The sequence below is a fragment of the Erysipelothrix enhydrae genome, assembly GCF_035066605.1.
Lineage (GTDB): Bacteria > Bacillota_I > Bacilli_A > Erysipelotrichales > Erysipelotrichaceae > Erysipelothrix > Erysipelothrix amsterdamensis.
This window is the reverse complement of sequence record NZ_CP125807.1, coordinates 979,321-1,440,693: the sequence shown is the minus strand read 5'-3', so window position 1 is coordinate 1,440,693 and position 461,373 is coordinate 979,321. Positions and strand designations below refer to the sequence as shown.

Below are 461,373 nucleotides of genomic sequence, written 5' to 3'. Positions count from 1 at the left end.
TCTTTATTCCAATTCTTATGAAAAAACGCTATAAAGCAATGACACAATACCGAGACGTCGAGACATCATGCATCGGTGACTTAGGTTACTTATACTTTGAAAATTACGATCAATACAACACATCAATCATTGAACGTAAACATATCAAAGAACCTATTGAAACACTTTTCGAAGATGAGTTGTTTAAAATTCCATCCGATGCGGATGCTGTCCTAACACGAGCATTTGGTGATTATATGACCCTACCCGCAGAAGAAGATCGAAAAATACATCGTATTGAAACAATTGAATCTTAAATCATAATATTAAAAAGTGTATATTCACATTACTGTGAATATACACTTTTTTTTGACTAATCCGCAAAGTTATCGAAATAACCTTGAACAAATACGATTGGAGTTCCTTTATCGCCAGATCCACTTGTTAAGTCACAAAGTGAACCAATGAGGTCAACTAAACGACGAGGTGTCGTTCCTTGAGCTGCCATATTTCCTACAAGATTATCATCTTTATCTTTGATATGAGATTCGATTGCTTTTTTCAAATCTTCACCTTGTAAGTCTTTAAAATCATTATCTGCAAGATACTTCAGTTTTAATTCATTTGGAGTACCCTCTAAGCCTGTTGTGTAAGCTGGGGAAACAGTAGGATCTGCAAGCTCCCAAATTTTACCAATTGGATCTTTAAAAGCACCATCACCGTATACCATTACTTCAACATGCTTCGAAGTTGCTTCAAGCATTCGTTTTTGAATATCTTCAACTAAATCTGTACATTCTCTTGGGAAAAGTTTTACAGAATCTTCAGTAGATTTATTTGAGCCCAGTAAACCATAGCGTTCATTGTAACCACTACCGTCAACACTTTCATTTAGAATATCATCAAGACCACAAACAATTTTCGCACCATTATCGCGTAAGATACGTTTTGTGCGAGCATTAGTATGAATATCACACGCTAGAACTTTATCAGTATAATCTAAGATTGTACGAGGGTTGTTTGAGAAAATAATTTCAACCTCAGTTCCAGCTTCTTCAATTATACTTGCATAGTAAGCAACGTAATCAATACCCGTAAATGGATGTTTGTTTTCTCCAAATAAACTACGATATTGCTCAAGACTTAGAACATCACTATATGGGTTAATACCTGAAGCATCAAGTTGGTCTAAACTCACAAGTTCATTCCCTACTTCATCTGAAGGGTAACTTAACATGAGCACAACCTTATCAACACCTTTAGCGATTCCACGTAAACAAATTGAAAAACGATTTCGCGATAGAATTGGGAAAATAACACCCACGGTTCCACCATCCATTTTTTTATTTACATCTTTCGCAATGGCATCAACAGAAACATAATTTCCTTGAGCACGAGCAACAATGGATTCCGTTAATGCGATAATATCGCGATCACGAACATCAAAATTTTCACTCTTCCCAGCTTCCAAAATGCTTTCTGTAACGATTTGAGCTAAATCATCACCTTCACGAATGATCGGACAACGAACACCTCTTGAAACAGTACCAATTTTTCTTTCCATATATAACATCCTTTTTTTTATATAAAACACTGAAAGCCTCGTAGAGAGGCAATCCATTAATGATTCTAACACATTTAGGAACAAATTTAAATAAAAAATATAAAACAGTATCCCTTTAGGATGGGTATATGCTATGATATCACTAAAACAATTTTAGAGGTAATCGTATGAAGTCAATTCGTTATCGTATCTATCAGCATAAAACCCGGAAAAAGAATGCCCAGGACCGAGGCACACAATTTGAACTCGAAGCATTCAATCTGTTATCGCAAGACTCAAGTACTTATGTATACCATAGTACCTATATCCCTATTGTTCGCAATAACGGAATAACAGAAATTGATTTGATTGTCGTAAATCGGAGCGGTATCGCGTGTTTTGAGGTTAAGTATACTAAACAACCATTCATCGGTTCATATGACGATGCCTTCTGGTTTAAGAAAGGTACAGACCAATCCATACGCAATCCGTTTATTCAAAATCGTTATCACGTTGATGCACTCGCATCCTACTTAGGTATTGACGCTTCGTTTATCAAGAATTGTGTACTCGTCAATCACATCCATCGTCCGATTAAAAATTTGTTTACCCTGAGTTCTGCACACTCATATTCGAATGTTGAGTCACTATCCCGCTCTGAGATAAGAAGAATTAATCGATTATTACTTCGTCGTCAGCGCTTCCTTATTTTGAAAAAGTGGAAACACCGTCGTTATCGAAAAAAAATTGCAAAGAATAATAGAACGACTTCTTAGGTCGTTCTATTTTTTAGTGCTCCTTGGGTATCGAAATAATAAGTTTTGTTATTAATGATTGCTTTACCAACCATCATCTGGCCATTATCTTTGAGATAGTACCACTGATTATTTAGGTATTTCCACCCAGTAACCATTGAACCACTTTGATCCAAATAGTACCACTTGTTATTGAGTTTTTTCCATCCGGTAGCCATTGCACCAGACGGTTCCAAATAGTACCATTTATTTTGAATCTTTTTCCATGATGTTACCATCGATCCCGATTTCTCTAAGTAGTACCACTTCTGGTTAATCTTTTTCCAGCCTTTGGCCATAGCACCCGAGTTTTCAAAGTAATACCATTTATCAGCTATTTTTTGCCATCCAGTTACCATTTCTGAATTCGAGTCAAAATAGTACCAAACACCCTTAATCGCCTTCCATTGACGATTGAGTGACCCTACGAGAGAGAAATAATACCATTTATTAGATATCTTTTTCCAACCCGTCACCATTCCTTTCTCCTGATCTATATAGAATTTATTGTTTGCAATTGAAACAAAACCGCTCAAAGGTTTCCCTAAATCATCGAAATAATAACGCGAACCCGAGATTGTCTCCCAACGTCCCTTGATAAGTTCTAAAGTCTTATCTCGATAAGACGATTTACCTTTTTCGCCTTGCCACCCTTGACGATGTTTCTCGATTATATTTGGTTTTGGATTTGGCTTTAAAATTACAGAATTGTCTTTTTTAGGTCGCTGTTGTACTGCTCTAAATTTTGATTCTAAAACTTTGAACTCCTGAATAATCTGACTCACTTCCAAATCACTTCGATTTGAAAATGCACGATCAAGTTTATTTATTAAAGATTGCTTATTCTTATCAGTTATCTTAGAACTTTTTTGAATTTGCTGTCTTAAACGCTCAGTATTATTCAAGAACAACTGCCGTTCTTGATTCAACGTAGTTGCTTGAACACGTATAGCATCGAGATTATGTGTTGTATGAGAAGAATTAATGAGGCTTAAGAGCCTATTATAGTCGTTACTTGTTAAAAATTTAAACGAATTATTTAAATCACCAATTAAAGTCTTTTTCCGATTTAGAAATTCAATTCGTCGTTCTTCATCCTCAAGTATCTTTTTAACAACATCAATCTCATGGTGTTTTGCTTCACCTTTTTTCGATCTTACACGATTTAAGTAATGGTCTCGCATTTCTTTAGAAATCTTTGTTTTGCTTTCAAGAAATTTTTGAAACGCTTCATCTTCACGCTGATCCGATACATCGATTTCTGAATCTACAATATCCACGACTCCTTCATTTTGGGGACGTTGCCATGCTTTACCCCCTTTACGAATATGTTCGGCCTCAATTCTATCAAAATATGGAACCACTTGCCCATCAAAATTTTTAGAACTCAACCAAATATTCGCAAGTTCTTCTGCATAATACTTTCTCATATCCTTATGGATTTTATCAAATGAATCAATCGCTTTAAGATAGAGTTCCACAAATCTACTATCCTGCTTAATTTTATTTTCTAAATTTACAACTTCTGTTTTAAGCTCCTCAAGTTCGATAGCATCCACAGTCTCTTTAGATCGATCAATATAATATTTTTTCTGAGAATCTGACAAAAGACCATTTTGCGTTAAATTCATCTCAAAACGCTCAATATTACGAGATCTTTTTCTTCGTGCGGTTGATTCCTCAACCATTTTCTTTATTTGATTGATTTTTTCTTGACGCTTTGGAATCGGTGTGTTTTCAATCATTTTAATATACTTCTCGACGTTTTCCGCGTGCCGCCCTAAATCGACAGTTTCATCATCAAAATCTTCTAATGAAATTAGATAAGCTTTTAAAGCGATTAAATCTCGATCTCTCGGTTTTTTCTCCTCAGCATGAATCGACTGAGAAAAGAACAAGAAACCTGATACAATGAGTAACATTGTTAACTTTTTCATATTCACAAATCTCCTTCTTGTCTAGAACGAACTTAGAATAATTGAGAACGAAAACAATGTAAAGTATATTTATAAAACACTCCAAACGGTTGTTAAAACACGTTGAAATCGATTCGCTTTACACCTACTAATTTGACATTCGCAAGATAATTACAATTGTAAAAACCTAAGTATATGCATAAAGCTTAATAGAACGCTCTGATTGGACACATCAAGGGCAGTTATCACGATGACATAAGAGCATGATAAACAATGTAGGCATTGCACACGATTTGATATAATTAAGGTATTAGAAGGAGGAATAGAATGAAACTAAATATTGATTGTGTACGAGATATCCTACTCCATCTCGAACATACAGAGCCCAACATTACCTTTAAGGACATCACACTGGGTCATTTACAGAACGCTTATAATCAAAAAGAATGTTTGGAACATTTACATAAAATGCACCACGCAAACATCCTCACACTCTCGAATACCGGTACCGAAAACCCCACAATTCAATTAACAGAAAACGGGCAAAATCTTATCGATGCAGTCAAGGATAAGCGCCTCTATGATGAATTTAAAAATGAAATCAACCAGAAATATCCAATTTATACGGTAGAAATATTTGCATACGGACTTTTTGCATATCGATCCACACGGTATGGATATTAAGAGTGTATCGTGGATACACTCTTTTTTTAATCGAATAAATTATAAAGTTGAATGAGCACAAGTGAGATTACTGTTGGAACTACCCATGCCAAGCCATGAGAATTTAAAGGAATGCGACTAAGTAACGAAACGTTTGTGAAAAAGTAAGTGTCAATAATCGATAGTAATGACATCAATGCAGTGACCCCAATCGTAACTTGATATACAGATGGTTTTACATGACAAAACAATTCGATAAAACTGAGTACAATCAGAACCATCGCAATCGGATATATTGTTTCCAGCAGTGGTACAGAAATCTGTAGAATTTTACTCAATCCGAGGTTAGACGTTACAAAACTCCATACTGTAATAACTACGACCCAAGACTTGTACTGGTACTTGGTTTTTGATGAAAAATATTGACTACAAGATGTAATCAATCCAACAGAAGTAGTAAGACATGCTAAGGTAAAAATAATTGCTAGAAGAATGACGCCAACGGGTCCAAATATATGAATGATAATATTCGCAAGAGTTTGTGCACCATGTTCTGAAAATCCATAAATCGAACCACTTAATGCTCCTAAATACGCTAATGACCCATATACAACAACTAATAAAACACCCGCAAACATTCCTGCACGCACTGTATTTTTCACCACATCTTTTTCATTTGTAATGCCGAGATCTTTAATAATCAGTGAAATCACCAGCCCAAAATTCAATGCTGCAATGGTATCCATCGTAAGATAACCATCAAGAAATCCTTGGACAAAAGGAGCTGTTTGGTAATTTCCTATCGCTGATGTAAATCCATCAAATGGTTTGATAAAACTACCTACAAATACAATTAACATTAAAAGAAGTAAGAGTGGCGTAAGAAGTTTCCCCATACGATCCACCAACTTAGTAGGATTTTTTGAAATAAAATAAGCAATGGCAAAAAAGATTGCCGTAAATATAAAAAGTCCTAATTGTTGATAGGATGCATAAACGCCTAGAAAAGGTGCGACCGCCATTTCAAAAGGCAGACTTCCTGCTCTTGGAATTCCCAACAGTGGTCCAATTGAGAGATAGATTAAGAAAGTAAAAACTAAAGCAAATTTCGGATGAACCTTTGAAGCAAGCGGATATAAACCACGATTTTGAGATATTGCAATGACTGCAAAAACGGGAAAACAAACCGCTGTAATGTAAAAGCCTGCTAACGATACTAAAGTATGTATCCCGGATGATTCACCTAAAAAGGGTGGAAAAATAAGATTTCCAGCACCAAAAAATAGTGAAAATAATGTTAATGATACGAATAATGTGTTCTTTCTTGATAATTTCTGCATACGTTTCTCCTTAATTCCATCAATAATCGACAAAAAAACCTCATCCACAAGGGACGAGGTTATCGCGTTACCACCCAAATTCCATACAAAGTATGGCACTCAACGTACATAATTATACGCGTTTCGGGTAACGGTGAACAGCCGGTATTACTTACTTACTTCAGTAATACATCTAAGTGATGATTTTCAGATACTTTTGAATCATTGACTCTCAGCTTATGTCAACTCTCTGTGCATTCAATCAAGAATCCTACTCCTTCACTATCGTAGATTTATTTTTACTATAATAATCAATCTACGAGTGCTTGTCAATATATTACATACTATAAATTATGATTGGCGTTTACGACGTGATTCGAAAAGCATCAATAAACCCATACCAATCATGAGGAACATAAATCCTGGAAGGTCTGAAGCTCTACCCGTTGACGGTAAATGACTATCATCATTCGAATCATCTGTTTTTGAATTCGTTAATTCATCTCCGATACCCGGTTTATTATCTCCAGGTTTCGTTTCGGGTTTCTCATTCGTTGTTTCACCTGGCTTTTCTTCAGGTTTTACTTCTGGTTTCTCAGGTGTAATACCACCATTACCATTATTATCACCCTTCACAAGTTCAACAGTTTGTGTACGTGTTTGTCCGTTTTTCGGATTTAAATCAAATGTCAGTGATTTCACATCTGATGCTGATCGCATCATGATATCTTTATCTTTTAATACAATTTCCACATCCACCGTATCCACTGATTGAGATGGATCACTAACACTGACCGTTAGATTCCCGGTTTCATAATGGAATACATATGATCCCGGTTTGAGGTTTAGTTGTTTAATTGGAAGACCATCAAAGTCAAGGGATAGTTGATCTTCTTCAAAGACATTCACTGCAATAATTTGTTGATCTGCATCATACACAGCATGCATTGAAGCATCATTTCTCAAAATATGAATTGGATTTGCTTGACTCAATGACTTCGTTTCTGCTTGACTGTATTGCGGTAAAATCATCATTGCATAGGTATCATTGTCTGCTTTAGATGAATGGTTTTGTCGAATCGAAACAAAATCATTTTCATATTCCTTGTCATTACCAAACAATGTGTTAATCGATTGGTAGGTACCTTTACGCGTTTCATATTCAAACGTAATTGGTGCTTCTTCTAAGAAAACGTATCCAATTGCATCATCATGGTGTTTTGATTCGTAGTGAGCCCACATATTCGGTGTGACAGTCATTTCTTGTTGTGAGTCTGTCATGATTTTCCCATTAACTGAGAATTGATCACCGATGCGTGTATCAATAATACGATTTTCAAAAATCGTTTCAATTGTGTCTGGGGAGTTTCCTTGAATCTTGCTTCCCATTAACACAACTTTATCATTTAAAAAGAGATAAGATTTTTGTGCAGTAAGGTCTTGTTGGTTAAAGTTTGATTTATCTAAGTTCATCACAGCTGTACCATTAGAACCTTGCTCAACACCCCCTACAAAACTTTGTGGTGAAAGCAAGCGTTCGCCACTGCTTAATGCAAGCTCACGTGTATCTAAAGTTACACCTGGTAAACGGTATGGATTAACTGTTGGCCAATAACTTACACCAAATTGACGATCATCATGAGTATAAAGGTAATACATACCGTCTCCGGTGTACCATCCTTTTCCATTTTCACCACTGAATGATTCGAAGTTCGCAATACGATCTGAGTACATACTTAAACCTAAAGTATAGCGATCGTGATGTACGGCGACACGATCCATTGCAGAGAAAATTGAAACTTTCTTCTCAAGTTCCACAGGATCACTTTGCGTATTTAAAGCCTTCGTAATTTGTTCAGCATGTTTCATATCACGAACATGCTCAAGCGGATTAATCGCTTTCTCAATTTTTGGATACCAAAGAGCTGTAACACTTTCAACTTTGTCTCTAAATAAATCTGGAGCAATCTCACTTACAAAGAGCAAGTTACCCAGCATACTGAATCCACCACCATAAGCACTGGAGGATTTCATCAATTCTGGCGCGCGAGACATTCCGCGTCCTTGAACCATTGCCATAAGTTGACCTTCATGAAGCATACTGATAAACCCACGCTCTAATACAGGGAACAAGGTTTGATATGTAGATTCATCTAGTTTCCATGGACTTGGTTGCAGTAAGGTTAGAAGACTTGATACACCTTCTAGATATACAGAACCATAGCCTCCGGTATAAGGAATTGTTTTATGTTGAACCATCGAACCATCTTCATAGATACCATCTTCTGAAGTTGCCAGTTCAAACAAAGGCATGAGATCGTTTTGAAGTCTTTCGAGTTTAGTAACATCTTCACTTAATAAAGCAGTACCGAGTAAACTCATTGCTAAGTCTGTACGGTTCGCTCCAGTTGCGATATCCCCTTTTTTACTCATTTGATCAACAGCATTTGGAACATAACTTTCCACAACATGCACTAATGCTTCTAAACGTTCATGAGGGAGATAATCAGCAAGCAAAATTAAACTATCAGTAATTGCTTTCGCACTTCCAATTTGATAATCCCACCAGTTCCCCTCAAATACAGATTGATTTCCATTATAACTAAAGACTTTATAAAGGTGTTCCATCCCTGAAACGATTTCTTCATAAACATCTCTTTGTTGGTATAAAGCAGATTCCGGCATTTGATAGGCAAGTATCACTGCTTTAAGATTACGGAATTGTTTTGTCATATTTGAAGATTTTGTAGCACTCGTATTATCCCAAAGATCTTCTCGGTAATCGTTTGTTTTCTTCATACTACGATAGAGTGATTCACCCTCGCGAATGACTTTATCTTTAAACGAATCTTTAAGAGGACTTGAAATACTACTGTCTCCTATATATCGTTTTTGCCATTGATGAATCATTGATTGCATATCAGCATTTTTTTGAGACGGTGTAACTTCAACGTTAATTGTTTTTAAAACGTTGTTTCCAAATAATATTTGAACTTCTGTTACACCTTGTTTTTGCGGTAAGAGCAAGCCTTCCTCAGTCACATCCACAACACTTTTGTTTTTGGAAACAAAACTTAAGTCTTTATAGTTTGCATGCATTGGTGTCATTTCAAATTCAAAATAATGAAGTTGGTTTTCATCAAGTCGAATGGAATCGGATGCGACAGAGATTGACTGGATCGGTAATGAATTGGTATTTAAAACCGTCACGGTCATTTCATCATAAATACTTGAATCAAATGCTGAGCTTACACTAATTTTCGCGATTCCAGGTTTGAGTCCAACAATTGAACCTTGATCAACACGTACTATGGATTCATCACTTGATGACCATTCTAAAGTTTTTTGATTGATTGCATTCGGTTCAGTAACAACAGGAAGTAAAACTTTTTGATTCAATGCGATATCAAGTGCGTCATCATTTAATTGAATTGATGTTGCTCCTATTGGTTTTTCATAAAGCATCAAGTCATCCAGGAAATAAGACCCTTTCGTATTATGCATACGGAATACCGGTAAGATTTGTGTTGTTTTATCATCCGTCTTAAATTCAACTTTAAAACGAATCCATTGATCGGATGCATTAATAGTATCCGCATGAACAACGCCTGAATTTTTATTCGCTGTATATCCATCTACTTGTAAATTAATGCGCGCTTGTGCTGAATTTAATGTTTCAAGATCTTGAGTTTTAAACCAACCTTCGTATACATACGTTGTTTCGGGTTTCACATCATAACGTTTTTGTGGTTTGAAGAAACTTAAAGCACTTTGATCATTACGCGCTAAATTAATTTTCGCAGCATACGATCCGTCTTTAACATCGGATTTGACCATTTCCGCACTGTAATACGATGCATCTAAGTTTGAAGCTGAATATCGTTCAAAAACCCATGATTCAGGTTTTAAGTCTTGATCCCAAAAACCAACATCTTGATGCCAATTTCCAGCGCTTGTGTTGCCTTTGTTGGGTGCTTTGACGAGTTTTTCAAAGCTTCCATTTTCTAAAATATTTTTCGCAAATAGATTCGTATCTTTTGGAGCACGAACATTTACATTAATCTGTTTACTTAATCCACTTTTAGAATCAGAAACCGTGATGACACTGAGTCCTTCAGAAACTCCAGTCACAACACCTTGTGCATCAACGGTTGCGATTGCAAGATTACTGGATGACCATTCTAAACGATCAACAGGATAATCACTCGGTTCAACAACCGGTTTAATCACAGCTTGTGCTTGCGGTGCGAGTGTCATTTCATCTTGCACAACATTCAAATCTGTAAGTTTAATATCCGATGCGATTTCTTTTTCTTTCAGAGATATATTTTTTATTGAATAAGAACCTTTGATAAATGCGAATTTAAAGACGGGTAAGAAGTCTGTCGCAGACTCAATTTTAAATTCATGTTCAAAATCAGTCCATGTAGGTGCTGCAGGAAGTTCGAACTCGATTGATGGTTTAATCAAAGTATTTTGATTATATTGATCAATATTCAAGTTAACGACTGCTGGTTTACCATTCGCAATGATTTTAAAATCAGTTTTATAGGTCCCTTTCACAATATAAGTTGTATTGGGTTTTGCCTTGATTTTCTTCTCAGGTTTGAAAAAAGACATTGGTGTTTGGTATTGACTGTTTGACGAAGCAGTCATCACACCTTGATCTAGATCAGCCTTATATTGAGAACGATCGAGGGATGAGCTGCTGTAACGTTCAAACATCCATCCTTGTGGTTTAAGATCATTGGTCCAGAAACCAATATCTTTATTGTTTGTTTTGTTGCTTTCATCCATGGGCACAACATTTTCGGTCAATGAAAAATCAGAATTGACGAAATACTCAGCTGCTGAAGCGGGTTGCCCAACATCCAATGCTTCAATACGTTGTTGGGTTGGGAACAACGTAACGGTGAGAAGCAGCGTGAGTAAAAACATAACGGGTTTTCTCATAAATGTAACCTCTTTCTTTTCAAGGTGATTATAAGGTAAACCGGTTAGGTTGTCAATTGTTTTTAACATTAATCATAAAAAAACAGATTCTTATCGAATCTGTTTTATTTTATTTTTAAATAAGTTCTAAATCCTCGAGCTGCATAATAGGAATCTGCACCGTTATGATAAATAAATACTGTACCATAGCGGTAATCTCCAAATAAAGCACCTCCGAGATTACGGATTTTTGCGGGTGTCTCAATCCACGATGATGTTTTCTGATCAACGACATCATGATTTTGTAGAAAGCGGTAAAGTGTTTCATCCAATAAACGCACCCCTGCCTCCTGCGCAATTTGAACGGCACTACCGCTCGGTTTATTCTTCTTGCGTTGTTCTAAGGCTAAAGCGTCATAACACAAACTACGTCGCTCTACAGGACTTTCTGGAGCACAATCCATGTATATCCATGAACCGTCATCCAAAACAAACAAATCCGGTTCCCCTTGCGTTTCTTCCATCCATAAAAGCGAATCTAAAACGTGTGAATTTGACTGAATCCCTTCAAGAACATCATCCCAAGCAATGGTAGGATGACGATGTTCATTCATTTCAAACCGTTCTTGTAAACTTACAAGCAATTCCTTTTGATTCATCCAAACACTCCCTTTCTTCTACCGATTCATATCTTGATAATACATTAGTACTGATTTACGCGTAATAATCCCCATAAATTTATTACGATCATCCACAACAGGAACAAAGTTTTGATCTAAAATACGTTCTAAAACATAAGTTAGATCTACATCAATGGTTACTGGTGGATTCCAAGAATGACGCATAATATCTTTTAAATACACTTCTTCAACATCTTTCATGTCCGTTATTTGTTCACGAATTAAATACCAAAGAAAGTCACCTTCATTTATCGTTCCATAAAATTGACCATCTTCGGTAATTACAGGCATCGCAGTATAGCCATGGAACCTCATTTTCTCTAACGCTTGTCGAACACTTGCGGTATTTGTAATATATCCAATCAAGCCTTTAGGTTTTAATAAAAATGCAATACTTGTATAAGGTGCTTCATTTAAATGCTTTGAATTAATATTATTTAATGTTGTCATAATCCCATCCTTTTACACCCTTATTTTACCATGAGTTCCAAAGACGACCACCAAATCACATAACATTACACATTCCGTTTTAAAACCGCATCCATCCAATAAGGCGCATACGCTGATGTACATCCTTTGGCTACTTTCATATCTTTATAGACCGCAGATGCTTCACCAATCTCATAAGCTCTATCCACAAATTCAGAATAACCAAAGCCAATCTCACATAAAGCTCGATTCATCATCCATTGCGTTAAGGGATGCGCACGAACTAAATGCACTTCAATCTCATCCAATAAAGCCATGAGTTCAAGCTCTTTTTTCTGCTTTCGCTTAATTGCATCCACAACAAAGGTCCAATAAACACGCCCTAAATGATCTGCAGTCTCAAACTTCAAACGCTCAACCCACACATCTTTATCTTGTGAGAAAACAAGACATCGAAAAATAAGGTCCTCCTGAAGCGTCATTACCTGAATCTCATTGAGAAATTTAAATACGGTCACTTCATCCAGCTCATTGGGATCAAAAAGAAGTACCGCAAGCAATTGATAATCAATAATGTTAAGTTCCCATAAAGATAAAGCTAATTGGTGGTCCTTCCCAATTTCTTTTGCCAATTTGCGCATAATTCCTAAGGGAACTCCCACTGTTTTATCATTCGCACCTTGTTTCATCAAGGTCTTACGTCGACTCTCATTTTTAAAAACATCTAAATACAAAACAACGGATTCAACGGTCCACGTTTTCATATCATCACCTCTAGAATCTATTATAACGTCTAATTATTATTTTGACGCTTCTAACGACCCGAGACATTCTATTGTTGATTTATTTAATGAAAGTCGTATGCTTATTAAAAAAGGAGTCTTTATGTCGAAAACAATGAAACGCATTCTCGCTGTCATTATATCTCTAACAGTTCTCTTGGCTTACTTCTATATATGCGCCCAAGCACCTGATATTACACGTTATACTTCAAAGTATAATCCCGCCATCAGCCAAGATGAAAATATGAATGCATGGCTTCGTGGCTACCTTCGTACTCATCAATCAAAACTCAATCAAAAAGCTCCCTTGATTGATTATAAAATCGAAGCTTTAAAATCGATGGATCCAGTAGCTGAAGAGCAAGGTTGGTGGATCTTTGATGTGAAACTTTCAACCGAAGCAACAAGACGCCCGGATAAACTTTTTAAAACCTTGCCCTTACAAAATAACATGCACTACGAATACCATTTAATTCTATATATGAATTTGGAAAATGATGTACTGAGATATCATAACGATATGACTGAAAAAACCTATAAGGAAAAGCATTTCCCTACAACCCCGGATTACGAAACAGATCCTCAAGCATCTTTTTATGATGATCAGAATATGTTTTTGCGTATACGCGAAAATGAAGACAGTCCTTGGATTGAAACCCCGGTAGAATCAGATGACTTCACTACATCTACTCAAGGTCATTTTCAAGAAGACAAACGTATCTTCAGTTCAAAAGACCATCATGAAGTTTTAAATAAGAAAGATGGCAAGGTTATCGTAACTGCAACGGTGGATGGAGGCGCAAACTGGTCCTCAACAACCATCTTTTATGAACCCCCATTATCAATTATTACTGCCGCTTATCTCGATTTCGTGAATGAAACAGGCATTCTTGCCTTGTCCAGTCATGTCGCATTAAACTCAGAAATTGTAAGTTATCATTATACTTTGGATAATGGTAAAACATGGAATTCACAACCCATCCCAAACTATACCAACAAGATAACTGATGCATCCCTAAGTGGCCCTAAAACACTATGGGTAACCCAACCCAATTCGCCACACCTTTATCGAAGTAATGATTACGGTGAAACCTTTAATGAAGTTATTCTTTCAGCACAAACACTTAACGATACCGCTATCGACTGGAATGATATCTTTGTCCAAGCAACAGCACCACAACGAGAGGATCATCAACTTAAAGTCCGCATCACCCAAAATAATGGAGACTACCAAAAAAATGCTGATGCGGTCTTTATCAGTACCGATAATGGCGATACGTGGACCTTTAGCGAATACATCATTCCACCTAAAGTTTTTTTAAGCTATTATCCAAAGAATGTGAGGAGTAATCCTGCAGCAACTGCAGAACCGATGACACCTGCAACATTAGGACCCATTGCATGCATGAGTAAAAAGTTTGATGGATCTGCTTTTTGACCCTCAACTTGTACAACACGTGCAGCCATTGGAACTGCAGAAACCCCTGCAGCACCAATCATTGGGTTGATTTTATCTTTAATAAAGAGATTCATTATTTTAGCAACAATAACCCCTGATGCGGTTCCCACAGCAAAGGCTACAAGTCCTAAAGCAATGATCCCTAAAGTTTGTGTATTAAGGAAGGTTTCAGCATTCGCCGTTGCACCAACTGTCATTCCTAAGAAAATTGTGATGGTATACATCAAAGGATTCTTAGCTGTTTCAACAAGATTTGGAACAACACCGACTTCTTTTATTAAGTTTCCAAACATCAACATCCCCACTAGAGGTGCAGCACTTGGAACGATAAGTGACACTAAGATCGTAACAACAATCGGGAAGAGAATTTTTTCTTTTTTAGACACTTCACGAAGTTGAACCATTTTAATTTCGCGCTCTTCTTTTGAAGTTAAAGCACGAATGATTGGCGGTTGTATGACGGGTACAAGCGCCATATAGGAGTAAGCAGCAACTGCAATAGGCCCCAATAAATGTGGTGCCAATTGACTTGTTAAGTAAAGGGCTGTTGGTCCATCAGCACCTCCAATAATTCCAATACTGGATGCTTCCATCACATTAAATCCAAGTGCAATTGCACCTAAGAAAGCGAAGAAAATTCCAAACTGTGCAGCAGCACCCAGAATTAAACTTTTAGGGTTTGAAAGCAACGGACCAAAATCGGTAGCCGCCCCAACTCCCATAAAAATCAGTGGTGGGAAAAGACCAAGGTGAACCCCTTGATAAAGAAGGTTTAAAACACCACCTTCTTCCATAACCCCTGATAACGGTAAATTTGCAAGCAACATACCAAATGCAATTGGAATGAGTAAATAAGGCTCATATCCCTTTTTAATCGCAAGAAATAACAGTGTGCATGCGATAACAATCATCACAAATTGCCCTAAGGTCATAGCAGCAAAACCCGTTTGATTTAAGAAATCAAATAGAATATTTAACATATCTTAACCTCGGTAGGTCAACAAGTCTTGACCATTATCGACTACTTGTTTTTCGGAAACAAGCACTTGATCAATCACACCATCCTGATCGGCTACAATTTCATTTTCAAGTTTCATTGCTTCAATAACCATCACGGCTTGACCTTTTGAAACAGATTGTCCTGGTTTCACAAGAACACTAAGTACAGATCCTTGAATCGGTGCTTTTAATGCAGAGCCAGAACCGCTTAATGAGACTGGTGTTGACACTGTTGGTTCAAAATCGCCAACTTTTTCAATTTCAACCTCATAAACTTTTCCATCTATAGATACTTTATATTTTTCCATTCATATCTCCCTTCTACTTAACTCTCTTAATTGATTTAATACGAATATTTTGAGACTCGTTTTCTTGAGCTAAACAGCTCACAACAAGTTTCGCAACAAGACGATGTTCTTCATCATTATCTTCAATTCTTTGTTCTATTGGCGCTTCCGGTTTATCAAACTTCGACAACACCGCTGTAAATACTTGAAGTACAAGCGCTAAAAGTAAAAGAATAACAAACACAACAAGCATTGAAAATAAACTCACAGTTAATCCATCTAAAAATGTAAATGTTGGACTCATTTCACAGCTCCTCCATCAAACATCTTGAATTCAATGAATTCAGGACGTGCTTTAGGTTCTTCACCTTCTAAAATAGCATTTTGAGGGAAAAGAATATAGGATAACACTTCTTCTTCTAAAGCTTCACGACCTAATTTTGATTCAAGTTCAATTTTACTTGCTTCATAAACACTTGGCATGGATTCAACAGGTTGTTTTTCAACACGTTTTTCATCTTTCAAGATAAGATTGATAATGTCCTCGTTAACAGGACCTGGGAATGTGCCATAAAGACCCATAGCATAATCTTTAATTTCCTTTGGTACCATTTTATAACGGGTGCCTGTTAAGACATTCAAGACCGCTTGTGTCCCTACCATTTGTGACAGGGGTGTTACTAGCGGTGGATAACCCAAATCTTCACGAACTTTTGGAATTTCTTTAAGAACTTCTTCGTAACGATCGGATGCACCTTGATCTTTTAACTGACTCATTAAATTACTGAGCATTCCACCAGGAACTTGATACGTTAAAATATTGGGATTAATCATTAATGCTTTCGCAGGATATTGACCGCTTGCAATGTATTTCGTTGCAAGTTCATTTGCTTCTTCGTATGCGCCTTGTAATGCAGTGTGGGTAAGTGTAGTTTCACGATTTGTGACATGTGCAGTTTCAAGTAGTGTTTCCAATGCAATATGGGATGTGCCATTTGAAAATGGTGAAATACAACCATCTACAATATCAACACCTGCCTTCATCGCTTGTTCAAAAACAAGACTTGAAAGACCTGTTGTTGCATGTGAATGAAGGTTAATTGGAACATCAAGTTCTTCTTTTAAACGCTTCACAAGTTCAAAGGTTACATCCGGTAATAAAATTCCCGCCATATCTTTGATACAAATCGAGTCCGATCCAGCTTCAACCAACTGTTTTGCATAAGTAACATAATAATCAATATTATGAACAGGACTTACCGTATAAGAGATTGCACCTTGACAGTGTCCACCATGTTTTTTAATAAAGTAAATTGCATTCTTTACATTTTCGATATCATTCAAAGCATCAAATACACGAATAATATCAATCCCATTTTCAAGACTTAGACGAATAAATCGTTCTAACGTATCGTTATCATAATGGTGATATCCTACAATGTTTTGACCTCGTAACAACATCGAAAACGGTGTATTGGGTGCAACGCGTTTCATATCTCTTAAATTTTGCCATGGACTACGCTTAAAGAAACGAAGTGCACCATCAAAGGTAGCACCACCCCAAACTTCAATCGCATTCAGACCTACTTGGTCCATCTCGGCTAAAATTTTAAGGATGTCTTCATGTTCCATACGTGTTGCAAGTAACGACTGATTTCCATCACGTACCGTTACATCATTAATTTTAATTGTTTGCATAGATCTCCTTTCTGAACTATTGCATTACGGAATGAAAGAGAGACTTTGAAGTCTCTCTCTTTCATTCATTCATTACATAAAGATTGAGAATAATATGGATCCGATGATGAGCACGATCGCCCCACCAAGACGGGATGATAATTGTGCATAAGCCATCAGTCCCATACGGTCTCCAGCTCCAAGAACAGCAAGGTCTCCAGAACCACCACGGTTCGCCATACATAAACCAGCTGTAATCGCTGCATCAATTGGGTAGAATCCTACGAACCAACCAACGATAGCGGAACCAAGTGTTGCTCCTACAACAATTGCAAGGGCAAGAATAACGTTACTGAATGATAATGCACGAGCAAGTTCACCAAGGTCTAAATCAACACCAACTCCAACCATGATAATTAATACAAGGTATTTTGAGAAGAATGATTGAAGACGTTTTGCACCTTCACGAATATTTTGAGGTACAACACCTGTTGCAGCTAAGATAACTACAAAGATAATCATGTAAGCAAGGTTATGAATCTTAACACCAAAGATACTTGGTAAGATTAATTTACTCATTAAGAAACCAAAACCAAAGCAAGCAAGTCCTAATACAAGTCCAGCAGCAACATCTTGAAGTGTTGGATCATATTTTTCATCTTCTTTAACAAGTTCTTCAGATTCGTTACGTAAGATTGTGCTCTTATTACCTGTTAAGTTCGGACGTAATTCACCAAGACGGTCAAGTAATGATGCCATCATGATTGCAAAGATATTTGCGACTGTAAGAATAATGATAGCGAATTGGTAGTAGTTTTCACTTGGAAGACCGGTAACATCCGCATACATTTGTGATAGCGGAACTGCTCCACCACCATTACCACCACCCATTACAGGTAGAACGTAGTTTAAGATAATATCTTGTGGTGCTTTTCCGAAGAAAATTCCAACAACTGAAGCAAGTAAGAATGCTCCTAATAATCCACCAAGGATTGCAGGAATATATCCTACAAAGCTCTTAAGTAAAACTTTACGATCAAGTGATAAAACACTTCCGGTAATTAATACAATAATAAATAAGTTTAAGAAGTTTACTTTTTCAGTAAAGTTTCCAATTGATTCTACATATACTTCTGGAAGAATATTGAAGTATACCATTGCGGATGTTCCTAAGAACGCAAGAACAATTCCTCCCCCAACATATTTATTCCAAATTGGGATACGGTTACCAATCTCATAAAGTGGAATACCGATTGTAAACATAACTAATAGTGTTGCAGGCATATCGGTTCCGAATGTTTCTGTAAAGATTCCGAGTGCACCGATTGCAAGGATTGCTAGCATAATTGGCCATTGAATCCCGTAAAACTTAAGTTGTTTTTTCTCTGACATAATGTCCCCCTAGATGTTTTTTACTTGACGAATCACGTCAATAAGTGTTCCATCGCGATATTCTACTAACGCTACGACTTTATCCTCAAACTCAATGTCTGCAGGTTCCCCTACAATGTCGTATGCAATATCACGTAATTCTTCAATTGTAACTAATGGTAAATCTGTTTTCTTAAGTGCTTCAAGAATATCAGGTCTTGCAGGATTGACTGCAACCCCATAATCAGTAACAAGAATATCAACACTTTCTCCAGGTGTTGTTACAGATGTTACGGATGTACGTACGGTCGCTAAACGACCACGAACTAATGGTGAAACAATAATACAGCACTTAGCCCCTGCTGATGTATCAACATGGCCTCCTGGTGCTCCTTGAATGGTACCATCGGAACCAACAACAACGTTAACATTAAAATCAACGTCAATTTCAAGTGCTCCAAGAATAACATAATCTAACTTATTAACATATGCTCCCTTATTTAATGGGTTTGCATACTCAGAAGTTGAAATTTCAAAATGATTTGGTGTTTCATGAACAGATTCAACACTAGCGATATCAAAATCTTGTGTATCCGCAATTGCATGAATATAACCTTCTTTAAGCATATCTACCATAGGTTTTACGATACCACCTAAAGCAAAGCTCATTTTAATATTTTGTTCTTCCATTGGTTGTTTTAAAAATTGTGTTACCGCTAAACTTGCACCACCAGCTCCAGTTTGGAAGGAGAAGCCGTCTTTAAACCATGGTGTGTTTACAACACATTTGGTTGCATATTCTGCAATCATTAATTCTCGTGGATCCTGTGTCATGCGAATTGCATTTCCTGCAATTTTTGATGAGTCTCCAACTTTATCAACCTCAACAACATAATCAACATCAATTCCTTTAATTGAATATGGATTGTTTGGATATGGCACAAGTGTATCTGTAATGACGACAACTTTATCAGCGTAACGTGCATCAACATCAGAGTAGCTTAGAACACCACAATCTGCTTTTCCACCTTTACCTGAAGCATTTCCGTATACATCACTGGTTGGTGCTCCAATAAAGGCAACATCAATTTTAACTTGTCCAGTTTCAATTGCACGAACACGACCACCGTGTGAACGAATTAATGCTGGATTTTTAAGTTTTCCTGCAGAAATTGCATCCCCAATTTCATCACGAACACCTGAAGATGAAATGGTTGTAATCGTACCATCTTCAATTAATGGAACAATTGAAGCATGTGCTTTCCCTAAAGAAGAAGCGCAAAGATAGAGATCCTTAATTCCCATATCTTTAATTACTTCAAAGACCATTGCCGCAATGTAATCACCGTTTCTAAAGTGGTGATGGAATGAAATACACATACCATCTTTAAGGCCTACTTTTTCAATGGCTTCACGAATGGAAGCTAAAACCTTTGAATCATGTGGGTTTACTTGAGCTTTAATGGTTGGTGCAGCTTTTGTATACTCATAATTATCACGATAATATTGACCTTGGAAGGCTTCAACACCATCTACTAGAAATTCATCAGGAATTATACGATTTACTTTGTTTTTCATATTAAATCCCCCTTATATACGCCTGCTGCTTGAGCGAGTTCAAGGGTACGTTTTGCCCCTTCAACGTGAGCAACGTCAACCATTTGTCCATCAACAATAAGAACTCCAATACCTTTCGCAGCACTTTCCTTAACACCTTCTACGATATGTAGAGCATGTTCGATTTCTTTTTGAGTTGGTGTAAAGACTTTATGGATTGTCGCAATTTGTCTTGGTGAGATAATTGACTTCCCATCAAATCCCATATCTTTAACCAATCGTGTTTCTTTTTCAAGACTATCGAAATCATTAAGGTCTGTATGTACCGTATCAAATGCCATAATGCCTGCAGCACGTGCTGCGATCACAAGCATCGATCGAGCCATAAAGAGCTCTTCTCCTGTTTTAGTACGTGTTGCACGCATGGTACGTGTAAAGTCACCTGCACTTAATGCAACCCCCATCATACGTGGACTTGCTGTACAGATTTCATATGCGTTGATAACTCCAAGTGGTGATTCAATGGCTGCCATTAACATTGTTGATCCCACTTCACGACCGAATTCTTTTTCTGCTTCCGCCATTAAGCGTTCCACATCATAGATTTCTTCTTTAGTTTCGGTCATTGGTAAACGAATTCCTTCGCAACCGCCTGCAATCGCTGCACGAATATCTTCATGATAATACGTTGTTGTTGCGGGATTAATACGAACCCAACGTTCTACACCATGATAATCCACTGATTTTAATGTGTGGTAAAGTTGAACACGTGCTGAATCTTTTTCACTTTCTGAAACAGCATCTTCTAAGTCTAAAATGACACAATCTGGCTTGTAAACATAAACATCTTTCACAAGTGAAGCACGTTGTGCATTTAAGAACATCATCGTACGTCTAATTCTATTTTTCATAATTTAGACCCCCAAGGTAGGTTATCGACTGTATCGCTTGCACGAAGAACAGCAGTTTGTACGCGTGCTTTGATTGTACAATCTAAAGCACCTTGATCTTGAACGACAATTTTCGCATCTTTGACTTCCAATGTGTCTAAGACTTCATGAACCGTTTCAAGAATTTGAGCGCCATATTGTTTTATGACACTACTGTTTAATTCTACAGAGACTCCATCTGTAGAAGGTTCCACCATAACTTGTACATCACTTGATTCTAATGTACCAGCTATTGCGCTGTGTTTTATTTCCATTTCTTCTCCTTCCTCCTAAATCACAAACATCACACTTGTAACATAGGTTCCTGTACTTAATTAATACCATATGGCAAACGCTTACATCAAGGGTTAGGGTCCTTAAAGAACATTCAAAAAACACTTATGAAACAAAACTTTGGTATGCTATTATTGAATTGTGAAGAAAAGGAGATTATTATGATTAAAAAACTCTATATCAAATCAAATCCAAGCGTTAAGGAAAAATGGTTAAACCTCTTAATGCAAGAAGGCATTCGAGAGGAATCTACCTTAGATGAGACTTACGGATATTATAATGAAGAAGACGAACTGATTGCGACAGCATCACGATATCAAAATGTTATCAAGTGCGTCGCGGTAGATTCGACGTATCAAGGTGGATCACTCTTTAATGAAATCATTTCTCATGTCATGAATCAAAATGTACAAGAAGGGTTCTTTAAACATTATGTTTATACAAAACCAGGGTGCAAGAAAGGTTTTGAATATCTCGGCTTTCATGAGATTGAATCTGTAGATCATACACTTGTTTTTATGGAGAAAGCTATCACAGGTTTTGATGCTTTTATTAAAAACCTTGAATCTTTAAATCAAAATGAGCCCAACACTGCCGCAATCGTCATGAATGCCAACCCATTCACCTTGGGTCATCAATTTCTGGTAGAAAAAGCAGCTTCAGAAAGTAAGTTCGTTTATGTTTTTGTTTTAAGTGAAGAAATGAGTGCATTTAAAGCAGCACAACGTATCGAACTTGTGCGTCAAGGAACTGCACATCTTAAAAATGTGAAGGTCCTTCCAACTGAAAATTATATGGTTTCAAGCGCTACCTTCCCTTCTTACTTTTTAAAAGAAGATGATGATGTGACCTTTGTCCAAGCACGACTTGATGCCCGTGTATTTGCGCACCACATCGCTCCAGCCCTAAACATAACCAAACGTTATGTCGGTTCTGAACCGTTTTCAAATGCCACAAACATCTATAATGAGGCCTTACAAGAAGAATTTAAGGGAAAACTTGATTTAGAAATTGTCGATCGTATCGGAAATGATGAGAGTATTATTTCCGCAACCAAGGTCCGTTCACTGCTTGCTGAAGAAAACCTTGATGCCGTGCGACACTTTGTCCCAGAAACAACCTTTGCGTTTTTTATCAGTGAAGAAGGCAAACAGGTAATCGCGTCATTAAAAGGAGCTTAATGTATGAATGAAGTAACTTTAGAAGCAATGCTTGATGCCCGTGAAAAACGTGTACAAACAATCGCTGAACTCAAAAAACAATTTCCTACCCAATCAATCATCAGTTTTAAACTGAATATTCCAGGTCCTACTAAATCAACGCCCAATTATCAGTGGGCATTCAAGCAAGGAATCTTTGAATTGGATCAATTCGCGAAATGTTATGACTGCCAACTTAAAAATCATACTGGTCCTGAAGCTTATTACATCAGTGATTTAAAAGCTGAAGCGGTGAAAGAAGCTATGGTCAACCTGGAAGATACACATCCGCTTGGTCGCCTTTTCGATCTTGATGTCGAGGGCATCAATCGTAAAGATCCGGGGATTGCACCGCGTAAATGTCTTATTTGTGATGATGATGCACATGGATGCAGCCGAAGTCGCAAGCATACCCTTGATACCGTAATCGATACAATCAATACCCTCATCGAAAACGTGAAATCGTCACAATAAACACTAAAAAAACACCCTATTGTAAACTCTTTGTTATTTCAAGTTTACAATAGGGTGTTTTTATGTTAATCTTCAATCGCAAAGGAGGATGCTATGAAAACCAAGACAGTCCTAGATTTACTCATTGAAAACCAGGATTCATTTGTGAGCGGCGAACAGATTGGTGACCTACTTCATATGACTCGAGCCAATGTATGGAAAGAAGTAGATAAACTTCGAAAAAAAGGCTATACCATTAATTCTGTTCGAAACCGAGGTTACCAATACGTCGATAACGCAAACAATCTATCCAGTGCTGAAATTCGAAACAACATGAAAAACAGTTTTGTGGAGGATATTCGCTGTTATGACAGCATTCCTTCGACGAATTCTCTCGCAAAAGAAATGATTCCCGATCAATTCAAAGACCCATTTCTCATTGCAACTGATCATCAGAGTGAGGGTCGTGGGCGTCGTGGGCGAACCTTTTATTCTCCATCCAAAAACGGTATTTACATAAGTCTTGCCTTAGTACCTACTTTATCTCTTGAGGACACCCAACTAATTACCATAATCGCTGCGGTTGCAGTTAAAAAAGCCTTGAAGATGCTTTATCAACTTGAAGTTGATATTAAATGGCTCAACGACATCTACTTAGATGGTAAAAAGCTTGCCGGGATACTCACCGAAGGAGAAATTGTTTTAGAAAGCAATCAATACCGTTATCTCATTTTAGGTATTGGACTCAATGTTTTCCATGATTCAAATCTTCCTCAGAACCTCAATGAAATTTATACATCACTCGATCAACACATCAAAAGAGACATTGATCGCAATAAACTCATTGCAACCATTACAGACTGTTTCTTCAGCCTCTATGAAAAATTCCCAGATAATCGTCAAACCATCATTGACGATTATCGCTCATCATGCTTTATCATCAATCAATACATTTATATCAATCAAGACTTCTCACAACGGTTTTACGTCAAGGACATTGATGAAAAAGGTCAACTCATTATAAATGATAAAGACCAAAATATCCGTACATTAAACTCAGGAGAAGTAAGCATTCAAGGAGAAACACATTATGAAGGTTAAAGATCTTGCATTATCATCTCTATTTTCTGTATTTATCATTATTGGATCGATGATTAAAATTCCAATTCCATATGTACCCTTTACGTTGCAAGTCCTTGCAATATGTTTGAGTGCCTTGTTATTAACACGTAAACAAGCCGTAATGGCAGTATTCATTTATATTATAATGGGGCTCATCGGTTTACCCGTATTTGCTGGTGGGATGTCTGGACCCAATATTGTAATGTCGCCCACATTCGGCTTCATTCTAGGTTTTATTCCAATGGTTTATATCATTAACACTTTATACCATAAATTACCTAAAAATCGCCGTTTCCTCGCCTTTGTATCTGGAGAAATCATCCTATATACACTAGCACTTCCAATTCTTTATTTTAATCTCAAAACCTACCATGGGATTACATTACCCATTTCAAAATTATTTATTTCATATTGTTTCATGTTTGTTCCCACCGACGTGTTATCAATGACGCTTAGTGCATTCATCACAGCGCGTATGCCCGAACACATAAAAAACAAAAAGGATGCCTAAACAGCATCCTTTAATCTATGGTCACGATACATTTGAATAAAAATACTTAGTGCCAGCAAATCTGCGGTTCCACCCGGACTTAAATTTCTTTTGATAAATTCATGATTCATTTGTACGAGGTGCTCGTCCAAATCGTTGAAACTGCTAGAAGCCATCGATTTCCCATACTTAAGGCCTTCGATTCCACCGCGTTTAACCATATTGGTATCATTATTAGATTGCATCAATGCAAGAAGTGCTTTCTTTCGCGCAAGCACGTGATCATCTTCAGAATCTAAAATGGGTAACGCAAACTCAAATACATGAGGTATTCCTGCCTCGACCTCACCCCGTATTCCAGTAAAACCATAGTCTCGATACATACGTTCTCCATGTGTTCTATAATCTGTAAGAGATGCAAGCTCCGCATCAACAAGGCCCGAGGTCATCTGCTGAATTCCTTCGCGAAGTATCTTTAAATCTGGTGTTTTTAGATAGGCAATCGCAGCAATTACCACACCATAAAGAAAATTTGCTCCTTTGTGCGTATTAACATTCTCCGTTGCACGAAACATCGCTTTTTCATTTTCAATACCTACGTTTCGAATCACATCGAAAAGTTCAGGCAGTGAACCGTGGTGATGAAATCCTGCTTCAAAATACGCTTCAAATCCAGGAACAAGCGCAAAACAACTCTCTAAAAACATATTATAATCCATATCATCATGCGATCCTGAATCCAAAGGATCAACCAATCCTGGTTTCGGATATAAACTCACTTCTAAAATTAATGACTTTAAAGCTAGCAAAACAATTTCATTTTTTTTCATATTGTAATTGACGGTCCATTTCTAAGAGAATAAAATCTCGAGATTCCAGAAGATGTTCCGTAATCACCATTTGAACTTGTTCGACATCATTATTTTTTAAACATCTAAAAATAAGACGGTGTTCATGAAGCGCTTTAGCACGACGACTATCTGCTTTTAATGAAATATCTCGGAAACGAATGATATAATCCCGAAGTCGATTTTGAATCGTCTCCAATCGAGGCATTTCCGCAAATCGATAAATCATCGTATTAAACTCTTTAGACATCGCAATAACCTTATCAACATCCCCTACAACTTGTGCCGCTTCAGTTTCCGTTAATAACGCTTCCATGACAGATTCACGTTCTGGTGTCATTAGTCGCATAGCATTAGTTGTTGCTAAGATATCTAAAGCCGTACGGATCTGGTAGATTTCATACACATCCTCATGAGTAAACGTTGTAACAACAATCCCATAATTTGGTACATATTGAACAATTTCTTCATTTTGAATGCGGTGCAATGCTTCACGAATCGGCGTACGACTCACATTTAAAGCCTGTGCATAATGTTTCTCATTAATCCGTTCTCCCATTGGAATCACACCATGAATAATTGCCGATCGCAATCCTTCATAGATAATTTGATTCAGGGGTAGATTTTGATTTAGATCAATCATACTTATGACATCACTCATATAATCTCTCATCATTACCTCCTTCTGTTTAAAATACCTATTTAAGTCCATTATATGAAGAAACAACTTAAATGTATACATTATAAACACTTAAAAAACACTATGAAATCCTTGTGCAGTTTTCATGTCTTATGACCTAAGATTTCATTCATTTTTATTATACCTTAAGAATTCAGGCGTAAAAGTGAAAAATGCGTATATATTTGATAATTTCTATCAGTTTATATTACAAATATCGAGACATGATAGACAAAAGACACCTGTAATAAAGGTGTCTTTTGTCTATTCGAGTAAAAACTTAAATTAAATTTAGTTAACGCGATTTGCTGTTGTACCAGTTTCCAAGATTTCAAGAACTGATGTTAATGCAAATTCCATAATATTACGCACAGAAACATCTGTATAGTGAGCAATATGTGGCGTAAATAGGATTTTCTCGTGATTCAATACTTCTAAGAATAGTTCATCTTCAATTGTTTGATTTGAGAAGTCTTTTGGAATAAATGGACTTTCGTTTTCATAAGTATCCAAGGCAGCACCTGCAAGATGACCTTGATTAAGTGCCTCGATTAATGCTTTTGTATCTACAACTGATCCACGAGCAGCATTAATAAAGTATGCATTTGGTTTAAACTTACGGAACATTTCAGCATTAAATTGATGATGATTATCTTTTGTTGCAGGAACATGAAGACTCACAACATCTGAGATTGAAACAAGTTCTTCTACCGAATCAACATAGGTAACATATTGTTTTGCTTCTTCATTTTGATATACATCAAATGCAAGCACTTTAGCACCGAAAGCACTGAATAATTCCGCAGACTTACGACCAATATGACCTGTACCAACTACCCCTATAGTCATCTCTTTTAAAAGACCTGCACGAATTTGTGGTTGCCAACGGAAATCATGTTGACGTGTTTTTTCTTCAATAACACGTAGTTTACGAATCAAACTTAAAGCAGAAGTCACGCTAAATTCCGCAATGGACTCTGGTGAGTAACTTGGTACGTTTGTAATGATTAATCCATTTTCTGTAGCTAAATCAAGATCATAGTAATCAAACCCAGCACTACGTTGTGCAATTTGTTTAATACCGTAACCCTTTAAGATTGAATACATTTCTGGCTCTAATTTTGTATTTTGACTAGTAGATAATCCATCAAAACCTTCTACCATATGGATGTTGTCCATTGATAATTGACCTTCAGCCATTGTAACTTCAACACTATTACGTTTAGCCCAATCAAGTGTCAGTTCGCGCTCTTCTTCACGAACATTAAATACGATAAATTTATACATAGCTTATGCTCCTTCTGTTAGTTATTTTCCTGAATTAAATGTAAAGATTTCATTTTTATAGAGATCCATTTTTGTAAAGATTGTATGTGTAACCATTGCAATCCCTAATGGAACAACTAAGTATTGAACAAGTAAGATAATAATTCGCACAACAGGTGTTGCAGTCATAAAGCTATAAGCATTAATTGGACCTGCAAGGCCTGTAATTCCAAAACCAGCTGATGCTGTTGTACCTTGAATTTGGAAAATGTAAGCAACAACGCCTGTTACTGCCGCATTAATTGCGATAGGTAAAGACATAATTGGATTTTTTAAGTAATTAGGCATCAACATTTTCGGACCTGCAAAGAATAGTGCAAATGTTGTACCTTTGTTATTAACTTTAGATGAACCGTAAGCAAGTGTAAATACAGTAGCTGCAATCCCAACGTTTGCTGCTCCCGAACCAAGACCTGCAAGCGAAATTGCATATGCAATCGCAACAGTTGATAACGGTGTAACGATAATTAACGCAAAACATACAGCAATCAGAATCATCATTAAGAGCGGTTGTAACGTTGTAAAGTTCGCAATTAATGATCCTAATAAACCTGTGATCTTACCAACATAAGGTAATGTTAATAAACCGATAAATCCAGGAATAACACCTCCAATGATTGGTGTAATAACGATTGCTAGGTTCGGAATACGGTTGTTATACCAACGAATGATTAAGATTGCGACTGCAACAGTAAGCATTGTATTGATTAAATCCCCTGTACCTTTTAAAACCCATGCACCTTCAACAAGACGTGCAGCACCACTACCAATAAATGCAGCTCCAATAACAGAAGCCATTTGAAGGCCATTTAATTTAAACTCAAGAGATGAAAACATCCCTACTAATACAGGTACTGTAAACTGAATTGCGAATACAATCCCCGCTAATGTTGCAAATACTGCAAAGTGGCTTCCTAAAGCCTTAAAAATTTCTCCAAATATTGCATTAGGAATCAAACCAACAACGATCCCCATCGCTGCTCCTTGTAAAATCTTATTCATAAAATCTTTGGAATTCATTTTCTCCATAATTTCCCCTTCTAAGTTGTGAATCAAATAACAACTAGTGTAAAGTGATATTATCATGCACTAAAATGACTGTCAATTAACTCTCCACACATTCTTAATATTATATATTTTAATCAAAATTCGTCATTTTCAAGCAGATTGACTTAAAACCCACTCTTTAGTTAATCAAATGATTATATTTTTGATGATATGGTTAGATTCTTAAGATTTTAGAGCTTCACATCATGCACCACTTGTGAATTATTTCGTTTATTGTACAACTTTTATCGTTAAATCGTTAACTTTAGAATTGCAGTGGTTATAAAAAAAACTCGTAATTGGAATACGAGTTTTAAATATATTCATGAATGCATTCTAAGAATTGGGCACCATAAAGTTCAAGTTTTTTCTTCCCAACCCCTTTTACAGCTAAGAATTGTTCTGGATTTCGAGGCATTAAACTACACATATCAATTAAAGAGACATCTGAGAAAATAATAAAAGGTGGTACACCTCGTTTATCTGCTAGCTCTTTACGAATTGACTTAAGTGCTTGAAGAAGATCTGTATCTACTTCATGAACTGTTGTTCGGGTTTCTGCCTTATGCTTCTCTTTAGGTAGACGAATGCTTAAATCATTGCGATTGATAAGAAATGACTTTCCTTTTTCAGTAATTTTTAAAATATTGTATTGATCGGTAAGACGCTCAATATAATCAACATCAATTAAACCTTGAATAATAATCTCAATGCGTGACTTATCATATGAATTCATGATTCCATATGTACTGAGCTCATGAAAATCTAAATCTAAGATGCGTTGCGTTTTTGCGCCTCTTAAGACATCGATTACCAGACCTGTTCCATAACGCTCATGCATCCTTAAGATACACGACATGATTTTCTGTGCTTCCATGGTTACATTGACACTTTTGTAATAGTTTAAACAATTAAAGCACTGATTACATTGAGTTGGTGCTTTCTCATCAAAATAAGTCATTAATTTATACCGAAGGCATTGTGTTGTCTTACTGTAATCGACCATTTGAGATAAGCGATCATTGGCACGTTTTTTTACAACTGCAAGGTAGTCTTGATCATCATGACTTTCATCAAGTTGTTCAATAAAAAATTGATTCGTACGAATATCTTTACCATTAAAAAGCAAGATACACGTTGCCGCTTGGCCATCGCGACCAGCTCGACCTGCTTCTTGATAATACCCTTCCAATTCTTTAGGCATATTATGATGGATAACAAATCGAACATTGGACTTATCTATGCCCATCCCAAAGGCATTCGTTGCGACCATAACTTGGATATTCTCTTGGATGAATGCGTCTTGATTTGCAATACGTTCCGATGCATTCATACCACCATGATATCCTGCCGAAGCGATGTGATGGCTTCGAAGTAGGTTTGTAATGCTCTCAACTTCATTACGAGTTTGACAATATATAATCCCTGAATCCTTTGTATTGCGACAGTAATCTAAAATATAGTCTTTTTTATCGATATCTTTCAATTCGTTTGTTTGGAAAAACAAGTTGGGTCGATCAAACGATTGAATCGTTTCGAGTGGATTAATAAGTTTAAGATTTGTTTTAATTTCTTCACGTACGCGTTCGGTTGCGGTTGCGGTAAACGCCGTTACAACAGGACGTGGATGAACCATCTCTATAAATTTGGGTATGTCTAAGTATTGGGGTCTAAAATCATTACCCCACTGCGAAACACAATGCGCTTCATCAACCGAAACTTGAGAAATTGTGATCCCTTGAATCAACGTTTGAAATCGTTGCGTCAACAATTGTTCAGGTGCAACGTAAATTAATTTATAGTGGTTTTGAAGAGCACGCTCATAAACAAGTCTTTTCTGATTTTCATTTAATGAGCTATTGATGTATGCCGATGGAATCCCCATCAAGTTTAAAGCATTCACTTGATCTTTCATAAGTGAAATTAAGGGTGATACAACAATAGTAATCCCCTCCAGCATTACTGCTGGGACTTGATAACATAAAGATTTACCACCGCCGGTTGGCATTAACGCTAATACATCCTGACCGTTTATAATTGCATTCACGATTTCTTCTTGACCACTTCGAAATGCGTCAAATCCAAAAAAATCTTGTAGCACTTGAAATGTATTCATAATGCCTCCTTATTATATGGTAAGTAAGAGATCAAGGTGTTCTTTCTCAAATGCATCCAAAATTCTACGCGCATCATCTGTGGTTTTTGTATCCATAAGTGCTGTACGCAAATCATTAGCACCTTTAAATTCTCGAATATAAATCTTAAAGAAACGATGCAGTGGTTTTGATAGACCAGGTTCTTGTGCAGAATACAAATCATATTGATCTAAATGATAACGGAAAAGATCAAGGAGTTCCTTTGCACTATGCTCTTGCGGTTCTTTTTCAAATGCGAATGGATTATGAAAAATACCACGACCGATCATGACACCATCAACACCATAAAGATCCGCAAGTTCTTTACCCATTCTATAATCCATGATGTCACCATTAATTGTGATTAAGGTATCCGGAGCAATTTCATCACGAAGTTTTAAGATTTCAGGTATTAACTCCCAATGTGCATCAACCTTACTCATTTCCGTCTTCGTTCTAAGATGTATGGATAGATTTGAAATATCTTGACGTAGCACATGAGCAATCCATGTTTTATATTCTTGAACATCACGATGTCCTAAACGCGTTTTAACACTCACAGGAAGACCACCTGCTTTAGCCGATTGAATAATTTCAGCGGCAACTTCAGGACGTAAAATTAGCCCCGAGCCACGACCATGTTTAAAAACATTCGGTGCAGGACATCCCATATTGATATCAATACCTTGAAACCCCATCTCAGCCAAACCAATACTCATATCACGAAAATAGTCAGGATTATCACCCCAAATATGAGCAACAATCGGTTGTTCATCCTCTGTGAAAAGTAATCTTCCGCGAAGACTCTCTCGTCCTTTCGCATGGAAATAACTCTCGCTATTCGTAAATTCTGTGAAATATACATCGGGTTGTGCTGCTTTCGCAACAACATGGCGAAATACCACATCTGTTACATCTTCCATCGGTGCTAGTATAAAAAAGGGCTTTGGTAGTGCCTTCCAAAAATTTTGTGTCATGATTCTTCCTCGCTTAATATCTTACTTACTTTTTTAAGAGCCTTTGTGACTTATTGTCCCATTTTTCGTCTTTTTTTTCAATACATATAAAGTGTATAGGTATATCATTGTGTTAAAATCATACTCAGCTTCTCTAATTTATCTGTATTACATTTTCATGATACATTTGTCAATCGCCAAACAAAAACACTCCAAAACGAAGTGTTTTTGTTTGGCGATTATAACCAGACCCCACTCTGATTAAATCGGTACCATTTCCCCTGTATTTTGTGCCGTCCTGTTATCATAGCGCCTGAATCATTAAAGTAATACCATTGCTGGTTAACTTTCTTCCATCCCGTTGCCATCATTCCTGACGGTTCAAGAAAATACCACGTATTATTAATTTTTTTCCATCCTGTAGCCATCGCTCCTGAATTTTCAAGATAGTACCACTTATGATTCACTTTTTTCCAGCCTGTTGCCATCACACCTGAGTTTTCAAGGTAGTACCAATTATTGTTTATCTTTTTCCATCCCGATGCCATAGCACCCGATTCCCCAAGGTAATACCACTTATTCGATACTTTTTTCCAACCCATAACGACTAAACCGTCTTGTTCGGTAAAGTACCACTTTTTATTGACCTTATGCCAACCTAATTTCGTCCCATCTTCTATAGTTGCATAATAAAGTTTTTGATTTACATTGAAAAATCCAGTTAGTGGAAGTCCGTCTTGATTGAAGTAGTAATTCTTCTGATCGATTTTTTTCCATGTGTTTTTAATCAAAACTTTTGGTTTTTCTGGTAATACTGATTTGTCAGGTGCTACTGGTTTAACAGGTGCACCTGGTTTTTTAGTTTGGTTCTTATATTCCTGGATTGCGAGTTCAATGCGTTGAAGTCGTCTATCGGATACAAAAGACACACCCGAAATATCACCTTGAGGCCATGTTTTGAATATATCTTCTGCAAGGTGTTTTTGAACGGATGCAACATTAGGATAAAGCTTTGCTAAGCTTAACGCTTTTCGTGCTGAATACTCTAACGAAACATAGTCCATGTGTTGCATTACTTTTTGTGAAATATATGATTCAACATCTTCAACACGTTTTTGCTTTTCCAATTCCTTCAACATTGCTTCTTTTGGTATACGCATTGATTGATATTGTTTCCAAAAAGGTTTATACCCTTGATAGAATGCAGTATCGGGTAACGGTTTAAGATCGTGATCCATTGCATCAATCATGGCGTATAAACGATCGATTTTGGTTTTCGCTTTCGCTTTCGCATTACCAAGGAGTGTTTCAGGAGCTTTTAAACGTGCCTTTTCATTCGCTTCTTGTGCTCGTTTGAAAACACTTTGCAGCATGTATTCATTTTTATCATCGTATGCAGATTCCATCTCATCATCATAGTGATTTTTCTCGCTTTGAGATAAGAATTTCATTTTGAAAAGTTCTTCACGAAGTTTTAAAAACACATCCGCCATTAAAGAATTCTTCTTATCAAGTGCTTGTAATTCCTCGCGATATTTATCTAGTTCTTCAAGTGGCGCACTTTGAATTAAACTAATGTAGTTTTCTTTAACGCTACTTGGAATAAAAAAGAACTTACCACGAATTTCCTCTGTAAGCGTCTCAATCGCTTTTAAACGATTTTCTCGAACTCTACGTTCTTCAAATGGTTTTTTCAATTCCACAATCTTGGCCGCTTGCTGTTCTACCGGAAGTTTTTTAATCTGATTAATATAACGATTAACACGTTCTTCCGTCATCCCTTCAAATGAGTATAAGTAAGCTTTAAACATTACTAATGCTCGTTCTGGTGTCAATTCAGAGTAGTATTTCAAATCTTGTTCTGCTTGTGTTAGTTCTTGAGCATTAATAAGTGTTGTTTTACTCATTAAAACCGTAAAACCAATACAAGTACATATCATACACTTTAAAAATTGTGATATGTATTTTGATTTATGTGTCATGCTATTCATCCCCTTTGTTCTATTTTGAAACATAATGTTGTTTTTTGATATGTTTCTGAATTAAAAATAAAATAAAATCTCGGTCATGTAAAGATTTTTTTTCGTTTTGAGCTGCTTTAAGGGCTCTATTAAGATTTCTTAAGATTTGTGAGTACATTCTAACGTTAATCTCTACTTTTAACGCAATGCATTGTGTTAAAAATGATACCGGTATCATTTTTAACGAGAAATGCTTGACAAGGTACTTTTTCTCATGTATTTTGATAATGTAAATGAATGTTCACATGTTACTATTTAATTAGGCAGGGTGATTACAAAACACAGTTTTTGTAATTGTCCTGTCTTTTTTATATGAAGGGAGGAAATCAGTATGGTGAACATTAACTATAAGGAGGAAATAATGAAACACTTGAAGAAGCAATTCGTAATCTTAGCATTAAGTTTTGGATTAGCATTAGCCGGTTTTGGCAATAAGGTTTATGCGGATGAACCCACCGAAGTCCCTTTAAGCATTCTTTCGATCGATGCCGGTCGTAAATACTTCTCTGAAGAACAATTGATGACCATCATCAATCAAGCACATCAAAATGGTTATACAGGGGTACAAATACTTCTTGGAAATGATGGTCTACGCTTTGTCTTGGATGATATGTCCATGAATGTACAGGGGAAAACATTCGAAAGCGATGCAGTTAAGAAAGCTATCACAGCTGGAAATAAAAGATATTATAATGACCCTAACGGCGATGTGTTAACTGAAACCGAAATGACTCGTATCTTAAATCACGCAAAAAGCATCGGAATTGATATAATTCCTGTTATCAACAGCCCTGGTCACATGGATGCGATCCTTGTAGCGATGGAAGAACTCGGTTTAACAAACGTACGTTACCAAAACAGCGGAAAAACATCAGAACGTACGGTTAATATTGAAAATAAAGAAGCTATCGCTTTTGTACAGGCATTAACTAAAAAGTATGTTGATTTCTTTGGAAATGCGGGTGCGTCATCCATCTTCAACTTTGGTGCTGATGAATATGCAAACGACGTCTTCACATCACCAGGATGGGGTGAGCTTCAGAAAAAAGGACTTTATGATGACTTTATCGAGTATGCAAATACTTTAGCTAAAATCATTAAAGATGCCGGTATGAAACCCATGAGTTTTAACGATGGAATCTACTACAACAGTAGCGACAAAGACGGTACCTTTGATCCAGACATTATTATTTCTTACTGGACCTCAGGATGGTGGGGATTTAATGTCGCAAAACCTGAATACTTTGCATCAAAAGGACACCCAATTCTCAATACCAATGATGGTTGGTACTGGGTTTTAGGACGTATCGATAAAGATGGTTATAACCTTAATGATGCCCTAAAACGAACACATAACAACGATTTTAATGTACTAGCCGGGGGCAGTAAAATTACGTCTATTGGAAGCATGCAAGCCATTTGGGCTGATGATCCTTCACAAGATCATGGTATGAATCATATTATGGAACTTATGTCTGCATTTGCGACACGTCATGCAGACAAACTGGTTAAACCTGCCGATTATTCAGATCTCGATTACACTCTAAAAGCAATCCCTAAAAATCTTGATCTTTATTCTGATGAATCCGTAGCGAAGCTTCATGACCTTGTTGACTCAATTGTCCGCTCCTACCGCATTCCTGAGCAAAATAAAGTGGATGAAAAAAACAATCAGCTTGCAGAAGCTATCAAAAATCTGCAATTAAAAATGGCCGATTACTCAAAACTTAATGAATTAAAAGAGCGGGTCGCAAAATTAAAAGCAGATGATTATGAAAATTATGAAGTAATCACTGATGCACTCACACTCATTGAAGACAATCGTAACATCACTCAACAAACCGATGTCGACGAATGGGTTATAACTTTAGAAAAGGCACTTCATTCCTTAAAATTCTGTAATGATGAACCAAGTGTTCCAACACCTAAAGAAGATAACACAGTGACACCTGACAAAAAAACAGATGATAAACCCACGTTACCATCTGAGACCCCATCAACTCCAATTCAAACAATTACCGCAACACTTCCAAATACAGGAATCCAAAGTAATCTTACAACGAAACTTATGGGTAGTATTGTGTTGCTTGGGGGAGCCCTTCTATTAAAACGTAAATCTTAATCATTCAAATTCCAGATTGAAAAAGACACACATAACCTGTGGAGTTGTCAAACAAAAGTAGACATTAATAATAGACTAGAAACCCTTATCCATTTTATATTGGATAGGGGTTTTGTAATTTAAACAGTAAGCGGATCTTTCAAAATTAAAATAATGTACATATTCTTCGATAAAATTTTCAAAGTTATCTACGGACCAGTATTGATAATCACACGCCATTTCTGCTTTAATCCATCCATTTAATGATTCGATAATTGGATTATCTGTTGGTGTTCCAGTTCGCGACATGATCCAACTATGTTATAATTTTCATGCGCTTTAGCGAAAGCTTTAGAGTGGTAGACAGCTCCTTGATCTGTGTGAAGAATCGTGGGAGCTGCTTTTTTATTATCTTTAAGTAGGGCAAGGATATCCTCAAGACACTTATAGTAAGGCTTAAGATCACCAGTTGTACGCGATAATGCAGAACCTATAATTTCATTGTTGAAGGTATCAACCATTAAAGTCCATTCATAATTAATCCCTTTGTTTCGAATATGTGTCATATCTGAAACAATAATTTCTAAAGGTTGTGTTGCCTTCCATTGATTCTTTATAATATTGGGATAAATTCGACTTTGTGTTCCAGATTTTTTATAGGAATAGTGTTTAACTTTTGATTTAATACTTAAAAACTTGCAGCACTTGTGGATTAAGTTATCGGAAAATTCGATCCCTAAATCACTTTGCTTTCTCATGACTGCAGCGATATCATGGTAACCATAACTTGGAAAACGGCGGTGCCAGTCTTTAATCACAAAGCTAAGAATCGCTCTTTTTTGTTCATAAATATTGAGATCATCCTTATGCTTTAACCACTTGTAATAACCAGATCGGTTCAAATTCATAAATCTAAGAATGAACGTAATCGGATGTTTAAAAGATAAATCATGTGCTATTTGGAATTCTTGTCTTTTAAAGTAACGAACTCCTTGTTTACACCAACTCCTTTCACCTGGTACCCTTTTTTTAATCGTGCAATCTCAATATCTCGTTTTAGAATTTCGAGTTGAAGTCGTTCGATCTCAGTTAATGATTTACTCGTATGAAGCGCAGAAAAATGATTTCCTGTCTTTTTCTTGTTTTTTAAACCCTCTTTACCATCGCGCATGAATCGATCAATCCACCCATTAATCGTTCCTTTAGGACTTGTGATAGTTTCGCAGCACGTATATGTTCATCAACATGACGTGTAACGACTTTAATGCGATCCTCAAAAGTCCATTTATCATTTAATCCACCTTTGGGTCTTCCCATCATTAATACCTCCATTTTATCGTTGATTTAATTATTACACAAAAAAAGTAGACAAGTCTTTTTTACTTGTCTACTTTTAGTTTACTACTCCACATAACCTGTGTGTCTTTTCTTGTTTACATATTACCTTATCTTATTTTTTTCTTAAAAACACAACAATTCCTGTAGCCAAAATAATAAATCCGCCAAAGTTTCTACCCTGACCTGTTAATGGTAATTCATTGATCCATTCATCTTGCTTAGTAACTTTAGGGTCACGTTCTTTTTGTGGCGTGCTTATTCCGGGTTCCTTTGGAACATCAAGTATCTCTGGTTCCTCTGGTACTTCAGGTATTTCCGGTTCTTCTGGAACATCGGGTATTCCGGGTTCCTCTGGAACTTCAGGTATCCCCGGTTCCTCTGGTACTTCAGGTATCTCCGGTTCTTCTGGAACATCGGGTATCCCCGGTTCCTCTGGTACTTCAGGTATCTCCGGTTCCTCTGGTACTTCAGGTATTTCCGGTTCTTCTGGAACATCGGGTATCCCCGGTTCTTCTGGAACATCGGGTATTTCCGGTTCTTCTGGAACATCGGGTATTTCCGGTTCTTTAGGCTCCTCGGGTACACTTGGATCATTCGGAATAATCGGTTTTGAAGGAATTATTGGACTATTTGCGGGATGAAAGTGTGCTTCAGACTTACTCCAAAAGTTATTAGCGATTACCGCTCCAGCAAAATGGCCTACAAAACTGTACACATCCGATGATGGCGCAATTACATGGCCAAAATGTGGTGCTGAATAAGGTTTCCCAATGGATACTATTTCCGCTTCTGGAATGTTAATCACAAAGTTATTGTTGTCACCATTCTCGTTTGAGTTGGTCTGACTCCCATTCATGTCTACGGTCATGGGGATATTAACAGATTCCGTTCCCTCTATATGCAAGACAGTTGGAATGTCCGATGTAAGATTGAAATCCAATTGAATCCTTTCAATGACATTAATTTCCTCTGCTCGCATAACAACCTGATCACCGCCCTTAAGAATCAGGGTACCATTGACTATCTCAGGTTTTTCCGCATGTTCTTTCGACCGTTTTAAGGCACTCAGTGAGTCCGAACGGAATTGCTTTTGAATTGAATCAAAATCCAAGTGGTTATCCGTTACAATAACTTCCTTACTTGGCTTCAATTTGTTTTTATTCAAAAAATACGTTCCATTCACATGGTAATTTGAATTCGTTTCGGATACGTGATTCGCACTACCAAGATAAATGCTATTCAATAATACAGAATCTTGCGGTTCAATATTTCCTGGATTGATTTTTCCTTTAATATAACTGGATGTGCCTCCATGTATTTGACTAAAAGCGATATGAGCTTTGGGATTTAATTCCACATCATACGCATCACTTATATGCGTCACGTGTGTTAAATCACCTTGTGCCACCACCGGTCCCACGATATGTACTCCTGATGCAATTCCAAAACTGAAAATATTATAGTTTTGAAGTACTTGATCAAGTTCCCAAGTGTTTGTCAGATCGTCCGCATAAACGAATGGATTACTAAATGTAATCACCATCATAAAACTTAACACGATACTACTAAAAAATCGTTTCATTACAGCCTCCTACTATAGAAACATCAACACTTTAATCTTTAAAGGTCGCGTCTCTATAGCCTAGTATACCTACATATAATCACACAGTGTGTAATCTGTGTAAGAAATAGTTGATATAAGTATCACAATACGATTCCAATCGATATAAAGCCGTTAAGTTGTGGTCTGAAACATCACCAATCTGTTTTCACTTAGGCTTCTAATGAAATATTTCGAATAACATCCCAACTAATCACGTTATTTTCTACATAAAGATACATGTGATCTGAGTAACCGGTAAATGAACCTGTAATGGTATCAATGAGATGATTGTTTTCATCACGAATGTTGACTTGAATGCTGATGCGGAAGGATTTAGTAAAAGCATGTTGGAGCACAAGATCCATTTCTTCTCGCGTCATTTGTGGAAGTTCAATGACTTCCTTTGTCGCATGAATCTGTCCTTCATTGATTGTTTTTGTAAGTTCTGATAACGCAAATGCGGTTCCCCATTTCAAACCAAAGGGACGATCATGGTAGTCGTTATAATTTGTAAATGTTTTTTTTGTCCGTTTCCGTGTCATCATCACTACCTCGACTTTCAATGCCTTCCATACCGCCTGCATGTCCACCCACTAAAGAGCTTCTCGCAATAGCACGACCCCCTTGTGTCAAACTGCTCGCATACACAAGTTTGGTGAAGCCGAACTTAGTCCGAACATCATCAACCACTTGATCCAGTTTTCGATCACGATCAACGTTTTCGAGGGGCTCAAATAGATTGAGTTGATCCTGGGTTGGGCTTTCAAGTTGGGTGCAATTTATTCCTAAATTTCGTACCACCTGAACATCATAGTATTGTTCGAAAATTTTAAGAAGAGCTTCCGCGATTCGTGCACTGTTGTTGGTTGCTTCGATTTTCACTTGTTTACTGAATCCAGTTTTGCCGGTTTCATCAATATAACTTAGTGAATACCCAATCCATAACCCTATGCACTTGGTATATTTGTTTTCTTTACGGAGTCGCGTAGCGACTCGATCAGCCATTTCTCGAATGACCACGATAATTTCGTTTTTGTTGGTATAATCACGATTTAATACTTGAGAGTTCCCAATCGATTTTGATTTAGGTGTGTACACTTCACCTAAAAAGGTTCGATCGATGCCCCATGCATGCGCATAAAGTTGCAAGCCAATCACACCCATTTCCTTCTTAAGATGTTGATAGTTTGCATGAGCAAGTTCATTGATGGTATTAATTCCCATACGTTTAAGTCGAAGCGCAGTACGACTTCCAATACCCCAAAAATCTGTAATTGTTTCAATATTCCACAGTTTCGTTGCGACATCTTCATAACGCCATTCTGCTTTCATGTCACGGGTATGCTTTGCTTCATTATCTAAAGCCAGTTTCGCAAGTAATGGGTTATCCCCAATCCCAACAGTCGTATAAATTCCAGTATCTTTATAAACGTGCGTTTGAATTATTTTCGCAAGTTCATAAGCAGTTTCGCAGTTAAAATATGATAACGAATCTGTCACATCTAGAAATGTTTCGTCTACGGAATACGTCGAAACATTTTGATCATCAACATAACATCGGAAAATTTCATTAATTTGACGATGAACGGTCATGTAGAGATTCATTCTGGGTGGTGCAATCACGAGCTCTTGGGGATATGGAAACGGCAAATCCCGAGCACGACTTACATTGCTAATACCAAAAGCTTTTTTTGCCATCGGACTTGAAGCAAGTATGAGCCCACTTCCCCGTTCGTTGACACTTTCACTGGGATAGCTCATAACAACTAATTTCGTTTTTAATGGATTTAAACCCCGTGCAACGGCTTCACATGAAGCATAAAAACTCTTACAATCAATGCATAATATATCCCGTGAGGGTTCTTTCTCATAATCAAAGATCATATTCATGCAAACCACCTCCTTACTGCAATTATAACGCGAGTAGACGACATTATCTGTCGGCTAATTTAATTTTTCTAAGTAAATGACATTGTCTGCTTGTGCAATCAAATCAGGATCATGTGTTACAATCACTAATGTTTTCCCAAGCTTCTGTAATGTTTTTAAGAGATCGAAAATAAGATATTTATTTGCTTCATCCAAACTTCCCGTAGGCTCATCTGCGAGAATCAAATCACAGGGTTTAAGCAACAGGCGTGCAATCGCAATCCGTTGTTGCTCTCCCCCGGAACATTGGTAGACATATTGATCCAGAATATTGGGTAGCCCAACTTGTTTTAATGCATCAATCATAGCGTCTTTCGAATATTTAAACCCTTCCATCGCTATTTTCAAATTGTATTCAACCGTTTTCTCAGGAACGAGTGCAAAGTTTTGAAATAAGTATCCGATGTGTTTCCGTAACATCGCAGAAGCACTTCGTGAAAATGGTTTAAGATTACGTTGAGCGAGAAGGGTTACATCCCCAGAATCTGGTACATCCAAAAGCCCCATAATATTTAACAATGTGCTTTTTCCAGAACCTGAAGGTCCAGCAATAACGGTAAAACTGTTTTGAGGAATCTCAAGGGAATAATCTTTGAGAATCACACGGTTGCCAAACGTTTTCGTAATGTTCTTAATTTGAATCATCCTAAATCTCCTTTCAAGAAATATAACATATGGTCTTTTTCAAATTTCCGAATTTGGTATATCATCCAAATTAAGTCCGTAAAAATCACGATAAGTGATAATACGCTTAGACTTCGCAGGGAAATTCCTGGTTTCACTTCTAAAGCCGTCCTAGCACGATGAATCACAATAAAACCATATCCAAGCACTACAGACATCATATTCCATATTACTAGCTTTCCATAGCGTTCAAAACGATGTTTCCCCTGTAAATATTGGACCGAGACTTCCATACCTTTTAGATCGATAAACATTTCAAATATTAACATTGAAAATAAGATCATCAGTGATACGGTAGCACCGAACATTGCGTAAAACTTGAATTGCTGTTGTTTATACATAATCATCGTCGTTTCGTACGCATCTTCCAATTTTGTGATTTCCGGAATATCGCTCCACTTAGAAATCGCTTCAACTACAGAGTCAAACGATGCTTGATTGGATTTATAAGCAAACACTGAACCACTACCAATCCATTCCACAAACAATGAGTCGGGTGTAACCACAATTAGAATGGGCGCATTATCACGGATACTTTTTTGAGTGTTATTGTAACTTATGGCCGCGACAGTAGGCGTTTTGCGAACCGGAATGGTATCCACTTCAAAATGCGGAATGGGCATATCACTGCCTTCTGGTACAAGTAATGTGTTCATTTCGAATCTCCTTACATCAAGTTTTTGACCATCACGGGTCATGATTGATTCATTCAGCAACGCATTTCGATTCGTAATGATATATCCAAGGTTGTCATGTCGATCCATCATTGCTTCACTGTTGATATAGGATAAACCATAGCGTTCCACCAGTTCAAAGACCCTTACATTAAACATATCTGTTTCAACTGAGGTCGTATCATAACCATAATTAAGCGAACTTATCATGCTTCCCGATTGTAGTTCAGGTTTACTGGAAACAACATTTTGATAATGACGAATGTTTTGATATCCATCATAAATGCCAACCAAAGGCATAAGTAAGATGACTACCGCAACGATTTTGAAACTTGGAATTACAATTTGCATAATCTTAGATTTTGTCCGTTTCTTTAAGAATATACTTTTCACGGTAACAAGTTGAAATAAGAAAAATAAAACGGTTGTGATGATGACAAAGCCGATGTAAATTACCGTGAGCACGCCTAAATTACGCAAATACCGTAACGAAACGGCATTAAGAAACCCCATGGAATAGAGACTTAATCCGATCAATGTCCCCATAAACAATCCCATAGAAGCCATCACAGGTTTCATAGAAATCCGCTTAAAAATAAGCGTTGCGCGATTTCCATGAAGATGACGAATGGTAATTTCACGATTCTGTTCCATATTAGTCATCATAAGAATGGTAAATAAGGTACCAATCGTTAGCATTAATAAGGAATTGGGAAATTCAAGTGGATTTGTGAAAGCATTCAGTTCCATGAGTTGATCAAGAACCTGGACTCCAGTATTCTCATCGGTAATAAGCATGCCACAATAATAATTATCACTCACATCTGAACATAAAAAATGTGGTAACAGAAAATCATTGTATAACTCAGTTTTAAACTGAGTTAAGCTTTCCGGTTGCACAAATACTTCCAGTCCGACAATTAAGTTTTCGGTCTTATTTTCTGTCTTATTCAAAAAGTGAAGCGGATAATAGTTAATCTCTGGATTGTATGAATCACTTTTAGGTGGTTTATCATTTCGATTAAACGGTAGTACGTATGCATACGCGTCGCTTTGAAGCGTACTGTTTGAAATAAATCGATATTCTTCTTGTGATTTAAAATTAAGTTCATCAATTCCTTTACTTAGTTTTAAATGATTCCACGCCTCACTTTGATCGGTATAAACATAGAAATTCTTGGTATAACGATCTTGAATGTTAACCACGGCGTCGTAATCGTGATTTTGTAAGAACGTTATCAGCGCCTTAAGAAACGATGCTTGATCTCCTTGAAACCGTTCCATACTCAAACTCATCGTTACCGTTTGGATTGATTGGTTAAGTTGTTCTTGTTTATAGAGCGTGCTTTGACTTGCTTTATAACCCCGATCGAACTGTGTAAAAGTAATACTAAACAAAAGTAATGCCGTCAAAATTGTGAAAATTGAACCCAATTTCCGCATACAATCCCCCCTTTAATTTGTGAAAAAACACAGGTTTATGACACTGTGTTTTTTCATCTAAAAAATCCTTTTTAACGCTTATCGCGGATGAATCATCGATTCTGGTTTTAAAGCTTCATCCACTTCAGCTTCACTCATCAAACCTTGTTCAAGCACCAAGGTCTTTAACGATTTATTTTCTTTAAGAGCCTGTTTGGTAATTTCCGAAACTTTCTCATACCCTAAATACTTCACAAGTGCTGTTGCCATCGCAAGAGAGTGTTCCACATAATCTTGAATGCGATGTTCATTGACCTTAATGTCTTGAATCGCGTGGATGCGTAAGGTTGCGCATGCATGCCGTAATATCTCAAGCGATTCAAACAGGTTATCGAATAAAACAGGTTCAAAGACATTTAATTCCATTTGTCCTGCTTCAGCCGCAAGAGTAACGGTTGCATCATTACCAATCACTTGAAAACATACTTGATTCACAACTTCGGGAATTACTGGATTAACTTTACCCGGCATTATTGAACTTCCTGGTTGTTTTTCTGGTAAAAATATCTCATTAAATCCTACCTTGGGTCCTGAAGCCATCATGCGTATATCATTACAAATTCGCGATAATCCTACTGCAAATGTTTTTAAAGATCCATGTACGTTCGCAAAACCATCCACATGTTTGGTTGCATCAACTAAATCTTCTGCACTCACAAAGGATTTACCCGTTATACGACTTAAATGCGTTACAGCATGTTCACGATATCCTTCTACTGAATTGATACCTGTACCCACCGCAGTAGCACCTAAATTAATAACTTGCATTTCACTGAGTGACTGCTTTAAACGTTGAATATCACGACGCACTACCGACTCATAACTATGGAAGACTTGACCCATTGATATGAGGACTGCATCTTGTAGATGGGTGCGTCCAACTTTGATGATGTTACTAAATTCAAGGGCTTTCGCATGAAATGTATCAGCAAGAAAGGTCATTTCTTCGACAAGTAACAGTCCTAAATTTAAGACGGTTAGTTTTCCTGCCGTAGGAATAATATCGTTTGTGGATTGCGCCCGATTTACGTGATCGTTTGGGTGAATGTAGTCGTAGACACCAATGGGTCTATTTAATATTTGAGCTGCCCGATTTGCGATAATTTCATTCACATTCATATTCATGGACGTTCCTGCACCACCTTGAATTGCATCAGTAATAAAGGCTTCTTTGTACTTACCACTGATAATCTCATCACACGCGAAAACAATCGCATCACAGCGGGGGCCATCCAATTCCCCCACCGATTTATTCGCAAGGGCACAGGCTTTTTTTACCTGTGCTAATGCTAGGTACATCATATCATTAACGTGTCTTCCTGTAATCTGAAAATTTTGGAGTGCACGTACTGTTTGCGCACCATATAAAGCATCTTTTGGAACCTTAACACTGCCTAATGAATCATATTCAATCCGAACATTTTGGTTTTTCATACCGATCTCCATTTTGTATTTAAGTTTTAAGTGATTTAATCCGGTTGTATCATTTTTTGATAATCAAAGAATGCATCAAATTCATCGTCACTCATAGCACCAGACTCTACCACAACCGTTTTTATACTTTTTCCCTCTTGATGGGCTTGATTCACAATTTTCGCAGTGTGATCGTAGCCAAACTTACGGTTTAAAAATGTTGCTGTCATCAGAGATTGGTGTAGGTTATCTGACATTTTTTCCGTATCTACCTCAATGCCTTTTAAACAGCGAAGGTTAAAGGAATTAAGTGCATCTGAGAGTAAACAAATTGATTGGGTGGTGTTATGAATAATTAACGGCATGAACGTATTCAACTGGAAATTACCCAAAGCCGCACCGATTGTGACCGCAGTTTGATTTCCCATAACTTGGGCGCACACCATCATTAAAGCTTCACACTGGGTTGGATTTACCTTCCCAGGCATGATGGAACTACCGGCTTCATTTTCCGGCAAAGAGATTTCTCCCAAACCACAACGTGGTCCACTAGCAAGAAAACGAATATCATTCGCCATTTTCAGACTATTTGAGGCAATGGCCGCAAGAGCACCCTGAAGGAAAACAAAACTATCTTTAGAACTGATTGCATGAAATCTATTCGCAGAGGGTCGAAATGATTCGTGGTACTTTATGTTCAATTCATCACACACTGCCTGATCAAACCCTTCATAAGAATTCAAACCTGTTCCTACGGCTGTTGCACCGATTGCAAGTGCTCTTAAGGACTCTAAGCAACTCTGTAATTGTTCAAGACCTTCATCATACATATGACGCCATCCGCCCAATTCTTGCCCAAACGTAATCGGCGTCGCATCTTGAAGATGTGTTCGACCGGTCTTCATTACAGAACCATATTCGACCATCAACGAATCAAATGTTGCAATCATTCGTTCTAAACTTGGAATTAAACGCGTTTTCACCAACAGAACTGTACTCACATGCATCGCAGTCGGAAACACATCATTAGAACTTTGACCATAATTTACGTGATCATTGGGATGAACATGCTTCCCACCAAATTTCGTGTTTGCAACCTGGGCAATCACTTCATTCACATTCATGTTTGTTTGAGTACCACTTCCGGTTTGCCATATTGAAAGCGGAAATGCATCATCAAAATCATTTTCTAAGATAAAATCGCATGCTTCAAGAATTGCACGAACAGTGTGTTCATCTAATTTATGATGAGCATGGTGAACTTGTGCTGAAACTCTTTTTAAAACAACCAATGATTCAATCAACGATTTGGGCATGGTTTCCTGACCAATTGGGAAGTTTTCAATGCTACGTTGGGTATTAACGCCCCAAAGTGCACCTTCTGAAATCTCAATACGTCCAAACTTATCTTCAAATGTTGACATTTAATCCTCCTTTGCAACACCTGTTTCAAGCGCTTTTTCTGCCACGACTTGTGAAACTGCATCCACAACACGAGGATCTAAGACACTTGGAATTATATACGTTTCTTTAAGTTCCTCAGTAGGAATTAAAGATGCGATGGCTTGTGCGGCTGCTAGTTTCATGGATGCATTAATTTCAGTTGCACGAACAGACATTGCACCTTTAAAGATTCCAGGGAAAGCAAGGACGTTATTGATTTGGTTGGGATAATCCGAACGTCCAGTTCCAACCACACGTGCTCCCCCTTTAATTGCTTCGTCATATGGAATTTCTGGATTTGGATTTGCAAGCGCAAAGACTATCGCATCCTCGTTCATTACCGCGATATCTTGAGCCGTCAAAAGATTCCCAATTGAAACCCCAATAAAGATATCAGCATCTACCAGTAAATCGTGCAACGTTTTTGACCCCATATCATCACTTAGATACTGACATAAATCTGCGACAACCGCATCATCTTCATACGACTGTGTTGTCGAGATGATACCTTGACTGTTCATTGCATAGATGTCTCTTACACCATAGGCATAAAGCATCTTAATGATGGCACTTCCCGCAGCTCCTGTTCCTGAAATTACAACCTTACTTTCACTTAAGGTTTTTCCGACGAGACGACAAGCATTCATAAGTCCTGCGAGCACGACAATTGCCGTACCATGTTGATCGTCATGAAATACAGGTATCGAAAGGGACTTCTGAAGCGCTTCTTCAATGAAGACACACTCCGGTGCTTTAATATCCTCTAGATTTATAGCTCCGAAAGACGGTGCAACCATCTCACAAAAAGAAATGATAGCTTCAGGTGTTTGTGCATCAATAACTAGAGGAATTGCATTTAAGCCTGAGAATGCTTTGAAGAGCATTGCTTTTCCCTCCATAACGGGTAATCCCGACTCTGCACCGATATCACCCAATCCTAAAACTGCCGAACCATTACTAATAACTGCAACAGTATTCCCTTTCCATGTATAATCATACACTTTATCTTTATTTTTCTTAATTTCAAGACAAGGCTCTGCAACACCTGGAGAGTATAAAAGACTTAGATCCTCTTGTGTTGTTACGGATTGTTTATTATTGACTTCAATTTTCCCTTGAAGTTTTTGATGCAATTCAAGGGATGCCTCTTTTAAATGATTCATGAAACGACTCCTTCTATTTTTGTTTCTATTTTATCATTTTCCTCTATTAATTAGGTTAAGCCTGTGTGTAAATTACAAAAAGAGCAATTATGAACAACTTCATTATTGAAAAAGCCCGTAGCTTACGCATCCGAGCTTTTAATTTTAGTAAATCAGGTCTTAATTATGTTTTTTTCTTAACAAGAAAAAGCATCCCTACAAAAACGAGCATCGGTGCAAGTGGATTTTCTGAGACACCTGTTTTGGGTAATGTCTTAAGTTCTGAACCTGGTTCGTAGTGGTTCGTAATATCAAATCCATCAACGCTTGATCGATAATGTTGAATTGGTTCCTCATCGACCGTATATTTGATACGTTTTCCTGCTTTGAATTTGGGTAAGTGATCAAAAGAATACGACCAATGTTCTTTTGCATAAACTCCTTTTGATTGAACCTGTACCTCATCAGCATAAAGTCGAATATTGACAGACTTAGGTCTGATTTTTTCGAAGGTTTTGTCATCCCACAGTTTATGCCCTTCGATCCGAATTGTTTCTGGAGTATGTGTATTGGTAAGCACCGTTTTCGTATCGTTTTCAAGCATCACACTGCTTGTATAACTGGGAACATCGACCTCTTTAACGTGATAATGAACTCGCACACCGGTCTGATCGAACTTCGGTAAATCTTCCCAGGTAAACGTCCATTGATTCCCTTCATCAAGGGTAATGAGTTTTCCATATGGAACTTGATTTGCATGCAACTGTACTTGAACAAATTGAGGTCGAATTCCATCATTATTATTTTCATCATCCCACACTTTTATAACCTTATGCGTTGTTTTATTCTCCTTAAAACTATTATGAAGATCGTAGCCTTCAACGTTCATATCAAAGCCAGCCACATCATCTTCATCAATCGAATAGATAATTTCTTTCCCATCACGATATTTGGGAAGATTTGTGAATTGGTAAACCCACCCTTGATCTTTGGTCACCGTTTGAGCTTCGATTTTAGTTCCATTTGCATAGAGATTAACCTGAATTTCATTTGGAATAACACTTTGATTTAATTTATGTGCATTTGGCAGGACATCATAGCTTTTATCACCAAAATGCCAGTGTTTTTTACCTTTAACTTCGATACGTTCTGGTTCATGACGATTCGTAATATTAAGACCATCGACGATTGATTCATAACCCGGCACTAATTCCTCGTGAATTGTATAGACCACTTCATTACCGTCATCATCAAGTTTTGGAATATTTATAAACGTATACTTCCAATTCGTTTCAGCAGAAACGGTTTGGTGATGCGTTGTGTCCACACCATTTGCACGTAAACGAACTGTGATTTGATCCGGTCGAATCCCATCACGATTATCATCATCGTCCCACACTTTTTCACCCGATAGAGAAATTGTATCAATAAAACGTTTATTAATTATTTCAGTATAGAATTCTTTCGTTCCATCAAAATCATCTTCTTTAATGCGAAGTTCTTTATCAAGACGAACATAGCCTTTTGGAGCTTCAATTTCTTTAATTGTATAATGATCCTTCAACAATCCCGATAGTACACCAACACCTGATTCATCAGTTATGATTGTACCAACCGACTGTCCTACTGAATCACGAATCACATCGAATTTTGCGCCTGATAAGGGTGTATCCGATTCGTTCTTTTTGAGAATTCGGATTGTGTAATGATATCCATTTGCATAACCACCCGATGTTTGAAATGTAAGTTCTGTATCTCGTTCTCTTATAATCTCTTTATTTGCTTTCATGACTGCATAATTTTCAAACGATTCTCCATTTAGTGCATCATGATTTGAAAGCACTTTGTAATCAATTCGAAAACCAATTTTATCAATATCACCAAAATCTACTGAGAAGTGTGTCAAATCTTCACTCATTACAATTTCAAATTGATCCGTCACATCAACGCTTCCATCGAGCACGAAAGATCCCTCTTCATTCACACGCCAAACACCTTGAGTAATTTTAAAACTTGAAGGATCATATTTTAAACCCGGAGATTTTAGCGTATCCTCAACACGAACTGCATTATAAGATGCTTTAGAACCATTAATTCTTAGAACATAACGGAGTTCACTGCCTGCTTCGTTATTAAACCACGCATACTTCGTAAATTTTTCAGTAGGATTATCTCCAACTTTTTCATAGTCCAAGTTTCCTATGAAGTATGATTGTCCATCAATATCAATTGATATCGGAACTAACTGCTTTTCTTTAATGGTCTGTGTATCAATACGAACATTTACAAAAAGACCACCCGTTACATCCGAATGATGCTCGGGATAATCGGTATAGGTCATTATAATTGTTTTTGTTTGCGCATCCACTTTTGCGATTGCAATCACATCACCTTTTTTATTTTCAATATTAAAGGATTGATCCTTTAATAATCGTAAAGAACTCGGTAATTGTATTACTGTGGAATCACCCTTTTTAACCGTATTATTCGGAAGTTCAAACTCAAAATTTAATTGAACATCCGTCCATTGATTAATATTTGAAAGCGGCTTCCCCTTACTATCAGTAATTGACATTTTGGTAATGTAGTTATTGTTCGCATAAATCTTACGAACCGAACCTGTACCTAAAATATTTAGAATTAAGCCAGTCATGAGTATAAGTACCATAAAACAATGTTTTTTCTTAAACATTACATATCCTCCTCTGCATTTATGATTATATACTTGTACAAATTTATCTTACGATACCCTTTGACTTAACTCAACATATACAACATGATCTGCCATTTCTAAGTCGTCAAGCATTCTAAGTCATTGGTATGATTTCATTATTCATGTTGAAATTGTTAGATTGGATTGGTTATTCACAATTGGTTCGAGATTGTTTATATGCAAAATATGAACCAAGTAAGGTGGCACCGAAAAGAATGAATAAAACTGAAACCAAATGACTATGGCTTACTCCGGTCTTTGGTAACGAAGACACCTCATCTGCGGTGAGTTTGGGCACATTAGGATGATTCCTTAGTTTGGTTTGAGGGGTATCTTTGGTTTCGTTCTTACTAGCATCTGTGTGCTTAAGCTCATTGCCCTTGAAACTAGGATGATTCGTTTCGTTTTTATCTTGATGAATCACGATTTCTATAGGATACGATATTACATGTCCGGTCTTAAAGACAAGACTAAGATTACGTGCTTCTCGTGATGTCTTTTGAAAGTCTACAGGTCTATCCAACGTAATTGATTCTATCTCCGGATATTCTTTCAGGAGAGACTCAAATGAATAAGGATTGCCTACGGTTGTTTCAATTACGTGCGGAAGATCTACCTTGGGCATTGGTTGTAGAGGAATTAGTGGGCTTGTCTTCATAACCCGACCAACCTTCAAGCTCCCGGTCATCATCTTTTCTCCATTACTTAAATCTTTTTTTATGAAACGAATCTCGTTTATTGAATCTAGATTTGTAAGTGCGAATTCATGGTTTGATTTATCATAGGTGATATCATCTGAAAATAGATCCGGATCAATCATTTCGCCATCAATCCATTTGAATGGATTCTTAAAGGTATACATACCTTCTTGTTCCAATACATCCACTTCCACAACTTGATCAAAAGCTTTTAAATCTGAAACCGAACTTGGAATCATACTTAAATCTGAAATCATATTCTTCGATAAGTCCAACTCTTTTAATTCTGGCAACGCGTTTAATGAATCAACGGTTTTTAATTGATTATTTTTTAGGTTGACGAAAATTAGATGTTTTAAATTATCGATACTTGGTATTGTGGTAAGACCTAAAGCCTCAAGGGTCAGATAGTGCAGTTGGGGGTGATTAAGCGTTAGGGTCGATTGATCAAGACGCTCATCTCGAACGATTAGACGTTCAAGTTGTTTATAGTCACTCAAGAAACTTCCATCTTCCAGCCCTGTATTGACCATCGATAAGTCACGGAGGGTTTTTGGAAGACGTTCTGCATTTATGACATTCACATTCTGAAATCCAAGTTGATTAAGATTGATATTTTTGAGAACATCCGCATCAAAATGGGTATCATTTTTCTTAAACTGTGTGATCAAAAGACTCTTTAATTCATTTAAGTGTTTAAGGGGTGTATAATCTCCTACTCCCGAATTCATAAGCATCAGTTTCTTTAAGTTTGGAATGTATTCAAATTCAGCTAGACTTTTAGTATTGCGAATTGGAAATCGATTTAAATCCTCAATTCCCTTTAAAGTTTCCAAATCAAAGGCATTTTCTTTTGATTTTAATGCCCGTTGGACGGCATTTCGAATCCCTTCATCCTCAAGGGTAATGGATGCAGCATGTACAGGTATTTGAAACCAAAACATGAATGCACACAGTAGAACAACAATTTTTTTCTTCACGGTATCCGATCTCCTTTATTCTAAATGCAAAGCATTCGCATTTAGAATATTTGATTTTTAGCGATTAGTCAACCTCTTTTATATAAATTTGAAGGATATACTCTAAAATGAAAAAATCGTCATGAACTGTAAACATACAAAAACAGACATGATAAGTTTCATGTCTGTTTAAGAAAAACATACGTTCTAGTGTTCGCTACGCTTTGCTTTCATCGCTTCTAAAACAAGTAACAAGGCACTCATTCCAATGACCCCTTCTCCGAAGTAGGCTTTTGAAATTCCTGTATTCGGAAGTGGATCCGGTGTTTCAGGCTTCTCAGGAATTACCGGTGCGTTATCATCAATGACGTGAACTGTAATCTCTGCATAAGTATTTTTTTCATCATTACGTGTCTTAGATTTTAGACTATACAGAATCGTGTAGTCGCCTACACGTTGAGTATCTACCGAACCTTTAACATCAATCGTATCCAGTGAGAACGCGATAGCATCCCCGTCTTTGTCCGTTGCGGACACAAAGTTATCCTGAACATTCCACGCATCTCCAACATGAATTGTTGAATCTTTTGCGTTAATACGTGCTAAGTCTTCTTTGACCACTACCGTTGCGATTACAGAAGTAGACCCATAACGATAGGTAATTAAGTATGTACCCGGTTTAGTCGTATCAACAACACCTTCAACAGTAATATTATCAAAAGCAATTTCATTACCCAATGAGTCTACTGCTTTTACGAAATTATCGATTGGATTCCATGTATCACCAACATAGAGTGAACTATCATCAACCTCAATATTTACAGTAACTTTAGAAAACGGTGTAATCACGTTACCCTTAAACTCCAGCTCACCACCGTTATGTACACGGTTATAGGACCATTCTGTAAGCATTTCATCGGAGTCAACGGTAAAGTTAGACCAATTCATTGTCGACGTGGTGTCATCAAATGAACCCGTCGCATGACTTCCAAGAGGATCTACCCACAAGATTGGTTGACCTTCATAATCGACAAGATTAATTTTTTGAGCGTATGCATCATCTTGTAAGACAACAGCCTCTTCATAAATACCTTGTTCATTTATATAAATCTTAACCCCAGGACGAAGTGCTAAGATATCATTTAAAGATGAAATATCTGAAATATGATTTTGATCGAGACTGATGCTATTGGTATAACCAACATTAGGACTATCCGGTGCAACTTCAATGCTTACGATGACGCCAATATCATCATTTTTTAATCCCGAATTATCAAGGTTTAGCGTTGAAATCTTCATACCTTCTAAAGCATCAATTGAACTTAAGGGATTGTTTCCAATTGATAAGTAACCAATCGAATCAAAATGAGCGAGTGCACTGATGTCTTCGATTTCATTGACACTTAAAGTAATCATTTCAATCTCAGTTTGTGGCATTTAATTTAAAAATGAAATATCACTAATTTTGTTTTGTGCTGCACCAAGCGAACTTAAATGCGCGAGGTTTGAAACAAACGATAAATCCGTTAAACCATTTTTGGTTAATAATAGAAGTTCTAGATTATCCAATTGACCAATCCAACTAAAATCAGCACCTTTATAATATGCTTCCGCAAAAGTAATTGATAACGACACTAAACTTGCTTTCGCATTAACCAGTGATTCTAAGTCCGTTACATGATCATTCTTAACCTCAAATGTTTTCAAGAGAACATTGGTTCCAAGATTTGGACCAATTTCAATCGCATTCACATTATTCCGCAAGACGATATTTGATAATACCGGTAAATTTTTAATGGGCTCAAGGGATGTAACGTTTGTATTCTCCAAAGAAATCGATTGAATGTTAACCCGTTGGTCAATTCCCGTTAAATCCGCTACAGACGCTTGATTTATGTCCAATATTGAAACCTTTAATAGATCATTAGGAGTTAAGTCTTCAACCGCAACATTAACCTTTGACGCAATAATCTCACGTAATGCAGCATCCGGAATCAAACCTTCAACAGTTCCCGCTTTTAAAACAGGTGTAGCCTCAACTTTAGCTGGCTCCAAAGCCATTATTGGGCTTATCCCCGAAACAAGTAAGCTCAATGTGGATGCAATCATAACCTTCTTTTTAATCATATACTAATCTCCTCTATAGAATCATCGTAAATTCAGAAACATCATCATCTGATCATATTTTTAAAATCAATAAAGTCCACACTTCAGATGACTCACCACCTTCACATCATCAATGCCCCCCTCTCATTTGTTTTTCAATTAACAGCTGACTGATTGAAGTTAATGAAGCGACACGACCGCCTGTAGCCATTGAAACAATAACCGTATCTTTAATCCGATCGCCACTAACTGTAAACGAGTCCGTAATAATAATGGATGCGGATGTAGGTTCAAAAACAAATTCTATCAGCGAGGGATTGTAGATGTGACCCAATTCTGCCTGGATCCGATCCCGTAAAATAAAGTCATACGCAAAATCAAGATAAATCGAGATTTGGGGTAATTGTGTGGGTTTAAATGGCATGGTAAGTGCCAGAAAATTTAGAAATGACTGAGGGAGCTCATACGAACTCAACAGTGCTTCAACATTAATATCATGGACATTTGCCTCAAATAAATCTTGAATTGCTTCATGTAACATCGACTCACCAACAACAATATTTTCTGAGAGCGTATAAACTACAAGCAACTCAGTGACATCCAACGTCTCATCGGTCCAACCATAATAGGAAGCGATTTGATGTCTGATACGCTCCATTGTATGAACATGATCGATATCAGTTTGCATGTACAAATTGAGAATGCGATCATGAATTTCCGAACTGTATAACGTTTGATTTAATTGGAAGGTATCATGCAAGACTTGATCAATTGGAATATTAATGACAGAGGCTTTATCTGTATTTATAAAAAGTGAGTATCGCCCCAATACTGATGTCTCATCTTGATAATGACATTGAATCATCATTAAATCGGCTAAAGAAAATTGACGTGGTGTAAATAACTTAATAAAGCGATAACTGTGATACAAGCAATTTAAAGGATGACCCGCAAGCACAATCGAATTTTCTTTCAAATCAAAGCGTAAATCATAACACGCATATACATCATTAATTTCTTGAATGCGACGATAGACCGTACTGCGAGAAATGTGTAACGCGTCCTCAATCTTATTAAGGTGACAGTGTCCATCCGATCTAAAATCCTCTAAGATTTGCGAAATCATGGCCACACATTTACTTTGACTCGCATAAAACGCAAACATTTTATATGCAATATTTCTTAAATAGTACTTTGCTTCTTGTTGAAGTGCTCCGAGACTCTCATAATGAGTTCCCGTTACTTCGTAAACATCTTGCAAGACATCTTGAACAAGCCGACTTTCATGACGATGTGAATAGAAAGTTTCTTGGGAACCCGCCTTCAATGAAACAATCAATAATTCAAGTTTAAATTTTTCAGATTTATTCATCAATTCAATCATAGAATCCCCCCCTTTTTAATCCCATGGATTAAAAAATTAATGTAGAATATTAAGATGATAATACCCTGTGATTTAGGCTCACACTATGAAAATACATTTCACAATTCATCGTTTGTATTTCTGTAGCGTAATTTTATTGTAGAAATCGAGCATGTGCGGTTCAATCTTTGTCTTAAAACGCCAAAACTGTGACATGAAGACCTGGAAATGTAATAAAAAAACTCACGATGACGTGAGTTCTTTATTTTGATATCTGTCCGTTATGAACACGTGTCCGCTTAATCAAGAGCGCATGTTTAAAATCCATACCGAGATCTTCAACATATAAACTTAATAGTTTTTGGTAATCCGATGCATTCGCAATCACCCCAATCAAATCCACCTGTGAGCCCACACACGCTTCCACAAACTTAAACAATCCTTGTCCAATCTTCTGATTTCGATAGGGTTTCGAGACAAACAATTCATCCAGCTCGAAGACACGTTCACCAACTTGATTGTACGATGTCGCTTGCGATAATTCCTTAATTGTTCCCAATGCATAACCAATAATCTTAGTTTCATCCACAGCCATAAATAATTCCTTATCCCTATAGTAGTCTTTAGTATTGGCACTATAAGCGGAACTGCATCGTTCCCGATCCCATTCTTCTGATAATTTAACGAATGCATCCAGATTGACTTCATGCATTGTTTCAAAATTCACTTTTCGATATTTTATCATTACATTTGTCTCCCTGTGTTCAATTTAGAGTTATTATAATTGTATAGTTACGAATCAAAACGATGATGCACATTTAAAAGCGATTCCTAAAAATATCCCATGCCAGTAAAACGAGAAAACATCAGAGTTTTTAACAAGTTTTTTTTTACTTTTTCCCTGTCTCTTATTTATTCGTTTTAAAATAGGGATCCAGGATGATTAATATCCTCTGGTTGGAATTGACTGATTTGAACTGGAAGGTAAATTCCATCCGATTTAAAACCCCCTCCAAAGCTATCCAAAAATATCTTCTCTGTGTTTTGACTCAACGTTATACAATCATGTGCCAACAAGCGATTTACTTCCGAGATAATTGTTTCTGAAACTTCAAAATGATCGTGCTGATTGATATTAAAAATTTCTTCTGATTGTAGAGAATCAACAACGACCGCTTGACTTAGTATTCGATACTCATAAGCAAAACGCATCATCGCAAAAACCATTTCCTGTAAATGTGTCTCGTATGCATCATGACTCATTTCGTATTGCGATCGATCAATCATTACATCTACTGCCTCCTTAATGGATTCCGATGGAACGATTTCTATTGTGCTTTCCGATTCGGTTGACACATTTCGATTGAACTTCTCCTTAAAGAAGGGTTTTGCTTTATTAGTCCACCATGGCATAATAATATGTTCACTCAACTTAACAACCACAATTACAGACAGTAACCCAATTAGGCTTTCTTTGACTGAAGCATCACGCGCTTGATTAAGACGATCAGATTCAGAATAAGAATGATCGAATCCATAATCATCATCAACTTCTTCCCATTCCACAATATCTGTAACACGATTGTAACTATCTTGGCTCACACCTCTAACACGATGTTCATTCGTTTTCGATTGAACGAGATGTTCACCTTCCCTTAAAATCGGACGATACTTTTTATTTGTCATATTGGATACCCACCTATTATCTATAAGTAATGTCTGTCGTCGAAAACTACTCTAAACCCTGATACTAAAATTACGTTAGACAGATTTTTTATAAACCCATCATATCATAATCAAAGTAAAAACAAATAAATATTATCAATGGATAAAGTATAACGAAACGTGAATTTAAATCATAAAAAAAAGATTTCAAAATGAAATCCTTTTAGTCTTCTAAAATTTCTTGGACGCGTCCCACTTGTCCGTCAGCCAACATTACTTTGATGCCATGTGGATGATGTGAACTGTTTGTAAGAATACGGTCTACATACCCTTCTGTAAGCTTCCCTGTACGTTGGTCATGTTTTAACACAACATTAACATGGGCGCCTATTGTTATATCTTTACGATTTTTTCCGTTCATGTAATTCTCGCTTTCAATTTTCTTATTAGTATTATAACATACCTACTTCCTTCATATTCAAAACAATACACACCTTAACACGCTTGATGATGCTTCAATAGAATCCGTAATTGATTACCAAAGTAGATGTTCATCTTAATTTCATCTTAGAATGATGTATATCCATGCGTTATCAAACTTAAAACTGATATACTTTATCCATGGAGGAACCTATGAAAAATACATATACTTTAAATAATGATTTAGAAATTCCTGTAATTGGTTTTGGTACATGGCAAACACCGGATGGTGAGATTGCGGAACAATCCGTACTCGATGCACTGGAAGCTGGATACCGCCATATTGACACTGCTGCCGTTTACGGTAACGAAGAAAGTGTTGGTCGTGCAATTATTAAAAGTGGCATTCCCCGTGAAGAACTTTTCATCACTACAAAACTTTGGAATGACGCTCACTCTTACGAAGGTGCTTTAGAAGCCTTGGATATCTCATTGAAAAAACTTCAATTAGATTATGTAGATCTCTACCTTATCCACTGGCCAAACCCACTTCCACTTCGTGACACTTGGGAACAAGCGAACGCTGAAGCATGGAAAGCAATGGAAGAAGCTTATCGTGCCGGTAAGGTTAAGAGCATTGGGGTATCTAATTTCCACCCACACCACCTCGACGCACTTTTAAAAACAGCTGTGATTAAGCCAAGTGTAAATCAAATTTACTTAAGTCCAAGTGACATGCAAGAAGAACTTGTAGCATACAATAAAGCACATGGTATTCTAACCGAAGCATACAGTCCACTTGGAACAGGTAGTATCTTCGAGGTTAAAGAACTCCAAGAAATCGCTCAAAAGTATAACCGCACAGTAGCGCAGGTTGTTCTACGTTGGTCGATTCAACATGGTTTCTTACCTCTACCTAAGTCGGTAACTACAAGTAGAATTATTGAAAACCTTCAAGTATTTGATTTTGAATTAGATCAAGAAACAATGACTTTCATTGACTCGTTAAAAGGAACGGCGAAAGTTGCACTCGATCCTGATTCAGTAGATTTCTAGGATTTACCAAAGTCGAACATATACAGATGTATCTTTGATGTATCCATATACAAAACACGCTCTTTGACTGACATAGTTTCAGTTGCATGAACGTGTTTTTTTTATCAATGTTTTATTGATTGGCTCTTATGCACAATCAACCATGATTTTTTTATCTTGTATTGTTAAGACGGTATCTGCTAGGTGCTCGATATGTTGATACTCATGGCTTGTGAAGATAATGATTCGTTCTTCATTGATATATCTTTTTATTAAATCTACGAGTACCATCGTTGACTTCTTATCCAGAGCATTAAAGGGTTCATCTAAGAGTACGAGATTGGGTTGTTCCATGAACGCTTGAATGATTCGTAACTTTTGTTTCATTCCTAACGAATAAGCCTTATATCGCTTGTGAATATTGCGTTCCATATCGAATATTTGAATTAATTCGTTAAGGAAGGTTTTATCCGTTTGTTTACGAATATTTATCAAGTAATCGAGATTCTCCATACCTGTGTAATTTTTGATGAAATGCGAGTCATTAATCAAAACCCCAACACTCCGTGGAAAATCACGGTTTACACCTAATGTTTCACCATACACATCGATTGATCCTGAGGTAGGTTTAGAATAGCCACACAGCATCTTCATGAGTACACTTTTACCAGACCCATTCTCTCCAACGAGGCCTACAATCTTACCCGTCGGAATTTCCAAAGAGACGTTTTCGAAAATTTCTAAATTTTTAAATCGTTTTGATATATTTCTAATCTTAATCATAATATTCTCCAATCTTTTTTGAATGACCCCAGTATAAAAAATAAGTCATAACAATGAAACAAATATAGATTGAGATATACCGTAAATTGATGTCATACGTGTCAGGCATCACAATCCAATGATACTTGCCGATGATTATATCTGCTAACAACAACATAAATACAGTAAATATTTTGTGAATTGAACGAGAACCGTTTTTTGTTGTTATGTTTATAAAGTTATAAAATAGTTTTAAAAATACCATCAATAGCACTATCTTGATGTCCTGTAAAAAAAGTTCAACTAAACTATTAGGAGACAAAACGAAACGAACGTGTTGAGCATTTGAAAAAGCAACTAAAAGTGCTCCATAACCCGTAATTATGACGAAGGAGTTCTTTAAATATTTTAAAAATAGATAGAGCCAATAACAGGTTATACTTTTAAATCGTGACATCATGAACATATGAATTGACGTTTCTTGTTCGCTTACGGTATCAGTATAGAGAAACAAGTAATACACAATCAGATTCAATACCCCAAAGATTATTATATCTTTGAAATAGAGTCCGACTCTACTGAATGCAGCTGAGTTCATGAAATATACTTTATACTCATCGTAAATTTGGAATCCATGTGTTGTATCAAGGTGTACGTTTACCAAGTGTATAAAAGTAATGGTCAGTAATGGGAGGACCATCATACATGGTAAGATTGTTTTTATTTTTCTAAACTTCATAACGACGCCAACTTATAAAGTACAATACTCCTGCTGTGATAATCGGAACCAGCAATGACGATAGATACATAAGTGTATTAGGATAACTATAAGCTCCTGAAACGATCACAGCTGATGGATCGAACATATATCTAAAAACAGAGTTATAAGGGATAAATAATGAACTTGCGATTGAAAATGCAATAAAATACATCGTAAATACTAGTGTTGCCATAGGCAAATTTCGGAAATAAGGGACTACAAATCCATATGCGACGCCATAAATTAATGGAACAATAAAGAATACAAAGATTCCCCATAATAAGTGATACAGCCTACAGTGATTTAAAAAGAAATCTTTAGGAAACCAATCAATGAATAGTTTTACTGGAATACCAAATTGCATGTCATCGACAGTAACTTTGCTTCCCACAAAAAATGTGAATATATAAAAGAGTAGATATCCCAAAAAGATTGATGCCGATACTTTTAGCGATTCTCCAACAATTTTTTTAAGCATAAACTTCGAATGACGGTCATGACGATAACACTCAAAAAAGTACTCATTGTTTTTCTTTAAGTAGATGTTTATCCCAACAATAGTGATAAATAGTGGAAGTAATAATTGAAATAAATTTGTGCCCCAAATCATCATACCTATATAGGATCCAACACTATGGTGGAACAATGTCCACCAGTTTATTTCTGGGCCATACTTTAATGCTTCTAAGCTTGTAAGTTTGAAACCATTTTGGTATCCCTCCCAAAGTCTTGAAAGAGTACCATATTCGCACTCGATCGAGATAAAGAATACAGATGACGAAAGTAATGCAATAAGAAGGTAATCAGTGTTCTTTCTTACAAATTTCGGTAACATACTATCAATCATCACTTCATCTAAGGTCTCCAGGAACCTGAAACATGAGTTGCTCTAAAATCCCAAATATGTTGACGGCGTGCGCGCAAATCATATTGCAACCCTTTTACAGTGTCTGTACCCGTGATCGTAAAGCATCCATAATCTGAATTTGCAAAGAACACTTCTTTTTTAAGATAATCTGTTTTTGCTTCATGAATTGAGAAGTACATGTTAATCCCTTTAATAGAAGAAGCATCCCACTCAATACCACTTGGACTATTGGTTTCCTTATCAACGATACTTGACACCCTTGCTCTCGTTCTATTTGCTTTGCCATCGAAACCATAATAATAGCAATTATAGTCCGTTGGTCCAGCAGCTTCATTCGCTTGGACGGATAAATCAACAATACTTCCTAACACCATCGTAAAAATCAAAAAAACCGATACACAAAACGTTTTTCTCATAACCACCCTCCTTTTCATTTGTGTACGCATAAAATATATCATAAAAAAAAGCGTTTATTTACTCCGCTATTTCGTAGGAATTTCATTCTATTATTAAGGAGATATTCGATTAATTGCATAGAATAAATCTATTCAGTTTAATATCAAAAGTACATATTTTTAGAATTCAAGCACACTTTTCTCTTTGTTATGCTCAAGTGAAAGTCCTGAGTACCCAATGTAATAACAGAATAATTCTATTAACAAATAAAAGAACTAACGCCGGATTAAAACAGGTGTTAGTTCTTTTTGTTTATGAGGCTAATAGCTAACCAGGATTGAAACTTACTCAGTTAATCTTGATTCTTTCTTTGCTTAAGTTTTTTTCTATTACTGGTATATAGAATAGCGATTCCAGTAGCAATCATTGAAAGTGTTGCAATTATGATTGATCTAACCAATTTAGATTTAGAATTGTTAATTCTAAAATTTTCACTTAAATCGTTTTTACCAAAAACACTTTTAGATGGTCCGCCAAATAATTCGCTTCCTTTAGTAATGCCTTCTTCAGGAACCACAGTATATATTGCATCATAATATTTTTGCAATGGCCCTCTCAATTCTTCAGTTTTATATATTTGTCCATGTCTAACGCCTTCTATTTCAATAAAATCTCCAATATTTTTATAGAAGGGAATAATTTCCTCTGTCTCAGTAGAATATACAAATGCTAAATCAGGACGTAGCCCAGTTCTAACATACGCAACCTTTTCTGAATCAAGCTTGTTATCATTAATATAATTTTCAACATAGTCTAAGTCGATAGAAAGTGTTCCACTATCGGTCATCTCTAAATTTGTTAGAATATATTCGCCATCTACTTCTTGAAAGTTTGCAATTTGATTTGTTTCTGTTAATGACTCAAATGCGATTGAAGCCTCATCTAAGTTGATGTCCTCATTTTCTAAAATAGAAATAACAATATCTTTATTCAACATGAGAAGCTTTATCATCTTACCACTTAACGGACTAATAAATGTATCTTGTCCCAGACTTCTACTCCTCTTTGGACTTTGATCATCCATAAACATTTCAAAAAACTTTTGACTCTCAACAACCGATTCTCTATCTTCAGCTTTTACACTGATCGCGTCTATTTGTGTACTCTCATCGCTATCTGCATAAACTAAGTTTTTTGGTAAAAATTGATTCGAAGCAGTCAAAATTAAGACGAATACCAAAATACTCCAATACTTTATCTTAGATCTACTCATAATTAGAATTTCCCCTTCGCTACGATACTATAAACAATATTTGCTTTATTCCAGATATGATCTTTTCCTCCAACAAATGAAGCATATTCAACAAAAACAGTTCTTCCCCAAGGATCATTGACTTCAATATAGTGATAATCGGACGAGTTTTTATTTTCGACCCACTTATAACCTCTTCCTACAATCGCATGACCACTTCTTCCCTCTTTAAAGTCTGATTCAAATAAAATGATGTAAGGTTTTCCGTTATTAATGGAAGTAGCGTATTTCCAATAACCCAAAGGTCCATACTTAGAAATGTAATGATTTCCATAAGCAGAAGCATAATTAACAGCCTCGACCGTTTCAGATACACTTCCTTTTGACGAAGTTTTCCTCTCGCCTGTCACGTGATAGACTATATCTGAAATAGACCCTCTACTTCCATAAAGATAATCCCCTACCATTTTAGCTGATGTAGCCCAACACCAATACGTTTGCCCTTGCTTATACAGTGGAACCCATAGTGTTTTCTTACCACTTGCGGCATATAAATCTGTTAGCGAAGCTGAAAAGGTTATCACACCTACAAGTACAACAGTAACTAGTTTCAAAATACAATTTCTACACTTTTCCATAATTTCCCCTCTTTATGTTCAATTTGTAGTATATGCAAACAGTAACACTATTCAAATATTAAAATCAACATTGTTTTTTTCTCCATAAACTTAACAATGGAAATAATATTATACTTTTGAGTTATTCTTGATTTTAAAGTACTTTCGATACTCACTTCAACGCGTGTAAATTAAAAAGACTTTTGTATTTGAATTCATTCTAAGATGATTCCTGACAAAAGTTTTCTACCTAAATGATGCTTTCAACCACAGCACTCTTATTGAGGTTAAGATTTGATAAAAAAAACACGTTCATTCGACTGATATACATTCAGTTTGATGAGCGTGTTTTTTAATCAATGTTTTATTGATTGGCTCTTATGCACAATCAACAATGACATTTTTATTTTGTATTGTTAAGACGGTATCTGCTAGGTGCTCGATATGTTGATACTCATGGCTTGTGAAGATAATGATTCGTTCTTCATTGATATATCTTTTTATTAAATCTACGAGTACCATCGTTGACTTCTTATCCAGAGCATTAAAGGGTTCATCTAAGAGTATGAGATTGGGTTGTTCCATGAACGCTTGAATGATTCGTAACTTTTGTTTCATTCCTAACGAATAAGCCTTATATCGCTTGTGAATATTGCGTTCCATATCGAAGATTTGAATTAATTCGTTAAGGAAGGTTTTATCCGTTTGTTTACGAATATTTATCAAGTACTCGAGATTCTCCATACCTGTGTAATTTTTGATGAAATGCGAGTCATTAATCAAAACCCCAACACTGTTTGGAAAATCACGGTTTACACCTAATGTTTCACCATACACATCGATTGATCCTGAGGTAGGTTTAGAATAGCCACACAGCATCTTCATGAGTACACTTTTACCAGACCCATTCTCTCCAACGAGGCCTACAATCTTACCCGTCGGAATTTCCAAAGAGACGTCTTCGAAAATTTCTAAATTTTTAAATCGTTTTGATATATTTCTAATCTTAATCATAATATTCTCCAATCTTTTTTGAATGACCCCAGTATAAAAAATAAGTCATAACAATGAAACATATATAGATTGAGATATACCGTAAATTGATGTCATACGAGTCAGGCATCACAATTAAATGATACTTGCCCATGATTATATCTGCTAACAACAACATAAATACAGTAAATATTTTGTGAATTGATCGAGAACCGTTTTTTGTTGTTATGTTTATAAAATTATAAAGTAGTTTTAAAAATACCATCAATAGCACTATCTTGATGTCCTGTAAAAAAAGTTCAACTAAACTATTAGGAGACAAAACGAAACGAACGTGTTGAGCATTTGAAAAAGCAACTAAAAGTACTCCATAACCCATAATTATGACGAAGGAGTTCTTTAAATATTTTAAAAATAGATAGAGCCAATAACAGGTTATACTTTTAAATCGTGACATCATGAACATATGAATTGACGTTTCTTGTTCGCTTACGGTATCAGTATAGAGAAACAAGTAATACACAATCAGATTCAATACCCCAAAGATTATTATATCTTTGAAATAGAGTCCGACTCTACTGAATGCAGCTGAGTTCATGAAATATACTTTATACTCATCGTAAATTTGGAATCCATGTGTCGTATCAAGGTGTACGTTTACCAAGTGTATAAAAGTAATGGTTAGTAATGTGAGGACCATCATACATGGTAAGATTTTTTTTATTTTTCTAAACTTCATAACGACGACAACTTATAAAGTACAATACCACTGCTGTGATAATCGGAACCAGCAATGACGATAGATACATAAGTGTATTAGGATAACTATAAGCTCCTGAAACGATCACAGCTGATGGATCGAACATATATCTTAAAACAGAGTTATAAGGGATAAATAATGAACTTGCGATTGAAAATGCAATAAAATACATCGTAAATGCTAGTGTTACCATAGGCAAATTTTGGAAATAAGGGACTACAAATCCATATGCGACGCCATAAATTAATGGAACAATAAAGAATACAAAGATTCCCCATAATAAGTGATACAGCCTACAGTGGTTTAAAAAGAAATCTTTAGGCAACCAATCAATGAATAGTTTTACTGGAATACCAAATTGTATATCATCTGCACTCACTTTACTTCCAAACAATGAGGCGAATATATAGAAAATTAAATAACCCAAGAAGATTGATATTGAGACTTTAAACGACTCTTCAAAAATCTTCTTCCGTATGAATTTTGAATAACAATCAAAACGGTAACACTCAAAAAAGTACTCATTGTTTTTCTTTAGGTAAATGTTTATCCCAACAATAGTGATAAATAGAGGAAGTAATAATTGAAATAAATTCGAGCCCCAGATCATCATACTAATGTAGGACCCTACACTTTGATGGAAAAATGGCCACCAATTGTTTTCTCCACCGAATTCCAACGCATCGATTCCCGAAAACTTAAAACCATTCTGAAATCCTTCCCAAAGCGTTGATAGTGTGTGATTATTTGATTCAAGAGAAATGAAGAATACAGATGTAGAAAGTAATACAATTAGTAGATAATCACTATTTTTTCTTACGTTACGTGAAAGCATCTTACAATTCCTATCCTATTTTAAAGTCTTACGGTCTCCAAGATCCCGAAACTTGAGTATACCCACTATCCCATATATTTTGTCTGCGAGCCCGTAGATCATATTGAGTTCCTCTCTTTGTATTGGTATTTGTTATTGTAAAACAACCCGAGTCATGATTCATAAAAAGAACCTCTCTCTGTTCCTTACCCGTTCTAGAATTATGAATCGAAAAGAACATGTTGAGACCTTTTAAAGACGAATAATCCCATTCAATACCACTTGGGCTATACGTCTCTTTATCAACAACACTTGAAACTATCGCTCTTTTTCTATTTGCACGACCATCAAAACCATAATAATAGCAATTATAGTCCGTTGGTCCAGCAGCTTCATTCGCTTGGACGGATAAATCAACAATACTTCCTAACACCATCGTAAAAATCAAAAAAACCGATACACAAAACGTTTTTCTCATAACCACCCTCCTTTTCATTTGTGTACGCATAAAATATAACACAAAAAAAGCTCCTATTTTACTCCGCTATTTCGTATTACAGACACGGATTTTTTTAGGGAATTTTTAAATTATTGCATATAATACTTCCATTTTATATCTCAGTATTAAATTAGATACGGAAATTTTTTAATCGTCGTTTTAGTCTTAAATGACAAAAAAGTGCGAAAGATTTCGCACTTTGCATATATTTTCATTTATCGAGTAATACCTAATTCAATAATTCTCAATAATAATATTTCGAAAATAATAAATCAGTGTAAAGTTTATCGCTTCAATACGGCATCTACCCAACTATCAAATGGTTTGAAACTATTATTTTTAATAACATAATTCTCATTATTCACCATCAAGTAATAATTACCTACATTGTTAAATTCGTAAGTAGTTCCACTCTTTAGATTTATTGTTAGTGCTATCATTCCACCATAGATAACTTCCATTTTATTCTTAGAGATTTTCTCTACCTCAAATTCATCTAATGCATCTACGAGTTCTGGGATATCTTCAGCATTCACTTCACGTTCTAAAACAGTTGGACCAATATGTCTCTCTATGCGAACACTTTCAATACCATTTAACTCAATATCATCTTGCATTGTCTTAAGCATGTCTTGCTTACTACAACCGGAAATGAACGCTAAAACAAGTACCCATACGATCATGAACCTTTTCATTCAAATTCCTCCTGTTAATTTTATTATACATGTTTTTTATCAACTTTAATCTATGTAGGATTATTCCAATTTAAGGAATCTACCACATAAACATAAGACTTATAAACATAGTATTTTCATCTTATTCTTTGTCTAACATCATGGTGTTAAACTGTGAATTTCTACATAATGAAGAAAACCCATTTTTTATAAAAAAGTGCGGTCATTTACCGCACTAACAAAGCTATACTCATTTAAAGGGCTGTTGACATTCAAACTAAATGATTTCTTCCAAATAGATAGACTGGATCTGATGTTTTTGATTCATATCCATATGGTCTATTCTTTAACAATATTAAGCAAAGAATAAATAAAAGCTATTATCGAAAATACAATTAATGCATATGATAATAGATTAATCATCGTAAGTCCTTTAAATTGTAAGAACATCTTCCATGAGTCTCCACTTATACCCCGATCGGCAGCATAAAACACATGTGCGATTCTTAATGCAACAAAAGCAAAAAAACCAGCACCAAATGAGATTTCTCCAAGTTTCATTACCTGTTTATTATTATTCATAATATTCCCCCTCATAATTTTATTAATAATAAATTACACTCAATATTTGAATATAATTCTCTTTTTCAACACTGCACTTACATTATACAAATAGCCCCAGAAAGTTCGAATTATAATCAAGTCATCCCCTGAGGACCCATTTCTACTATGACTAGGTACTGGTACGCCAATTCGATGACTACGTCAAAACATACCTTCTGCTCTGTTGATTTGAATCTATAAGATTAGATAACTTGTTCATTATGCATTCGATCATTGGTTACGTCATAAATGTTGAAATTGAAAATAAAAATCTACTATCTAATAGTTTTCAGTAAATTCTTTTCTCAGAGAAATACTCCAACATTGATTATAGTATAAGCATCTATCGATTTTATTTATACCTTAATAAATCATGCCTCAACCTAGAAAGCCCTTACACAGATATTACCATAACATGGTCAATAATCAAGACACTTTGTCAAAATAAAAAATAATAAGTGCATTGGTAATCTGTCTTCCGATATAGATTCATTTTAAGTGACACATCAACCGCCTGAAAAGCCACATGCATAATTAGGCGTTCGGTTTATTCAACGAAATATTAGATATAAAAATTACTACTATTATTTCGGAATTAAAGATCTAGATTTACGAATGCCCTTAATAGACTATTCATCTTATTATAGTTCTATAACTCGATCGCATAATTGCATAATTACTTTACTATGAGAAACAATCACAACGACTTTCCCTTGCTTTGTAAACTCAGAAAGAATTCCCATCACAATCTCTGCATTTTCTTGATCCAAATTACCGGTTGGTTCATCCGCTAGAACGATATTACCTTTTTTTAAAATACACCGGGCCAATGCGACTCTCTGTTGCTCCCCGCCACTAAGTATATAGATTGGGGTTTCTAATATTGCGCGATCGAGTCCAACTTGTTTTAAAGCAGCGTCTAACTTATGATCTTCTTTCTTTTTAAGTACTAACTCAAGATTATACCGAACGCTCTCATTATCAATTAAGGCATAGTTTTGAAATAGATAGTTGATATTCTCACGGACCAATTGCTCTTTTTTACGTTTGCTAATATTTTTAGTAGCTATCGAATCAATTAATAATTCTCCTTCATAATCAGAATCAATTAAACCGATTATATTTAATAGTGTACTTTTCCCAGAGCCACTTTTCCCGGATACCCCAACCAATTCACCCACCACAAATTTTTCATTAATATCATGAAACAGTGTGCGATTACCAAATGTACGACTTACCGACTTCAATTGAATCATCATCTATTCCCCCTTTATCTGATTACTCGAATTATTCCTAACAAACTTCGATTTCACAATACTAAATACGATAACATCAATCATTATTATTAACAGAAACAGAACTCCAATTCCTTTAATACTAATGGTCGTTTTTAGGAACACCGGCAGAATAACAGTAACAATAACAACAGCAAGTAAATCTGTAAAGAATAACAAAAGAATGTATTGTTTGAATATATTGAAATCAGATTCTCCTATTAGTTTTCTAACGAAGATTTCTTTTCGAATATCGCTCATATACGTATGTGTTATATTAAAGGATACAAAACTGATTAATAAAATTGAGATAAGCAGTATACCGGTATAGATCTTTAAAGAAAATTCCAAAATAGAAATCATAATATTTAGATCATTTGAAGTGTTGTTAAAATGTTCAACAGAAATATTATTCTCTATATTGAACTGTTTGAAAACATCTTCATTCTTCTTATACCACGCTTCCTTTGTTTCCGTCGAGTCCAGACTAAACTGCGCAGCTGTTGACGTTCCATAACCAAAGAATCGGAGTTGATAATCGGGAATCCCTTTAACTGTATTCTCATCAAATACAATTAATATCGGATTATGGATAAGATAATCCGAACCGACTACTTCACTGTTCATTGAGAAAAAATCTGAGTCTTCATAGATTATTGATTCCATCTGCAAATCATTTACGATTGTTTTCGTTGATTGGAAATACTCTCGATAGTCTTGAAGTATTGAGTTCTCAGAATCTTGTAGCTCTCTCGGTATTAATATGACACGTTTTTCTTTTTTTAGGGCGTTTTTAATTTGTTCCATCGGTAATAATTTATAATCGTTTATATAGATATCATTAACCAGAGTAAAAATATACTGATCATCATAACAATTTCTTGCTAACTTTCGTTCGATCGTTTCATCAGGGCAAGAATAAGCGGAAAAATCAACATAGTAGCCATTATTACCCGCGACGACTTTTTTATAAAAATCTGAATAATTAAATTCTGGATATCCTTTTGGAACACGCTTATTGCTTGTAGAATTATTATCTGATCTGTTTTTTGCATAACTTGTAAAAGCATAAGTGTCCCGATAGTTTTCAAAAATACTGAGTTTATAGCGTTGATCAGTAAGCGACTCTAACATATTTGTCGTATTGAGTAAAAAATATCCCAGGATAATTGTAAATAATACCTTGGACACCATCGAAATCCTTATAATCGCATTTGTTGTTTTTTGGTTTTTTGTAAGCGAAGCAATGCTATATTTTCGCGTAATAATAGTTGAAGCTGTAATAATCAAAATAATCGATGCCAGTAGATATACTGATAGATATGTGATCTGAATTTTAATTAGGTAAATATTCCAATAGTTCATAATTAATGATGTCACAAACATTACAATAACCGAGAAAACTATATACCACGAAATATATTTAGATATTCCTTTTTTTGCTACCGAAAAATCAGACAATCCAAGTAATTTATATACGCCGATTTCTTTATTTCTTTTTACAAAACTAAAAATCGTTACGAGCATATTACTTATCGAAAAAATTACAATTGCAACCATCAAAAACAAGAAGAAAAACTCAGCATCACTTGAGATTGTTTTTTGCTGAACAATTTCATCAGCATCTAACCCCGCTCGCTGAGCAATTTCTTCGATATATACTTCAGCTTGTTCTTGATCTTTTGCATAGAGATCAAGAAAACCGTAGACTTCTTCGTCTAAGGTACTTTCATCAAGTTTTTTAAAAGTTAATTCAAGTTGCTCGTTTGAACCAATGTTTAGTGGTTTGACATAAAAATCGTGATTTTTATTCGTATCAAAAGTTGATAAACTTAATGTTCCCGACGGAATTCTTACGCCTAAAAATTCTTTGACGTCAGTGCTAAAGTCATTAACAGATACATAGCGAATTTTCTCGCTGTATTTTCCAAAATAAACATGATTTTTTTGGGCAGAACCGATGATACTCATAAACTCATCTCTCGATATTTTTGCAGTATCTGGTATATAAATACTTTTATAGGATCCTGATTTAAAAATATCATTAAGCATCGTTTCTTGTTGTGCGGACACTAACAAGATTGAGAACATTACTATAAAGACGATGAAAACAGACGTAAAGACTCTCGTAATTTTTGATGACATTGCAATCCCCCTCTTTTTTAAAATGTTATGCTAGTTTTTAACCATTAAATTAACTTATTGAGTACGGGTTATTCATAACACAGAATAGCATAGGTGTACGCTGCTCCACAATCTTAAAAATAGAGACATCTTTGACTATTTAAATTTGTCGAATGAATCAGTGAGTTAACCTTTGAAACTAATCGTACTCTCTTTGAAGAAACAGTCATAGAAATAGATTCCAATTTTCGATACCGACAGCATCTAGTTCGTCAATTCTATATTATGCGTAAACACCCAAGAACACTCATCTCTTTTTTGAAAAGTTACTTTCAATCACACGATTTGTCTTGATAGATTGTCTAGTGAGACTTACTGTCATTTTGATTCTAAGGTTACTTCACCTAAATATAATAGATATAATCGATGTATAAAATCAATGTTAGTTGCTTTAGATGCAGAGCACAACTCTATGATTAAAGTCGTTAACATAATTGGTTAACAAAGTAAAACACTTATTCATAAATATCATCTTATGCATATGAGAGAATGATTTTGGTAGAGTGTGACTGATAGATTAGATGTAAGGTATGATATCGATAAAATCCACTTCAAATAAGTTATTAATCCCTTTAGTTAAGATAGAGTCATGCAATCTATTTTAGAATAATCGCTATCGAAAAAAAAGAGGATCCGTTTAAAAAAACTATTAAATAGCCCAGAAAGAGTTGATTTAATTAACCAGCAAGCAAAATAAACTGATATATTAAATTACAAAATCATCATCAGACAATCGTATAGGTACAATATTAGTTGTAGTATTACGTCTTCAATATCACATATACTTGCTTCAAGCGCCACTCGAAATTTTGAAGCATATTCATAAAACAACCTAGAAATTTATGCTGTGAGAATAATGAGGATAAGCGAATATAACCAAATAGAGCTCTATCTACAAATTTTCAACCTTGATCACAAAGATGGTGTTAAATCTCTTTAAACATCAGATATTGCCTGATATATCTTTGAAGAAACAAATCAGAAAACTTAGTTTGGTGTTAACGTATCTACATTGTATCCTCAAAGTCTTGTTAATATACGGTAGAACTAACATAACATCTCTTATTACACCCCAATGAATAGACGGAATGCCATTATACATTATTCATCTACCATCCCTACATATCAACCCACGATGACGTATTTGATTGTATAAATAGATACTTTTTACTTTTTAAAAAACACTTCCTGAAATACCAAATTGATTTTCACACGTTCCATTCATGGTAGTGTTCTGACTCTAACACCCTATTGTTTTTTCTAGCTTTAGATTTAGTTTATCAGTCATGCTAAAGCAAACAAAGAGAACTAATTGCAGCCAAAATTGGCATTAAAGTTAATCGTTGTAATCTGTAAATCTATAATTAAAAAGTGCTCCATAGAAAATATTGTTGCTAGATTAGGAATAAGAAAACCATGTAATTGTTAAAGGTTTTACTTTTAATGATAAATTGATAGATTTAGACTACACGATGCTGAAAAATAATGATGAACCAGAATTAACATCAGAAAAATGCACCGCAATTAATGGAATGTGGTTAAGTGTTTACTATCCAATTGATTCTACTCTAAAGTGATGATCGGCGAAACTAGAGTAATAATTTATTAGTTGGTCTCTCGATAAATTTTTTAAGTCCTTCGATACTTTAAAGAATGGATCTTTAGGGTTAGCAATATATTTCATTAGCGTTACGTTTCTACTCAATGCGTATTCCTTTATTTTTTGAATGTAGAATCTCGAAACCTCTTTTCCTCTATATTCTTCAAATGGAATATGAATTAGTTGCAATCTCACAGACGTTTCTAACAGGCGCCCTTTAGTGATGAAAAAATCAACAACTACTACTTCTTGACATTTGTCTAAATCCCATAAGCAAAACGTGTATCCATTATCTAATGAATAACTTCGTTCTTTAAAATAACTTACGTTACCCTTAAATTTATATTCGAAGTTCCCCACTAGGTTTGATGGTAATCCCCAAGCTGTTATTGCATCTTCCACGCACATATACGCACCTCGTCTCACTTTGTTCCTAATCTAGATTATACCTATTGACCAACATAAATATTTAAATCAAAATCACATAACATTTGTTCTTATATGCAATGATTTAGCATATAAATAATTGCTATTTTCCTTATATTTTATATCATGAGAGCCTGAAGATATAGTTTAAGCTGTTTGAATATAAAATCTTCATACCGATGTTATTTGTTAAGTACTAAGCTACGATTGAATATTCAGGTTTCTAAATATATTATTATTTTACTAGTAATTTGTTTTTGGGAGTCTTATATTATTTCAACATCTCGGACTCAAGTTTTTCAATAATTTCATAGCTAGCAATACTTTGAAAGTTATAGAGATAAGGGTTCAGAATGTGTTGCATTGCATAGTTAAAATGTACAACACTACTAAGATTTTTTTTATCATTACCAATTGATATTTCCCTGAAAAAACAGATTTTTTCAAACTTACATAATTCATCATTACTAAAAGTCAGTGGTTTCTCATACTCTAAGATCCTTTTACCAGTTTCTGTTGAAATAGCATCAATTACATCAGCTTCAGTTATTTCACAACTCAACAGTTGCTCATGCAACTTCTCTTTGGTCAATTCATCTCTCTCTGAGTGTAATATTGCAGATAAATAACTATACTCTATCGAGCTACAATCATAGAGTTCATAATAAAGACGAAGATTAATAATGGTCTGTAAATAACTTTTAGAACTCTCAATTCTTTTTTTTATATGATTAATTAAATAATCCATATCCTTTTTGTGAATTTCTTGTAATTTACCAATACCATCAATATTTTCAAAATGGTAAACAAAACCTATATGTTCTCTTTGGTTATTTATTTCCATTTTCCGAGTTAAAAACTTTAGAAATATTTGATCATGTGAAAGTATTACGGTAGTTTTTTTGTTCACTTCATCTAAATATCTTGATTTCACAATAAAATTAAGTATTTGCTCTCGTCTATACTCATCATATGAAGAAGCAGGATCATCGATAATAACGTGTTTGTTTTCACTAGATATAATAAACAGTATTAAAGCAATTATATTTTTTTCTCCTGTTGAAAGATTCTTAGTTGTATCCATTTCTGCTAACTTGTGTCTCAATTCATATTTTTCGTTTATATTTAAAATCGTATTCTTCACTAGTTTGTAATTTATATCAAAACTACTAATTGCTTTATTTATCTTATTAATATTTTCCTTTATGATATTCATCATAGTAGAATTGAAATCTTTTCTATATTTTAAGTAACCTTCTTTCTCATCATTAAACGAATCTAATATGCTCTGAATAGGAACATCAAATGTTTCAAAATGATTAACAGTTTCATCACTCAACTTAATCGAGGATTTTTTATCTAGTGATTTTTCGTCATTAAACGAAATTCCGAATACAGCCTCAATTTCAATCATTTCTAGGTATATTTTATAATATTTGTCAATTTCCTTTTTTAATTCTTTTTGCACCTCTATATTATTAATTTTGCTAAAATCAACAAATATTCCTATATCGTTAAGTTGTTTCTCAGCATTGATAATTTTTTGATGTGTTTCGGGTAATTCATTCGCAATTACTATTATTCGTTTTACAATCTCGTCTGTTACATTTTGTTTACAAAACGGACAGATAGATCCCTGAAAATATCTTTCAAACCCTTCTCTTATCCACTCTTTTTCATTCACACTTATTTCAGGATTACTGTCCTCATATTTTTTAGGATTTCCTAATTCCTTATACAAATTAGTGTTACTAATCTTATTTGTTTTAGTTCGCTTAATTCCTAATTCGCTTTCTAGTCTTAAAATCCTCTCTTCCTGTGCATTAATGATTGATTTAATGTCTACTACAACATCTTCTTTAAGAAAAAACTCAAGTTTCTTTCTTTTTTCCTTAGAAATTTTATTTTCTCCATACACTACATCATATATACCAACTCCAGTTTTACTAATAATCAACTCCTCGACTCTGTCATCATTAAAAATTGCAAACTCAAGTTCCGGTTTAATGACAACATTTACTTGATTATCAGATCCGAAAGTTTTGTAAGTATTCAAATCTTCTTCTGCTGAATTCAATGCTAGAGCAATAGAGGATTTTCCTGAACCACTAATACCATAAATAAAATTCAATTTATTTTCACTTAGGTCAAAACTTGAATATCTAATATTACAAAAATTTTCAATTTCAATTTTCATAATTTCCCCCAACTTATGTTTATATCTATAACATTACCACATCCCCTTAATTGCGCAAGCGCTTTCCGATAATTAGCATCTTAGTCTTTTTTCACTAAGGAAATCTGAACTCATATATCATTCTCTGAAATTAAATTTCATGGAGAAAAACTATTTGTAAATTTAGGATATATACACATGATGAACTTTTTCAAGCCTGTCATTCGATCTCCTGTATTAATGATATCAATATAACTATATTCCTACTTATCGATTGATATCCCAATCTATAGTTATAATTTGAAAACAAATTCGTCACAAAGAAAAAATCAATTAATTTGCAAATTCATTAATTCAAACGCAACCTGTTCTAGTTTGCAAGGTTAATGAACTTCCGTATTGTTATAATCAATGTTCCTTAACTATATTGAAAAACAAAAATAGAAATGTTTCCAAATAATAAATTAAATGAAAATGTGATTATGAATTATTTATTCTAAAGTGCAATAATAGATGTTGCAGAATAGTTAGATTTCAGTTTGCTACGGTATCTCTTAGTAATAATGGTATAGAAATACTTTTTTAGATAAAATCACTAGTTAATCTTTGTTAGTATTCTATTTGATTTAAATATCCTTGGGTCGAATGAAAACATTTGTTTTTGAACCAATAAACTTATGCTAATAATTCTTGTCTCAATTCATCAGGTCTATAAATTAATTGTTTCCTATCAAACTCTATTTTTTATAATATATAATTTTGCTTGTCCTATTTGGTTATCATAATCATCCCCATGGCGTTCAAAGAGGGCGAAATCCCTAATGCTTCAAGAATTTCGTTAATGATGTAATTCTTGAACTTTTACTAGCGATCTATTTGTAAATATTTTATATTGGATATATTTTTATCTTCTTTCATAAAAACATCTAGCACAAAATTTGCTGTTTCCCTTTCACTAAAATTTAATTATTAAATTATTATAAGAAAAATTTATGATTAACCTTTATATTATTGCGAAGTCGATTATAACCTTTTCAATTAAGTACTCCTTGGTGAGCTTTAAGATCTACAAATTTATCATCTGCTTTCTTCCAATCTTTATAGTTCACCCGTCTCTCTAAATGTGAAATAATCGTTTTGCAAGTACTGAATTTTTTTTATAATTTGTACTAATTATGTTATAGCATTTTCTTATCTTAGCGTTTTGATAAAGATTCCAAAACATCTCAAAAACTACATGGATACTATAAGGTTTATTAATAATTTTTCCATTTTTATTTGTGTTCCAAATCAAACGATTTAGATCAATTCTTGTTTTTAAAATAATCTCCTGTAATGTTTTACAGATTATTTCTCGATCAATTATATTAGAATTTAAATACAATCTTATCGTTACTTCATTGTATTTTCATAGTGAATAGATAGCTTAGAACATCATATCAAGTACTCCAAATAAACTGTATATTATTTTGTTAATGGTTGATTTTTTATAAACCAATTGGTAGTGGTTCGTTAACACTTTTTAACTTTCTATACTTTTTAATATTTTGTTGCTATGATTTATTGAAGAAAGGAGGTGAAAATAATATGAGTAACTTGGAATTTACAAACACTGACGGTTCTATGAAGTTTGATACAATCACTACTAATGAACTAAAATGTCATGAGGATGACTTTATGTTGATTAATGCAGAATTTTTACAATCTATTGGTGGTCTATTTGACACCATAACTGATGCGCTCATGCCACTACATCGATTTATTGAAGTAGCGGCAGACAGAATCATAGAGTTTCTTGATACTATTAAAGAAATTCTTGATTTTATCTTTAAGAAGGCAATCGATTCATCGATTGCTAATTTGGATTGGAACTTGTACTTCCCTTCATTTTCAACTGAAACTTTTGATGTTAGTGTCCCCCCTACAGGTCCTCCTACAGAAAACGACAATTACGAAAATGAAAAAGAGTTGTTCAAGATTACTGCCTTCAAAATCTTTGCATATTTCGTGATTTTCGACGGTATTGTTATTGCATTAAACAATCAAGTTCAAATAATGAACCTAATTTCTTCCGTTATAGGGAGCAACCCGTTTGTCGCTTTTTGCGCACCAACTGTTTTGACATTTATATTTTGGATACTACCAGATGATTTTAAAAAAAAGATAAAAGATAGAGTTCAATCTTTATTTAATTTTTTTTAACCACATTATGAAATGTGGTTTTTTTACCTCTTCTCTCCTGATAGTAATAAAGTCTATTAAAATAGAACTACAATTTTTCCATTGTTTTTGAGTAATCTTCTAAAATAGCTCGTGCGTAAATTCTTGTTGTTTCCAAAATATATGCCCGAAGTTATCATATGAATCATTAGATAAGATTAGTTAAATCAAAATTTGATATAAAACAATCGGACTTTATTTTTGGAATCAAAGCCCCTCTTCCAAATAACACGATACAATACGCATTCAAAAGAATGGGGCTTGAATGCCGGTTACACGATTTAAGACATTCACACGTGACGCTTCTAATACAAAATAACGTCCCAATTAATATTGTTTCAAAAAGACTAGGACATTCAACAGTTGAGATGACTCTAAAAGTATATACCCATGCATTTGCTGAAAGTCAGGATAAAGCTGTTGATGTATTAAACAAAATGTCCTCTACCACTTAAATGTATCCCCACTGTATCCCCATGCTAAACTTAAGCATAAAAAAGCCCACTATATAGTGGGTTATTTTCATATTGGTGCCCGAGGACGGTTTTAATTAAAGAAATCATACATAGAAATTAATTATGCATAAATTAATAGTAATCCACTTAATAGAGTATATTTTTTTGAATCTTGTCATTTATGAATATGTTATTATCACTCTAATTCATATTTCTCGTATATTATTGGTAACCTTTTAATTCGTTTGTATGAAACACATCATTCATACTCCAAATACAATCTAGTAATTCCTCTGACACTTCAATAAGTTTTGCTAAGAGTATTAACAAGCTCGACTTCTTCTTTTAATTATTTATTATGAGAGTAGACAATTACTTCTTTTTCGCATCTATCAATGATTTCTCGATTGACTGTTTTCATTATTAAATCAGGATTGACATTATTTCTTGGTGGTTTAAACTAAGCTACTAGATGGGTTACACTTTAGTGGGCACAAAAGATAAGGAGTTCGTGGTAAACTAAAGAGAAGTGAGGTCGTCCAAATGACACGAAGAAAACGTAGAGAACATGCACAAGATTTCAAAAGACAAATGGTACAGCTTTATCAAAATGGAAAAGCGTTATCCGAGATAATTCAAGAATATGGTTTAACTGCTTCGACATTCCATAAATGGATTACGCAAGATGCCAACTCAGGATCTTTCAAAGAGAATGATAATCTCATAGTTGAACAAAAAAATAATTGAACTTAAGAAAAGTCTTAGACAAGCAGAAATGGCAAATGATGTTTTAAAGTAAGCGGTGCTGCGTCCTGTACTCTACGTGTTTCGGGGCATAGTAGGACATTGATTATGTGACGAAAGTAGCTGTAATTAGAGCCAATGCATACAAGTATCCTGTGAAGTCGATGTGCAAAATCTTGAAAATTAGCACTTTGAGTTATTATAAACACAAAGATAAAACATAGAGTGTTGATGCCAAAACAGATCGCGTTGTACGAATCTTCAACGATAACCAAAAGGCATATGGTATCGTTAGTGATCTGACTTATGTTAGAATAGCAGGCAAATGGAATTACATTTGAACAATCTTAGATCTTCATAACAGAGAGATTATTGAATATAGTTGTGGTATCAACAAGACTGCCGCTTTAGTACAAAAGGCATTTTCAAAAATAAATACTGATTTATCCAGCCTACGCTACATCCATACAGATAGAGGAAATGAGTTCAAAAATAAACTAATCGATGAAATTCTTGATATTTTTCAAATACAGCGATCACTGAGTCAAAAAGGAACACCGTATGATAATGCAGTAGCTGAAGCAACATTCAAATCAATTAAGCAGAATTTGTATATCCAAATACTTTTGAATCATTGAATCAGTTGGAAGTGAAATTATCGGCATATGTTTGGTGGTTCAATAATAAGCGATTGCATTCATCTCTAGGATATGTTTCCCCGATTGAATATGGAATAAATAACTCCTTATATCATGAATGAAAACTTTAAATCAACGAAACCCCTAAAAAAGCTTTCAACTGATGAAAGTTACATTCGATGTAAAGATGGAATGTTATATCTATCTGCAGTCAAAGATCTCTTTAACAATGAAATTGTATCATATTCAATATCTATAAAAACGATATTAATTTACTGATAGAAACAATAGCCTCCCTCTCATCATCAAATTCAAATGAAGCAATGTTTAACTCAGATAGGGGTTTATTATACTATTCAGGATATTAATTCAGGATATTACATCGAACAACTGGATAAAAAGGCTACAAGCGTAGCATGTCTAAGCCTGGACACTGCTGGCAAAATAGCCCAATAGAAAATTGGTTTTTGCAATTAAAGGAGGAATGTATTCGAATTGGAGGAATAACTACAAAACATAATACAATAAAGAAAATAAAAAAATACGTTCAGTGGTATAACACCGAACGTATTCAAAAAGACCTAGGATACATAAGTCCTAACGATTATAAATCTATTTTTTTATAACAAAACTTGACAGGTACTAGTATCCTTCGTTGTTTTCTAGCATCAAAGTGAGGTTTTCCCAAATATATTTTTTAATTAGTTTAGGAAATTTAAGAATATGAAATTCAAATCGGTCATCTACTCAAATGGTATTTTTCATAATTCTCCTGTCTTTCTTTTATTTTAAGTATTTCTTCTCTGAAATCTATTGGATAAACTAATTTAATTGTATTTTTAGCCAACTTAGCATAACTATTCTTAGTGAATTCCTCTAATTCTCCATAATAACCAACACTTTTTATCGAGCTTACATCTAATTTATAATCATTGACAACAGCTGATATAAAACGATTTTCTCGATTCCCTATTAATGTCATCAAATCAAAAAAAACATATCCTGATTCTATCTCATTGTTTATTTTATTAAATTTATTTACAACAGTGAAAAAATCCTTATGAAATGGGTGTGGCGCTATAAAGTAATTATTTACCCCACTATCTTTTTTTACTGTTTCTATAGTAAACCCCTTCATAACGTCACCTCCTTTTCTAAATTATAACATATTAAGAGAAAACTATTAATTTAAATACTTCATCAATGCGTGCATGCGCTTCGGCTAAGTCTGGAATAAGGAGTGTATCTTCAAACCCTTCTACTAAAATGTCTCCAAAATGAGAAACAGGATGTCTTTTCGAATAGACTAAATTATAAACATTTTCAATAGTTCCTGACAAATGATGAGACTTAAGAGTCCGGTTTGATAATACTTTCGTCCCATCACCATTTGGGTTGTTATTAAACTGACCTCCCATATTAGATCTATTAACAGCAAATCCTGCTTCTTTACACAGATACTTTAAATGACCTTCTAATGCTCTATAAGCAGGACTTGTATAGTGAGAATAATCATATTCGTCTCTATTTAAATTTCTCATTAAAAAACTTTGTTGCAATAGCGTAATAGCTGCTTTCGGATAATTAGACGGCAAATTAAGTGAAGTTATAAATTCATTCACTTCTTTAGCTTTTATACTTACCTTATATGCATCACTATATGCTTTCACCATTTCAAACATAGAAATATTTTCAGTGTAATAAGAAAGAAATTCTGAAAAGAGGCTGTTAACTTTCCCTTGTAACCAAATAGCTTCTTTTTTATCAAAAAAAGTGACGGTTAACTTCTCTTCATTTTTTAAAAACTGGTACTTATGTCCTCCCGGAACGGCAGATTCATCAAATTTAATATCTTTTTTCTCTTTAAAAGTTTCGATTATTTCCATAACTGACCTTTTTGAAACACCAGTTCCATAAAAAGAGTTTGGCCCATATTTTCCGACCGGTTTACGATTCTTTACTGCATCTGCAGCTAAACGATCTGCCTTTTCATTATACTTATTTCCTGAATGTCCTCGAACCCAAACAAAATCGACATCCAACAATGTTTTGTATTTCTCATTTAATTCACGTAAAAATAATATACCAATTTCACTTTTTGCCTTATATGATCCATCTGCCCATTGACCTATTAATTGCAAATCATGAAAAATCGTAATTTTTTTGTACTCATTCGAAGCAGCCCATTGCAACGCATTTAGGACCGCAAAAATTTCAGGACCGATATTATTGGTCGATTGAAATTTTTCAGTATAAACTTTATCCGATATTTCAATTGGGTCATATTCATTTGTCAATATATAGATTCCATACCCAGCCTCTTCTGTCTTACCACTGTAGGAGCCATCCGTAAACGCTACTACACTTCCGTTCTCTAAGCATTTAGACACCAGCAAATCATAATCTAAAGGTTCGGTAGACACACCATCAATATTAGCAAAGGAATTAACGTAACCTTGTGCTTCCTTTTCAGATTCAAAAACTCTGAACTTAGATCCCTTATACTTATTAGTCATCTCTTGACATTCATGCCATGTTTCAAAAACCCCTGTTTCTCTACCAACCCCAACTGCGTAATACTTTTTTGCCATAGCAGTGCCCCCTTTTTGTTATAATATGATAATACTATAACAAAATAAAAAGCCACTTTCAATAAAGAGAGTGGCTTGAATTTATTCTAATACTAATTTCATAATAGCACCTACAATAGCCCCTACAAACGCCAATACTAGCCAACGTTGATTATCTTCGAGCTTAGTCAAACGTCTTTCATTGTCTTTAAAACGTCCATTTACAGAGTCGTCTATTTTACTTTCTAGATTAACTACACGCTTGTCAACTTTATGGATAGCATCTAAGAGTTCAAGTTCTTTATCATCCATATGCTATCTTTCGAATCCAATTCCTGATTGCCACTTAATCCCTACAATTTGCGGATCAGCATAAGGAATGTTGACGATGTAATGACCATCCGCGATTTGACGCAAGATTTTGAACTCACGATTACGAGGACTCAGCCCATCAGGATATTGATATGTAAAGTCTTCGTTATAAAGCGTCACGTATCCTGCATAGTCATGAATGACAAGGGTTTGCCCTGTGTAATCTGTGACTTTGCTTGATTTCTTTCCATAGACACGTCCAACAGGTTTATCCGTAACCGTTGCACGTGTTGAATCCACAAAGATTTGTTGTTTACCAAAATCACGTGTTTCGATACATGCTACCTGTGGATTTATCCAGTCTACAATCTCATAGGAAATCCCTGTATTGGGTTCAAGTTCCATCACTTCAATGTAGTGACTAATATTCTGTGCAACCGGCACCACACCCATGTCATAAGTCCCATATCGTGGACAATCTTTAAGCGGTAATAGGTTAATATATTTTCCTTTAGTGTTCTTGCTTGGCACTGGTGCTTCATAAGATGTTGCAGGTTTAAGCGGTGCCAGATAACGAATGACTTTCATACCCCATTGATGTTCCACATCCTGGATACTACGTCCATATTTGAATAAGAATCCATTAGTTCGTTCACTGTAAGCGGACTCCGATAAGTATGCACGTCCATTTTCTATTTTTTCAATAAAAGCGACATGGCCATAGTCATCAGGGTCACCGAGTACACCGAAGACAACAATACCACCTACTTCAGGCTTATCACTGAGGACTGCACCATCACCGTCACCCCATCGCTTTGCATCCCATCGACAACATGGATAGTCTGGCCGAATTTTAAAAACTTCAAGCATACGTCCAAAAGCATACCAGGTACAATTTCCAAGCGCATATTTGTTCTTTAAACCACTCATGGTTCCTTGGACACTTAATGGTGCAAATTCATCATGGTAAGGGTTCATGGTGCCATTTGCGTATGAATTGTATTCGGGAAGACGATGTAAATCACTCCCTGCGGTTCGTATTTTAAATGATATCATGATGACCTCCTTCATTAATTTGCAAGGCATCTTTATGATTTAAACCTCCCACAAAGGCTTCAATCCAAATCGTCAATTCCTCATCGGTAATATCAATACCAACTTGATTGAGGGTCTCTTTTGCACGATGTTTTGCCATGCTTAATTTATCATCCGACAACAAATGTTCTCCCGCGACTTGCTCCACAAACATGACTGCTGCTTTCGCAATATTCGCAATTTGTTTTTGTTGCTCAAATGATATTTTTACATTATAGTAGTTTTTAATTTTCATGCCAAGAAAACCAAGAATGATGGTTACACCCGTCATGATTGTTGGACGCAAAAGATTTAGTAATTCATTTAGAAATTCACTCATGTGGTTTCACTCCTTTATCATTTGAAAGTTGTTCAAGATACGCTTTAATCAAATCCAGACGTTTAATTTCTTCAGTAATACGATCATAAGGTGCTTTCTTTTCCAGCATTTTGTTTAAAGCTTGTTGGTGTTCGCGCTCTTTACGCTCCACAATAATTTCATCTTGTGAATAATCATATTGACTGCGTTCCACTTCAAGCGCTTTAATTTTTTGATTAATTAGGTTCAACATTATAACTCCCTCCTATTTCCATCGGCCAATTACGTGGTAATGGGCCCAAATCCAGTTTGATGTCGTGCGATATGTATATAAGGTCATTTGTGACGAACTATCTGGTTCAAATGAAACGTGTTGTTGAACATCCGGTGCAGTCGTATTTACTGAAGTGATTACCGTATACTTTGTATCGATAAATGAAATTGGAAAACGTACAACTGCTGATCCTCGATTTTTTGCTTGGATATCGATTCTTACCCGGCCCCATACTTCTAAACGACCGCTTTGATGTTTAACATAACCACTTTCTCCACTAAGTTTTTCTTCCTCAGCTGATAATACCGTGCGCCATTTACCAAAGTTCCAAACACCATTGCCATCCGTCATAATAGAACGTTGATATTCAACGCCATTTAAATCAAGATAGCTTTGCATCACATACATCCAGGGTGCATTTTTATTTGGATACTGTCCTGCTCTTAATGTGCGAACTCTAAAAATTCCTGCATAAGAACACGGTGCGTTGTATGACTTAGATGCATTGGCATTCGAACTGATGAGATAGTCTCCATCGTTATAGTAGTCGTTGAAATTTATCACACCGACACCGATTGGATATCGTCTTCGACCTGTTTCTGTATCGAGAACTTGAATTTTTTCTTTTTGATAAATACTTCCCTTAACACGCAACAAGTCTTTGTCAGATTCATTCACCACCATTCCAATCCCTACACTTGTTTCATTCCAACTCATCGTGACATTTGATGTTGGAATAAATAGCGGATAGGTTACTGTTTTTAAGCCATCAAAAAGTTCAACGGTTAAGGCGTATTGTTCGTGCACTAAAAAACCACTCAACAATCGGTCAAGTGATCCATTTTGGGTATAGGTGTTTTCAGCTTGTGAAACACTGTTTTTAAGGATACGCACACGCAGTTTATTGTAACCAAGTTGAGTAAACTTCAATGCACCTTTAATATGAATGTAAGTTCCCAGTGTTGCAGGATTCCCAACCGAATCGGTACGGGTTTGTGTTAAATTCTGAACACTTGGATAGGTATAGGGTTTTACATCATACAGATACTCAAAACTTGCCTTACGGTTTCGCTTGGTTTCAACCGTTATGATTGCTTTCTGCTTTAATCCCGATTTCAAGAGAACACCGGTAACACCACTGGTATTTGAATAGTTTTTCCCTTCGATTTGAATCGAAGTTGATTTAACGCTCGTTCCTATCGGCGCATTCGATTTATAAGCATAACGGATTTGCGAATTGTGTTGCAGGAATCCATTTTTCACTAATGCGTTTGCTTCACTGAGTTGGAATTCTGATACCGTAATTTTATTATCCGCTTCTTTAATATTGACGGTAATCGTATAGACGTTATAGCCAATACGATTGCCACTTGCGTTAAGGGTTGTAAGCCATAGATACATCTTTCGACTTGAGACGGTTGGCATTCGATTGAGTAAACTATTTTTTTGACTTTCTGTAACATTAAACGTCACAAGTCCTGCGCCGATATTTTTTTGCTTCAGCCAATAATCGGTACTGTTATCACTATTTTCGTACATCACATAAACATTATGTCTAAACGAACTGTGTTTTGCTTCAATACGAAGCGAAAGGACATCTCCAATGGAGTATACACTTGGATAGGATGATAAACTCGATTTTCGTGGAATTGTTTTTAAAACAACACTACTTTGAGCTCTTACTGATCCATTCCCTAATGGATTGACTAATGAAACCGAAATATCATAATAGACCGTCTTGGTTCCATTGTCATTGTGACCAACATTACGCCAACTCCAAGAATCTAATACAATGTAATCTGTACTTCTAAAATCATAGGCAAAGGAACTTGAATACGACTCACCATAAATCGTTTGGTTAAGACTTGAGTTAGCGTCCGCATTCCATCGCGAACCAGTTGAACGCAAGCCAATTTCCCAACGCATCGGTGTGAAGTTCGATTCAATACTTTGATTCCCTACTTCATACCAAACCTCAAGATAAACACCACCTGAATTTGGTATTTCGCGATTTTCTTTTCTCACCCATGCCATTATTGCATCTCTCCTTCTACCGGTTTAATAATCGTAATGGTTTTTGATTGAGGGTATTTCATAATAATATGATTTCCAACAATAATATCCATTAAGGCAATAACACTAGTAATCCGTAATTTTTGATTATCCATAACCGCAACCGCTACACCATTTTCAATAAACTCAATGACATTATGGCCAATATGAACGGAAACAGGGTTTCCACTTTTTCCAATGATAGCGCCATTTTCATCGATACGAAACCAAGACTTCATTTCCTCGATACCATTAATGAGCTTTACAATTTCAAAATTATATTGATCTTGAAGTTGTCGGTAAATTGTACGTGTTTCTTGACGTATCTGTTCCTGAAATTGATCTCGTTTATTCAGTGCTTCATCGACTACTTCCTGAAGTTCAGACTGTGATTGCGTAATAAGCGTTATTGCTTCATTTGAAAATAGATCTAAAGATGAACCTATGTCACTTTGAAGCATATTTGCTGTGATTGAGTTCGCACCAATAAAACTAGAGTTAAAACGTCCATCTTGTGTCAAAGCATATTCGAATGGACCCTCATAACCATTTTTTGAAAAACCTAGCCCCCCAAGACCAAAGCGCCAAACATTTTTAGCCTTTTCTTTAGGTAATGCGTCGAGAACTAAGATTTCATGGTCATCAATATAAATTTTCCCGGTCTTATTAAGTTGGTTGATTGTTTTCGTTTGTTCTTGAGTTAATTTTTCAAGTTCAGATGTTTTTACATATGCTTGCTTTATTTGATCCTGAATCGCTTCAAACCGTTGTTTTACATCTCGTGTGACATTACCAAAAACAAGAGACTTAACCCTTTTCAAACATACATCATATACGTACTCTTGCACCTCCGTATTAAGAAAAACAAGTGGATGCTTTACCACAACTAAATCACCTATATCTAATTCTTGATTTACTTCACTTTTAACGGTGTAGCTTACCATTGGAACCGCATGTTGTGTAAGATGTCTCATGGCTTGATTCCGTAATTCTTCAATCAGTGCTTCTTCTTTAGGATTCTCTTCTTCAAGTTTCGATTCAAACTGTATCGTTTTAACATACGGTGTTGAATACTGTTTTTTAGACTTCAAAAACCGTTCGGGTAACATGAGACCGTTTGTACCTGTTGGGTAAAGGGTTGTAACAACTTGACTCCAATCCTCATAAACTTCCACATTTTGTAAATCACTTCCGTAAGTTAGCGTTACTCCTTTATCTACCGGTTGATTCCGATTAAAAGTTACTGTGAAGTTATCTGCGTCAAATACACCGTTCCACCGTTCTTCCATAACTTGCCATGCTTCAAAAAGCGTTTTACGAATAAAGTATGCCGTTTGTACATCATTAACGTTCGAAAGCAGTTTAAACGGTGATTTCACGTGGGTATTTTGATTTAAATAGTTTAATGCTGCAATTGCACTTAACTTTGTTGGTCGAACATCCAATAGAAAGTATTTTTGCGCATCGAACATGACATGATGCGCTTGAAAAATAATTCTCCGCGATGTGAATTTTATATTCGTAATACGAAAAGCTTGTGGATTAAGTTTAGACTTCGTTTTAACAACACAGAGATAGTCTTGTAAAATATGTCGTTTATAACGAGAAGCACATTCTACTTCGATATACCAACCACTAAGCGATTGTTTTTTTGTTTCAACACACTTGTAAGCATCAATACAAATATTCCCATTCGAATCAAAATTATCGTCGTTAGGGTTAAAGATTTTAATCATAGCCAACGATCCTTTCGTTTAAACTCAACAATGCACATCCCTTTATGAAAACGCACTTCATTGTTTCCAGGCTTAAGTATGGGGAAATCCCATCCAATTTTAAGATTCCGATTACGATTCAAACCTTTATACGTGCATATTTTACGATTACAATCAATGATTACTTCATGCTCTTGATCACCAAATCGATAACCGAGTCGAATTCCATTAATACTGATTTCGACATCACTGCTTTGTACCTTTGTTAATCGAATTAACGGTCTTGAAAAAGCTGTTCCGATATTGGTGCTATTTGTAGTGTAACGATCATCCACATACCAAAATGGCTCACGTTCAAGTGACAACGTAAATCGCTGCATCGTCACAAACCGCTCAATGTTCAACGCGTCATAAATATCTGCAAAGGTATAACGTCCTTGATACTCGACTTTAATCTTTTCTACTAAGGTAGCAAGGAGGCGATCTGTTTTGCTTGGATCGATAATTTGAACCTCTAAAGAAATTGGTAACGAACTGTAACCAAGTGGTATCCGCTCACTACCATCCTTTCCTTCAATATCGATTTGTTCAAAGCGTAAGGGAGCCCGACCCAATATTTTAGTAGGTTCTTCAATTAAGATACCGAGTTCTTTTTCTGTTAAATTATTAAATTTCATCATGACATCACCTCTAATAAACGACGGTCGATGAGGCGCACAAACCCTTCATCATTCAGCTCTAATTTAAGTTCTGATAGTACACGTTTTAAGACTCGGGCCAATTTATCATAATCAATCAATGGCGTTTGATTGGATGCACCGCTTCGTGTTAATGGAACAACAGATGTACGGCCATTTTCATGTCTTAATAACTCAGGACCCGCTTCACCAACAATAGCTGATCCAGTAAGTAAATCACCACCGGTTGCAAGGTACGTCATTTTTCCAATATATCCGATATCAAAGCCCATTCCACCAACACCTGGAACCCAACTAGGAATCTTAATTTGATTGATGCCTGAGATAAAAACATTGAGTCCTTCAATGAGTGTGTTAATACCTGCAATAATCAAATTAATCGGTGCCTTCACAATGCCATAAAGAATATTCGCAACACCATCTACAATCAGTTTAATACCATTCCAAGCACGAGACCAATCTTGAGTAAAGACACCTGCAACAAAATCAACAATACCTTTAAATACACGAATTACCCCTTTGGCAATACTTTCAAAACTACTTAGCATGATTTTAATAATATCGATGATGATTGAGACACCGCCCTTAATTGCGTTCACGAATATTGTTACATTTGCCACTAATAGTGATCCAAAACTTTCAACAAACCACGCAACAAATGGTTGGATTGACGACCATAAATTTAATAACTCATTAGAAATCACACCGATAAATTCAACCCAATGGTCCCATAAGGGTTGAATTGCTTCGTCCCATAATGTATTAAGTGCATCTTTAAACACTTCAAAGATAGGCTCGATGATCTCTTTATAAACTTGATTTAGTAACTCACTAATTCCTTGCCATGCTTCGCTCACATTGCTTCTAAAGGTATCATTGGTGTTCCATAATTCTAAAGTCGCGGCAGTAAATGCCGCAATGACGGCTATGATGGCTGTTATCGGAAGGATTAAACCACTAACTGCAGCACCTACTGTTCCAAACATCGGTACAAGTGTTGTTGTAAACAAAGTAATGAGATTGGAAGCTGCTCCAGCGAGTGTTCCAAAGATAAGTAATAGCGGACCTATCGCAGCTACAAGACCACCACTTATTAAAATAGTTGCTTTCACAGGTTCTGATAAACCATTTAGCCATTCAACGGTATTTTTAAGCCCACCCACGATTCCTTGAACTGATGGAAGGAGTAAATCACCAAAACTGATGGCTAAATCGTTGGTAACATTTTTGAGTATTTTCATCTGCGATTCGGTCGTTTCATATCGCGTGGAAGCCTCGTGGGTTAATGCAGTATTTTCTTCCCAAGCGACACTTCCTAATTCAATTGCATCACTGAAAATCTCACTGGCATTTGCTGAACGCAAAAGAGCGTCACGAAGTCTTGTTTCTTTGATTCCCATATCATCAAGAATTTTAATCGCGGAATCACCTTGTTTAGTAGCATTGGATAATCCTTTAATAAAACTCAACAAGGCTTGCGAAGCATCTTCTTTAAAAGCTTTTGAAAATTCATCCGAAGTCATCCCTGCAATGTGGGCGAACTGGCTTAATTCTTGGCCACCTTCTTCAACCGCCAATTGCATTTGAACCATTACCTTACTGAATGCGGTCCCTCCTGCTTGCGCTTCAAGACCAACACTCGATAATGCTGTCGAAAGCGCTAGAATATTACTCTGGCTCATTCCTACTTGCGCTCCTGCGGCACCTAAATTCATGGCCATGTTAGCAATATCGGCTTCGGTTGTCGCAAAATTATTCCCCAAAGCAACAATAACCGACCCTAGACGGGTAAAATCTTCGCCACTCATCTTTGTGATGTTTGCGAATTTTGCAAGCGTGGTTGCCCCTTCTTCTGCACTGAGATTGGTCGCCTCACCAAGATCAATCATGGTGCGTGTAAATTGAACAATATGTTCCGACTCAATCCCAAGCTGACCCGCAGCTTCTGCAACAGCACTAATTTCTTGTGTAGAAGCCGGTATTTCTTTGGCCATCTTTCGAATTTCATTCGTAGTTTTATGTAATTGTTCCTGAGTTCCTGGAAAAGTTTTAGCAACCCCTGCAACAGAACTTTCAAAATCTACTGAACTTTTAATCGCAAGGCCAGTTGCTGCCGTGTATGCACCAGTGAACACGGACATTTTTTTTCCTGCACTTTTAAGATCATCTGATGTTTTGTCGAGTTTTTTTGAAAAGTCTTCCAAATCAGCCGTTCCCGAATTGATTTTTGAAGCTGTTTTTTCAACTTGACTTCCATAGCGTGATAGTTCCGCTTCCGCCTGTTTTAAGGATGCTTTCTTTTTGTCAATTTCTGTAGTGGATGCAGATTCATCTTTTTGAAGTTCATTTAATTCGGTTTTGAGTAAACGCACCTTATCCGCTTGGATATCATAGGCATTTCTTAAATAATTAAGTTTATCTGCAAGTTTTTCACTTGTCTTAGTAGATTCCGTCCACTGAGTTTGAACCAACTTAAATTGTTGGTAATTTTCACGTAAAACGGCATTTACAGATTGGTTTGTTTTAATGAAATCAACGGCACCATCTGCTTTAAAAACTAAACCTACCCGTTTTAAATCATTTGGCATATTATTGTTTCTCCAATTCTAGATACAATCGAACAATCTCATTAAACTCAATTGGATTCATGTGCATAAACTCGTTTTCGGACAAGCCAACTTTAATCGCAGTGAACTTGAGTTGCGCCCAATCTATCGTCGCTTCCTTTTCTGACTGCGGTTTCCAGATTTCTTGGATGTTTCTTTTTTTTTATATGCTTTTTGAATTTCGAGTTGCTTTTTAATAAAATTAAATACTTTTGCATAATCATTGGGATTCACAAGGCGAATTGCTTGTTTATAGGTTAATACATCATCATGATTTGCTTGAATTACAGCATAAACAAATGAATTAGACAACCGAACTTGACTTCGTGTATTTAGTTCATTAATACGGTCTTGTAATAACTCAATCGAACCTTCACGCTCTTCCAAATATTCAAGAACAAGGTAATTCCACTCAAGTTTAATATTAGTTCCATTTTTCAATGTTAAAATCATGGTCTACTCCTTTCCATAAAAAAGGGGGCTTATCCCCCTACGCTTACTTGTTTTAATTGCTCTTTTGTTAAAATTGGTTTTTCAAAAAACTTATCTTCCGTGATGCCCTTTGGAAACGATGAAATTTCACTATCAATATAGTTTTTAACATCATTCATCTCATTAAAACTATATGCCCGAATTTTGATGGATGAATTTTGTTCGCTAAATTTTTCTTCACTTGTTTTAATATCATCGCTATTTTCAACAAGTTGACACTTCGGATACCACACATAACGAACTCCACCCAACTTACGTTCTACATATCCAAAAGCAAAATAGGGGCGTTTTGAAGCTCGTCCACTTGAAATAAGCCCACTTTCATCAATAACATCACCACGTAGCTTTGCGAGCGTTTCAACATCAAATGCAACAACATCAAGCGCGAGTTCAACTGACGAAGTTTGAGATATTGTTTCATATAAAATACCTGAAGAGCGTACATTACTACTTTCTGAATTCTCTGTGGTACCGAGAGTTTTAACGGTTTCTTGCTTAATCGTTGGTGAAAACTTTGCGGGATCATATTCACCTTGTTCATTAGGTGTATTAATTGCGATATATTGTGCACCAACTGTTAGTTTTAAAAACGGTTTTTTTGTTTCCATAACTTTCCTTTCTATAGCTCTAGTTTGAGTTTTTCTATCATAATTTTTGTATACTTACTCTGATTTAATGCGTACGTTGGACCCAAGAATGGTTGGCGTGGTGTTCCCCATCGACGTTTTGATGAAGCACGTGTTCCAAATTCAACAAATCGCAACCAGTATACTCCTGATCCAACTTCAACTTCTTCATGCTTCGCACGACGATACGCCATTTCATCTAACATGTGTTTGTGTTGTGATGATCGAATTTTCGAATAAGGTTTCGGAAGTCTTTTTAAATCATTGACATATGCTTCTGCTGCATCTACTAACACATCTTGAATATGTTCTACATTATGTATTAGTAATTCGAGTTCTTTTTGGAGTGCATCAAATCCAATTCGTAAATTTTCAGGTTCATCAATGAGATGCATTATAAATCCTCAAACACAGTGACAACAAATGTTGAATGAATCATTTGTTCTGACTCAATATATTCATGAAAAATTGGAATATAAAGTCCTTCATCAGCCAACTTGTTTTTTAACTCAAGCAATTTAGCGTGGCGTGGTGTTTTCGAAAAAAAAGATACCTGATACGTTACAGTGCTTTGATATTCATCACCACTTGATAAAACAGAACTCCATTCATTTTCAAAATAAACAAGACGAGGAAATAACTTAGCATTCCGATCATTTTGAATACCTTCATTAACACAAATTTTTAAAGAATCTAAAAGTTCCTTAAGTTTTTCTTTAGTTAGCACAGTCTTAAACCTCCTCAATTTTGGGATTTTCATAGTGAACAAGTGTCAAATCCGTTTGCGGAAAGCCATAGCGATCCGTGTAATGATACACATTGTATATTTTATGATATGACTCGTTTATTTTTAATACATGCAAACTTGTTAGTTCGAGAATTTGCGGAATATTAATTTTTAAACTGATGTTAAGCTGACGTGCTTCAAATTCATATCTTAGTCTGTCAGTCACTGATAAAAGGCGAAAAGCTACTTTCTTATGACAATCTTCCAAATATTCTTCCGGAAAGTGACCTTCAGTTTGATAAATTTTAAAAAGATGGGCGCCACCACTGTTATAAGTTGGAATTGAAGTAGCGAATTTGGATATTGGTGTAATCACCCGCATACACCTCCTTAAATTCTGCAAGTCTTGAAAATCTACGGTAAAGCACATAATTTTTAAGGAGTACACGCGCCTTTAAATCGCGATCGTAATCTATGTTGCATCCTGCAATCGCATTTATATCTGCTTTACCTTCTTTAATGTATGTTTCTAGCAGTTCGTCAGAAAAAAACGGAGAAATTCCTTGTTCTAAGCGAATTTCTGATACTAAATTCATGTGTTAGTTACCTTCTTTTTAGTTTTACGACTGTTATTTTGAATCGAACTAGAGTCATCAACATGGGCATCATTTCCATCAAATTCCTCATCGAGCGACTTCTCTAAATTCTCATTTTCAAGTTCTTCATCAAATTTGTTCTTTAAGACGCCGTCCTCGGGATTAGAAATATTCATCAGTTTAATTAATGGAATACCAGGAATATTATTTGAAGAACTTAATTCTAAGATGCGGTTTTTGGATGGCTCCAATCCTTCGCGTGGATAGATATCACCCACTTCATATTGGTAATTATTATCCTGTAGATCATGCCAACGCTTGATTACTATGTATTTCATGATTGTTCCTTTCTAACAAAACTTAGGCCCCTACACCTAAGTCTTTAACATTAAAAGCAAGGGGCGCTAATTTTGTGATATTTAATAAGACGGTCATGTTTTGCTCTTTGAGACGTCCATTACCATAGGTAACGACTTTAAAAGCACGAACATGATCTAAGAATTTAAATTCATCCGATTCATACAGACCCATGCGGCTAATACCTGCGCTATATCCCATTGGAACATATAAGATTGCTTTGTTTTGTGGCACTGAAGTTGCTTGGATAATTTCAATATTAAACGGAAGCACTTGTCGATACTCTCCAATGGCTGATAAATAAGTTGTCGCTGGTAGTACTTTTGTAAAATAATCACTTGGATTAACTATTAAAACTAATTTGGAAAGTGTACGTTTTCCATCATCACTTAACGTTGCAAAGTGGGGTGCAAGAGCCTCAGCTGAAAATGATTTGATTTCTATAGCATCGGCATCAGGATATATACCACTTTGTACATTTCCTTTCAAATTTTTAATCATTCCTACCGGCGCGTTCTTCCCGTTTCCTGCAATAATTCCTTCTTCTAGTCCTTCTTCATTAACCTCTAATAAGACTTCACGAACATACTTATCAACCCATTCATGTCCAAGTTCGATAATCCCTAAAGGAATGAGTGAAAATGCCGCTAATTTATGGATTTCAAAATCAATGATTTCGAGTTGTGCAGTAATTTCTTTAGTGATTGTTTCATCCAGTGCACCCCAAGCAGCTTTGCCGACTTTCTCTGCTAAAATCCACTTTTTAACACCTGCTGGTGACCAATCAATATATTGGAATAAAGGACGTGATTGTTTTAAATCTTCAAAGACATAATTTGTAATTGATGTCGGAATTAAATCTTCTTGCTTTCCTTTTGTGAAGCCATGACTTGCTTGCATTGGATCTGAAATTAACTCATAAAATCCATGTTCTTCTGCTGATAGATTACGCAAGCCATATTTGTCAAAGAGATGATTATTCGCAGATACTTCTTTTGCCATACTTTGATATTCATTAACAATCGATTCAAGTTTGTCATCCAATAGTTTTTGGACTGACTCGATAATTACTTGCCCTTTTGCTTCTTTAGGGGCATTTTGGATTAATTGTACAAGTTCATTTGTTTCTAATTTTGATAGTTTCATAGGTTCTCCTTTTCCTTTCTAAAAGAAATCATCATCTTGTTCACCCAAGTTTGTGATTTTTGTTCTCAGTGCTTTGTTTTCTTTAATGAGATGAGCAAGATAGCGGTTATTTAAACATTGATTTGCTTCTGCCTTTTCAAGCACGGTCGCAAATCCAAATTCATAAGCTTCCTTTGCCTCAAGCCAAGTTTCTTGATCCATCATATTGCGAATTTCCGCTTCAGTTAAGATTGTTTTTGATGTGTAAATATTGATACTTGGCTGAGTAATTTTTTCTAAATCATCTGCTGCTTTGCGCATCGTATGGGCATCACCTTCCGCTTTGCTCCATGCATTATGAATCATTAATAGGGCACTTTCAGGAACAATACGTTTCGATCCTGCCATAAATATGACTGATGCAATACTGCAAGCAAATCCATCAACAATAGTAGTGACGTTACCACCAAATGAATTCAATAGATTATAAATAGCAAGCCCTTCACTGACACTTCCACCCATTGAATTAATGCGAACACATAGATTTGGCGTATCTACCTGACCCAATGCATCTTTAAAGCTAAGTGCAGATACATGTTCTGATTCAACATCAAACAATATTTCCCAGACTTCTTGCTTTCGTATTTCACCGTATATATAAAGTTCTGTTGTAGTATCGCTTTTCTTAACAAACTGCATTACTTCATTCATCTTTGTCTCCTTTCTCCTCATGTTCTACATTCATATAGTTTTTTGTGACGTACCGTCGATTAGCCCACGGCTCATCAATTTGAGGCTCTCCCATGTTGTGTTGTATATCATTGAATGAATACCCCACACTTCGCAACTTATCAATACTAGAGGCAACATCCATAATGTTGAAGTATTGTAATGCGAATTTATTGGCAACAATTTTTTGGCCACTCAAATATTCCTCCTCTGAAATTAAATGCGCATTCAGCCCATCTTCGATTATTTTTAAAATCGGCAACACTGCAAAGGTGATGAAATCATTAGTTCCAGTTGACTTATCCGTCTTACTTCCGTAGAAAACGTCGAGTGGAATTCCAAAAGCCATCGCAACCATATCTCCGTATTTTCGAATGAGCTTCAAGTAATCATCCGAATTCGAGTTTAACTTACTTGTAATTTCTTCAAGTTTCATGCTCGAAGGTAATGGCACTGCGACTGAGTCGTCGGAATCTAAGTGACCTAATACATTCTTTACATAATCCTTTATATTAACTGGATTCCCATTCTGATCATGTAACTCAATATTTGACTGTGGCATCGTAAATACATACTTAATTCGATTTGAAATTTTATACGCATTGGATGCAACGTGCAGCATCTCAACATACGACTGATAGAATGTTTTCATGAATGCATGTACTTTACAGTTCCCTAAAGTTAAAAAAATTACATCCTCTGATGTAATCGTTTTATTTAAAAGCAGTTCATTCCCATTAGAATCTTCAAGAATAACGGAAGTATATGTTTTATCCAACATAACTTCTTCTCCAGTTTTGAATGATTTTGCAAGGTATAGTTTTTTTCCTAGGATGACAATGAGACATTCATTCTCTCGAAATAGTTTACGCACCACTCGCATCCAAAATGTAGTGCCTGTATCATTACAATTTGGAACAACATTAAGGGTATAGTAAACCTCATTAATTACTTTTTGATTACCATCGTAATATTGAAAGTCTACCTTGGCGATTGTCTTTGCAATCATTTCAATTGCGCTCTCAATCATCAATTCTTGAAGTTCAAGATGCTTTGCCTTTTTTTCAACAATATCATCTAAAAAATCGACGCGGTAACCATTTTTCTTAAAGACATTAAAAAAATTCAAAGATTTCCCCCTCCTTTCTACATCCAAATTTGGATGATTTTCTTTTCCAAAAGTTCTCGTGCTTGACATGCATGAACTAATGCCATAAATGGATCATTCTTACGTAATTTAGGCTCTATTTTTTCAAATGTAAGTAGGCCATCTTTTTTAATTTGTAATGCTGTGTTATTTATAGCCCAACGCATAATGGCGCTGTCACCAATATTAATCGTGCCATCCACAAATAATTTTTCGATAAAGGGAGCAACGATGTTATATACCGATTGATTAATGCGTATCATACGTATCATTCCAGATGGATTATCGCGTGACTCTACTGCAATCCCATAGGCTTCAAACGAGCGCTTCATTAATTGATAGCGATGACTATCCAAAACAATCTTCTGAATGCGATATGTGCGCATCGCATCAATAACCCATCTCACCAAATAATCTTCGTGAATGTAGTCTTCGTCAATCACCTCAAAATCCATAAAACCAGGTGACCCATACTTATCAAATGGAAACTTAATTTCAGAAAAATGCTTGCTTCTTCCACAAATCCACGTTTTACTTTTCCAAATGTATTCTTCATTTTTCATAAATAAAAGACCCACAGAAGCAAAGTCATTAAATTGAGCAAAATCAATACCGACAACCGCATTGCTTCCCGGCTCAACGTAAGTATCGCGCGGAATCTTCTCCTCAACATCACTGTAAGATGCTTTGAGAATGTTGTTCCATGATGTTAATGCTTGTTCATGATCTTGCATGGGTATATTCATCCGTTTTGAATAGAATTCTGTTTTATAGGATGGTTTTGTTAGGAAATTGTAATAGTCAAAGATTAAAGCGGATCCAAGAATCGGAAGATATCGCAAGCTCGGATTTGCCTGCTCCCAAAATGTTGTATCAATATCATTGGGATCATTGGTTTCTAAGTTTTTTTTCATTGGTTTATGAATATCTTCGCGTTTCATCCGACAAATAAAAGGAAACATTCTTAAATAGTTTGCTTCTCCATGAAGTACGGACATTGAAAGTTCAATTTTTTCATCAAGAGGACCATCTCGGACAATACCATTCGTGGAGATTGTCCATGTTCGCGCATGTTTAACCTTCCCAAATCCTGATGTGAATACATTAAGTTGTTTGTAGTCCTCATAACCATGTAATTCATTAAAAATAAGCATTCCACTTTTCTTTCCATCCTTTGTTTTCGCATTTGATGTGTTGTACTTGAGCCGTGATCGTGTTTTACGGCCAATGATCACAGTTTTATTCCAATAGAACATCTTTCGCATTATTTTCTTGTTTGCTTCCAGCATATCGTAAAGAATCTCAAATGAGTCTTTTGCCTGATCTTCACCATTAGCGATAATATCGATGTTGTAATTAAAGACACCGTACATTGGCGACAGTAGAAAAAGTGCAAGTGGCATGAGATATCCGTCTTTTCCATTACCACGCCCCATCAAATCAAAAATATCTCTAAAAATTACATTTTCTGGATTTTCTTTTTCATACATGAATACAAAAGCATAATGGAATTTTTGAAATGGAAATAAGGGATAAAACCAGCGTTCACAAAACGCGATACACTTGTCCAACGTTTCAGAGTCAAAGAAAATATCATCACGCATTAATGTAGGCGTAACAATATTCTTTATGAGCAATTTAACTTCTTCGCTAATAGCGTCAGGATTCTCATCAACAAATTTCAGATAATCATCAATTGCATCATGTGTAATCATCTTCTTCATAATCATCGAAATCATCCGGAAGTGATACATTTAACTCTTTAAGAACACGAAGGATTTGTGAGCTTACCGTGATTAAACTTTTTACGGATTCATTAGAAGTGTCTTTTTTAAATCCATTTCCCGTTGTAACTTGAATACGTAATCCATTTTTGATAATGTCATCCTCTAATGTATCTTTTAATTTGAATAAAAATACTGTATGATCAACCAAATCATCATAAAATTGACCGTATTTATTCAATTTTGCAAGTTGATCTTTTAAATCTTTTTCAATTAAATCATACTTTTCAAGCCGGGCCTTCTTGGTTCTTTTCGACTTTGACATGGCCATACCCCCTTTCGCGCGCGTAAATCAAAAAAATCTGGACAGTCACCACTCCACACCCGCTCCTCTTAAGCGATATACTACGCTAGGATTTAAGGGGGGGTATTACACTTCCGCAATGGTAACAATAAAAAGTCCATCCACTACTTCAGCCTTCAATAAATAGTCATACAGACTCATCTCTTTACCAAATTTAAAGGAAAGGTCAAACAAGCCTAGGCGATTCATGACCAATCTCACATCGTCATCATCATACTCACACAATAGTGTAAGAACTGATTTGAATACTTTCAGGATACTTTCAGTGTGTTTAATTTGTTTGATTGGATCTTTTGATACATAGGCTGTTGCAAACAATTGAACCGCAGTTACATCATCATTTTGACAATAGCAAGTCTGGAAAATATCCTCTGAATGTTTTAATACGAAACTACTTTTATCTTGATGAATTACTTTCGTGTTCATACTTTTAATAAAGTCAATTCGCTTCATACTACCACCTTTCTTGCGTTATCTTTTTCTTAGGTTTAAAACGATGCTGTTTGCGCTCTTCAATAATTTCATGAGCTTCAAATGAGAGACTGACAAGGTTATCTAAATCCAAACACAGTTCTGGACATTTTCTAATCGGAATAATGTGATGAACAGTATTCGCCCTACGAACTTCTAATTGCTTTGGTCTGTGTTTGTCATCATGCCATTTGCCCATAAAAAATTGACACACATGTTTATCTCGCATTAAAGCTTTTTCACGAGCAATATCCCAGTCTGTAGATTTATAGAACGCATTAACATTTCCTTTTGAAATTTCTTTAACCCAATCTTTAGGTTCACTTCGCCGTGCTCTTCGTTTTTTCATTTCGCTTCACCTTAATTTCTACAAAATTATTTCGACACTGTTCCACAGAAACAATTAAGGTTTCACCCTTTCGAAAACACAGAAGATGATTTCGTGTCACCTTAAAAGGTCTGACTACCTCACCTAAATTCAGTTGAACTTTGTACGCAGACTTCGTACACATTACAATCGTTGGTCTTATACATTTTAGAATCATGCTTTCTCCTTTCAAGAAAAAAAGACACCATTTTAAGTGTCTTTCAAAAGAAGGATAACAGTGCACATATGTGAGATATCAAGATTCACATTACCATATTAACATGTAAAATGTACTGACAGTGTCGGAGTTAGAGGTCATACTCTTTTAGGACTTCTGATAACTCTTTGTCGATTAAATAAATCATTCCTGTTCTCGAATAGTTATAACTTTCAGCAACTTTCGACTGAGATTCTTTAAGTACATAGATGCGAATAAGCATATCTTTGACATTAGGAGAACATTTATCTAAGACTTCTTCAACGTCTAAAATCCGCGTTCTCCATTTTTTAATTTCACGGTTCAAAATCTCTTCTTTATGCATGAGATCTAATTTGGGTATCAAAGACCATTTAACCTTTACATCTCCTGACTTTGAATAATCTACACCACTTATTTCGTAGAGCATCGTGCAGACTTGTTCTAACTTTAAATTAAGATTAATTATTCTTAAACAGTAGTAATTTGCCGATTCTAATTCATTTTTAAAAAAAATTCTTGAGTTTGATTCATTACTTTTAGATGACATTTTATTATTAATTCTCCTTTGTAATTTTTGCTAATCTCAAACCTTAATATAGTAATACAAATTTAGTACATCACTAGGCATTAATTGCATTGAGAGTATATATGTCGTATTATGAAATTAATGTTACTAAAGAAAGGATGAGTAGATAGATGAAATTAAACCACGATTGTGTTCGAAGTGTATTATTATATTTAGAAGAAGAAATGGGTTTAAGGTCTGTGTTATTCGCAAGCAAAATTGAACTAGAGGAATACGAAATGGATGATATTCTCTATACTGTAGAAAAACTAAGTGAAGCAGGGTTTCTAAATTGTATTTCTGCATCTGATCTTAATAGAACGGATTATTCGATAAGATCAATCACATGGATTGGACATCAATTCTTAGATAATATTAGGGATGAAAATGTTTTCAAAGAGGTAAAGACAACTGTTTTTGAAAAAGTTGGTTCAGCATCTCTTTTAATTTTATCTGAATTAACTCGTGAATTTATTATGAAAAAATTAGGTTTATAAATATCTGTTTTTATATCATTATTTTTTATATTATGAAAGAGGATGGTTAAATGCCAAATGTAATTGATCTTCTAGAATTCTTAGGTGCTCCAACTACAATTCTAAAATATGTAGCTCTATTTTTTTTATTATGGTTAGGTTATAAATATCTCAGTCAATTTATAAAAAATAAGAAAATTATTGACGTGGTAGTCATAGATGAAATTGCACTAATATACAGAACGCCTGATAAAAGACCTTTCCCGCATGCTCTATTTAAACTTAAGATATCTAATTTAACGAACGAACCGATTTCAATTTCTGATATAGAGTTTAAATCCGATACAAATTTATATAAAAAATCAACACCTCTAAACCGTATAGATAATATTTTTATTGGAATTCCTGTCGACGATCATTCTCGAGATTTTAATTTACCTAGCCCAAGTTGCATTAAAATTACAGAAGAGTTTTGCAATAATCTTTGGTTAAACAAAAAAGAGTCAAGAACTGTACATGTTTACTTTTATAACTTTCCTAAAATACCTACCAATGAAACAATTACCCTTCTATTTGTTATAAATAATAAAAAAATTCCGAAGGATATTAAAATTATACAAGGTATGAAACCGAACGCATATTTAGGTTGAATTTAACCAAGATAACCTGTATGTTATTTTAATTTTTGAAACACTCAAAATACGTTATTTTAAAGGCGTATGATGAGTGTTTTTTATTTTGATACTTTTTGTAATTTTACACACTAACTTTTATGCATCTTCTAGCATTATATTCCCTCTGTTCTCTAATTTTTGCCGAGCATGATTTGCCCATTTCTCAACTGCGTTCATTACTTCATCTGGTGCGATTTTATTATGTTTACCTCTACACTGAACAACTGTATTACGATTAAATTCGAGTGTGTACAAAGGTTTTTCTTTTTGATTTTTTTCTCGAATAAATACAATTGTAGTTTTACCCTTTGCATGATTATTTATATACATTGCCCCGCCTACACAATGGTGCAACATTTTTCCCTCTAAAATTAAATCATTAGCACTTTTAGGAATCAAAAAACTGTAATCATCAATCACTTCCTCCAGATGCTTTAGTTCTTTAAATCTTTCCTCGAATTCTTTCAATTCTACATCTCGTTTTCGCCGATTCAATAATTCAACTGCGTTATCATGCGCATTGCATAAATTGCTTGGTAGCAGCACATTGGTTTCTTCAAGTGGAATATTAAGTTCTTTCATTAGATCAAGATAATCGAAATAAGTCTTTAAATCAATTTTGTATTTCAATACCCAATTTTGAAACTTAGTAATTCCAATTCTTTTGGGAACACGTTTGATATCGTGGTAATTCATATACTTATGGATTCCAGGAACAACAGTTCCCCCTTTGTTTAATATCCTTTGATTTAACTCAAACTCTTTAAAGGACACGTCTGAATCTCTGAGTAAATGTTTGTTTTTCTTTAACCACTTTCGGTTAATGGTTCTCATATCTACATTTATATTATTCAAGACTTCATGCGAAATTTTCTTGGCATTTATTTTTTTGTAAAAATTCAATTTCACGTCTAAATCTATACACATGACTTAATTGACATCGATTGATTTGGTTTTTACCAAAACGAATATACTTGAGTTCCGATATTGTTCGAATACGTTTTTCCCAATCATTGTCATAAAAATGTGTCAGATAATAAGGTCCCCCCATGATACCGTAGATGTTTGATAACCCATATACAAATTGATTAAACTGTTGAGTAACTTTAATGTGATGATTATCCTCGAATATCTCAAGATTCGTTAATTTTCGTTCTAAGAATTCTTTACCTTGCTTTATAACTATCCAATAGCCATACGATTGAATTTCTATTCTCTTTGTTGTGACCAATACAATTGCAAACGAGTAAAACTTGCAAGGAAAGGATAAACATGAATTTTTAGTAAGTCGCTTTGAGACAATTATCGAAGAATTTCTCGTTGTAGAAATGATTTGCTTCTGTTTGTTCTTCCACTCATATACAGGTATTTGTGATTCACACCAATCAAAAAAATGCTTTGATGGTTTTAATTTACGAGTAACGTAATCCTCTGGTTTCATAGATCAAAAATAGATAGTTGTACTTCGTCAGAAGTATCATTCCTTCTTTTCATTGCATTGCGTCTTTTACGTTTCTCATCATTGTCTACTTTTTGCTTAGTATTAGTTTTTACAATGACGTTTTCATTTGAAACATTTGTGGAAGATAGCATAAAGTATTCTTTAACCCAACTAAATACAGCTTCATCAGTAGCAATTCCGTAATTGCCACTTCTTTTAACTTTCGAGGCACAGTATGATAATGCTTCTGCTAAGTTTTTGCCCTTCTGAAGTATCCCTGTGAATAATTCAGTATCGTTTTGATCCGAAATCCAATTATGAATCTTGTCAATAGCATCGTTATTCGAGCGGTTTACTTCTTCGAGCAATTTGTTGAGTGCTTGCTCTTTGATTTTATTCATGATACTTCCTCCTCGAATTTCTTGAAAAAGTCACCGATGCCCATATGCGAGGGATAGATTTTGCTAATTTCATAATTGATAATGATGTCCTTCCCTACCATTACCCCCACAACTCTAATCAAATCTCCTTGATTTAGCCACTTTCCGTTCAGATATTGGCTCTTTTTTAATCTCCAAGTGGTATTTACTCTTGGAACACAAATCACGCCGCTATAGCGATTTATGAGCGTCTGAATTTCTTTCAAGTATATACTCTTGTTCTTGCTTGATTTTGATTTTTGATATCGCTGCACAAGAGAGAGTAGCAATTCATAATCTAGATGTGCTTGTTTCAAAAATTTATATGATGTCACACTCTTTCTCCTTCTCTTTTTGACTATTTGTGTTTTTCTGATGAATCAGATTCCGAATGTTACGTTTTACCTGATCTACATTTATTTCAGTTTTGCAATCATTTGTATAAGTCGGCTGTTTAATTTCAAAAGCATGAAATCTTTTGGACGACATTGGTTTATCACAATTTTTGAAATCTTTTATTTCATCCTCCCACCGCTCACCATTCAAATATGTTGTTGGCAACGGAATATATTTCCCCTCTGCTTTCTTCCAATCTTGACAATTTACTCTTCTCTCCAAATCTGAAATAATCGTTTGCGCAAGTTTTGGATTTTTTCGAATGATCCGAATTAATTTTGTTTTAGCTTTCTTCTTGTCCTGCCGTTTTGGATAAAGCTTCCAAAACATCTCAAAAACTTCATGGGGACTATAGGGGTTATTATTAATCTTGTAATATTCATTACTTGTATTATTATCTACGACAATTTTGCGGATAGGGGTATCCTCAGATTTGCTGGTACCCTCCCCGCAATTTTGCGGATAGGTATCTGCAATTTTGCCTATAGGGTCGTGTGTCATTATTTCAACTTGTATAACCCGTTTATCGATTTCTTTAGAGTTCTCTTTATACAAAATTTGAATGCTGATATAACCTAATTTAGCAAGTTTATTAATACGTCTCGAGATTGTGTCTTTTGAAACATTATAAAGACTTGCGAAATACTGGTTTGAGGCCCAACATTGACCGTTCTTTTGAGTGAGTGCGGTAATTTCAGAATATAAGATCTTATCACTATCACTAAGTCGTGTATCATAGCGAACATGTGCTGGAATTATTGAGTAAAAGTTTGGGTGTTCGATATTCATAAAAATGTCTCCTTCATTAATTTCATTACTTTGAATCTTCCATTCATAATTTTTACATTTTGATTTGTGCTCCATATCAAACGATTTATTTCAATTCCTGTTTTTTCAGAAATCTCTTGTAATGTTCCTTTACAGATTATTTTTTGATCAATTATGTCATAAATTAAATACAATCTTATCGCTCCTTCTTTAAGTTTTTATAGTGAACAATTAGCACAGAATATCGTCTCAAATGCGGCAGATAACCTGTATATTATTTTGATTTTTAAAAATAAGTTTATAGTAACTTATGAGTTGATATTATTCGTCAATTATTTTTTTATACTTTTTGTAATTTTAAAAGTTGTACAATTAATTAAATTTGTGATAAGATATCAATACAAAAGCACTTGGTCATCTACGGAGCCAGGTTAGCGCATATTCCCTTCCTATTAGTTTAGGGAGGGAATTTTGTTTAGGAGCCAACATGAAACCATTTCTTTCTATCGAAAAACAGATTGAACTTATAGACAGTCGAGGAATGTCAATTACTGAAAATCCAAAGGCATACCAATTTCTTTTAAGAAAGAATTATTACAATACAATGAATGTTTATGGAAAAATATTTCTTGACTCAAATTCCGGAAAGTTTATCAATGGTTCCTCATTCAATGAAATTATGCATTGCTATTACTTCGATAAAGATTTAAGAGAAATAACTTTAAAAATGTCCTTAGAAGTTGAGGCTAATGTACGTTCAACTATTTCACACTATTTTTGCGAACAAAATCCAGACCATCATTCTTATATGAATCCACTTTGCTTTAGGCAAACTCACATTAATGCTCCTGAGGAAGAAAAATTCATTAAGAGTTTTATTTATCTACAAGAGCAAATTGACAAGTTTTTTTGTCGAGCATATAAACCCGGAAAACAAACGGGCACTCCTATCGAGCATTACATGGTTCGATACCAATCCATTCCGCTTTGGGTGATGATTAACGAATTCACACTGGGCGACTTATGTACTTTTTACAGTCTACTTGATTTCTCCTTACAAGATAAAATAGCAAAATGCTTCTCAACAAATTTATCTCTCGAATATGAAATTCAAATTGCTTTAAATCGAAAAGAGTTTTTAAATTTCCTATATGCAATCCGAGATTTAAGAAACAGAGCTGCTCATGATAATACTTTAATTTTCTTTAAAACCAATCAAAATGTTACTTTTAATAATTTCTTACATCCATATCATGGAATTACTAAAAGAGAAGGTCGTCAAAATTACTATCATTCGATGATTACTATGCAAATGTTTTTAAATAAATCAAATTTCTTATTTTTCGAAAAAGCTATTGCCAAGAAGATCAGAAATATTTCTAAAAAAATCTCTTCTGTTGATATAAATTACTTAACATCCTTTCTTGGTTTTCCAACAGATTGGCATTTACAGGAACGTTTACAAAATAAGCAACCTTCAAAAAAAGTAAAACCATGAGAAATCTACATTTGTTCCATTGTTTTTTGATAATCTTCTAAAGTTCCTCGAGTATAGATTCTTGTTGTTTCTACAGAACTATGTCCGAGGATATCGGACAATTGAGCAAGTTTAATATCACCTGTTCGGTCAACGAAGTTAAATCCGAAATAGTGTCGAAAAGCATGAGGATGTATTTTAGATTTATTAATCTTACACTGACCTGCAACTCTTTTTAGTCCGTTATATATCTGATCATATGTTAATGTGAATAATGGTCCATCTAATTTATTTCTTTTACAGTATTTTCTCAGTTCTCTTGCCAACTTGCCTGGTAAGGGAACTTTTCTTATTCTGCCTTTATTATCAACTGAAACATATTTATTTTGTATTGACTTACTATTAAAAGATTTAAGCTCATCAACGCGTATTCCCGTGCTACCCATGAGCTTAATAATGTAGTGTAATTCCATTTCTCCATTTGCTTTTGCTTTATTATACATACGCTTATATTCGTGCTTGTAAATTCGATTCTGCAAGACGTTTTCTGTTTGTCCCGTGACTTTTGATACTCGAAAAATCCCTACGTCGCAGTAATATAGGAATCTGTTTACTGATGTTATATAAGAATTAATCGTTGACACCTTTTCATATTCATCCAACAAATCTTGCTTAAAACAGATGAGATCATCTTTCGTTAAATATGAATCATCTGAAGTATATCGATCAATGAGTCGCTTTGCTCCCCTTAAATAAACTTTCTTTGTGCTTTCCGAAAATTCATGTTCATGCAAGCTTTTGGGATATTCCAAGTAGTATTCTTCAAGGTCTGATCGATACAATGTAGGAATCTGTTCAAGTTCTTTTTGAATCGCTTCAAGTTGAGTTTGTAAAAAGGCTCTCTTTGAATTCTGATTTAAGTTTTTTGCCTTTTTGGGCATTTTACCTCCCCCTTTCAATTATTGTGAAATTAAGTTTTCTCTGTTTCATAAACTTTTGACACATTATATCTTTAGACTGCTACGGTATAGTAGGAAAGGAGGGATTAAGTGGGATTTTATCTATACAACAAAAATAAAACGGACGGTGTTTACTATGAAGTCCATGTTATCACCTGCAATCATTTGCCTGACAAGATAAATCAGGTTTCACTGGGCGTATTTAGTAATTGTCATGATGCGATTAGAAAAGCACAAAGAATGACCGATAATCGTGATTTTGATGGATGCAAGTACTGCTGCGGAAATTGTCACAACGGATAAATTATTTAGAACAGCGTGTTTTAGTCTAGCGTTGTTCTTTTTTTAGTTCTTCGTTGTAAATCTCCATGAATTGTTGGAAGTCATCATCACCACACTGACAGTAACGTTGCCTTATTGCCTTTATTTCCATGCTGTATACTTCCCAATATTCGATTAATAGTGAATTTAAGGCTTCCAAGCCCGACTTTTGCGAATCATAAAAGCAATACTCTGATCCACACTTAATCCCTCCTGGATTGTTATATTCGAGCCATAATTGGCTCGTACCATTTCCTGTTTCAAGTCGCCATGTTGCACTTACGAACGCAACAAATTTAGGATCTCTTCATTTAGGTTCACTCGTAGTCGAACTCTCTAAGGATAAACTTTGATTGTTCTTCATTATTTCAATTTCTTTAACCATGTTTGTTTGCTCTTCCAATAAATTATTGGTTCTTATTTTAATGTCATTAATCAAGCTACGATTCTCTGATACTAAGATAAGCGTAAAAATTGAAAGCATTAATAGAACTATGGTGACAAGCATTGCTATGCCACAAAAAATTCGTTTTAATCTATACATTTGCACTTACGATGACCTCCTTAATCATTGCTTAATTACTCTCAATAACGGGTAAAATATCTTTTTCTTTTAACAACTCATACAAGAAAAGTCGCCCCTTTTGCGTCCATTTCGTATTCATCACTGTCTTTTCTAAATTAAAAGCATCTTCAATAATAATTGTTTCCGAATGGGTGTATCCCTTACCTTGATGCTGCTTATACAATAGCCATTGATCCGATTGTTTGTATTGAACTCCATATTCATGGAGTAATTTATTCATTGTCTGACCACTCATGCCATAATCTTTAGCAATCTGGGTAATTGTTACCAAGGATTTAGATTTCAAGATTTTATCTGTATAATCGGCCTTGGGCTTCAATTCACCGATTAGTTGGTTTTTAATCTCCAGTTCTTTTTGTTGTTGAGCGGCTAGTGCTAATGCATCCGAAAAAGTTGAAGGAACTTCGTATTTTTCGAAACGACGAATATCTTTTAAAATTATTTTTATTCTTTTCTTGAACTGCTTTGCAATGGGTTTTCGCGATTGCATCAATACTTCATACAAACCGTCTTCAGTGAGAAACCACATTTCACGTTTTTGACCTGAAGCAAGGATTGTTTGCATCAGCTTTTCATCTTCATCTATAGTTTTAATCATTTCACTCGCACGACTATGTTCAATCCATTGAGCAACATCTTGAGCTAAGAATAGAGGATTATCAATACTTCCATAAATTTTGAATCTTTTATCCAAGATTTCAGTTTCTTTCAATACAATAATATCTTTCATTTAGATCTCCTTTCCATTAATTACTTTGCAGGTAGTACTCTTACTCTTTTCAAAAATGATAACTACGTTTTATCATTTCTGCATCGCTTCTTCTTTTTATTCCGCCACTCGTGAAATAATTTTTGAGGGACTCTATTTTCAAACATTTCAAACTCTAGTGTTTCAATCTCGTATTTCTTAACATCATCAAATATGCGAGATGCATGTTCATAACTACATGCTAAATAGTTCTTAATATCTGTTTTATAAATATATTGTTTTTCCTTGCCATTTTTGGAATAAATCATGTTATATCCTATCCTCCGAAAAAAGTACATGAAAAGTAACAATTATAACGAAAATTCAAAATTTCAATCTTAAGAATCAACTTCAGTGTTTTTCGAATATAATAATTAAAATCTTGATTGGTATTCAAGATACCATTTTTATTTAAAAAAATTACAAGTTCAACTTATTCAAAACTTTCTTTTCCATTGACTTAAATTCCTCAATATCTTCTAATTTTACATTAAAGTTTCGCTTTATAAATATAAAATCTGGCAATGTCCAATTTATCAATCCTTGCTCTTTTTGCGAGTATGTAGATTGAGCAAGACCCATTTTAGATGCCATCTGTGATTGTGTAAGATTTGATGATTTTCTTAACATACGAATATTAATATTATTCATTGCACCCCTCCTGTTTGGTATCCTCAATACCAATTTATAATAAGGTTTCGGTATTGTCAATACCAATTATTAGATTTATTGATATTTTTTTTGTTTATATTATAATGGTATTACCAATACAAATTAAGAGAGAGGTTAATTATGAATCAAGATGAAAAAGAAAGATTAGGACTTATTTTAAAAAAATACCGTATTAAAAACAATATGACTCTAGAGTACGTTGCTGATAAACTCAATATTACTCATAAGTCTGTTCAATTTTGGGAACAAGGAAAAAATGAAATCAAATTATCAAAACTGATAGCTATTTCCAAACTCTATAATATTTCGATAGACTCTATATTAGAAGAAGCAAATATTAAATAACAAAAATATTTTAAATGGGGGGGATTATGTTAAATCGTAAAAATAATCTAATCAAAAAGTTAAATGTATTATTGAAAGATATCGTATTTCTGTTACTCAAAGCGCTATACTTATTTGTTAATGTCGTAGCGATATTTTGTATATTTAGCGAAATTATCCTATTCTTTTCTCTTTTTAAAGATCAAGAAAACGTCGGCGCTTTTTTTACATGTTCAATAATTACGGCTATAGTTGTATACATACATTTACACCTAAAAAAAGAAATTAAGAAATTAGAACTATAGAGGACTTCAAATATAAATCCACAAGTAAATCATATCAACAATGATAATTTGGTTTCTTCTGACAAATACGAACCTAAAAACTCATTTATAAATATTGATAAAAAGAAGAAAAGCGATTCTATAGATGAAAATCTAAATAATAGTAAAATTGGAGTTCCTGAAAACATAACAAAAAAAATAGTAAAGAATAAAGTCTATTCTAAAGTTTCCAAGGAACAATCAGAATATGAATTAAGCGAAGCAATAGCTTTAGACCAAAACGTTTTGAATGACCACGACTTGTTAACTCGTATCGTTGAATTTGTTGTTCATGAGAGTACTTTTAGTCAAAAGAAATTACAAAATGAATTTGATCTTGATTTTATAACACTCTCTTCATATTTAGATACACTAAGAACGCTTCAACTTATAGATTACAAAAACGAACGAATTAATAAACATTTTGATCTTTCAGATATTATTTTAAGAATAGAAAATGCTCGTACATTTCATAAAGATTTAATAACACGAAAGAGATTTGAATCACTTAAAAATCACTCTGAATTCGAAGATTTTATAATTGACCTTGTAACAAAACTTGATTATAAAATTATTAAAAAAGTTCCACAAGTCAATAATCAAAGTGTTGATTTTATTGCAACAAAAGATAGAGTTAAATTTGCATTTCAATGTAAATTTCATAATACACCAATAAACTATGGTAACGTCAAAGAAATAATTTACGGAGTAAAATTTTTCGATTCACACGTTGGCGTAATTGTAACCAACAGTAGTTTTAGAAAATCTGCAAGAGAACTTGCAGATTCAAATAACATTGTACTTTGGGATGGCGATGATTTAGTAAGACTCATTAACTCTATAAATTACTAATAGCTATAGCTAACAAAAAGATAATTAAACAAACTACCTTTTAACGATCTCATAACTAGTGAAAGGATGATTTTAGTATGCCTGTTTATAAAGATCAAAAACGAAATACCTGGTATTTTGATATCAGGTACCGAGACAGTTTGGGAAAGGTAAAAAGCATAAAACGACGCGGATTTAACAGTAAACAAAAAGCAATAAATGCAGAGCGAAAATTCTTAAAAGAAATGAAAAAGGACGATTTACCAAAATCGAGAATGTCTCTTAGAGAAATAGGAATAGAAATGGTTGAATTATCAAAATATGATGTTAAAGAACAAACATATAAAGCAAATTTATACAAAGTAAATCAATTTATCCCTGATACTGCTATTGCATCCATTACACTAAGAAAAGCATTAGCTTGGAGAAATTCATTGGCAGAGATTAAAACACCTATTCGCCATAAAAAAGACGGTTCAACCATAGGTGGTAAACCGTATTCAGTTAAATATAAAAATGAAATCATTGCACTTTATAAATCGATATTCAGATATGCAGTAAAGATGGAGTATATATATAATGATGTCTCTATCAATTTATCCCCATTTAAAAAACAATTTGAAGATATGACCAAATACAATATTATCGATTATGAGACTTTTATGGAGGCCTGGAAAAAACTCCCGGAAAGGACCCTCGTAAATATTTATTTCAAATTATTTATTTTACTCGCATTTTCTACAGGTGCTCGACGAGCTGAGTTAAAAGGACTCACTTTTAAAGATTATGATGGTAAAGGAATTTCAATTAATAAATCTGTCACAGGAAAAAATTCTGATCGTGCAAAAATAGAAAAGACTAAAACTGCCGCTTCCGTCCGATATGTTGAATTAGATAACTTTACGGTCACTCAAATGAATAATTATATCGAATTTATTAAATCAAAATTTGATGTAAAACAATCAGACTTTATTTTTGGAATCAAAACTCCTCTTCCAAATAACACGATACAATACGCATTCAAAAGAATGGGGCTTGAATGCAGGTTACACGATTTAAGACATTCACACGCGACGCTTCTAATACAAAATAACGTCCCAATTAATATTGTTTCAAAAAGACTAGGACATTCAACAGTTGAAATGACTCTAAAAGTATATACCCATGCATTTGCTGAAAGTCAGGATAAAGCTGTTGATGTATTAAACAAAATGACCTCTACCACTTAAATGTATCCCCACTGTATCCCCATGCCAAACTTAAGCATAAAAAAGCCCACTATATAGTGGGTTATTTTCATATTGGTGCCCGAGGACGGACTCGAACCGTCATGAGTTTTACCTCGCTGGATTTTGAGTCCAGTGCGTCTACCGATTTCACCACTCGGGCATGTTGTTTGCTTAATAATAATATCTTAAAAGGGGCTTAAATGCAACCTAAAACTCAAAGTATTTCACATAAATAACGAATTAATTTATTTCTAATGAAAATAAAAGGGTTCACGTATGTGAACCCTTCTATTTCTTTAAAATTTGATCTTTTAATACTTGGTATTGTTCTTTATTAATCTCGAGGGGTTCATGGCGCATAGCACGCTCGATTTCAGTAAGTGCGCGTTGGTCATGACCATTTTCTTCCAAGATCATCGCTTTACGGAAATACCAAACACCTTTAAGTTCCTCAGGGGATTGTTCGATCAAGGTATCAATGGCTGCGAGTGAGTCCATATCGTGATTAATAAAAATTGATTCATCCAAATCCAGTTTCTCAAGAAGTTGGGTGCGATTATCCATATCTGATTCACGAATAAAGGTACGCAGTGCTTCAAGTGCTTGTTTGGTTGATTCAACTTCATCACGCATTAATGCATATTCATAAAGCTTCATTAAGTACTCTAATTTTTGATTGCGGTTCATATGAAGTTTCTCCATACTCTGTGCAATGCTTTGAACCTGCTCACTGTCATTTACACTCATAAAATAATTAAGTTTAAAAAAGTTACGGTTAAATGTGGGGATGGTCAGTTTCGCTAGCCAACTATCAATGTTTTTCGTGAAGGTTGGGGTGTCACTTTCCATAAATGCTTTCATTGCCTTATCACTCGCTCTTTTACCTAGTAATCGGATTAAAAGTTGGATTGCGATAAATGCAACGACAAAGATCATAAATATTTTTAAGTAATCCATGGCTTCCTCCTATTTGGAATATCTAGTACTATAATAGACTATTTCACGTAATAATGAAATCCCTATCATCATTATTCAAAGCTTTCAAATTCGATAATCCCACATGCAACCCCAAGCATTTCCGGATGTTTGTATGCATCACGTTGTAATTGGGTTGTTTTGTTCATGCGACTGATTTCATACATATCGGTTGTTCCATAGATGCGTTCCAGTGCTTGATATCGGTTATGGGAAGAAGCAATGACTTCGAAGCGATTTCCAAACTGAACGATATGGCTGTTTGGATCACCAATTAGAGCCATAATCCCGCGATGAATTAACCATGTTCGGGTAATAAACGCTTTAAAATGATGTTCGGGGAAGGTCTTTGTAAAGAAGTCATGCGCTTGTTTGAGTGATGCATCGATGGCTTGTGGTGATAAATCGGCATCACGTTTGATATGAATGTTAAGCATCATGGTGTTTTCAGGAAAACGGTGTTTTTGTTGTTGGGGTAAGTGCATGGTGTCATGACCACTCCGTTCAATCTCCGCATAACTGAAAGGAAAGATTTGATAACGCAAACTTCCAAGTTCAAACATTTCAAAACGGAACATAAAACGTAACCAGATGACATCGCTATCACTAAGTCCATAATGATCATTGGACTTATGATAACGTTCAATACGGTAGTTTAGGTCTTGAATGCTGGCGTTAAAGATTGCATCGTCAATACCGCGCTGAATATATTGTTCTTTGAGCTCAGGAAGCATATAAAGCGTTCGCATGAGCCGTTCTTGGGGATTGAGTTTCAAGATAGGGAGTGCATTCTTTTCACCCATATACGGCTTCTCACAGGTTTCCAAGACATAGTGATAGTTATCGTATTGTGAGATTAGGATTGAAATTGCATCTTCATTAAACTGTGCTGTTTTTAATAGTTTCTTAAGCATTAGGCCACCTCTTTCATAAATTGGAAAAAAAAGACATCATGAAGATGTCTTTTAAGCATTAATTGAGAAAATGTCTTCAGACTCGGGTGTTACCGATTCCCCTTCTTTAAGAAGCGTAATGGATTGACCTGAAGTTAGAATAAAAGGACTCATTAAAGATTTTCCGTTTTCACGGATATAATCAAGATCCACAGTGGTTAACAGATCACCTTGGGTAACCTTATCCCCTTGCTTCACAACACCATTAAATCCTTTACCATTAAGTTCCACCGTATCAATTCCTAAATGAATTAACATCTCCACACCACTTGCATCCGTAATGCCAAAGGCATGACCTGTAGGAAAGACCAAAGTTACATCACCACTGATGGGTGCATAGACCTTACCCTCAGTAAGTTCAAGGGCATAGCCATCCCCCATCATTTTGGTTGAGAACACTTGATCTGGAACATCCTTAAGGGCTAAGACGGTACCGGTACCAAATGAACGGTATGATTCTTTATTTTTTTTAAACAAACCAAACATAATATCGTCCTCCAATCGGTTACTCTAATTTTATCATATTATTTTAAAAATAAAATTGCTAAGTGTTTGAAATTTACGCATAAATTTCGTAAACGATTTCGGATATGGCGACTAAGCCTTGAAATCGTGAAGTGATTCAAGTAATGCCACTAAGAATTCGTAGGTACGGTCAAATGACGCAATATCCAAACGTTCATCCGGTGTATGAATATCAAACATAATTGGACCAAAACTTACGATATCGATATGGGGCATTTTACCCTTCCAAATTCCAAGTTCCATTCCACCATGTGTTGCTTCGGTTTCCATGTCTTGACCACGAAGTTCTTTATAAACACTCATTGTACGCTCGCGTAATTTTGACTTCGCATCATAGTTCCATCCAGGGTAACGTGACGTAAACTCTGTCTCAAGATCATTTTGTGCTGCAATCCACTCAACTTGACGCATTACCGTATCCAAGACAAACGCTTGCGTTGCACGAATTGACATGGTGATTTCAAGTTCTTTTTCGTCTAAACGAACCGTTCCAATATTTGAAGACGTGATGACCAAGCCTTCAATTGCTTTACTCATTTGAATTACACCGTAAGGAAGCATAAAGAGTGCATCCACAACACGACGTGTGTCTGCTTCACATAAAGCACGCGTTGTATGACCTTCTGTTAAGGTAAAGTTTAAACCCGCGTCACTGAATTCATATTGTTCTTTAAAGCCTGCTTCCATTTCTTTAAACCATGCTTTAAATCCTTCAATATCTTTCATGGCTAAGGTGAAATCATGTTCACGCGTAATCGCGTTCATTTTTAAACCACCCTCAGCTGCTACCACACGGAAATCAAATTGATCGAGTGCACGACGCATAATGATTCCTGCAATCTTGGAAGCATTCCCACGCTCTTGATCAATTTCACCACCTGAGTGACCACCTAAAAGACCACGAATTGATACGGTAATTGTATCCGAATCAATCTCTTCAAATTGTACTGCCTTAGCAAGACGTGCACGCACACCCCCACATGAGGATACATACGTTTCAACTTCACCCGATCCATCCAAACCAATGCATAATTCTGACTTAAGCATTGATGTATCCAGTTCAGTCGCACCCGTTAATCCCGTTTCTTCTTGAACCGTAAAGACACATTCAAGCGCAGGATGTCCCATTTCTGAGTCCGCTAAAACTGCCATCATATACGCAACCCCGGCACCATCATCAGCACCCAGCGTTGTATTATTAGCATAAAGCATCCCATCTTTAATAATCAGTTCGATTGGATCCACATCGAAATCATGATCACTGTCTTTGTTTTTTTCCGCAACCATATCTGTATGGGATTGAAGCATTACAGTTGGTGCATTTTCATAACCTTGAGTTGCCGGCTTAAAGATAATCACATTCCATAATTCATCTTGGATGTAGTTTAAACCTAATCCTTTCGCAAAATCAACTAAGTGATTACTGATTGCTTCTTCATTAAACGAAGCACGAGGAATCGCACTGATTTCTCTAAAATATTTCATTACAACTGATTCACTCATAAAAGACCTTCTTTCTTGTTATTTGTCGTATAAATCATATCACATTCCTTTGAAATATCACATAAATCAATTATATTATTAATAAGGAGGAGCAGTATGAAAAAATTTATCACAGAATTCAAAGAATTCGCAATGCAAGGGAATGTGATTGACATGGCAGTTGGGGTTGTTATCGGGGGTGCGTTTGGGAAAATCGTAACGTCACTGGTAGCAGATATCTTTACACCACTTATTAGTTTATTAACCGGAGCCGCAAACTTTGAGGACTTGAAATGGGTTATTAAACCTGCAGTCGGTGAAACACCTGCCGTTGTCATGAGTTACGGAAACTTCCTACAAGCAACAATCGACTTTATTGTTATTGCTTTATGTATCTTCATGGTCATCCGCGCTATGAATAAATTTAAAAAAGCACCTGAAGTTGTGGAAGAAGCACCCGCACCAAAATCAGATGAAGTTGTCTTGCTTGAAAACATCTTAGAAGAACTTAAGAAAAATAAATAGTCGCTGAAAAAGCATAAAAAAATAACACCTATTATAAGCGGTGTTATTTTTCTTATAGTAGTATTATAGCTACCATAATAGATTTTGTCTCCCAAACTAAATCCACCATGTCTAAGATTCATCACGTCTCAGACACGTCTATTATATCAAATTTTTCTTACTTTTCAAATGCTTCTTGCAAGCGTTCGGTTAAGTATGTATTGCGTTTGGCTTCATGGTGATTTTCAACCGCAGTATTAAAGGCTTCCAATTCACCCACTAAGACTAGTGATTTCGAAGATCGCGTTGCTCCGGTATAGTAAAGACGACGTGATAACATGCGGTAAAAATCCCGCACCGCTACAAGAATCACAATGGGATATTCCGATCCTTGTGCTTTATGAACACTCATCGCATAAGCATGGGTAATGTTTATATAGGAAGAGGGTTCATATTCGACGAAGTTTCCGTCAAAATCAACGACCAAACGTTTGGCTTCAACTTCCACAAGCATCCCAATATCCCCATTAAATACAAAATCGTCCGGTTGATTTTTAAGTTGAAGGATTTTATCCCCTTCCCTAAAAATACGTGTCCCATACATGATTTGTGCTTTTTGAGGACTCTCAGGATTACACATTTTTTGTAGGAAGTGATTTAAATTATCAATCCCAGCCGGTCCCGAGTACATGGGTGCTAAGACTTGAATATCGCTTAAATCATAACCACGTTGCATGGCTTCATCCACAACCTTTAAAACAATATCTTTGACACTGCCATAACGGCTATCAAAGAAACGAACATCACGATGATAATTTGAAACATCCAAAAGACCTTGATTCATATTAACGGCTAAGTCAATAACTTCAGATCCAGCCTCTTGACGGTAGTTTCGTTCTAAGGAAATTGTTTTAAATACTTTTGATGCAATTAAATCGCCTAACACAAAACCACTGCTAACCGATGGAAGCTGATCTTTATCACCCACAAACAGCAGTTTTTTTACCTTTTCCGATGCTTTTAAGATATGAGCAAGAAGCCATGTATCCACCATTGAAAACTCATCGATAATTAAAATATCGGTTTCTAATGGGTTTTCTTCATGCATACCAAACTTATTGGATTCCAAATCCCATTTAAGTACAGAGTGAATCGTAGCGGCTTGGACGTTGGTTAATTCTTCCAAGCGTTTTGCGGCACGTCCAGTCGGCGCACACAAGGTAATATGTAACCAGGGACAATTTGCTTGGAGTAATGTGACCACACCTGAAAGCAAGGTACTTTTCCCCGTTCCCGGCCCACCGGTTAAAATCATGACATCTTCACGTAAAAAGGACTCAATGGCTTCACGTTGGGTATCATCAAATTCAATGCGTAACTGTGATTCAATCGATGCAATTTTAGATTCCAAATCATCCAAATCAAAATCATAACCTGAGTATTTAAAATCCTTAAGGGTTTCGGTAACATAAACTTCACTATCATATTGTGTACGGTGGTAAAGACGGTCACCATCTTCAATTAATTCACCGCTTTGAACCAAAGCTTGATATGCCGATTCAACACGCTCTGCATCGCCCATTCGTACCCCATCAAACAATATGTCTTTGTTTATAAAACTGTCACCAGCCCCAAAACAAATTGTTTTATAACGGTCAAGGACCAGTGCCTCAACACGCAAGGGATCATCCAGCGCATAGCCAAGCGACATTGCGACTTTATCGGCCGTTTTAAATCCAATACCATCGACATCATAAACAAGTCGATAAGGATTTTCACGAATCACTGAAATCGCATTATCACCATATTCTTTGGTTATTTTAATAATTTGCTTATTTCCAAGTCCATGAGCAAGCAAAAACGATACCGAATCTTCTTGCGCATCTTGTTTGCGAATCACCGAAACAATCATTTCCGCTTTCGCTGCCGTGATGCCCTTAACCTCAAGTTTAAAGGACTCATCTTCACGAATTTGATCTAATACATCTTCGCCATAGGTATCCACAACTGCGGTTGCCGTTTTTTGGCCAATACCAGGAAAATTGGGACCACTTAAAAAACGAATAATGAAATCACGGTGTTGGGGAAGCATTTGTTTAAAAGCAATAACGTCAAACTGCATTCCATAACGTGGATCTTCGACGTAATCCCCTGTAAACTCATAAAACGAATCCAGTTCTAATGTCGCCAAAGGACCCTTAATGGTCATCGGTTTTTGATTGCTATTGAAAAGAACAATCCGGAAAATACCATATCCAGATTGTTCATTTTTAAATATACATGTTTCGACAGATCCTTTAATCGTTTGTTCCATCATCTTGACCTCAAATCTAACCTAAAAACATTGGTAGAATTACAATTAATGTGGCGAAGGCATTATTCAACATATGGACAAAAATTGCTCCCCATATTGAACCGGTTACCTCAAATGCCATAATCATAAAAATTGCCATACCTGAATAAGGAATCAAGTAAATCAGTTGCGTTAAATCTCCCGTTGTCATCATGCTGGGTAAGATATGGATTAACCCAAAAAGCAGACAGGAAATCGCAATACTCGAATAATATGATTTTTCAGAACGTAGAGATTGGTATAACGCCCCACGAAAGACAATCTCTTCCACAATGGGCGCAAATACAATCGTAGCAAACATATTTAAAAACGGAAAACTACGTAAACCTTCATTAACCGCATCTTGGTTTGCACTAACCGCACCACTTCCTAATATTAGTTGAACCAACAAGCCCAGTGCAATATTAAATAAAAGCATAAGGCCTGTTATCCTAAATACGGGAAGAATGTTTGTGCGCATATTGCGTCTAAAAAAATAAAAACTTGCTCGCAATTGCTTATAAACGATTGCGACCATTGATATCAGTGTAAATAGGTAAATAAACATCGCTACACGCGGAGTAACAACCCCTTGTGTACCACTAACCCAAGCACCTAAACGTGGGTAAAGGTATTGATATCCATAAAAATAATTTACAATCACAAGAACTACTTGTAAGGGTGTAAACTCAAATTGCCCCTGATCGAGATCATAATTTCGAATCATACGTTACTTCATTTCCATTTGTATCAAAAACACGGTCAATGCGACCACCACCAAGACAAGCTTCACCAAGGTAGAATACCGCTTCTTGACCCAGTGTAACCGACTTCACGTCATCAATCATTTCAACACGGAGTCGCGTCTCATCGACCCAAGCTATACGCACTTTTATATCTTTTTGACGATATCTAAATTTTGCGGTACATTCAAGATCCACTTTTTCATCCGCAAACCAGTTCATTTCCGCAATCTCGGCAGCACCTGCAAAGAGCATTGGATGGTCTGCCCCTTTTCCAACATAGATACGGTTTGTTGATAGGTCTTTCCCCACCACAAACCATGGGCCTACAGCGGTACTGATATCTAAACCATGACGTTGACCTATTGTATAGAACATAACACCTTGATGTTTTCCGAGCACTTTTTGTGTATCCACATCAATAATATCCCCTTCCACATCCTTAAGATAGTTTTTGAGGAAATCACGATATTGGCGTTCACCAATAAAACAAATACCTGTAGAATCTTTTTTGGTTGCTACCGGTAAATCTAATTCTAAAGCGATACGACGAACCTCGTCTTTGGTTAAAGAACCTAATGGGAATAATACCCGTGGTAACACTTCAGGACGAACACGACTTAAGAAATACGTTTGATCTTTATTTTGATCGACGGCACGATACATTTTCCCATCACGTGTAATGGCATAATGACCGGTCGCAAGTGCTTCAAAACCATTCGCATCCATAAAATCATAGAATGCATCAAACTTCACAAAACGATTACATAAAATATCCGGATTCGGAGTATTCCCGCGTTCAGTTTCTGCTAAGAAAAATGAGAACACATGATCCCAATATTCTTTAACGTAATCCACGCGAAGTAATTCTAAACCTAAATGGTCAGCAACACGTTTCGCATCATCATAGTCCACTTCTTGTGAACACATATCATCTTTAATGGTTGGGTTTCCCAGAATATCATTATTCGCAAAAGAATCCCAGTTACGCATAAAAGCGCAAGTAACATCATGTCCTTGCGATTTTAATATATGAGCCGCGACTGCGCTATCGACGCCTCCAGATAAACCTACTAATACTTTCATTTTTCATCATCTTTCATTGCCATGCTGCATGACCCATACTTTGGACAGGTTGGATCACACGAATGTCTGTTTGCCGAACGTAATTCCGGCGGTAGAAATGCATCGATTTCTTCTTCATCATACCCCACTAAGAATGATTTATCATTCATAATGATTGGACGTTTTAAAACAGATGGATGTCGTTGAATAAATGTAATTAATTCACTCATCGATAATTCCTCTAAATCAAGTTGTGATTCTTGCATCACTTTCGAACGTTTAGAGATAATATCTTCCGTACCGTTTTCACTTCGCATAAGTAAATGTTTAATTTCTTTTTCGCTAAGAACCGATGTAAATATGTTTTTTTCAATAAATTTTAAATTCCGATCTTTAAGCCATTGTCGAACTTTTCGACACGACGCACAACCAGGAGATGAATAAAGAACAATCATGTGCAAACCTCCCTTTTAATCAATTATACATTTTATATGTATATTTTGAAAGACCTAGAAAATAATTCTAGGTCATAATTCATGAATCTTTTTAATAATTATGTTAAGTAATGTTAATCGCGTTTCCAATCAAGACCGAATTTCGATTGCACATCATGCAGTGTCGCTTGGGCTTGAGGACGAACACGGGATGCACCTTCCGCTAAAACATCATTGAGTGTATTGGACTCTATACACTCGTGATAACGTGCTTGAATCGCCTCTAATTCAGCGCAAACAAGGTCTGCGACTGCCTTTTTAAAGCTTCCATATTGTTGGCCTTCAAACTCTTTTACGGCATCATCAATACTGATTTCTTTGAGTGACGCGTAGATGGTCAACAGGTTCGCAACCCCTGGTTGGTGTTCTGGATCATATTGCACAACACCAATACTATCGGTCACTGCAGCCATAATTTTCTTACGTGCTTTTTTAGTGTCTTCTTTTAAATAAATGACACCTTTGTCCCCTTCGCGATCGGATTTACTCATTTTCTTGCTTGGATCTTGTAAGGACATAATGCGTTTTCCAACCTTCGCAATGACCGGTTCTGGAATTTTAAACGTTTCCCCAAATCGATTATTAAAGCGTTCGGCTGTATCACGTGCTAATTCAACGTGTTGTTTTTGATCTTCACCAACAGGCACAAGTTCTGCACCGTGAATTAAAATATCGGCTGACATTAAGGTAGGATACGTATAAAATCCGGCACTTAAGGAAACACCACTGTCTTTTTTATCTTTATACTGAGTTTGTCGGTTTAATTCACCCATTGGGGTAACACACGATAATAAGAAACCAAGTTGCGCAATCTCAGGAACATCACTTTGAAGAAAGATATCCGTTTTTTGTGGATCAAGACCACATGCAAGATAAAACGCTAAGGCATCTCTTAAATTTGTCTCGAGTTCTTTTGGATCAATAGGCATGGTAACGCAGTGTAGATTCGCAATAAACACACTCAAATCGTATTCATCTTGGGAAGATACAAATGGCTTTAACGCGCCAATATAGTTTCCTAATGTTAATTGTCCTGTTGGTTTAATACCACTAATCATTCTTTTTTTCATTTCATTGTCCTCCATAAACATCCATTAAATAGATTTCTTCGGCACGTTCTGCTGTAATTTCTTGGGCATCGACCAAACGATTTAATACATGACGTTGCCGTGCTTTAGCCGCCTTGAAATTTGAACTTAAGGCGTAATACGACGGTGATTGTGGCAAGCCCATTAAAAGGGTCGCCTGGCCTTCATTCAGTTCTGTGGGAAGAACGTCAAAGTACCCCATGCTAGCATGATAAATCCCAGTATAACCATCACCGTAATAGATTATATTAAGATACATCTCCAAGATTTCTTCTTTTGTATACGTTAAAAGCAAGTCACGCGTTACAAAATATTCTGATACTTTCCGCACAAAAGAGGCATCGTGATCAAAATATATGTTTTTGGAAACTTGTTGTGGAATGGTTGATCCCCCTTCCACAAGTTTACGACTTTGAATATTATGAACAATCGCACGTAAAACCGCACGTACATCCATCACCGATTTCCGGCTAAACAAACGGGTATCTTCCGTTGCCACCATGGCTTTCAAAGCAATGTCTGGAATTTCATCGATTGTTGTATATGCTTCATCTTTTTTTAATTCGACTAAAACCGTATCAATTGGTTTTTTCTGAATTACCAATTGATACTCTTTGTATCCGAAAAATATGATGACCCCCGCAACCACCAAGGCAACGGTCACAATCATTAATACAAGCTTTCGTATCAATTTTCTCATATTCACACATCGTAATAAAAAACACAGTCGCCTGTGTTTTTTATTGTCCCATCGACTTCATGATTTGACGAATTTGTGCTTCGGACGGTTTACGTCCCATTTGCATGTACATCGCGCGAATCATTTTTTCGTTAATTGGTGGGTTTTCTTTTAATTGTTTTTCAAAAATTTTCTTAGTAACAAAGAAAGCAATTAAAGCTCCAACTGCTCCTCCTAAAAGAAAATAAACAATTGATAAACCTGTTGTACTTATTAGTGTTAACATACTCTCACCATCCTATATCTATCTATATTTTATAACGATTCCTTGATAAACACAAGGACCGATTTAATCATTCAAAATAAAAACCCAAAGGGTTGATATTATTCCCTGTGTTAACAGGTGGGTATCCTGTCATGTGTTTAGGATTCTAATAAATTAGCTTTCACACCACGCATAAACATCCAGATTCCCTTATATCAAAGTGTCGGAAATATATTTCCCTTTGGGCACCACTATTATAACACACAATTCATGGTTTCGTGATATACTATATGAGAAAATTACGAGGTGAATGTATGAAATTAAGTAAAAGTTTCTTTTATACCATTAGGGAAGATGTTCGTGATGAAGATTCTACCAGTGGTAACCTACTCGTTCGAGCTGGGTATATTAAAAAAAGTTCTTCCGGGGTATATATGTATATGCCACTCGGTTTAAAAGTTAAAAATAAAATCGAAAATATTATCCGTGAAGAGATGAATGCCATCGATGCACAGGAAATGACCATGCCTACCTTGATTCCTGAAGATGTTTATGTAGCCTCAGGACGTCGTGATATTATTGGTACCAGCATGTTCCAATTGGATGACCGTTTTAAAAAACCATTTGTTTTAGGTCCTACGCATGAAGAGTTGTTTGCGCAAGCAGCACAAATGAAAATTCGTTCGTATAAAGATATGCCATTTAGCCTTTATCAATTTCAAACGAAATTTAGAGATGAAGCACGTCCTCGTTTTGGTTTAATTCGTGTTCGTGAGTTTGTGATGAAGGATTCCTATACCTTTGATGCTGATCTTGAATCTGCAGATAAGTCCTATGACGCAATGTTTGAAGCATACAAACGCATCTTTGATCGTGTTGGGTTGGATTATCGTATTGTTCGTGCAGATACAGGTATTATGGGTGGATTGCTCTCTGAAGAGTTTCAAGCTGTTACTGATATCGGTGAAGACATCTTAGTTCTTGGCGAAGAAACTGGATATTCAAGTAACCTTGAAGTTGCGGAAAACGTAAATCGTATTCAATCTGATGAACCATTCTTAAGTAAAGAAAAAGTCTACACACCAAATGCACGTACGATTGAAGAAGTTGCTGAGTTTTTAAAACAACCGGTTCAAAAATTTGTTAAAACATTAATTTATCGCTTGGATGATCGATATGTTGCAGTTTGTGTACTTGGTGATCGCGATGTAAACGAAACAAAACTTGCGAAATTATACAAAGCAACTGAAGTTGAACTCGCAGACTTTGAACACGTTCAAAAACATACGGGTGCTTCTGTTGGATTTGCAGGACCTGTAGGTCTTGAAATTGATGTTGTTGTTGATAAGATGATTGAAGGATTACGAAATTTCACAGTTGGTGCAAATGAAAATGACCACCACTTCATTAATGTGAATCATTCTGATTTTGAGGCAACACACATTATTGACGTATCAAATGTTAAAGAAGGCGATCCAAACCCAGATGGTAAAGGTGTACTTACATTCTCCAAAGGGATTGAAGTTGGAAATACCTTTAAACTGGGTACAAAATACTCAAAAGCTATGGGTCTTGAATACTTAGATCAAAACAATAAACTTCAAGATGTATATATGGGATCTTATGGAATTGGATTGGGTCGTACTCTAGCCGCTGTTGTTGAACAAAACAATGATGAAAATGGTATTGTGTGGCCAATGAATCTTGCACCATTCCAAGTAGCAATCGTTGTTATCAATAATAAAAACGAAGAACACATGGCCTTTGCAGATGATCTCTATCAAGAATTAAGCCAAGCTGGACTTGAAGTGATTCTTGATGATCGTAAACAACGTCCTGGTATTAAGTTTAACGATATGGATCTCATTGGTGTTCCATTAAGAATTACGGTAGGTCGTGATGTGGAACACGGTGAAGTCGAACTTAAAGAACGTAAAACAGGTGATGAACAAAAAATTAAACGTGAAGACATCCTAAATGTCCTCAAGTCTTATATGTAAAACACAAAAACTGGAATTAATCATCCAGTTTTTTTTATGTCTCTAAAAAAAGAAGAAGCCGAAGCTTCTACTCTTTTTCCTCACGATGATGTTTTAATACAAACATCCCGATTCCTGAGATTAATAATAAACTACCATAAAGCAAGACATTGTTTGCACTTACTCCTGTTTGTGGTAATTGTTCTTTACGAACACCTAAGACTTCAGGTTTTGTTGGTTCTACAGGTTTTGTAGGTTCTACGGGTTTTGTAGGCTCTACAGGTTTTGTAGGTTTAGTTGGTTCTTTTGGTTCATGTGGATCTACAATAACAGGTTCGTCATAGTAGTTTGTCACGGTTAATCCGTCTTCACTATAAACCGCAACATAACCTTTAGGTACGTCCAATTCTTTAATGGTATAAACATAGTCTTTACCATTTGGATGCGTTTTAGGTAAGTCTTCAAACACTGCTGTTTCTTCACCATTTACTAAATCTACCGTAATGCCCATTTCAATACCATCACGTACTAAACCAAATGTAATCGTAGGTTTAACACTTGGACCACCGTCCCAGATTTTATGTGCAGTAACATCAATTTTCTCAACGATAAAGTGATTTGTAATTGTGAGTGCATCGGTTTGTTCCATTTCATATCCTTCAGGAACATTAACTTCTTTTGCAGAATAAACAATTTCTTTTCCTGCTTCATCAAGGATTGGTAAATTCTTAAATGTTACCACATCAGTACCTGATGTTAATGTTTCAAGATGATTTTCAAGTGCAATATCATTTGCATAAAGTTGAATTTGGATGGTTGGGTGAACCGCAGGTCCACCAACCCATACTTTGTTTACAGCTACGTCACGTAGGTTATAGGTATTGGTTACTTCAAGTCCATTTTCAAGTTTGATATAGTTCTCTAAATCTGTTGCTTCCTTAACGGAATATGTATATTCATTGCCTTCTTTGTCAAATTTTAATTGTTTTCCAAAATCAACAGTTGTTTGACCATCAACCAATTCCATAGTTGCACCGTCAACACGTTCTGTAACGCCGTTTGCACTTCGGTATAAATCAAAAGTTACCGTTGGACGTGGTGATGAACCACCCACCCATTTCTTTGTCGCAACAACATCAATTCGTTGATAATCATTGTAGATAGACTTCGACTGTGATTTTTCAGTCATTTCAATTTGATATTCTGTTGTATCTAACTCAAAACCATCACGTGTTTTGATTTCTTTTAAGGTATAACTACCTGGTTCAAGATTGAAATCAAAGATACCATCTTCATTTGTGATTCCTTCAATTTTCTTTCCATCTTTATCTGTAATCTCAAAGGTAACGCCTTCAAGCACTTCATCTGTATCTTTAATAAATTTTTGCACGCGGAATACACCTTTATCCTTCATTTCTCCACCGATTGTTGCATCATCAAACATATTCACAACGGATGTATCGGTATAATGTTTGGGTGTATCCGTCACAAGATTTCCGGATTCATCTTTATATTCAATTGTTGACGAGTTTTTATAATTTTCAAGTTTCTTATCAAAAGCACGCGTATCATAAGTAACTGTAAATGTTGTCTTTGCTGCTTTTTCTTTTGGAATCATGACTGTTAAGACTTGACCTTCTACAGTAATTGTTCCGTATTCCTTATTAAATGCTTCAGCACTAATATGTTTGAGTTCTCCATTCGCTTCAACATCAACCATAATCGATCCATCAACCAGTTTATGACCTTCACCAATTGTATCGATTACCTTAACATCAGATTGTACTGCTTCTTTAGGACTGTTGATGTTTAACCACCAGTTCATATCGCCATGAACTTCTGTTGAGAATGTTCCTGTTTTCCAGTAAAAGATTGGACTTGGTTCAACACCTGTAGGGGTTCCAGGTTGTGAGATTGTAATCATTTGCTTATCCAATGAACCCAATCCTAGATTGGTAGGAAGTTCCGCAATTTTATCATCTTCACCACGATATGCATTATCGTATACTGATTTTAGATTAATCGTACCTGTAACGTTTTCAAGTTGAAGTACGTCTTCCATAAATTCAAAATGGATGTGACTTCCATTAAAGGTTAACTCACCAAGAGTAATTTCTTTTCCGTTTTTATCCTTAGCAAGTACCGGCATTTTTGAACCGATAGCACGAAGTGAACGTAAACTTACTTCATCATTACTTGGTAATGTTAAGTCAAAGAAGTCTCCAGGTTTAAATTTAACTTTTTGACCGTTGTTCATGTCATTAAACGCCAAGCTAAATTCGATCGGTTGACTTGGATTGTTTATTAATCCTTTAGGATTAACGTCGAATTGGGTAAAGATCGCTTCGTTTGTATAATCTTTAGGACTGCTTGATGCATTCACGTTTGTGGTAATACCCGAAACGATTAGAACTAAGGCTATAAGTGACCTTAGAATCAACTTTTGCTTCATGTTTTTCATATTCTCTCCTTTGCTTGTGAACTTTCATAACCTGCTCACAATCTCTTTGTATATGTAGTATATGCGGTTTGTCACAGAACTAACACATTTTTGCACCTTTTCATCACAAAGTTTTTACGGTTCCTTACAAAATGTATCCAATGAACAAACTTAAGGGTTTGTTCACTTATTTATGTAATAAAACACACATCTTTTTGCACAATAAAAAAACCTACAAGAATGTAGGTTTTTAGGCTATTTTCGTTTTTTTCGTCTTAGGATTAATCCCATCGCAATAAGACCCAATGCAACTGTATACTGCATCTGTGGTCCACCAACTCCTGTATTAGGAAGAGCACTTAATCGATCTTTGCTCATCCCTAATACATTAATGCCGTGGAGTGGCGGTACCGATGGTTTTGTTGGTCGATTGTTGAGCGAGCCAACCCCATTGTCTATTTTTGTATAAGTGTTGATTGCGGTTAAGCCATCCGCACTGTATGTAATTTTATACCCTGGAACATCATGTTCCACAATATGATATTTAATACGTTTTCCAAAATCATCAAAGACTGGTTGTCTTCTAAAACTGATTGACTTAACACCCGACCCTAAGATTTTTTTCACACCAAGGGGTTTGTTGTTGGCATAAAGTTCAAAGACAACATCGGGTTTATCATCTGGTCCACCAACCCATACTTTATGGGCAGTGATGGCTTGAGAACCTGGATTGAAGGTATTCGTTACGGTTAATCCGTCCGCACTATAGCTTACGTCATACGCTTCATGTTTCGAACGTTCTTGAACCGTATAGTGAATGATTGATCCATCTTGATTACGAACTGGCAGTTTTGTGAAACGTGCTTGTGTCGTTCCGTCATGCAAGGCTGCCGTCTGATGCGTCTTAACGCCATCTGCATACAAATCAAAAATCACGGTTGGACGATTGCTTGATGCACCACCCACCCATTTCTTCGTTGCAATCACATCACGAATTCCTTGGTTATACGTATTGGTTACGGTAAGTCCATCTGAACTATAACTTACGTCATAATGTTCAGGTACATTCACTTCTTCAACACGATACACAATTTTTGTTCCTTGTGCTGTATAAACAGGCACATCCGCAAAGGTAACCGTCTTCTCGCCAGAAGCAAGAACTTGGGTCATTCCTGTAGCTTTTTGATCAGCGTAAAGCTCAAAGGTAACATTTGGACGTGACATTGGGCCACCATTCCATCGTTTTGTCGCACTTACATCACGCATGCCTTGATTAAAGGTATTTGTAATCGTTGTTCCTTGATAGGATACATCGTAATTTTCAGGAACATCGCGTTCTTTTACTGTATATACAATATCAAGGCCTGCCTCATCACGTTTTGGTAGGTTTGTAAATGATGCTTCATGTTCTCCATGTTGGAGCGTTAGTGCATGTTCTGTTTTAACGTTATTCGCATATAAATCAACTACAATTGTAGGATGTGTTTCTGGACCATCAACCCATACTTTTTTAAATGCAACGTCCGTTACACCTGGATTGTAAGTATTGGTTACCGTTAAGCCATCATCACTGTAAGAAGCATCAAAGAACTCAGGTCCTTGTATTTCTTTTACACGATACTCAAAACGTCGTCCTTGCGTATCAAACTCAGGAACATCTGTAAACGATACCGAAGCCATCGAAGGTGTCAGTGTCTCCTTTTGATTCGGTACAGCTTCAAAGGCTTTATCTTCAACACGGCGATACAACTCAAAAACAACATTGTCCCGTGCTTTTTCACCACCAGACCATAGTTTAAAGGCGCTCACTGTTTTTAAAGGTGAGTGGTATGTATTTGTAACCTCTATCGTATTCGTATCCGTTATTGGCGCTACTGATACCGTATAGTTCTCAGGTACCGATACTTCGCGAACAGCATATTCGTAGGGTCTACCTTGATTATCATTTTGAGGAACATCCACAAAATCAAGATGGGATTGACCCGAAAGTAATTGTTCTTGCATACCTAATACATCTTTAAATTCATCGTGTGTCCCTTTTAAACGTCGCGTTAATTGGAATGTGGTGTCAGGACGAACTTCAGGTCCATCTACCCATGTTTTTAGAATACGAATGGATGTCGTAGGTGATACGTAGTGATTATAAACTGTTAAGCCATCGGGACTGTATTGCGTCACTGTGTTCGGAACAGACGTTAATTCCTTAACAAAATAAATATAAGTATTCCCGTCATCATCACGAACCTCTAAATCCTCAAAAACAGTTGTAGTATCACCATCATGTAGGGTTTGAATCATACCCGTAGACTCACCTACTTTATCCGTAGAAGAGGTCGCACGACGTAGTTCAAACTGAATATCAGGACGGGGACTTACACCATTCGTCCAAACTTTTTTCGCAGTGATGTTTTGTAATCCGTAATCATAAACGTTGGTTAATGAAACACTGGTATCACCATCATGCGCAATACTCTCAAGACTATAATTTTCAATTTCATTAACTTCGCGAACATTGTAAAGATAAGGAACGTTATCCTCATTGAATTTTGGTAAGTTCGCAAAGACGATATCATGATCTCCTGGCATCATCTTTTGAATCACGCCCGTTGACTCACCGTTGCGAAGAAGTTCAAGTTCTAATGGCACTGAAGGTCCAGGACCCCCTTGCCATATCTTTTTCACATTTAAGTGCGTTACCCCTTCTTGGAAGGTATTGGTAACCGTTAGGCGATCTGTACTGTATGAAACGGAATAATTTTCAGGTACTCCAGCTTCACGCACAAAATACGTAATGTCTTTACCATCAAGTGTACGTTCTGGTAAATCTGTAAAGGTTACAACCTGTTCTTCTGATTCTTTTAAAACACGTTCCCCATTTGGTACTGGGGTCTCAACGCCATCAACTGCTTGATAGAGACGTAGTGTAACTGTTTCCTTGTGTCCACCGATCCATATCTTACGAGCCGTAACTGAAGTATTCCCTTGATCATAAGCGTTGATTAATTCAAGATCATTAGAACTTTCAATTTGGGTATAACCATTTGGTACGTTTACTTCTTTAAGTTTGTATTCAATACGACGTCCATCAAGTGCAAAGGTTGGCATAGAATCGAAACGTACGGTATCACTACCACTTGTTAAGATTTTTGACGCAACGCCACTATCACGATAATCCGTTTCCCCTTCATAACGTTCTTGTAGCTTAATCTCAATTTCCGGTTTAAGCTCCGGTCCACCACGCCATATTTTTTTACCATAAATTGGTCCTGTTTTAACGTCAAAACGATTAATGACCGTTAATGGATCTGAAAATGAATTCAAACCTAAATAACCTTGCGGCACTTCGACTTCATTGGCGAAATAGGTAATCGTTTTCCCATCCAAGGTTCTAATTGGAAGCTCACCAAAATGAGCCTCAGTTTCACCATCTTTAAGTTCGATTGGTGCAAGTGGAACCGGTAGAATTTCATTGGAGCCTTCAATCCGTTTTGACAGCACAAGTGAGATGGTAGGTCTAGGACTCGGTCCGCCTTCCCATACTTTACGCGCAATAATGGCTTTGGTCGGTATTTGGTAATCATTAATAATCTTCAAATCTGTACCAGATCCTTCATATCGAGTTACATAATGATCCAATTGCGTTAATTCCTTAACAGAATATACAATATCTCCATCATGATCTTGTTTTGGTAGATTTCGATAAACTAGGTTCGTTTGACCATTTCTTAAAGTTCGTTTTCCGTTTGAAACCGGAACTCCATTTGCGTAGAGTTGAATCTCAATTTCAGGACGTACTTCCGGACCATGATTCCATATTTTCTCTACATTTACAGAGATCATATCCGGTTTGAAAGTATTGGTAACGGTTAAACCATCGGCACTATAGTGAACTTCATAGTGTTTAGGAATATTCGCTTCGCGTACAAAATAACGGATTGATTTTCCGTCTTGAGTTGTTTTAGGAAGGTTCTTGAATGTGACAGAGCCTTCACTGAGATCTTGATAAACACCATTTACCGCAGAAGAAACGCCATCAATACTTTGGAATAATTGAAATCTTACTGTAGGATGATTGCCTTGGTTCAAGGAATCCACCCAAACTTTATTTGCAGTCACATCGACATACTCCATACGGAATGTATTAGTGACCGTTAAACCATCGTCGCTATACGATGCATCATATCCTTCTGGAATGACAACTTCACGTACGCTGTAAACAATTTCTTTGCCTTGTTCATTATACTTAGGCATATCTTTGAATGTATGACTGGTTTGTTGCGAGAGGGTAACAGTGTTTTGTGTATCCACGCCATCCGCAACTAAAACATACTCAGTATTCGGACGAACAGGATTCCCTCCGACCCATTTCTTAGTCATTGTTACGTCTTTTAATAAGTATTCATTTTCAATATGATTCGGTTTTATAATGTTTTCTTTATAATTTTCAGGTACGTCGACCTCACGAATACTATAATCAATTGCAACGCCACCCTTATAAGCCGGTAAATCTTTAAACGTTACAGAACTTTGACCGGATGGAATTTCAAGGATGCTTCCTTCAACAAGTTCACCATTTGCATAAAGTTGAACAGAAACAGATGGTTTCGCAGAAGGTCCACCCTTCCATGTTTTAAAGACTTTAAAATCCGTCAACTCGGTATCTTTAATAAAGGTATTCGTAACAAAAATCTCATTGTTTTCATTAATTGGTGTGATGTCAACCTGATACTCATCCGTTGCGAAACCTGCTTCTTCTACAGAATAGGTAATCGTTTGACCCGTAGCAGTTGCTTGAGGAAGGTCTTCAAAAACAACAGATGATTTTCCGCCTTCAAGCGTCAAAATACGACCTGATTCGGTTGTGACGCCATCAACTGTTTGCATTAAGTTAAATGCAACTACAGGATGTGGCGAAGGACCACCAACCCATTTTTTGGATACTTTAACATTTGTTTTCTTAATTTCATTTTTAAATACCGCTAAAGTACCAACTTCCGCATTTTGATCCACATCTACCGTGATTGGTTTTGAATCAACCACAAGCCAAGAAGGTGCTTCAACTTCTTCAATGGTGTAACGACCATCTTTAAGCGAAAGATTAATCACGCCAGATTCATCTATAGTGACACGTTCAATGAGAACACCACGATCATTTTTCACAGTAAAAGTAACACCAGCTACAGGTGTTTCAGTTCCATCAACGACTTTCACAATCCTTAAGATACCAGGTTTTGGCTTATTCCCAACGATTGATCCGGATGCATAATGATTTTCTACTGAAACTTCCTTTTCGATTGTCTGTGGATAGCCTTCGTTATCATAAAAACTAGCAACCGCCTTGTTTTCCAATTGGGCTTGCTTCAAATCCGTTATCTTTGTGTTATACATAACCTCAATTGAGGTATAGTGCAATTTACCAGGATGTGTAGATACAATAAGCGATTGCCCATTAACCCAGACTCCACCATATTGATTTCGGAATGCTTGTTCACTCACTTCAAAACGATTTCCAGTATGATCGGTAACCATAAAAACTAAAGAACCTGGAATGTACTCATGACCGACACCAATCGTATCACGCACCGTCATTTCTGACATGGATGACTCCCGTTCACCGTTTAAAAGAAGAACCCATCGCACGACTTCTTCTTCATCACGTGACATACCACCCAATTTTGTGAACATTTCATAAGAACCACTTCCCTGAAATTCACCTTCAATTTGGACCGATTTTTGAGACAAATTCGTACCCAAATTAGTATAAATTGTCTCTTTAATATTTTGAGTATTATTGTTGTATCCTTCTACTCTAAACGTAAACGATCCCGCAATATTATTGAGTTGATTTACTTCATCCGTAAATACAACATGAACATTGCCTTCAGTAACATAAACATGTCCGAGTGGGTTTTCCACACCAGGCATTGTAAGTTTAATCGTTTGTGGGATTCCTTTGAGCCCCACGGAATAAGGAGATCCGTTTGAATCTACTTTCTGCTCCATTGGTAATCGGAGTTCCATTACATCACCAGAATTCAATTTGCGATTTCCAGATTCCGCAAACTGAACTGTAACGCTGGATTCATACCCATGGTTTAAATTAGTATTTGAGAAATTAAAATCAGTTATGAGACTGTTTTGATTTGCGACACGTGCTGTATCTGCATCCAACTGAATACCAGTCGATACAAACATGACCACAGCCATCAATAGTGCAAATAGCTTTCTTTTCATATACCCTCCCATGAATCCAAATATAAAAATTTAGACTAACGGTATAAATATACACTATTTTTAAGACAATTTCACTACATTCGCACAATTTGTTCTCTTAATATACATAATCTTAACAATACCTCCATGAATTTAACGGCAAATGACAAATAATGGGTAATAATCACACAAATAAAAAAGCGCTATAGAGCGCTTTCTTGTTCAATATCATCTAATTTTATATAAACATCACGGGGTTTACTGCCCTGAGCAGGTCCAATAACACCTTTTTGTTCTAATGAATCAACGATGTTGGCGGCACGATTATATCCAATTCTAAACCGTCGCTGTAATAAAGAGGTTGACGCTTTCTTTTGACGCACAACATATTCCAAGGCTTCTTGATAGAGTGGATCATCTTCCACACCCAAGACACCTTGATTCCCATCAACACCATCAAGTTTAATGAAAGAATCATCAAATCGTGGTTTTGCTTGCAAACTTGCTTTGTCAGCAATTTTTTTAACTTCATCATCGCTGACATAACAGCCCTGAACGCGAATCGCATGCGGTTCGCCCATGGGCACATAAAGCATATCGCCATATCCGAGCAGTTTCTCAGCACCCGTTTCATCAAGAATTGTTCGAGAATCAATAGCACTTGAAACAGCAAAAGCGATACGTGATGGAATGTTTGCTTTGATAATACCCGTCACAACATCAACAGAAGGTCTTTGTGTTGCGACAATAAGATGAATCCCTGCAGCACGTGCAAGTTGTGTAATTCGTTGAATACTTGTTTCAACTTCTTTACCGGCAACAGACATAAGATCTGCTAACTCATCAATAATAACAACGATGCATGGTAATTTGGAAAGGCTTTCCGATGGGAACGCCTTAACTTTTTCATTGTAAGATCCAATATTTCGTACACCTGCTTTTGAAAATAAATCATAACGTTGTTCCATTTCCTCAACAACCACCTTTAAAGCCGCTGAAGCTTTATGGGGATCATCAATAACAGGACCAATTAAATGTGGTATTTCAGTATACGGTGTAAATTCTACTTTTTTGGGATCGATCAAGAGAAGTTTCAAATCTTCAGGTGACTTCGTAAGAAGTATGGATGTAATAATTGTATTCATACATACCGACTTACCACTTCCAGTTGCCCCCGCCACAAGTAAATGAGGCATTTTATTTAAAGCAACTGTAATCGGTTTTCCAGTTAGATCTTTACCCAAAGCAACATTAATGTTATCTTCAGCCATAAATTGTGACGAACCCATCACAACATCTTTCATCTTAACTGGAACCATTTCCACATTGGGAATTTCAATCCCCACTGCACTCTTACCTGGAATTGGTGCTTCAATACGTAATGTTTTTACTGCCAATTCCATCATTAAGTTATCTTGAATTGAGGCAATGCGACTGATTTTCACATTACTATCCGGTTTTAATTCGAACTTGGTAACTGCTGGTCCAATATGTATATCCATAAGAGCAGCATCAATACCAAACTGTTTTAAAACTGCAATTAAACGGTCACCTTTATCTTTAGCACTGCTAACATTTGCTTTTGAGGTATTCGAACCACGTCCCGCCTCTAATAAGTTAATGGAAGGAACCTTGTAATGATCAAATGAACTGGTTCTAAAGTCCTCACCCTTTTCAAGTGCCTCTTGTGTACTTGTCTTATCCGATAACGAAACCGGATCCAAACCTGCATTTTCAAGGCCAAATGGATTCTCAACTTCATCAACTGGATCCACTGTTACCGTATCGATGGATTCATCCATCGTCATAAATGGTGTTTTTGAGCTTGGTTCCGAAGAACTTATTGGTGGGTCAAATGAAATGAATCCAGCTTTTGTTGGTTCTGTTTCAGAGGCATAATCTTTCAATTTTTCATCGAGTTCAATTTGTTTCTCATGAACTGCCTTCTCGCGTCGTTTCGCTTCTTTTTGTTCGCGACGTTTTTCAAATACAGACTTAGTTGCATCCGTACTCTTTTGAGCACTACGCAACATTTCTCTTGGTGTAAATAAGAGCGCAAGACCACTTAGAATTAAGACGATTACAAAAAGTAACACACCCGCCCGATCTACAAGATATGACAACAATCCAAATAACACGGCACCTACAACACCACCATAAGCATTTTCATTTGAATTCATAAAAATCTTAGGAATTCGATTGAAATATTCAGAAATCACCGATAAACCGGATGCTTGAGGTTGTAGAAAGAAATTAACAGCGAGAATCATTGCGGTAAATAGAAGACCGACTGCGGTCCAAAAACGCCATGTTTTATGTTTATGATCTGTATCAATCATTTTATAAAATGTAATACCGATGATTAAGATATGGTAAGGCATTGGATATTGACCCACCAAAACACGCATGCATTGATTTAAAAAACGACCAATAACACCCAGTTCAAACATCGCAATAATTGCAAGTGCAATCAAAGAGAGTTCAACAACAAATTTAATAAGCTCTTGTTGTTTAAGCTGTTCTTTTTTAGTTTTCTTTCCCTTAGAACTCACTCAATCACCCCTATCAGATATGAATTTCGATAATAACAGGTAAAATCATCGGACGTTTTCCTGTTTGTTTGTAAATGTATTTCGCTATAACATCACGTGCCTCATTACGTGCCGTAACATTATCATATTTATGCTTCTCAACAAGTTTCAAGATAGTTTGTTCAAGAATAACACCGACTTCTTTCATAATATTATCGGCATCTTTAAGGTAGATAACACCGCGTGATTGCACATCGGGTCCGCCCAAAATTTCTTTAGTTTTATTATTAATGACCATACCTACGATAATTGATCCATCTGTTGCGAGTGTTTGACGATCTCGAAGCACCAATCCTGATGTATCTAAATGATCTTTACCATCAATCAACATATCTTCTAATTTCAGAATTTCTGAAGTAGCTTTTAAACGTCCTTCATCAAACTCTGCAACTTGACCGTTGTCTAAAATCACGATATTACCAGCACTGATACCCATATCTACCGCAACACTTGCATTCGCTACAAGATTTTGATATTCACCCTTAACCGGAACATAATACTTCGGTTTAAGAAGTGCAATCATCATTTTTAAATCTTCTACCGATGCATGCATTGGCATAACATCTTTATAGTTGAGTGACATAACTTTAACGCCATCTTTATACAATTCGTTAATCATTGCACCTGCGACCGCTTCAGTACCAGGAACAACTGGAGACGCTACAATCACATGATCGTTTTCATTCACTTCAACAAGTTGATCTTCCCCCATCGCAATGCGTCCCATTTTATTGAAAACACTTGGACCAATATCGGATACAATCACGACAACATCTTTAATATCATTATTAAACTGCTCTGGCTTAATTTCTAAACCTTTAGGCATGTGATAGTAGTTAAGACGTTCAAGATGCTTCATCAAACGGCGTTGCTTTTCACCATAGAAGAATACTTTACGTTTGAATTTTTGTGCCGTTTCAATGACTTCAATAAGACGGTAAATATTTTGTTCATACAAAGTTACAAGAATTCGTTCGTTGGTCTCTTCAAACACACGTTCAATCCGTTTAGTAATCCGATGATTCGGAGAAGTAAATCCTTGGCGCTTCGAAGCAACAGACTCCGCTGTTAGTAAGAATACACCTTTTTTTCCAAGTTCGGAGATGTTTGCGACATCACACATAAACCCTTGATTACGCACATCAAAATCAATAATAAACTCACTTGAATGAACAACATAACCCTGATCCGTATCAATCGCAATCCCAAAAGTATCAGGAATTGAATGTGTCAAACCAAAGGCTACAAAACGACGCTCACCAATTTTAAAACGACTGTTGCGTTTAATCTTGTGAATGTGCGCATTCTTAACTTTATTTTCTTTAAATAAATCTTCAATCATAAGCGCAATAAGTGGTGTTGCATACACCGGAGCGTTTACTTCCTTAACAAGATAAGGGAGTGCACCCATTACGTCATCATGACCGTGTGTGATAAAGATAGCTTTAACACGTTTTTTATTTTTCTTTAAATATGATAAATCGGGAATTACAATTTCGACACCCAATTGATCGGTTTGTGGATATTTTAAACCTGCATCCACGACATAAATCTCGTCATTAATCTCGATGACTGACATATTCTTGCCATCTTCATCAAGACCTCCTAATGCGAGAAAACGAATTTTATCCATAAAATCTCCTTTTAATTAATTTCTATTATGATGTAAACCATTTCCTATATTATACACTAGATTTCCTTCACTTAAAAACGAAGCACTAATGTTTGCACAGAAACTTCAATAAAAAAACCAAGCAAGGCTTGGTTTTACTTACTTTAAATTGCAATTCTTTGAATTGATTTCGACTTCATTGTCTTATCATCAACATCAATCACTACAGCATTTAAGAATGCATCACCTTTAGCCACTTTGAAGTGTGTATTTTCATTTAAAATTACGCGATCATACAACTCATCAATGTCACGTCCAATAACACTATCACAAGCGCCACACATTCCCACATCCGTAATATAAGCTACTTGACCAATAATACGTTCATCTGCAGTTTGAACATGTGTATGGGTTCCAACCATTGCATCAATTTCTTCTGAATAAATATGAGCAAATAACATCTTTTCACTCGTCGACTCCCCATGGAAATCCACAAAGTAATAATCATACTCTGTATTTTCCAATAGCCAATCCATGTAAGGATAAGGACGATCACCGACGCGATTCATAAATGCTTCACCATAAAGGTTAACTACACATATTTGTTTTCCCTTAACAACAAAAACTTTGTAGTAGTTTCCAAAATCAATGGGTTCAATATTTGCAGGAATCAAAAGATTAGGACATTCGTCATAATCATCGATGATTTCACGTTTTGCGAATGTATGGTTTCCCATCGTAATACACTCCACGCCTGCTTCCGTTAATTGATTGTATATTTTCTTTGTAATACCTTTACCATGTGCACTGTTTTCACCATTTGCAATCGTAAAGTCTATTTCATATTTCTCTTTTAACATAGGTAAGTGGTCAACAACAATTTGTCGACCACTTGCTCCTACGATATCACCTATAAATAATATCTTCATTACTTAGCTAACTCCATTGCGCGTAATTCACGAATCACGGTCACTTTAATTTGACCAGGATATGTGAGTTCTTCTTCTATTTGTTGACGAATATCACGTGCCAGTTTTACCGTTTGAAGATCATCAATCTCATCGGGCACAACCATAACGCGTAATTCACGACCTGCTTGAATTGCGAATGCACGTTGGACACCTTCTCGTGTCGATGCAATGGCTTCAAGTTCTTCAAGACGTTGAATATAGTTTTCAAACGACTCAAAGCGTGCGCCCGGTCTTGCTGCACTTAATGTATCCGCTGCTGCGACAAGTACGGCTATCGCACTGGTTGCTTCAGTATCACCGTGATGTGATGCTATCGCATTAATCACAATTGGATGTTCATTATGTTTCTTCGCTAAACGTACCCCTAAATCAACATGGCTACCCTCGATTTCAAAATCAAGACCTTTACCAATATCATGAAGGAGACCTGCACGTTTCGCAAGTTTTTGATTTAATCCAAGTTCTGCTGCCATCATACCCGCTAAATTCGCTACTTCAATACTATGAGCTAATGCATTTTGACCATAGCTGTAACGATATTTAAGGCGTCCAAGGATGGTAACAATTTCTTTATCCATCTTACTGATACCTAAATCAAACAAGGTATCTTGACCTGTTTTATTAATAACTTGATAGAGTTCTTGACGAGCTTTATCAACAACTTCCTCAATACGACCCGGTTGAATTCGACCATCAGTCATAAGAGTATCCAATGCCATTCGTGCAACTTCACGACGAATTGGATCGAAACAGGATAATGTAATAATTTCAGGTGTGTCGTCGATTAAAAGATCAACGCCCGTAGCATTTTCAAATGCTCGGATATTACGTCCTTCACGACCAATAATACGGCCCTTCATTTCCTCACTTGGTAAGGTAATTACCGATGAAGTACGTTGTGAAGTTTCTTCTTGTGCATATCGCGAAATAGCAAGAGAAATTATGTTTCTTGCGATGTCTTCAGCCCGTTGATGAGCCATTTCTTCTTGTTCACGTATGTATGTAAGCACTTCTTGTTCCATTTGCTTCTCGACTACTTCGAAAAGCTCAGATTTTGCTTCTGATGCAGGCATATGGGCAACACGTTCTAATTCTCTTAATTGAACTTCTGTGCGCTCGATTAACTCCTGCTCCATCTTATCTAGTTTGGCAGTTCTAGCCTCTAAGTCACGTTGCTTATTCAACATTTCTTTATCTTTAGTAACTAAGTTTGCATCGCGAAAATTTAGATTTTCTTCACGGCGATCCAATTTATTTTCATATTCTTGGAGTTCCTTACGCTGCCCCTTAAGTTCCTTTTCAGCATTTAGTTTGATCTCATAAGCATGAGTTTTCGCTTCTAAATGTGCTTCTCTTTTTATTGATTCTGCTTTATCTTCAGCATCTTTAATTAATGAATTTGCACGTTCCTTTGAACGGTTTAAACCTAATTTATTAACGACAATCATCGCAAAAATTGTCAAAATAAAAACAATAATACCAGTTAAGACGGAATATAATAGTTGATTGTCCATTCTATTCCTCTTTCTTTATTAAAAAATATTTAAAAATTAGTTTCCTAATATATATATAATACTTTATTAATGTGAATTCCACAAGGACAAAAAAAAGAATGATATATAATATCATTCTTTCTCCTCTTTTTTCTCTAAAACTTCACGTTTCGGTAAAATAATCTCGCGAATTTGTGCAGCAATCTCTTCTGTAATCTTCGGATTATCTTCTAGAAAACTTCGAACTGCTTCACGACCTTGTCCAATTTTCTCATCTTTATAGGAATACCATGATCCACTTTTATTGATAAAGTCATATTGAACACCTAAATCAATCACTTCACCAATATAACTAATACCTTTACCGTAAATAATTTCAACTTGTGTAGCTCTAAAAGGCGGAGCCACTTTGTTTTTCACTACTTTAATATTAGCCTTATTACCGACAATATCCGTACCTTGTTTAATCTGTTCACTACGACGAATATCAAGTCGAACCGAAGAATAGAATTTTAAAGCACGACCTCCCGGTGTTGTTTCAGGATTACCAAACATAATTCCTACTTTTTCTCGAAGTTGATTAATAAAAATTGCTGTACACTCGCCTCGGTTCATACCTCCGGATAATTTACGCATTGCTTTCGACATCATCCGGGCTTGCAAACCAACTTGAGCATCGCCCATTTCCCCATCAAGTTCCGCTTGTGGAACAAGTGCAGCAACACTGTCAACCACTATTAAGTCAACCGCACCACTTCGTACCAAAACATCCACAATTTCCAATCCTTGTTCACCGCTATCGGGTTGTGAAAGAATTAAATCATCAATGTTAACGCCTAAGTTTTGAGCATAGATAGGATCAATCGCATTTTCAGCATCGATAAATGCAGCTTTACCACCCGCTTTTTGCACTTCTGCTATCGCATGCAAAGCGAGCGTTGTTTTACCGCTTGATTCAGGGCCATAAATTTCAATAATACGACCTTTTGGGTATCCGCCAATTCCAAGTGCAGCATCTAAACTTAGTGATCCTGAACTAATAGCATCAATATCAACCGCTGCTCGATCTCCCAAGCGCATAATTGAACCCTTACCAAATTGTTTTTCGATTTGTTTTATTGCATCATCAAGAACTTTATCTTTTTTTGCGTTATCCATACGATCCTCCATATATGAAACTAAACAAAGACTACATACTTTCTGTAAAGAATGAACGGCTTTGAATTACATACGAAGCCCCACTTAAGACTGACATTAACGTTGCAAACCATACTGCAATGGATGAAACTGGAATATGATACAACTCAAATGGCAGGTTATTGAGCAAGACTAAAATAATTGCAATCATTTGCGCTACAGTCTTTACCTTACCTAAATACCCTGCAGCCATAACCATTCCTTTTTGCGCAAGCAACATTCTTACTGCATCCACAATGGTATCGCGCCAAATCATTATCAATACCGCCACCACAGGAACAATCCCTTGATAAGCGAAAATTATAAATAATGTATTCACTAAAAGTTTATCCGCAATGGGGTCTAAGAACTTACCAAATACGGTAATCATATTGCGACTGCGTGCAAGATAACCATCGAGGAAATCCGTAAATGATGCAACTGCGAAGAGTGCAAGCACTGCAATGTTTTTATACGATAACATTACCGTTTCAATATTAATATAGGGAACAGTAATCCCAAAGTGACTGTAAGGAAATAATTCAACCAATACGATAATTGGTATTAAAATAATTCGAAATACGGTTAATTTGTTTGCAATATTCATTAGTTAGCTCCTCCAATAAACTTGAAGGTAATTGTTGCATAGTCTGGCAAGGTTGCAATCGATGCATCCAATTCGACTTTTTCACCATTCAACTTAATTTCATTACCATTCATATAGCCAAACGTTGCTTCCAGAGACTTCCCTTCAACAACATTAAAGATGACACTCGCTTTCTCTCCCGCATTAAAGATCTTAGCTGCAGGGTTTGCAAGTTGTTGACCATCTTCAGTAAAGGATGTCCAAGAAGCATTGTGGAACTCAAATTCAAACGTTGCTTTCTCATCTTTAACCCAGTTTTTAACTTCATAAACAACACTTGAACCTTCGATAGATTTTTGACTTACTTCAAGTTTCGCTTTTTCCGGTTCTTTTGGTTTTTCTGTTTCAGGTTTTTTCTCGTCTTCTTTAGATTCCTCTTTCGGATCTTCTTTTGGAACGACAATCGTACTTCCTGGGTCTTCAATTGGGTCCTTTACATTAAGACTTCCACTCAATAGTTTATAGCCACCAAAGAATAAAAGCGCAAGAATTGCAATCGCAAAAAGAAGCATCGCAATTGTTTGTAAATCCATTTTTTTACGCCCTTTCGAGGCAGGTTTACTTTTAACTTTTGTTGTCTTTGATTTTTTTTGGACATTACTTGTAATTTCATCTTGCTTTTTGATCTGAGAAACGGTGATGGAATCCGTATACGCATTAATCGTATCATCCAACTCATTTCGCAATTCATTATAATCAATATCTAAAGCATTTGCATAATATCGTACAAAGTAGCTCAGATACGATAAATCATCTTTAAAAAATTGAATATTTCCTTCTTCAATAGCACTCAACTGTACGGTTGATAATTTCGTTTTAACACTCATTTCTTCTAATGAGTAACCTTGTTCTTTACGGCGTTCTTGTAGTATTAAGCCAATTTTTTCCAAGTTATGCTCACCTTCCTTACACATATAAAATAATTATAACAATCATTACACTTTATTACAATGTAATACGTGTGCATTTATCAAATTAAAAAAGGAGTATTTCTACTCCTAAATGCATTAACACTCATTAAGCCATGTTCTGTTGCGATAATCATTTATCTACGTTTTAAAAACGTCTCACGTTACCTTCATTTCAGTAGTGTGAGTTCCCCTACCAATTTTGGGTTTCTCGCTTATGGGGTTTACCTCGTTCCACTTCCTAGGTTTCCCTAGAAACTTCGTCACTGTGGCACTTTTATAGCCTCCATCCATAGTTTCCCTTAGGATTTTGGTCTGCCGTTATAGATGCCTCTATACCTCAGCTTATTGATTCACTGAGCACAAACACTACCACCATCTCAGGTGGTGCGAGCATGGACTTTCCTCTACATTTTACTGCAGCGATTATCTTTCGTGTTAGTAAGATTTATTTTTTATTATTAAAGACCGCTTCCTCAAGTCGCGAAACACGTTTTAGAATGTCTACATGACTGAATTGAGTCGGCATATCCTTAGACACACGATCTCTTCCTTCATATTCTAAAAGCATGCGTTTTTGTTGACCTAATGTGGTTTCATATCGATCTAACAACTCTTTTTGTTCTTTGATAATGCCTTCAAAGAATTCATAGTCGTGCATTACTTGATCAAGGAATTGATCAACCTCAACTGCATTATATCCCTTAAAGTCCACATGGAACTCTTTATCCAGGATTGCTTGCGTCGTTAATTTTTGTGCCATAAATTCACCTCTCATCTATTATTACAAATTACCGTTTGAAGTTCAATAGGAAACCTCCGCTTTCCCCGAAGATTTTTAGTATATGATATTTGATGTGAATTATAGTATAATAATGTTGGTGATTAGATGATTCAATATCCAACTGGAAAAAAAACTTACAACGAACCCAGTGGTACTGGCGTTACAAGTAGACGTGGGATGAGTCTTGAAGAAGATATCAACAAAACCAATGACCACTATCTTATGAAGGACATGGCGGTAGTTCATAAAAAACCTACCCCTATTCAGATTGTCAATGTTGACTACCCTTCACGTAACAAAGCAAAAATCACTGAAGCTTATTTTAGACAGGCATCCACAACGGATTATCAAGGTGTATATAAGGGATACGCCCTTGATTTTGAAGCAAAGGAAACAAAGAACAAAACGTTGTTCCCACTTGCTGCGCTTCATAAACATCAGCTCGATCATCTTGCTGCTGTTTCACGGCATGGTGCCATAGCATTTCTTATCATTCGTTTTTGGACGATTGATGAGACGTATTTGATCTTTGCAAAAGACTTTGTACCTTATATTAGCGAAAAAAGCGTCCGTTCATTACCCCTTTCGTGGATTCGAACCGTCGGTTTTCAGCTAGAGAGTACATATCAAATACCTTGTCATTATCTTGACATTATTAATAGAGTCTATATAAAGGAGTGTCTATGACAAATAGAAAAAGTAAAAACGAACCTGAGATTCCACATATGAAAAGTGGATCTTCAAATAATACAAATGGTTCTCAAAAAAAAGTAAAACCAAAAAAAGATAAAAAACCCTTAACACCCGAACAAAAGAAACTTAAACGACAACGTATCGTCGCATGGGTCTTAATTGTCTGTGTATCAATTGGAATTCTTGGCGTTACGGGCGTAGGAGCACTCACCGTTAAAAACATGAAGAATGCTCCAGCACTGAAAAAGGATGATTTTTTAACACAATCAGCCTCAACCATCTTTGATAAGAATGGTGAACCCATTTATAATACTGCGGCAAAAAAATCGGATCCTACAACATTTGATCAAGTGCCTCAATCATTAATTGATGCATTTGTAGCTGTTGAAGACTCTCGATTCTTTGTCCATGGTGGTTGGGATGTTCCCCGCTTTACCAAAGCAGCACTTTCAAATCTTCTTGATTCATTAAGACATGGATCGATTAGTTTTGGTCAAGGTGGATCAACGCTAACGATGCAACTGATCAAAAACCAGTATTTTATGGAGAATGAGGATGCAGCAACAGGTGTAAACCGAAAACTGCAAGAAATTTATCTTTCTACTAAATTAGAGCGTGAACAAGTCCTCAGTAAGAAAATGATTTTCGAACTCTATATTAATATGATTAACTATGGTGTTCCGCGCACAATGGGAGCAGATGCATCGGCTCAAGCATACTTCGGCAAGCGTCTATCTGAAATTAACCTTACAGAAGCAGCATTCCTTGCAGGTGTTATTAATGCACCAAGTGTCAATAACCCTTACTACAGTATTGAAGCAGCCGATGAACGGACTAAAGAAGTACTCTACTTAATGAATTATCACGGATATATAACCGATGAAGAGTATCAACTTGCCAAAGCTGTACGGGTTGAGGACTTGCTGGTTGAGTCCTCGGCTTCAGAAGGTGAAATGTTTGAATATCAAGCATTTATTGACGTTGCGTATCAAGAAGCGCAAGAACTCACTGGACTTGATCCAGGAAAAGTTTCGATGAATATCTACACAAGTATGGACCCTACGGTTCAAAAAGGAATCGATGATTTCCAAAACCGTAAGATCGCATACTTAAACCCTTCACTTATCGATGAAGAGAAGAATGAATATCGTCCAATTCAAGTAGGTTCGGTTATCTTAAATAACCGTACTGGTGAGATTGCAGGAATTGTGGGTGGTTTCGATTATAATGGAGCATTCCTTCATAACCGTGCCATCGCGAAAAACTCTTCACCAGCCTCGGTTATGAAACCACATATTGCTTATGCACCTGCATTTGAATATCAAGGTCTTGCTACCTCACATGTATTCTTGGATGCTCCAATGAATTATCGTGGTACAGATATTTTAATTGGTAACTATGATGGTCGTTATTTAGGACAAGTTCCCTTAATGATGGCTGTTGCCGATTCACGAAATATTCCTGCTTTAGAAGCAACACAAGGAACAATTGATACCATTGGAAATGAAAAAATGGTCGAATATCTCAATAAACTCGGATTCAGTTCCGTATCTGAAGATAATTTCCGACCTGGATTCGCCATTGGTGATGGAACATTTACAGTTAGTCCCGTTGAATTAGCCGGTGCTAATGCTGTTATGTTTAATGATGGTAATTATATTAAACCTCATACGATTACACGCATTGAATTTTTAGATAGTGATCGCGAACCTTATGTTCCGTCACACACTGCAACACCTGTTATCTCTGACGCATCAGCATGGCTCACAACTCGAATCATGAAGTATGCTGTAGATAGTCCTTATAACCCAGTTATTTCACCAGTTCGTCGTAACTATCCTGTATTTGGTAAAACCGGTACAAATAAATACGATAATGAAACGGCTGATGCCACTGGTGTTCCACGTAATGCAATTAAAGACCGTCTCATGATTACCGCAACATCAGAATACAGTATTGCGACATGGACCGGTTTTGATTCAAAAGATAAAAAGAACCCTTACTTTATTGATGAGTATGGTGTTGATGAAGCATCACAAAACCTTACAGGTAAACTAAACAGTTATTTACTCGATCTTATTGAAGAATCCTTCGGGGCTGGTGATGATGTTGCCCGTCCGGGTTCCGTAGCAGATATCCAACATATCTTGGGTACCTTCCCGTATCAAGCGCCTGTAGAGGGCATGGATCAAAGTTTACTTGCTACAGGTTACATTAAACGTGACTTCCTCAAACTTGCGGAAGCGAGTCCAAAAGACTTATCTGCACTCAGCGATCATAAAGTTATGATGAACCAAAAAGGCAATAAATTTAATTTCGATATTAAGATGGCAACCTACCCGGATGCCTCGCAATTAACCGTTGCACCTTCAACCATAACCATGAACTACCCTAGCGGTGGTACAGTGGATGGAAAACGATTGTATGATCCATCATGGCTCTTTGGAGCGGTGCGCTATAAATCTGAAATTCGTGTTGATGGAAAACCGATTGCGGAATCCATGACCGAAGGTCCAAACCAAGAAATCTCAGTAACAATCGAGAACTTAAAAGGAAAGATTGAAGCATGTTCATACTATACCTTTGATAAGAGTACCGGCAAGAAGAGTAATGTTGTCTGTACATCAGTTGATGCGAAAGAAATCAGTGTTTCTGTACCATCAGCTGGTACCACGTTTAATGACTTTGTAGAACAGATGGTTGCGGCAGGATTTAGTCGTGATCTTATCCAAGGAAACTATGTTCTTGAAGGCAACAAGTATAAATCCGTTGTCTCCGCAGATCCAAACATTCTTGGAAAAAGCGTAAAACCTGGAGATTACTCTGGTACAACCATTCGCGTTAATGTCACAGACTTAGAAATTACCGCTTCTGGTGACTATCTCCGTTCAAATCTAAAACTGGCTGCCGATGCAGGTTATCTGACCGTCGACACACAAGGCAAGGCATCGGGTGTTATCGATTCCTTTACTGTAGATGGCGTAGCCATGAGTTCCTTTAGATTAAGTGATTATGAAGGTTCTGAAGTAGTTGTAAACTTTAAATAGAAGGCTTCGGCCTTCTTTTTTGTGCGCACAAAAAAAATGCACCCCAAATATTGAGGTGCATTTTTTATTTCGATTCGATTTGATGAATGTAAATGCGAGGAATGTCATAAAGAATATGACTGATCAACTCATTGATGGATTGACCTGTGATCCCAATGTAATCATAAATAGTTTGTTTTTCATGACCAAAGAGAATAACACGATCTTCAAGGTTGCACGGAACCCCCGTCACATCAACCATAAATTGGGACATCGCAATATCTCCGACAATAGGACATAGCGTATCATTAATGACAACATGACCACCATTAAGTGACAACGACTTCATCACACCATCACAATAGCCTGCAGAGACCGTTGCAAGCATCATGTCATGCTCTGCTTGGAATGTACGACCATAACCTACAAACTCCCCTTTTTTAAGCTCACGCACCATACAAACGCGTGATTCAAAGGATAGGACTGGCTCATATCCATCATTTAAAGACATCTCTAGTTGCGATGGATGATAAAGGCCAAACATAATCATACCACAACGCACTGCATCAAAACCTAAATCTCCAAAATTAAGAACGGAAGGACTGTTTTGAATATGGGTCATTTTCGGATCAATACCATCTTGACGAAGTTTATCGATGACGTCTTTATAACGCTCAAGTTGTAACATTGAAAATGCAACCGCATCGCCTTCATATGATTGTGCTTCCACAAAATGACTGTAAATACCACAAACTTCAAGACCTTCAAGTGCATAGCAAGATTTAATTTCATCGTAATCTTCCATACCTAAACGATGAAGACCTGTATCAACCTTCACGTGCGTCTTAACCTTAACACCGTGATCAAGTCCGAATTGGTTTAATTTTAAAGCATAATCGTGATTAATGATAACTTGCATTAAATCATATTCGATTAAATATTTAAAGTTTGATTCTAAAGTGGCACCCAAAAGTAATATTGGTGTTGTGATACCGTGCTTTCTTAAATCACGTGCTTGTTCGATATTAAGTACCGCAAGGACATCAATCTTCATTTTTTCACAGGTATGTGCAACCTCTACAAGACCACAACCATATCCATTCGCTTTAATTACCGCAATGATCTTCGTCTCAGGTTTGATAATCTCACGTAATTTTAAAGTGTTATTTAAAATTCTTTGTTCATCTACAAATACAGTACAGTTATTAATCATAGTAAATCCTCAATCATTTTTGTAATCAATTCAGGGTAACTTACACCCGCACGATCCAACATACCTGGGTAACGTGATGAACTTGTAAACCCTGGAATTGTATTGACTTCGTTTAAGAAGATACGATGATCTTCAGTCACAAAGAAATCAAGACGTGAAAACTGCGCACAATCAAGAACATTAAATGCAAGTTCACCCAGTCGTTGAACTTCTTTGCGTACAGATTCTGGGAATGTGGAAACAGGCAATGTCTCGGTAGCGTGTGGATGGTATTTCTCTTGGAAATCAAACACTTCTCCAGAAACATTCACTTGATCCACTTCACTTACAATAAGCTCTTGATCGGTTTTAAGAATGCCTAGACCGACTTCCGTTCCTTTGATGTATGCTTCAATTAAAACCCTTGAATCAAACTCAAAAGCAAACAAACATGCATTTAAGAGTTCATCATAATTACGTACATAACTCACACCAAATGAAGATCCCTCTCGACTTGGTTTCACAATACAAGGATATTCAACTTTTTCAAAATCAATATCATTAATATGAGTAATGAGTTGGTAAGCTGCCATATCGATTCCTGCCGCTTCACAGATAATATGCGTAAACCCTTTATCCATACATAATGCTGAAGATAGAACATCACATCCAGTAAATGGGATATTTGCACATTTAAGAAGCCCTTGGACTTGTCCACCTTCTCCCATACGTCCATGTAACATCAAAAATGCGACGTCCACAGGCAGTAAACTTTGATCATCTGCATAAATAAATCCCGGACGATCATAATTGAATTGTAAATAGAGTTCTCGATGTCCTTCCAGTTTATTGGATTGCATCATATCTAAAGTATAATTTCCAGTATACCATTTTCCATCTTTACCGATGTATAAGGGTACACATTCAAATTTTTCCTTTGGAAAATGTTCTAAAACGGAGGCTGCACTTGCAACAGAAATATCATGTTCGCTATTAATCGAGCCAAAAACTAATGCCACTTGTAACTTATTCATCTACTTTACCTCTTCCATTAATCGTTCGAGTTGATACGAACGTGATCCTTTAATTAATATCATCGCATGTTCATCAAAACATGGTGTAACACGCTCTACAAATGCCTCAAATGTGTCATCATTCGTAAAACGTGACACATCCAATTTACTATCGGATAGTGCTTTCTTAAACTCCGGCCCTAATGTATGAACCATTTTGATATTTAAATCTTGAATGCAATCTAAAACCTCAAGATGTGCCTTATGACTCTCAGGACCTAACTCTACCATGTCACTTAAAATCGCTACACGGTCGCCATCATATTCATAATGAGCCAGTAAATCGAGCGCATACTTTGCACTAATTGGATTAGACTTATAGGCATCCAGTAACACCAAAGCATTTCCCTTTTCAACAAGTTCTGTTCGTAGAGACGTTAATGCTACATGATTTAAACCCTCACGAATCACCGCATCATCAATACCAAGCTTACTCAATAAGGCAATCACACCGGCACAATTACTTGCTTGATGATTTCCTAAAAGATTGCTTGAATACGCAACACCATCAAGCTTGAATGAAATTCCGTGATTATTTGAAGAAACATCCGATACAACCCATTCATTATCCGCATTAAAACCAAAAGTATGCTCACCATGACTAATACTACGGTATTGTTCAAAGTCACCCTGATAAAAGGATAAATCTTTGTGTGTTACAAAATCAAAAATTCTCATTTTTTCTGAAGCAATATGTTCGATACTATCAAAATTCATCATATGTGCGGGTGCCAAACTCATCACTAGGCCTGCATCCGGGTGAATACACTCCGCCATTACCGCAACATCTCCCACATAATCAAGACCCATTTCAAAAATACCAAACTCTGTATCGTCATTCATACGAAAGAGGTTAAGATACGTTCCAATTTCTGTATTTTGATTTTTGTAAGTCGCAATAGAATTCCCAACTCTACTTAGAATACTAAAGAGTATATCTTTGGTTGACGTTTTTCCATTACTCCCTGTAATTCCTATAAATGTAGCATTTAGTATGTCACGGTATGCTTTAGCAAACATTTGTAATGCTACCATGGTATCGTCAACGATTATTTGACATACATCAAGATTATCAATTTTGTGATCAACTAGAACTGCGACTGCACCTTTACCAACCACATCTTCGATATAATCATGACCATCCACACGCGCCCCTTTAAGACACACAAATAAATCACCGGTTTCAACAGCTCGTGAATCAACCTTTACACCTTGAACTTGTGTAGAACCCAATACAGAACCTTTTACCCAATTTGCTATGATATCTGTTTTTAAATCTTTCATCGTTGATGTTTCTCCTTTAATTCTTCTAATAATTCAAATGCATCACGCTCATTACGTGCTGTACTGTGATAACGACCAAATAGTAAGAGTAGATGATGGGCCCTTGCCCAGTCTTCACGTGGTATTTTACGCTTTAACTTACGTTCAACATCCTCAACTGTATCATTTGGTTTCGCGAGTTTTAATCGCTTTGCGACACGCTCAACATGTGTATCTACAGCAATCGCTGGCAGTTTGAAACCTTCCGCTAATACAACATTCGCTGTTTTACGACCAACCCCTGGCAATTTCATCAGTTGAGTACGTGTTCTCGGAACTTCACCTTCAAAATCATCAACAAGCATTGCCGCACATGCCACGATATATTTTGCCTTATTGCGATACAATCCAATCGTTTTTAAATATGATTCCACATCTTTTACATCTGCTTGCGAAAGACTATACGGTGTCGGATATCTTTCAAAAAGAGCAGGTGTAACTTTGTTGACGGCAACATCTGTTGTCTGTGCCGATAAAGTAACAGCAATCAACAATTCAAAGGGATTGCGATAATTTAAATCACTTTTCGCATTTGGGAACTCAGCATCTAAAATTTCAATAATTTCTGCTACTGTCATTGTGAACCCAAACGTTCTTTTTGTTTATTCGCAAGAATCGCATTGATATATTGCATCGATACTTTTTTATAAATGACCGCATTACGAAGACCATCCAAAATATCCGCTTCCGAATATTTTGACAACCACGTATTCAACGTCATCAATTCATTTTGAGATAAAAGTCGACCAAACTCCGATTCGAACACTTCAAAAATCCGTTCATTAACATATTCATAACGTACACCATCTTGAAATAATCCATCGAGATTAAATTCAAGTGCATCTTTCGATACCTTAATTGCGAGGATGTTTTGACGTACCAAATCATGAATCGTTTCATCAACTACATGACTTTCTACAACCGTACGTTCTGCCAACAATTCTAAGGTAATGGGAACGCCTTGTTGATTCAAGAAATCAATCATCATCAACACTAATGTTTGTGTTGGACTCAATTTCATCGATCCCAAATTTTCTAAAATCCAGTCCCTACGATTAATGTAAGCTTTATTCCACCACATAATTAAAAGTCCTCCAATTCAAATACAACCGATAAATCATCCACATCTACAAATACTTCTTTATTTTTAGTTTTTAATACGTATACAAGTTTGTCATCATACACACCAAATCGAATCTTACGATTTGAAATGTCCAAAGATTCAGCCAGATCATAAACGGGCTCATAAGTGACCATATCATGTTCACCAAAAGCGTCTAAAGCCTTATTAAACCATACAATTTTAGATCCTGATTCTTCTTTAATTTCGGTTATGTAATAGACTTGATCAAGCGAAAAACGACTCAATAGACGAGCCTCTTCATATCCTTTTAATTTCATCATTGCTTCCACATGCAATTGGTCTTCACGTTCATAAGCACGGCGAGGTCCACCAATAAATCCTACATAGCCGATATAGATTGTCAAAACGATTAGGAAAATCAAAAATACATTTGTGGAAAATGCTTTAACTCTATTTTTCATGTTCACACCTCAATCATTATTTTACCATAATTACAAAGAAAACGGCGGAGATTCCACTGGAATTATCTAGAAATCAATCTTCTTACCAATTAGGACCGATTTCTAGAATAATGATATAAAAAAAACTGAATTGCTTCAGTTATTTTTTCTTAAATTTAAGCAAACCTTTTCGCTCTAAAATACTTGCGATGAGACCGCTCGACACAACTGCTAAGGCGCCAGAAAGTCCCCAAGTCGCAGTAACATACGCATTATCGACATGATCAAAACCTACAATAGACCACTCGATATTTTTTTCAGTATCAAGATTATAAAAACCTTGCTTCCCTTTGGCATTTACTCCATAAATCAATTGCGATTCATTTTCTAAATCCCATGCTTTATATGTTTCTTTAAATTTCAAACCAGGATCGATTTCAAGGATTTTCTTATCCAACTCAAGTGTGTGATCCACATAAGTTGCTTTGTTAACCTTTTCATGGTCACTACCGTTTGTAGTTGATTGGATAAAGAATGGTTCTTTTTTAGATCGTAGCATCATCACCGCATCCCCTAAAAACTCATCATCTTTATTGAATAATCGCCATGATGCTTCCCCATCTACAAGAGTTAACATTGCTTTGAGATTGTCGTTACCAAAACCGTTGATCTTTTGGTCACCAATTTTAATCTCCGTTTTTTTAAATCCGATTTTATCCATGTATCGATCCAACAGTTCATCTTCATAAACCGTTACGTCGTGATCCTCCATCTTAACAACAGTAGGTTCATCTAAATTTTGTTTCAAAGTAAGTTTATACTCTTTCACAACATCCTCTTGAGCACCACGAATCGTAATAACATGTTCTTTAACATCTTCTTTAAATTCGTACTCTTTATCATAGGTGAGTGTTACATCACCTGATGTTGAAGCGACATCTAAAAGGAATTTATTGACACGCTTTGGTAACGTATATTCGTATTCAGTTTTACCCTCTTCGATTTTAATGGTTTTAAGAGTTTCACCATATAGTTTCGTATCACTGGATACGATATCAATTGATTCTACTAAGAGCGATTTCGCAAGTTCTTCTTTACGTTCTTTCTCTGCTTGTTCCGCTTCAGCCTGAAGTTCCTCCGGTGTTTTGGACGGTGCTTCGGAACCACCTTGGTTTGAGCCGCCTGAAGATCCACCTGAAGACCCACCATTTCCTGAAGAAGATCCACCACTTGAAGGTGCAACAATCGATACTTCTTTAGATCCTCCTATAGAAAATTCAGAATTACTTCCTGACGTAGTCGCCGCAGTTCCCGAAACTGAAATTACCACAGTACCACTTGATCCAGCCGTTACTGAAATGCTTGCACTTTCCGATTTACTTTCACCACTACCATAGGCACCACTCGCTGTCGCGCCACCGGCACTACCATTTGAAACTGACGTACTATATGAAAAATATGCAGTCTCGGACGCATTGAATGTTAATGTATAATACCCCGTTTCCCCGGGAGCAAGTGATGAAGGACCCGAAACCGAAATACTCCCACTTGCTGCATGAACTGTATTCATATTGAACGGTAATAAGAGGACCGTCATGAGCCCCACAACAACTATTTTAATAATTCTCTTCATGATTCACCTCTAGTTTAAATTACTGTTTCCTAATAAATGACTTTTAATCATCGCTAAATCTAATAACGAAAGTTTACCATCACCATTAACATCTGCTCTTGCAAAACTGTCACCACTAAGTTTTGAATTTCCTAATAAATGACTTTTTACCATCGCAAGATCGATCAGCGATATTTTTCCGTCGCCATTCACATCCCCACGTTTCATATTTGTTTCTTTATGCAATTTCCCAGCTACTGTCTTCACTTCACTACCCTTTACATACCCATAGTTATGATTTTCATTATAGGGTGTCTTAAAGGGTCTTGTCGTTGTATCCCAAGGCATTAAGTCGCGATTCGATGTTAATAATGGATCCGCAGCGATTTTATACCACACCTCTGAACCCTTCTTAATCTCATCAAGAATTAATACATGTTGTCCTGTAACGTTTAATTTGTAAATCGAAGCAGAACTACCGTTAGCTTCTTTATACACAGATGGGGTTCCACTGGATGTAACCAAACCAATGGTATATTGTTTGTAATCTTTCATACCCATATACCAATCCATAATATAGAAATACTCTGCTGCTTTTTCACCCCAAAAAGGATCCGATGAATACTTAACATTAATTCCACTTTGTTTATCTCCGAGGTATCCACCAAAGTAGTTCGCTTCAGTAACATCCATATAATGCCAATTCAAAAAATGAGTCATATGATTTGAAATTGACATTCCAACGCTTTCATAGACCGTTGCGGATTCTGGTGATGAGTCATAAGCTTCATGACCAAATATGTTTTTATCTTTTAATGCAATATTACTACGACCCCATCCCGATTCATTAACGGCAGTTCCAAATGTAATAAGTGGGTTAATACCATATTTCTTTCCTTCATTTATGAAATGACTTTCCGATCCGACGAGTAAGGACTCATTCGGTTTTAAATTTTCTACTTCTGTAACTTTTGGTGAAGGTGCCGCTGTATACCCTTTACGTGCTAGATATTTATTAATATCTTGAGCGGTAACAGCTGATTTTGCGCGGTTGGATAAAAATTGGTAGTAGTTATACCATGGGTTTGTTGAATTCAATGCCCCTGCATTTTTATTTAGTTTTAAATCCGCAACCATGGTTTTGAGATTTGTATAAAAGTAATGGCCATCTGCGGAATAGTAGTTAACACCTTGGCGTAAATAACTTGGTGCGGGTCCTAATAAAATGGTTGCAGCTTTCGTTTGGTTTGCACCCCGACTGATATAGTGGACCAGTTCATGATCACTGTTCACTTTATACATATTCATCGATTTAGCTTCCGCAAAACTATATTCTCTAAAGTTTGATGCGTTAACCCAACCTACTGCGCCTGCGATTTGAACTAGATAACGATTGTTTTCTTTTTTATAGAAAGGAAAGACACCACTGTAAAGCACACCATCGGAAATATACGTACGCGCTGCTTCTTCTGTCGATTTATTGTATAGGAGAATGGTCGATTTCCCAGATCCATTCGGTTCAATTATACCCTCAGTGCGTTGTGCACGTGCTCCAGCAGAAAAACTCCGCATTTGATTTAACACGGTTACCGTTTCATTATCCTCGCCTCCAAGTGATGGGACCTCTGGATTTTCATTCAAATCTAATTCCCCCAAGTCCTCTTCGTCACGAAGTTGCTCTATTTCAGGATCAAGTACTTGTGTAAAACCTTCCAGACCTTTCTGGTCAGCATGGATTGATGCATTTGAATTTACACCTACAATTCCTAAAATAACAGCACAAATTATTAGTTTTAAAAGTCTCTTTTTAAGTTGAGAAAGCTTCATATTCACCCACCGCCTCTAGTGTAAAATATACCATAATTCCCTCACAATCACAATTCAACGACTGAATCATGAACAATATTTCACATACCGACATGCATAAATATACTGTTAGTTCATATGTGGATAGTGTAGAATAAATCTAGGAGGTAATTATGACAAACGAAAATTCAATGAAACACATGGTCAAACTGTCTTTTAAAGAAGAGATTTTAAACTGTGTTTCTCACGGAATCATGGCTCTAGCGCTCCTTATTAGCCTTCCCTATGTTTCCATTCATGCATACAAAGATGGTGGTGCTTTGCTCGCTACTGGAGAAGCCGTATTTGTAATCTCTTTATTTTTTATGTTTTTAGGATCGACCCTTTATCATTCAATGGAATACGGCTCAAATCATAAGTATATCTTTAGATTTCTTGATCACAGCTTTATTTTTGTAGCAATCGCGGGGAGTTACACACCCATTGCCCTCTATGCAATCGGTGGCAACTTTGGAATCGCTATTGTATTAATCCAATGGTTAATGGTTGTCCTGGGAATTCTTTATAAAGCTTTAGCTCAAAATGCGAAACCATCAATCACCGTAGGAATTTATCTTGTAATGGGTTGGACGGCCATTGTACTTATTCCCCGCCTATTAAAAAATACATCGCCACTATTTTTAGGACTTATCGTTCTTGGTGGTCTTCTGTATAGTATTGGTGCATGGTTTTATATGCAGAAAGATAAACAGTATTACCATTTTATCTGGCATTTGTTTATTAATTTCGCATCCATCGCACACTTTGTCGCAATCGTATTCTTTATGACATAAAAAAAGAGCAGATTAATCGTCTGCTCTTTTGTATGGGCAATCAAATACATATTCTTGTTGTGCATCCACGACACGTCTCATATCGCCATCCGCGACATAATCATGCTCATGCATCCATTCTGCAATTCCCGTATGAACATCCACAAATGAATCCGCAACAATACGTATCAACTCATCGGGTTTCTCTTGAACAAATTTAATCGGTCCAAGGTCTTCAATCGGTTCTTTCACAGCAATGAAAAGCTTAACATCAACAAGTTCGATACGATCTTTTGAATCATATGCCACTGTATAGTTATATTCTGGCTCTGTTAATTCTACATTAAGACGAATCAATTCATTACGCAATGAATCAATCGCTTTTAAGTATAGATCACGTGAATAATCGGGCACCGTAATCTCCATTGTAGCCAGCCACATTTTATCTAATGAAAGTTTTTCAATCTTATACGCCATAAAATACTCCTTTTGACCATTATAACATAAAAAAAGGCTATTGCCTTTTTTTAACTTAAATACACTTGGGATTAGCCAATTAGTTTTCGAATATCATTAAACATGATAAATACAAAGAGTGCCATAATCATTGCAACTCCAATTGACATAATTCCGTTTTCGATTTTTTCTGGAATCGGTCTTCGAATGATCATCTCGATAAGTGTTAGCAGTGCACGTCCACCATCCATTACTGGAATCGGAACAAGATTAATCACCGCTAAACTCACAGACAATTGTGCAATTAAACTGAGGAAGAAGATAAAACCTTGACTTGAAATCTGTGATGTCACTTGGTAAATCCCAATAGGTCCACCTACAGAGTTAAGACCAACACCATGCACAAGACGACTTAAAACAAAGCCAAGTTGTTGGATTATCGTGCCCAGCATCGTAAATCCCATGCCAAGTGATTCAAAGAAATTCAAATCACGATGTTCACCACTGATTGCCTGCACACCAATGAGATAACGTTCTTCTTCTTTATTAAACTCTGGTTTAAGTTTTGTATCTACTTCATTACCATCACGCATTACCGTAACAGTCACTTCATGATCTTCATAGACCATGATGCTTGTAACCAATTGATTAAAATCATGAGGCTTCACAACTTTACCATCATCGAAAGTAAGTTTGATAATTTCATCGTTAATGCGCAATCCTGCTTTTTCTGCTGGAGAACCTTCTGCGATCCCAGCTACAATTGGTTTAGGTGCATCAACTGTACCAAGATGCATCGAAAGTCCAGTGAAAATCACAAAAGCTAAGACTAAATTCATAAAAATACCTGCAAGCATAACAATAAGACGCTTCCAAGGTTTGATACCAACAATGGTACGTTCACGATCGACACCAAAATCACCTTCACCAGGCTCTCCTGCCATCGACACAAATCCCCCTAAAGGTAATGCTCGAATTGAGAAACTTGTCTCCCAAGCTTCTTTTTTATATTCGAAAATTTTAGGTCCCATGCCGATTGCAAACTCGTTACAATAAACACCAAAAACCTTTGCAGCCATGAGATGACCTAATTCATGAATGAATACAATCAACCCCATAACTAAAACAAAATAAAATATATTGAGTAATATTTGCATGCAAACCTCCTATATAAAGATTGTAAGTATAATATTAAATGTTAAGAGTGCAAAAATAACACTATCAACACGGTCTAACACCCCACCATGACCCGGGAATATATAACCAAAATCTTTCACATCAAAATGACGTTTGATTGAACTGAATGCTAAATCACCAATTTGTCCAATAAAAGGAATAATAAGTGAACCCGCAATAATTACATTAAGCGGTACATAGTTTAGGATGAACATCGAACCAAAGATAAAAGATAGAAGTGCTGACATCGTATAACCAATCACTGCACCTTCAATTGTTTTCTTAGGAGAAATACGTTCTATCAGTTTATGTTTCCCAAAAAACATCCCTCCAAAATACGCAAAGGTATCTGTCAAGTAGGTTGCAAGGAGAACATAAATAAACACAAGTTTGTCATATTCTAAAACGACTGTCACAGCATGTACTGCTAGTACTAACATCATAATCAGGATAAACATATACGAAACATTCTCAAATGTATACCATTCGAAGAATACGGTTAATGCAAAGAGTGTCATGATCAATACTGCAGTAAATGAAGGTATATACTCAGGTAGAATTAAACCACCTGTAATGGTAAATGCAATGATGATTGGGACTATAATCGGTTTTAATTGTGCTTTATTGAGAAGATATATTTCATATGCACCCAAAAGGATTAAACCCATTATTAAAGTAAAAAGAGCCCCGTTCCCTGCAAATAAAGCTGCACTAAAAACAGCGACTAATACTATGGCAGTGGTTATGCGCTCTTTCATACTAAAGTCCTCCAAATCTACGATTTCGTTGATTGAAATCCTCGACACACGACTTAAACATTGGACGATCAAACTCTGGCCATTGAACATCTACAAAAAGAAGTTCCGCATACGCTAATTGCCACAATAAGTAATTCGAAAGTCGGCGATCGCCGCCTGTGCGAATTAAGAGATCTACAGGTGGTAATCCAAATGTATCTAAATACGATTCAAAAACAGTTTCCGTAACAGTCTCAACTCCGTCATCTACAATTGATTGAGCAGCACGTACGATTTCATCCCGTGAGCCGTAATTCAATGCGAAATTAAGAATTAATTTATTGTTATCTTTCGTGCGTTCAACCGCATTATCCATCACCTTGCGCGTTCGTGCAGGAATTTTCGTTAAATCACCAATGGTTCGGATTTGAATACCCTTTTCCATTAATTCATTTAAGAACTTTTCAAAAAACACAGCAGGTAATTTCATTAGATAATCAATTTCCTTTTGAGGACGTTTCCAGTTTTCAGTCGAAAATGCATACAATGTAATGACCTCAACACCCAATTCTAAGGCTTCTAAAGCAATATCACGTACATTCTCACTACCATAGTAGTGACCGAATGTACGTTCTTTTTTTTGCTTTGTTGCCCAACGTCCGTTGCCATCCATAATGATGGCCACATGTTCTAGGCTATTCATAATTAAATTGTCATGATTTCCTTAACTTTGTCTTTAGAAATCGCATCAATTTTCTTTGTAATATCGTCTGTTAGTTTTTGGACATCATCAAGAAGACGTTTTTCTTGATCTTCTGGAAGATCTTCAAGTTTCTTGATTTCATCATTTAAATCACGACGAACATTACGTGCAGCTACTTTAGCATCTTCCGCTAAAGATCCTACTTGTTTTGAAACTTCTTTACGTGTTTCTTCTGTTAATTGAGGCACATTGATACGTACTACCGTACCATCATTTTGTGCTAATAACCCGAGGTTACCGTTGTTAATTGTATGTTCAATTTCTTTAAGTGCAGATGGATCAAATGGCTTGATTACCAATTGACGTCCTTCTACTACTGAAATTTGAGCAATTTGCTCAATGGGTGTTGCTGAACCATAATAGTCAATTGACACTCCATATAACATTGACACATTGGCACGTCCTGAACGTAAACCACCTAAGCGTGTCTCAAAGTTTTCAATTACTTCGTCCATTAAAAGACGACCATCGTTAATGATTGATTGCATCTTTATTTTCCTCCCTTAGATACGCGTGTTGCTACTGCTTCACCTTTTACTGCTTTTATTATATTATTTTTTTCATTCATATTAAATACAATTAAGTCAATATCGTTATCCATACACATTGAAGTTGCGGTTGTATCCATAACTGCAAGTTCTTCCTGAATAACATCCATGTAAGATAAACTATCATATTTTAAGGCATCCGGATTAATTCTTGGATCTGAATTATAAACACCATCAACACCATTTTTAGCCATTAAAATAACATCGGCTTTAATTTCTGATGCACGAAGTGCTGCAGTAGTATCCGTTGAAAAATATGCAGATCCTGTTCCCGCACCAAATACAACAACACGTCCTTTTTCTAAGTGACGGATTGCACGACGTGGAATAAAGGGTTCTGCGACCTTAGTCATATCAATCGCTGTTTGAACGCGTGTTTCAACACCATTACGTTCTAAAGCACCTTGGATTGCTAAAGCGTTAATTACTGTGCCCAACATTCCCATGTAGTCAACTTGCATGCGATCGATGCCTAATTCTTCAGCCATTCGACCTCTAACAAAGTTTCCTCCTCCGACAACGATAGCGACTTCGACACCATCATTGACAATTGTTTTAATTTGTTCTGATAAATCATCGAGAACGACCGGATCGAAAATTTCTCCATCTGTTGATAGAGCTTCACCGCTTAATTTTAACAATACGCGTTTGTACATGTTGCACGTCCTTTCAAAAAGGACACAGTAACTGTGTCCTTATATCATAAATTAAACTTGAGCTGCTTTTGCAACTTCTGCTGCGAAATCTTCTTCGCGTTTTTCAATACCTTCACCAACTGCGAAACGAATGAATGATTCAACGTTTGCATTTGCTGATTTAAGTACTTGTGAAACCTTAGCTTTACCATCTTTAAAGAAAATTTGGTCAACTAAAGAGATGTCTTGCATTGATTTGCTTACACGTCCCTTAATGATTCCTTCAACTACTTGTTCTGGTTTGTTTGAAAGTGAGTCGTCATTTTTAACGATTTCAACTTGAATGTTTGTTTCGTGATCGATGATTTCTGAAGGAATTTCAGCTTGTGACACATATTGTGGTGACATTGAAGCAATTTGCATTGCCATGTCTTTTGCTAATTCTTCATCAGCGTTCTTAAGAACTGCTAATGCTGAAATTTTTCCACCCATATGCATGTATTCACCGAATACTTCATCATCTGATTTTTCAACGATTGCAAATCGACGTAATGTAATTTTTTCTCCGATTGTAGCTGTTGCAGCAACAACTAAGTCAGATACTGTTTGTCCATTAACATCAACTGCTAAGGCTGCATCTAAATCTGCAGGATTAGCTTCAAGAAGTACGTTGCTTAATGTATCAACGAGTTCTACGAATTGAACATTCTTAGCAACAAAGTCTGTTTCTGAGTTTACTTCGATAACAATACCGCGGTTTCCCTTAACAGTAACCTTTGTTGTTCCTTCAGCAGCAATACGACCTGATTTCTTCTGAGCATTTGAAATACCTTTTTCTCGTAACCAGTCAACTGAAGCTTGGATATCGCCTTCAGTAGCTTCAAGAGCTTTCTTACAGTCCATCATTCCAGCTCCAGTAAGATGACGAAGTTCTTTAACTAACTTTGCACTAATCATCTTTACGCCTCACTTTTTTCTGTTTTTGTTTCTGTTTTTGCTTCTACTTTTTCATCACGATTGTTTGTTGGACGGTCAGTACGTGTATAACGTTGTTGACGACGACGATCATCGCGTTTACGACGTTCTTCAAAACGTTGACGACGACGACGGTCATTTTCAGCAGCTTGTTGTTCTACATTAACGATAACGTCTTCCATTGTGATGTCTTCTACATCTTGATCTTGGTAAGCAACTTGTAATACGCCACCTTTTGGTTCGATCATTGCATCTGCCATTAATCCTACGATTGTACGGATTGCACGGATTGCATCATCATTACCAGGAATTGCGTAATCAACTGCATCTGGATCGCAGTTTGTATCAACGATTCCAAATACTGGGATTCCTAATTTACGAGCTTCAGCAACTGCGTTAGCATCTTCAATTGGGTCTACCACAAATAATGCATCTGGAAGTTTCTTCATTTCTTTAATTCCACCTAAGAAGTTTTCTAGACGGTCTTTTTCTTTAAGTAATAATGATACTTCTTTTTTAGTATAAACATTGATTGATCCGCTGTTTTCCATTTCTTCAATTTCAACTAAACGACGAATTGATTTTTGGATTGTACGGAAGTTTGTTAATGTACCACCTAACCAACGTTGGTTGATAAAGAATGATCCACTACGTAGTGCCTCTTCTAATACGATTGTTTGAGCTTGTTTCTTTGTTCCTACAATTAAAAGTTTACCGCCTTTTTCTGCGATATCTTTCATTGCTGCATATGCTTCATCAAGTTTTTCTTGAGTTTTATTTAAATCGATAATGTAAATACGATTCTTTGCAGCATAAATATATGGTTTCATTTTTGGATTCCAACGACGTGTTTGGTGTCCATAATGAACTCCGCTTTCTAATAATTTCTTCATTGTTACAACTGACATAACTAAATTCCTACCTTTCCGTTAGTCCTCCATCATTTCTAAAGTAGACAACTCATCGTGAGCACGGGGTCTACGAATCCATGATGTGTGAATTAGGCATTCTTTTGATGCCATTGTTTATTTTATCATAATGTCCTTGCTTAAACAAGGTTCTTTCGCGATTTATCCATGGTAAAATCTTTGATAAATCGTTCCAGTCGATCCAGTCCTTTTTCCAGCACTTCTAAAGGGCTTCCGTAAGAAATTCGAATAAATCCTTCTGTACCAAAATAGATGCCCGGTATTGTTACCAATCCATACTCTTCCGCAAGACTTGTTGCGAAATCTTCTGATGACATACCAAAGTGTTGAATTGAAGGAAAAACATAAAAGGCTCCTTCTGGTTTTACATAAGGAAGTCCCATTGCATCCAATCGTTTTAATACGTAATTTCTTCGAATTGCATAAGCTTCAACCATATACTGTGTGTCCACATCCAACGCCGCAATACATGCCGGTTGTGAGAAACTTGAGATTCCGGTCACAAGATTTTGATGAAGACGATGCATCAACTCAATGAGTCCCGCTTCCGCTATCACATACCCGACACGCCAACCGGTCATTGCATGAGACTTTGAAAAACTTTGAGTAATAATAATTTGATCTTGAAGATGCTCATCCATACGCAATGATGGAATATCCCCTTCATAAAGCATCGAACGATACACTTCATCGACAATAACATAAATATCTGATCGTTTTGTTAACACAGCACGAATTGCTCGAATACTTGTTTCATCGTAGACCACACCGGTTGGATTATTTGGAGTCGCAAAAAGAATTGCACGGGTACGTGGCGTAACCACGTTCTCAAGCATCTCAGGTGTTACTTGAAATTGAGTTTCACTTGTGTTAACTAACACAGGTTTAGCTCCCGCAAGGGTAACTTGAGTTTGATACAATGGGAAACTCGGTGTGAAAATCACGACTTCATCCCCTTCGTTCACCACAGACCAAATCGCTAAGGTAAGACCTTCTGTTGCGCCATTTGTGATAATAACATTTTCGGATTGGTAAGGACGGATGTTAAATTGTGATTCATGACGCGCAATCGCATCCCGCAAATCTAAATTTCCAATTGCAGGTGGATAATGCGTTTCATTTCGCATCAATGAATCTACCGCTGCTTGCTTAATAGTATCCGGTGTATCCAAATCGGGTTCTCCAATCGTTAAGAAAACCATATCTTCACGTCCTTGATAACGTGCCGAAAACTGACGTATCCCACTTAGGGTTAATGCTTCAATCCTACGCTTCATCCACATACCTCCAGTCGCTTGTTTGATAAATTGCATAAAGTGGAACTTCGTTCCCATTAATCGTAAGAACAGTCTTGCCAAAAGCATTCTCACGTTGACCATTCCAAGAATTAAACTGACCAAATAGTCGTGTAACAATTGTACCCAACCATACATAATCGGTTAACCCACCAACAACTACAATCTTATCAGGGTTGATCGTTTCAATTTCTTGACGGACAACACGACACAACTCAGGTTTTTCAATTTCATAGACATCCATTAATTGTTCATTTGGAAACCCTTTTCGTAAATCCAAATATTCAAAATCAAGGTTTAAATCGGTTAGTTCTTGCTTTACAGAATCCCGATCACTGATAACTAATAATTTCATGATAGACCTCTTTTCTCTTCTAGTATTATTTTATCATAGAACTTCTAAATTCAAGGTATGAATCATCTGCCATTTATAATTTCAGTTGTTTTTTACCCATTCCTTGTTAATTTATCGTATGATTAATTAAACTTATATTGAGGTATTATTATGAAACAAAAAATTGTCCTAACATTTTTACTCTTAACCGCTACGTTATTACCCATCAAAGCTGATGGAAATCATGACCTAATTCCCATCTATGATTTAGACTTACAAAGTCAGAACTATATTCTCGTTGACCCTAAAACAGGTCAAACTCTAGCCGAAAAAAATCATGACGCATCAATCCACCCCGCTTCCATCACAAAGGTACTCACCGTAATTACCGCGATTGAAGCTTTAGGTGAGACATCACTTGACACACTTTATACAATCCCTCCCGAAGTATTTGAAGGCTTAGACCCAATCGCTTCAGTAGCAGGATTTCAAGAAGGTGACCAAGTAACACTGAACGATTTACTTCATGGAATCATGTTACCCTCTGGTGCTGATGCAACGCGTGCAATATCAACCTACCTTACACATGATCCCGAAAAACTTGTAGTTAAAATGAATCGACTCGCCCAACGCATTGGTATGAAAAACTCACACTTTGTCAATACAAGTGGATTGGATGACCCTAAACACCTTACAACACTTGATGATCTTGCTTTACTTCTAAGTTACGCATTAGAAAATCCAACATTTGAATCCATTTATAAAACAGAGACTTACCTCACGTCCTCAACACCATCCCATCCAAATGGTATCGAACTTACAAACGAATCCCTTAGCGTCGCACATCAAAAAGGTTATACCATGATTAAAGGTGCCAAATCCGGAACGACCGATCTAGCAGAGCGTGCACTTTCAAGTGTTGCGGAAGATGCTTCACAGTCCTATATATTCATCTCAACCAATGCACCCTTTGAAAACCGTCTGTATACTCAAGTTATTGATCACGGAACGGTCTACCAACACGTAATCGAAAACTACCAATATGCACCTTTACTGTATAAAAACACTACAATTCAAACCATACCCATCAAACACGGACGAACTGATTTTGAAATTTGGTTTAAAGACGATATTATGAGTTACCTACCGAAAGATTATGATCCTAAAGATATCAAGATTGAGTTTATTCCCAGTCAGAAAGAATTTGAAGCACCCTTACCAAAAGATCTCAAAATGGGTGAAGTTCGCTTCAGTTACAAAGGAAAACAATTGCTTGAAAAAGAAGTTATTAATAATGAAATTATCAAACTTTCATATCTTAAAGTAGCTTTTGAAGCTTCAAAAATCATTGGATTTATACTTGCTGTTGGCTTAGGGATTTTAGGCGTTGTCTATTTAATCTATCGCCAATGGAAAGATTATCGAGACCATAAATACTACCTTAAAAAATTGGATCGACGATCCCGTAAAGACTAAAAAAGAACCTTTTTCGAAAGGTTCTTTTTTTAGTTTTCCTCTTCAACAACTTCTTGAAGTAATTTTGCTTCTTTTGGGCTAAGGTTTCTCGCTTCCAAAAGATGCGGACGTACACGATAAGTCTTTCTTAACGACTCTTTTAAACGATACGTTTCAATATTCGCATGGTGACCACTCATAAGAACTTCAGGAACATCTTGTCCTTTATAAGAGCGTGGACGTGTGTAATGTGGATATTCTAATAAACCATCACTAAATGAATCATCTTCATGGGATTCTTTGGTAATAACACCATCGACAAGACGTATCACAGAATCTGCTATAACCATCGCTGCCGTTTCACCACCCGTAAGAACATAATCACCGATAGACATTTCCATATCGACATAACTTCGAATTCGTTCATCAAAGCCCTCATAATGACCACAAACCAAAATTATATGACTCTCTTTACTTAGATCATACGCTAAAGATTGTTTCAAAGTCTTTCCTTGTGGGGTTAGCATAATAACAAGTGAGCCTTCTGTACGAGTCGCTTCAATCGCATCAATAACCGGTTGACACATTAACACCAAACCGGCCCCACCACCATAAGGATAATCATCAACACGGTTGTGCTTATCTTCAGTAAAATCACGCATATCTACAACATCAACTTGAATAAGATCACGTTCAATTGCTTTACTAATAATGGATGACTCTACAAAACCTGTAAACATTGATGGGAAAAGGGTTAAAATACTTACGCGCATTAGAGCCCCTCCATCCAGTTAATATCAATACGCTTTGATTTGGTATCAACATCTTGAATAAAACGTTCGACAAAAGGCACCAAAATATCGCGGTCTTCAGCTTTAATACGCAGTACAGGATGAGCTGGTGTCTCCATAATCTCAGATACTACACCCAATTCAACACCCTCTGAGAACACGGTACAACCTTCTAAATCAATAAAATAATATTGATCTTCTGGAAGTTCATGTTGTGATTCGCGATCGATCGATATCTCCCCTTTATGGAAAAACTCAACATCATTAAGCGAGTTTAACCCTTCAAATTTAATCAAAACCGATCCATGATGACGGCGATACGATTTAATAACATAATCCGTAGTTTTTCCACCTAATTTAAAATGAACACGTTGACCTGGTGCAAAACGGTCTTCCACAAAGTCTGTTTTAGGCGCAACTTTTAATTCACCCTTAATACCAAAGGGTTTTTGTATAATACCAATAATAATATGTTCCATATAACCTCCAAAAAAAGGATGTATTGCTACATCCTTAATATGATTCAAATTTAATTGAAATACGTTGATCGAGGACACGTGAACCAATTGCCATTGTTTGACGAATCGCATGTGCCATCGTCCCTTGTCGACCAATTAAACGAGCAATGTCTGCGCTATCCGCATAAATCGCAAGTATAATTTCATTTTCATCTAAGCTCGGTAACCTTTTGACACTCAAACTCTTTTCTTCCTCCACAAGTGGAAGAACTAAATCATAAAGAATATCTTCAACCGGTTTCATGATTATTTCGTTAATTTAGATTCGTGGAAACGAGTCATGATTCCTTCTTTTGAAAGGATACTACGAACTGTGTCTGATGGTTGAGCTCCAACTGATAACCATTTTAATGCTTTTTCTGCATCAACTTTAACTTCAGCTGGTGAAGTTGTTGGATCATAATATCCAACGATTTCGATGAAACGTCCATCACGAGGTGCGCGTGAATCTGCTGCAACGATTCGGTATGAAGGTTTTTGTTTTGAACCCATTCTTCTTAAACGTAATTTAACTGCCATGTGTATAGCCTCCTAATAATTTTAACGTAATTGTTAATTTCCTTGTTAAGTATATCATAACAGGAAGTGGTGTCAAGTGTTTTTACTTGACACCCTTTGCTTTATAGAAATTTCGATTATCAAGTGCAAACATACGTGTACTAAATTCGCCTTCTTCAAGATCATCATAGAACTTTTCAAACATATTCGTACGTGCATCAATGTTATCAATAAACGTTAGCATCTCTGCTTCTTTGATCATCGGTAACACCGGTGATCCATACTCTAATTTACCGTGATGCGATAAAATCATGTGACGTAATAACAGCACTTGCTCCGTATCTTGATGACCAAGACGGGTAGCAACCTCTACAAAATTGGAATGTTCAATTGAAATATGACCCAACAATTTCCCTTTTGCACTGTACTCACTTAACATTGCTGCCGTGTATTCCTCAATTTTACCCATATCATGAAGAATAACACCTCCAAGTAATAAATCCCGATTATAGATTGGATACAAGTCACAAATGCTGTTAGCAAGTTGACACATCCCAAATACATGCGTTGCAAGGCCCCCAACAAAATCATGATGATTCCGTGTTGCAGCAGGATATTGGTAGAATTGATCGCCACAATCCTCTAAAGATGCTTCAACAAGTTCTTTAATAATTGGATCTTCAATTTGATCTTTAAACCCATTAATTTGTTCTTTCAAAAATTCAATATCGTATTTCGACGCATTCACGAAATCACTTAATACATACTCTGATTGTTCTTTAATTTCGATACTATGAATTCTCAACTGTAAACTTTGACGGTATTGTAAAACATCACAATGTACAACACCAATTAAACCCACTTGAATCAACAATTCTTGTTCTGGCTTAACATCCCATATCTTTCCTTCAATCTCACCGGTATCATCTTGTAACGTAACTGACATATAAGGTGCACCATTTTGAGTTACCCCTTTTGTATAACGTGAAATCAACAACGGCACAGTATTTTTTTGACCGGCTTCAAATTCTTTAATCTTCATTTTCATACTCCTCCAGAACACGTGCAATCATATCGTAATCGTAACCACGTGATAATGCATGTCGTACAACACGATTTCGTGTTTCACGCGCATCATATTTACGAGCATAACGTGCAGTGCTTTTTTCCATAACTTTTTTAAGACTTTCAAATTCATCCGTCTCATCAAATTCATCTTTAATCAAGCGACCCACAATATCGTTAATCACTTCAAAACCATAACCTTGTCGTTGGAGATGCTGACGCAATTTCGACTCGCGTTGACGACTTGAACCATCACGTAATGTCTTCATAAACGTTTCAGCACGTCGAACACCCCGCTCAGTATAGTCATCATAGTCTTCATCTTCTAATGCAGATAAAATACGATCTGCTTCAAATCCGCGTTTACGCAAGTCCTCAACAATACGTTGATTCCCACGCATTTGCTCACGGTGATAATCCACTTTATCTCTAAAGTAACGATCATCATCAATAAAACGACGACGCTTAAGTAATTCGATGACAATATCCACTTGCTCTTGCGTTAACTCAAGTTTTTTATGCAAGTATTCCGACATTTCAAATGAGGTATAATCTTTAACCCCAATGCGCGATAACGCTAACTGGTATGCTTCATAGATGGCTTGATCATCCTCAATTTCATTAAGCTCATTTCGTGACAATTCGCGACCCACCTCAATTCCTCTCCGTTCAAACACATACTGATCAATCACCATGCGCTCATCACTATCTTTCGATTCAAAATCAATAAACACTTCATCGCCAACGCGTTCGATTCCGGTGACAACATATCGACCAAAGTATGTATCAATGGCACGTTGGTATACTGTCAACACACTATCTGCAAATTTCGAACTATCGAAGGTCGATGCTTTTTGAAGTGCATTGGATCTAAATTGTTCTAAAAGGTCTTTGTCTGATTGTAGAAGATGCTGCGCTTTATCCGCAAACTCTTCTGATGATTCGAATAAATACCCCGTCTCACCATCTACAATAATACCCTCAAGCGGTTTATCAGGACGTGCAAACACACATAAGCCACAGGCTAATGCTTCAATATACGTCAAGCCTTGTGTTTCTGTTAACGACGCTGAAATAAATGCGTCTGAGACATGATAGAAATTCACGACATCATTCGCATCAACAGGCCCTACAAAAACAACAGAATCTTGAATCCCGATCTTTTGAGCTTGATGTAAGAGATCTTTATCAGAAGGTCCACCACCAACAATTAAGAGTTTTGCCTCTACATTCCTTTTTAAAAGTTCTGCAAAAGCATCAATAACAACATCGATACTCTTTTCCTTAGCAAGACGACCAATATATACAAACGTTGGTAGCGACCCAAGATCGTAGGTTTCACGTATTTCAGCAATACGCACTTCATCACGCGTCGCAAAACGACTAAGATCTAAACCCGTTGGTATCACCGCAATTTCTTTACGAATATCATAACCCAACAACATTTTCTTCGTTTTATCCGACGGTGAAATAATCACTTGAGCCTGTTTCGTAAACATACGACTCATCTTCGCAATTGCTTTTTTGGATAGTTGATCAACGGACTTAAGCCCTAATAAATTCACATAATGAGTATAGTCCTCATAAGTTGTATGATACGTTGAAACTAGGGGTAGGTGTAGGTTTTTCGCGACAAGTCGCGCAAACATCCCAACACCAAATTCTGAATGAACATGCAGTACATCCAAATCCATCTCTTCAATAACACTCATCGCTTGAATATGTAATGGACTACTCATGACATAGCCATATAGAAATTTCAACTCTAAACCTGGAAGTCGTAATACTCCATCTTCATAAGTCGTGCTTAAAATTGACGGTTGGTTTGTAATCACAAAAACATTATGTCCTTGCGCTTCTAACGCATTTTTCAAGGTAACAATTGATGTTACTACACCATTTATATCCGGTGTATAAGTATCTGTAAATAAACCAATTCTCATTGAGAATGCCTCCTTTGGCATTTAAATTCACTGTATTAATAATAATCTAATTTAGAGAAAATATCAAAAAAAGACACCCCGAAAATGGGGTGTTCGTTAATAAAGGACCACACATTCTTCTGAATCATCTTCACGAAGTTTTACTTTTACGGTTTCATTGAGTGATGTTGGAATGTTCTTACCAACAATATCTGCACGAATTGGCAGCTCACGATGACCACGATCAACCAAAACTGCTAACTGTACGCGCTCAGGTCTACCGTTATAGATAATACCATCCAACGCCGCACGAACCGTACGACCTTTAAAGAGCACATCATCAACAATAACCACAACACGATCTTGAACACTGATTGGTAAGCGGAATGCTTGATCGGACGCTTTCACGTCATCACGCCAGTAACTGATATCAAGTGATGCTACTGGAACTTTAATATTTTCGAATTGATACATAAGCTTTGCCATACGAAATGCAAGCGTTGCACCACGTGTTTCAATTCCTAACAGTACAACTTTATCGAGCCCCTTATTCTTCTCAATAATTTCGTGCGTCATTCGAATGAGCGAACGATTAATTGCACTTTCATCCATTATAGTTTTCATAATTTAACACCTCAAGAAATATTATATCAAATACCTATTGATATTGATATACGACTATGGTATTATTTGTTGGCAGTCAGTTAAATAACGTCTTGCAAAGCCTTTTAGGGGTATAGTTCAATGGTAGAGCAACGGTCTCCAAAACCGTTAATGTGGGTTCGAGTCCTGCTACCCCTGCCAATTATATAAATACAACCACTTTCGAGTGGTTTTTTTATTTTTCATACACATGTTCCTGCCATACATCTGCCATACAAATCTTTTTTTTTGACCTTGAAAATCAATCGATTCATAAAATTAACTCTATTTTATAGGAATATGCTTTGAAAGCAAAAACTAATAAGTCTTATTTATGTTTACTAATTTGACGAACTGGGACTTCTTTTCTAATTATTATTCACCTAATCAATTTTCTTATACCTACAAAATAACAAAACCATCATCTACTAAAATAGTAGGAATACAATTCTCTCAAATGACTGTTTTACATTACTTACTCGCTATATTTTCCTCCCTAGCAAATAAATAAAGCCATCGATTCGGATAATCCCTTATGAATGGGAACCTACTTACAATGGCTTTGATATTGATATTTTATCATTCTTTTTTTGATAATCAATAACCTCTAAAAAACAAAATAATTATTTTTCCATGGTATCGACTTTCTGCATTGTGGTGGCATCGCAATTGCAATTCTCCAATTCGTTTGAAAATTAGTTTCTCTTATCACTTACATATTAGACGTGTGAGTTTAACATGCTAATAACTTCCATTATGTGTATACTTGTGTTTATCACCCAAATGTTTGGGATCAAAATCTTAACAATAAAAATGAGTGATGTGAGTCTAGCGGATAATACACATCTGCCGTATACCGAACCACATCATCATCTATAATTACACTAGGTGCTTCACTTATACGGTGAACCCATTGAAGCATTTAATAGATAATTGTGTGTTTCACTACATTTAATGTCAATTACTACTTTTTTTCTTAATTGTTACGTTGTTTTTATCGTCCATGTATCTTCCCTTTTGTAAAAACATCAATCATCTATAGTTCTTCATCTACAACCCTATGACATGTACCACATTCATCTAATACAATTCCTGTTCTTTAAACGACATTTAGTTTATAAATAAATGTCGTTTAAATCGCATCATTTGAATCCTTCCTTCAATCGTTCACACTAGCGAGTTGTATTCGCATTATAAAGAATGTCTTTAACTTGAAATTGATAAATTTCATCTAATGTCACAAAATCTTCTTTTGTTAACTTTGACGCCACATTGTTCGTTGATTCCCCATACTAAGTTCCGTATTCAGTTAAATCTACTTTTGTTGAAGATATCTCCGCTCAAATATTTGAAATATGGATGTTAGTTTCGATTTTTGTATTATTCATAATTTGTTGGGTATTTAGTCTTACTACTTTTTTATTAATTAATTGCATTATTGACTCTAAAAATTTCCGATCTCTTTTGTCCAATTTAAGAGGTGTGAAAGTTAATGAGCTAATGTTTTAAAAAAAATCCATAAAGAATCACTTTTTCGGACAAAAACGAGTGTTTTTTTTGTTTTGTTTTTTTCACTGATACTTCTACTTCGCTTGATATAGTTTGATTAGAGTAGGAAGGGGGGTGAAAATCTTGTGTGAGGACAAGAATAGTAAAATAAATCTGGATTTAATTCAAAACAAATTGAATAAAATTGGTGGATTTGGATTAGACCTTGCAAATCAAAATTTAGTAAATACCCGAGACTTCAAAAACACAAATCCAGATCACTTTGAAATCACAACTTTCGACGATATGGTTCAGCCTTATTTCGACAGTCTAATACATGAAAATCAAGAACTTAATAAAAGTATTCGTTCATTAAATAAAGAAATTACCGGACAACATCAAAGAATAAACGAGCTTGAAGAAAAATCAATTACAGTAGAGAAATCCACTCGTAGATTCCAAATTAAACTTTCAATCGGAACTACGTTATTAGGCGCAACTCTAGGATTTATATTGTCTTCCCTTGTTAGATGATTTACCCAATTTACAATCGTATTCCTAAAACACCACTTTTAATTATTAGAGGTGTTTTTTATTATTTAAGTTTCAATATCGCATTTTTGTTTATTACTATTACCTCTAATTTATTAATTTAGATTTTATTTTCACCCACTTTTTCCTCTGTGATGATCCTTTCTTAATCTGATAACTCATCAACATCGATTCTAAATTCGATCCCAGCACTTGTAACACTGCCAATTCCTTACTTTTTGTTGAAAAGATATCCAAGTATCCATTATCTTCATCCTAGTTGTTTGCTATGATGAGGATATCTTAGCCGTATATCTCACTTTATGAAAAACATCATCGAATTGTTGTTACTGCTATATAATCATAAAATAACAATTTTATTCATCTAGTCGTTTAGGCATTTGTTTCACCTTTCAAAGCCTGTTTACGAAACGTAAATTCAACGCGTATCGTTTAGAGGACTTCACTTAGGAATTTAATGAGAAAATAGCATGTCTAGATTTAAAAAACTACGACTCAGTAAAAAAAAATAGCCAAAAACAAGTACCGCATGATTCTTTAATATTTATTTAAGATCAAATTCTTATCGGAAACAACATTAATTTCGACACTTTTTATACAACTTATTCTCAAAATAGAATTTATTCATTACCAATAACGATGTTGATACACTGCAATTAGCACGAATAATTGTAAACAATCCACCCGTTCATCAACCTTTAACTATAAGCGAGTATTTCAATAGTGCTAATAATTATGATACAACTGATTAACGAAGTGAATTGGATCTTGAATTATTTAAAATAACTGTGAATAATATTCAACTGATACGTGTAAGCAAAAAAGAAAAGCAAAGAGAACAAATTTATATAAAATCCTAGCTAATTTAGATGCTAGGATTCAAAACAATGTAACAGAACACCTGTTTTATTTGCAAATGAAACTTATTGGATAATGCATATAATTCATGAGTTTTTTGTGATATATCGTTTTATTCAAAAAATCCAATTATAATTAAAATGTTAATACTTCTATTATCATTCTAGAAATATTTTAAATTAGGTATCAAATGCATAAACGCTGATACTGCCGAAAATCGGCTAGGAGGAGATTGTAATGAAAAAAGTTTTAATTGCATTAGTTTTTTTATTAGTTTTAGTAGGTTGTTCTTCTAAAACCGATGAAAATCCGGAACAAAAGGCACCAGTCGCAATCGAGAAAGAAAGCGAAGAAAAAAAGAATGAAAAAGAAGAGCCCAAAATATACGGTTTGGGTGAGCCAATAACAATTTCAGAAAACGAAAAAGATCTTTATACTTTTACAGTTAACTCAGTTACAACAACAGATGAACGAAATCAATTTTCTGAAAAAGAAGTAGAGCAGGTAGTAGTCATCAATTATAGTTATGAAAACATTGCCGATTCTGAAGATGTGTATATTTTCTCAAGTCACTTCACTGTTATCGATGAAGACGGAAATGTTTCTGAAACTTATCCAGCAGGTAGTGAAGTATCTGCGCAAAAGGCACCGATTGGGGCAAAGAGTCATGGAGAAGAAAGTTTTGGCTTAATTTCAAAAAGTAGCAAAATAAAGTTTTTCTTCAATCCTAGTATCTTTGGAGATCTAAAAATTCCATTTGAATTACCAGTTGAGTAATAAAAATAGAAGAGACATTTAAATCTATTCCGAGACTTCAGTAGTCGGTGGCGATAAGATTAAAGTTAAGATCAGATAAATGACTCGAAAAGTGAAGCATATTGAAAGCACCCCCTGTTGTAGTGGGTGCTTTCATTTCTTAATATTCATTAACAATCTATTAAGAATACCTAATTCTTAGATATGTTAGGTAAGACCTTGCTATAATTTTGATGTAGCGATGCATGTCTTTCTCCATAAAAATAGATTATCATCTGTACAATCGTTACAAATAAGACTCCAGTTCGCATACGGACTCGAGTCTTTTGTATGTTATAATCCAATCAGGGGGAATTGAATATGAAACAATCGATCATAAAGCATCAAAAGATGCTTTTAAGTTTTATCGCTTTTATGTTGGGATTATCTTTACCAAAGCTACCACCAATAATCAGTACAGGAGTATTTTGGTTTATGATTGCTTATGGTGTTTACGTTATCTATGATGCAATTCAAATTCAGAAATCAATAAAAAACAAATCAAACAAAAAATCGTGAATTTTTACGTTTTTTTATTTCATTAAAGCATTATGTTATCTTGCGTGAATTTCATGAACCATTTCTTAAGAATGATATAATAGTTCTAGGTGATAATATGGAAAACATACGACACGATCTCCAACATCGGGGTTATCTCGACTTAAATATCGTGACACATTGTGCAGATTTGAGTGATGAAGCATTGGTGAAGCAACTGAATGCGAAAACTGCACAAGAACGCACGGCAGCTGTCCATGTCGGTGCAAGAAGATGGAATTATGAATCTTGGTTTGTTGATTTACTCTTAAAGCAACTGATGAATGAAAAAGCGCTTTATACACGACTTGAGATTTGTCGTGTTTTAGAAGGTGGCAATAATGACGTTGCTGCTTCGATGATACCCTATCTTGGAAAGATTGGGCAAAACCAACATCAAAGCATTCCAGAAGCAGTCTCACGCAAACGTGGCTATCCATTACCTCGTGATATTATTGCGCGGACACTGGGCAATATGAATGCATCCATCCTTTATACGATGATCGATCAATTAGATTCTTTGTCTCAAGATCAAATAAGTGAGTTTGTGGATGCCTATGGTTATTTTATTTCTAAACATCCACATTTAGCGACACAAGCACATTTAAATGTCATTGAATATCTCATCAATAATTACTCAGATGATACTTTAATTATTTGGAAATGCATGCAATGTCTTTCAGTATTTCCACTTGATCGGGCGCTTGAGATTTTAGATAAACAATACATAGCGTGTGATCATCCGACGATTCGATCAGAAATCAATCGCAGCATCCATCATATTTCACGAAAAAGAGAAGCTAAATAGCTTCTCTTTTTGTATACGGTTCAAGTTGGAAAAAATAGTGATGCTCTTGAGCGTATGCCTCAAGTTGAAGAATCCCCTGATACACCCCTTCTTCAGATGTCTCTTCTGTTACGGTTTGAAATAATTCAATCTCTGGATTTTGCTTACGTTCATGAGCCATTGCTTTATGAAACCATCCTTTAATACGTGCAGGTGTAGAAGCACAATAAAGAATATCCACGATCTGCTCCCGTACCATTTCGAAATGATTATTCTCTTGAGACGCAAGAACACGACCGAGAGCACGCGCTTTCGCATCATCAATTTCTTGACATAAGAATTTTGTTGAGTACCAAAGTTGATAAACATCGGACCAGGTGCTCAATTGTGTCTCTTTGACGTAATCAATGCTTTTTGCACGACGAACAACATCCCATGATTTTAAATCAGATTGTACTGTTTCAGATATCACAGTAATCCCTTGATTCGGTAATTCATCAACCCAAATCAGACGATCTTCTTCTTGAACTATAATCGAATTCGGTGTGACGTCATTTATGATATAAATTGCCTCTTTCATCATTGATTTAGACTGCGAAAATCGCAATGACTCCCAATGTATTCCAAATCATATGTAAATACATTGCTGCTTTGATGCTGTTTGTCTTTTCATAAATATATGCAAAGAATGCTCCCATTCCTGCATAAATAATAAGATTAAGCATCATCACCCATTGCCCTGTCACAAGTTCTGTAGTGAGATGCATCAAACCAAACAGAATTGAACTTAGAGCATACGCTGCGAAGCGGTTTTTATGAATGAGCTTACGGAAAATTAATCCTCGGAACAACAGTTCTTCTTTAATTGGACCTGCAATAACCGCGAAGACGAAATACATCGGGAATCCAATCCCTTTCATCGCTATCAATGCTTCTTGATTAATGGGTTGACTGGATCCACCCAGTGATTCAATAAGCATTGCTACTAGTGGACTTACGATAAAATTCGCAAGCACCATAACAACAAAATAAAAACCCACCTTACGTAATAATTGGAAACCTGTTAATCGATTCGGAAACGTACGTGCTTCTTTAATTAAGGGTAAATTAATCCATAATAAAACTACTATAGTCAACAACATCATTACAATCGGGGTAAATGCGGTCATGTTTATTTCCTGACTCATCTGCATTTCTATAAACACACCTACAAATACATCTGAAAACGTACCAAGTAATAAAATGGAAAGCACACTCCAAATGAAACGATTTCCTTTTAAAGGAGATTCAATGTCCTTAATTCCAAGTTCATTCCTCAATGATTCATAATCTAACTCATCTTCTCTATAATCCATAGACATACATCCTCCTCAAAATTGTTTGCTTTAATTATACCTTAATTGCACTACTAAATTCATCCTTCATGAACCCGAGCCCATGTAAGCAATAAAAAATGCACCTTGGGTGCATTTACGAAACCTGAAATGCACATTCCGAGGATAAACGTACCTCGTCATTGCAGCCGATTAACGTTTTACACATTGCAACCATTTCAGTTGCATAGCCATTCCCTCGAAATGCTTCCTCAACATAGATCATCTGAAGCCGTGCATGATGCTTATTAAAGGCATCTTTTTGAATGTGCGCAAATCCTGCTGGAAAGCCACAGTCATATTTAATAACAAAAACATTTTGATCCGAATTCAGTTGTGCTTGAATTAAGGCTTGTCGATGTTCGTAAGAACAATCGGTTTCACACATAATACTCAAGTAGACCAATTCTTCAAGTTGTTCTTGGGTACCAAGACAAATCATTACGACATCCTCCATAAACCTATCTTATCGTATTCATGGTCATGTGTCATGAAAATTAAATGAGCGTTTATGTAACGGCGCTCACAACCGTAACACCATAACGCGCTCACGTTTCATTGTCAATTATTTCAAGTGTTTTTTTTAGAAAAGATGTCGTTTTTATTAGCTCGCGTGCTATACTAAAACCAATAAAAAAGAGGTACAGTATGAATTCATTAGATCTTAAACACGAAAACAGTCGTTTCGCATATATTTTCTCATTTATTTCAGGATATTTAGATGTCTTGGGAATTCTTGCTATTGGTGGTGTGTTTCTTTCTTTTATGAGTGGCAACTCCACACGTTTAGGTATTCATTTAATCAACCAAGAATGGATTGAAGTACTACGATATGTTTTAGTGCTTATTACCTTCGTTTTAGGTGCTTTTTTCGGCAATCTTTTCTGTATAGGAAACCACGCTCAATCAATTAAAAGAATTCTAGAACTAGATATCCTCTGCTTGTTGTTAGCCCTTATTCTACAATTCACAACATTTCAGTCTTGGAGTTTTCCCTTAATTAGTTTTGCGATGGGGATTCAGAATAAGGCACAAGTTGAAGTCAATAACGCCACTATTGGAAAAGGATTTATGACTGGAGTGCTTTATGGTATTGGTGAAGCACTCGCACGATTTGTACGTAAGGAAACAAGTTGGCATGAAGTGTCAGCCTTAATCCTAACATGGTTTTTATTCTTCTTAGGTGCGATGACATCTACCTGTCTGCTTTGTATCATCAGTTCCACTTTAACGCTGGGTTTGATTGTCGGATTTCTATGCATTATTTATCTCAGTTTTTGTTTCTATCATAAACATTAAAAAGAGCCAGAAATCTGGCTCTTTTTAATTTAAAGTCTTACGAGGTTCAAGAATATGAATTTCAAATTCATGATCTTGGGCATCGATTTCAAGGACGCTATTATCTTCCACATCGTTTTCAATGAGAAGATATGCAATCTTGGTTTCAATTTCACGTTGTATGAAACGTTTCATTGGACGTGCACCATAAGTTACGTCACTACCTTCCGCAACAATAAGATCAATTGCCTGATCTGTAACACTTAACTTGAGATTACGACGTCCAATACGGACTGCAAGCTCATCAATGAACTTACGAGCAACATCGTGAAGCACCGCATCGTTTAAGGCATTGAAGACAATGATTTCATCAATACGGTTAATAAACTCGGGTTTGAAGTGTCCTTGAACCGCCTGCATGTATTGTATATCTCTACTTGCTTGATCCGATTCAAATGCAAACTGACTACCAAGATTTGAAGTCATAATGATAATGGTATTCTTAAAATCAACCCTTACCCCTTTGCTATCCGTAATATGTCCGTCATCAAGGATTTGAAGTAACACATTAAACACATCTGGGTGTGCTTTTTCAATTTCATCTAAAAGCACGATTGAATACGGATGACGGCGAACTTGTTCGGTCAATTGACCACCTTGTTCATAGCCAACATATCCCGGAGGGGCACCAATGAGTCTTGATACGCTGTGTTTTTCCATATATTCACTCATATCAATGCGAATAATACGATTTTTATCATCGAAAAGTTGTTGGGCTAAAACACGAGCAACTTCAGTTTTACCAACCCCTGTAGGCCCTAAGAACATAAACGAACCTAAAGGTCGATTTTCATCTTGTATTTGTGCTTTAGAGCGTAGAATTGCGTCTGTAACGGTTTGAAGTGCTTGATCTTGTCCCTTAACATAAACGCCTAATTCATGCTTAAGGTTCAAGAGTTTTTCGCGTTCAGAAGCCACAAGTTTCGTAACATCAATTTGTGTCCATCGTGACACAATTTCAGCGATCAACGCTTCATCAACAACCTCTTGTATCATACTTCCTTCATGATCGTTCTCATTACTTTCTTGAATTTGACGCTCAAGGGCAGGAATTGTTTCGTATTGTAGACGCGCAGCTTCTTCATAACGGGCTTCATTTTGTGCTTTCTCAAAGTCTAAGCGTGCACGTTCTAAAGCCTCTTTCGCATCTTTGACCCCATCAACTTGCGCTTTTTCTTTTTCCCAACGAGCATAAAGATCCTGATAGTTTTCTTTCAGGTTGCTGAGTTCTTCTACAATCTCGTCACGACGTTCAAGTGTCTTTGCATCCGTTTCTTTTTTTAGGGCCGCTTCCTCAATTTCGAGTTGGCGTATTTTGCGTGTTAATTCATCCAATTCTTCTGGCATCGATTCCATCTCAACGCGAATGGAAGCACATGCTTCATCAATCAAGTCAATAGCTTTATCCGGCAAGAAGCGGTCGGTAATATATCGATCCGATAATTTCGCAGCGGCCACAATGGACTCATCCAAAATTTTAACCCCATGATGAGACTCAAAGCGATCTTTAAGACCTCTTAATATAGAAATGGTGTCATCCACAGAGGGCTCATTAACAGTAACCCGTTGGAAACGACGCTCGAGTGCAGCATCCTTTTCAATGTGTTGTCGGTATTCATTATAGGTTGTCGCACCAATTAGGTGGAGTTCACCACGCGCTAACATTGGTTTTAATAAGTTTGCGGCATCCATCGAACCTTCTGTTTTCCCTGCACCTACGAGATTATGAATTTCATCAATAAAGAGAATGATATTTCCATCTGCTTGTTCTACTTCTTCGAGAACCGCTTTTAAACGTTCTTCAAACTCTCCACGGTATTTTGCACCCGCAATTAAAGAACCCATATCCAACTCAATGAGTTGTTTGTTTTTTAAACTGAATGGGACATCACCACGCATAATGCGCCATGCAAGCCCTTCTGCAATCGCCGTTTTACCAACACCCGGTTCTCCAATAAGGATTGGATTATTTTTTGTTTTACGGGATAATATTTGGATTACTCTACGGATCTCATCGTCACGACCAATAATTGGATCGATTTTACCATCACGAACATCTTTTACCAAATCTCGACCATATTTTAATAGGGCATCAATTTGATTTTCTGCTTGTGGTGAATCCATGACTCTACCGGAACGATGACTAAGAATTGAAGTTTCAATCGCGCGGTAATCCGCTTGATTACGATAAGTATTTACAGCTTCTAAAATTCCTAAAAAAAGTGCAAATAGAGAAATATATGTATCGCCTTGTTTGGTTGACCATGCCTGTGCTTTCGCGAAAACATTCGTGATTTCTTGGTCCATGGTTAATTGTGCACCTTGAACCTTTGGAAGTTTGTCTAAAACTTCATCGGCAGATTGAAGAAGTTTAGACTTACTGGTTCCAGTTTCTTCTAATATTAAATCAAGATCACCTGAATTCAGGGTTGCCTTCATCAAGTGGGCTGACGACACAGCGCTGTGTTGCATTTGTGTCGCATAATTCACAGCTTCCATTAAAGCTGCTTGAGCTTTTTCAGTTAAGTTTTCGTAGTTCATGCAATTCACCTCCATTTTAGCAATTGACTACTTAGAGTGCTAATAAAAATTTTAAAGAAAAGTGACGTGTGTCACTTGAACGCTTTTTTAAAGCGGTCAAAGACACTATCACCTTTTACTTCTGTTTCTTTTAACGCTTCTAAATGCTCACGTTGTTGACGTGATAATTTAGTTGGTACTTCTAATTTAACTTCAACGTATTGGTCTCCCATACGTCCGGAACGAAGGTCTTGAACCCCTTTTTCACGAAGTCTAAATTTAGTATTGGGTTGTGTACCTGCTGGGATCGTTAATTTAACATCACCATGCACGGTTGGAACTTCAATTTCTGTACCCAATGTGGCATCGATTACCGATAAAGGAATATTAATATGGATATCATTACCCTCACGTCTGAAGTGTTTATGCGTTCCGACTACAATCTCAATAAAGAGATCACCGTTCGGTCCACCATTTGCCCCACGTTCACCCTTACCGGAAACACGTAATTGTTGTCCCGTAACGATTCCCGCAGGAATTTTAATATCAACTTCGACACGTTTTGTATTAAATCCTTTACCATGACATTCACCACAGCGTTTTGTAATTGTTTTACCTGAACCACCACAGTCCGGACATGTTGCTTGAGATTGGAAAACTCCAAAAGGTGTACGTTGTTGCGTAACCGTTTGACCCGTTCCACCACAACGTGAACATGTCTTGATATCATCTTTGCTGTGTGCACCCGATCCATGACACGATGTACATTCTTCATCTACATTTAAAGTCACGGATTTGTTTGCACCAAACACAGCTTCCATAAAGTCAATTCGCATACTCATAAAGCGATCTTGACCCTTCATAGGTCCATTAGGATTACGACGCTGACCGCCGCCTCCGCCGCCGAAGAATGAACTAAAGATATCTCCGAAATCATCAAAGCCACCACTAAAGCCGCCACCAAAACCGCCTGCTCCCTGATCAAAGGCTGCATGGCCGTATTGATCATAGCTCGCACGTTTTTGAGAATCACTTAGGACTTCGTAAGCTTCTTGGACTTCTTTAAACTTAGCTTCAGCATCATCCTCTTTGTTGATATCAGGATGATACTTTTTAGCTAATTGGCGATAGGCTTTCTTAATTTCTGCATCTGTGGCAGATTTACTTACTCCAAGTATTTCATAAAAATCTCTTTTATCTGCCATATCTACCTCCGAAAGTTTTTAAACTAGTTTTTTTCTTCAAATTCAGCGTCAACAACCGTTTCATCATTTGATGTAGCATCTGCTTCAGGTTGACCAGCTTGTTGCTCATACATTGCTTGTGACATTGCTTGAGCTGCTTGTTCTAATTGATCAAGTTTTTCTTTTAATGTTTCAAAATCATTGTTGTCCATTGCTGCTTGCAATTCATCACGTAATTTTGTTACTTCTTCTTTTTGAGCATCATCCACAGGTGAATCTTCACTTGCTAATGACTCATCAATTTGATGAATGAATTGTTCAGCACGGTTTTTAAGTTCTGCTTCTTCTTTTAAACGTAAATCTTCTGAAGCATTTTCTTCCGCTTCACGAACCATACGTTCAATTTCTTCATCACTTAATCCTGAACTGTTTGAAATTGTAATAGATTGTTTTTTGTTTGTTCCTTTATCCATTGCTGAAACATTTACGATACCATTTACGTCAATATCAAATGTAACTTCAATTTGAGGAATACCACGTTTTGCAGGTGCAATACCATCTAATTTAAATAAACCAAGTGATTTATTATCCTTAGCCATTGGACGTTCACCTTGTAATACGTTAATGTCTACAGCAGGTTGATTATCTGCTGCTGTAGAGAATACTTGTGATTTTGATGTAGGAATTGTTGTGTTGCGTTCAATAAGAACAGTCATCACACCACCCATTGTTTCAATACCTAATGATAATGGTGTAACGTCAAGAAGCAATACATCTTTAACATCTCCAGAAATAACACCACCTTGAATTGCGGCACCCATTGCAACAACTTCATCAGGGTTTACAGATTTATTAGGTTCTTTTCCTAATTCATTTTTAACTGCTTCAACAACTGCAGGAATACGTGTTGATCCACCAACAAGTAATACTTGATGAATATCATTTTTTGTAAGTCCAGCATCTTTTAATGCTTGTCGAACTGGAACCATTGTACGTTCAACAAGGCTCTTTGTCATTTCTTCAAATTTAGCACGTGATAATGTTGTTTCCAAGTGTAATGGACCATTTTCACCTGCTGAGATAAATGGTAATGAAATTGAAGCATTTACAGTTGAAGATAAATCTTTTTTCGCTTTTTCTGCTGCTTCTTTTAGACGTTGCATTGCCATCTTATCTGATGATAAATCAATTCCATTTTCTTTTTTGAAAATATCTACTAAATAATCAACAACGATGTGGTCAAAATCATCTCCACCTAATTTGTTGTCCCCTGCAGTTGATAATACTTCAAATGTTCCATCTGCAAGTTCAAGAATGGAAACGTCAAATGTACCACCACCAAGGTCAAATACAAGAACTTTTTCTTCTTCTTTATCTGTCTTATCAATTCCAAATGCAAGTGCAGCTGCAGTTGGTTCGTTAATAATACGTTCTACTTCTAATCCAGCAATCTTACCAGCATCTTTTGTAGCTTGACGTTGTGCGTCATTAAAGTATGCAGGAACAGTGATTACAGCTTTTGTAACTTTTTCACCGAGGTAATCTTCTGCATAGCTCTTCATATAACCTAAGATCATTGCTGAGATTTCTTCTGGTGTGTAATCCTTGCCTTCAAGTGTAACTTTTTCGCCTGTACCAATTAAACGTTTAACAGATACTGCTGAGTTAGGGTTTGTAACAACTTGACGCTTTGCAGCATCCCCAACAATACGTTCACCATTTTTAAAACTTACAACAGAAGGTGTTGTACGATTTCCTTCTGGGTTTGTAATTACTTTTGCTTCTCCACCGTCCATTACGGAAACAGCTGAGTTTGTTGTTCCTAAATCAATACCAATAACTTTACTCATAATATATATCCTCCTATTGACTCACTTTTACTAAACTCGCACGTAGAATGCGATCTTTTAACATATATCCTTTTTGAAATTCTTCAATCACGATATTGGATTCTACTCCCTCTTTTTCCTCAGTCATCATTGCTTGATGAATATTTGGATCAAAAGGCTGATTTAATGCATTAATCGGTTCAATACCTTCCGCTTTAAGGGATGCCATCAATTGATCATAAATCATTTGTACACCTTCTCTTAACGCTTCATCCGTTGTCTCTTGTTTTAATGCACGCTCCAAATTATCTAACACAGGCAATACATCTGCCGCAAAACCTTGAATTCGGTATTTACGCAGTTGATCGTACTCGCGTTGCAGACGTTTTTTTAAGTTTTCTGTATCTGCTAACATTTTAAAATAGTCGTTTTTTAACGTTTCAATTTCTTTTCGTAAGGCTTCATTCTCATCAATTGCTTCATCTGTTTCAGAAGCCTCATTCTCTAAGTTTGAAGTTTCAAGTTCTTCGCTGTCTGTTGCTTCAACTTCAGGTTCTAATTGAACTTCTTCATTGAGCTCTTCAGCGGTTTTATTCGTCTTGCTCATCATTGCCACCTTTCCCATACACCGTTTCGATCATCTCCGAAACATAATCCATTAACGAGACAACGCGACTGTACTCCATTCGGCTTGGTCCGACAATCATCAACTTATGTTCATGATTATCTAATAAATTAAACGAACTGGATACAACGGCCATATCATCAACCCAAACAATTTCACTTTGATCGCCTTTTTTAAGACTTAAGTGATTTTGTCCTGTGGATAAGTTACGCCACATTTCACTGTTTTCGAGCATATCCATCATTTCACGAAGTTTCTCTATGTTTGAGAATTCTGGCTGGTATAACATATTGCGTTCACCACTTAAATAGACTTCGTCCTGAGCAAATTTAACAAATGCTCCCACAAACGCTTCAAAGAGTACCTCATACTTTTCGATTCGTTTTGATAAGATGGGTCTTAGACTTTCCATTTTATCAACAACTTCCGATAGTGCTGTACCTTTTAATCGTTCATTTAAAATTGAAGTACACGCCTCAAGGTCATTCACATCAACTTTACTATCAAAATTAAAGATTCGATGCTCTGCATGCCCTGACTCTGTAACGAACACGGCCATTGCATTATATTCACTCAATGGAATCAACTGAACACTTTTAAGTGTCTCATTCATTGCACTGGGTCCTAATACAACCGTAGTGAGATTCGTCATCTGCGATAATATATCACAGCTTTGACGAATTGCTTCATCAATACCAAGTCGTCGATCGGAGAAGATTTGAGCAATTGCAGTTTCAATACCGTAATTCTCTTCTTCATCCATGAGGTGTTCTACATAGAATCGATATCCTTTTGTTGAAGGGATACGTCCACTAGACGTATGCGTCTTTTCCAGTAGTCCTATTTTTTCTAAATCTGACATCTCATTTCGTATTGTCGCAGACGAGTATGATAAGTTATATTTATCGATTAACGTCTTTGAACCCACGGGCTCAGCTGTGTTAATAAACTCTTTAACAATCGCCTTAAATATTTCTATTTTGCGTGGCGTTAACATATTAATCTCGCCTCCTAAACACTCTATTCTTTGTGTCTAGTATTATTCTACACCACGAGTTTAGCACTGTCAACCTTTAAGTGCTAAAAAATAAAAAAGGACCTAATTGTCCTTTTTGTAGTAGCGTACTTTACTAATTCCATAATCTTTCACGCAATCCAATGAATACCCATCAATCTCATTGGGTAAGTCATAATTCTTATCCGTCTCACAAATTATTAAACCACCATCTACAACCAAATCACGCTTGATAATAAGCTTGATGATTTCAAGTGTATGTTCATACCGATATGGCGGATCAAGGAAAACAAACTCAAAGGAACCCGACACCGTTTCCAACAACTTCATCGAATCACCTTTTTTAAGTTGGATACACGATTCCAGTCCAAATGTTTTGATATTATCCTGAATGACATTAAAGGCACGAGTATCTTTTTCAAAAACAACTCCATGTTCAATACCACGGCTGATGGACTCAATTGCCATCGCACCTGATCCACCAAATACATCTAACATTGCTCCTTCATTAAAGAAGGGGCCAATTCGATTAAAAATCGCGGCACGAACTTTATCCGTTGTAGGACGTGTTGTATCCCCTTTTAACGTTTTGATTGGTCTCGATCCAAATGTTCCTGCTACAACTCTCATTATACTACCTCTGTTAATCGCTTTAAATTTTCTTTACGTTTAGTTTCTTCTTGTTTAATACGGAGTTGATCTTTACGTTTTACATTAATTATTCCCATTTCATAACGGGAAATTACATTCTGTGTTAAACCAATCGCAATCATAATTGCCATACGACTGGATCCCCCTTTTGATATAAAAAGAAGTGGAACTCCTGTTAACGGAATCAGCGCTGTAATCCCTCCTATATTAAAGATAAAGTGAATCATAATATAAGCAACAGTCCCCATTAAAATAACTTTATCGGATTCTTTTTTAACTTTAAATGAATATTTAACCAGTTGGAATAGCATCGTTCCATATCCAATTAGAATCACCGAGAACCCAATCATCCCCAATTCTTCAATTGTTACAGCAAGAATAAAATCCGTATGAGCTTCTGGAAGATAACCATATTTGATTAAACTATTTCCATAGCCCATTCCAAAAAGGCCACCTTTAAACATCGCAACCATTCCATTAAAGATTTGATATCCACTTCCATAACGATCCAAGAATGGATTCGAGGATGTTTTAAATCGTCCAATCATATAAGGCGGAATGTTTAATTTTTCAATGAGACTAATTCCGAAGGAAGAATCCAGAAAGATCAGTCCTATGATTCCTACACCTGCAAGAATAAACATTCCTTTTTGTAAACGTGTTAATTTGTCATGTGATGGTATTAAGACACAAATATACGCAACACCAATAATGACTACCGCTGACCCGAGGTCATGCTGTGCTTTCACAACAAAAACGAAAATCGCAATGATAATAAAGAATGGTTTCTTAACCATATCAAATGTACTGGCACTTGTTCGTTTATTACGATCTGCGAGAAATGTTGCAATCGTGAGAATTCCAAAAATCTTGGCGAACTCACTGGGTTGAATGGTCATTATTTTAAGATTAATCCATGCTTTCGCTCCATTAATTGCAGGGAAAACAAGAGTAAGTCCTAACATACCAACCATTAAAAGTAATATTTTCGCATAATTCTTTCTAAAATAATTGAGTGAAAATCTTCGAGCGACCATAACCATCATAATATAGGATACAATCACAAAAACGAGCTCCTTAACCCCAACTAAAACTAATGACTTCGGTGTACTTCCCGATGTCATGCTTCCTGAGATAACCATAAGTACCCCAAAGATATTTAAGATTAATGCTGCTGCATGGATTGGGCGGTTATAGCCCATAGGCATTTTAAGTGATATTTTTCTTTTCTTCATGGCTTTATTCTATCATAGATATAATGAAAAATAAGCGAAAGCCTTTCAAAAAGAGTAAAAATACGATAAACTATGCTTAAAGAGTTTGAATAGACCCACATATAATTCATACTTAAATATTATAATATATGGCATATATATTATTTATTTTTATCATGGAATAGAGGAATTTTAAATGCACGATATAAATATGGACACAATTGTCCTAGATCCAAACCCAGTTCTGCGTGAAAAATGCGAACCGGTGTCTTTTCCTTTGTCGGAAGAAGACCGTAATACACTTGAAAATATGTTGCAATATGTTCGCGATTCAAGAGATCCTGAACTCGCTGAAAAGTATAATTTGCAACCTGCAAACGGAATTGCTGCACCTCAAATTGGTGTCGCTAAACAGATGACAGCACTTGTTGTTGATCTTGAAGATAAACATGGAAATGTAAAAACGGTTGAATATGCTTTAGTTAATCCTAAAATTGTTTCAAACTCAGTAAAGCAATGTGCACTGAGTTATGGAGAAGGTTGCTTGTCCATTCGCAAGGATTATCCTGGACTTGTTCGTCGTAGTCAACGTATTAAAGTTTTAGCATACGATATGATTACTGATCAACGCATAGAGATTGTCGCAAAAGACATCTTAGCAATTGTTCTACAACATGAAATAGACCATTTAAATGGTGTGCTCTTTTACGATCATATTGATTCAAAAGACCCATGGATGGCAGAAAAAGGACTTAAAATCATAGAATAGGAGATTATATGGACGAAAAAAATATGAAATTAAGAAAAACCGATACCCTAGTCTATGCTTTAGGTGGCTTGGGCGAAGTCGGTAAAAATATGTACTGTATTGAACATGATGATGAAATTATCATTATTGACTGTGGGGTAATGTTCCCCGAAGAAAACTTATTAGGTGTTGATTATGTCATACAAGACTACGCTCACTTAATTCGTAATCAAAAGAAAGTTAAAGCCCTCGTTATTACACACGGACACGAAGACCACATTGGTGGTATTCCTTTCTTACTCCAAAAAGTGAACGTACCTCAGATTTACGCACCTCAATTTGCGAAAGCTCAAATTGAACGTAAGCTTGAAGAACGTAAAATAAGAACAAAACACAAAATCCAAGAAATCGACTCAAAGTCTACCATTAAAACAAAACATTTTGTTATTGGATTCTTTAATGTTGTTCACTCGATTCCCGATGCACTTGGTGTTCTTGTTAATACGCCAAATGGACGTATTGTTTCAACAGGAGATTTCAAATTCGATTTAACCCCTGTTGGGAACAATCCAGATTACCAAATTATGTCTTACATGGGCGAAATTGGTGTAACCCTCTTAATGAGTGATTCTACCAATGCTGAGGTAAGTGGATTTTCTATAAGTGAAAAAGAAGTTGGACGCGAAATTAAACGGATTTTCAATAAAACAGAAGGTCGTATTATTATCGCAACCTTTGCTTCAAACGTTTATCGTGTTCAACAAATCATTGAGGCTGCTATTGCGGATGGTCGTAAGATTGCAATCTTTGGTCGTTCGATGGATAACGTTGTTAATATCGCACGTAAACTCGGTCATATTGATGCAGCTGACAAACACTTTGTTAATGCTCATCAATTAAATAAACTTCCTGCTGATCAATCTTGTATTATCTGTACAGGAAGCCAAGGGGAACCCTTGGCTGCGTTAAGTCGTATTGCAAATGGAACACACCGCCAAATCAGCATTATGCCTGGTGATACGGTCGTATTCTCATCAAGCCCAATTCCTGGAAATGCTACCAGTGTTTCCCATGTTGTAAACCAATTGACTCGTGCCGGTGCAAATGTCCTAACAAACTCACCGCTCAACTCAATTCATACAACAGGTCATGCTTCAAAAGAAGAACAAACACTGATGCTTCAATTAATCAAACCGAAATTCTTTATGCCAATGCATGGAGAATACAAGATGCTTAAAGCACATCGTCAAACAGCAATTGAGACCGGTGTTGACCCAGATAACATCTTTATTTGCTCAAACGGTGATGTTGTTGCACTACGTGATGGTGTTGCATTCATGAGTGATACCCGAATTCAAGCCGATGACATTTATGTTGATGGAAATGATTCGAGTGGATTATCGACTGCAGTGCTTAAAGATCGTAAGATTTTATCGGACAGTGGGCTGGTTTCAGTTGTAGTAACCATTGATTCACGTCAAAATAAAATTCTATGTAAACCAACTATTGTTACACGAGGATTTGTATTCATTAAAGAAAATCAAACATTACTTAAAGAAGCGGAACTTGTTGTTTATGAAGCACTTAAAAAACGTATGACAAAGAAAGTTACCTTTGGAGAAATTAAGAATACAATTCGTGGTTCTCTCGAGCCCTTCCTTTACAAACATACTCAACGGAACCCACTTGTTATTCCTGTAATCTTAAACCAAAAAACAGCGATGACACCGGTAAAAGTTGAAAATAAAAAAGAAAACTCAGATCAAGAAACAAAACCTGTAAAAAAACAGAAGAAAAATAACAACAAACAAAATAATGAACCGAAACAACAAAAGGATGCTAAAAAACCAAAAACACCGAAAGCAACAAAGCCTCAACAAGCTCGTAAAGCATGAGTAAAAAAAAGTTAGCGGTTTTACTGGGGTTGATTGCAATTGTGTCATCACTAATTTATTTTGAAATGACACATTTTGCACCTCATCGTGTTAAGTTGCGTATTGAAACGGTGGAATCAACACGCATTCCTGCATCCTTCAACAATCTTTCAATTGGATTTCTATCCGATGTATACAGTCATGAAGAAAATCTTGATAAAGCACTTATAGAACTCGATTCATTTAAACCCGATATGATTATATTTGGTGGTAATTTATTTAAAGCTGCTCCTTCTGAGAAGGAACAAGCTGCAATGATTGAAAAATTAAGTAAAGTAAATGCGAAACTTGGTAAGTATGCAGTATTGGGTGAAAATGATATCCGTAAAGCAAATGAAGTGACGCAAGAAGTTTTAACGCAAAGTGGATTTAAACTCATTTCAAATACAAAAATTGATGTTCACAACTTTACAACCGAGTCGATTCAACTTGTTGGTATTGATGCGAACAATGATATTAACAAAGAAACTGAATTCCCTTACCCTACAACATCAGAGGACCTCTTCAACATTACCATTGCAAACAATCCGGATAATGTGAAGGAATTTGATGATACGGAAGTGGATCTCATGCTTTCTGGGAAGACAATGGGTGGTTACATCCGATTACCACTTATTGGCTCGATCACAGAGTCTTCAGACTATATTAATAAACGTCAAACAGTTGACGAAACAACTTTAATTATCTCATCAGGAATAGGATTAAAAGAACCTGAAATGCGTCTTTTATCCAATCCTGATGTCATGATTGTTATTTTAAAAAGCCCCGAAGCATAGGGCTTTTTTTTGGAGGTATTATGAATCATAAAGAACAATCCCATCAATGGATGAAACAATTTCTCAATAAGGACTCAATTGTCGTGGATATGACCTGTGGTAATGGATATGATACGCATTTTCTAGCCAATCATGCCGGTCATGTTTACGCCATCGATATACAAGAAGAAGCAATCTTGAGTTCAAAACAATTAAACCAAAACTTTTCCAACATCACTTATATCCTCTCCGATCACAGTCGTGTTAATTTCGAAGAAAAAGCACCCTTTACAGGTGCTATATACAATCTTGGTTACTTACCTCGAAGTGATAAGTCGATCATTACAACGTCACATACAACAGTCTCATCACTTAAAAACATCCTCCCCTTACTTACAGACTTTTTAGTAATTGCTTGCTACTTAAAGCATGAAGGTGGTTACGAAGAATATGAAGCAGTTCGTGATTACATTATATCGACAAACATGCCCTATGAGACCTTGGAATACGAAACGCCTCTTAGTCCCGTAACGTTTCTTGTTGATCTACGAAATAACGCATCATAAACCGTTCCCGCGCATGAACCAGCTCATTGACGCCATCTTGTGGTTTATCAAAAATGTCTAACCACACATTTGGTAATTTCCATTCAATCGAATCAAACAATTGTAATTCAAGACATGTTCGAGCAGAACATGTCTTTTTTGCGAGCTTACAAACAAAATAATTATGGACTGTAGTAAGCTCTAATAGATGGTATGCATCCACAACACTTGCGAGATATGAAATTGAATCCACCTCATATCCAAGTTCTTCTTGTATTTCGCGATGAACTGCTTGAATCATTGACTCACCAACTTCAATACCACCACCGGGTGATTCATAATGATTTCGCTTACCAAATAAGTCTTGTCCTTTAATTAGAATCATTGCACACTGTCCAAATTCATTCAGCACAAAACAACGAACGGTATTACGAACATTACAGATATTAGCCGCTTTAAATTGATCATCATCGAAGTATTTAATTATCATTATAAAACCTCCTGGTAATATAAAAAAAGACGCACGCTGCGCCTTTCAATGAAGTTGTTGAATCACACAAATATCTTGGGTGGGGGGGTAAAGAATATTTGGTGTTCAACCGGTCATCACTGACCATGTACAATAATACGCTCTTGGTCATTTATTGTCAAGGATAAAACCAAAAATTAAATTTTTATTAAGATTTACTTTGATAACAAAGTAACAAGTGTGCTGTAAGCGCCATAAAAGAGGGTTTCCCCTCTTTTTATTTATTATTTATGGCGACGTTTTAAAACTAATCCTAATCCTAAAAGTAAGATTCCGCCATAGTGGCTTGTACTGGAAACACCTGCTTTGGGCAGTTCCGTAGTTGTCTCATTTTTGGAGATCATATTTTCAGAGTCACCGTTTGCTAAATCTTTTTCCGATTTCTCTTCTGGTTTCTCTTCTGGTTTTTCTTCCGGTTTTTCTTCCGGTTTTTCTTCCGGTTTTTCTTCTGGTTTTTCTTCCGGTTTTTCTTCCGGTTCACCCGTATCTTCAACGAGAACGAGCGCATCCAATGCTGTCTCAAGTTCTAACACAGCTTGATTTAGTTCTTCTGGCGAAACCGGTTTTGGTATTGAGACACTTCTAAATTGACGGCCTCCAATACGCTCTAAGATTGATTCTGCATTCTCTAGTGCTTTATTAAGCACAGTTACACTTTCTTCGGTATAGTGCGTTAAATCAAGGTTACGTGCTTCATCAATTCGTTTTTCTAATCGGTCAATAATTTCTTGATCCAATTCGACTGGACGAAGATCTAAAGTTAAATCTTGAAGTTTCTCTGCAATTTCATCAATTTCATTTTGTGAAAGATCAGGGTTCGTACGCATGTCTTTTACACTCTCCACGAATTCATGAAGTGCGTTGAATGTTGCTTCATCATAACGATCTGCCTCAAGTTCATCGATCATTTTAATGAGCTCATCAACAGCTTCCCAATCTTGTGATTTATCAATTCGTTCAAGTAACGATAATGCATGTTTAAGGTTTTCTGCTGCATCATCAATATCTTGTTGTGTTGATACATCGAGTGCCGCAATTGTGCGTGCATGTTTATGGGCATCGTGGAGACGAATTAAGCTGGATTCAGTATACAAGTCCAGATCTACATCATCCGCTTCTTTGATTAGTTTTTCAAGATATTCAGTATTTCGAATACGTTTTAAACCAGTCATTGCTTCTTGTAGCGTATCAACCAATGCATCCATTTCAGTTTGATCCGTTACTTTATTACGTAATACCTGAACATTTTCCAACACTTCTTGGAATGTCGCAATACTTTCTTTTGTATAAAGACTTAGATCGATTATTTTTGCTTCTTCTATGAGTGCATCCAATGCTTTTGTATCTAATTTCAATACTAAATCTTTAAACGCTTTATCCAAACGTTCGTGCATTGTTTTATACTGAGTTTCGGGTGCTTCATTACCTTCAAGTAATGCCTTAGCTTCAGCATAGATTGCATCAAACTGGGCTATAGATGCTTCGGTATAGACACTTCGGTCCAAACTTTCAAGTTCTTGAATACGCTCTTGAAGCTTCACATATTCTGCATCGTGAATTTTCTCAAGCTTATCGATAGCATCGTTCAACTTAATTAGCATCGATTCATAATCTTTTTCTTGCGCAGTTTCAAGTTCAAGGACTGCCTTAGCTTCATGAATGGTTGAATCTACGTGTTCTAGGGATGCTTGTGTATAGATTTTACGATCAAGCTTTTCATACGCTTCAATCTCTATGTTTAAGGCTTGATATGATTTTGATTGAACAAGCGTAATGGATACTTGATTCATGCTTATATCATCTTTAACTTCAAATGGATATTCAAGGACATTATCAGGATAACCTTTTGGAAGTGTTTTAAGTGTAAGCGTATAATTTCCTAATGGTAATTCTTTCTGAATTCCATCTTCAATACTTATCCCTTCAAAGACTACTTTCTTTTCGTGATCTTTAATCATAAATGGTACTTCTATGGTTTCATTCACATCACTTGTTATATGGATTGAAGTCATTGCCTTTGTTTCTGTTGGGATTTCAAAAGCAATACTGTTTTTAAAACTTTCTTCGGAGAAATCAGGTTGAATCGTGTAATAGATTAAACCATCATATAAACTAAAATCAAAATCCTTAAGAACCATGGTTCCTTGTTCCTCATTACGGATGGATTGAATTGGTTTCTTATCCTCAAGTTTATGATATAAGTGAACGGTTGTTTTCGCAGGAACATGTTTAAAGGTTAAAGACCCTCTTCCATTAGCCTGTGGTTTTGCTTCAACTTGACTGAGTAATAAGTTATTTGGTTTTGGGAATGAATCCGTTTCAAACATTTGCCATTCATAAATACGAACTGCTTGCCATGGCGATGATCCCGCTAAATCAATCTTCAATTTCCACTCTTGAGCGGTAATCGGTTCATCTAATAAGACATCAGTTACGGCTTCACGATTATTTTTAATCTGTTTTGCTAATGCCCAATCGCCTTGTTCGTTTTTATAGTGAAGGGAAAAATTGATGGTATTCATGTCTTTAGCTTCCCCACCGTATTCCGCATGTTCAACACGCCAACGTTTGATTGTTTTGGGTGCATCCAGTTTGATATCCATGTATCCATTACTTTTTGGTGATGAAGCCCATTTACTGTTTCCTTGTGCTGTTCCATCTAATGCTTTTGATGCAGGTTCCGCATCATTTTGATGGCTTACACCCGTTACCTCTGCATTTAATGCAACATTAACAGGGACTTCCATTTCCACAACTTCACTTCGGTTTAAGTCAACACCCCAATCAAAACGACCCTCTGTACCAAGGCCTCGTTGTCCATCTTTATTTATGGTGATTACTTGAATGGTTGTATGGTTGTCTTCAAATGAGTTCGCATCATTTCGAGTAATCTTATCAGCATAGAAATGATTGTTTGTACTTGTGCCTAATAACACAGGTACTCCATCGTTATTTACTTGGTAGACTTCATAATACTGAGCACCGTCTACTTTGTCCCAGGTCGCTCTAAATTGAGCCATACGAGCATCCGCAAGCAATTGTTCGGTTACCACAATGTTTGATGGACCGGCCAAGCGTGGTGCCGTATTTGTATACACATGAATTTGGCCTAGATTTACTTTAATCGGCCCTGCTTGTTTCGCTTCAACTTGAAGACTAAGTGCATGCATCACAGAACCACTATGTTCGGATAAATCAACAGTGTGGCGTACCCAACCGTTTTCATCCGACTTAAGTGTAAAGAAAGTCGCATCATGATCTTTATAGTTTTCATTAAAAGAAACCCCTAAACGTAAGGTTGTATTCGGAGTCGTCTTGGTAACGACATCAACTTTTGTCGTATCTGTAACATTCAGTTTTGTACTATACAACATGACTTCATTAGTATCGCCTGCTTTAAAATCTCCTTCTATTTTTAAAGCATTCCCGCCATTGTATGCATCATCAAAATCGTATGCGATGGCAGCACGCGCTTGACCTTCTTGAAGATTTTTAACCCAGAAACGCCATGTTGGCATGATATCTTGAATTGCGCGATTATGCCATGCACCATCACGTGTTAATACACCATCTGTAAACCACTTACGTCCATGACCTGAATTAAAACTTGTCTGAAATTCAGTTCCAGTGATAACAGACTTATCAACTACATAACGAGACATCCCTTTCCAATTTTGGGAGTCGTCTGCTTTTGTAGGGTCTCCCTGTGGTCCAGTATATAAAATATTTTCTTGATTATGGAAATCTTCAGGATCTTTCGCAAGACCCATGGTGGAATTGGACGCATACAACGCTATAGAGGATAAAATACGCTTATCCGCTCCAATAAGAGTACGCGCATCAATATTTGTTTTATGAGAACGTTGTTGGATCTCAAAACCTGTGTAAGCAGCAAACGGATCACGTCCAATTGATTTTAAGTAATCGGATGTTCCTTGAACTCGACCTTGCCAGTTATAGTTGATGAAAAATTCATCAACACCAAAATCATTAGCATGATCTACAGGTTTCATCCATAAGTCGTTGGATTGATTAATCGCATTTTGATGGCTTACATTCCCATTATTTGCCATGGCATCATACCAAGAAATATTGATTGGATATCCAATTTCACGGGACTTAGTACGCATATAACGGAGCATCGCGTTCAATTGATTCGCTACACGTTGATTGGATCCATAAGTTTCTTGATTAAAGAAATACCCATCAAAACCAAAGTATTGCGCAATTTCAATCATTTTATCTGCGGCTGGAAAGGAGCCATCAGGATTTTGTTGAACCATTGCTTCGAGTTCTTTTAAAGAATCCGGTTGACCACTTCCCCATGGAAATCCTAAGGTAGCATAAACCGGAACCCCATTTTTATGCGCAGCATCCACAATATCAGGAGATGGCAAAGCAAAAATACCTTCGTCCGTACCTGCCCAATAGATGAGTGAATCGATGTATTGCCAGTTATCAAATGCGTATATATTGAAATCACTACCACCTGTTGATGGTGAGCTATCATGATTTGCATTGATAATCGCTGCGTTCGTAATCTTTGCGTCAGGATGGGCAAGATCATTGATTTGATGTCCTTTAAATCGGTTGGTATTTAAAGGTATCGTAGCACGATTCAAAGATGCATCTGGATCTGATTTTGGAGTCCATTTCATCAATGTTTCGAGTCTAAAAGCTGGTGATAATGGTTGAAGTGAAAGCCCATCATGATATGCTTCATTCACCTCATCCGTTCCATCTCCAGTAACAAGTGCATGAGATGGCATGACAAAAAAAGGTAATAATAACGAAAAACTGGTGACAACCGCAAGTGTTGTCTTTACATATGACTTAAATCTAGAATTTCTTTTCATAAATATCCCCTTTCAAATGTGCATGCGTTTTAGAAAACGCTTACACCTATATGTTATTTTGAAATCGCACGCCGAACAAGTCACAAATCATATGAATTTGGGTATAAAAAAAAGACCCCATGGGTCTTTTAGTTTTTTGTAGATTGACGAGGTGTATAAAGGTAACTGAGTTCAATTTCTTTATCTTCAACCTCATCCTCATTAAGCATTTTTGTAAGAACACGCATTGCAACTGCACCAAGATCATAAGATGGAATGGCGAAGCTTGACAAGCGCGGACGTACCATTGAGTTATATTTCGTATCAATTAAACATACAATTTCCAAATCTTCAGGTATATTCATATTACACTCATGCGCCGCATTCATTGCGGAAATCGCTTGAGAATCGCGGTTTGCAATTAAGAAATTGTAATTCATCGATTCAATATGATCCAAGAAATAATCATAGGATCGGCGGTAATCTACTGGAATTTCAATATACCCTTCATCATCAATGCCTAACTCTTGATAAGCACGTTGAACCCCTGACACCATTTGGTTTGTTGTGAAATCATTTTTGCGGTCTTGAATCACAGCAACACGGTTTTTAGGATCCATTTGAATCTTCTGCATCGTCAATTCATAAACTGCTTTTTCAATATCAACATAAACAGATGAAATTTGTTTATCAGACATTTTATTACCGATTATCACGATTGGGAATTGATATTTATTCAATTCTGCCAATTCATTTTCCATAAGTTTATCGTTATAAATAATAACACCATCCACACGTGATTTAATAATATCATCAATAACATCTTTAATATCTACGATACCTTCTGTCATTGTGTGCAGCATAATATTGTACTTATAAATTTTTGCGACATCAATTAAACCATTAATAATTTGACCGGTATAGCCAAAACTTGCTTCAGGGACGAGTAACGCAATTGTCGTAGTTTTTTGTAAAGCAAGGCCTTGAGCAATAGCATTTGGTTTATATCCTAATTTATCAATTGCAGTTTCTACTTTAACACGTGTTTCTTCACGAACAATTTCGAGACCATTAATTACACGTGATACAGTAGCGAGTGATACCCCAGCTTCTTTCGCTACATCATAAATCGTTACACGTTTCATACTTCTTCATCCTCTTTTACTTCATCTAATTTTTTATCGAGTTCACGAACTTGTTTTTCAGCCGCTTCTACAATATTTGAAGGTTCAAGGTTTGATTCTGCATCTCTTGATACTTGATCCAATTCTTCTTCTAAGGTATCAAGAAAAATGAATGCATCTTCTTCAAATTCATGTGCTTTCGTTTCTACGGTATCTTCAACAAATTCTGATACTTCTTCAGCACCATCATGGACTTTAACTTTTACCGTTTCAGCGCCTGCATGGACTTCTTTTGAGACTTTTTCTGCCTTAGCTCTTAATTCTTGTTCTGATACCCAATCCGTAACGTTTTTAGATGTATCTTTAACAATCTGAGTTCCAGCATCAACAGCCTCTTTTGTTTTTTCTTTTACAATCTCTGTGCTTTTAACAACACCCGGATGTTTTGCAAGGTCATCCAAACCCTTTTGCATTTTTTTCAGACCAAGAAGCGCACCTTCTTTAAAGCGATCAAAGGTTTCCGATTCTTCTACTTTTTGGAAAGTTGTCTTAGCAGATTCAAAAATACCTGATGCAAGATTTCCTAAATCATCAAAAAATTCATTGCGTTCCGGAGCAGCGCGAAGCACTTCTAAAGCGGAATTCACAATATCTTTATTTTTTTCAAGTAAATGTTCGGCACGTTCTTGGATAAGATCACTATCTTTAAAACCCGCAATGATTTCTAATGAGCGAACATTCATATCGTTAATGGTATTTAAAGTTTTATCTCTAAATGTTAAAAGACGCTCTTGACCATTTTTTGAAGCGATAATTTCATTACTTTCACTATAAAAGTTATAAACAACATCATCAATTTGATAAACAAGTTCATTTAATATTTCGTCATATTTACTCATAAATTCCAAAATCCTCCTCTTTTTCATCTCCAGTTTCTTGAGCCTCTGAGTTTTCAGGGGTACGTCCATTACGACGCTTATCTAAAAAATCTTTGGTCCAATTAACAATGGCATCGGAATGCTTCGCTCCATAACTTGCGACGGAGCTCACAGCACTTACGGCTGATTGATTTACCAAGTCCACTGTATTTGTAACATTATTTAAAGTATTTAAAGGTGCTTGAAGCTGATCCACTGAACTTTGTGTCGAATCAATAACACCGTTAACACGGTCGATTGTTTTCGGCAAATCCCTCACAACAACATAAATACGATACAAAATCATTGCCAATATAATTAAACAAATTACACCTACAATCGGTGCAATTAAGATTGATACTTCACGTAAATTCTGAATTAATGCATCCATTCTATCACCTCTCTAATGTCATTATAACTGTATATGAAAAAGTTTTCAATCGTTGAAACGTATTTTCAATGCATCTTTTAAATCATAAATATCTTTCGAACTCATAAAGACATAAACTGCTGGTCCAAAGGACTCAAGCAAGTCTAAGTCATCATCGTTTAAATCCACAACATGACTTCCATTGATGCGTTCTTGAAGGTATGTAATATCAATATCAATCCCCTCTTCCGCATCATCAATACTTGTAAAGGGACATAAACACACTTCATCTGCAAGGCTTAGTGCCTCCGCAAACTCATCTGCGAAATAATACACCCGACCAACACGGTGCGGTTTAAAAACCCCTACGATTTTATGATCTGGATAACGTGTTCGTGCCGCTTCAAGGGTTACACGGACTTCAGTAGGATGATGCGCATAGTCATCAATATATACATTATCTTTACCCGTCTCAATTACAAAACGACGTTTCGCCCCGGTAAAGGTTTGAAGACCCGCTTCGATATCATTCGGTTCAATGCCTTCATATAAACCCACCGCGATAACCGCAAGTGCATCTAAGATCATATGATCTCCAACAATTGGAAGATTAAAACGATGAACAAGTTTTCCATCCACTTCAACATCAAAGATGCTGTGAGTCGTTGTCTTTTCAAGTTCAGTTGCACGAATTTTATTGGCTTCACCAAAACCATAAGACCATGTTTCCACATCGAATGTTAAGTCTTGGTAATGAGGATCATCACCCCAAACAACAATTAACGATTCCACATTCTTTGCGAATTCCTTAAATGCGGATAAATAGTCCTCAACAGACTTAAAGTAATCCACATGATCGATTTCAAAATTTGTCATAATCGCGATTTTAGGTTTATATGCTAAGAAATGACGACGGAATTCACATGCTTCTACCGCAAAATATTCATCATCACGTTGTAAATCACCACGACCATCACCAATAAGATATCCGGTTTCTTTTGAGTAACTTAACATATCACGTAAAAGTGTTGTGGTTGTTGTTTTACCATGTGATCCACTTACCGCAATGGTACGATAAGAATCCATCATTTTCCCAAGATATTCATGATAACGATATGTTTCAACCGTCGGATTTTCCTTAGCAGCTTGAACCTCTTCATGATCATCCAAAAATGCATTCCCGATAATAACAACTGTATTATCCTTAATATTGTTTTTGTTAAATGGGACAATTGGAATGTTTAGCGCTCTAAGCGCATCTTCTGTAAAGAAATGACGATCGATATCTGAACCCATAACTTCATAACCCATTTTATAACAGATACGTGCTAAAGCTGCCATACCTGTCCCTTTAATACCAATAAAATAAATTGGTTTATTCTTCATGCTCATCAATTCCTTCTAAATAATCATACAGAGAAACTTGAACGGTTTCTCCTTTTCCTTCATTTGAAATAATATCATCCACACGTAAATCCATAAGGGACTCATCAATTTTACGTGCTTCTGCTTTTGATTCTTCTTGAACCTTTCCATACATTGGACTAATTACTTCTGCAACTGGTACATGTTTGGAGGCTTTATTCTTTTTGGGAATATCCAGAGGTTCTGAGGGCTGTGAAGGCCCACCATACATTGGACTAATAATATCTTTTCGTTGGTATTCGAATTTTTTTACTTCCAATTCGGATGTGCGGGCTGCTTTAGCACGCTCCATTTTACGTTTTGCTAGGTCATCATCGGCCGTAATCATGCGAGATTTACGGTTTAACTCACTGGCTGCATTCACAGCCTCGTCAGGAGTCATATCAGTAATAGGCTTTTCGCTTATAACAGGCTCTGTTATATCAACATGTTCTGTTACGGTTTTTGGCTTTTCTACAATTTTCTTTTCTTTGGGAAGAATTGGTTTCAACTCAGGAATTTCCACTTCACCAACATGATCAGAAATTTCTTCTTCTATAACGATTTCTTCTTCTTTAAATAAAACTGATGCTAAACGACGAAACATGATATTACCTCTACCTTTCTATCCTACTCCGTTTTTGGAGCTGTCTTATCAATTATATCCGAGATTGCTCCAGATTCTGGTATCGCATGCTCAAAGAATTCTTCATATCGTTCATGATACGTGATAATATCTTTCTTCGAGAAATCTTGGACTACTAAATCTTCATTTACTGTGATGCTTCGCATCGTTGTAAACATTGATTGCACAATCATATCCATATTGGCATCATTTACAATTGCCATCATATCGACTTGTCCATTTTCAAGCACTACAGCTTTATGCTTTTCTAAATCAACAATACTAAAGATAAAGTGTTGTTCTTTATCCGAACCGTCTACATAAGTACCGGTTGTACGATATGATACCGCTTCTTCTTTGATTAATGATGAGAATTGAATTTTAGAATCTTCTTTTTGATCCCCTTTTTCTTTTCCTTCATTATTCTCGGTAATTTCGGTATATCGTTTTGCTACAATATTCGCAACATCAAGATCAAGCATGATGGGTTTGCGATCAATTTCATAGAGTGTTGAGATTTGCGTTGATTGCTTAACCCCCACATCAGGTAAAAGATAATAACGATAATATTTTTTATTATGATTGGTCGCCTCGGGCATTGGTCTACTGAGTGCACTTTTAACGAGGTCATCATAATTGATCGCTGCAGGTGTACATCCACTTACAAGAAGTAAAAGTACCAATGCAGTTATTAACTTACGCAATGACATCACCCCATGTCTTCTTATCAATAAAGTGTAATAAAGCTTCACGAGCTGCTAAGTAATCATCCGTATCAAGTATTGAACTGGATGTATGAATATTACGTGCACATAAACAGCATGTTAATGTTTTAACACCGGAATTTGATTTGTGAACTGCACCCGCATCCGTTCCACCAGGTGAAAAGTAGTATTGATGCTTAATATCATGTTCTTTACATATATCCACAAACTTATAGATTAAATCTTTAGTCGCAATCATATTTCCATCCATAACACGAACCAAAACACCACCGCCTAATTTACCAATAGCTTTTGAATCTAACGCATCATTCGCTGGCGAACAGTCAAGAATAATTGCAAGATCAGGCTTCACAAGATTTGCGACCGTTTGTGCACCTCGTAACCCAACTTCTTCCTGAACACTACATCCAACATAGAGATCGTAATCCAATTCTTGATCTTTAAGTGCTTCAAGTAAATCCAAGCCCATTACACATCCATAACGGTTATCAAATGCTTTGGCTAAAAGACGTTTCCCTTTGTTTAATACATTGAATTCACCATCAACCACAACCATATCACCAATTTGAATACCCATAGCACGTACTTCTTCAGGTGTTGTTGCACCGACATCCACAGTCATCTGTGGAATTTGGATTGGCTTCAAACGATCTTCAGCTGAAAGCATATGCGGTGGTGTTGCACCAATAGCACCATCATAAACTTCACCATGACGTGTTGTAACACGCACACGATGACCTAAAAGCACTTGGCTAAACCAACCACCAACAGGATGAATTTTTAACACGCCGGTCTCAGTAACTTCTCGAACTAAAAACCCTACCTCATCCATATGTCCTAAAACTAAAACTTTAGGAGCATTTTTTTTCTTACTACGACGTACCGCTATAATACTTCCTAAGTTGTCACGGAGAATTTCATCCGTATAGTTTGAATATTCGTTAAATAAATATTGAGCTACTTGATGTTCATGACCACTCACACCATCAAGTTGTGTTAAGGTCTCAAACCAATTTAATTGCTTTTCATTCAACATTATTTTTTCCTCCAAATCGCTCTAAAAATCGGTTGCCCCATTTCATGGAACTTACGTTCATATTCGGTAAATGGATCTTCATGTTCATGACTTCTAAAATCAACATCCACTTCCACAAGTTCAAACTTATGTTGGCCAACACTCACAAGTGAATAATTAAAAAGACCTACGTTGTCTGTTTTCATCCAAATCTCACCTTTATCCGATAAGACAGTATAATATTCATCCAATTTGTCTTTATAAGTTAAACGACGTTTGGTATGACGTTTCTTAGGCCATGGATCACTAAAGTTTAAATGAACCACATCAACTTCACCCGGTGCAAACATATCGTTTAAATTTTCCGCATCGCCATAAATAAATTTCTTATGATCCCCCGGATTTTTTTCCAATTTCTTTAATGCGATTGAAGACGCTGTAAAATCACGCTCCATCGCTACAATACCGCGATCTGGGTACAGCGCTGATAACTGATGCCAGTAATCACCTTTACCCGATCCAATCTCTAAATGAAGCAATTCGCTACCGAGTGCTTCTTTCCAATTTCCTTTAATTGTTTCAAATTCTGTTACTGTGTAGTCAGCAAAAGTTTCAAAGACTTCTGAGCTCCACTCTTTTTTACGTAATCTCATGCAATCATCCTCATTTTAATATGTACATTGTACCATGCTTCAAGACTTCTTACCTTGTTTTTTACATTATTTTCATGAATATGTGATAAAATACAAATATGAAAAACAAACTCACCGCAACCGGGATTATTGTTGAATATAATCCTTTACATAATGGTCATTGTTACCATATTAAAAAGACCCGTGAAATCACGCAATGTGATGTTTTAATTGCGGTCATGTCACCAAATTTTGTACAACGCGGTGAACCGGCTTATCTGGATAAATGGGTTCGTACAGAAGCGGCTCTTGAATCAGGTGTGGATTTAGTTTTAGAACTTCCAACTATTTATACTTTACAAAGTGCGGATGTCTTCGCATTTAAGGCAGTCGAAATCTTAAATCATGTGGGTATTCAGTCCCTTGTATTTGGTTCAGAATCAAATGTTCTTCCCGTCAAACCACAGTTTGATAAAGGCTTACTGAAACAAGGGCATTCCTTTGCCCATGCTTCAAATACGTCCAACCATCAGTCAAATGATATTTTAGGTGTCTACTACGTTCAAGCATGTCAAACATACGGGATAACGCCATTAACCATTCTCCGTACGAATAACTACCACGATCAAAGCATTAGTACAAGCATCGCTAGTGCCTCCGCAATTCGTAAAGCACATCAAGAAGGCATCTCTGTTAGCCATACAACGCCTTTAGACCTTAATACACTTACAAGCTATCAACTCAAGGAGTATGAACCCTTTATACACTATTTGCTTTCCGTTCAACCCTCTAAAACACTCAGTCAAAATTCATTAGTTTCAGAAGGGATTCAAAATCTATTCATCAAACATCGACATCTTCCTCTTGATGATTTAATTGAAACGTGTACCTCTAAACGCTATACACGATCACGGGTACAACGCACCTTAATGAACTTACTTTTAAATTTTACGAAAGATCTTGAACAACCCCTAGAACACGTTCGAGTCTTGGGCATGAACACCAAAGGAAAAGCTTACTTACGACAACTGTCCGATGATGAAATTCCCTACACAACGCAATTTAAGCATTACCAGTTTAAAGAACTGGAATTACGCGCAACTGAAGTTTACACCTTACCCAAAGATGAGACGATAAAAAAAAGACTTCTTAAACAAGAAGTCTCCGAACTTATTATTAAAACTTAAGCGGTTTAATAACTTCCCATGGGAAGCCATCACGACCGAAATGACCGAAATTTGCGGTATTACGATAGATTGGACGTAATAAATCAAGTTCCGAAATAATATTGCCGACTTTAAAATCAAAGTTGGCTTTTATTATGTCTAAAATCTCTGATTCAGGACGTTTATGCGTTCCGAAAGTATCAATATGAATTGAAAGGGGATCTGATAAACCAATTGCATAACTTAATTGCAATTCAATTTTATCGCAAAGCCCTGCAGCCACAACACTTTTTGCGACATAACGTGAGAAGTAAGCTGCTGAGCGATCCACTTTAGATGGATCTTTCGAACTAAAGCATCCACCACCGATACGACCAAATCCACCGTAGCTATCCACTACAATCTTACGACCCGTTGTACCACTATCACTAAAAGGACCTGCAATACTAAACTCACCACTTGGATTCACAATAAAACGTGTTTCTTCTGTAATCCATTTTGAATCAATGACGGGTTTAATAATGGACTCCATAACTGTTTTCTCAATGGTAGCGTGATCAATTCCAGCTTGATGAGATGCACTCACTAAAACAGTATGCACAAACTTTGGTTCATTACCTTCATACGCAACGGTTACTTGTGTTTTCCCATCGGGGTAAAGCCAATCAATCTCCGCTTTCGCATCACTTAAACGTTTTGATAATGCATGCGCTAAGTGAATTGGTAAGGGCATATAATTCTCTGTTTCATTACATGCAAACCCAAACATAATTCCTTGATCGCCTGCCCCTACATTTTCTTGAGACACAACTGCATTATTGATTTGTGATGATTGTTTATTAACTTTAACCATCACTTCATATACTTCTGGATAACCAATATCCGCAATGACATCTTTCGCAACCTGTGCATAATCAATCACAGCTTTCGTATTAGCCTCACCATAAATTAAAACAAAATTATCTTTAATGGTCGCTTCAACTGCCATTTTAGAATTAGGATCTTGTTTTAATGCTTCATCTAAAATTGCATCGGCAATTTGATCGCACATTTTATCCGGATGACCATCCGTAACACTCTCTGATGTAAAATATACTAAATTCATACTAGCCTCTTTTCTAACGACATAAAAAAAAGTCCTAGCAACAACACTAAGGCTCAGAAATACATCTATAGCTTCTTATCGTTGTTAGCTGTACCACCTTGCTCTAGCAGGTTGGTATGAGGTTAATGAGCTAACTCTCTACCTCAACTCTTGATAATCGTGCCTACATCTTAAACTAATTGTACTGAAAAAGCAACAGATAGACTGGAATTTTCAATAAAGAAATTGAGGAGGACGAACTATTAATGATAATTATGAAAAAAGGAATAAGCATTGCTGCTTATTCCAACGGTTTCTGACGATAATTACCTTCTATGCGTTCTACTGATGAAATCTCAATAAAAGCTTTCGGATCTGTTTGCGTGATCGCATCTATAATACATGCAAGTTCAAATTGATTCACAACAATATACAAGACGGCCTTATATTTTTGTTTAAACATCCCAATTCCATCAATCTTCGTAATACCATGGCGAGTCACAGCCATCACAGCATCCGAAACTTCTGTTGGAAGATCCGTAATAATATGTAAACTCGATAACTTATAACGATCATGATAGTGATCAATGACTTGCGTTGAAACAAATTGGTAAATAATTGAATACAATGCAAGCATCCAACCATAAACAAAGCCAGAATAAATTAATAGGGTAATATTGAAATACATAATTTTATCCCACATCGGTTTATTCTTAACCATAGAGTAATAAATTGCGACAAAATCAGTACCGCCTGCTGAACCCCCTACCTTTAAAGCAAATGAAGATCCAACACCGTTCATCACTCCTCCAAAAATGGCTAGGAGGATCGACTGATCATTAGGATCAACATTAGGTAAGACGGTAACCACAGGAAGGATTTCCACAAACAACGAAACCAAACCAACGTGTAAAAAGGACAATGCAAGGAAACGACGACCGAGTTTTTTCCATACAAATATCAACACGATAGCATTAATCAGGAAGAACACAATTCCATAAGACAATTCAATTCCAAATAATCGACTGCTCTCTTTCAGTAATAAGATTGTTAATCCACCAGCTCCAGCAGGAATCAAATTCCCTGGACGAACAAACGTTTTAATTGCTAATGCCGAAAATAACGCACCAACAACAATTCCAACTATATGTTTGGGTTTAATTAACCTTAAATTTTCCATATTTATCATAACTGTACTTTAAGTACATCCCTTCTTAACTCTAAATTGATAATAACACATATTTCAAAAAACCCAATCAATCAAACCTTATTTTTGTGAATCTATGATAAAAACTATGTGAAGAAACGCACAAATTTAATTTGAGATAAAAAAAAAGAGGTTGTTGTCTAATCACAACAACATCCCTCACACTCTTCATCTTCTTCAAAATCCACATCTTCACGCGCAATCGCAACACAATCAATTGAAATCTTCGCATTCTTCGGCAGACGCGATACTTCAATACAACTACGAGCTGGATAGGGATAGGAAAAATAGATTGCATACATTTGGTTCATCTTATCAAAATCTTCAAAATCGGTAAGATAGACAGTCGTTTTCACAACATCACTCAAACTCAGACCGCTTGCTTCTAAAATATGTTCCATGTTTTCAATTGTTTGAATTGTCTGCTTCACGATATCTTCCGCAACAAGATTCGATGTCGCATCAATCGGCAATTGCCCTGAAACATAAACCGTATTATCGATAAGTAATCCCATTGAATAAGGACCCACGGACTTCGGACCCGTTTCGGGACGGATTTGTTTTCGAACCATCTTACATGCCTCCTACAATAAATCGCGATAGTACTCGTCGATTTCTTCATCTTTCTTAAAGCGTTTGTTTAATTTGAAGTAACCCACAATCGCACCAACGACGATAATAAGAAGGCTTCCTAAACTTAAGAACCCATTTAAATCTTCAATCATCTCTGTCACCTCATTTCTTATATTATAGTTTAATGGTTTTTTGAATTCAACGAATCCGCACCACCGCATTCATGTCCTTAAACCATTAGAAATCTTTTAAGAAGTCTTTACCTTTGAGAACTTCATGTGTCGCTAATTCTGGATATCCAATTTGACGCAGAACTTCAAAAACACAGATTGCAACCGTATTGGAAAGATTCATACTGCGTGCATTGGGAGCCATTGGAATTCGGAAACAACGATCATAATTTTCTTTAAGTATTGATTTCGGAATACCCGTACTTTCCTTACCAAACACAAGATAGATATCTGTTTCTTCAATCGATGTATAATCAAAATCACTGTGGGTATGTTCCCCATAACGCGTCAGATAAAACACAGGCCCGTTAACCGTCTCAAGAAAACTATCCCAATCAAGATGACGTGTTAGGACCAAATCATCCGAATAATCCATTACACTCCGTTTAACACGCTTCTCATCCAAAATAAACCCTAGCGGTTCAATTAAATGCAGTGCAGCACCACTTGCTACACAAGTTCTCATAATATTACCGGTATTCTGAGGAATCTCCGGTTCGTAAAGCACGACGTGAATCATATTTAACCTTCCAATCTAAGCCAAAATAGGCAGCACCCATAAGGGCAAATATCACTGCAGTAGCAGCAAAAATACGATATACAAGAGCCATAAAGAAGGGTTCTGGAACCAACAAAATTAAACGGTCCACCCTCGGATTTAAAAGCCATAAATCATTACTGAATACAATATTGTGGAATGTAATCCAAAATGTATCAAAATCTAAAATCGCAATCATTGCAATTGTTCCGAAAATTACAGCCAAAACAATCAGCGCTGACCCTAAAACATCACGATTTAATACCAGGTCAAGATAATCTCCCGAACCCAAACTCACCACAATCATGATTGCTACAAAAATCATACCCAAATTACGAAACAACATCGTTTTTTGATAGAGTGCTTTCACATCTTTCATATGCTCGTGTTCACGCTCATTAAACATTGGTACCGTTTCACCCTGAATAACCACAGTTTTCGATAATGCTGGCTCTCGATCTTTTAAATAATCTAAAAGTTCTACCGTAACATCTTCCAATTCCGTCTCAGTAACCCCAATTTCTTGAGCAGTATTCGCACGTTTATAAAAATTATGATAAGTACTTCTGTTAAACGATAAAATATCAATCGCTGTAATCATCATACATACTACAAAAATCACGACAGCAACACCATAAAATTTCCGTTTCATCATTACCCCCTTAGATAATTCAAGAGTAGTTGGACCGCTCGACCACGATGAGAAACTTCATTTTTCGCATCATTTGACATTGTGCCAAAGGATTGTTCGGATCCTTCTGGATAGAAAATCGGATCATACCCAAAACCTGTTCCACCTTCTTGAACCGCTCCAATTACACCCTCGACTACACCCTCAAAAATTTCGTCGCACTTTGGGCCATACATTGAAATGGCACAATGGAAGCGTGCACTACGATCTTCCACCCCGTCCAATCGTCTTAATATTTCATTATTTTTTAATTCATATGGTGTATCTTCACCCATGAAACGCGCTGATTTCACGCCAAGTATATCGGGTAAAGCATCGATGACCAAGCCTGAATCATCTGAAATTACTGTTAAACCTGTTTTTTCAGATAAATACTTTGATTTAAGGCGTGCATTACCGCGAAATGTTGCTTGATCTTCAATGACAGCATCCATTGAAATGCCATAATCCTTTGCGCTGCGTACAGTATAGCCTAAAGGTTCCAAAAGTTCTCTAAACTCACGGATTTTTCCTTCGTTATGGCTTGCAATTAATAGTTCCATAGAATACCTCCAAGTCTTATGAAATTATAACACTTATGATATAATTACACTATGAAAATTCAAAAAACCATTCGACACATTCTAAATGAAGATGCCCTTCAGATCAAACATATCGATACCGGACTTACTAATGATAACTTCTATGTAAAGACGGAACATTACGATGTGGTTTTAAGAATGCCCAAACCTGAAAATCACGGATTGTTTGATTATGTCCATGAAGGTCATGTGCTTAATCTCTTGAATGATTCCAATCTTGAACCCCATCTTTGGTATTTTGATCCAAATACGGGCATAAAATGTGCGAACTATGTTGAAAAGGCTGAGACCTTCTCAATTGAATACCTTGACCGGGCTGCAAAGCTCATGCGTTCATTTCATAATTTGAAGCTCAAATCAGGAAAAGTATTTAGTATTAAGGATCATTTTGAAATGTACCGAAGCAGAATCAAAGATCCTTGTTACGATCCGAATTTTGTGATGGAAATTATGAACGAAGCCGATGCTTACTCGCATGACAACCCAATTTTATGTCACAATGATTTGGTACCCGGTAATTTTCTGTTTACCGATACACAGGATTATCTCATTGATTTTGAATATGCTATGGATAACGATCCATGTTCTGATGTCATGTCTTTCATCACTGAAAATGATATCACAGACACCGAAGTGCGAAATCAGTTCTATTACGCGTACTTCGGATCATTACCGGGCGAAACAATCCAACATAAGCTTGATGTCTTTGAAGTGGCACACAACGCCTTATGGTGTGCTTGGGGACTTATGATGTTAGAATCACATCAACAAGCCATCTACCAAGAAATTGCCGCTTTGAAATACCAAAGACTTTGCGAGGCCTATTCTAAAACAAAACCCACCAAACAATAATTGGTGGGTTTTTGTTTATAAAAAAAGATCCCGAAGGATCTAATTAATTTCATATAATTCTTTGAAGAATTCATTAATTTCCGCAATGGAATCGATGAGTTCTTCTTTATCTTGTAGATGAAGTAGCAATCGTTCAGACATGGCTTCATGAAATTGATTATGAATTTCCATAACCGCTTCACCTTTATCCGTTAAACGGAGTCGATAAACACGTCGGTCGTTCTCATCTTGTTCACGAAGAACATAGCCTTTTTGACTTAATCGATTGATCGTTGTTGTTAAAGTGCCTTGCGTTATTCGAAGCGCCTCCGCAACATCCCGCATCATTTTCGATTTGCTTTTTTGAATGCTTTCAAGTGCATGAATTTCCGTCATAGATAATCGAACACCATGAACTCGATGATATCGTTCTTCTAATATTAAAATTTGATTAAAAATATCAACCAATAATTCATTAATTACTTTACCAGCATCATCTCTCATGATTTATTATTTTTCTAAAGCTTTTTGAGCTTTTCCTACTAAAGTTGTAAATCCTTTAGGATCATGGATAGCAATTTCTGATAACATTTTACGGTTAATTTCGATGTTTGCTAAACGTAGACCATGCATTAATTGGCTGTAGCTCATGTCATTTAGACGAGCAGCAGCGTTAATACGTGTGATCCAAAGTTTACGCATTTCGCGTTTTAATTGTTTACGGTCACGGTAAGCGTAACGTTGTGAACGCATAACTTGTTCATTAGCTGTACGGTAAAGTACATGTTTTGAACCATAGTAACCTTTCGCTAATTTTAATGTTCTTTTACGGCGTGCACGTGACGCTACTGAATTTGTTGATCTTGGCATACTAATTCATCCTTCCTTAATCTTGTAACAAATGCTTGATGCGTTTGTAATCGCTCTTAGAAACTAATGTAGCTTTACGTAGTTGGCGATTTTGTTTATTTGACTTATGTCTAGCAAAGTGAGAAACATAAGCTTGTTGTCTTTTTAATTGTCCTGATCCTGTACGTTTAACACGTTTTGCTAAAGTACGTTTTGTTTTCATTTTAGGCATAACTGGCCCTCCTCTTATAAACTATTTCTTTTTATTTGGAGATATTACTACAGACATTGTATTTCCTTCGAGTTTCGGACGTTTTTCAACGGATCCTAAATCTGAACATTCCTCGATGAAACTATCCATTGTCTTTCGTCCAACCTCTAAACGAGTGATAAGACGTCCTCTAAATCTCATGTCAACTTTAACTTTGATTCCTTCTTCTAACCATTTACGAGCATGACGTAACTTTGTATCAAAGTCATGTTGATCAATAACTGGTGATAATCGAAGAGGTTTAATTTGGGTAACATGTTGATGTTTCTTCGCTTCTTTCGCTTTCTTTTGTAATTCAAAACGATAGCGACCGTAATCCACGATTTTACATACTGGTGGGTTTCCATTAGGCGCAACACAAAGCAAATCAAGATTGTGCTCATTGGCTTTTTCTAATGCTTCGCGACGCATAAGGATTCCAAGTTGTTCACCTTTAGGTCCAATAACAAGAACTTCTTTAAAACGAATTGCTTCGTTCACTAAATCCTCTGGTCCTTTAGGCTTTTCATTTCCATATCTTCTACTAATAAAATTCACCTCCTTGTGGTGTAAACAATAAAAAATGTGTCTCATTATAGGAAACACACTCAAAGGTATAAATTAATATTGACCTAAGCTTATTACCTATGAATGAATCATCAGGTGAGAAGTGTGCTTCTGCTTTCTTATTGCTTGGTAAGTATATCACGGTCATATCAACATGTCAATGAAATACTCAATAACAGCTCCGGAAACAAAGTCCACAAAGCGTGAATTATTAGCGAACATATTATACATTTATTTTATCATTCTGCCTATACCTATTTTAAAATATAATTTTTAAAAATCTTTACTCACAAAAAAAGCACCCTAAGGTGCTTTTGCATTATTCAGAATCTTTTTTCTTATGAACGATTTCCAAATGCAATTCTTCAAGTTGTTTATCAACTGCAGGTGAAGGAGCGTTTGTTAATGGGCAACGCGCTGATGCATTTTTAGGGAACGCAATAACATCACGAATTGTATCCGAGTGCGTTAACGCCATTGCAAATCGATCCAAGCCAAATGCGATTCCACCATGAGGTGGTGTACCGTATTTAAAGGCATCCACAAAGAAACCAAAACGTTTTTTAATTTGTTCCGGTGTAAAACCAATAATTTCAAACATTTGTTCTTGTAATTCTTGGCGGTAAATACGCATCGAACCACCAGCAATTTCAAATCCATTTAATACAAGGTCGTAAGCTTGCGCGATGACTTTGAGTGGATCTGTATCAAGAAGTTTTTCATCGTCTTCGCGTGGTGCTGTAAATGGATGGTGACGTGCAATAATAACATCTTCGTCCATTTCAAACATTGGGAAATCCACAACCCAGCAATACGCAAATGTATTTTCAGGAATGAGATTGTAATCCTTAGCAAGTTGAAGTCGTAATGCACCAACAGCAGTACAGGTGTTCTCCCACATACCACTACCAATAAATACAACATCACCAACTTCTAGATCATATTCCTGAATCATTTGAATACGTTCTTGTTCATCAATAAATTTCGCTGCGCCACCGGCGAAACCTTCTTCTTCAACTTTCAAGACTACCAAACCTTTTAATCCGTTTTTCTTTACAAGATCGGTATATTTGTCCATTACTTTACGTGTCATCGATTCTGCTTGTCCTTTAAGTACAAGACCTTTTAAGACACCACCCTCTTTAAGGGTGTCACTGAACACTTTAAATTCACTAAGCATAAAAATTCGATTAAAATCTTGTAAATACATTTCAAAACGCATATCCGGTTTATCAGATCCATAAACATTCAATGCATCTTCAAAACGAATTTGAGGAATGCGAGGTTTTTCAAGACTTAAAACATTGACCATTACATTATCGACAACTTCTTCCACAAGACTCATAAATTGTTGTTGATCCAAGAAGGATGCTTCAATATCGACTTGAGTAAAGTCAAGCTGACGGTCAGCTCGTAAATCCTCATCACGGAAACAACGAGCAACTTGATAGTAACGTTCAAGACCACCAATCATAAGTAGTTGCTTAAAAATTTGTGGTGATTGCGCAAGCGCATAAAACTCACCTTCATGGACACGTGATGGTACAAGATATTCGCGAGCCCCTTCAGGTGTTGATTTTGTAAGCATTGGTGTTTCAACATCAATAAATCCCATTTCATCAAGGGTACGACGCATCTCGGTAACGATACGTGCGCGTGTAATCAATTTATTTTGCATTACCGGACGACGCAAATCAAGATAACGATACTTTAGACGTGTTTCTTCCAATGCATCCGTTTCATCCGCAATAATCATCGGTGTTTGTGCTGCTTTATTGATAATCTTAACTTCAGTTACTTCTATTTCAATATCGCCAGTATCCATTTTAGGGTTTTTATCCTGACGTTCACGAACGGTACCACTTACCGAAATAACAAATTCATTTTTTAATTCTTGAACAATTGGATATTCATCATGATTCACAACTAATTGAATCAAACCACTTCGGTCTCTTAAATCAATAAAATTAATTGAACCAAAGTTACGACGTTTCGCAACCCATCCAACCAGCTCCACATGTTGTCCAACATGCTCAATTCTTAACGTTCCATTATGATGTGTTCTTTCCATTATTTAGCTCCAATCCACTTTCTAACCTGTTCCACGACATCCTCGTGGGCCACACGACATTGTTCTTGTGTTTCAATATTTTTTAAAGTTACGACATTTTCTGCAACTTCATCACTTCCACAAATCATCGCAATTTTCGCATTAAAGCGATCAACTTGCTTAAATTGTGCTTTCATCGATTTGTTGTAGTAATCCATATCCGCATCATAGCCTGCTTCACGCAACATTTCGATCATTTTAAACATCGAGCCATTTGCTTCATGTCCTAAAGGCATTCCAAATACATCAATACGATCTTCGGTATCAAATTCAACACCCGCTAAATCTGCATAGAGTAGAAGGCGTTCAAGACCCATCGCAAATCCAATTGCATCTACTGAAGGCCCCCCAAAATATTCTACAAGCTTACTGTAACGTCCACCTGCGAAAATTGTTGACTGAGACGCAGCTTTGGGGTCTGTAGAAATGAGCTCATAAACTGTATGGTGGTAGTAATCCAAACCACGTACCAAACGCGAGTCAATTTCATAAGCAATCCCTTGTTCATCAAGCGTTCGTTTTAATTCTTCAAAGTATTCTCGTGAAGCATCGTTTAAATAGTCATGATTAATTGGAGCGGTTTTCATCGCTTCATGTTCTTGATCTACTTTACAATCCAACATTCGTAAAGGGTTTTGTTCATAACGACGTTGACAATCCGCACACATCGTATCGAGATGACCTGCAAAATGATCACGTAAGGCTTTTTTATAAGCATCCTGAGATTCTTGATCACCCAATGTATTGACTACTAATTTAAATTGTGTGATTCCAACTTCTTTTAAAATATTGATACCGACAAGCATTGATTCAATATCGATATATGGGTTTGCTTCTCCAAGAAATTCAACACCAAATTGGTGGAATATACGCAAACGTCCAGCTTGAGGTCTTTCATAGCGGAAGTTTGGTGCAATGTAGAAGTAACGTTGCAAAGCGCCTCCTGTTGCGTAAAGTTTATGTTCTACAAAACTACGAACCAAACCTGCAGTTCCTTCGGGTTTCAGGGTAAGCGATCGATTGCCACGATCTTCAAACGTATACATCTCTTTATTAACAACATCACTGCCATCATTTCCACGCGCAAATACATGTGTATGTTCAAAAACTGGTGTACGCATTTCAGTGATATGATATCGATCACACATCTCCCGAGCGATGCGCTCAATGTGTTGCCATTTTTTAGCCTCTGCTCCAAAAACATCTTGTGTACCGCGAGGTGCGCGATAATTTTCTGACATAATTCTACCTCCTCTAGTATATAAAAAGGTGCTACCAAGGACGCAAATCGCGTGGTACCACCTTTGTTTTTTACTTAATCTCTTAACGCGAGTCACGACAATTTCTACTGATTCAAAATTGTATCTCCCATGTGTCCCATTCCTTTATTGATATGCTTTTCACCAACCAGCATTTCTCTACAATCAAACCAGAATTTAATCATGATCATTGAATATGATATTACTTTAACACAATCGCACTTTAGATGCAATTACAAAGTGATGCGATCAACACGAATGACACTATCAACTTTTCTTAAATTCGCAATCAATGTTTTTAAGTGATCTGCATCACGAACAACTGCACGCATGGTCGTCGTAGCATGAATTCGATCTTCGTTGATTTCTGAATTAACAGCATTCAGTCGCACTTTGAGTTGTGAAGCAATTGTGATGATATCGGTAAGTAAAAAATTACGATCTGTGGAAAGAATTTGAAGCACGGCTTCATACTCCCCTTGCTCGTGATTTTCTTCCCATTGAACTTCAATCAAACGTGCGGTTTCATGTGCAATGTTTGGACAGTCCTTTCGATGGACCTTAACACCACTACCTTTAGTAACATAACCTACAATTTCATCGCCATAAACAGGATTACAACAATTACTCAAGCCAATCATCATCGAATCAATTCCCGATACACTCACACCTGACTTACTGGTTGACTTACTTTGTTGGGTCGCACTACGGGCCACAACTTTTTCTACCTTACTGTTTTCGTCATTAAAGTTTTTATTAAGATCCAATCTTTCAAAAAGAGCGGGAAATGACAAGGATTTTGACGCAATCGCATACATTAAATCATCAAATGAATTTACCGAAAATTGACTGTAAACATGTTCAAAGCGTTTGGACGCTTTTAATTCTTTCTCATCAATACCACGACGTTTACACTCATCCTTAAACATCGTTTCGCCTTTATCCACAATTTCTTTACGATTATCCATCTGTTGTTTCAGAAGGAAATTACGAATTTTGTTTCGAGCATGTGTTGTTTGGACTACTTTAAGCCAGTCTTCACTTGGAGTCGATTGTTTTGATGTCTTCACTTGAACAACATCCCCAGTTTTAAGCGGCGTATTCAAAGGTACTAATGTACCATTAACGATAGCACCAACCGTTTGATGACCGACTTCGGTATGAACTCGATACGCAAAATCAATCGGTGTCGCACCATTAGGAAGACCAATAACGCGCCCTTTCGGAGTCATAACATAAACATTTGCTTCGAAAATATCTTTTTGAAGCACATTCATATAATCCTGAGCATTCTCATCGACGCCCTCGGTAAGAATGTTGATATCTCTAAACCATGAGAGTCGGTCTTCAATTTCTTTTTGATTTGCTTCTTGATTGGTATTGCCTTCTTTATATCGCCAATGCGCTGCGACCCCACGCTCCGCGATTTCATCCATTTGTTTCGTTCGAATTTGAACTTCAAAAATAGCACCTTCGTCACCAACGATTGTGGTGTGAAGGGATTGATACATATTCATCTTCGGCATTGCAATATAGTCTTTTAAACGTCCAGGAATGGGACGATAGTTCGCATGAATATGACCTAAAATTTCATAACAATTTAACTCGGTCTCCGTAATAATACGAATCGCAAGCAAATCTAAAATTTCATCAAATCGCTTATGCTTTGTCGTCATTTTTTTATAGATAGAGTAAAGATGCTTGGAACGACCAAAAATATTAAAACGAATATTATTTTCAAGTAATAACTCTGCAATATCTTCAATCATACGTGTAACTTGAGCATCGCGCTCAGCCTTACGATCATCCACAAGACGGGCAATTTCATAATATTTATCACGGTGAAGGTAACTAAAACTCAAATCTTCAAGTTCATTTTTAATTTCTCCAAGACCCAATCGATGGGCAATCGGTGCATAGACATCCAATGTCTCTGCCGCAATCTTTTTTTGCTTTTCAGGGTTATGGTATTGAAGTGTTCGCATATTATGAAGACGGTCTACCAGTTTAATAAAAATAACCCGAACATCTTTTGCCATCGCAATAAAGATTTTACGATGATTGGCAGCAAGATACTCTTTTTCATCTTTAAATTCAATATTACCAATTTTTGTAACACTTTCCACAAGTGTTGCGATTTCTTGATTAAACTCTTCCGCAAGTTCTTCTTTACTTACATCACAGTCTTCAATAACATCATGCAAAAGCCCTGCTGAAATTGTGGTTGGAGACATGCCTAAATTTGAGAGAATATAGCCCACGTGTAAAATATGAACAATATACGGTTCACCACTTTTACGATATTGACCTGAATGCTTCGCTTCCGCAAACTCATAAGCATGCGTAATTAATTCAATGTTTTCAGGTGTTGTAATATATTTTGACGTCTCTTCGAGTATCATATCAAAACTTATATCTTGAAATTGTCTCATCGGCTACCTCCAAATTTGAGAAAAGAACGAAGGGATCTTCGTTCTTAGTATTGCATAATTGTAAAGACTTCATAGCCCTCAAGTTTATCGCGGCCATTTAAATCTTCAAGTTCGATTAGGAATCCACATCCTACAACTTCAGCACCTAATTCTTCAATGAGTGCTACTGAAGCTTCAACGGTTCCACCTGTTGCAAGTAGGTCATCAATAATGAGAACCTTCTGACCCGGTTTAACACCGTCTTTATGGATATGAAGCTCATTGGACCCATATTCGAGATCGTATTTGTAACTTACCGTTTCACGTGGTAGTTTACCTGGTTTACGAACAGGAACAAAGCCAATATTCATTGCATATGCTACGGGACATCCAAAAATAAATCCTCGGGATTCAGGTCCCACAATAACATCTGCACCCACCTTACGGGCAAATCCTTCAAAAAGTCGTGTTGCTTCCGCAAACGCTTCGCCATCTGCCATTAAAGGGGTAATATCTCGAAACTTGATGCCTTCTTTAGGGAAATCATCAATTGTTGCAATATAGTTTTTTAAATCCATAACATCCTCCAAAGTACAATCATTATTATATCATAGTTTTTTCTTTTTCTTGTACTTATTAAAATAGAAAAAACCACTTCCTCCAACAATTGTCAATACGATGATTAATAAAGAGATGATGATAAAATGATCATCTGTTTTCGCCAGTTTATTAAACGTGATCACGTAGTCATTATTGGTAACTGAAAATTTGAGTCGGTCCTCATTGGATACCGATACTTCTTGATTGGTAAACTCTAATTCGTTTTTATTGGTTCGCTCATAAATAAAGTGCATTTGCGAAAACGTTGACTCAATTAATTTCGCAGATAATTCCACGGTTGTGCCTTCGCCAAACTGAGCTTGATTCGCAAACATCAATTCAAAAGCACGTCCTGATAATTGTTCATACAACGGTGAACGCTCCGTAATCTGAATGATCTTAAATCGTAAATCCACATCATGCGGGTATGAACCTTGGAAATTATAAATAATGAGTGGAACATTTCGTTTATCAACTAAGTGAATGGATAAGGTTTTATCCGTCAATGCACTCATTACGGTTTCCGAAACAATAAATGATTCCAAATTAGACATATCTTTTTCGAGTAAAACATCATCGAGGACCAGGATTACTTCCGAATGATCACGCGCTTCGATAAACTTGGTTAGTATTTCATCAGGTAACGTTAAGGCATACTTTTGATTTTCAGACTTAATTAAGTTATCTGTTACAAGTACAAGGCGATCCCCTTCTTCTTTATCAACTTTTAATTTGATAATATCAGCGCCCGATTCCGTTTGCTTAGACTTAACCGTTACTTCTAATTCAGCGTGGTGTTCACCAATCGTTGCGGTAACTTTCGTTTTCCCAATTTTTTTCGAAATTAGACGATTTTCCACAACTTCAACAATTCCATTATCTTCCGAAACATAACTAGCATTCCGGGACGTTGTTGTATCATAGGGCACAAAAATAAGATCCGGAATTTCTACTTCATCTTCCAAAACGATCGTCAGATTAGACGGATTAAACTCGATATCACGTAAGGGAATTGTTACAGTAACTTTTACACTTGATGTAATTGTCCCAATACGCGCTGTGATGGTTGTTGTACCAGCTGATTTTGCTGTCACTTTTCCATTCACAACATCCGCAACCGCTGTATTGTCCGAAGACCAAATAATGCTTTTATCTTTCATAGCATCATTACTTAAGGTATATTCCAACTCATATTCAAAACCGCGGTTGATATACACATCTTCATTTTTAAAATTAATGGTCCCATCAAGAACATTTACTTTAACACTGATTTCTTTCGTGTAGATTTCTTCCCCATCCACCGCCACAATCGTAATAATGGATGAACCCTTCGCAAGTGCAGTAATCAAACCTTTTTCCGATACACTTACAATATCTGGATTTTCGCTTTTGAAAGATACCGTCGCTTGTTTACTTAGACCTTCTAAGGTGAAATCAATCTGCATGCTTGAATTTTCATACAGATCATATTTAGCCTGTTTAATTTTTATAGGATCTTTTACAACTTCCGCATCATCTTGCGTCACCGCAACACGACGTGATGTAGGAGGAATCTTATCCGCAATGGGTTGCTTATTAATTTGTGGATTTTGCCCAATACCACTGAGAAGTAATACTGTAGCTAAAAATGTTTTAAACATAACATGCCTCCTATTCAATAGTCCTATCATATCACAAGTTATTCAAAATCTTCCACGAACAATACATTTTTTGAACGACTGTCTAAATCTAAGGTTCCAATTAAACATCGTGCTGTTTGAAGTTGGTATTTTTGATATTGTTGTGTAAAAAATACTGCTTCATCAAATGAAAAGTTATTAAATGCGTATTTAAAACCATAACCATTGAGGTTATACAATTGGAAATCACGCGGTATATCAATACTCATTAACGGTAGTTTAAAACCTTCCCCAAAGGGTTCAAGCTGACGTAATTGTTCAAGAGCCGTTTTCGTGATCCATGATGGGTCAATTGCAAGAACCGATTCACGACGTCCTTCAAATGTACCAAAATCCGAAACAAGCTGGTTCACATCGGATTTAAAATCCTCAAAGGTTGCTTTATTAAGCGTCATTCCATAAGCAAAATCATGCCCACCCATTGCTACAAAGTAATCTGAACGAACTTCTGTAAATATATCTTGTAATGAAAATGTCATACTCCGTGCACTGCCCTTTAGGACATTATCATATTCCGTTAAGACTAAGGTCGGTTTCATGGTTTCTTGAGCTACCTGATTGGCTACAATCCCTAACAACCCTTCATGAAACCGTCTATCGACAATAATTTGGATCGGATCATCATTCACCTGCGTCATCGCAACTTCTTTAAGTGCTTTTCCTTGTTCTTTGCGATAGTCATTTAATTTAAACAACTGTTTCGCATAGGAGGTAATCACCGATTCATCCGTCGTTGTAAAGTACTGAACTAAAGTATTCACATTGGCCAAATCACCCAATCGTCCCACCGTATTAATTTTAGGAATTGCTTGAAAAGAAAGCAATTTCGCAGAGTAATGTGTAAAGCGATTACGCTTCACTAATGCATCAAATTGTAAGAACTGATTTTGATTTAGTGCATCAATTCCTTTTCGAACAATTTCTCTATTTTTACCCCATAAAGGCATAACATCCGCAACCGTTGCAGTACACGCCATCGCAAGCATGTACGCATCCGCAAGCCCCATCGTCTCCGCCACACAGTAGATTAAACCACTTGCACACATCGACGCTTCATAAGGACTGCATACATCCGGATGTAAAAATGCATCCGCCATTACCGGTTCATCAATAATATGATGGTCCACGACGGCTACTTGCATTCCTAAAGACTTCGCATAAGCGATTTCTTCATATGCCTTAACACCGTTGTCAATAATTAAGACATCCTTATACCCTCGTGCATGGGCCATTGTAATGGTATCTTTAGAAACACCATAACCTTCTTTAAGTCGATTTGGAATATAGTATCCCACTTCAATCTTACATTTTTTTGCTAATAACACCGCAATACTTGTTGAAGAAACACCATCACAATCATAATCGCCACATACAATTAGTTTTGTGGCTGCTTGATAAAAATGAATCATCGCATCGATGGCTTCATTTGAAACAATATGATCTGTCGGATCAAACAATTCCTGTAACTGAATATCTGACAAGTGCATTGATTTTAGTGTTTCTTGGACAAGCGGTGATAAAGAATTAAACATATCGTTCACGTTTTTGTACCCACCTTCTAATTAACCAAGCAATACAGTAAAGAATGATTAACGCTAAGTAAATTGAGAAAATCATCATCATTAAAATCGCAATCATTTCAACCGTTATTGGAACAGGAATAATAATTAGAATAGGCGTTGAAATAATCGCAAACAAAATTACATTAAGCATCAATGAATCCATAAACTCCGATTCAAAGAGATCTAAATTAAAGAATCGATTTAGGGAATATTGTGAACTGTAATAACAGCCAATAATAAGCGGTATTGTCCACACAATATAAACCGTCTCCCTGCTCCACTTAATGTGATAAATCATGGTTAAGAACACAAAGAGCATCGAAGACAGTACGCTTAATATTGGAATTAGAATACTGCGCTTAAACCCAAAAATACAACTAACCATAATCCATGATGCCAAAATAAATACACCCAAGGTTAGATAGAAATCTACATCTTCCAATGGAAATAAATTTTCGTGGGTATCGTAATAGGTTCCCTTAACATTAAATTTTGTTTTCACACCGCGTGCCGCAGCACCCAATTGTTTCGACGTAACATTTTCATCAAAATGAATCCACGTATCGCCTTGTTCAGTTACCTCATAACTTAATTGATTATCAAAGATTCCTACTTCATAAAGCGTAGCTTGTAATTCAAGATAAGCAGTTGAGCGAGCATCATTCATGATGAGAACATTCTGATTCGCAAAATCCCACCCCTTATGTAAATCAATCCCTTTAGGAATCGCAAACAGTGTACTCAAAAGCAAAACCGCAAGCATCACAGAAACAGTATTTTTAAACAGAATGTGCGTTGGTTGGGTTATTTTTAAAACATTTATATTTTGAAATTGTACAAAACTCGAAGACTTCGGAATTTTGAGTAAGAATCGTTCAAAAACAAAATTAAATAAGAGAAATTGGATCAAAACGATATAACCTAAGAAAATCATATACCATCCCGTCCGTACAAGACCATAACGGTTCAAGACAACCGCCACAAAACCAAAGATTAGATAGAACGCTGAATGCAACAATGACACACGAATGTGTCGTTTACGGATATCCTGTCGTGATTCCACAACTTCATGCAGCGTCAAACCTTCTGAATCCACTAAATTCATCTGCTTCTGATAAACAAGCATCATAAATGAAATCAGTACAGAATACCACAGAGATTTTGTAAATGGATATCCAAATAAAGAAACTAAAAGCAGGGATAACATAACACCAATTACAATCTCCATCCCTGCAATCCACCCAAAAAACCGAAACCTAAAACAAAAATAGCCTACCGTTAAAGCCATAAATAAAACTAAATATAAACTAATAAAACTCTGAGTACTGATTAATTTTGTCACTGATCCAAATGTCCCTGTATTCCAAACCACAAGATCTGAAACATGAGCATCAATACTGTTAACTAAATCCGTAATGTTTTCAACACCTGAAAACGATAAAGCATAGTGATTTGAATCAATGACACGTTTACGCCATTCCCGGTTGTTTCGGGTCTGATTCGAAAGAAAATTGTTTAAGCCTGTTCGATCTTTCGTTTCCACAATCAAGCGTACATCATGTCCAAATCCTAAACCCGTATTCAATCTTCCAACCGTCGTAAGTGTCAAAAACCCTACAAGCACGGTAACAATGATTACAATAAACGAAACTCTTAATTCAGCTTTAGTTTTCATTGAATCTCCTCATCCTCAAATAAATTTTGATAGTCTTCAAGAGATGATTTTAACCCATTGATTTTAGACTCAGTCGCAAGCCACCTTACAACATCTTCATCAGTTGTTTTAAAAATATCATCGGCCAATTCACTTAACCGAGTTGGCTCTTTATGACGCCATACATAGGTTGTAAACATGCGGTACAAATCATCATATGAAACGCCTTCTAATCCATTATTATGTATTTGACGAAGTCTTAATGTTAGTAACAATTTAAATTGTTGTGTGTTTTCATCTTTCATACATTCACCTCGTCTCATCACGTATATGATACACGAAAAACGCAAAAGAAAAAACTCTAACTAGAGAGTTTTAACGTATTCTTTAAATATGTTACCACGAATTTCAAAATTTTCAAATTGATCATAACTTGCACATGCGGGTGATAACACAATGATGTCACCAGATGATGCATGAGATTTTGCCTCCATAAAGGCAGTTTTCATGGTATCAACTTTCATCGCAAACGGAAACACTTCACGAATCTGATCCGCACTTTCTCCGAATACAAACAGCATTTTAATGCGATCTTCATAAGGTTTAAGTAAATCAAATGAAATATGCTTATCGAAACCACCTGCGAGTAAAATAATTGGCTTTTCAAAAGCTTGAAGGCAAACTTCCGTAGACTCAGGATTGGTTGCCTTGGAGTCATTGTAATAGCGAACGCCATCCACTTCATCGACAAATTCAATACGATGTTCTACACCACTAAACGTATGAATTACATCTTGAATATCATGAAGGCTCACACCTGCTAGAAATGCTAGTGTTGCTGCAAAGGCAGCGTTCATCAGATTATGGGCACCTACAAGTTTTAATGTAGATACTTCAAAAAGTGGATTATCTAGAAAATAGACCCAACCCTCACGAAGACAAATATCCGCGTCGTGAGTCATGGATAAATCATAAACAAGCCCTTGATAATCTTGTGTCAAACGCATGATATTTTGATCATCACAATTTCTAATAAACGTTTTAACATACGGTAATAGATTCAACTTAGCTTTGTAATAGTCATCGACATGGTCATAACGATCCATGCGATCAGGACTTAAATTCATAAGCGCATACACTTCTGGTGAAAATGTAGGTGTCCCTTCCATTTGAAATGCGGATATCTCTAAAGCAACATCGCGTGGAAGATCCCCATCGCGATAGACAGCTTCACTGAGTGCGTAACCTACATTCCCGGCAAGAAGTGCACTCGAATCTTTTTTTAATAGCATTTCATGAAGACATGTTGTTGTGGTTGTTTTACCATTCGTCCCAGATATCGCGTAAAATTTCGCGTGTTTTGCATAACGAGATGCAATTTCAATCTCATTATAGATGTTTGAAAATTGGGAAACAAGCGGATGATCATTGGGTATCCCCGGATTCTTTATAACGAAGTCATATGCATCCACAAGACGCATATCTTTATCATCTAAAGAGACGCGAATCCCTAATCCTTCGAGTTCGAAACGTTCTGGAAAGTCTTGATTTGTCGTCAATACCACTTCAAAACCTTCTTTATTAAGAAGACGAGCACATCCAATTCCTGAACGTGCTCCTCCGATAATTAACGCTTTCATATTATGCAATCGCGTTTAATGCTAAACCAATGATTGCGAAGGCTACACCAAGTGCATAGAAGAAATTGACGACATTCTCTTCTTTCCAACCATTGAGCGTAAAACTGTAATGAATCGGTGTATATTTAAATACTTTTTTATGTCTTAACTTCCAAGAAGTACGCTGGATAATGACACATAGTGTTTCAAATACAAAAACACCTCCAACGATTGCTAAAAGAATTTCTTTATTGAGTAAAACGGAAACCCCTGCAAATAAAGCACCAAGTGCAAGAGATCCAACGTCACCCATAAAGATTTTCGCAGGTTTACGATTAAAAACTAAAAATCCGAAAAGTGCACCAATAACGGCTAACAGAACCATAAAAATATCCATACGATTTACCGTATACGCAACAAATGCGAACGCTGAAAATCCGATGATACTTGTACCACCCGCTAAGCCATCCATACCATCTGTAAGATTTACCGCATTCGAAGAACCTGCGAAAATAAACATGATAAGTGGTAGGTAGAACCAACCAAGATCCAAAGGCTCTTTCATAAATGGAATTGCCAGCTTATTATCGCCGCCCATTTTTATATAGATAACGTAAAATAGCACTGCGAGCAATAATTGTCCCAACATTTTAAAACGTGGTGAAAGACCATCATTTTTCCCTTCTTTCACAATTTTATAATCATCAACCAATCCAATTAATGCATACATCGCATAGACGCCTACAAGTAAGAGAACCGATCCATTGAAATTAAAACCATTGAAGACGAGAGCGACTAAAACAGGAATAACGACAAAAACAAATCCCCCAAATGTTGGTGTTTTTTGTTTGTTTTTAAACTCTTCTAATGCATACTCACTAACTTTTTGTTCCATGTTGCTTTTCTGAAGATATTTAATAAATCTTGGGTAAGCAACAACACTGAGTGCAAATGCTGTTAACATTGCGATAATTCCTACAATCATAATCTTTCTCCCTTACATCTTATTTATTATAACAAATTCTTAATTCAGTTTAAGTGAAACCGTATCATCTTTTGTGAAAATTGTTCCAGGAGGGATCGACTGCTCGGTGACATAGCCCGAACCACTCACTTCCGCATTTAAACCTGAGATACTCATAAAACTGAAGATTTCCTTACGTGTCCAGCCTTTAAAATCAGGCATGGTCATATTATGATCACCCGCATAAAGATAGACGCGTTCATTATTGATAACCTGACGGTTAACTTCTGGTTTTTGATTAATTACCGTCTCACCATCGCCAATAACAATTGGTTTATACCCCAATGATTCAAGGGATTCTTTTGCTTTAGGAACCGGTGAATTAATGTAATTTTGTAGTTCTTGAACTGTAATTTCATTAATCGATTCTTTACCACCTTCATTGGTCATGCCGTAAGTAGCGGCAATCTTATGAAGAACATCTCGAATATAAACTGCTGAATAATCGACATCATGTCCATAATTCGCTTTATATGCAGTATAAACAAGCACTTCAGGATCTTCATAAGGTAAAGCTACAGCACTTGAAAAGTTATAGATTGTCGGTGAATAACCCGGCACCCCTTCCACAACCGTTTGTGCAGTCCCTGTCTTCGCAATCACATTCGTCTCAGGTATATTAAAACGATATCCTGAACCGGTAATATCCACAACGTAACGCATTAAATCTTGAACTTTCTTCGCTGTTTCTTCAGAAAACACTTTTCCAAGATTTTGTGTTTGACCTTTATAAATAACTTCACCCGTTTGGGAGTTTTTAATTTCGTCAATGTAGTAAGGTTTCACCATAACCCCTTTATTTAAAACTGAGGTGTATGCTTGAGCGAGTTGCAAGATCGAAGCACTCGAACCTTGACCAAAACCATTACTGATTTTCTCAAGCGGTTCTTGCCATAAATCATACCCTTGCTCTTCAGGTATTTTATCCGTATTTACATTCTTAAAGAATCCAAGTTTATAGAGATAATCATGAAACACTTCCGGATCCAATTTACGAGTCAACAACTCCGCAATCATAACGTTCGAACTTAAGGCATATCCATAGTCATAACGCATTTGACCATAAGTATGTCCCCCTGCGTTGGTAATCGTATGAACACTGCCATCTTCGCTTGGTAAACGGTATGCTTTATTATTCTCAACACCAACATGGAATGGATTGGAATCAAAGGTTTCTTCGTTATTCCATACCCCTTCCTCAATGGCTGCCGCAACCGTAAACGTCTTCATCGTTGAACCCGGTTCGAAAGTACTTTGAGAAACACGGTTTGTAAATCCATTACTAAAGTCTGGGGCATTCGGATCAAAACTTGGTGCATCACCCCACGCAAGAATTTTACCGGTTTTCACTTCCATAACAATTCCCCATGCTTCAGATGCCTTAACACCCGGATCTTGGGTAATGCCAAGCAACGCTCGTTCAAGAGAATCCTGAATTCCACGATCAAGGGTTAACTTCACATCATTACCGTTAATCGGATCTTTACGTTGACCATCATCAAAACGAAGTCTGAAATTATCACGATCATGAGTGTATTGTTCAAATCCATTAGATCCCTCTAAAATATCATTATAAGCACTTTCCAGTCCCATTTGACCAATTTGGCCTTCTTCCAGTTCATCATATTGAGAATAACCAATCAACTTAGAAGCAAATACCTTTAAAGGATAATTTCGAGTAATAATCTTTTCAAACATAAGTCCAGGAATTCCTGATTCTTCTAAAGCCGTTTTTCGATCTAATGTTAAGTATTTACCGGCATAACCAAATTCAACTTGAAGTGCATCTTGGCTGATAATCTCCAAAACCTTATCGTACGGGGTCCCAATAACCTCACTGATCACTTTTGCAGCTTTTTCTTTATCATCAATATGCGCAGGCGTCTTGTCAGAATGCATACGTGATTCATCAAGACTTGCCTGTAAGGTATAAGCTACGAGATCTTGGGCAATGACAGTATCATTGCGATCAACAATCTTACCGCGATTTGCGGGAATTTTACGTTCTACCGTATGAATTCCGTTGATATCATCACGAAAATCCGTGCCAGAGTTTAAATGATAACCCAGTACGGAGACAACAAAAACATTGGCACCCACTACAACAAAGAGGAGCGCCATTGTGATTGAAACAATTAAAACTTTATAGTTTGCACTTTTTCGTAACTTCTTCTTTTCCAAATCTAATCACCATGCTTTACGGTCACAACATTATGTGTGTTATCTAATCCCGCTTCTGTTGCAATTGATACAACGCGGTTTGAATCACTTAAATCTTGAATCTCTGCTGTTAATTTTTCATTATTAACATTAATATCTGCTTGTTGTTGTTTGACAACTTGAATTTCTCGTGCAAGACGAGCATTTTCTGAACGAACAAAAATCTGCGTAACAAATGAAAATAATAATGCCATCGTGAATACAAATCCTACAAGTCCACTCCAACGAATTGTTTTCTTTTTTCTTTTAATTACGTGTTTTGCCACAATTATTTCACCCTTTCGATCCCTCTTAAGATTGCACTATGTGCGCGATTATTAAACTCTAATTCTTCTGTAGAGGCCTTGAGTGCCTTTGAAACCAATTTATAATTAAGTACTTGTTCTTCAATTATTGGTAATCTCGGATCAACCTTTTTAGGTTTACCGTAGTTACTGAAGATTCGTTTAACAATTCTATCCTCGATAGAATGGAATGTAATAACAACGACACGGCCACCTGGCTTAATGACATGCACCGCTTGTTCAACTGCATCTTTGACTTCTTCAAACTCATTGTTCACTTCGATACGTAAGGCTTGAAATGTTTTCTTAGCTGGATGTCCTTTTTTTAGATCTTTTCCAGGATAAGAACGTTTTATCAGTTCAACAAGTTCAAATGTTGTTTCTACAGGTCTATTCTCAATAATATTCTTAACAATTCGACGTGCATAACGCTCATCCGAATTATCTTTAAGAATCTGAACCAATTGTTCTTCTTCATATTCATTGACGACTTCATAAGCACTAAGTGCTTGGGTTTGATCCATACGCATATCTAATCTGCTATCAAAACGATAACTAAATCCACGTTCTGCATCGTCAAACTGAGGTGATGAAACGCCTAAATCAAAGAGTACGCCATCCACTTGATCGATCCCTAACTCATTTAACTTTTCGGTAAGTTGTGTATAACTTCCATGAACCATGGTAACTTTATCCTCGAAAACCTCAAGTCGTTTTGAAGTGCGTTCAATCGCATCCAAATCTTTATCAAATCCAATGAGCCTACCTGTTGTCAATTGCTTACAAATTTCATAGCTATGACCACCGGCACCTAATGTTGCGTCAACATATATTCCTTCTGGATTAATATTTAATAATTCAATTGTTTCATTAAGCATGACTGATATATGTTTCATTAGAAAAACTCCGTTAGCGATTCTGCTATTTCTTCAAAATTCTCGCTCGCAGCTTCACAGTAATCAGTCCATCGCGTTTGATCCCAAATCTCAACATGATCGCTAACGCCAACCACAACACAATTTTTGGTTAACTTTGCTTCCTGAGTTAAATGAGCTGGAATACGAATACGACCTTGTGAATCTAAATCACATTCGGCGGCCTTGGACATGATCATATGTGTATACATACGAACTTCTCGTTTCGTTGATGGCAACTTTTTTAAGTTTTCGTAAACTTGTTGCCATTGTTCAAGTGTGTAAAGTGCGAGGCATCCATCGAGCCAACGCGTAACGATCATTGCTTCGCCGAGCTCCTCACGGAATTTAGCGGGAACAATGATTCTTCCTTTGGTATCGATATTGTGCTGATATTCTCCAATAAACATTGAATTGTCCCCACTTTCCTCCACTTCTTACCACTTTGTACCACTATTGTAACATATCACCTGATATATGGGAAGAAATCAACTCATAGAAAAAGGAGTGGCATAAGCCACTCCTAGAGCGTTTTAAACATCATTTCACGATTATTTCAGAAAACTTAAGATTAAATTCCGCACAAATTGAACTTTAAAAGACAAGATTGCGATTAAATAAGCCAAACCAGCCACAAGTATGATTACAATGGTGGATAACTTACTTGGAATGAGGTATTGAATTGGACTTTTCACCAATACAACCACAACACCCATAATGAATGCTGCTAAGGTAATCTTAATAAAATCCAATGCAATAAATCGCAAACGCGATCGTGGGATATGTTTTTTCATGCTCTTATAAAGCGGTACACATGATATAAGTGCCGCCAAGGAGTATGCAAACGATAAGCCAGCTAGAGGCATTCCAAATTTTCCAAAGATAAAGCTGAATACGATCATCCCAACCACAAACAATACTGATACAAGAACCGTATTGCGAACAGGACCTTTCATATCATGATAAGCATAATGAATTCGGAACATCAACTCTCGCATTGCATAGGCAAAGAGAACAATTGTATCACAAATAAAGATTGGTACAATCACCGAGATATCCGCAGGTGTTACTGCACCACGAAGGAATACAAACTCTACGATACCTCGCGCTAAGGTCACAAACCCTACCATCGCTGGTAATACAAATAATGCGATCATTAAGACAGCATCATTAATTGAGTCGTTCACTTTACGCATATCTTTTTCCACAACACTCTTTGCAATCGTAGGATATGTTACTTGAAGAATTGCGATAATAAAAATCCCTTGCACAAAACCAATCAGTTTTGTGGCATACGTCATGTAACTGTATCCACCTTCACCTTGCAAAACGGTAGCGTAATTCTTCATGACAATATCATTGAATTGACCTAAGAACGAGGATAAGACTAACGGTAACGCTAAAGCAACCATTGATCGTAAATCATCATCTTTTAAATCAATCACAGCATGATATACAAATCCACTACGCCACATAAAGAACAGAATAATAATTGCCTGTACAATCAATGCAATTAATTGTGCATAGCCAAGAATATAAGGATTACCAGCTTTGCTACTAATTGCAATTCCGGCAATCACAATAAGATTCATCGGAATGGTGACCATTGCTGGAACCACAAAATTCCCTTTGACATTAAGATATCCGGTTCCTAATTGCATCACCGCTACTGAGAAAACACCTAAAGCCAGTGTTCGTACAAACACAACAGCATACGCCAACGTTTCCCCTTTAAATCCACCTGCTACAATTTTCAGAACCACTTCTGGAACTAAAAACATAAAGAGTGAGAGTGCTAAAGAAAATACAATCATAATATTGAGGACATTACTTGCGAAACGATCGCCTCGCTCTTTGTCTTCATGAGAAATCTTAGTCAGCATTGGTATAACACCCGTAATCAGTGCTGAACCAATAACAGACAATACAACCGTTGGGATTGCTACCGAAGCATTAAAGGCATCTGTAATTGCACCCATACCAAACATTGAAGATAACGTAATATCACGGATGAAGCCCAATACTTTAGACAACACACCAATAAACATTACAATAATCGTCGTTTTTTTCATGTTAGATTACACGCCATTCTAGTTCTAAATCAACATCGTATTCATCTTTAACACGTTTTTTACATTCTTGAATTACTGCATGAACATCATCAACGGAAGCATGACCAACATTCACAATGAATCCTGGATGCTTCTCAGACACCATCGCATCACCCACACGGAATCCACGAAGATCAACACCATCAAAAAGCTTCCAAACAAATAGTGATTCACCGTCTTTATCTTTAGGACGTTTGAAAACACTTCCTGCATTCGCATAATTACGCGGTTGTTTTACATAACGTTCATGACGATAATAAAGCATCTTTTCAAGTGCTTGATTATAATCGCCTTCAATTGTTTTCAAACCACTACGTAATACGTAAACTGGTAGGTCATTTAAACGTGAATAGCGATAACCGAAAAATGCTTCATCTGGAACAAGACGTTCAACTTCTTGAGTTTCATAATTGAATACTTCAATCCAATTCACAAATTGTCCAATCGCATATTGCCATTGACCCGCATTCATAATCAATGCACCACCAACAGTTCCCGGAATATCTTCACAGAATTCCATATCACCTAAAGATTGTTCACAAGCAAACCAAGCGAGGCGGTTTAAACGGACCCCTGCTTCCGCAATAATCTCATTATCAACAATTTCTAAATCATTTAATAAAATCGTAATAATAAATACGGTATTTTCATCATAATGTTCTTGAGAAAAAATCATGTTTGATCCATTCCCAACAAGCACAATGCGCTTCCCTGTATGGTCGCGTAATGCTTCCACCAATCCGTCAACAGTATGAGGAATAATCACTGTCTCTGCTGTTACATCTAACCTCATTGTATTATAGCGTTTTAACGACGCATTTTTCATCACAAAATAATCTGCCATAAGAACTCCTTTTATATAGTGTTACCAATGATAAATATACACGTTACTGTTCAATTATTCAAGTTCACGTATAAGAATTGGTAAATCCGCAACCGTAAAAATACCGAGCGGTTTTTCATTTTGCTTTCCTGTTTCTGTAACAATAATAGCAATGACACTTTTTCCACGATTATGATTGGTCTCATAGACCTCCAACAACTCAGGAATCGACATTGACAATGGAACAAAAACGACCCGATCATCCGGTTGATAATATTGTAATAATTCGTCAACACGTATTACGGCTAAATCATACGACGTCCGTGAAGCATCCTCCATAAGTCTTTGATACAATCTCGGATGCACAACACCCACATAAACATGATTATTATACACTGGAATCGCGGAATAGTGTTGATGTTTTTGTTGCTTAACCATATCAAGCAATAACATATCCGAGCTTACACTAAATGGTTTCTCACGGACTAAATCCATCACCGTCTTACGATTTTGAATCTTTGAAACAATGGTTTGAATATGCCTTACAACTGAGTCATGCGGTTCAGCAATCGCTTCTTCATTACCGCCACGATTATGAACAATCGCATTACGCAATTGAGCATATTCAACTAAATCTGTTTGAAAATGACGAATTACTTCATCTTTGCGAGCACCCATGTGAACCATTTGCACAAACCCAACACTGGGATTGTTTAATAGATTACGTAAATACATTTCAATCTGTACAAAAGCATTTAAAAATAAAACTGAATTCGCTGTGGTATCTCCCACTACGATCCCTCCTTATTTGCGACAATTAAATCGCTAATTTGTTTTTGTATCGAAGCGACACTTTCATCAGAAGGCCAATAAACATAATATTTATAACGTCCATCCTGACTGTATGTCGGTTGCATATCTCCTTCACCGCGAAGATAATCTTCTTCAAAATGCCACTTATTACTGGTTTCAATTTGTTTAGAAATTAACTTAGAAATACTTCCATCATCGAGGTTCGTATCAACAACCTGACTCACAAGTCCCGTTAATTGGGGAGCCTTGATAATATTTTCAGTTTGTGTTGCTTTTTCAAAAATGGCCTTAACCAATTCTTGATGGTGCAACCCTCGCGCAACATCCCCATATTCCACATGATCGCGTTCCCGTGCAAAAGCCAAAGCCTTTTCACCGTCGACATGATTTATGCCCTTAACGAACACATCACCATTTTCAGTAATGAAATCATAATGGGAAAGGACATCAACCCCCTCAAGTGTATCAACAATTTGAACCAAGCCCGTAAAATTAACTCGAATATAATAGTTAATATCAATATTAAATAATTTTTCAAGGGTCTTTACCGAACAGGTAACCCCGTAAAGACCAGCATGCGTTAATTTATCCAACTCACCATTTTCACAACCCAAGGGCACATACGTATCGCGAGGAACCGACACCGTGAGCACCTCATTTGTTTTTGGATTGACCGATAACAAAAGATTCATATCACTTCGAGATCGAGTTACCACATCCCCATAAACATCAATCCCACTTAAATAGATTGTGAACGGTTCTTTTAAAACATCTACATGTTTCACAATCGAATCACGGCTTAAGCGATATTCATAACTGTTAACCAAAATCGTATCTTTCATAAAATCGGGATATAGAAATGATAAATTCGCAAGCATAGCCTTATTAACAAAAAGACCGTCGATGTCTTGAGCATAGAACGATGAAACTACATCATCTATATCTGAAAACTTCTTGAATCGATCCGTCCCTAATTCGCTTTTTAAATCCTCTGATATTGCTTCCAAATGATTTTCTTTAACACCATATAAACCAATAAGTGGATTTTTCTCAAATTCATGATCTTTCATGCGAAGTAAATCGTATTTAATGAGTTCATACTCTTTCGTATCAGCCATTTGATCCACAAATTTCTGAGAACTGAATACAAAAATACTGGTTACGAGAATACAAATCGCAATTAAATAACGCCAAAATGGACGTTTTGTTACAATCATAACAACCATCGCACAGATAACCGCCACGACTAATATTATAAGACGATTCCGTATCGGCATATATTTTGTAAATACTAAAACACATGCTAAGCATGCGAATGAAAAAATTACTGCCAATGGACCGAAAACGACTGATTTACGATTCATAATAAACACTCACTTTCCCAAATTTTCCCATATTTTCACATAAAAAAATCTTGGATATCCAAGACTTAATTATATTATTTAACCTCGTCGCGATTTGCACGGTGTGGTAATTTCCACTCCCCAGTTTGAGGATCTTTAGCTAATGTCACATTAGGTAATTTATAATGTGTACGACGTTTGTTTTTTCTTGCTTTAGATGTGCGTCTTTTTGGAACTGCCATCGTCTCACCTCCATTTAATCAAACTTAAAGTCTTTTAGTTTTGCAAGTCTAGGATCAATCTCTTGACTCTTCTCTTTTGTATAATCTTCTTCAGTCATAACCTGCCAGCCTTCTCCTTCTGGATATTCCTTAAGATCCGGATGGATTGCCTTTAGGGGAACTGCAGCTAAGATAGAATCCAATAAATATGGATCGAGATCAAGCTCTTCACCTTCAATTTCAATACCTACTTCGTCATCTTCGAGTTTCTCGAAACTAAACACATCACCAACTGGTATCGAGAAATCGATATCAAATGGCTCTAATGTAATGGCGCAGGGTACTGTCATAATACCTTCTATTGTCAGATCAGTAATTAATTTTGAAGTGTGTTCGTCATAATAACCATGACCTACTGCGAAGATCTCACGTAAAGCAGTACATAGAGAAAAACCTTTCAAGAGATCTTGATCGATGATTATTTCCTCGTCTATTTCTAAACGTGGTGATTTTAACCGATCTAAATCAGCTCTATAAAATTTCATACTCTCACCCTACTCTTTAACGCTACTTAATTATATAGATTACAAACTGGAATGTCAAACAAAAACCGTTCATGTTTTCGATGATTCGTTTTTTTGTAAATTCAACCGAAATTTTGTACAACTTATATAATTGTAAAACTAAAATAACATACTCTTTATATCCTTAATAACGCAACAAGTCAAGATATATTTATTTTAAGGGTCTTGAGAATTCTACGAAAAAAAAGAAAAGCTCTATTATTTGCTTCTCTTTTTTTACTATTTATTTATAAGGGGAAAGATTACGTATGATTTTTGGTTATTCATAAGGGGATATGAATAAAGGAGAAGAGGAATCATACGCGTAAGAGTTTCTTCTTACACATGAATCATACACAAACAATATGTAAGAATTATACCAAAAGTATGTAAGATTATGTGAGTGGTATTTTTTCAATCGCATCATCATATACTTCTTTAATTTTTTGCATACTAACGTGCGTATAGATTTGAGTCGTACTCAGTGATTCATGACCCAGCAAGGTCTGTACTACACGCAAGCTCGCGCCATTGTCCAATAAATGCGTCGCAAAGCTATGACGCAACATATGCGGGTGCAACTTCATCCGTAAACCTGCGGTCTTACCTTGGTGCTCTAGAATGTGTTGTATTCCACGTGGCGTGAGTGGATTCCCTCTTTGATTTAAAAAAACAGCTTCAGTATCCGAAACATTCGGAAATTGAGGACGATACAGATTAAGATAGGACCAAAGTTTTGGTACAAGGGATTCATAAAAGAATAGCTGACGCTCTTTATTTCCTTTTCCAATTACACGTAATGAGCGCTCTGTAAGATCTAAATCACGGATTTGCAAATCCACAACCTCACTCACACGTAAACCACAAGCATACATTAACTCAATCATAACTTGATTTCGAACACCCAAAATCGTGTCATCACAACTTAATAATAAAGTTTCAATTTCATCATACATTAAGAAATGCGGAAGATGCCTACCTTGACGTTTAATTTTAATTTGTTGAAAGGGATTATCAGTTAGCCCGTAATTAATCTGCAAGAACTTATAAAATGAACGAAGTGTCGAGATTTTTCGTGCAACACTTGAACTGGAAAGATTTGAATCGTAAAGCATATTTAAGTAATCATAAGCAATCAAACGATCTACTTCATGAAGCGCTTGGTCTTCAATAAAATCAAGAAATTGACGAATATCACGTTCATAGGCGATATTCGTGTGTTCGGATGAAGTGTTTGTAATCGCAATGTGACGCATAAAATCGATGACAAGTTCTTCTCTTTTCATTCAATCACCTCTTTTTTTTATTATACGCTAATCTAAATAAAAAAAGACACCAAAGTGTCTTATCCAAATTCAGAAACATATTTATCAATGTGTGCAAGACTTCTAACAGACATTGCTTCACGATCTTTTAAACGATTCGCTACAATTCCAAAATTCGCATTCATTGGTTGGAACTGTGACGGATTTGCATGGGAAACATAATAAGCCATCGAACCCATTACTGTTTCTTGAGGAAGATCAATAAGTGGTTCTTTCTTTAAGACTTGTGCCATATTAAGTGCCGCAACAAGTCCACTTGCAGCTGATTCAACATACCCTTCCACACCACTTACTTGGCCAGCAAAGAAAAGCGTTGGCTGAGTTTTTGATTGATAGTGATGATTTAAAAGTAATGGTGATTTGATAAATGTATTGCGATGCATCACACCATAACGAACGATTTCCGCATTTTCCAAACCAGGAATCATTTGAATAATACGCTTTTGATCGCCCCACTTTAGTCGTGTTTGAAACCCTACTAAGTTATATAAAGATCCCGCCGCATTATCTTGACGCAATTGAACAACTGCATATGGTCGCGTACCATCCGGTTTTTCCAAACCTACAGGTTTTAATGGACCAAACAGCATTGTTTTAATGCCGCGACGCGCCATAACTTCAACAGGCATACAGCCTTCAAAAACTTTAACATCTTCAAAATCACGCATGGGTGCTTCTTCTGCTTCTAGAATAGCACGATGGAAGGCTTCAAATTGATCACGATCCATTGGACAGTTTATATAATCTTGGCCATCCCCTTTGTCATAACGTGATTTACGATATGCAATATCAAAATTAATGCCATCCACAGATACAATCGGTGCAATCGCATCATAAAAATACATCTCCGATTGTCCTAAATAGTTCATCAAGTACTTCGAAAAATTATCGGATGTTAATGGACCGGTCGCAACAATTGTTGGTAAATCATCCAGTTCAGTCATTTCACGATTTGATATGATGATGTTATCCATTTTCGAAATCTTTTCTGACACTTTTTCACTAAAGCCAACACGGTCAACGGCTAACGCACTTCCCGCAGGCAATCGATGTTCATCCGCGGATTTCATAATGATACTGTCAAAGCGACGCATTTCTTCTTTAAGAAGTCCTACGGCGTTATTTAAGTCATCAGAGCGAAATGAATTTGAACAAACAAGTTCTGCGAAATGCTCCGTAACGTGCGCAGGCGTCATTTTAACAGGACGCATCTCCACAAGTTCCACAAAAAATCCACGTTTTGCAAGTTGGTAAGCAGCTTCACTCCCTGCCAATCCTGCACCTATTACTCTAACTTGAGGTTGTTTCATAATTACCTTCCTTATCTTAATTTTATGCCAAAGAAAACTGACATACATTTTAAATTATACGCGATGCATCAAATACAAACGCGTTAAATGCACCATAATTTAGAAATGGATGTCAGTACTTTAATTAATCTTTAATTTCTTCACCTAACGGTTCATGTTCCGCTGACACTTCTTCGGGTTTTTTCGTCTTTGGTTTTTTTGCGTTCTCATTCGGTTGAATATAACGGCATTTAGGGAATCCAGAACATCCGACAAAGAAAGTACCATAACGACTCTTACGTTTTACCAAAGGTTCCCCACAGTCTGGGCAGACTTCGCCAGTTTTTTCAGGTTCTGGACGTTTATCTTGATCTAAAGCGCGATTATAACGACACTCTGGGAAGTTCCCGCAAGCAATAAATTTTCCATAACGGCCAAATCGATAAACAAGCTCGCCTCCACAATCGGGACAGACTTCACCAACTTTTTCGACCTCAATTTTTTCCATTTTTTCATCAGCTTCTTCAAGCAATGGATAAAACTTATCTACAAAACGTTGTAACGCTTCAACATTATTTTCTTCACCTTCCGCAATACGGTCTAATTCATCTTCCATATTCGCAGTGTAGTGAACATTAATAATGTCAGAGAAATGTTCTTGGAGCTTCTCGTTCGTTAAAATTCCTTGATCTGTAGGTTTAAAGACCTTTGTTTTCGACGTTTCAGAAACAGCACCAAATGTTGCATAGGCACGATAAACAATCGTTTCCAAAATCATTGAGTACGTACTTGGTCGACCAATACCCAATTCTTCAAGTTCTTTAATTAAACGCGCTTCAGTATAACGTGCAGGTGGTTGTGTAAAGTGTTGGTTCTTTTCAACTTTTTGCGCATTATATACCTTCGCCTCATCCAACTCTCCCATTACTTTATCGGTAGTTTTTTCATACTCATATACTTTTAAGTAACCGTCAAAGGTCATGATGGATCCACTACCGTTGAAGTCATAATCATTTTGACTAAAAACTACACTTACTGAATCAGAAATGGATGGTGCCATTAAGGATGCAAGTGTTCGATAGTAAATAAAGCGATATAATTTGTATTCATCCGGTGTAAGGTAAGATTTAACTTCTTCTGGACGACGTGCAATACTAGTTGGTCGGATAGCCTCGTGAGCATCCTGAGTATTTTCAGTCTTTTTACCTTGACGGTATTTACCCAAGTACTCTTTTCCATATTCTTCAACGATAAATGCTTTTGCATCTTCAACAAAAACATTACTGAGTCGCGTTGAATCGGTACGCATATAAGTAATTAAACCTTCTGTATCCGCACCCATTTGAATTCCTTCATAGAGCTTTTGAGCAACGCGCATCGTTTTCTTTGCAGGAAAACCCAGGCGTGTTGATGCTTCTTGTTGAAGTGTGGATGTAATGAAAGGAAGTTTTGATTCTTTCTTACGTTTTTTCTTCTCAAGTTTTGTAATGTTAAAGGATCCCTGAGCAGCATCCAACACAGCTTGTGCTTCTGCTTCATTCGTAAGCTTTAACTTTTTGCCTTTGTAACGCTCTGCACTCGTTTCAATAATGTTTCCTTCATTTTCAAAGAACGCAAGCACTGACCAGTATTCTTCTGGTGTAAATGCGTCAATTTCTTTTTCGCGATCAACAATTAGTTTTAACGCTACAGATTGAACGCGCCCTGCACTTTTACTTTTAATCTTAGCTTGTAATAACTTAGACAATTTAAAACCAATAATGCGGTCTAAAATCCGACGTGTTTCTTGTGATTTCACCAAATTCATATCAATATGACGCGGTGATTCAAATGCACTTAAAACAGCATCTTTGGTAATCTCATTGAAAACAACACGATTATCCTGATCGAGATCGACGCCCAGTTCATTAGCAAGATGCCAAGAAATCGCCTCTCCTTCACGGTCAGGGTCAGTCGCAAGATAAACAGCATCAGCTTTCTTCGCTTTTGCCTTTAATTCTTTAACAACATCTTTCTTGTCTTTACTTATTTTATATGTTGCTTCAAAGTCATTATCGAAGTCTACACCAAGACCGCCTTTACCGGTCGTAGCCAAATCTCGAATATGACCTTTTGAAGAAACAACTTCAAAATCCTCACCGAGATACTTCTCAATTGTTTTAGATTTTGAAGGTGACTCCACAATTACTAAATTTTTCATAGCCAACACTCCTTAGTTTATATATTGGATAAATCTTCGAGGTTTGTCAACACCTCGGCTCCCTCTTGAATCAAAAGGTTGCATCCAGCACCTGTGATATCATCAAGATTATGAGGAAGACAGATAACTCTTCGGTTCAATTTTAATGCTTCATTAACCGTATGCATCGTTCCGCTTCGAATTAAAGCACTCATGACATACACACTTTGTGATAAAGCAGCAATCAATCGATTTCGAAAAGGAAAATAATGCTTTTGCGGACGTACACCCATTGGATACTCCGAAATAACTAAATGATTCTGTTTCATAAATCCAAACACATCACGATGCTTTGATGGGTAACATATATCTAAACCACACCCTACCACAGCTATCGATTGAAAATCAAGTGCGGCACGATGTGCTGTGATATCGATACCGGATGCAAGTCCTGAAACAACCGTATAATGTTCCTTTATATTTGTAACGAATCGCTCAGTCATTCTAAGCGCATATTCGCTGGGTGTTCTTGAACCAATTACTGCGATACATTGATCATTTAAAAATGACAGATTTCCTTCATAAAAAATTACAAATGGCGGACAATCCAATTCGTAAAAACTACTCGGATAAGCGCAATCACCATAACAGATATAATTCCCTTGATAGTCATAGGAGGGAACATTTCGCCCCTCATGAATGAAACGACATATACTAGGATAATCCCCTTGTAAATGTATTGCAAGATTTTTTAAATAATTTCTCACATTATCACCATTAATAGTTAAGCAATAAAAAAAACAAGACCTAAATATCAAATGATATTTGTGTCTCGTCTTTAAATCGAAATGATTTACGATGAATGGGGCAACGCCCAAATTTAAGAATTGCTTCTTTATGTTGTTTCGTCCCGTATCCTTTATGTTTGGCAAAGCCATACTCTGGAAACTCAAGATCGCAAACTTTCATCAGACCATCTCGAACGGTTTTCGCAAGAATGCTTGCAGCCGCTATAGAAAGCGAACGCGCATCACCTTTAACAATCGCCTCTACTGGAATCGCGATTTCATCTAGAGGCATCGCATCCGTTAGTACGATATCTGCTTTGCTTTCGATGGCTATTTTTTTCATAGCGTTTTGAGTTGCACGGTAGATATTATCACGATCAATAATATCTACCGGAATTATCTCCGTAAACGTCCATAATGCATTGGATTCAATAATCGATACCAATTCATCACGCTGCTTCTCACTTAACTGCTTTGAATCATTAATACGGACATCATAAAAGCCTTTCGGGAAAATAACACCTGATACGACACAAGGTCCAGCCATCGGCCCGCGCCCTGCTTCATCAATCCCGACAACAAGTTTACCTTGTTCCCAGTAATTGACTTCAAATTCATCTATAAGCGATCCCATGTAATGCGTCCAATCCGTCCATTTTGAATATCACTTAAAAATGCAACGCGCGTTTTATCATCATTCACCGTTCCGCCTTCTCCGAGAAGTCCGCGATAACGACCCACTTGATCATAAAAATCATCAAACGATTCAAGTTCATAACGACGTTTCAATTCTTCGGGCTTATATTGAATGTAATAATCACGTGCGAAGTCGGTAACAAGCGCCATTGGATACCCAGTATCTTTAACCGAACCAATAACCGCACAAATAATACCCATTTCTTCACTTTCAAATTTCGGCCACAACACACCTGGTGTATCTACCAATTCAAGATCTTGTGTAACTCGAATTAGTTTTAGGGATTGTGTTACACCCGGTCTATTTTCAACACCTGCAGCTTTACGCGCAGAAATTTTATTAATAACGCTGGATTTCCCAACATTAGGTACACCTACAATTAATGCACGTGCAGTTCGAGGACGAATCCCACGACGTTTATCGCGTTCACGTTTCTCTCTTAAGACGATATCCGTCTTTTCAATAATCATTTTACGTACGGGATCGTTAATTACGTCCACCAAAAGTACGACATTCCCTTCAGATTCGAGCTTCTCTACCCATTTTTCACTTTGTTTAGGGTCCGCTAAATCTTTCTTTGTCAAAACAATAAGACGTTTCTTTTGTCCAATTGACCGTGACAAAACAGGATTTCGAGTCGACATCGGTGCACGTGCATCACGACATTCGATGACAAAATCTACGACTTTGATTTGTTCTTCAATCAATCGAATCGCTTTTGCCATATGACCCGGAAACCAATGTACCTGTGACATCAAATCACGCTCCTATTTTCCTACTGTTCTTATTTTGTTAAATGGAATAAAGACAAAAACGTCTTTACTCTTAATTGCATCACGTTTAAACGTTCCATAATCACGTGAATCACTGGAACGAATACGATTATCCCCAAGCATAAAATACTCACCCTCGGGCACTTTAATCGGACCAAAATCACGTGAAAACTCTTTTCCAGTTGACGTCATCTCGCGGACATAATCTGTATCTAAGAACGGTTGATCGACTTCTTTTCCATCGATATACAACTTCTCATCACGGATTTCCACAACTTCACCTGGTAAACCAATAACACGCTTCACAATATGTTTCTTTTGTGAATCAAGATAGAGCACCAGAACATCAAAGCGCTCCGGATCTTTCATTTTCATGCTTAAAATATTTGAAAAGCCTAATTCTTTATCGTTAAGACTCGGGTACATGGATAATCCTTCTACCCGAACAGGACGCGCAATAAATTGCGTTACTAAAATAACTAAAACAAGACTAATTACCATACTTTTAATAAAGTCTTTAACCGCGATTAAAAACTTATCATCGCCTTTATTCATTTCATACCCTCCCTACAATAAAGAAAAAGCCGTATAAATACGGCTAATACTAACGAATTTCTTTAATACGTGCTGATTTACCTGAACGGTCACGTAAGTAGTATAGTTTTGAACGACGTACTTTACCTTTACGTAATACAGTTACGCTGTCAATAATAGGTGAGTTGATTGGGAATGTACGTTCCACGCCAATTCCTGATGACATTTTACGAACTGTAAATGATTCTGAGATTCCAGTTCCTTGAGTTTTAATAACAACACCTTCAAATGCTTGAATACGTGTCTTTCCACCTTCTTGGATCTTAACGTCTACGCGTACTGTACATCCAGGACGGAATTCAGGAATGTCGTTACGTAATTGTGACTTTGTAATTTCTTGTACTAATGCTAATGACATAGTAATTCTCCTTTTTCTGTCTATCTATTTTAAAACTGGTTCATAATGATTCCAACAGCGGAACCAGAGTGCTTTAAGCCTATATAATTTATCACAAATGGCTTAAATAATCAAGTTATATTTTAATATGAAACAAACACACTTAACGGAGTTCGTTTTCATGATAAAAATCAAAATGGATAATTTTAATTTCACCGCGTAAATACCACATCATTATGCAATTTGTGATTATATTTTTTTTAGAACAAGGTTATTTACCCATGAAACGAGATAACATCTTCATTTGTTTCTGCATTTTTTCGTATTGACTTAGCAAACGGTTAACATCAGTTGTGGAAGTACCAGAACCCTCAGCGATACGGCGTTTGCGCGTTGAACGAATTATTTTAGGATCATTGCGTTCTTCTGGAGTCATACTTAAAATCATCGCTTCTGTTTTTTTCATCGTACTCGATGCATCTGCATCATCAATTTGACCTGCTAGTTGGTTCGCTCCTGGCATCATTTTCATAAGACCTGATAACGGACCCATCTTAGAAACTTGTTGTAGTTGGATTAACATGTCATCTAATGTGAATTGACCCTTCATCATGCGCTCTGCTGAACGTTCTGAAGCCTCGATATCCATTTTTTCTTGTGCTTTTTCTACAAGACTGACGATATCTCCCATACCTAAGATACGAGAAGCGGTACGATCTGGATAAAACTCATCCAACTCATCGATACCTTCACCAACCCCAACAAATTTTACCGGAACTTGGGTCATGTAACGTACCGAAAGAATTGAACCACCACGTGAATCACCATCAAATTTTGTAGCGACAAGACCCGTAATGTCTAATTTTTCTTTAAAACCGTTGGCAACATGAATTACATCCTGACCACTCATTGCATCGACACTAAGCAAAATCTCATCAGGTTTTGTAAGTGCTTGAATGTCTACAAGTTGTTGCATTAAAGCGTCATCAATTTGTAGACGCCCCGCTGTATCAATGAGGATAAGATCAAAATCTTTTCCATGTGCAAGTGCATTCTTTACAACTTCAACGGGCGTACTGTTTTCTTGCGCAAATACTTCAACACCAATCTGCGTTCCGAGGATTTTGAGTTGCTCAATCGCTGCAGGACGTGCCAAGTCAGCCGCAACCAACAATACTTTTTTTCCTTCTTTATTGAGTTTGTTTGCAATTTTCGCAATTGTGGTCGTCTTCCCTGACCCTTGCAAACCAACCATCATTAAAATTCCTGGTTTTTGAGTGAAATTCAATTCGGATTTTTCTTCTCCTAGAATTTCTATCAACTTATCATTAACAATCTTTACAAACATTTGTGAAGGTTCTACATCACGTGTAACTTTCATTCCAAGTGCTTCACTACGAGTATGTTCTAAAAGTTCATTAATAACATCTAAACTTACATCTGCTTCTAAAAGCGAAATTCGAATTTCACTCAATGCATCAGTTATATTTTTTTCAGAAAGTTTTCCCTTACCGGTCATATTTCTAAATGTATCTTGTAATCGGTTTGTTAAATTATCGAATGCCATAACTTCCTCCTATAAGAACGATGGTGTATCTTCTTGTTTTTTCTTAGTAACTTCTACTACTTCGATATTTTTGATTGCTTCATCAACGAGTGCATCAATATCTAATCCCTCTTCAAAACGTAAAATTTTATCCCCATGAGGTTTCGTTGTAGGGTTTTTAGGTGTAAAGATTGTACAACAATCTTCAAACGGTAAAATTGATGTTTCATACGTTTCAATTTTACGAGCTAAATCAATGATTTCAACTTTATCATATGTAATTAGTGGACGTAAGATTGGTAAGGTTCCAATATTCGTAATTTCTTTCATACTATGAAGTGTTTGTGATGCAACTTGGCCCAAGCTTTCACCGTTCGCAATTGCTAAGCAATTGCGTCGGAATGCAAGACGCTCAGCGATACGCAACATAAAGCGACGCATCATTGTAATTGCATAACTCTCAGGTACTTTTTTATAAATTTCAAGTTGTACATCCGTAAATGGTACAACATTAATACGAATGTGGTCTTGGTAATTTGTAAGTTGTTGTGCAAGATCCATAACTTTCTTTTGTGCCTCATCTGAAGTGTACGGTGGTGATGCAAAATGAATTGCTTCAATACGAACACCACGCTTCATCATAAGATATGCTGCTACAGGAGAATCGATACCACCTGAAAGCATAACCATAACTTTACCTTGGATACCAACTGGGTATCCACCTGCACCTTCAACACGCCCCATCATAATGTAAGCTGAGTCACTGCGTACTTCGATGATAATGCCAACATCCGGTTTACGAACATCAACTTTAAAGTCTGTTGTTTGTAGTATTTTTGTAGCAACATGACGGTTGATCACATCAGAAATATGTTCGTATGATTTGTCATGACGACGTGCAATAACTTTAAATGTTGCTTTACCTTCTTCTCTTTGTATCATTTCTGCAGCTACATTAGCAATGAGATCGAGGTCTCGTTCCACTTTAACTGCAAGTGAAAAAGAACTCAAACCAAATACGTGACGTAGTTCATCACTGACGGCAAGACCATCTTCACCGTTTAAAGTGATATACAGACGGTCATACGTCTCACGATATGTTAGGTTTGGGAATGCAACGAGTTGCGAGCGTACATTACGCACAAGTTGTGCTGTAAAATTACGACGATTTTTCCCTTTTGTTGATAGTTCACCATAGCGGCAAACAATAAATTCATAATTAGTGTTGTACATAATTTTTAATCTCCAATATTGTTTCACAAACTTTTTCGAGTTCTTCCATTGTTGTTAGGTGCGACAAACTAATACGTACACTTGTCAGTGCGCACGTTTCATCACAACCCATGGCTTTTAATACATGTGAAGGTTCCAACGATTTCGAATTACACGTACTTTGTGCAGATACGTAGATGCCTTTAGCATTTAATCCATTCATCATTATTTCCGATCCAACATTTAAAACAGACATATTAAAGATATACGGTGAACCGTGAATATCTGAGTTAATGTGGATGTTCTCCATTCCATCAAAAGTATCGTATAAAAATTTATTCATGCGTATTATATCATTAATTGAACGTTTGTGGTCTTCAACTGCTAAACGGAGTGTTTTAGCCCACAAAATCGCAGAGACATTATCCAATGTTCCACCACGCAAGCCGCCTTCTTGCTGACCGCCATTTACAAGCGGCAAGCAATTAACATTAGCTTTTTTCACGAGAAGTCCGCTTCCCTTTAATCCGTAGATTTTATGAGCAGAATAAGAAACGCTGTCAATCTGTTTCATGGGGAAATCATGTCTCGCGAGCGCCTGAACTCCATCAATATGAACGTAAGCACTCGAATATTTTTTTGTTATTCGGGCTACTTCCTGAACATCTGTCATGCTCCCTACTTCATTGTTTACTGCCATAACAGTAACCAATACCGTATCCTTACGAAGTTTTTGTTTTAATTCATCAAGTGAGATACACCCTTTCGTATCAACACTCAAATAATCCACTTCAAAGCCAAATTCTTCTTTTAACTGTTGTACCGCACCCATTACCGAGCTATGTTCAACACATGTTGTGATAATATGCTTACCACGATGTCGGTTTGCAAGGGCAATTCCCTTGATCGCTGTACTGTTTGACTCACTGGCTCCAGACGTGAAAAAAATCTCATGAGGAAGCACTCCAAGCATTTTTGCTAATGCATCACGAGATTGCACTACAAGTTCTGATACGCGTTGTCCACCATAGTGGAGTGAGTCTGCGTTTTCATAATACTTTTCCATAATAACCAACGCATCCTTAAGTATTTCAGGACGCGTTGGGGTTGTACTTGAATAATCTAAATATATTGGTTTATCGTGCGCTTTTTGCATTGTCACGAATCATCTCCTCATAAGCCGTATTTGGTCTGTATCGATCAATAGAATTAATAATTGTAGTCAAACTCTGTGTATAATCACCACTATTGAAGGATAACTCTGCACGGGTTAACTCGGCATCGATATCTGGGACAAAAGCTCTAAATTTATTTGCATAAACAATTGCATTTTCACACATGTCGACCACACCCACTAAATTATTGACGTTGTTGTGTAGTTTATAGATATAATCAATCGCCTCATCCACAGTTGCGTTTAAGAGTTTAACATCAATTACATCTTGTCCAAGCATTTCTTTTACTTGATCAGTATATTTGTATGCTCGTTCCAAATCCGAAGCATACTTGTCGGATATTGAAGGTAAGGAACGTTTTTGAATCCTTACTTGAACATCGTTAATGATAAGGTGGAGTTTAAGAAGTTGTTTCGTTGCTCGAACTTCATCTGCATTTGCACGTTCCACTTTTTCATTCATAACGAGATACTCATCTTTAAGCATTGCAACATCTTGACCGAGTTCTTGAAGTGATATCAGGATTGTTGAGGCAGGAATCTTTTCTTCCTCAATCATTCTTGAAACCTTAACGCCCGAATCACTAAATTCTTGAATGCGTTGCGAGAATACGCCCACATTTTCTGTATATCCATCAAAATTAAATCGTGTTTCAACTTTGTGTGCATCCTTACACATTTTGGCAATGCTATCCACAAGGAATTCTAAATTCTCGAACACCTCTTCGCTCAGTGAATCTACCTCGCGTTGAGCCTTATCTTCTTTTTGAATCGAGAGTGCAAGCTGCTCTAAGCGTTTTTGACTCTCTTTAAGACTGGTTCGTGACTTTTCAATTTCACCTTGACCAATGTTAATGAGATCATCTTTTAAAATTTCACTGAGAACACCAATGTTTTTTGGAACCTCAAGATGTTCCACAAAAACCCCGTTTTGACGAACACCTTGATAAAGCTTTGATACCTCATCAAGTAATTGAGGAATCAAGCCTTTCGCATGTTCATATAGTTTTGGAATTTCAGTAATCTTTGTTTCCAAATCATCAATCGATCCACGTGTTTCTTCACTAATTTCTTGTGCTTTCATAAAATCAGAAGCATACATCCATTCTTCAAAAATGGAAAAGTTTTGTTCAATTTCTTTAATTTGATCTTCAATTGTAGGGAAAGCATCACCTAAACCGGAAGTATTTTCAATTGCATTTTTCTTCAATTCTCTAAAACGATCTTTTAAAGAAGTGATTTCCATGCGTTGTCGTGTTTCTTGCTCGAGTAACGTTTCGAGATTGTCATTAAGTGAAACAGTTTGCTCCATGGACTGGGTAATTAAGCCATCTAAAAGAGACAGGTGCTTTGATGCTTCTTTCAGTTTCCCAAAGGCAAGTGCATCTTCTGAATCCGCAAGCGCATCAGAAATTTCTTCTTGTCGCGCATTAATTTCACTGAATTCTGCCTTACACTCCGAAACTTTTTTCTCAACATCTGGATTTAACTTAGCCAATCCGTTTGCTTTATTAATTTTAAACAGCACCGGAATACTCATGAGCTCGTTGTATCGAACTTCTAAGGTCTCAAAGGCTTTATTTAATCGACGTTTTTTAGACATACGTATGTAGACAAAAACACCAATGATTAACAGCACTAGGACAACAGCAATTATATATTTGTAGTCATTCATTAACTTTAATATCATCTGAAAATTCATACGTTCACCTCGTTGAATTTATTGTACCATAGATAGCGTGGTTCTTAAATGCGTTTCGTTGACTTTTCACCTCAATTTAGGTATATTATATAAGCGTCATATTTTTAGTGCAGCACGCAAAGTTATTAGCCACGTGTTTATCCCGCGGCAGGAATCAAAGTACCTACGCTGTACAGGGAAACGATTATAGATAAACTCAACTAATAATAATTTGCGGAACTCGCTAATGACATATTAGGAGGTCATTACTATGGCAAGAATTAAAGGTCCAGTTTGGAAAAAAGCACGTCGTTTAAGTTTCTCAATCCTTGAAACAGGTGAAGAGCTACAACGTCGCGATTACGCACCAGGACAACACGGTAAAGCACGTCGTCCAAAATTATCAAACTACGGTTTACAATTACGTGAAAAACAACGTATTCGTTTTACATACGGAGTTACTGAAAAACAATTCTATAACACATTCAAAAAAGCATCAAAACTTGAAGGTGTTGCAGGTCACAACTTCTTATTCATGTTAGAATCACGTTTAGACAACGTTGTATACCGCATGAACTTATCACGTACACGTCGTGGAGCTCGTCAATTAGTTAATCATGGTCATATCTTAGTAGATGGAAAAAAAGTTGATATTCCTTCATACATTGTAAAACCTGGTCAAACAATTGAAGTTAAAGAATCTTCACGTTCAATGGCAGCAATCAAAGATGCATTAGAAGCTAACGTATCAATGGTTGATTATGTTACATTTGACAAAGATAAATTCAAAGGTGAATACAAACGTTTACCAGAACGTAGTGAATTAAACCAAGAAATTAATGAAGCATTAGTAGTTGAATTCTACAACCGTTAATCTTCATAATCCTAAAACTTCCTCTATGAGGGAGTTTTTTTTACCCTCTAAATCAAAAAAAACCATTCTCACTTTAAGAATGGTTTTTCAATACATTAAATCGTAACGCTATTCATCGTCTTTATCGGTTTTATCTACTACTTCTTCTTTTTTAGGTTCCTCTTTTTTTGAATCAGTTTTATTGGACTTTGATTCCTCTTTTTTCGGTTCCTCATATTTCAACTTAAACTGAACAAATTCACGTTGTGTTTCAAGTTTTGTATTATTACGCCATGAAACAAGAACATTCAGCGTTACCTCAGGGACATCAACTTCCCCTGCGAGACTGATACCACCCATATAGTTGCGATCTTTTCGTACTTGACCTGGTACTAAATTATATTCAGAATCAAAAATACCCGCGGTTGGCATCATTTTATCGGCATGGTAATCTTCATTGTTTTCTAATACAACAATTTCAACGCCATACATCGCAATCTTCGGTTTATCAACAACAACACCATATACATAGAGATCTTCATGTTTTTCGATTGTAGCGGAAATATCAAAGAATCGAGATGACTCTACGAAGCGGTCATTATCATTAATTGCATTCCAATAAGACTCATACCTTTTAAGTTTTTCAGTATAGAGTTTTTTTTCATTCACTGAACATCCTGTTAATAAAAACATGCTCAAGAGTACCAAAAATAGTTTTTTCATATTATACCTCTTACGATTTAGTTTGTGTGATTAAAGATATGATACGTTTTCTTACCTCTGCGTATCACTGTTACTTCTTTACCAATTGCATTATCTTTCGAAATGACAAAATCTGTATCATTTACAACTTCACCATTAACGCGAATTGCACCGCCTTCGATCAGTTGACGTGCTTCACGCTTACTTGGACATACTTTTGTATTTACGAGTAATTCAACAATATTTTCATCTGCGGATACTTCGATGGACGCACTGTCTGCAAATACTTGACGGATTTGATCAACAGTTAACTCTTGAACATTTCCAGAAAAGAGTGCATTGGTTACACGTTCTGCCATCGCAAGACCTTCTTTACCAAAAACCACTTCCGTTAATTCTTTCGCAAGTTCTTTTTGCGCAAGTCTTAAATGAGGTTCTTTAATAAATGAAGCTTCAATTGCTTGGATTTCTTCAACACTCTTGAATGAAAGACGTTTTAGGAAATCAATAACATCGTTATCACTTGTATTAATAAAGAATTGGTAGAAGCTATAAGCATCCGTACGGTTTTCATCCAACCAGATATTTTGTCCTTCACTCTTACCGAATTTTGTACCATCAGACTTCATAATTAAGTGCGATGTAATACCAAACACTTCTGCTTCCGGTCCTTCAACCTTACGAATTAAGTCCGCACCACTTACAAGGTTACCCCATTGATCCGAACCACCAATTTGAAGCTCAATACCATAGTTTTTGTATAAATGTAAGAAGTCAATGGATTGTAGAATTGTATAAGAGAATTCCGTAAAAGAAATTCCTGTACTTAAACGCTTCGCAATGGTATCTTTGGCTAACATGTTACTTACGCTGAAGAATTTACCATAATCACGTAAGAAGTCTAAAACTGTTAGACCTCCCAACCATTCGCGATTATTTACGATTGTTACTGGGTTATTATCACTTGATAGAATACGTTCAATTTGCGCTCCAATTCCATCTACGTTTTTTTGTAAATCCGCATCATTAAGCATTGAACGTTCTGTAGTAGGACGTGGATCACCAATCATACCTGTAGCGCCACCAACTAAAGCAATAGGCTTATGACCTTGCATTTGGTAACGTTTTAATAAAATTAATTGTTGAAGATGACCGACATGGAGTGAATCCGCAGTTGGATCAAACCCGCAATAAAGCGTAATCGGTTGTTCTAATCGTTTTTCCAACGCTTCATAATTGGTAACATCCTTAACAAGACCACGCCAGTTTAATTCTTCTAAAAAATTCATTTTCTTTTCCACCTTTATTTTTCTTGTGTATCAAATAACATTTTAATTTTTAAATAATAACGTTGCATAATATCCAGCATGCATGTGACTGCTAGAAGTGTTGTTGCATCATGGGGATAGATATATCCTGAAGCACAAAACTTATCAAGCTCAGCCCACTTATCTTCTTTAAAAATCAAGTTCTTAGCTAAAAACTGTGTTTTTAATAATGCTTGCTCACCATTATGCATTAAAACCGCTTGATCATCATGACGACTCATAATATAGAGAAGTGTTGATGTAATCGATTTGTTTTTTTGTAAAAATGGTACGTATTGGTTAAACACTTCACGCATACCATTGTTTAAAATCTCATATCGCTTCGGTTCCTCAGTAAACATATTATTTTGAGTGAACCCCTCACCGATTTTTTTAATTTGTTTTGTTATATCCGCATAGCCGCGTGAATTTATAAATGCAAACATTACTGTGCTGGTAATGAATACGGTATAGTGGTAGGATTGCTGATTTAAAACGGAACGTTGAATTTTTGTTTCAACCTCATTTTGGAATCGGGCAATATCAACCGTACTTGTGCTATTAACAGAAAAAATACGTTGCATTTCATCTTTGTAAGTACGAACAAGATGAATAAATTTTTCAAAATTCATTTGCTCATTACTGCCACGATAATTCGGGCCATACATACCAAATCCCATTGTTTTTGTAAATGAACTCACATAACCATAAACTAAGATGTTTGACAGAATTGTCTGTTTATCACCTTTTACAATATAACCTTCAACACGTTTTGTATAATTATCAATGTATTTTGAATCTTCTACAATATCATTCATCAATTCTTCAAGCGAGGACTTATAATAATCATCAAGTCTATTTTTATAACCCAGCGCCTCACGGGTCCACTTTTGATCACAATCGAATACATCACTATCAATTGCAAAACCTAATGGATGGTGATCTTCGTAGTGAACCAAAATATCTTTGACCGTTTTTGCGCTTTCATCAAGCTTGATGTAGAACATAAGACCTTCTTCATCAAACGTATACGACCAAGACTCCATATTAAATCGTTCCCAAAGCTCAAAAAAGATGGTGAATACTGCATAAGACACAATGTTACGTTGGCGTTCTTCCCCCGCAAAAGACCCACCTAAAACAAGGAGGGAACCATCCTGCCCTTCAATCATACTTTTCATGATACCATTACGCTTCTCACGTAACTCACGAATTGATTCAGATGTTAATTGAACAATATTCATAATAATACCTCTTTCAACATATAATATTCTACCATGAAATCATCGTTTAAGGTAATGTAAAACTCAAAGAGCCATAAAAAAAAGGCAATACGCCTTTTTTTCGGAAAAATATTATTTAACAAGGGAAATCTGTAACCATATTTATTTTTAAGGAGAAGAAAATATAGTCATTGTAAACAATTTGTTTACGTATATAGAATACAAAAACATTGTGGTAAGAATTCGCAGAAACTGTGTTAATTTGTGTGAGCTGGTTTAAAGATTGAAATCATGATAGTCGGAATGATCATGATTACTCCAAAAATAAAGATAACGATTTGTATAGGCATGCGTTCGACAAGTATTCCAGATACAAGCGGTGTAATAATCGCAGAGAATCCAATACTCATTGAGATTGAAAACATTTGTGCAGTCGATCGTAAGTGACTTGGTGATTCTCTAAAAATTAAATCTTTCTGTGCAACAAGTATTAATGGGAACGTAATCGCTTGAAGTGTTGAAAGTACGATAATTTGAAACACCGAAGTTGCCATCCCATACGTTACCATACGTATAATCATAACAATACTGGAGAAAACCATCAGGTTCTTTCCACCATATTTCTTTAGGAGCGTTCCCCCTACTAACATGAGTGGAATTTCACTTAATGCTTCCACAAACCATTTGACACCAACATCTTGCGCATTCCCACCAAGATGAAAGATATAGTCTGTAATCGTAATCGAGTCTACATTCATAACAAAATATGTCAATGTAAACACAACAACCAAATACATGTAACGTTTATTGGTAAAAAGAACTTTCAAATCTTTTAATCTTAAGGCAGTCGCAACATTATCATTTTTTTGTTTTGTGGCATCTTCAAGCTTGAAGGAATAGAAAATGACAACAAAGCTCATAATCCCTGAAAGATAACCCAGTGATGGATAACCATAGCGATGAATAAAAAAACCTGATACAAGAGAGGCTAAGGCCCACCCAAGTGAACCAAAGCTTCGAATAAAACTAAACTGATGATAAATCCCATCAACCTCTAGAACCCATGTTTCAAATAAATTAGAGAGAATTCGGACAGTACCTGCCATCGTCCCTACTAAAAAGAAGTGATAATAAAAATTATGAATATTAACACTGTAGGAAAGCATTCCTGTTGCCGCAAGGATAAAAGTTCCATAAATAAAGAAACGTTTAATCGTCCCATATCGATCACACAAATATCCCGATAGAATTTGTCCTACCATCGCAATAATAGCAAGAAAAGAAAGAATGAGTCCCCGCTGTGATGCCGAATAACCAAGATGCGTTAAAAACGGCACAACCTGTGGAAACAACAATCCATGTGAAGCATACATCAAAAACATGACAGCACTAAAATTAAAAACTTTTGTTTTATTAGACATTTTTATACCTCATATACTCTAGACATCATTATAGCATTTAATTTCCTAAAGTTTACACCAATTAAGTTATAAAAAAACCCTAATCTTGATTAGGGTTAAAAATTGCATTTTCGGTAATAATGACATCACAAGGGATATCATGATCTTCTTGAAAAAGAACATCCGTTTCCTGAAATGAGTACGCAATTCCGATTTTTACGGGGCTCACTTTCGCTAAAAATCGATCGTAATATCCGCCACCATAACCGATTCTATAACCGTTTTGATTAAATACTAGCATCGGTATGATAACCACGTCGATTTCATCCGCTGAAATTTTCTGATTACCTATAGGTTCCAAAATCCCCATCACTCCAGGTTGTAGTTGATCAAAGCATGTTATGACGTAAAATTCCATGGTATCACCTTTAATTTTAGGTAAACAAATTGTATAGTGCTTATCCCAAAATAACGTTTCCATAATACCATACGTATCTACTTCATGATTAAATGCGGCATAAAGTGCAATGGTTTGGTGACCCTCTAAACGATCAATAACAGCATTATGAATTGCCTTATCCCAAGGAGCACGCATGAGCACATCGTATTGCTTGCGCTTTTCTAAGACACCTTGAGCAATCTTTTTCTTATCCAACAGAACCTTCCATCTCCATTTTCATCAATTGATTTAATTCTACCGCATATTCCATAGGAAGTTCTCGAGTAAATGGTTCTAAAAATCCCATAATAATGGTTTCAGATGCTTGCTCTTCACTTAAACCACGGCTCATAAGATAGAAGAGTTCCTCTTCTGAAATTTTCGAGACACGCGCTTCGTGTTCAATAATTGATGCATTCGTATCCACCACATTCACAGGCATCGTGTCGCTCATCGAAAGCTGATCAAGAATTAAGGTGTCACATTCTATTTTTGTTTTCGCATTAATTGCATTTTTATCATGATGCACAATCCCACGGTAATTCACCGTACCACCATTGCGTGATACAGATTTTGAGATAATTGTACTCTGAGTATTTGGTGCTTTATGGATCATTTTAGCGCCAGCATCTTGCCACTGATTAGCACCTGCCACTGCGATTGAAATTGTCATGCCCTTCGCATATTCTCCAATTAAAACACATGACGGATATTTCATAGTAATATAGGCACCGATATTACCATCAATCCATTCCATCATTCCATGCGCTTCCACCTGAGCACGTTTAGTAACTAAATTATAAACATTCGATGACCAGTTTTGAATTGTAGTATAACGACACTTAGCATTTTTATGTACAAAAATTTCCACCACTGCAGCATGCATCGCATCTTTTTTGTAAATGGGTGCCGTACATCCTTCAACATAATGCACATCTGCACCTTCATCCACAATAATCATGGTACGTTCAAACTGTCCCATTTGCTCTGCATTAATTCTAAAGTAGGACTGAAGTGGTTTATCGAGTGTTACACCTTTAGGGATGTATATAAACGACCCACCGGACCATACGGCAGTATTGAGTGCTGCAAACTTATTATCATTATAAGGTACAAGTTTCCCAAAATATTGCTTTACAATCTCTGGATAGTCTCGCAATCCTGTATCCATATCAAAAAACAATACCCCTTTGGATTCTACTTCTTGAAGCATACTTGCATAGACAACTTCAGAATCATATTGTGTTGCAACTCCGGATAAATATTTCGCTTCTGCTTCAGGAATTCCTAATCGATCAAATGTATTACGAATTTCTTGAGGAACATCATCCCAACTGCGTTCCACTTGGTCACTAGCTCTTAAGAAATAGATATACTCATCAAAATCCACCTTGGAAAGATCGGCACCCCACGAAGGCATCTTTTGATCCATAAACGATTGGTATGCTTTCAAACGGATTTCAAGCATCCACTCAGGTTCATTTTTTAGTCGTGAAATCTCACGTACAACCGATTCACTCAATCCCTTATCAAACGCTACAACACCTTCAACATCATCATGAAATCCGAATTGGTACTCTTCATTAGGTAATCGATCGCGATCAGCCATTTTTTCTTCACTCATCATTCTCCCTACTTTCTTCAATAATATCCGTCAAACCACGCCATCCTAAGGTTGCACACGTAATCCGATTCGCTTGTCGACCAACATTTTTAAAAGCAACAGCTTCTTGAAGCAGTTGTTCATCAAATCTTTCCAAGTGAATCATACGATTGTATTCTGCAATAATCTTATCAGCCTCTACTACAGTCTTCCCTTTCACCAGTTCCGTCATAATAGAAGCTGCGGAAGTCGCAATCGTACAAGCTTGACCATCAAAACAAATATCTTCAATAACACCATTTTTAATAGATGCTTGAATGGTTAAGTCATCAATGCATGAATCCGTACTCACACGTTTTTTTGGATATGCTTCTTCTGTACGTTTATTCCGTGGGTTTTCATAATGGTCCATAATTAATTGACGAAGAAAACGAGGATCTTCAAAATAATTCATTTTATCACTCCAAATCTATAAATAAAGGTCGATACACTTTTCTAAAGTTATCGTTTCTAAAGCTTTAATCAGTTTTGTAACATCCGCATCATTATTATAAAAATAAAATGAGATACGAACACTTTTTTCCATATTCAATGCTCCATTGATTAGTTTAGCGCAATGTTCACCTGAACGGACACTTACGCCTTCGCGGTTTAGATAAGCTGCAACATCCTGAGCAAAAATCCCTTTAACACTAAATGTGATCAGTCCCATATCGGCGTGTTGATTGTAAACCGTAATGTGATCCATTGCATTTAACGCATCCAAAGCACGCTTATGGAGCGGTAGAATAATCTCATGGATACGATCCATACCAAATTGATTTAAGTAATCAATTGCAGCACCAAAGCCTAAGACACCTTCAATATTTGGGGTTCCTGCCTCAAACTTCGCGGGACCTGACTTAAGTTCGACCATGCCACATGCATCAAAACGAATATTACTGCCACCACCATGAGAAATGGGATACATTTTATTTTGAATTTCAGGTTTTGCATAGAGAACCCCTACACCGGTAGGCCCAAGCATTTTATGTGCTGAAAAAGCCATAAAGTCTATATCTAAATTCACAACATCAATGGGCATATGTCCAATTGATTGGGCGGCATCAAGGCAAAATAATGCGCCATGATCATGGGCATACTTTGCGAAAGTTTTAATATCATTAACATATCCCAAAACATTTGAAACATGAGCCATTGACACAATTTTAACGTTCTCATGGAATGCACCTTCAAGCATGTCAAGTGTAATATGTCCCGCATCATCTAAAGGTATAAATTCAACACTAAAACCAACTTCCTCAGCCAAAGCATACCAAGGTAAAATATTTGAAGCATGTTCTGCTTGATTTAAGAGGACCACATCCCCCTTTTTTAGGTAATACTTTGCGTATCCACTTGCAACAAGGTTTAAGGATTCACTCGCACCGGATGTGAAAATAATCGAATCGGGTGTTGTTTTAATAAACTGAGCTGTTTTCTTTCGAACTGCTTCATAGAAATCACTGGTTTCAAGTGATGTATTATAATCGCCTCGATGAATGTTGGAACTTAGGCGTTCATAATAATCAACGACCGCATCGATCACAGTTTGAGGTTTTAATGCAGTTGCAGCATTATCAAGATAACTTACATCTGGATGATGTTTAAAAAAAGGGAAATCTTTTTTTATTGAATCCATTGCGTATTCACCTTCTCCGTAATTTCTTCTTTTAGTTGTGCTTTAATCGTCTCATCATCAATTGCATCCACGATTGGCATGAGGTATCCCATTATAATAAGACGTAATGCATCTTCACGTGTCAGTCCACGTGATTGCAGGTAATAGATGTGTTCTTCATTGGGTTGGCCCACGGATGCAGCATGGGATGCAGCAACATCGTTTTCATCAATTAGTAACATCGGGTAGACAACACCATGAACTTCTTCGCCAAGATTCATTATGCGACTCATTTGATGCGTTTCGGAACCGGAATTCCCTTTCGAGATACTACCAATGACTTCTAAATTTAAACTTCCTTTATTAAGGACGATAGCATTACATTCAACCATTGCATAACTTTTCCGAGCTTGATGATCTGCTTTTACAGTCCATTTTAGCTTATTAAAAGCAATCACTGCACCTTTAAATTCGCAATGACTTCCAATGCCGAGGTACTCAATATGTGTGTTTTTTTGATGGTTTCCTTTACTCATTTCACCATAATTCGCAACAAATTGTGTGTGTTCATGCAACTTAATATGCTCATTCACAACCAATGCTTCATCACTTTGATTAATCCATAAATATTTAAAGTTTGCATATTCTAAAACATCGATTGTTAGATGTAGCGTTCCCTTACCTTTAGCAATAATATAGAGCGTTCCCTTTGATTGTTTCGGAATGGTAATTGACACGTTTTCTTCACCTTTAATATCAAGTACGATTGAATTCATCGATTCCATCAAGGTAAATGCCGTCATTATTTATCACCTATTGCTTCACGCACCGCACACGTTCCAAGAACAGTTGGGCGCTTGGGATCTTTCTCTTTTTGAATGTCTGCTTCGATCCAATCATATCCTTCACGATCAATTTTACGTACTAATGTCTCATCAGAACTTAAAACAATTCGCCCATCAATCATAATATGAGTATGGGTTGGTTGAATCAATTCAAAGAAACGTTCATAGTGACTTACAATAATCAGACCCATTTTTTGTTTATCTTGTTCTTCTTTTAATACTTTTGCGACCAATGCAAGCGCATCAATATCAAGTCCAGAATCAATTTCATCCAACATTGCGAATCGCGGTTCTAACATAATCATCTGTAAGATTTCATTACGTTTCTTTTCACCACCACTAAATCCTTCATTGAGGAAACGGTGCGCGAGATCCTCTTTCATTTTAAGACGGTCAATACTACCTTCCATTGATTTTACAAACTCAAATAAACCAATTGGTGTATCACGACGTGCATTCAATGCGGACTTTAAAAAATCAGAGTTTGTTACTCCAGAGACTTCTTGTGGATATTGCATCCCTAAAAAAAATCCAAGCTTACTGCGTTCATCAACTTCGAGTTCAAGTACATTGATGTCATCTACAAAAACAGTTCCCTCTGTAATTTCATATCGGGGATGACCCATGATAGCAGAAAGAAGTGTTGATTTCCCATTCCCATTGGGTCCCATGATTGCATGGATTTCATTCTCATTAACAACAAGATTGACACCCTTGAGTATTTCTTTTCCTTCAATTGCTACATGTAAATTTTCAATTCTTAATTGTGCCATAGTATCACTTTCCTCTACTTATATCTTAATTAATATATTATAGCACAAGATTAATCCGAATAAGGCGACCATCGCTCACGAAACGTATTCGTAACGTGTTGCATTGACCCCTTAAATAACCTATAATTAATGAGACAAAAGGAGGATTGTAATGATTGACAATTTAAAAAAATATTGGTTTGTCGTCGTTATAGGTTTGGTACTGATTGTCGGTATCGGGTATTTTACTAAAGAACAGATGAACGCTGTTTTGAGCGGTAAAAAAGTAGACGGTAAAGATGTAATATATGAGGTTGCTGGGAGTGATTATACTGCAGATGCATACTATGATGAACTCTTAGAATCAAAAGGAACTGCCGAGATTTACAAGTTATTCGAACGTGCTGTTCTTGATTCAATGGAAACAACTGAAGATATCGTTAAGAAATCTAAAGAAGAAGCTGAGACAGTTAAAACTAATGTTTCTGCACAAAATGGTGCAGCTGGGTTAGAACAATTGAATAAGGCACTTGTTTCATTGGGTTATAAAGGTGTTGATGAAATGAACAAGTTTTACGAAAATTCAAATAAACTTGATGTCATTTTAGGTGATTACCTTGAAGCAAATTACGATCAATATGCGAAAGCATTTGTCGAAGAAAAACAACCTCGTGTTGTAAGTCACATCCTTGTCAAGATGGACGATTCAAAAAATCCTACAGCTGAAGAAACAGCTAAGATGGAGAAAATTGATGCAGCTTTAAAAGAGGGTAAAGCTTTTAGTGATGTTGCTATGGAATTTTCCGATGATGGAACTGCCCAAAATGGCGGTTTACTCGGATATATGGATAAAACATCAAGTTTAGTTCCTGAATTTATTGAGGGAGCTACAAGTATCAAAAAGGGTGAAACAACTGGGTGGGTTACTTCACAATACGGTCGTCATCGCATTACAGTTCAGCAAGACTCTTTCGAAGAAATCAAATATGATAAAGATTTCTTAAAAGCAATATCAACAAATAATCCTAAAATCCAATATCAAGCAATCTGGGAAAAAGCAGAAGGCTTAGATATTAAATTTGCAGACGAATCCGTTAAAGCAGATTTAATGGCATTTATGGGTCTAGGAGGTAATCAATAATGAAAAAACTTCTAGTTTCACTCCTCGCATTGCTTATACTTGCGGGATGTAGTGATGCACGTGCAATGATTTCCACAGATGAAGAAATATTCTCTGTTGGGAATGAGAAAGTTACTTCTAAGCGTCTCTTTGATGTTATGAAGCAAAGTGATGGCGGAATGACTGTTGTTAAGTCAGCACAAAACAAAATTACTGAAAATGTTGCGGATGAAGATGTTAAAGCGGAAGCTGACAAACGTCTTGAAGAAATTAAAGAAGTCTTTGGTGATCGACTTGAGGAACGTTTAAAACAAAGTGGCTATGAGAGTGTTGATGCATTCATGTCACAAACTGTTTATCCAGAACTTAAAATGACACATCTTCTTAAAGAAAAAATGGTTGCTGATTTTGAAGCATTAACTACAGAAAATGCACCGCGTAAAGCACGCATTCTTCAATTAGAGAATCAAGAAAAAGCAGACGAAGCACTTGAAAAAATTAAAGCTGGTGAAAACTTCGATGATATCGCAAAAGATTACAAAGTTACTGGCTCTCCATATGATGGAAGTGCTAAAGTACACTTATTGAAATCGGTTCAATATCCTCAAGAAGTTGCGGATGCACTCAAAAATGCAACTGAACCAACATTATCCGGTGTCCTTAGTGACGCAAGTGATGATAGTAAATATATTGTTCAAATTATTGAAATCGATGCAAGTCGATATCAAGATGAAACCATTGAAGCATTTGTAGGATCAAAGGACATCGTAAATAAATACCTTGCACAACTTTTTGTTGACAATGGTTTTAAAATTTACGACAAAGACGTTTATGACGCCGTTGCCGAGAAATTCCCACAATACTTAAATATTCAAAAGGAAAAAGACGCTAAATAAGCGTCTTTTCTTTATGCTATAATATCGTAAAGGAGGTCTATTATGACACTGTTTGAAAAAATTATTAACCGAGAAATCCCCGCGAAAATAATATGGGAAGATGAGGATGTCATCGCATTCTTAGACATATCACAAGCCACTCAAGGACACACCTTAGTTGTACCAAAGCAAGCAACAGAATCCGTCCTGACAGCGACACCTGAGGTCGTCTCCAAAGTAAACTGCACCGCACAGATGCTTTCACTTAAACTTATGGAAACTTTTGGTGCTACCGGAGTTAACATCTTAACGAATGCTAACGAAGTAAGTGGACAAACTGTCCCGCATTATCATGTGCATGTAATTCCACGCTACGATGTCGATGAATTAAAATTTGTACCCCTTCAAAAAAATCATGATCTTGATGAGGTCTTTAAAATCTTTCAAGAAAAAAATGTTACACTTTAAAAATAAACAAAGTATTGATGCACAACACATCAATACTTTTTATTTTAATGAGGCACCGCTAAGTCATCCTCATTGAAAAGAATAATTTACATAGTATATAATCAAATTAGATCATATAAGGTAATTTTAAATTCGTATTTCAATGTTTAGAAAAGGAGTAACTATCATGAAAATAGAATTGGGCATCAGTACTTTTGGCGAAACAACACCTCTTGAGAATACAGGCATTGCCCCTTCTCATCCGGAGCGCATTCGCCAACTCGTAAAAGAGATCGAACTTGCGGATCGTGTTGGTCTCGATATTTACGGAATTGGTGAACACCACCGATCTGATTTTGCAGTTTCTGCACCTGAAATTATTCTTGCAGCGGGTGCCGTAAATACGAAACACATTCGTTTAAGTTCTGCAGTTACGGTCCTTTCATCCATTGACCCAGTACGTGCGTACCAACAATACGCAACGATCGATGCTTTATCAAACGGTCGTGCGGAGATGATGGTAGGACGTGGTTCCTTTACAGAGTCCTTTCCTCTATTTGGCTATGATTTAAAGAATTATGAAGCTTTATTTACAGAAAAACTATAGATGCTTCGTACTATCGTTGAAAATGAAACAGTTACTTGGGAAGGTCATCATACCCAATCTCTTGATAATACAGGTATCTACCCCCGTTCTGTACAAGAAAAGCTCCCAATCTGGGTCGCAACAGGGGGAAATGTGGAATCAACCGTTAACATTGCCCGCCAAGGATTACCGATTACCTATGCAATAATAGGTGGAAATCCCTTGCGTTTTAAATCACTCATCGAAGCCTATCACGCAATTGGAAAACAAATGGGATACCCTAAAGACCAAATGCAAATTGCCGCACACTCTTGGGGATTTATAGCGGATACATCACAAGAAGCAAAAGATAAATACTTCTATCCAACTAAATTGCTGATCGAACAGATTGCGAAAGACCGCTCAAATTGGGTTCAAAATTATCGACGTCAAGATTTTGATATCGCAACCGAACCTGGTGGCGCGATGTTTGTAGGTAGTCCTGAAGAAGTAACAACCAAACTCATCAAAATGATTGAAGATCTCGGTCTTAACCGATTCATGCTCCATTTACCAATTGGTTCCATGGAACATGAAGACGTTATGCACGCAATTGAATTGTTTGGAACTCAAGTAGCTCCTGCGGTTCGTGAATACTTTAAAGATAAATAACAAAAAAAACATCAATCCTTGTGGTTGATGTTTTTTTAACTTTAATTCATTATTCAGCAGACTTTACATCTTCTTTTTTAACTTCTGGTTTTGGTAATAATGCTTTACGGGATACGTTTACGCGTCCCTTTTCATCAATTTCCATAACCTTAACTTTAACGATGTCTCCTAATTTAACGACATCTTCTGGTTTTTCGACACGGTTATGATCCATCTTAGAAACGTGTAAGAGTGCATCAGTACCTTGGAATAGATTTACGAATGCTCCGAATTTTTCAATACGTACAACTTTCGCATCGTAAATTTCTCCAACAGCAGCTACACGAACGATATTTTCAATCATTGCTTTCGCTTTGTCGATTGACGCTTGATCTGTATGGTAAATTACAACACGACCGTCATCTTCAATATCAATCTTAACATCGTTGCATTCTTCAATGATTTGGTTAATGATTTTTCCACCTGCACCAATAACATCACGGATTTTGTCCGGTTTGATGTTCATTTGCGCAATCTTAGGTGCATATTCACCAACAAAGGTACGAGGTTCTGAAATTACTTCATCCATCGCAGCCATCATTTCCGCACGACCTGTTTTCGCTTGTGCTAATGCTTCGCGTAAAATGTCTTCGGATAAGCCTTTAATCTTAATATCCATTTGTAGGGCTGTAATCCCTTTTTTAGTTCCAGCTACTTTAAAGTCCATATCACCGAAATGATCTTCCATTCCTTGAATATCTGTAAGGATTGTATAATCATCTCCGTATTGAACAAGACCCATAGCAATACCACTCACTGCAGCTTTTACTGGAACACCTGCTGCCATAAGTGCTAATGAACCTGCACAAATACTTGCTTGTGAAGAAGAACCGTTTGATTCTAAAACTTCCGCTACTAAACGAATTGTATATGGGAATTCCTCTTCAGATGGAATTACATAGGATAAAGCACGTTCACCTAAAGCGCCATGTCCAATTTCACGACGTCCTGGTGCACCCATACGGCCTGTTTCACCAACACTGTATGGCGGGAAATTATAATGATGTAAGAAACGTTTTGAATCCACATCGGATAAGTCATCAATTATTTGAGTATCTGCCATTGCACCTAATGTACAAACAGAGAGTACTTGAGTTTCACCGCGTGTAAAGAGTCCACTACCGTGTACACGACTTAATAAATCAATTTGAACATTTAATGGACGTACTTCATCAACACCACGACCATCTGGACGAATTTTTTCAATCGAAATGAGTCGACGGACTTCATCCGCAACCATGCCGTGTGTTACTTCTTTTACGTACTTCACTGTTTTATTTTTTTCAGATTCTGTTTCATATGATTTCGCTTCAAAATGTAATACAGCTTTTTCTTCAAGTTCATCAATCATGCCATAACGTTTTAGTTTTTCATGGATTGCGACTGCTTCACGTAAGTCTTTACCTACAAGTGCTTCTACTTCTTCAACGATTTCAGAAGGTACTTCATAAAGCGTAACTTCCATTTTTTCTTTCGCTACTTCTTGAGCAATTTCAATTTGGAATGCACACAAATGTTTGATCCATTCATGACCAAATAACATCGCTTCAAGCATGAGTTCTTCCGAAACTTCTTCTGCACCCGCTTCAACCATATTAATCGCATCTTTAGTACCTGCAACAATCAAATGCATTTTTGATTTTGCTTGTTCTTCAAGTGTTGGATTAATTACAAATGTTTCATCAATATACCCTACTGTAACTCCAGCAATAGGACCTTCAAAAGGAATATCCGATACCATTAATGATAAAGATGCCCCAAACATTGCAGCCATATCAGGTGCGCTGTCTTGATCGACAGATAATACTGTATTTACAACTTGTACTTCATTACGGAATCCTTCCGCAAACAATGGACGAATTGTACGATCGATTAAACGTGATGTTAATGTTGCATGTTCACTTGGACGTCCTTCACGACGTAAAAATCCACCTGGAATCTTACCAACTGAATATAATTTTTCTTCATATGTAACTGTAAGTGGGAAGAAATCGATATCTTTCGCTTTCTTACTTGCAGTTGCAGCTGATAATACTACAGTATCTTCATAACGCACTAAAACAGACCCACCAGCCTGTTTCGCTAATTCTCCCGTTTCAACTTTTAGATTTTTTCCACAAAAATCTAATTCAAATACTCTCTTGTTCATAGATTCACCTCAATATCTTATTCAATTTTAACACATTCTATACATATTTGATATAACAAAAAAGGAGCAACTGCTCCTTTTGATGTTTTTTATTATTTTCTTAATCCTAGGCTTGTGATTAATTCACGGTAACGGTTAATGTCTTCGCTACGTAGGTAAGTTAATAAATTACGACGACGTCCAACTTTTTTTAGAAGTCCACGGTTTGAGTGGAAATCTTTTTTGTGTTCTTTCATATGTTCTGTAAGCAAGTTGATTTCTGCTGTAAGAACAGCTACTTGAACTTCTGCTGAACCTGTATCGCCTTCATGACGTGCATATTGAGTCATGATTGCTTGTTTTTCTGATTTTGATAACATGTATGTATCCTCCTGTTTTTCAGACCTTCATCACCGAGAGTATCGTCGAGGAAACGGATATCCCAGTCATAAAGCCTATAAATAATAACATACTGATGTCTGTTAGGCAAGTTAAATTCCTTACCGCCTTGTCCAAGATTATATAACAACGTCTTTATCCACTCGCTTATGTATCGTACACCTTATTTCTAAATAAATTGAAGTGTTAGAACAAGAAATTCATCCATGTTTAAATTATTTGTGATCTGCGTATATAGATCACTTAGGGTCATACTATCAGGATAGATTGATTGTGAAGCGTACGCAAGAAGATACGTCTCTCCAAATTCAAGTCTTTCAAGGTTGTCATTCAATTGAAAAAAATTGGGACCCAATGAGATATCAATTTGTTCTTCGACGGTTACAACCCGCTTATTTGCCATCTCAAGCGCCAAAACAATCTTATCATGCAATAACTCAAACTGAATCGTATTGAGTCGTATTTCGCCGTCATTTTCTTCTTGAAGACGATTTTGATTTAATAATACTTTATTCTCAACAATCGTACCATCACGAATCAAAACACGATTTAATTGAAAATCTTGAGTCTGAAGGCGTTTTGAAAGAGCGAGGGTATTGTGTTTGGTAAGCACAAGATCGGCGCTTGGATTCATCACTTGAATCATGATTCCGAATGCAACCACAACCACAAGCCCCAAAAACATCGTTTTATATTTCATAGTTCCCCCTTTTTTTATTATTATAGCACAAGCATGGTATAATTAATGTTACTTAAGGAGGGTATATATGAAAAAAATAGCGTGGATTGGTACAGGAGTCATGGGAAAACCCATGGCGGAGCATTTGGCTAAAGCGGGTTATTCAGTTTCAGTTTACAATCGAACATTCTCAAAAGCTAAACTAATGGAACCCATGGTAACTGCATGTAAAACGATTGAAGAGGTAGTGCATGATGCAGATGTTGTTTTTGCGATTGTTGGGTATCCAAGTGATGTAAAGGATGTTTTTGAAGAAGTCATGAACCATGCGAAACCAGGTTGTCTCTTGGTGGATATGACAACATCATCACCTTCACTTGCGAAATCATTGGCAAGAGATGCAAAAGAACACGGATTTAGAATGCTTGATGCACCCGTCACCGGTGGAGACTTAGGCGCAATAAACGCAACACTCTCAATCATGGTGGGTGGAGATCAGTCGGATTTTGATGACGTATTACCCCTTCTAAATGTAATGGGTAAAACAATTAATTATATGGGTAAACATGGTAATGGACAACATGCGAAACTTGCAAATCAAACAGCGATTGCAGGAGCTCTAGCGGGTACTGCAGAAGCATTACACTATGCACACCATCATCAGATCGATATGACTACCATGCTTAATGTTATTACTGGTGGATCTGCTTCCTCATGGCAAGCTGCAAATAATGGTCCTAAAATGATTTCAAAAAACTTTGAACCCGGATTTTATCTAAAACATTTCCTCAAAGATTTAAAACTTGTGATGGATGAAAAAGAGAATTTATACCTTCCTGTTGTGGAAAGTGTATGTAAGATATACGAAACCCTAAGTAAGAATGGGTATGACGAGATGGGTACACAAGCCATTATCGATTATTATATTAAACAATTATAATGAAGCTTAAAGGTAATCGAAATACTCTAGTATCGATCACAGCCGCAATTTTATCATTCATTGCCTTTATGTATATTTATCTAAAACAAGAACAGTTCACTCCAATGAATATAAGTTTACTTGTTATTCTATTAGTTTGTAGCCTAAATGCATTACTGTTTGGACTTTATAAACATCTTTCAAAGCGTGTAAACGCACTTGAATTAAAATTTTTGAAACTTATATGGATTGGACTCAGTGTGTGTCTTATACTAATCGCTGTTGCGATTGTATTAGTATTAGTTTCTTTATAAAAAAACCTGTATAAATTCCAAATTGATGGAATCATACAGGTTTTTTTAATCATTTAAAATTGACATAAAAGGCAGTAATGTATCATCCAACATTACAAACCCTTCAAAAGTGGTTTTTAAAACATCATCTGATTTATAGAGAAGTTTTCGCGAAACACCTTCTGAAATGGCATCTGCGAAGACAGCATCCAGTTCCACACCGAAACGTTCTTGAAATCTTGAATAGGCTACGCCATCTTTAAGACGAAGTCCCATCATCATAAACTCAAACATTTCATCTTCAAGTGTTAAGTCAATGACTTCATGATAGGTATCTTCTTTTAAGTACATTCCAAGCTTTGTTGTCCATGTTTTACGTTGATGATTATGCTTTAAACTGGATCCCGGTCCGAGAGCATAAAAATCTTCATAACGCCAATAGACTTGGTTATGTTGACTTCTTGATCCTGGTAGAGCGAAGTTTGAAATTTCGTACTGTTCATAGCCCGCACTTTCCATTAATTGAATGCAAGAAAGAAACATTTCTGTTTCAAGTTCAATCGGTACCGGCTGAATACCACGTCTTCCAAATAACGAATTGGGTTCAACGGTTAAAGCATAGATGGATACATGATCGGGTTTTAGGGCGATAACATCACGCATGGATGATTCAAAACTTGCCAAGGATTGTCCTGGCAGTCCATACATTAAGTCTAAAGATATGTTTTCAATACCAATCTTTCGTAAAAGCTTAACACCCACTTCAACATCATAGAATTTATGATGTCTCCCGATTTTCTCAAGTAAGTCATCATGAGTTGTTTGAACACCCAAACTCATTCTGTTTACACCGTAGTCATGAAGCATCTGTACATTTTCCTCAGTAAGATTTTCTGGGTTGCCTTCAAAGGTCCATTCGTATTCATCCGCTAATTTCGGTTTCAAGGCCTTAAGTAATGCCTCTAACTGATCATTTTCAAGAGAAGTTGGTGTACCGCCACCAACATAGATTGTCTTCAAATCTCCTGGTAAAGCATTAATTTGTTGGATCAAGCGAATCATAAATTGATCAGAAATTTGTCGCGCGTAGTGAAACCGCGTAAAATCACAATACCCACAAATATGATCACAAAATGGGATATGGACATAAAGTGCTTTAGTACTCACGTTTCATCACCTCATCAATTTTGTCGTTGATTAACGCTTCAATATCATAATCTCGATCCAAGCAAATCGAAATCGTATACATTAAAACATCCGCAATTTCTTTCTTGAAATTTTCTTCATCGTCCAAACTCTCTTTGAGTTCGAGTGCTTCTTCAACGACACACGCAGTCATAAATTCGATGGTGTCTGTTTTATCCCATCCAAAATGTTTACGCATCGCTTGGATGCGATCATAAACGTGACTATTCATCATCCATTGATAGAACAGACATGAATGCCTCTTGAGGTATTTCCACGGAACCTACTTGTTTCATGCGTTTCTTACCTTCTTTTTGTTTCTCTAAAAGTTTTTTCTTACGAGAAATATCACCACCATAACATTTCGCAATAACGTTTTTACGAAGTGCTTTAATGGTAGAACGAGCAATAACTTTTTGGTTAATCGCAGCTTGAATCGGAACTTCAAATTGTTGTCTTGGAATCAATGTTCTAAGCTTTTCAGTAATCGCTTTTCCGCGATTAAATGCGAAGTCACGATGCACGATTGTGGAAAGAGCATCGACAATTTCTCCATTGAGAAGAATGTCCATTTTCACAAGATTAGATTGTTGGTAGCCGATAAAATCGTAATCAAACGATGCATAGCCACGTGTTGTTGATTTGAGTCGATCAAAGAAATCGAACACAATTTCCACAAGTGGTAGATGGTAAACAATGTTCATGCGTGTACCATCAATCGTTTGCATATCAACATAAATACCACGTTTATTTTGACAAAGTTCCATAACAGCACCCACATACTCAGATGGTACCATAATTTGCGCTTCTACAAAGGGCTCTTCAACATGATCAATAACATTTGAAATCGGCATTTTTGATGGATTATCCAGCTTTAACATTTCCCCATTTGTAAGAAAAACATGGAATTCAACCGAAGGTGCTGTTGCGATTAAATCAAATTGATATTCACGTTCCAATCGTTCTTGGATAACATCCATATGAAGCAACCCAAGGAATCCACAACGGAATCCAAAACCAAGTGCTTGTGATGTTTCAGGTTCAAAAACAAGTGAAGAATCATTGAGTTGCATTTTTTCCAAGGCTTCTCTTAAATCCGTATAACGTTTACTATCAATTGGATAAAGTCCGCAATAAACCATCGGGTTTAATTTACGATAACCCGGTAAAGCTACAGATGCTGGATTATCAGCCAAGGTAATTGTATCCCCTACACCAATTTCTTTAATTGATTTAATGCTTGCGCTAATCCAACCAACTTCACCCGTTACAAGTTTATCTTTTTTAATTTCAGTAGGTGTACGCACACCTAACTCAGTAACCTCAAACACTGCGCCTGAAGCCATAAACTTAATCTCATCGCCAACTTTAACTTGACCTTGTTTAATGTTTACAAATGCAATTACACCACGATAAGAATCGTAAATTGAGTCAAAGACTAGGGCTTGAAGTGGCGCTTCAACATCGCCTTGTGGTGCAGGAATTTGCGCAACAATACCTTCAAGCACTTGGTCAATATTTAGACCTGTTTTCGCACTGATTAATGGTGCGTTGCTTGCATCAATTCCGAGAACATCTTCAATTTCACGCTTCACACGTTCTGGATCTGCTGATGGCAAATCAACTTTATTGATAACAACCATAATTTCAAGATCATTCTCAATTGCAAGATATGCATTCGCAAGAGTCTGTGCTTGAATACCTTGTGTTGCATCCACTATCAAAATTGCACCTTCACACGCTGCAAGTGATCGAGACACTTCGTAGGTGAAGTCAACGTGACCTGGAGTATCAATTAAATGGAAAATATACTCTTGGCCATCATTTGCTTGATAAGCAAGTTGTACCGCATTTAACTTAATTGTAATGCCACGCTCACGTTCAAGATCCAATTGATCAAGAAGTTGTGCTTGCATGTCTCGATGAGCAACAGTATGCGTTTGTTCTAAAATACGATCCGCTAATGTTGATTTTCCATGGTCAATATGAGCGATAATTGAAAAATTTCGAATATTTTTTTGATTCATTTAGTTACCTCTTAAATATTTCATTAGTTTTTGTAATCTTGGATAAAAAATTGTCGCCAATATGACTGCGAAAACACCTTGGAACAAATCGCCTTTTAATGCCACAAAAAATGATGGCCAGCTCTTTGTTAAGAAAACCGCAACAAACCCATACATCGTCATCATCCACAGTGCAGCAAGTGAAAATGGAATCCATCGTTGACGTGTGTCTAGATAGCGTTCTAAAAGCTTAATAATTATAACTTCTCCAGCTTTAATAAAAAGCGAGAAAATCGCGTAGACTGCATAGCCTCCTGCAATATCAGCAAGCGCACAACCCACACCTGCCGCGAAAATAGCACCACCAAGTGGAAGCATAATTGGAGAGACCATGATGACAAAATCACTCAAGTTGAGATACCCTCCAGTTGCGGAAGGAATCTTAATGATTAATGTTACGGTCGCAATAAGCCCTGTAACAATTCCGATCGTGACTAAAGTTTGGGTACGTTTTATTTCATAGTTTTCTCTCATTCAAATCGTTTCCCCTTCCAATTTCGACCAAGTCCGTTTGCGAAATCATGTGCAGACGTTACCGGTTTTCCTGCAGGTTGTATCAGAGTAATAGTAACGGTACCTCCGATACAAGCAATTGTAAGTCCATCTTCATCGACTGATACAACTTCCCCTGGTTCATAAGCATGCGTTGAACTACACATGGTCACACCATGAAACTTAACATTCATTCCTTCCACGACACCATATCCAACAGGCCATGGAATAAGACCACGAATGTGGTTGTAGACATCTGAAACAGGTCTCATAAATGAAACGAACTCATCATCACGTTGAATCGTATAAGCAAGTGTCACAAGATCTTTATCTTGTGGTACAAACGATAACTTACCTTCTAAATAAGATTTTAAATCCTCACGAATAAGCACTTTAGAAGCTTCCATTAATTTAGCCTCTACATCACCCATCATATCTTGATCTTCAATTGATACACTGCGAGATGAAAGCATATCACCGCTGTCCATACCAACATCCATTCGCATCAACGTTACACCCGTCTCTTTTTCACCACGAATAATTGACCAATGTATCGGTGCTCCGCCTCTAAATTTTGGAAGCAATGAAGCATGAACATTCAAGCAAAGAAATTTTGGATAGTCGAGTATTGCTTTCGGTACAATTTGACCATAGGCACAAGTAACCACTAAATCAGGTTTAAACGCTAGAACATCATCAATTGATTCTTTAATTTTTACTGGTTGAATTACTGGAATTTGATGCTCGATTGCTAATTCTTTAACTGGTGGCGCTTTTAGTACCTTCTTGCGACCAAAAGGTCGATCCGGTTGCGTTACCACCGCAACGACATCATAACCATCATCTAATAATTGTTGTAACACAACACATGAAAAATGTGTTGTTCCCATAAACATAACACGCATATTATCACATCCTAGCACATATTATAACACGTGCTTGAAACAAGTGCATCGTTCATTCTAAATTTAGAAAAAACATTATTCGTTCTAATGTGAAATTTATATCACTGAACTTACACATAGTGGAAACTTTAAACGTGGTACAATTAGACTATACTGGGAGGTGGGAATTTATGGCAATTATCGCAAGTAATGCAAAACGTACTAAAACGAATCGCAAATCGGAAGCTGCAAACAAGAGCCAACGTTCAAGTTTAAAAACAGCTCTACGCAGTTTTAATTCCGCAATTGAATCGGGCGACAAGGAAAAGGCAGTAATCCTATTCAATCAATCCAATTCATTGTTGGATAAATCGATTACAAGTAATATTCATCACAAAAACTACGTAGCACGAAAAAAATCAGATTTATCATTAAAACTTAACACATTAAAATAACCTTCATACGAAGGTTATTTTTTTATATCATCGCTTCCAACATAAATAACTCAAAGGCCACAAAGCGATCAATTTTTCCTTGTTTAACATCTTGATCGATCTGCGCTAGCTGATTTAATAAACTCAACAATCCGAAGGAAGGGCGCATCTGATTTTTAACCAAATAATAGACCTGCTTTTCTGAAAGTGACAAACGATCTGCAATTCCTTTGTTTGAAACACCTTGTTCATACAAGGCACTAATTTGGTAGATTTTACGAATACTGCTACCAATCAAACCTAAAAGCGCGAGGGGGTCTACCTTTTGCGCAAGTAAATTTTGATAAACTGAAAAAGCTTTACCAATATTTTTTTCTAAAACTGCATTTGAAATCGCAAAAATATCTTCATCGATGTTTTTAGCTACGAGTTGACGAACCTGTTCTTGTTCGATCGGTTCACCCACCAAGCTCAATTTATTCAACTCTTGATATAAACGTGCTACATCATTACCAACACGATCTAACAATTCAACCATAGCGGCATTGGACATTTTAAAATCAAGGCGCTCAATTTCTTGCTTCATCAGCAAACTAAGTTGACCAACATCCATGTTTTTAATTTGATGAACACGTGCATGCTTCGCAATCGCTTTACCGATAACGGACTTTACCAATGGTTTTTTTTCAAAGATTACAATAAGACTTACATCAAACATCGATTGTGACATCAACGTACTCAGTGCTGTTTCCACTTCTTTTATGAGTTCATCATGTGTGTTTAAAACTACCGCCTTTTTATCACCAAAAAGCGATACAGTCAGAGCGCTCTCAAGAACGTGATCGAAAACAAATCCTTTATCACGCGTGTCAAAATGTGACACATCAAAAACACCGTACTGATTTTCATATTCCTTTATGATACTTTGAACCTTGCTCTTAACAAGAGAGGGTTCTTTTCCTACGATTACATCTATCATCTTATCACCATACCTATTATACCAAAGTGACCGCGATTTGACACAAAGTAATCAAAGAATGGTGTGAACACAAAATCAATGGTTCCAAGTTTTGAAGTCTCTAATATTTCAACCCCATATGTATCGAGAGTATTAATTACCTCGCTATGAGGATGACCATATTTGGATGGGTCTGAACTTACAAGACCAAACCGAGGTTTTAAGTCTTGAATAAACCTCGGGTCTGTCGAAGTTCTTGAACCATGATGACCCAATTTAATGAGAAATATCGGTTCTTCAAATTGGTATAATCGCGTTAAATCTCTTTCTTGGGCTTTTGACGCATCACCCATAAACAAAAAAACATAATGCTTAATCTTCAAACCCAATATAAGACTGTTATCATTTTTTGTGGCATAGCATCTGTCTTCCAAAAACTCATGAAGCACCTTAAGTGAAGACCCCTTCTTGTCAATGACTGAACCGACCTTATAATCCTCTAGAATTCTATTTCTTGATCCATCATGATCTTGATCTGCATGGGTAATGATAAACTGATCAATGGTTCGTATTCCGTAATCTGATAAGACACGGCGAACCTCAGAATACGTAGAAGGTCTTCCCGTATCAATCAATGTTGTATGAAACGAAAACGGAGTTCGTATCAAAATACTATCCCCTTGTCCAACATCAATGAACGTTACAGTATAGCTGGGATTATAGACTGTCACAAACGCGATCAAAACCAATCTAACTGCAAATTTGAATTGTGAGTTTGACCTAAACAAAAATAATAAACATACCAATGGTGGCAAGCCATAAACCGTAAACCGTTCTTCTATTAAAACATTCACAGTAATCCATAATGAATAAAAACAATCGTGTAAATCTAACGGCAAGCCTATTAGAATAAATACATACATTGTAAATAATATGAATCCTAAAAGCGGTTTTAAGATTTTGGCCAAAATCATACTCATGACATCCAAACGTTTACAGGAATAAAAAAACAGAACAGAGCGAAGAAACCAGTCCGGTATGTTTTGAAATAAGCGCGACAGGTTTCTCAATAACAACGGTCCATATACAATAAGAAATGATGGATTTTTTAGTGGTTGTGGAAATAATAAAATTAGAAGTATCATCGTGATTCTTTGAGAACATACTTGTCTCAACAAAAAACTCGTATTTGAAGCATTAATACCAAAAAGAAATTGATACCAAAGTGTCACGTAAATTCGCAAGGTCTTCGTTTTTATTGGAATACGAAATCGTTTCGTAATGATGATAATAAATTCAGAAAGCGATCGAATCTGAAATGAAATTAAAGATAAATATGATTCCTTTCGACTAAAGAAATAGGATTGAATGTTTGGATACACACTCATCGCGTTATAGATTGTCCCCATCAATGGGAGTGTTCCAAGTTTATTAAAATGACCCGACTGCATAGGGTCATTAGATAACCACAACACATCACCAATATTGCCTTCATAGCTTACAGGAATGCGTATTTTTCGGTTAAAAACATTGAGCCACAATTCATCCTCGCCCATCGAAACAACAACACCAAGCGGTACAATACATTGATGAAGCATAACCATAACGAGAAATATGAATGGGAACAAATAACGAAAACCGTGCTTCCGATAAAATAGGAATCCCGTCCAGACAAAACACACCACAATTTTTAAGTTTAAATCGTCTACCAAGGTTCCAAGAAGCATTCCATAGACTAAACACATATCGAATCCTTAATACGTTCTAAAAGCTTTGGACCAATTCCTTTAATATTTAAGAGTTCATCAACACTTATAAACTTTGCATGTTCCATGCGATATTTTAGAATTTCATCCGCCTTGCGAGGACCAATACCTTTTATTTGAATTAACTCCTGGGCAGATGATTTGTTCAGTGAGATACACTGTTTTTTTGATTCAAGCCGAATCACTTGTCCTTCTTTAAAAGAATCTATTTCGGGTATTTCTTTTAAATTTGAAACCTGAATTCCAATACGATTAAGAATTTTTTGAAATGTATCGTTGTGTTCAACAGGCACGTGATATGATTTCGAATCCACTTCAACCGTAATTTCCGGCTTTTTTCTATACTCCAACCTCCCAATCAATCCTAAAGAGACAAATCCTATCAGGAAGAAACACAAAACAATTAACTTCATCAACAACCCCTTAGTTAATTATGCAATTAAAGCTTAGAAGCATAAAAAAAAGAAGCTTTCGCTTCTTAGTTAATTTTTAGAACTTTAACTTCATAAGGTTCATCGACTTGAACTTCAACAACGTCGCCTTCTTTAGCTTCGTTCATAGCTTGAGCAAGTGGTGAAACGTTTGAAAGTTTACCATTTTCTGGATCTGCCTCAACAGAACCAACGATTGAAAATGTTTCTTCAATTTCCATTTCCATATCGTAGATTGTAACCGTTGCACCAAGACCAACTGTCTTATGTTTTTTTGCTTTATCTCCATCAATAATTTCAACTTTAGTTAAAGTCGCTTCAATTTCACGGATTCGAGCTTCAACACGTGCTTGACGATCACGAGCTGCATCGTAATCAGCATTTTCAGACAAGTCACCTTGTGCGCGTGCTGCTTTTAAATCTTCAATAACTTCTGGACGTTCTACTTCGATTAATTGACGAAGTTCACGATTTAATTCATCTAAACCAGCCTGTGTTACAGGAATTCTTTCTGTCATGTTCATCACTCCTTGAATAAAAATTATAACACACTCGTACCAATGATACTACTTATTTTAGTTGTAAGTAAATCAATAGCAACAGTGTTATGAGCCCCTTCGGGGATAATAATATCAGCATAACGTTTTGAGGGTTCTACGAACTGTTCATGCATAATACGAACTGTCGACATATATTGCTCAATAACGTGCTCCAACGTACGTCCACGTTTATTTACATCACGTACAAGACGGCGAATAAAACGAATATCTGCCGGTGCATCCACAAAAACTTTAATATCGAGAAGATCACGTAAACGAGCGTCGTCTAACGTCATCAAACCTTCCAAAACAATAACATCATTACACTGAATTTCTTCTGAATATTGACTTCGTGTATGATTCATAAAATCATACACAGGTTTTTGAATTGATACACCTGATTTTAAAGACTCCATATCGGAAACTAATAAATCCATATCAAATGCAAATGGATGATCATAATTGGTAGCCAATCGTTCTTCCATTGGTAAGTGACTTTGATCTTTGTAATAGTCGTCCATTTTAATAATGACGACTTTCTGTGTTTCATCAAAGTGTTTTTTTAATTTTTTCGCAATACTTGATTTACCGGATGCGCTTCCACCAGCAATCCCAATAACAATTGGACTCATTATAGCCTCCTAATACTTAATTGAGTATCTCTTTGACACGTTGGTCATGTTCTTCAAATGTTTTTGAATAATATATTTTTCCATAATCTGGATCATTCTTGTCTGCTTTAACATTCGCAACAAAGAATAGATAGTCATGATGTGAATAGTTAATCACCGCTTCAATAGCAGATTGCGAAGGATTAAGAATTGGGCCTGGGGTAATTCCTTCATAACGATAGGTATTATATGGAGAATCAATTTGATTATTTGTCATTGACTCACAATCATCCCAATCTTCAAATTCATAAAGCGCGTAACAAATCGTCACACTGGATTCCAGTTTCATCCCTTGTTTTAAACGATTCATAAATACACCCGCAACATCTTGCATGTTTTCATATCCCGGTGCTTCATACTCAACAATCGACGCTAAACTAAAAAGTTGGTACGGCGTCATTCCTAAAGAATCGATTTGATCTTTATAGTTTTGATACTTGTCGTTACCGTTAGCAATTAGTCGTTCTGTAATTTCTTCCTCAGAATTATTAGCATTAAACTCATACGTATCAGGATAGAGATATCCTTCTAACAATACTTTTGCATCTTTATTTTTGAGTAAATCCTTCGATAGAACCTCATATTGAGACATTAATGATTCAATATATTTTGGATCATTCCAAAGCTCTAAAAAACGTTCTACTGTTGTATTTGTTTCAGAAGCAATTTTCTTAGCAATATCCTTAGCCCAGCTTCCCTCAATAAGTGTAATGGTGACTGAACCAGTCTTATCATGTTCATAAGATGGTTTTTCGAGATACTCAAGAATACGATCGACATCCCAACTCTTATCAAGATTAAATTGACCTTCATAGAGTTGATCGTGATGCCCTAACTTCGCTTTGATTTTAGTAAAAAAAGCAGAACGAACAATACCATCATCCGCTAAGCGGTCGATAACTGTTGACATCGTGTCACCTTCATTCACATTAAAAAGAACAGTTTGACTGTCCTTTGAAATGCTTTGTGTGTTGATATTGAATAGAAGCATAAAACCTACAACCGCAATCACACACACAAGCACGAGGCCACCAAGAATTTTCTTAGTGTGAGTGGTCATGTCCACATCCACAACTGCACTCATGATCTTCAGACGTTTCGTGATCTTTACCACAAGCACATGCGCCTTCTTCATTTGATTCATCGTGTTGGATTACAAAAGCATTAAATACTTCTTCAATCATTGCCCATTCTTTAGGATCGGTAACTGCATTCAATGTTCCATCTTCAACATAACTTGAAACAAATACTTCACCTGTTGTGTCTTCAGGGCTTACATATAGGACGTATTTTTTATTAAATGTATCGTCATCAAATGTAAATAGGATATCCATTTCTTGTTCAGTTCCGTCATCATTGATGACAATAAGTGATTTTTCTTCCATTTTAATTTCCCTCCATAAAACGGCGTTTATCCAAATACGTTTGTAGTATGTGAACGGCCGCAAGTTGATCGACAACTTTCTTTCTTTTTTTTCGTGATACATCTTGATCAATGAGTTGGCGATTTGCAACCACACTTGTAAGTCGTTCATCAATCAGAACAACCTCACAGTTAAACCAAGACTCCAATGTCTTTTTAAACTCTTCAGAAATTTGTGCACGTTCCCCAACATCATTATTCATCATCTTAGGAAATCCCAGTGCAATAACTTTTACGCGCTCTTTTTTAATTAAAGAATCCAACGGTTCCTTCAATTCGTCTATTGAGACTTTATAATACAATGTTTCAACTGGATGAGCATACATTCCAAGCCCATCGGATAGTGCTACACCGCATGTTTTCGACCCTAAATCGAGACCAATTATCTTACCAATCATTTACTTCTCACTAAGATAAAAACGCACTAACTCTTCAATAATTTCGTAACGTTCGACTTCCTGAATCTTCACACGCGCGTTATTGTGTGAAGAAATATATGCTGGGTCATTTGAAATCAAATACCCAGAAATCTGACTTACTGATTGATAGCCGCGATCCTCGAGTGCTGATTCTACTTCAGCAAGGATTTCTTTAATTCGATCACGACGAACTTCATCTGAATTGAAAGCCATTGTTTCTGTCACATTGTGTTTCGACATTTATATCACATCCTTTATTCTTATTTTATCGTATAAACCTTAAAAGATAAAGTTATTAAGCGATTTTGTTAGAAATCACTAATTTGGCATCTTCAATCTTGGTGATATCTTTACCACCAGCTTGAGCAAAATTAGGTTTTCCACCACCATTACCACCTGTTGTTATCGCAGCTTCTTTTGCTAAATCCCCTGCCTTAACACCTGTTTTAATTGCCTTATCGCTACATCCAACAACAAAATTAACGGATGACGCTTTATGATTTGCAACAAAAACGATATCCACATGATCACGGATTCGCTCAACAAGTTCTTTCACAACATTCATTTCTTGGTCATCCATATCAATCCAAACAAAACTTAAGTCATGTCCAACTGTTTCAGCCATCTGAACGTATTCTTGAGTTTTAGCCTTAAGAACATCCGCCATCATAAGTTTATATTTACCTTCTAACAGCTTCATTTCTGCTTCCATTTCCTCAATCTTAGTTTTGATTGATTTTTGCGGTGATAACTTAAGTTGCGTACGAATTTGGTCCACTTCGGATTCTGTTTCTTTATAAGATGTGTATGCACCGAAGCTTGTTTTCCCAAGAATACGACGCACGCCTGAACCAACACTCTCTTCGGAAACTAATTTAAAGACACCAATTTCTCCAGTACCATGGGCGTGAGTACCACCACATAATTCCATAGATGCATCCCCCATCGTTACAACACGAACGACAGATCCGTAGTTTTCTGAAAATAATGCCATGGCTCCCATTGCTTTTGCTTCTTCAAGCGGTTTCTCAACAACGGTTATTGGAAGTGATTCAGCAATCCATTGATTGATCATGAGTTCAACTTTTTCAAGTTGTTCATCCGTAACTTTTTCAAAATGTGAGAAGTCAAAACGGAAGTAGTTTTCATCTACATAAGAACCTGCTTGAGAAACATGATCCCCTACTACCGCTTTTAAAGCAGAATGTAATAAGTGAACACATGAGTGATTTTTTCGAATTAAAATACGGCGTTTCGCATCAATTTTCAAATCAAAGAGTTGTCCCATCGTAATCGTTCCGTCAACATCAACAAAATGAAGTGGTTGTCCACCGTTCGCTTTTTTGACATCCAAGACCTTACCTTTAGCACTATCCGACTCAATTGTACCCGTATCGGCTACTTGTCCACCACTTTCAGCATAGAAACATGTCTTATCAAACACAACATGACCTTTGCCTGTAAATGCGTCAACACGTTTTCCATCAACAAACAATCCTACAACACGACCTTGAGTTTCAAAAACATCGTAAATAAATTCACTATTTTCTTTGAAATTTAAGAGGTCTTCTTGCTGTGAACCCATCGATTCTACTTTTTGGCGGCTGCTGCGTGCTCGTTCTTTTTGTTCTTCAAGTGAAGCATTAAAACCTTCTAGATCAACTGAAACATGATGCTCTTCAGCAATCTCTTGAGTTAATTCAATAGGGAAACCATATGTATCGTAAAGTTTAAAGGCTACATCCCCTGTAATCACAGCCTCTTGATTTGCTTCAATGGTATCAAGAAGTAATTTTTCACCACCAGCTAAAGTCTTCGCAAAACGTTCTTCTTCGCTCAAAATCAATTTAACGATCATATCGCGATGTTCAGCAAGGTTTGGATACGAATCACCCATAACAGCAATCACATCATCTACCAATGCATGGAGGAATGTTCCTTCAATCTCTAGAACTTTACCAAAACGTACCGCACGACGAAGAATACGACGTAAAACATAACCACGACCTTCATTTGAGAACACAGCTCCATCCGCTAGTGTAAATACAAGCGAACGAATATGGTCTGAAATAACACGGTATGCCATAACATTATCTTTATATTTGAGAGGTGTTAAAGCTTCAATTGCTTGAATAATAGGAATAAATAAGTCTGTATCAAAGTTTGTCTCTCCATCTTGAACAATACTTACAAGACGTTCAAAACCCATTCCCGTATCAATATTTTTTTGTGGAAGCTCTTTAAACGTATGAATGTCGCCACCTTCAACACCATCAAATTGAGAAAAGACGATATTCCATACTTCAACATAACGGTCATTCTCAAGATCTTCAAAGAAAAGACGTTCTCCAATATGCTCTGGATCATACTTCTCACCGCGATCATAAAATATTTCTGAGTTTGGACCACAAGGGCCATCACCAATTTGCCAGAAGTTATCATCAGTACGTAAAATACGTGATGGGCTGACATTATATTTATTAACCCAAATATCAAAGGCTTCTTGGTCATCAGTATGCACACTAAAATATGCTTTATTTACATCCAAATCAAGCCATTCACTTGAAAATAAAAACTCGTACGCGAATCCAATCGCTTCTTCTTTAAAATAATCTCCAATTGAGAAATTTCCGAGCATTTCAAAAAATGTATGGTGACGTGCAGTCTTACCAACATTATCAATATCATTAGTACGCAATGATTTTTGAACATTCGCAATACGTGGTTTCTTCGGCTTAACACGACCATCAAAATATTTCTTTAACGCTGCAACACCCGAATTAATCCATAAAAGGGTATCATCATCAATTGGAACAAGGGGTGCACCCGGTTCAATCATATGATCTTGTGTTTTAAAATAATCCAAAAACATTGTTCTTATTTCACTACTTGTAAGTTGCTTCATAACTTCCTCCTAAACATAAAAAAAACATTCCATCCAGGAACGTTTTCACGCGGTACCATCCTGATTTATACAAGTGTATACATCTTTCCTGTTTTTAACGCAAACAATACGGAGTTTCCTCATCTTCTAAAGGAGCATCGATTTTATGTCACTCAAGTTTTTCACCAACCAACTTGTCTCTAAAAGTTCCATCAAAACCAATATATCTTTAGTACGATTTTTCAAGATAATCTTACCACATCACACTTTATTTGACTAGCCTTGAACTAACATTTCTACCTTAACAACATCCGCTACATGCCCCACTACTACGAGAACATCATTTTCTTCGAAAATTGCATCCGGTCCTGGCGATAAAATCATCGTACCTTGCCGATTCAATGCAATAATTGTCATCTTCGTTGTTTGGTAAAACGCAGAACTTCCAATTGTTTGACCAATTAATTTCGAACCCGAGTGCAATGTAAATTCAAAACGTTTTAAAGGATCAGAAAAAGAAAATCTACCTGATAAATCCACGATTTGGCTAATAATAGTCCGAATTTCTTCATCAATTTCATGACGTTTATCCATTAATGCATTTAGACGGTGTTTAAGCTGAGTAACATCTGTAACCGAGGAAAATGAATCTAAGTAAGCAATGGCCGCTTCTTTTGAACCGATGATAACTCCATAATTATTCGCAACATGCACAACTTCAACCTCTGCAAGAAGACTCATTGCTCTACGAATTGTTTCTGGAGATACACCATATTCACTGGATAAAATAGAACGACCCGAAATACGTTCACCTTCTATTAAATCATTACGTGCAATTCGCGCCGCAATATCAAGTGCTATTTGTTGATATCGTGCTTGTTTCTTCTGTGTCATTATCTCTAACCTCGCATTCACTCTATATCTTAAATATTACCATAGATTCTCTATGTTTAAATAAAAAACACTAACTTAAAAATGTGCTATTACTAAAAAAGGCATTTCCTTTCATATAAGAAAATACCTTTTGATTTAAATTTAACTAAATAATCTCATACATTGAATTTATAATTTTAGGTTTAGACTCTAATTACTCGTTAAACATTGGTGTTGATAAGTAACGTTCACCGGTATCTGGAAGAACAACAACAATCGTCTTCCCTTCATTTTCAGGACGTTGTGCGACCTTCACAGCAGCAGCAACAGCAGCACCTGAAGATACACCAACAAGTAAACCTTCTTCTTGAGCTAACTGACGACCAACAACAAATGCTTCTGAGTCCGTAATTCGAATAATTTCCTCATAGATATCTGTTTGAAGAATTGAAGGAACAAAACCCGCACCTAGACCTTGTAGTTTATGCGGTCCTGGTTTTTCTCCAGAAAGAACTGCTGAGTTTTCAGGTTCAACCGTAATAACTTGAACATTTGGATTTTTTTCTTTTAAATACATTCCGGTACCTGTAATGGTTCCACCAGTACCAATACCCGCAATAAAGATATCAACTTGGCCATCTGTATCTGCATAGATTTCTGGACCTGTAGTTGTGTAATGTGCCTGAACATTAGCGCTGTTATCAAATTGTGATGGAATAAATGAATTTTCATATTCTTTCGCAAGTTCCTCAGCCTTAGCAATGGCCCCCTTCATTCCAGAAGCACCATCCGTAAGAATCAACTCTGCACCATAAGCTTTTAATAAATTACGACGTTCAACACTCATTGTTTCTGGCATTGTTAAGATTACTTTAAGACCCATTGATGCACCAATTGATGCAAGACCAATCCCGGTATTACCACTTGTAGGTTCAATAATGACGGTATCATCATTAACGAGACCTTGCTTACGTGCTTCCGTCAACATTGCGAACGCAATACGATCCTTAACACTACCACCTGGATTAAAAAACTCTACTTTCACAAGAATTGGATTTTTAAGTCCTGCTTCTTTTGAGATATTATTCAATTCCACAAGTGGAGTACGACCAATAAGTTCTGTTATATTTTTATATGTTTTCATATTATCACCTTTACCTATATGTTATATATGTATTATACAACGAATTGTACTCGTGTCAATCCAAACACTCTTTCAGTTTCATTGACATTACATACTAAAAGACATAACATTGTAAGTAATAAGGAGTGATGACATGAAATTATCCGCACGAACACGTTACGGCATCGCCGCGATGACTTATATGCACATCAACGATCAGGAACTTACAACACTTGTGAACATCGCTGAGCATCTAAACATTTCTAAAATTTATCTTGAACAAGTTTTTTCCAGCTTAAAACAAGCCAATCTCGTTGACGCAGTTAAAGGTCCTGCGGGAGGCTATTATTTAAAATCCAAAGAATGTAATATGTTTAACATACTTAATGCTTTAGAGCCATCGCTTTTCGAAAAAACACCAGCATCAACAGATGATAATATTATAAACGCAGCATTATGTACGCATTTATACACACCAATTGATGCAGCACTTCGTGAGACTTTAAAAGGCATTAAACTAAAAGAAATCGCCGAACTCATTAAGAATGAATCCGGCGACGGTAATATGTATTATATCTAATCTTCAAGGGAGTCGAGATCGACTTCCTTTTCTTTTGTTACACGAACCCGTGCAATAACTTTTTCATCAAGTTCCATAATGGAGAAACGATATCCATGATAAATGACATCCGATAAATCTTCGCGTACATCCTCTTCAGTTGGAAGACGTCCAATTTGACCAACGACAAAACCACTAACAGTATCGTAATCTTCAACAGGAAGATTAATATTTAATACATCTTCTAAATCTTCAATATCACAGGCACCATCAACTAAATACTCATCCAAATTCACAGCAACAATCTCTTGTTCCTCTTCTTCATCATATTCATCCATAATGTTACCCATAATTTCTTCAATAAGATCTTCCATCGTCACAATACCAGCAGTACCACCGTACTCATCAATCACTACAGCAAAGTGCATCTTACTGTTTTGTAACTCTCTAAATAGTTCATCCGTACGTTTTGAATCAGGAACATAGTAAGGTTCGCGAATAATTTTTTTAATCTGAAACACTTCATCATCACGATGATCTTTAACATAACGCAATAAATCACGTAAATGAATTAAACCGATAATGTTATCGATACTATCCTCATAAACTGGATAACGTGTATAACGTTCTTCATCAACAAGTTCCATAATGTCCGCAAAAGAACTGGATACATCAATACCGACAACTTCTGTACGGTGAGTCATAATATCCGCTACATCGAGATTATCAAATTCAAATATATTATTAATCATTTCTTTTTCCGTGACATCAATTTCACCCGCATCAACCATAATTCGGATTTCCTCTTCCGTCACTTCATCTTCAACTTTATCAGGATCAATTCCAATTATTCTCAGTACAAGATTCGTCGATACCGACAACACTTTTACCAAGGGTTTCGTAAAGACTGCTAAGGCTGAAATGGGATATACTACAAAAAAAGCAAATTTTTCTGGACTGGTCATCGCAATGCGCTTTGGAACAAGTTCCCCAAAAACAAGCATTAAATATGACGTCAACAGTGTAATCAAAATCATTGAAATTGGCTTCATAACCGAAGCAGCCATCCAACCATTTTGTACGACCCAATCTGTAAGAACTTGCGCAAACGCTTCTGAAGCAAATGCCCCCGATAAAATACTTGCCAAGGAGACACCAATTTGAATGGTTGACAAGAAACGATTCGGAACTGCTTTAAGTTCTAAGACGCGTTGTGCTTTCTTATGTCCTTCTTCTGCCATACTTTTAAGTTTGTTATTATTAATTGAAACAAACGCTAATTCACTTCCTGCAAAAAAAGCATTTAAGAGTACTAAAAACAATAGGGTTATGATTTGTACAAACATTATTGAACCCCCCCTATAATTACACTGTATTTTTGATTCCTTTTAGGATAACTATCCTGGTCACTGTTTTCCACAAACAATCCTCCAAATTTTCTATAACAGTAATTCTACAAACTACCTCCTCAATTGTCAATACTGAGGCATTATCGATCAAACGATATTATTTAATATTATATCATAATTTCAAAGTGAAACGACAAACTATGGAAAAGAGGCATGTGCCTCTTTTTAAATTTTAATCATCAAATGTCTTCAATGCTTCACTCATATTCACATGGTTTGCACGGCGAGCCATGAGGACGTTTATGATAATTGAAAGCACGAATGTTAATACGATAGCCATTACAATACTCATTGGTAACAACTCTCGATTAAACATGATTGCATCCAATTCTGCTTGTACCACCACAAATTGGTGGAGGAAATATCCAAATCCAACACCAAATATAAGACTGATTAAGGTCAGAATTATATTTTCACGTAGGATATACGTTGCAAGCTCTTTAGGATAAAAGCCAAGAACTTTTAACGTCGCAAGTTCTTTATAACGTTCACTAATATTCATAGTAATAAGGTTTAGAAGTACAATCACTTCCAGTGCGAATGCAGCACCGACAATCACATAAATAACAATATCGAAATTCCCCATCATGTCTTGATACGATTCACGCATATCACCTAAGAAACTGACGTTAAACACAGAATCTTGACGAAGCAATTGCTCTGCCACCTGATCGTGATCATCCGGTGTATTAAAGAGATACATGTTTTCAGGTAATTTTTTTCCTGTTATGGCTTGATGTTGCGCTTCACTCATAAAGATATAATGGGCAACATAGTTCTCTGATATCCCACCAATTTCAAATTCATATTCGTGTTCATTCACTTTGAATGTGAGAACATCGCCCACATCCACATTTTTTAAGATTGATAGTTTTTCAGTAATCACGATCGGATCTTTTTCTACAGAAATTGCTTCTTTTGTATGACGATCTTTTAATTGGATAAAATTCGGTAACGCTTTAAAATCTTCCGCAACATAAAGTGTTACATCTAAATCATCAACTTTTGCTGCTTCTGTTGCAATATGAATTGACTCAGTAACGGTTATATTCTCCGTAGAAATATCTTGATCATAGAGAACCATTCCGTCATATTGAACAACTTCATCAAATTGCTTATCGACAATTGAGTAGATTGAATGCTTAATACCAAATCCTGTAATAAGAAGGCCACAACATCCGCCAATTCCAACAACAGTCATGGCAAATCGTGTTTTGTTTCTAAAAAGATTTCGTAGACTAACTTTATATAGAAAACTGAGTCGATCCCAAAACATAGGTATCCGTTCAAGAAGAATTCGCTGACCACTTTTTGGAAGTGGTGGACGTAACAAGTTTGCAGCCTTTTCACGGCTCACTGACATCGATTTAATCATTGCAACACCAACACTGGAAACAAAACTAATGAGTAGTGGAACCGCTGCATAACTCCATACAAAGCCACTTTCAAGTTCTGGTGTTAAATACATAATACGATAAGCATTATAAATAAGGGTTGGAATCATATAGAATCCCATGATTAAGCCAAGGATTGAGCCTAAAATCCATGCAAGTCCGGTAAACCCAACAAACTTCATCGCTGATGCGAGCCAAGAATACCCAAGTGCCTTATAGACACCCATTTGCATGCGTGATTCATCGACCATACGCGTCACGGTACTTAGTGTTACAAGAATCGCAACACCGAAGAAGATGAGTGGAAAAACTTGGCCAATCGCTTCAATGCGATCGCTGTCTTGGTAAAATTCACGATATCCGATAAGGACATCTTCTCGATCAAGTAGGTAGAGTTTTCCGTGGTCTGTTTCTTCAAGTTCTTTTAAACCGTCATCGATTGTTTTTTGACCTGATTCAATTTGACCATATACTTCCGTTTTCTTGAGATCAAAAGCACGTTCTGCTTCGGTTAAACTTTTAAGTCCTGAATTATATTCTTGGATTCCTTTTTGAATCCGCACTTGTCCTTCTTTAAATTTCGCCTTCCCTTGCTCTAAACTTTCAAAACCAGCCTTAATTTCCGCCTCATTTTTATCAAGTTCCGCTTTTGAAGCAGTAAGGGTTGCTTCTGTTTTTTCAAAAGCCGCAATCGCTGCCAATGCCTCTGTTTTTTTAGGTTCGGGAAGTGTATCAACATTTTCCTTTAACGCATCAATTTCTGAGCGTTTAGCCTCTAGAGCAGTCAGTCCTAAATTATATTGTTCTTGTCCTTTGGCCAGTTCTGTTTCATAACCTTTTAGAATGTTTTCACGTTCTCCCACAGTCTGAGCAAAACGACGCACTGCACTATCAAGTTTTGTTTGTAAGTCTCCTGGTCCAGGCTGAGATGAGAGTTCAAGAATTCCGTTTTCAAGTTCTTCATGAGCATCTTGGAGCTGTAGTCTTGTTTGCGTTAGCGTTTGGGACCCTTTCACAAATTCTTGATGCGCTTCGAGACGTTTTTGATCTAATTCTTTTTGAGCTTCTCGAAGTTTTTCTAGCTCTGGCTTTGAAGCACGGTCAAAACGTTGCGATGAGATCGTCGCTTCCTGCTCTTTTATACGTTCTTTTTGCGCTTCAATATTAACATCTTCTCCAAACACAAAGCGTGCACTGGTGAATACATCAATTTCTTTATCCAAATCAAGACCATACATAAACCCAAGTACATTTCCAGATCCTATTTTACTTTGACCTCGTTCGAGGTTCATATACAAACTGGATTCCGCAAAGCCGACTATTTTAAGATTTGCTGCCTTAAATACATCATTTTTCTTTAATTTTACAGTATCTCCGAGTTCAAAACCACGGTGTTCATGAAGTACTTTATCAACCACTACTTCATTTTTTTGAGTGGGCATACGTCCATCTACAAGGGTAATATCTTTTTCTGTTTGTTGATTTATTTCGATGACTTTCATCACACCATCAACATCGCGAAGGCCAATAAATGCATCGCCATCATAGACACCGACTGCATCCCCGTCCACAATACCACTGAGTTGTTCCAACATTGCTTGATCGATACCAAGGCTGTGACGGTATTCTAAATCCATCACTTCGCTTTCTTTCATGTATCGATCGCCCGTAGCACGCATGTCATATCCCGTTACACGAATCCCAACAAAAAAACCAACCCCCAACGCGGTGATTATAAGGATCGCAACAAACTGAAACCATTTGGCCTTAATTTCGCGTAGGATATCTTTTACCATGAGATGTCATCCACCGACTTCACATGGTCATTAGCCCAATTTCGTTCAACTTTACCGTTTTTAATTTCAATAACACGGTCTGCAATTTGTGTAATGGTTTGATTATGGGTAATAATCACAACCGTCATATTATAGATATCGGAGCAATCACGAAGCACACGAAGTACTTGTTGACCGGTTTCAGTATCCAGTGCTCCTGTAGGTTCATCACAAAGTAATAACTTTGGATTCTTGGCTATTGCCCGTGCAATCGCGACACGTTGTTGCTCGCCACCTGACATTTGCGCTGGAAAATTTCCCATACGTTTCTCAAGACCCACTTGTTCTAAAATTATTTGAGGGTTCTTAGCGTCTTTACATATCTGAGTCGCAAGTTCCACATTCTCCAAAGCGGTAAGATTAGGGATTAAGTTATATGATTGAAAAACAAACCCCACATCATCACGTCGATAAGCCGTCATTTCTCGATCACTCATGCCAGTAATTGCTTTTCCATCGATGGTAACACTCCCAGAAGTGGGCGTATCCATACCACCAATAATATTCATTACAGTTGTTTTCCCAGCACCGGATGGTCCAACAATGACGATAAACTCACCTTTATTAATAGAAAAATCCACCCCTGCACATGCTGAGATTTCAACGTTTCCAACTTTGTATACTTTTGTAATATCTTTAACTTCAATATAACTCATAGTTCAATAACCTCCTTAATACACTTCAACAGTGCTTCATGTGTATTTGGAAGCGTTCCTTCAATAACACAATCCAAACACATGTTTAAATACTCATTAATTGCTTTTCCTTCAATACCTATTTTTTTTAAGTCCAACGCCGTAATTTCAAGATCACGAATGGATGTTGGACGTTTTTGATCTTTAATTTCTTCGATAATTTGACTTATATGTGTACAACGTTGTAGTTGATACTGTGCCCGCGAACCTTTTGCTAGGTTATCAGCGCGTTTAACCACCATTAAATCCTCAACCCAATTAATACCATGAACTCGAATGAGTTGTTGGAGTTGCGCAGATACTGGTTGTACTTTTAAATCGTGTTCAAGAATCAATTTCTCTAAATACGTCCGCTTCTTAATTGAGAATTGTAATGCTTCAAAATAAGGGCGCGCAATGATACAACTTGCTTGCGCATGACCCGGATAGTGTGCAATACCCAAATCATCTACAGTTTGCACACTAATTTTTCCTAAATCATGAAACAAAGCAACCAATTTCAAATCAACGCGATTTGGAATTCCTTGCATTGTACGAATGGTATGCTCGTATAGTGAGTATTCATGGAAAGGGTTATGCTGATCGAATCCTAGCGTTGCCTTGAGCGGCGGAAAGAGTGTCATTAAGAATTCCGGACAGTGAAAGCTTGTTTCTAAAAAATAGGGTCCCTTCAAATAACGTGATAGTTCAGGATAAATTTGTACAAGTTTTAGACGTTGAAGTGACTCTATTTGTAATTGCACCTCAAATAATGTTTCTGCATCAATATCAAAACCGAGTTCCGATTTAAAGCGATAAAGACGCGCAATTCGTAATACGTCCTCTTTAAAACGAACTTTAGGATCGCCAATAACACGAAGTTTATGATTTTTTAAATGCTCGACCCCATTATAGTAATCAATTAAACCATGACGCGGATGATAATAAAGAGCATTCACCGTAAAATCACGACGCTTTGAATCATCAAAAAGGTGATTAATAAACTCTACACGTGATGGCCGTCTACCATCCTCATAATCCCCTTCAAGCCGCATTGTAGAGATTTCAAAATGTTCTTCACCTAACATAAACTTAACACCATAATCATGACCGTTTGATTCAAGTGAATATTTTTCATAAATTTTTAAAAGTTGTTCTGGTAAAGCATTAGTACATAAGTCTATATCAAATGATCGATGTCCCATTAAAGCATCACGAACAAAGCCACCAACCACAAAAACTTCAAATCCACGGTCAGTAAGCTCCATCATCACGGTTTCAATATTTTTAGATAATTCGATCATTTGCATCAACTCCATTTAAATTATAACACCCTTCGTTCGAAGGTGAGCATTGTTCACCAAAAATTAACAAATAAAAAAAGAGGATTTCTCCTCTTTTCTACTGAACACGAATCTTACTAGAGTTCTGTTCTTCAACTTTTGTTGGAAGTGTAATTTGGAGTACACCTTGTTCGTAACTTGCATCAATTGCATTCGCATCAACTTCCGCAAAACGAATTTGTCGTTTAATATTTCTTTGATTTCGTGATCGATAAAAGTAATTTTTCTCTTCGCTCTCTTCCGATTCACGACGTATTGCTTGAATGGATAAGATATCACCACTAAATTCGATATCAATATCTTCCTTTTCAAATCCTGGCATTTCAATTTCTACGTAGTAACTTCCATCTTCACGATAGATATCAATACCTGTTCCATAACCTGCGTTATTCATAAAATCATCACCAAACAAGCTTTCTAAAAGTGTTGTCGGTCTTACTGTTTGTTTCATACAATTACCTCCTATTTTAGCACTCGCCTCGATAGAGTGCTATTACACCCTTAGTATACCACATCCTTTAGCACTGTCAACACTAGAGTGCTAACAGATATAAATTAGGTTAGCCTTTCTTGACACACTTATTATACAGGCGTATAATACCAATTAAATTAGGTGTCCCTAATTTAATACAGGAGGTCCTATAATGACTATTTCAAAATCATTGTTATCCGATTTTAAATCGGAATATCAAAATAATAAAGCGGCTCGTACGCTCGAAAACGCATTGACACACAGCGGAATTCACGACATCGCTGTAGATCATTCATTATCATCACGCTACCCTGATGCCTTCTCTGTGCAGGCAAAAACAGGTCAAATTACAAATCAAAAGGCAAGTGGACGTTGCTGGATGTTCGCATCCCTTAACACAATGCGGGCCGATGTTCTTGGATGTCTAAACGTTGATTCATTCGAATTCTCGGAAACGTATCCATTCTTTTGGGATAAACTCGAAAAAGCAAATTACTTTCTCGAAAGTATTCTAGAAACTAAAGACGAACCAACTGATGGTCGTTTAATTCAACACCTTCTATCAGGTCCTATTCAAGATGGTGGTCAATGGGATATGTTTAAAGGAATATTAGAAAAATACGGTGTTGTTCCTAAAGAAGCAATGCCTGAAACCTACCACAGCTCAAATTCCGCATTTATGAATAAAATCATCACTTCAAAACTGCGCGAATTTGCTTATGAACTGCGCGAATCCGAAAACCCACGTAGTAAAGATGAAATGTTATATGAGATTTATCATATTCTATGTTTATGTCTTGGAACACCACCTGAATCATTTAGTTATGAATACCATGATAAAGATGGCAACTATAAAAAAATCGATACCATTACACCGGTTGATTTTATGAATAAGTATGTAGGTTGGAATCTTAAGGATAAAGTAAGTATTATTAATGCCCCCACTCAAGATAAGCCTTACGGAAAAGCATTTACCGTTAAATATCTCGGTACGGTAAAAGAAGCTGATCCAATTAAGTATGTGAATGCACCCAGTCATATCTTAAAAGAGGCTGCAATTGCGCAACTTCAAGATGGAAAACCTGTCTGGTTTGGATGTGATGTCGGACAAATGCATGATCGTGATAATGGTATTATGGCTAAAGATGCCTTTGATTTCAAAGGGGTTTTGAATACTGAATTAAATCTCGATAAAGCCGGTCGTCTTGATTATGGCGATAGTTTAATGACACATGCAATGGTCTTTGTCGGCGTTAATTTGGATGAAAATGGAAAACCAACACGTTGGAACGTTGAAAACAGTTGGGGAACTGATCGTAATGCACGTAAAGGCTATTACACCATGACGGATGAATGGTTTGATGAATACAACTACCAAGTTATGGTGGATAAGAAATATGTACCAAATGATTATCTTGAAGCTCTCGAAAGCGATGAAGTTATTGAACTTGAACCATGGGATCCAATGGGAGCTCTTGCGTTTGTGAAATAGCACTGAGTGTATCTTGAATAACAACGATAAACGAAAAAACGTATCCGAAGATACGTTTTTTTATTCTACTGTAACTGATTTCGCAAGATTACGCGGACAATCAATATCACAGTCTCTGATATTTGCACTATAATACGCGAATAATTGATGTGCAATCACACTAATAAAAGGCATCAAGGCATCATCAGCCTTCGGTATCGTTAGAACTTCGTCATAAGTACTCGATAGATCAACGTCACTGCTGATGATGAGAACCTTACCCGCTCTAGCTTGTACTTCTTGCACATTGCTGAGTGTTTTTTCTTTGGTGTTCATTTGCGTTAAAGTAAAGATAGAAAGAACATCCGAATCAATCAAGGCAAGCGTACCATGTTTTAACTCTCCTGCTGGATAAGCATCACTCATAACATAGGAAACTTCTTTCAGTTTAAGTGATGCCTCAACGGACGTCGCATAGTCTAGACCTCGACCTAAGAAAAACACAGCCGAGACATCTATAAACTTGCGTGCAAGTGTCTGAATCTCATCTTTTTGTTCAAGTAAAGATTGTTGAGCGGTGATACATTGTTGAAGCTTGACAAGTGCTTGGTGGGGATGTTTCGCGTCTTGAAGTACTAAGGTGATGAGATAAAGCAAAGCTAACTGCGCTGTATATGCTTTTGTACTTGCAACTGACTTTTCAAATCCCGCACAGCTATAAATACACACATCGACCTCACGCGCAATTGAAGACCCCTGAGAGTTCACAATTCCAAGTGTTCGAATTCCTTGTTTCGACACCATGCGTAAACACGCAAGACTATCTGCTGTTTCCCCACTTTGAGAAATAAACCATGCACAATCATCGTCATTGAGCTTTAAAGGATTATAGCGGAACTCACTTGCTGTATGAATCATGACTCGATAATCTGTTTCAGCTTCAATCCAATACTTTGCGCATAACCCTGCATAAAGAGCCGTTCCACATGCAATCATGTGGATGGTTTTAATGTTTGTAAAGAAATCACACGGGATGGGCAAGGAAACATTTAACAAACCCTCATCATCAGCTTGTGTATAAGTTCTTAAAGTTCGATCAAGAACATCTGGTTGTTCATGAATTTCCTTCAACATAAAATGCTCAAACAATTGGCGATCGGATGATTCTTGATTCCAATTCGCAAAATGAATTACTTTATCTTTAACTTCGATACCATCGGATCGGTACACCACAAACGAATCCGATTCAAGACGAACAATCTCGCGATCATCAAGCAGCATGTACTCATTGGTATAACTCAAAATGGGTGACATATCCGAACCGAGAAACATTTCATCTTTTCCAATACCTAAACACAATGGACTGCCGTGCCGAACACCATAAAGAACATCCTGTTCGTTTAAAAACATAATCGCAAAAGCATAACTACCACGAATCCGGTCACACAGTAATTCAATGGCTTTTTGATTTGAGATTGATTGCTTTATTAGATAATCCAAATACTTGGCCGCAACCTCAGAATCTGTCTCTGATACAAAACTGTAACCAAGTGCTAATAATTCTTCTTTCAACTCTAAATAATTTTCAATAATGCCATTATGTACCAACACTACATTTTCTGTGCCATGTGGGTGCGCGTTATTTTTTGACGCACAACCATGCGTTGCCCAACGCGTATGTCCAATACCACAAGAAGGTTCACCTTTACGAGCTGTTTCAAGTTGCTTTTCTAAATTCTTAATTTTTCCTTTTTCTTTGTACGTTTTTATTTTTTTTCTTTCTTGAATCGCTAAACCAACTGAGTCATACCCTCGGTACTCTAAGTGGGATAATCCCACGCTTAAAACGTCGACAGCATTACGCGTGCCAACATATCCTACAATTCCACACATATTATATATCTCCTATTATTTTAAGATTATGGTTGATAAGGGATTTGTTCTATTTGTCCTTATCTTACGATTCCATATAACCGAAGAGGCATCCGCCGAAGTCTCGATTCTCCTCTTTCCTCGTCGCTCTCTATGAGCCAGGCGCTTGTATTCCTATAAATCCTCCTTTCTTTTTCTATTTTACCACAGTCTTTTTTATCCTTATTATTTTTTTTCTTAAACATCTATTTAGGGTAATAATTAGAACTTAATCATTCTTTGTGTTTTATTCATAAGAGTTTGCTATAATGTGCATATTGTAATTTTGGAGGTTACACAATGTCTTATTTTAACTTTATGGGGCATGAGATCTTTTATGAAGAATTCGGTATGGGAGACCCCTTAATTTTCCTACATGGTAATGCATCATCATCTGATGTTTTTAAACCGATTATTGATTTATATAAAGATGACTTTAAAGTCGTGCTTATTGATTTTTTAGGTTATGGAAAATCCGAACAAATTGATGCATTCCCGCTTGATATTTGGGCTTATGAAGCCGCTCAAGTGTTAGAACTTATTCATATTAAAGATTATCGTGATGTGAAGTTAGTGGGAATGAGTGGTGGTGCTATTGTTGCAGTTAACATTGCCCTCAAAGAGCCAGGACGTATCCATAAAATCATAGCTGATAACTTTCAAGGTGAATCATCAAGTCCTCAATTTCTTGAATCGCTCGCACTTGAGCGTCGAAAGTTACTTTCCAGTATACCGGGGAAATTTAACCTTCGAAGAATTCATGGAAAAAAATGGCATACAACAGTGGTGAACGAAACCAATTCCATCTTAGAGTTTGGGAATACGCCCTACTTCGATGATTTGAGTAACTTACGTGCTCCCCTTCTTTTAACGGGTTGTCGTGATGATCAGCGCATTCGTAAATGTCATTACATTCATATTTATAATTGTCTGCTTAAAAAAGTTCGACATACCTCGATTTATTTGTTTAAAAATGGGAAGTATCCTGCTGTGCTTGCCCATCCTGAGTCGTTTTCCGATTTAGCCTATCATTTCTTTGATGACGACGATACAATTCAAATATATAAAGTAGAATAAAAAAAAACAATCAGCTTCAATCTGATTGTTTTTTTTACTTATTTAAAGACTTTAACTTTACCCTTCACATCTTGTAGTGTTTTGGGTTGAACTTCATCAATTGCTTTACCAAATGGCATTTGCGCAACTAATTTCCAACTTGATGGAATTTCAAATGCCTCTGCAGCACTTGCATCCACAAGTGGGTTGTAATGTTGTACGGATGCACCGATTCCAGCTCCTGCAAGAGCAGTCCATGTTACCAATTGCATCATTCCGTTTTCTTGTTCTGCCCAAATTGGGAAATTATCTGCATAAAGTGCAAATTGATCTTGTAAGCCTTTCACAACATCGGTATCAATATAATAAAGAATTGTACCTTGACCTTGTTTGAAACTTTCTAATTTCGCTACTGTATTTTCAAATCCTTCTTCAGGTGCTACTTCGCGTAATGCTTCGCGGGTTAAGTCCCAGAATGCATCACTGTGTTTTCCAAATAAAACGACTGCGCGTTGTGTTTGTGCGTTAAATGCTGAAGGTGTATGTTGAACTGATGCTTCCACCAATTCGATTACTTCTTCTTCGGTTAAAACCGCTTCCTTTGATAATCCATATCGAGAACGTCTAAGTTCTAAATCTTCAAAAATCTTAGTCATGACATTTTACCTCCTGAGTCACTATGTTTTACGAATTATATTATATAGTTGTTGACTATGTTAATTCAAACCATATGCTCTAAAGATGTTTGTGTAATTTTCAAGTTTGTGAACTAGTCTGGTTAATGTAGATTTTAGAAAAGGAATGGTGTAAAATGATTAAAGAACTAGGAGGAATTGATTATGATGAAATTAGTTGTAGTTCGTCACGGTGAAAGTGAATGGAACGAAAAGAACCTCTTTACTGGATGGGCTGATGTAGAACTTTCAGAAAAAGGTGTAGAAGAAGCTAAACTTGGTGGACGTATGCTTAAAGAAGAAGGTTACGATTTTGATATCGTTTATACTTCATACTTAAAACGTGCAATCCATACTATGGACAATATTTTGAATGAAATGGAACGTACATGGTTACCAATCGTTAAAGATTGGAGACTTAACGAACGTCACTATGGTGCGTTACAAGGTTTAGATAAAGCTGAAACAGCTGCGAAATATGGTGAAGACCAAGTTCTTATTTGGAGACGTTCATTTGACGTTAAACCTCCAGAATTGGATCCTACTGACGAACGTGCTCCACGTAACATGGAAGCATACCGTAATATAGAAGATAAAGATATCTTACCATTACACGAATCATTAAAAGAAACAATTGAACGTGCTGTTCCTTATTTTGAAGAAACAATTAAACCTCAAATGTTAGATGGAAAACGTGTTCTTATTGTTGCTCATGGTAACTCATTACGTTCACTTGTTAAATATTTTGACAATATGACTGATGATGAAATTATGAAGGTAAACATCCCTACAGGTGTTCCTTTGGTTTATGAATTTGATAACGACTTTAATGTTGTAAACAAATACTACCTCGGTGACCAAGAAGCACTTAAAGCTAAAATGGAAGCAGTCGCAAACCAAGGAAAAGCTAAATAAATTTAAAAAACGAGTCTCACTCGTTTTTTTTCTTGTTGGTCTAAGTTATAAGGCTAGTTTATTAGCTTAGATTTTTGTACAATAGTTATAGACTTTGGAGGTAATTATGAAAAAAAATGATATAGGTGTTATTGGACTTGCAGTCATGGGGTCAAACCTAGCCCTTAATATGGCTGATCACGGTTATAATGTATCGATCTATAATCGTACATATGCTGTTGGTCAAAAAGTAATTCAAGAAAACCCACACGAAAATTTAAGTCTTTTCGAAAGCTTAGAAGATTTTGTGACTTCACTCGAAGCACCTCGTAAAATCATCCTTATGGTTAAAGCGGGACCTGCTGTCGATAAAGTAATTGAAAATTTAATTCCACTCATTAACAAGGGTGACATCATTATGGATGGTGGTAATTCTAATTTTAAAGATACCATTCGTCGTACTCAAGAAATTGAAGCACTTGGATTCCGTTATTTAGGTGTTGGTATTTCTGGTGGTGAAGAAGGTGCACGTTTTGGTCCTGCTATTATGCCAGGTGGAAGTAAAGACGCTTATGAATTTGTTTCAAATATATTAGAAGATGTTTCTGCTAAAGCTCAAGGCGAACCATGCTGTACTTATATTGGTGAAAACGGTGCAGGTCATTATGTTAAAATGGTCCATAATGGAATTGAATATGCAGATATGCAATTAATTGCGGAAAGTTATTCAATATTAAAACATGTTGGTGGTTTTTCGAATGAAGAACTTGAAGCAATCTTTACTGATTGGAATCACGGTGAACTTGATAGTTTCTTAATTGAAATTACAGCACAGATCTTTGGTGAATTGGATCCGGATACTGGTAAACATATGGTGGATGTCATTTTAGATACAGCTGCTCAAAAGGGAACAGGTAAATGGACTGCCGAAGAAGCATTAAATACCGGTACCGATGCTTCCTTACTTGCATCCGCAGTCTTTGCCCGCTTTATTTCAGCGAAAAAAGAAGAACGTGTTCAAGCACAAGATATTCTTGGATTTGAAGCACCTCATGTGCAAATAAATGACCGTGAAGCGTTTATTGAACAAGTTCGTCAAGCCTTGTATGCAAGTAAGATTATTGCCTATGCACAAGGTTTTGACTTGATGAAAAATGCTTCAGTAGAATACGGATGGGACTTAGACTTTGGCGCGATTGCGAAGGTATTCCGCGAAGGATGCATTATCCGTGCGAAATTCTTAAACCGTATTACAGATGCATATACATTAAATCCTGAGTTACAAAACTTAATGTTGGATGCATCTTTCAAAGAAAGTCTTCTCGACTACCAAGGCAGTTTACGTGATGTGTGTGGTCTCGCCATTCAATCCGGCATTAGTGTTCCAGCCTTTACAAATGCAATCAGTTATTTCGATGCTTACCGTAATGGCCGTTCAAATGCAAACCTAATTCAAGCACAACGTGACTTGTTTGGTGCCCATACTTTTGAACGTGTTGATAAACAAGGCAGTTTCCACCACGAATGGAATCCCAGTAATGAAGCCAAATAATCATATCGTCGCAATTTTCGGAGGTACAGGTGACCTAACCTACCGAAAATTGTTACCTGCATTCTATAACCTTCTTGAAACAAAGAGCCTACCTGATTCGTTTCATCTTGTTGTGATTGGACGACAAGATTTAACGACAGCGGCATACCATGATTTGGTAAAACCTTGGCTTCGAGAACAAGCGCGTTTTGATGTGAAAGAGGAAATCTTGGATGTCTTTCTAAATTACGTATCGTATTTTAAGATGACATTTACCGAAGATGAAGGGTATCCACGTCTTAAGACATACTTTGAGACACTTGATCCACAAGCACAAATTCTTTACTACTTCGCAGTTGCGCCTTCTTTCTTTGAGACCATTGCGACACAACTCGATCGCCATCAATTGGTTTCCAATTGTAAAGTCATTATTGAAAAACCCTTTGGGAATGATTTAAAATCCGCAATTGACATAAATAACACTTTAACGCATATCTTTGATGAAGATCGTATTTTCCGTATTGATCACTATGTGGCAAAAGAGATGGTTCAAAATATCTTTACCATCCGTTTTTCTAATATGATCTTTGCGGATAGTTGGAATGGTGCGTCCATCAATAATATACAAATTAGTGCCGCTGAAACGGTTGGGGTTGAAAATCGTGGTAATTATTACGATCATACAGGTGCATTAAAAGATATGTTTCAAAATCACTTGCTTCAATTATTATCCATCGTGCTCATGGATGAACCGCATGCATTTAATGCAGCGGACATTCATCATGAACAAGAAGCCATATTGGAAAGTCTGTATGTAGAAGATTACGAAAATGATATTGTTTATGGTCAATACCTTGAAAACAAAGATTCGAAGTCCTATACGGATGAAGATAAAGTTGAACGTGATTCCACTACAGAAACGTATGTTGCCTTAAAACTTGCCTCTACACTCCCTAAGTGGCATGATACCCCTATCTATATTCGTACGGGAAAACGAATGCATAAACGTTCGACGGAGATTATGATTGAATTTAATCAAAAAGACCATGAACAAGCCAATGTCCTAATCATTAAAGTTCAACCGGATGAAGGAGTCTATCTTCGTTTCAATATTAAAAAACCGGGACAAACCCACGATAGTCAAACGGTGTTTATGGATTTCTGTCAGAGCTGTAATTATGAGAACAGAGAAAATACACCGGAAGCATATGAACGGCTTCTTAAGGCTGCCATGGATTCCGATCGATCCCTTTTCGCTAGTTTTAAACAAGTCCATCTAAGTTGGAGTTTGGTTGAAACAATTCTAGAGCATAAAGGGAACCACAAACCTGAAGGCTACGATGCTTATTCATCCGGTCCGAAACGTGCCCATGATTTATTAGCACGTGATGGCAATGAATGGATTGAAGAACAGGTTATGGGTGAAACTTTTAAATACTAAACCTAAAAAAAACTTCTTAAATGACTAAGAAGTTTTTTTGTTTACATTCCTGTTCCTAAGTACTGAGATATGGCTGCCGATAAGCGTGGTATGATTTGATTCTTTCTTGAAACAACGTCTTGTAAGAAGGTACGTTCTTCACCGTCTTTATTGGGGAATGCATCCAAGACTGCTTCTTTTAAACTTCCTGAAGCAACAATAATGGATCCATTATCCTCAACACTGGTAAAAACGACAACCAATAGATCGAGGTGATGCTGTGCTACAAATTGTTCCATCACTTCTTCAAATGAATCTAAAATATCATCCAACTCATCAAAGTGGTAAATAACGAGTTGAGATACCATTACCTCTTTTTGAGAAATATAGAATTTCTTAATATCTTGGTTGATGATATCTTCATACGGTTTATTTTTTAATCCGGATGTTACTTCGTACATATCACGTGCAAATTCATTGCGATCTAGACCCGATCGATCTTGAAGAATGTTCGCAATTTCAAAATCTTTTGGCGTCGTCGTTGGTGATTTTAAATTTAACGTATCAGATACCAGTGCTGCGAGTAATAACGAAGCAATATCTTTGGGAATTTCGACACCCTGTTCCAAATACATTTTTGTAATGATTGATGCTGTTGATCCGATGATTTCATTTCTGAAATATATCGGTTTAACGGTGCGTAGGTCGCCAATACGGTGATGATCGATGATTTCAAGTATTTCTGCTTGTTGAATCCCATCCACGCTCTGTGAGGCTTCATTGTGATGCACAAGAATCATCTTTTTACTTGATGAGTTTAAAATATGGTATCGTGATACAAAACCATAAATTTTATTCTGATCATCCAATACAGGGTATGCTCGATAACGTGTTTTAAGCATACGCTTTCCAACATCATCCACAAACTCATTCCAATTAAATGTAATTAAATCCGTGGACATTACTTCACGAACACTTGGCGCAAACAGCAAATAACGCGAAGTATTCATGGTTCCATGTGTTGATCGAATAATTCCACAATCATGCAGTTTCGCAAGCGATAAGACCGATTCTTCGATTTCATCCGTCCATACCGTCACAATACAGGATGCACCTTTACGAATTGCAGTTAACTGTGACTCCGTATCATTCCCAATAATCACGAGGCGGTCTGTTAATTCGTAATTATCCAACTTTGTCTTAGATATCGCAATGATACTAGTTTTCCCATTAAAATGAAAGTACTTTGGTTCATAAATCAATTCACCATCAATTGCTTGCGCAATATTACAGATTGGTGTTTTCTTTAAGAGTGCGATTGAGTGTTTTGTATCACCCATCGCGATATGAGCTAGATTTGAACTAGTCACAATCCCAATCAGTTGATCCCGATCATCAACTACCGCAAGTGTCTGTCGCTTATCTGAGATAATTTCCATTGCTTCCTTAATGGAGGTATCCAGATGAATCTTTACCGCATCATCCATTTCAATCTCATCAAGTGTTGCACGTGCATCTTTGAGAAGTGTTGGTGTTTCAAAACCAAAGCGATCAAGAAGATAGCTGGTTTCATCACTCAGTTCACCCAAACGACAGGGTACTGCTGGAGCACCCAGAATGTTTTTAAGATGAGCATATGCAATTGACGATACAATTGAATCCGTATCTGGATGACGATGTCCACAAATATAGATTAAATCTTTTTCGTTTTTCATATTAATTCCCTTTCAATGATTAATATAAGTTTATCATATCTACTTAATATATAAAGATGACCCTGTGAAAAAGAACCACGATTAAACACTATTTATAGGTATAACTGACTAAATCTAATTCTATGTTGCGTTAATTATTCCGTTTCTCTTCCAAAACCAGCAATTCTGAAATCATCTTGCTTTTTTTATCTAAATAAAAAAACACGGATTTCTCAGTGTTTAGTCTTCATGAATCATATCGTAGCGATATGATGAATGTTTAATCATATTTGGATTTGGTTTACGTGTTCGGTGAATTTCTTTGTGCAAGTCACTGCGTTTAAAATTCGTATAGGCATCTTCATTTTCCCAAACAAATGACACATCCACACAATCATAACTGTGACATGACTCATTCAGCCCTACACGAATACTAACAAATCCTGGAAAATCTTTAACTACCGTACGATTATAAAAATTATCGGCAAAGTCACGACCTGTTCCTTTTTTCATTTCAAAATGTTTAACTTCTACATATTTCATTGTGATACCATCCTTTTTAAAATCGTAAGTTCTCTATGTATATTCTATTCAAACCTTATCGATGAATCAAGCATTCCATAAGTTAAATTGATGATAATATTCACAAAGTATCATTTATGAGAACGATTTGTTCTAAAAAATGGTACTCATGTCATAAAATAAAAAGCACAGGAAACCGTTTGTGATTTCCGTGCTTTTCTACACAAAGTTATTTTGTAAGTGGTGGTAAATCAAGTGCTTCTTCAATTGAATTGATAATATACTTCGCACCATGTTCTCGAAGTTCTTCAACACTTCGAAAACCCCATGACACCCCTACAGGTACCATCCCAGCATTCTTAGCTGTTTTCATATCCACATCACTATCACCCACGAAATAGATCGGTGAAGGATCTATGCTCATTGTTGATGCAATTGCGAGCGGATAGTATGGGTCTGGCTTATGTTTACCATCAAAGGTATCCCCAATTGTCGCAACAAATTGAATATCATCATAATAATGCTTCACAATACCATCTGTATATTCTTGTTTCTTATTTGTACAGATTGCAATCGGGATGTTGCGTTGATTCAATTCTTTTAAGGTATCACAGACCTTGTTATAGGGCACAGAAGCCTCTGTGTAGTGACGACTGTATTCTTCAAGGTATTCTTCTAGGATTACATCAAATGCTTCGTAATCACTCGGTAATGCCCGCTCAACGAGTTTCTTCATCCCATTCCCTACAAACTTTTTATACTGTGCGCGATCATAAGTGGGAAGATCGTGACGCAAAAGCACTGTATTTAAATTATTTCCTAAATCATCAATGGAATCTAATAACGTTCCATCCAAATCAAATATAAAAGCCATCTGTATCCAACTTTCTAAATAATATTTCTAAAAACTTGATTATCATGTTTTGGTTCATAACATGTTGTGATTGGACGTGACATCGCCCAATTGAAAAAGCGTGAATCATCATGCTTTGTTTTAATTGGAAAGAAACTAAGCGGTTGAAGTAAATCAAGTGCTTCACGCGCACCACGATCAAAATCTTCACCCATTGAAGGTTCGAGTGTAAACATTAAGATGTCAATCGGTGCATACACCGCAATCTCCTGAAGAATTTCATGGAAGCGATGCGTTTCAAAACGTGATTCTGCAGGCGTAAACGTATCCTTCCAATGCCAGTTGTTAAGCGACCCGGCATGTAAGATTTTTAAATCGCCTTCTTGAATGAGATAACAGACACCACCACCCGTACTTTCGTACGTACGTACTTTCGCAAAACCCAGATGAATTTCATCACCTGGTTCCATCATAAATACATTACGGTACGGTGAGACTAAAATATCCGATGACAGAATAACCGTCTTTCGATAACTGTAAATTGATTCATTATAGTGATTACGATGACGACTTGTTACGAAGAAGAATGTTTCTTTCTCACTGTATAAATACCGTGATGGCAACAGTCCCTCAACATAATCAAAAATATAAACTGCTTTTTCCGTTTCCACAACATAACCCGCATTATTAATATATTCTACATTAACCATCATAATGCCCCCCTTGTTTTTATTATAACACGAAAAAGAGTAGCATAATGCTACTCTAAGCTAACTGAGATTGTCCTGAATATAATGATGCATAACGGCCGCCTAATTTAATTAAATCATCATGACTTCCGCGTTCAATAATTTCACCATGTTCTAAAACAATAATCGCGTCCGCATTTCGAACTGTTGACAGACGGTGTGCAATCACAAAGGTTGTACGTCCTTCCATAATTGAATCCATCCCTTTTTCAACCATGCGTTCAGTACGGGTATCGATGGAGGATGTAGCCTCATCAAGGATAAGAATTTCAGGATTGGCTACCGCAGCACGTGCAATATTCAGTAATTGCATTTGTCCTTGCGATAAATCATCCCCATCTCCTCCAAGAACCGTTTGATAGCCATGTTTGAGTTGACGTATAAAATGATCCGCATTCGCAAGTTTTGCGGCTTCTATACACGCTTCATCGCTTACTTCAAGATTTCCATAACGAATGTTTTCCATAACGGTACCACTAAACAAGTGCGTATCTTGAAGGACCATCGCTATATGTTTTCGCAAACTGTAACGATTAATCGTATCGAGAGGTTTGTCATCAATTAAGATAGTTCCTGCATCAATATCGTAGAATCGAGAAATTAGGTTTGTGATGGTCGTTTTCCCTGCTCCAGTAGATCCTACGAAAGCAATTTTCTGTCCCGGCTTCGCCCAAAACGAAACATCTTTTAGGACTGGAACACTCGGATTATATCCGAATGTTACATTTTCAAAACGCACTGACCCTTCAACATCTTCAAGAATTAAGTCCGTTTCATTTTCAGATTCCAAACTCCAGTCTAAGAGTTCAAAGATTCGTTCAGCTGAAGCGATTGCAGACTGAAGTGTTGTGAATTGACTTGAAATTTCATTGATTGGTTTTCCTTGGGTCCGAGTCATATTTACATAAGCACCCAAGTCTCCAATACTTAATCCATGATTAATTGCAAGGTATCCCCCCACAATCCCAATAACCGCATAACTAATGGTATTCACATTCTGCATCAACGGATACATCATAATCGATGTAATCTGAGCACTTTGAGAATGCTTTCGATAGTCTTGATTTAAGACTTGGAAATCTTTCTCAGCTTCTGCTTCATGATTAAAAAGTTGCATTACCATTTGGCCTTCCATGGATTCTTCAATGTAACCATTGAGGGTTCCAAGGGAACGTTGTTGGCGTTTAGAATAAATGCGACTTCGTTTTACGATTGCATTTGCCATAATTGAAAGCAGTGGCAAGATCGGCAAGGTCACAAGGGAAAGCGTAGGACTCAGGATAAACATTACCACGATTGTTCCTAATAACGTGAAGATATTAATAACAATTGAAGCAGCAGCAGAGTTTAAGCCTTCCCCCACAAGATCGATATCGTTTGTAAAACGACTCATTAAATCCCCATGAGCATTTTGATCGTGATACTTAACATCCATCTTCAACACATGATCAAACATATCTTTTCGAATTGTTTCGACTGTACGTTGAGAGATTTTGACCATCATGCGGTTTGAGAAAAGCATCGCTAAAACTTCAAGCGCAAAGATTACGGCAAGAAAAATAAGTTTACTAAAGAGCTGTTGGAACATCAATTCTCGTGAAATCGATCCATTTAATCCGTTTTCAATAATTTTAATTAATGGAGAGATCGAATACGATCCATAAAGTCCACCCAGGGTTGAGACAATCGATGCGATGATTACCATAATCAGCAAGATCTTATTTTGTCCTAAATAGCCTAAGAGACGTTTCAGTGTTTTTTGTTGGTTTCGTGGTTTATGACCAATGACGACTTTACGTTCACTCATCTTATTCATCCCCCTTTCGTTGTTGGCTTTCATAGATTTCTTGGTAAACATTACAGGAATCAAGCAGCGTAGTGTGGGTTCCTTGCCCAACAATTTTACCTTCATCCATAACTAAAATCATATCACTGTCTGAAACAGAACTAATTTTTTGCGCAATGCTGATTACCGTAACATCTTCATAAAGACTTTGAACGGACTCTTTGACGCGTTGTTCTGTAGCAGCATCCAATGCACTAGTACTATCATCTAAAACAAGAATTTTAGGTTCCACAACCAGTGCTCGGGCAATACACATCCGTTGACGTTGACCACCCGATAAATTGGTACCACCTTGTTGGATCGGTGCTTTAAATCCCTCTTCTTGTTCCATGATAAAGTCATAGATCGAAGCAGCTTTCGTAGCACGAATAAGATCTTCTTGACTTGCATTTGGATTTCCAAGTTTCAGGTTCGACTCAATGGTTCCAGTAAAAAGCACATTTTTTTGGGGAACAAATCCAAACTGACTGCGTAACGATTTCAAATCAAGCGTACGGATGTCTTTTCCATCAAGGTAAATTGTTCCTTCAGTAACATCAATTAAACGTACCATCAGATTAATCAAAGTCGATTTACCGGAACCTGTAGAACCGATAATCCCAACATGTTCACCGGGTTTAATAGCAAAATTAATGTTTGTGAGAATATCATTTGCATCCTCATAATAACGGAATGAGACATTATCAAAATGAATATCACCTCGTGGATTTTCAGGAAGCGTATCCAGTATTGTTGCATTGGTAATATCTGGTTCAGTTTCCAACACTTCTTTCAAACGAATGACGGATGCTTTCGATCGCGAAATCATCATTAAAACGTTTGTGATCATCATCATCGAGAACATCGTGAAACGAAGATAGTTTATAAAGACGAGTAAATCTCCAATATTGATTAAATGTTGATCGACAATAAGGAAACTTGAAATCCATACGATAAACAGTGTCGCAAAATGAATTGCACCCATTAATGCTGGATTCATGACCACCATTAAATTCATGGCACTGACGGAAGCATCAAACAACTCACCGTTTTCGTCTTGAAATTTGTGGGATTCTTCATCCTCACGGACAAAAGATTTAATAACTCGAATGTTCATGAGGGATTCTTGAACCTTTCGGTTCATCTTATCCACTTTATCTTGCAACTTAACAAATCGTGGAAATCCTTCTTTAATAACATAAAGCAAGACCAGTGATAACACCACAACCGCTCCCAACATTACGATGGACAGATCGGGACTAATCATATAGGTCATGACAACTGTACTGATTAGAAATACTGGTGCACGCACTAATAAACGTAAGCACATCATTATGGTTCGTTGTAGAAAGTTAATATCATTTGTCAAACGGGTTACTAAAGAAGCCGTTTGAAATTGAGACATATTCTTTAATGAAAATGTTTGCACACGCTTAAAGATGTCTCGACGTAAATTTAAGGCGAAATTGTTGGATGCTTGGGATGGGAAAACCAAACCGAGCATCGCAATGACTGCCCCGAGCAAGGCAAGCCCAACCATTTTCAGACCAACATTAAGGATTACCGTAAAATCTTGATTCGCAATCCCTACATCGATAATTTGGGCCATCAATTGAATTTGATACAATTCGATGAAGGCGACACTACCGACAAAAATTATTCCCAATAATGCGATTGGGATCTCAGGTTTAAAATATTTAAAGAACGTTTTCATTTGTCTCTCTTGCCTCCAATCCTTTAATCATTTCTGTAAGTAATTCTTCTAACTGAAGTTGTTGTTCCGGACTTAAGTTCAGGAACATTGAATTGTTTATGGAATCAAAATTTTTCTTCAACTCAACAATCGTTGCTTCCCCTTTTTCAGTCAGGTATAGCTGACGACAACGTTTATCATCTTCCGGTATTTCCCGGCGAATAAAATCACCTTGTTCAAGACGTTTAAGAGCCACAGATACTGTTTCCTTTGTAACCACAAGTGTTTCTGCTAACTCTCTTTGTGTTAAACCAGGATTTCGATACAGCTCAAACAGAAAACGTGGTTGTCCTATATAGAGCCCTAAAGTATCTAAATAGGTTTGGACAACACTTCGATGTTTTCGTTCTAAGGCGCGATAAAGTTGTGATAAGACGGATTCCATAGACTTCTCCTTTAGTTAAACGACTAACTAATTATATCAAAAAAGAAAAAGACACTGTGATAAATAAATGAAAGCCGTCCTGAGACGGCTTCCTTAGTGTCTTTAGCCAATGAAGATCGGCCATAAAAGTCCATAGATTAATCCTAATACTAGGAGTAGTGCTGGTAAGAGTGTCACGATTGCGGCAATAATCATCGCCGTCGTATCATTTTTCTCAAACTCAACATCTTTAAACTTTTCTTGAATTTCTTCTTCAGTTAGTAGTTTTCTTTTTTTTCGTTTATTCAACATAATTATTTCTTTAAATTACATGCAACGTAGTGGTTTTCACCAACACAATGCCAATCAACATCCGCAATTGCGTTTGTCTTAAAGTTATAGAAGTCATAAACATCATTTTCTGAAGAATAGAGATGCGCTTCAACTTCTTTACGATCTTTACGTCCGCTGATATCCGTTTTTAAGAATGCGTTTAATAAGCGTTTCGTATAGGGATGCTTCGCATCTGTAAAGATTGCTTTGATTGGTGCCGCTTCAACAATCTTACCACCGTACATAACAATTACATCATCTGCCATTTGGCTGATAACACCAAGGTCATGAGTGATAAAAAGAATTGATGTGTTGTAATCTGTTTTGAGATCGTTCATTAATTTTAGAATCTCTGCTTGAATAATAACATCAAGTGCCGTTGTAGGCTCATCAGCAATTAAAAGCTTAGGATTACATGCAAGCGCCATCGCGATCATAACACGTTGACTCATCCCACCTGATAATTGGTGAGGATAGTTTTGTAGAACTTTCTCTGGACGAGGAATTTTAACGGATGCAAGCATTTCAAGTGCACGTTGACTTGCTTCTTGTTTTGTCATACCTTGGTGAAGCATTAATACTTCACTAATTTGACGTTCAACTGTAAACACTGGGTTTAAACTTGTCATTGGTTCTTGGAAAATCATAGAAATATCATTTCCACGAACTTTACGTAATTGTTCTTCAGTATAATCCGATAGAACTTCACCGTTGAAGATAATCTCACCTTCATAGATACGTTGGTTTGATTCAAACAATTGTAAAATAGACATTGCTGTCTGACTTTTCCCACTTCCTGATTCACCAACAATACCCAATGTGCGTCCTTCATCTACAGAGAAAGAAACACCATTAACCGCTTTTACCAAGCCGCGTTTTGTATCAAAGTAGGTATGTAGGTTTTTAATTTCTAATAAAGCCATGCTTACATACCTCCTTTCTTGTTCTTTGCTTCGGCATTAAGCAGACGACATGCTACAAAGTGATCTGGTGCCACTTCATACCAATCTTTATCAGCTTCACCGGTTTCTTCAAATGTGAAATCGAAGATGCCATTTGGAACAACTTTAAGAAGTTCCGCAATCTCTGCTTCATCTTTTTCCATTCGAGGAATCGCTGCAAGCAATTGTTTGGTATATGGATGTTGCGGATTACTGAAGATTTCTTCAGCAGGTGCAAGTTCAACCAAGTTACCAAAATACATAACACCAATACGGTCACTAATATAACGTACCACACCCAAGTCATGGGTAATGAATAGGTATGTTAAGTTGTGCTCATCTTTAAGATCTTGAAGTAAGTTAATAACTTGAGACTGGATGGATACATCCAATGCACTAACAGCTTCATCACAAACGATAAACTTAGGACGAAGCGCTAATGCACGAGCAATCCCAATACGTTGACGTTGTCCACCTGAAAATTGGTGAGGATAACGGTGTATAAATTCTTTCTGAAGTCCACATTTTTCCATTATATCAATAATGTATTCATTGTATTCGTCACTGTTTGCATCCTTGAAGAGTTTATGAGCAATCAGCCCTTCTCCAATGATGTTTCCTACGGTAAAACGAGGATCAAGTGATGAATATGGATCTTGGAAAATAATTTGTAAATCCTTACGTAAGAAACGCATCTCTTGTTTGTTTAATGATGATAAATCGATACCATCATCAAGTAAAGATTCATATTCTTCAAAATTATCATGTGATGATAATTTTGCCTTCATTTCGTTAATAACCACATTAACGTCATCAAGCTCTTTTTGAGCTGCTGCTAATTTTTCTTTTAAACTTGATACATTACCGTTTGCTTTTTTATCATGCATGGTATTGCGTAATGTTTCCATTTCAAGTTCTTTATGTAACTTCGCAACTGCACTCCCTTTTTGATATTTTGAAAGAAGCAATTTACTTACTTCGTTCAGATTATCATGAACAAGAAGTCCACCTGCAAGACGGAAAATATTTCCGTATGTTGTCTCATATGCAATCTTTAAAAGACGCAAAGATTCATTGAGTTCAATAAATTCTTCACCTGATGTTCCTTCAATTTTTGATTCAAGGTCTTTAATCGCTTTGTATTCTGCATCATGTTTACCAAAAACTTTTGGTATTGATTTATATACTCCGCGTACGTACTCAGGCATCATTTCTTCAATTGTTTCACCATAATAAAGTGATACACCACCTGTTTGATCGTACAATTGAATTAATGTACGACCAAACGTGGATTTACCACAACCGGATTCTCCAACAAGTCCTAATGTTTCACCTTCAAAAATTTCAATTGAGATATCTTTGTTGGCTTTTACATATTCTTGTTTACGTTGGAAAACACTGGATTTTTTAATTGGGAAATATTTTTGTAAGTGTTCAACCTTTATGAGAACGCGATTATCTTTATTTTCCATTATATAATCCCATCCTTACTTTGTAATTTTCTGTATTTTTCATTTTATCTACCATCCCCTACTTCTGGTTCGACTTCGGATCCATTGCATCGCGAAGTGCATCTCCCATTAAGTTAACAGACAAGGCTGTAAGCATAACGCAGAGTGCTGGTAGAAGCCATTGCCACCAGTAATTTTCAATAACTGTTGTATTTGCAACACCATTGAGCATATTACCCCATGATGGTGAAGGTGGCTTAACACCAAATCCTAAATATGACAATCCAGCTTCTGTAAGTAAGCTTGATGCATATCCAAGTGTCATATTAACAATAATAAAGTTAAATACACTTGGTAAGATATGGCGAATAATAATTGTTTTTTCTTTCAGGCCTAATGCACGTGCAGCAAGAACGAAATCTTTCTCACGTTCAGCTAAGATTTGTCCACGTACAAGACGTGCAACACCCGGCCAAGAGATAACCCCTAAAATAACCATAATCATCGCAAGACGTTGCGATTGTGTTGTTGAGGAAGGTAATAAAGCCGATAAGGTAATTGCAAGCGGTAAGAATGGGAAAGCACTAATAACTTCAGCAATACGCATGAGTAAGTTATCAACCCAACCACCGTAGAATCCAGCAATTAAACCAACAAGCACACCGATGAGGGTAGAAATAATCATTGAAATCGCACCAACTGTTAATGAGATACGACCACCATAAAGCAAGCGTTCTCCAATTGAGCGTCCCATGTCATCCGTTCCCAAGATAAAACCTTTGTTACCCCAACCATTAATTTGATTATCTTCGCTCACAGCAAATGATTGGAAATGATCCGAGAAAATTTGTTTGTTTTTAACGTTTGTTACTGATGATGGAACATCCGTTAAATTAAATTTACCTTCACCCCAAGCATAAACACTTCCAGATTCTGTAAGTGCGTTAAATGATGACAAGGTTGATGCAATTTGCACTACTTTACCATCAAGTTCTGGAATACTTTGATATTTACCGTGTGCTCCCCATGTATGAACATTACCATCAGCATCTAAAGCCATTGCTGAAGTCTTAGTAAGTTCTACTTGAGTAACTTTTACAGAACCATCTGTTAATTCTGTCGGAATGGCACCTACTTCAGTACCACCTTGACCAAATGCTGTCAATGAACCGTCATCAAGTAAAGCGATAATGTTAAATTGTCCAATTGCGATGTCTTTAACACGACCTTGGATGCTTTTCGGAATATTATCGAGGTTGTTTTCAAGAACACTACCCCATGTATAGATTTTTCCTGTATCTGTAACAATCGCAGTAAAACGTTTTCCTGCTGCTACTTTAACAATGTTGTCACTACCAAGTTCTTCCATGACATCAAATGGTAGTTCTGTTTGAGAGAATGTATTTTCACCTACACCAATAAATTGATTGTTTTCGGTGACTGCAACAACAAATTTATCTCCCGACGCAAGTGACTTAATTTTACTATTCTTAGTTTTTTCAACGATTTGATCCACTTTAAATTTCTTATCAGGGCGTTGTCCCCAGAAATGTACTTTTCCTGCATCATCTAATGCAACAGAGTATGAAGTACCACTGCTTATTGTATCAATGTTTTTGCCTTGTATTTCCTTGGGAATATTTAAATATTTTGTCCCAGGCGCTAAGTTATTTAATACTGTTTCATGATCATATGAATTATACGGTCTAAATGTTGTGGTACCAAATACAACTACAAATATTAATATGAATGCTACAAGTCCTGTAACACCTAATTTATTTTCAAAAAAGTTTCTCGCAATTTGTTTTGATGGGCTAATTACCACATCATCAGCGATTAAATCTTCAAGTTCTTCGCGTCTTTGCCCACCGCTCTTAAACAGATTAGCAAACATCGATTTGATACTTGACCAAAGTGAATTTTTCTTATTGTTGTCCATATCAAAACCCCTAATCTAATTTAACACGAGGGTCAACCATCGCGTATCCAATATCCATAACAATGTTTGAAACGAGTGATAAGATTGCATAGAACATGTTCATCGCTAATACAAGCATGAGATCGCGACTACCAACTCCTTGAATCAAGACGTTTCCAATCCCGTTCCACGAGAAGATCTGTTCAGTAATTGCGGCACCCCCAAAAATACCAGCAATCGAACCTGCAAGAACCGTTACAACAGGAATTAAAGCATTTCTAAACGCATGCGAATAGACAATGACTTTTCCTGATAACCCTTTAGCACGTGCAGTACGAATATAATCACTGTTTAACACTTCAATCATTGCATTTCGGACATATCGAATTGTCGATGCAAATGAACCAATAGTTAATGTGATAATTGGTAAGGCTGCATAACGGAACCATTGACCCACATATGCAATCCCTGTAGTTCCAGCAAGTGGCATACCACCTGTAGGGAAGATACTTAATTTAATTGCAAAGAAGTAAATTAACAAGATCGAGATTAACAATGTTGGCATTGACATTCCGACAAGTGAAAAGACTTGCCAAAACTTATCAAATTTTCCGCCACGATTCACGGCTGATTTAATACCTACAATAATTGAGATAACAAACGCAATTGTTGTAGAAATTATATTAAGAAATACTGTATTTTTTAGTGGTGTTGCAATAACCTCTTTTACGGGTTTGTTTTTAGATGTTGAAATCCCTAAATCACCCGAAAGTGTGTTTTTTACCCAGCGAACATATTGTTCTGGGAGTGGCTTGTTATGACCGATGCGCTCTGCAGCTTCATCATAAGCCCTTTGGTATTGTACTGGATCTTTAATCGCTGGGTTTATCATTCCTATTACGGGATCGCCAGGCATCATTTTCACTAATGAAAATAGCATGATTGAAATGATGATCGCAACAGGAATCAACGACATAATCCGTTTTATCATATACTTAAACATCGTTTTTCTCCTTTTAACACGACTATAAGAAGTGCCGATTGACACTTCTTATAGTACTTACATTCAATTATAACTCAAATTATCCTTCGATTGAGATATATTCTATAGTTTTTGACCAGTCCATCTCTGGTGTTACTTTTTCTAAACCTTTAACACGGTTTGACGCGATATCATGGTATAGATTTGAGTAGAGAGGGATTTGGAACAAGAGATCATTCCAAAGTTGGAAGTATTCTACAACTGCTTCTGAATAAGCTTCACGGTTTCCTGGTTCAATACGACGTACCTTTTCAATAGCTGCATCAAGTTCTGGATCCGAAATATCACTCCAGTTTAAACCTGTACCAACATATTTTGAATGGTTTTGCCATGGATCGTATAGTGATGTGAATGATGTTGCAAGGTTAAATGCATTAAAGTCATTCTCTTCACGTCCTTGCATGTATGCACCTAATGTAGCAAATTCTCCTTGCTCAATGTAGTATTCCATACCAGCTTTTTCAGCTGCAGGAACTAATTGAGAAACAATTAAATCTGTTACTGAGTTCTTTTCAGAACCAAAGTGTTTAACAACAAGTTTATTTCCATCTGCATCGTAACGAGCATAATCTTTACTTGCTTTACTTGCATCAAATGGTGTTACACCATCTTTTTCGAATTTGTAGATTGATTGATCTAGTAATTCGTTTGCTTTAGTAATGTTGTAAGTATAGTCAATCAGTGAACTTTCAATCTTGTCCTTGTTATCTTTATAGAACCATTGTGATAGTCCAAATGGTCCGTTAACTATAGAACCGTATCCACCAGCAATTTTTTGAACAAATTCGTTACGGTTTAACATGTAACCAATTGATTGACGTACTTCTTTATATTGAGTAGGTCCTTTGTTTGCTTTTAATGTGATGTTACCAAATCCATTACGTGGATAGTTAACTGTTTGTAATTCAAGTTCTTTTGCTTTATTGATGTATTCACCCTCGATGTTACCTGGTGATAAATCAACTTCACCTTTTTCGATCGCTTGTACTGTAACGTTTGAGTCAACTTGACGGATTACAACTTTTTCAACTTCAGGTTTTTGACCTTCGTAGTTTCCTGCATATTGATCATTTTTAACAAGAATTGTTGTACCATTTTCATAGCTTTCTAACTTATACGCCCCGACTACTATAGTTGGTTTGTATCGTTCAGTTGTTGAAACATATTCAACAGCTGCTTGAATTTCTTCAGGTGTGTTGTCGAATGCATTTCCTTCAGCATTTAATTTAGCATCCTTAAACCAAACATGCATTGGTTCAGGTGAGATATCAGCTTTACTTGCTTCAAAGTAGTAAGGCAAGTTTGCTTTATCAATTGTTAATGAGAATGTGTTGTCATCGATTAATTTAACGCCTTCGAAAACTTTTGATTCCCCTGTACTGTATGCGTTGTAACCTAAAAGTTCGTCTCCGGTACTTTCCATTGATGCAACTTTCATCCAAGCTGGATGTGTACGGAACAACATAGCCATAACGTAGTCTTTAGCTGTGATTTCTGTTCCATCAGAGTATTTGTTGCCACCTTTGATTTTGAAGGTATACGTTTTATTTCCTTCGCTGTCTGCTTTTACTTCGTGACTTTCTACGAAGTTAGGATTTGGCTTGATCTCTGAAGTATCGCGATCGATATAGAAAACGCTTGCACCAACGTGCATTAAGTTAGTTGCCCATCGGTCATAGGCATTTGATCCGAACCCTTCCACAAAGTCACCATTTTGTGAAGCAGGGGCAGCAACCGTTAATGTACTGGATGAACCTTGTGATGCACAACCAGTAAGAACCAATAACGCTGCAACGAATGCAATCATTAATTTTTTCATGGTAATTCTCCTCCTTTTGTTGTCAAACATTGATACAGATAAGTGATACTGTATGAATGTATTATATAGGATACAGAAAATTTGTCAATTGGTTTTTCAGTATATTATCAATTTTATGAAAATAAATCATAAAATCTATGAAACAATTTTCATTTAGCGTATTTAGGCAAATAAACCACTAATCAGTGGGTTTATGAATGTAGATTCTGTGGAAGATGAAAATATCACATGAAAATAAATCAGTATTTATCACAAAAAATCCATAGAACGCGTTGATTTGGCAAGAATTCTTGAAACAATTTTCAGAAATTAATGCAAGATAGTACAAAATTATCATCGATTTAAAGAAACAAATAAAAAAGGATGCTTTCGCATCCTTATTATATAGATTAAATATGAATTGGCAATCCGAGTGAAATTTCAGATGCATCCATAACTGTTTCTGATAGTGTTGGGTGAGCATGGATTGTTAATGAAAGATCTTCAACATTCATGCGTGCTTCAACAGCTAATCCGATTTCAGCAATAATATCACTTGCTCCAACACCGGCTACTTGTCCACCAAGTAGTAATCCTGTGTCTTTTTCTGATACAAGTCTTACGAATCCTTCACCTGCATTGAGTGAAAGTGCACGACCGTTTGCACCAAATGGGAATTTTGATACTTTAACTGTTAGTCCTTGGTCTTTAGCTTCTTTTTCAGTTAATCCAACAGTTGCTAGTTCAGGGTCTGTGAAACATACCGCTGGAATCGCAACATAGTCGATTTCTGAAGGTTGGCCTGAGATTGCTTCAGCAGCAACTTTTGCTTCGTATGAAGCTTTGTGTGCTAATGCTAAACCTGGAGTAACATCACCAATTGCAAAAATATGTTTTTGGCTTGTGCGTCCTTGTTTATCTACAGTGATAAGACCACGTTCATTTGTCTCAACACCAGCTACTTGTAAACCAAGATCATCCGTGTTAGGACGACGTCCAACTGTAACCATAACGTAATCTGCTTCGATTGTTGCTGGTTTGCCATCTACTTCATAAGTAACGACAACACCATCTTTTGTTTCTTTAGCATCTTTAGCCATAGCGTTGTTTACGATTGTAACGTCTTTTTTCTTAAATTCGTTTTCAACAAGTTTGATCATGTCTTTATCGAATTGAGGTAAGATTGAAGGAGCGCCTTCAAGGATTGTAATTTCTGATCCTAAGTTAGCATAAACACCTGCTAATTCTGAACCAATATATCCTCCACCGATAACAACAAGTTTCTTAGGAATTTCTTTTAAGTTTAATCCACCTGTTGAGTCAATGATGCGTTTTCCAAATTTGAAACCTTTGATTTCGATTGGACGGCTACCTGTTGCAATTACACAGTGTTTGAATGTATATGATTGAGCTGACTCATCATTTACAACACGTAATTGATGTGTGTCATTAAAGAATGCTGTACCACGAATGATTTCAACTTTATTTTTCTTTAATAACATTGCAATTCCAGATGTAAGTTTATTAACAACTTGCTCATCTTTCCATGCTTGTGTTTTTGTGAAGTCAATTTTAACATTTTCAGCTGTAACACCGAATGTTTCTGAATTCATTGATTCTTGGTATCGATGACCTGCATTAATTAACGCTTTTGATGGAATACATCCAACGTTAAGGCAAACGCCACCAATATTGTCTTTTTCAATAATTGCTACTTTTTGACCTAATTGAGCTGCACGAATTGCTGCAACATATCCACCAGGACCTGAACCAATAACAATTGTATCTAATTCAAGAGCTAAATCTCCTACTACCATGTACTATTCCACCTTCCAATTAAGATTCCATTAATAGAAGCTCAGGATTGTTTAACAATCTCTTGAGTTCGTTCATGGCATTTTGTGCTAGGGCACCATCGATAATACGGTGGTCGAAGCTTAATGATAATGCTAACATATTTCCAACGCCGATTGTTCCATCTGCTAGAACAACTGGTTTCTTATCAATACGTCCTACACCTAAGATCGCTACTTCTGGGTAGTTGATGATTGGTGTAAACCAGAGTCCACGTGCTGATCCAATATTACTAATTGTAATTGAACCATCTCGCATATCTGCTCCAGCTAATGTATTATCATTTGCTGCGGCTGCCAATGTTGAGATTTCTTTAGCTACTGTAAAGATACCTTTTGAATCAGCATTTTTGATATTTGGAACATATAAACCGTGAGGTGTATCTGCTGCAAAACCGATATTAATGAAGTTTTTGTAAACAATTTCTTGTGTTGAATCATCAACACTTGAATTTAAGATTGGATATTTACGTACTACTGCAGTTAATGCCTTAACAATATAAGGTAAGAATGTTAATTTAACATCTTGTGCTGCTGCAATTTCTTTAAATTTCTTACGGTGATTTACAAGTTCTGTAACATCAACTTCGTCAAATAATGTAACGTGTGGTGCTGTTGCTTTACTTGTAACCATAGCTTTTGAAATTGCTTTACGTGTTGGAGTCATTTTTTCACGTGTCGTAGATCCTGTAACAACAACTGGTGCTGGTTTTGCTGCTGGTTTTGCTACTGGTGCTGCTTCAACGGATGTTGTTGCTTCAACTACTGGTGCTTCAACTACTGGTGCAGTTGCGCCGCCTGCGATAAATGCTTCAACATCTGATTTACGGATATGACCATGTTTACCTGTTGCTGTAACAAGTGTTAAATCAATGTTATTTTCACGTGCAAATTGACGAATTGATGGCATTGCGAGAACACGTCCAGCAATTTTGTTCTGTGCGAAAGTTTCGCCATTTCCTGAAGCTTGTTGGCTTGCTGCTGCAACGGGTGCTGCTTGCGCAGGAGTTGCTTCTGGAGCATGTCCTTCTGCTGCAAATTCAACAAGTGGTTGTCCAACTGTTGCCACTGTACCGGCTTCAATCATGATATTCATGACTTTACCTGATACTGGGGATGGGATTTCTTGAACAAGCTTATCGTTTTGAACTTCTAATAGTGGTGCATCTTCTTGAATGTCATCACCAACTTTTACGAACCATTGTACAATTTCACCTTCAGCGATACCTTCACCAACATCTGGCATATTGAATACAAATGATCCTGCAGCTGCTGCGGGTGCAGGTGCTGCTGTTTCTTCTTTAGCAGGTGCAGATGCAACTGCGCCTTCTGCTACGATTTCTACGAGATCGTCACCAACTGTTGCTACAGTTCCTGGTGCGACCATAATTTTTGTAATTGTTCCTGCTACTGGGGATGGAATTTCTTGAACAAGTTTATCGTTTTGAACTTCTAATAGAGGTTCATCTTCTTTAATTGTGTCGCCTTCTTTAACGAACCAACTAACGATTTCTCCTTCAGCAATTCCTTCACCTACGTCAGGCATTTTAAATATAAATGACATTATGCACTTCGCCTCCTAAATTAATCAAAGTTAACAATTTCACGTACTTTATTTGTGATGTCTTCTTCGTTTGGTAACCAATCGTTTTCAGCTAAACCAAATGGGAAAATTGTATCTGGTGCTGCAACACGACCTACAGGTGCTTTTAATGTAAGAATTGCGCGTTCTGCGATTTCTGACATAACATGAGCGCCTACTCCGGCTTGACGTTGTGCTTCTTGTACAACAACTAAACGTCCTGTTTTCGTTACAGATTCAATAATTGTATCTAAATCAATTGGTGAAACTGTACGTAAGTCGATTACTTCTGCAGAAATTCCTTCTGCTGCTAGTGTTTCAACAGCTTTCATGGATTCACGAACCATTGCTCCATAAGTAATAATTGTTACATCATTACCTTCTTTTACAACATTAGCTTTTCCTAATGGTACTGTATAGTATCCTTCTGGAACTTCATCACGGAATGAACGGTATAATTTCATGTGTTCTAAGAAAACAACTGGATCGTTATCTTCAATAGAAGCTAAAAGTAAACCTTTTGCATCATATGGATTTGATGGGATAACCACTTTAATTCCAGGTGATTGTGCCATTAAACCTTCTAAGTTATCTGAATGGAGTTCAGGAGTATGAACACCACCACCGAATGGTGAACGAATTGTAATTGGCATGTTACGTGTATTTCCTAAACGGTAACGTGTACGTGCCATTTGTGCTACAACTGAGTCCATAACTTCGAATACAAATCCGAAGAATTGGATTTCAGGAATTGGACGGTATTTTTCTAATGCCAATCCGATTGCTAATCCACCAATACCTGATTCAGCTAATGGTGTATCAAATACGCGGTCTTCACCGTGTTTTTCTTGAAGTCCGTCAGTTGCACGGAATACTCCACCGTTTTTCCCAACGTCTTCACCGAAAATCAATGTGTTTTCGTCACGTTCAAGGGCAATATCAAGCGCTTCAGTAATGGCTTGAATCATTGTTAGTTGTGCCATTATTTGTTACCCTCCTTGTTTTCAAAATATTCAATTTGTTCTGCAATTGTGTTTGTTGGTTCTTCGAACATATTTTTTAAGAAGTCAGAAACTTTTTGTTTTGGTTGTGAATCAGCAAGTTTAACTGCTTCTTTGATTTCATCATCAATTTGAGCGATTAATTCAACTTCTTTTTCTTCGTCCCAAAGACCTTTTTCTGTTAAGAAATTACGCATTCTGATCAATGGATCTTTTTTATCCCATTCATCAAAACTTGCTTGAGTTCTGTATCGTTTTGGATCATCACCTGAAAGTGAGTGAGGACCGAAACGTGATGTTAATGTTTCGATTAACACTGGACCATTTCCTTCGATTGCCCAATCACGTGCTGCTTTTGTTGCAACATAGACTGCTAGGGGATCCATACCATCTACTTGAACACCAGGGATACCTGCAGCTGCTGCTTTTTGAGCAAGTGTAGGTGCTGCTGTTTGGACGTGACGTGGTGTTGAAATCGCATATCCATTATTTTGAATAAAGAACACTACAGGTGCTTTAAATGCTCCTGCGTAGTTAAGACCTTCATACGTATCACCTTGTGATGATCCACCGTCTCCTGTATATGTGAATGCTACTTGAGCTTTTCCACGTTTTTTAAGTGCAATTCCAGCTCCTGCAGCTTGAATAATTTGCGCACCGATAATAATTTGTGGAGGCATTGCATTGAAATCTTCAGGGTAGTTATTTCCTTCAACATGACCACGGCTCCATAAGAATGCCTTATGTAGTGGTAATCCGTGCTTTACTAATTGAGGAATATCACGATATCCTGGGAACAAAATATCCCCCTTATTAAATGCAAAGTGGCTCGCCATTTGACTTGCTTCTTGTCCTGCAGTAGGAGCAAAGAATCCAAGACGTCCTTGACGTGCTAATGTAGTTGAACGGTCGTTTAATGCTCGTGACCATAACATAGTTTCAAAGAGTTCTACTAACTCCTCATCTTTTAAGTCTGGTAACATTTCTTTGTTAACAACTTTTCCAGTTTCATCAAGAATCTGGAATGTTGGGTAAAGCTTTTCAACATTTTTAAGTTGAGCAGCGAAATCCAACGCTTTATCTTTCTTAACTTGTGCCATTGAAATTTCCATTTCCCTTCTATATCTTGCTTAGGTCATTAAGTGGTAATGCCTAATTACAGTTTAAATGTAACACGTAAGCGCATTTCATTCAACGATATTGCTACTTTCGAGCAAAATTCATATTGTTGTTTGAAACTAATCAAACATCAACTCTAATAATTCCTCTTTTGTGATAATACCAAAGTATTTTCGTAAATCCATTTCTGAAAGTACGGCATCGACATCACTTTGTTTAAAACGCGTTCCTTGGAGGCGTCCTTCAACATCCGCAACATCTTCTAAACCTAGGTAATCTCCAATAAAACGAACGTTATCGATGTGGCCTTCGCTTACATCCATCAAGACCTCAACGCGTCCGCCTGCAAATCGCTTACTGTTCTTTAGGTTGAACTCAGGTGAAGCACCGTAAATCCAATCCCATGTGCCAAATCGATTGATTGCTTCATATTCGATTTTCGCAATTTCTTCAGGTGCGAGAATAATTTCCGCATCTTGCCCCTTATTTGATAAAAAGTATTGTAACTCATCCCAGAAGGTTTTAAGATCTGTCCCTTCAGGTAAATGTTCCTTAATATTGGTTACACGTGATCGCACTGATTTTACACCTTTTGATGTAATTTTATCAGGATCAACGTTTAACGCTTGAACCATATCCTCAATATTAACATCAAACAACAACGTACCATGGTGCATTAACTTCCCATTGGCCATTCGTTGCGCATTTCCTGAAATCTTAAGGCCATCAATTAAAATGTCGTTACGTCCCGATGCCTCAGCATTGATACCCATACTTGCAAGTGCATCAATAATTGGTTGAACATACTTCTTATAATTGACTTTTCCTGGGTCATCCACATTAATCACAAATGTAAAATTAAGATTTCCAAAATCATGATATACTGCGCCACCGCCTGAAACACGACGGGCAACCTTGATTTTGTTATCATCAATAAATTTCTGATTAATTTCTTCCACGGTATTTTGATTTTTACCAATAATTACCGCTGGCTCATTTTGCCATAGAAAGAAAAAATCCTCCTCACAATTGATGTGCTTCATTGCATATTCATCAAGTGCTAAATTAAAATAAGGATTTGTTGATGGATTTTTTAAGTATCTCATACTTGTTACCTCACTCTCTATCTCCCACATCCACTTTCATTTTAAAGACCATTGCGATATAATTCAACTAAAGTGAATTTATATTTCACATTCACTTCGTTATCGTTTTGACAACTAAAAAGGAGATTAAATTATGGAATTCACATTACAAACACCCGCAATGATTTTTCCGGCAATTTCGCTGCTTATGCTTGCTTATACAAATCGCTTTGTCGTGCTTGCTGGACTCATTCGTGACCTCTACGAAAAACATCAAGATTCCCCGAATAAACAGATTCTCGCACAAATTATAAACCTTCAAAAACGCATGAAATATATAAAGTCCATGCAAGTTCTCGGAGCAATGAGTTTTATTGGAGCTGTGCTCAGTATGCTCCTAACCCTTTTTGCACAATATAACGAAGCAATGGTTACATTTTCTCACATCATATTTGCGCTCAGTTTAGTGCTTCTTGTAATTTCTTTAGTTTATCTACTCAAAGAACTTTCAATATCGATTGAAGCACTTACCATTCAGCTACAAGATATTAAAAATAAAAATGAAAACAATTAGCACTTATGTGCTTTTTTTATGAATTGTAATCAAGGAGTTATTATGAAAACAACAATTTATCTTATTCGCCATGGAAAAACTTTATGGAATCAAGAACATCGAATGCAAGGTTCTAAAAATTCACCTTTAACCGCTGAAGGAAAAGAACAAGCAATGCTTCTTCAAAAACGTTTAGAATCGGAAGACTTTGATGAAGTCATCGTGAGTACCAGTGAACGAGCACAAGAAACTGCTGCACTTGTATTTCCACAAACACCAATTCGATTAGAACCAGGCATTCGAGAAATTGAAATGGGCGTATGGGAAGGGCAGCTGCATCAAGATGTTAAAAAACATTATCCTGATCAATGGTATGCATTTTTTAATGATCCCCTTCATTACACACCTGTTGGTCCCGGTGAACGATTTGAAGATGTTCACCACCGCATCGCTCCCGTGGTCAAAAACCTGACGACTCAGTATGTTGGCAAGACGATCGCACTTGTATCCCACAGAATCACACTTAAAGTATTGACGAATTTTTTTATAAACCATGACTTAACGTCCATTATTAATCAAGAAGATTTTGATTCAACAAGTCTCACTAAAATCATCATTGATGAAGACGGAACTCATTTAATTTACCGTAATGATACATCGCATTACCAATAAAAAAAATCTCCCGCAGGAGATTTTTTAATGCATTAAACGATTCTCATCATTAACCAGAGTGATAAATTCTTTAACTGCATCAAAGATCATCTTTAATTCATCAGGATCCATATTTTCAATATCACTGGAAATAAAATACTCGACAATTGGTAAGACATCCCCTTCTTCCATCGATTCTTTAAAAGCGGAAACGAATAGAACTATGCGTTCAGCAACCTCTTGGTTCATAATTTTTGTTTCGATTTCTAGTTTGACTTCTTCAAAATTATCTTCAATTTCAAAAAGATTTATCGGACGAAACGGTGGTATGACAATTTGAATACTGGAATCGTAAGGATTACGATTTACGATAATAACTTGTGATTCATGTCCTTGTTTCATAGAGTATCATCCTTTCTTTCATATTCTAACATACTTATATGTACATTGCATTTGCCTTAATACCAAGAGTATAATGATGAAAAGGAGTAACACTATGAAAAGAATCGATAAACTAACAAATCTAATGCAGGAATCACAGCTGATTATCTCAGATAAAATGATGATTTTTTACTATACTGGCCATCGTTTTGACGTTGGTGAACGCATGATTGCACTTTTGGTCGGAAAAGATCATGAACCCATCTTGTTTTTAAACAAACTTTTTGAAGCACCCAAAGATATAAAAACTATTGTTTATGAAGATGGTGATGATACGACATCACTCATTGAAAGCTATCTCACAGATAAACATATCGCAGTTGATGGAAATTGGGCTTCTCGCTTTTTAATCCCGTTCATTAATAAAGGATACAAGGTTGTTAATGGTTCAACATACCTCGAACAAATCCGTACGCTTAAAGATGAACTAGAGCTCGCTACACTCATTGAAGCATCCCATCATAATGATCGCATTATGCTCGAAATGGAATCTTTGCTTAAAGTTGGTATGACTGAAATTGAACTCGCTGAAATTGTTCGCGAAAAGCAAAGCACAACACCGTTAACGGGGGTAAGTTTTGAACCCATCGTATTGTTTACTGAAAACATTGCAGATCCCCACGGTGTTCCATCAAGTCGCACCTTACGCGAAGACGATGTCGTACTGATTGACATGGGTGGCATATATCAAGACTATTGTTCCGATATGACACGATGCTTCTTTATGGGCGAAAACCCTGAGATGGAACATCTCTATAAAATTGTACTAGCCGCAAATAAAGCGGGTATTGATGCAGTAAAGCCAGGGTCACGTTTGTCGGATGTTGATAAAGCAACCCGCGCTGTTATTGAAGCAGCAGGTTATGGTCCTTACTTTGTACATCGCACAGGACATGGAATTGGTATTGAGTGTCATGAAAACCTCGATGTTTCTTCCAAAAACGATCGAATCATTGAACCCGGAATGTGCTTTTCAATCGAGCCAGGAATCTATATTCCTGGTAAAGGTGGCATCCGAATTGAAGACCTTGTACACGTTACAAAGGATGGTGTCTTTGTAATGAATCAATGTAAAAAAGAGTTTACCGATATTAAAAAGTGAAACACTTGTGAAATGAACTCGTATTAATTTACATCTGTATCTTTAGAGGGTATGATGTATATGCAGTCATAAGATTGTAATGCTTTACATCCCCTCAAAGCATTTGGCAGCCAATGGCTGCCTTTTTTTAGATAAAAAAAGCTGGTCGTTAAAGGACCGGCTTTTTAATTTATCCAAATACAACATTAACAATCTGTTCTGTGGCATTACCGCCATAGGTGACATGATTTTCTTTCATCACTTTTGTCTTTGCAACTTGTTCTTCATAGTCCATCGATTTAATGTGCTCAATGAGATGTGTTTCATCTCGAATGATACCGCTTGGAATCACTGTCTCTAAGTCAATATAGAATCCGCGTTTTTCAGCATACGCTTCATAATCATAACCAAAACAGATTACAGGTCTTTCAAGAACACAATAATCAAAGATAATACTTGAGTAATCTGAGATAAGCATATCTGAAATCATCATCAAGTCATTAACACGAGGATACATCGTTCCATCAAAAAAGAAATCATCAAAGGTAACACCCATCAATTCGTTGGTATACGGGTGGGTTCTTAAAATCACAACATATTCATCGCCCAAAGCTTTTTTCCAAACATCACAATCAATCGGCGGCTTGATTTGATAACTCTTACCAAAATCTTCACTATCACGCCATGTTGGTGCGTATAGAATCACTTTCTTATCTTCTGGAATGTTCAAGTTTTTCTTAATTTCAATGACTTTATTAGGATCCACATGATACAACTCATCATTACGTGGAAGACCTGTAGGAATCATTGACTCTGGACGCGCATTAAAGTCACGATAATAAATCGGTCTTTCATTTTCTGCACTATAACAAATATAATCTGTGTCAGACCAATCAAAATCAGTACGTCCTGCTACCGCATTTCCCATTTCATTAATTGCGACGCCGTGCCATGTATTAAGAAAGACGGTCTTTTTCTTTTTAAAATGCAAACCGCGTTCAATATTAACACTGGTAATCCAATATTGTGCTTTCAAAGCAGTCTTGAAATATTGCCACGTATCCGCTTTAACAAGATCTGCCCCTTCAATGGATTGCGTAACATCATCAACAGCCCACACAAAGCGATACTGAGCATATTTGGGGTCTTTTTTCATATATTCATAGATTGCACGAGGACTATCATTATATCCGCGTGAATTAGCGGAAATTAAGATTAAATTTTCTTCAGTGCGAATAAATAAACCGACGAATCGGAAAATCATCGAAAGCGTCTTTGTAAATACAATCAACAATATTTTATTGTGCTTTAATATATAATCAAGTTTTTTCTTCATTCATAACCTCCTTGAAAGGCTTTATATACATGGGGTATTATACTATAAAATTCAGACAATTCCTATTACCTTTGGAATAAAGAAAAGGTGCATCACACACCTTCCTTTATTAGATTAATTCAATTGTTTTAATGATTTGAGGTTCTGTTGGCTTATCGTTACGATCACGTTTAACATGCACGATCTCATCAACAACATCAAGTCCATCCACAAGTTTACCAAAACTTGCATATTGACCATCTAAATGCGGTGCATCTTCGGCCATGATAAAGAATTGACTTCCAGCACTGTTTGGATCCATCGCACGTGCCATTGATAAAACACCTTTACTGTGTACTAAATCATTTTTAAAACCGTTTGAAGTAAATTCGCCTTCGATTTCATAACCCGGACCACCCATTCCAGTTCCATTAGGGCATCCACCTTGAATCATAAATCCAGGAATTACACGGTGAAAAATCAAACCATCATAAAACTTTTCTTCAATCAACTTCACAAAGTTTGCGACTGTTTTAGGCGCGATATCTTCATAAAGCTCTGCTGTCATGGTTTTACCATTATTCATTGTAATTTTAATTGTTTGTGTCATAAAAATACCTCCGTGACAATCATAGCAAAAGTGCTATACTTTTACTAGGAGGAATTCTTGAAAGCATATGACGAACTAGTCTATACCAACATCAAGAGTCCAAAACCTAAAATTTTATGTGTAAGGATTAATATCATCAATCCTTACAGAGCGTTTGCGTTACTTTTCTTAGACCATGGTATAATTGAGATAAAGGAGCACATTATGTCACATAAGTATCGTATGATTAGTACTATAATAGAAGATCGTATTATGGATGGTATCTATCCATCTAATACAAAAATCCCTACAGAAGAAGCGTTGATGCAGGAATTTAATGTGAGTCGAAATACCATTCGAAAAGCCATTGCCCTCCTGTCACGACAAGGTTATATTATTTCCGTTCAAGGGAGTGGTATGTTTGTGCGTGATGTGGACCACATTAATGCGATAAACTTAGAAAACTTTCACGGTTTATCTTCAAATCATAAAAAGAATCGTATTGAAACGAAAATCTTGGATTTTCAAGAGATTAGCGCCGATCGTGAGATTGCCATCGAGTTGAATTGCGAAGTGGGTACCCAATTGTATTTTGTGAATCGGTTACGAATTGTGGATGGAAACCGGTGGGTTGTCGAATATTCATATTTCAATCGTAATTTAATTCCCTATCTCAATCGAGAAATCATCGAAAGTTCTATATATTCCTATATTCAAGAAGGTCTTAGACAAGAAGTTGGCTATATTGACCGCTTGATTGAAGCGTGTTCTTTAGATGATATTAATGCTGAGTTACTTGGACTTCATCAAGGCGACCCTGCTTTAAAGACGACCAGTAAAGCCATGCTTAAAAATGGAGAAATTTTCGATTATTCAATTGACTACCATCATTATAAATATGCACGATTCTTAAAATTATCCAGTCCAATTTAAAAGGGAGCTATGCTCCCTTTTCTGTTTCTATCATGAATTTAATCTGTTGAAGACGACCTTTAAGCTGTTTTCGAACTTTTTGTTTTACAAAAGGAAGGCGATACACCATCTCACCTTTACTCTTTTCATCATACGATGAGATAAAGGTTCCATCTTTGTCCTCAAAAAATTCATAATGCGTTGTTACGTTTTCTTTAGGGTTTTCCGATACAAAAGCAAAATGTTTATAGCGATCATGAATGATAACACGTTGCTTCAATTCAATTTCCCGTCCATTCATAGTTTTAACCTTTGCCTTCATTTCGCGATGAAGCATTTTTTTAGGACTGCACTTGAAGAGTTTTGCGAATTCAAGTTCGAATCGATCCCAGGCTTCTTCTAAAGGAGCCTCAATAAAAACTGTTTCTTTAAGCATACACTACCTCACTTTATTCTATTATAACGGAAAAAAAGATAAGTCATAGACTTATCTTTTGTAGTTTTGTAATGATTCGAGTACATCCGCATCGCATCGTTTACAGAATTCAGTTATCAGTGCAACAGTATCTGCATAATCTTTACGATGAATAATACCCAAGTGCGAGTGAATATAACGCGCAGGAATCGAAAGTGTTAGCGTAATAACACCATCATGAACTTTATGGATTTCACCGGAATCCGTTCCTCCAGCTGCTAAGATTTCAAATTGTGTATCAATGTTCATTTCTTCTGCTAGATCTTGAAGGTAGTAAAGAAGTCCTTTATGACCAATTACAGAGCCATCCATTACTTCTAAAGTGGCACCAACACCCATTTTAATACGGTTGTCTTCACCTGGTGTATCTGTTGCGATGGTGACATCGACAGCAAAAGCAATATCAGGGTTAATTGTTTGTGCAGCAGTACGAGCTCCACGTAATCCCACTTCTTCTTGTACTGTACCAACTGAATAAATGTGTGATGCTGTTTGAACATCTTTAAGCTGTCTCATAACATCCACAACAATTGCAGCACCGATACGGTCATCCCATGCTTTTGACATTAAGAAGTTAGGATTTGCGAGAACATGAAAATCTGACTTTGGCGTTACAGTATCCCCAACTTGGATTCCTAATAATTCAACTTCATCTTTTGATGCGACACCCAGATCAACAAACACTTCTGTAATATCCATAACTTTGTTACGAACTGCAGGAGTCATACCATGAGGTGCTTTTGATCCCGTAACACCAACATACATCTTTCCATCACGTGTTTGAATTGTGACAGGTTGTGATAATAACACATGTGGCCACCATCCACCAACAGGATGAATTCGTAAGAAACCATTATCATCAATGCTTCGAACAAGGAAACCAACTTCATCAATATGACCCGCTAACATAATTTTAGGTCCATTTTCAGCACCTTTTTTATGAGCAATAATCGATCCAAGATTGTCAAAGCAGATGTCATCTGCACTTTCTTCAACCCATGATTTAAAAACATTTGCAACATCTTTTTCATGACCTGAGATACCATTTGTAAGCGTAAAATCAGCAAGCATTTCTAAGTTTACATCACCATATGCTTCTTCAAGCGTAATATTTTTCTTCATATCATTCTCCTATTTCTAGACCCTAACTTTAATCCAATAATCTTACAGTATTAAGATGGTAATTATTATGTACTACAACATCTTACAATGACGTGACTAAATCCTCAGAAAAACGAATCATTAACCACATGTAACGTCAATTGGTGGGAATGAAAGAGCCTCTTTTTTCTAAACTATCATATCACAAAGATTTCTATAGGACACGAATTATGATAGCGAATATTCAAGATGACAAGAATTGCGATAAAAACACCTATTCGGAAATAGGTGTTAGTGTATTCATCATATTTGTTTGATTTTTCTCGTTAAACTGGTTCATATAGAGTTCGTAATATCGTCCTTTTTGGCTCATAAGACTGTGATGATTTCCATCTTCCAGTATCTGACCTTTATCAATGACAAGAATTCGATCTGCATTCACAATCGTTGAAAGACGGTGAGCGATTATGAAACTTGTTTTCTCTTTAAGTACCGTTTCGACTGCATTCTGAATGATGGCCTCAGTTTCTGTATCGATCGAAGCTGTTGCTTCATCGAGAATAAAGATTGATGGATCAACAAGTATTGCTCGTGCAAACGAAATTAACTGTTTTTGACCCGTAGACAATCGGTTTCCGCCTTCACCAACATCCGTCTGATAGCCATCTTCGAGTTCCATAATGAAGCGATGCGCATCAACAAGTTTCGAAGCCTTTATCACGTCTTCATCCGATGCGTCTGGTTTTCCATAAGCAATATTATCACGAACTGATCCAGAGAAAAGATGCGGTGCTTGCAAGACATATCCAAGGTGAGAGTGAAGCCAGCCAATCGAGCGTTCTCGATAGTCTACACCATCAATTAGTACCGAACCTGAAATCGGTTCATAAAAACGACATATTAAGTTAACAATCGTCGATTTACCACTTCCCGTCTCACCAACTAAAGCAATGCGTTGCTTCGGTTTCACCGTCAAATTAAATTTATTGAGAATTGGCTCTGATGCTTGATAGTAAAAATCAACATCTTTAAATTCAATGTCTCCTACAATCGGTTCATAAACGGATTCGTTTGGATTCAAGATGGTTCCGTACTTTTCAATAATATCGGGTCGATCAACAAGCGTTGAATCTTGTTCCAACAATGAGAGTACACGTTCCGCAGAAGCCTGCGCCATTTGTAATTGCGCAAACACGTTACTGATGTTTCGTAACGGTTCAAAGAACCGTTCTGCATACTGGGTAAATAATATTAAAGTCCCAATTTGGATAACACCTTGTAATGCCATGTTACCCCCAACGTAAATAATGCCAGCATTTCCCAATGAAGAAATAAGGGTAATCAAAGGCATATAAAGTGCACTCAGAATAACAGCATGAATCGATTTGGAGCGCATTGCCATCGTGTTATTTTTAAATTCACTATAATGTATCGCTTCCAAGCCCATTGTCTTTGTGGTCTTTGCGCCGGTAATCCCTTCACTGAATCCGTGTGTTATTTTTGAATTTTCAGCACGAACACTGCGATAGTTTTGAAGAATGCGCTTTTGAAACCAAGCACTCACAAAGTAAACCATCGGTACGATTACAAGGATAATTAGAGCGAGTTTCCAATTTACGGTAAACATCACAATCAGTAACATGATCATCACCAAAAACCCCCATACAAGGTCATTAAAACTCCATGAAAGTATTTCGGATAGTCGTGATACATCACTGGTCATCCGAGCCATAATCCATCCTGTTGGCGTTTTATCATAATACGAAAAGGGAAGCGTCTGAAGTTTCTCCATAACATTTTGACGGATTTGATAACTAATATCCATCTCAATAAGTCCACTGCGATAGATGAACTCGTAAATTAAAAATGCTTGAACTGCAACCAAGCCTCCATAAAGTAGCGTAAACTTCAAAATCGTTTCGGTTGATCCTTGCCCTTGATAGAAAACATCAATGGCGTAACGATTTAGAACCGGTAGGATGACTCCAATAACCGCTTCCAACAAGACAAAAAATAAAGCTAAAAATAGATTTTTCTTATTTTCAAGTAACATCTTTAGGATTTTCTTCCAAAGTCCCACATCTAATTTTTCTGAAGTGAATTGTTCTTCTTCTCTATAACTCATACAATGCACCTCCTTTCTGATTCGTTTGGATATCATAAATATTTCGGTACAAACCATCAACTTCCAATAAGCTATCATGAGTACCAATTTGTTTGATCTCACCATCTAAAACAACAATAATCTTGTCTGCATTTTGTGCACTGTTTATACGATGGGTAATGATGATAGACGTTGCATTTTTAGTATGATTCAATGATTCTCGAATTGAAGCATCTGTTTGAGAATCCAAAGCAGACAAGGAATCATCAAAGATTAAAATTGGTGTATTGGCAATAAGTGTTCTCGCAATCGCAACACGTTGTTTTTGTCCACCCGATAAGGTAACACCTTTTTCACCCACTGGTGTTTCATACCCGAGATCAAAAGATGTAATCACATCGTGAATTGAAGCGACACGGGATGCATCGTAAACATCTTGCTCTGAGGCATGAGGTATTGCAATTCGAATATTTTCAAAAAGTGTTTTCGAATATAAATAAGGCTCTTGAAGAACAAGTCCTACGTTTTTTCGAAGATAGCTTTTTGAAATATCATTAATATCAATGCCATCAATTCGAATGGTTCCTGAAGTGACATCATAAATTCGGGTAAGTAAATGGACTAAACTCGATTTACCACTTCCAGTCGGTCCCATAATCGCAACCGTTTCACCGGGATTAATTTTGAAATTTAAATTTTTGAGTACGGGTGTGCTTGCATCATCATATTTAAACGAAACATTATCAAATAAGATTTCACCTTGGATATCAGGCGTTAGACCGGATTCAAGATGTTCAATGGGTAACTCTAAAATTTCATTTAAACGATCAATACTCACACTGACCTTCCCCATATCCGAGAGGGTTCGACCCACATTACGAATTGGCCAGAGCACCATATTTACATAAGAAATAAAAACAATTGCATTCCCAACGGTTAAGTTTCCCGCACGCACTTCAAAAATACTTGCGATAAGAACAATCAAGGTTTGCATAAAACAGAGCAAGTCCGAAGTTCCCCAATAAACACCGAGAAGTCGAATCATTTCTTTGGTAATCGAAGCATATTCTTTATTTTTAACCTCGAATTTTTCAACTTCAAACGGTTCTTGATTAAAAGCTTTCACAACTCGTACTGCATCCATACTCTCTTGAAAGGTATTCGACAAAGCCGCTTCAGCTTCGTCACTTTTCTTAAACACAGCTTGCATTTTTTTAAAGAATAAAAACGCGAATCCAAAGATGAATGGAAATGAAATCATTGTAATCCATGTCATCTTGGCATTAATTCGAAATAAAACCGTCAGTGCAATTACAACCATCGTTACTGCATACACCAACTCTTGAATTTTCGATTTTAAAAACCGTCCTATTTGATCCACATCACTGGTACAACGTTGGATTAAATCACCCGTTTTAGCGCGTACATGATAGGCATAGGGTAATTTTTGTAAATGATCAAAAACATCATTACGCAAATTTTCTGAGAAATACTCCGAAAAAGAACCAATTGAGTATGAAGCCCAAAAATGAGCAAACCCACTTAAAACATTCAAAATCACAATCACAACACCTACATACCATAAGTGATCACGAACGGAATTCATTCCTCCAAAAAAATCTGTAAACATCATCATCCATGAGGTGTTTATCGGTAAGTCGTTTAAAACATGATCAATTGTATACTGCAGTAAAAGCGGATTCACTAAAAGTACTGCACAATAAATGATTACTGAGAATGCCATCATTATGATTTTATTTCGATGACCCTCAGTATATTTAAAAATAAATTTAATATTTTTCATATTCACCTCGATATTATATTATCTTCTCCTTTAAGGCTTAAAAAACACATTTCCATGTGTTTTATATGAATATCTATGCTGAAAATAAGTGTTTTAAGAGGCACTTATAGAATCACACAGACAATCATAAGTATTTTGTATAAAACAAAATGCGACGCTCGATAATGCAACATTATCATTTTTATTCATTTGGGTTAAAAGGTGCTTACTATTTCTTGGAGACACAAAAGCCCCTTGTTGATTATGCGAGCCAAGCATACCATTCGCCATAATCGTTAGAAATAAAATAACACACATTAAACATTTATCTGAGCGATTCATAAGTTCCTCCTTTCATTTGTTTATATTTTATCATATATTTCAAAAAAAGTAATCAATACCAAACATCGCAAGATAGATTTGGTATAATAGATTTGGTGATAAAAATGAAACTTAAAATCGTCGTCACAACAGACGTCCATGGAAATATCTTTCCAACAAATTATACAAGTCGTGAAAACCTTGAAGATTATGGGCTTGCACGCATCAGTACTGCAGTTAAACAGTTCCGAAATGAAGGAAATGTTTTACTTCTTGATAATGGAGATGCCTTTCAAGGGACACCTCTTTTAACCTATGCACATCAACATGCGCAAACGGTAACCAACCCGATGGCACAATGTTTTAATGCAATGAACTATGATTTCATCAATCTTGGGAACCATGATTTTAATTATGGTCCTGAAATTTTAAACAAATATATTAACGAAAATAATGCGCCTTTGCTTACTTCAAATATAGAAATTGAGGGTAATGTACCCGGAAGTACGCAGATTCTTACCTATGAAGGTAAAAAAATAGCGTTAATTGGAGTTTTAACCCAATATATTCCACATTGGGAACGTCCTGCTCATATTAAAAATATGCGTTTTAAAAGTGCTTTTGAACACCTTCAAAAAGAAGTTTTACGTGTGCGAAATGATGTCGATTATGTCATCGCAATGTACCATGGTGGTTTAGAGCGCGATCCTCAAACAGGTGAACCTACAGAACGTCTTACTGGTGAAAATGAAGGCTATGCTATGACTGATATTGAAGGGCTTGATATTTTAATTACCGGCCATCAACATCGCTCCTTTATTGAAACCGTTAATGGTGTTTTAGTAACTCAAAATACCTTTAAAGCAAAAGAATTCATTACTATAGATCTTGATTTAGAAACAGGAAGTACCTCTGCACAACGCCTAAGTGCCGCCGATTATGATATCGACCAAGACCTCCTTGAACCCCTAGAATCTTTACAAAATAAAACACAAATATGGCTGGATCAACCGGTTGGAACCTTAGAAAACATGGATGTGATGATTGATGACGAATTGGATGCACGACTTCATAAGCATCCACTCGTGTCCCTTTTAAATCAGATCCAACTCAAACGTTCGGGTGCGCAAATTTCATCAGTAGCACTCTTTAATGGCGCGCAAGGATTCAATAAATCCCTCACAATGCGTGAATTAGTGAGTACTTACCTCTATCCCAATACATTGGTTGTAAAACAAATGAGTGGGAAAGCACTTCGTGAAATGATTGAATTCAGTGCACATTACTTTACCTTAAATGAAGTGCATCAAATTGTACCTTCTCCAGAGTATGTAGAGCCAAAACCTCAACACTATAATTACGATATGCTTGATGGTGTGGACTATACACTTGATATCTCAAAACCAAGAGGTTCTCGCGTTACATCTCTAGTTTATCAAGACAAACCCGTACAAGACGATGATCGATTCACAGTCGTTGTGAATAATTATCGTGCGATGGGTGGTGGAAACTATACAATGGTTGCGAAAAGCGAAACATTGGATGATATTCAAGAAGAAATGGTCGATATCATTATGGATTATTTTCTAGAAAATTCTCCAGTTCATGTAAATCATCGTGATAATATTAAAGTTATTGCCTCAACATAAAATCCTAAAATACAAAGTTTCAAGTTCTTAGAAATTTTGTATTTTTTTTATTCTATCAAAAAAAATCTTGACACTCGAAAAAAATAAAAGTATTCTAGTTCGTGTACAGTGAGACACCAAGGTGTCTCATTTTGTATTTTTAGGAGGTAATTATGATTAAAGCTATAGTAGGTGCTAACTGGGGCGATGAAGGTAAAGGAAAGCTTACCGATGTATTCGCAAGTGAGTCAGATATCGTCGTTCGATTCCAAGGTGGAAATAACGCAGGTCATACAATTATCAATGATCGAGGCAAGTTTGCACTTAAAATGTTGCCATCCGGTGTTTTTTATAAACATACGATAAATGTTATTGGTAATGGTGTTGCCTTAAACATCCCCGCATTCATTCAAGAATTAGAAGAATTAAAATCACGTGGGGTCCATCCTCAAGTTATTGTAAGTGATCGCGCTCAAATTGTGATGAGTTACCATAAAAATTTTGATGTTTATGAGGAAGCGCGTATGGGTAAGGATCAATTTGGATGCACAAAATCTGGGATTGCTCCTTTTTATTCGGATAAGTATGCAAAGATTGGTTTTCAAGTGTGTGAGTTATACAACGAAGACTGGTTACGCAATAAGATAAATCGCATCTTAGATATTAAAAATACATTATTAGTAAATTTATATCATCAAGAACCTTTATCTGCGGATGCAATTTTTCAAGAATTGATGACATACCGAGACTTAATTGATCCTTATGTTCGTGATGTCTTTACCTTCTTAAATGAGGCGCATGATATGGGTAAAAACATTCTCTTCGAAGGACAACTTGGTGCATTACGTGATCCAGACTTTGGAATTTATCCCTATTCAACCTCATCATCTACTTTAGCTTACTTTGCAACTATAGGGGCAGGCTTACCTCATCCTATCGATGAAGTATGGGCAGTCACAAAAGCTTATTCAAGTTGTGTCGGTGCTGGTGCTTTTGTCTCAGAAATATTTGGAGATGAAGCGGAAGCATTGCGTAAACGTGGTGGCGATGCCGGAGAATATGGTGTCAACACAAAACGTCCACGCCGAGTTGGTTACTTTGATGCTGTTGCAACGCGATTCGGTTGTAAAACTCAAGGAGCAACTCATGTAGCTCTGACAAACATTGATGTACTTTCTTACCTTGATGAAATCAAAGTCGTTACTGCGTATGAGTATCAAGGGCAACAATCTATGCGTTTTGGAAATATTACAGAACTAGAACAAACACAACCTGTTATTGAAATATTCCCAGGATGGAAAGAAGATATTACTCATATCACCTGCTACGATGATCTTCCTGAAAATTGTAAAAACTATATTAATAAACTCGAAGCGCTCATTGATACAAATATTGCACTTGTTTCAAACGGTCCAAATCGAAACCAGATTATGAAGCGCACTCCTTTACGATAAAGAAAAAAACGAACAGAATCTGTTCGTTTTTTTTATAATCTTCCTTCATCACTACACTTATTGCGTATTGTTCGAGCTGGAATCCCAGCAACAATATCACAACGCGCAACATCTTTGGTCACAACACTACCTGCACCAATGACAGCTTCATCATGAATCATAATATTACCCAGTACTTGTGCTCCAGCACCAACGTGTACTTTATTACCTAAAGTAGGGTGTCGTTTCCCTGGCTCTCTCGATTTACCGCCTAATGTGACTCCGTGATGTATCAAACAATCATCACCGATGATCGCTGTCTGTCCAATCACAACACCGCTACCATGATCGATAATAAATCGACGACCAATTTCTGCACCCGGATGAATTTCAATTTGGGTAAAGAATCGTCCAAGTTGCGAAATGAATCGAGCTACAAAGAAAAACTTAATACGATAGAAACAATGTGCGATTCGATAAAACCCCATCGCATGGTATCCTGGATAAAGTAAAATAACCTCCAGAACTGATCGTACAGCAGGATCTTGTTTTTTATATGCACGTGCTGTCTCTAAAAATCTCATAAAATGCTCCTTATTTTAGTTCGAGTAATGCTTCATTGATAAGCTTTAGAACATAAATGCGATCTGCTTCATTATTTTCAAAATCAAGATGATCGACATTAATTTTAAGCATTGGTGAAAGATCGTAATTATCAAAATAATTACTGTATTCGTCATTGAGTTTTTCCCAATACTCACGTTCAACAATCAATTCATAATCTCTTCCACGTTTCTTAATACGATTCATTGCCTCATCAACACTAATCTCAAGATATACCATTAATTTTGGAACATGAACATGTTCAAGCATATTTTGTAATAACTCAGAATAAATTTGAAATTCTTCGTCACTCATTTCTCCACTTAAGTTTAACATACGAGCGAATATTGCGTCCCCATATATGCTTCGATCCATTACCGCTTTACTTACATCTTTCGCTTGTTTGATGTGTTCAAAACGTTTATTTAGGAAAAAAACATGTAGAGGAAATGAATAACGACAACGGTCATGATAAAACTTATCCAAGACTGGATTATCAACTACCGGTTCTTCAAACTCTTCGTAGCCTTCTTGACCAAGAATGCGCATTAATGAACTTTTTCCAACTCCAACAACACCTTCAATAACTATCATGTCATAAACCTCTTTCCGTGATACATAATTTAATATATCGCTATAATTAAATCCCATAACTCACCACCATCTCATGTCCCTAAGAGACACTCTATCCATAAGTTTAGCTTTGTCATGACAAAAAAGCAAGCCTCTTAACGATAGAGTTTCGTAATTTTATGACATTCATCAACAATCCATTCGCGAAGCCACTCTGGTTTTAAAACGGTAATATGCGAACCACCTTGTAATATAAAATCTTTTACGGCAAGTTCGTTGGAAAATTCTACTTTTAAGACAAAACGATGATCGTCAATCCATGTAATTTCCTGGTGTTCACCCCAAATATACTCACTGATATAATCTTGTTCAAAAACCTCTAATTCCGCAAATACGGGTTTAATTTTATAACCAAACTTCGAAAAAACATGTTTACTTGATGTCTCATCATCAAAACGAAATATCTCATCACGTAACGATAATTCATGAATTCGATTCACTTTTAGACTTAAGTAACGATTTTTTTCATCATAGCCCAACAAATACCAAAACTTATTCACAATCACAAGTTCATAAGGCTCAAAGATATATGAGCGCTTCTCACGATGATTTTTATTATAGACAATGTTTATACGTAAATGGTTTTCAATAGCGTTCTCAAGCATCTCTATGTGTTTTTGATAGAGATTTGGATCGACATTAAGCTTAACCGATTGGAAAGCTGATACAGAAACATTACCACTATAATCTAATTGATGCGATAACTTTGAAATCACCGCAACAAAATCATTACCTAAGGTTGGATTATCTTGTGATAACAAAACCGCAAAAGCTTGCTTCAACATTTTACGTTCATTGCGCTCAAAAGCGAGTGGCTGAAGCTGTGTTTTTGATTCCAATACATAACCACCACCTGGTCCCATTACCGTTGTAATTTCATATCCAACAGATTCAAGTTCGGCTTTCAGACGTTGAACGCCACGCTCACTAATCTCCAAAAGACCCGCAAGCTCTGAAAGGGGAACAACAGAGCGTGCGGATAATACATCTAACATCACAAGTGCGTTACTTAACTTACTCATAAATCGTTTGACCTTCAACAATATAGCAACGTGTTAGCAGATCATTAAATTCTGATTCGCTACGTGCAATTTGACAAAGTCCTCCAAGCGTAAATTCTGGTAACATATCACTCACCTCAACAATACATTGACGACTTAAAAGCTCACCACGATGAACTGCGCCAGTAAACTCGGTACCGGTATACGTTTGAATAAAAGAAATTTCAAAGTTTAAGTCTAGATCACGACTTACAGTTAACAGATTTGGCTCATTCGACCCAAAATAATCATAAAGGGTTTGAGCACCTGATACGGTCAAATAATTACCACCACGATCTGATGAAGCAACCGAATAGTCTTTAGAATAATATGCATTAAATTTTAACTCATTATAGAAATCCTGTGCATCTTCATGAGAGTCAAACTTCAATGTAACGGAAACACAATCTTCAAATGATAATCCAAATCGTTCTGTAAAACGAAGTGCTTGATCATTAATAAATGAGCTCACATCATTTCCTTTCATTGCAATCATCAAATCTTTTAAATTAAATCCTTTTTTCATCTTGTATCACCTCTTGACTTAAGTATACCAACAGTATACGACATCAATGGTCGTATACTCAAGAAATCCAAAAAAAAAGTGGATTTAGAATCCACTTTTGATTTAATTATTGCCAGATTGTTTGTAAGGAAGTTTTGTATGACTCCATTACGGATTCTGGTGTTTTTGATGTATCAGACAGTAATTCTTCCATCTTCACAGTTGCTTCTGTATAAGCTGCATCTGAGTTTGCGGATACTGGAATTGTAAATACATCTTTCGTAATTTCTTGAATTAATGGCGCAATCATTGAACCACTTTCTAAGTATTCTTTACTTTCGATAACACTTGTACGTACTGGAATATAACCTGTTGATTTAGCCCAGTGTAATTGTGAATCAGCAGATACTAAGAATTTCATGTATTCAAACGCTGCAGTTTTTTGTTCTGGTGTTGCGGATGAGAACATGTATAAGTCAGTACCTTGTTGTAAACTGATTTTTTCAGGACGTTTAACAACGCCAATTTCGAAACGACCGTCTACACCTTTAAGTACGTGTGATTCACCTGCTGTACTACCAACATTCATTGCAAGTTGACCATTACCAAATGGTCCGGATAAGTATTTGTCAGTTCCAGCGATACGTAGGTAACCATCTTTTACACCTTCTTGGTAGAATGATGCAACTTCAATACTTTCTTTACTTGTAGGATCCATATCCTTGTTGAATTCGACGCCTTTATTGATTAATCCTGTAGCATAGTAGTTATTGAGTGAGTCAAAACCTGCTCCCACAATATTTTTCTTTTCATAAACAGTTTTACTTACTTCTTTTAGTTCTTCAAGATTCGTTGGAGCTTTAAGTCCTAATTCATCAAGAAGCGTTTTGTTATAGTAAAGAACTTCTGTTGATTTATTAAATGGCATACCATATGTTACGCCTTCAATTTTACCACCTTCACGGAATCCTTCAACAATATCATTGTAGTCTTTCATTCCGATTGTATCGTTTTCGATATATGGTGTTAAGTCTGTAACAAGTTTATCTACTGACGCATTAAACATCCATGCTGGATATGCTTGTGTCATTGTAGGCAAGTCTTTAGGACTTACAAGTGTTGCAGATAATTTTTGACGTAAATCCGGATAACTTGATTGGTTTTGTAATACAACTTTAACCTTTGGATTTGCAGCCATAAAATCTTCAGTAAGTTTTGTTAATGCTTCTTCTTGTTTACCATTCATTGCATGCCAGAAACGGATTTCTGTTTCTTCTGTTAACTCAGTAACAATATCAGCTGATGCTGTATCATCACCTTTATTTGAACATCCTACAAGAACAAGTAAAGCAAGTAATGCTACTAAAATCTTTTTAATATTTCCCATATTTGTTTTATGTGTCTCCTTTAGATAGTTTCCCCACGGGTTGGTAAATGACGCATTCCATATTTATTCTCAAGTAAATCTGGTCTTAGAGAATGAATTGGAACTAATAACTTCGGTTGAATTAGGCCTACAATACGATCTAAATCTTCAGGGTAAGCATGTCCAGAACACGCTATACGATTAAATTCAATATCGCAATCCTTCAACAACTGAATAAATGGTAAATATGCTGGATCAAATTCTCCTAGCGGCGAAGCGTCGCTATGGATATAGACACCACCTCCTTTAAGGTTTTCGTGATGATCGACAACCTGCCATAGATAATCTCCCTCATCTTGAATCAGTGTATTGTAATCCACTTCAAGATTCTTGTCCAGGTTAAAGTTGTTGTCATTGGTATTGTAATACTTACACTCCATATTTAAACACTCTTTCAAGATATTTGCAAAGGATGCTTCGAGTACCACCTCACGTGGACTTTGTTTTACAATCTCAGCTAAACGTTTAACGTTTGCAGGATAGCAATTGAAAGTCACTTGTTTGGTTGGATTACTGTTTACAATATTCATGATTTTCTTAAGTAAATCTGCTTCTGTTTCAATTCGTCCCGTTGCACGGTCCTCTTGAGGGAAGCTTATCGACACACCTTCAATAATAAGCATATCTGTGTTCTTTGCTTGTTCACAATAGTAAAGGGAATCTTCAACATCAAAGCCATGAAGGCGTAAATCACCAGTGTAAGCAATATGCATATCTGGTGTTGTGATTAAAAGACCACAGGCACCATAAGCATCATGGTCAACACGACTTAATTCTACCTTGATATCTCCAACTTCAATCACATCATGATTATCACAACCGATAATATCACGTGTAAAGGAATCTGAAGTCTTTGCTCTTGGCAAAATAAAGTTATTTTGTGCATTCAAACTATTTAATAAAACTTTTGTTTCTTTAAGTGCATACATCGGAATTTTTGGATCCAAGTAATTAACCATACGCGTATGATCAAGATGACAATGACTTAAAAACACAGCTGTATGGGCATATTCAGGCCCTTTTTCAAATGGATACGTATATCCTAATTGGGGATCATAGATATTCTCTAAATGGGGCACTAAACGATGTTCAATAAGTTCTTGAAGCGATTCATTTTTAAGATTTAATTCCGGTTTAAATTCTGTACCGAAATCAAAAAAGATATGTGAATCTTCATACGCTATTTCAATAACAGTACCACCAATGGTAAGGACACCGCTATGAAATGTAATTTTTGTTTTTCTATCCTTTAAGTCCACTCTTCGACACTCCTTTAATAATTTGATTTCTAAATATAAAGTAAATAATCAGCACAGGAATAATCGTTAATGTCGCAGCTGCCATTTGAAGGTGAACATCCGTTCCACTCTCAGTAGCAAATGCGCTCAACCCATTATTCAATAAACGCATACTTGAATCATTTGTAACCAATAGTGGCCACAAGAATGAATTCCAGTGTGAGATAAAGCTCAGAATACCAATGGTAACCAGAGCAGGTTTTGATAAAGGAATCATAATTTTACGAATAAATTCCAAATCAGTACACCCATCAATTTTCGCTGCTTTATAGTATGAAATTGGAATACTTGTTAGATATCCTTTTAGATAGAATATATAGAATACGCTGGCAAGTGATGGAACAATCAACGCAGTATAGGTATTCAATAAACCAAGACGGGCAATCGTCTGATAATTCGTAAAGACTGTTGACTCATACGGTACCATAAGCAGAGATACCATGATTAGAATAATTAGACCTTTGTGTTTAAACTCGAGCTTAACAAGTGCAAATGCAGCCAATGTTGATGTAACTAGAATTCCAAGTGTACTAATCCCTGCAACCACTACAGTATTAAAGAAATATCGAACAAACGGTGCTGTTTGAAATACTTCCACAAAGTTGTGGAACTGTGGTGATGAAGGAATTAATGTAGGTGGAATACTTGTTGCTTCTTGATAGGTCATCAAACTTGCGAGAATCATATATACAAATGGAAATAAGGTAATGATCGCCATAACCACAATAAAGATTGTCGCAATTATTTTAAATAACTTAGTTAGTATAATTTTTAAATTTGGTGAAAATTCAGATTTTTCGTTCACGGCTATCTCTCCTCTATCTTCTTCAACACTTTATTCTGAATCAGTGTTAATACAAGAATAAACACAAACAGAAGAATTGTTGCGGCCATAGCCGGACCATATCGATTATCAACATGGAAGGTAGTGAATATATAGAATACGGCAGTTGTCGCACTGTTTGCAATTCCCGCCTTACCATTAAAGATCGCAAAGACTTGAGTATATACTTTAAAGGCATTAATTAAGTTAACTGTTAACAGGAACGTTAATGTTGGGATAAGTTGAGGCAAAGTTATTCGGAATAATTTTTGAAGTTCCGTTGCACCAAACATATCAGCCACCTTATAGTATTCACGATCAATATTACGAAGCCCTGAGAGTAGAATGATTATATTAAACGCAAGACCATTCCAAATACCAAAAATGACCAGCGTCGGCAAACTCATCATAATATCGTCCAAGAAATTAATTGGACCTACATTTATAAAGCTTAATAGAAAGTTAATAAATCCATAAGAACCATTAAAGAGATAACGGAACACAACCCCAATCGCAATAACACTTGTTAAGTAAGGAATAAAGAAAATTGTTTCAAAGAAACTCTTATTCTTTATTTTTTCAAAAATAAGAAGTGCAATAAACATTGAAATAATTAAACAAATTGGAACTACAAGAAAGGCATAAACTGCAGTATTTCGCATTGCAATATGGAACTTTGGATCTTGTAATACATATTGATAATTACTAATGCCGGCTGGCTTCAAGTTTGTTAGTGTACCTGATTGAAATGACATGATTAACGCGCGGATTAATGGATATATATTAAATAAAGCAATAATCACCAAAGCAGGCAAAAGAAACAACCAAGCTTGTCTTTGATTTTCAGCGCTATACTTAAACTTCTTCATTAGTAGACCCTCTCGCCAGATTCTTTAAACATAAAGATACGTGGATAATTGAAATCGCAATTAACGATTGTTGCTGGATCGATTAATGATTCAATACTTACGATTCCCTTCGCATTTTTTGAACCAATTTTAAAATTAAGGATTCCTTCACGACCAATAAGTTCTACGGTTTCGATTTCAGTATTAAAAATTCCTTGTTCACTGAAAATGATATCTTCGGGACGAACTCCTAAAAGGTATGTTCCATCTGTTAAATCTGTTTTAATACGATCTTGTACAAGTGAGCTCTTATTAAATTCGAAAGTTTCGCCCATGATTGTGCCATTTTTAACTTCTACAGGAAGAATATTGATGACAGGATTACCAATAAATTGAGCCACAAATAAATTATTAGGTTCTAAATAAAGATTTTGAGGGTCATCATATTGTTGAATAACACCTTCGTTCATAAGAACGATTTTATCACTAATTGATAACGCTTCTTCTTGGTCATGCGTAACGAAAATTGTAGTAATGTTAATTTCCTTAACAAGACGACGAATTTCTTCACGAATTTTCAAGCGCAAACGTGCATCAAGGTTACTTAATGGTTCATCAAGTAATAAAATTGAAGGATTTTGAACTAAAGCACGTGTAATCGCTACACGTTGTTGCTGTCCACCAGACATTGTTCCTGGTTTTTTATTCGCTAATTCTTCAATATCTGTTAATGCCATATATTTACGAGCAATTTTTTCTGCTTCTTCTTTTGGCATTTTTTTATCACCTACGCGTAGTGGGAACATGACATTCTCTAATACTGTCATATGTGGGTAAAGTGCGTAGTTTTGAAATACAAAACCAATATCACGATCTTTTGGATGTTTATCAACCATTGAGACCCTTTCATTGTGAATTGTGCCATCCGTGGGGTCAAGTAAACCAGCAATTAAATTTAAAATTGTTGTTTTTCCACAACCACTTGGGCCAAGTAAGCAAACTAAATCACCTTTCTCAATTGAGAATGTAACTTGCTTTAATGCCTCAAAACCATTATCAAACACTTTCCGTAAGTCCTTGACTTCAATCATTCATCTTCCTCCTATAAACATAATATTACGTAATTTTAATAAATTCGATATTATTTATTTCGTGAACGACCACGAATTTTACGTACAATTGTTACATCATTATTATAACAGTCAATACACGTATTTGTGTTAAAAACCATTAACAATATTAAATAAACATGTGAAAAAAATATAAACCGTCACATAATCGCAACTTGAAGCGTATAAAAAAAGACACTCTAAATAGAGTGTCAAATTACCTGGCGATGAACTATCTTCACTAGCGCGTGGCTAGATATTGTCGCCGCTAAAGTGCTTAACTTCTGTGTTCGAGATGGGAACAGGTGTGACCACTTCGCTAAAATCACCAGATCATAGTGCATTAGAGAGATGAACTCTCAAAACTGAATAACAGAAATTTGATCTTTTTCGAATCGTTGTATCTTTGTGATTAAAACCTCGACCTATTAGTATCAGTCAGCTCCACATATCACTATGCTTCCACCTCTGACCTATCAACCTGATCGTCTCTCAGGGGTCTTACTACTTACGTATGGGAAATCTCATCTTGGAGTTGGCTTCGTGCTTAGATGCTTTCAGCGCTTATCCAGTCCATACTTAGCTACCCAGCGATGCCCTTGGCAGAACAACTGGTACACCAGCGGTATGTCCATCCCGGTCCTCTCGTACTAGGGACAGCGCTCCTCAAATTTCCTACGCCCACAACAGATAGGGACCGAACTGTCTCACGACGTTCTGAACCCAGCTCGCGTACCGCTTTAATGGGCGGACAGCCCAACCCTTGGAACCTAATTCAGCTCCAGGATGCGATGAGCCGACATCGAGGTGCCAAACCTCGCCGTCGATGTGAACTCTTGGGCGAGATTAGCCTGTTATCCCCAGGGTAGCTTTTATCCGTTAAGCGACGGCCCTTCCACTCGGAACCGCCGGATCACTAAGCCCGACTTTCGTCCCTGCTCGACTTGTAGGTCTCGCAGTCAAGCACCCTTCTGCCTTTACGCTCGTCGATTGATTTCCAACCAATCTGAGGGTACCTTTGGGCGCCTCCGTTACTCTTTAGGAGGCGACCGCCCCAGTCAAACTGCCCACCTGACACTCTCCCGGTACCGGATCACGGTACGCGGTTAGAACTTCAAACATACAAGAGTGGTATCCCAATGGCGACTCCACATATACTAGCGTACATGCTTCATAGTCTCCCACCTATCCTGTACATGTAGGTTCAAAGTTCAATATCAAGCTACAGTAAAGCTCCATGGGGTCTTTCCGTCTAGTTGCGGGTAACCGGCATCTTTACCGGTACTAAGATTTCACCGAGTCTGCTGCCGAGACAGCGCCCAAATCGTTACACCTTTCGTGCGGGTCGGAACTTACCCGACAAGGAATTTCGCTACCTTAGGACCGTTATAGTTACGGCCGCCGTTCACTGGGGCTTCAGTTCAATGCTTCGAACGAATTCTAACATATTCCCTTAACCTTCCAGCACCGGGCAGGTGTCACCCCCTATACTTCGTCTTGCGACTTTGCAGAGAGCTGTGTTTTAGTTAAACAGTCGCTTGGGCCTCTTCACTGCGGCTCTTACGAGCACCCCTTCTCCCGAAGTTACGGGGTCATTTTGCCGAGTTCCTTGGCAACAGTTCTCTCGCTCACCTTAGGATTCTCTCCTTGCCTACCTGTGTCGGTTTTGGTACGGGCCAATACATAATTAACGCTAGAAACTTTTCTTGAGAGCTGGCATCAGTTACTTCGCTACTTCCTCACGGGTTCACTCCTCGTAACGCCTTTGCTTTGCATGGCGGATTTGCCTACCATACAGCTCCTTCGCTTAAACCAGCACTTCCAGTCGCTGGCATAACCTAGCCTTCTCTGTCATTCCTTCACTTATGTATCGGGTACAGGAATATCAACCTGTTGTCCATCGACTACGCTTTTCAGCCTCATCTTAGGTCCCGACTTACCCAGGGAGGACGAGCCTTCCCCTGGAAACCTTAGGCAATCGGTGTGTCAGATTCTCACTGACATCTCGCTACTCACACCGGCATTCTCACTTCTATACACTCCACTGCTCCTTACGGTACAGCTTCAACGCAGTATAGAACGCTCCCCTACCATTTATTGAAACAATAAATCCATAGTTTCGGTATCATACTTAGCCCCGGTACATTTTCGGCGCAGGGTCACTCGACTAGTGAGCTGTTACGCACTCTTTAAAGGATGGCTGCTTCTGAGCCAACCTCCTAGTTGTCTGTGCATCCCCACATCCTTTTCCACTTAGCATGAATTTTGGGACCTTAACTGATGGTCTGGGCTGTTTCCCTTTCGACTACGGACCTTATCACCCATAGTCTGACTGCCAACTACTATCCACTGGCATTCGGAGTTTGATTATATTCAGTACCCCGAGATGGGGCCATCATACATTCAGTGCTCTACCTCCAGTGGCCTTACATTGACGCTAGCCCTAAAGCTATTTCGGGGAGAACCAGCTATATCTGAGTTCGATTGGAATTTCTCCGCTAGCCACAACTCATCCGCCAGCTTTTCAACGATGGTCGGTTCGGTCCTCCATTTGGTTTCACCCAAACTTCAACCTGGTCATGGCTAGATCGCTCAGTTTCGGGTCTACCACAATGTACTATATCGCCCTATTAAGACTCGCTTTCGCTTCGGCTCCGTCTCTTCAACTTAACCTCGCACATTATGAGTAACTCGCCGGTTCATTCTACAAAAGGCACGCCATCACCCATTAACGGGCTCTGACTTCTTGTAAGCATACGGTTTCAGGATCTATTTCACTCCGCTTCCGCGGTTCTTTTCACCTTTCCCTCACGGTACTGGTTCACTATCGGTCACTAAGGAGTATTTAGCCTTACCGGGTGGTCCCGGTTGATTCCGACAAGGTTTCTCGTGCCTCGCCGTACTCAGGATACCACTAGAGTATCTTACGCTTTCGTCTACAGGGTTTGCACCTTCTTTGACTGGCCTTTCAATGCCATTCGACTAGCTTCGATATCCCACGTTGTGGTCCTACTACCCCATCACGAAGATGGTTTGGGCTCTTCCCGTTTCGCTCGCCACTACTCAGGGAATCACTTTTGTTTTCTTTTCCTCTTGCTACTAAGATGTTTCAGTTCGCAAGGTTGCCTCATCATAAACTATGTATTCATTTATGTGTAATACTGCATAACCAGTATTGGGTTTCCCCATTCGGATACCCCCGGATCGTTGTGTACGTACCACTCCCCGAGGCATTTCGCTGTTAGTCGCGTCCTTCATCAGCTCTTAGTGCCTAGGCATCCACCGTACGCCCTTACATATTTAATCACATGTAATTTCGCGCCCTAATTCTTAAAATCAGGTTTTTTTTTAACGCTTATCGCTTGATAAGCTGTGTGTTTGCTTTGATTGCTTACTTAATTGCTTAAGTTACTGTTTTTGTTTAACTTGATGTAAATCTAGTTTTATACAACTATTCGAAAAGATCATGTTGATAACATTTATTTCTTTGTCTATCTCTTTTTCTTTTCTGTTATTCAGTTTTCAAAGATCATTTTTCTTGAGATTCCAACGGACTCTCAAAACTAAACAGGAAACTTTAGGTGTCAACTTCACGTCTTTCTAATTACTCCTTAGAAAGGAGGTGATCCATCCCCACCTTCCGGTAGGGATACCTTGTTACGACTTAACCCCAATCATCGATCCTACCTTCGACGGCTCCCTCCTAGTAAACTAGGTTAGGCCACCGGCTTCGGGTATTACCAACTCTCATGGTTTGACGGGCGGTGTGTACAAGGCCCGAGAACGTATTCACCGCGGCATTCTGATCGCGATTACTAGCGATTCCGACTTCATGGAGTCGAGTTGCAGACTCAATCCGAACTGAGACGTACTTTCTGAGATTCGCTCCGCATCGCTGCTTCGCTGCCCTCTGTATACGCCATTGTAGTACGTGTGTAGCCCAGATCATAAGGGGCATGATGATTTGACGTCATCCCCACCTTCCTCCGGTTTATCACCGGCAGTCTCTTTAGAGTCCCCAACTTAATGCTGGTAACTAAAGACAAGGGTTGCGCTCGTTGCGGGACTTAACCCAACATCTCACGACACGAGCTGACGACAACCATGCACCACCTGTATCCGCCATAACTATTACACATCTCTGTGCTTTTGCGCGGTATGTCAAGACCTGGTAAGGTTCTTCGCGTTGCTTCGAATTAAACCACATACTCCACCGCTTGTGCGGGCCCCCGTCAATTCCTTTGAGTTTTACGCTTGCGCGCATACTCCCCAGGCGGGATACTTATTGCGTTAACTACAGCACTGAATTTCTCCAACACTTAGTATCCATCGTTTACGGCGTGGACTACTAGGGTATCTAATCCTATTTGCTCCCCACGCTTTCGAGCCTCAGCGTCAGTTACAGGCCAGTTAGCCGCCTTCGCCACTGGTGTTCCTCCATATATCTACGCATTTTACCGCTACACATGGAATTCCACTAACCTCTCCTGCACTCTAGTCTACCAGTTTCTATGGCATCACGGGGTTAAGCCCCGAACTTTAACCATAAACTTGATAAACCGCCTGCGCTCCCTTTACGCCCAATAATTCCGGATAACGCTTGCCACCTACGTATTACCGCGGCTGCTGGCACGTAGTTAGCCGTGGCTTTCTGGTAAGGTACCGTCATATAAGAAGCATTCCCTCTTCCTATCGTTCTTCCCTTACAACAGAGCTTTACAACCCGAAGGCCGTCTTCACTCACGCGGCGTTGCTCGGTCAGGGTTTCCCCCATTGCCGAAAATTCCCTACTGCTGCCTCCCGTAGGAGTCTGGGCCGTGTCTCAGTCCCAGTGTGGCCGGTCACCCTCTCAGGTCGGCTACGCATCATCGTCTTGGTAAGCCGTTACCTTACCAACTAACTAATGCGCCATAAGCCCATCTCGTTGTGATGTATCCCATCTTTAATTAATCTAAGATGTCTTAGATTAACGTATCCGGTATTAGCAGAAGTTTCCCTCTGTTATCCCAGGCATCGAGGCAGGTTGCTTATGTATTACTCACCCGTTCGCCACTAAGTTCCAAGGAGCAAGCTCCTCTTCACTTCGTTCGACTTGCATGTATTAGGCACGCCGCCAGCGTTCATCCTGAGCCAGGATCAAACTCTCCATTTGATTCTTTCTCTTTTTAACTCTGACGAGTTTTGTTTATTTATTTATCCGTATTTCTTTTTGAAATTGACATTTCCTGTTTAGTTTTCAAAGACCATTTTCCGCACTCGGTTTCCCTTAGCGCTTGTATATAATACCACCCTCTTTAGCCACCGTCAACACTATTTTCACTTTATTTTGTTTTATTTTATTTGGTTCTTTTACATCACGAATCAATAATTTTTTCTTCCTTATATATATGCGCTACAACAAACAAAGGAAAATAAAGAAAAAAGGCATTCCTGCCTTAGATTGTTTCTACATAATTATCATCATATGATGCAAACATATTTAATAATTCAGTTTTCGAAAGTTTGGATTTTTCATCATTTGAAATATCACGGATGATCGTACCATTATGAAACATCAATAATCGCGTACCATAATCAAGTGCATGCTGTAGATTATGCGTTACCATAATGGTCGTAATTTTTCGTTTACTTACCATCTCCTGAGTAAGTTTAATGATGGATTCCGAACTTTTTGGATCCAGTGCTGCTGTATGCTCATCAAGAAGTAATAAGTTTGGATTATTCATTAAAGCCATTAGTAATGACAACGCTTGGCGCTGCCCTCCTGAAAGTTGACCAACTTGGACATGCAATTTATCTTCAAGTCCTAAATCTAGCGATTTCAATAACGCGATAAATTCTGATTCATTTTTATGGTTAATCGCCTTTTTTAAACTCATGAGTTTCCCTTTATTTGAAGCAAGAGACAGATTTTCTAACACAGTCAGCGAAGGTGATGTTCCGGCCATCGGATCTTGGTATACGCGTGAAATTGTTTTAAAACGTTCGTGATTCTTCATTTTTAAAAGATTCTGACCCATAAATATCAAGTCACCTTTATCAGGATCGATTTGGCCACATATTAAATTGAGTAACGTTGATTTTCCACTACCATTCGAGCCAATAATTGTGACAAACTCACCCTCATCAACTTGAAGATTCACATTTTGGTAAAGCTTCGTCTCCATTGGGGTATTTCGATTGAACGCTTTTGAAATGTTATTAAGCTGTAACATGTCGTTTCTCCTTCGTATCCATACGTTTTGGAAGTTTAATTTTATTCAGCATAATTGCTCCGATGAAGATTGCAACGGTCATCAGTTTCATGAACTGTGCATCAATTCCCATTCGAATTGCAAATGCTACAATTAGACGGTAAACAATCGCTCCAAAAATAACCATTGTTGTTGATTTTAATTTAGTTCTTCCTAAAATTGTTGTCCCCAAAATTACAGAGGATAATCCCAAGACAACCATTCCTGTTCCAAGCGAGATATCAAAATACTTATTCACTGAAACAGCCAAGCCTCCACTAAATGCAACAATCGCATTCGCTAAAGCCAAGCCCATGATTTTCACTACACCAACATTGTGGCCAAGTGAGGTAACCAGTTGCTCATTGTCACCCGTAACTTTGAGTAAATAGCCCGTTTTAGTTGTCAACAGTTGATCGATGATTACCTTTATTATAAGTACGAGAATCGCCATGATAATGAGTTGAAAGTTATTAATTATAAAATTGGGTGCTCCGATTTGTTCTAACCATTGCGTAGAAAAGATTGTTTCAAATTTAAAAAGCGGAATGTTAGGTTTTCCTCTAGCTACAACTAAATTAATAGAGTAAAGTCCTGTCATCACTAAAATACCACTCAATAATGACGATATACCAAATTTCACATGAAACACCCCTGTTACAACACCCGCGGACGCACCGGCAATTGTTGAAATAAGTAATGCTAACCACGGGTTAAATCCATTTAGAATTAAAACAGCACTCACCGCTGCCCCCAGCGGATATGTACCATCTACGGACAAATCCGGAATATCTAAAATTTTATAGGAGATAAGAACTCCCATCGATAAAATTCCATATAGAAATCCTTGAATTAAGATGTCTGAAATAAATGAAGCATTAATAAGTCCCATTATTGAATTACCGCCCTTTCACATACCGTTTCTGGAATACTGATACCAAGTTTCGATGCAACGTTTTCACTTACGAATAATTCCGTTTGTTCGGAAACATAAACCGGAATTGATGAAATCGCTGTTCTATTTACTAAAATTTCGTAAGCCATTTCCCCAGCTTTTTCGCCAAGGTGTCTATAACTTACCGAATCTGAAGCGAGAATACCTTGATCAAACTGTCCAACCTCTGCCATAAATACAGGTTTATTGACACCATTTGCAGTATCTACCACAAGTCCCGTAGCGGCAGCAATCATATTATCGTTTACGATATAAATTGCATCGGTCTCTTGAACTAATTGTTGTGTTGCAATCGCAATCTCGTTAGCCTGACTTACACCTTTTTCAATCACATTAATTTCTAAATCTTGTGCAATACCACGCACTTCATCAATCTGATTTCTACTATTAATTTCGCTTGTATTGAATAATATTCCTATATTTTTAGCGTCTGGAAGTATTTCTTTAATCAGCGCAACTTGTTTCGACAGCGGCGGTAAATCACTAACCCCTGTTAAGTTGCCTCCTGGTTGCATTAAATCATCGACTAAGCCCGCTTGTTTCGCATCCGATACAGCACTAAAGATGACTGGGATTTCTGTTTTTTCAACTGCATTCATCGCTGCTTGAGCAGCTGGTGTTGCAATTACAAATATTAGATCAACAGAATCACGTACAAACTGATTTGCAATGAGATGTGCAGTACCGACATCCTCATTCGCATTTTTAACTTCAAGTGAAATCTTATCGGTCAAGCCATGATCATCAAGACCTTTTTTAAATCCTTCTAATGAATCTGCTAGTGCTGGGTGTTCAGCCCATTGAATAACACCAATTCTCATTTCCTTCTGTTTACTATCCATGCACCCTGTAAGTACAAGTCCCCCTATAAGCATCAATATTATTTTTTTCATTTTTTTCTCCTCTTTCAATCCAACAAAAAAGCCATGTACAGAAATCTACACGGCTTTGTTAAGATGATACGAGATTGATGGGAGCCTGTAGATTTTAGTAACACAAAATAGCTAATATCCACGCGGCATATTAACTAATTAACTAAAATAATAATAGTAGCTCCATTGTTGGGCTTGATTTAAATTGTTTATATTTTTCATTGGAATACCCAACCTTTCGTTACAACCATAACACTGTTGTTTTTTAGATGCAAGTACTTTTTCAGTTTTATTCATTTCTTACATTATTAATGAATATCTTTTCATTTCAACTCATTACGTTCCTCAAGTAAAGCAGGAATCTCAATACCAAACTCTCTTGCAACCGCTTTATTTATAAACAATTTTGTCTTATCTGAAATTAAAATAGAAAGATTATTTGGATTTACCTGATGCACAAGGATTTTACAGATTAGATCACCCGCCGATTCCCCTGGATCAAAGTAACTTAACGATTCCGTCGCTAAAATCCCCTCATCAAGCTGACCATCTTCCGAGGCAAACACCGGTACCTTGTATTTTGAAGCAATATCCACAATATTCGCAGTTGACGCAACAACCATGTTATCTGTTATGTTGAAAATAACATCTACCTTTTCTGCTAACTGTTGAGTTGCAATTGGTAATTCTTGCATACTTGTGACCCCAATCGAAAGGACTTCTAAATCTTTTTCGAAGGAAGTGATGACTTCAACTTGAGTCACAGAATTAATTTCACCAATATTATAAACAATCCCCATTCGCTTCGCTTCAGGTAAGAGTGCTTTAATAAGCGCTAACTGTTTTTCAACGGGCGTTTGATCACTAACTCCCGTAACAAACTGCCCAGGTTGTTCCATAGAATCAACAAGTCCTGCGGAAACTGGATCCGTAACCGCGTTAAAAACTACTGGAATGCTTGTTCCTTCCGTCGCATTTTTAGCGCTTTGTGCGGAATTTGTTCCAATTGCATAGATTAAGTCCACGTTTTGAGATACAAAACCACGAGCCATCAATTCATTATTTCCGTTTTCTCCTTGTGCATTTTGATAAATAATTCGATAGTTTTCACTTCCTATAATCTTATCTAACTTAACCTTCATCCCTTCATAAGCCGCATCCAACGATGGATGATCTGCGAATTGTAACACACCAATCGTATATAAATCTTTTTGTTTTGTACTATTACAGCCTACCAATATTAGTAGAAGCATACAGAGTATCATTGTTTTTTTCATCGTTTCCTCCTTCAAACAAAAAAAGCTGCAAATGCAGCTTTTTGATTAGTGAGCTACATTCGATTAACCTGGGAAAAAGGGTTAATACCGTGTAGCGATATTAACCTTTATCTAAAGTAAAAGAAAGAGCTGTTTTGTTTGTGATGTATGTTGGTCATAGGACACCAACCTTTCTGTAAAGAAATTTTAACATGTTTGGTTTGTTGTTTCAATGTTTTTCTGATAATTTGAGTGTCATTTACATTATTATGTAACAAACTTTCATAATTGTGGTATAATTCTAATATATTTAAAGGAGAATTATATCACAATGTATACATGGAATTTAGACGCCCTTTATAAAGGGTATGACGCAGACTACACTTCAGATGTAGAAAAGCTCAAAACAATTATTAAATCAATGAATGACTTAGCACCCAACCTTACAAATTGTAAGGACTTAGAGGCCTTTATCACTCTCGATTCAGAACTCAATACACTTGCAAATTCACTCGTAAGTTTCGCAAGTTTACAGATTTCAGCAAACGCAAGTGACAATGAAAGCAATCGCCATATGGGACAACTCCAAAACATACTCAGCGAAACATCACGCGCATACGCTCTTTTCAGTCAATTCATGTCTGATTCAAAAGAGGTATTTCCGCAATGGGTTTCGGAAAGTCCATTAGTTAAAGAACATGAATTTATCTTGCAAGAAATGATCGACCTCAGCAAGCATAATTTAAGCCCTGATGTTGAGGAGGTCATTTCTAAATTGAATATTAATGGCGCAAGCGCTTGGAATCAATTATTTGGTCATCTCACTTCAATGACAACAATTGAATTTAATGGTGAAAAACACACGATGGCTTCAATTCGTAACCTTGCATACGCTCACGATCCCAAGATTCGTAAAGATGCTTATTATAAAGAATTAGAATTGTATGAAAAGATGGATGATTCCATCGCATTCGCACTGAACAGCATCAAAGGTACTGTAAATACGATTTCCGACTTACGTGGCTACGAATCAGCACTTGAAAAAACGCTTTTCGATTCAAGAATGAGCAAGAAAACACTCGATGCTTTGTTGGAGGCTATTGAAGCGTATCTTCCTGTATTTAGGAAATATCTAAAACATAAAGCCCATCTCATGAATCATGAAAACGGACTACCTTGGTATGATCTTTTTGCACCTTTTGAAACCAAAAACCCAAAAACGTATACAGTTGAAGACTCCAAAGAAATGATTCTTAATAGCTTTGCAGTGTTCTCAGATGATCTTGCAGATATGGCGAAAACTGCTTACGAAGATGCATGGATTGACTTTTTACCTCGCGAAGGAAAACGTAGCGGTGCTTTCTGTAGTAACCAATCACAGATAAAACAAAGTTACGTTCTTACGAACTTTGACGGTTCAATCTCGGATATTGTTACGATTGCCCATGAATTAGGGCACGCATACCATGGCATGATGATTGAAGATCTGCCAATACTAAACACAAGCTACTCAATGCCTGTAGCAGAAACCGCATCAACATTCTGCGAAAACATTGTCTTCAATGCCGCACTCAAAGCATCGAGCGACGAAGAAAAACTCGTGTTAATTGAAAACTCACTACAAGATTTAACACAAATTATCGTTGACATTTTATCACGATTTAAGTTCGAATCCGAAGTCTTCGAACGCCGTAAAACTGAATTTTTATTCCCTAAAGATTTGAAAGAAATTATGATCGAAGCACAACGTCAAACCTATGGAGATGGCCTCGACGCAAGCACGTATCACCCTTATATGTGGGCATGTAAAGGACACTATTATAGTGGCGGGTTAAGTTATTACAACTTCCCTTACGCATTTGGTGGTTTATTCGCATTAGGTCTTTACGCTAAGTTTGAAAAAGAAGGCGAAGCATTTGTTCCGGCATACCGAAACCTTCTAAAAGCTACAACAACTGCATCCTGTGAAGATGTCGCTGCACAAGCAGACATCGATGTTACAGATGTAGATTTCTGGAAATCAAGTCTCCAAGTTGCGGCAGATCGCATCGAAATGTTTATCGAACTAACTCAATAACAACAAACAATCAGACATTAAAAAACCATAATCACAATAGTGACTATGGTTTTTTTTATATTTTTAAAGCATACGACCTGAACGATCAAAACGATATCGAGTACCATTAATCGTCATTGTTTTATCTGAAACCATCACACAGTCAGAAGGATTTAAATAATACCAAGCACCACCCAGCTTAATCCAGCCTTTTTGAAGTGCTCCAGAACCCGTAGCATAATACCATTTTTGATTCAGCTTTACCCACTGATTGGCATGCATTACAGAATCCGTTCCAAAAGCATAACTTGAACCACCGATTCGATGAACACCACGTGCGGTTCCACCATGACTTAAGAAGTAGTACCATTTACCACCCGACTTCTTCCATTGATTGGTCAATGCCGCACCTGAATCCGATACATAGGACCAAGTACCACTTGCATTTTTATACCACTGGTTTGAAAGCATTTTGGTACTTGAATCAAATACATACCAATTACCGTTAATCTTCTTCCAACCCGTAATCATTTCACTATTTGCATCAGCATAATACCATTTCCCACTGACTTTAACCCATGCATTTTTTACAGCCGCACCACCTGAATTGAGATAATGCCACTTCCCTTTAGAATTTTTAATCCATTTATTTGCTTTCATATCTGCATCAGAACCAAATTCATACCATGAACCTTTTACTAGATGAAGACCCGAACGAAGCATTTTGCCATCATTTCCAGCATAATACCATTTTCCTGCGGATTTAAACCATTCATTCTTCAATGCTTTACCATACGTACCAAGGTAACTCCAACGCCCTTGAGCATCTTTAGTCCATGTACTCGAATACATAACACCTGTACTGTTATTAAAGAGATAATAACTTCCACCAATTTCTCGCCACCCTTTTACAGGTGTATTGTTTTCATAATAGAGCCATTTCGCTCCATCTTTAACCCAGCCCTTTTTAGGCGCTGTTGGGGTCGTTTCAGTTGCGAGATAATCTTGTGATACATATCCAATTTGATTTTTATAGACAACTTTTGCCCATCCATTTGTAGTTGGATATGCTTGAACAACGGTCTTTGCAGGAATTGTAGCTAAGACACGATTCGAGGTTCCCCAACCACTACGCATATTGAGATCTTGTGTTACAGTGTATTTCTTTGACGATTCCGCTACCGTAATGCGCGTGCTTGGAGCATTTGATTTCTTTACACCATTTGATTTAATTTTAACCCGTACACTATTTGCAATATAACCAAAGTTTGCCGGTAAATCTACAGGCATTGCTTTAACGGATACTGAGCCATTTACTACTGGCATTGATAAATATGTTTTCATAAAACCAGCTGAATCACCGAGATCAAGAACAACTTGATGGTTCAAACCGGAATTTGTTGCATAATAAACACCTGAATGCGTATTCGCACCTTTATATACAGGCGTACTTGTTTGATTGTTGATACGTGCTAAAGCATAGCCATTATGGTCCTTAAAACCTGCTGCACGATCCGTTGTATAAGCGATACCCGCTACTTTAATACCATAAAACGGGTCCGAAGCATAACGAACGGTGATTCCAGAACCCTTATTTCCAAAACTCAGTCCAGCATTACGCCACTCTCCAACATCAAAATAAGAACTTAATTGTTTAGACATATGATAATTAATACTGTTATAGACACCTGTATAAGTAAGTGCTTGGCTTGGATCAGAATCAACCGCATTCCAACCAAACAAATTGAATCTGTTTTTAGCCAACCACGAAGTTCCATAAGCAGATTCATGTGCAGCTTGTGCAAATAACAGGAGTGGGTTCATACCATAAAGATGACCACTTTCAATAAATGCTTGTTCATTTCCAAACATAATTGAGTCTGTTTTATCAAGATAACGTAGGCGCGCGTTTAAATCATCCGCACTAATATTTGAGAAACTACGAACCGGAAGCCATTGATAATACGCATAAAATTCTCCCGGTTGGTTCCCGTCCATTATAGGTTTTTTCAGTTCCTTATCGCTAAAGAAATGGACACCATCTTCGGAATAGTATGGATTACCGGATTCAGGAAGCCAAGAAGGTGCTTGCGCATATGTAATTCCTTGTTCTCCACTTTGGGCGTAGGTTTGAGAGAAGTATAATGATATTTCTCCATTTTTCACCCAATAGTAATCTGGAGCGACGACTTTTCGATAACCATCGTCATCAAGATTTCCACCCAAATAAACTGGAATTTTTTTATCGATATAGTGCATCGGAATTAAATCAACTTTATTAAGATCAACATACCCTTCCGCACCTTGAATATTAACCCGAATTACTGGCTTTCCAGAGTCCGTTAATTCAGTCCCTTTATACTGCATTTTATAATTACTTGAGATATAAGTAAGCGCAGATCCCGAAAGATTACGATTACTATAGATGTTTAATGTTTCAGTACTTGCAAGATCTTTAATTTCCCCTTTGCGACTTGGAAGTGAATGCGCATATCCTGAACTCATGGCCACAATCCCCAAATGACTCAAACCAGCCATCGACGTCACAACATAACCACTTCCGAGTTGGTTCATTTTATTTATGGCATCATTAAGATTATTACTTACAAAATCTGCTTTTCCCGTTGCAATACTACCATCATCCATAATTTTCTTAACAGAATAGGTATGGGTAGCACTGGTTTCACGAATGAGATGACTTGATGAATCAAAATAATACGAAACATCTCCAACTTTTTTCCATTGTGATTTCGCTGCCTTACCATCTGAGCCTAAGTAATAAGAATAACCTCCGGATTGAGTCCATTGGTCTTTAAGCATTACTGATTTAGAATTAAATAAATACCAGACACCACCTATTTGAGCCCAATCATTTTTGACCGCACTCCCACTTTTACTAAAATAATACCAATCATCACCGCTTTGATGCCATGCTTGTGACTTCATTTCACCATCCGGTCTGAAGAAATACCAATATCCCCCAATTTCTTTCCAATTTTTGATTGGGTTTCCATTTTCACAGTAAAACCAAGCAGCCCCTTTTTGTACCCAACCGTCTTGGACACAAAGACTTGAAACCGCCTTTAAGGTATTCAAAGGTGCTTTTGAAGGAACTTCAGGTTGAATTTCAGGATCCACCTCAGGTTCTTCAGGTTCCAATTTAGATGGTTCCTCTATAATTTCTGACTCTTCTTCTTTTTCAAATTCAATTTTATGATTTAAATCAACTTCCTGATTCACATCAGTACTTAATGATGCATCCGGTTCATCAAATGCTAATGTATTATAAGTAACTGAAGTAACAAGCATTACTAACGTTAAAAACAACGCTAGAAATCTCTTTCTTTCCATAAACAAAACCTCCTCGACAATAATAGTATTATAAACTATTCTTCTGATATAAAGTACTCTAACAAAGAATCATATATTAATTAATCTTAATTTTACCATGAATTCTCAAGAATATGAAAAAAAGCACTCTCTCGAGTGCTTTATCGTGCGCCACTTCCTGTTAGAACCACACGAATTGTTTTGAAGATAATCACGATATCTTGTTTAAATGAAAACGCATTGAGATACTCTCGATCAAACACAAGTTTCTCAGCAGGAGTAATGTCATACCCACCATTAACTTGAGCCCATCCGGTAATCCCTGGCTTAACAAGAAGTCTTTCTTTAAAGCCTGGTATTTCCGATTCAAACTGATCCGTTAAATCTTTACGTTCTGGACGAGGACCAATAATACTCATTTCCCCAATTAATACATTTAAGAATTGTGGAAGCTCATCAATACGTACTTTACGAATAAAGCGTCCCACTTTCGTAATACGCGGATCATTTTTCTCGGCCCAAACAGCACCAGTATTGACCTCGGCATCGACACGCATCGATCGTAATTTATGGATCTTGAATTCTTTACCTGCTTGTCCTACACGTTGTTGCGTATAGAAAGCAGGACCCTTAGAATCCACCTTAACAATAATTGCGAAAATCACAACAATTATAATAATAATTGGTGAAAACAATAGTGTTAAGATAAGATCGAAAAATCGTTTTAAATAAACGTATGGGTGTTTTTTCTTAAACTCTTGATACTTTTCCATTAATTCTTTATTCTCATTAGCATCGGAGTTGTTGTTTATCATATTTTCCATCCTCATTATCTTAACAGAATGTTTATTGCTTAATAAACACTGCTTTTTATATATTTTACAAACAGGTCAATTATAGCATATTCGCCCTATCCTAACAAGGTTATGTGCGGGTTCGGAATCAGAAACAAAGAAAAAGAATCTTTCGATTCTCCCTCTTTAACTGTTATCTTATTATTTTTTGATAAAAGCCATGATACGCTCATAGTCTTCGATATAATCAACCTCACCCCAGAAATTCGGAGCAACATTTTTAACATGAATGGGTTGCTCTTCAATCATGGAATATAGAATATTTTCCCACCATAGGCCATGTTGCTGTGTATCAATTAGAACTTCTAAACGTTGTAAGAATTCTGGTAAGAAGTCTGATGATAATTTCGCAATTCCAACATATTCTCCAGTAATATCATCACCCGTTAATTCTTTACCGTGTTTGATTAAGATATCATTTTCGTAGTAGAATTTGTAATCACTTTCTTCTTTACGTGTATCATCTGAGAACAACACAGGTGATTTTTTCTCAGCTAAGATAATATCAAGTGTTTTTTGTTCTAAAAATACGTCTGCATTCATGATTAACACATCTTCTGCAGGTTCAAAGAAATCTTTCGCAAACCAAATTGAAGCAACACTGTTTGTTACATCATAGAATGGGTTGTAGTAAAACTTAACACCTTTACCTTTAAGTGCTTCACGAATATATTGACCTTCGTATCCCAATACGATTGCAATATCGTTAATACCATTCTTATTGAATAATTCAATTGTATATTCGATCAGTGGTTGTCCCCCAATATCAACAGTACATTTAGGTCTTCCTTCTAAATAACGGCTAATACGAGTTCCTCTTCCTGCTGCTAATAATACTAATTTCATTAGATTATACCTCTTTCTTTAAGTGAATCGAGCGCATTATATAATGTCTCCATATTTTCTTGAGTGATTTCACCGATGTGTGAAACCCTTATAACTGAATCTGCATAAGCACCACCACTTGGCGTTACCCAGATTTCATATTCATCTTTTAGAACCGTAAAGATTTCTTTCGCAGATTTACCTTCTGGTACATAAAGCGCTGTCACTGCATTCGAACTCGAATCGGTAACACACTTGAACCCGTAATCTTCGATTTTTGATCGAAACGACATTGCGAGTGCTCTTGTATTCCCAATTGTTTGATCGATGCCATCTTGCTTAACTTGTTTAAGTCTTAGATTGAGTTGTAATACAATACCGACAGCAGGTGTAAACGGTGTTTGCCCACGCTTTGCATTCGATAATGCACTCTTTAAATCTAAGTAGTAACAAGGACGTTTGTTTTCATCAACACGACGTTGAGCATCTTCAGACAACACAAGAATCGAAAGTCCTGGAGGCAATGCTAAAGCCTTTTGAGATCCTGTAATGAGAATATCAATGTTGGATTGCTCCATCATAATTTCATCCGCAAGAAACGCACTGATTGCATCCACAATCAAGAATAAATTATTACGTTTACAAAACGATGAAATTAAATCGATATCATATAAAACACCCGAAGATGTCTCATCTAAATTCACAAGAAACCCTGTAAATCCCGCATTTTCATAAGGTTCTAAATCAGCCGATGTCAAACTTTGACCAAAATCTAAATTAATGGATTCAAAATTTACATCATATACAGAACATATTTCACAAAAACGAGCTCCAAAAGAGCCGCCATTAACAATTAAAAACTTATCGTTTTCTTTTGCACAATTCACAATAGCTGCATCCATTGCAGCTGTACCCGATCCCGTTAAGACAACAACTTTGTCCTCATCTCGAGCACCGCAAATTTCTTTAACGATTAATTCATTTTCCAACATAACATCTGAAAACTCAGGTGTTCTAAAGTATGGAACAGGCTCAGCACCAACATCCATTATGTCTTGACGCATCATGACCGGCCCAACTGTAAAATTAAGCATATTTTCCTCCTTAATTGTATCATCATATATTATTTAATCAACATCGATGAAAACAATCAAACTTTATATATTAAACATTTATATTATACCTTATTTTCGAATCTATTAAAATTCTTAAATTCAAATTAATGATTCTAAAACTGCTTTAATACTAATATTTATGGAATTGTTATATAATTGAATACGGTTAATCCCATTATGAGACAAGGAGGTATCACAGTTTTGAAAAAAAAGATTGTTATCATAATTTTCAGCTTAATGCTTTTTATTACCACACTTTCACTACTGAGCCCAGATCGTAAAAATTCAGACTTAGAATATCGAAGTCTAGCTCAATTTCCAAGTGCAGATATACAAGAAGTGCTCAATGGAACTTATTTTCAAGAATTAGAAACATATCAACTGGATCAACTTGTATTTCGAGATTCTATTTTGAAGTCTAGTTCTAAAATTGATAAATTACTGCTTAAATCCATTCGTAAGAATCATTTTATCAGCAATTCCGGTTATATTTTAGAATTTGAAGATTATCAGGAACAAACACTCAGTTCGTTACAAGAGTCTCTTGATAAACCTATATCAAACCTTCAAAATCTAAAAAATGTTTCAGAGAAAAGTGGTGGTCAATTTATTTTTATTGATATTCCGCAAAAATATGATTTCCACAACGAACTGTTCCCAAATTATTTCGCAACAAATACAACGCATAAGTTAGAATATAACGACACACTGCGTACACAGGCAGATAAAGCATCCGTTCAGACTATATCAGGTTCTGATGTTTTCTTAAAAAATGGTTTGCTTGAACCTTACTATAAAACCGATAACCACTATACCGCTGATGCATCGTTATTAATTTATCAGGAACTCCTTGAAACAATCAACGATCCCCGCATTCAGACACGTCCCATCAGCAATTACGAACGAATCGTTTATGAAAGCCCCTTTATCGGGAATAATTCTCGAACGATGGCCGATACAAGCTATTCTAAAGGGGAAATCTTTTACTACCTCAAACCCCAAAACCAATCGCTCCCAAAATATAAGCGATATGAAGACAGTTCACCATCGGATGAACCCGTAATGATTGCGGATGAAGCGATTTCACTTTATGGTAATTATATGAATGGTGATAAAGCAAATACCGTTATAAAAACAAAACGCGACAATCTACCTAAGATACTCTTTATCGGAGATTCATTCACCAATGCTTTAGAGTACCTTTCGATTTATGATTTCAATGAAGTTCATTCACTGGATTTACGTTCCTATAAAGGTGATGTATATGAATACATTGAAAAAAACAAATTCGACGTAATCGTCTTTGTTCGAAACACACAACTTAATTTAATTGAAAATGAATAGGAGATTCTATGCCCCTTACAAGTTACACATTTTTATTTGTTTTCCTTCCCCTTGCAGTTCTCATAAACCTTGCGACACATGGAAAACATAAGACATCCCTCTTAGCAGTTCTTAATTTATTTTTTATCAGTTATCTTGGACTTGGTCCTTTGCTTATCATTATCTTATCGATGTTGAGCTATTTCTATGCTGCATCCTTCTTGTATAAGAAACCACATAAGCAGGTGTTTATAGCTACAGTTAGTCTAAATATCTTAGTCCTAGTTTTCTTTAAGTATAAACCGCTTTTTATTGAAACAACAAACTTGACTTTTTTAGAAGGATTAATGGCTCCTCTCGGCATATCTTTTTATACCTTCCAAGGAATTGCTTATCTAGCAGATGTCGCATATCGGGACCGAAAACCCGAAACGAACCTGCTTAAATTCAGTGCATTCTTTATGTTATTTATGACCATCACGTCAGGACCTATCTTAAGATATGATGAAACCAAACTTGAAAACAAAGATGTACCGAATGAAATGTTATACAGTGGTTTTATTCGCTTTACTATCGGTTTATTCAAAAAAGCATATCTTGCTGCGAATTTTGGACTCATCGCCGCAAAAGTCTATGAAGGCCTTTATACCACAGCTTTCTTTACCGGAACAGCATGGCTAGGGTCCATTGCGTTTATGCTTCAGCTTTACTTGGATTTCTCTGGTTATACAGATATGGCCATTGGAATCGGTGGAATGTTTGGAATTCATTTACCTGAAAACTTTAAAGATCCCTACCTTGCTCGATCGTTTAGCGACTTTTGGAAACGATGGCATATTACCCTTACCCGTTGGTTCAAGGATTATATCTACATACCCTTAGGCGGTAATCGTAAAGGTTCCAGACGAACTTATTTGAATATGTTAGTCGTATGGCTCATTACCGGATTTTGGCATGGTTCTTCCCTCAACTTTATTATTTGGGGATGTTTCAACTTCTTAGTTATAATTTTAGAACGTAATGTGTGGGGCGAAGCACTCAAAAAAGCACCACGCATCCTTCAACACCTTATTACCCTGACCCTCATAAACATCGGGTGGGTTTTCTTTCGTGCAGGTTCCCTAGGGCAAGCTTTTGATTTTCTATCAAAAATGTTTATATGGGATATGAATTTAATTGGTATAAAACAAATCCTAACCTATGTACTCTCACGACCGATTGATTGGATTCTCGCAATCTTGTTTTGCACACCCATCGTTAATGCATTTATCATGCGTTGGAATAAAAGCGAAAAAAAATGGCAACAAATCGCCAGTATGTTCTTAATCGTAGGATTATTTATACTCGGCATTATCTTTGTTGTTACAAGTTCCTTTAAAGCATTTATTTACCAACAGTTCTAATGAAAACAAGCAACAAAAAGACCCATAAAATTATGGGTCTTTTTTCTTTTTTTCTACTCATCGAGTAGGTTCTTTTAAATTTGGCGGAGAACATGAGATTCGAACTCACGGAAGCTTTCACTTCGCCACCTTTCCAAGATGGTGCCTTAAGCCACTCGGCCAATTCTCCAGTGCTTACTTATTATACATAATAATTAAACAGAAAACAATGTATAATATACAAAAAGGAGGCTTTCTTTGTGCTACTTATCAATCGAATCAAAAACAGTACCCACCTTTCGGATACCGAATCAAAAATTGCGCAGTATATCCTTGAAAATCCGCAACTTGTGACTCAACTTACAATTCATGAATTATCTGAAATTACATATGCAAGTGCGTCAACCATTACCCGTTTTTGCCGAAAAATGAAAACGGAAGGATTTAGTGATTTTAAAGTTAAACTTGCTGGTGAATTAAGTTCGTTCTCAATAACTGAAAATCGCATACGTGATGATGTTCCTTTCCAAAGCAATCACACAAGCGCTGAAATTGTTCAATCAATCTTATCGCTTAACTATCAATCCATGAACGATACTTACAACAACATCGACCTTGAACAACTCGATCGAATAGCCCATAAAATCTATTATGCGCCTCATATCTATTTATACGGATCGGGACAATCGTTAATTCTTGCTCAAGATTTCCAATATAAATTGTTTCGCATTGAACTCGATTGTAACCTCGAAACATCACTTGGTTTTCAATCACTCAAAGCCAATACACAACCGCTGGACAGTATTGCCCTCATTATTTCCTATTATGGTCAAAATGAACATAACAAAACCATTGTGGACTCCCTCGTTGAACGAAATATCCCCTATATCTTAATTACAGGACCCTTAAACAATCCCTTATGCACACATGCCTTAGAAGTTGTACATGTTTCACCCCAAGAAGAACTTGTAACCAAGATGGCCTCCTTCTCTTCGCGGACATCAATGCAACTTGTTCTTGATTTCATTTACGCTTTAATCTTCGCAATCGATTATGAAAAAAACCAAGAAATCATCGAAAAACACCCTTGGTATATAAAAAAAGACTCCAATCAATGATTGGAGTCTTTTTTAAAATTTATATTGATCGAGATATCGTTTAACACCGTCTTCATGATTAAAACCACAGACTGCATCCGCAACATCCTTTACAGCTTGTGTTGCATTCTCCATCGCAACACCATGCCCTGCATCTTCAATCATATGCAAATCATTATTATTATCACCAAAGGTCATAATTTCATCAACTGTAATACCATACTTATCCATATAGTACTGAAGTCCGACCATCTTATTAATCCGCGGATCCATAAATTCAATTAACTCTTTTTGAGAGTAAAACGCAACATAGCACGGATTGGGATTTTCATGTACATATGCTTCAATACGCGCTAGAGTTTCAGGTTCTCCACTAAAGATGATTTTAGCATGCGAGTCCAAAACTTTAGATCGGACATCGACATACTCCAAATCAATGTGAGTACGAACCTCGATATTATAAAAATCCTCAAATTGTGTATACAGTTTTCCAGGACCTGTTAATACAGGGTTTCCACCCATGGGCATAAAGGTATCTAAAATTTCACGAATTAAATCACCACTCAATGGGAACTGTTCATGAATTTCACCATCCGCAAAATCATAAACAAAACCACCGTTATCACAGATTGCGAAATCAAATAATTCTGCGATATCGGGTATACCAAAGACTGCGGAATCCATGGGTCTGCCCGTCGCAACCCCAAACTTAATACCCTTCTGACGCAGTTTTAAAATCGTTTCCCGCATCGAAGGCGTTAAAGCATGATCTGCGTCCAAAAGTGTCCCGTCCATATCTGTCGCAATTAATTTAATCATATACTTCCTCAACTTTCATAAAAAAACAGAAGGCAAAGCCTCCTGTCCATTATAGCAATTTAATCTCTAATCTGCGATGTATTTAACGCCTTGGCTTTCAAGTTCCGCAATTTTATCGGAAAATTGGGGTAAATAGTCTTTATGGGCTACAAGCATTTCATGGAGCATATCAATCGTGTAATATCCCCCTTGAATCATGGGATTAATTGAAAAGGCTTGAACCGCTTTACGATAATTTCCAGTAACGGCGGCTTCAATGACCGTTTCTTCCATGGCTTTCATCATTTGGAGTTGACCGCGTGCTGCCGGTTCAAAAGAACCCCAGTTAAATGGTTCGGCGCCATGAGAGGTAATAACACTTGTAACCTCCACAACACAATCATACGGCAAATCGGTAATCGTACCATTATTTTGAGTGCTTACAGTCATTACGGTTCGTAAATCATTATGAATCGATGCAATTAACTGACAAGCTGCATCAGAATAATGGGCACCACCACGTTGTGTTAACTCTTCCGGCTTATAATTTAAATTCGGATCTTTATACAACTCAAATAAAGCTGCTTCGGTTTGTTGAACCGTTTCAGCACGTGTCTTATGATTCGTCCAATTTTCCATAAACTCTTCGGTCATATTTCGCGCAATATAGTAGTAACGGTGATAAGAACACGGAATCATTCCTAAATCCTTCAACTGATCAAGGTTATAAGGTATGGGTGTGATGTTTTTCACTTCTTGGACTTTTGAAAATGAACTGCTTGGATCAAACAATCGCTCAATTAACATCTGCGTCACTTCGGTTCCATCTTGATCCCAAACACGGTGCCAATGAAAATGGTTTAGCCCCGCAAACTTTTCAAATAAAACATTCGCATTCTCATCATAGCCCATTGCTTCATGGTTAATTTTTGTACATCCAACTGGAATATTACAAAGTCCAATCGTACGTTTCCAACCACCCCACTTAATTGCAGCTTCAGTTATAATCCCTGCAGGGTTTGTGAAATTAATCAGCCATGCATTGGGACATAATGTTTCCATATCTTTAATAATATCAAGAATTACAGGAATGGTACGAAAAGCCTTAAAAATTCCACCTGCACCATTCGTTTCTTGTCCCAACGACCCATATTTCCCGGGAATTCGTTCATCACGTTTACGAGCTTCAAGTTGCCCAACACGAAATTGTGTCGTCACAAAATCCGCATCTTTGAGTGCTTCACGACGATCAAGCGTTAATTTCACCTTCCAGTCAAGTCCGGCTGCCTCAACCATACGTTGTGCCATTGCACCTACAATCTCTAACTTTTCCTTGCCTTCTTCAACGTCCACCAACCAAAGCTCTGAAATATCAATTTGATCTGATCGTTTAATGAATCCTTCCATAAGTTCGGGTGTATAACTACTTCCCCCACCAATCGTAACAATCTTTATTTTTTTAGTCATAGTCGCCTCCTAGGTATTCAAATTGTATCCCTTATTAAGTTTTCTCACAATAAACGACACCGAACTTGATTTTTAATTTCATTTAAGTGTTTTCTCAAGTGTTAAGTGTGAAATTAAATACCATATTCTTATGGTATAATTTATTCAGGAGGCTTTTATGACTAAAATATTACTTGGAACTTATACAAAATCTGAAAGCAAAGGGATTTATGAAATTGACTTGGAACATGATCGTTTAGTGCGTTTAACGCACATTGCGGAGGTAGAAAACCCAACCTACCTTGATTATGATTCAACAACGCAAACCTTATTCAGTGTCTATCAAAACGATGATCAAGCGGGGATTGCGACATGGAAGTATCAAGGAACTGACACAGAACTTATTGAACGTTTTATTGAGCCCGGACCTGCGCCGTGTTATGTCGCCTATGACAAAAATGAAGATCAAATTTATGATGCGAATTATCATAAAGGACGCGTCAATGTTTATAAAAATCATCAAGTCTTTAAAAAAATTGAATACAAAGATGGATCGCATGCTCACTTCGTAAATAAGAAACCAAACTCCGAATTTGTCTATGTTTGTGATTTAGGCTTAGATACGGTTCGTAAATATGAACTTATGAATGAAATCGCAACGTATAAAGCACCTGCAGGGTCGGGTCCACGACACCTTGCCTTTCATCCACATTTACCCCTACTTTATCTATTTTCGGAGCATACATGTCATGTTACGGTTTTAGAGGATGATGGATTTGATTTTATCGAGCACGGTGTGTTCGATGCATTGCCAGAAATTGATGCAATTCGATCTGCAGCTGCAATTCGAATCTCTAAAGATGGAAACTATCTTTATGTATCCAACCGTGGTCATGACTCCATCACAGTCTTTAAAATCAGTAAAGACGGGCTCCAGCTTGAATTAATTCAAAACATTTCAAGCTTTGGTGAACATCCGCGTGATTTTGCCCTCAGTCCAGATCAAAAATATCTTGTTTGCGCAAACCGTGATACAAATAATCTCAGCTTGTACGCAAGAAATGAGACGACTGGGAAGCTAACATTACTCCAATCGGATATTTACGCACCGGAATGTGTTTCAGTTCTCTTCATTTCATAAAAATAAAAAAGACATCGTTGCATTCAGATGTCTTTTTTAATTCCAAAAAAAATCACGCGGTTTAAGCGTGATTTTTTTGAGTTTAATAAATTATAAATTAAACAGTTCTTTCGTGAGCAGTTCTCATAAGAACATCAAGTTGTTGTTCTTTTGTAAGTTCTACAAATCGAACAGCATAACCTGAAACACGAATTGTTAAGTTAGGGTATTTCAATGGATTGGCCATAGCATCTTCAAGAAGTGCATTGTCAAATACGTTAACGTTTAAGTGGTAAGCTCCTTGTGCGAAGTAACCGTCCATAATACCACGTAGGTTTACGATACGTTCGTCTGAAGTTTTACCCATTGCGATTGGCGCAATTGTTTGTGTATTTGAGATACCATCAAGTGCACAGTTATAGTCTAATTTAGCTGTTGAGTTTAATGAAGCTAATAAACCATTCTTTTCTGCACCGTATGATGGGTTCGCACCAGGTGCTAAAGGAACACCTTGTCCACGTCCATCAGGTGTATTACCTGTAGCTTTACCATAAACAACATTTGATGTGATTGTGAGTAAGCTTAATGTCGGTGTTGAATTGCGGTATGTATGGTGACGTTTAATTTGTCCCATGAAGTATTGTAATGCCCAGTTTGCAAGATCATCTGCACGGTCATCATCATTACCATATTTAGGGAAGTCTCCTTCGACTTCATAATCTACAACTAAACCTTTTTCGTCACGGATCGTCTTAACCTTAGCGTATTTGATTGCTGATAAGGAGTCAGCAACGTGTGAAATACCTGCAATACCAGTTGCAAAAGTACGTTTAAGATCGGAATCCATTAATGCAAGTTGTGCTTTTTCATAAGCGTATTTATCGTGCATGTAGTGAATTGAGTTTAATGTATTTACATATAATTCTGCTAACCAGTCCATCATGTCTTGGTAAGCAACTTTAACTTCATCAAAGTTTAGGTATTCTGATGTAATTGGACGTAAACGTGGTCCAACTTGTGCTTTAGTCACTTCATCAATACCACCATTGATAGCATAAAGTAGGCATTTAATTAAGTTTGCACGAGCTCCAAAGAATTGCATATCTTTACCGATTACAGTAGCGGATACACAACATGCGATTGCAACGTCATCTGAACCCCATTTTTCACGAAGTAATGTATCATTTTCAAATTGAATTGAAGATGTTTCGATTGCTACATGAGATGCAAATGTACGGAATCCTTCTGGTAATTCTTTACAGTATAGAACTGTTAAGTTTGGTTCTGGTGAAGGTCCCATGTTAATGAGTGTGTGGAGTAAACGGAAGTCAGTTTTTGTAACGAGTGAACGTCCGTCAAAGCCCATACCTGCGATTGATAATGTTGCCCAGATTGGGTAACCACTGAACAATGCATTGTATTCAGGTGTACGTGCAAATTTAACCATACGTAATTTCATTACGAGGTGGTCAATAAGTTCTTGTGCTTCTTTTTCAGTAATCACACCAGCATCTAAATCACGTTGGATATAGATATCAAGGAATGCTGAGATACGTCCAATTGACATCGCTGCCCCGTTATTTTCTTTGATAGCTGCTAAGTAACCAAAGTATAACCATTGAACTGCTTCTTTAGCATTTGCTGCAGGTTGTGAAATATCGAATCCATAAGAAGCAGCCATTTCTTTAATTTCTGCTAATGCATGAATCTGATCACTGATTTCTTCACGTAAACGAATTACATCATCTGTCATTGTTTTGTAACCTGTGTGTGCTAAATCATTTTTCTTACCAGCTACAAGACGGTCGATACCATAAAGTGCGATACGTCGGTAATCACCGATAATACGTCCACGTCCATAAGCATCTGGAAGACCTGTAATGATCTTGTTCTTACGTGCTGCACGCATTTCAGGTGTATAAACATCAAATACCCCTTGATTATGTGTCTTGCGCCATTTTGTAAAGATATGTACTAACTCTTCATCAGGTTCATAACCATTACTTTCAAGAGCCTTCACAGCCATTCCAATTCCACCGAAAGGAATAAACGCTTGTTTTAATGGTTCATCTGTTTGGAACCCAACAATTTGTTCTTTATCCTTGTTCATGTAACCAGGACCATGTGAACTTACAGTAGATACAATTTTAGTATCCATGTTGTAAACGCCAGCTTTCTCACGTTGTACAGCATTCATTTCTTCGAGTTGTTCCATAAGATCCAACGTATTTTGAGTTGGTCCTTCTAAGAACTCATCATTACCAGTATACTCTGTGTAGTTATTTTTGATAAAATCACGAGTATCAATGTTTTCTTTCCAATAGCTTCCTTTGAAGCCTTTCCATTGATTATACATTAAGATACCTCCTTATTCTCGGGTTTGATTCCCAATATCTTATTTGTATTACACGCATATTATATCAAACTTAGTACAATACGTTTTATTTTTCACATCCTTTTTGGGCTTGTTCTTGTACACACTTGTGCTTAATTGCTTCAAAACATACTAGTTTGAGAATTCACAGACTTTTTTCACAAAATTATTTAGGTCACTTCAAATCTAAAAATACTCACTTTTAAGTGAACTTAGTTCAAATAAAACCCTTTTTCATTTATGTCATGGTTTCACAAACTCCATAAGCACCGTTAACACTATCTTGCTCAAAATAACGAAGTTTATGAGTGTGGAACAATCCGTAAAAGTTCAAATTTAACGGTAGTCATTAAAAAAACGACGCTACATTACTTTAATTTCGAAATTAAAAGCAAGATAGTGTCGTTTCATTCAAAAAAAAGACTGATTTCGATCAGTCTTTAAGTGCTTCAATAAGGAGTGGTAAATAAATCGGTAAATCCGGTGGTCGTCTTCCTGATACAACGTGACCATCTCGAACTGCCGGTTCATCAACCCAATGTGCTCCTGCATACATTAAATCATGCTTAATACCTGGTGTACTGGTTACCGTTTTTCCGTTTAAAATTCCAGCAGATGATAAAACCCATCCAGCATGACAAATTTGACCAATTACCTTTTTATTGCTGTCCATATACTTCACAAAATCCAGTACTGGATCCAATCGACGAAGATAATCTGGTGCCCATCCACCCGGAATCACAAGACCATCATAGCGCGTAATATCCACATCCGAAAACTTTAAATCACTCACAACCGACAGACCGTATTTTCCACGGTAAGTCGTTCCACTAAGTTCAGCTGCAATATCAACGTGCGCACCCGCTTCACGAAGTCGAAGGATTGGGTACCACAATTCTGGATCATCAAAATCATCACTTACGATGGTTAAAACTCTTTTACCACTTAATTCCATGTCATCACCTCTTTATTAAACTCTATCAATATCCCTTTCTAAAGTATAGTTATTTGCTTTAAGATTGTAGTCTGCGATGCATCTTGATACGATACATATATATATAAGGAGGAATTTTTATGTTTTATCTAGGTTGTCATCTCTCATTTGCGAAAGGTTATGAAGCAATGGGACATGAATCACTTCGTATTGATGCTAATACGTTTCAGTTTTTCACGCGAAGTCCTCGTGGGGGAAAAGCAAAACCCCTTAATCTCGAGGATTTAGGAAAACTTAATACTTTAATTGAAGTAAACAATTTCAAACACATTCTTGCGCATGCACCATACACGATGAATCCTTGCAGTAATAAGGATTATACGCGTGATTATGCAGAAGAACTCATGCTTGATGATTTGTCTCGTATGAGCCATATCAAAGGCAGTCTTTATAACTTCCATCCAGGAAGTCATGTAGGACAAGGTGTTGAACCGGCGATTGTTATGATTTCTGATATGTTGAATCGCGTCTTAGACCCAAACCAAGAAACAATTGTCTTACTTGAAACGATGGCAGGTAAAGGAACTGAAGTCGGTCGCACTTTTGAAGAAATTGCTGCAATTATTGAAAAAGTGAAGGTTAAAGAAAAAATTGGTGTATGTTGGGATACATGCCACATTTATGATGCCGGTTATGATATCGTGAATGATTTAGATGGTGTTATCGAACACTTTGATGAAGTTGTTGGTTTAGATAAACTACATGCGATTCATATCAATGACAGTAAAAATCCCTTTAAGTCTCACAAAGATCGCCACGAAAAAATCGGTCAAGGATCAATAGGGTTGGAAACATTCGAAAAAATTATAAACCATCCCAAATTACGTCATCTTCCGTTTTATCTAGAAACTCCACAAGATGATAACGATGGTTATAAAGCAGAGATTGAGCTCTTAAGATCAATTCGTAAATAACAACTTAAGGTTTATTTATGACATCTTACCCTTTTTTTGTATCGATTCGATTATAATTATTTATAATAGAGTCAGGAGGAACATCCGTGAATATAAAGGTTATTATTAATCCGAATCTTGAAGAAGATATCGTTTTAGAGTGTCGCGAAATGACACCTCAAATTGAGAAAATGATTCATACTTTGGATACCCAATCGATTAACGCGGTTCACCGCGGTAAAGATATTACACTTGATCTTGATGAAGTTTGTTTCTTCGAGACTGAAGACGATGCGGTTTATGTCCATACAGCAAAAGATTCATTTCGCACACACTATCGCTTGTATGAGTTAGAGGCATCCTTGCCAAGTTCATTTATACGAGCATCCAAATCAAGTATTGTGAATCTTAATCAGATTGATTCACTTGAACGGAATATTACTTCATCTCGAAGTGTTCAATTTTATAACAGTCATAAGATAACGTATGTATCACGCATGTATTTCCAACAAATTAAACAACGATTAAAGGAGGAGAGTATCTAATGAAAAAAAATGATTATTTCTGGGGCTTTGTACTAGTTTTACTGGCATTTGGATTATTTGGTAGCGCATTTAATCTTTATAGTTTTGGTCCCAATGCATTTAAGATTGCATTTACGGTAGCCTTAGTAGCGTTCGCAATCTCAAATATGCCTAAGTTAAATTTCTTTGGGATTGTTTACCCACTTACTTTGGCGCTTTGGATTAACCGTGTTTATTTTAATATTCACGGAAATGGCGGCACTTTATTTTGGGCAAGTACATTTCTAGCTGTTGGTCTTTCCGTGATCTTCAAACGACGCAAACGGCACGTAAACTTTCAAAAGTATGAATCGTATCGTGAAAGTTCAAGCTATGCAACAGATGAAGATGGTAATCAATATGAGTATCACACAGGAACACAGCAAAGTCGCAGTGGTTATCGCGATGACGACCATGCAGACTATATAAATATCGAAGCATTGTTTACGGATCGTACGCGATATATCCGCTCAAAAAACTTTACGGGTGGCTATATCGATAATACCTTTGCGTCATTATCAATCTATTTTGATCAGGCTCAATTTAACCCTGCAGGGGCACAGCTTGAAGTGAGTTGCGCATTTGGACAAGTAAAATTGTTTATTCCTTATAATATCAACGTTATTAATAATATTGATAATACACTTGCAAGTGTCAGTGATCCCCATCGAAACACAGTCGTTGATGGTCCTACATTAACCTTAACGGGTGATGTAACCCTTGGCGAAATCAAAATTGTGTACGTATAATCACTATTTAAGCGGTTTTTAACCGCTTTTTTTATATTTTCAATCTTTTTTTATTTTTATTGAATTTGGGTATTGCTTTCTTAGAAATGGCTTGTTATAATCTATTAGCAATACCAAGTGAATACGCGGGCGTGGTGAAATTGGCAGACACACTAGACTTAGGATCTAGCGCTTCGGCATGGAGGTTCGAGTCCTCTCGCCCGCACCAATTATTAAATAACAGTCATTACTTCGGTAATGACTTTTTCTTGATCTTTTATTTGTTAATTGTTTTATAAAAAAGGATTTGCTATAGTTTGAATAAAGGAGATTACTATGAAAACTTCTATAAATAAGCGCATCCTTCAATACCAAGAAAGCATCAATAATAACGACATGCCTTCTACGTATAAATTTTTAATCGACACGATGAATCAAATTCAGCGTAATTTCGTACTTGATTCATTTTCAACGAAATCCGTTCTTAATGGCTATCTCGATTATACTTATTTTTATTTTGATGATGATTTTCTTCGGTCACAGGGTTTAAAGCTGGGCTTAATCTTAAATCATCAAGCGATGGCCTTTGAACTTTGGCTTATGGGACGGACAAAACCGATTCAAGAAAAGTATTGGAACTTGTTGAAAGATACGCCCCTTAATCATTTTGACGAGATGCCTCAGTGGTTTATCGTTTCTATGAATTTGGTAACCCATCCAAAATTTGAAGATCTTGATGCACTAACAGATACAATACTTAAAACGATTCCAATCGCTTATGCGCAAATACACGCTTATCTCTAGCTAAAAACTTGTTTTTATATCAAGTTTTTTTTTTTTTTTAAAACGTCTTCGGAACATGATTTCCTTTTTTCATCACATTTACAAGCTCCCCTTCACACCAATGTATTATAATAATCATATAGAAAGAAGGAACTTCCATGACACAATTTAAAATATCTGATGATTTTTGGTCTTTATTTCCTGATGCTTGCTTTGGAATTGTGCTTGCACACGATGTCCAAAACAAAAATCTTAATTCTGAAGCAATGACTGCAATTTCTAAATTTCTTGATGAGAGTCATCACGACGCTCAAAAGCATCTTACAGAAGATGTTCTAAGTCAAAATACTGTTGTTTCTGTATGGCGTGACGCATATCAAAAGTTTAAAACCAAAAAAGGTGCACGTGTATCGATTGAGGCCTTGTTGAAGCGGGTTTCTAAGGGAAATACGGTTGGTTCGATCAATCCCCTTGTTGATATATACAACGCAATCTCGCTGACGTATGGGCTTCCTTGTGGTGGTGAAGACATCGATACGTTTGTAGGGTCTTTGCGATTAATTAAAACGCAAGGAAATGATTCATTTATGGCTCTGGGAGATACAGAACCCGATAATACACTTCCGGGAGAAATCGCATACGTTGATGATGTTGGTGCAGTCTGTCGTTGTTGGAATTGGCGTGATGGTCAACGCACCATGTTAACAAATGACACAACGAATGCATTCTTAATTATTGAGTGTGTCGATCCAACACGTCGTGACGATTTAGAAAAGGCTACCCAACACCTTGCAACATATGTTGAACAATATCTTGGTGGGTCTGTAAAAAGCACTATCATGGACTACGAAAACGTAAGTCTCAATCTTGAATAAAAGATAATTTAAAAAGGAGAAGAAAATCATGGCACGTCCACAAACAAAAGAAACATTGCTCGAAGCAGCATCTGAAAACTTTAATAAATTAAATGAATTTATCAATTCTTTAAGCGAAGAAGAACGCAATACAACATTCATACTCGAAGATCGAGATCGTAACTTACGAGATGTTTTATGTCATTTAATCGAATGGCATAAAATGATGATCCGATGGTATCAAATCGGTGTTATAGAAAATGGAATGCCCGATATTCCCGCAAAAGGCTTTACTTGGAAAACAACACCGGAACTAAATTACAAAATCTGGGAAGCATACCAAAATACATCCTTGGAAGATGCACTTACGGAAATTCAAAGCACCCATGCGGAAGTTGTAAGTCGAATTCATAACCATACTCAAGAATCGTTATTTGATCGCAAGGTTTACCCATTTACCAAAACAACAACCCTAGGTGCTTATTTTATCAGCGCCACCTCATCGCATTACGATTGGGCACTAAAAAAATTAAGAAAACAGTATAAAGCTTTGAAGCGTGATATAATAGATTAAAAGGAAGTGATACCATGGGTATTGATAATTGGTTTAATTTTCGTCCTAAAGCAGATCTCGATCGTGATCGCGAAAAATATCTAAAAAAGGTCTTTCCACGCGGTGAGCAACAAAAGCAAATGATTCAAAACGTACTCCTTGAGTTATTTCCAAAACGAGACCAGAAGGAACTTCTTTATCATTATATTGTTTGTAAAGAAATCATCACCAATGATGCATTGGATCCTTTTGACCAAATTCATAAAATTGAGAAAGCACTCAAACGGGTTCGTCCTAAGTTAGACTTTACTGAAACAGAAACGTTAACGAATCTGCTTTATATAGATGCTAATGAAATCGAAACCATTGATTCACAAAAACTTTTAAATCGAGTTAAGCATAAAGCCATCGTATGATGGTTTTTTTATTTTGTGTATCTATATTTTTGACTACTTAATACTCGTTTTTTGTGTGATTGAGAGGATAAACTTGTAAGTCATCAATTCCTTATTTATGATGTGTATCGTTATTAAAGGAGATTTTATTGTGTCTAATCATATAAATTTAAGTCGTGTCGATGGGGATCTTTATATTGGTAAAGGTGCCGGAAAAGAAATTATGACACGTTTTAATCAAAGTAAACAAACTATTAAGATTGTATCCCCATATGTAAATAAGGATTATGTACAGAAGTTAATCAAACAACATCAAGCAGGGATTGCTACGGGTTTAGTGTTCACCTGGGATTATAAACAAGGTCAAAAAGCAAATCAAGATTTGGCACACACCCTGTTCACCCAAACACGCATTAAAAGTGATGAAGCATTACGAAAGAAACGTATGGGACGTTTGATTGCATTAGGATGGTGTTTAGTTAATTTTATTATTTTAGCGCATGCACTAACACTTAAAGGAACTGTTGGTTTTTGGTTTGAAATAATAGTTGTTATGGTGTTATTTACCGCAAATTTCAAATATTTCGATCATATTCATAAGACACCCATCTATAGCTACGCTTACGAGCCGAATATGCCTATTTCTATTTGGAAAACCAACCGCTATCAAAAACTTCATACAAAACTGTATGTCGTGGATGATGTTGCTTTTATTGGTTCCCTCAATTTTACAAAAAACGGTTTTTATTCAAACTATGAATCTTGCATGAGTATTCATGAAAAGGATGAAGTGAATGACTTACATCACTATATTGATTCCCTTTTAAATGATAAAGAATGTCAGCAATTCTATTTTAATGAAATTGGAAAACAATACTTTGAAGAACCTGCCTACTAAAAAAAGTCCATCTCGGACTTTTTTTTATTTGATTGTTTTAATAATTTTCGCAGGGTTTCCAGCAAGAACAACATTATCTCCAAAACTCTGTGTGACAACAGCTCCCGCTCCGACCACTACATTATCCCCTAAGGAAACGCCGGGTAATAGAATACAACCTCCACCTAGCCACACATTGTTTCCAACACTGACTGGTTTTCCATACTCCCGTCACGAACTTCGTGTAGAAGGGTCAAGCGGGTGGGTAGCCGTATAAATTTGGACATTGGGTCCGCACATACAGTGATCACCAAATCGAATTTCACAGACATCAAGCATGACACAGTTATGATTTGCGAAAAAATGATTTCCTAGATGAATGTTTACACCGTAGTCACATGCGAAGCCAGGACAAATACAAAAGGTTTCAGGTGCACTACCAAGTATTTCTCGATAAATATCCGAGCGTACAGTGCCATTTGCTTCTTGATTTGCACGGATTGTACACTCTATTGCTTTTAAGTTGAGTTTCATTAATGTTGGATCATCGCTACGATACATTTCTCCACGAATCATCTTCTCAAACGCCTGCATGACGATACTCATTTTCAAAATCAACGAGTTCTTTATATATTAATGCGACATCGTGACGGTATGGGTAGTTTTTGGTTTCTTTATTGAAGTTTTGAAGAATTTGCGAAGCACGTACTTCATCCTTCTCAATCACTAACGCTTTCAAAAATTCAAATTTCAAACAATCTGGATTCCCTTTGATTTTCTTCACAATAGTATTCATCATTGGAGTGGGTTCTACAACCTCCCCTTCTAACATTAAACAGGAAGCATGATCAAGGTCCACAAATACTTTTTGAATTGGGATCATTTCGAGATCCTTAAGCGCTTCATATGCTTCAATACGGTCATGATTTGACTTCAACGATTCAATATAAATAAGTTGAGCCGTTAGACCAATGGGATTATCACAATCTTGAAGTGGAATCGATTTAATAAAACTTGGATTGATTTCTTCATAACCTTTCCCCTGTGCTTTCATACCAATAACGTAAAGTTGTAACCAGAAATAAGGACGTAACTCTGAGCGATGTCTTAACAAGGATGCATTGTAACCATCATTGGGTGTATCTTCCATAATAAGTCCATTCACCAAAATCGCGAATATTCCGAGGAGAATCAGTAAGGTTAGAAATATTTGCATGTAGGGTCCAACAGGAAACATTACAAGGAGCACAAGAGCCACAAGTGTAATGACACCATTTGTAATAAGTCCTCCAAAATTATAAAGTTGAGTCGGAAAGTCTTCGTTCATTGTTTTAGGCGGCATCATCAAACACTGTCCGGCAGTACCTGGAATTTTGAGCGATTTCAATTTATATCCGTTATTTGTTTTGATCAGTGTCAATGAGAAAAAACGAATCAGAATAAATTGATAACCCGTAATGAGACCAAAGATAAGATGACCTGTTTCGTGCATCACAATATGGATTATAAAACTTAATATTATAAAGCCCATCGACGCAAGAAAAATATTCAGGGGACCAATACTATATGTAAAGGATAGCTTTTGGGCCATGTGCCCTCCCGCAAATCCTAAGAATGCGCAAAGAAAAACTAAGGTTATTTTCAATAATTTATTTTTCATATAATCCTCTTTTCATGTCTATTAGACCATAAAAAAACCACTCATGCAAGAGTGGTTAAAACTAGAAGATTCGATTTAATTCATTTTGAAGTTTTGCTTGTTCACGAACATATTCATCAAGTTTTGCTTCGTTTTCTTCATAGTTGTTTTTAAGACCTGCAATTTCTTCTTGTAACGTTTCAGAATCATTTGTTTTTGCTTGACCTTCAAGACTTGCAATCTTAACTTTAATTTTTTCATTGAGTTCTTCTAAAGCATCACAACGAACATCGAGCAGTTCAAGTTCTTCTTCGATTTCATTACGACGTGATTCTTGTCGATTAAAATCTCGATTTTTTATGCGTGCATAGAAATCATCTTGAATACTTCTAAATGTATCCCAAAGTTTTGGTTCATGATCGCGACCACTATGTCCTGCATCTTTCCATTCATTAAACAGTGCTTCCATATTTTCACGTGTGGTTGCATCGTTGAATGCTTGTACAAGATCCTTCGCCTTTTCGATAATCGCTTCTTTTTTCTCACGCGCGTTATCTTGTTCAGCACGTAATCCGTCAAAGAACTCTCGTTGTTTTTGATAGAAATTTTGACGATGACCGTTAAATTCTTCCCATAAACGATCTTCATGTTCACGACCAGCAAATCCGGCTTCTTTCCAACGTGTCATTAAATCGCGCATTACATCCGATGTTTCTTTCCATTCGGTCGAATCTTTAATTGCTTCTACTTCGACAATTAAGGCTTCTTTCAATTCTTTCGCATCTTTACGAAGTACCGTCATTTCTTCAAAATGTGTACTGCGAGCATCAAAGAACTCATCATTTATCGCACGGAATTTTTCCCAAAGTTCTTGATCTACGTCTTGACCCGCAAATCCAGCTTCTTTCCATTGTTTTTGAAGTTCTTGTAATTTAACGGCTGTTTTATTCCAGTCTGTAGATTTTTTTAGTTGGTCGGCTTGTTCAATTAAATCTTTTTTAATGGAACGTGCACTTTCGAGTCGTTCTTGACGATGTTCATATTGATCAAGTGCTGTTTTAAATTTATCTTCTAAATCTTGATCTATGCCTTCTTCAGATAAAGATTCCCATTCTTTCTTAACGAACTCAATGCGTTCATCATCCCCTGTACTCATAACACTGTATACTTCTGAAATTAATTGGTTTTGTCGAGACGTTTCCACAGAAGCAAGACTTTCCCATCCAAAATCATGTCGCGAAAATTCAGGCTCTCTTACTTCCTTTTCTACTACTTCTTCTGTCTCATTAATTTTTTTCTCGTTAATGTCGAACACCTCTTTCTTATCAATTGAAATATTATGTCATGCATAAATTTTGCATGAATCCAAAATACTTCTTTATTATCTAATAAATCATATCATTTATATGTGATTTAAACGTGAAATTCATGTGTGCAAACATGCATTTTTCGTTTTCTTACATTTATTTTGATTTATTTTTTCAGTTTATCAATCATTCCAATCTAAAAATCTTTGAAACCGTCTAATATACCCTGTTTAAAGCCTTTTTTCTCGAATTAAGGTGTGTTATTTGTCTTCAATTTGTCTATATTTTATCTTGTTTTTGGAAGTTGATGGGTTGAATCCTGAAAATACCGTCGTCTTTTAGTTGTAATGAATCCTGTTTCATTTTATAATCTTACGTATAGTTAAATCTATACGAGAGGAGAAGTGTATGGTCGATACTGTTAATCTTTGGCTCCTAGTTGGAGTTCTTATTATTGTTGTTGGATTTGCAATGAAAATTGATTCAATCGCTGTTGTTTTAGTCGCTGCTGTTGTTACTGCTTTAATTGGTGGTATGAACATTGGTGAGATTTTAGAAACACTGGGTTCTAACTTTGTTAAGTCCCGTGGTTTAACGATCTTTGTCTTAACGCTACCGGTAGTTGGGGTATGTGAGCGTTATGGATTAAAAGAACAAGCTGTAAAACTTATTCAAAAAATGAAAGTTCTTACAGCAGGCCGTGTTATTTGGGTTTACCAATTAATTCGCCAATGTGCCGCTGCTGGTGCATTACGTTTAGGAGGACATCCTCAATTTGTCCGTCCATTGATTCATCCAATGGCTGAGGGTGCTGGAATTCAAGAAAAAGGTTCCGCATTATCCGTTGCAGAGGAAGAAGAAATTAAAGCAGGTGCCGCTGCTGCTGAAAACTATGGTAACTTCTTTGGTCAAAACTTATTCCCTTATGCAAGTGGTGTTATCTTAATTGTTGAAACACTTGTTGAACAAGGTTATGACGTAACACACCAAGGAATCGCACTTTGGAGCGTTCCAGTCTTTGTAATTGCTCTAGTACTTGGAGGCGTTCAAACAGTTCTGTTAGATCGTCGCATTAAGAGAGGGGCTAAATAATTATGACAGCTAATTTTTGGGAATTATTCTTAGAAATGTGGTATATGGTTGTTGGTTGTATTTTTATCGCAACTGCAATTTCAGCATATCGCAATATTGATGATAACCGCAAATACGGTGCCGCATCATTTTGGATTATTTTAGCCGTATTATTTATGTTAGGAAAATACATTCCTAATAAAATTAACGGGTTACTTGTGTTAGCACTTGGAGTCCTTTCATTTATGAAGACCGTTAATATTGGAGATATTGAGCAAATTTCTCAAGATTTCCGTGATGAACAATCAGATCGAATCGGATTTAAAATCTTTATTCCTTCTGTATTTATTGCAATCGGAGCATTCTTATTCTCCTTTGTATTACCAAAAGTTGCGCCAGGTGTTAGTGCTGGTGTTCTTGGGTATATTGCAATTGGATTGTCTGCAGCATGTGGATTAATCGCAACCTTTATTATTACAAAAACAAAACCTAAAGGTGTCATGAATGACGCAACACGTCTTATGCGTACAATGGGTTCATTCAGTATCTTACCGCAATTGCTTTCAGCCCTAGGTGTTGTCTTTACAACAGCTGGAGTTGGTAGTTTAATTGCGACACTACTTGGTAGCTTTATTCCTAATGGAAACATCTTTGCAGGTGTTGTTGCTTACTGTGTTGGTATGGCCATCTTTACAATTATTATGGGTAATGCTTTTGCGGCATTTACCGTTATTACAATTGGAATTGGAATTCCATTTGTGTTTGCACAAGGTGCTAACCCACTGATTGCAGGTGCGCTTGCAATGACAGCTGGTTTCTGTGGTACTTTACTAACACCAATGGCTGCGAACTTTAATATTGTTCCAGCTGCACTTCTTGAAACAAAATCACAATATTCTATTATTAAATATCAAGCACCTATGGCTCTTATTATGCTCGTAATCCATATCTTCTTGATGTATTTCTTAGCTTTCTAAAAAATTATTGAAGGAGGACGTATCTATGAAAGTTTTAATTACAGGTTTTGATCCATTTGGTGGGGAAAAAATGAATCCTGCTTATGAAGCAGTTAAATTACTCCCTGATACAATCGAAGGGGCCGAAGTACTTAAACTCGAAGTTCCAACCGTCTTCAACAAATCGGTTGAGGTATTAGATGAAGCGATGGCTAATCATCAACCTGACATTGTCATCTGTGTTGGTCAAGCTGGAAATCGTTTTGGGGTTACACCTGAACGTGTAGCGATCAACCAAGATGATGCTCGTATTAAAGACAACGAAGGCAATCAACCGATTGATGAAACAATCTTCGAAGATGGTAAAGCAGCATATTTCGCTACATTACCAATCAAAGCAATGGTTGAGAATATGAAGCAAGCTTCAATTCCCGCAAGTGTTTCAAACACAGCAGGTACCTTTGTATGTAATCATCTTATGTATGGATTACTCTATTTAGTTGATAAAAAATATCCTAATGTTCGCGGTGGCTTTATTCATGTGCCTTTCGCAACAGAACAAGTTATGGATAAACCGACTGCACCAAGCTTAACTTTAGAACAAATCGCTAAGGGCTTAGAAGTATGTATCGCTACAGCCGTAACGGTTAAAGAAGATCACAAAATTCAAGGTGGCGCAATCAGCTAATGAATAATCAAATGTTTGTTTATGGATCTTTAATGGAAGGGTTCTTTAATTTTGATAAATATGTCGATGGACATGTTGTTTCAATTGAAAAAGCTTATGTTCTTGGAACATTGTATGATATGCCTTATAAAGGCTATCCAGCACTTTTACAAGAAGGCAACACCAAGGTTTGGGGTGAAATCATTACAGTTAAAGACCTCAGTCTCATTATCGATGATATTGATGCGATGGAAGGTTTTAATGGACGTGATGATGATGAGTATAAACGCATTCCCTCTACCATTACCAAAGAAAATGGTGATACAGTAGAACTGGGTGTTTACTTCTATAATCTTAAAGATCAAGATGTTCGGTTTGATGAAGCAATTCTTCTTCCAGAAGGAAGTTGGAGAGCATTTAAAACCTCGAAAAAATAAAACATGCCAAATTGGCATGTTTTTTTATATCATCTTAACCTTGTAATAAACATCCTCTTGTCCTTTTGTGACCGGAATCATCTCAAATTCATAATGATATTCACGATGAACATCCAAAAACTGAGGATCGTGCTTTGATAACCATCCGACAACATCAACTGCCACAATACATGCTACACAGTCATCATTGGTTCTACACGCCCCAACATTAAGTGGTAATCGATCAGACTTGATCATAAGGCCTTTTTGCAATGAATTCGTCAAGGAAGCCCAAAAGATTTGCGTATGATTTTTATACGTCTTTGGACTTACTTCTTCTTCGATAACTTCCTCATATACAGCCAAACCGAGATCGTCATTTAAATTTTGATAATTCGCATGCGGACCTTTTCCAAAATAGTGAAACGCGTTATATGACGGTTCAAGAGGAATCTTAAATCCAATCATCGACAGACCCGAATGGATTGAGGGCTTAAACGATTGCCGCACCCATACACGTCCATCTGCGTAGACTTTATAAATTGTATGCACTACAGAACCATTTGCAAGCACACTACGAACCGTAATGCGAACGCGCGAATCATTTACAACTACAATTGAAAAATGCTGTGTCGTCGATTCAACGGCTTCCTGCGACCACTCACGTGTAAACGAATTCCAATGTTCGTTATCTTCATAATTCATCGGTCCACGATTACACAGTAGACTCATCGGCCGACAAAACAACATTTCATCATGAAAACAATACGAATCCATAAAACCCGTTTTTTTATTAAAAGACAGTGAAAAATATTCGCCGTATACATCACATCGCTCTTGTGACTCCACAACTTTAATAGCGGCATAATCATCCGCCATTGAAACCTCTTGCTTCACCAAATGATGAAGACGCAATTGATGAGACAACACATCCTCATCTGTGTAAGGATCTTTAACATAAAGATTTAAGTGATACATTGCATCAAATTCATAAAAACTTGGTGTATTTACAGGTACTTCTTGAATTTCCCCCACCCCAATAGCGATCGTTACGGATGATTCTGATCCTAAAATTCTGTGCCCATCTTTAAGCACACACGACCGAAACACCGCATGTTCCGTATTTAAGTGTTTAAAATTATTACGAACACTTATGGTTTTTGTTTTGGGATTAAACTGGCTAAAGGTTAAGACTTGGTATCGAGGTGAGAAATGACCCGATAACTTACCCTGACACCATTCGTGAAGTTCATCCAATTGATGTTGTATTGGACATTCCAGATGTATATCGAAATCTTGCCTTTGCGATCGATCACAATCTGTATTCCTTAGTCTTTGAGCCCTACATTCTTGCCTATCTGCTCGAAAGTCATCACCAAAACATCCGCTTAGTATATGACCCTTAACTTTCGGAATACTTATTGCTTTATTTTTAGAGCTACACGGAAGTTCATCTTCCTGACTCTTTAGTTCTATTTGATCGCATTTCATGATTTCGCCTCCTTATAAAAACATGCATCTGAATGCGCTTTCTAAAAAGATACCACCCTAGACTGGTGATGTCAAATATTAAATGCTTCATGAGCGAATAAAAGCATAATCCTTTATATATATACCCCCTGTGGTATAATAGTTTTGTAATAATAAGAGGTGGACAATGATGTTTAATGAAGCATTACAGAAACTTAGGTCACCGAGGTCGTTGATGAAACTTGCGTTATTTTCGATTTTCTTTCTCGCAATCTATACGCTGATTGATTCCTTCAACCTCAGTTACCGTGAGATGATACTTGAATATGGTATGTATCTCGTTATTATCAATGTGTTTATAAATCTATTAATGGCAGTTCTCAGTGGTCTCTTAATGGTTTTAAATACAATTATGGTGGATCTAAAAGGTATCGAAAGTAAAGGTGCAAATCTCAGCTTTGTATCGATTCTATTCGGAATTCTTACCTACGGATGTACCCCTTGTGTTATTGCATTTTTCGCAAACATCGGAATTGCCTTCTCAGTCATGGCCCTTCCGTTAGCCGGACTTCCGTACAAATTACTTTCATTAGTACTAATCCTTCTCGGACTTGTCTGGACACGTTATGAAATCAATAATACAACATGTAAAATAAAAGCACCTACTGCATAGGTGCTTTTTATTTTATTGTATCTCGTTATCGAGACTTAACGATGAGATTGATTGCATCTTGAACGCGTTCATGATCACGACCCGATTCATCGACACAATCCAGTAGATTGTCTACTGCAATCAGTTTAATAATACGATCAACGCTTGATCGTACAGCCGTTAATTGAACCAAGACATCTTGACAGCTCTCACCTTCTTCAAGCATACGCGTAACACCTCGTATTTGTCCTTCAGCTCGTTTTAAACGGTTTAATAATTGTTTTTCACATGTCATTGTGACATCGCTCCCTTATAAATCGACATACCACCCATTACATTCACAACTTGAAATCCTTGATCCGAAAGAAAACGAGATGCTTCTTGAGAACGCTGACCGGTTAGACAAATTATATGATACATCTTGTCCTTCGAAAGTTTCTTATACTGATCTGCCAATTCACCAAGTGGAATATTTAGCGCGCCTTTAATATGACCACTTTCAAACTCCCACACATCCCGAACATCAATGATATTCAAACTTTCGTTACGATTTAACTGTGACTCTAATTCTGGGGTCATAATAGTTTTATACATACTGATACCCTTCCTAAAAAATATAATGTGGCATAAGCCACATTATATCATATCTTTACAATTATATTTTACTGTCTAAGTATTTTTCAAGTGCTTGTTTTGGTTGGAATCCACTGATTTTTTCAACAGGTTCGCCATCTTTAAACAAGATCATTGTTGGTATACTCATAACATTAAATTCCGTTGCAGTTTGGCGGTTTTCATCAATATCTAGTTTCGCAACTTTGATTTTACCTTCATATTTTTCTGCAAGTTCATCAATTACAGGTGCAAGCATTTTACATGGTCCACACCACTCAGCGAAGAAATCTACAAATACGAGTCCCTCTGAAGTTTGTTCTTTAAAGTCTTTATCTGTTATATGTAATGCCATAATTGTTACACTCCTTTTGGTTATTTACCTTATGACTCTATTATACCCCCTACGGTATAATAGTAAAGTGATTTGCATAAAAAAAGACAATCTTTTTAAAGATTGTCCCGATCCTTATTCATTGTGATCCTCTAGATCATTAAAGCGTTGTAAGTCTTTTTCTTCGACAAGTACAAAGAAGAGGTCCCCTTCACGCACTTTATATTCTGGACTCACAAGAATTTGAAACTCTTGATTATTATCACACTTCATACCAAGAATATTAAAACCATACTCTTGACGAAGGTTTAAGTCGTTAATGCTTTTACCATACCATGATGAAAGTGCATGAATCTCGACAATATTGTATCGATCATCAATTCTCAAGGCATCTATTACACTATGTTTCGCAATCTCATTTGCCAGTCGTTTTCCCATTTCTACTTCTGGTAACACGACACGATCAGCACCTACTTTTTTCAGAACTTCATAGTAATCCATATTTTTTGTTTTCACAATAACATGTTTACAACCCAACTTTTTAAGATTTAGAACACCGAGGATTGTGGATTCCAAACGTTCTCCCGACGCAATAATTGCGATATCGGCATTTGCGACATCCGCAGCTTCGAGTTGTTCAAGTTTGGTGAAGTCGGCTTGAACAGCATGCTCTACTAAATTCGCTACTTCTTCAACACGTTCCATTTTCGAATCCATCGCAATAACATCAACTTTATGTCGCGCTAATGTTTTCGCAATCGATGCTCCAAATAATCCAAGCCCTAAGATAGCAACAGTTTTATTTGTCATTATTTCGCTCCTTTATCCGATTAAGACATTCCCTTCAGGGTAACGAATTAACGGTTCTTTCTTTTCTGCACGGCCACCAAACGAGAGGAAGAATGTTAATAATCCAATACGTCCAGCAAACATTAATACGATTAATACAATTTTACCAATCACAGTAAGATTTGGTGTAAGGCCCATTGTAAGACCTACAGTACCAAAACACGAGAATACTTCTACCAACACATACTCAATACCGTAACGTTCAGGTATCGTTTCTGTTATCAGAAGTATGAGTGAAGCAAGTAAGACCATAATAATCCCTGCAAATACAATTAAGAGCGCCTTCTCTACTTTTTCATGAGAGATGGATCGATTCTTAAAGTGTGTTTGTTCATCTCTTAACTTGGCACGAACAAAGAGTACAATGGTAGCAACGGTCGTAACTTTAACACCACCACCGGTTGAACCCGCTGAAGCACCAATAAACATTAAGAGAATTGTAACAAAAATACCCATTGACGAAACCGTCGCATAGTTAACATTCGCATAACCTGCCGTACGCGGGGTAATCGCCATAAACAGATAATTTATAAGTTGCATATGGAATGGTAAATCCGCAAAGGTTCCATTGCGACTTTCACTTAACCAAAAGAGTAAAAAACTTACGCCTAAGATTGACAGTGTTGTAATCAGTGTAATTTTGGTATGCATAAGTAATTTACGATTCCGTCGATATGATAACACATCACGCCAGACGATAAACCCTAAGCCACCCACGACTATAAGTCCACCAATTGTGAGAATCACAAGTGGATTTTGAGTAAACCCTTCTAAACTATCCCCAAATAAATCAAATCCAGCATTACAAAATGCGGATATACTATGGAATACAGAGAAATAAATACCTTTTAATAAACCAAATCTCGGAATAAAATCAATCGCTAAAAGTGCCGCACCAATTGCTTGAATCGTAAGTGAAAATCGAATAATATATCGAATTAAGAACTGCGCATCCGATAGGCTATCCGTATTAATGGCTTCACGAACAATCAAACGTTGACGTAAGTTTAAACGTTTTCCTATAAAGACAAAAAACATCACGATAATTGACATGAACCCAAGTCCACCAATTTCAATTAAAGTAATGATCACCGTTTTTCCAAAATAGTTCCAATGTTCTGCGGTATTAAGCGTAACCTGACCGGTCACACATACTGCAGATGTCGCTGTAAATAATGCATCCAAAAAGTTTGTTGCATGGCCACTTTGACTTGATATTGGCAAAGACAACAAGGTCGCACCAACAAGAATTGTTAGTGCGAAACCAAGTGCAATATATTGAGGAATTGTAAGTTTTTTAAATTTACGTTTCATTTTTTCAACCTCAACCTCGATAATGAACGCATAAGAGCAAGTTGAGCACGTTTTAAATCAAGACCATCTTCATACTCTTTCTTTTCATTCAGACGCTTTTCAGCACGAATTCGTGCCTGTTCAGCTCGATGGAAATCAATTTCTGCTTCGCTCTCGATTGTAGCAACCAAAAGGGTTCCTTGATTGTTTTCAAACGTAAACAAGCCTTCTGAAACCGCAAAATTCTCTTTTCCATCTTTCGATTTTGTATACATTGTTCCAATTTCAATTGGCAATACAATTGCCATATGTTCTTGGAGCACCGTGCGTTGTCCGTCAGAAGTTGGGAGTGTGATGGATTCCACATCAACACTCCGGTATGCTCCCTCTGGTGTAACTATTTTTAGATTAAACATTTTCTTTTGTTACGCCTGCCTTGCGGTAAACGTCATCGATTGTAGATGCAAACAAGAATGCTTGTTCTGGTAAGTGATCCACTTCACCCTCTAAAATCGCTTTAAAGCTACGGATTGTGTCAGCAATTGGCACATAAGAACCCGGAATCCCGGAGAACGTTTCCGCAACAAAGAACGGTTGGGACAAGAAGTTACGGATCCTACGCGCACGGTTAACCGTTAACTTATCATCTTCACTTAATTCGTCCATACCTAAGATTGCAATAATATCTTGTAAATCTTTATAACGTTGCAAGATTTTTTGAACCTCTGTCGCAACATAAACATGCTCTGCACCAACAACATCTTCTGATAGAAGATTACTGCTGGATTCAAGTGGATCAACCGCTGGGTAAATCCCTAGAGCTGCAATATTACGATCCAATACTGTTTTCGCATCTAAGTGCGTAAATGTAATGGCAGCAGCAGGGTCCGTAAGGTCATCAGCTGGAACATAAATCGCTTGAATTGATGTAATTGATCCTGATTTTGTTGAAGTGATGCGTTCTTGTAATTGACCCATTTCTGTAGCAAGTGTTGGTTGATAACCAACAGCAGATGGCATACGACCAAGTAAAGCCGAAACCTCTGAACCTGCTTGCGTAAATCGGAAAATATTATCAATGAATAATAAAACATCCTGTTTGTTTTGATCACGGAAGTTTTCAGCCATCGTTAGAGCGGATAATGCAACGCGCATACGTGCTCCAGGTGATTCATTCATTTGACCATAAACAAGTACAGTATTTTCAAGAACTTTAGCGTCCTTCATTTCGTGATATAGATCATTTCCTTCACGAGTACGTTCACCAACACCCGCAACAACCGAAAGACCACTGTGTTCAATTGCGATATTGTGAATTAATTCTTGCATTAGAACAGTTTTACCTACACCCGCTCCACCAAAAAGGCCAATTTTTCCACCTTGTGGATACGGACAGAGTAAATCAATAACTTTGATACCTGTTTCTAACACAGTATTTGTAGTTTGTTGATCTTTAAAGGGTGGTGCCTCACGATGAATTTCATGCATCTCAACACCTTCTGTGCTGAATGTTTGTTCATCGATTGGTTCTCCCAATACATTAAACATGCGGCCTAAAATTTCTTTTCCGACCGGAACTTTGATCGCAAATCCTGTATCCTCAACTTCGAGTCCACGAGACAAGCCATCTATAGGACCCATTGAGATACAACGCGCTAAATCATTACCAATATGTTGTGACACTTCAAGAGTGACATCCATCGATTCATGTTTTACTTTTAAAGCATTGTATAGTTTTGGCATGTTCACTTTTTCAAAGCGAACATCCACAACAGGACCTACAATTTGTACGATACGACCTTTCATCTAAGAAACCTCCATTCCAGAAACAATTTCTGATATTTCTTGTGTGATTGCCTCTTGACGCACTCGATTATACTTGCGGCCAAGATCGTCAATCATATCTTGAGCACTATCAGTTGCTTTTTCCATGGCAATCCGACGTGTTGTATGTTCACTAACTTTTGAAGTTAGATATGTAAATTTAACGAGACTCATCAGTGATTGTTTAATCATCATTTCCGATGCTTCTTCAAAGCTTGGTTCATAGATGACATCATCACGACGACCACTTGATTTTGTATTCAAAATATGAAGTTTAAACTCGAGGGTCATCGCATTTTCATACTCGGGTATGATAGCGACAATTTGATGTGTTGATACAAACGGATTAATCGTTTTAATAATATCGTGCAGTTCAATACGTTCACTTGACACCTCAGGATTAATGATGTTTACACCTCGTGTTTGTAAAAAATCGTAGGCTTGTGCACCAAGACTAATAACCATGTCCTCTTCACGATAAACTTCTAATAGTTTCCGTGCTAAACCTTGAGTATATGCTGAACATAATCCAAGATCTGGCATTACGACAAGATAAAGTCGTGGTGTATCATCAATAATCGCTTCATCAAAATGAATAAATTGTTCTGAAACTTTAGTAACAGCTTCATAGTAATCTTTGAACTCACTCATCTGGTCACGATAGCGTTGTAGTTTACTTAAGGAAACAAGTTTCATCGCCTTAGTAATTTTTTGAGTTGAAGTTATGGATTTTATACGTTTTTTTATACCTGAAGTATTAGGCATGATGCGCCGCCTTAAAATCACTTATTTCTTCATCAATAATTGTTTTCAAATCTTCAATTAACGCATCATCCAAGACATAGTCTTTTTTAATACGTTCGAGTACATCTGCATGTGTTTGAACAAAACGACCATGTAAGTGTTTCTCAAACGCTAAAACTTCTTTAACCTCTAATTGGTCAAGATAGCCATATTTGTTTAAGAACATACTTATAATCATCAACTCATGTGGTGTCTTTGTAAGCGCACCTTGTTTAAGAAGCTCGGTTAAACGACGACCATGGTCAATCGTTTTTTGCGTTGCTTCATCAATATCTGAACTAAATTGAGCAAAACTCAATAATTCATGATACGTTGCAAGTTCAAGTTTTAGTGACGATGCTACATGTTTCATTGCTTTAGTTTGTGCTGCTGATCCTACACGAGATACAGACATTCCACTATCTACGGCAGGACGAACACCACTGTTGAATGAATCAAGGTTTAAGAATAATTGACCATCTGTAATTGAAATTACATTTGTAGGGATATAAGCTGAAATATCACCTGCTTGCGTTTCAATAATTGGTAACGCAGTCATTGAACCGCCGCCGTAATTTTCATTAAGTTTAGCAGAACGTTCGAGTAAGCGTGAGTGAAGATAGAAAACATCCCCAGGATACGCTTCACGACCTGCTGGTCTTCTTAATAGCAATGAAATGGTTCGATAAGCAACCGCATGTTTAGAAAGATCATCATAGACAATAAGGACATCTTCGCCATTATCCATCCAATGCTCTCCAATTGCACATCCTGTATAAGGTGCAAGGTATTGCAGTGGTGCTAATTCACTTGCAGTACTTGAAACAACAACTGTATAGTCCAATGCATCATGTTCTTTAAGTTTCTCAACAACCATCGCAACAGTCGAAGCTTTTTGTCCAATTGCAACATAGATACACTTCACATTTTGACCTTTTTGATTCAAAATAGCGTTTAAAGCAATACTTGTTTTACCCGTTTGGCGGTCTCCAATAATTAATTCACGTTGACCTTTTCCAATAGGAATCATTGAGTCAACAACTTTAATTCCAGTATGAAGCGGTTCGTGCACTGATTTACGCGTCATAACACCTGGAGCTACACGTTCAATTGGACGTACATCTACAGTTTCAACAGGTCCTTGACCATCAATTGGTTGACCTAATGCATTAACAACACGTCCTAAAAGGGCATCACCAACACCGACTTCGATAATATGGTTTGTACGGTAAACAACATCCCCTTCTTTAACGAGTTTATCATTCCCTAAAAGTACAACCCCTACTTGGTTTTCTTCTAAGTTTAGAGCTAAACCAAATACTTCATCATTGAAACGGAGCATCTCACCAGATAGAACTTGATCTAAACCACGTACGAAGGCAATACCATCACCGACTTTGAAGACTTTACCAACATCAACATTGGCTTCATCAAATTCGATAGTACTAATTTTTTCCTTTAACATCTGTAAGATGTTTTCAGTTTGGTTACTCATTCTCTAATCCTCCCTGGTTTAAGATTCGATCCAACTTACTTTTAATACTTGTGTCATAAATATCATGGTTGACACGAACCACAAGACCATTAATCAACGAATCATCAACATGATATGCAATTTCAAAAACACCTTTGTATCGTGCTTTCAAATTATGCATCAATTGGTCTTTTTCGTCCTCAGTTAAAACATTTGGACTTGTAACTTCAACAACATTGAGATGCTTACCTTCTTCAAGGAAATCACGATATTCGCGTACAACACGACTAAAATCGCTCATAAGTTTCGCATCTTGAATCATGCCAAGAAATTTCACAACCTCTTGAGGAAATGATTTTCCCAATTCATTCCATACTGGTGTCAACGCATTCTGATCTAAAAACGTCGCTACCATAATACGATTAAATTCTTCATCGTTCAAAAATTCTTGAAATGTTTGTAACGCTTCATAGAATTCGAGAGGTTTACGTGTTTCAACCCCTACTTGATAAAGTGCTTCTGCGTAGACTTTAGTACTTATAATCATAAGCATTCATTTCCTTCGCAAGATCATCCATCATCTTCGTATTATTAAGTGCTGTATCTTGTAAAACCTTACGATTTACATCTACTGCAACTTCAAGCATGTACTGTTGAACTTCTGTATAAAGTTTTTTCTTTTCTAATTCATATTCTTTTTGCAATGCAGCCTGACGGCGATCGATTTCTACCTGAGCAGACGCAATAATATCTTTACGTTTTGCTTCAGCATCGGCCATCATGTCACCTTCAATTTTTTTCAGGCGCTCCATTGCGACAACATACTCATGACGTTGTTCTTCTTTAAGTTTTTTTGATTCTAGCTTAAGTGCTTCTGCTTCTTTTACTTCGCTCTCAATTAATTCCGAACGTTTTTCTAAGTATTCTTGAACAGGTTCGTGTAAATATTTTTTATACATCAAATATATTACGAATGTAGCACCAAGCTGAGCTGCCATCGTCAAGAGATTTGGCATTAACTTTTGTGCAATATCGATAGTCATAGAACCCTCCTAATATCTTACTAAAATACAAAGATTAACAAGAATGAAATTAACATACCATAAATAGCAGCTGTTTCAGCAATACCAGCACCAAGAATTAACATAGCACGGATTTTACTTTCTGCTTCTGGATTTTTTCCAACTGCTTCTACAGCTTTAGCCGCTGCATAACCTTGTCCAATTGTTGAGAAAATCCCTGTCATAACCGCTAAAGCAGCAGCAATCGCTACTAACCCTCTACCAACACTAACTGTATCCATTTTAAATCCTCCTTATTCTGAATACTCGACAGCAATTAAAATTGATGTCAATGAAATAAATATAAATGCCTGCAAAAATGCAGAAAATAAATCAAAATATAAATGCAATACTGGGGCTACTATAACACCCATAAAGTTGAATCCACCAATTACTGGAACAAAACTACTTAACCACGCTGTAAACGTATAGAGTAATGTCATAATGACCGTTCCCGATAATACGTTCCCAAATAAACGTAATGACAAACTTATGAGCGGTGCAACAGTACCGAAAAAGTTTGGAATTACAAACGGGAAGAATGGTTCAAAGAAACCTTTGATATATCCCTTGGCACCATTCGCGTCAATCTTTGCAATTTGGATGAGAACAAACGTTATAATTGCGAGAACGAGTGTAACACTATAGTTACTTGTCGGTGCTTCTAATCCCGTTAAACCCATCATATTTGCTAAGAGAATGTAAATAAACACACTCCCAATGTACGCCGCCATGCGCTTCCCATGTTTTTCTCCCATGTTCTGCACAGTAAACGTAGTTATGGTTTGAACATAAAGAACTGCTTTAAGGGCTAATCCTTTCGGACGTTCCTCAAGCGTTAAATCTTTAAGCTTAGTACCAATAACATAAAACAAGGCGGAGACAGCAACTGTTAAGATCAAGACTGAATAGAGTTCACTCTGTACCATGCTTATTCTCCTTTGTAAATAATCCCGACATAAATAATATGAGTCGATCAATCAAATACGATGCCGCTAATGCATACGGGTTAATTGCATTAGGAAACATAAATGCAAGCAATAGTGGTAACCATAAGATTACAAATACAAATATGATGTACCGTACATATTTACCTACAATAAACTGATCTTCATCGAGAATAATCGCATAAAATTTTTCTCTGAAAAATCCTAGCGTTAATAGACATGCCCAGCCAATGAGCCAACCAAGAGTCATTCGCCAATCAAAGAACATCAGAATCATTGCCACAATCGCAATCACACCAACTTTAATTTTCTTTGCCATAAGCACCTCCATAATCTCAAAAAAACCCCGTTTTGTTCGCATCCACTTTCTGTAAAAAAAGTTAGACATTCATAACGGGTTATCGACTCCTTCATTCAACACTGTGAATACGGGTAAATCGTAACACATTGAAGGTTATTTTTCAATGAATAATGCACCGTGGAATGTACAACAACAAGGAAATAAAAGGCTTAAATTTGCCCATATATAAATAGGATAGAAAAACCGACTTTTCGACGACTAATTTTAACACAAACTTAACAATTTAAAGTTGTATTTTTATTGTTTATTGACAGTATGCTTGATAATCAATAAAAAAAACTGCAATCATCTCTAACAGATGACCGCAGTTTCACATTATTTATTCGCTTGCGAAAGCGGAATCATTGAAAGTTGCACACGTTGTTTTGCTGCATCTACATCAACAACCCAAACCTTCACAACATCACCAACCGCAACGACATCCGTTGGATGCTTAACAAACTGATCACTTAATTTAGAAATATGAACGAGTCCGTCTTGTTTAACACCAATATCTACAAATGCTCCAAAGTCGACGACATTACGAACGGTACCGTTGAGTTCCATTCCCGGTTTCAAATCTTCCATTGTTAAAACATCAGAACGTAAAAGCGGACCACTCATCTCATCACGCATATCGCGTCCTGGAGCAATCAACGCTTTAAGAATATCGCTGAGTGTCTCTTTACCTAAATCGTATTTCTCAGATAATTCATTGATTGATAACGACTCTAAGTGTTTTCGTGTCGCTTCCGTCCCTAAGTCTTTGAGTGCAATTCCCTCATCACTTAAAAGTTGTTTCGTGATGACATAGGTTTCAGGGTGAATTCCAGTATTATCTAAAATGTTTTTCCCTTTAGGTATGCGAAGAAATCCGATTGCTTGCTCAAATGATTTGGGTCCTAAACGTGGTACTTTTTTAATTTTTGTACGCGAATCAAATGAGCCATTTTCCTCACGGTACGATACAATATTTTGCGCTGTAGTTTTCGTTAATCCCGCAACATGTTCGAGTAATTGCGGACTTGCCGTATTCACATCCACACCAACTTGGTTAACTGCTGTTTCAACCACAAAATCTAACTGGTTTGATAAGTTTTTCTGACTAACATCATGTTGATATTGTCCTACACCAACAGACTTCGGATCAATTTTAACGAGTTCTGCTAATGGATCTTGAATTCTTCGTGCAATACTTACCGCAGATCGTTGTTCAACTTGAAGATCCGGAAATTCTTTACGCGCAATGTCACTTGCAGAATAGACGGATGCACCAGCTTCATTAACGATCAGATAGAACGTTTTGGTTTTAACATTCTTAAGGTTTTCCGCGACAAAAACTTCAGACTCACGACTTGCGGTACCATTACCAATCGCAACCATATCAACCTGATATTTTTCTATGAGATTAACAAAAATTTGTGCAGCTTCACGTTGTTTATGCGCTGGTGCAGGATTATGTGGATAAATAACATCAATTGCTAGAACTTTACCAGTTTCATCAACGATAGCAAGCTTACATCCTGTACGATAAGCAGGATCAAATCCCATAACTGTACGCCCTTTTAAAGGTGCTTGCAATAACAAATTCCGTAGGTTTTCACCAAAAATTGAAATTGCTTGTTTATCTGCTTCTTCGGTTAACATATTGCGCACTTCACGTTCTATCGCAGGTTTTATAAATCGCTTATAACTATCTTCGTATGCATCTCGAACCATTTGAACGGTTGGCGAATCGGTTTTATTCGCGATGATTTGATGATCCAGATAACGCATGATTTTGGTTTCATCTACAACAATATCAACTTTAATGACACCCTCTTTTTCGGCGCGATTCACCGCTAAAACACGGTGAGAAGCAGCATTTTTGACGGGTTGTGTAAATTCATAATACATCTCATACACATGACGTTCATCTTTCGATTCATCTTTAAGTGCTGTCGTTAAAACACCGGTTTTGATTGAAAAATCACGAATCCATTCGCGAAATGCAGGTTCATCCCCAACACGTTCCGCAATAATTTCATGCACGCCTTGGTATACTTCTTCCAGCGTATTTAACTCAAATTCATCGCTTAGATACGGTGTTCCGTTTGTTTCAAGGTTGAAATCATAAGGACAGGATAAAACGTAATCGGCTAGTAGCTCCAAGCCTTTTTCCTTAGCAATTGTCGCCTTTGTACGACGTTTTTGCTTATAAGGACGGTATAAATCTTCAACTTTTTGAAGTACTGTCGCTTTACCGATTTCTAACGCCAAATCATCGGTTAACTTACCTTGCTCATCAATAAGACGCAACACTTCCTCTTTACGCGATTCTAATGATTCAAGATATCGATGACGCTCTTCAATTTCACGAATTTGTACTTCATCCAGTGTTCCCGTAACTTCTTTACGGTAACGCGCGATAAAAGGTACTGTATTACCATCAGCTAATAATTTTAAAACCGCATCAATTTGATGCGGACCGTACTCTTTAAGCTCTTTCTTGAGTAAATCAACTATATTTTTTTCCATTTAATTTCCTCACTTCTACCCCTATTTTAACACACCTTAATCAAAATAAAAAAGCGTGTATCACGCTTTTGAAAATTCTGCTAGTAAGCCTTCATATACAACCTCAAACGCTTCAACTTTCGTGAAATCATAAGGTTGCACAAGATAATTAGGGGTTTCCCAAAACACAAGATTAGCCTGTTCCATAACCTCCGCGACAAACTCTGAGCAATAATACCCATTTTCACGCGCGATGCGACGGTTAAACGCCGCACCAACAAGCCCCACAAAATTATAGTGGTATGCATCCATATTTTCCACAAACACCCCGACATTTGCCTTTAAAAGTGCATACGTCTCCGATTCAACATCAAGTTTAAGAACCAAACAACGCGTATTCTTAAATCGCTTAAACGTTCCCTCGTAAAAACTCTCCTTCACAAACCCTCCCCAAAAAGGATTGTGAGGTTGTTTCCGACCAAAACTATACAGCGTATGCAACGAAGCATCAAATGATATTGAAACATGATTATAAGGAGCACCTGTAACCATCTTGATAATTCGAGTTAAAAGACTCCCTGTATCACTTAACACAATATAAACTTCTTTACGTTCCACAATTCACCTCAAATATTAATGAAAATATTATAGCACAACTTTTAACGCAATCCAGTCACCTTGCCATCAACATAATCCATATCCACCGCATTTGGATGCTTTGGTAAACCAGGCATCGTTAAAATGTTGCCGAGTAACACAACTACAAAGCCTGCACCCGCTGCTAATCGGACATCACGCACATGAACAGAAAAGTTTGCAGGTGCATTGAGTTTTTTAGGGTCATCACTGAATGAGGTTTGAGTTTTCGCAATACAAATAGGAAGACCACTAGGGTATCGTGCTTCAATATCCTTAAGTTTCTCAAGAGCAAGATTCGAATAAGATACGGAATCCGCACGATAGATTTCTTGCGCTACCGTTTCGATTTCTTGTTTAAGATCCCTGCTTAAAGGGTATAGAGGTTTAAATTGAGATGGTTTGTTACACATTTCAATCACAGCACGTCCCAAGGCTTCACCACCTTTTCCACCTTCAGAAAATACGCTCGTTAAGATTACTTCGCATCCAAGCTTATCTCCCAGCTGAATTAAGTATTCGATTTCTGCGTCTGTATCCGATTCAAATTGATTAATTGCGATGACGACATTATCAGAAAACTTTTTCAAATTTTCAAAGTGTTGAATTAAATTTTTTGACCCTTCCTTGAGCGCTGCGACATTTTCGCTACTTAATTCAGAAAGTGCGACACCACCATTATATTTAAGAGCACGAATTGTCGCGACTAAAACTGTGGCATCTGGGACTAGATTTGCGCTTCGACATTTTATATCATAAAACTTCTCAGCCCCTAGATCAGCCCCGAATCCCGCTTCTGTGACAACATAGTCGCTTAATTTGAGAGCCATGCGTGTCGCAATCACTGAATTACAACCATGCGCAATATTCGCAAACGGTCCACCATGAATCAAAGCGGGTGTATTCTCCGTTGTTTGCACTAAATTAGGTTTCATTGCATCTTTTAGAAGCAACGACATTGCACCCACCGCATCAAAATCACGAGCCGTTAAAACAGCTCCATCAAACGTATAACCCACAACAATACGACTTAAACGTTGTTTCAAGTCATCCATATTTTCTGCCAGACATAAAATCGCCATAATCTCTGACGCTACCGTAATGTCAAAAGAAGTTCGATGTGAGACACGCTTTCCAATGATTTCCAATTCACGTAAGGAACGATCGTTCATATCCATAACACGATGCCAAACAATACGATGCGGATCAACACCCATCTCATTTCCATGATAGATATGGTTATCAATTAAAGCAGCAAGAAGGTTGTGTGCGGACGTAATCGCATGGAAATCTCCTGTAAAGTGAAGATTAATATCATCCATCGGTACAACCTGAGCATAACCACCACCCGTTGCACCGCCTTTCATACCAAAACAAGGACCCAAAGAGGGTTCGCGTAGGGCGCTGATTGCAGATACCCCCAAACGGTTTAAAGCCATCGAAAGACCAATATTTACCGTGGTCTTCCCTTCGCCAGCTGGTGTTGGGTTAATGGCAGTCACAAGAATTAACTTCCCCTTCTCAGGACGTTCCATAATATCCAGTGACAGTTTCGCTTTACTTTGTCCGTAAGGTTCAACCAAAGACGCAGATACACCCAGTTTATCCGCCACGGATTGGACCGGTATCCTTTTCGTCATTTCTGATATCTCTACATCTGTTTTCATAACATTCCTCCTTAAATATAAGAAAGCATAGGAATCCTATGCTTTAGTTAATCGTGATTTGTAAGGTTTCATATAATCCAAACCCTTTTTCAGTACAAAAATTTTAATGGGAAGCATGACGAAAGATTTCGTTACGCGAATTGGTATCATCGCTAGATAACTCTTACCAAGAATCAAACTTAACCAATACGTATTCAATAACAAATTAATCACAATTGTATTAAAAAGTGCAATCCCAATAATAACGGACCAGCTGCAATCTGAATCTTTCAATAATCCATACATCGCTCCAATAATAAATGCAGAAATCGTAAACCCTGGAAAATAGGCACCGCTTTGTGGGAACAGCATCGCTCCTAAGACATCAGCCAGAGCAGCGGCCACCCCACCAAATAACCAACCATATAAATACCCCGCAATCGCCATGGGTACATACGTAAAACTTATCTTAACAATGGGTGTGGGTATTGATAAAAATCGTGAAACAACGACTTGTAGCACCACAAACATCGCAAGATGAGTCAGTTTTCGTGTATTCATAATAAATCCCTCTTTTCTTTGTCAAGCAAAAAGAAAAGGTCTCGCAACGGACGCAATAACACACCGCGCTTTCGCTTCGTCATACAGCAACTTCCCATCTGTATGCACTTAACGCGTGTCATTTACTTTGCTTGATAAATAAAGAATACCAAGACTGCCCTAAGAAATCAACTTATGTTACTATATACTCAAATGAGGTGTATTGACTATGAAAAAAACGAACGCAATGCGCATTCTTGATCAAAAGAAAATAGTGTATCAAATGCGCGAATATCAAAGTGATGGCATCAATATTGATGGCATCTCTGTTGCTGAACAAATCCAAGAATCTGTCGAACGGGTCTTTAAAACCATTGTCTTACACAATGGAAACAGCTACTATGTAGCTTTGATCCCTGTGGCAGATCATATCGATCTTAAAGCATGTGCCAAAGGATTGGGTGTTAAGAAACTCGAACTGCTCCATGTAAAAGAGCTCTTTGATTTGACGGGCTATGTACGCGGTGGTTGTTCACCGATTGGTATGAAAAAACAATTTCCAACGATTATCGATGAAACCTGTCTGCTCTTTGATACCATCATTTTTTCTGGAGGCCGCATCGGCACACAAATTGAAATGAAACCCGAAACTTTGATTGAACTCATCGGTGCGAAAACAGGTGCCATTACCGCTGTTGAGAATTAATAACATTACCATTCACTAAAATTGATGCATTCAAAAAAAAGCAAACACCTTAAATGCGTGTTTACTTTTTTGATGCATGTGTAGAAAGCTAGTTGGATAAATCTTGTTCAACATAAACAGTACGTGTTGGAAATGGTAGTGAAATATCATGTGCCTCAAGTGCATAGATAATAACACGTCGCAGATCGCGTTCCACCGCCCAATTCTTACCCACATACGTTTTACATGTAATCCGTATATTTAATGAGCTTTCCTCATATTCTGTAACACCCTGTACAATCGGTGTCTGCATGATTGAACCCGGATTTTGGTAGTGTTTCACGGTATCATTTAAAACTTCTAAAATAGTATCCAGATCTTTATCGTAAGGAACGGGTACATTGACAACCGCAAACATATACTCTTTCGACATATTTGTAACCATCTTAATCTCACCATTGGGTATGATATAAACCTTACCATCAGTGCCATTGCGTAAACGCGTCGTACGTAATGTGATGTCTTCAACCGTTCCTGTCACATCTGACAACGAAACCACATCACCAACATTAAATTGATTCTCAGATAGAATAAAGAATCCATTAATGACATCCTTTACAAGTTGTTGCGCACCAAACCCTACCGCAACACTTCCAATACTTGTGACCGCAAGAATCGGTTTTGTATCCAATCCAATTGTTTCTAAAATTATGATAAACGCAATGAAATAAACAACATACACCAGTGTTCTTGAAATGATTGGGTATACAGTTCGTTGCTGTTTCCCAAGTGGTACTTTATTTTCAATTTTAATTAAACTTCTACGTATGACTCGAACAATCACAAACACAATAAGCAGCGTTAATGCAATGCTTATCAAACGTAAAACAATCGGTTTTTCAAAAAATAATATGATATTTTCCATAAACTTCAACTCCCTTTAAATAGTTTACCAAGGTTTCGTTTCTAATACAATTCAAAAAGAAACACCACAGTGTTTCTTAATCTTGAAGCTCTTCTGTTTTTTCTTCGTCTTTTGGTAATGATTTTTGATCACGACTTCGCTCAATATGGTCATGAATAAACTTCTCTTCTCGCTCATCAATTTTCTCATTCGTCTTTTCAAGAATCGAAATAAGACGATGTTTTCCTTGAACAGGTAGTGTATCATCACGAACAACATAATTAATACAATATCCAAAAAAGACAACCCATGCAATAATCCAACCTGAAATCAAGAGAATCATCATCGATGCGAGTGGACCGTAGATAGTTTGATAATTCGAGTATTGATTAATATACACAAAGAACAATCGCCCTAATAAAATTAAGACAATTGAAGTAATGGCTGAACCCCAAATTACATCACGAAATCGAGTATATTTAAACGATAACAGTCGATAGAAGAAAACAAAGAAAAATGTAATGACGATCGGTGTTGTAAATTTATTGATAAATGGAACATAGCCGATTAAGATACCAAACGCCATAATCCCTAAAACAATCATAATAAAGTAGACACAAGCTAAAATTCTTAAAAAGAAATGATTGATGTTGACGCCATCTTGTTCACTGCTTAAAAGCAGAAATGAATAGATACTTTTTGATGCAACCCAGATTGATACACCCAGTAATGAAACAATCAACCATAAATTCGATAAATCTGAAGTTTGAATATAGTCCACAAAAGGCAGAATTAAATCCGCTGGTACATATCGTTGTAAGAGTTGAATAATCTGTGATACGTCATAAACATAGGTTCCTACAAACACCACCGATATAATGATAAACGGTGCAATACCCACAATAATTGAATACGCCAAAGCATATGTAAAGAGTGTCCCCTCGTTTGAAGACATCATTTCCATAACGGTTTGGATTTTTTTAATGAATTTTTTCATGCACCACTTCTCCTTATACCAATGTAACAAAAAGACTGGAATAATTCCAGTCTAAATGATTTTTTCGAAAAATGCGTTTACTTTTGATGGATTGGTATCAACCAGTACCTCGCCACCACCAATTAATACAGGTGTCGCCATAATACCGTGTTCTAGAGCGATTGATTTAAAACGTTCAGGATCGTCTTCACGCTTTACCACTTCGATGTGTTCTGTATATTTATTTCGAAGTCCCAACTCTAAGTAATTTTTTAGCGCCATACATTTAGGACAATTGTCCTGAGTTAACATCATTATTTTTGTCATTATCGTGCAATCCTTTCTTTATCAAAGAAGAAGTCATCATCATGTAATGACTCTGATTTCATTTTCTGATAACCATTTCCCTTCATGGAGAAGTTATCCATTGTTTTTGTTTCTGTGTTTAACCCATTAAGCACAACTGGGTTTACTTCTTCATATTCATAGTATGCATCAAAACCAAGATTCATCATTGCTTTATTCGCATTATAACGAACAAAGATCTTAACGTCGTGTGATAACTCTACCGGATCGTAAATCGCTTCAATCAGCTCTACTTCTTCCTCATAGATTGCATCAAGATAGGTTGTAAGCCATTCATAAAGTGATGCTTGTGTTTCCGCATCAAACTTGCGATATAATTCCATAGCTAAGTTCCCGATATAAAGTCCATGGATACTCTCATCACGTAAAATAAGATTAATAATTTCACCTGCTTGCATCAACTTCCCTTGACCATAGAAATAAAGCGGATAATAGAAACCACTATAGAAAAGACATGACTCCAAGAATACACTTGCAACCATCGCTTTCCATTGCGCTACATCAAACTCAAAATCATCTACCGGTTCACCTAAATCCGCATACTGTTTACGATAAGTAAGGCGGTCCAGATTTTCATAATAACCAATGATTAATGCGAGAATATTTTGCATATTCTTATTTTGTTCACCCCAACGGTAAAGATCATCAATTTCTTCATTTTTCATATAGGTCATAAAAATATTTGAATAACTTTTCGCATGAACTGCATTTTCCATGGCAGCCATAAAGTTCAATACAGACTTACGTTGATGATACTTGTGGTCAATCGAACGCGATACTACCGGCATTCCGATATCCCCTTGATAGGTATCTAAGAAGGTAAGTACTAATAAGTTTCGGCCGTATGCCAGTTTCACATCTTCAGGCAAGCTTGCCCATAGATTTAGATCCGGCTGAAGACTGATATCTTCAGGTCTCCAAAACTGACTTAAATTTTGTTCGTAAAACGTTTGTGTAAAATTATCTTCATGTTCATTCCAATTCGCACCATCATATTCACGATTTGCTTTAATCTCATTAATTTGCTTCAACATCATCGTTTTCCTCCTCCTTAAACTGCACAACTTTCACATTCATCAATTCTTAGTTTTTGTGTTCGTGTATAATACAACGTCTTAATCCCTTGGTAATGTGCATAAAGATAATAACGTTGAAGACTTCGTGTCGTTTCATCTGAAGTGATGCACAGTTCAAACGAAATTCCTTGATCAACATGTTTCTGAGCCGTTGCAATAACGTCAATGATCTTATACTTATCCATTTGATATGCCGATTCATACATAAACCCTGCAACATCTGCAGCTGGCATTGGGAAGTATGTTTTTGAGTTTCCATAAGTACGTTCTTCCACAACTTGCTTAATCGGTGTTAATGAAGGGGTTGCACTCATCACATATGCAATCGATCCATTTGGAGCAACCGCAAGACGATTAGAGTTATATAAACCATAAGTCATCACATCTTCTTTTAATTGTGTCCAGTCTTCATCCGTTGGGATTTCCACATCTACCAGAAGTCCCTTCACGACTTCAGTTTTGGGTAATACTTGACCTCGATCGTTGAAATAACTGCCATCTGCATAAGAACTGCGCTCGAAACCGTAGAATTTCTCTCCCGTTTCTTTTGCTTTTTCCATTGAATGAACAAGACTGTAATAATTAATCAAACTAAAGAATACATCAATTAAATCGATATCTTCCTCACTTCCGTAAGCAATAAAGTTTTCCGCAATATAACCATGGTGACCCATGACTCCAAAACCAACACTACGCATAATGCGGTTTGCACGTGCTACTGCAGGAACATGCGCAATATTTGTTTTCTCAGAAACAGAATTCATAATTTCCATCGCTGCAAATACAGTTTCTTTAATTGAGTTGTTTTTAATCATATTCCCCATATGACCGCTGGCAAGGTTACATGAAATGTCTAAGCCAATTTCATCTTCGTCACGACGGTGGTAATCACCGTAATGGGATACGATAGATGGTTGCAAGATTTCAGTACAAAGATTTGAAAATTTGATGGGATGCGCAAGTGGATTCTCTTTATTTACGTTATCTGCATACATTATGTAAGGATAACCCGATTCACCTTGTAATTGCGCAATCATATCAAATAATTTACGTGGATTGATTTTACGCTTACGTACATTAGGATTCTCAACCAATTTGTCGTACCATTCATCCATTTTAATCGCAACATCTGAGAATGGAATACCATATTCTTTATATACAGTATGAGGATAAAAGACATACATGTCTTTATCTTCGCGTGCTAATTCAATCATTTTATCAGGCATTACAACACCCATTGATAATGTTTTAACGCGTACGTCATCATCAGCATTTAATTTTTTTGTTTGTAAGAAATCTTCAATATCGGCATGGAATACGTTGAGATAAACAGCACCAGCACCTTGACGTTGACCCATTTGATCAGCATATCGGAACGCATTATCTAAAAGCTTCGCTACCCCGACAACACCTTTCGCAACATTAGGAATATCTTTAATGGATTCACCCTTGGCACGTAAATTTGTAAGGTTGATTGAAACACCGCCTCCTAATTTCGAAAGTTGCATTGCAAACTCTTGAACCCGTGCAATATCATTGAGCGAGTCATCCACTTCGAGTAGGAAACATGAAACAAACTCACCCCGTTTTTTCTTACCTGTGTTTAAAAGTGTGGGCGTAGCGGGTGTAAAGTCTTGAGCAATTAACGATGTAATCAATTTTTTCGCTAATTCAAAATCACCATTTGCGTGGTAAAGCGCAATGACTGAAAGGCGGTCTTCATATCGTTCTAAAAATACACGTTCCGCATCAATCGACTTTAGAGCATAATCATTATAGAACTTAAATGCACCCATGTATGTTGGGAAACGAAATTTCGCATCATATGCGATATCATATACCGCCTGGATTTGTTCAAACGTATACTTTTCTAAAAATTCTGTTTCATAGTAATCATTGGTTGTAAGATATTCGAGCTTTTCTTCCAAAGAGTGAAAAAACTGAGTTTTCTTATTGATTTCGTTTAAGAAGTACGAACGTACTGCCTCTTTATCTTTATTTAAATCTTTAATATTACCGTCGCCATCAACAATTTGATTATTCAGAATTACCCATTCTGGAATTTGATTTGATTTATTTTGTACTGTCATTTGTTTGTCCTCCCCTTATAAGATTCTATCCACTGTTGAACAAGCTCCACATCTTTTGTGAATCCTGATCCTTCAAACTTTAATACAAGTTCAATGTTATATTCATTATGAATTTTATCGCCTGCTGCACCGAAGTTTGTGCCCCAATTGCGATTGCCACCTACCGCAAGGCCAATAACCTTTGCGGCTTCGTGTTCTAAAAATACTTTGGTCTCTTCCGTTACCTTTCCGAAATCCCAAGATCGGGTTACTAGAAAGACGTCTTCATCTGTCGGTTCATAGTCTAAGATATCAATACAAGGAACACCAAGTTTTTCCGCAAATCGTTGACATTGTCCTGTTAAACTGTCAAAAACTACAATCACATCGTCACATCCTTTCGAACTAATTTCATTTAAACATAACCCTCCTCGAAATTCTTGAGTATTGCATGAAATTACGACGAAATTCCAAAATGTAAACTTGAAAGATAAATTAATTAACGTTTAACGTTGTTAGTAACTTTGTTTTTCATTTCTCATGCTTTTTTAAAAGTTTTTATATTTTAACTCTTGACACCTGAAACGGACCTAAAACTACTGTTTTGAAACCGCTTTAATTTGTTGCACGACCGTTCGTGCAAAAGTCCCTATGGAACTGAAAAGCACAGATAGGTATGATAAAGGCGAGCAAAGGAAAGAGAGGTGACTCAATGAATACATTAATGGATTGTATTATTGAAATCCCAGAAAAACTAGAACAATTACGTGATCAACGAGATGTGATTACAACCGCAATAAAACATGCTGCAAATGGAGATACTGTACGCAAAGTTGTGGTTGTAGGATCGGGTTCATCATACAATACGGCATTCACCACAAAACCATTTGCGGAATCGACATGCCAACTTGAAGTTGAATTAATGTACCCCAGTATATTTGTTGAACACTACAACGTAGAGTTATGTGATCAAAACGCACTCTATATCTTCATCTCACAAGGAGGCCAAACAAAACTTGTGTATGAAGCGATACAACGTGCAAATCAATTAGGACTTAAAACCGTATCAATTACTGAGTCGCTTGATACACCGATAGCGAAAGCAGCTCAAACGGCACTTGAAATGGGAAGCGGCAAAGAAAAATTTATGTTTAGAACTCTTGGGTTCTCAACCACCTGTACGGTTCTTTATCTAATCTATTTGTCACTTGGCGTTTTAAACAAACAGATTGACCCCACACAATCTGATGTGATTTTAGATGATTTAAAAGTGATGATTCAAGAACTCCCCCACATTCGTGAAGCATCAAACATTTATTATCATGCCAACAAGCACTATTTTTCCAAAACTGATGCCTATATCTTTTCGGGTCCTGGTGCCTTATGGCCCATCGCTCAAGAAGCAGATATTAAATTCATGGAAATGCTACCCAGTCTTACCAATAGTTTCGAGCTTGAAGAATTGATTCATGGTCCCCAAAACATGTTTACAAGTGACCAAGGATTCTTCTTACTTGCTCATCATGAAAAAGATCTACAAAAAAGCAGGAAGATTCAAAAATTTATAACACAGGAAGTTCATGCCCGCTGTATAATTGTCTCAAATACAAACGAAGACGATTTCAACATCAACACGAATTCCACGTATTTTTATCCACTTGCTTACATGACTTTCTTCCAAGTGCTCGCATACCAAATTGCTACACAACGTGGCCGCGATCTAACAAAAACGATGTATCCACAATTAACGGAATACATTAATAAAACACTTGAAACAAAGACTCCCTAAAGCAGACACACTGCTTTACACTCAAAATCGTACACAGTATCGGGTCTCATTACTGAAGTTTGTTTAAATCGAAAACGATACAACTGATGACTTTGAGAGCAATCCCACAACATTAACCGATATTATATAAAGAAGGAGTTTATTATGATACAAAAAATTAGAATTGATGACCGCTTGTTACACGGTCAAGTTGCTTACAGTTGGAAATCCGCTCTGAATTATGAAGCGATTGTTATCGCCAGTGATGATGCAGCATCCGACCAAATTCGCAAACAAGCACTCAAGCTTGCGAAACCTGACGGCGTAAAACTTGCGATCCGCTCCATTGATGACGCAATTACCCTTTTAAACAACGAAAAACTTAAAGGACTTAAGGTATTTGTTGTTACTGCTTCCCCGCATGACGCACTCAAACTCTACCAAGGTATTGATGAAACACCGGTCTGTACGTTGGGTGGAGTCCAAATGAAAGAGGGTCGTAAAGCCTTTGCCCCTGCCGTTTACTTTACAGCTGAAGAACTTGGTGCAATGGACAACCTCATTACATTAGGAATCTCTGTTGAAGTGAAACAAGTTCCTGATGATAAAGGCAAAGACTTCTCGGATTTACGTCAAAAATATTTAACACTGTAATTAAATAAAAATATAAGGAGGAAATATCTATGCAAGAAGCGTTACTTGTTGGTCTCGTCGTTGCCTTGGTATGGTTTGTCGAAAAGATGCTCGGAACCCCAATGGCCAACAGACCACTTATTATCTCACCCCTTGTTGGACTCGTTCTAGGCGATCTCCAATCAGGAATTATTATTGGTGCCAGTCTTGAACTCGTCTTTATGGGTGCGATTCAAGTTGGTGCAGCAGTACCACCTGATGTGCTTATTGGTTCTGCACTCGGTACAGCTTTCGCAATCTTATCCGGTCAAGGATCAGAAATTGCGCTCGCACTCGCATTACCGATTGCAATTCTCGCTCAATCATTAAAAGTTATTATCTTTATCGTTCGATCATGGTTTATGGACTTTGCCATGAAACTTGCGGAAGATGCGAATATTAAAGGCATGTTTGCACTTAATATTGGCGGGCTTTTACTACACTGTCTAATGTACTTTACCGTAGCATTCATCGCAGTGCTCTTTGGTGCAAGTGCTGTTGAGGGATTTGTTCAGGCAATTCCTACTAATCTTATGAACGGTCTTGAAGTTGCTGGAAAATTACTTCCTGCAGTAGGATTCGCACTATTGCTACAGCCAATGATGAATGGTAAAAACATTCTTTACTTTATTCTTGGATTTATTCTAATCGCTTATCTCGAGTTACCAATCTTAGCCGTAACCTTATTTGGTGTTATCTTAGCCTTCATAATTGTATTTGAAGTCGGACAGACACCTGCAGCTGTACAGCATGATGAATTGGAGGACTTATTCGATGAATAAAATTGAAACAACAAAAGAAGACAAGAAATTATTTAGAGAAATATTCTGGTATTCATTCTTACTCGAAAACTCATATAACTACGAACGCCAACAAGGTCTTGGATTTGCCGTTGGTATGTGGCCGGCAATTAAACGCTTCTATCACACAAAAGAAGATCGTGCAGACGCCCTTGTTCGTCATATGCAAATCTTTAATACGACCCCTCATGTCGTATCTGCAATCACCGGTGTTGCGACCGCACTTGAAAAAGAAGCAAGTCAAAACCCTGATTTTGATAAGAATACCATCAACAGCATTAAGATTTCATTAATGGGTCCTTTTGCCGGTATTGGTGATTCCTTCTTCTGGGGTACCATTCGTATTATCGCTACCGCAATCGCATTACCTTTATCCCAACAAGGAAACATTCTTGGTCCAATTCTATTCTTAATCGCATTTAATGTTCCACACTTAATTGTTCGATACCTCGGTGGTGTATTTGGATATAGATTTGGTACTAATCTTATGGATAGTGCTTCTGAATCAGGCATTTTCGTTAAGATAACAAAAGCAGCAACGATTGTTGGACTAATGGTTATTGGAGGTATGAGTGCTCAGATGGTTAAACTTAAAACAATCGTAGCCTTCTCATTCAACGAGACCGAGTTTCTCCTCCAACAATACATTGACCAAATATTTCCGTTACTTCTACCACTACTCTATACATTAATCATGTTCCACTTATTAAAGAACAAGAAAAAGAGTTCCATGTTCTTACTCCTTGTTACCATTGCATTTGGTATCATTGGATCTTATATTGGATTACTCTAATTGCACAAGTTAAGATGTTGCGTTATCGTAAAGATACGCAACATCTTTTTTAAAAGGAGGTCTTATGGAATTCACAAATAGACAACTTATCATCATGCACCACCTTGCCCAAGGCAACACCGTTACAGCCCAAGAACTTGCCCTATCAAGCAATGTATCCATCCGTACCATTAAGAAAGAAATCCAGATTCTTCGTGAGCTCCTAAAGTCCTATCAGATTGAAGTCTGTTCGATTCCAGGACATGGATACCGTCTCAATCCCTTAAACGAAGACCAAGAAGAAAAAATATTTGAAAATATCGGCTCGATCAGTCTTATTCGCCGGATGAATAGCTTTTCGAGAAATAATTCAGAGCGTGTTTCATATCTTATTCGAACACTCTTACAAGCTTCTGATTATCTTAAACTTGAAGAGCTTGCTGAACGTATGTTTGTAAGCCGTACAACCATTCACAACGACCTTAAAGATGTCCGATTACAACTCCGACGGTTTCAACTCGAGCTTAAATCACGTCCTGCATACGGGCTTAAATTAACCGGTTCCGAATTCAACCTTCGGCTTGCCTTTGCGGAATACTTCTTCCACAACACCTTAAGTCTTGTCGAGTCTAAAGAAAAAGATCTCTTTATCTTAAACAAAGACATCCTTTTTAAAACCGAAGAAATTGTCAAAGAATCTTGTTTCAAAGCAGATATTCTTCTTTCCGACTTCTCTCTCCAAAATATCGCAGTACACATACTCATTCTCTTCAAGCGACGCCGTGAAGGACATCACATCGAGATTCACAAAACAACCGATTCTCCACTACTACCACTGGCTCAAACCATTGCGAATGCTGTAAGTACGCTTTTAAACGAAGATGTCCTTAAAAAACCCGAACTGCTCTATCTAGCCATTCATCTTGACAGCAAACAAATTATCGCACACTCAGGAAAAACAGATGTTCAAGATGAAGCACTTATCTATGATATCTTTACCGAAATCGATAATAACTTCGCAATCAACTTTCTCGATAATCACGAACTCTTTCGCTATCTTTTATTACATATACCCCAAATGATCAAGCGCATACAAAACGGACTGACCATAAGAAATCCCTTAATTCATCGAAATTTACGGGAATTTCTCTTTGCCGCAAAAGTTACCATCTCCGCCGTATCAGTTATCGAGGCAAATTATCCAGACATCACCATCAATCTTGATGAGTTTGGTTATTTACTCCTCTATTTCCAAGGGGCACTAATGACCCGCCGCCACCAACAAACTCTAAACATTGGATTTATCGGTGGGAATGGACGCTCTGAAACTATTGTCTATGGCCAAACCTTGCGTGAACATTTTAATCAAGAACACATTACGGTCAGTGTTTACGGCTCACTACAAGAAATTACACAAGATCTTGATATTGGAGTCTCAATGGCAAAAATGACCATTCCACAGGCTCGAGAAGTCGTCGCAATCGAAGATGGCAACTACCTCACCCACATCGAACAAAAAATTAAACAATTTGACCTAGCCGAAGCAGATTTAGACCATTACCTCAAACCTCAATATGTCATCTATAACTTGCCTGGAAATAATAAAGAACAAGTCCTACACAACCTTACAGATAAGATGAATACCATGAATCTACTAAAACCTCACTTTGATTCAAATCCCTTCGCAACCCATGAAATTGGACACAACCTTGTCCACCTTCAAGATTTAAAAAAACATGTTGATCGCGCGTTGTGCTTTGTAGCAATACTGGAAAAACCAATTATTTGGGATAAAAGTGAAGTACACGTTCTTTTCCTAATTAAAACAAAACGCGATGGAGATCATGACCTCTTCTACCTTTGTGATCGCTTTTCAAAATGGTCCATGGATCGCTTTAAAGTCCAACAACTTATCGAAGGTCAGTCCTTCGACGATTTCAAACAAGCCTTACTATCCAGTTAGCGCATGACTTGTCCCCAAACCTCACATCATGTATGATGTTTTCATATTTAAGACGTAAGGAGTACTCAAAATGATACATAAATTTATTGATAACGGAAGTGACAAGACCCTTGTTTTATTTCATGGAACCGGTGGTGATGAAACGGTATTGCTGCCTGTCGCGAAAATGGTTGCACCAACGATGAACCATCTTTCCATTCGCGGTGATGTTGTGACATTTGGAAAACGTCGTTTCTCTGCTGTACAAAGTGAAACACAAATACTTGACGAAGAAGACTTACTAGGTCGTGTTCAGACCATTCTCGATACAGTACAAACATTAAAAGAAACATACAATCTCGGTGAACTTTGGGCATTAGGCTTTTCCAATGGCGCCAACACGATCGCCGCCTTAATCCTTGAACAGCCTACCCCATTTAAAAAATGTGTGCTGTTAAGACCTATGAACTTTACAAGCGATACACAAGAACTTGATTTAAAAGACATGGATATTTTAATTCATAGTGGTCGATTTGATGATATAATTCCTTATGAAAGTGCCGTAACTTTAGAAAAACGCCTCATAAATAATAATGCACGTGTTACTCACCGTATTTATGAGCTTGATCACCGTATGCGCGCTTACGAAATAGAAGAAATCAAACAATGGTTTGATATGGAGCTGACATTATGAATAAACCTTATGAAATCCTAAATGCGTCACAAAACTTTGTGGTTGTAGGAATCAATAACAAACCGGAAACCTATGCGCACCGCATTTATAAGTTACTCGAACAAAAAAATAAAACAGTTATTGGTGTTAATCCAAACTATACGGAAATTGATGGTAAGACCATTTATCCTTCATTTTTAGAAATCACCGATGCCGTTGACGTTGCGGTAATGGTTGTAAATCCTAAGATTGGAATTAACATGCTTGAATCCATTAAAGAAAAAGGCGTCAACGTTCTCTGGCTTCAACCAGGTACCGTAAACGATGCTTTACGTGCTAAAGCACAAGAACTCGAACTTAATGTAATCGAAGCCTGTGTGCTTGCGGAATACGCTCAAAACGAGAAATAAACACACTAAAAACGGAACACCACCCAATACTGGATGATGTTCCGTTTTTTTATTATCTATTTTACAAGTAGTGTTCGTAATTCAGCCATACGTTCGCCAAATTTCTCGAGTGTTGTATCAACTGCTGTTGATTCAGTCATATCCACGCCTGCCTTACGAAGGACATTAATTGGATAGTCAGAACTTCCTGACTTCAAGAAATCAAGATAAGGTGTCGCATCACCACCATTATAAATTGTTTCACTGAATAAAGTTGCTGCGCTAAACCCTGTAGCATATTGGTATACATAGTAATTATAGTAGAAATGAGGGATGCGTGCCCACTCATAACCAATTTCTTCGGTGCTGATTGATTCACCATAATAGAATTGATTAAGTTTGTAGTAAGATTCAATTAAATAATCAGCCGTTAAAGCAACGCCCTCTTGGTCTGATTTATGAATAAGGTGTTCAAACTCAGCAAACTGTGTTTGACGGAACACCGTGCCCTTAACGGTGTCTAAATAATGATTCAACAAGTAAGCACGAACCTTAGGATCCTCATATTGATCCAACAAGTAATTCAACAATAAATTTTCATTCGTCGTTGAAGCTACCTCAGCAACAAAAATTGAATAATCCCCATAAATATAAGGTTGATACTTACGTGTAAAGTATGAGTGAACACTGTGGCCAAGTTCATGAGCAAGTGTAAACACATTATCAATATTTTCTTGCCAGTTTAAAAGAATGTACGGTGCACTTCCATAAGTACCTGAAGAATAAGCACCCGAACGTTTTCCTTTATTCTCAACAACATCAATCCAACGTTCATCAAATGCACGTTTCAACACAGCACAATATTCTTCTCCAAGAACACTCAATGCATCTAAGATCACTTCTTGCGCTTCTTCATACGTAAACTTCAAATCCACTTCATCGACCATAGGAACATAGATATCATACATTTGAATATCATCAATACCCAAGGCTTCTTCACGAAGTGCAACATAATCATGCAATAAATTAATATTATTATGGATTCCTTCTAATAAAGAATCATAAACTTCTTCGTCAATATTATTCGCAGCAAGAGCAGCCTGGCGTGCCGATGCATAATTACGGATTGTTGCATTGAAATTATGAACCTTAACATTTCCCGACAGCGTACTTGCGAGCGTATTCTTTAAATTACCATAGGTTGTTTGCATCGCTTTGAAAGCATCTTCACGAACACGTCGATCTGCACTTTCCATTAATAGTGAATAACGTCCATGTGATAATTGAACATCATTTCCTGATTCATCTTTAATTGTAGGAAATTGAATATCTGCATTATTCAACATACCAAATGTCTGCGAAGAAACACCAAAGATTTCTCCTGATGAGGCAAGAATACGTTCTTCTTTTTCACTAAGAATATGTGGTCTTGATTTGAAAAGACGATCAAACTCATGATTATATAAACTGAGTGCATCATTCGATTCAAGATATTCCCGTATCACAGCTTCATCCGCAGATAAAATTTCTGCTTCGTAGAACGAAAAACTCGATCCAAATTGCGCAAGAAGCGATTGCACGCGCGCATTCATAGCTTGATACTTAGGGTTTGTGGTATCGACATCAAAACTTAAATGTGCATAAACATATAAAAACTCAATACGATAACTTAATTCATCACGAAACTTAAGACCCGCTAACAAACTCTCAGCACTTTTCGTTAAAGTACCACGATATGCAGCCACTTCACTTAAGTCATTTTGAATCGCATCAAATTCTGTATTCCATGCGTCATCATCTTTAAACATCGGTGTTAAATCCCATGTATCTTTTATATCCACTTCACTACGAAGTGGTAATTCATATTTATCCGACATAAATACACCTCTTATCTATAGCGGTTTTACCCGTTACATCTATTTTACCACAAGACGATTATCTGTGCGAAAAAACACACAAAACTCGTACATACAAAAAAAACTCACTTCCTAAGAAGTGAGGTTATTGACACTATGGTGACCCGTACGGGATTCGAACCCGTGAATGCATGCGTGAAAGGCATGTGAGTTAACCGTTTCTCCAACGGGCCATATAAATGGCGCTTGTTGCAGGACTCGAACCTGCGACCCACTGGTTAACAGCCAGTTGCTCTACCGACTGAGCTAAACAAGCATCACTTAAGTGCTCATAAAATATACCACACCAGATACCACTTGGCAAGCCTTATTTCACAAATAAATCATACTTTTTTATAATCTTTACATTCTGTGAATTTCAGTCACGATTAGCGGAGTTCCGCAAAAAAAAGTTGCATCGTAATGATGCAACTTGTAATTTACACTATGGTGACCCGTACGGGATTCGAACCCGTGAATGCATGCGTGAAAGGCATGTGAGTTAACCGTTTCTCCAACGGGCCATATATAATGGCGCTTGTTGCAGGACTCGAACCTGCGACCCACTGGTTAACAGCCAGTTGCTCTACCGACTGAGCTAAACAAGCATCGCTTAAGTGCTCATAAAATATACCATACCCATTCCTACTTAGCAACCTTTTTCAGTAAAAATAATCGATTATTTTACCTTTTTTATAAGGTGTGATTTAAGGTCGTCATATTAGCGAGATTTACACCTCAATTTTAATTGAAACATCGATTATGACGACAATTGTTTTCTGAACAACTTGGGTGTGAAACCAAAGAAAAACCTCATCATGATGATGAGGTTTGTTATTTACACTATGGTGACCCGTACGGGATTCGAACCCGTGAATGCATGCGTGAAAGGCATGTGAGTTAACCGTTTCTCCAACGGGCCATATAAATGGCGCTTGTTGCAGGACTCGAACCTGCGACCCACTGGTTAACAGCCAGTTGCTCTACCGACTGAGCTAAACAAGCATCGCCAAGTGCTTATAAAATATACCATACTAATATTGCCTTGACAAGCATATTTTAAAAATAGTTTAAGTTTTTTCAATAATTTCGATATGTGTTGGTTTTGGGACCAAAATTTGAGACGGTTGTCGCCTTGGAAGACAGAAAACCGCTACAAATAAGAGACTTGTTTGTACCGCAAATAATGGTATATCAAAAATTCCGTACATGATTGTCGCAACTAATACACCCAACGCCAAGGGATAATCAAGATAATATGCATTTAAGTACACATCACGCAATTTACCAATGAGAAACGATACAAGGATAACAGTTCCACAAATACCAAAACTTAAGAAACTCTCAATAAAAATATTGTGGGCATCGATATTATCAAAAAGCAGTGCATAGGTAAACATCCCTTTACCAAACCAAGGCTCTTTTAATATTTGATGAATAGCTTTGTCCCAAATTTCGAGGCGAATGCCACTATGTTCTGCAATTTGCATAAAACGTGGAAACAAATCCGGTCTTGAAAGAATAAACAAGGTTAAAAGTGCTCCCAGTAGGATCATCACTTTAAATTGCGTCCACTTCCTTTGAACCAATATTACGGTTAGAAGACCAAACATCAAGGCTACGATAATGGATCGTGTACCCGTCAAAAACATTGCATAGAGGTTAATGATAAAGGCACCTGCATAGAATGCGCCCAATCGATAATTTTTGAACGTAATTTGAAATTGAAGTTGGTTAAAACAAACCAATAAAACAATCAGAAGAACAAAAGCATATAAGTTTGGATTATCAAACGTTGAATACGCTCTAAAATATCCATCACCATAAAAAGGCAGATGTCCCATTTGAATTACACCATCAAATAAACTCATAAATGATTTATACCAAAATGGTCTCCAACGAATAAAGTTGAAGAAGAAGTTAAATAAGGAACACCACACAATATAGTATTGCATTTTCATGTATTCCTTAGGACTCATTCTTCGATTTAAAACAAATGCATAGGCTACTAAGATAATTAGGTACATAGTCCCCATAATCCCCTGCATATTCTTGTTTAGGACGGCTACAATGAGCAAATACGCCCATAAAATCCAGAACGTGCTCCATCTATAGCCTTTATATCGAATCCATTCATACAATACAAAAATTCCCGCCACAATAACCGCTGGATATAACAAATAGTCTGGTAAGAATAGCACCATAATCATCAAAAATATTACATTCTCAGATAATAGCGTTCTTACTTTTGTACTGAAGTCTTTTATTATTTTCATCATATATATTTTACCACATTAAAAAGTGACGACTATTACAATAGTGTCACTTTAATCTAAGAAGCCATCCAATAAAGCGAAATCACTATAATTTACTCTTCTTTTTTCTCTTCTTTCGACGGTTCTCCGTTTTCATTTGCTTTTTTTTCTTTTGCTTCAGCTTGCTCCGTTTTTAAACGTTCGACAAGTTCTGAATCTTTTGATTCAGAAACAAGCTGAATATGCTTGTCTTCCATATTTCCGTTTTTAACTAATTGGTAGTATATAAAATCACCACGATTATCATCAGTAACATCGGTAAAATTGAAAAGATTGATTTCTAAATCATATTGTTTTTTAGAGCCTTCTGTCTTGAAGTACTCTGCTACAGGTAAAACTTCAACAACTCGATCGTACGCTGATTCAATCAAGGCAGAAGCATCTTCTTTTGAAGTATCAGGCTTCATTTTAAGTTGTATACGAAGCGTCGCTGTTTTGAGCGATACAGTTACAGACTCAAATTCTGAACTATCCTCGAGCGTTTCCACAACCTTTTTTTGTAAATCGGAAGTAATTTCAGGATCGTGATCATTTGCAAATCGTTGTCCTGTTAATGGTTTTCCCGATTCAATCGATGCTTTAACAATTGTAAAGCCCAACCAAAGAGAGGGAATTAGGATTAAAACAAGACAGATAATGATTGCATAATAAGACCAGTCATGTTTTTTAGTTTGTTTTTGCTTTTTAACTTGAACTTCTTTATTTTGCTTTGGATCCATTTTTTTTGTCATTGCGATCCTCCTTATGCATTTAAATATTATATTATTTTCTATTTATTATCAAGCACACGCACAACCAGTTCATTGGTTACTCGTGGATTTGCTTGTCCTTTTGATATTTTCATAACTTGTCCTACAACAAATTTAATGGACTTATCAAGACCGTTTTTATAATCCTCAATAACTTGCGGACTTTGTGTTAATACGTCTTCAATCCACGCTGTAATGGTTGCTTCATCACTGATTTGAACCATTCCAGACTTCTTAATTACATCTTTAGGAGATTCCCCTTCAACAAACTTCGCAAAAACCTGTTTTGCTTGTTTTGAGTTGATAGATCCTGTTTGAATCGCTTCAATGAAATCTACAAAATGATCAACATTAAGCCATGCTTCAAAACTGCGTTCACCTTTTTGATCAAGTACCGCCAACACATCTTGTGTCAACCAATTCACTAAAAGCTTATAAGCATCCGTTTTTTGAGCCAATACATCAAAATAAGCCGCCAAGTCAGGGTTTTTAACCAAGACATTCGCATCATACAAACTCAGTCCCATTTGATCTTGGTATCGTTGAATGCGTGCCATTGGTAATTCAACTAATGTTTGATCCAAAATATCTTGACCAATACGTACTGGTACAATATTAGGTTCTACAAAATAACGATAATCTACTGCTGTTTCTTTTGTACGCATCGCAACAGTTTCTTGAGTTTTTTCATCAAAACGACGTGTTTCAGTCACAACTTTTTGTCCTGAATTTAAGATTTCGGCTTGACGAATACTTTCGAATTCAATTGATTTTTGAACATTATTTGTCGAGTTTAAGTTTTTGATCTCAACTTTTGTTCCAAAGGCTTCTTGACCTTCAGGTCTTAGCGAAATATTCACATCACAACGAAGAGACCCTTCATCCATACGACCATCAGAGATGCCTAAATAGACCACTAACAGACGCAATGCGTCAACATATGCCGCCGCTTCTTCACCAGTTCTAAAATCTGCTTCAGTAACAATCTCAAGTAAAGGTGTTCCTGCACGATTAAAATCAATCAATGTTTTATCACCTTCATGAAATTGTTTTGCTGTATCTTCTTCCATATGAATACGGTTGATGCGTACATGCTTAACTGTTTCACCAACCAGAACATCAAAATGTCCATGTTGACCTAATGGAAAGAATTGTTGTGTGATTTGGTATCCCTTTGGTAAATCAGAGTAAAAATAGTTTTTTCGATCAAATCGAATTAAATCATCAATCTCACAATTTAGAGCTTTACATAAGCGAACACCATAATTGACCGCTTGTTTATTCAATTGTGGTAATGTTCCGGGGTAACTTAAATCAATTTCATTGATTGCGGTATTTGGCTTTTGACCATATCCGAGTGGTGCTCCTGAAAACATTTTTGTTTTTGTTTTTAATTCACAGTGAATTTCAATTCCAATAACTGCTTCGTATCCCATTAAAATGCTCCCTTCCAGTTAATTAGTGACTCAAATGCTTGTCCATATGCAAACATTTTAGCTTCAGTAAAGGGTTGTGTTGAAATATTGATACCAACAGGAAGTCCATCTACTAAATCAAGTGGCAATGTCATGCTTGGATAACCACTAAAGTTGTTGATGACCATGTGGTTTTCGCCAATTAAGTATGCATCCGACAATTCATCCATCAATTGATTTTCAACTTTCGGTGCAACCGTTCCAGATGCTAAGGTAACCATAATATCAACATCTTCAAAGCATGATGCATAAGCATTTACTAATAAACGACGAACTTTCTTCGCTTGATCAAATACTTCTTTTTGATTGGCATCATCTAATGCAAAAGCACCAAAGATGAAACGACGTTTAATTAAGGAACTGAATCCGTTTGTTCGTGTATTCTTCATGATTTCTTCAAGCGAATCGCCTTCTTGTGATAAACCAAATCGAACACCATCAAGATTTGCATGGTTTGCCACTGCTTCTGAATTTGAAATCACACTGTATACTGGAAGCATTGTACGCATTAACGTTTTCTCAATTGTTTTCTCAACTAAAATTGCGCCTTGAGCTTCAAGTTTTTCTTTAAATTGTACAAATGATGCTTTAACCGCTTCGTTTTCGATAGCATCTTCAACTGTTTTAAAGATTCCAATACGTTTACCCTCTGGATCCATGTCAAGGAGTTTTGAATAAGACACAACCGGTTCCATAGAACTTGTCATATCGCGATCATCACGTCCAGCAAGCACTTCAAGAAGACATGCTGCATCGGCTACGTTTTGTGTGAAATAACCGACATGATCAAGGGATGATGCGTAAGGAATTACACCGTATCGTGAAATACGACCATAAGTTGGCTTAACACCGACAGCACCACAATATGCAGCGGGTTTACGAACGCTGTCGCCTGTATCACTACCTAAAGCTGCCCGAACCGCTTTTGCACCCACAAGCGCTGCAGAACCGCCTGAAGATCCACCTGAAATACGACTTATATCATATGGATTGTAAACTGGTCCAGTAATCGCGGATAAATTAGTACCACCCATACCCAACTCATCCATCGATGTTTTCGCGACAATAACTGCCCCTTCATCTAAAAGTCGATGCACAACATGTGCGTTATAAATCGATTTGTGGTTTGAAAGCAACTTACAACTTGCTGTTGTTAGAGTATCTTTCATATTGATATTATCTTTTAAAGCAATATCCCACCCAGAAATTAAACCATCAGTAATTTCATTTGGATCTACAAAACTTACAATTGCGTTAAGACGCTCATTTTCTTTTTTTAAATTCCCGATAATTTCATCGATTGATTTACTCATTTATTAACCACCTTTACAATTTCAAAATAATCACCATCAACACGCGGTGCATTTTCAAATGCAAGGGATTGATCAATGACATGATTGGGTTCGTCATCACGAAGCCATGTTGTTTCCATCTCAAAAGGATATGACATAACCTCAACGCCTTCTGTATCAATTGCTTGAATCTTATCAACATAACGTTCAAACACATGAGCATTCGCTTCAACCATTTCAAGTTCTTCGTCTGTTAGACGAAACATTAAATCGGAAGCAAATTTTTCAATAAGCTCTTTATCTAATTTTTTCATAAATCCTCCTAAGTTACTGTAATAATAATGGGTTTGTTATTCCCTGGTTCTTTACGAACAATCATCCGTGAATTTTGATAGACTTTGATATTTACGGTTATCGGTGCTTGTATATCTGAAAATGCATTGATACGTTCAGATACATATTGCGCAAGCCCATAAATCTCGAGATAGGTCTTTGCACCTGTTGTTAAATCAATATCAAGTTGTTGAACCTTTTTATCGATTACAAACATCTTACCGGTAACACCAATACTTTCATCATTCATAAAATCCACAACTTCACGTTTAAACACAGAGAAATCAGCAGATGTTTCTGGATATTCTTCAGAAGCTTCTTGAGTACCTAAAAGTGTCCACTTTTCACTTGTTTGTTCAAACTGTCCACCACGTGATTCGAAGAATCCTTCACCAATAACACGTCCTGGTAAATATTTCCCTGGCAATGTGTCCGTATCACTTTCTTGAGCATATAACACAAGATAGATGGGTACATCACTCAGACCTTCAATTGTACGTAAATAAGAGATGAGTCGATTTCCAATTGAGGTACGCGCAATCTCATATAGTGTTTCGTCTGACAAACGAACGGGTAAGCCTGTTCCAGCTTCTGTTTGTACGCGCTTCATTACAAGTGCAATACCAACACCATCAATTTTATTGATATCATTTCCTGAATGAAAATTCACCTCTACCACATCCCGCACGAAGGTAGGTGTCTGAATTTTACGTCCTTTTTCAACAAACTCCGTCCCATCAACAGGATTTAAGCCGTAAGGATAATTTTTAGACTCGTGACGGAGGAGTTGATCATAGTGGTCATCATTAATGATTGACCCTTCTGAAATATTAAAGTTCGCTGGATTAAAGTGATCTTTTGATTTGTCTTGGAGTCGTCGTCCAATTTCAATCATGTCCACTTCTCTAAAGTTTGTCCCATAGTTTTGTCGCAATGGCGACGTTTTAAACGGTGTTAAAATTGAGTATTCACCCTTACCACCTTGAATTACCGAAACATTCTCTTTACCTGTTTCTGGTTTTGTTTCTTGACGCGCACATCCCGATACTAACAAGAGTCCCGCCAAACTAATCATCATCATTTTTTTAAATTTCATGAGTTCACCTCATTCAAGAATTCTTCTTCTGTCCATGTTTTAACGCCCAATGATTGAGCTTTTGTAAGTTTTGATCCAGCACTCTCACCATACACAACAACATCTGTCTTACTGCTAACACTACCTGATACACTGCCGCCAAACGATTCTATGATTTTCTTTGCATCCGTTCGACCCATTGTTTGTAATGTTCCCGTAAGCACAAACTTCATCCCTTCAAATTTACTGGAGGTCACAACATGATTGTAATTCCCATTCACGCCACGTTCAAGTAAATCTTCAATTAATTCGCGATTATGATCGATTTCAAAGAATGAAACAACAGACTGAGCAATGACACCACCAATCTCATCGATTTCAATGAGTTCATCATACGTTGCATCCATCAGTGAAGCAATTGTTTTGTAATGAGCGGCGAGAACATTGGATGTTTTCGCACCGACATGTCGGATACCAAGTCCAAAAATCAGCTTCTCTACCGAATTATTTTTACTGTTTTCAATTGCTTCCAGTAATTTTTCTGCACTCTTTGGACCCATTTTCTCAAGCTTCTCAAGTGCATCTTTATGTTCCTGCAATGTATAGATATCCGTAATTGTGTTAAGTAACTTCGCATCATGCAATTGATAAACACGACGTTCTCCTAAAGTATCGATGTTCATTGCATCCCTTGACGCAAAATGAACCAAGGCTTCCGATATTTTCGCAGAACAATCCACATTAACACAATAATGATCTGCCTCACCTTCAAATCGAACAAGATGCCCCATACAGATAGGACATACTTCAGGAAAGTGATATGGCTTAATCACATCCGTTCGATTGCTTACATCAACGGACACAATCTCCGGAATAATCTCACCGGCTTTACGAACAACAACCTCATCACCAACTCGAATATCTTTGTTAGTAATGTAATCCTCATTATGAAGGGTTGCATAACTTACCAGTGAACCTGAAATCTGAACCGGAGTGAGTTTCGCATTGGGTGTTATCTTTCCGGTACGACCCACGGTCACAAAGATATCCTCAACACGACTTTTCACTTCTTCTGCTTTAAATTTATAAGCAATCGCCCAACGCGGGGTTTTAACGGTAAATCCGAGTTCTTCTTGCATCGCAAAATCGTTTACTTTAATTACAACACCATCGATATCATAAGGTAAGGACGCACGCATGTGCTCAATTTCTTCTATACGTTGCCATACCGCATCGATTGTATTGCATAACTTTATTTCTGGGTTCACCTTAAAGCCAATTTGTTTTAGATAGGTAAGGGAATCATATTGACTTGTAATCCCTAATTCTTTAGCGTTAACCAACGTGTACCAAAAACCATCTAAGCCTCGAGTCGCAACAACTTTTGAATCAAGTTGACGAATTGTTCCTGCTGCCGCATTACGACAATTCGCAAACAAGGCTTCATTATTTTCCTTACGTGATTCATTAACTCGAGTAAACGATTTAACCGGCATAAACACTTCACCACGAACTGTAACATCTTCATCGACATTTAGTTGAAGGGGTATCGAGTCGATAACTCGAATGTTTTGCGTTACATCTTCCCCCACTGTACCATCTCCACGTGTTACAGCTTGTGTAAACAAACCATCTTCATAATCAATCGACATTGCAAGTCCATCAATTTTCAACTCCACAACATAAGAAACATTTGGGAATTGTGCACGTAAACGCTCATCAAACACTTCTAAATCTGAACGAGAAAATGCATTCCCCAACGAAAACATTGGAAAACGGTGTGTAACTTTTGAAAATCGTTCAGATACGACACCACCCACTTTTTGTGTTGGCGAGTTAATGTCAAAGAACTCAGGATGTTTTACTTCAAGCTCATTCAATTCACGTAATAATTGATCGTATTCAACATCCGCGATTGTTGGTTGATCCATAACATGGTATTCGTAATTATACTGATGTAATTTTTTACGCAACTCTAAAATTCGTTCTTTACTCATGACATGTCTCCCTTCAACCGAATGCCTGCATATTTTCTTGAAATTACTTTTGTTCCATGTGGGAAATTAAAGGCAATCTTTATTGTGTCATCATCGACACGAATCACAATCCCTTCACCAAAGTCATCATGAACGACTTGGTCTCCACTTTTGAATTTAATTTTTTTCTTTAACTTAGTCAGACCGGATGCTTTTTCAAATGAACTTATAGCATCTTGAACTTCACTACGACTTATCGTTGGCGTTGCTTCCATCTCCGAAGTTTTTTCGTCTAAATGCATTTCTTTTATAAAACGCGATGCACGGGCATACCCTCCAGCAACAAAGTTATATCCAATATTATTGGATAGGAAGAGCCGTTCTTTCGCACGGGTAATCGCAACATACATCAAACGTCGCTCTTCTTGAATTCCTCCAGAACCTTCTTGAATGCTGTTTTTATTTGGGAAGATATTATCTGCCAATCCCATAATAAAGACGTTTTCAAATTCCAGCCCTTTCGCAGCATGAACCGTCATAAGACGAACATACTCCCCTTCCACAACTTCACTTTTATCCCCATAAAGACTCACCATTTGAATGTATTCATCCAAACTTGGATTTTCGTAATTTTCTTGGAACGTTAAGGCGTCACCAATTAATTCTTTTAGACTTTCAACGCGTTCTAGTTCTTGAATTTTTTCGAAATGCTCTCGAAGTCCACTTCGTTTTAAAACATATTGCATAATCGTTTCGATCGATGCTTCTTGCGCCATTTCTCTAAAATCTTCAATCATCATCACGTAATTACGAATTTTCGGTGTTGCTTGTTGATGATGAACATCATAAAGCATGCTTTCATACATCGTCATTTCACGCTCACGGGCTTGCAACATGATTGTATCTAATGTTTTTTCACCAATACCCCGACGTGGCATCGCAATACTTCTTCGTAAAGCGAGATCGTCACCATGTGTAATCATCCGTAAATAACTCATCATATCTTTTATTTCAGCTTGATCGTAAAAGCGTAAACCACCATAAATCACATACGGTATGCGCCGCGCCATCAGGACTTTCTCAAGTGCACGTGACAAGTAATTTGAACGATACAGAACTGCCATATCTAAATAAGAATGTCCTTCATCATGCAACTCTAACATTCTATTGGCAACCCAATACGCCTCTGCATCACCATCATCAAGTGTTGCATATTGAACCGGAAAATCACTTTCCTTGTTTGCATGCAACGCTTTATCGGGACGATCTTTATTATTTTTAATCAATGTATTTGCACTATCGAGAATATGTTGTGTTGAACGGTAGTTTTGGTTCAACGTAATAGTCTCTGACTCCGGATACTTCTTATCGAAATCAATGATGAAATCCACATTAGCACCACGCCATGTATAAATTGTCTGATCGGGATCTCCCACGACATACAGTTGATTTTCATCACCCACTAACGCATTCACAATACCATATTGAACGTGATCCACATCTTGGAACTCGTCTACTAAAACGACATCAAAGCGACGTCGCCATTTATCACGAACTTCGAGATTTTCTTTAAACAATCGATTCACTTCTAAAAGCAAGTCATCAAAATCCAAAGCAAAAAGTTCATGTAAACGATTCACATAAAAACGATATAAATTTACTTTTTTCTGTTCATGATAATTCGATCCTGCCATACGTTCTGCTTGCGAAACATCAACCCCTGCAAACTTATTATTTGAAATATAAGTCAATGCTTCACGAAATGAAATATCTTTACGGTCATAATCAAATTGTTTGTATGCTTCACGCATAACCGCTTGTTGATCTGACGTATCCAAGATCGTAAAATTACGAACTAAATTTAATGCTTCATACTCCTCACGAATAATACGAACACATAAAGAGTGAATGGTTGAAGTATGAACCCGTATTGCATCAGGCAACATCGCTTCCATTCGTTCCTTCATTTCATTCGCCGCTTTATTCGTAAATGTTATTGCACAGATTTTAGATGGATAATATCCAAGATCGCGCATGAGATGCACAATCCGAGTTGTGAGAACCCGAGTCTTTCCACTCCCAGCTCCCGCAATCACACGCACATGTTTTGCTTTTGTTAATACTGCTTCTTTTTGTTCTTTATTTAATCCTTGAATATAATCCATTTTATCACCGCTAACATTATAGCATATTCACCCGTTTGACTGAGTGACATTTACTAAGGAAATGTTTGCGCTCAAACACCTTTCTAACCTATAATATGTAGGAATATATTTAGAAACTGAGGTAAGAGTATGAGAGTCCCTACTGAATGGACTGATTTTGAAGTCCTAGACGCTGGAAATGGTTTAAAAACAGAACGTTACCATGACATTATTGTGCGACGTCCAGATCCTGTTGCGACATGGAAACCCGCATCACCTGGCATGCCCATCGATGCTTTTTTTGAAGAAGGCTGGAATTTTAATCGAACACTCCCTGAAAGTTGGATCATCCAATATAAAGATTTAAACTTTAAGGTTCGTCCAACATCATTTAAACATACCGGTATTTTCCCCGAACAAGCCGTTAATTGGGATTGGATGCGTTCCATAATTCAAACTCATACAGAACCCGTTCGTATCCTTAATTTATTTGGATATACCGGTGGCGCAACCATCGCTTGTGCGAAAGAAAATGTTGAAGAAGTGGTTCATATTGATGCCCTCAAGGGGATGATTGCTTGGACTCGTGAAAACATTGAACTCAATGATTTAACTGATAAAAAAATCCGAACCATTGTCGAAGATGCCATGAAATTCATCGAACGCGAAAAGCGACGTGGACGTACCTATCACGGAATCGTCATGGATCCGCCAAGTTTTGGTCGAGGACCTAAAGGAGAACGTTGGAAAATCGAAGACCAACTTCAACCTCTTTTAAATGCTGCTATGGAGCTCCTCGACCCCAATGCACTCTTTGTAGTCTTAAACACCTACACGACAAACCTTACACCTAAAAAGGTACGACATGCCCTCAACGATGCACTACGCGACCAAAAATTCCCACTCAACACACACAGCGAAGCAATTGGCCTTCCCATTACTTCAATGGACACAATGTTACCTTGTGGTGTCACAACAAGATGGTGTTACGATGAAAATCTTTTATGAGGATAACCACGTCATCGTCGTGGAAAAAAAACCAAACCAACCCTCTCAAGGTGATGAAAGCAATGACCTTGACTTACTTACAGAAGTTAAGGAATACATTAAAGTAAAATATGATAAACCTGGAAATGTTTATGTTGGTCTTGTACATCGACTTGATCGTCCAGTAGGTGGCATCATGGTCTTCGCAAAAACATCAAAAGCAGCAGGACGACTCAGTGATCAAATTCGAACCCGTACCCTAGACAAAACCTATACCGCTGTTTGTACGGGATATGTTGAAGCCACTACATTCCGTGATACGATGGTAAAAAATCGTAAGACAAACACGTCTTATGTGGTTGATAAAAATCATCCTGATGGTAAATATGCAGAACTTCATGTCATCGAAGCTTACTACCATCCTTCAGAAAATTTATCCACAGTTAAAATTAAACTTGTAACTGGAAGATCGCACCAAATCCGGGTTCAATTCGCATCACGTGCTCACGCCTTATGGGGTGATGCTCGCTATAATAAGCATTCCCAACCAGGACAACAAATTGCTTTATGGGCAACCAAACTCAGTTTTGATCATCCCATAACAAAAGAGCGCATGACCTTCACAAGTCACACGCCCTCTAAATTCCCATTTAATCTTTAGAAACCATTGCCATAATTTCATCACGGCGCAATTCACAATCATCATGCGCCATCTTAAACAAATCTTCAAACTGTTCTTCAGATCCTTTAAAGCGACCGACACCAACTTCTTGAGTTGGATAAATGTAGGTTGCTTTTTTCTCGTCCACAAGTTTATTAATCAGGTTACGTTCTTCGTAATAAACATCACGACGACTCTCAAAATCTTGAACAAGTTTCGGATACTTACGATACACAGTTCGTAAAAGCATTTTCTGCGCAAACCCTTGATCCTTACGAACATAATCTGCCGATTTCGTTGTCACGACAATATGACGTGTACAACCTTCATCAATACTTTTTTGAACTGGAATCATGGTTGTAATACCACCATCCATATATTTACGTCCATTAATCCATACCGCACGGCCTGCAACCGGCAACGTACATGCAGCTTTAATAAACAATGGATCTTGAGCTAATTGTTCTTTATCAATCCAAATAGTTTTTTCACCTGCGATATCATAAACACCGATATCAATCTTACCCGGTATTTTATTCATCTCAGTAATTGGATAGTCTAATTCCTTTGTAACGGTATTGTAAAGAAAGTCATATCCAACAAGTGTTTTTTCCGCTAAAATCGGACGAATCCCTACATTACGTTTATCAGCTGCAACCTCAATCGCTGCTTTTTCTAGTGTGTCTTTTTTTCCTAAAGCAAACATACCACCATATAGTGCTCCAGATGATATCCCTACAATATAATCAAACTCTATTTTTTCTTGTAATAACCAATGTAAAACACCTGCAGTGTATGCTCCACGCATCCCACCACCTTCTAAAACCAAACCAATTTTTTCCATTTTAACCTCACATTAAGCCACTAAATATACGGGCAATTGATCGAAAGAGTCTTACCAAATAAGGGACTGCTAGACAATCCTCTAAGGTAATCTCAATCGCATTCTCTGTAATGGTATGCATCACATCATCATAACAATCTCCAACGATGTTGTTGTCGATAAAGAGAATACTGCACTCAAAGTGCAAATAATAACTTCTAAAATCCATGTTTGTTGTTCCTACAAGTGCAATCTGATCATCCGCTACAAACGTTTTTGAATGCACAAAACCCGGTTCGTATTCGTAAATACGCACACCACTTTCAATCAAGATTTGATAGTTAGATTTTGTCACATGATTCACAATCTTCTTATCAGGGATATGCGGAACGATAATACGAACATCGACCCCACTTCGCGCTGCAAGCTCGAGAGCTTGAATGACTTCATGGCCCACAATTAAGTATGGCGTTTGAATGTAGATATAATCACGTGCATTGTTGATCATGGATAAATGAGCGTCTAATCCTAAATCATAACTATCTGTTGGTGCATCCGCAAAAGGCATGACATAGCCTTGTGCATTTTCTAAATCACCAAAGTCGTATTTATAATCATTCGGATTTTCAATCTCTCCCGTATAATAACGGAAAAACTGTAGAAACATCAAGGTAAGTGAATGCACCGCATCCCCTTCAATCATGACCGCAGTATCTTTCCAGTGACCAAACTTACTGCCAATATTGATGTATTCATCCGCGAGATTAATACCACCAACAAACCCAACACGACCATCCACAACACAAATTTTACGGTGATCACGATTGTTCATTTGAATGGCTAGACGGGCTACTAATGGATTAAACTCTACACACACAATTCCAGCTTCTTCACATTGCTTCTTTAAATCACGGAAAAGTGCACAACCCCAGTCATCATACATCAACCGAACATCCACACCCTCTTCGACTTTCTTTCGCAGAATCACCAGCAGTTCTTGCCACATCAAACCTTCTTTTATGATAAAATACTCTAGAAAAACAAACTTCTCAGCTTTACGAATTTCTTCTTTCATATGTAGGAATTTTTCTTCGCCACTCCCAAGATACGTTGCTTCTGTATTTTTATAAATTGGGTAGTGTGAACTCGCCATTAAATACTTCACAAGACGTGCCCAGCGCGGCGTTGCCTCAATGGATTCTTCCAAGATACCAAATGATTCATCCTGTAAAAAAGCATCTTTAGAATAAGTGTCACTAATGCGTTCACGTAATTTCTTCGGAACCTTTTTACCACCAAAAATAAGATAACACACAGCACCAATCGGAGGAATTACGAGAATGATAATAGTCCAAGCCAATCGATAATATGGATCATCATTACGATTGGTAATGTAGATAATAAGGAGGACTGATAAAAACACAAAAAAAGCGTGCATAAACGCGTAATTAAGCGATAAATTCCAAATTAAGGCAACTACAATCGCAAACTCCGCAATCACAATAAGTCCTACCATAAAAATCTTATTCGTTAATAAACGTAGTAATGTTTTCATAAGTCCTCTTTCTATATGTAAATTATACTTTAAACTAAATTCAATAATCAAGTTTCTACTTGATTAAGACTAATGCAAAAGTTATGATATTAAGGATAGAGAGGTTGATAATCATGACAATCAAACCAAATGACAATAAAGAACTTGAAGTAATTGTCGATGGCAAACGTTACCAACGTTTACCTTTAAAAACAAAATTAATCATGCGAGATGATAATTTAATTAAAGTAATCAAAGAATTTGCGGATGCTTCATTACAAAATGGAGATATTTTATTTGTTACTGAGAAAGTTGTAGCAATCACACAAGGACGTGCTTATCCTATTAAAGATGTGAAACCACGTAAACTTGCATTTACGTTATCAAAATATGTAACCAAAACACCTCATGGAATTGGTTTAGGAATGCCTGAAACCATGGAAATGGCACTGCGTGAATGTGGAACACCACGCATTATCCTTGCCGCAGGTGTTGCTGCAATCACAAAACCATTTGGACGTAAAGGTGATTTCTACCGTGTAGCGGGTTCGAAAGCACGTGCTATCGATGGACCAACTTCCCATACAATTCCACCTTATAACGAATATGTAGTACTTGGACCTGAACGTCCAAACGAGGTAGCCAAAGCAATTAAAGCTGCATTTGATAAAGATATTGAAGTTATCGTAACCGATATTAATGATCTTGGTGGAAATATACTAGGATCAAGTGCTTCTTCAATTGATCACCAATTAATGGTTAAAATATTAAAGGATAACCCCCTTGGTCAAAAAGCACAATCAACACCATTAGGAATTATCCGTAAAATTTAAAGTTTAATCGTATATATTTCTTTAGACGTTTCTCCAAGTTTAAACAACTCATGATCCGCCATGATATCAATGGTCGAATGATAGTTGCCACCTAACTTGAGAATCGTCTTTTTTGATGCAATATTATCAGGGTTACAGGTAATGATTAATTCAGGTAAACCTGGCTTTACCGATTTCACAATATCAAAAAGCGCAACACAAGCATGATAAGCAAAATTGTGCCCTCGATAAGGTGGATAGATGATATAACCAATATTTCCGTAATACCATAGATCCCGACCGTGCTCATTACGATACTCACACCGTCCAACATAACGATCAATTTCACCTACATAAATATCAAATAAGAGTGTTTCGACACCATTATCATCAAATTCATCTGAAATATCGATCAATTTAAGTTCCATTATGATTCACCTCGAACTAGAAATCTTTTTTATAAAATATGTAACCAGTATACCCAACAAGACTTGATACAACTAATTTGATAGCAATGAGTAAAAGTGGACTTGCAATCTGATATTTCGCAAATTCAATTACCAATCGGTAACTCACTAAAATCCCCACTGCAATAATCGCGTATGAAATACCTCTGTCTTTTCTAGATGTAAAGAGACGATATAGAATAATGAGTACAGTTGCATAGGCAATAAAATCTGCTAGAACAGAGACCGAAACATCTAAATAACCGATCGGTTGAATTCCAAGAACTGAGTCAATCGCATTTTGAACCATTTCGGGATTGGTATTATCACCAATAAATTTCGCTGTGTCTCCTTTATTAATCGCAAGAGATAACATAATATAATTCATCAATGACATCGCAGTTTGAAATACATTCATAAGCATAAAGCCAAGAACCATCATGATTGGTGTATTTTCATTCAAATGTTTTTTTACGAAAGCTTTCATTACAAAAAATGAAATGATCACAAACGATAACGCAACAACTACAGTAAATAACAGCAACTGTGCTAATTGCGGTAAAGATAGAAACCAACTTGTTTTATTTAACACAACGCCAAACCCATTCACAATGGCATTTGTACCCATAAAGATTACAAGTCCCCAGATTAAGGTACGACTTAAATCTTCATCACGACGGTAACGTCCTAATAATACAACCATCATCGCAATAATAAACACAAAACTCACAACCATCATTGCGATTTGCATACCACTTACATGCATTGCTCCATCCATAAAAACTACCTCCACGTTTACATTTACCTTTATTCATTATATTATAAACAAAGGAGGAATACCATATGAATCATCGTAATGAAAATGCTAGTTTTATGGATGTAAACGTAACCGTAATCGCAATTATCTTGTGGGCTTTTAGCTTTGCAGCTGCTGTTGGTAATCGTGATTTAAGTGTTTTTCCATTAATCTTCGCGTTTCTCGTTTTATTTTTAGAAAAACGTAGTCAATACCTTAGAAATCACGCAGGTCAGATAGCCGTGTTAAACATCGCAATCTTTGTGATTAATCTAATCATCGGAATTATTCAAACCGTCTTTATATCTGTTCTTGGTTGGATTGTACTAGTAGGACCCACTGCTGTTCTGATTTTCACAATTATAAACATCGTTTTAAGTCTTATATACAGCTTGTATCATATCTTTGGAATCGCTAAAGCCGGTAAATTTCAGTACTGTAAATTGCCCCTGATTGGATTTTTTGGGGATATGCTTGAACAAGCCATTACAAGTAAATAATTTAAGCACCCTTAATCATGCATTTACTTTAATGCGATCAGCGTGCTTAGTGTTGTAATATAGAAAAAAAACAGTGGATAAATCCACTGTTTTCATTTTAGCTAACTAATTAGATACCTCTAACGTTTGCTGCTTGTTCGCCACGTGGACCTTCAACAACTTCGAAGCTAACTTCTTGTCCTTCTTCTAAAGTTTTGTATCCATCAGCAACGATTGCTGAGTAATGAACAAAGATATCTTGTCCACCCTCGATAGTAATGAATCCGTAACCCTTTTCAGCGTTAAAGAATTTCACTTTACCTGTACTCATGCTAGTACCTCCTATCAGAATAAGATGTACTCAAGCGTAATTCGCAAACTAATATACCAGTTCTTCAAAACACATTGAGTTTATTACGATTTAATATATATACTAATCATAAACATTCTTATTACAACTTGATATTATCACTTCTAAAACACCTTGTCAATGAATTATCGTGCCACAAACCCATAAATATTAAGCGTTTACATTTAGATGGCAAAACACAATAAATAACGCTTTAGGATTGACTCTTTCGATTCATTGATAGGCTTTGTTTTAATCTATCGAAAATGATCATTTTGAGACGCGTTCAAAATGTAGGGTTTTTGTTATATTCCGAACACAATGCTTAATTCGATTTGCATAATAATAATTGTCTTTTATCATCAAAACCTTAGGATTCTCCAAAGTCTGCCACATGCTTTACCTCAAACTGTGGCATGATTCAAATACCCACTTCTAATTGGACCTAATGTTAATTTGTAAAATAATTCCTTCAGGTCATTTTAAATTTAATACCGAATTACTATCCCGTCATAAGATTTCTATTAAATCCATTTATATTTATTATATAGAGTTGATATCATAATCTGTTTAATTTAACTCGTTTTGTCTTTAATGTTAGTACGCACGCCATCAATGATAAATAATGAAAACTATTACCGTTTGGTAATGGATAAAATGAAAGCATATTACGTATGTTTATCTGGATTTTTCATCATTATCCACCTTTCGATTATCACAAAAGTTTCATCTTAGCATCAGCATGTTTTCCCGTATTTTCCTTCATATCTTTATGTTATACCGGATAATGATTAATCTAAATCAATTCTTTTCTCGCTCTCATTTCAGTTCGCCTCTATATTCTTAGAAATATAACTTGTATCTTTCATCATGAATTTCTGTCATAATAGAGTACGAAATGAGGAATATATATATGAAACATATTTTAAAAGTAGAACATAATGATGAACTTTTGAATTATCTCTTGAGCCAAGACTTACCTTATAGTCGTTCAAAGATTAAATCACTCTTAAAACACGAGTGTATTTCAATTGATAATGAAGTTACAACACAATTTGATGATCTCATCACTGCGGGACAAACCATTACAATTGTAAGTCATAACCAACAACGCGATACACCTTTACAAATTCTCTATGAAGATAAAGATATTTTAGTTGTGGATAAGCCTTACAAGCTCTTGACGGTCTCTAATCGAAAAGAAGAAGAGTTGACAGCATTTCGTCTCGCTAGTGATTACGTAAAGAAACAAGATTCTAAAAATCGTATTTTCGTAGTACACCGTTTAGACCAAGATACATCTGGTGTCTTGATGTTTGCGAAAAGCGAGTATGTTAAACGCTTGTATCAAGATAAGTGGTCAGAACTTGTGGATGAGCGCTTGTACGTTGCGATTGTTGAAGGTGTTGTGCCTAAAGACAAGGATGTCATTCGATCCTTCTTAAGACAAAATAAAACAACACACATGTACTCTACATCATCGGGTCAAGAAGCAATCACGAACTATGAAGTGATTAAGCGTACCGAAAACAATACAATTTTAAAAATTCAAATTGATACAGGACGTAAAAACCAAATTCGTGTCCATATGAATGATATTGGACATCCTATTATTGGTGATAAGAAATATGATGCTAAGACAAACCCACTCAAACGTCTTGGTTTACATGCTTACCGTTTAAGAGTTATGAACCCTAAAACAAAGAAAATGATGACTTTTGTATCACCATTACCACCAAAATTTAAAAAATTATCCAAAATTACGCCAACACAAGAAACATCAATCTAAAACGAAAGCCCCACTTATTATGCGTGGGGCTTTTTTTTAGATTATATTATTTGTGGACCACTTCAAAATCGCTTTATAACTTAGTAAAGCAAGAACCAGAATAAGCAAGCGTTTCGTAGAAAACGTATTTGTAAGAAGCATCAAGATCATGCGCATGATGATAAGCAAGATAAAACTTATCATTATAAAATGTTCAAATTCTTGTTTTATTTCATTTGAGCTAAATCCCAGAGATTTTAGTTGTATCAGGTGATTTTCATCTTGGAATGTTTGAGTAGCATTTTTTAAAAATACCCCCATTATCACACAGCTTGCAACAAACCAGATACTAATTAACATCTCGAAAGACATCGTATTGCGAAATGATACAAATAGGAGTAAGTCACCAATCAAAATGACAAGTCCACCAAGAAGCCGATCTCTAAAAAAACATTCTTTAAGATATATTTTCATGCTGTTCAATCAACGCTTTTAATATTGGGGTGAGGTTTAAGCGTTGCATCCTTTCATAGTGATGTACCTCGGTATCAATTACTTGAATCCCTGAATTTAAGATTCCCACAGCAGCATCATCATTTTTTGTTTTAATCCATACTTCTTGAGTAATTCCTTGATAACGGTCTTTAAGATTTTCAACGGTATCCGAAACAATACACTGTCCTTTGGACATGAGGACAATTTTATCCGCAATGGTTTCAAAATGTTCAAGAGTGTTGGTTGCGATGATCGCAGTGTGATCATCACGAAGTAGTTTTGTTTGTATGTCATCCCGTAGTTTGTTTAAATGACGTGCATCAAGACCAAAGCTGGGTTCATCCAAAAGATGTAGATTGCTTTGTTTCTGCATCATGAAATGATAAAGAATTTGTTGTTGCTGTCCTTGTGACATTTCATCGATACGATCTAAATTTGAAAATCCCATTGCTCTTACTTGTTGCATAAATAACTTAAAATCCCAATTTGGAATCAGTGCTTCTCCATATCCACCTAAATCCGATAATCGAATCGAAGTTTTAAATGGAAACTGAGAAGGAATATAACAAACCCCTTCGGTTATCGAATAGTCATGAGCAGATTTGTTATCAATGGTCACATTTCCAAGGTCTGGTTTTAATCCACCACTTAATAATTTAAGCAGTGTTGTTTTCCCATTGCCATTTGCCCCAATCACCAAAATCAACGTTCCAGAATCGAGGCTAAGTTTTGGAATATCAAGTGTTAATGTATTACGTTGGATTTTTAGATTGTTTATGTGGATCATACGTTACACCCTTGCATCATTTGAATAAATTGATCCAAACTCGGATTTCTATCAAATACACTCAAATCTAGATGACGTTTCGCTAAGCATTTTCGCGCATCGTGTGGAAACTGTTCGATGTCTGTAAAAAGTACACAGCTTCCCTTTTCCATATATAAAACATAATCCAGTAAGTTTTCAATTCCTTTCACATTATGGGTTGATATCATTGCAATTGCATCCTGATTATAGATGTTTTCATGTAATAACCTGATGAATTCATCACGCTTAAATGGATCAATGCCTTCAGTAGGTTCATCTAAAATATACAGTTTTGCTTCAGTCGCAAGTGCGATACAAAACATAAGGTGTTGTTTCTCACCCAAACTAAGTTTGTTTAGGGGTGTTTTTAAGTTCAATTTAAATTTGAGACGATATTGTTCAAATAAGGATTGATTCCATGTTGGTATGAGTAGCGATTCTAAGGTTACAATTTGTTGAGGAGTCATATTTAATGGATAGGGAATTGTATCGGGTATATATGAACACAAAGAATTGATTAGAGGATTGGAACCCATTGTTATTAATCCTGATGTGTGCTGATACTGTTGCATCATCATTTTCATTAGTGTTGTTTTTCCAGCACCATTTTCTCCAAAAACACCACACATTGTTCCTGACATGATTTCAAACGACATCGGCTCGATTTCAAATGAACCTTCAAATTTACGACCAAGATGATCGACGGTTAAATTGTTAGACATAGCTTCTCCTTTAAATTAAGTCTAAATGACTTAATGCATATTGATAGTTTTGATAGATGAGTACAATTGATGCAAGACTACCGATAGTCACTTTATAAAGGAGTGGTAGTGGAAGACTTACAATGCAGCCGATCAATATAATTGCGATGATAATTTTCACGGCAGCCATCCCTATTTCCTTTGGACGTTCGATATGAATTTTATAAATACGCGTTAAACTGAATACTTGTAAGATTCCTACGATATACAAAATGATCATACTCTTGTAAATTTCTTTCCAAAAAAGGTCATTGGAAATCTGTGATATATTAAATCCCGCTTGTTGGTAATGCATCATTTCTTCACTGGATATTAGGATTTCAGTTCCAAAAATACTACGGAGTCCAAAATAGAAGAACGCGATAATCATTGCGTTAAATATAAATGTAATGAGACTTACACCAAGCATATCGATAAAAAAAGTTTTCTTGGAACGATATCGTAGCGAAACATAGTTTTTCCAATTTTTTTGAGTAAAGAAAATAATTGTAAAGATGCCTGGGTTGATGCGATATTCCTGAAGTACAAAAGCATAAATACATATCATCAACATTATTACTAAAAATGTTTTATATGTGTAAAAAGATCTAAAAAGTGTGTACTGCCGTTTGATTGCGTTTTTCATAATTTTCTTTCCCGTTTCTAATGTTTTTCGTATGCTTCATCTAAGAGCTCAATTAAATCCCGCTTGGTAATATCAGCATTTTTCGCAATGGTGATGATTGAATCAAGATGTGACTCAATGGAACTTACAGAATCTCTATAAAGTTTATCTTTACCAAGTTCTGATACATACGATCCCTTACTTGGAATCGTATAAAGATATCCTGCTTTTTCTAGTTCCTCATACGCCCTTTTGGTAGTAATGACACTTACCTGTAATTCTTTAGCTAGAAACCGTATCGAGGGCATGGCTTCATGTGGCTTAAGGGTACCATTTCCAATTTCTTGTTTAATCTGAACAACTATTTGTTCATATATGGGTAAATCATATTCTGTTTTGATGTATATGTTCATAGGAATCCTCTCTGTGTATATACAGTATATACAGTTAAGAAATTTTGTCAATCTAAAAAAAAACAGCCTTTCAGCTGTTTTCATAAATTTCAATCCAGTCATCCGGTGTTATCTTGCCAACAAGATCTTGAATAAGTTGAATTGGTATTTCGGTATTTTTCGTAAAACGGATGCACGACTTGCCCATGTTTAATTTGGTTGGAACAGATTGTTGATAGGATGATTCAAACCAACTTAATATTTCCGGTTGTGCATAGATGCCCATATGGTAAAAACCAATATGATGTTTTTGATATCCTAAACTTATAAATGGCAGGGGTACCGTGGGATCACCACGATATCCTTTGGGGTATAGCGATAATGGTACGACAAATGATGGCATGTTGTATTGCATAACCAGTTCAAATCCATCAGGTATCGAGGATTGTATTGCGTTAAACAGTAAGGTGTATTGTTCTTTAAATGCACCCTCACCCTGATTTATATAGCTTTGAATGTCCATTAAAACATTCTCCTTTTAACGTCCCACTCTTCACGTAGCATACCGTATTTTAATGCATCATAATACTTTCCTTGGTAATAACGAACACTTCGAATTCTTCCTTCCAAAGTCATTCCAATATTCTCACCAACACCCATCATCGCTTTATTACCCGACCAGGTAGAAAATCCAAGTCGTTGGATGTTGGGGAATGCTGTAAAGAGTTGATCCATCCAAAACATAGCACATGAACTTCCAAGTCCATGCCCCCATTCATTCTCATCATAAATTACAATTCCAAATTCAAGCCAACGTGTTTTATATGACTCCCAATAATAGGATACAAGTCCAATTAAACGACCGTCTTTAAAAATTCCCTGTCTAAAATCAACATCCAAGTATAATTCAAGTCGTGAAGCCTCAAATTCTTCGTAGGATAATGGAAGATGTTCATCAAGAAAAGGTGCATCAAAGGACATCCACGGTCTTTCTCTTTGAAATGCATATTCCCAAAGTAATTTCATGTCTTTTTTTTGTAGTTTACGTATCTCTATCATAGGTCACACTCCTTAATGATATTATACCCTAAATATCATAGAAGTTCTGTCTTGGAGGTTTTTGAGGTATAATATGCGAAAAAGGTGGTCGAATATGTCTGATTATTCAGTAGTGATAATTCTTTCTATAATGTGTATTGGTTTAGGGGGTATTCTTTTTATATCCTTTAGGCGCAATCGTGGGCGGATTTTAAATGGATTTTTATTCAATGCGTTATTGATGCTTATCGCAGTTGATATCATTGCGTTTTCTTTCACCCATTACAATCCCTTTCTCCAAGCAATTTCTTTGTTATTAATGATTCTGGGAATTTTAGTCTTTCTTTTAGGTTACTATATTCTCATAATCGGTCTTTTTAAAAATGCGAAACGTTTAATCCAGAAAGAAGGGGTTCGTTTTTCAAATTTATTAACGCTTTTTGCCGGGGTCGGTTTAATTTTCTTTGTCTTTATTATTCCGTTACTGTCTAAATTAATACCACAAGAGTTACGATGGATGCATACACTTTTGACCTGTATTACGTTTTCGTGCTTTTACTTTATTTTTGTTTTCATTAATTTCCTATCGTCCTCTTTTCTTTATCAGTTTTTTAAACCCCATAAAGATCGTGATTTTATTATTGTATTGGGGAGTGGACTTCGAAATGGTACCGAAGTTCCCCCACTGCTTGCTGCTCGAATTGATGTAGCTCTTGAATATTATCACCATCAAAACATACCACCTCGTCTTATTTTTAGTGGTGGACAAGGGGAAGATGAATGCGTTCCCGAAGGGCAAGCGATGCGTGATTATGCACTTAATCGCGGCATTCCTGAATCCCACGCCCTCATGGAAACGCGATCCACAACGACCTATGAGAATATGCTTTTTTCAAAAGAAATTATGGATACTTACGAATTTGACCATCCCTATACTTGTCTTTTTAGTTCCAATACCTTCCATATTTTTAGAGCCAGTCAATATGCACGACGTGTCGGTTTAGATGCGCAAGGCATCGGCGCAAAGACAGCTGGTTATTTTGTACCCAATGCACTGATTCGTGAATTTATTGCATTGATGGTTATGCATCGACGCTTTCATCTCATTCTTAATGGGCTTGCCTATGCTGTTATTTTCCTTGCAAGTTTTCTCTAATTTATTCTTAAAGAGTCTTAAGTGGCTCTTTTTTTTATGATTATTATTGACAATATTTGTTCGTTAAAGAATAATTAGAAAATGAAATTAAAATTTTAAGGGGTATTATATATGAATAAATTATCAAAATCACAGTTATTATCTGTAAGTTTAATGTTGTTTTCGATGTTTTTCGGTGCTGGAAATCTTATTTTTCCGACGATGATTGGTTATCTTGCAGGATCTCATAAATGGATTGGTATTTTCGCATTCAGTGTTACGGCTGTACTTTTACCGATTCTCGCACTGGTTGCCGTTTCGAAACAAGATGGTTTTTTAAATCTTGCGAACAAAGTCCACCCTTGCTTCGCATTGATTTTCTCAACTATTTTGTATCTTTTAAGTGGACCACTTCTCTCAGTACCGCGTGCCGGTATTATGCCTTTTGAAACGTCAATACGCCTTCTCTTTGATAATCCGAATCATATTCAAATGGGATTACTGATTTATTCATTTCTGTTTTTTCTTCTGTGTTTTGGTTTTTGTATTAAACCACAAGCACTCAGTGATCGTGTTGGAAAAATCTTAACGCCATTACTCTTACTGTTTATTCTTATTTTGTTTGGTGCAGCGTTTTTCACAACCTTGTCCCGAAACACACTTTCCCATGAACCTTACCTTACATCCGGGTCTGCTTTCGCAAGCGGTCTTGTGGATGGTTACCTAACCTTGGATGGATTGGGTGCTTTAAACCTTGGTATTTTAGTTACAATGTCAATTAAAAGTTATGGTTTAAAAGATGAACAACAAGTTCGAAAGACAACCGTTCAATCAGGTGTTATTGCGGGAGTACTCTTGTTTATTGTTTACTGTATGCTTGGTTTTTTAGGTAATTTAATGTCGAGTGAGCTTGTTCAGGCTCAAAATGGTGCGGAGGTTATTGCACATCTTGGAACACGTTTATTTGGAAATTATGGCCCTTTTGTTCTTGGTATGCTTTTCTTTCTTGCTTGTCTTACAACCTGTGTGGGTCTTATCAGTTGTTCTGCGGAATTCTTTGCGGAACGATATCCACGCTTAAGCTACCATCGTAGTGTATCAATCCTTTGCTTTATAAGTTTCGCAATCTCCAATATTGGGCTCACAACAATTCTGAAAATCAGTGGCCCCATCCTCGCGTGTGTCTATCCAGCCGCAATTGTTTTAATACTCTTAGGTTTATCCTCAAGACCCTCTACCCTTACATACCGGATTGCAATTATATCCAGTACGCTTTTTAGTGTTATTGCAGTCCTTGATCATTTCAAAATTTCAATTCCCCTCATAACTCAATTCTGTCGAGCACTGCCCTTCTACGCACTTAATCTTGGATGGGTTGTTCCCACATTTATCCTTGCATTATTTAGTTTAATGCTCCAAAAGAAAGAGGAACTTCAATAAGTTCCTCTTTTATTTTTGGGTTAGATGATAAATTGCCTCAATTTCTTTTTGTTTCAAGTGATGTTTTAGATACACAAAGTGTAAAGGCCGTTTTAATTCAAAATCTTCGAGATCAAGGTATGTTAATGCTTTGTTTTCGATTTCTTCATGCGCAACTTTGGTATACATAAATGAAACAGCATGGGATTGTTTTAAAAATGTTTTGATTGTTTGAAAACTACCAATCTCTTGTACGGATTGAAATGAAGTTAAACGATGATTATGAGCTGTTAACCAGTTTTCAAAAATTGAGCGCGTACCTGAACCCAACTCACGTACTATAACCGGATATGACAGGAGTTTCTCTAAACTCACACTTTGACCTACCAACGGATGAGTTCGTGCCACCACGGGCATAAAACGAGCCTCTGTAAAGATATGCGAGGTAAAGATATCTTGATCAAACATACCTTCAACCAAAGCACAATCAATAGCACCTGATTTCAAATCCTCTAAAAGCGTATCCGTATTCGCAACTTTAATCTTAAAATTGACACACTCTTCAATAAGATACGATCGTAAAGATGTCGGAAAATAGTAATCCGCAATCGACAGAGTCATACCAATGGATACCGGGTTTTCAACACCTTCAAGTTTTTGAAACAACACCTCCTGGTATGCATTTTGTATTTTAGCGAAATCATAAAGTAAATAGGCTGATTGTGTAAAATGCAAGACTCGACCTTCAAAAAACACCAACTTACATTGGTAGATTGATTCCAAGCGCTTAATGTGTTGAGAAACTGCAGGTTGAGTCAAATGAAGCACAGAAGCTGCTTCAGTATAACTTTCCAACTCCATCACAGTCATTAATGTTTTTAACTTTGGATCCATATACCCTCCATAAATATTCTTTATCCATTATAACATAGAATAATAAAGCGTTATGATAACACATGGTATACTTTCTTTGGAAAGAGGGGTCTTATGAACTCAATTAAAAAATATACACCCGGTTTTATCCTTTCATGCCTTGTAGCTCTTATCGCTGTGCTACTTGAAAGTCTATTACCCGTAAAATTTGTCGGAGCATCCGTCATTGCACTGCTTATTGGAATGCTTGTGAATACGTGGAAAGAACCCAGTCCAGTTATCAAAACAGGTTTAAAATTCACATCCAAGCATGTTTTAAAATTCGCAATTATTCTTTTAGGAGCATCACTAAATATTACGATGATCTTAACAGTTGGAAAACTATCCTTAGCGGTTATGGTATTTACACTGCTTACATGTTTTGGTGGAGGATACTTTATTGGGAAAAAACTTGGTTTAAATTGGAAGTTATCCAATTTAATCTCTGCTGGTACTGGAATTTGTGGTGGTTCCGCAATTGCTGCGATTGCACCTGTCATTGAAGCAGAAGATGAAGATATCGCTTATGCGATGTCCGCAACATTTTTATTTGATGTACTGATGATTGTACTCTTCCCGATTATGGGAAAAGCATTAGGTCTCACGGATATGGCTTATGGTTTGTGGGCAGGTACTGCTGTGAATGATACATCAAGTGTTGTGGCAGCGGGTTATGCATTCTCGGAAGCTGCAGGAGATTTCGCGACGATGGTGAAATTAACACGGACGTTGGCTATTATTCCAACCGTAATTGTCTTCTCATTAATTCATGCACACGTTAAAAAACGTGATGGCTTAACTCCCGCAAATGAGTCCCTTAAATTAACACAAATCATACCTTGGTTTATTTTATTATTTATTGGAATGGCTATCCTCAACAGTACTGGTATTATACCCGTTGGCGTTAGTCATCTTCTCAAACAAATTAGTAAGTTTTTAATGGTTTGTGCACTTGCTTCAATTGGATTGAATACAAAATTTAAATCCATGATAAAGACTGGACTTAATCCGTTCCTCCACGGTTTTATTATTTCTTTACTCGTGGTGGTCGTTGCATTGGGTGTTGAATTTATGATGGGCATTGTTTAGACACACAAAAAAACAGGATGAATTTCCTGTTTTTTTGTGTGTCTTGATGAAACTGAAGGACTGATAGTGGAAAGAATATGGATTGATAACATGACGCTATCAAATCAACGAGATTAATTATGTATTACGGTCATTCAGTTTTAAGACATTGTCAGTATACAAAATTATTGCCTCGAATAGAATTTTCTTTTTCTTAATAATTCTTAACTGTTAACTCCAAACATAATTGAAACTGGGTTCCATTGCGATTCCACGTTAAAAATCCATCTTGAAGATTCATCAAGCGTTCGCAGCTTCTTAACCCGATACCATAACTCTCATGATTTCTTGGCACCAAAGCAATTTCATTCTCCACAAGAATCCGCACTTTCGGACCATGCATTTTTATATGAACACTAACTCCTTGATCATATTGTGCGTATTTAATAATGTTTGACGTTATATTATCAAAAATACGATGCATCAAGATATGCGAAACATAACACCAACCTTGTTCATTACTGAAATCTTCAACCACGACCTCAATACCATACACCCCAAGGGAGGACCGTAACTGCTTCAAAAAATCATGTTTCAAATCATTAAAGGATGTTTTAATAATCGGAAAGGAATGTTCCTCTTGATTTGCGATATCCGTAAAACATTGTAGTAATTCTTGAGTTAAATCTTTAACCTGATGTGCTTTCTGATAACATCGATGAATTTTATCATGATGCGAGGAATTTAAGCTTTCATCATTTTGTAAGTATTCAAGATAACCCAGTAATATTGTCATTGGCGTGCGAATATCATGCGACAACGTTGTGGTTGCATCTTTTAGTGCTTCTTGTGATCGTACAACCATCTCAGTATTCGCGATTAGTGCTTCGCGCATCATATTAATACCACGCGCTAAATCCGTTAATTCATCATTACCTTGTTCTGATACTTTCGTTTCGAGCATACCTCCACCAATCGCATTAAGTTCATTGGTAATCGTTTCTATGTAAGAAGTCATACTTCGTAATAAAATACACATCACCGTTACAAACGCGATAAACGATACAACACGGTTCACTTGATCAACGCGATCTAAAAATTCAATATTATCTTGACTCATAATATCAACCCGAAGCGGTGTTCCATTCACATTTAAACCAAAGGTTTGTAGTGGATACGATGCGTCATTAACCGTGTCAAAGGACCTTACTTCCACTTCAAGATCGTTCGTATACAATAATTTCGAGTCGTTGTAGATGTAGAAAAGCGAATACGGATATTGTTTAACCCAATCATTGAGTTGATCAAGGGACTGCTCGGTAATCTTTTTTTTCGCGATATAAGTTTGTAAGGAATCCACACGTTGATGAATCGTATTACGATTGGGATGGACACTTGTGATATAGATTTCAGAAAAATGTCTCATCGTGAAGTATAAACAAGAACTCAAAACCGTCGCAATAAGGATGTAGATAAGAATTTGAAACGAAAGCCGTGTTGGCTTTTTCGTCTGCCTAAAGACCATCGTATGTATACCCTTTACCCCAAACATTTTTCACAATCTTAGGTTTATTGGGTTCATCTTCTACTTTTTTACGGAGATTACGAATATGAACCATGACTGTATTGGAACAGGAATAGAAATACGTATCTTCCCATACAATTTCAAAAAGTTGTTCCATGGTGTAAATACGGCCTGGATTCCCTAAAAGAAGACGTAAAATACGATATTCACGCTCCGTTAAGTCAAGTAAAACTCCATTTTTATAGACTTCATTGGTTCTTCGATTTAAGCGTAGATTTCCTTCTTCAAGCATCTCATAGTCATTTCCTTGTTGCTTACTTCCATAATTACAGTAACGTCGTAAAAGTGCTTTAACCCGAACACTAAGCTCTAGATATGAAAAGGGCTTCATTACATAATCATCGGCACCCGCAGAAAACCCTCTCACAACATCTTCTTCTTTCTCTTTAGCTGTCAGAAAAAGAATTGGAATTTGATGTGCATCACGTATTTTCCGGCACAGTTTAATACCATCAATCTCAGGCATCATCACATCTAAAATCGCTAAATCAAATCCATCATCAAGCGCCTCCAATGCATCATACCCGTTCGAATACGTCTGCACTTGAAAGCCATCGTTTGTAAGTAGTAGTTCAAGTAGTTCCCGAATTTCAAAATCATCATCGACCACAAGTATACGATTCATAAAACATCCTCCTCAAGTAAATCAAGTTTAAATATAGAGATTCTCACTTTTCTTGTCAATAATTGTTATTCAAAATCACAAAAAAACGATCATATTTGATCGCTTTTTATCTTAATCCGTCGTGATGTATTCCATAAACAAGGGTCCACAATCACGATAACGTTCAACATTTCCGTGTGTCGTTACTTCGATCATACCATCCCGTTGAATTTCAGTTCGATCAAGGTTGATAACATAGCGTGTCATCATCGATCCTAAATATAAAACACAAGCGAGAAGAAAGACAGTTAGAAAGACACGACGCGAAATATTTTCAATTCCATAACGTCGGTCAAAAGCATTCGGTCTCACCAGATAATAAACCAAGTAAAATATTAATAAAATCATACAGGTAAAGAAACACCCATAGAGAAACATTTTAAAATGTGACCGGTAAACAAGATGTAACTCCGAATAGAGTATAACCCGTACCATCGTCAACATCATAAAATTAATGACTGCAATTAAGACGATGATATTTTTAAGTTTAAATAATTTTTGATTCATATGCACCGTCTCCTTCACTTTATTATACGTGAGAAAACGAAGCATGTCACTGTAGTGGAAAGCTTAATTTGACTTTAAAGAGATCGCCATCAATTTGCAACTTCAAGTCTCCTCCCATTACTTCAGTTAAGGCTTTTGCGATTGAAAGTCCCAGACCACTACCTTCTGTATTTCGGGATGCATCCCCACGTACAAATCGTTCCATTAATTCATCCGCACTGATGTTTAGGGATACATCTGAAATGTTTTTAATTTCAAGAACTGCATTCTGATCAATGTGTTTTAGTGAGACATAAACCCGAGATTGCATTAAGGAATACTTACAGATATTTCCAAACAAATTATCCAGAATACGAAAGAGGACATTCCCATCTAAATTCGCATGAACAACATCCTGAGTCAAGACGAGTTCTAATTGTTTCTGATCAAAGCGATCACGGTATTCACCAATGACCTGATCTAAAAGGACATTAAGATCGGTATCTTCTTGATTAAGATGAATGGATCCTGAACTTGCTTTCGATGCTTCAACCAAATCCTCAATTAATTTCTTAAGTCGTGAAGATTGTCTGGAAAGAACATCTAAGTATTCTTGCACTTCAAGATCTTCAAACGATTTTTGTTCAAGAAGTCCAATGTAATTAATGATTGAGGTCAGTGGGGTTTTGATGTCATGAGAAACATTTGTAATCAAATCTGTTTTCATGCGTTCTGATTTCATTTGTTTCTCAACCGCAAGATGCATCCCATCTGAAAGTTGATTTAAATCGTGTGCATGATCTTTCAAGACACCATGGAATTTTGTTGTATCAAGAGGCTCATCTAAATTTCCAGAAACCATCGCGTGTGTCGCATCTCGAATCACTTTACCATCCAAAGTAAATTTTAGGATAAAATAAACAACCACTCCTGTTTTAAGTAACCAGAAAAAGATCATGGTGCCGTTATTATGATTGGAGATTGAGGTCATCGTTATGAAATCGAACAATAAAGATGCTCCCACAATCATAGAAACTTTAAGAATCAGTTCACGATTTTGGAACGATGATTTATAGAGACGTTTTATCGGTAAATATCCCCATCGATAAATCCATGAGTTCACCAATAACTGTTTAGCTTTAATACGTTTAATAAACGAATTATAAAAAATAAATGACAAGCCTAATAAGAGGAATGTTATACTGCTACCCATGAGAAATGCATTGGGAACATCACGATAGAACAGATTTACACTCTCGCCAATAAGACTGATTGAAAATCCAAAAACGAATAAATATAAAAGTGCAAAGGGTTCTAAAGGAATGCGATCAAAAGGATTCTGTTCGATTGTGCCTTCATCATTACGTATCCCTGCGTGTTTTGTGAAAGTGACCCATGAAGCAAGCATTAAGAAGGCAGAGACAATCAGTATTCCATACAGTCGATAGCCTATTTCTAAGAGCTTGGTGATTAAGATTTCATAGAACCAGAAAACATCATGTGCCCCCTTTACAATCTGACTTTCAACTTTATATTCTTTTTGAATCATCTGAGATTTTATGTAATTACCGTAATCATCATATTCATCCACGCTTTGATAATCCGAAAGAGTATAGACTGTGATAAATCCAGACTTCGAAGGGGTTTCTTTACTGTATAAAAGCGTATTGTCCGAATGATAGATTTTAAAAAAATGATTGGGTGACACTACGGATGTTTCCGTATCTTTAATTCCTCCGGAAAAGCGCTTGTCGGACACATTATCAAATGATGACATTCGAAGTAAAGAATGAATTTGTTCTTGCGCAGTTTCATTAAAAACATATTCCCGTACTGCTTCCGGAGCCATACTGTTTACATGCAAGGATTGCATCTTAACCAATGCATAGATACTCCCGGCAAATCCACTTAATGATGCGATAAAGACTGCTGCCGATACGAAGCGGATTACAAAATGTTTGCGTTTATTCGGATTCATGTTTTAGTTCTCCTTCTATTTTATACCCTTGCCCCCACACTACTTTAAAATAACGGGGTTCTGACGGATTAATTTCGAGCTTTTCTCTTAAATGACGAATATGAACTGCAACCGTTCCTTCCGCACCATAAGAGTGGTCTCGCCATACATGTTCATAAATATGCTTGGGTGAGAAGACACGGTTTGGATGCTCCATCAAAAACTTTAAGATATCAAACTCTGTAGGCGTACAACGAACCTGTTTTCCATCCATACTTACCGATTTGGTTTCATCATTAAGTTCCAAACCACCTACTTTTAATATGTGTGATGTCTCAACATAACCCTGATTAAATTGTGTATAACGACGAAGTTGTGATTTTACCCGTGCGATTACTTCCATTGGATTGAACGGTTTTGTGATGTAATCATCAGCCCCTACATTTAATCCTAAAATTTTATCTGTGTCTTCCCCCTTTGCGGTCAGAAGAATAATTGGTATTGTCGTTGTTTTACGAATGTGCATCATCGCTTCCAACCCATCCATAACAGGCATCATAATATCCAATAACACAAGATCAATATGCTCTTGTGCAAGAATCTCCAATGCTTCGACGCCATTAAATGCTTCATAAATAATATAATCTTCTTGTGATAAATAAATTTTTAATGCGTTCACAATATCTCGTTCATCATCACAAATCAAAATTTTTGCCATCTTGTCACCTCTTAGTTCTATTATAGGGAGTAACTGTTTAAAAACCAACGGGTCAAATGTTTAAGAATTGTTTAAGATACAACATTGGTCTATAATTAATTCAGGAGGACATAAAGATGAATTTAAAAAATAAACTCACACCACTTCAATATGAAGTAACCCAAAACAGTGCTACTGAAGCACCGTTTACCGGAGCCTATGATGATTTTTATGAGCCCGGAATTTATGTCGACATTGTAAGCGGCGAACCCCTTTTCTTATCAAACGATAAATTTAATGCGGGTTGCGGATGGCCTGCTTTCGCAAAACCGATTGATGCATTGCTTGAGGTTGAAGATGAAACACGACGTATCGAAGTGCGTTCCTTAAATGCAGATTCACATCTTGGTCATGTCTTTAACGATGGCCCTCATGAACTTGGAGGACTTCGTTACTGCATCAATTCCGCAGCACTTCGTTTTATTCCACTTGATCAAATGGAAGAGGAAGGCTATGGACAGTATATCCAAGACATCAAACATGACTGATACAGAATTATTAGAATCGCTTTTAAAAGAAGCACCAAAACACATCGTTGTGATGTGGGCTGGAGATTGCCTTGAACATGCCTTAACCCTTTGTCGCTACAAAGATGTACATGCTAGCGCATCCCTTAAAGCTACTCGAGATTGGGTAGAAGGAACCATGGCGACAGATGAAGCACGAAAACGCGCCTTAAAGGCACATGAGCGTGCACGGGAGCTCACAAAAACAGAACACGTCTATTTACTTAGAGCCAGTGGTCATGCCGCAGGAACAACACAAGTTAAAGCACATGGCATCCAATGTGCAGATTATGCATTAAAAGCAGTACAAGTTGGAAAACGCAGCAAACGTTCAATTGAACGTAGATGGCAACTTGATACCTTATCCAATTATCTCGATAAAAAAACTTCTTAAAAGAACAAAACGTGTTCTTCAAAGAAGTTTTTTATGCATTAGCCTTGATTCGTTTTTTTATAATTTCATCATATTCAGGTACACCCATAAAATGCATCACCAGCATATAGACCGCAATACCAAAGCCAATCGCAATCACGACCCCTTTTTTTCCGATATCACTGAGGATGGTTGGATAATAGATGGCATAAACCGCAAAACCCATTATAAGTGAGGCGAACGCCGTTTTAGAGAATGAACGAATAAACTGACCGGTTCTCAAACCATCTAAGCGTATGCGCAAAGCATTATAGAGTAACAGCGAACCGATAAATGCAGCCAATGTTGTCGCAAGAGCAAGACCGGTTACCCCCATTATCTTCGAAAGTACAAGATTTAATAGAATATTTGTGACGACGGACACAACACCAATCCGTACCGGAGTTTTGGTATCTTCCAATGCATAGAAGGTTTTCGTTAAAACTTGACGCATTCCAAAAGCCACAAGACCCAAAGCATAGAAAAATAGAATTGTACCTGTAACTACAATCGCTTGATCATCAAACTGACCATGCCCTAAAAGCATCATCACAATCGGTTTTGAAAGCACCATAATACCAATCGATGCAGGAATCATTAATAAATTAACAACATTTAATATTTTTGTAACGGTTCCCTTGAGTTGTTCCGTTTCATTACGAACCGCATTCCCCACCAGGGTTGGATAGAGTACTGTCGCCATCGTTGAAACGAAAACACCCAATACCGCATCATTGATTTGCGATGCATAACTGATGGCGGAAATCGATCCATCAACAAACGTGGAGGCAATTGTGCGATCAATAACAAGATTAATTTGATCAATCGAAGCACCCAAAATGATTGGAATTGCCATCACCGTCATCATCTTTACATAGGGATTGCGAACATCAAAGCTTAAACGACGTTTAAACCCTCTACCTTTTGATGTAATGAAAGCAAAGAGATATTGAATAACACTTGAAATAAAAATCCCAATAGGCAAGACCATGATATCCGTTTTCACGCTCATAAAAATGGATAGAATAACCACAATATTCATAATAAAACTTCCTATCGGTGCAATAAGAAAGCGATTATGAATCTCATGATAACTCTCATATATCGAACGTGCTCCGATAAAGAAGATTGATAGAAGTGTAACTTTGGTAAAGCGAACCGCAAGTTCCAGTTTAGCACCTGTATACCCATGCGCGAAAATAAGTACCAGTTCTTTCGTAAAGGCAAGACCCAACAAGACTAGAACTAAGGCTAAAATTGTAATCAGATTGAGTGCATCACTCATGTAACGATCTGCGACTGCTTCATCCTGTTCCTCAGTCGCCCGAATATAAACCGGAATAAACGTACTTACCAGTCCAATTGCCACAAATCCAAAGATTACATTGGGAATACTCCATGAAGTAAAGTAAACATCGGATACCATAGATGTTCCGTAAAAATACGATAAAACAAGCCCTCTTACAAGACCTAATATTTTTGAGATTAGAATTGCGATGGTTAAATAAGCTGCATTACGTTTCATGGAATTCCTCTTTTCTTTTCTATTATACCCTTTTAATTCATGAAACTTAACGAAAATGTCGTGTCACATAATTAAACACTTTTTTGGGTTTTTAATCTACGATAAAAAAGGTTAAAGCTGCATCGCTTTAACCTAAAGTATTATTGATATTTAAAATAATAGAAAACACCGAGTGCTGACCAAATAATCATAAAGATAAATGAAGGTAACTGGAGTTGTCCTGGTGATCCCGGTAGAACAAGAAGTCCTACAAAGACAAGACTTACTAGCACACCCACAGCACTTAATCTTCGAGCATGTCCCGATGATTTTCGATAGCTAATCATACACACATAGAAATAAACAATGGCCGCTAGAAGCGATGACATATCGACGATATAAATAATCATCTCACGTCCGAACCATGGAGCAACAAGACTTACTATGGTAATAAAGCGTATTGCTTTCGTGTACATACCATTTTGGTTTTCATAGTTATACTTTTCAGGAATGAGTTTATATTGAGCTAATGCCCCAATAAGTTTACTACCCCCAAGCATAAAGCCATTAATCCCACCCGATACAGCACCGGCAAGTGAAATCAACAGTAAGATAAACGCTGTAAATCCCAAGCGACTTAAAACTGCAGACCCTAATGCCCACTCTTCAAATAAACCGGCTTTTGGGGCAAAGACCAAGGCCGTCGTGATGTTATTGAGATTATAGAATACGACACCTGCAAATACAGCAAGAATGGTAACTCGAACAGCTTTTGAAGGACTAAAGTCTAAATCCGTTGAAACTTGAGGAATTACATCAAACCCTACAAAGAGAAAAGGCGCAATCGCAAAAACCTTCGCAATTTGAGCAAGATCAAAGGTATAAGGTGTAATGTAGTATTCTTTTAAAACGGAAGTTCCTTGTGTGGTAAGCATCATGGTGAAGATTACCATAATATTTGCGACTGTAAGTAAAATCATCACATTTTGAACTTTTGAACTCATTTTAAGTCCTTGGATATTAATTTTAGCAAACACGATGATGATGGAACTCGCGATAAGTATTTCTGAGAGATATACGGAGGTTCCTCCGATATCATAGAGGTATCCAAACGTTACAACAGATCCAAAAAGTTTCTTCACGACAAGCACAAATGCTGTCGCATTCAGGGGAACCATACTGATATAACAGAGAATTAAGAACCAGCCTACAATGAAACCGTGTTTTTTTCCTAAGTTATTGTACGTATATGAGAATTCACCACCATCTTCATGATGGGTAGACATCATGACATGATATCCTTGAACAATAAAGATGATTGCGATTCCACCAAGAATAAGCCCGATTGCAGTGTTAATCACACCACTTTCGGGCAAGAACTTGGTCCCTGGGAGCGTAAACGATCCCCAACCGATAATTGAACCTAATGCAAGCGCCAAGATATCCAGTTTACTGAGTCTTTTGCGCATAGATTTTCCTTAGTTAAAGTTGTATTCTGTAACGATTTTATCACGGCCTGTGACTTGATCGTTAAAGTATTCATAAACACAGATTCCAAGATATGATCCTGAAATATTAATCACATTATCAAAACCAAGGTTTTGAAGTGCCATTACAGCATTGTATGAACGTTGGCTTGAACGACAGTGTAAATATACAGGTTTATCTGTAGGAATTTCATCCAAGCGATCACGAATTTGGCTTAATGGAATATTAACTGCATTGATAAGGTGACTTAATGCGTATTCATGTTCTTCACGAACATCGATAATGCATGCATTGGACTCTACCAATTCACGAACTTGCGTTACTGGAACTTGGTTGAAACGACCGTAAAGAAGGTTTAAACCAACAAGCGCTGCATGATTCACAACATCTTTGGCTGTACCAAATGGTGGCGCATAGCATAATTCGACTTCTTTAAGATCTTCAAGGGTACCACCCATTTGAATCATTGTCGCAATGACATCAATTCGTTTATCAACATTTCCCTTACCGATTGCTTGTGCACCCAGTAATTTACCTGTTGGGTATTCAAATAAGAGTTTAAAGTGCATTGGATTTGCATCGGGCATTAACCCTACTTTATCACCCGGGATAATATAAACAAAGTCATAATCAAAACCGTTAGCCTTTGCCATTTTTTCATTAAGACCAGTTGATGCAGCGTTCAAATCAAATACTTGTACACATGATGATCCAACAACACCTTTATTGTTATGAGGAATTCCATACATATGATCTGCGGCTGCACGTGCTTGACGTTGAGCAGGACCTGCAAGTGCAAGACGTGTTGGTTTACGAGTGATTTGATGGAAGACTTCAATCGCATCACCCACTGCATAAATATTTTTATCATTTGTAAGGTAATTGTGATCAACTTTAATTCCACCTGTAACACCGATTTCAAGATCTGCAGCTTTCGCAAGGCTTGTTTCAGGTGCAACTCCGATTGCCATTACAACTGCACCAGATTCTAAGATTGTTCCTGAACCCAGTTCAACACTTGTTTCTGTAATCTTCTTAACGCCATCACCCAGAATCAGATTAATGCCGTGATCCATCATTTCTTTATGTAGTACTTGTGCCATATCATAGTCGAACGGACTCATGATTTGATCAATTGCTTCCACAAGTGTTACGTTTTTACCTGCATGACGCAAGTTTTCTGCAACTTCAACACCGATAAACCCACCACCAACAACGGTAATGTTTTCAATATTGTTGTTGACGATATGTCCGTTTAATTTTTTAATGTCGACAACATTACGTACGGTAAAGACATTATCCCCGTCAATGCCTTCGATACTGCGTGGTAAAATTGCACTTGCTCCTGGTGATAGGACAAGCTTGTCATATGCTTCATCCATTTCTTCACCCGTTTCAAGATTTTTAACCGTTACAGTTTTCGCATCACGATTAATTTTTAGAACTTCAGTGCTTGTGCGTGCAATGATGTTATATTGTTTTTTAAATTGTTCGGGCGTCATTAAGACTAAGTCATCACTTGATGCGACAATGCCACTTAAGTGATAAGGTAAAGCACAGTTTGAGAAGGACACATTCGGTCCGCGTTCAAACATAATGACTTCCGCATGTTCATCTTGACGACGAACACGGGCTGCAACTGAAGCGCCTCCAGCTACCCCTCCAACAATTAATATTCTTTTACTCATGGTAGAATCCTCTTTCTTTTCTAAGTTATCGTTTTAAGACTTTATTTTTGTAAATGTTTCGCAAGTTTGTTTCCTACGTAACCACCGATTACCATCACAACAAGGAACACCCAGCCGGATAATGAGAAGTTCGCAATCGGTGTATATAAAGCACCAACGTTACAGCCATTCGCAAGACGTGTCCCAACACCCATAGTGATACCACCCATTGCGTAAAGGAGTCCATCTTTTACAGTAATGTGTAATTCTGACATAAATGTATTTTTAAATTTACCTGCTGTCAGTAAGTATACTGAAGTTCCGACAAGGATACCCATGTTTTGAACCGTTACAGGGTTTGCTAAGAATGGTTTTGAGAATACAGCTGGATCTAATTGCGCAAATGATCCTAGGGATTCTGCGGATACACCAAAGAGTGTTAGGAATTTACCGAACCAATATCCGTAAGGTGTTGATGCACCCCAACCTGCTTTTGTAACACCCATTAATAATGTGAAGAGAATCGCGATGATCACTGCACCTTGTTTTAAAGTCCATGTCTTTACAAAAAGACGTTCATAAGTACTTTCTGTTGGGAAAGCATAATCTTTCTCAACTTCAAATGCTTCCATACTGTCTTGGCCTTTTTCCACAAAATGACCTGTGTATGTACCCTCTTTTTTACGTTTTGCTTCGTATTTATTTGCGAGCACAACCACAAGACCACAAAGAAGGGCCGTTAAGATTAAAGCACCAAGGTATCCACCAAGACCATCCCATTTAAAGAGGTCTGGTAAGAAGACACCCCCTGCAGTTTGTGATCCAACTTCAGATACAAACCATGATGTCGCAACCCAACCTTGCTTTTGAAGTGGGAATCCAATAAAGACCCCAAAGCTAAAGAATACAAGTGTAATTAAAGCACGTGGTAAACTTGTAATTAAATCCGTTAAAACACCGGATGCACAGCAGGATGAGAATGCCATCCCAAATCCGAAAAGCACACCCCCAACAAGTAAGCCACCATTAATTGGATTAACCCATAAGTCCATTTGTGATGGATCTTGGAAAATCATAAACGATGCGGATAATGCTGTGGTAATAAAGAACATAAACATTAAGGTTTTCATTAATTTTGTGGAACCTGTATTTGCGGCACGGTTCACACTTCCTGCAAACCCCGTTGCAGCACGTGTTAATGTATATCCTAATGCAATCCCCATTACAAGTCTGAATAAATGCATATCAGACGCTAAAAAATTCTTTCCAAGGATGAATACTGCGATAAGCAATACAAATCCAATAATATTTTCTGTCTTCTTCATGTTCTCCTCCTATGAATGACAAATATGCAAACGACACCTTACATTTATTTGATTATCAGATCCCCGTATCGTTGCGCATTACCGCATGGATAATCATCAAATGTTTAAGGCTAATCGTTGCCTTGCTCATAAATCGTATCACGTATCGATGACATTTCAACTAATTAACTCAAGAGTTTTCGTCACTTTAGTCATAATCTGCTCTTATATCACTTTTTTTGATTTAAAAGTGATTTATTTCATTTGTGATTGTGAAATTAATAACTTGTATCACAAAATTTCATGGATTTCAGGTATTTGTCATAAGTATTGCTTATAACTCATGCCTATCGCGCAATAATATTTGGTTATGAGTAAATAAAAAACCGCTCATTAGCGGTTTTGGATACGTTGATTCATTTCTTCCAGTTCTTGTACACTTAGATAGCGCCATTCCCCAACTTTTAAATCACCCAATTTAACATTCATAATTCGAACCCGGTTTAAGCTTGTAACTTTAAAACCCAATGCCTTTGTCATACGTCGGATTTGACGGTTTAAGCCTTGATTTAAAATAATACGGAATGTTTTCGGTGCAACCCTCTCCACTTCGGATGGATTGGTAACTTGCATACGATGGGTTTGTTGGTTATAGATTTCGACCCCTTTAGACATTTTGGTAATAAAGTCTTTATCAATCGCTTTATTGACCGATACGATGTATTCTTTATCGTGACCGTATTCTTCACGTAGTATTTTATTAACGATGTCACCATCATTGGTGAGTAAAATTAATCCGCTGGAATCTTTATCTAAACGTCCGATTGGGAAAATCATCTTTGGATAGTTCATAAAATCTGAAATATTCCCTTCGATTGCGGTATCGGTTGTGCAGGTAATGCCACGCGGCTTATTTAAAGCGATATAGACCTTCTCTTCATCAATTGTCACAAGATTCCCTTCAACCGTCACACGTTGCCCAGCAGCAACTTTTTGACCCACTATAGCTGTAACACCATCAATAGCTACTACACCTTCCGCAATAAAACGATCCGCTTGCCGACGTGAACAATACCCCGAATCACTAATATACTTATTTAAACGTAAGGATTCCCGTGCTTCGTGCTGTATGGGGTTGATATTTTCATTGATATTTGATGCTTGTTGTCGTGCTTGTTTCATAAAGTCCTCAATCTATTTTCTAATTATTTACATCTATTCTACCATTTACCGTATAATATGTCACAAGGAGAATAACCATGATTACCATACAAACAACTTCAATAGACCACGTTTTACCCATTCGTCACAAAGCAATGTATCCTGACGGACCTTTAAACTTGGCACAAACTGAGGACGACTCCCTCGCAACGCATTATGGTCTTTTTATGGACCACCAATGCATAGCAGTGATTTCTGCCATTAATCATAATGATACGCTTCAACTGCGAAAATTCGCAACCCTTCCAAGCTTTCAAAATCAAGGTTATGGAAGCATGTTATTAAGGCATGTGCTATCATTATATAACGAACGCATCATTCTTAATGCGCGTACAAACAAAATTTCATACTATAAACGCTTTGGCTTCACCCAAACAGATCAAACGTTTACACGCAATAACATCGACTATTGTATTATGGAGGTATTACGATGACCAACCCTTATCCTTATTCCCTAGATAACAAGCGTTATCAAACGTATAACTATTTTACCAAAAAAACTTATGGACAAAAAGCTTTTAAAGTAAGCATCGATGCAGGATTTACCTGTCCAAATCGCGATGGCACGTGCGGAAGTGGCGGTTGTAACTTTTGCAGTTCCCGTGGATCAGGAGACATGATTTTAAAAAATCCTGATTTAGAGAAGCAAATTGAACACAGCCAAAACATCATGCTTCAAAAATGGCCTGACGCCGCCAAAATCGCATACTTTCAAGCTTATTCCAATACGCATGATTCCCTCGAAAACCTCAAGAAGCTTTACGATCCCTTCTTTGATGATGATCGCTTTGTAGGGATTGATATTGCGACACGAAGTGATTGTTTGGATGATGAGAAGATTGCATATTTTGAATCAATGAGTCGTAAGAAAGATTTAACCATCGAAATCGGCTTACAAACCATCCATCCAGAAACATCAGAATGGATGAATCGGGGTCATGATCTCGAATCAGTCACAACCTGTATTCAAAAACTCAAAGCAGCAGGTATTCGTACCTGTGTTCATATTATTAATGGGTTTCCACAGGAAACCCCTGAGATGATGCTTGAAACAGCCGATTATCTAGCGAAAATGCATCCTGAGATGGTTAAAATACA

At 36.7% G+C, this 461,373-nt stretch carries 434 protein-coding genes, 10 tRNA genes, 3 rRNA genes, 2 other RNA genes, 3 pseudogenes, 1 riboswitch and 2 other annotated features (2 of these 455 cut by a window edge); of the genes and pseudogenes, 97 read left to right on the top strand and 355 right to left on the bottom strand.

What is annotated here, in order from left to right; translation table 11 throughout:
• A protein-coding gene (locus LLS04_RS07085) for a LicD family protein (RefSeq protein ID WP_323611009.1) crosses the window boundary here: on the top strand, nt 1-296 show its 3' end. It extends 538 nt beyond the left edge of the window; 296 of the gene's 834 nt are visible here — the last part of the coding sequence; the start codon falls outside the window, past its left edge; the stop codon is at nt 294-296.
• Between the two features lie 56 nt (nt 297-352).
• Here the strand turns inward: LLS04_RS07085 and LLS04_RS07080 are convergent, their stop codons facing one another.
• Nucleotides 353-1,543 carry a coenzyme F420-0:L-glutamate ligase gene (locus tag LLS04_RS07080; protein ID WP_323611008.1) on the bottom strand — a complete coding sequence of 397 codons (1,191 nt, stop codon included), beginning with the start codon at nt 1,541-1,543 and terminating at the stop codon, nt 353-355.
• 167 nt (nt 1,544-1,710) lie between these two features.
• Here LLS04_RS07080 and LLS04_RS07075 point away from each other — a divergent pair, with 167 nt between their 5' ends.
• The gene (locus LLS04_RS07075; protein WP_323611007.1) at nt 1,711-2,298 is read left to right on the top strand and encodes a nuclease-related domain-containing protein; all 588 of its coding nucleotides are present in this window, start codon (nt 1,711-1,713) and stop codon (nt 2,296-2,298) included.
• On the opposite strand, the gene LLS04_RS07070 is transcribed toward LLS04_RS07075, so the two are convergent.
• Entirely contained in the window at nt 2,295-4,253 is a 1,959-nt protein-coding gene (locus LLS04_RS07070) for a choline-binding protein (RefSeq protein WP_323611006.1), read from the bottom strand. The two genes, LLS04_RS07075 and LLS04_RS07070, sit on opposite strands and share 4 nt — an antisense overlap.
• 306 nt (nt 4,254-4,559) lie before the next feature.
• On the opposite strand from LLS04_RS07070, the gene LLS04_RS07065 reads away from it, so the two are divergent.
• A complete protein-coding gene (locus LLS04_RS07065) occupies nt 4,560-4,916 on the top strand; it encodes a DUF2513 domain-containing protein (protein WP_323611005.1) in 357 nt (118 codons plus the stop codon).
• Between the two features lie 26 nt (nt 4,917-4,942).
• On the opposite strand, the gene brnQ (LLS04_RS07060) is transcribed toward LLS04_RS07065, so the two are convergent.
• The 5 genes from brnQ (LLS04_RS07060) to LLS04_RS07040 all read right to left on the bottom strand — a co-directional run bounded on the left by brnQ (LLS04_RS07060) (nt 4,943) and on the right by LLS04_RS07040 (nt 13,019).
• Nucleotides 4,943-6,235 carry a branched-chain amino acid transport system II carrier protein gene (gene brnQ / locus LLS04_RS07060; protein WP_323611004.1) on the bottom strand — a complete coding sequence of 431 codons (1,293 nt, stop codon included), beginning with the start codon at nt 6,233-6,235 and terminating at the stop codon, nt 4,943-4,945.
• A 46-nt stretch (nt 6,236-6,281) separates the two neighbouring features.
• Nucleotides 6,282-6,512: a binding site (T-box leader), on the bottom strand.
• Between the two features lie 53 nt (nt 6,513-6,565).
• Complete coding sequence (locus LLS04_RS07055; protein ID WP_323611003.1) at nt 6,566-11,167, bottom strand: polysaccharide lyase family 8 super-sandwich domain-containing protein; 4,602 nt, start codon at nt 11,165-11,167, stop codon at nt 6,566-6,568.
• Between the two features lie 104 nt (nt 11,168-11,271).
• Complete coding sequence (locus LLS04_RS07050) at nt 11,272-11,805, bottom strand: DUF4256 domain-containing protein (RefSeq protein WP_323611002.1); 534 nt, start codon at nt 11,803-11,805, stop codon at nt 11,272-11,274.
• Between the two features lie 18 nt (nt 11,806-11,823).
• Nucleotides 11,824-12,276, bottom strand: coding sequence for a CBS domain-containing protein (locus tag LLS04_RS07045; RefSeq protein ID WP_323611001.1), 453 nt, complete (start codon nt 12,274-12,276; stop codon nt 11,824-11,826).
• Between the two features lie 65 nt (nt 12,277-12,341).
• On the bottom strand, nt 12,342-13,019 hold the full coding sequence (locus tag LLS04_RS07040; RefSeq protein WP_323611000.1) for a DNA alkylation repair protein: 678 nt from the start codon (nt 13,017-13,019) through the stop codon (nt 12,342-12,344).
• 121 nt (nt 13,020-13,140) lie between these two features.
• On the opposite strand from LLS04_RS07040, the gene LLS04_RS07035 reads away from it, so the two are divergent.
• Complete coding sequence (locus LLS04_RS07035) at nt 13,141-14,475, top strand: WD40/YVTN/BNR-like repeat-containing protein (protein WP_323610999.1); 1,335 nt, start codon at nt 13,141-13,143, stop codon at nt 14,473-14,475.
• Here LLS04_RS07035 and LLS04_RS07030 read toward each other — a convergent pair.
• From LLS04_RS07030 to citD, 8 genes are all read right to left on the bottom strand, one after another.
• A complete protein-coding gene (locus LLS04_RS07030) occupies nt 14,364-15,476 on the bottom strand; it encodes a sodium ion-translocating decarboxylase subunit beta (RefSeq protein ID WP_003773449.1) in 1,113 nt (370 codons plus the stop codon). The genes LLS04_RS07035 and LLS04_RS07030 overlap by 112 nt on opposite strands.
• A 3-nt stretch (nt 15,477-15,479) precedes the next feature.
• On the bottom strand, nt 15,480-15,803 hold the full coding sequence (locus LLS04_RS07025; RefSeq protein ID WP_323610998.1) for a biotin/lipoyl-containing protein: 324 nt from the start codon (nt 15,801-15,803) through the stop codon (nt 15,480-15,482).
• 13 nt (nt 15,804-15,816) lie between these two features.
• On the bottom strand, nt 15,817-16,086 hold the full coding sequence (locus LLS04_RS07020) for an OadG family transporter subunit (protein WP_323610997.1): 270 nt from the start codon (nt 16,084-16,086) through the stop codon (nt 15,817-15,819).
• Entirely contained in the window at nt 16,083-17,480 is a 1,398-nt protein-coding gene (locus LLS04_RS07015; RefSeq protein WP_323610996.1) for a pyruvate carboxylase subunit B, read from the bottom strand. The genes LLS04_RS07020 and LLS04_RS07015 overlap by 4 nt, the downstream gene beginning before the upstream one ends.
• 72 nt (nt 17,481-17,552) lie before the next feature.
• A complete protein-coding gene (locus tag LLS04_RS07010; protein ID WP_003773437.1) occupies nt 17,553-18,851 on the bottom strand; it encodes a 2-hydroxycarboxylate transporter family protein in 1,299 nt (432 codons plus the stop codon).
• A 9-nt stretch (nt 18,852-18,860) separates the two neighbouring features.
• On the bottom strand, nt 18,861-20,408 hold the full coding sequence (gene citF / locus LLS04_RS07005) for a citrate lyase subunit alpha (RefSeq protein WP_003773434.1): 1,548 nt from the start codon (nt 20,406-20,408) through the stop codon (nt 18,861-18,863).
• On the bottom strand, nt 20,405-21,298 hold the full coding sequence (locus LLS04_RS07000; RefSeq protein WP_323610994.1) for an aldolase/citrate lyase family protein: 894 nt from the start codon (nt 21,296-21,298) through the stop codon (nt 20,405-20,407). The genes citF and LLS04_RS07000 overlap by 4 nt, the downstream gene beginning before the upstream one ends.
• The gene (gene citD / locus LLS04_RS06995) at nt 21,295-21,591 is read right to left on the bottom strand and encodes a citrate lyase acyl carrier protein (protein WP_003773429.1); all 297 of its coding nucleotides are present in this window, start codon (nt 21,589-21,591) and stop codon (nt 21,295-21,297) included. Before citD ends, LLS04_RS07000 begins: the two co-directional genes overlap by 4 nt.
• Nucleotides 21,592-21,771: 180 nt before the next feature.
• On the opposite strand from citD, the gene citC reads away from it, so the two are divergent.
• The 4 genes from citC (at nt 21,772) to LLS04_RS06975 (ending at nt 24,895) form a co-directional block, all read left to right on the top strand.
• Entirely contained in the window at nt 21,772-22,791 is a 1,020-nt protein-coding gene (gene citC, locus LLS04_RS06990; protein WP_323610993.1) for a [citrate (pro-3S)-lyase] ligase, read from the top strand.
• Nucleotides 22,792-22,794: 3 nt separating this feature from the next.
• Nucleotides 22,795-23,283, top strand: coding sequence for a citrate lyase holo-[acyl-carrier protein] synthase (citX, locus tag LLS04_RS06985; protein ID WP_323610992.1), 489 nt, complete (start codon nt 22,795-22,797; stop codon nt 23,281-23,283).
• A gap of 93 nt (nt 23,284-23,376) precedes the next feature.
• Nucleotides 23,377-24,363 (top strand): biotin--[acetyl-CoA-carboxylase] ligase, encoded by a 987-nt coding sequence (locus LLS04_RS06980; RefSeq protein WP_323610991.1) that lies wholly within the window; start codon nt 23,377-23,379, stop codon nt 24,361-24,363.
• Entirely contained in the window at nt 24,353-24,895 is a 543-nt protein-coding gene (locus LLS04_RS06975) for a biotin transporter BioY (RefSeq protein WP_323610990.1), read from the top strand. The genes LLS04_RS06980 and LLS04_RS06975 overlap by 11 nt, the downstream gene beginning before the upstream one ends.
• Here the strand turns inward: LLS04_RS06975 and citG are convergent.
• The 7 genes from citG to LLS04_RS06940 form a co-directional block, all read right to left on the bottom strand.
• Nucleotides 24,892-25,704 carry a triphosphoribosyl-dephospho-CoA synthase CitG gene (citG, locus tag LLS04_RS06970; RefSeq protein WP_323610989.1) on the bottom strand — a complete coding sequence of 271 codons (813 nt, stop codon included), beginning with the start codon at nt 25,702-25,704 and terminating at the stop codon, nt 24,892-24,894. The genes LLS04_RS06975 and citG overlap by 4 nt on opposite strands.
• Entirely contained in the window at nt 25,691-26,395 is a 705-nt protein-coding gene (locus LLS04_RS06965) for a GntR family transcriptional regulator (RefSeq protein WP_323610988.1), read from the bottom strand. Before LLS04_RS06965 ends, citG begins: the two co-directional genes overlap by 14 nt.
• Nucleotides 26,396-26,692: 297 nt before the next feature.
• Nucleotides 26,693-27,688 (bottom strand): D-2-hydroxyacid dehydrogenase, encoded by a 996-nt coding sequence (locus tag LLS04_RS06960; RefSeq protein ID WP_323610987.1) that lies wholly within the window; start codon nt 27,686-27,688, stop codon nt 26,693-26,695.
• Nucleotides 27,689-27,709: 21 nt separating this feature from the next.
• Complete coding sequence (locus LLS04_RS06955; protein WP_003773416.1) at nt 27,710-28,756, bottom strand: PTS transporter subunit IIC; 1,047 nt, start codon at nt 28,754-28,756, stop codon at nt 27,710-27,712.
• A gap of 331 nt (nt 28,757-29,087) precedes the next feature.
• Complete coding sequence (gene recQ, locus LLS04_RS06950; RefSeq protein ID WP_323610986.1) at nt 29,088-30,890, bottom strand: DNA helicase RecQ; 1,803 nt, start codon at nt 30,888-30,890, stop codon at nt 29,088-29,090.
• A 12-nt stretch (nt 30,891-30,902) separates the two neighbouring features.
• Complete coding sequence (locus tag LLS04_RS06945; protein WP_323610985.1) at nt 30,903-31,886, bottom strand: tRNA dihydrouridine synthase; 984 nt, start codon at nt 31,884-31,886, stop codon at nt 30,903-30,905.
• A gap of 218 nt (nt 31,887-32,104) precedes the next feature.
• A complete protein-coding gene (locus tag LLS04_RS06940; protein ID WP_323610984.1) occupies nt 32,105-33,847 on the bottom strand; it encodes an N-acetylmuramoyl-L-alanine amidase family protein in 1,743 nt (580 codons plus the stop codon).
• 400 nt (nt 33,848-34,247) lie between these two features.
• Between LLS04_RS06940 and LLS04_RS06935 the strand changes: the two genes are divergently transcribed.
• Entirely contained in the window at nt 34,248-36,008 is a 1,761-nt protein-coding gene (locus LLS04_RS06935) for a family 20 glycosylhydrolase (protein WP_323610983.1), read from the top strand.
• A gap of 75 nt (nt 36,009-36,083) precedes the next feature.
• Here LLS04_RS06935 and LLS04_RS06930 read toward each other — a convergent pair whose 3' ends face one another.
• The 20 genes from LLS04_RS06930 to LLS04_RS06835 form a co-directional block, all read right to left on the bottom strand.
• Entirely contained in the window at nt 36,084-36,296 is a 213-nt protein-coding gene (locus LLS04_RS06930; RefSeq protein ID WP_323610981.1) for an IS3 family transposase, read from the bottom strand.
• Nucleotides 36,248-36,895: a DDE-type integrase/transposase/recombinase gene (locus tag LLS04_RS06925; protein WP_323610980.1), complete on the bottom strand. Its 648-nt coding sequence runs from the start codon at nt 36,893-36,895 to the stop codon at nt 36,248-36,250. Before LLS04_RS06925 ends, LLS04_RS06930 begins: the two co-directional genes overlap by 49 nt.
• A 47-nt stretch (nt 36,896-36,942) precedes the next feature.
• Entirely contained in the window at nt 36,943-37,158 is a 216-nt protein-coding gene (locus LLS04_RS06920) for an ArsR family transcriptional regulator (RefSeq protein ID WP_125164248.1), read from the bottom strand.
• Nucleotides 37,134-37,307, bottom strand: coding sequence for a hypothetical protein (locus LLS04_RS06915; protein WP_323610979.1), 174 nt, complete (start codon nt 37,305-37,307; stop codon nt 37,134-37,136). The genes LLS04_RS06920 and LLS04_RS06915 overlap by 25 nt, the downstream gene beginning before the upstream one ends.
• A 130-nt stretch (nt 37,308-37,437) precedes the next feature.
• The gene (locus LLS04_RS06910; protein WP_323610978.1) at nt 37,438-38,907 is read right to left on the bottom strand and encodes a collagen-binding domain-containing protein; all 1,470 of its coding nucleotides are present in this window, start codon (nt 38,905-38,907) and stop codon (nt 37,438-37,440) included.
• 191 nt (nt 38,908-39,098) lie between these two features.
• Nucleotides 39,099-39,473, bottom strand: coding sequence for a hypothetical protein (locus LLS04_RS06905; RefSeq protein WP_323610977.1), 375 nt, complete (start codon nt 39,471-39,473; stop codon nt 39,099-39,101).
• The gene (locus LLS04_RS06900; RefSeq protein WP_323610976.1) at nt 39,430-40,818 is read right to left on the bottom strand and encodes a Y-family DNA polymerase; all 1,389 of its coding nucleotides are present in this window, start codon (nt 40,816-40,818) and stop codon (nt 39,430-39,432) included. The genes LLS04_RS06905 and LLS04_RS06900 overlap by 44 nt, the downstream gene beginning before the upstream one ends.
• A gap of 54 nt (nt 40,819-40,872) precedes the next feature.
• Nucleotides 40,873-41,502, bottom strand: coding sequence for an ATP-binding cassette domain-containing protein (locus LLS04_RS06895; protein WP_323610975.1), 630 nt, complete (start codon nt 41,500-41,502; stop codon nt 40,873-40,875).
• Nucleotides 41,499-43,658, bottom strand: a complete 2,160-nt coding sequence (locus LLS04_RS06890) for a hypothetical protein (protein ID WP_323610974.1) — start codon at nt 43,656-43,658, stop codon at nt 41,499-41,501. The genes LLS04_RS06895 and LLS04_RS06890 overlap by 4 nt, the downstream gene beginning before the upstream one ends.
• A 78-nt stretch (nt 43,659-43,736) precedes the next feature.
• A complete protein-coding gene (locus tag LLS04_RS06885) occupies nt 43,737-45,131 on the bottom strand; it encodes an aspartate ammonia-lyase (protein WP_323610973.1) in 1,395 nt (464 codons plus the stop codon).
• Nucleotides 45,132-45,166: 35 nt separating this feature from the next.
• A complete protein-coding gene (locus LLS04_RS06880; protein WP_323610972.1) occupies nt 45,167-46,534 on the bottom strand; it encodes a class II fumarate hydratase in 1,368 nt (455 codons plus the stop codon).
• On the bottom strand, nt 46,535-47,716 hold the full coding sequence (locus tag LLS04_RS06875) for an NAD(P)-dependent malic enzyme (RefSeq protein ID WP_323610971.1): 1,182 nt from the start codon (nt 47,714-47,716) through the stop codon (nt 46,535-46,537).
• Between the two features lie 163 nt (nt 47,717-47,879).
• Nucleotides 47,880-50,387, bottom strand: a complete 2,508-nt coding sequence (locus LLS04_RS06870) for a Cna B-type domain-containing protein (protein WP_323610970.1) — start codon at nt 50,385-50,387, stop codon at nt 47,880-47,882.
• 169 nt (nt 50,388-50,556) lie between these two features.
• Nucleotides 50,557-52,086 carry a leucine-rich repeat domain-containing protein gene (locus LLS04_RS06865; RefSeq protein WP_323610969.1) on the bottom strand — a complete coding sequence of 510 codons (1,530 nt, stop codon included), beginning with the start codon at nt 52,084-52,086 and terminating at the stop codon, nt 50,557-50,559.
• A gap of 186 nt (nt 52,087-52,272) precedes the next feature.
• Nucleotides 52,273-53,481, bottom strand: a complete 1,209-nt coding sequence (locus LLS04_RS06860; RefSeq protein WP_323610968.1) for a bacterial Ig-like domain-containing protein — start codon at nt 53,479-53,481, stop codon at nt 52,273-52,275.
• Nucleotides 53,482-53,502: 21 nt separating this feature from the next.
• On the bottom strand, nt 53,503-54,192 hold the full coding sequence (locus LLS04_RS06855; protein ID WP_323610967.1) for a leucine-rich repeat domain-containing protein: 690 nt from the start codon (nt 54,190-54,192) through the stop codon (nt 53,503-53,505).
• Between the two features lie 109 nt (nt 54,193-54,301).
• Nucleotides 54,302-55,555, bottom strand: a complete 1,254-nt coding sequence (locus LLS04_RS06850) for a helix-turn-helix domain-containing protein (protein WP_323610966.1) — start codon at nt 55,553-55,555, stop codon at nt 54,302-54,304.
• A 241-nt stretch (nt 55,556-55,796) separates the two neighbouring features.
• Nucleotides 55,797-56,279 carry a GNAT family N-acetyltransferase gene (locus tag LLS04_RS06845; RefSeq protein WP_323610965.1) on the bottom strand — a complete coding sequence of 161 codons (483 nt, stop codon included), beginning with the start codon at nt 56,277-56,279 and terminating at the stop codon, nt 55,797-55,799.
• Between the two features lie 176 nt (nt 56,280-56,455).
• Nucleotides 56,456-57,220 (bottom strand): hypothetical protein, encoded by a 765-nt coding sequence (locus LLS04_RS06840; RefSeq protein ID WP_323610964.1) that lies wholly within the window; start codon nt 57,218-57,220, stop codon nt 56,456-56,458.
• A 202-nt stretch (nt 57,221-57,422) separates the two neighbouring features.
• The gene (locus LLS04_RS06835) at nt 57,423-57,620 is read right to left on the bottom strand and encodes a YwbE family protein (protein WP_275159516.1); all 198 of its coding nucleotides are present in this window, start codon (nt 57,618-57,620) and stop codon (nt 57,423-57,425) included.
• 212 nt (nt 57,621-57,832) lie between these two features.
• Here LLS04_RS06835 and LLS04_RS06830 point away from each other — a divergent pair, with 212 nt between their 5' ends.
• Nucleotides 57,833-58,675, top strand: a complete 843-nt coding sequence (locus LLS04_RS06830) for an aldo/keto reductase (protein ID WP_323610963.1) — start codon at nt 57,833-57,835, stop codon at nt 58,673-58,675.
• Nucleotides 58,676-58,801: 126 nt separating this feature from the next.
• Here the strand turns inward: LLS04_RS06830 and LLS04_RS06825 are convergent, their stop codons facing one another.
• The 14 genes from LLS04_RS06825 to LLS04_RS06760 form a co-directional block, all read right to left on the bottom strand.
• Nucleotides 58,802-59,437, bottom strand: coding sequence for an ABC transporter ATP-binding protein (locus LLS04_RS06825; RefSeq protein ID WP_323610962.1), 636 nt, complete (start codon nt 59,435-59,437; stop codon nt 58,802-58,804).
• A gap of 707 nt (nt 59,438-60,144) precedes the next feature.
• Entirely contained in the window at nt 60,145-61,023 is an 879-nt protein-coding gene (locus LLS04_RS06820; protein ID WP_254051761.1) for a hypothetical protein, read from the bottom strand.
• An 8-nt stretch (nt 61,024-61,031) separates the two neighbouring features.
• Entirely contained in the window at nt 61,032-61,460 is a 429-nt protein-coding gene (locus tag LLS04_RS06815; RefSeq protein ID WP_323610961.1) for a hypothetical protein, read from the bottom strand.
• Nucleotides 61,461-61,792: 332 nt separating this feature from the next.
• On the bottom strand, nt 61,793-62,713 hold the full coding sequence (locus tag LLS04_RS06810) for a hypothetical protein (RefSeq protein WP_123171586.1): 921 nt from the start codon (nt 62,711-62,713) through the stop codon (nt 61,793-61,795).
• Nucleotides 62,714-62,715: 2 nt separating this feature from the next.
• Nucleotides 62,716-63,330, bottom strand: a complete 615-nt coding sequence (locus LLS04_RS06805) for a C39 family peptidase (protein ID WP_123171587.1) — start codon at nt 63,328-63,330, stop codon at nt 62,716-62,718.
• A gap of 357 nt (nt 63,331-63,687) precedes the next feature.
• Nucleotides 63,688-64,323 (bottom strand): ABC transporter ATP-binding protein, encoded by a 636-nt coding sequence (locus LLS04_RS06800; protein WP_323610959.1) that lies wholly within the window; start codon nt 64,321-64,323, stop codon nt 63,688-63,690.
• 707 nt (nt 64,324-65,030) lie between these two features.
• Nucleotides 65,031-65,897 (bottom strand): hypothetical protein, encoded by an 867-nt coding sequence (locus LLS04_RS06795; protein WP_323610958.1) that lies wholly within the window; start codon nt 65,895-65,897, stop codon nt 65,031-65,033.
• A gap of 28 nt (nt 65,898-65,925) precedes the next feature.
• Complete coding sequence (locus tag LLS04_RS06790) at nt 65,926-66,354, bottom strand: hypothetical protein (RefSeq protein WP_323610957.1); 429 nt, start codon at nt 66,352-66,354, stop codon at nt 65,926-65,928.
• A 305-nt stretch (nt 66,355-66,659) separates the two neighbouring features.
• A complete protein-coding gene (locus LLS04_RS06785) occupies nt 66,660-67,070 on the bottom strand; it encodes a hypothetical protein (RefSeq protein WP_323610956.1) in 411 nt (136 codons plus the stop codon).
• Between the two features lie 318 nt (nt 67,071-67,388).
• The gene (locus LLS04_RS06780; protein WP_323610955.1) at nt 67,389-67,631 is read right to left on the bottom strand and encodes a hypothetical protein; all 243 of its coding nucleotides are present in this window, start codon (nt 67,629-67,631) and stop codon (nt 67,389-67,391) included.
• Between the two features lie 662 nt (nt 67,632-68,293).
• Entirely contained in the window at nt 68,294-68,911 is a 618-nt protein-coding gene (locus tag LLS04_RS06775; RefSeq protein ID WP_323610954.1) for an ATP-binding cassette domain-containing protein, read from the bottom strand.
• The gene (locus LLS04_RS06770; RefSeq protein ID WP_323610952.1) at nt 68,912-71,071 is read right to left on the bottom strand and encodes a bacteriocin-associated integral membrane family protein; all 2,160 of its coding nucleotides are present in this window, start codon (nt 71,069-71,071) and stop codon (nt 68,912-68,914) included. It lies immediately after the preceding gene.
• Between the two features lie 1,588 nt (nt 71,072-72,659).
• Nucleotides 72,660-73,118, bottom strand: a complete 459-nt coding sequence (locus LLS04_RS06765; protein ID WP_123171596.1) for a hypothetical protein — start codon at nt 73,116-73,118, stop codon at nt 72,660-72,662.
• A 289-nt stretch (nt 73,119-73,407) separates the two neighbouring features.
• Nucleotides 73,408-75,333, bottom strand: coding sequence for a hypothetical protein (locus tag LLS04_RS06760; protein ID WP_323610950.1), 1,926 nt, complete (start codon nt 75,331-75,333; stop codon nt 73,408-73,410).
• A gap of 1,566 nt (nt 75,334-76,899) precedes the next feature.
• Between LLS04_RS06760 and LLS04_RS06755 the strand changes: the two genes are divergently transcribed.
• The 4 genes and pseudogenes from LLS04_RS06755 to LLS04_RS08485 all read left to right on the top strand — a co-directional run.
• Nucleotides 76,900-77,514 (top strand): hypothetical protein, encoded by a 615-nt coding sequence (locus LLS04_RS06755; protein WP_323610949.1) that lies wholly within the window; start codon nt 76,900-76,902, stop codon nt 77,512-77,514.
• A gap of 170 nt (nt 77,515-77,684) precedes the next feature.
• Nucleotides 77,685-77,987, top strand: a complete 303-nt coding sequence (locus tag LLS04_RS08490) for a tyrosine-type recombinase/integrase (RefSeq protein WP_407933729.1) — start codon at nt 77,685-77,687, stop codon at nt 77,985-77,987.
• A gap of 543 nt (nt 77,988-78,530) precedes the next feature.
• Nucleotides 78,531-79,491 (top strand): annotated as a pseudogene (locus LLS04_RS06750) (IS3 family transposase).
• 291 nt (nt 79,492-79,782) lie between these two features.
• Nucleotides 79,783-79,995, top strand: a pseudogene (locus tag LLS04_RS08485) (IS3 family transposase); the annotation flags it as partial.
• A gap of 113 nt (nt 79,996-80,108) precedes the next feature.
• Here LLS04_RS08485 and LLS04_RS06745 read toward each other — a convergent pair.
• The 25 genes from LLS04_RS06745 to LLS04_RS06625 form a co-directional block, all read right to left on the bottom strand.
• Nucleotides 80,109-80,507, bottom strand: coding sequence for a hypothetical protein (locus LLS04_RS06745; RefSeq protein ID WP_323610948.1), 399 nt, complete (start codon nt 80,505-80,507; stop codon nt 80,109-80,111).
• Between the two features lie 31 nt (nt 80,508-80,538).
• A complete protein-coding gene (locus LLS04_RS06740; protein WP_323610946.1) occupies nt 80,539-81,960 on the bottom strand; it encodes a ribonuclease H1 domain-containing protein in 1,422 nt (473 codons plus the stop codon).
• 81 nt (nt 81,961-82,041) lie between these two features.
• Nucleotides 82,042-82,251 (bottom strand): hemolysin XhlA family protein, encoded by a 210-nt coding sequence (locus LLS04_RS06735; protein ID WP_254006348.1) that lies wholly within the window; start codon nt 82,249-82,251, stop codon nt 82,042-82,044.
• 3 nt (nt 82,252-82,254) lie between these two features.
• Entirely contained in the window at nt 82,255-83,307 is a 1,053-nt protein-coding gene (locus tag LLS04_RS06730; protein WP_323610945.1) for a CHAP domain-containing protein, read from the bottom strand.
• Nucleotides 83,294-83,665 carry a phage holin family protein gene (locus tag LLS04_RS06725; protein WP_323610944.1) on the bottom strand — a complete coding sequence of 124 codons (372 nt, stop codon included), beginning with the start codon at nt 83,663-83,665 and terminating at the stop codon, nt 83,294-83,296. Before LLS04_RS06725 ends, LLS04_RS06730 begins: the two co-directional genes overlap by 14 nt.
• On the bottom strand, nt 83,658-83,897 hold the full coding sequence (locus LLS04_RS06720) for a hypothetical protein (RefSeq protein ID WP_323610943.1): 240 nt from the start codon (nt 83,895-83,897) through the stop codon (nt 83,658-83,660). Before LLS04_RS06720 ends, LLS04_RS06725 begins: the two co-directional genes overlap by 8 nt.
• A gap of 12 nt (nt 83,898-83,909) precedes the next feature.
• Entirely contained in the window at nt 83,910-85,952 is a 2,043-nt protein-coding gene (locus tag LLS04_RS06715; RefSeq protein WP_323610941.1) for a gp53-like domain-containing protein, read from the bottom strand.
• Complete coding sequence (locus LLS04_RS06710; RefSeq protein ID WP_323610940.1) at nt 85,952-87,706, bottom strand: phage tail spike protein; 1,755 nt, start codon at nt 87,704-87,706, stop codon at nt 85,952-85,954. The genes LLS04_RS06715 and LLS04_RS06710 overlap by 1 nt, the downstream gene beginning before the upstream one ends.
• A complete protein-coding gene (locus tag LLS04_RS06705) occupies nt 87,703-88,365 on the bottom strand; it encodes a phage distal tail protein (protein WP_323610939.1) in 663 nt (220 codons plus the stop codon). The genes LLS04_RS06710 and LLS04_RS06705 overlap by 4 nt, the downstream gene beginning before the upstream one ends.
• Complete coding sequence (locus LLS04_RS06700) at nt 88,362-90,971, bottom strand: phage tail tape measure protein (protein ID WP_323610937.1); 2,610 nt, start codon at nt 90,969-90,971, stop codon at nt 88,362-88,364. The genes LLS04_RS06705 and LLS04_RS06700 overlap by 4 nt, the downstream gene beginning before the upstream one ends.
• Before the next feature lie 123 nt (nt 90,972-91,094).
• On the bottom strand, nt 91,095-91,442 hold the full coding sequence (locus tag LLS04_RS06695; RefSeq protein WP_275141052.1) for a hypothetical protein: 348 nt from the start codon (nt 91,440-91,442) through the stop codon (nt 91,095-91,097).
• Nucleotides 91,443-91,471: 29 nt separating this feature from the next.
• Nucleotides 91,472-92,089, bottom strand: a complete 618-nt coding sequence (locus LLS04_RS06690) for a major tail protein (RefSeq protein WP_275143770.1) — start codon at nt 92,087-92,089, stop codon at nt 91,472-91,474.
• Nucleotides 92,090-92,100: 11 nt separating this feature from the next.
• Nucleotides 92,101-92,502: an HK97-gp10 family putative phage morphogenesis protein gene (locus tag LLS04_RS06685; RefSeq protein WP_275143769.1), complete on the bottom strand. Its 402-nt coding sequence runs from the start codon at nt 92,500-92,502 to the stop codon at nt 92,101-92,103.
• Nucleotides 92,502-92,834 (bottom strand): hypothetical protein, encoded by a 333-nt coding sequence (locus LLS04_RS06680; protein WP_275143768.1) that lies wholly within the window; start codon nt 92,832-92,834, stop codon nt 92,502-92,504. The genes LLS04_RS06685 and LLS04_RS06680 overlap by 1 nt, the downstream gene beginning before the upstream one ends.
• Before the next feature lie 4 nt (nt 92,835-92,838).
• Nucleotides 92,839-93,210, bottom strand: coding sequence for a hypothetical protein (locus LLS04_RS06675; RefSeq protein ID WP_323610936.1), 372 nt, complete (start codon nt 93,208-93,210; stop codon nt 92,839-92,841).
• The gene (locus tag LLS04_RS06670) at nt 93,164-93,430 is read right to left on the bottom strand and encodes a hypothetical protein (protein ID WP_323610935.1); all 267 of its coding nucleotides are present in this window, start codon (nt 93,428-93,430) and stop codon (nt 93,164-93,166) included. Before LLS04_RS06670 ends, LLS04_RS06675 begins: the two co-directional genes overlap by 47 nt.
• Nucleotides 93,427-93,768, bottom strand: coding sequence for a hypothetical protein (locus LLS04_RS06665; RefSeq protein ID WP_323610933.1), 342 nt, complete (start codon nt 93,766-93,768; stop codon nt 93,427-93,429). The genes LLS04_RS06670 and LLS04_RS06665 overlap by 4 nt, the downstream gene beginning before the upstream one ends.
• Before the next feature lie 22 nt (nt 93,769-93,790).
• Nucleotides 93,791-94,933 (bottom strand): phage major capsid protein, encoded by a 1,143-nt coding sequence (locus LLS04_RS06660; protein ID WP_323610932.1) that lies wholly within the window; start codon nt 94,931-94,933, stop codon nt 93,791-93,793.
• A gap of 18 nt (nt 94,934-94,951) precedes the next feature.
• Nucleotides 94,952-95,623, bottom strand: a complete 672-nt coding sequence (locus LLS04_RS06655) for a head maturation protease, ClpP-related (protein WP_323610931.1) — start codon at nt 95,621-95,623, stop codon at nt 94,952-94,954.
• Nucleotides 95,616-96,770: a phage portal protein gene (locus tag LLS04_RS06650; protein ID WP_323610930.1), complete on the bottom strand. Its 1,155-nt coding sequence runs from the start codon at nt 96,768-96,770 to the stop codon at nt 95,616-95,618. The genes LLS04_RS06655 and LLS04_RS06650 overlap by 8 nt, the downstream gene beginning before the upstream one ends.
• Before the next feature lie 17 nt (nt 96,771-96,787).
• Nucleotides 96,788-98,518: a terminase large subunit domain-containing protein gene (locus tag LLS04_RS06645; protein ID WP_323610929.1), complete on the bottom strand. Its 1,731-nt coding sequence runs from the start codon at nt 98,516-98,518 to the stop codon at nt 96,788-96,790.
• Nucleotides 98,490-98,837, bottom strand: coding sequence for a hypothetical protein (locus LLS04_RS06640; RefSeq protein ID WP_254006329.1), 348 nt, complete (start codon nt 98,835-98,837; stop codon nt 98,490-98,492). Before LLS04_RS06640 ends, LLS04_RS06645 begins: the two co-directional genes overlap by 29 nt.
• A gap of 105 nt (nt 98,838-98,942) precedes the next feature.
• Complete coding sequence (locus LLS04_RS06635) at nt 98,943-99,329, bottom strand: hypothetical protein (protein ID WP_323610928.1); 387 nt, start codon at nt 99,327-99,329, stop codon at nt 98,943-98,945.
• Nucleotide 99,330: 1 nt separating this feature from the next.
• The gene (locus LLS04_RS06630) at nt 99,331-99,696 is read right to left on the bottom strand and encodes a hypothetical protein (RefSeq protein WP_323610927.1); all 366 of its coding nucleotides are present in this window, start codon (nt 99,694-99,696) and stop codon (nt 99,331-99,333) included.
• Between the two features lie 326 nt (nt 99,697-100,022).
• On the bottom strand, nt 100,023-100,460 hold the full coding sequence (locus LLS04_RS06625; RefSeq protein ID WP_275144807.1) for a hypothetical protein: 438 nt from the start codon (nt 100,458-100,460) through the stop codon (nt 100,023-100,025).
• 149 nt (nt 100,461-100,609) lie between these two features.
• Here LLS04_RS06625 and LLS04_RS06620 point away from each other — a divergent pair, with 149 nt between their 5' ends.
• Both LLS04_RS06620 and LLS04_RS06615 read left to right on the top strand, forming a co-directional pair.
• Nucleotides 100,610-100,975, top strand: a complete 366-nt coding sequence (locus LLS04_RS06620; protein ID WP_323610924.1) for a DUF2513 domain-containing protein — start codon at nt 100,610-100,612, stop codon at nt 100,973-100,975.
• A gap of 50 nt (nt 100,976-101,025) precedes the next feature.
• Nucleotides 101,026-101,604 (top strand): hypothetical protein, encoded by a 579-nt coding sequence (locus LLS04_RS06615; RefSeq protein ID WP_275143756.1) that lies wholly within the window; start codon nt 101,026-101,028, stop codon nt 101,602-101,604.
• A 120-nt stretch (nt 101,605-101,724) separates the two neighbouring features.
• Here the strand turns inward: LLS04_RS06615 and LLS04_RS06610 are convergent, their stop codons facing one another.
• The 4 genes from LLS04_RS06610 to LLS04_RS06595 all read right to left on the bottom strand — a co-directional run bounded on the left by LLS04_RS06610 (nt 101,725) and on the right by LLS04_RS06595 (nt 104,673).
• Nucleotides 101,725-102,537, bottom strand: a complete 813-nt coding sequence (locus tag LLS04_RS06610) for a PcfJ domain-containing protein (RefSeq protein ID WP_323610923.1) — start codon at nt 102,535-102,537, stop codon at nt 101,725-101,727.
• 528 nt (nt 102,538-103,065) lie between these two features.
• Nucleotides 103,066-103,470, bottom strand: a complete 405-nt coding sequence (locus LLS04_RS06605) for a Cas9 inhibitor AcrIIA9 family protein (RefSeq protein WP_323610922.1) — start codon at nt 103,468-103,470, stop codon at nt 103,066-103,068.
• The gene (locus tag LLS04_RS06600) at nt 103,467-103,823 is read right to left on the bottom strand and encodes a hypothetical protein (protein WP_323610921.1); all 357 of its coding nucleotides are present in this window, start codon (nt 103,821-103,823) and stop codon (nt 103,467-103,469) included. The genes LLS04_RS06605 and LLS04_RS06600 overlap by 4 nt, the downstream gene beginning before the upstream one ends.
• Nucleotides 103,810-104,673, bottom strand: coding sequence for a helix-turn-helix domain-containing protein (locus tag LLS04_RS06595; protein ID WP_323610920.1), 864 nt, complete (start codon nt 104,671-104,673; stop codon nt 103,810-103,812). Before LLS04_RS06595 ends, LLS04_RS06600 begins: the two co-directional genes overlap by 14 nt.
• Before the next feature lie 466 nt (nt 104,674-105,139).
• Between LLS04_RS06595 and LLS04_RS06590 the strand changes: the two genes are divergently transcribed.
• Entirely contained in the window at nt 105,140-106,150 is a 1,011-nt protein-coding gene (locus tag LLS04_RS06590) for an Abi family protein (RefSeq protein WP_323610919.1), read from the top strand.
• 5 nt (nt 106,151-106,155) lie between these two features.
• Here the strand turns inward: LLS04_RS06590 and LLS04_RS06585 are convergent, their stop codons facing one another.
• From LLS04_RS06585 to LLS04_RS06570, 4 genes are all read right to left on the bottom strand, one after another.
• Nucleotides 106,156-107,070, bottom strand: coding sequence for a tyrosine-type recombinase/integrase (locus tag LLS04_RS06585; protein WP_323610917.1), 915 nt, complete (start codon nt 107,068-107,070; stop codon nt 106,156-106,158).
• A 646-nt stretch (nt 107,071-107,716) separates the two neighbouring features.
• Nucleotides 107,717-107,917, bottom strand: a complete 201-nt coding sequence (locus LLS04_RS06580; RefSeq protein WP_323610916.1) for a hypothetical protein — start codon at nt 107,915-107,917, stop codon at nt 107,717-107,719.
• A gap of 67 nt (nt 107,918-107,984) precedes the next feature.
• Complete coding sequence (locus LLS04_RS06575; RefSeq protein WP_323610915.1) at nt 107,985-108,725, bottom strand: phage antirepressor; 741 nt, start codon at nt 108,723-108,725, stop codon at nt 107,985-107,987.
• 438 nt (nt 108,726-109,163) lie between these two features.
• Nucleotides 109,164-109,394 (bottom strand): helix-turn-helix domain-containing protein, encoded by a 231-nt coding sequence (locus LLS04_RS06570; protein ID WP_275157870.1) that lies wholly within the window; start codon nt 109,392-109,394, stop codon nt 109,164-109,166.
• A gap of 141 nt (nt 109,395-109,535) precedes the next feature.
• On the opposite strand from LLS04_RS06570, the gene LLS04_RS06565 reads away from it, so the two are divergent.
• From LLS04_RS06565 to LLS04_RS06555, 3 genes are all read left to right on the top strand, one after another.
• A complete protein-coding gene (locus LLS04_RS06565) occupies nt 109,536-109,760 on the top strand; it encodes a helix-turn-helix domain-containing protein (protein ID WP_275157871.1) in 225 nt (74 codons plus the stop codon).
• Between the two features lie 332 nt (nt 109,761-110,092).
• Entirely contained in the window at nt 110,093-110,914 is an 822-nt protein-coding gene (locus tag LLS04_RS06560; protein WP_323610914.1) for a restriction endonuclease, read from the top strand.
• A gap of 77 nt (nt 110,915-110,991) precedes the next feature.
• Nucleotides 110,992-112,122, top strand: a complete 1,131-nt coding sequence (locus LLS04_RS06555; protein WP_323610913.1) for a tyrosine-type recombinase/integrase — start codon at nt 110,992-110,994, stop codon at nt 112,120-112,122.
• Between the two features lie 73 nt (nt 112,123-112,195).
• Here LLS04_RS06555 and LLS04_RS06550 read toward each other — a convergent pair.
• From LLS04_RS06550 to pepD, 5 genes are all read right to left on the bottom strand, one after another.
• Nucleotides 112,196-112,282 (bottom strand) — tRNA-Leu (locus LLS04_RS06550).
• Nucleotides 112,283-112,410: 128 nt separating this feature from the next.
• A complete protein-coding gene (locus LLS04_RS06545; RefSeq protein ID WP_323610911.1) occupies nt 112,411-113,079 on the bottom strand; it encodes a hypothetical protein in 669 nt (222 codons plus the stop codon).
• Nucleotides 113,080-113,150: 71 nt separating this feature from the next.
• Nucleotides 113,151-114,011 carry an acyltransferase domain-containing protein gene (locus LLS04_RS06540; protein WP_323610910.1) on the bottom strand — a complete coding sequence of 287 codons (861 nt, stop codon included), beginning with the start codon at nt 114,009-114,011 and terminating at the stop codon, nt 113,151-113,153.
• Nucleotides 114,012-114,062: 51 nt separating this feature from the next.
• Nucleotides 114,063-114,536, bottom strand: coding sequence for a PTS sugar transporter subunit IIA (locus tag LLS04_RS06535; RefSeq protein ID WP_323610909.1), 474 nt, complete (start codon nt 114,534-114,536; stop codon nt 114,063-114,065).
• Nucleotides 114,537-114,647: 111 nt separating this feature from the next.
• Complete coding sequence (gene pepD / locus LLS04_RS06530) at nt 114,648-116,078, bottom strand: beta-Ala-His dipeptidase (RefSeq protein ID WP_323610906.1); 1,431 nt, start codon at nt 116,076-116,078, stop codon at nt 114,648-114,650.
• A 96-nt stretch (nt 116,079-116,174) separates the two neighbouring features.
• On the opposite strand from pepD, the gene mscL reads away from it, so the two are divergent.
• Nucleotides 116,175-116,582 (top strand): large-conductance mechanosensitive channel protein MscL, encoded by a 408-nt coding sequence (gene mscL / locus LLS04_RS06525; protein ID WP_323610905.1) that lies wholly within the window; start codon nt 116,175-116,177, stop codon nt 116,580-116,582.
• Between the two features lie 157 nt (nt 116,583-116,739).
• On the opposite strand, the gene recD2 is transcribed toward mscL, so the two are convergent.
• The 8 genes from recD2 to ssrS all read right to left on the bottom strand — a co-directional run bounded on the left by recD2 (nt 116,740) and on the right by ssrS (nt 123,478).
• Nucleotides 116,740-118,878, bottom strand: a complete 2,139-nt coding sequence (recD2, locus tag LLS04_RS06520; protein WP_323610904.1) for an SF1B family DNA helicase RecD2 — start codon at nt 118,876-118,878, stop codon at nt 116,740-116,742.
• A 13-nt stretch (nt 118,879-118,891) separates the two neighbouring features.
• Nucleotides 118,892-119,620, bottom strand: a complete 729-nt coding sequence (locus LLS04_RS06515; RefSeq protein ID WP_323610903.1) for a CPBP family intramembrane glutamic endopeptidase — start codon at nt 119,618-119,620, stop codon at nt 118,892-118,894.
• Entirely contained in the window at nt 119,604-120,722 is a 1,119-nt protein-coding gene (gene mnmA / locus LLS04_RS06510; protein ID WP_254006308.1) for a tRNA 2-thiouridine(34) synthase MnmA, read from the bottom strand. The genes LLS04_RS06515 and mnmA overlap by 17 nt, the downstream gene beginning before the upstream one ends.
• Complete coding sequence (gene spx / locus LLS04_RS06505; RefSeq protein ID WP_003773302.1) at nt 120,719-121,156, bottom strand: transcriptional regulator Spx; 438 nt, start codon at nt 121,154-121,156, stop codon at nt 120,719-120,721. The genes mnmA and spx overlap by 4 nt, the downstream gene beginning before the upstream one ends.
• Nucleotides 121,157-121,269: 113 nt before the next feature.
• Entirely contained in the window at nt 121,270-122,265 is a 996-nt protein-coding gene (gene trpS / locus LLS04_RS06500; protein WP_323610901.1) for a tryptophan--tRNA ligase, read from the bottom strand.
• Between the two features lies 1 nt (nt 122,266).
• Complete coding sequence (locus tag LLS04_RS06495; protein ID WP_323610900.1) at nt 122,267-122,983, bottom strand: biosynthetic peptidoglycan transglycosylase; 717 nt, start codon at nt 122,981-122,983, stop codon at nt 122,267-122,269.
• 40 nt (nt 122,984-123,023) lie between these two features.
• Nucleotides 123,024-123,248, bottom strand: coding sequence for a YneF family protein (locus LLS04_RS06490; protein WP_003773297.1), 225 nt, complete (start codon nt 123,246-123,248; stop codon nt 123,024-123,026).
• A gap of 77 nt (nt 123,249-123,325) precedes the next feature.
• Nucleotides 123,326-123,478: non-coding RNA, 6S RNA (ssrS, locus tag LLS04_RS06485), on the bottom strand.
• Between the two features lie 63 nt (nt 123,479-123,541).
• Between ssrS and LLS04_RS06480 the strand changes: the two genes are divergently transcribed.
• Nucleotides 123,542-125,227 carry a proline--tRNA ligase gene (locus tag LLS04_RS06480; protein ID WP_323610899.1) on the top strand — a complete coding sequence of 562 codons (1,686 nt, stop codon included), beginning with the start codon at nt 123,542-123,544 and terminating at the stop codon, nt 125,225-125,227.
• 67 nt (nt 125,228-125,294) lie between these two features.
• Here LLS04_RS06480 and rspB read toward each other — a convergent pair whose 3' ends face one another.
• The 11 genes from rspB to LLS04_RS06425 form a co-directional block, all read right to left on the bottom strand.
• The gene (gene rspB / locus LLS04_RS06475) at nt 125,295-127,667 is read right to left on the bottom strand and encodes a sortase-dependent adhesin RspB (RefSeq protein WP_323610898.1); all 2,373 of its coding nucleotides are present in this window, start codon (nt 127,665-127,667) and stop codon (nt 125,295-125,297) included.
• A 234-nt stretch (nt 127,668-127,901) separates the two neighbouring features.
• Nucleotides 127,902-133,880 carry a sortase-dependent adhesin RspA gene (rspA, locus tag LLS04_RS06470; RefSeq protein ID WP_323610897.1) on the bottom strand — a complete coding sequence of 1,993 codons (5,979 nt, stop codon included), beginning with the start codon at nt 133,878-133,880 and terminating at the stop codon, nt 127,902-127,904.
• 182 nt (nt 133,881-134,062) lie between these two features.
• Nucleotides 134,063-136,411 carry a DNA translocase FtsK gene (locus LLS04_RS06465; protein WP_323610896.1) on the bottom strand — a complete coding sequence of 783 codons (2,349 nt, stop codon included), beginning with the start codon at nt 136,409-136,411 and terminating at the stop codon, nt 134,063-134,065.
• 13 nt (nt 136,412-136,424) lie between these two features.
• Nucleotides 136,425-138,083: a ribonuclease J gene (locus LLS04_RS06460; RefSeq protein WP_003773289.1), complete on the bottom strand. Its 1,659-nt coding sequence runs from the start codon at nt 138,081-138,083 to the stop codon at nt 136,425-136,427.
• 143 nt (nt 138,084-138,226) lie between these two features.
• Entirely contained in the window at nt 138,227-138,991 is a 765-nt protein-coding gene (locus tag LLS04_RS06455) for a TIGR00282 family metallophosphoesterase (RefSeq protein ID WP_323610893.1), read from the bottom strand.
• Entirely contained in the window at nt 138,991-140,547 is a 1,557-nt protein-coding gene (gene rny, locus LLS04_RS06450) for a ribonuclease Y (RefSeq protein WP_323610892.1), read from the bottom strand. The genes LLS04_RS06455 and rny overlap by 1 nt, the downstream gene beginning before the upstream one ends.
• A gap of 111 nt (nt 140,548-140,658) precedes the next feature.
• Entirely contained in the window at nt 140,659-141,684 is a 1,026-nt protein-coding gene (recA, locus tag LLS04_RS06445) for a recombinase RecA (RefSeq protein ID WP_013852836.1), read from the bottom strand.
• Nucleotides 141,685-141,715: 31 nt separating this feature from the next.
• A complete protein-coding gene (pgsA, locus tag LLS04_RS06440; protein WP_323610891.1) occupies nt 141,716-142,309 on the bottom strand; it encodes a CDP-diacylglycerol--glycerol-3-phosphate 3-phosphatidyltransferase in 594 nt (197 codons plus the stop codon).
• Nucleotides 142,309-143,238, bottom strand: coding sequence for a helix-turn-helix domain-containing protein (locus tag LLS04_RS06435; protein ID WP_323610890.1), 930 nt, complete (start codon nt 143,236-143,238; stop codon nt 142,309-142,311). Before LLS04_RS06435 ends, pgsA begins: the two co-directional genes overlap by 1 nt.
• Nucleotides 143,239-143,366: 128 nt before the next feature.
• Nucleotides 143,367-143,689: RNase P RNA component class B (rnpB, locus tag LLS04_RS06430), an RNA gene on the bottom strand.
• Between the two features lie 15 nt (nt 143,690-143,704).
• Nucleotides 143,705-144,019 carry a DivIVA domain-containing protein gene (locus LLS04_RS06425; protein WP_013852834.1) on the bottom strand — a complete coding sequence of 105 codons (315 nt, stop codon included), beginning with the start codon at nt 144,017-144,019 and terminating at the stop codon, nt 143,705-143,707.
• Nucleotides 144,020-144,145: 126 nt separating this feature from the next.
• On the opposite strand from LLS04_RS06425, the gene recU reads away from it, so the two are divergent.
• Nucleotides 144,146-144,727 (top strand): Holliday junction resolvase RecU, encoded by a 582-nt coding sequence (gene recU, locus LLS04_RS06420; protein WP_323610889.1) that lies wholly within the window; start codon nt 144,146-144,148, stop codon nt 144,725-144,727.
• A complete protein-coding gene (locus LLS04_RS06415; RefSeq protein WP_323610887.1) occupies nt 144,724-147,780 on the top strand; it encodes a transglycosylase domain-containing protein in 3,057 nt (1,018 codons plus the stop codon). The genes recU and LLS04_RS06415 overlap by 4 nt, the downstream gene beginning before the upstream one ends.
• 64 nt (nt 147,781-147,844) lie before the next feature.
• Here LLS04_RS06415 and alr read toward each other — a convergent pair whose 3' ends face one another.
• The 8 genes from alr to LLS04_RS06375 all read right to left on the bottom strand — a co-directional run bounded on the left by alr (nt 147,845) and on the right by LLS04_RS06375 (nt 156,310).
• A complete protein-coding gene (alr, locus tag LLS04_RS06410; RefSeq protein ID WP_323610886.1) occupies nt 147,845-148,972 on the bottom strand; it encodes an alanine racemase in 1,128 nt (375 codons plus the stop codon).
• Nucleotides 148,969-149,985 (bottom strand): D-alanine--D-alanine ligase family protein, encoded by a 1,017-nt coding sequence (locus tag LLS04_RS06405; protein WP_323610885.1) that lies wholly within the window; start codon nt 149,983-149,985, stop codon nt 148,969-148,971. Before LLS04_RS06405 ends, alr begins: the two co-directional genes overlap by 4 nt.
• The gene (locus LLS04_RS06400) at nt 149,986-151,308 is read right to left on the bottom strand and encodes a UDP-N-acetylmuramoyl-tripeptide--D-alanyl-D-alanine ligase (RefSeq protein WP_323610884.1); all 1,323 of its coding nucleotides are present in this window, start codon (nt 151,306-151,308) and stop codon (nt 149,986-149,988) included.
• Complete coding sequence (nth, locus tag LLS04_RS06395; protein WP_323610883.1) at nt 151,305-151,925, bottom strand: endonuclease III; 621 nt, start codon at nt 151,923-151,925, stop codon at nt 151,305-151,307. Before nth ends, LLS04_RS06400 begins: the two co-directional genes overlap by 4 nt.
• Nucleotides 151,922-152,428, bottom strand: a complete 507-nt coding sequence (locus tag LLS04_RS06390) for a DnaD domain-containing protein (RefSeq protein ID WP_323610882.1) — start codon at nt 152,426-152,428, stop codon at nt 151,922-151,924. Before LLS04_RS06390 ends, nth begins: the two co-directional genes overlap by 4 nt.
• Nucleotides 152,429-152,430: 2 nt before the next feature.
• Entirely contained in the window at nt 152,431-152,892 is a 462-nt protein-coding gene (locus tag LLS04_RS06385) for a transporter (RefSeq protein ID WP_323610879.1), read from the bottom strand.
• 139 nt (nt 152,893-153,031) lie between these two features.
• Complete coding sequence (locus LLS04_RS06380) at nt 153,032-154,504, bottom strand: hypothetical protein (protein WP_323610877.1); 1,473 nt, start codon at nt 154,502-154,504, stop codon at nt 153,032-153,034.
• 9 nt (nt 154,505-154,513) lie between these two features.
• Complete coding sequence (locus LLS04_RS06375; RefSeq protein ID WP_323610874.1) at nt 154,514-156,310, bottom strand: dockerin type I domain-containing protein; 1,797 nt, start codon at nt 156,308-156,310, stop codon at nt 154,514-154,516.
• A gap of 152 nt (nt 156,311-156,462) precedes the next feature.
• Here LLS04_RS06375 and trhA point away from each other — a divergent pair, with 152 nt between their 5' ends.
• Nucleotides 156,463-157,122 carry a PAQR family membrane homeostasis protein TrhA gene (gene trhA, locus LLS04_RS06370; protein ID WP_323610873.1) on the top strand — a complete coding sequence of 220 codons (660 nt, stop codon included), beginning with the start codon at nt 156,463-156,465 and terminating at the stop codon, nt 157,120-157,122.
• A 12-nt stretch (nt 157,123-157,134) separates the two neighbouring features.
• On the opposite strand, the gene LLS04_RS06365 is transcribed toward trhA, so the two are convergent.
• The 10 genes from LLS04_RS06365 to LLS04_RS06320 all read right to left on the bottom strand — a co-directional run bounded on the left by LLS04_RS06365 (nt 157,135) and on the right by LLS04_RS06320 (nt 164,970).
• Nucleotides 157,135-157,578: a hypothetical protein gene (locus tag LLS04_RS06365; RefSeq protein ID WP_323610872.1), complete on the bottom strand. Its 444-nt coding sequence runs from the start codon at nt 157,576-157,578 to the stop codon at nt 157,135-157,137.
• Between the two features lie 71 nt (nt 157,579-157,649).
• Complete coding sequence (locus tag LLS04_RS06360) at nt 157,650-158,714, bottom strand: M50 family metallopeptidase (protein ID WP_323610871.1); 1,065 nt, start codon at nt 158,712-158,714, stop codon at nt 157,650-157,652.
• Between the two features lie 9 nt (nt 158,715-158,723).
• Nucleotides 158,724-159,491, bottom strand: a complete 768-nt coding sequence (locus LLS04_RS06355; RefSeq protein WP_323610869.1) for a phosphatidate cytidylyltransferase — start codon at nt 159,489-159,491, stop codon at nt 158,724-158,726.
• Nucleotide 159,492: 1 nt separating this feature from the next.
• A complete protein-coding gene (locus LLS04_RS06350; protein ID WP_323610868.1) occupies nt 159,493-160,173 on the bottom strand; it encodes an isoprenyl transferase in 681 nt (226 codons plus the stop codon).
• Between the two features lie 2 nt (nt 160,174-160,175).
• Complete coding sequence (frr, locus tag LLS04_RS06345) at nt 160,176-160,721, bottom strand: ribosome recycling factor (protein WP_123171634.1); 546 nt, start codon at nt 160,719-160,721, stop codon at nt 160,176-160,178.
• Between the two features lie 2 nt (nt 160,722-160,723).
• Nucleotides 160,724-161,437: a UMP kinase gene (gene pyrH, locus LLS04_RS06340; RefSeq protein WP_003773260.1), complete on the bottom strand. Its 714-nt coding sequence runs from the start codon at nt 161,435-161,437 to the stop codon at nt 160,724-160,726.
• Between the two features lie 51 nt (nt 161,438-161,488).
• Nucleotides 161,489-162,373, bottom strand: coding sequence for a translation elongation factor Ts (gene tsf / locus LLS04_RS06335; RefSeq protein WP_323610867.1), 885 nt, complete (start codon nt 162,371-162,373; stop codon nt 161,489-161,491).
• A 2-nt stretch (nt 162,374-162,375) separates the two neighbouring features.
• A complete protein-coding gene (gene rpsB, locus LLS04_RS06330) occupies nt 162,376-163,299 on the bottom strand; it encodes a 30S ribosomal protein S2 (protein ID WP_003773257.1) in 924 nt (307 codons plus the stop codon).
• 140 nt (nt 163,300-163,439) lie between these two features.
• Nucleotides 163,440-164,597, bottom strand: a complete 1,158-nt coding sequence (locus tag LLS04_RS06325; protein ID WP_323610866.1) for a pyridoxal phosphate-dependent aminotransferase — start codon at nt 164,595-164,597, stop codon at nt 163,440-163,442.
• Complete coding sequence (locus tag LLS04_RS06320; protein ID WP_003773255.1) at nt 164,587-164,970, bottom strand: hypothetical protein; 384 nt, start codon at nt 164,968-164,970, stop codon at nt 164,587-164,589. Before LLS04_RS06320 ends, LLS04_RS06325 begins: the two co-directional genes overlap by 11 nt.
• A gap of 150 nt (nt 164,971-165,120) precedes the next feature.
• Here LLS04_RS06320 and LLS04_RS06315 point away from each other — a divergent pair, with 150 nt between their 5' ends.
• Nucleotides 165,121-166,425 (top strand): serine hydrolase, encoded by a 1,305-nt coding sequence (locus tag LLS04_RS06315; RefSeq protein ID WP_323610864.1) that lies wholly within the window; start codon nt 165,121-165,123, stop codon nt 166,423-166,425.
• 29 nt (nt 166,426-166,454) lie between these two features.
• Here the strand turns inward: LLS04_RS06315 and trmD are convergent, their stop codons facing one another.
• The 7 genes from trmD to pyrR form a co-directional block, all read right to left on the bottom strand.
• The gene (trmD, locus tag LLS04_RS06310) at nt 166,455-167,177 is read right to left on the bottom strand and encodes a tRNA (guanosine(37)-N1)-methyltransferase TrmD (RefSeq protein WP_323610863.1); all 723 of its coding nucleotides are present in this window, start codon (nt 167,175-167,177) and stop codon (nt 166,455-166,457) included.
• Nucleotides 167,177-167,674 carry a ribosome maturation factor RimM gene (gene rimM, locus LLS04_RS06305; RefSeq protein WP_323610862.1) on the bottom strand — a complete coding sequence of 166 codons (498 nt, stop codon included), beginning with the start codon at nt 167,672-167,674 and terminating at the stop codon, nt 167,177-167,179. Before rimM ends, trmD begins: the two co-directional genes overlap by 1 nt.
• Before the next feature lie 34 nt (nt 167,675-167,708).
• Nucleotides 167,709-167,957 carry a KH domain-containing protein gene (locus tag LLS04_RS06300; protein WP_003773251.1) on the bottom strand — a complete coding sequence of 83 codons (249 nt, stop codon included), beginning with the start codon at nt 167,955-167,957 and terminating at the stop codon, nt 167,709-167,711.
• Between the two features lie 2 nt (nt 167,958-167,959).
• Nucleotides 167,960-168,232, bottom strand: coding sequence for a 30S ribosomal protein S16 (gene rpsP, locus LLS04_RS06295; protein ID WP_003773250.1), 273 nt, complete (start codon nt 168,230-168,232; stop codon nt 167,960-167,962).
• Nucleotides 168,233-168,314: 82 nt separating this feature from the next.
• The gene (locus tag LLS04_RS06290; protein WP_323610861.1) at nt 168,315-169,259 is read right to left on the bottom strand and encodes a 3'-5' exoribonuclease YhaM family protein; all 945 of its coding nucleotides are present in this window, start codon (nt 169,257-169,259) and stop codon (nt 168,315-168,317) included.
• Nucleotides 169,243-171,219 (bottom strand): glycosyltransferase, encoded by a 1,977-nt coding sequence (locus tag LLS04_RS06285; RefSeq protein ID WP_323610859.1) that lies wholly within the window; start codon nt 171,217-171,219, stop codon nt 169,243-169,245. The genes LLS04_RS06290 and LLS04_RS06285 overlap by 17 nt, the downstream gene beginning before the upstream one ends.
• A gap of 96 nt (nt 171,220-171,315) precedes the next feature.
• A complete protein-coding gene (gene pyrR, locus LLS04_RS06280; RefSeq protein WP_003773247.1) occupies nt 171,316-171,822 on the bottom strand; it encodes a bifunctional pyr operon transcriptional regulator/uracil phosphoribosyltransferase PyrR in 507 nt (168 codons plus the stop codon).
• A 106-nt stretch (nt 171,823-171,928) separates the two neighbouring features.
• Here pyrR and LLS04_RS06275 point away from each other — a divergent pair.
• From LLS04_RS06275 to LLS04_RS06255, 5 genes are all read left to right on the top strand, one after another.
• Nucleotides 171,929-172,002, top strand: a tRNA-Trp gene (locus LLS04_RS06275).
• A 1,461-nt stretch (nt 172,003-173,463) separates the two neighbouring features.
• Nucleotides 173,464-173,862: a hypothetical protein gene (locus LLS04_RS06270; protein ID WP_323610858.1), complete on the top strand. Its 399-nt coding sequence runs from the start codon at nt 173,464-173,466 to the stop codon at nt 173,860-173,862.
• Between the two features lie 1,113 nt (nt 173,863-174,975).
• Nucleotides 174,976-175,515, top strand: a complete 540-nt coding sequence (locus LLS04_RS06265; RefSeq protein WP_323610857.1) for a membrane lipoprotein lipid attachment site-containing protein — start codon at nt 174,976-174,978, stop codon at nt 175,513-175,515.
• A 339-nt stretch (nt 175,516-175,854) separates the two neighbouring features.
• Nucleotides 175,855-176,052 carry a hypothetical protein gene (locus LLS04_RS06260; protein ID WP_323610855.1) on the top strand — a complete coding sequence of 66 codons (198 nt, stop codon included), beginning with the start codon at nt 175,855-175,857 and terminating at the stop codon, nt 176,050-176,052.
• Between the two features lie 97 nt (nt 176,053-176,149).
• On the top strand, nt 176,150-176,878 hold the full coding sequence (locus LLS04_RS06255) for a hypothetical protein (RefSeq protein ID WP_323610853.1): 729 nt from the start codon (nt 176,150-176,152) through the stop codon (nt 176,876-176,878).
• On the opposite strand, the gene LLS04_RS06250 is transcribed toward LLS04_RS06255, so the two are convergent.
• The 3 genes from LLS04_RS06250 to LLS04_RS06240 all read right to left on the bottom strand — a co-directional run bounded on the left by LLS04_RS06250 (nt 176,871) and on the right by LLS04_RS06240 (nt 178,672).
• Nucleotides 176,871-177,440: a hypothetical protein gene (locus LLS04_RS06250; RefSeq protein WP_323610851.1), complete on the bottom strand. Its 570-nt coding sequence runs from the start codon at nt 177,438-177,440 to the stop codon at nt 176,871-176,873. The genes LLS04_RS06255 and LLS04_RS06250 overlap by 8 nt on opposite strands.
• Nucleotides 177,441-177,444: 4 nt before the next feature.
• On the bottom strand, nt 177,445-178,212 hold the full coding sequence (locus LLS04_RS06245) for a CPBP family intramembrane glutamic endopeptidase (protein ID WP_323610850.1): 768 nt from the start codon (nt 178,210-178,212) through the stop codon (nt 177,445-177,447).
• 115 nt (nt 178,213-178,327) lie between these two features.
• Nucleotides 178,328-178,672: a GNAT family N-acetyltransferase gene (locus LLS04_RS06240; RefSeq protein WP_323610849.1), complete on the bottom strand. Its 345-nt coding sequence runs from the start codon at nt 178,670-178,672 to the stop codon at nt 178,328-178,330.
• A gap of 206 nt (nt 178,673-178,878) precedes the next feature.
• Here LLS04_RS06240 and LLS04_RS06235 point away from each other — a divergent pair, with 206 nt between their 5' ends.
• Nucleotides 178,879-179,529, top strand: coding sequence for a YoaK family protein (locus tag LLS04_RS06235; RefSeq protein WP_323610848.1), 651 nt, complete (start codon nt 178,879-178,881; stop codon nt 179,527-179,529).
• A gap of 24 nt (nt 179,530-179,553) precedes the next feature.
• On the opposite strand, the gene LLS04_RS06230 is transcribed toward LLS04_RS06235, so the two are convergent.
• The 7 genes from LLS04_RS06230 to LLS04_RS06200 all read right to left on the bottom strand — a co-directional run bounded on the left by LLS04_RS06230 (nt 179,554) and on the right by LLS04_RS06200 (nt 188,627).
• Entirely contained in the window at nt 179,554-182,109 is a 2,556-nt protein-coding gene (locus tag LLS04_RS06230) for an ATP-dependent Clp protease ATP-binding subunit (protein ID WP_323610847.1), read from the bottom strand.
• Nucleotides 182,110-182,180: 71 nt separating this feature from the next.
• Nucleotides 182,181-183,293 (bottom strand): molecular chaperone DnaJ, encoded by a 1,113-nt coding sequence (gene dnaJ, locus LLS04_RS06225; RefSeq protein ID WP_003773231.1) that lies wholly within the window; start codon nt 183,291-183,293, stop codon nt 182,181-182,183.
• Nucleotides 183,294-183,316: 23 nt separating this feature from the next.
• The gene (gene dnaK / locus LLS04_RS06220) at nt 183,317-185,122 is read right to left on the bottom strand and encodes a molecular chaperone DnaK (protein ID WP_323610846.1); all 1,806 of its coding nucleotides are present in this window, start codon (nt 185,120-185,122) and stop codon (nt 183,317-183,319) included.
• 13 nt (nt 185,123-185,135) lie between these two features.
• A complete protein-coding gene (gene grpE / locus LLS04_RS06215) occupies nt 185,136-185,708 on the bottom strand; it encodes a nucleotide exchange factor GrpE (protein WP_323610845.1) in 573 nt (190 codons plus the stop codon).
• Nucleotides 185,692-186,723: a heat-inducible transcriptional repressor HrcA gene (gene hrcA / locus LLS04_RS06210; RefSeq protein WP_323610844.1), complete on the bottom strand. Its 1,032-nt coding sequence runs from the start codon at nt 186,721-186,723 to the stop codon at nt 185,692-185,694. Before hrcA ends, grpE begins: the two co-directional genes overlap by 17 nt.
• 102 nt (nt 186,724-186,825) lie before the next feature.
• The gene (gene rsmD, locus LLS04_RS06205; RefSeq protein WP_323610843.1) at nt 186,826-187,371 is read right to left on the bottom strand and encodes a 16S rRNA (guanine(966)-N(2))-methyltransferase RsmD; all 546 of its coding nucleotides are present in this window, start codon (nt 187,369-187,371) and stop codon (nt 186,826-186,828) included.
• Nucleotides 187,371-188,627: an FtsW/RodA/SpoVE family cell cycle protein gene (locus LLS04_RS06200; RefSeq protein WP_323610842.1), complete on the bottom strand. Its 1,257-nt coding sequence runs from the start codon at nt 188,625-188,627 to the stop codon at nt 187,371-187,373. Before LLS04_RS06200 ends, rsmD begins: the two co-directional genes overlap by 1 nt.
• Before the next feature lie 175 nt (nt 188,628-188,802).
• On the opposite strand from LLS04_RS06200, the gene def reads away from it, so the two are divergent.
• From def to LLS04_RS06180, 4 genes are read left to right on the top strand one after another with little or no spacing between them, the layout of a single operon-like run.
• The gene (gene def, locus LLS04_RS06195; protein WP_003773223.1) at nt 188,803-189,375 is read left to right on the top strand and encodes a peptide deformylase; all 573 of its coding nucleotides are present in this window, start codon (nt 188,803-188,805) and stop codon (nt 189,373-189,375) included.
• An 8-nt stretch (nt 189,376-189,383) separates the two neighbouring features.
• Nucleotides 189,384-191,249: a ribonuclease J1 gene (gene rnjA / locus LLS04_RS06190; protein WP_323610838.1), complete on the top strand. Its 1,866-nt coding sequence runs from the start codon at nt 189,384-189,386 to the stop codon at nt 191,247-191,249.
• Nucleotides 191,246-192,064, top strand: a complete 819-nt coding sequence (locus tag LLS04_RS06185) for a metallophosphoesterase (RefSeq protein WP_323610837.1) — start codon at nt 191,246-191,248, stop codon at nt 192,062-192,064. Before rnjA ends, LLS04_RS06185 begins: the two co-directional genes overlap by 4 nt.
• 20 nt (nt 192,065-192,084) lie before the next feature.
• Nucleotides 192,085-192,609 (top strand): class I SAM-dependent methyltransferase, encoded by a 525-nt coding sequence (locus LLS04_RS06180; RefSeq protein ID WP_323610836.1) that lies wholly within the window; start codon nt 192,085-192,087, stop codon nt 192,607-192,609.
• On the opposite strand, the gene LLS04_RS06175 is transcribed toward LLS04_RS06180, so the two are convergent.
• The 10 genes from LLS04_RS06175 to trmB all read right to left on the bottom strand — a co-directional run bounded on the left by LLS04_RS06175 (nt 192,563) and on the right by trmB (nt 204,785).
• Entirely contained in the window at nt 192,563-193,078 is a 516-nt protein-coding gene (locus LLS04_RS06175; RefSeq protein ID WP_323610835.1) for an NUDIX hydrolase, read from the bottom strand. The two genes, LLS04_RS06180 and LLS04_RS06175, sit on opposite strands and share 47 nt — an antisense overlap.
• Nucleotides 193,079-193,341: 263 nt before the next feature.
• Nucleotides 193,342-197,973: an endo-beta-N-acetylglucosaminidase gene (locus LLS04_RS06170; protein WP_323610834.1), complete on the bottom strand. Its 4,632-nt coding sequence runs from the start codon at nt 197,971-197,973 to the stop codon at nt 193,342-193,344.
• Between the two features lie 128 nt (nt 197,974-198,101).
• On the bottom strand, nt 198,102-199,097 hold the full coding sequence (locus tag LLS04_RS06165) for a LacI family DNA-binding transcriptional regulator (protein WP_013852749.1): 996 nt from the start codon (nt 199,095-199,097) through the stop codon (nt 198,102-198,104).
• Entirely contained in the window at nt 199,094-199,975 is an 882-nt protein-coding gene (locus LLS04_RS06160; RefSeq protein ID WP_323610833.1) for a hypothetical protein, read from the bottom strand. Before LLS04_RS06160 ends, LLS04_RS06165 begins: the two co-directional genes overlap by 4 nt.
• Entirely contained in the window at nt 199,968-200,384 is a 417-nt protein-coding gene (locus tag LLS04_RS06155; RefSeq protein ID WP_323610832.1) for a hypothetical protein, read from the bottom strand. Before LLS04_RS06155 ends, LLS04_RS06160 begins: the two co-directional genes overlap by 8 nt.
• A gap of 45 nt (nt 200,385-200,429) precedes the next feature.
• On the bottom strand, nt 200,430-201,755 hold the full coding sequence (murC, locus tag LLS04_RS06150; protein WP_323610830.1) for a UDP-N-acetylmuramate--L-alanine ligase: 1,326 nt from the start codon (nt 201,753-201,755) through the stop codon (nt 200,430-200,432).
• Complete coding sequence (locus LLS04_RS06145) at nt 201,739-202,374, bottom strand: hypothetical protein (RefSeq protein ID WP_115354700.1); 636 nt, start codon at nt 202,372-202,374, stop codon at nt 201,739-201,741. The genes murC and LLS04_RS06145 overlap by 17 nt, the downstream gene beginning before the upstream one ends.
• Nucleotides 202,375-202,397: 23 nt before the next feature.
• Complete coding sequence (locus LLS04_RS06140) at nt 202,398-203,102, bottom strand: phospholipase D-like domain-containing protein (protein WP_323610826.1); 705 nt, start codon at nt 203,100-203,102, stop codon at nt 202,398-202,400.
• Nucleotides 203,089-204,153: a M42 family metallopeptidase gene (locus LLS04_RS06135; RefSeq protein ID WP_323610824.1), complete on the bottom strand. Its 1,065-nt coding sequence runs from the start codon at nt 204,151-204,153 to the stop codon at nt 203,089-203,091. Before LLS04_RS06135 ends, LLS04_RS06140 begins: the two co-directional genes overlap by 14 nt.
• Nucleotides 204,153-204,785 (bottom strand): tRNA (guanosine(46)-N7)-methyltransferase TrmB, encoded by a 633-nt coding sequence (gene trmB, locus LLS04_RS06130; RefSeq protein WP_323610822.1) that lies wholly within the window; start codon nt 204,783-204,785, stop codon nt 204,153-204,155. Before trmB ends, LLS04_RS06135 begins: the two co-directional genes overlap by 1 nt.
• A gap of 98 nt (nt 204,786-204,883) precedes the next feature.
• Between trmB and LLS04_RS06125 the strand changes: the two genes are divergently transcribed.
• Nucleotides 204,884-205,951 carry a nucleotidyltransferase family protein gene (locus LLS04_RS06125; protein ID WP_323610821.1) on the top strand — a complete coding sequence of 356 codons (1,068 nt, stop codon included), beginning with the start codon at nt 204,884-204,886 and terminating at the stop codon, nt 205,949-205,951.
• On the opposite strand, the gene metK is transcribed toward LLS04_RS06125, so the two are convergent.
• The 7 genes from metK to rdgB all read right to left on the bottom strand — a co-directional run bounded on the left by metK (nt 205,941) and on the right by rdgB (nt 210,795).
• A complete protein-coding gene (metK, locus tag LLS04_RS06120) occupies nt 205,941-207,035 on the bottom strand; it encodes a methionine adenosyltransferase (protein ID WP_323610819.1) in 1,095 nt (364 codons plus the stop codon). The genes LLS04_RS06125 and metK overlap by 11 nt on opposite strands.
• A 280-nt stretch (nt 207,036-207,315) precedes the next feature.
• Nucleotides 207,316-208,203 (bottom strand): YitT family protein, encoded by an 888-nt coding sequence (locus LLS04_RS06115; RefSeq protein WP_323610818.1) that lies wholly within the window; start codon nt 208,201-208,203, stop codon nt 207,316-207,318.
• Between the two features lie 158 nt (nt 208,204-208,361).
• A complete protein-coding gene (locus tag LLS04_RS06110; protein WP_323610817.1) occupies nt 208,362-208,793 on the bottom strand; it encodes a Rid family detoxifying hydrolase in 432 nt (143 codons plus the stop codon).
• Between the two features lie 12 nt (nt 208,794-208,805).
• Entirely contained in the window at nt 208,806-208,946 is a 141-nt protein-coding gene (locus LLS04_RS06105; RefSeq protein WP_003773197.1) for a hypothetical protein, read from the bottom strand.
• A gap of 85 nt (nt 208,947-209,031) precedes the next feature.
• Nucleotides 209,032-209,544 (bottom strand): tRNA (cytidine(34)-2'-O)-methyltransferase, encoded by a 513-nt coding sequence (locus tag LLS04_RS06100; RefSeq protein ID WP_323610816.1) that lies wholly within the window; start codon nt 209,542-209,544, stop codon nt 209,032-209,034.
• A complete protein-coding gene (locus LLS04_RS06095) occupies nt 209,495-210,214 on the bottom strand; it encodes a TIGR01906 family membrane protein (RefSeq protein WP_323610815.1) in 720 nt (239 codons plus the stop codon). The genes LLS04_RS06100 and LLS04_RS06095 overlap by 50 nt, the downstream gene beginning before the upstream one ends.
• Nucleotides 210,215-210,216: 2 nt before the next feature.
• Nucleotides 210,217-210,795 (bottom strand): RdgB/HAM1 family non-canonical purine NTP pyrophosphatase, encoded by a 579-nt coding sequence (gene rdgB / locus LLS04_RS06090; RefSeq protein WP_323610813.1) that lies wholly within the window; start codon nt 210,793-210,795, stop codon nt 210,217-210,219.
• A gap of 51 nt (nt 210,796-210,846) precedes the next feature.
• Between rdgB and LLS04_RS06085 the strand changes: the two genes are divergently transcribed.
• A complete protein-coding gene (locus tag LLS04_RS06085; protein WP_323610812.1) occupies nt 210,847-211,686 on the top strand; it encodes a phosphotransferase in 840 nt (279 codons plus the stop codon).
• Between the two features lie 39 nt (nt 211,687-211,725).
• Here LLS04_RS06085 and LLS04_RS06080 read toward each other — a convergent pair whose 3' ends face one another.
• The 36 genes from LLS04_RS06080 to LLS04_RS05905 form a co-directional block, all read right to left on the bottom strand.
• On the bottom strand, nt 211,726-212,169 hold the full coding sequence (locus LLS04_RS06080; protein WP_003773186.1) for a MarR family winged helix-turn-helix transcriptional regulator: 444 nt from the start codon (nt 212,167-212,169) through the stop codon (nt 211,726-211,728).
• Between the two features lie 6 nt (nt 212,170-212,175).
• Nucleotides 212,176-212,535: a 50S ribosomal protein L20 gene (rplT, locus tag LLS04_RS06075; protein WP_003773184.1), complete on the bottom strand. Its 360-nt coding sequence runs from the start codon at nt 212,533-212,535 to the stop codon at nt 212,176-212,178.
• A gap of 16 nt (nt 212,536-212,551) precedes the next feature.
• Nucleotides 212,552-212,746 carry a 50S ribosomal protein L35 gene (gene rpmI / locus LLS04_RS06070; protein ID WP_323610810.1) on the bottom strand — a complete coding sequence of 65 codons (195 nt, stop codon included), beginning with the start codon at nt 212,744-212,746 and terminating at the stop codon, nt 212,552-212,554.
• Nucleotides 212,747-212,767: 21 nt separating this feature from the next.
• The gene (gene infC, locus LLS04_RS06065) at nt 212,768-213,358 is read right to left on the bottom strand and encodes a translation initiation factor IF-3 (protein WP_407933720.1); all 591 of its coding nucleotides are present in this window, start codon (nt 213,356-213,358) and stop codon (nt 212,768-212,770) included.
• Between the two features lie 292 nt (nt 213,359-213,650).
• A complete protein-coding gene (aspS, locus tag LLS04_RS06060; RefSeq protein ID WP_323610807.1) occupies nt 213,651-215,402 on the bottom strand; it encodes an aspartate--tRNA ligase in 1,752 nt (583 codons plus the stop codon).
• The gene (gene hisS, locus LLS04_RS06055; RefSeq protein ID WP_323610806.1) at nt 215,402-216,682 is read right to left on the bottom strand and encodes a histidine--tRNA ligase; all 1,281 of its coding nucleotides are present in this window, start codon (nt 216,680-216,682) and stop codon (nt 215,402-215,404) included. Before hisS ends, aspS begins: the two co-directional genes overlap by 1 nt.
• A 33-nt stretch (nt 216,683-216,715) precedes the next feature.
• Nucleotides 216,716-216,900, bottom strand: a binding site (T-box leader).
• 33 nt (nt 216,901-216,933) lie between these two features.
• Entirely contained in the window at nt 216,934-219,132 is a 2,199-nt protein-coding gene (locus LLS04_RS06050; protein ID WP_323610805.1) for a RelA/SpoT family protein, read from the bottom strand.
• A gap of 44 nt (nt 219,133-219,176) precedes the next feature.
• Nucleotides 219,177-219,689, bottom strand: a complete 513-nt coding sequence (locus LLS04_RS06045) for an adenine phosphoribosyltransferase (RefSeq protein ID WP_003773173.1) — start codon at nt 219,687-219,689, stop codon at nt 219,177-219,179.
• A gap of 30 nt (nt 219,690-219,719) precedes the next feature.
• On the bottom strand, nt 219,720-221,351 hold the full coding sequence (locus tag LLS04_RS06040) for an Ig-like domain-containing protein (protein WP_323610804.1): 1,632 nt from the start codon (nt 221,349-221,351) through the stop codon (nt 219,720-219,722).
• Nucleotides 221,352-221,389: 38 nt separating this feature from the next.
• On the bottom strand, nt 221,390-222,922 hold the full coding sequence (locus tag LLS04_RS06035) for a single-stranded-DNA-specific exonuclease RecJ (protein ID WP_323612139.1): 1,533 nt from the start codon (nt 222,920-222,922) through the stop codon (nt 221,390-221,392).
• The gene (locus tag LLS04_RS06030; protein WP_323610803.1) at nt 222,915-224,627 is read right to left on the bottom strand and encodes a hypothetical protein; all 1,713 of its coding nucleotides are present in this window, start codon (nt 224,625-224,627) and stop codon (nt 222,915-222,917) included. Before LLS04_RS06030 ends, LLS04_RS06035 begins: the two co-directional genes overlap by 8 nt.
• A complete protein-coding gene (locus LLS04_RS06025; RefSeq protein ID WP_003773168.1) occupies nt 224,624-224,911 on the bottom strand; it encodes a post-transcriptional regulator in 288 nt (95 codons plus the stop codon). Before LLS04_RS06025 ends, LLS04_RS06030 begins: the two co-directional genes overlap by 4 nt.
• 60 nt (nt 224,912-224,971) lie before the next feature.
• On the bottom strand, nt 224,972-226,246 hold the full coding sequence (gene murD, locus LLS04_RS06020; protein ID WP_323610802.1) for a UDP-N-acetylmuramoyl-L-alanine--D-glutamate ligase: 1,275 nt from the start codon (nt 226,244-226,246) through the stop codon (nt 224,972-224,974).
• A gap of 1 nt (nt 226,247) precedes the next feature.
• Nucleotides 226,248-227,210, bottom strand: coding sequence for a phospho-N-acetylmuramoyl-pentapeptide-transferase (gene mraY, locus LLS04_RS06015; protein ID WP_323610801.1), 963 nt, complete (start codon nt 227,208-227,210; stop codon nt 226,248-226,250).
• A gap of 39 nt (nt 227,211-227,249) precedes the next feature.
• Nucleotides 227,250-229,430 (bottom strand): penicillin-binding protein, encoded by a 2,181-nt coding sequence (locus tag LLS04_RS06010; protein ID WP_323610799.1) that lies wholly within the window; start codon nt 229,428-229,430, stop codon nt 227,250-227,252.
• A 2-nt stretch (nt 229,431-229,432) separates the two neighbouring features.
• Nucleotides 229,433-229,735, bottom strand: a complete 303-nt coding sequence (locus tag LLS04_RS06005; RefSeq protein WP_003773162.1) for an FtsB/FtsL family cell division protein — start codon at nt 229,733-229,735, stop codon at nt 229,433-229,435.
• A 2-nt stretch (nt 229,736-229,737) separates the two neighbouring features.
• The gene (gene rsmH / locus LLS04_RS06000; protein ID WP_323610798.1) at nt 229,738-230,649 is read right to left on the bottom strand and encodes a 16S rRNA (cytosine(1402)-N(4))-methyltransferase RsmH; all 912 of its coding nucleotides are present in this window, start codon (nt 230,647-230,649) and stop codon (nt 229,738-229,740) included.
• Nucleotides 230,649-231,077: a division/cell wall cluster transcriptional repressor MraZ gene (gene mraZ, locus LLS04_RS05995; protein WP_016357089.1), complete on the bottom strand. Its 429-nt coding sequence runs from the start codon at nt 231,075-231,077 to the stop codon at nt 230,649-230,651. Before mraZ ends, rsmH begins: the two co-directional genes overlap by 1 nt.
• A gap of 141 nt (nt 231,078-231,218) precedes the next feature.
• Nucleotides 231,219-232,739 (bottom strand): murein biosynthesis integral membrane protein MurJ, encoded by a 1,521-nt coding sequence (gene murJ, locus LLS04_RS05990; RefSeq protein WP_323610797.1) that lies wholly within the window; start codon nt 232,737-232,739, stop codon nt 231,219-231,221.
• 1 nt (nt 232,740) lies between these two features.
• Nucleotides 232,741-233,622, bottom strand: a complete 882-nt coding sequence (gene murB / locus LLS04_RS05985) for a UDP-N-acetylmuramate dehydrogenase (protein ID WP_323610795.1) — start codon at nt 233,620-233,622, stop codon at nt 232,741-232,743.
• Between the two features lie 54 nt (nt 233,623-233,676).
• Nucleotides 233,677-234,393 carry a CBS domain-containing protein gene (locus tag LLS04_RS05980; RefSeq protein ID WP_323610792.1) on the bottom strand — a complete coding sequence of 239 codons (717 nt, stop codon included), beginning with the start codon at nt 234,391-234,393 and terminating at the stop codon, nt 233,677-233,679.
• On the bottom strand, nt 234,393-235,778 hold the full coding sequence (locus tag LLS04_RS05975; RefSeq protein WP_323610791.1) for an LCP family protein: 1,386 nt from the start codon (nt 235,776-235,778) through the stop codon (nt 234,393-234,395). Before LLS04_RS05975 ends, LLS04_RS05980 begins: the two co-directional genes overlap by 1 nt.
• A 74-nt stretch (nt 235,779-235,852) precedes the next feature.
• Nucleotides 235,853-235,999 (bottom strand): 50S ribosomal protein L32, encoded by a 147-nt coding sequence (rpmF, locus tag LLS04_RS05970; RefSeq protein ID WP_003773155.1) that lies wholly within the window; start codon nt 235,997-235,999, stop codon nt 235,853-235,855.
• A 14-nt stretch (nt 236,000-236,013) separates the two neighbouring features.
• Entirely contained in the window at nt 236,014-236,523 is a 510-nt protein-coding gene (locus tag LLS04_RS05965; RefSeq protein WP_323610790.1) for a YceD family protein, read from the bottom strand.
• 413 nt (nt 236,524-236,936) lie between these two features.
• A complete protein-coding gene (gene xerA, locus LLS04_RS05960) occupies nt 236,937-237,827 on the bottom strand; it encodes a site-specific tyrosine recombinase/integron integrase (protein ID WP_323610789.1) in 891 nt (296 codons plus the stop codon).
• Between the two features lie 59 nt (nt 237,828-237,886).
• A complete protein-coding gene (gene trmFO / locus LLS04_RS05955) occupies nt 237,887-239,176 on the bottom strand; it encodes a methylenetetrahydrofolate--tRNA-(uracil(54)-C(5))-methyltransferase (FADH(2)-oxidizing) TrmFO (RefSeq protein ID WP_323610787.1) in 1,290 nt (429 codons plus the stop codon).
• 124 nt (nt 239,177-239,300) lie between these two features.
• A complete protein-coding gene (gene topA / locus LLS04_RS05950) occupies nt 239,301-241,355 on the bottom strand; it encodes a type I DNA topoisomerase (protein ID WP_323610786.1) in 2,055 nt (684 codons plus the stop codon).
• 17 nt (nt 241,356-241,372) lie between these two features.
• Nucleotides 241,373-242,101, bottom strand: a complete 729-nt coding sequence (gene dprA, locus LLS04_RS05945) for a DNA-processing protein DprA (RefSeq protein ID WP_323610785.1) — start codon at nt 242,099-242,101, stop codon at nt 241,373-241,375.
• A gap of 40 nt (nt 242,102-242,141) precedes the next feature.
• Nucleotides 242,142-242,756 (bottom strand): ribonuclease HII, encoded by a 615-nt coding sequence (locus LLS04_RS05940; RefSeq protein WP_323610784.1) that lies wholly within the window; start codon nt 242,754-242,756, stop codon nt 242,142-242,144.
• Entirely contained in the window at nt 242,741-243,574 is an 834-nt protein-coding gene (gene ylqF / locus LLS04_RS05935; protein WP_323610783.1) for a ribosome biogenesis GTPase YlqF, read from the bottom strand. Before ylqF ends, LLS04_RS05940 begins: the two co-directional genes overlap by 16 nt.
• Before the next feature lie 12 nt (nt 243,575-243,586).
• On the bottom strand, nt 243,587-244,147 hold the full coding sequence (lepB, locus tag LLS04_RS05930; protein WP_323610782.1) for a signal peptidase I: 561 nt from the start codon (nt 244,145-244,147) through the stop codon (nt 243,587-243,589).
• Between the two features lie 49 nt (nt 244,148-244,196).
• Nucleotides 244,197-244,544 (bottom strand): 50S ribosomal protein L19, encoded by a 348-nt coding sequence (gene rplS / locus LLS04_RS05925; RefSeq protein ID WP_003773145.1) that lies wholly within the window; start codon nt 244,542-244,544, stop codon nt 244,197-244,199.
• A 250-nt stretch (nt 244,545-244,794) separates the two neighbouring features.
• The gene (ffh, locus tag LLS04_RS05920; RefSeq protein ID WP_323610781.1) at nt 244,795-246,090 is read right to left on the bottom strand and encodes a signal recognition particle protein; all 1,296 of its coding nucleotides are present in this window, start codon (nt 246,088-246,090) and stop codon (nt 244,795-244,797) included.
• A 9-nt stretch (nt 246,091-246,099) separates the two neighbouring features.
• Nucleotides 246,100-247,302 (bottom strand): tRNA uracil 4-sulfurtransferase ThiI, encoded by a 1,203-nt coding sequence (gene thiI / locus LLS04_RS05915; protein WP_323610780.1) that lies wholly within the window; start codon nt 247,300-247,302, stop codon nt 246,100-246,102.
• Nucleotides 247,289-248,437 (bottom strand): cysteine desulfurase family protein, encoded by a 1,149-nt coding sequence (locus LLS04_RS05910; protein WP_323612138.1) that lies wholly within the window; start codon nt 248,435-248,437, stop codon nt 247,289-247,291. The genes thiI and LLS04_RS05910 overlap by 14 nt, the downstream gene beginning before the upstream one ends.
• Nucleotides 248,418-250,157, bottom strand: a complete 1,740-nt coding sequence (locus LLS04_RS05905) for a septation ring formation regulator EzrA (RefSeq protein ID WP_323610779.1) — start codon at nt 250,155-250,157, stop codon at nt 248,418-248,420. Before LLS04_RS05905 ends, LLS04_RS05910 begins: the two co-directional genes overlap by 20 nt.
• Nucleotides 250,158-250,407: 250 nt before the next feature.
• Here LLS04_RS05905 and rpsD point away from each other — a divergent pair, with 250 nt between their 5' ends.
• On the top strand, nt 250,408-251,010 hold the full coding sequence (gene rpsD / locus LLS04_RS05900; RefSeq protein WP_323610776.1) for a 30S ribosomal protein S4: 603 nt from the start codon (nt 250,408-250,410) through the stop codon (nt 251,008-251,010).
• A gap of 108 nt (nt 251,011-251,118) precedes the next feature.
• On the opposite strand, the gene LLS04_RS05895 is transcribed toward rpsD, so the two are convergent.
• The 10 genes from LLS04_RS05895 to sufC form a co-directional block, all read right to left on the bottom strand.
• A complete protein-coding gene (locus LLS04_RS05895) occupies nt 251,119-251,712 on the bottom strand; it encodes a membrane lipoprotein lipid attachment site-containing protein (protein ID WP_013852715.1) in 594 nt (197 codons plus the stop codon).
• Nucleotides 251,713-251,729: 17 nt separating this feature from the next.
• Entirely contained in the window at nt 251,730-252,980 is a 1,251-nt protein-coding gene (gene tyrS / locus LLS04_RS05890; protein WP_323610773.1) for a tyrosine--tRNA ligase, read from the bottom strand.
• A 14-nt stretch (nt 252,981-252,994) separates the two neighbouring features.
• Nucleotides 252,995-254,242 carry a citrate lyase holo-[acyl-carrier protein] synthase gene (locus LLS04_RS05885; RefSeq protein WP_323610771.1) on the bottom strand — a complete coding sequence of 416 codons (1,248 nt, stop codon included), beginning with the start codon at nt 254,240-254,242 and terminating at the stop codon, nt 252,995-252,997.
• A 236-nt stretch (nt 254,243-254,478) separates the two neighbouring features.
• A complete protein-coding gene (locus tag LLS04_RS05880; RefSeq protein WP_323610770.1) occupies nt 254,479-255,642 on the bottom strand; it encodes an MFS transporter in 1,164 nt (387 codons plus the stop codon).
• Between the two features lie 79 nt (nt 255,643-255,721).
• Complete coding sequence (locus LLS04_RS05875) at nt 255,722-256,276, bottom strand: 5-formyltetrahydrofolate cyclo-ligase (protein WP_323610769.1); 555 nt, start codon at nt 256,274-256,276, stop codon at nt 255,722-255,724.
• Complete coding sequence (gene sufB / locus LLS04_RS05870) at nt 256,269-257,684, bottom strand: Fe-S cluster assembly protein SufB (RefSeq protein ID WP_323610767.1); 1,416 nt, start codon at nt 257,682-257,684, stop codon at nt 256,269-256,271. Before sufB ends, LLS04_RS05875 begins: the two co-directional genes overlap by 8 nt.
• Entirely contained in the window at nt 257,677-258,117 is a 441-nt protein-coding gene (gene sufU / locus LLS04_RS05865; RefSeq protein WP_323610765.1) for a Fe-S cluster assembly sulfur transfer protein SufU, read from the bottom strand. The genes sufB and sufU overlap by 8 nt, the downstream gene beginning before the upstream one ends.
• A 15-nt stretch (nt 258,118-258,132) precedes the next feature.
• Nucleotides 258,133-259,344 carry an aminotransferase class V-fold PLP-dependent enzyme gene (locus LLS04_RS05860; protein WP_323610763.1) on the bottom strand — a complete coding sequence of 404 codons (1,212 nt, stop codon included), beginning with the start codon at nt 259,342-259,344 and terminating at the stop codon, nt 258,133-258,135.
• Nucleotides 259,332-260,126, bottom strand: coding sequence for a SufB/SufD family protein (locus tag LLS04_RS05855; protein ID WP_323610762.1), 795 nt, complete (start codon nt 260,124-260,126; stop codon nt 259,332-259,334). Before LLS04_RS05855 ends, LLS04_RS05860 begins: the two co-directional genes overlap by 13 nt.
• Nucleotides 260,126-260,941 carry a Fe-S cluster assembly ATPase SufC gene (sufC, locus tag LLS04_RS05850; protein ID WP_323610761.1) on the bottom strand — a complete coding sequence of 272 codons (816 nt, stop codon included), beginning with the start codon at nt 260,939-260,941 and terminating at the stop codon, nt 260,126-260,128. The genes LLS04_RS05855 and sufC overlap by 1 nt, the downstream gene beginning before the upstream one ends.
• 151 nt (nt 260,942-261,092) lie before the next feature.
• Between sufC and LLS04_RS05845 the strand changes: the two genes are divergently transcribed.
• The 4 genes and pseudogenes from LLS04_RS05845 (at nt 261,093) to LLS04_RS05830 (ending at nt 264,599) form a co-directional block, all read left to right on the top strand.
• Nucleotides 261,093-262,061 carry a peptidylprolyl isomerase gene (locus LLS04_RS05845; RefSeq protein WP_003773110.1) on the top strand — a complete coding sequence of 323 codons (969 nt, stop codon included), beginning with the start codon at nt 261,093-261,095 and terminating at the stop codon, nt 262,059-262,061.
• Complete coding sequence (locus LLS04_RS05840) at nt 262,061-262,936, top strand: peptidylprolyl isomerase (RefSeq protein ID WP_323610760.1); 876 nt, start codon at nt 262,061-262,063, stop codon at nt 262,934-262,936. Before LLS04_RS05845 ends, LLS04_RS05840 begins: the two co-directional genes overlap by 1 nt.
• A 42-nt stretch (nt 262,937-262,978) precedes the next feature.
• Nucleotides 262,979-263,383, top strand: a complete 405-nt coding sequence (locus LLS04_RS05835; protein ID WP_123171705.1) for an HIT family protein — start codon at nt 262,979-262,981, stop codon at nt 263,381-263,383.
• A gap of 142 nt (nt 263,384-263,525) precedes the next feature.
• Nucleotides 263,526-264,599, top strand: a pseudogene (locus LLS04_RS05830) (LLM class flavin-dependent oxidoreductase).
• Nucleotides 264,600-264,648: 49 nt separating this feature from the next.
• On the opposite strand, the gene pnp reads toward LLS04_RS05830, so the two are convergent.
• The 3 genes from pnp to LLS04_RS05815 all read right to left on the bottom strand — a co-directional run bounded on the left by pnp (nt 264,649) and on the right by LLS04_RS05815 (nt 267,865).
• Complete coding sequence (pnp, locus tag LLS04_RS05825) at nt 264,649-266,787, bottom strand: polyribonucleotide nucleotidyltransferase (RefSeq protein ID WP_323610758.1); 2,139 nt, start codon at nt 266,785-266,787, stop codon at nt 264,649-264,651.
• A 92-nt stretch (nt 266,788-266,879) separates the two neighbouring features.
• Nucleotides 266,880-267,146 (bottom strand): 30S ribosomal protein S15, encoded by a 267-nt coding sequence (gene rpsO / locus LLS04_RS05820; RefSeq protein ID WP_323610756.1) that lies wholly within the window; start codon nt 267,144-267,146, stop codon nt 266,880-266,882.
• A 188-nt stretch (nt 267,147-267,334) separates the two neighbouring features.
• Complete coding sequence (locus LLS04_RS05815) at nt 267,335-267,865, bottom strand: hypothetical protein (RefSeq protein WP_323610755.1); 531 nt, start codon at nt 267,863-267,865, stop codon at nt 267,335-267,337.
• Nucleotides 267,866-267,932: 67 nt separating this feature from the next.
• Between LLS04_RS05815 and LLS04_RS05810 the strand changes: the two genes are divergently transcribed.
• Together LLS04_RS05810 and LLS04_RS05805 are read left to right on the top strand one after the other, a co-directional pair.
• Complete coding sequence (locus LLS04_RS05810; protein ID WP_323610752.1) at nt 267,933-268,784, top strand: NAD(P)-dependent oxidoreductase; 852 nt, start codon at nt 267,933-267,935, stop codon at nt 268,782-268,784.
• The gene (locus LLS04_RS05805; protein ID WP_323610750.1) at nt 268,784-269,077 is read left to right on the top strand and encodes a hypothetical protein; all 294 of its coding nucleotides are present in this window, start codon (nt 268,784-268,786) and stop codon (nt 269,075-269,077) included. The genes LLS04_RS05810 and LLS04_RS05805 overlap by 1 nt, the downstream gene beginning before the upstream one ends.
• Nucleotides 269,078-269,122: 45 nt before the next feature.
• On the opposite strand, the gene hemW is transcribed toward LLS04_RS05805, so the two are convergent.
• From hemW to fmt, 5 genes are read right to left on the bottom strand one after another with little or no spacing between them, the layout of a single operon-like run.
• The gene (hemW, locus tag LLS04_RS05800; protein ID WP_323610749.1) at nt 269,123-270,223 is read right to left on the bottom strand and encodes a radical SAM family heme chaperone HemW; all 1,101 of its coding nucleotides are present in this window, start codon (nt 270,221-270,223) and stop codon (nt 269,123-269,125) included.
• Nucleotides 270,213-270,473, bottom strand: a complete 261-nt coding sequence (locus LLS04_RS05795) for a MagZ family protein (protein WP_323610748.1) — start codon at nt 270,471-270,473, stop codon at nt 270,213-270,215. The genes hemW and LLS04_RS05795 overlap by 11 nt, the downstream gene beginning before the upstream one ends.
• Complete coding sequence (lepA, locus tag LLS04_RS05790; protein WP_323610747.1) at nt 270,466-272,268, bottom strand: translation elongation factor 4; 1,803 nt, start codon at nt 272,266-272,268, stop codon at nt 270,466-270,468. Before lepA ends, LLS04_RS05795 begins: the two co-directional genes overlap by 8 nt.
• Nucleotides 272,269-272,781: an ECF transporter S component gene (locus tag LLS04_RS05785; protein WP_323610746.1), complete on the bottom strand. Its 513-nt coding sequence runs from the start codon at nt 272,779-272,781 to the stop codon at nt 272,269-272,271.
• Entirely contained in the window at nt 272,778-273,704 is a 927-nt protein-coding gene (gene fmt / locus LLS04_RS05780) for a methionyl-tRNA formyltransferase (protein WP_323610744.1), read from the bottom strand. Before fmt ends, LLS04_RS05785 begins: the two co-directional genes overlap by 4 nt.
• Nucleotides 273,705-273,874: 170 nt before the next feature.
• Between fmt and rpsT the strand changes: the two genes are divergently transcribed.
• A complete protein-coding gene (gene rpsT / locus LLS04_RS05775; protein ID WP_254007394.1) occupies nt 273,875-274,138 on the top strand; it encodes a 30S ribosomal protein S20 in 264 nt (87 codons plus the stop codon).
• Nucleotides 274,139-274,160: 22 nt separating this feature from the next.
• Here rpsT and holA read toward each other — a convergent pair whose 3' ends face one another.
• From holA to cysK, 12 genes are all read right to left on the bottom strand, one after another.
• Nucleotides 274,161-275,096: a DNA polymerase III subunit delta gene (gene holA, locus LLS04_RS05770; protein WP_323610743.1), complete on the bottom strand. Its 936-nt coding sequence runs from the start codon at nt 275,094-275,096 to the stop codon at nt 274,161-274,163.
• Nucleotides 275,093-276,820: a ComEC/Rec2 family competence protein gene (locus LLS04_RS05765; RefSeq protein ID WP_323610742.1), complete on the bottom strand. Its 1,728-nt coding sequence runs from the start codon at nt 276,818-276,820 to the stop codon at nt 275,093-275,095. Before LLS04_RS05765 ends, holA begins: the two co-directional genes overlap by 4 nt.
• On the bottom strand, nt 276,811-277,254 hold the full coding sequence (locus tag LLS04_RS05760) for a ComEA family DNA-binding protein (RefSeq protein WP_323610740.1): 444 nt from the start codon (nt 277,252-277,254) through the stop codon (nt 276,811-276,813). Before LLS04_RS05760 ends, LLS04_RS05765 begins: the two co-directional genes overlap by 10 nt.
• 65 nt (nt 277,255-277,319) lie before the next feature.
• Nucleotides 277,320-277,790 carry a transcription elongation factor GreA gene (gene greA, locus LLS04_RS05755; protein ID WP_003773073.1) on the bottom strand — a complete coding sequence of 157 codons (471 nt, stop codon included), beginning with the start codon at nt 277,788-277,790 and terminating at the stop codon, nt 277,320-277,322.
• Nucleotides 277,791-277,813: 23 nt separating this feature from the next.
• Nucleotides 277,814-278,443 (bottom strand): uridine kinase, encoded by a 630-nt coding sequence (udk, locus tag LLS04_RS05750; protein ID WP_003773072.1) that lies wholly within the window; start codon nt 278,441-278,443, stop codon nt 277,814-277,816.
• A 16-nt stretch (nt 278,444-278,459) separates the two neighbouring features.
• On the bottom strand, nt 278,460-279,542 hold the full coding sequence (mltG, locus tag LLS04_RS05745) for an endolytic transglycosylase MltG (protein ID WP_323610737.1): 1,083 nt from the start codon (nt 279,540-279,542) through the stop codon (nt 278,460-278,462).
• Nucleotides 279,526-279,867 (bottom strand): DUF1292 domain-containing protein, encoded by a 342-nt coding sequence (locus LLS04_RS05740; protein WP_254007390.1) that lies wholly within the window; start codon nt 279,865-279,867, stop codon nt 279,526-279,528. The genes mltG and LLS04_RS05740 overlap by 17 nt, the downstream gene beginning before the upstream one ends.
• 1 nt (nt 279,868) lies before the next feature.
• Nucleotides 279,869-280,303 (bottom strand): Holliday junction resolvase RuvX, encoded by a 435-nt coding sequence (gene ruvX, locus LLS04_RS05735; RefSeq protein ID WP_003773066.1) that lies wholly within the window; start codon nt 280,301-280,303, stop codon nt 279,869-279,871.
• Complete coding sequence (locus LLS04_RS05730; protein WP_003773065.1) at nt 280,304-280,564, bottom strand: IreB family regulatory phosphoprotein; 261 nt, start codon at nt 280,562-280,564, stop codon at nt 280,304-280,306.
• A gap of 55 nt (nt 280,565-280,619) precedes the next feature.
• Nucleotides 280,620-283,229 (bottom strand): alanine--tRNA ligase, encoded by a 2,610-nt coding sequence (gene alaS, locus LLS04_RS05725; RefSeq protein WP_323610735.1) that lies wholly within the window; start codon nt 283,227-283,229, stop codon nt 280,620-280,622.
• Between the two features lie 255 nt (nt 283,230-283,484).
• Nucleotides 283,485-284,102, bottom strand: coding sequence for a TrkA C-terminal domain-containing protein (locus tag LLS04_RS05720; RefSeq protein WP_323610733.1), 618 nt, complete (start codon nt 284,100-284,102; stop codon nt 283,485-283,487).
• Between the two features lie 193 nt (nt 284,103-284,295).
• On the bottom strand, nt 284,296-285,225 hold the full coding sequence (gene cysK / locus LLS04_RS05715) for a cysteine synthase A (protein WP_323610732.1): 930 nt from the start codon (nt 285,223-285,225) through the stop codon (nt 284,296-284,298).
• A gap of 133 nt (nt 285,226-285,358) precedes the next feature.
• On the opposite strand from cysK, the gene LLS04_RS05710 reads away from it, so the two are divergent.
• Complete coding sequence (locus LLS04_RS05710) at nt 285,359-285,784, top strand: RrF2 family transcriptional regulator (RefSeq protein ID WP_123171725.1); 426 nt, start codon at nt 285,359-285,361, stop codon at nt 285,782-285,784.
• Here LLS04_RS05710 and LLS04_RS05705 read toward each other — a convergent pair.
• From LLS04_RS05705 to LLS04_RS05685, 5 genes are all read right to left on the bottom strand, one after another.
• Nucleotides 285,781-287,109: a hemolysin family protein gene (locus tag LLS04_RS05705; RefSeq protein WP_323610731.1), complete on the bottom strand. Its 1,329-nt coding sequence runs from the start codon at nt 287,107-287,109 to the stop codon at nt 285,781-285,783. The two genes, LLS04_RS05710 and LLS04_RS05705, sit on opposite strands and share 4 nt — an antisense overlap.
• A gap of 235 nt (nt 287,110-287,344) precedes the next feature.
• Entirely contained in the window at nt 287,345-290,362 is a 3,018-nt protein-coding gene (locus LLS04_RS05700; protein WP_323610730.1) for an FtsX-like permease family protein, read from the bottom strand.
• Nucleotides 290,356-291,057: an ABC transporter ATP-binding protein gene (locus tag LLS04_RS05695; RefSeq protein WP_123171728.1), complete on the bottom strand. Its 702-nt coding sequence runs from the start codon at nt 291,055-291,057 to the stop codon at nt 290,356-290,358. Before LLS04_RS05695 ends, LLS04_RS05700 begins: the two co-directional genes overlap by 7 nt.
• Nucleotides 291,054-292,379, bottom strand: coding sequence for a CCA tRNA nucleotidyltransferase (locus tag LLS04_RS05690; RefSeq protein ID WP_323610729.1), 1,326 nt, complete (start codon nt 292,377-292,379; stop codon nt 291,054-291,056). The genes LLS04_RS05695 and LLS04_RS05690 overlap by 4 nt, the downstream gene beginning before the upstream one ends.
• A gap of 97 nt (nt 292,380-292,476) precedes the next feature.
• On the bottom strand, nt 292,477-292,869 hold the full coding sequence (locus LLS04_RS05685; RefSeq protein WP_323610727.1) for an Hsp20/alpha crystallin family protein: 393 nt from the start codon (nt 292,867-292,869) through the stop codon (nt 292,477-292,479).
• A gap of 193 nt (nt 292,870-293,062) precedes the next feature.
• Between LLS04_RS05685 and LLS04_RS05680 the strand changes: the two genes are divergently transcribed.
• Entirely contained in the window at nt 293,063-294,382 is a 1,320-nt protein-coding gene (locus tag LLS04_RS05680; protein ID WP_323610725.1) for a C1 family peptidase, read from the top strand.
• Nucleotides 294,383-294,442: 60 nt separating this feature from the next.
• On the opposite strand, the gene glmS is transcribed toward LLS04_RS05680, so the two are convergent.
• Nucleotides 294,443-296,254, bottom strand: coding sequence for a glutamine--fructose-6-phosphate transaminase (isomerizing) (gene glmS, locus LLS04_RS05675; protein WP_323610722.1), 1,812 nt, complete (start codon nt 296,252-296,254; stop codon nt 294,443-294,445).
• Between the two features lie 318 nt (nt 296,255-296,572).
• Between glmS and LLS04_RS05670 the strand changes: the two genes are divergently transcribed.
• Nucleotides 296,573-297,349: an alpha/beta fold hydrolase gene (locus tag LLS04_RS05670; RefSeq protein ID WP_323610720.1), complete on the top strand. Its 777-nt coding sequence runs from the start codon at nt 296,573-296,575 to the stop codon at nt 297,347-297,349.
• A gap of 38 nt (nt 297,350-297,387) precedes the next feature.
• On the opposite strand, the gene LLS04_RS05665 is transcribed toward LLS04_RS05670, so the two are convergent.
• Nucleotides 297,388-297,984: a nitroreductase family protein gene (locus LLS04_RS05665; protein ID WP_123171733.1), complete on the bottom strand. Its 597-nt coding sequence runs from the start codon at nt 297,982-297,984 to the stop codon at nt 297,388-297,390.
• A 183-nt stretch (nt 297,985-298,167) separates the two neighbouring features.
• Here LLS04_RS05665 and gpmA point away from each other — a divergent pair, with 183 nt between their 5' ends.
• The 3 genes from gpmA to zwf all read left to right on the top strand — a co-directional run bounded on the left by gpmA (nt 298,168) and on the right by zwf (nt 301,868).
• Nucleotides 298,168-298,917 (top strand): 2,3-diphosphoglycerate-dependent phosphoglycerate mutase, encoded by a 750-nt coding sequence (gene gpmA, locus LLS04_RS05660; protein WP_323610719.1) that lies wholly within the window; start codon nt 298,168-298,170, stop codon nt 298,915-298,917.
• Nucleotides 298,918-299,023: 106 nt separating this feature from the next.
• Nucleotides 299,024-300,448, top strand: a complete 1,425-nt coding sequence (gndA, locus tag LLS04_RS05655; RefSeq protein ID WP_323610718.1) for an NADP-dependent phosphogluconate dehydrogenase — start codon at nt 299,024-299,026, stop codon at nt 300,446-300,448.
• Nucleotides 300,435-301,868, top strand: coding sequence for a glucose-6-phosphate dehydrogenase (zwf, locus tag LLS04_RS05650; protein WP_323610716.1), 1,434 nt, complete (start codon nt 300,435-300,437; stop codon nt 301,866-301,868). Before gndA ends, zwf begins: the two co-directional genes overlap by 14 nt.
• A gap of 41 nt (nt 301,869-301,909) precedes the next feature.
• Here zwf and LLS04_RS05645 read toward each other — a convergent pair whose 3' ends face one another.
• The 18 genes from LLS04_RS05645 to LLS04_RS05560 all read right to left on the bottom strand — a co-directional run bounded on the left by LLS04_RS05645 (nt 301,910) and on the right by LLS04_RS05560 (nt 323,751).
• A complete protein-coding gene (locus tag LLS04_RS05645) occupies nt 301,910-303,562 on the bottom strand; it encodes a putative manganese-dependent inorganic diphosphatase (RefSeq protein ID WP_323610715.1) in 1,653 nt (550 codons plus the stop codon).
• A gap of 219 nt (nt 303,563-303,781) precedes the next feature.
• Nucleotides 303,782-304,084: an antibiotic biosynthesis monooxygenase family protein gene (locus LLS04_RS05640; protein WP_323610714.1), complete on the bottom strand. Its 303-nt coding sequence runs from the start codon at nt 304,082-304,084 to the stop codon at nt 303,782-303,784.
• Nucleotides 304,085-304,292: 208 nt separating this feature from the next.
• The gene (locus LLS04_RS05635; RefSeq protein ID WP_323610713.1) at nt 304,293-304,937 is read right to left on the bottom strand and encodes an HAD family hydrolase; all 645 of its coding nucleotides are present in this window, start codon (nt 304,935-304,937) and stop codon (nt 304,293-304,295) included.
• Between the two features lie 14 nt (nt 304,938-304,951).
• Complete coding sequence (locus LLS04_RS05630) at nt 304,952-305,629, bottom strand: metal-dependent hydrolase (protein ID WP_323610710.1); 678 nt, start codon at nt 305,627-305,629, stop codon at nt 304,952-304,954.
• A gap of 52 nt (nt 305,630-305,681) precedes the next feature.
• Nucleotides 305,682-307,472 (bottom strand): ABC transporter ATP-binding protein, encoded by a 1,791-nt coding sequence (locus LLS04_RS05625; RefSeq protein WP_323610708.1) that lies wholly within the window; start codon nt 307,470-307,472, stop codon nt 305,682-305,684.
• A 1-nt stretch (nt 307,473) separates the two neighbouring features.
• Nucleotides 307,474-309,204: an ABC transporter ATP-binding protein gene (locus LLS04_RS05620; RefSeq protein ID WP_323610707.1), complete on the bottom strand. Its 1,731-nt coding sequence runs from the start codon at nt 309,202-309,204 to the stop codon at nt 307,474-307,476.
• Nucleotides 309,188-309,628 carry a MarR family winged helix-turn-helix transcriptional regulator gene (locus LLS04_RS05615; protein ID WP_003773030.1) on the bottom strand — a complete coding sequence of 147 codons (441 nt, stop codon included), beginning with the start codon at nt 309,626-309,628 and terminating at the stop codon, nt 309,188-309,190. The genes LLS04_RS05620 and LLS04_RS05615 overlap by 17 nt, the downstream gene beginning before the upstream one ends.
• A 102-nt stretch (nt 309,629-309,730) precedes the next feature.
• Entirely contained in the window at nt 309,731-309,919 is a 189-nt protein-coding gene (locus tag LLS04_RS05610) for a hypothetical protein (RefSeq protein WP_323610705.1), read from the bottom strand.
• A 2-nt stretch (nt 309,920-309,921) separates the two neighbouring features.
• A complete protein-coding gene (locus tag LLS04_RS05605; protein WP_323610704.1) occupies nt 309,922-310,863 on the bottom strand; it encodes an ABC transporter ATP-binding protein in 942 nt (313 codons plus the stop codon).
• A 2-nt stretch (nt 310,864-310,865) separates the two neighbouring features.
• Nucleotides 310,866-312,353: an oligopeptide/dipeptide ABC transporter ATP-binding protein gene (locus LLS04_RS05600; protein WP_301332393.1), complete on the bottom strand. Its 1,488-nt coding sequence runs from the start codon at nt 312,351-312,353 to the stop codon at nt 310,866-310,868.
• 58 nt (nt 312,354-312,411) lie between these two features.
• Nucleotides 312,412-314,271, bottom strand: a complete 1,860-nt coding sequence (locus LLS04_RS05595) for an ABC transporter permease subunit (protein ID WP_323610703.1) — start codon at nt 314,269-314,271, stop codon at nt 312,412-312,414.
• A gap of 10 nt (nt 314,272-314,281) precedes the next feature.
• Nucleotides 314,282-315,253, bottom strand: a complete 972-nt coding sequence (locus LLS04_RS05590) for an ABC transporter permease (RefSeq protein WP_323610702.1) — start codon at nt 315,251-315,253, stop codon at nt 314,282-314,284.
• Between the two features lie 79 nt (nt 315,254-315,332).
• A complete protein-coding gene (locus LLS04_RS05585; RefSeq protein WP_323610699.1) occupies nt 315,333-317,111 on the bottom strand; it encodes an ABC transporter substrate-binding protein in 1,779 nt (592 codons plus the stop codon).
• Nucleotides 317,112-317,500: 389 nt separating this feature from the next.
• On the bottom strand, nt 317,501-318,907 hold the full coding sequence (gene lpdA / locus LLS04_RS05580; protein WP_003773023.1) for a dihydrolipoyl dehydrogenase: 1,407 nt from the start codon (nt 318,905-318,907) through the stop codon (nt 317,501-317,503).
• A gap of 19 nt (nt 318,908-318,926) precedes the next feature.
• The gene (locus LLS04_RS05575) at nt 318,927-320,507 is read right to left on the bottom strand and encodes a 2-oxo acid dehydrogenase subunit E2 (protein WP_323610696.1); all 1,581 of its coding nucleotides are present in this window, start codon (nt 320,505-320,507) and stop codon (nt 318,927-318,929) included.
• A gap of 20 nt (nt 320,508-320,527) precedes the next feature.
• Nucleotides 320,528-321,508, bottom strand: coding sequence for an alpha-ketoacid dehydrogenase subunit beta (locus LLS04_RS05570; protein WP_323610695.1), 981 nt, complete (start codon nt 321,506-321,508; stop codon nt 320,528-320,530).
• Nucleotides 321,508-322,638 carry a pyruvate dehydrogenase (acetyl-transferring) E1 component subunit alpha gene (pdhA, locus tag LLS04_RS05565; protein WP_003773019.1) on the bottom strand — a complete coding sequence of 377 codons (1,131 nt, stop codon included), beginning with the start codon at nt 322,636-322,638 and terminating at the stop codon, nt 321,508-321,510. The genes LLS04_RS05570 and pdhA overlap by 1 nt, the downstream gene beginning before the upstream one ends.
• Nucleotides 322,639-322,764: 126 nt before the next feature.
• Complete coding sequence (locus LLS04_RS05560) at nt 322,765-323,751, bottom strand: lipoate--protein ligase (RefSeq protein ID WP_013852671.1); 987 nt, start codon at nt 323,749-323,751, stop codon at nt 322,765-322,767.
• A gap of 133 nt (nt 323,752-323,884) precedes the next feature.
• Here LLS04_RS05560 and LLS04_RS05555 point away from each other — a divergent pair, with 133 nt between their 5' ends.
• Entirely contained in the window at nt 323,885-324,304 is a 420-nt protein-coding gene (locus tag LLS04_RS05555; RefSeq protein WP_123171748.1) for a DUF2721 domain-containing protein, read from the top strand.
• A 42-nt stretch (nt 324,305-324,346) separates the two neighbouring features.
• Nucleotides 324,347-324,955 (top strand): histidine phosphatase family protein, encoded by a 609-nt coding sequence (locus tag LLS04_RS05550; protein WP_323610694.1) that lies wholly within the window; start codon nt 324,347-324,349, stop codon nt 324,953-324,955.
• Between the two features lie 24 nt (nt 324,956-324,979).
• Here the strand turns inward: LLS04_RS05550 and LLS04_RS05545 are convergent, their stop codons facing one another.
• Entirely contained in the window at nt 324,980-325,336 is a 357-nt protein-coding gene (locus LLS04_RS05545; protein ID WP_003773015.1) for a hypothetical protein, read from the bottom strand.
• A 94-nt stretch (nt 325,337-325,430) separates the two neighbouring features.
• On the opposite strand from LLS04_RS05545, the gene LLS04_RS05540 reads away from it, so the two are divergent.
• Complete coding sequence (locus LLS04_RS05540) at nt 325,431-326,477, top strand: M24 family metallopeptidase (protein WP_323610689.1); 1,047 nt, start codon at nt 325,431-325,433, stop codon at nt 326,475-326,477.
• Between the two features lie 169 nt (nt 326,478-326,646).
• Here the strand turns inward: LLS04_RS05540 and LLS04_RS05535 are convergent, their stop codons facing one another.
• Both LLS04_RS05535 and LLS04_RS05530 read right to left on the bottom strand, forming a co-directional pair.
• On the bottom strand, nt 326,647-327,792 hold the full coding sequence (locus LLS04_RS05535) for a CDP-glycerol glycerophosphotransferase family protein (RefSeq protein ID WP_323610687.1): 1,146 nt from the start codon (nt 327,790-327,792) through the stop codon (nt 326,647-326,649).
• Nucleotides 327,793-327,901: 109 nt separating this feature from the next.
• Nucleotides 327,902-328,381 (bottom strand): peptidylprolyl isomerase, encoded by a 480-nt coding sequence (locus tag LLS04_RS05530; protein ID WP_123171755.1) that lies wholly within the window; start codon nt 328,379-328,381, stop codon nt 327,902-327,904.
• 204 nt (nt 328,382-328,585) lie between these two features.
• Between LLS04_RS05530 and LLS04_RS05525 the strand changes: the two genes are divergently transcribed.
• Entirely contained in the window at nt 328,586-329,293 is a 708-nt protein-coding gene (locus LLS04_RS05525) for a GntR family transcriptional regulator (RefSeq protein WP_323610685.1), read from the top strand.
• 7 nt (nt 329,294-329,300) lie between these two features.
• Here LLS04_RS05525 and LLS04_RS05520 read toward each other — a convergent pair whose 3' ends face one another.
• The 5 genes from LLS04_RS05520 to LLS04_RS05500 all read right to left on the bottom strand — a co-directional run bounded on the left by LLS04_RS05520 (nt 329,301) and on the right by LLS04_RS05500 (nt 335,077).
• Nucleotides 329,301-329,708, bottom strand: coding sequence for an SRPBCC family protein (locus LLS04_RS05520; RefSeq protein ID WP_123245391.1), 408 nt, complete (start codon nt 329,706-329,708; stop codon nt 329,301-329,303).
• 51 nt (nt 329,709-329,759) lie between these two features.
• Nucleotides 329,760-330,869, bottom strand: coding sequence for a M42 family metallopeptidase (locus tag LLS04_RS05515; RefSeq protein WP_003773008.1), 1,110 nt, complete (start codon nt 330,867-330,869; stop codon nt 329,760-329,762).
• Between the two features lie 253 nt (nt 330,870-331,122).
• On the bottom strand, nt 331,123-332,973 hold the full coding sequence (locus LLS04_RS05510; RefSeq protein WP_323610681.1) for an ABC transporter ATP-binding protein: 1,851 nt from the start codon (nt 332,971-332,973) through the stop codon (nt 331,123-331,125).
• A complete protein-coding gene (locus LLS04_RS05505) occupies nt 332,963-334,756 on the bottom strand; it encodes an ABC transporter ATP-binding protein (RefSeq protein ID WP_323610680.1) in 1,794 nt (597 codons plus the stop codon). Before LLS04_RS05505 ends, LLS04_RS05510 begins: the two co-directional genes overlap by 11 nt.
• 93 nt (nt 334,757-334,849) lie before the next feature.
• Nucleotides 334,850-335,077, bottom strand: coding sequence for a hypothetical protein (locus LLS04_RS05500; protein WP_323610679.1), 228 nt, complete (start codon nt 335,075-335,077; stop codon nt 334,850-334,852).
• A 104-nt stretch (nt 335,078-335,181) separates the two neighbouring features.
• Between LLS04_RS05500 and LLS04_RS05495 the strand changes: the two genes are divergently transcribed.
• On the top strand, nt 335,182-336,705 hold the full coding sequence (locus tag LLS04_RS05495) for a bifunctional metallophosphatase/5'-nucleotidase (protein WP_323610678.1): 1,524 nt from the start codon (nt 335,182-335,184) through the stop codon (nt 336,703-336,705).
• A gap of 152 nt (nt 336,706-336,857) precedes the next feature.
• On the top strand, nt 336,858-338,138 hold the full coding sequence (locus tag LLS04_RS05490; RefSeq protein ID WP_323610677.1) for an adenylosuccinate synthase: 1,281 nt from the start codon (nt 336,858-336,860) through the stop codon (nt 338,136-338,138).
• A gap of 32 nt (nt 338,139-338,170) precedes the next feature.
• On the opposite strand, the gene cysE is transcribed toward LLS04_RS05490, so the two are convergent.
• The 16 genes from cysE to LLS04_RS05410 form a co-directional block, all read right to left on the bottom strand.
• Nucleotides 338,171-338,701, bottom strand: coding sequence for a serine O-acetyltransferase (cysE, locus tag LLS04_RS05485; RefSeq protein WP_323610676.1), 531 nt, complete (start codon nt 338,699-338,701; stop codon nt 338,171-338,173).
• Nucleotides 338,702-338,711: 10 nt separating this feature from the next.
• Nucleotides 338,712-339,314, bottom strand: coding sequence for a deoxynucleoside kinase (locus LLS04_RS05480; protein WP_323610675.1), 603 nt, complete (start codon nt 339,312-339,314; stop codon nt 338,712-338,714).
• 134 nt (nt 339,315-339,448) lie between these two features.
• Complete coding sequence (locus tag LLS04_RS05475; protein WP_323610673.1) at nt 339,449-340,375, bottom strand: helix-turn-helix transcriptional regulator; 927 nt, start codon at nt 340,373-340,375, stop codon at nt 339,449-339,451.
• Nucleotides 340,368-340,919, bottom strand: a complete 552-nt coding sequence (locus LLS04_RS05470) for a hypothetical protein (protein ID WP_323610672.1) — start codon at nt 340,917-340,919, stop codon at nt 340,368-340,370. Before LLS04_RS05470 ends, LLS04_RS05475 begins: the two co-directional genes overlap by 8 nt.
• A gap of 106 nt (nt 340,920-341,025) precedes the next feature.
• Nucleotides 341,026-342,285, bottom strand: coding sequence for an ABC transporter substrate-binding protein (locus LLS04_RS05465; protein ID WP_013852661.1), 1,260 nt, complete (start codon nt 342,283-342,285; stop codon nt 341,026-341,028).
• A 20-nt stretch (nt 342,286-342,305) separates the two neighbouring features.
• Nucleotides 342,306-343,583 carry an MBL fold metallo-hydrolase gene (locus LLS04_RS05460; RefSeq protein ID WP_323610671.1) on the bottom strand — a complete coding sequence of 426 codons (1,278 nt, stop codon included), beginning with the start codon at nt 343,581-343,583 and terminating at the stop codon, nt 342,306-342,308.
• Entirely contained in the window at nt 343,567-344,427 is an 861-nt protein-coding gene (locus LLS04_RS05455; RefSeq protein ID WP_254007351.1) for a carbohydrate ABC transporter permease, read from the bottom strand. The genes LLS04_RS05460 and LLS04_RS05455 overlap by 17 nt, the downstream gene beginning before the upstream one ends.
• A 2-nt stretch (nt 344,428-344,429) precedes the next feature.
• Entirely contained in the window at nt 344,430-345,314 is an 885-nt protein-coding gene (locus LLS04_RS05450) for a carbohydrate ABC transporter permease (RefSeq protein ID WP_003772994.1), read from the bottom strand.
• Nucleotides 345,314-346,384, bottom strand: coding sequence for an ABC transporter ATP-binding protein (locus LLS04_RS05445; protein ID WP_323610670.1), 1,071 nt, complete (start codon nt 346,382-346,384; stop codon nt 345,314-345,316). Before LLS04_RS05445 ends, LLS04_RS05450 begins: the two co-directional genes overlap by 1 nt.
• Nucleotides 346,385-346,621: 237 nt before the next feature.
• Nucleotides 346,622-346,735: ribosomal RNA gene (gene rrf, locus LLS04_RS05440) — 5S ribosomal RNA — on the bottom strand.
• 75 nt (nt 346,736-346,810) lie between these two features.
• Nucleotides 346,811-349,708 (bottom strand): 23S ribosomal RNA (locus LLS04_RS05435).
• A 309-nt stretch (nt 349,709-350,017) separates the two neighbouring features.
• A 16S ribosomal RNA gene (locus tag LLS04_RS05430) occupies nt 350,018-351,554 on the bottom strand.
• The 16S, 23S and 5S rRNA genes sit together here, the layout of an rRNA operon.
• A 283-nt stretch (nt 351,555-351,837) precedes the next feature.
• Nucleotides 351,838-352,617, bottom strand: coding sequence for an ABC transporter ATP-binding protein (locus LLS04_RS05425; protein WP_323610669.1), 780 nt, complete (start codon nt 352,615-352,617; stop codon nt 351,838-351,840).
• Nucleotides 352,604-353,527, bottom strand: a complete 924-nt coding sequence (locus LLS04_RS05420) for an ABC transporter permease (protein WP_323610668.1) — start codon at nt 353,525-353,527, stop codon at nt 352,604-352,606. Before LLS04_RS05420 ends, LLS04_RS05425 begins: the two co-directional genes overlap by 14 nt.
• Nucleotides 353,527-354,483, bottom strand: coding sequence for an ABC transporter substrate-binding protein (locus tag LLS04_RS05415; RefSeq protein ID WP_323610667.1), 957 nt, complete (start codon nt 354,481-354,483; stop codon nt 353,527-353,529). Before LLS04_RS05415 ends, LLS04_RS05420 begins: the two co-directional genes overlap by 1 nt.
• 302 nt (nt 354,484-354,785) lie before the next feature.
• On the bottom strand, nt 354,786-355,739 hold the full coding sequence (locus LLS04_RS05410) for an ABC transporter substrate-binding protein (protein WP_323610666.1): 954 nt from the start codon (nt 355,737-355,739) through the stop codon (nt 354,786-354,788).
• Nucleotides 355,740-356,049: 310 nt separating this feature from the next.
• Here LLS04_RS05410 and LLS04_RS05405 point away from each other — a divergent pair, with 310 nt between their 5' ends.
• Entirely contained in the window at nt 356,050-357,795 is a 1,746-nt protein-coding gene (locus LLS04_RS05405) for a M3 family oligoendopeptidase (RefSeq protein WP_323610665.1), read from the top strand.
• Nucleotides 357,796-357,858: 63 nt separating this feature from the next.
• On the opposite strand, the gene LLS04_RS05400 is transcribed toward LLS04_RS05405, so the two are convergent.
• The 4 genes from LLS04_RS05400 to LLS04_RS05385 form a co-directional block, all read right to left on the bottom strand.
• Nucleotides 357,859-361,125, bottom strand: coding sequence for a glucosaminidase domain-containing protein (locus LLS04_RS05400; RefSeq protein WP_323610664.1), 3,267 nt, complete (start codon nt 361,123-361,125; stop codon nt 357,859-357,861).
• Nucleotides 361,126-361,265: 140 nt separating this feature from the next.
• Nucleotides 361,266-361,919 carry a sugar transferase gene (locus tag LLS04_RS05395; protein ID WP_323610663.1) on the bottom strand — a complete coding sequence of 218 codons (654 nt, stop codon included), beginning with the start codon at nt 361,917-361,919 and terminating at the stop codon, nt 361,266-361,268.
• 180 nt (nt 361,920-362,099) lie between these two features.
• Entirely contained in the window at nt 362,100-362,804 is a 705-nt protein-coding gene (locus LLS04_RS05390) for a phosphocholine cytidylyltransferase family protein (protein WP_323610662.1), read from the bottom strand.
• A complete protein-coding gene (locus LLS04_RS05385; RefSeq protein ID WP_123245134.1) occupies nt 362,804-363,877 on the bottom strand; it encodes a pyridoxal-phosphate-dependent aminotransferase family protein in 1,074 nt (357 codons plus the stop codon). Before LLS04_RS05385 ends, LLS04_RS05390 begins: the two co-directional genes overlap by 1 nt.
• Nucleotides 363,878-364,099: 222 nt before the next feature.
• Here LLS04_RS05385 and LLS04_RS05380 point away from each other — a divergent pair, with 222 nt between their 5' ends.
• Both LLS04_RS05380 and LLS04_RS05375 read left to right on the top strand, forming a co-directional pair.
• The gene (locus tag LLS04_RS05380; protein WP_323610660.1) at nt 364,100-365,242 is read left to right on the top strand and encodes a hypothetical protein; all 1,143 of its coding nucleotides are present in this window, start codon (nt 364,100-364,102) and stop codon (nt 365,240-365,242) included.
• Nucleotides 365,243-365,250: 8 nt separating this feature from the next.
• Entirely contained in the window at nt 365,251-366,624 is a 1,374-nt protein-coding gene (locus LLS04_RS05375; RefSeq protein WP_323610659.1) for an MBOAT family O-acyltransferase, read from the top strand.
• A gap of 81 nt (nt 366,625-366,705) precedes the next feature.
• Here the strand turns inward: LLS04_RS05375 and LLS04_RS05370 are convergent.
• A tRNA-Ser gene (locus LLS04_RS05370) sits at nt 366,706-366,793 on the bottom strand.
• Nucleotides 366,794-366,863: 70 nt separating this feature from the next.
• Between LLS04_RS05370 and LLS04_RS05365 the strand changes: the two genes are divergently transcribed.
• Entirely contained in the window at nt 366,864-367,721 is an 858-nt protein-coding gene (locus tag LLS04_RS05365; protein ID WP_323610657.1) for a MurR/RpiR family transcriptional regulator, read from the top strand.
• Between the two features lie 12 nt (nt 367,722-367,733).
• Here the strand turns inward: LLS04_RS05365 and LLS04_RS05360 are convergent, their stop codons facing one another.
• Nucleotides 367,734-368,519 (bottom strand): Cof-type HAD-IIB family hydrolase, encoded by a 786-nt coding sequence (locus LLS04_RS05360; protein ID WP_323610656.1) that lies wholly within the window; start codon nt 368,517-368,519, stop codon nt 367,734-367,736.
• A gap of 66 nt (nt 368,520-368,585) precedes the next feature.
• Nucleotides 368,586-369,965 (bottom strand): 6-phospho-beta-glucosidase, encoded by a 1,380-nt coding sequence (locus LLS04_RS05355; protein ID WP_323610655.1) that lies wholly within the window; start codon nt 369,963-369,965, stop codon nt 368,586-368,588.
• Between the two features lie 157 nt (nt 369,966-370,122).
• Between LLS04_RS05355 and LLS04_RS05350 the strand changes: the two genes are divergently transcribed.
• Entirely contained in the window at nt 370,123-371,085 is a 963-nt protein-coding gene (locus LLS04_RS05350; RefSeq protein WP_323610654.1) for a lactonase family protein, read from the top strand.
• A 97-nt stretch (nt 371,086-371,182) separates the two neighbouring features.
• On the opposite strand, the gene pflB is transcribed toward LLS04_RS05350, so the two are convergent.
• Nucleotides 371,183-373,420, bottom strand: coding sequence for a formate C-acetyltransferase (gene pflB / locus LLS04_RS05345; RefSeq protein ID WP_323610653.1), 2,238 nt, complete (start codon nt 373,418-373,420; stop codon nt 371,183-371,185).
• A gap of 451 nt (nt 373,421-373,871) precedes the next feature.
• Nucleotides 373,872-374,393, bottom strand: coding sequence for a type 1 glutamine amidotransferase domain-containing protein (locus LLS04_RS05340; RefSeq protein ID WP_323610652.1), 522 nt, complete (start codon nt 374,391-374,393; stop codon nt 373,872-373,874).
• 119 nt (nt 374,394-374,512) lie between these two features.
• Between LLS04_RS05340 and LLS04_RS05335 the strand changes: the two genes are divergently transcribed.
• The 9 genes from LLS04_RS05335 (at nt 374,513) to LLS04_RS05295 (ending at nt 380,099) form a co-directional block, all read left to right on the top strand.
• Nucleotides 374,513-375,346: a deoxyribonuclease IV gene (locus tag LLS04_RS05335; RefSeq protein WP_323610651.1), complete on the top strand. Its 834-nt coding sequence runs from the start codon at nt 374,513-374,515 to the stop codon at nt 375,344-375,346.
• Nucleotides 375,347-375,432: 86 nt separating this feature from the next.
• Nucleotides 375,433-375,870 (top strand): LytTR family DNA-binding domain-containing protein, encoded by a 438-nt coding sequence (locus LLS04_RS05330; protein ID WP_323610650.1) that lies wholly within the window; start codon nt 375,433-375,435, stop codon nt 375,868-375,870.
• Nucleotides 375,870-376,637, top strand: coding sequence for a LiaF transmembrane domain-containing protein (locus tag LLS04_RS05325; protein ID WP_323610649.1), 768 nt, complete (start codon nt 375,870-375,872; stop codon nt 376,635-376,637). Before LLS04_RS05330 ends, LLS04_RS05325 begins: the two co-directional genes overlap by 1 nt.
• A gap of 125 nt (nt 376,638-376,762) precedes the next feature.
• Nucleotides 376,763-376,845: transfer RNA gene (locus LLS04_RS05320), tRNA-Leu, on the top strand.
• Nucleotides 376,846-376,952: 107 nt separating this feature from the next.
• On the top strand, nt 376,953-377,420 hold the full coding sequence (locus tag LLS04_RS05315) for a DUF7000 family protein (RefSeq protein ID WP_323610648.1): 468 nt from the start codon (nt 376,953-376,955) through the stop codon (nt 377,418-377,420).
• A gap of 137 nt (nt 377,421-377,557) precedes the next feature.
• The gene (locus LLS04_RS05310; protein ID WP_323610647.1) at nt 377,558-378,274 is read left to right on the top strand and encodes a B3/B4 domain-containing protein; all 717 of its coding nucleotides are present in this window, start codon (nt 377,558-377,560) and stop codon (nt 378,272-378,274) included.
• A 28-nt stretch (nt 378,275-378,302) separates the two neighbouring features.
• On the top strand, nt 378,303-378,827 hold the full coding sequence (locus tag LLS04_RS05305) for a ClbS/DfsB family four-helix bundle protein (RefSeq protein ID WP_323610646.1): 525 nt from the start codon (nt 378,303-378,305) through the stop codon (nt 378,825-378,827).
• 14 nt (nt 378,828-378,841) lie between these two features.
• A complete protein-coding gene (locus tag LLS04_RS05300; protein ID WP_323610645.1) occupies nt 378,842-379,222 on the top strand; it encodes a hypothetical protein in 381 nt (126 codons plus the stop codon).
• Between the two features lie 130 nt (nt 379,223-379,352).
• Nucleotides 379,353-380,099 (top strand): phospholipase D-like domain-containing protein, encoded by a 747-nt coding sequence (locus tag LLS04_RS05295; RefSeq protein ID WP_323610644.1) that lies wholly within the window; start codon nt 379,353-379,355, stop codon nt 380,097-380,099.
• Between the two features lie 210 nt (nt 380,100-380,309).
• Here the strand turns inward: LLS04_RS05295 and LLS04_RS05290 are convergent, their stop codons facing one another.
• From LLS04_RS05290 to LLS04_RS05280, 3 genes are all read right to left on the bottom strand, one after another.
• The gene (locus LLS04_RS05290; protein WP_323610643.1) at nt 380,310-380,672 is read right to left on the bottom strand and encodes a maltose acetyltransferase domain-containing protein; all 363 of its coding nucleotides are present in this window, start codon (nt 380,670-380,672) and stop codon (nt 380,310-380,312) included.
• Nucleotides 380,659-381,738, bottom strand: a complete 1,080-nt coding sequence (locus tag LLS04_RS05285; protein ID WP_323610642.1) for a hypothetical protein — start codon at nt 381,736-381,738, stop codon at nt 380,659-380,661. The genes LLS04_RS05290 and LLS04_RS05285 overlap by 14 nt, the downstream gene beginning before the upstream one ends.
• Before the next feature lie 61 nt (nt 381,739-381,799).
• A complete protein-coding gene (locus tag LLS04_RS05280) occupies nt 381,800-383,032 on the bottom strand; it encodes a DUF349 domain-containing protein (RefSeq protein ID WP_323610641.1) in 1,233 nt (410 codons plus the stop codon).
• A 400-nt stretch (nt 383,033-383,432) separates the two neighbouring features.
• Here LLS04_RS05280 and LLS04_RS05275 point away from each other — a divergent pair, with 400 nt between their 5' ends.
• From LLS04_RS05275 to LLS04_RS05260, 4 genes are read left to right on the top strand one after another with little or no spacing between them, the layout of a single operon-like run.
• Nucleotides 383,433-384,116, top strand: a complete 684-nt coding sequence (locus tag LLS04_RS05275; protein ID WP_254007326.1) for a DUF969 domain-containing protein — start codon at nt 383,433-383,435, stop codon at nt 384,114-384,116.
• Between the two features lie 2 nt (nt 384,117-384,118).
• On the top strand, nt 384,119-385,072 hold the full coding sequence (locus tag LLS04_RS05270) for a DUF979 domain-containing protein (protein ID WP_275159450.1): 954 nt from the start codon (nt 384,119-384,121) through the stop codon (nt 385,070-385,072).
• Between the two features lie 25 nt (nt 385,073-385,097).
• Nucleotides 385,098-385,739: a pyroglutamyl-peptidase I gene (gene pcp / locus LLS04_RS05265; protein WP_323610640.1), complete on the top strand. Its 642-nt coding sequence runs from the start codon at nt 385,098-385,100 to the stop codon at nt 385,737-385,739.
• Nucleotides 385,739-386,155: a gamma-glutamylcyclotransferase family protein gene (locus LLS04_RS05260; RefSeq protein ID WP_003775478.1), complete on the top strand. Its 417-nt coding sequence runs from the start codon at nt 385,739-385,741 to the stop codon at nt 386,153-386,155. The genes pcp and LLS04_RS05260 overlap by 1 nt, the downstream gene beginning before the upstream one ends.
• 24 nt (nt 386,156-386,179) lie before the next feature.
• On the opposite strand, the gene LLS04_RS05255 is transcribed toward LLS04_RS05260, so the two are convergent.
• A complete protein-coding gene (locus LLS04_RS05255) occupies nt 386,180-387,625 on the bottom strand; it encodes a beta-galactosidase small subunit-related protein (protein ID WP_323610639.1) in 1,446 nt (481 codons plus the stop codon).
• Nucleotides 387,626-387,791: 166 nt separating this feature from the next.
• Here LLS04_RS05255 and LLS04_RS05250 point away from each other — a divergent pair, with 166 nt between their 5' ends.
• Nucleotides 387,792-388,277 carry a hypothetical protein gene (locus LLS04_RS05250; RefSeq protein ID WP_323610638.1) on the top strand — a complete coding sequence of 162 codons (486 nt, stop codon included), beginning with the start codon at nt 387,792-387,794 and terminating at the stop codon, nt 388,275-388,277.
• A gap of 25 nt (nt 388,278-388,302) precedes the next feature.
• Here LLS04_RS05250 and LLS04_RS05245 read toward each other — a convergent pair whose 3' ends face one another.
• The 18 genes from LLS04_RS05245 to LLS04_RS05160 form a co-directional block, all read right to left on the bottom strand.
• Nucleotides 388,303-388,551 (bottom strand): metal-sensitive transcriptional regulator, encoded by a 249-nt coding sequence (locus LLS04_RS05245; RefSeq protein WP_003775485.1) that lies wholly within the window; start codon nt 388,549-388,551, stop codon nt 388,303-388,305.
• The gene (locus LLS04_RS05240) at nt 388,548-388,850 is read right to left on the bottom strand and encodes a rhodanese-like domain-containing protein (protein ID WP_323610637.1); all 303 of its coding nucleotides are present in this window, start codon (nt 388,848-388,850) and stop codon (nt 388,548-388,550) included. Before LLS04_RS05240 ends, LLS04_RS05245 begins: the two co-directional genes overlap by 4 nt.
• A gap of 61 nt (nt 388,851-388,911) precedes the next feature.
• Nucleotides 388,912-389,223 carry a thioredoxin gene (gene trxA, locus LLS04_RS05235; RefSeq protein WP_003775489.1) on the bottom strand — a complete coding sequence of 104 codons (312 nt, stop codon included), beginning with the start codon at nt 389,221-389,223 and terminating at the stop codon, nt 388,912-388,914.
• Between the two features lie 114 nt (nt 389,224-389,337).
• Complete coding sequence (locus tag LLS04_RS05230) at nt 389,338-390,012, bottom strand: potassium channel family protein (RefSeq protein ID WP_123171800.1); 675 nt, start codon at nt 390,010-390,012, stop codon at nt 389,338-389,340.
• Nucleotides 390,013-390,024: 12 nt separating this feature from the next.
• Nucleotides 390,025-391,365: a TrkH family potassium uptake protein gene (locus LLS04_RS05225; protein ID WP_323610636.1), complete on the bottom strand. Its 1,341-nt coding sequence runs from the start codon at nt 391,363-391,365 to the stop codon at nt 390,025-390,027.
• Complete coding sequence (atpC, locus tag LLS04_RS05220; RefSeq protein WP_003775494.1) at nt 391,362-391,760, bottom strand: ATP synthase F1 subunit epsilon; 399 nt, start codon at nt 391,758-391,760, stop codon at nt 391,362-391,364. The genes LLS04_RS05225 and atpC overlap by 4 nt, the downstream gene beginning before the upstream one ends.
• Nucleotides 391,753-393,150 (bottom strand): F0F1 ATP synthase subunit beta, encoded by a 1,398-nt coding sequence (gene atpD / locus LLS04_RS05215; RefSeq protein WP_323610635.1) that lies wholly within the window; start codon nt 393,148-393,150, stop codon nt 391,753-391,755. Before atpD ends, atpC begins: the two co-directional genes overlap by 8 nt.
• Nucleotides 393,151-393,933, bottom strand: a complete 783-nt coding sequence (locus LLS04_RS05210; RefSeq protein ID WP_254007316.1) for a F0F1 ATP synthase subunit gamma — start codon at nt 393,931-393,933, stop codon at nt 393,151-393,153.
• On the bottom strand, nt 393,926-395,446 hold the full coding sequence (gene atpA / locus LLS04_RS05205) for a F0F1 ATP synthase subunit alpha (RefSeq protein WP_254007315.1): 1,521 nt from the start codon (nt 395,444-395,446) through the stop codon (nt 393,926-393,928). The genes LLS04_RS05210 and atpA overlap by 8 nt, the downstream gene beginning before the upstream one ends.
• Complete coding sequence (atpH, locus tag LLS04_RS05200) at nt 395,439-395,978, bottom strand: ATP synthase F1 subunit delta (RefSeq protein ID WP_323610634.1); 540 nt, start codon at nt 395,976-395,978, stop codon at nt 395,439-395,441. The genes atpA and atpH overlap by 8 nt, the downstream gene beginning before the upstream one ends.
• Nucleotides 395,956-396,468 (bottom strand): ATP synthase F0 subunit B, encoded by a 513-nt coding sequence (locus LLS04_RS05195; RefSeq protein ID WP_323610633.1) that lies wholly within the window; start codon nt 396,466-396,468, stop codon nt 395,956-395,958. The genes atpH and LLS04_RS05195 overlap by 23 nt, the downstream gene beginning before the upstream one ends.
• Nucleotides 396,469-396,488: 20 nt before the next feature.
• A complete protein-coding gene (gene atpE, locus LLS04_RS05190; RefSeq protein WP_323610632.1) occupies nt 396,489-396,728 on the bottom strand; it encodes an ATP synthase F0 subunit C in 240 nt (79 codons plus the stop codon).
• 12 nt (nt 396,729-396,740) lie between these two features.
• A complete protein-coding gene (locus tag LLS04_RS05185) occupies nt 396,741-397,415 on the bottom strand; it encodes a F0F1 ATP synthase subunit A (protein ID WP_003775507.1) in 675 nt (224 codons plus the stop codon).
• Nucleotides 397,402-397,752 (bottom strand): hypothetical protein, encoded by a 351-nt coding sequence (locus LLS04_RS05180; RefSeq protein ID WP_323610630.1) that lies wholly within the window; start codon nt 397,750-397,752, stop codon nt 397,402-397,404. The genes LLS04_RS05185 and LLS04_RS05180 overlap by 14 nt, the downstream gene beginning before the upstream one ends.
• Nucleotides 397,753-398,109: 357 nt before the next feature.
• Nucleotides 398,110-400,290, bottom strand: a complete 2,181-nt coding sequence (locus tag LLS04_RS05175; RefSeq protein ID WP_323610628.1) for a Tex family protein — start codon at nt 400,288-400,290, stop codon at nt 398,110-398,112.
• A gap of 60 nt (nt 400,291-400,350) precedes the next feature.
• Nucleotides 400,351-400,887 (bottom strand): hypothetical protein, encoded by a 537-nt coding sequence (locus LLS04_RS05170; protein ID WP_323610627.1) that lies wholly within the window; start codon nt 400,885-400,887, stop codon nt 400,351-400,353.
• Nucleotides 400,888-400,928: 41 nt separating this feature from the next.
• The gene (locus LLS04_RS05165; RefSeq protein ID WP_323610626.1) at nt 400,929-402,572 is read right to left on the bottom strand and encodes a formate--tetrahydrofolate ligase; all 1,644 of its coding nucleotides are present in this window, start codon (nt 402,570-402,572) and stop codon (nt 400,929-400,931) included.
• 36 nt (nt 402,573-402,608) lie between these two features.
• Entirely contained in the window at nt 402,609-403,112 is a 504-nt protein-coding gene (locus LLS04_RS05160; RefSeq protein WP_323610625.1) for a folate family ECF transporter S component, read from the bottom strand.
• Between the two features lie 42 nt (nt 403,113-403,154).
• Nucleotides 403,155-403,244, bottom strand: a riboswitch (THF riboswitch).
• A gap of 76 nt (nt 403,245-403,320) precedes the next feature.
• Here LLS04_RS05160 and ybaK point away from each other — a divergent pair.
• Complete coding sequence (gene ybaK, locus LLS04_RS05155) at nt 403,321-403,797, top strand: Cys-tRNA(Pro) deacylase (protein WP_123171809.1); 477 nt, start codon at nt 403,321-403,323, stop codon at nt 403,795-403,797.
• Between the two features lie 88 nt (nt 403,798-403,885).
• Here the strand turns inward: ybaK and LLS04_RS05150 are convergent, their stop codons facing one another.
• The 6 genes from LLS04_RS05150 to LLS04_RS05125 all read right to left on the bottom strand — a co-directional run bounded on the left by LLS04_RS05150 (nt 403,886) and on the right by LLS04_RS05125 (nt 409,553).
• Entirely contained in the window at nt 403,886-404,701 is an 816-nt protein-coding gene (locus LLS04_RS05150; protein ID WP_323610621.1) for a mechanosensitive ion channel family protein, read from the bottom strand.
• A gap of 76 nt (nt 404,702-404,777) precedes the next feature.
• Complete coding sequence (locus tag LLS04_RS05145; RefSeq protein WP_323610618.1) at nt 404,778-405,677, bottom strand: YihY/virulence factor BrkB family protein; 900 nt, start codon at nt 405,675-405,677, stop codon at nt 404,778-404,780.
• A 51-nt stretch (nt 405,678-405,728) separates the two neighbouring features.
• Entirely contained in the window at nt 405,729-405,983 is a 255-nt protein-coding gene (locus tag LLS04_RS05140) for a glutaredoxin family protein (protein ID WP_323610616.1), read from the bottom strand.
• Nucleotides 405,983-407,059: a class 1b ribonucleoside-diphosphate reductase subunit beta gene (gene nrdF / locus LLS04_RS05135; protein WP_323610615.1), complete on the bottom strand. Its 1,077-nt coding sequence runs from the start codon at nt 407,057-407,059 to the stop codon at nt 405,983-405,985. Before nrdF ends, LLS04_RS05140 begins: the two co-directional genes overlap by 1 nt.
• Before the next feature lie 14 nt (nt 407,060-407,073).
• Nucleotides 407,074-409,188, bottom strand: a complete 2,115-nt coding sequence (gene nrdE / locus LLS04_RS05130) for a class 1b ribonucleoside-diphosphate reductase subunit alpha (RefSeq protein WP_323610614.1) — start codon at nt 409,186-409,188, stop codon at nt 407,074-407,076.
• Nucleotides 409,185-409,553 (bottom strand): ribonucleotide reductase stimulatory protein, encoded by a 369-nt coding sequence (locus LLS04_RS05125; protein ID WP_323610613.1) that lies wholly within the window; start codon nt 409,551-409,553, stop codon nt 409,185-409,187. Before LLS04_RS05125 ends, nrdE begins: the two co-directional genes overlap by 4 nt.
• Before the next feature lie 326 nt (nt 409,554-409,879).
• On the opposite strand from LLS04_RS05125, the gene LLS04_RS05120 reads away from it, so the two are divergent.
• The 7 genes from LLS04_RS05120 (at nt 409,880) to LLS04_RS05090 (ending at nt 416,204) form a co-directional block, all read left to right on the top strand.
• Entirely contained in the window at nt 409,880-410,956 is a 1,077-nt protein-coding gene (locus LLS04_RS05120; RefSeq protein WP_323610610.1) for an SIS domain-containing protein, read from the top strand.
• A gap of 144 nt (nt 410,957-411,100) precedes the next feature.
• Nucleotides 411,101-411,589 (top strand): PTS system mannose/fructose/N-acetylgalactosamine-transporter subunit IIB, encoded by a 489-nt coding sequence (locus LLS04_RS05115; protein ID WP_323610608.1) that lies wholly within the window; start codon nt 411,101-411,103, stop codon nt 411,587-411,589.
• 29 nt (nt 411,590-411,618) lie between these two features.
• A complete protein-coding gene (locus LLS04_RS05110; protein WP_254007298.1) occupies nt 411,619-412,389 on the top strand; it encodes a PTS mannose/fructose/sorbose/N-acetylgalactosamine transporter subunit IIC in 771 nt (256 codons plus the stop codon).
• The gene (locus LLS04_RS05105) at nt 412,382-413,200 is read left to right on the top strand and encodes a PTS system mannose/fructose/sorbose family transporter subunit IID (protein WP_323610607.1); all 819 of its coding nucleotides are present in this window, start codon (nt 412,382-412,384) and stop codon (nt 413,198-413,200) included. Before LLS04_RS05110 ends, LLS04_RS05105 begins: the two co-directional genes overlap by 8 nt.
• 64 nt (nt 413,201-413,264) lie before the next feature.
• Nucleotides 413,265-415,142: a BglG family transcription antiterminator gene (locus LLS04_RS05100; protein WP_323610606.1), complete on the top strand. Its 1,878-nt coding sequence runs from the start codon at nt 413,265-413,267 to the stop codon at nt 415,140-415,142.
• A gap of 70 nt (nt 415,143-415,212) precedes the next feature.
• Complete coding sequence (locus LLS04_RS05095; RefSeq protein ID WP_323610605.1) at nt 415,213-415,815, top strand: alpha/beta hydrolase; 603 nt, start codon at nt 415,213-415,215, stop codon at nt 415,813-415,815.
• Nucleotides 415,812-416,204: a CoA-binding protein gene (locus LLS04_RS05090; RefSeq protein ID WP_323610603.1), complete on the top strand. Its 393-nt coding sequence runs from the start codon at nt 415,812-415,814 to the stop codon at nt 416,202-416,204. The genes LLS04_RS05095 and LLS04_RS05090 overlap by 4 nt, the downstream gene beginning before the upstream one ends.
• A gap of 56 nt (nt 416,205-416,260) precedes the next feature.
• Here the strand turns inward: LLS04_RS05090 and pepF are convergent, their stop codons facing one another.
• The 15 genes from pepF to LLS04_RS05015 form a co-directional block, all read right to left on the bottom strand.
• Nucleotides 416,261-418,060, bottom strand: a complete 1,800-nt coding sequence (pepF, locus tag LLS04_RS05085) for an oligoendopeptidase F (protein ID WP_254007293.1) — start codon at nt 418,058-418,060, stop codon at nt 416,261-416,263.
• A 136-nt stretch (nt 418,061-418,196) separates the two neighbouring features.
• A tRNA-Glu gene (locus LLS04_RS05080) sits at nt 418,197-418,272 on the bottom strand.
• Nucleotides 418,273-418,279: 7 nt separating this feature from the next.
• A tRNA-Asn gene (locus LLS04_RS05075) sits at nt 418,280-418,355 on the bottom strand.
• A gap of 171 nt (nt 418,356-418,526) precedes the next feature.
• Nucleotides 418,527-418,602: transfer RNA gene (locus LLS04_RS05070), tRNA-Glu, on the bottom strand.
• An 8-nt stretch (nt 418,603-418,610) separates the two neighbouring features.
• Nucleotides 418,611-418,686: transfer RNA gene (locus LLS04_RS05065), tRNA-Asn, on the bottom strand.
• 238 nt (nt 418,687-418,924) lie between these two features.
• Nucleotides 418,925-419,000: transfer RNA gene (locus tag LLS04_RS05060), tRNA-Glu, on the bottom strand.
• Between the two features lie 7 nt (nt 419,001-419,007).
• A tRNA-Asn gene (locus LLS04_RS05055) sits at nt 419,008-419,083 on the bottom strand.
• Between the two features lie 65 nt (nt 419,084-419,148).
• Nucleotides 419,149-420,357, bottom strand: a complete 1,209-nt coding sequence (locus tag LLS04_RS05050; protein ID WP_323610602.1) for an O-antigen ligase family protein — start codon at nt 420,355-420,357, stop codon at nt 419,149-419,151.
• Between the two features lie 89 nt (nt 420,358-420,446).
• A complete protein-coding gene (locus LLS04_RS05045; RefSeq protein ID WP_323610600.1) occupies nt 420,447-421,124 on the bottom strand; it encodes a hypothetical protein in 678 nt (225 codons plus the stop codon).
• 38 nt (nt 421,125-421,162) lie between these two features.
• The gene (gene gatB, locus LLS04_RS05040; protein ID WP_323610598.1) at nt 421,163-422,578 is read right to left on the bottom strand and encodes an Asp-tRNA(Asn)/Glu-tRNA(Gln) amidotransferase subunit GatB; all 1,416 of its coding nucleotides are present in this window, start codon (nt 422,576-422,578) and stop codon (nt 421,163-421,165) included.
• Nucleotides 422,578-423,930: an amidase family protein gene (locus tag LLS04_RS05035; RefSeq protein ID WP_323610596.1), complete on the bottom strand. Its 1,353-nt coding sequence runs from the start codon at nt 423,928-423,930 to the stop codon at nt 422,578-422,580. The genes gatB and LLS04_RS05035 overlap by 1 nt, the downstream gene beginning before the upstream one ends.
• On the bottom strand, nt 423,927-424,223 hold the full coding sequence (gene gatC / locus LLS04_RS05030; protein WP_003775551.1) for an Asp-tRNA(Asn)/Glu-tRNA(Gln) amidotransferase subunit GatC: 297 nt from the start codon (nt 424,221-424,223) through the stop codon (nt 423,927-423,929). Before gatC ends, LLS04_RS05035 begins: the two co-directional genes overlap by 4 nt.
• An 8-nt stretch (nt 424,224-424,231) precedes the next feature.
• Entirely contained in the window at nt 424,232-425,338 is a 1,107-nt protein-coding gene (locus tag LLS04_RS05025) for a CamS family sex pheromone protein (RefSeq protein ID WP_323610594.1), read from the bottom strand.
• A complete protein-coding gene (ligA, locus tag LLS04_RS05020; protein WP_323610592.1) occupies nt 425,335-427,314 on the bottom strand; it encodes an NAD-dependent DNA ligase LigA in 1,980 nt (659 codons plus the stop codon). Before ligA ends, LLS04_RS05025 begins: the two co-directional genes overlap by 4 nt.
• On the bottom strand, nt 427,311-429,458 hold the full coding sequence (locus LLS04_RS05015) for an ATP-dependent helicase (RefSeq protein ID WP_323610591.1): 2,148 nt from the start codon (nt 429,456-429,458) through the stop codon (nt 427,311-427,313). Before LLS04_RS05015 ends, ligA begins: the two co-directional genes overlap by 4 nt.
• Nucleotides 429,459-429,587: 129 nt before the next feature.
• On the opposite strand from LLS04_RS05015, the gene LLS04_RS05010 reads away from it, so the two are divergent.
• The gene (locus LLS04_RS05010) at nt 429,588-430,445 is read left to right on the top strand and encodes a class I SAM-dependent methyltransferase (RefSeq protein WP_323610590.1); all 858 of its coding nucleotides are present in this window, start codon (nt 429,588-429,590) and stop codon (nt 430,443-430,445) included.
• A complete protein-coding gene (locus tag LLS04_RS05005) occupies nt 430,429-431,085 on the top strand; it encodes an RluA family pseudouridine synthase (RefSeq protein ID WP_323610589.1) in 657 nt (218 codons plus the stop codon). The genes LLS04_RS05010 and LLS04_RS05005 overlap by 17 nt, the downstream gene beginning before the upstream one ends.
• Here LLS04_RS05005 and LLS04_RS05000 read toward each other — a convergent pair.
• The gene (locus LLS04_RS05000; RefSeq protein WP_323610588.1) at nt 431,075-431,929 is read right to left on the bottom strand and encodes a patatin-like phospholipase family protein; all 855 of its coding nucleotides are present in this window, start codon (nt 431,927-431,929) and stop codon (nt 431,075-431,077) included. The two genes, LLS04_RS05005 and LLS04_RS05000, sit on opposite strands and share 11 nt — an antisense overlap.
• Before the next feature lie 7 nt (nt 431,930-431,936).
• Nucleotides 431,937-433,463, bottom strand: coding sequence for a cardiolipin synthase (gene cls, locus LLS04_RS04995; RefSeq protein WP_323610587.1), 1,527 nt, complete (start codon nt 433,461-433,463; stop codon nt 431,937-431,939).
• 113 nt (nt 433,464-433,576) lie between these two features.
• Here cls and LLS04_RS04990 point away from each other — a divergent pair, with 113 nt between their 5' ends.
• Entirely contained in the window at nt 433,577-434,275 is a 699-nt protein-coding gene (locus tag LLS04_RS04990; protein WP_323610586.1) for a coenzyme F420-0:L-glutamate ligase, read from the top strand.
• Here the strand turns inward: LLS04_RS04990 and LLS04_RS04985 are convergent.
• Together LLS04_RS04985 and LLS04_RS04980 are read right to left on the bottom strand one after the other, a co-directional pair.
• Nucleotides 434,272-434,682, bottom strand: coding sequence for a GNAT family N-acetyltransferase (locus LLS04_RS04985; RefSeq protein WP_323610585.1), 411 nt, complete (start codon nt 434,680-434,682; stop codon nt 434,272-434,274). The genes LLS04_RS04990 and LLS04_RS04985 overlap by 4 nt on opposite strands.
• A 16-nt stretch (nt 434,683-434,698) precedes the next feature.
• Complete coding sequence (locus tag LLS04_RS04980) at nt 434,699-435,478, bottom strand: hypothetical protein (protein WP_323610584.1); 780 nt, start codon at nt 435,476-435,478, stop codon at nt 434,699-434,701.
• A gap of 65 nt (nt 435,479-435,543) precedes the next feature.
• On the opposite strand from LLS04_RS04980, the gene LLS04_RS04975 reads away from it, so the two are divergent.
• A complete protein-coding gene (locus LLS04_RS04975; RefSeq protein WP_323610582.1) occupies nt 435,544-435,996 on the top strand; it encodes a hypothetical protein in 453 nt (150 codons plus the stop codon).
• A gap of 109 nt (nt 435,997-436,105) precedes the next feature.
• Here the strand turns inward: LLS04_RS04975 and LLS04_RS04970 are convergent, their stop codons facing one another.
• Nucleotides 436,106-436,306 carry a cold-shock protein gene (locus LLS04_RS04970; RefSeq protein ID WP_003775575.1) on the bottom strand — a complete coding sequence of 67 codons (201 nt, stop codon included), beginning with the start codon at nt 436,304-436,306 and terminating at the stop codon, nt 436,106-436,108.
• Nucleotides 436,307-437,237: 931 nt separating this feature from the next.
• On the opposite strand from LLS04_RS04970, the gene LLS04_RS04965 reads away from it, so the two are divergent.
• Nucleotides 437,238-438,113 (top strand): RluA family pseudouridine synthase, encoded by an 876-nt coding sequence (locus tag LLS04_RS04965; protein WP_003775577.1) that lies wholly within the window; start codon nt 437,238-437,240, stop codon nt 438,111-438,113.
• A gap of 36 nt (nt 438,114-438,149) precedes the next feature.
• Here LLS04_RS04965 and LLS04_RS04960 read toward each other — a convergent pair whose 3' ends face one another.
• The 7 genes from LLS04_RS04960 to LLS04_RS04930 form a co-directional block, all read right to left on the bottom strand.
• Complete coding sequence (locus LLS04_RS04960) at nt 438,150-438,566, bottom strand: hypothetical protein (RefSeq protein WP_323610581.1); 417 nt, start codon at nt 438,564-438,566, stop codon at nt 438,150-438,152.
• Complete coding sequence (locus tag LLS04_RS04955; protein ID WP_323610580.1) at nt 438,550-439,374, bottom strand: ATP-binding cassette domain-containing protein; 825 nt, start codon at nt 439,372-439,374, stop codon at nt 438,550-438,552. The genes LLS04_RS04960 and LLS04_RS04955 overlap by 17 nt, the downstream gene beginning before the upstream one ends.
• Nucleotides 439,371-440,117, bottom strand: coding sequence for an ABC transporter ATP-binding protein (locus LLS04_RS04950; protein WP_323610579.1), 747 nt, complete (start codon nt 440,115-440,117; stop codon nt 439,371-439,373). Before LLS04_RS04950 ends, LLS04_RS04955 begins: the two co-directional genes overlap by 4 nt.
• 10 nt (nt 440,118-440,127) lie before the next feature.
• Entirely contained in the window at nt 440,128-440,781 is a 654-nt protein-coding gene (locus tag LLS04_RS04945; protein WP_323610578.1) for a hypothetical protein, read from the bottom strand.
• A 17-nt stretch (nt 440,782-440,798) separates the two neighbouring features.
• Nucleotides 440,799-441,173: a GntR family transcriptional regulator gene (locus tag LLS04_RS04940; protein ID WP_323610577.1), complete on the bottom strand. Its 375-nt coding sequence runs from the start codon at nt 441,171-441,173 to the stop codon at nt 440,799-440,801.
• Nucleotides 441,174-441,243: 70 nt separating this feature from the next.
• On the bottom strand, nt 441,244-441,675 hold the full coding sequence (locus tag LLS04_RS04935) for a DUF1801 domain-containing protein (protein WP_323610576.1): 432 nt from the start codon (nt 441,673-441,675) through the stop codon (nt 441,244-441,246).
• On the bottom strand, nt 441,675-442,211 hold the full coding sequence (locus LLS04_RS04930; RefSeq protein WP_323610575.1) for a GNAT family N-acetyltransferase: 537 nt from the start codon (nt 442,209-442,211) through the stop codon (nt 441,675-441,677). Before LLS04_RS04930 ends, LLS04_RS04935 begins: the two co-directional genes overlap by 1 nt.
• Nucleotides 442,212-442,305: 94 nt before the next feature.
• Here LLS04_RS04930 and LLS04_RS04925 point away from each other — a divergent pair, with 94 nt between their 5' ends.
• Nucleotides 442,306-443,346, top strand: a complete 1,041-nt coding sequence (locus tag LLS04_RS04925) for a YdcF family protein (protein WP_323610574.1) — start codon at nt 442,306-442,308, stop codon at nt 443,344-443,346.
• 111 nt (nt 443,347-443,457) lie between these two features.
• Nucleotides 443,458-444,765: a branched-chain amino acid transport system II carrier protein gene (brnQ, locus tag LLS04_RS04920; protein WP_323610573.1), complete on the top strand. Its 1,308-nt coding sequence runs from the start codon at nt 443,458-443,460 to the stop codon at nt 444,763-444,765.
• Between the two features lie 9 nt (nt 444,766-444,774).
• Here brnQ (LLS04_RS04920) and LLS04_RS04915 read toward each other — a convergent pair whose 3' ends face one another.
• On the bottom strand, nt 444,775-445,638 hold the full coding sequence (locus LLS04_RS04915; RefSeq protein ID WP_323610572.1) for a LysR family transcriptional regulator: 864 nt from the start codon (nt 445,636-445,638) through the stop codon (nt 444,775-444,777).
• 93 nt (nt 445,639-445,731) lie between these two features.
• On the opposite strand from LLS04_RS04915, the gene LLS04_RS04910 reads away from it, so the two are divergent.
• Nucleotides 445,732-446,745, top strand: a complete 1,014-nt coding sequence (locus LLS04_RS04910; protein ID WP_323610570.1) for a YeiH family protein — start codon at nt 445,732-445,734, stop codon at nt 446,743-446,745.
• A gap of 193 nt (nt 446,746-446,938) precedes the next feature.
• Here LLS04_RS04910 and LLS04_RS04905 read toward each other — a convergent pair whose 3' ends face one another.
• From LLS04_RS04905 to LLS04_RS04885, 5 genes are all read right to left on the bottom strand, one after another.
• Nucleotides 446,939-448,150: a HAMP domain-containing sensor histidine kinase gene (locus LLS04_RS04905; protein WP_323610569.1), complete on the bottom strand. Its 1,212-nt coding sequence runs from the start codon at nt 448,148-448,150 to the stop codon at nt 446,939-446,941.
• Nucleotides 448,151-448,238: 88 nt separating this feature from the next.
• Entirely contained in the window at nt 448,239-448,934 is a 696-nt protein-coding gene (locus tag LLS04_RS04900) for a response regulator transcription factor (RefSeq protein WP_003775607.1), read from the bottom strand.
• Nucleotides 448,935-449,045: 111 nt separating this feature from the next.
• Nucleotides 449,046-449,480 carry a hypothetical protein gene (locus tag LLS04_RS04895; RefSeq protein WP_323610568.1) on the bottom strand — a complete coding sequence of 145 codons (435 nt, stop codon included), beginning with the start codon at nt 449,478-449,480 and terminating at the stop codon, nt 449,046-449,048.
• A gap of 46 nt (nt 449,481-449,526) precedes the next feature.
• Nucleotides 449,527-451,437: a sensor histidine kinase gene (locus LLS04_RS04890; protein WP_323610567.1), complete on the bottom strand. Its 1,911-nt coding sequence runs from the start codon at nt 451,435-451,437 to the stop codon at nt 449,527-449,529.
• Entirely contained in the window at nt 451,424-452,134 is a 711-nt protein-coding gene (locus LLS04_RS04885) for a response regulator transcription factor (protein WP_323610566.1), read from the bottom strand. Before LLS04_RS04885 ends, LLS04_RS04890 begins: the two co-directional genes overlap by 14 nt.
• A 116-nt stretch (nt 452,135-452,250) precedes the next feature.
• Between LLS04_RS04885 and msrB the strand changes: the two genes are divergently transcribed.
• Together msrB and LLS04_RS04875 are read left to right on the top strand one after the other, a co-directional pair.
• Entirely contained in the window at nt 452,251-452,661 is a 411-nt protein-coding gene (msrB, locus tag LLS04_RS04880) for a peptide-methionine (R)-S-oxide reductase MsrB (RefSeq protein ID WP_323610565.1), read from the top strand.
• Nucleotides 452,627-453,073 carry a putative immunity protein gene (locus LLS04_RS04875; protein ID WP_323610564.1) on the top strand — a complete coding sequence of 149 codons (447 nt, stop codon included), beginning with the start codon at nt 452,627-452,629 and terminating at the stop codon, nt 453,071-453,073. The genes msrB and LLS04_RS04875 overlap by 35 nt, the downstream gene beginning before the upstream one ends.
• Nucleotides 453,074-453,104: 31 nt before the next feature.
• Here LLS04_RS04875 and murJ (LLS04_RS04870) read toward each other — a convergent pair whose 3' ends face one another.
• The 5 genes from murJ (LLS04_RS04870) to LLS04_RS04850 all read right to left on the bottom strand — a co-directional run bounded on the left by murJ (LLS04_RS04870) (nt 453,105) and on the right by LLS04_RS04850 (nt 460,236).
• Complete coding sequence (gene murJ / locus LLS04_RS04870; RefSeq protein ID WP_323610563.1) at nt 453,105-454,616, bottom strand: murein biosynthesis integral membrane protein MurJ; 1,512 nt, start codon at nt 454,614-454,616, stop codon at nt 453,105-453,107.
• Between the two features lie 140 nt (nt 454,617-454,756).
• Nucleotides 454,757-456,064 (bottom strand): APC family permease, encoded by a 1,308-nt coding sequence (locus LLS04_RS04865; RefSeq protein WP_323610562.1) that lies wholly within the window; start codon nt 456,062-456,064, stop codon nt 454,757-454,759.
• A gap of 9 nt (nt 456,065-456,073) precedes the next feature.
• The gene (locus LLS04_RS04860; RefSeq protein WP_323610561.1) at nt 456,074-457,771 is read right to left on the bottom strand and encodes an FAD-dependent oxidoreductase; all 1,698 of its coding nucleotides are present in this window, start codon (nt 457,769-457,771) and stop codon (nt 456,074-456,076) included.
• Between the two features lie 41 nt (nt 457,772-457,812).
• A complete protein-coding gene (locus tag LLS04_RS04855; RefSeq protein ID WP_323610560.1) occupies nt 457,813-459,075 on the bottom strand; it encodes a YeeE/YedE family protein in 1,263 nt (420 codons plus the stop codon).
• Between the two features lie 372 nt (nt 459,076-459,447).
• Entirely contained in the window at nt 459,448-460,236 is a 789-nt protein-coding gene (locus LLS04_RS04850; protein ID WP_323610559.1) for a pseudouridine synthase, read from the bottom strand.
• A 77-nt stretch (nt 460,237-460,313) separates the two neighbouring features.
• On the opposite strand from LLS04_RS04850, the gene LLS04_RS04845 reads away from it, so the two are divergent.
• Together LLS04_RS04845 and LLS04_RS04840 are read left to right on the top strand one after the other, a co-directional pair.
• Nucleotides 460,314-460,709, top strand: a complete 396-nt coding sequence (locus LLS04_RS04845; RefSeq protein WP_323610557.1) for a GNAT family N-acetyltransferase — start codon at nt 460,314-460,316, stop codon at nt 460,707-460,709.
• A protein-coding gene (locus LLS04_RS04840; protein WP_323610555.1) for a TIGR01212 family radical SAM protein crosses the window boundary here: on the top strand, nt 460,706-461,373 show its 5' portion. The gene runs 274 nt beyond the window's last position; the window shows 668 of its 942 coding nt (coding positions 1-668); the start codon lies at nt 460,706-460,708; its stop codon lies off the right edge, out of view. The genes LLS04_RS04845 and LLS04_RS04840 overlap by 4 nt, the downstream gene beginning before the upstream one ends.

What these genes read in the sequence shown, in the direction of transcription:
- LLS04_RS07080 (WP_323611008.1), bottom strand. Translation starts at nt 1,543, where the DNA reads ATGGAAAGAAAAATTGGTACTGTTTCAAGAGGTGTTCGTTGTCCGATC.
- LLS04_RS07075 (WP_323611007.1), top strand. Translation starts at nt 1,711, where the DNA reads ATGAAGTCAATTCGTTATCGTATCTATCAGCATAAAACCCGGAAAAAG.
- LLS04_RS07070 (WP_323611006.1), bottom strand. Translation starts at nt 4,253, where the DNA reads ATGAAAAAGTTAACAATGTTACTCATTGTATCAGGTTTCTTGTTCTTT.
- LLS04_RS07065 (WP_323611005.1), top strand. Translation starts at nt 4,560, where the DNA reads ATGAAACTAAATATTGATTGTGTACGAGATATCCTACTCCATCTCGAA.
- brnQ (WP_323611004.1), bottom strand. Translation starts at nt 6,235, where the DNA reads ATGCAGAAATTATCAAGAAAGAACACATTATTCGTATCATTAACATTA.
- LLS04_RS07055 (WP_323611003.1), bottom strand. Translation starts at nt 11,167, where the DNA reads ATGAGAAAACCCGTTATGTTTTTACTCACGCTGCTTCTCACCGTTACG.
- LLS04_RS07050 (WP_323611002.1), bottom strand. Translation starts at nt 11,805, where the DNA reads ATGAATCAAAAGGAATTGCTTGTAAGTTTACAAGAACGGTTTGAAATG.
- LLS04_RS07045 (WP_323611001.1), bottom strand. Translation starts at nt 12,276, where the DNA reads ATGACAACATTAAATAATATTAATTCAAAGCATTTAAATGAAGCACCT.
- LLS04_RS07040 (WP_323611000.1), bottom strand. Translation starts at nt 13,019, where the DNA reads ATGAAAACGTGGACCGTTGAATCCGTTGTTTTGTATTTAGATGTTTTT.
- LLS04_RS07035 (WP_323610999.1), top strand. Translation starts at nt 13,141, where the DNA reads ATGTCGAAAACAATGAAACGCATTCTCGCTGTCATTATATCTCTAACA.
- LLS04_RS07030 (WP_003773449.1), bottom strand. Translation starts at nt 15,476, where the DNA reads ATGTTAAATATTCTATTTGATTTCTTAAATCAAACGGGTTTTGCTGCT.
- LLS04_RS07025 (WP_323610998.1), bottom strand. Translation starts at nt 15,803, where the DNA reads ATGGAAAAATATAAAGTATCTATAGATGGAAAAGTTTATGAGGTTGAA.
- LLS04_RS07020 (WP_323610997.1), bottom strand. Translation starts at nt 16,086, where the DNA reads ATGAGTCCAACATTTACATTTTTAGATGGATTAACTGTGAGTTTATTT.
- LLS04_RS07015 (WP_323610996.1), bottom strand. Translation starts at nt 17,480, where the DNA reads ATGCAAACAATTAAAATTAATGATGTAACGGTACGTGATGGAAATCAG.
- LLS04_RS07010 (WP_003773437.1), bottom strand. Translation starts at nt 18,851, where the DNA reads ATGTCAGAGAAAAAACAACTTAAGTTTTACGGGATTCAATGGCCAATT.
- citF (WP_003773434.1), bottom strand. Translation starts at nt 20,408, where the DNA reads ATGAAAAACAAAGTAAATCGTATAATTCCTGATGAATTTCTAGTAGAT.
- LLS04_RS07000 (WP_323610994.1), bottom strand. Translation starts at nt 21,298, where the DNA reads ATGAAAAATAGAATTAGACGTACGATGATGTTCTTAAATGCACAACGT.
- citD (WP_003773429.1), bottom strand. Translation starts at nt 21,591, where the DNA reads ATGGAAATAAAACACAGCGCAATAGCTGGTACATTAGAATCAAGTGAT.
- citC (WP_323610993.1), top strand. Translation starts at nt 21,772, where the DNA reads ATGATTAAAAAACTCTATATCAAATCAAATCCAAGCGTTAAGGAAAAA.
- citX (WP_323610992.1), top strand. Translation starts at nt 22,795, where the DNA reads ATGAATGAAGTAACTTTAGAAGCAATGCTTGATGCCCGTGAAAAACGT.
- LLS04_RS06980 (WP_323610991.1), top strand. Translation starts at nt 23,377, where the DNA reads ATGAAAACCAAGACAGTCCTAGATTTACTCATTGAAAACCAGGATTCA.
- LLS04_RS06975 (WP_323610990.1), top strand. Translation starts at nt 24,353, where the DNA reads ATGAAGGTTAAAGATCTTGCATTATCATCTCTATTTTCTGTATTTATC.
- citG (WP_323610989.1), bottom strand. Translation starts at nt 25,704, where the DNA reads ATGAAAAAAAATGAAATTGTTTTGCTAGCTTTAAAGTCATTAATTTTA.
- LLS04_RS06965 (WP_323610988.1), bottom strand. Translation starts at nt 26,395, where the DNA reads ATGAGAGATTATATGAGTGATGTCATAAGTATGATTGATCTAAATCAA.
- LLS04_RS06960 (WP_323610987.1), bottom strand. Translation starts at nt 27,688, where the DNA reads ATGTATAAATTTATCGTATTTAATGTTCGTGAAGAAGAGCGCGAACTG.
- LLS04_RS06955 (WP_003773416.1), bottom strand. Translation starts at nt 28,756, where the DNA reads ATGGAGAAAATGAATTCCAAAGATTTTATGAATAAGATTTTACAAGGA.
- recQ (WP_323610986.1), bottom strand. Translation starts at nt 30,890, where the DNA reads ATGAATACATTTCAAGTGCTACAAGATTTTTTTGGATTTGACGCATTT.
- LLS04_RS06945 (WP_323610985.1), bottom strand. Translation starts at nt 31,886, where the DNA reads ATGACACAAAATTTTTGGAAGGCACTACCAAAGCCCTTTTTTATACTA.
- LLS04_RS06940 (WP_323610984.1), bottom strand. Translation starts at nt 33,847, where the DNA reads ATGACACATAAATCAAAATACATATCACAATTTTTAAAGTGTATGATA.
- LLS04_RS06935 (WP_323610983.1), top strand. Translation starts at nt 34,248, where the DNA reads ATGAAACACTTGAAGAAGCAATTCGTAATCTTAGCATTAAGTTTTGGA.
- LLS04_RS06930 (WP_323610981.1), bottom strand. Translation starts at nt 36,296, where the DNA reads ATGTCGCGAACTGGAACACCAACAGATAATCCAATTATCGAATCATTA.
- LLS04_RS06925 (WP_323610980.1), bottom strand. Translation starts at nt 36,895, where the DNA reads ATGAATTTGAACCGATCTGGTTATTACAAGTGGTTAAAGCATAAGGAT.
- LLS04_RS06920 (WP_125164248.1), bottom strand. Translation starts at nt 37,158, where the DNA reads ATGCGCGATGGTAAAGAGGGTTTAAAAAACAAGAAAAAGACAGGAAAT.
- LLS04_RS06915 (WP_323610979.1), bottom strand. Translation starts at nt 37,307, where the DNA reads ATGATGGGAAGACCCAAAGGTGGATTAAATGATAAATGGACTTTTGAG.
- LLS04_RS06910 (WP_323610978.1), bottom strand. Translation starts at nt 38,907, where the DNA reads ATGAAACGATTTTTTAGTAGTATCGTGTTAAGTTTTATGATGGTGATT.
- LLS04_RS06905 (WP_323610977.1), bottom strand. Translation starts at nt 39,473, where the DNA reads ATGATGACACGGAAACGGACAAAAAAAACATTTACAAATTATAACGAC.
- LLS04_RS06900 (WP_323610976.1), bottom strand. Translation starts at nt 40,818, where the DNA reads ATGAATATGATCTTTGATTATGAGAAAGAACCCTCACGGGATATATTA.
- LLS04_RS06895 (WP_323610975.1), bottom strand. Translation starts at nt 41,502, where the DNA reads ATGATTCAAATTAAGAACATTACGAAAACGTTTGGCAACCGTGTGATT.
- LLS04_RS06890 (WP_323610974.1), bottom strand. Translation starts at nt 43,658, where the DNA reads ATGCGGAAATTGGGTTCAATTTTCACAATTTTGACGGCATTACTTTTG.
- LLS04_RS06885 (WP_323610973.1), bottom strand. Translation starts at nt 45,131, where the DNA reads ATGAAAAACCAAAATGTTCGGATTGAATATGATTCATTAGGCAGTGTT.
- LLS04_RS06880 (WP_323610972.1), bottom strand. Translation starts at nt 46,534, where the DNA reads ATGTCAACATTTGAAGATAAGTTTGGACGTATTGAGATTTCAGAAGGT.
- LLS04_RS06875 (WP_323610971.1), bottom strand. Translation starts at nt 47,716, where the DNA reads ATGAATCATTTAAAAGAGGCATCCCTTGAATTGCATCAAAAACTTCAA.
- LLS04_RS06870 (WP_323610970.1), bottom strand. Translation starts at nt 50,387, where the DNA reads ATGTTTAAGAAAAAACATTGTTTTATGGTACTTATACTCATGACTGGC.
- LLS04_RS06860 (WP_323610968.1), bottom strand. Translation starts at nt 53,481, where the DNA reads ATGATTACTTTAAGTGTCAATGAAATCGAAGACATCAGTGCACTCGCT.
- LLS04_RS06855 (WP_323610967.1), bottom strand. Translation starts at nt 54,192, where the DNA reads ATGATTAAAAAGAAGGTTATGATTGCATCCACATTGAGCTTACTTGTT.
- LLS04_RS06850 (WP_323610966.1), bottom strand. Translation starts at nt 55,555, where the DNA reads ATGATTGAATTGATGAATAAATCTGAAAAATTTAAACTTGAATTATTG.
- LLS04_RS06845 (WP_323610965.1), bottom strand. Translation starts at nt 56,279, where the DNA reads ATGATAAAATATCGAAAAGTGAATTTTGAAACAATGCATGAAGTCAAT.
- LLS04_RS06840 (WP_323610964.1), bottom strand. Translation starts at nt 57,220, where the DNA reads ATGACAAATAAAAAGTATCGTCCGATTTTAAGGGAAGGTGAACATCTC.
- LLS04_RS06835 (WP_275159516.1), bottom strand. Translation starts at nt 57,620, where the DNA reads ATGAACGGAAAAAATCGTAAAGATATAACAATAGGCGCCCATGTTAAT.
- LLS04_RS06830 (WP_323610963.1), top strand. Translation starts at nt 57,833, where the DNA reads ATGAAAAATACATATACTTTAAATAATGATTTAGAAATTCCTGTAATT.
- LLS04_RS06825 (WP_323610962.1), bottom strand. Translation starts at nt 59,437, where the DNA reads ATGATTAAGATTAGAAATATATCAAAACGATTTAAAAATTTAGAAATT.
- LLS04_RS06820 (WP_254051761.1), bottom strand. Translation starts at nt 61,023, where the DNA reads ATGATTGATAGTATGTTACCGAAATTTGTAAGAAAGAACACTGATTAC.
- LLS04_RS06815 (WP_323610961.1), bottom strand. Translation starts at nt 61,460, where the DNA reads ATGAGAAAAACGTTTTGTGTATCGGTTTTTTTGATTTTTACGATGGTG.
- LLS04_RS06810 (WP_123171586.1), bottom strand. Translation starts at nt 62,713, where the DNA reads ATGAGTAGATCTAAGATAAAGTATTGGAGTATTTTGGTATTCGTCTTA.
- LLS04_RS06805 (WP_123171587.1), bottom strand. Translation starts at nt 63,330, where the DNA reads ATGGAAAAGTGTAGAAATTGTATTTTGAAACTAGTTACTGTTGTACTT.
- LLS04_RS06800 (WP_323610959.1), bottom strand. Translation starts at nt 64,323, where the DNA reads ATGATTAAGATTAGAAATATATCAAAACGATTTAAAAATTTAGAAATT.
- LLS04_RS06795 (WP_323610958.1), bottom strand. Translation starts at nt 65,897, where the DNA reads ATGCTTTCACGTAACGTAAGAAAAAATAGTGATTATCTACTAATTGTA.
- LLS04_RS06790 (WP_323610957.1), bottom strand. Translation starts at nt 66,354, where the DNA reads ATGAGAAAAACGTTTTGTGTATCGGTTTTTTTGATTTTTACGATGGTG.
- LLS04_RS06785 (WP_323610956.1), bottom strand. Translation starts at nt 67,070, where the DNA reads ATGAAAAGGTTCATGATCGTATGGGTACTTGTTTTAGCGTTCATTTCC.
- LLS04_RS06780 (WP_323610955.1), bottom strand. Translation starts at nt 67,631, where the DNA reads ATGAATAATAATAAACAGGTAATGAAACTTGGAGAAATCTCATTTGGT.
- LLS04_RS06775 (WP_323610954.1), bottom strand. Translation starts at nt 68,911, where the DNA reads ATGATGATTCAATTGAAGTCGGTAAGTCGTACATTTGGTAATCGCACA.
- LLS04_RS06770 (WP_323610952.1), bottom strand. Translation starts at nt 71,071, where the DNA reads ATGTCATCAAAAATTACGAGAGTCTTTACGTCTGTTTTCATCGTCTTT.
- LLS04_RS06765 (WP_123171596.1), bottom strand. Translation starts at nt 73,118, where the DNA reads ATGTGCGTGGAAGATGCAATAACAGCTTGGGGATTACCATCAAACCTA.
- LLS04_RS06760 (WP_323610950.1), bottom strand. Translation starts at nt 75,333, where the DNA reads ATGAAAATTGAAATTGAAAATTTTTGTAATATTAGATATTCAAGTTTT.
- LLS04_RS06755 (WP_323610949.1), top strand. Translation starts at nt 76,900, where the DNA reads ATGAGTAACTTGGAATTTACAAACACTGACGGTTCTATGAAGTTTGAT.
- LLS04_RS06745 (WP_323610948.1), bottom strand. Translation starts at nt 80,507, where the DNA reads ATGAAGGGGTTTACTATAGAAACAGTAAAAAAAGATAGTGGGGTAAAT.
- LLS04_RS06740 (WP_323610946.1), bottom strand. Translation starts at nt 81,960, where the DNA reads ATGGCAAAAAAGTATTACGCAGTTGGGGTTGGTAGAGAAACAGGGGTT.
- LLS04_RS06735 (WP_254006348.1), bottom strand. Translation starts at nt 82,251, where the DNA reads ATGGATGATAAAGAACTTGAACTCTTAGATGCTATCCATAAAGTTGAC.
- LLS04_RS06730 (WP_323610945.1), bottom strand. Translation starts at nt 83,307, where the DNA reads ATGATATCATTTAAAATACGAACCGCAGGGAGTGATTTACATCGTCTT.
- LLS04_RS06725 (WP_323610944.1), bottom strand. Translation starts at nt 83,665, where the DNA reads ATGAGTGAATTTCTAAATGAATTACTAAATCTTTTGCGTCCAACAATC.
- LLS04_RS06720 (WP_323610943.1), bottom strand. Translation starts at nt 83,897, where the DNA reads ATGTTGAACCTAATTAATCAAAAAATTAAAGCGCTTGAAGTGGAACGC.
- LLS04_RS06715 (WP_323610941.1), bottom strand. Translation starts at nt 85,952, where the DNA reads ATGGCATGGGTGAGAAAAGAAAATCGCGAAATACCAAATTCAGGTGGT.
- LLS04_RS06710 (WP_323610940.1), bottom strand. Translation starts at nt 87,706, where the DNA reads ATGATTAAAATCTTTAACCCTAACGACGATAATTTTGATTCGAATGGG.
- LLS04_RS06705 (WP_323610939.1), bottom strand. Translation starts at nt 88,365, where the DNA reads ATGATGAAATTTAATAATTTAACAGAAAAAGAACTCGGTATCTTAATT.
- LLS04_RS06700 (WP_323610937.1), bottom strand. Translation starts at nt 90,971, where the DNA reads ATGCCAAATGATTTAAAACGGGTAGGTTTAGTTTTTAAAGCAGATGGT.
- LLS04_RS06695 (WP_275141052.1), bottom strand. Translation starts at nt 91,442, where the DNA reads ATGATTTTAACATTGAAAAATGGAACTAATATTAAACTTGAGTGGAAT.
- LLS04_RS06690 (WP_275143770.1), bottom strand. Translation starts at nt 92,089, where the DNA reads ATGGAAACAAAAAAACCGTTTTTAAAACTAACAGTTGGTGCACAATAT.
- LLS04_RS06685 (WP_275143769.1), bottom strand. Translation starts at nt 92,502, where the DNA reads ATGCATCTCATTGATGAACCTGAAAATTTACGAATTGGATTTGATGCA.
- LLS04_RS06670 (WP_323610935.1), bottom strand. Translation starts at nt 93,430, where the DNA reads ATGAATTTAGTATCAGAAATTCGCTTAGAACAAGGAATTTCTCCGTTT.
- LLS04_RS06665 (WP_323610933.1), bottom strand. Translation starts at nt 93,768, where the DNA reads ATGAAATACATAGTAATCAAGCGTTGGCATGATCTACAGGATAATAAT.
- LLS04_RS06660 (WP_323610932.1), bottom strand. Translation starts at nt 94,933, where the DNA reads ATGAAACTATCAAAATTAGAAACAAATGAACTTGTACAATTAATCCAA.
- LLS04_RS06655 (WP_323610931.1), bottom strand. Translation starts at nt 95,623, where the DNA reads ATGAATGAAGTAATGCAGTTTGTTAAGAAAAGCGATACTACAACAGAA.
- LLS04_RS06645 (WP_323610929.1), bottom strand. Translation starts at nt 98,518, where the DNA reads ATGATTATGAAGAAGATGATTACACATGATGCAATTGATGATTATCTG.
- LLS04_RS06640 (WP_254006329.1), bottom strand. Translation starts at nt 98,837, where the DNA reads ATGTCAAAGTCGAAAAGAACCAAGAAGGCCCGGCTTGAAAAGTATGAT.
- LLS04_RS06635 (WP_323610928.1), bottom strand. Translation starts at nt 99,329, where the DNA reads ATGAAGCGAATTGACTTTATTAAAAGTATGAACACGAAAGTAATTCAT.
- LLS04_RS06630 (WP_323610927.1), bottom strand. Translation starts at nt 99,696, where the DNA reads ATGAAAAAACGAAGAGCACGGCGAAGTGAACCTAAAGATTGGGTTAAA.
- LLS04_RS06625 (WP_275144807.1), bottom strand. Translation starts at nt 100,460, where the DNA reads ATGTCATCTAAAAGTAATGAATCAAACTCAAGAATTTTTTTTAAAAAT.
- LLS04_RS06620 (WP_323610924.1), top strand. Translation starts at nt 100,610, where the DNA reads ATGAAATTAAACCACGATTGTGTTCGAAGTGTATTATTATATTTAGAA.
- LLS04_RS06615 (WP_275143756.1), top strand. Translation starts at nt 101,026, where the DNA reads ATGCCAAATGTAATTGATCTTCTAGAATTCTTAGGTGCTCCAACTACA.
- LLS04_RS06605 (WP_323610922.1), bottom strand. Translation starts at nt 103,470, where the DNA reads ATGAATAAAATCAAAGAGCAAGCACTCAACAAATTGCTCGAAGAAGTA.
- LLS04_RS06595 (WP_323610920.1), bottom strand. Translation starts at nt 104,673, where the DNA reads ATGAATATCGAACACCCAAACTTTTACTCAATAATTCCAGCACATGTT.
- LLS04_RS06590 (WP_323610919.1), top strand. Translation starts at nt 105,140, where the DNA reads ATGAAACCATTTCTTTCTATCGAAAAACAGATTGAACTTATAGACAGT.
- LLS04_RS06585 (WP_323610917.1), bottom strand. Translation starts at nt 107,070, where the DNA reads ATGCCCAAAAAGGCAAAAAACTTAAATCAGAATTCAAAGAGAGCCTTT.
- LLS04_RS06580 (WP_323610916.1), bottom strand. Translation starts at nt 107,917, where the DNA reads ATGCTTGTCACCATAGTTCTATTAATGCTTTCAATTTTTACGCTTATC.
- LLS04_RS06575 (WP_323610915.1), bottom strand. Translation starts at nt 108,725, where the DNA reads ATGAAAGATATTATTGTATTGAAAGAAACTGAAATCTTGGATAAAAGA.
- LLS04_RS06570 (WP_275157870.1), bottom strand. Translation starts at nt 109,394, where the DNA reads ATGAATAATATTAATATTCGTATGTTAAGAAAATCATCAAATCTTACA.
- LLS04_RS06565 (WP_275157871.1), top strand. Translation starts at nt 109,536, where the DNA reads ATGAATCAAGATGAAAAAGAAAGATTAGGACTTATTTTAAAAAAATAC.
- LLS04_RS06555 (WP_323610913.1), top strand. Translation starts at nt 110,992, where the DNA reads ATGCCTGTTTATAAAGATCAAAAACGAAATACCTGGTATTTTGATATC.
- LLS04_RS06545 (WP_323610911.1), bottom strand. Translation starts at nt 113,079, where the DNA reads ATGGATTACTTAAAAATATTTATGATCTTTGTCGTTGCATTTATCGCA.
- LLS04_RS06540 (WP_323610910.1), bottom strand. Translation starts at nt 114,011, where the DNA reads ATGCTTAAGAAACTATTAAAAACAGCACAGTTTAATGAAGATGCAATT.
- LLS04_RS06535 (WP_323610909.1), bottom strand. Translation starts at nt 114,536, where the DNA reads ATGTTTGGTTTGTTTAAAAAAAATAAAGAATCATACCGTTCATTTGGT.
- pepD (WP_323610906.1), bottom strand. Translation starts at nt 116,078, where the DNA reads ATGAGTGAATCAGTTGTAATGAAATATTTTAGAGAAATCAGTGCGATT.
- mscL (WP_323610905.1), top strand. Translation starts at nt 116,175, where the DNA reads ATGAAAAAATTTATCACAGAATTCAAAGAATTCGCAATGCAAGGGAAT.
- recD2 (WP_323610904.1), bottom strand. Translation starts at nt 118,878, where the DNA reads ATGATGGAACAAACGATTAAAGGATCTGTCGAAACATGTATATTTAAA.
- LLS04_RS06515 (WP_323610903.1), bottom strand. Translation starts at nt 119,620, where the DNA reads ATGATTCGAAATTATGATCTCGATCAGGGGCAATTTGAGTTTACACCC.
- mnmA (WP_254006308.1), bottom strand. Translation starts at nt 120,722, where the DNA reads ATGAAAGTATTAGTAGGTTTATCTGGAGGCGTCGATAGCGCAGTCGCG.
- spx (WP_003773302.1), bottom strand. Translation starts at nt 121,156, where the DNA reads ATGATTGTTCTTTATTCATCTCCTGGTTGTGCGTCGTGTCGAAAAGTT.
- trpS (WP_323610901.1), bottom strand. Translation starts at nt 122,265, where the DNA reads ATGAAAAAAAGAATGATTAGTGGTATTAAACCAACAGGACAATTAACA.
- LLS04_RS06495 (WP_323610900.1), bottom strand. Translation starts at nt 122,983, where the DNA reads ATGAGAAAATTGATACGAAAGCTTGTATTAATGATTGTGACCGTTGCC.
- LLS04_RS06490 (WP_003773297.1), bottom strand. Translation starts at nt 123,248, where the DNA reads ATGTTAACACTAATAAGTACAACAGGTTTATCAATTGTTTATTTTCTT.
- LLS04_RS06480 (WP_323610899.1), top strand. Translation starts at nt 123,542, where the DNA reads ATGAAATTAAGTAAAAGTTTCTTTTATACCATTAGGGAAGATGTTCGT.
- rspB (WP_323610898.1), bottom strand. Translation starts at nt 127,667, where the DNA reads ATGAAAAACATGAAGCAAAAGTTGATTCTAAGGTCACTTATAGCCTTA.
- rspA (WP_323610897.1), bottom strand. Translation starts at nt 133,880, where the DNA reads ATGAAAAGAAAGCTATTTGCACTATTGATGGCTGTGGTCATGTTTGTA.
- LLS04_RS06460 (WP_003773289.1), bottom strand. Translation starts at nt 138,083, where the DNA reads ATGGATAAAATTCGTTTTCTCGCATTAGGAGGTCTTGATGAAGATGGC.
- LLS04_RS06455 (WP_323610893.1), bottom strand. Translation starts at nt 138,991, where the DNA reads ATGAAGATATTATTTATAGGTGATATCGTAGGAGCAAGTGGTCGACAA.
- rny (WP_323610892.1), bottom strand. Translation starts at nt 140,547, where the DNA reads ATGGACAATCAACTATTATATTCCGTCTTAACTGGTATTATTGTTTTT.
- recA (WP_013852836.1), bottom strand. Translation starts at nt 141,684, where the DNA reads ATGGATAACGCAAAAAAAGATAAAGTTCTTGATGATGCAATAAAACAA.
- pgsA (WP_323610891.1), bottom strand. Translation starts at nt 142,309, where the DNA reads ATGAATATTGCAAACAAATTAACCGTATTTCGAATTATTTTAATACCA.
- LLS04_RS06425 (WP_013852834.1), bottom strand. Translation starts at nt 144,019, where the DNA reads ATGGCACAAAAATTAACGACGCAAGCAATCCTGGATAAAGAGTTCCAT.
- recU (WP_323610889.1), top strand. Translation starts at nt 144,146, where the DNA reads ATGATTCAATATCCAACTGGAAAAAAAACTTACAACGAACCCAGTGGT.
- LLS04_RS06415 (WP_323610887.1), top strand. Translation starts at nt 144,724, where the DNA reads ATGACAAATAGAAAAAGTAAAAACGAACCTGAGATTCCACATATGAAA.
- alr (WP_323610886.1), bottom strand. Translation starts at nt 148,972, where the DNA reads ATGATTAATAACTGTACTGTATTTGTAGATGAACAAAGAATTTTAAAT.
- LLS04_RS06405 (WP_323610885.1), bottom strand. Translation starts at nt 149,985, where the DNA reads ATGAATAAGTTACAAGTGGCATTAGTTTTTGGCTCGATTAATAGCGAA.
- LLS04_RS06400 (WP_323610884.1), bottom strand. Translation starts at nt 151,308, where the DNA reads ATGAAAGATTTAAAAACAGATATCATAGCAAATTGGGTAAAAGGTTCT.
- nth (WP_323610883.1), bottom strand. Translation starts at nt 151,925, where the DNA reads ATGACAGTAGCAGAAATTATTGAAATTTTAGATGCTGAGTTCCCAAAT.
- LLS04_RS06390 (WP_323610882.1), bottom strand. Translation starts at nt 152,428, where the DNA reads ATGTGGTGGAATAAAGCTTACATTAATCGTAGGGACTGGATTTTAGAA.
- LLS04_RS06385 (WP_323610879.1), bottom strand. Translation starts at nt 152,892, where the DNA reads ATGAAAAATAGAGTTAAAGCATTTTCCACAAATGTATTTTTGATTTTC.
- LLS04_RS06380 (WP_323610877.1), bottom strand. Translation starts at nt 154,504, where the DNA reads ATGAAGAGAATTATTAAAATAGTTGTTGTGGGGCTCATGACGGTCCTC.
- LLS04_RS06375 (WP_323610874.1), bottom strand. Translation starts at nt 156,310, where the DNA reads ATGAAGCTTTCTCAACTTAAAAAGAGACTTTTAAAACTAATAATTTGT.
- trhA (WP_323610873.1), top strand. Translation starts at nt 156,463, where the DNA reads ATGACAAACGAAAATTCAATGAAACACATGGTCAAACTGTCTTTTAAA.
- LLS04_RS06365 (WP_323610872.1), bottom strand. Translation starts at nt 157,578, where the DNA reads ATGGCGTATAAGATTGAAAAACTTTCATTAGATAAAATGTGGCTGGCT.
- LLS04_RS06360 (WP_323610871.1), bottom strand. Translation starts at nt 158,714, where the DNA reads ATGCAAATATTACTCAATATATTTTATTTTGTTTTAGTTATGGGGTTG.
- LLS04_RS06355 (WP_323610869.1), bottom strand. Translation starts at nt 159,491, where the DNA reads ATGAAAGAGCGCATAACCACTGCCATAGTATTAGTCGCTGTTTTTAGT.
- LLS04_RS06350 (WP_323610868.1), bottom strand. Translation starts at nt 160,173, where the DNA reads ATGAATAGCCTAGAACATGTGGCCATCATTATGGATGGCAACGGACGT.
- frr (WP_123171634.1), bottom strand. Translation starts at nt 160,721, where the DNA reads ATGCAATCAATCATTAACGATGGTCGTCTTTTAATGGACGAAGTAATT.
- pyrH (WP_003773260.1), bottom strand. Translation starts at nt 161,437, where the DNA reads ATGTACAAACGCGTATTGTTAAAATTAAGCGGTGAAGCTCTATCAACA.
- tsf (WP_323610867.1), bottom strand. Translation starts at nt 162,373, where the DNA reads ATGATTAGTGCAAAGTTAGTTAAAGAACTTCGTCATCTTACTGGAGCT.
- rpsB (WP_003773257.1), bottom strand. Translation starts at nt 163,299, where the DNA reads ATGTCAGTTGTAACAATGAAGAAATTATTAGAAAGCGGAGTTCATTAT.
- LLS04_RS06325 (WP_323610866.1), bottom strand. Translation starts at nt 164,597, where the DNA reads ATGAAGCGTAGGATTGAAGCATTAACCCTAAGTGGGATACGTCAGTTT.
- LLS04_RS06320 (WP_003773255.1), bottom strand. Translation starts at nt 164,970, where the DNA reads ATGAAATTATTAGTTATCAGTGATCGGGATTCTGTAAAGCAAGAACTA.
- LLS04_RS06315 (WP_323610864.1), top strand. Translation starts at nt 165,121, where the DNA reads ATGAAACAAAAAATTGTCCTAACATTTTTACTCTTAACCGCTACGTTA.
- trmD (WP_323610863.1), bottom strand. Translation starts at nt 167,177, where the DNA reads ATGCGCGTAAGTATTTTAACCCTTTTCCCATCAATGTTTACAGGTTTT.
- rimM (WP_323610862.1), bottom strand. Translation starts at nt 167,674, where the DNA reads ATGGAACATATTATTATTGGTATTATACAAAAACCCTTTGGTATTAAG.
- LLS04_RS06300 (WP_003773251.1), bottom strand. Translation starts at nt 167,957, where the DNA reads ATGAAACCGGTTGAAGATATTCTTTATGATTTAGTTCTTCCACTTGTG.
- rpsP (WP_003773250.1), bottom strand. Translation starts at nt 168,232, where the DNA reads ATGGCAGTTAAATTACGTTTAAGAAGAATGGGTTCAAAACAAAAACCT.
- LLS04_RS06290 (WP_323610861.1), bottom strand. Translation starts at nt 169,259, where the DNA reads ATGAAAATGAAGATTAAAGAATTTGAAGCCGGTCAAAAAAATACTGTG.
- LLS04_RS06285 (WP_323610859.1), bottom strand. Translation starts at nt 171,219, where the DNA reads ATGAGAATTGGTTTATTTACAGATACTTATACACCGGATATAAATGGT.
- pyrR (WP_003773247.1), bottom strand. Translation starts at nt 171,822, where the DNA reads ATGAAAACTATAATGGATGAAAGTGCAATTAATCGTTCGCTCATTCGA.
- LLS04_RS06265 (WP_323610857.1), top strand. Translation starts at nt 174,976, where the DNA reads ATGAAAAAAGTTTTAATTGCATTAGTTTTTTTATTAGTTTTAGTAGGT.
- LLS04_RS06260 (WP_323610855.1), top strand. Translation starts at nt 175,855, where the DNA reads ATGAAACAATCGATCATAAAGCATCAAAAGATGCTTTTAAGTTTTATC.
- LLS04_RS06255 (WP_323610853.1), top strand. Translation starts at nt 176,150, where the DNA reads ATGGAAAACATACGACACGATCTCCAACATCGGGGTTATCTCGACTTA.
- LLS04_RS06250 (WP_323610851.1), bottom strand. Translation starts at nt 177,440, where the DNA reads ATGATGAAAGAGGCAATTTATATCATAAATGACGTCACACCGAATTCG.
- LLS04_RS06245 (WP_323610850.1), bottom strand. Translation starts at nt 178,212, where the DNA reads ATGGATTATAGAGAAGATGAGTTAGATTATGAATCATTGAGGAATGAA.
- LLS04_RS06240 (WP_323610849.1), bottom strand. Translation starts at nt 178,672, where the DNA reads ATGATTTGTCTTGGTACCCAAGAACAACTTGAAGAATTGGTCTACTTG.
- LLS04_RS06235 (WP_323610848.1), top strand. Translation starts at nt 178,879, where the DNA reads ATGAATTCATTAGATCTTAAACACGAAAACAGTCGTTTCGCATATATT.
- LLS04_RS06230 (WP_323610847.1), bottom strand. Translation starts at nt 182,109, where the DNA reads ATGAACTACGAAAACTTAACTGAAAAAGCTCAAGCAGCTTTAATGGAA.
- dnaJ (WP_003773231.1), bottom strand. Translation starts at nt 183,293, where the DNA reads ATGGCAGATAAAAGAGATTTTTATGAAATACTTGGAGTAAGTAAATCT.
- dnaK (WP_323610846.1), bottom strand. Translation starts at nt 185,122, where the DNA reads ATGAGTAAAGTTATTGGTATTGATTTAGGAACAACAAACTCAGCTGTT.
- grpE (WP_323610845.1), bottom strand. Translation starts at nt 185,708, where the DNA reads ATGAGCAAGACGAATAAAACCGCTGAAGAGCTCAATGAAGAAGTTCAA.
- hrcA (WP_323610844.1), bottom strand. Translation starts at nt 186,723, where the DNA reads ATGTTAACGCCACGCAAAATAGAAATATTTAAGGCGATTGTTAAAGAG.
- rsmD (WP_323610843.1), bottom strand. Translation starts at nt 187,371, where the DNA reads ATGAGAGTTGTAGCAGGAACATTTGGATCGAGACCAATCAAAACGTTA.
- LLS04_RS06200 (WP_323610842.1), bottom strand. Translation starts at nt 188,627, where the DNA reads ATGAAGAAAAGAAAAATATCACTTAAAATGCCTATGGGCTATAACCGC.
- def (WP_003773223.1), top strand. Translation starts at nt 188,803, where the DNA reads ATGCACGATATAAATATGGACACAATTGTCCTAGATCCAAACCCAGTT.
- rnjA (WP_323610838.1), top strand. Translation starts at nt 189,384, where the DNA reads ATGGACGAAAAAAATATGAAATTAAGAAAAACCGATACCCTAGTCTAT.
- LLS04_RS06185 (WP_323610837.1), top strand. Translation starts at nt 191,246, where the DNA reads ATGAGTAAAAAAAAGTTAGCGGTTTTACTGGGGTTGATTGCAATTGTG.
- LLS04_RS06180 (WP_323610836.1), top strand. Translation starts at nt 192,085, where the DNA reads ATGAATCATAAAGAACAATCCCATCAATGGATGAAACAATTTCTCAAT.
- LLS04_RS06175 (WP_323610835.1), bottom strand. Translation starts at nt 193,078, where the DNA reads ATGATAATTAAATACTTCGATGATGATCAATTTAAAGCGGCTAATATC.
- LLS04_RS06170 (WP_323610834.1), bottom strand. Translation starts at nt 197,973, where the DNA reads ATGAAAAGAAATTCTAGATTTAAGTCATATGTAAAGACAACACTTGCG.
- LLS04_RS06165 (WP_013852749.1), bottom strand. Translation starts at nt 199,097, where the DNA reads ATGAAACGTGTAACGATTTATGATGTAGCGAAAGAAGCTGGGGTATCA.
- LLS04_RS06160 (WP_323610833.1), bottom strand. Translation starts at nt 199,975, where the DNA reads ATGAGTAAATATGACGAAATATTAAATGAACTTGTTTATCAAATTGAT.
- LLS04_RS06155 (WP_323610832.1), bottom strand. Translation starts at nt 200,384, where the DNA reads ATGGATGCATTAATTCAGAATTTACGTGAAGTATCAATCTTAATTGCA.
- murC (WP_323610830.1), bottom strand. Translation starts at nt 201,755, where the DNA reads ATGAGCATGAAGAATAAACCAATTTATTTTATTGGTATTAAAGGGACA.
- LLS04_RS06145 (WP_115354700.1), bottom strand. Translation starts at nt 202,374, where the DNA reads ATGTTTCGTCGTTTAGCATCAGTTTTATTTAAAGAAGAAGAAATCGTT.
- LLS04_RS06140 (WP_323610826.1), bottom strand. Translation starts at nt 203,102, where the DNA reads ATGTCATTGCGTAAGTTAATAACTGCATTGGTACTTTTACTTCTTGTA.
- LLS04_RS06135 (WP_323610824.1), bottom strand. Translation starts at nt 204,153, where the DNA reads ATGTTGAATGAAAAGCAATTAAATTGGTTTGAGACCTTAACACAACTT.
- trmB (WP_323610822.1), bottom strand. Translation starts at nt 204,785, where the DNA reads ATGAGATTACGTAAAAAAGAGTGGAGCTCAGAAGTCTTTGAAACTTTT.
- LLS04_RS06125 (WP_323610821.1), top strand. Translation starts at nt 204,884, where the DNA reads ATGAAAAACAAACTCACCGCAACCGGGATTATTGTTGAATATAATCCT.
- metK (WP_323610819.1), bottom strand. Translation starts at nt 207,035, where the DNA reads ATGAATTTAGTATATTTTACATCAGAGAGTGTTACGGATGGTCATCCG.
- LLS04_RS06115 (WP_323610818.1), bottom strand. Translation starts at nt 208,203, where the DNA reads ATGATAAATATGGAAAATTTAAGGTTAATTAAACCCAAACATATAGTT.
- LLS04_RS06110 (WP_323610817.1), bottom strand. Translation starts at nt 208,793, where the DNA reads ATGGTTCGAAAACAAATCCGTCCCGAAACGGGTCCGAAGTCCGTGGGT.
- LLS04_RS06105 (WP_003773197.1), bottom strand. Translation starts at nt 208,946, where the DNA reads ATGATTGAAGATTTAAATGGGTTCTTAAGTTTAGGAAGCCTTCTTATT.
- LLS04_RS06100 (WP_323610816.1), bottom strand. Translation starts at nt 209,544, where the DNA reads ATGATTCACGTCGTGCTTTACGAACCGGAGATTCCTCAGAATACCGGT.
- LLS04_RS06095 (WP_323610815.1), bottom strand. Translation starts at nt 210,214, where the DNA reads ATGAAACGGAAATTTTATGGTGTTGCTGTCGTGATTTTTGTAGTATGT.
- rdgB (WP_323610813.1), bottom strand. Translation starts at nt 210,795, where the DNA reads ATGGAACTATTAATTGCAAGCCATAACGAAGGAAAAATCCGTGAGTTT.
- LLS04_RS06085 (WP_323610812.1), top strand. Translation starts at nt 210,847, where the DNA reads ATGAAAATTCAAAAAACCATTCGACACATTCTAAATGAAGATGCCCTT.
- LLS04_RS06080 (WP_003773186.1), bottom strand. Translation starts at nt 212,169, where the DNA reads ATGAGAGATGATGCTGGTAAAGTAATTAATGAATTATTGGTTGATATT.
- rplT (WP_003773184.1), bottom strand. Translation starts at nt 212,535, where the DNA reads ATGCCAAGATCAACAAATTCAGTAGCGTCACGTGCACGCCGTAAAAGA.
- rpmI (WP_323610810.1), bottom strand. Translation starts at nt 212,746, where the DNA reads ATGCCTAAAATGAAAACAAAACGTACTTTAGCAAAACGTGTTAAACGT.
- infC (WP_407933720.1), bottom strand. Translation starts at nt 213,358, where the DNA reads ATGAGACACATTTTTTATTGTTTACACCACAAGGAGGTGAATTTTATT.
- aspS (WP_323610807.1), bottom strand. Translation starts at nt 215,402, where the DNA reads ATGGAAAGAACACATCATAATGGAACGTTAAGAATTGAGCATGTTGGA.
- hisS (WP_323610806.1), bottom strand. Translation starts at nt 216,682, where the DNA reads ATGTCAGAAAATTATCGCGCACCTCGCGGTACACAAGATGTTTTTGGA.
- LLS04_RS06050 (WP_323610805.1), bottom strand. Translation starts at nt 219,132, where the DNA reads ATGAGACAATTTCAAGATATAAGTTTTGATATGATACTCGAAGAGACG.
- LLS04_RS06045 (WP_003773173.1), bottom strand. Translation starts at nt 219,689, where the DNA reads ATGGATTTAAAAAACTATATTGCAACAATTGATGATTTCCCTAAAGAA.
- LLS04_RS06040 (WP_323610804.1), bottom strand. Translation starts at nt 221,351, where the DNA reads ATGTTTAAAACATTTTTAGCTACAGTATTACTTCTCAGTGGTATTGGG.
- LLS04_RS06035 (WP_323612139.1), bottom strand. Translation starts at nt 222,922, where the DNA reads ATGTTTAATTCTTTATCACCGCTTGTCCAAGAAACACTAAAATCAATG.
- LLS04_RS06030 (WP_323610803.1), bottom strand. Translation starts at nt 224,627, where the DNA reads ATGAAAACTAAAGCTGAATTAAGAGTTTCGTTTATTGTAATCATTGTT.
- LLS04_RS06025 (WP_003773168.1), bottom strand. Translation starts at nt 224,911, where the DNA reads ATGAAAGATGAAAACACACAACAATTTAAATTGTTACTAACATTAAGA.
- murD (WP_323610802.1), bottom strand. Translation starts at nt 226,246, where the DNA reads ATGAAAGCGTTAATTATCGGAGGAGCACGTTCAGGAATTGGATGTGCT.
- mraY (WP_323610801.1), bottom strand. Translation starts at nt 227,210, where the DNA reads ATGATTGTAGGAATTATCGCAATGTTAACAGCATTTGCACTCAGTGTT.
- rsmH (WP_323610798.1), bottom strand. Translation starts at nt 230,649, where the DNA reads ATGAAACATATATCAGTCATGCTTAATGAAACAATTGAATTATTAAAT.
- mraZ (WP_016357089.1), bottom strand. Translation starts at nt 231,077, where the DNA reads ATGTTTATTGGAGAATATCAGCACAATATCGATACCAAAGGAAGAATC.
- murJ (WP_323610797.1), bottom strand. Translation starts at nt 232,739, where the DNA reads ATGAAAAAAACGACGATTATTGTAATGTTTATTGGTGTGTTGTCTAAA.
- murB (WP_323610795.1), bottom strand. Translation starts at nt 233,622, where the DNA reads ATGGCAGATTATTTTGTGATGAAAAATGCGTCGTTAAAACGCTATAAT.
- LLS04_RS05975 (WP_323610791.1), bottom strand. Translation starts at nt 235,778, where the DNA reads ATGAATCGTAAATCAGTCGTTTTCGGTCCATTGGCAGTAATTTTTTCA.
- rpmF (WP_003773155.1), bottom strand. Translation starts at nt 235,999, where the DNA reads ATGGCAGTTCCAAAAAGACGCACATCTAAAGCAAGAAAAAACAAACGT.
- LLS04_RS05965 (WP_323610790.1), bottom strand. Translation starts at nt 236,523, where the DNA reads ATGAAATTTTATAGAGCTGATTTAGATCGGTTAAAATCACCACGTTTA.
- xerA (WP_323610789.1), bottom strand. Translation starts at nt 237,827, where the DNA reads ATGAAAAGAGAAGAACTTGTCATCGATTTTATGCGTCACATTGCGATT.
- trmFO (WP_323610787.1), bottom strand. Translation starts at nt 239,176, where the DNA reads ATGAAACAACCTCAAGTTAGAGTAATAGGTGCAGGATTGGCAGGGAGT.
- topA (WP_323610786.1), bottom strand. Translation starts at nt 241,355, where the DNA reads ATGAAAAATTTAGTAATTGTGGAGTCACCTTCAAAATCTAAAACAATT.
- LLS04_RS05940 (WP_323610784.1), bottom strand. Translation starts at nt 242,756, where the DNA reads ATGGGATCGCTTATAGATGAATTTGAAGTCAATTACTGGGAACAAGGT.
- ylqF (WP_323610783.1), bottom strand. Translation starts at nt 243,574, where the DNA reads ATGTCACAGGTACATTGGTTTCCGGGTCATATGGCAAAAGCGATTCGA.
- lepB (WP_323610782.1), bottom strand. Translation starts at nt 244,147, where the DNA reads ATGAATAAAGGCGATGATAAGTTTTTAATCGCGGTTAAAGACTTTATT.
- rplS (WP_003773145.1), bottom strand. Translation starts at nt 244,544, where the DNA reads ATGTCATTAGCATTAGTACAAGAAATTACAAAGTCACAATTACGTAAC.
- ffh (WP_323610781.1), bottom strand. Translation starts at nt 246,090, where the DNA reads ATGGCATTCGATAATTTAACAAACCGATTACAAGATACATTTAGAAAT.
- thiI (WP_323610780.1), bottom strand. Translation starts at nt 247,302, where the DNA reads ATGTACAACACTAATTATGAATTTATTGTTTGCCGCTATGGTGAACTA.
- LLS04_RS05910 (WP_323612138.1), bottom strand. Translation starts at nt 248,437, where the DNA reads ATGCAAAAAGCGCACGATAAACCAATATATTTAGATTATTCAAGTACA.
- LLS04_RS05905 (WP_323610779.1), bottom strand. Translation starts at nt 250,157, where the DNA reads ATGAATTTTCAGATGATATTAAAGTTAATGAATGACTACAAATATATA.
- rpsD (WP_323610776.1), top strand. Translation starts at nt 250,408, where the DNA reads ATGGCAAGAATTAAAGGTCCAGTTTGGAAAAAAGCACGTCGTTTAAGT.
- LLS04_RS05895 (WP_013852715.1), bottom strand. Translation starts at nt 251,712, where the DNA reads ATGAAAAAACTATTTTTGGTACTCTTGAGCATGTTTTTATTAACAGGA.
- tyrS (WP_323610773.1), bottom strand. Translation starts at nt 252,980, where the DNA reads ATGAATTTTTTAGAAGAATTAAACTGGCGTGGTCTTGTTAAGGATGTT.
- LLS04_RS05885 (WP_323610771.1), bottom strand. Translation starts at nt 254,242, where the DNA reads ATGAATATTGTTCAATTAACATCTGAATCAATTCGTGAGTTACGTGAG.
- LLS04_RS05880 (WP_323610770.1), bottom strand. Translation starts at nt 255,642, where the DNA reads ATGTCTAATAAAACAAAAGTTTTTAATTTTAGTGCTGTCATGTTTTTG.
- sufB (WP_323610767.1), bottom strand. Translation starts at nt 257,684, where the DNA reads ATGAGTGAAGAAAAAATGGCTGATCGCGATCGATTACCTAATGAAGAG.
- sufU (WP_323610765.1), bottom strand. Translation starts at nt 258,117, where the DNA reads ATGAATTATTTTGAAGATCCTCGTTTTCTTCGTCAATTAATTATGGAC.
- LLS04_RS05860 (WP_323610763.1), bottom strand. Translation starts at nt 259,344, where the DNA reads ATGGATTCAATAAAAAAAGATTTCCCTTTTTTTAAACATCATCCAGAT.
- LLS04_RS05855 (WP_323610762.1), bottom strand. Translation starts at nt 260,126, where the DNA reads ATGACGGCATTTACCTTGATGGAATCGATGAATTCAATCGTACTTGAT.
- sufC (WP_323610761.1), bottom strand. Translation starts at nt 260,941, where the DNA reads ATGGCACAATTAAGAATTGAAAATTTACATGTAGCAATTGAAGGAAAA.
- LLS04_RS05845 (WP_003773110.1), top strand. Translation starts at nt 261,093, where the DNA reads ATGATTGACAATTTAAAAAAATATTGGTTTGTCGTCGTTATAGGTTTG.
- LLS04_RS05840 (WP_323610760.1), top strand. Translation starts at nt 262,061, where the DNA reads ATGAAAAAACTTCTAGTTTCACTCCTCGCATTGCTTATACTTGCGGGA.
- LLS04_RS05835 (WP_123171705.1), top strand. Translation starts at nt 262,979, where the DNA reads ATGACACTGTTTGAAAAAATTATTAACCGAGAAATCCCCGCGAAAATA.
- pnp (WP_323610758.1), bottom strand. Translation starts at nt 266,787, where the DNA reads ATGAACAAGAGAGTATTTGAATTAGATTTTTGTGGAAAAAATCTAAAA.
- rpsO (WP_323610756.1), bottom strand. Translation starts at nt 267,146, where the DNA reads ATGTTATCAAAATCAGAAAAACAAGCAATCATGACTCAATATGCACGT.
- LLS04_RS05815 (WP_323610755.1), bottom strand. Translation starts at nt 267,865, where the DNA reads ATGAAATATAAAACGATGTTTTTGGGGCTTGTGGTTGTGGTTGCATTC.
- LLS04_RS05810 (WP_323610752.1), top strand. Translation starts at nt 267,933, where the DNA reads ATGAAAAAAATAGCGTGGATTGGTACAGGAGTCATGGGAAAACCCATG.
- LLS04_RS05805 (WP_323610750.1), top strand. Translation starts at nt 268,784, where the DNA reads ATGAAGCTTAAAGGTAATCGAAATACTCTAGTATCGATCACAGCCGCA.
- LLS04_RS05795 (WP_323610748.1), bottom strand. Translation starts at nt 270,473, where the DNA reads ATGAATAGTCACGTTTATGATCGCATCCAAGCGATGCGTAAACATTTT.
- lepA (WP_323610747.1), bottom strand. Translation starts at nt 272,268, where the DNA reads ATGAATCAAAAAAATATTCGAAATTTTTCAATTATCGCTCATATTGAC.
- LLS04_RS05785 (WP_323610746.1), bottom strand. Translation starts at nt 272,781, where the DNA reads ATGAGAGAAAACTATGAAATAAAACGTACCCAAACTTTAGTCACGATC.
- fmt (WP_323610744.1), bottom strand. Translation starts at nt 273,704, where the DNA reads ATGCGTGTTATGTTTATGGGAACAACACATTTTTCATGTGTTGTGTTA.
- rpsT (WP_254007394.1), top strand. Translation starts at nt 273,875, where the DNA reads ATGGCAATTATCGCAAGTAATGCAAAACGTACTAAAACGAATCGCAAA.
- holA (WP_323610743.1), bottom strand. Translation starts at nt 275,096, where the DNA reads ATGATAGATGTAATCGTAGGAAAAGAACCCTCTCTTGTTAAGAGCAAG.
- LLS04_RS05765 (WP_323610742.1), bottom strand. Translation starts at nt 276,820, where the DNA reads ATGTGTTTAGTCTATGGAATGCTTCTTGGAACCTTGGTAGACGATTTA.
- LLS04_RS05760 (WP_323610740.1), bottom strand. Translation starts at nt 277,254, where the DNA reads ATGAAGTTAATTGTTTTGTGTTTCTTCCTGATAGGATTTGTCTCTTTA.
- greA (WP_003773073.1), bottom strand. Translation starts at nt 277,790, where the DNA reads ATGACAGAAAGAATTCCTGTAACACAGGCTGGTTTAGATGAATTAAAT.
- udk (WP_003773072.1), bottom strand. Translation starts at nt 278,443, where the DNA reads ATGAGTCCAATTGTTATTGGGATTGCTGGTGGAAGCGCATCCGGTAAA.
- mltG (WP_323610737.1), bottom strand. Translation starts at nt 279,542, where the DNA reads ATGACCACTCACACTAAGAAAATTCTTGGTGGCCTCGTGCTTGTGTGT.
- LLS04_RS05740 (WP_254007390.1), bottom strand. Translation starts at nt 279,867, where the DNA reads ATGGAAGAAAAATCACTTATTGTCATCAATGATGACGGAACTGAACAA.
- ruvX (WP_003773066.1), bottom strand. Translation starts at nt 280,303, where the DNA reads ATGATTGGTAAGATAATTGGTCTCGATTTAGGGTCGAAAACATGCGGT.
- LLS04_RS05730 (WP_003773065.1), bottom strand. Translation starts at nt 280,564, where the DNA reads ATGTCGAAACACAATGTGACAGAAACAATGGCTTTCAATTCAGATGAA.
- alaS (WP_323610735.1), bottom strand. Translation starts at nt 283,229, where the DNA reads ATGAAGCAACTTACAAGTAGTGAAATAAGAACAATGTTTTTGGATTAT.
- LLS04_RS05720 (WP_323610733.1), bottom strand. Translation starts at nt 284,102, where the DNA reads ATGACACAGAAGAAACAAGCACGATATCAACAAATAGCACTTGATATT.
- cysK (WP_323610732.1), bottom strand. Translation starts at nt 285,225, where the DNA reads ATGAAAACATATAAAAATATAACAGAACTTATTGGTCGTACTCCACTT.
- LLS04_RS05710 (WP_123171725.1), top strand. Translation starts at nt 285,359, where the DNA reads ATGAAATTATCCGCACGAACACGTTACGGCATCGCCGCGATGACTTAT.
- LLS04_RS05705 (WP_323610731.1), bottom strand. Translation starts at nt 287,109, where the DNA reads ATGTTTGTACAAATCATAACCCTATTGTTTTTAGTACTCTTAAATGCT.
- LLS04_RS05700 (WP_323610730.1), bottom strand. Translation starts at nt 290,362, where the DNA reads ATGGTAAAAGATATCCTACGCGAAATTAAGGCCAAATGGTTTCAGTTT.
- LLS04_RS05695 (WP_123171728.1), bottom strand. Translation starts at nt 291,057, where the DNA reads ATGAGTTATATTGAAGTTAAAGATATTACAAAAGTATACAAAGTTGGA.
- LLS04_RS05690 (WP_323610729.1), bottom strand. Translation starts at nt 292,379, where the DNA reads ATGATCGAATTATCTAAAAATATTGAAACCGTGATGATGGAGCTTACT.
- LLS04_RS05685 (WP_323610727.1), bottom strand. Translation starts at nt 292,869, where the DNA reads ATGAAACAAACAGTAAGACCGACAACACTTTTAGAAAGCTTGTTTGGT.
- LLS04_RS05680 (WP_323610725.1), top strand. Translation starts at nt 293,063, where the DNA reads ATGACTATTTCAAAATCATTGTTATCCGATTTTAAATCGGAATATCAA.
- glmS (WP_323610722.1), bottom strand. Translation starts at nt 296,254, where the DNA reads ATGTGTGGAATTGTAGGATATGTTGGCACGCGTAATGCTGTCGACGTT.
- LLS04_RS05670 (WP_323610720.1), top strand. Translation starts at nt 296,573, where the DNA reads ATGTCTTATTTTAACTTTATGGGGCATGAGATCTTTTATGAAGAATTC.
- LLS04_RS05665 (WP_123171733.1), bottom strand. Translation starts at nt 297,984, where the DNA reads ATGACTAAGATTTTTGAAGATTTAGAACTTAGACGTTCTCGATATGGA.
- gpmA (WP_323610719.1), top strand. Translation starts at nt 298,168, where the DNA reads ATGATGAAATTAGTTGTAGTTCGTCACGGTGAAAGTGAATGGAACGAA.
- gndA (WP_323610718.1), top strand. Translation starts at nt 299,024, where the DNA reads ATGAAAAAAAATGATATAGGTGTTATTGGACTTGCAGTCATGGGGTCA.
- zwf (WP_323610716.1), top strand. Translation starts at nt 300,435, where the DNA reads ATGAAGCCAAATAATCATATCGTCGCAATTTTCGGAGGTACAGGTGAC.
- LLS04_RS05645 (WP_323610715.1), bottom strand. Translation starts at nt 303,562, where the DNA reads ATGAAAAACGAAAAAGATTTAATCTATATTTGTGGACATCGTCATCCA.
- LLS04_RS05640 (WP_323610714.1), bottom strand. Translation starts at nt 304,084, where the DNA reads ATGAAATATGTAGAAGTTAAACATTTTGAAATGAAAAAAGGAACAGGT.
- LLS04_RS05635 (WP_323610713.1), bottom strand. Translation starts at nt 304,937, where the DNA reads ATGGCTTTTATATTTGATTTGGATGGAACGTTATTAGATTCCATTGAT.
- LLS04_RS05630 (WP_323610710.1), bottom strand. Translation starts at nt 305,629, where the DNA reads ATGATGGTTAATGTAGAATATATTAATAATGCGGGTTATGTTGTGGAA.
- LLS04_RS05625 (WP_323610708.1), bottom strand. Translation starts at nt 307,472, where the DNA reads ATGAGTGAACGTAAAGTCGTCATTGGTCATAAACCACGAAACCAACAA.
- LLS04_RS05620 (WP_323610707.1), bottom strand. Translation starts at nt 309,204, where the DNA reads ATGAAAACGTTCTTTAAATATTTTAAACCTGAGATCCCAATCGCATTA.
- LLS04_RS05615 (WP_003773030.1), bottom strand. Translation starts at nt 309,628, where the DNA reads ATGGAATCCGTCTTATCACAACTTTATCGCGCCTTAGAACGAAAACAT.
- LLS04_RS05610 (WP_323610705.1), bottom strand. Translation starts at nt 309,919, where the DNA reads ATGTTGAATAAACGAAAAAAAAGAAAACTACTAACTGAAGAAGAAATT.
- LLS04_RS05605 (WP_323610704.1), bottom strand. Translation starts at nt 310,863, where the DNA reads ATGGCTTTATTAGAAATTAAAAACCTACATACCTACTTTGATACAAAA.
- LLS04_RS05600 (WP_301332393.1), bottom strand. Translation starts at nt 312,353, where the DNA reads ATGGAAAATAAAGATAATCGCGTTCTCATAAAGGTTGAACACTTACAA.
- LLS04_RS05595 (WP_323610703.1), bottom strand. Translation starts at nt 314,271, where the DNA reads ATGGACAACAATAAGAAAAATTCACTTTGGTCAAGTATCAAATCGATG.
- LLS04_RS05590 (WP_323610702.1), bottom strand. Translation starts at nt 315,253, where the DNA reads ATGTTTAAGTATATGATAAAACGGATTATGTCGTTGATTCCTGTTGCG.
- LLS04_RS05585 (WP_323610699.1), bottom strand. Translation starts at nt 317,111, where the DNA reads ATGAAAAAATTAATGATTGCATTCGTTGCAGCGTTATTGGTTCTTACT.
- lpdA (WP_003773023.1), bottom strand. Translation starts at nt 318,907, where the DNA reads ATGGTAGTAGGAGATTTAGCTCTTGAATTAGATACAATTGTTATTGGT.
- LLS04_RS05575 (WP_323610696.1), bottom strand. Translation starts at nt 320,507, where the DNA reads ATGTCATTTATATTTAAAATGCCTGACGTAGGTGAAGGAATTGCTGAA.
- LLS04_RS05570 (WP_323610695.1), bottom strand. Translation starts at nt 321,508, where the DNA reads ATGGCACAACTAACAATGATTCAAGCCATTACTGAAGCGCTTGATATT.
- pdhA (WP_003773019.1), bottom strand. Translation starts at nt 322,638, where the DNA reads ATGGAAATTTCAATGGCACAAGTTAAGAAAGATAAAGCGTTGGATTTC.
- LLS04_RS05560 (WP_013852671.1), bottom strand. Translation starts at nt 323,751, where the DNA reads ATGAGATACTTAAAAAATCCATCAACAAATCCTTATTTTAATTTAGCA.
- LLS04_RS05555 (WP_123171748.1), top strand. Translation starts at nt 323,885, where the DNA reads ATGGAATTCACATTACAAACACCCGCAATGATTTTTCCGGCAATTTCG.
- LLS04_RS05550 (WP_323610694.1), top strand. Translation starts at nt 324,347, where the DNA reads ATGAAAACAACAATTTATCTTATTCGCCATGGAAAAACTTTATGGAAT.
- LLS04_RS05545 (WP_003773015.1), bottom strand. Translation starts at nt 325,336, where the DNA reads ATGAAACAAGGACATGAATCACAAGTTATTATCGTAAATCGTAATCCT.
- LLS04_RS05540 (WP_323610689.1), top strand. Translation starts at nt 325,431, where the DNA reads ATGAAAAGAATCGATAAACTAACAAATCTAATGCAGGAATCACAGCTG.
- LLS04_RS05535 (WP_323610687.1), bottom strand. Translation starts at nt 327,792, where the DNA reads ATGAAGAAAAAACTTGATTATATATTAAAGCACAATAAAATATTGTTG.
- LLS04_RS05530 (WP_123171755.1), bottom strand. Translation starts at nt 328,381, where the DNA reads ATGACACAAACAATTAAAATTACAATGAATAATGGTAAAACCATGACA.
- LLS04_RS05525 (WP_323610685.1), top strand. Translation starts at nt 328,586, where the DNA reads ATGTCACATAAGTATCGTATGATTAGTACTATAATAGAAGATCGTATT.
- LLS04_RS05520 (WP_123245391.1), bottom strand. Translation starts at nt 329,708, where the DNA reads ATGCTTAAAGAAACAGTTTTTATTGAGGCTCCTTTAGAAGAAGCCTGG.
- LLS04_RS05515 (WP_003773008.1), bottom strand. Translation starts at nt 330,869, where the DNA reads ATGAAGAAAAATATTACGCTTGAAGAAGCATATGGTGATGTAAACTTA.
- LLS04_RS05510 (WP_323610681.1), bottom strand. Translation starts at nt 332,973, where the DNA reads ATGAGTTATAGAGAAGAAGAACAATTCACTTCAGAAAAATTAGATGTG.
- LLS04_RS05505 (WP_323610680.1), bottom strand. Translation starts at nt 334,756, where the DNA reads ATGAAAAATATTAAATTTATTTTTAAATATACTGAGGGTCATCGAAAT.
- LLS04_RS05500 (WP_323610679.1), bottom strand. Translation starts at nt 335,077, where the DNA reads ATGAATCGCTCAGATAAATGTTTAATGTGTGTTATTTTATTTCTAACG.
- LLS04_RS05495 (WP_323610678.1), top strand. Translation starts at nt 335,182, where the DNA reads ATGAAACTTAAAATCGTCGTCACAACAGACGTCCATGGAAATATCTTT.
- LLS04_RS05490 (WP_323610677.1), top strand. Translation starts at nt 336,858, where the DNA reads ATGATTAAAGCTATAGTAGGTGCTAACTGGGGCGATGAAGGTAAAGGA.
- cysE (WP_323610676.1), bottom strand. Translation starts at nt 338,701, where the DNA reads ATGAGATTTTTAGAGACAGCACGTGCATATAAAAAACAAGATCCTGCT.
- LLS04_RS05480 (WP_323610675.1), bottom strand. Translation starts at nt 339,314, where the DNA reads ATGATAGTTATTGAAGGTGTTGTTGGAGTTGGAAAAAGTTCATTAATG.
- LLS04_RS05475 (WP_323610673.1), bottom strand. Translation starts at nt 340,375, where the DNA reads ATGAGTAAGTTAAGTAACGCACTTGTGATGTTAGATGTATTATCCGCA.
- LLS04_RS05470 (WP_323610672.1), bottom strand. Translation starts at nt 340,919, where the DNA reads ATGAAAAAAGGATTTAATTTAAAAGATTTGATGATTGCAATGAAAGGA.
- LLS04_RS05465 (WP_013852661.1), bottom strand. Translation starts at nt 342,285, where the DNA reads ATGGGAAATATTAAAAAGATTTTAGTAGCATTACTTGCTTTACTTGTT.
- LLS04_RS05450 (WP_003772994.1), bottom strand. Translation starts at nt 345,314, where the DNA reads ATGAAGAAGTTTAAGTATAGCGCTGAAAATCAAAGACAAGCTTGGTTG.
- LLS04_RS05445 (WP_323610670.1), bottom strand. Translation starts at nt 346,384, where the DNA reads ATGATTGAAGTCAAGGACTTACGGAAAGTGTTTGATAATGGTTTTGAG.
- LLS04_RS05425 (WP_323610669.1), bottom strand. Translation starts at nt 352,617, where the DNA reads ATGTTACAGCTTAATAACATTTCAAAAGCGTTCAATCGAAATACCCCA.
- LLS04_RS05420 (WP_323610668.1), bottom strand. Translation starts at nt 353,527, where the DNA reads ATGGGACTTATTAATGCTTCATTTATTTCAGACATCTTAATTCAAGGA.
- LLS04_RS05415 (WP_323610667.1), bottom strand. Translation starts at nt 354,483, where the DNA reads ATGAAAAAAATAATATTGATGCTTATAGGGGGACTTGTACTTACAGGG.
- LLS04_RS05410 (WP_323610666.1), bottom strand. Translation starts at nt 355,739, where the DNA reads ATGAAAAAAACAATGATACTCTGTATGCTTCTACTAATATTGGTAGGC.
- LLS04_RS05405 (WP_323610665.1), top strand. Translation starts at nt 356,050, where the DNA reads ATGTATACATGGAATTTAGACGCCCTTTATAAAGGGTATGACGCAGAC.
- LLS04_RS05400 (WP_323610664.1), bottom strand. Translation starts at nt 361,125, where the DNA reads ATGGAAAGAAAGAGATTTCTAGCGTTGTTTTTAACGTTAGTAATGCTT.
- LLS04_RS05395 (WP_323610663.1), bottom strand. Translation starts at nt 361,919, where the DNA reads ATGATAAACAACAACTCCGATGCTAATGAGAATAAAGAATTAATGGAA.
- LLS04_RS05390 (WP_323610662.1), bottom strand. Translation starts at nt 362,804, where the DNA reads ATGAAATTAGTATTATTAGCAGCAGGAAGAGGAACTCGTATTAGCCGT.
- LLS04_RS05385 (WP_123245134.1), bottom strand. Translation starts at nt 363,877, where the DNA reads ATGCTTAATTTTACAGTTGGGCCGGTCATGATGCGTCAAGACATAATG.
- LLS04_RS05375 (WP_323610659.1), top strand. Translation starts at nt 365,251, where the DNA reads ATGCCCCTTACAAGTTACACATTTTTATTTGTTTTCCTTCCCCTTGCA.
- LLS04_RS05360 (WP_323610656.1), bottom strand. Translation starts at nt 368,519, where the DNA reads ATGATTAAATTAATTGCGACAGATATGGACGGGACACTTTTGGACGCA.
- LLS04_RS05355 (WP_323610655.1), bottom strand. Translation starts at nt 369,965, where the DNA reads ATGACTAAAAAAATAAAGATTGTTACGATTGGTGGGGGAAGTAGTTAT.
- LLS04_RS05350 (WP_323610654.1), top strand. Translation starts at nt 370,123, where the DNA reads ATGACTAAAATATTACTTGGAACTTATACAAAATCTGAAAGCAAAGGG.
- pflB (WP_323610653.1), bottom strand. Translation starts at nt 373,420, where the DNA reads ATGTATAATCAATGGAAAGGCTTCAAAGGAAGCTATTGGAAAGAAAAC.
- LLS04_RS05340 (WP_323610652.1), bottom strand. Translation starts at nt 374,393, where the DNA reads ATGGAATTAAGTGGTAAAAGAGTTTTAACCATCGTAAGTGATGATTTT.
- LLS04_RS05335 (WP_323610651.1), top strand. Translation starts at nt 374,513, where the DNA reads ATGTTTTATCTAGGTTGTCATCTCTCATTTGCGAAAGGTTATGAAGCA.
- LLS04_RS05325 (WP_323610649.1), top strand. Translation starts at nt 375,870, where the DNA reads ATGAAAAAAAATGATTATTTCTGGGGCTTTGTACTAGTTTTACTGGCA.
- LLS04_RS05315 (WP_323610648.1), top strand. Translation starts at nt 376,953, where the DNA reads ATGAAAACTTCTATAAATAAGCGCATCCTTCAATACCAAGAAAGCATC.
- LLS04_RS05310 (WP_323610647.1), top strand. Translation starts at nt 377,558, where the DNA reads ATGACACAATTTAAAATATCTGATGATTTTTGGTCTTTATTTCCTGAT.
- LLS04_RS05305 (WP_323610646.1), top strand. Translation starts at nt 378,303, where the DNA reads ATGGCACGTCCACAAACAAAAGAAACATTGCTCGAAGCAGCATCTGAA.
- LLS04_RS05300 (WP_323610645.1), top strand. Translation starts at nt 378,842, where the DNA reads ATGGGTATTGATAATTGGTTTAATTTTCGTCCTAAAGCAGATCTCGAT.
- LLS04_RS05290 (WP_323610643.1), bottom strand. Translation starts at nt 380,672, where the DNA reads ATGCAGGCGTTTGAGAAGATGATTCGTGGAGAAATGTATCGTAGCGAT.
- LLS04_RS05285 (WP_323610642.1), bottom strand. Translation starts at nt 381,738, where the DNA reads ATGAAAAATAAATTATTGAAAATAACCTTAGTTTTTCTTTGCGCATTC.
- LLS04_RS05275 (WP_254007326.1), top strand. Translation starts at nt 383,433, where the DNA reads ATGGTCGATACTGTTAATCTTTGGCTCCTAGTTGGAGTTCTTATTATT.
- LLS04_RS05270 (WP_275159450.1), top strand. Translation starts at nt 384,119, where the DNA reads ATGACAGCTAATTTTTGGGAATTATTCTTAGAAATGTGGTATATGGTT.
- pcp (WP_323610640.1), top strand. Translation starts at nt 385,098, where the DNA reads ATGAAAGTTTTAATTACAGGTTTTGATCCATTTGGTGGGGAAAAAATG.
- LLS04_RS05260 (WP_003775478.1), top strand. Translation starts at nt 385,739, where the DNA reads ATGAATAATCAAATGTTTGTTTATGGATCTTTAATGGAAGGGTTCTTT.
- LLS04_RS05255 (WP_323610639.1), bottom strand. Translation starts at nt 387,625, where the DNA reads ATGAAATGCGATCAAATAGAACTAAAGAGTCAGGAAGATGAACTTCCG.
- LLS04_RS05250 (WP_323610638.1), top strand. Translation starts at nt 387,792, where the DNA reads ATGATGTTTAATGAAGCATTACAGAAACTTAGGTCACCGAGGTCGTTG.
- LLS04_RS05245 (WP_003775485.1), bottom strand. Translation starts at nt 388,551, where the DNA reads ATGACATGTGAAAAACAATTATTAAACCGTTTAAAACGAGCTGAAGGA.
- LLS04_RS05240 (WP_323610637.1), bottom strand. Translation starts at nt 388,850, where the DNA reads ATGTATAAAACTATTATGACCCCAGAATTAGAGTCACAGTTAAATCGT.
- trxA (WP_003775489.1), bottom strand. Translation starts at nt 389,223, where the DNA reads ATGGCATTACATATAACAGATAAAGACTTTAAAGAACAAACTTCAGAG.
- LLS04_RS05230 (WP_123171800.1), bottom strand. Translation starts at nt 390,012, where the DNA reads ATGACAAATAAAACTGTTGCTATCTTAGGGCTTGGATTATTTGGAGCA.
- LLS04_RS05225 (WP_323610636.1), bottom strand. Translation starts at nt 391,365, where the DNA reads ATGAAACGTAAATTTAAAAAACTTACAATTCCTCAATATATTGCACTT.
- atpC (WP_003775494.1), bottom strand. Translation starts at nt 391,760, where the DNA reads ATGTTTAATCTAAAAATAGTTACACCAGAGGGAGCATACCGGAGTGTT.
- atpD (WP_323610635.1), bottom strand. Translation starts at nt 393,150, where the DNA reads ATGAAAGGTCGTATCGTACAAATTGTAGGTCCTGTTGTGGATGTTCGC.
- LLS04_RS05210 (WP_254007316.1), bottom strand. Translation starts at nt 393,933, where the DNA reads ATGCCTAATACTTCAGGTATAAAAAAACGTATAAAATCCATAACTTCA.
- atpA (WP_254007315.1), bottom strand. Translation starts at nt 395,446, where the DNA reads ATGAGTAACCAAACTGAAAACATCTTACAGATGTTAAAGGAAAAAATT.
- atpH (WP_323610634.1), bottom strand. Translation starts at nt 395,978, where the DNA reads ATGCTTATGATTATAAGTACTAAAGTCTACGCAGAAGCACTTTATCAA.
- LLS04_RS05195 (WP_323610633.1), bottom strand. Translation starts at nt 396,468, where the DNA reads ATGACTATCGATATTGCACAAAAGTTAATGCCAAATCTCTTGACGATG.
- atpE (WP_323610632.1), bottom strand. Translation starts at nt 396,728, where the DNA reads ATGGATACAGTTAGTGTTGGTAGAGGGTTAGTAGCGATTGCTGCTGCT.
- LLS04_RS05185 (WP_003775507.1), bottom strand. Translation starts at nt 397,415, where the DNA reads ATGGTACAGAGTGAACTCTATTCAGTCTTGATCTTAACAGTTGCTGTC.
- LLS04_RS05180 (WP_323610630.1), bottom strand. Translation starts at nt 397,752, where the DNA reads ATGGCAAAGAAAATTAAAGTTGGTGTGATTGCGATTGTGGCAATGATT.
- LLS04_RS05175 (WP_323610628.1), bottom strand. Translation starts at nt 400,290, where the DNA reads ATGGAAAAAAATATAGTTGATTTACTCAAGAAAGAGCTTAAAGAGTAC.
- LLS04_RS05165 (WP_323610626.1), bottom strand. Translation starts at nt 402,572, where the DNA reads ATGAAAACAGATGTAGAGATATCAGAAATGACGAAAAGGATACCGGTC.
- LLS04_RS05160 (WP_323610625.1), bottom strand. Translation starts at nt 403,112, where the DNA reads ATGAATACACGAAAACTGACTCATCTTGCGATGTTTGTGGTGCTACAA.
- ybaK (WP_123171809.1), top strand. Translation starts at nt 403,321, where the DNA reads ATGAAAAAAACGAACGCAATGCGCATTCTTGATCAAAAGAAAATAGTG.
- LLS04_RS05150 (WP_323610621.1), bottom strand. Translation starts at nt 404,701, where the DNA reads ATGGAAAATATCATATTATTTTTTGAAAAACCGATTGTTTTACGTTTG.
- LLS04_RS05145 (WP_323610618.1), bottom strand. Translation starts at nt 405,677, where the DNA reads ATGAAAAAATTCATTAAAAAAATCCAAACCGTTATGGAAATGATGTCT.
- LLS04_RS05140 (WP_323610616.1), bottom strand. Translation starts at nt 405,983, where the DNA reads ATGACAAAAATAATGATGTTAACTCAGGACAATTGTCCTAAATGTATG.
- nrdF (WP_323610615.1), bottom strand. Translation starts at nt 407,059, where the DNA reads ATGATGTTGAAGCAAATTAATGAGATTAAAGCAAATCGTGAATATGAT.
- nrdE (WP_323610614.1), bottom strand. Translation starts at nt 409,188, where the DNA reads ATGACAGTACAAAATAAATCAAATCAAATTCCAGAATGGGTAATTCTG.
- LLS04_RS05120 (WP_323610610.1), top strand. Translation starts at nt 409,880, where the DNA reads ATGAATACATTAATGGATTGTATTATTGAAATCCCAGAAAAACTAGAA.
- LLS04_RS05115 (WP_323610608.1), top strand. Translation starts at nt 411,101, where the DNA reads ATGATACAAAAAATTAGAATTGATGACCGCTTGTTACACGGTCAAGTT.
- LLS04_RS05110 (WP_254007298.1), top strand. Translation starts at nt 411,619, where the DNA reads ATGCAAGAAGCGTTACTTGTTGGTCTCGTCGTTGCCTTGGTATGGTTT.
- LLS04_RS05105 (WP_323610607.1), top strand. Translation starts at nt 412,382, where the DNA reads ATGAATAAAATTGAAACAACAAAAGAAGACAAGAAATTATTTAGAGAA.
- LLS04_RS05100 (WP_323610606.1), top strand. Translation starts at nt 413,265, where the DNA reads ATGGAATTCACAAATAGACAACTTATCATCATGCACCACCTTGCCCAA.
- LLS04_RS05095 (WP_323610605.1), top strand. Translation starts at nt 415,213, where the DNA reads ATGATACATAAATTTATTGATAACGGAAGTGACAAGACCCTTGTTTTA.
- LLS04_RS05090 (WP_323610603.1), top strand. Translation starts at nt 415,812, where the DNA reads ATGAATAAACCTTATGAAATCCTAAATGCGTCACAAAACTTTGTGGTT.
- pepF (WP_254007293.1), bottom strand. Translation starts at nt 418,060, where the DNA reads ATGTCGGATAAATATGAATTACCACTTCGTAGTGAAGTGGATATAAAA.
- LLS04_RS05050 (WP_323610602.1), bottom strand. Translation starts at nt 420,357, where the DNA reads ATGATGAAAATAATAAAAGACTTCAGTACAAAAGTAAGAACGCTATTA.
- LLS04_RS05045 (WP_323610600.1), bottom strand. Translation starts at nt 421,124, where the DNA reads ATGACAAAAAAAATGGATCCAAAGCAAAATAAAGAAGTTCAAGTTAAA.
- gatB (WP_323610598.1), bottom strand. Translation starts at nt 422,578, where the DNA reads ATGGGATACGAAGCAGTTATTGGAATTGAAATTCACTGTGAATTAAAA.
- LLS04_RS05035 (WP_323610596.1), bottom strand. Translation starts at nt 423,930, where the DNA reads ATGAGTAAATCAATCGATGAAATTATCGGGAATTTAAAAAAAGAAAAT.
- gatC (WP_003775551.1), bottom strand. Translation starts at nt 424,223, where the DNA reads ATGAAAAAATTAGATAAAGAGCTTATTGAAAAATTTGCTTCCGATTTA.
- LLS04_RS05025 (WP_323610594.1), bottom strand. Translation starts at nt 425,338, where the DNA reads ATGAAATTTAAAAAAATGATGATGATTAGTTTGGCGGGACTCTTGTTA.
- ligA (WP_323610592.1), bottom strand. Translation starts at nt 427,314, where the DNA reads ATGAGTAAAGAACGAATTTTAGAGTTGCGTAAAAAATTACATCAGTAT.
- LLS04_RS05015 (WP_323610591.1), bottom strand. Translation starts at nt 429,458, where the DNA reads ATGGATTATATTCAAGGATTAAATAAAGAACAAAAAGAAGCAGTATTA.
- LLS04_RS05010 (WP_323610590.1), top strand. Translation starts at nt 429,588, where the DNA reads ATGAGAGTCCCTACTGAATGGACTGATTTTGAAGTCCTAGACGCTGGA.
- LLS04_RS05005 (WP_323610589.1), top strand. Translation starts at nt 430,429, where the DNA reads ATGAAAATCTTTTATGAGGATAACCACGTCATCGTCGTGGAAAAAAAA.
- LLS04_RS05000 (WP_323610588.1), bottom strand. Translation starts at nt 431,929, where the DNA reads ATGGAAAAAATTGGTTTGGTTTTAGAAGGTGGTGGGATGCGTGGAGCA.
- cls (WP_323610587.1), bottom strand. Translation starts at nt 433,463, where the DNA reads ATGAAAACATTACTACGTTTATTAACGAATAAGATTTTTATGGTAGGA.
- LLS04_RS04990 (WP_323610586.1), top strand. Translation starts at nt 433,577, where the DNA reads ATGACAATCAAACCAAATGACAATAAAGAACTTGAAGTAATTGTCGAT.
- LLS04_RS04985 (WP_323610585.1), bottom strand. Translation starts at nt 434,682, where the DNA reads ATGGAACTTAAATTGATCGATATTTCAGATGAATTTGATGATAATGGT.
- LLS04_RS04980 (WP_323610584.1), bottom strand. Translation starts at nt 435,478, where the DNA reads ATGGATGGAGCAATGCATGTAAGTGGTATGCAAATCGCAATGATGGTT.
- LLS04_RS04975 (WP_323610582.1), top strand. Translation starts at nt 435,544, where the DNA reads ATGAATCATCGTAATGAAAATGCTAGTTTTATGGATGTAAACGTAACC.
- LLS04_RS04970 (WP_003775575.1), bottom strand. Translation starts at nt 436,306, where the DNA reads ATGAGTACAGGTAAAGTGAAATTCTTTAACGCTGAAAAGGGTTACGGA.
- LLS04_RS04965 (WP_003775577.1), top strand. Translation starts at nt 437,238, where the DNA reads ATGAAACATATTTTAAAAGTAGAACATAATGATGAACTTTTGAATTAT.
- LLS04_RS04960 (WP_323610581.1), bottom strand. Translation starts at nt 438,566, where the DNA reads ATGAAAATATATCTTAAAGAATGTTTTTTTAGAGATCGGCTTCTTGGT.
- LLS04_RS04955 (WP_323610580.1), bottom strand. Translation starts at nt 439,374, where the DNA reads ATGATCCACATAAACAATCTAAAAATCCAACGTAATACATTAACACTT.
- LLS04_RS04950 (WP_323610579.1), bottom strand. Translation starts at nt 440,117, where the DNA reads ATGTCTAACAATTTAACCGTCGATCATCTTGGTCGTAAATTTGAAGGT.
- LLS04_RS04945 (WP_323610578.1), bottom strand. Translation starts at nt 440,781, where the DNA reads ATGAAAAACGCAATCAAACGGCAGTACACACTTTTTAGATCTTTTTAC.
- LLS04_RS04940 (WP_323610577.1), bottom strand. Translation starts at nt 441,173, where the DNA reads ATGAACATATACATCAAAACAGAATATGATTTACCCATATATGAACAA.
- LLS04_RS04935 (WP_323610576.1), bottom strand. Translation starts at nt 441,675, where the DNA reads ATGGACATTCAAAGCTATATAAATCAGGGTGAGGGTGCATTTAAAGAA.
- LLS04_RS04930 (WP_323610575.1), bottom strand. Translation starts at nt 442,211, where the DNA reads ATGATAGAGATACGTAAACTACAAAAAAAAGACATGAAATTACTTTGG.
- LLS04_RS04925 (WP_323610574.1), top strand. Translation starts at nt 442,306, where the DNA reads ATGTCTGATTATTCAGTAGTGATAATTCTTTCTATAATGTGTATTGGT.
- brnQ (WP_323610573.1), top strand. Translation starts at nt 443,458, where the DNA reads ATGAATAAATTATCAAAATCACAGTTATTATCTGTAAGTTTAATGTTG.
- LLS04_RS04915 (WP_323610572.1), bottom strand. Translation starts at nt 445,638, where the DNA reads ATGGATCCAAAGTTAAAAACATTAATGACTGTGATGGAGTTGGAAAGT.
- LLS04_RS04910 (WP_323610570.1), top strand. Translation starts at nt 445,732, where the DNA reads ATGAACTCAATTAAAAAATATACACCCGGTTTTATCCTTTCATGCCTT.
- LLS04_RS04905 (WP_323610569.1), bottom strand. Translation starts at nt 448,150, where the DNA reads ATGAGACATTTTTCTGAAATCTATATCACAAGTGTCCATCCCAATCGT.
- LLS04_RS04900 (WP_003775607.1), bottom strand. Translation starts at nt 448,934, where the DNA reads ATGAATCGTATACTTGTGGTCGATGATGATTTTGAAATTCGGGAACTA.
- LLS04_RS04895 (WP_323610568.1), bottom strand. Translation starts at nt 449,480, where the DNA reads ATGAATCAAAAATTATTTAAACTTAAAAATATCATCGTCTTAATTGCA.
- LLS04_RS04890 (WP_323610567.1), bottom strand. Translation starts at nt 451,437, where the DNA reads ATGAATCCGAATAAACGCAAACATTTTGTAATCCGCTTCGTATCGGCA.
- LLS04_RS04885 (WP_323610566.1), bottom strand. Translation starts at nt 452,134, where the DNA reads ATGGCAAAAATTTTGATTTGTGATGATGAACGAGATATTGTGAACGCA.
- msrB (WP_323610565.1), top strand. Translation starts at nt 452,251, where the DNA reads ATGAATTTAAAAAATAAACTCACACCACTTCAATATGAAGTAACCCAA.
- LLS04_RS04875 (WP_323610564.1), top strand. Translation starts at nt 452,627, where the DNA reads ATGGACAGTATATCCAAGACATCAAACATGACTGATACAGAATTATTA.
- murJ (WP_323610563.1), bottom strand. Translation starts at nt 454,616, where the DNA reads ATGAAACGTAATGCAGCTTATTTAACCATCGCAATTCTAATCTCAAAA.
- LLS04_RS04865 (WP_323610562.1), bottom strand. Translation starts at nt 456,064, where the DNA reads ATGCGCAAAAGACTCAGTAAACTGGATATCTTGGCGCTTGCATTAGGT.
- LLS04_RS04860 (WP_323610561.1), bottom strand. Translation starts at nt 457,771, where the DNA reads ATGAGTAAAAGAATATTAATTGTTGGAGGGGTAGCTGGAGGCGCTTCA.
- LLS04_RS04855 (WP_323610560.1), bottom strand. Translation starts at nt 459,075, where the DNA reads ATGAAGAAGACAGAAAATATTATTGGATTTGTATTGCTTATCGCAGTA.
- LLS04_RS04850 (WP_323610559.1), bottom strand. Translation starts at nt 460,236, where the DNA reads ATGAAACAAGCACGACAACAAGCATCAAATATCAATGAAAATATCAAC.
- LLS04_RS04845 (WP_323610557.1), top strand. Translation starts at nt 460,314, where the DNA reads ATGATTACCATACAAACAACTTCAATAGACCACGTTTTACCCATTCGT.